Source organism: Paenibacillus sp. FSL R7-0189 (assembly GCF_037969925.1).
Classification (GTDB): domain Bacteria; phylum Bacillota; class Bacilli; order Paenibacillales; family Paenibacillaceae; genus Paenibacillus_AQ; species Paenibacillus_AQ odorifer.
Genome location: NZ_CP150223.1, coordinates 692,056 through 1,153,428, shown reverse-complemented (window position 1 = coordinate 1,153,428; position 461,373 = coordinate 692,056). Strand labels below are relative to the sequence as shown.

Here is a 461,373-nt window from a genome sequence, read left to right as displayed (position 1 = left end):
GACGCGCTGAAGGCTCTGGCGAATACATATAGCGCATTGAGGTATTGGGATAAGGTAATGCTCATAGCTATTGAAATTGAAAAAAAAGCATCCATTCAATATAAGTATAATAATGAGCGAGCCAGAAAAAACGGGTTACAGAAGGAACCTGCAATGCCCTTATTTTCATATATTCTATTTTCTTATGTGTTACGTTCAGTAGTTTACAGAGAGCTGGGAGATTATGATAGAGCATTGCAGTATGTTAACCTTTACATGGATATGAGCTGGATCCGTGAGGATACGGAGGAAGCTTTGCAACTTATGAATCGATGTATGGGTTGGGCACAGGGCAATATATATTTACTGAGAATTTTAAAAGGTGATGTGACAGCGCTTCCGGAATATGTGACCTATATTGAAAAAAGAGAGGAAGACATTCTTCCAGGTCTGTTCAAAATCCTTCAGGCAGCCAATCACTATGATTTTAATGTGGATGATATTCTTCAGCGGTTTGAGCAAGAAATATCAGATTATAGAGATCAGCAGAGAAATCTTAAATGTTATAATCGACAAATTATCGAAGACAGATACACTTTTTTTATGGCTGAAATAGCATTGTATTATATAAGAAGAGGAAAATATGAGCTTAGTATAAAGTATATAATGGATAGTTTGGAGACTTCTGTAAGGATTAATAACGAATCCTGTATAATAAAGTGTGTCAGAATGTTTGAGCAGCTTCGGCATACTGCATCTTTAGAAACGCAGAAGCAATACCAAAATCTGATTAGAATCAATGAAAAGAAAAATGGTTTTGTTATTGGAAGTGCCTAGTATTGATAGTTTTATAGAAGAAACAAAAAAGAGTTTTCAGATTAAATCTGAGATCGCTATCTATTGAATTGTAGTAATGCACTTTAATGTAAAATATAGAATTTGACATATACCTCTAATATATTAAATTAGGGAGGTAGTGTTAATGAATGATCAGGAAATTATCCAAAAGAGAATAGAGGGTGCTAGAAAAAAACTTTATTTAATGGAGAGGCAACACGGAGGGCTTTTGCATCCGAATGTGATCAGACAGTCCATGAGATTAGATGAATTAATTAATCAGTACAATAAAGCAGTACATAGCGATAATGAGGATTGAAGAGAATGGTTAAACACCCTACATAATGATATTGCAACTTCTGATGAAGTATAGAGCCAGCGCTGTGCGCGGGCTTTTTGGCTTGTTGGATCTCATAAAATAAATCAATGCTGCACGCTTGTCATGCCCGTCTGCATATTGCGGCCAAGTCCCTCATAGACATGTACTAATCAATGCATTCAAAACAGGTTAAGGGGATGATGTCATGCGCCGGATAACATGGGTACTCGCGATCATTATGAGCGTGGCCCTGGTGATGACGGGGTGCGGGAAGAAGGATGCCGCTTCCGTAGTCAAGGATTTGAACAATGTGGCTGACAAGTTGGAAAGTAAGCAGGGAACGTACCAAGGTTCTGGCACAATGACCCTGTATACCGGGGAACAGCCGCAGGAGTATAAGGTAGAAGTATGGTACAAGAATCCTTCCTACTACCGGATCAGCTTGGCAAATGTTCAGAAGGATATTACGCAGATCGTACTTCGTAATGATGAGGGAGTGTTCGTACTCACACCAAGTATGAATAAGAGCTTCCGTTTCCAAAGCGATTGGCCGGATGATCAAGGTCAGGTCTATCTGTATCAGACGTTGGTTCGTGGCATAGTTTCGGATAATAACCGCCAATTTGTGGAAGATGGAGATAACTATGTGTTCGAGGTAGCCGCGAATTATCAAAGCAATGCCCTTGTGCGGCAAAAGATTTGGCTTGATAAAAAGACTTATGAGCCTAAACAGGTTCAAGTCTCTGATTCTGAGGCGAAGGTAGTTGTAAACGTGAAGTTTGACACCTTCAAATTCGATACGGATTTCACCAAGGATTCCTTTGATATGGAAAAGAACATGGCCTCGGGTAAGTCCGCAGAGAGCACAGTAGCTGAGGTTGATGAGAATGGTAATCCGGTTACAGCTCCTGAGGGCCAAGAACAGGCTGAACAACCAGTGGCAGCAGAGCTTGGAGACTTTGGGATCATTGAACCTGATTATATTCCAGCTGGTGTAGAGTTCAAGGACTCGCATAAATTGGAGGGCAACAAAGACCATGCTGTTCTCATCCGATATGATGGGATTTATCAGTACACTATTATGGAATCCCGTCCACTGGACCGTGCGGTAGCACTGGCGCCTGGAACCCTGAAAGACCTTGGTTTTACGTGGGGAGTTCTGAGTGGGGATGAGCAGCAGACATTGACTTGGATGTCTGAGGGTGTAGAGTACCGAATTACAAGTGCCAATCTTCCTGCTAATGAAATGATGCAAATTGCCGCTTCTATGGAGGCACAATCGGGTAAATAATAAAAAGTAGGCGGATACTGCGTTTTGTGGGATTCTTTCCTCTACAACGTAGTATCCGCTTTTCTTTATTTGCCGGGGCTCCAGCACACATTGACAGCCACCTTCTGTAGCATTACCATTGGTACTAAGACAATGATTAATGCAATGCAGCAATGACGTTTTACTACAACGTAAGAAGGTGACTTGAAGTGCAAGCAAGCTATCGACCGACAGTAGCCGAAATTAATCTGGATGATTTGCGTGCCAATTACGAAGCCTTTCGCCGCTACTTGCCGGCAGAGACAAAGTTTATGGGATGCGTCAAAGGAAATGCGTACGGCCATGGAGCAGTGGAAGTGACACGGGAGCTGGAAAGACTCGGAGCAGATTATGTTAGTGTGGCTTTTTTGGATGAAGCATTGGAGCTGCGTCAGGCGGGAATACTGATTCCTATACTGGTGCTTGGCTACACTTCCCCAGAAGGAATAGCCGTTGCCTGGGAGAACCATGTAACTGTAACACTGTTCACACCGGAGGTACTGGAGGCTATAAGACAGCTTCCTATAGATCCGGAACATCGGCTGAAGGTGCATATCAAGATTGATAGCGGGATGGGACGACTGGGTCTTTTACCAGCTGACGCACCTGCATTTATCTCTGAAGTGCAGTCTGTTGCGCAGGCGGAGCTGGAGGGTATGTTTACCCATTTTGCCAAGGCAGACGAACAAGACAAAAGCTATACACTGGAACAGCATCGACGGTTCATGAGCGTGGCGGAAACGCTGCGGGAGCAGAACATTCAGATCCCGATCATACATACGGGCAATAGCGCTACGGCCATTGATTCACCTTATTTATCCAGCAACATGGTGCGTGTAGGCATCAGCTTGTACGGATTTTATCCCTCCACAGAGGTGAACCGTCAACTGGTAGAACTACGTCCGGTATTGACGCTGAAGACGCAGGTTGTATATGTCAAAAGCCTGCCTGCCGATTGGGGCGTCAGTTACGGCACTAGGTACATCACAGAGAGCGAGGAGATTATTGCAACGCTACCTGTGGGGTACGCAGATGGATATTCCCGCATGCTAACTGGCAAAGCGGAGGTGCTAATACGTGGACGCCGCGTTCCTGTCGTCGGAACAATCTGCATGGATCAGTGTATGGTATCACTCAAATCTTTCGCTGCAGAAGCGGAACAAATTAAAGCAGGCGAAGAAGTTGTTCTCATCGGCCGTCAAGCTGACGTGATGATCACGGCAGACGAGTTGGCTCTCCAGCTTGGAACAATTCACTACGAGGTTATCTGCATGTTGGCTCATCGGGTGCCACGCGTTTATATAAGTGAAGGCACACTTCCTAAATTAGTAAATGCTCTACTCACAAACTGAAAGTTCTTGACAGTGATGTTATACAAGGGAGAAAATAGAAGGAATTGTATCGTATTAGGAGATGTGACTAAAAGCCTATACGAACCACCATTTCTAGTTTATAATGGGATGCAGCATACTTGATATACTGGCGGCATATATTCCTTGTATAAAATTCCTTGTATATTGTAACACTGGAACACAAGGGCAGAAGGTTTGTGGGGGTGGAAGAGAAGGTGGCTAATTTGCAGAACACCAAAAGAATCATGATCAGCTTGCCCGATCATCTCTTGCAGGAAGTGGACGGAATTGTTCAATTGGAGAATTCCAACCGGAGTGAATTGATTAGGCAGGCCATGAAGCTGTACTTGAGCGAACGGAGGAAACGTTCCATCCGGGAGTCCATGCAGCGCGGCTACATGGAAATGGCTAAGATCAACTTGACCATGGCATGCGAGGCTTTCCTCGCGGAGGAAGATGCAGACAGCACTCTTGGCCGCTTAGTAAGCGGGGTGTAGACATTGATCGTTAAACGTGGCGATGTTTTTTTTGCTGATCTTTCGCCGGTTGTAGGTTCTGAACAAGGCGGAGTAAGGCCAGTTCTGGTCATCCAGAACGATATTGGCAATCGCTTTAGCCCGACGGTAATTGTGGCTGCAATCACAGCCCAAATCCAGAAGGCTAAGTTACCTACACATGTGGAAATTGACGCAGCTGCTCATGGCTTTGACAGAGATTCTGTTATTTTGCTGGAACAGGTTAGGACGATTGACAAACAACGCTTAACTGACAAGATCACCCACCTTGATGATGAAACGATGAAAAAGGTGGATGAATCGCTGCAAATCAGCCTTGGTCTGATTGATTTTTAATCACCCTAGGTTATAGATAACTCATGAGATTGGCGCTCGGGTACGAATCCGGGCGTCTTTTAATATGCGTTTTTGCGTATAGTAAATAAAGAATCGTTAGGTCTTCACTTTTTGAAAATGATCTGATATTATTAGACCGTACGGTCGGTTTAGGAGGTGCTTAGAATCAAAGGACGCTCAGACGGAGAAGAAACTAAAAAAAGAATTGTGCGTAAGGCCACGCAGCTGTTTGTACAGAAGGGTTATGCTGCCGTAACTATGAATGAAGTTTGTGTAGCCTCGAATGTCAGTAAGGGCAGTCTGTATCACCATTTTCCGAGCAAGGATGAGCTTTTTCTATTTGTAGTGGAAGTGGATACGTTAGAGTGGCTGCAAGCGTGGAATGATAAGAAACAGGAAATTGCAGGGATCGAAGAACGATTTTATGCGTTAGCCGAGCATTACGCAAATGATTTTCAAAATCCACTGATTCATGCGCTCGAGGAATTCTCCAGAAGCAGATGCCACCCGGAAGAGATTAGCAAGCGGCTTTCACTTCTTTATGAAGCAGCCTCACATGCTTGTCGTGATCTTTTGAAGGAAGGGATTGAAACAGGATATTTGGTAAAGGGCGACTTAGAGAACTATGTAATCATCGTGAGTGGCATGCTTGAAGGGATTGGAAGAGTTTCTGAATTCTCGATTCATGAGAAGACCCAGGAGGATATAAAAAAATATTACCGGGAAGCAGTAAATTTATTATTACAAGGGATCCGTACGGGGTAAGATAACGAGGGGCATGAAAAGAAGCTTTACATTCAGGAACATGAAGGCTGAAGCTTCTCAAAGGCACCGGAATAGGAAGGGGTATTTTTTTACTATTATTTAGACCGGATGGTCGGTCTTAACATGCATAATATTCGAAGTTTTGGCTTTAAACACACGGAGGGTTAATACAATGTCATTGTTACTTAGAAACAGAGGCGCTATGCTGCTTGTTATGCTTAATATTTTTCTGGCTTTTACTGGAATTGGGCTAGTAGTCCCAATAATGCCAACCTACATGAATGAGCTTGGGATCAGCGGAAGTACTGTCGGGCTCTTGGTCGCCTCCTTCTCGCTTGCCCAATTATTAATATCGCCATTTGCCGGCAGATTATCCGACAGAATCGGTAGAAAAAAGGTGATTGTAGCAGGTTTGATCGTGTTTGCGATATCGGAGCTGATTTTTGGTCTGGCCAATGTACCCTGGCTCTTGTTCGTTTCGAGATTGCTTGGTGGTGCAGGAGCTGCTTTAATTATGCCGGCAGTTATGGCTTATGTAGCAGACACGACTTCTTTTGAAGAGAGAGCTAAAGGAATGGGGCTAATTAATGCAGCCATTACCACCGGCTTTATTATTGGTCCTGGGATTGGCGGTTATCTTGCTGAGCTTGGAATGCGGGTACCCTTTTTCTGTGCGGCTGGGGCAGCTGGAGTTGCAGCTCTAATTACAGTTTTAATTTTGCCTGAGTCTCTATCTGAAGAGAAACGTAAGGAAGCGACGTTATCAAAAAATAATCAGGAAAGCTTCTTGACGCAGCTGATGCGTTCTTATCGCGAACCGTATTTTTTCGGCTTAATTATTGTATTTGTTATGGCTTTTGGGCTGGCTAATTATGAAACGGTGTTCGGATTGTTCGTGGACCATAAATTTGGCTTTACGCCTAAGGATATCGCTTTTGTAATTACCTTTGGTTCTATTGCAGGTGCGGTGGTGCAGGTGTCCGCGTTTGGCTGGATCTTGAATAAATTCGGGGAGAACAAGGTGATCTCCACTTGTCTTATAGTCTCATCATTGTTTATTCTGCTGACCTTGTTTGTAAGCGGCTTTTGGGCGATTATTACGGTTACCTTTATTGTGTTCTTTGCAATGGATATTCTGCGTCCAGCAGTAGGCACACAGCTTTCCAAGATGGCCGGAGAATCGCAGCAAGGTTTCGTAGCGGGAATGAACTCAGCTTATACAAGTCTCGGAAATATTGCTGGGCCTATCGTCGCAGGGTATTTGTTTGATCTTAGTATTAACTTCCCATATGGGGCAGCCGCGCTCGTTCTGGCTTTGTGTTTTGTATTGTCACTGAGTTCCGGAAAACGGGGAATGGGACAGCGGGCGTAATCGCCGAATCCGGGCTCTGACCACTCTACCATGCCTCGCTTTATCGCACAGCGGTTCAGTACAAAGCGCGCTATTCGGGCTGGTCTTTTGTGCAGAGCCGAATCTGTGATACTATTTTAATTATGAGATCAAGATATGTATAAGCAGATTGTGTACGGGAAGAGGGATACTAATGGCGGTAGATAACAGCAATACGGAAGTCATTACGGATGAGGCAAACGTACAGCGGGAGCAGGAATTGATAACCGTAGCGATTGCCAAGGAATTGAACATTAGTCTGAAACAGGTACGCACTACGGTAGGACTGCTGGATGAGGGAAATACCATTCCGTTCATCGCCAGATATCGGAAGGAAATGACGGGTGAGCTGGACGAAAATGCGCTTCGTGATATTGAAGAACGGCTGGGTTATCTTCGCAATCTAGGCGAACGTAAAAAAGACGTTATACGCAATATTGAAGAGCAGGGTAAGCTGACCAAAGAGCTTCATGAGCAAATTATCAATGCGGTCAAGCTTCAGGAAGTAGAGGACTTGTATCGTCCCTTCAAGCAAAAGCGTAAGACGCGGGCTAGTGTTGCGAAGGAAAAAGGACTTGAGCCGCTTGCTAACTGGATCTTGGAGCAGCAAAGACAAGGGGATCCACAGACTGAAGCATCGAAATATATTGATGTGGAAAAGGGAGTAGAGAGCGCAGAACAAGCGCTGCAAGGCGCACTGGACATCATTGCCGAGAACATAGCAGATGATCCTGCGATCCGCTCTTGGGTTCGCCAGTATACAGCAAGTCAAGGTATTCTTGTGTCTGAAGCAAAGGATGCAGAACAAGAATCTGTATACGAAAATTACTATAGTTACCGTGAACCTGTACACAAAATGCCACCTCACCGCATCTTAGCAATTAACCGTGGTGAGCGTGAAAATATATTGAAGGTAGGCATTGAGGTCGTGACTGATAAAATTCATGCCTATATTGCACGGAAAATTATTAAAGGGCCATCCCCGGTGAAGGAACTGCTGGAAGCAGTGACTGAGGATGCCTACAAACGTTTGATTGCTCCTTCTGTAGAACGTGAAGTTCGTGGAGAGATGACCGAACGTGGGGAGAACCAGGCGATTTCGATCTTCTCTGGCAATCTACGTAGCCTGCTGCTGCAACCGCCAGTAAAGGGACGTTGTGTGCTGGGTGTTGACCCTGCATACCGTACTGGCTGTAAGCTGGCTGTTGTAGACGATACAGGTAAGCTGCTAGAGGTAGCTGTGACCTATCCGACGCCGCCGAACAACAAGAAGCTCGAAGCTGCTGCTAAGTTCAAAGAGTTGATTGCTAAGTACGGCATTCAGCTCATCGTAATCGGCAATGGTACAGGCTCGCGTGAAACGGAGCAGTTTACAGCAGAAGTGATTGCCGAGATTGGCAATCCAGAGCTGGCGTACCTGATCGTTAATGAAGCGGGAGCGAGTGTCTATTCGGCTTCCAAGCTGGCGCAGGAGGAATTCCCGGATCTGGATGTAGCGGAGCGCAGCGCGGCTTCTATCGCCCGTCGTGTGCAAGACCCGCTGGCGGAGCTGGTGAAAATCGATCCGAAAGCTATTGGTGTGGGACAGTACCAGCATGACGTCTCCCAAAAGCATCTGGAGGAGAGTCTTAAAGCCGTCGTGGAATCAGCGGTAAACCATGTTGGCGTGGATGTGAACACGGCATCTCCTGCCTTGCTCTCTTATGTAGCAGGGGTTAATGGAACAATTGCTAAGAATATCGTTAAATTCCGGGAAGAGAACGGCAAGTTCACGACTCGGAAGCAGCTGCAAAAGGTACCTCGTCTAGGTGCCAAGTCCTATGAGCAATGTATCGGCTTTCTCCGGATTCCGGGTGGAGACAACACCTTGGACCGCACGCCTATTCACCCCGAGTCCTATCCGGTGGTGGATCGTTTGTTCCGTGAGCTAAGCCTCGATGTGAATAAGCTTGGCAGCAAAGAAGTGGCCTCACAGCTTGAGGTGCAAAATGCCGAGGAGCTGGCTGTGAAGCTGGATGTCGGCGTGCCTACGCTGCGCGACATCCTGGAGAGCTTGCAGCGTCCGGGCCGCGATCCGCGCGAGGAGCTGCCGTTGCCGATCTTCCGCACCGATGTGCTGAAGATCGAGGACCTGGTTCCTGGCATGGAAATGCAGGGAACCGTCCGCAACGTTATCGATTTCGGCGCATTTGTCGATATCGGCATCAAAAACGATGGGCTGGTGCATATTTCCCAGCTCAGCGGCAGCTTTGTGAAGCACCCGATGGACGTTGTCTCCGTAGGAGACAATGTCACCGTCTGGGTGATGGGGGTTGACCTGAAGAAGGGCCGGGTCAGCTTGACGATGCGTCCGCCGCGTGTTGAGGCGGGAAGCGTAAAGTAGACAGATCGAAGTGATCCTCAAAGAACGACAACAAGAAGCCAGTCTCCATTATTGGGGACTGGCTTCTTGTTGATTATTTTCAGCTGGAACCCTTTTTGTCATTATAGGAGTGAAGGACGTGCACTCTTTGGGTAAGTTTAGAGTAACAGTTGAACTAATGGCTTATTACTAGGAGGAGATAGATGTGGGAAATCCATTGAAAGAATTAAAAAATAGTGTGAATGGCCTGAAGCAATCCCTTGACGGAGTTAAGCAATCAGTAGAGGGGTTGAAAGAACCTATAGATGAGATGAAGGGAAACATTCAGATCACGTTGGAGCAGGCGAAGGACAGATCTGAGGGATTCAAATCGGAGATCAATCGTATGAAGGAATGTGTGGAGGAAACTAAGCTGGTTGTTAATGAGGCGAAGGAAACGGTAATGGAGGCGGGTGAGGTGCTTTACACTCAAAAACGCTATAAAAGATTGTTGAAGAAGCAAAACCGAAAAATGCAGCCTGCAAAGGCAGGCCGCCGTTTACTATAATCAGCCGGAAGTCCAAACATTCACCGCAGTTACAACCCGTACCTTTTAATTATAGGAATGAGAGGGAAGCGCATTTAAAAAAATCTGCAACAGCTCATTTACCGAAGTCTCCATATTGGAACGTTGCTCAGCTGCAAGCCAATCCTCTTGAATGATGATGTAGCTGCAGGAGCTGCTTTTTAAATAGCTGTATATTATTTGTGCTTCGTCAATTTCATGGCGGCCGATCGCTGCCGGGGTCTGATTGGGTTCACTGTGAAAAGTGGTCATAATCGCTGACTTTATTGCCGCTTGCAGGTGGGTGATATCCGGTTGATCATATTGTAGCTTGGTATGGGACAGGATACGGTTGCCCTTGAGCAGAATGAGTTTAAGCGTCTGTTCATTCATGGCCTCAAGAACTGCAATATTCTGATTCTCTTGAGCGAATTCGATGACCTTCTCTTTGTGAATCAGGAAGCTGACAGCTCCAATATAATCCCTGTATTTGGCGGCGGTTTCGAAGTCATAGTGCTCCGCGGCCACTGCCATCCGCTGCTCCATTTCCTCGAGGATGCTGGAATCTGAGCCGTTTAGTAAGCCAATGACCCGATCAATAATTTTATTATATTGAACAGCGGCATCTCCGCCTGCACACATCCCTATGCATAGGCCAAGCGAATGGTTTAGGCATAGGGAATTTTTAAAGCTAGGGTTGCTGCAAAGGATTTTTGAGCTTTCTTTAATGCCTTGCACTGCCCGTTCCACCGTGCTTCTGCTTGTATAGGGACCCAAAACCTGAGTGCCTTCTTTGACCGCAGGATCATAGGTGATCTCTAACGAACGTATTTTTTCATTCGCTCCTATTACGATATAGGTATAAGCCTGCGGATTTTTCATTTTTTTATTGTACATGGGTTTGATCTCTTTAATTAATTTGCATTCCAGCATAAAGGCTTCGAATTCTGTATCCGTAAGGATGATTTCCAGATCTTTAATATTTCTTACAAGTTGCTTAACCTTTGGGGAATGAGATTTTGAGTTTTGAAAATAGGATTGGACTCTCCGTTTTAACTGTTTTGCCTTGCCAACATATATAATATGACCGAGATTATCCTTCATGAGATAAACACCGGGAGTTAGGGGAAGGCTTTTAAGTTTTTCTGTTAAATGAATGATAACCCCGCCCTCTCATAAGAGTTGTATGATTGATAGTTTTAGTATAAGCTTGCAACCTTCATTTGTTCAAATCAGTCTAAAGAGTGAAGGATCGAAGCTAAGGAGGGATCTTATGTACTTCGCAAAAAAAATCGGTGGGCTGGCGCTGATAGCAGCAATGTTATGGCTTACAGCATGTAGCGGAACGCCAGAAGCAGGGACGGAGCCGAAGCAGACGCCAGAGCATTCACAAGAGCAGACGCCAGTGCAGACGCCAAAGCAGACACCAGAGCACACACAAACTGCACAGCCAGCGGCTACTACACAACCACCACAGGAGACGGAACTACCACAGGAGACGAAGACATCAAGTACGGGACAGCCGCAGGATCTAGAGGGATTGCCGCCATTAGTTGAGGAAGCGGCGTCTACGGTAATGAACTCCATTAAGAATAAGGATATGAAGCAATTAGCGGCGTGGGTACATCGGGATAAAGGGCTACGCTTCTCTCCATATGCATACGTGGATACAAAAAATGATCTTGTATTCACCCAGGAGGAAGTAGAAGGATTAATGAATGACTCTACCAAAAGAGTCTGGCGAACATTTGCTGGCTCCGGTGATTTAATCGAGCTTACATTCGCAGATTACTACAAGCGGTTTGTCTACGATGCGGACTTCATTCAGAAGGCCGAAATTGCTGTGAACAAGGGGCTTGGACAAGGGACGACAATCAACAACTTAAACGAAGTGTATCCAAAGGAGCAATATGATTTCGTTGAATATCATATTGCTGGTATCGATCCTTCTGTCGAGGGAATGGATTGGCGCAGCCTGCGTCTAGTTTTTGAGAAGATCGGAGAAGACCATGCATTAGTCGGCATTATTCATGATCAATGGACGCCTTAGCTTACGGACTCAGATGACGCTAATATGGACGCCTTAGCTTACGGACTCAGATGGCGCTATTATGGACGCTGTTTGCCTGCTTCAACTGATTATTCACATCCGTTGGCATACGCTGATCCTTACGGACCTAGATGACGCTATTCGCGTTTTTTTAGCGATTAGAGTACAGTTTCGGACTCCAGTGCAGCTATTCATCAGAAAAAGGCATATCTATGGTGCTTTTTGAGCCAATAGCGACGATGGAGTCCTTTAGTAGTCCAAATGTGCGATTATGCAACGAATAAGGTCAACTGGGTCCGATAGTAGCTGCATTCCTATCCGCTGTAGACCCATCTGTTGCACACCTAACTGCTGCATACCTAACTGGTGCACACCTAACTGGTGCACACCTAACTGCTGGACACCTAACTGCTGCATACCTAACTGGTGCACACCTAACTGGTGCACACCTAACTGCTGCATACCTAACTGCTGCATACCTAACTGGTGCACACCTAACTGCTGTGCACCTAACTGCTGTGCACCTAACTGCTGTGCACCTAACTGCTGTGCACCTAACTGCTGTGCACCTATCTACTACACACCTATCTGCTGCGTTCGCATAACGCAAACATTGGAGCATCGCTGATTTGTATATTGTTTTTGGCTACCTGCTTCAGCGGATTTTCATATCCGTTGATACACGCTGATCCTTACGGACCCAGATGACGCTATTCGCGTTTTTTTAGCGATTAGAGCACAGTTTCGGACTCCAGTGCAGCTATTCATCAGAAAAAGGCATATCTATGGTGCTTTTTGAGCCAATAGCGACGATGGAGTCCGATAGCATCGTAAAAGTGGCATATTTTTGCGTATAAGGTCATCTGAGTCCGATAGCTGCTGCGTCTGTGTAAATATGATCTAATCGCTCGAAGTTTGATGTTCATCACCATCAAATAGCCTCATGCACTCAAATATGATCTAATCGCTCGAAGTTTGATGTTCATTACCGTCAAATAGCTTCATGCACACAAATATGATCTAATCGCTCGTAGTTTGATAATCCTCACTGCCAAGTAATCAGCATTTCTGAGCCTGAGTTAGCTTGAGGACCCAGATGACGCTATTCATATGTTTTTAGCGATTGGAGCACAGTTCGGACCCCAGTGCAGCTATTCGTTAGAAATAGGTTCATATTGGGTGTTTTTTAAGACAATAGCGACGATGGAGTCCGATAGCTAACAACAAGTTGGATTATGAGACGATCTATGGGGAATTACCAAAGACGTCCCACCTCTGCTTAAATATGTGTCAGACCCTGGTGGGGCCTCCTCTGTAAAAGTGGGGGCAAAAATTATAATCAGTACAGCTTTTTTTCGGGAAATATGCTTTAAGCATGGAGTCTCAAGTGCGCTTCAGGAATTTCCCCCTGCACCGGAAGCCACACCAAAAAAACCGGCAGAGGATTCTGCCGGGTAATACAGGATAGATTAAGAATTTAAATATTAGCAGGTTTAAGCTTTCTCGCTTCTTGCAGATGAAAAGACAAGTATAATCCTAATCCGGCAAGAGCCGTCAACGTCCAGAATGCAATGTGGACCCCTTTGAGCATATCCAATGGAAAGGATAAGGAACTGGCACTCGCAGTAGAAGTCATTATCGTTACAAGCAAGGCGCCTCCTATTGAACCGCTGAGCGAGCGCAGCGTGATTGTCATTGGAGAAGCATGTGCAACCATGGTGTTGGGGATACTTGCCATGGCATAGGCCGTAATTGGAGCCATAACTGCCCCTACTCCAAACATAAGCAGGGCATACATTATAACCAGTAGATTAAAGGACGTCTCTGTTGATAACGTGAGGGCAAGAGCCACTGCCATGATCAGAATGAGCAGAAATCCTCCCTGGGTTACGCGGCTAACCCCAAACCGGTCATATAGTCTGCCTGAGATCAGACCGGAGACACCAATCAGCAGTGCACCTGGCAACAACATAAGCCCGGACTCCCTTGGTGTTAAGCCTCTTATCGTCTGTGCATACAGAGGAAGAAGGAGTTCAACTCCCACCATCACCGCAAATAAGATCACCCCCACAATAGAAGAACTGGTAAAGGAGCGGTGCCGAAACAGCTTGAAATCGAGCAAAGGTGCCGTGAGCTTGAGCTGTCTTTTAATAAACAGCGCCACGATCAGGAATCCGGCCAGAAGGATGATCCCTGCGACAACAGGATTTCCCTTTTCTTCCCCGACAATGCTAAAACCATATAATATACCAGCGAATCCGAGTGAAGAGTAGATAATGGACCTGGTGTCGAGCTTGGTCTGATGAGTCTCTCCCACGTTCCGCAGCGTGAAATGCGCTAAGAATAAATTGGCGGCTGCGAGCGGAGCCACAGCATAAAACAACAGTCTCCATGAATGATTCTGAACCACGAACCCAGACAGAGTAGGCCCAAGTGCAGGAGCCAACCCCAGAACCAAACCGACTACTCCCATCGCTGCACCGATTTTCTCCTTCGGGAAGACTCTGAGTATCGTCGTCTGAAACAGAGGGAACAGCAGACCCGCACCGATGCCTTGAACCAAACGCCCCGTCAGGACTAGGGGGAAACTCCAGGCGATCCCGGCAATCAGTGTTCCTGCTGTGAACGCTCCGACAGAGGCCATGAACAAGGCCCTCGTAGTAAACTTTCCGATCAAAAATCCAGCAACAGGAACAGTTATACCTATCATCAGGTAGTACACCGTAATCAGCCACTGCGCTTGATTCTCATGAATGGCAAGATCCTGCATGACACGCGGCAACGCCGTATTTAACATCGTTTGCATTAATTGGGCTAGAAAATTGGCAACCACCAGAGAGGCTACAATAATGCTGGGTTTATTAGTCAAGCTGTCTTCACCGCTTTCAGAGGTATTATTGGGATGCAACGAGCTGCTGCAAGGCATGTATGGATAACATCCCCACCTCTTGTTGCCGTAGTTGTCCATCCTTGAATATGAGTGTGGCCGGTATACTCATCACGTGGTATTTTCCAGTCGTCTCTGGGTTGTCATCCACATTGACCTTCACTACAGTTATTGTAGCATCCGACTCCCGCTCAAACTCTTCCAGCACAGGTGCAAACATCCGGCACGGTCCGCACCAGGGCGCCCAGAAGTTGACTACAGTTATTCCTTTCGATTGAATGAGTTGTGCAAAAGTAGCATCTTCCGCATGGAGAACTGCCATTATGAATCATCCTTTCAAGATTAATAAAATATATTATAGATCCATTATATCTATAATTAGGATAAATAATAGACTTAGTGTATCCACAATATATCTAAATCAGTATTTTGTCAAACCGATTTTCACTTACTCCTGTGCTTGTACATATAAAACAAAAAGATCCGTTAATTGCGCTTGAAGCAGTTGATAGATCTATGATTGTAAATGATGCGGTCGAGAGGACTCGAACCTCCACGATATTGCTGCCACACGAACCTGAATCGGGCATGTAATTCGGTCACTAGCGGGTTGTAAAATCCTTGTATAATCAAGGGTTTTTGCGGTTTTTCTGTTTTTCTCAAGCACAACAAGGGGATGCCGGGTTCACCCAAAACGCAGTCAATTTTGTAAGTTTGAAAGAACTCAGAGAGAACTCAGAGAGAACTAGACAAGAAACAGCTGTGTTAAGGTCATCTGAGTCCGATAGCGGCGTTACTTAATCAATCAGAGTTCGGAGTTGGGATAAAGGGGGAAGGAACAACAAACAACAAATAAGGGATGCTTCAGCAGCCATATGATGGCTTTTGAGGCATCCCTTCTCCGTATCTCAGCCGTCATAAACGGCAGCTGGAAGTCCAAATATACACCGCAGCTGCGTCGGACTCCTAACTCTAAAACCTTCAAGTTGAATTTATATTATTGTGCCGCGCTAGAAGACGAATAAGAAGCAGAGCCAGTTACAGGTTGAGCGACAGCTTTGTATCCATCTGGCAGATAAGTGGCAACAGATGCTTTTGTGATCACCTGCGCGTACATTTTCCCTGGTTCAGGAGCAGTCACGTTAAAGTAAATCACAGCCGTATTGTCTTTACCAAATTCGATTCGCTCAATCACCAGCCCATACCCGGGGTTAGGCAGATTATTAACGGTAAGTGTGGCTTTATTTACGCCTTCACCCGCTTTGGTCAACGTAACCTCTGTTTCGTAGGTGGGAGTAGTGGGACTGCCATTAGATACAATTACACGTTTAGCAAAAGCGGCTGCATCATAGATGAGAGCGGCAGCTTCAGAGCGGGTAATAGCATCATTTGGCCGGAAATTACCGTTCTTATCGAGTGTGGCAATATTTGTATTCAGCAGGATCTGGAGACTATTTATAACCTCCGTAGAGAGTTTATCGCCATCCTTAATGTCTACATACATCAGCGTAACAGGGAAGTTACCTTTACTTTGCAGCGCTTGCGTCAATAAGTGAGCGAACTGAGCACGGGTGATGGTTCCGTTAGGATCCACTGTCCGGTCGAGTGAAAGACCATTTTGCTTGGCAGTCAGGAAAGCCGAAGCATACCAGGCTTTGTCGTTCACTTTATCGAAATAATCACTGGCTTTGGAAGAATTACTACCTACCGCTGGTTGCGGAGTAAGATTCAGACCCCCAACGATGAATTGTATCCCTTGCGCAAAGCTTACCTTAGATTTAGGGGCAAACTTATCTTTGTCTACTCCGTTTATAATCCCCTCTTTATGCAAAGAGTTGATTTTTGCTTCCGCAGGATCACCTTTCAAATCTGAAAAAGCAAAAGCGGATGCCCCAAAAGACACACTCGCTGCCAAAATGCCGCAGGCTATAGTCATTTTTTTAGCATTATTTATGAATAATGGTTTTTTCATTTGCGTCACCTCCATACTCTTAGATGGTAGATTAGACCAAAATGTTGCATAGATTTTAAAATATTATAACGATTCGAGTAAAAACTTATCCGCGCAGGAGTGACTCGGCACCATCTACATAAATCTCAGTTCCCGTAACATGAAAAGATTCATCCGATGCGAGAAATAATACCAGATTGGCAACCTGCTCAGGCTTACCCGGTGCATTTTCCAGCGGATGATTACCTTCCGGAAATTTCACAGGAATCTTCACTTCTTGAAGATCATCGCTTTTATACGTATTATCTCCAATTTGTGTATCGATTGATCCAGGACAGATGGCATTTACTCGGATGCCGTATTGCGCCAGCTCTAGTGCAGCCATTTTCATAAAAGCAACTTGTCCTGCCTTGGAAGATGAGTAAGCGGAAGCGCCAATGTTCGAGAATACTCGGTTGCCGTTAATGGAGCTGGTGATAATGATGCTGCCGCCATTTTCTTTCATATGGGGGATGGCATATTTTACTGTGGCAAAGGTGCTGCGTAGGTTGGTATCCAGTGTCTGGTCCCAATCTTCGATTTCTAGTGTTTCGATTGGAGACCATGTACCATTAATGCCAGCATTGGCAAAAACAATATCAATCTTCTCGGCCACCTCCCCAACCTTACGAATACTTTCTTCGACCAGACCTGGATTGGAGACATCGCATTCAATTACTGTTGCTGTACCGCCAATAGATTCAATCTCACGTTTAGTTTCATAGGAATCCTCGGGAGTGCGGTCAAGCATATATACCTTAGCTCCGTGTTGGGCAAACCTTATGGCTGTAGCTTTTCCAATACCGGAACCAGCACCTGTAACCACTGCAACTTTATCCTGCAAACGTTTATCTGTCATGATGAATTTCCTCCTCGGCGTTAGATTTCTTATTAGTAATTACATACCCGGCATAGCTGAATCTAACCAATTGAACTGGAGGGTGGAACAACGTGGGTGGATATATTACTATGGAATATAAGGATGTAAATAATATAAATTCAGATAAATCTAGCTCATGATAGGGGAACTATAGATGATTCAGCAGCAGGGAGCAGAACGGATTAATGTGGGGATATTTGCCCATGTGGACGCCGGGAAGACGACAACAACGGAGCATATTTTGTATGAAAGCGGTCGCATTCGCGCGCTTGGTAGCGTAGACACTGGGACGGCATTGACGGATTCAATGGATGTGGAGCGGCAGCGGGGGATATCCGTACGGGCGGCATTGGCTTCTTTTGCTTGGAAAGGTGTGCATATTAATCTGGTCGATACCCCGGGGCACGTCGATTTTCTGTCCGAAGTTGAGCGGTCTTTGCGGGTGATGGATTGTGCGGTGCTTATTCTTTCAGCCGTGGAGGGTGTGCAGGCCCAAAGTGAGATGATCTGGAACGCGCTGCGGAAGCTGGGAATCCCCACGCTTATTTTTGTGAACAAAATGGATCGCGTAGGCGCTAACCCTGAAGCTGTGCTGGCAGAAGCGCGAAATTATTTGTCTAGTGATATCATTCCAGTTCAGCAACCCATCGGCAAAGAGAAGGGGTACATAGGAGCAAGAGATTTATGGGAGAACGAAGCTGATGCTAGCGCACGAACAGAATTATTAGAGGCGTTAGCGGAACGGGACGAAGAGCTGTTGGAGAAGTATATGTCAGGTAGCACTATTGATTTGGCTGAATGGAAAAAATATATGAAAAAAGCCGCCTCATCAGGCCGCTTTTTTCCGATGGTTTATGGCGTCGCCGCCAAGGGGCTTGGGGTTACTGCCTTACTGGATGCGATGGTTGAGTATTTTCCGCGCGCTGGTGGGAATGTGGAGGGGGCGGTGTCAGGCATCGTATACAATATTCAGCGTGATAAAAGTATGGGACGGATGGCGTTTGTCCGCCTTTATGAAGGGACGATCCGTAACCGCGATACGCTGATGAATTATACGCAGGATATTCAGGGGAAAGTGACCCAGATCCGCAAGGTCGAAGGTGGTCGGACCGAGGATGTCGGAGCGCTTGAAGCCGGAGATATTGCTGTTATCTATGGCCTTTCAGGGGTGCGCATCGGAGATGTGCTCGGCCATCCGGGGGCCATTCCGGAGGAGGCGAAGCTGGCTGTGCCGCTGCTAACGGTGCGTGTATTCTGGGAACCAGATGTGGATGACCATAAGGTTATCGGAGCGCTGCAGGAACTGGCGGATGAAGATCCGCTTTTGGATGCGCAGTGGCTGCAGGATGAGCGGGAGCTGCATATCAAAGTAATGGGACCGATTCAGCTGGAGATTCTGAACAGTGTTCTGGAGGAGCGATATGCGCTGAAGGTTACTTTCGGTCAGCCTTCTGTCATATATAAAGAAACGCCAGCCCGTGCCGGGGAGGGTTTTATCGCTTACACGATGCCGAAACCGTGCTGGGCGATTCTGCGCTTTCAGATTGAGCCGGGATCTCCGGGCAGTGGTTTAGTCTACGATTCGGTAGTGCGGAGTTCCGACCTGCTGCCGCAATATCAGAGCGAAACCGCACGCCGAGTACCAGAAGCCTTACAACAGGGTTTGTATGGCTGGGAGGTTACCGATCTTAAAGTGACCTTGATCGAGGGACAACATCATGTATGGCATACCCATCCGCTGGATTTTGCTGTGGCGACTCCGATGGGAATTATGGACGGACTCGCTCGGGTAGGCACTAAGCTTTTGGAGCCGATTCTGCAGGTTCGCATCGTGGTTCCTGAGGAGAATGGCGGACGGGTGATGAACGACCTTGTGCAGATGCGTGGCACGTTCGAGCCTCCCGTGCTGCAAGGCGAACGGATGATCATCGAAGGACGTCTGCCGTTGGCAACGTCGCTCGATTATCCCGTCAGCTTAAGCTCCTACACGAAGGGGCGCAGCACGTTTACTTCTTTTTTTGCCGGCTATGAAGAATGTCCACCAGACGTATCCGCTGAGCGTACCCGCCGGGGCGTGAATCCACTTGATCAGGCAAAATATATATTAAGCGTGCGAAAGGCACTGCAAGGTTAAATTGAGCTAGAGTACTAAATGGGCTGACGGGGAATAAAAAACTAGAGAGTGTGCGAGGATGTTGGTACTAAGATATACTCAGAAAACTATTAGAAGATATGAAAGTAGCTCCAGTAGAAGTAGAAGTAGAAGTAGAAGTAGAAGTAGAAGTAGAAGTAGAAGTAGAAGTAGAAGTAGAAGACATCTCCTCGTTTTTTAGTTGGCATGTGAATATTATACAGCTCAGAAAAACATATCAATTCGGTAGCCAAAAGTGATTTCAATAGTTTGTTTGAGAGGAATAAGTGGTTGAACACTAGTCAATGTTGGACTAGCTGAAGCTTTTATCGGAAATCTAAGGGGGAATTAAATTGATGATTAGAGAAGCAACAGCTAGTGATATAGACGGGATCGCTTTTGTCCACGCTACGAGTTGGAAAACCACATACAGAGGGCTAATATCAGATGAGTTTCTCGATAAAATTACAGTGGAAGCTAGAAGGAAGCTCTGGATTCGGAATTTTGAAACGCCCAATAAAGACGAGGTTATGTATGTGGCTGAAGATGAGGCTGGGACTGGGACGATTATTGGTTTTGCAAATGGAGGAGCGCGAAGAGGGCCAGATCTCTCAGATCTCTATGATGCGGAGCTATATGCACTCTATTTGCTTAAGGAACAGCAAGGAAAGGGTCTTGGAAGGCAACTCATAAGAAGCGTAGCACAGAATTTATTGGAGGAAAAATATAGCTCGTTCATGACTTGGGTGGTAACAGGAAATCCCGCGATTCATTTCTACCACAAAGTGGGTGGGCAATCTGTTGCGACAAAAGAAGTGAAGATTGGGAATGAGGTTGTCGAAGAGATCATGATCGGGTGGAGGGATATTGGTGTTGTTGGGGGTTAAGAGCCAAGGGGAGCGATGTACAGAAGCTTTTAACTGTATTTTGTACAACTATAATCCTGCGAATAACCCGTCAAAAAATATAACTGTATTTCGTACACCTATTTTCGTGATTTATTACTCTATGGGCACATTTTCTAGTTTTTAAGTGTACAGAATACAATTAAAGTCTTGATGATCCCATTTGGATGCGGAATAAGTGTATGAAATGCAGCTATTTCATGAGTTCATAAAGCTCCGTGCACAAAACTATCTAGAGAAGGCCAGGTTTTTTTCACTAAAAAATAGGATGAGTTAAAGGTTGTGAGAAAGTGAGTGATAAACAAGCACGGCTATTTCGTATGGAGCAACTGAAAAAAAGAGTGAAAATAGAGAACCCATCAGGTTCTCTGTACAGTGAGTGTATCGAAGCTTTAGGTCCCAACACAAGAATATATAGTTTAGAAAAGTCGTCCGAGATTGTAGCTATGATGGAGAGTATAGTTAATTTCACACAGTGGGCGCGGATTGACTGGGAATCTATTGATCAAAAGAAATCCTTTAAGACACCGGAAGAACTGAAAGACATAGAGTCTATTTTATTGCGTGATAACTATTTTATTGTGTGGAATGAGTTCAATCTTCCGGTAGTGGAGACTAATTTAAAAAATATTATAAACAATTTCAATGATGTTATTGCTGTTGGATTTGATACATGGATTGTAAATTTGGATAAAGGAATTATTATTGAAAGTCATCACGAGGGGGATTTAACAGTGGGTTGGATCTCGCCTCCTCCATTACCAGCTTAACCGTAGGCTCTAATGGATGCATAGAGAGTAAAAAATGTACGTAATTCACACTGCGCTAATAACCTCAAGTTTATCCTTCATACACATAACAAGCTTATATTAAGTATAAGAGTTTTAATATGATCTATTAGCCTATAGACTTTATTCCCCCTCAGACTCAGCCTTCTTCCGCGCCCGGAAACGCCGCACCTTCATAAGGTTGCCACAGGCTTTGTCATCGCAGTACCGCTTGGAGCGGTTGCGTGTATCATCGTAATAGACCCAGAGGCAATCGGGATTCTCGCAGATACGGAATCTTGTGGGTTCTTTTTCAAGTAATGCCTCGGCAAAAGACGCTGCAATCTCCGCCATTACCTGCTCCCAGCCACTATGGAGTGGCAATAGCTTTATTTCCGCTTGCTCGTCGCTTTTCCACACAATTCGCCGTATAACAGGACCCTTGTCCATATAGACATTGAGCTGTTCCAGTATTTCTCCATACACCGAGTTTCCTTGCACAATGGCCTGTACCCAGTTCCATAGTAGTGAGCGAAGCTTTTTAAGCTGCGCCATTTCTATCGTGTTCGGCATCTGTGTTTCTAATAGAGCATACTCCTTCAGCCATTTAAAAACCCACTCTTCTTCATCGAGTCTGTCCCGGTCTTTATTCTTATCTCCTGTTCGCCAATCCCGCCAGTAACTGTTAATGAAATCCTCCCACAACACGGTCTGTTCATCCTTTCCGATTCAACGCTCATTACAAATCATTGTAACAGTTAAAAATAAGTTTAGCTAGTTACTTGAATACAATCTGGAAATATGCTACATTTCTTTTGTAACCACTATATTATGGTTTAAGTCGTTACATATTAGTTCGCTTTGAAGTAGTTCTTTTTGAAGCTACACCATGAAGTTTATGTTTACACAAATTTTTAGGAGGTTGAACATGCAAAATAAAATCAGTGAGGTCTTGCTCCAAAATTGGGATTATTGCATGGATATCGAGGATTGGGCTCCGCCGCTTAGCGATGCGCTGGAAGGTGTGGATAGCAAACAGGCTCTCTGGAAGCCAGAGGGTGGGGCGGCCAATTCTATCTGGGAAACGGTTAACCATCTAACTTATTATAAGGTGCGTTTGCTGCGAAAGCTAAAAGGGTTGCCCAAACAACCCGATGCTGAAAGCAACGATGATACCTTTACTGTAACAGCTGAAGGAGAAGAAGCATGGGCGAAAGCCGTTGCAGACCTGAAAGACGTGCATGCTGCTCTTAGAGAAATCATTGAAGCGCTGGAAGAAGGCGCGTATGATTGGGGCGGTTCGGGTCATGCGCCAGGGGAAGAGGTAATGAGCCTTATCCTACACGATTCGTACCATACTGGACAAATTATTATGCTGCGTAAATTGCAGGGTTCGTGGGTGTCCAACCGTAGTTTTAATTAGAACCTCCATATTTAAAAATACAAGCCGTACACTGCTATTCCGGTATACCCGGGTCAGCGGAGGTACGGCTTTTTTTTGTGCAACTCTGGGAGGCACGAGTATATATTCTATATTGTTTTTTTGGTTGATTTGGATAAATTAAAACGCGATATGGATATGGGCTCAGAAACTAATCACTGATATCATATAATCCAAAGGCTGAATTAACAAATAACTAGAGCTGTAGATGATTCCTGAAGATTCAAGGGTCATCTTTTTTGATGAGGAATCAAGTCTATCAGGCGGAAGGGAGTGTAAAGATTGACGAGGTTTGGACAGTTAAACACATTGCGTAATCAAATTTTCCTGGGTTTCATGTTTGTCATGGTCATCGTACTCGCCACGGTTGGTTTTTTTATGTACGGGCAAGTTTCGGTTCTATTACGCAATAGTGCGGAGAAGCACATTGAACAGACTGCAGTTCAGGCAACGGGCAAATTGGATGTACTGATCCGGCAGATTAACACGTTGACGGCGCAAGTGGCAACCAACGCCTCCATTCAGCGATTGCTCGCTCAAGAGGCCGAAGGAAAGCCGATCAGCTTCGCCGAACGTCAAACCATCCAGCAGGAAGTACGTAAATATGAGGCGTATGCGACAGGGATTCGTTCCATTGAGCTGTATGCAGGTGATTATCAGAAATTACTTTCTGTTGATGACGCCAGCCTGAACAATCGAGTATCAGAAGAATGGATCAGCCGGGTAGACGAGGGCAAAGGACGTCTCGTATGGTTTGGACTTGACCCGCGGAATTCGGATATCGTCATCGCGATTCGTAATATTAGACTGATTGATCATTCATTCACGAAAGCTGGCTATATTATGGTTCAAATTGAGAAAAGTTACTTCCAGCTTACGGATGAGGTGGACAGCTCACAGGCGGAAACGCGTGAATTAATGAGATTATTTGATGAAGCGGGACGGCAAATTTCTTCCGATTTTTCCGTAAATGTCAATGCGAATAAGATACTGGATCATGGAGGAGAAAAGGTTGAGGTTGGCGGAGAAGACTACATTGTGATTCAGAAGCAGTCCAAGGCAACAGGTTGGAGGCTAGTAATCCTCACTCCAGTTGACTATACGACAGAGGGGATATCTGTCCTTCGTACAGCGATCATCGTATCCGGTGTTGTTGGCAGTTTATTGTTTCTCATTTTTACTTTTATTTTATCCACGATGATTACACGTCCTATACTGAATTTGATAAAAGTGATGCGCGGTTCGCGATTTGGAACCTTGAAACCGATTTCAGTCACTTCTACCACCATGGAGATCAATGAACTCAATAATACTTATAACCAGATGGTTCACTCTCTGAATGAACTAATTGAAGTCGTCTATCAGAAGGAGATCGTCCAGAGTCGCACAGAATTAAAGGCACTTCAGGCTCAAATCAATCCGCATTTCTTATTTAACACATTAGAAGCATTCTATTGGGCCCTCGATGAAAAGGGTGAGGAGGAATTAGCTCAAATTGTGGTTGATATGTCGGGGCTTTTTCGTTATGTCATTAATCGAACTGATGATGATGAATGGGTGACTATCGGCGATGAGCTCGACCATGCCGAAAGATATTTGAAGATTATGGAGATGCGTATGCTCGACAGGTTATCCTGGCGGATTGAGTCAGATGAAGCTTGCCGAAGTGTCCCGCTACCGAAGCTGTTAATCCAGCCTCTTGTCGAAAATGCGATTCTTCATGGTGTAGAGCAAAGGGTTGGACCGGGGACAGTCATGCTAATTGTCAGACCCTCAAGTCGTCCGGGATATACATTGGTTACGGTAACTGACGATGGTCCAGGGATGGATGCAGCAAAGATATCGTCTATCTATCACACCATGGAGAAGGGGAGCATGAGGTCTTCCAAAGGGACTGGGATTGGTATTGCTAATATAGAGCGGAGACTGAAACTCAGTTACGTAGACAATACGGACGGGCTTGAAATACGAAGTGAAGAAGGTTATGGAACTAGCATTTCTTTTGAAATACCGAATGAACCTGGAGAGGGGAAAAACACGTGAAAACTATACTCATCGTAGATGATGAACCTAGAACAAGAGAAGGGGTTCGTAAAACATTAGAAGCCTGGTCATCCGGTCAATATCGCATCGAAACCGCAGCAAGCGGTGTTGAAGCACTGGCATGGCTGCAAAATAACGAAGTTAATCTGCTTATTACCGATGTGCGCATGCCTGAGATTGGAGGGCTAGAATTAGTTGAAAAGCTGAACGAAATGCCTCATCCTCCAGTGGTTATTGTGATCTCCGGCCATCCTGAATTTGACTATGCACAGAAAGCCTTGCAGTTTGGTGTGGTTGAATATTTACTGAAGCCACTCGACAAAACGAAGCTGGTCCGAGCAGTGGAACTGGCATTGAAACGCAAGGAGGATATTTATCGAATCGAACGAATGGAGAAGCTGATCGATCCCAAGCTTATGGAAACGGTACAGCAGGAGAAAGTGTATAGCACTCAAGTGCGTGAGGCACTCCAATACTTAGACGAACATCTTCACGAATCGATATCCATGCGTGATATAGCGGATCAATTACACATGAATGCCAGCTATTTCAGCGTCCTTTTCAAAGAGCAGACGGGACTGACTTACAGTGAATATGTAACGAGAAGGAGAGTACAACGAGCCAAAGAACTACTGGTGAGCACACGGCTGTCCATTGCTGAAATCGCGGAACAAGTAGGCTATCAGACGGCCAAATATTTTGTGAAGGTATTTCGTGCACTCGAAAATGTTAGTCCAGGGCAATACCGGCAGAACGTCATGACCACGGAGGAAAGAATCCAATAATAGTGGTATTAGTCCCAATCCTTATGACCTTACGACATCATGGGATCCAAGCTACAATTTAGTTAAGCGGTTACAAGGCCGCTAGACAACAATAGAAAAGGGGTTGTAAGCGTGCGCAATAAAAAATGGACAATATTGTTCTTAACGATGTGCCTCGTTCTTGTCACAGCTGGTTGTGGTCAAAAAGATAACAATGCAGGTGAATCTAAAGGTAGTGCAAATGGGGGAAGCGACAAAGTCACCGTTAACTTCATGCATTTATGGCCAGAAGGTGTTTCTGCCGGACAAAATAAAATTGTTAATCAAATTATTAAAGAATATCAAACAGAGCATCCCAATGTTGTGATCAAGCAAGAGGTTCTGGACAACGAGCAATACAAAAATAAGCTGAAGGTATTGTCTGCTTCTAACGAATTGCCAGACGTTGGGGTAACTTGGGCCGCTGGCTTTTTGCAGCCTTACGTTGAAGGAAATCTCTTCGCTCCTGTAGATGACTTGTTGAATGGTGAATTAAAAGACAAGTTCGTCGCAGGAACTACAGAAGCTTATGCTATTAACGATAAAACGTATGCGCTTCCACTTGAGTTTAACATCGCACCTATCTACTACAATAAAGCTATTTTTGAAAAATATAATCTTGAGGTCCCACAAACCTACGATCAGTTTAAGCAAGTTGTAAAAACACTATCTGAAGGGGGCATTGCACCGATTGCTCTCGGCAATAAGGATCGCTGGACAGGATCGCTTTGGTATATGTATCTGGCTGATCGGATCGCAGGCCAACAGGCACTTGCAGGTGCGATCAGTGGATCAGGCTCATTTATGGATGAAGGATTAGTAAAGGCGGCTTCTGAGGTTCAATCACTTGTTGACAGCAATGCATTTGTTAAGGGTTTCAACGGTTTATCAAATGAAGAGGCAAAATCAGAGTTCGTAAATGGCAAGGCAGCAATGTACATGATGGGATCATGGGATCTGCCAAACTTCACAACGAATGAAGAAATTCCACTGGAATTCCGTAATAGCGTTGGTTTCTTCAAATTCCCGACAGTGGAAGGCGGGAAGGGAGACATTAACAGCTGGGTAGGTGGACCAGGTGTAGGATTATTTGTTGCTGAGAACTCTGAGGTAAAAGAAGAAGCAAAATTATTCGTCGAGTATTTCGTGTCCAAATGGGGAGAGCAATCCGTAACTGGAGCAGGCGTTATTCCAGCTACGAAGGTGGACACCGCCACACTGGACCTACCACAGCTATACATCGATTTGTTTAACGAAATGAACAAAGCTAGCAGCATCACTTTATTCGCAGATGTTCAAATGCGTGCCAATGCAGCAGAAACGCATCTGAATATGATCCAGGCTCTTTTTGGCAAAGCGGTAACGCCGGAGAAGTATTCCGAGGAGCATGACGCAGCCATCTCCAAAGGCAACTAAAGCTTCGACAACTAGGTGAAGGGGACAATTAGCTTATCCGGCAGCATGATGCCGGATAAGCCTTTCCTCAAACGGTTTATGAAGGAAAGGAGTCGGACACTTTGGATAAAGTGATGTCTAACAAAAAAATAATCGCGTTATACGTATTTCCCGCCTTGCTTCTCATTCTGGCTATTGTATATATTCCGATTGTTCTAACGGGTTATTACGGACTGAATAAATGGAATGGTATAGGCGCTCTGACTTTTATCGGATTTGATAACTATAAAGCTTTGCTAACAGACCAAACCTTCTGGAATAGTGCTTGGCATTCTCTGCAGTTAGCGTTGTTTTCTACCCTAAGTCTCATTATTTATTTGGCAATTGCTATGGTATTAGCCGCCCGGATCAAGGGAGCTAACTTGTTTCGCAAAATATATCTGATTCCGATGCTGTTATCGTCCGTTGCGATTGCGCAGCTTTGGCTAAGAATTTATCATCCGACGAACGGAATTGTGAACAGCTTATTAGTTTCCATTGGTTTTGCTAATCCTCCTGCATGGCTTGCAGAGCCTACATTAGTTTTGTTTGCTTTATTTATTCCCATTCTGTGGCAATATGCTGGTTTCTATATTCTGATCTATTACGCAGCACTCAAGAATATCCCGACCTCTCTGGAAGAGGCAGCAAAGATTGACGGAGCCTCTGCCTTACAAATCGCTTGGAAAATTAAGCTTCCACTCGCAATGGAAGTCATCAAAGTTACGATTGTTCTAGCCGTTGTAGGTTCTCTGAAGTATTTTGACTTAATCTTTGTTATGACGGATGGAGGTCCTAATGGCTCTAGTGAAGTGATGGCGTCTTATATGTATCATCAGGCTTTTCGGGCTTATGATTTTGGCTACGGGAGTGCAATTGGATTCTTCCTGCTCGTCATCTGTCTCGTCATTACTTGGGTCATTCGCAAATTAACTGCTACGAAAGATTCGATCCAATACTCATAAGGAGGGGCGCTTCATGATGTCTGGAACTGCAGGAAGGCTAGAAATCGGGCCAAAGACAGGCGGCGCAGGTGCGGAGATCACACGTAAATTCGGCTACTCATTGCTATATATCGTGTTGATTGCCGTTGCTGCTCTGCAATTGTTTCCGCTTGTATGGCTGCTGTTTTTCTCATTAAAAAATAATCAGGAAGTGTTCAACCTTCCTGCTCTATCGTTGCCGATGAATCCTCACTGGGAGAATTACGCGAAGGTCTGGAATGTAGGGAACATCAACGTGTATTTCTTCAACAGCGTATGGATTACCATCGTGGCTACGGTGTTAACGGTTATCTTCGGGAGCTTGGTTACGTATGCAGTTACCAGGATGAAATGGAAGGGAAGCTCTTTCGTACTGGGATTGTTTATGGTAGCGATGATGATTCCTGTTCACTCCACGCTTATTCCGTTATTTAGTATATTCAATAAGATTGGCTTAACGGATCACCCTTTGTCACTTATTTTGTCTTATGTCGCTTTTAACATGCCGATAACGATTATGATTTTGCTGGGTTTCTATTACGCACTGCCACGCGAAGTGGAAGAGGCTGCAGTAATTGATGGTTGTTCCGTGAACAGAATGTTTTTTAGAATTATACTTCCTATGACAAGCTCGGTGATCGCGACTACAGCCATTATTAATATGATCTATAACTGGAACGAATTTATTTTTGTAAACACATTTATTAGTTCTGATTCTTACAAGACGCTGACCGTGGGGGTGCAAAACTTCATTGGTCAATATACGACGGATTGGGGTGCGATCGGGGCAACGCTTATGATCAGTATTTTGCCTATCCTGATTACATTCCTGTTCCTCAGTAACCGTATCGTTGAGGGAATTGCGGCGGGTTCGGTTAAAGGGTAAGTAGAAAGAAGACCTGAATTTCTCAGCTCGAAAAGCTGAAGAGAATTCCGGTCTTTTTTTTTAATCCAATCTAGAATTTTGATTCAATCCTGAAAGCCCCGGGTTAATGGAGGCTATCAAAGATGAACATTCGAAAGGAGAGATTGCTGATGGAACCGGGCTATAAGGATAGAAGTGTTGAAGTGGAGCATAGGGAGGTACAACGGAAATCGGATTCCAGCGTTGTCGCATCTACCTTTATTAAATATGCTGCTTACATTATTATATTTTTTGGTTTTCTGTTCTTTTTGGTTAAATATGTATTTCCTAAGTTTTAATAAGAATTGATTCTTAAGGCGGAGTTTTATTGTTTCTCTACGATGATCTTTTTTATTACTGCTATAGTTTCTGGTGCAGCATTCTCCAGCATAAACTCAATTGCAGCGAACTGCCGCATAACGTACCTGTCCTCAAGCTTCTCTAAAGGGTTGAAAAAGCCTTTCGGATAATCGATAATCTTCAGATCCCGCTCCGTGACCTGTCCTATGTATTCAAAGGCGTATTCGAATGTACCTTCTGAAATATATAAATCGACGACTTCTTCAATTCGCTTGCGATCAATATGATCCACGACAGTTAGATAATTAGGTGCACTCCAGTAGGCCCCATTTAGACAAGCACCACTTTGGATGTAGTCTTGTCGGATCGCTTCGATGTTCTTGAAGGTGTAGAAATCCGATGCCCAGCGGGAGCGGTCAGGGAATGTGACTATGACATAGAGATTATAATTGTCCTCTTCCTCAGTCCCACTTTCCGGAGACAGCTGTATATGTCTTGTTCTACTGATCATGATTATAAGTCCCCTTTCTTAACAAAAACGGATACCGTCTTCTTAAAAGACGATATCCGCTGCTTTAAAGATGTCCTAGATCTTAATCATCCGAGGCTATAACTTCATCTCATTACTCGATTCCGCAGAATTACGATAAAAGAACCAGCACTCATTCAGCAGCTTGATCTGACGGCGGTCTTTTTTGTAATAAGCTTTCATTAGCTGATGGCAGAGCCACTGTGGCAAGCGAATCCCTCCTCTAACAACTTACGTAAGTTAGAATATGGAGAAATAAGCCTAAAGGTGCGGATTACAGTAGGCTTTCTGCTTCCTCTTCGTACCACTGCTCCAATTGAGCCTGTAGCGCTCGTATCTCAGTAAGCAGGGAGATCAGTGGGTAGTTCTTCTGCTCTTGAACAGAGGCGAAGGCCTGTTCCAATCTATTGATATAATCCAGACCGGAATCCAGGGAGTAGTCCTCGCGTAACAGATCCAGCGAATCACACTCGGCGATGGCTAAGGGCAGATCCGGAACATTATCGGCTGTCAGCTTGTCGATTTCTTTGTTCAGGCGTAAATTGAGCGCACTTAGTTGATACGCATATTCCTCAGGCATTTCCACGAATTGTAATTCTTGATTTTGCTGCAAAATTACATACCGCATTTTCGGCATTGTTCATTCTCCCTCCGTACTTGTCTTCCTTCTTGACAGTTTAGCCTATGCACAAGTTACAATTCAAGTAGAGATCTTATTTCCCGTGGAAAGGACTTGTGATAGAACGCTATGGAAACTATGAGCAACGAAGAGCTGCAGCTGTGGATTGAGCAGGTATCACGGGACAGCTTTGGCGTGCCGTTTAGACACAAGGCGAGCTTTAACAGCCGGTTGTCCTCAACGGGCGGCCGATATTTCACCAAAAGCCATAATATAGAGATTAATCCCCATCAGCTTGCCATGTTTGGCAGAGAAGAGACGGAGCGGATTATCAAGCATGAGCTCTGCCATTATCATTTGCATTTGGCTAAGCGAGGGTATATGCATCGTGACGCTGATTTCAAAAGCCTGCTGGCGCAAGTCGGCGGAAGCCGCTACTGTCAGACACTGCCGGGTGCAAAAGCTCGGAAGTCGCTGCCCTATCGATATAAGCTTGTATGCAGTGCCTGTGCCATGGAGTATCCGCGTAAGCGAAAAGTAGACCCTAAGCGTTATCGCTGCGGTAAATGTTCGGGCAAGTTGAAGTTATTTATTTTATAACCAAACCTAATAATCCGACAAAAGAAACAGCTTGCTGAGGCGAAATGATGCATCCTTCTAAATCTTTGATATCCACGATCAAGCCACTGAACTCGCAGTCACTAAGATCGATCCCATTAAGCTTTGATCCTGACAATGTGGCTTGATCAATATTACACTCGCTGAAGCTGATTTTTTGGAAACTTGACTGATAGTAGTCGGAACTCATTAATGAACTGCTCTCAAAAGCAACCTGCTTCAGATTAGCGAATCGAAACGTAGCAAAATCCCCGATACAATCTACTACACGAACATTTTGGAATCTGCCTCTTGTAAAGTCTGTGCCAATAAGCTTGCAGTTTCTAAATTCAGTTCGATGAATAATGCCATTCGTAAAATCCACATTAGATAGATCACAGCGATCAAAAATCACGTCCATAAGCTCGATCCCAGTTAGGGAGCACTCCGTAATCGTTACATTTTTAAAAATCACGCGATCAAAGCTGACCTTATTAGCCTCTTGATTATCAATAACCGTATCGCTGATGCTGCAACAGCTGAATTCGTCCTTGGTTTGCAGCGAATATATTTGCTCAGGAAGAAGAGAGTCTGGATCTGCTATTTTTGGCGAATCAATTTTGAAATTCATATGTACCTCCGTTTGTTTACTCTTTGCGGGTAGCTAAAACTAACTATCATCGCGTTAAACCGATTTGTCAATCTTCATGAAGGTTGTAGGGATTGGATATCCGTACAAATACACCTTTTTCTGGATAAAATCGCACATCGTTTTGTAAGCGTTCCCAAACTAATATGAAAAGGAAGTCCATATTAATTAGAGGGGGCACATGTATGAAACGAATCAGGTCCGCAATGGCGGGTCTGCTCGCGCTGCTGCTGATTTTTTCAAGCTTGCCTGTAATGGGAACCGGTAAAGGTTCCGTAGGAGCAGAAGGGGTTGGAGGAACAGGCGCTGAGCAAATTCCATCAGGTACGGTACTCATCAAGAATAAGTGGAAAAACAACTTTTTATATGAGACATCCGCAGGAATCGTGCGTTATGGCATGACCAATCCAGCCGATACTTCAGCGCATTGGACGGTTGAGACGGTGAATGGGCTGTCACGAATCAAGAATGTGAAGACAGGCCATTACATTACAATGGATGGTAACAACGGCAAAGAGGATTCACTTAAGGCGGCAGAACGCCAAGGTTCAGGAAGTGTTGCGGATCAGTGGCTGATCGATACTTCCAATCGCAATGGATACATGATCATCCGAAGTGCGACTGTGCCAGAGGGGAAGTTGGTTATCCACGAGGAGAATCAGCTTGGTTATGCGCAAGTAAGCTCGGATATCAATGTTACGTTTGAGAGTCCGCAGTGGGCTTTTATAGATCCAAATGCAGCACCTGTACGGCTAGAGAGCCGTCTCCGCCCCGGTCAGGTAATGTATGAAAGTGAAGGGAACGTTCTTTACGGTAAACAGCCTGTCAGCAATGAAGCAGCACAGTGGTATCTTGAATCAGGGACGGATGACGGAACAGTAATGATTCGCAACCGTGCGACAGGCCATTATATTAAGCAAAATGAAGTGACCTGGGCTGGGGTTTTTTCGCAGGAAGTCGATATGGATCACGTGAAGCTAAGTGAGTGGACCCAAGAGCATGCACCAGGCCCTGATGGAACGGGCTTCATTACCCTTCGTAACAGTGGTTTAACTGAAGAGGGTAGTCCATTATGGCTAAATCCGCAATTCAGCGATGACAATAATGTGCGATCTAACAGCTGGCCGGGTTCAGCCTCTAATCCAAGTGCACAGTGGAGAATCGTGCCAATTTCCGAATTACAGCCTGTACGACTGGCAACTTATACGGATGCACAAGTGGCTACAGATTTTTTATATGAATCCGTAAACGGCGAGCTTAAGCATGGAATTATTGCGCCAGATGCCGCCAACACCTCTGACTATCTATGGTATATAGAGGATTATGACGGCAATAAGCGTATCCGTAATGCGGCAACCGATCATTATGTTTCTTATAGTGAAGGTACTGCCAAGGCCTTGCAGATTAGCGGAAGTCAGCCGTCGGATCAATGGATTTTTAATGATTCCGATGATTATGATGATTACCAGACGCTTCAGAATCTCGAAAGCACAGGCATTTATTTGTCTACATTGGGTGGAGAACAGGCTGGTGCGATTGGGGATGCGACTTCTTTGAGCGCTCAGTGGCAGCTTTTAGATCCTAACACACCGACTGACGGCACAATGCCATATTACCGGATTCAGAATGGCTGGAAGTCATTTTATTGGTATGAGAGTGTTGATGGTCTTTTAAAATATGGAAATATGCAAAAGGACGGCTCCGATCAATGGCTCGTGGAGAAATATAACGGCCGCAAGCTGTTCAAAAACAAGAAAACGGGCCATTACATGAACACGATGAACATGCCAAATGGCCACCTTCAGGTCACAGAGCTTCCAGACAGAAATCATGTGGAACGAGAATACATCTGGACAGGCAAAAATGTTGGGAACAACACCTACGTAATCAGTAGCGTTCTAGACAAGGAACCTAATAAAATCCCAGAGAAGTATATTTCACTTCAGAACCTCACTAAATATGCTGAGTACGGAGTGATCAATCCAGGTTGGGGCAGTCCGCAGTGGAGATTTGTACCGGTTACCGAGAAAAAACAAGACTTGTTCCGTTTTCAGCTAGATGCTGTAAATGGAGAGGATCAATATCTTAAGGACGGTCCTTTGCTGACTTCTCCAGCTGCACTAGAGGAATTGCCAGAATCCAAGACGGTTACTGAAGCTGTCTATGCTGACCAGGACTCTGCTCACTCTAACCAAAATCTTGCACCTCTAGCAGCTGCCAACGAGGATGTAACAGTAGGCCAGGCTACTTATGGTCCACTTGATTTGAATGACGATTCCTTTGTCTGGCAGTTGCAAGAAATAGCCGGCAGCAATGGATCGGTGAAGATAAAAAATAAAGGCACTGGACGTTATCTCTCCCTTGAGCATATAGGTGGGGGTGTAGATGAGATTGATCCTAAAGTTAGCGTTCAAACTTTGCAAACAGTGTACGATGTATGGGCCAGCATTAAGTGGAAGGTTGATATGCAGGCGTCCGGTGTGACTACCATTATGAGCTCATGGGCTGGTCACTATATCTATGGTGCGTCGGATGATAACGGCAACCCAATTCTCCGAATCAGTAAAGCTGCAGATACAGCGGAAAAAAGCAGTGCGCATTTTACTGCTGAAGCGGTTGATGCGATTGCTCCGCCACTGCCTGATTACCCTGTAAGATTCAAGAATGCAAGCAGTGGGGAGTATTTATACGAAAATGAGCATGGGGTTGTTCTGTACGGACAGCCGTCAGCAGACAATGGATTTTCGCACTGGAATGTAACTGTGCAGGAGGGTAAACAGACGATCACCAACCGGGCAACAGGTCATTTTTTAACGCTGAATGGTGATTATTCATATTTGGAGAGCAGTAGTACAGAACCTGCTGTAGACGGAGCCTCTGCCTGGGAAGTAAGCTTGGCTTCCGATTATACACATTACACCATTCGTAGTCTCTTTGGAGAATACGACGATGAATTAATAAACATTGCCAATAAGACAGGATATGCTGAACGTGCGCTTTTGCTAGAGAGTGAGGGTACGGCACTATGGACACTTGAGGCGGCTACACAGGAATTTACTACTCCATCTGGAGAACTGCGCAATAACAATACAACAACTCCAGTTCAAAATGATACCAACATCATAACCATTGTACCGAAAGGCATGGCTGGTAAAGTATTGGCCGAAAAAGAGGGGGCTGTCCTATATGCAGATGCCTCCGATATGGCGGCTCAATCCCAGTGGCTGGTTCAGGAGATAAACGGACGCAAACGGATTATGAATGTTCAGACACAACATTATCTTTCGCTCAATGAATCGGGCCAAGTGGTCTTGTTAGCTGCTGGAGATACAGAAAGATCCCAATGGAAGCTGGAAGAAAAGTTAGGTTATACTCTTCTGCTAAATGCGAATGGAACAGGTCTTCTTACTCACAGCGCATCGGCTGTTCAGCTTGGTTCTGCTGCAAATGGAACTGATAGTGAGCTCTGGAGCTTCTTACCTATCCCTACTGATGCAATTTATGCAGGAGGAGAAGCATTCAAAGGGGATCGTGTTATACGGTTTGCAGTCAACGCCCAGCAGGCCGGGGAATATGACGCTGTTATTCGATACAAAAATACCGCTGCTGCTGCAACGGATCTGGCGCTAGAGGTGAATGGTTTAAACGAAGGGGGCAAGGTTAGTCTTGGTAAGTCTGCCTCTTGGAAGAATGCACAGGTAATACTGCAGCTTCGTGCAGGCATCAACACGGTTTCTCTAAGTAGTGACAACGTGGATTGGAGTAAAGTAACCCTTGATAGCCTGACCGTAAAAAACAGCGTTAACAAAACATACCGTGGAGCAACGGTTCCATATATCAGCTATGAAGCTGAGGATGCGGCAACAAACGGAACGCTGATTGGCTCGTCGCGGAAATATCTCAGCATGGCTTCCGAGGCTTCTGGACGACAAGCGGTGGCCTTGAAGAATACGGGAGATTATCTAGAGTTCAAGCTTGCGAAGTCGGCTAACTCCATTGTTCTTCGATATTCCATTCCTGATAGTCCAGATGGGGCTGGTGCGGAAGAAACCCTGACTCTATATGTGGATGGAGTTAAGAAGCAGCTTAAGCTGACATCCAAATATGCTTGGGAATATGGCAGCTACCCATGGTCAAATGATCCTCGCCAAGGCAGTGGACACCGCTTCTTTGACGAAATCCATGCTCTGATCGGCGATACTCCTGCCGGAGCAACTATTCGCTTAGAGAAGGGAACAGGAGATAAGGCAGCTTCTTACGTCATTGACCTGGTGGATATGGAGCAGGTTGCCCCTGAGTTGGCTCGCCCGGACGAATTTATTTCCGTAACGGATTTTGGAGCGGCAGCAAATGATGAGGGAGATGATACCGCAGCCTTCAAGGCAGCTCTTGCCGAAGCGAATGCGACAGGTAAAGGAGTGTGGTTCCCGGCGGGTACCTTTAATGTCGGTGAGGGTCTGCTGGATCTGGATACCGCTGAAATACGTGGTGCCGGCATGTGGTATACGGTTCTGAATGGAGCTAAGTTTTATGGTCACGGCGGTAAGGTTGGTGTTTACGATCTGATGATTGAAGGCGGCATTAACGAACGGGATGATGAAGCGATCACCAACGCTTTCCATGGTGCTTTTGGCCAAGGTTCGATTATACAGAACGTTTGGATAGAACATACCAAAGCAGGCTTGTGGTTAACTCAGCCGATGGGTGAAAAGGCGCGTACGAATGGTCTGTACATGGCAGGTCTGCGGATCCGCAATCTTATGGCAGACGGGATTAACTTTGCCGTAGGGACTGGCAACAGCATGATGGAACAAAGTGACATCCGCTATCCAGGGGATGATGGAATTGCAATGTGGTCGTTTACAGACGGCAAGTTGACGGATATGAATGGTACGGAACGTACACCGAGCTATAATAACACGGCACGTTTTAATACGGTATCCTTGCCTTGGTTAGCGGATAACATTGTAGTCTTTGGGGGGAAAGATAACAAAGTCCAGGACAACGTGGTAAAAGACACTGTGACTAATGGAGCCGGGATTGCAGTGTCCACCCGTTTCACCGCCGAGCCCTTCCAAGGAACAACGATTGTGGAGCGAAATACCTTGCTTAGAACTGGCAGTTATGATTCCGGTTACGGCGTGAATCTGGGTGCGTTATGGCTTTATGCTGGTGAGAGTGATCTGAAAGGAAGAGTACTCATTCGCAACAATACGGCACTGGACAGCACTTATTCGGGGTTGATTGCTCAAGGTGATCTAGAAGGAGATACTCTCACTTCCATTGATGGAGTAGTGCTGACGAATAATGTATTAGATGGCGCAGGTACAAGCGGTATAGAAGTTACGAAAAATCTGAAAGGGAGTCTGCTGGTCGACAACATGATTATTCGTGGCGAACGGATGAATCTTCTGACCAATGCCTCTCCTGACCTAAGCATTAAAGAACAAAATCAAGGAATAGCCACAGCCATTAAACCGTTCTCTATCAAACTAGCAGATGGACAGAGCGGTCCTGTGGTATTAGAGCAGGGTAAGTCAGCTACGCTTAAGGTGCTAGATAAAGAAGGCAGAGATATTACCGCACAAGCTACTCTAAATATTATGAGCAGTGAGATTGCTACATTTACCAACGACAGTCTTAATGGAATTAAAGCGGGAATCACAGATTTCACGGTAACTGTGGGCAACGATAAGAGGGTATATACAATTGAGGTGCTATCACCTGGTGGGACAGATCCTGTAGACCCGATCGATCCTGTGGATCCAACAAGTACTCCTAGTCCGACGAGTACTCCTAGTCCAACGAATACTCCAGAACCAACAAGTACTCCTGGTCCAACAGACCCTACAGGGTCAGTGAACCCTGTTCAAACCGGCACACCGACCGCTACACCAGCACCTACACCAGCAGCTAATCATGATGCGCAGCTAAAAGCTAAGGCGACTGCAGGGCAGGCTGTTATCGAGATTTCAGCTAATGGAGACGGCACAGCCCGGTTTAGTGCAGATGCTTTACGTAAGGCGGCGGCACTTAGCCCCAAAGCTGTGCTTGTTATTGAAAGTGGAGGTATGAGCTACCGCTTCCCGTTAGAGCTTGTGGAGAGTGTGCTCAAATCCGCACAAATGCCGGCAGGCACACTGGAGTTTAATTTAAATTCGCTAAGCGGAAAAGGATTAGAACAACTGCTTGCCAAGGCTAAGCAGCAAGGCTTTACTGTGCAAGGAACACCGGCTATTGTCACTCTAAAGGTAACGGATGGCAAAACCTCTGTAGCAGCAAGTGGGTTCGGCACCACTTATGTAGATCGTACATTTATGCTTAAGGAGGCGCTGGATGCGAAGACAGGTGTAGTCTTTATTTACGATGAACAGACGGGTTCCTTCCGTTATGTACCTGCATTGTTTGAGCTAGTTAATGGGATGACCAAGGTTACTGTTAAGAGCAGTATTGCGAGCGGTGTATTTTTCGCTGCGCTGCACCCTGTGACTTTTGGGGATATTGCTACACATTGGGCGAAAAATGAGATTGAGGGACTTGCTAGCCGACTGATCTTGACCGGACAATCCACAGATACCTTTGCACCTCAGAAATCTGTCAGTCGTGCCGAGTTCGCAGCTATGTTGATTCGATCGTTAGGTCTTGTAGCTGCGAACACGACGAAGACCTTCAATGATGTGTCCGATTTATCTTGGTATGCAGCGGATGCCAGAGCTGCTGCAGCCTTAGGACTGGTTCAAGGCTATGAGGATGGAACCTTCCGTCCGAACGCCCCTATTACACGGGAGCAAATGGCTGTTATGGCAGCCAGAGCAATGAAGCTGCTGAACCTAGAAGCTGAAGGATATGGAGCAAACGTTGCTGCAGATGTTTTCACAGACGCTTCAACTATTTCCTCATGGGCTAAAGAAGCAGTGTCTGACCTGGCTGCAAAAGGTATTATGAAAGGTCAATCATCAGGCAGCTTTGCACCTAGCAGTGATACTAGCCGTACAGAAGCCGCTGTAATTCTTGTCCGGCTGCTTAGAGCAGCTAAATTATTGAATTAGCTACCGTGGTAGAAGCTACAATATGGCATAAGTAAAAAGACAGCAGAGCAGCGATCTCCTCCGGTTATTGGAGAATCGCTGCTCTGCGTTTTTAACGTTGGCTGGCCTGCTATAAAAGCTTATGGGCAAGCAAAAGCTCATTGACTTTGAGTAACCCATTCACTTGCACCAACACCAACATCGCCGAGCTATCATTGGCTGAGGCTTACGGACCCCAATGACGCTATTGGCAAGTTTTTAGCCTTTTGGGCAGGGTTTCGGACTCAAGTGACGCTATTAGTTCGAAAGAGGCTCATATTTGGTGTTTTTCGTGCCAATAGAGGCAATGGGGTCCGATAGTATGCCAAATATGCGATTATGCTGAGTATAAGGTCAACTGGGTCCGATAGTAGCTTCATATCCGATTCCGATGCAGCCTTACTTCAGTTTTCCCATCGATAGATTGACTCTGTAATTTCCGAACTTCAGCAGTTCGTCGAGAAAGCTATTCAACTCCTCTTGGTTTCCGGTACGAACACGTATCCAGTAGCAGCCTTCTCCGCTGACCCTATGTATTTCTTTTACACTATCATGCTGCTTTGCGAATGTCTGAAAGGCTGGGTGAACCGTATTCGAACCCAAAAAAACAGTAATAAAGGCATGAATAGTCTCCCCAACCTTATCCGGATTCCAGCGGACCGTGTAGCCTTCAATCACTCCGGTGTCCTGCATTTTGCGAATACGTGCGCCCACAGCCTGACCGGTCATATGCACTTGCTGCCCAATATCTCTGTGACTGATCGTGGAATTTTCAATTAGAAGCTGCAGGATGCGAAAATCCACATCATCTATAAAATAGGAGCTCATTATTATCTAAAATCCTTTCTGCGTGAAAGTAGAAAGGACCAATCTCTTTCCAATCTCAATGTATTCTGTTTCAAGGTCCAACTATAATTAATTGTAGCAGAAGATATCTGAAAGAAAGAAGGGCTTCCGATGAAAATACAGCATATCCGCAACGCGACCCTATGGCTAGAGTATGGTGGCAGTACATTTTTAATTGATCCTATGTTGAGTGAACAGGGTGCTAATCCACCTATTTTTAATACTGAAAATGATCGCCGCAATCCGCTCGTTTCTTTGCCGGGAGCCGTAGAACAATGGCTGAGTCCTAATGCAATTCTTGTCACACATCTTCATCAGGATCATTGGGATGCTGCTGCCATTTCTTTGTTGCCGCATGATCTACCACTATTATGTCAGGAAGGAGATGGAGATAAATTAGCGAAGCAGGGGTTTGAGCATACCACGGAAATTAGCGATTCACTGACGTTTAATGGAATAACTATAACACGTACGGATGGACGGCATGGCACTGGAGTGACTGGTAAACTTATGGGTAAGGTATCCGGGTTTGTGTTTCAGGCGGAAGGCGAACCTGTTCTATATGTGGCTGGGGATACGATTTGGTGTGATAAGGTGAAAATGGCATTGGACGTTTTTAAACCTGAGGTGACAGTTGTGAATGCTGGTGGTGCGCAGTTTTTAAGCGGATGCCATATTACAATGAATGAGCACGATGTCGTAGACCTATGTGAATATGCTCCTTCTACTAAAGTGATTGCTGTGCACATGGACGCCATTAACCATTGTTTGGTTACCCGAGATAAGCTAAAAGCTCATTTAGAGAAGGAATCGTTGGGGGATCGGGTACAGCTTCCGCAGGATGGAGAATGGTGTAATCTATAGTCGGAGAGGGATGGAAATCTCTTTAAAAAATCTAGCAAGCGGCCGAATCATAGCATAAATTTGAAAACGATCACAAAAATTATTTTGCCCGCTTGACTAGACCTTGAAATCATGATAAATTAATTCATGTTCACTTGTAATGTTCCCTGATAGCTCAGTTGGTAGAGCACTCGACTGTTAATCGAGTTGTCACAGGTTCGAGTCCTGTTCGGGGAGCCATTTTCATGGAGAGATACCCAAGTGGCTATAAGGGGACCCTCTGCTAAGGGGTTAGACTGCGTAAGCGGTGCGTGGGTTCGAATCCCACTCTCTCCGTTCTGAATTACATAAGAAGAGCTTCCATTCTGGGAGCTCTTTTTTGTTGTGTGAATTTATTTTTCGGTTGCTATATGCGATTCTGAGAAACGGTGAATTCAATATTTTGGAAGGGGAATGGTGTGGAGGGATCGAATGTTTATTTGATAAGTGTGAAGAGTTTAAAGGAGGAGCATGAAAACTATAAATCAAATACAAACAAAACCGTCAAGCCGATATGATAGTTTTGATCCGGATCAAGAGGGAAATAAAAATACTATTTTTGCCGACGTAATAATTGATGGTAGATCTCTTTACCAAATGTTAAAAAAATATGATAGGGTTCCTTCCCTCGGGTGGGGTAGTGAAGAGCATCAAAGGAAAATGATTAACTATTTTTTGTTAAACGAAATGCATGAATATTTGTACTGCAGGTACCCAATATTAGTCTGTCCCTGGTGTGGCGATGAAGAATGTGGCTTTATATCAGTGTTTATTGAGAGAGAAGGGGATCTTATTATATGGAGAGATTTCAAATTAGAATCCGGTAATAAGGCTATTGATATAGGCCCTTTTTGCTTTAAATGGGATGAATACGAAAAAGTTATTAGAGAGACATTTGGAACTGCGGGGATTCAATAAGATGTGCTCAAATAATTTATATGGGAAAGATCTATGAGTAAATTCAATTACTACATGATCAAAGGAGTGGAACCAACATGGAACTGTTTAAGCAGATCCCCTTGTACAGATTTTTGGCATTATGCAATGAAAGTGGTATGGAAAAAAACATATTAGACTGCGGAGCGGGAGGGGATTCACCTCCACTAAGTTTGTTTGCGAACTATGGATACAGTACAAACGGAATTGAGATGAATGACGAACAAATTAAAAGAGCTAATCAGTTCGCAACTGAAAGGGGACAGATTCTAAATATACAACAAGGCGACATGAGACAGTTGGCGCTAAGTGATGAGTCAATGAGTTTTGTGTATTCGTATAACTCTATTTTTCATATGAGAAAACAAGATGTAAAAAAAGCGATAAATGAAATGAAACGAGTTCTAAAACCTAATGGATTATTATTTGTAAATTTTTTAACCCTAAAGGATTTTCGAGTCGGCGATGGAGTTGATTTGGGGGATAATCAGTTTGAACAGATGGAAGATGATGAATTCGTAATACACTCTTATTATGATTATCATGAGGCGGATTCTATGTTTGATGATTTGCAGTTAATATACAAAGAAGATCGAGTACTGGAAAGAAAGTTTGAAGGTGAATGGATACGACAAGGATTTATCGATTACATATATAAAAAATAGCTGGATGCTGAAGAACATATTAGTAGCTCCGAAAAAGCTAGATATCTGCGAACAATACGTTCACGCTGTGGACCACGAGGTGTTGGTTCGATAGAAGGTAAAGGTTTGAAGAAGAGTTAGCCAGGTGGACAACCCCACGAGTCTAATGCTAACGACTGTTTCCTAGGGTGATTTAAGCCGCTTGAATGTCAATCAGCACTTGATACTTGTTCGCAACCAATATACTTCGGGGGGGATTTCAGATGGATATAATTATAAATAACTCAATGATTCATAATAAGTCGGAAATAAATAAGATTGTTTTTATATGTTTCGATGAAGCGAACTATGAACTATATAGGAATGAATTAAAGAGATTTTGTTAGAATTTTGGTGTTTATCAAAAAAAGGAGATGTGCCAATGAATAACAGATCAGATTTGCTAAATCAGTTTAAGGAATGGAATGGATTTGTTCTAGAAATTATTGATTTAGATTGGAAAACACCCATCGCTGAAGGAAAATGGACCATTCATGATGTTGTTAGTCATATTTTGTTATGGGATAAATACTTCTATGAATCGACGATAGAACCGATAGCATGCGATAAAGCGATAACACTTCAACTTATTGATTTCGATCAATTCAATAATGATGCTGTTACATATGGTCAAACAAAAACCAAAGACGAATTAATAGAATTGACTGTGAAGTATCGTAACTTAATATTAGATTGTATAAGTAGTCTTGAAGAGGGGAAATACTCAGACAAATATGTGGACGGAAGGTTTTCCTTTGAGTCCTATTTAAAGGATTTTATATCGCATGACCTACATCATATGACGCAGATTAAAGAATTAAAAAAGATAATGATGAGTAATTGACTCGTGACGGAAGTGCAAAGAATGGAGCTGACCACCATAATTAGCTTTCTCTCACTCGATTATTGTGTGGGACTGAGCTTTTTTTTGCGCGAAAATAGAGAAACAACTTGACCGGTAACTCATAATAAACTCGAAAAACACATATCCAAAGAGACAAATGTTATATTATTTATCATTAAATGCAATCTGTAGATAAAATCAAAGACTCCCCCTCTGAAAATCAAACTTTAAAAATCTCCATAATTCTCCTGTTTTCTTCTCTTTACCCACTTTCTATCTTTATACATCTCAAAGGATTAACTCGAAATGTTATGTAATATAACATAAAATATTGAATATTATAGTAAAAACCACAAATTTTACTGACGCATGTATATTACTGTGTTAATATAAGTGACATAAAATGATGAAAATGAATGTAAGCTAAAGAAAGGTGTTTTTAAAAATAAATATGGGGATTGGGGGACGGCGATGGAGTATTTCATTCAACAGTTAATTAACGGGATTTCTGTAGGGAGTATCTATGCTCTGATCGCACTTGGGTACACCATGGTTTACGGGATTATTAAATTGATCAATTTCGCCCATGGGGATGTGTTTATGGTTGGGTCGTTTATTGGATTGTTCAGTGCCAGGTACTTGGCTTCAGCAGGGCTTCCTCCGATCCTGGTCTTACTTATCTCATTGGTGGTCTCTATGACAATCAGTGCGTTGCTGGGGATGTCAATCGAACGGCTAGCATACAAACCTCTACGAAAAGCTTCGCGAATCGCTGTGTTGATTACTGCAATTGGCGTTTCTTTTTTGCTGGAATACAGCGGTGTGTTTGTGCTTGGTCCTCAGGCTAAAGGATTTCCGGAGATTCTTAATAAGCAGCAATACAACTTGTTTGGTTCCTCGATTCAGGTGGACTCCAATCAAATCATGATCTTGGGGACGACGGTTATTTTGATGATCATCCTTCAGTATATTGTGCACCGAACAAAGATTGGTAAAGCGATGCGGGCCGTTTCTTTTGATATGGAAGCAGCACGGTTGATGGGGATTAATGTAGATCGGACCATTTCAGCCACCTTCGCGATAGGATCTGCACTTGCGGCAGCAGCAGGCGTTATTTTCGGAATGACTTACAATTCAGTGGATCCGATGATGGGGGTACTTCCGGGGCTTAAAGCTTTTGTGGCTGCGGTTTTAGGTGGCATTGGCAGTATTCCTGGTGCTCTGGTAGGGGGACTTCTGCTGGGCACAGTCGAGACAGAGGTTTCTTCTCTGGGATACTCTTCGTGGCGTGATGGTGTGGCATTTGCTGTACTCATCCTAATCCTTATCTTTAAACCATCCGGGCTATTTGGTAAAAATGTCCGCGAGAAAGTGTAGGGTGATGCCGTATGAAGAAGATAAACAAGTCATTTTGGATAGGCATTGTCTTTTCTATCATGCTATATATCGTCATTCAAGTTCTTCTAACAACGGGAATATTTGATGATGTCATGGAGTCTACGCTAATTCTAATTTGTATAAATGTCATGCTGGCGGTGTCTTTGAATCTGATTAATGGGATAACGGGGCAATTTTCAATCGGGCATGCTGGATTTATGTCCATTGGTGCTTATATTTCTTCCATTTTAACTTTGAACTTTGATATGCCATTCGTGCTGGCGCTAGTGATCTCTGGACTGGTTGCTGCATTTTTCGGTGTGCTTATCGGGATTCCGACCTTGCGGCTGAATGGAGACTATCTGGCGATTGCTACGCTGGGATTTGGTGAGATTATCCGGATTGTCCTGCTCAATACAGAATATGTGGGCGGAGCTTCAGGCCTAAGCGGCATCCCTAATCAAACGACTTGGACGATTATGTTTCTGTTCACATTGGTCACGATTGTTGTGATTAATAACTTTATACGTTCCACTCACGGCCGGGCTTGTATAGCGATTCGTGAGAATGAAATTGCTGCTGAAGCGATGGGGATTAATACAACTTTGTACAAAGTCATTGCTTTTTCACTTGGAGCATTATTTGCGGGGATAGCTGGTGGTCTCTCTGCTCATAAGTTCTACGTCATCAATCCTGGAAGCTTTAATTTTCTAAAATCATTCGAAATTCTAGTCATGGTTGTGTTAGGTGGACTAGGAAGTACAAGCGGGGCCATCGTGGGTGCGATTGTACTGACGGTGCTCTTCACGGTGCTTCAGGAATATCCGGAGCTGCGGATGATTATTTACTCGGCGATTCTAATTCTGATGATGATTTTTCGGCCTAAGGGGCTGCTTGGCAGCACGGGTTTTTCTTTCTTGAAATGGTCTAAAAAGGAGGTCAAACCAAGTGACAGCATCAACAGTGGAAGTGCTTCTTGATGTTCAACAAGCAAGTCGTGCATTTGGCGGACTTAAGGCGCTTAACGAGGTATCCCTCCATATTAATAAAGGCGAGTTGATTGGGCTCATCGGACCTAATGGCGCAGGAAAAACAACCCTTTTTAACTTGCTGACAGGTGTATACCCGCCTTCCAGTGGCGATATTATCCTCAGCAATCAGGCAGTAGGCGGGATGAAGCCTTATCGGATTAACCGAAAAGGGGCAGCACGGACATTTCAGAATATCCGTCTATTTACCTCTATGACGGTGCTGGATAACGTTAAGGTCGCATTTCACCAGCATGCCAGACATTCGATGTTCACTTCCATGCTCCGCCTGCCTAAGCATTTTGCAGAAGAAAACGAAATTACGCAAAAGGCTATGGATATTCTCAAAATATTTAATCTTGCCGATCAATGTGATGAATGTGCCGGGAATCTTAGCTACGGAAATCAAAGGCGTTTGGAAATTGCGCGCGCGCTTGCAGCAGGACCTAAGCTTTTGCTATTGGATGAACCAGCCGCAGGGATGAACCCGAATGAAACTCGGGATCTAATGAATCTTATTGCCTGGATCCGTGAAGAGTTTGAGCTGACGATCCTGCTTATCGAGCACGATATGTCCCTGGTTATGGGGGTGTGTGACCGGATTTATGTGCTGGATCGCGGAATGTTGATTGCTGAAGGTACGCCCGTTGAAATACGGAATCATCCCAAAGTCATAGAAGCCTATTTGGGACAGGAGGCGTAGTGGACCATGCTTAGCGTACAGGGGATCAATGTATATTATGGGGCTATTCATGCCTTGAAGGATTTAAGTATGGATGTAAAAGAAGGCGAGATTGTAACTCTAATCGGCGCAAATGGAGCAGGCAAGTCCACATTGCTTAAGACGCTTTCGGGACTGCTGAAACCCAAAACAGGCAGTATAGATTTCATGGATAAATCTATTACGAATCAGAGTGTTCAAGCCATCGTAAAACAGGGGCTTATTCATTGTCCGGAAGGCAGGCGTGTATTTGCTAATATGTCTGTGGAAGAAAATCTGGAGCTAGGAGCTTTTTTACAAGATTCGGGCAGCTTAGCTGCTGATTTTGCCAAGGTCTACTCCACCTTCCCGCGTCTTTTAGAAAGAAAAAAACAGCTTGCCGGCACATTATCCGGCGGGGAGCAGCAGATGCTTGCTATGGGGCGTGCGATGATGGGGCATCCCAAGCTTTTATTATTAGATGAACCCTCGATGGGGCTTGCTCCATTACTCGTTCAGGATATTTTTCGGATCATCCAGGAAGTAAATGCCTCTGGAACAACAGTGCTTCTTGTAGAACAAAATGCCCATCAGGCGCTTAAAATTGCTCATCGGGCTTACGTTCTTGAGACGGGCAGAATGGTGCTTGAGGGAGATGCCAAGGAATTTGCAGATTCGGAAGAGATCAGAATGGCTTATCTGGGACATTAATTCATCGGCTAGTTCATAACAGCATCACAGAAAGAACCTATAAATTATTTATTTTGGGAGGCTGGAAGAGGATGAAGAAAATCGGGGCCATATTGCTGACTGCGTTACTGGCTGGTGGATTGCTGGCAGGCTGTGGGAACAAGACAGACAACACTACTGCTGAAGGTGGGAATGCTGGCGGAGGGACCATCAAGATTGGAGCAGACCTTGAGCTTACAGGCGGCCAGGCTTCCTTCGGTGATTCTGCACTCAAAGGGGCAAAGCTGGCGGTAAAAGAAATTAATGACGCAGGTGGAATACTAGGCAAAAAACTTGAACTGATTGAAGCGGATAATGCCTCCAAGTCGGAAGAGGCGACACGCGCAGCGCAAAAGCTGATTACTACCCATAAAGTTGTAGCTATTATCGGTGCAACTACATCTACGAATACACTCGGGATTGTTCCCGTTGCTCAAGAAAAAGGCATCCCGCTGGTTAGCTCCTCAGCCACCAATCCCAAAGTGACAGTTGATGAACGTACTGGAGATTTGAACGAATGGGTATTCCGGGCCTCTTTTATTGATCCTTTCCAAGGTGAAGTAATGGCTAACTTTGCTAAGGATACACTTAAAGCGAAGACGGCTGTTATTTATACGGATGCTTCAAGCGATTATTCCAAAGGGCTGCAGACCTTCTTTAAAGCAACGTTTACTAAGAACGGTGGCTCTATCTTAAGTGAAGAATCCTATCAACAAAAAGATTCTGATTTTAAAGCTGTATTAACACGTATTAAAGAAGCTAATCCCGATGTTATTTATCTTCCAGGCTATTATGAGGAGGTCGGCAAAATCGTAAAGCAAGCTCGCGAAATGGGGATCACCGTTCCGTTTATGGGCGGGGATGGCTGGGATTCACCTCAACTGGCTGAGATTGCCGGAGCGGATGCCCTAAACAATACGTTTATGTCCAATCACTATTCACCTGAAGATAGCTCGCCAGAAGTAAAATCGTTCGTAGATGCCTTCAAGGCTGCTAACGGTGATCTTGTTCCAGATGGGATGGCTGCGCTTGGATATGATGCTGTGAAACTAGTGGCAGACGCGATTACACGTGCAGACTCCACAGAACCTGAGAAGCTGAAGGCTGCACTGGCGGGGACGAAGGATTTACTACTGGCCACGGGTAAAATCACAATGAATGAAACGCATGACCCGGTAAAAGCAGCTGTGGTGCTAAAATTTGTAGATGGAGTACAAACCTTTGAGGCAAAAGTAAATCCATAAGCGTTGTGATTAGAGGCGCGTACCTTTATTGGTGCGCGTTTCTTTTAGTTTAAACTTTTTTTTGAAAAAAGGCTTGTCAAAATTCTTATGGTTTGATATACTCATTTTTGTTGTGACAAGAAAATAACTTGTAAAGCATGGCCCGTTGGTCAAGGGGTTAAGACACCTCCCTTTCACGGAGGTAACATGGGTTCGAATCCCATACGGGTCATATTATGCGGTAGTGGTGGAATGGCAGACACGCTATCTTGAGGGGGTAGTGGGTGTATACCCGTGGAGGTTCGAGTCCTCTCTACCGCATACAAATAAAAAGTAAGAAACCCTTTGTTCGCAGAGGATTTCTTACTTTTTTTTATAAGATCAGAAGTGAAATTCAGTGGCCTCAGGTCATCTCTTAAAAGCCCCAGCATACTGGGGATAGAGCTGTCTTATGCAGTCTGGGCAGATATCATGGGTGAATTGCAAAGAAAGCTGATGCTTTAAGAAATGTTCAATGGTGATCCATTCATCCTTGGGATTACGAATACATTTACAGGAAGCACAGATTGGGATTAGCTCAAAAGATGATGGTAAGGTTGAACGGAGGTTTATGATCTCCGGATGAAGAGGTTCTTCTTTATAGGGGCCCACATCATATAGTGAAATTATAAAAGTGGCTTCTGGGTGCGGATCTGAGAGAAATGGATAGATCTCCAAACGGAAGATTCGTTTCCCTTTATTAGCGGTTTGTATGGAGAATTCGGAAGTATAAACCTGATGCTCTCTGCGGAGTATATATTTCACTGATTCATAAAGCTTGGCCCATTGATCGGGATCGATAATCACATCTTGCATGAGCTCTGAGTAATACGCACCAATCCATTTCTTATTAGTAGAAAGACCATATTCATGACTAAAGGCCTTCCACCTACTGTTGGTGAACTGGATAATCCCATGACTGTTGATCACCACCGCATTGTGCGGTAAAGCTTCAAGTGAATGGATAATGGAAGATGATAAGCATTTTGACAAAAGTCACCGCTCCCTCCTAGAGATCATTCAGGATGATAAGTTAACAAAGGGGGCCAGACGGTATTCTAACAGATACTTGTCACCTGAGTCGCCTCTTATCGTCACTCCAGCCATATGATATAATCGGATAATACATAACAATACTAATTATATACTTTTTTACGTTATTTTGCAATAGGAAATTACGTAAATAAGTAATTTATTTTTAGATGGAGGGCGATTCACCGATGCAGACCATATACGAACGTATAGAATACCTGATTAAGCAGAAAGGTTTGACCAAAAAATCATTCTGTGAGCAGTTAAATATCAGCACAGGTAATATGGGAGATTGGAAGCGGGGGAAGACTACTCCAGGAACACATAAGCTGATTGAGATCGGTGATTTTTTTCATGTTAGTCTGGACTGGCTTATTCTCGGCAAAGATACACCGGATACTGTACGAGAGAGCGGCGTAGACTATGATTTGAGTGATGTTCAGCTATCGGAAAGCCGAGTAGATGAATTACTTCCAGCAGAAAAGAATTTTATCAAGGAATATATAGCTTTTGCTGAATATCGTAAACAGAAAATGGTCGACGAAGAATCTTAAAATCTGCATCTTTACTTTTGAGAAAAGTACATTTATAATAATGAATGTTGACCTCAAACAAATTTATGTTCTATGTTTAACACACCGCGCGGTAGTGGTGGAATGGCAGACACGCTATCTTGAGGGGGTAGTGGGTGTATACCCGTGGAGGTTCGAGTCCTCTCTACCGCATACAGAATGAAGAAAGAGGCCTTGCGATGCAAGGCTTCTTTTTTTGTACATTCCTCAATCACATAACCTACTTCTTTACAAGCGGCACGCATAGATTGGCTTCGAATCCTTCATCATCCGGACCGGACTTTTCCGTGTATTGGATGTAAAAGACTCCATCTGGGTTGAACTTATAACCGGAATCCGGCAGCCATTCATTATGTATATAATTCCAGGTGTGTTGAAAAGCCAACTGAGGGAAACCGTTTGCAGTAAATATAGCATAGGTAGACGCAGAAATTTTCTTATGAACAAGGCCTTCAGGGATACAATCTAACTGCTCGACTTCAACACCAAGGAAAAAATCAGTATCCCATGCGGTATGCTCCCACAATTTAGGCACGGACGTACGATTCTGAAATAGACCGAGATAACAACCGCTGCTTTGAACTTTTGTGGGTATAGCATCAAATTTTGCATCAATATCCAGCTCGCCAAAAACATATTCCCAAAGATTCGCGTATGGCTCCCCGGATGAGTTTACATTTGCCCAGCCAATAACATTTAGTTCGGGTATATCAAGCAGTTGAACAGTCACCGATTATCCCTCCCAGAAAAAATATTCCAACAATATTATAAAATATTCCAAGAGATTAAAGGGTGCTGATATATAGCGATATTATGACGTTCTTTCAAGTTGAAAAGGATACTTTACCGCATAACAACAGGGGGGGGCTGTGTGATGTGGTGAGTATCCTTTTACTAAAGAATTATTTTAAAAGCTTGGAAATATCGGATTCGATCTGCTGTGGAGTGGTTTTAGGAGCAAACCGTTTTAGAACACGGCCATCTTGGTCAACTAGAAACTTCGTAAAGTTCCATTTCACGTTTTTTGAGCCTAAGACACCAGGGGCTTCCTTAGATAAGTATTTGAATAATGGATGTGCTTCATCACCTTTTACATCAATCTTCTCGAACATAGGAAAGGTTACCCCATAATTAATCTCGCAGTATTCCGCAATTTCATCACTTTCGCCAGGCTCTTGTCCAGCAAATTGATTGCTTGGAAATCCTAATACTTCGAACCCGCGGTCCTTAAACTTCTCGTACACTTCCTGAAGACCTTTATACTGGGGAGTAAATCCACATTTGCTGGCAGTATTCACAACCAGGAGTACTTTACCTTTGTACTTTGACAATGATTCCTCTTCACCCTTAAGAGTGTTGACCTCAAAATCATAAATACTCATGGATGACACCTCCATAGTTAATTTAAGTTTTTAACAATTTAATTGTACACTATTTATGGTCTGGAGCCAAATAAGAAAGTATTATGAATCATTCCTCATCTTCGTTTCAAATCATACCTGTTGTTTAAAGTATAAAGTATGAGCATGACCAATACAGCTTGATGAAGGAGAAGATGACTCATGAAAGCATTATACACAGCAACTACAACAGTCCATGGCGGTCGTGAAGGCTCCATTGAATCCTCGGATGGCGTGTTAAAGCATAATCTAAGCATGCCTAAAGAGCTTGGAGGACCGGGAGGTTCTGGTACCAATCCAGAGCAATTATTCTCGGCTGGTTATGGAGCGTGTTACGAGAGTGCACTAGCGAATATCGCTCGTAAAGAGGGCGTGAAACTCCATGACGTGGAGGTAACTTGTAATGTGTCCATTGGGAAGGATGACAGTGATGGAGGCTTTAGACTAGCTGTGAGAATGGATGTGAAGCTGCCAGGGATTGAGCATGACAAAGCAGAGGAACTGGCGAAGAAGGCTCACGAATTCTGTCCTTACTCCAAAGCAACCAGAGGTAATATCGAGGTTGAATTAAAGATTGTTGATTAAATGTATCTGTATATATTTTATGGAAATAATGGCTAAATAGAGACGTAAATCATAAAAGAGTAATAAATAGCTGCCGTGTTAGGCGTCTTTGGTTGACATCACCCTTAAAATTCTTTAATATGTCTAAGTATCTGAGAATGTGCCTGCGTGTGCAATTTACAACCAAAAATTTAAATAATGGGTGATGAAGATGTCTTACAGACCGAATATTACGAATGTGACCAAAGCCAGCAGCAACGATAAGGAAGGATTGTACGAGTTCATTATCAAGCTTGCTGATGGAACGGAGTGCCGCGCGTTTTATCATCGGTTTCCGGAATGGAAAATGACGAACATCAGCCGCCTGCTTAAAACTCCATGTCCAATTTGCCGCAAAGATTTCATCTGCAAATGCATGGAGGCATTCACTGCTGATTTCGAAGGGCAAATGATCGGGGATCAATGGATTGAGAAAGCAATCGCAGAATAATTAAAGAACGGCACTTGATGGCGCGGGAGGATATCCCGCGTTTTTGTTTACCCAAAAAAGCAGAAATTTACGCCTTTAAGACGGAGGGGGAGCCATGAACGAAGAACTGAACCTTATGAAAGATAAGTCCATTGTATTGATAGACGGAGTGTGTCATCTTTGCCAGGGGGTAGTTCGTTTCATTATCCCGCGTGACCCCGAGGCTAAATTTCTATTCGCACCTTTACAGAATGAGATTGCGGCAAATCTAATGAAAGAGTCCGGACTTCAGCCTGGACAATTAAACACGGTGATTTTACTGGAGAACGGAGTGTATTATACAGAGTCGGCCGCTGTGCTAAGAATTGCCCGTAAATTGAGATTTCCTTGGCCTGCCGCATACGTGTTCATCTTAGTACCACGCCCATTGCGCAATGCCCTTTATCGGTATGTAGCTAAGAACCGCTATCGTTGGTTCGGACGTGATGAGCAGTGTATGCTCCCTACCCCAGAGATCAAACGGAGATTTTTGTAAACCATAATCTGGGAGAATGTTATAATGAAACTATAAATTGGTATAGTTTTTTCATATTATGACTAGGGGTGAACGAATAGTGAAACGGAAAGGGCTTCTGCTTTTTATAGTCATGTTGTTATCTTTAAGTATGATCGGTACGGCCTCAGCTGCCCCCAAGCTTCGTATTATGGTGAACAATTCAAGTGTGGATGTTGGTGTGCAAATCGTGTCGGGGAAGACGCTGGTTCCGCTGAAAGCTTTTGAAAGATTCAAGAATACTTCTATTCAATGGGATGCCAATACCAAGCAAGCTACGATTGCTAGAGATTCTATGAAGATTAAGCTTACGGTTGGTTCACGGACGGCTTGGAAGAACTCGGAAGCTGTACAATTGGATGTATCGGCCAAAATAGTGGATGGAAGAGTAGCGGTACCCCTGCGATTTATTGCGGAGGCTCTTGGAGCGAGAGTAACAGTAGATGCTGCTACGAATACAGTCTGGGTTCAGGAACGGGCCAATGCTAAACTTGTGCAGAATTATAATAGTAATGACTTAGTTGTTTCCCGCATAGCTGCTTTGCAATTCCCGGTTGAAGAAAGAGAACCCTCCAAATTGACGGGTGATAATGAAGCATTGTCCATGACGTATTATTTTCCTGAAGGCAGATCTGATGGTTATTTTATAATGTATGGACATTTCGTAAAGTATTATGAGATCAAGGATAATATTGTAAAAGTAGTTTGGGAAGCTGATCTGGATATGTCCAAAGAGGCTACAAATAAAGATTTTACCGCGATATTCGGTTACCCAGTTGCGAAGGAATATGGTAAAGCACCTGTTCTAGCTCCATCTTATGCCTCTTTTTATACGAGTGTTTGGGGAAGTCAGATTATTTATGGAATGGTTCATGCGGATGGAACTACTAAAGTTTCAGGACAGTCTCTGACTTGGGACGATACTAGAAAACCATTTGTCGTGGCTATACCTGGAGAGACCAAGCTTCAGTAATATATAAGTCAAATAAATATGGAGATGAATTATGAATAAGGGGAAACCTAAAGGTTTTATGCGTTTTGATTGGCCTTATCATTTTGTAACTATGCCGCTTGCGCTGATTATATTTGTATGGTCGGGAATTTATGTCGTTCAGGTGTTACGTGATGATGGTGCTTTAACAGTGCCCTTGCTATTATTTGGTTTATCTCTATGCCTGTTATTTGCGATTACTCGAATTCGAATTTATGCGACAAAAAATCAGGATCGAGTAGTGAGGGTGGAGGAGCAGTTTCGGTATTTCCGATTGACAGGTGAAGCATTAAATCCAGAGCTTGAATTAGCTCAGATTATTGCGCTTCGGTATGCAGGAGATGAAGAGTTTCCGGCACTATGTCAGCGGGCGGTGAAGGAAAAGCTTAGTCCTGCCGATATCCGGTCTGCCATCAAGAATTGGCGCGAAGATACGATGAGAGTCTAAAAACCACTTGATGTGCGAAAAAACTTATTGCTGCCTTCTTATATATATGCTACTATAGCTGTAAATTAAAGGGATAGTAACGGAAGCACCGTTCAATGTACCGTATCCACGGTTATTGTCGGTGCTTTTTTGCTGTCTTTTTTTTGATAATATTTATAAATTTCTTACGAAAGGAGAGAGGTTTTATGGCGGCAAGGATTGTACTCGCAGTGCGTGAAAGCCAATATATCGAACCATTGCTACACTATCTTCATCATAGTGAGTATGGAGAAATGCTGCGAATTACGGCTTTTAGCCGGCTGGATGCTTTTATCGAATTTATGAGGGGAGAGGATATGCCGGATGCTGTTGTAGGTGACGTTACTTTTATCGAGGCTTGGCTTGTGGAGGGAAGAAATAAGGTGCCTTGGGCAGTTTTGAGTGAGGAGGGTGCTTATCTTAGCAGGAGTTCTAAGAGCTTGGCTGGAGGCATTATGATTGCGAAGTATCAGGCGCTGCCTTCTCTGCTGGGAGCATTTCTTCAGCTATGTGAAGTGAAACGAGCTAGAGGTTCCTCTGTATTAGATGAAACGCTGCTGCTCGGTATCGTCTCCTCAAGCGGGAACACGGGCAAAACCACAGTAGCTATGAATATGGCTAAGCAGCTAGGTGAAATGGGGCTTTCGGTATTTTATTTGAATCTTGAAAGTGTGGACAGCAGTGGATTATTTTTGCGCCCCCCTGCAGGGGATACGCCTGGACTAGAGCGGCTCCTTTATGAAATCAAAGCTAGTCGAGATAAGGGCGGAGCCGATACGATTGATTTGGGACAATACGTCATCAGGTATGATCACCTTCGAAGCGCTGCATTTAGGCCAATTATTAATGTAAAAGAAATGCTGCAGATGACTACGCAGGATACGCTAGATTTATTGGGGCTGTTGGTTGCCGAAAGGAATTTTGACGTAGTGATTGTAGATACCGGCAGTATTGAAGAAGAACGTGCCAAAGCTGTGTTACATAAATGCGGAATTCTATTGTGGGTAGTTAGAAATGATGAGGTAAGCATTCATAAGACCATGAGATGGCTATCCCATTGTAATGCTCCTAATTCTGGTATGCCCTCCCAAGTGATGGATAAAAGTAGATTTGCAGTGAATTTTGCTGCAGATGGTTTGGAGGTGTGGGCACCTCCCGAAGGGATAACCGTTGAAGGTGTACTTCCATATATCCCATCTTGGACACTGCAGCATCGTGAGGAGCTTTTTCTGAACTCACCACAATTCCAAAGGGAGATCTTACAGCTGTGCAAGCAGATTATAGAACCGTCGCTTCCGCAAGTATTCACTGGTAAGGGTTTACATGAATGAGGAAATGTTTAAGGCACTTCGTAGTGACATCCGGGCAGGATTAGATGTTACTTCTGCAGTTGGAAATCGTGAACTCACCCAATATATTGAAAGGACAATTTTGGACAGCGAAAATCTGCGTTATTTAACAGCACAGGAGAAACATGAGCTCGTGAAGAGATTGTTCGATTCTTTTCGAGGGTTGGATGTGCTTCAGCCCTTAGTGGATAATCCGTCGATCACTGAGATTATGATTAACAGCCATACTGAGATTTTTGTAGAAGAGGAGGGTCAGATTCGTCGCCTTCATTTGGAATTTGAGTCCAGCAGCAGGTTAGAGGATATTATCCAGACGGTTGTATCCGGTGTGAACAGGGTTGTAAATGACTCTTCTCCTATCGTTGACGCTCGGCTAAAAGACGGATCGCGTGTAAATATCGTGCTTCCGCCAGTAGCTCTGAAGGGCCCGGCGATGACCATTCGTAAATTCCCTGAAACACCGATGACGATGCAGGATTTAGTCCGTCGTGAAGCCTTAAGCTTGGAAGCCGCAGAGCTGCTGCAAATCTTAGTGGCTGCTAAATACAATATTTTTATTAGTGGCGGGACCGGCTCTGGGAAGACCACATTTCTTAATGCGTTATCTCAGTATATCCCCCCACAGGAGAGGGTCATTACGATAGAGGATTCCGCTGAACTCCAGATTGTTACGGTGCCGAACCTTGTTTCACTGGAGACCAGAAATGCCAACACGGAGGGTAGAGGGGAGATTTCCATCCGGGATTTGATTCGTACTTCCCTGCGAATGCGCCCAAACCGGATTGTTGTGGGGGAGGTACGGGGAGCGGAATGTCTCGATATGCTACAGGCGATGAACACCGGACACGATGGAAGCTTGTCTTCGGGCCATAGTAACAGCGCACACGATATGGTCAGTCGACTGGAGACGATGGTGCTGAGTGCTGCGGAGCTTCCGGTAGCTGTTGTTCGCCAGCAAATTTCATCGGCAATTGATATCTTTGTACACTTATCCCGTCTCCGTGATCGTTCCAGGCGGGTGATGGAGATCAGTGAGGTTGCGGGGTTGAAAGACGGGGAAGTGATCTTGAATCCCTTATATGAATTTCAAGAAGCTGGTGAACGAGAGGGAAGGGTGCAAGGGGGGCTGCTTCCCTGTGGTAACCCATTGTTGCATACAACGAAGCTTAGGATGGCTGGTGTAACCTCCTATCCATTGGCTCAATAGAGATTCAAAATTCCAGAAGGGGGGAGGTCATGCTTAAGTTTAAATTTGTTGCTGCAAAGCCTGTAGAAGCGGATCCTGACGGTCCTTCGTTATTACCAGATTATAAGGTATACGAATTGACCTTGCTGCAGAGGATTCTGACCCTTATTGCAGGTGGACTGCTGATGTATGGAATTGGATATCTTTTTTATCATCATTGGCTGTTGTCGTTGCTGCTTATGCCGGGCGGAGCTTATGCCCCGCATATACTGCGTAACTATCTACTGAAAAGACGTCGAAATGCACTGAATTTACAATTTAAGCAGACGTTATTTTCGCTGTCTTCCTCCCTTTCAGCTGGGCGTTCGGTGGAGAATGCATTCCGAGAGGCGGTTCAGGATTTACGTATGCTCGACCCGGAGGGAAGCAGTGATATGATCTCCGAGTTAAACATTATCTGTGCACGCATGGAATATGGACAGCCTGTGGAAGAAGCGCTGCGGAACTTTAGTGTAAGAGCGGGAATGGAGGACATCGAGCGATTCGCGGATGTGTTCTCGGTCTGTAAACGTACTGGCGGTGATCTTGTAGAAGTGGTGCGCCGTACATCAACGATTATCGGTGAGAAGCTGGATATTCAGCAGGATATTGCTGTAAGTATTGCTCAGAAGAAATTTGAGGCTAAGGCACTGCTGATATCTCCGCTGATCATGGTGATGTTTATGAGTTTGACGGCTGGAGATTATATGGAGCCAATGTATACAGGAGCGGGTATAGCCATATCGACATTAGCTCTTGTTGCTTTATTCCTATGTTATCTCTGGACTACTAAAATAATGGACATTCCACTGTGAAGGGGGTGAAAACATGCGCTGGCTATGTGCGGTGGTTACTGTTATTTTGCTGATAGTCTGGGTTTTACTGCGAATTCAATGCGGCAACAGATATGTCGCGTTACGCAGTCTTCCTATGGAAGGATTACGGCTTCGGAAGTTAGGCGAACCGTTATTACTGCTTATTGAGAAGAGTGGTATCGCCAGTCGGTTTCCCTCACTGCTGTTCAGAATTCAGCGTTCTCTACAGCGCAGTTATGGGATGCGTTATAGCGCAGAGCGGACCCTGCTGTTCATGGGTGAGATGATAAGTTACAGCTGGCTGTTGCTTGTAGGTGGAAGTTTGATTACAGCATTTAGTGGCGAACAGGCAGGTATGACATTGGGTGTATTTTTGGCAATTGCTCTACCAACCGCTATGGTCAGTGATCTGCACAAAAAGGTGAGAGTTAGGGAGCAGAATATTATGCTCGAATTGCCAGAGCTGCTGAACAGTATTGTGTTGTTGGTTGGCGCAGGAGAGACCGTGCAACGAGCTATTATTCGTTGTGTGGAAAGCCACCGGGGGGATACGAATCATCCTCTGTATAAGGAGCTAATGACTATGACTAGTGAATGGGAGGGCGGATATTCCTTCCAGCAGGCGTTTGAAAATTTCAGCAAGAGATGCGCTGTGCAGGAGGTATCGGTATTCACAACGACAGTTCTGCTGAATTATCGCAGAGGTGGAGCGGATTTTGTGCTATCGCTACGTGATCTGTCGCGGATGCTGTGGGATAAACGAAAGGCACTTAGCCGGACGCGCGGAGAGCAGGCATCCTCCAAATTAGTTTTTCCGATGGTAGTTATCTTTTTAATAGTAATTGTACTGGTGGGAACGCCAGCATTTTTGATGTTAAAAATGTAGGAGGCTGAAGCTGATGGTATCAACAATGTTGGACAGTATGAAGAACTTTTGGGAAGACGAGGAAGGGTTAGGAACTTTGGAGATGATTTTGATTATTGCTGTCTTGATTGCGGTTGTTCTTTTGTTTAAGGACAAAATTCAAGAGGTAGTAGAAGCCTTAATTAAAACGGCGGGTGAAAAGAGCCAGGAAGTATTCGATTGAACAAGCTTAAGGGTGATCAAGGCAGCTTTACCATTGAAGCTTCACTTCTGTTGCCGATCGTCATGTTTATTACGATGCTTCTTTTGTTTTTTTGCTTGTATAGCTATCAGAAGTCCATGCTGTTGCAAGTGGCCTCAGGAGCTACTGAGCGGGCGGCTTACAACTGGGACAACAGTCACAAGGAGGTCTCTGGTTCTTACATGGCTGGTGAGTATGACTCCCTTTATTGGAGAATTGGGGATGATGCCTTGCTAGCCTCATTATTCGGTGCAGAAGCTGGCAGTGCTGGCGTGACAATAGAGTTGCCCGGTGAAGTATCAGATAAGGGTGATTTGCCAGTGCTTAAACTGGGCCATTCGTCTACCATGATTCCGGACAATATGCCAGGAACTATGCGTTATACTCACAGCCTTACAGGACGGAGAGTAAGTGCTGAGTTAAACCGTCTGCTGAGCTTACCTGTGCTTGATAAGGTTCTATCGGATGAGGCTAAACCAACTGTTGAAGCCCAGTCTATCATTGTTGAGCCTGTTGAGTTTATTCGTACGGTCGACCTGATGCGTTATTTCGGAGCTAAATTTAAAGGGGGCCCTGAGGGCAGTGGATCAGCAGTTTACATGGATAAGAAGGATGCTTCTGCTATGCTGACCAAGCTTCAGGATAAGTAAAATCTCTGCTCAAGGGAGGGGGTTTTAATGAAAAGTAAATTTACCGGTTGTCCTGCTAAGGGCAAAACAGAAGGCTCAGTTACAATTTTTCTAATCATGGTGCTGGCTTTCGTCTTTCTTTTTACTGCTGTGCTGATTGATTATGCGCGAATTGCTGCGTTCAACGTTCAGGAGGAACGATTAGCGAGAGCCAGTGTCCGCTCTGTTATGTCTTCATATCATGTTGAATTACGAGAGAAGTACGGTTTGTTTGCATTTGGTGATAGCAATGGAGATATGCTGCTGTCCAAAGTGCTCAACGAAAATTTGCATAAAAGTGGGCGGGGGGATACGTTCAATCTCTTACCCTTTGCACTGGAATCCTCCTCCTTGGAATGGAGCCGGCCGCTGGGAAGTTATGATGTTTTTCGTCATCAAATACTGGAAGAGATGAAGTATAAGGCTCCGGTAGATTTCGCCTTGGAGCTGGCAGGTAAATTCAAACCGCTGTCAGGCGTAATGGCAGAGGCCTCAAGAGCTACCGAATTACTTAGTAAGCTGCAACCTTTATATGATGAACGTGAAGAGAATTTGGATCTAATGTTAGAGAGGAGAAGCCAAGCGGCGGAGAGTGGAAGAAGAATACTGCTATGGATTATGAATCCGCCCGGGGATTCTATCTCGGCCCATTCGCTCGGAAGCATGCAAGCAGCCGCGGATATACCAGCACAGTATAGTGACTATCTCGGGAAATATTACGACGATCTGTATCATGATAGTAAAAAGCCTGCAAAGTACACTTATCAGTTAGCACTTTATCAGAGCCGAACTTCAGAAATGTTATCGCGGCTCCCAGCCTTATTAACAACCTTTCGTGAAGAACATGGACAATCAATGGTGGAAGCGAAGGATGCGTTAAACAAGGCGCAGCAATTGAATGACGAGATGAGAGATGTTTTGGCAGCTTCCCGAATAAGTGGCGTAAATCTGGCGGACGATCCTGCTAAAGACTGGGATATTCCGGGAAGTTCAGGGGAAATAAGTGCTGAGCCACTTAAAAAGCTGCATGAACAGGAAGATGCCTTGATCCTCTCTTCGGCTGACATTAGTAGTATGGAGAATAGTTTATTTATGCAACAAAGTGTGTACGAATCCATTGAACCGACGGTAACAGGATTGTCAGCAGAGCTGCATGAAGCTTTGGGAGTCAACGGCGATTCCTACCAAATGATTTCCTCTGTTCTAGGGGCTTCGCATGTAGTGGACAACTATTATAAAAAATACGGTAAGAAGGGAAGTGTTATCGCTAGTGATTTGGCTTTTCTTGAACAGCATCGCAGCTCGGATAAAGCACGTAAGCAAGTAGAGTGGGAAGCCAAATCCAAGCTGGGCGAGATTAGAGCACTGCTGGACAAAATTAGAATGCTAGGTAGCGGAGCGGCAGCTTCGATGGAACGTTATCAAATCCTTCATCAATTTTATGAGGACAATGTTTCATTTAACAACGGATTGGAGTCTCAATCCTCTGATAAATCTGAAGTATCCTCAGATCCCTATGCTGCTGGAAGTTCGGCGATGAAGGATATTGACGGGATTTATGCAGCAATGAGTGGCATTATGGGGGGCGCTAGAGACAGGCTTTTTCAAACGGAGTATTCCGCGCTTTATTTTCAGCATTTTGATGTTTCAAAGTTAGCTAGTCTGGCACTGAATTCTCTGGAAGACACTAGTGAGCTCACAGATCAGCTTGATCCTCGCGCTCAGGAGCTGGAATACATTTTATACGGATTTCATAATCCCGCGGGGAATGTGGCCGCAGCCTATGCCGAAATATTCGCGATGAGGTTGTCCATTCGCACTATGGAAGGTTTTATAGAGAAGGCAACCTTGGGAAATCCACTGGCTGTTCTAGCGGCGGCACTGTTGTATGGAATCCAGCATGCCATTCAGGATATGTTGCAGCTTTGTGAGAAGGATGCGATTCCTTTATCTAAATATATGCCGGCGCAGCTGACTTACCGTGATCATCTGCGACTGTTCATGATAATGCATGGAGGCGGGGAATTGCAGCTATCGCGGATGCTGGCTCTGATTCAACTGAACACAGGAATAAATCCAGAGGAAAGAAACACCTATGTATCATCGGACATTAAGCTCCAAATGCAGTTATGGTTTCTGCCAGGTGTAGTTAAAATGTTGAATTATACTGCTGGTTTTCCGGGAGGGGTACAAGGGAATAAGTATCTGAGGGCAGTAAAAGCTGATTATTCTTATTAGCGGGAGGTTGGTAAGGAGATGGGGGATGGGTATGGAATCAGAGAGGAGGACAAGGAAGAAGGTAGCATGGTAGTAGAAGCGGCGATGATTCTTCCGTTCTTCCTGCTATTCGTCCTGTTCCTGATTTCTATCGTACAGATGACCTTGTATTCGACAGCTTTGCAAAGTACAGCATCAGACACTGTAAAGTCTATTTCAACTCATATGTATCCTGCGGCTTTGGCGGTGCAGAAATGGGGAACATCCAGCGAAGTAAGTGATGATTCAGGGTGGGATGACAGTGATCATTCTGCTGGCCTGAATTGGACTATTCCTCGCTTGTCACTTACTGATTGGGGCAATAGTTATGCTGAGTCTTTACCCAATCCGTTAAATGAGTGGGTTATGTCCGCTTTAGAAAGTGGTGAGGGACCGTTGCAGAAGCTTCAGGCAGAGACCAGTGAAAGTGTACTTGATCTTGCGATCAAACCTTTATTGAAACCATACCTGACATCAGATTTACTGGATTATGAGCGAATTCATGTATCCAATGTTATAGTGCCGGAGCTAAATGAGGGTACTTGTCCATACCTTGGGCTAGTGGTTAGTTATAAGCTGCCGATGAAAGTCCCTTTTCTAAACCAAATTATTGTATTAGAAGCAAGTGCTGTTGAACGTCTCTGGATCGGGGATACAGGAGAAGGCACAACCAAGGAGGGGAACGGTACTGGCCAACCAGAAGAATTCATTGAAATCTTAGAAAAGCCGAACCCGGCTGTAGCGAATAAGCAAGGCAAGGTTCGTGCCAGAATACCGCCGGATGCTTCTGCCAGCTTGTCAGTCTTTTATAAGAGCGGAGGCAGTACTGCCAAATATTTAGGCTGGAAACAAGCGGATGCAGATGGATATATCGAGTGGGAATGGAAAATTGGCGTAAATACCACACCGGGCTCGTGGCCGTTTGTTATACAACTGGATGACGGTAGATCTGTTGAGGTTATGTTCACAGTAGTGAAGTGAAAGGGTGGAAAAAGGAGTGTAATAAATGGCAGAGTGGGCATTTTGGGGATGTCTACCGTTTTTAGCAGCGGCACTAATTACAGATTTAAAGTCGATGAGAATACCAAACTGGATCACCTTGTCAGGCTTTTTCACTGGTCTGCTTGCACAAGGGGTGATAAATAGCTGGCATGGACTGCTGAGGGCTTTCGGGGGAGCTGCTGTAGGATTTACAGTCCTTCTGATCATGCATTTAATAGGGGCGGTTGGCGCGGGGGATGTTAAGCTTTTTGCTGGAATCGGCGCGTGGACAGGGATGTTTTTTACGCTGCAAGTCGTGATGTACTCCGTACTATTTGGAGCTTTAATAGGCTGGCTAATTGTTTTAAAGAGACGGGAGGCGATCAGTCGTTCGCGTAAGATCATCAGCAGAATTTCTGGATTCATTTTATGGAAGAGCCCGTTACTATTAAAAAATAACGATAGTGAACTGTTGAAATTCCCTTTCATGCTGGCTGTTATCCCTGGTTCCATATGCGCTTATCTATACTTTTAGTTCGGGAGCTGATGTTTGTTGTTCGGATTAACCCATGATTTTATACAACAGGATGGTATATATATGATCCTTGGTGAACCCGAAGGAATACCTGCGGAGAAGCTTAATTTGATTCAGGCACGCATGCTGATGAACACCGACATTCCTCATCATTTGAGGCTGTTACTTAGAGAAATAGATATGAAGGTTACTATGGAATACGCTGTTTTACGCAAAAAAATGCTTAGTCATCTACTCAAAGGAGAGAAGCTAAGTATGAACTCGTTTTACGGGTTATTGCTGCAAATTGCCCAAGGCATGGAAGATGGCAGGTTATATATGCTGCGGGCGGAACAGTATGCTTTGCATGCAGATTACATTTTTATTGAAGGGTCGTTACAGAGCGGTAAAGTATACCTAACCTACATACCCATTCAGGAGAGTAAGTCTGTTTCAAAGCTTGGAGAGTCACTCAAGACACTGATTATGGTGTTAATGGCATCTATCACAGAGCTTACTGGCAGTGGTGTGCAAAGACTATTGCAATATTGCAGTGAAGAGGGATTTACTCCAGCTGGCTTAAAGATTCTTTTATCAGAGTTGCTGACAGAAAGAGAGCCCGTTACACCTGAAAGACAGCTTCATGAAGGCGTAAAAGAATATCTAGTGAAAGAGGCAGCAGCTCCACCATTAAGAAAAATATATGAGCATCGCGAAGATAAGGAATTGGAGCTGCAGCCGACTGCTACTCCTTGGATCAGCAGCTATCCTAATCTTAAGATAAAAGAGGAGGAGAGCCTGTCTCTAAGCTTGGAGGATGAGCAGGTAACGAATCCACAAGCCTCAAGCTCAAGAACCTATATAGTGCTAGGGTTTCTATTAGGCGATGCACTACTGTGGAAGTTTCTATATTTGGATAGTCCCAAGCCGTTATGGCTTGCCGTCTGTGGAGTTGTGACGATTGTATTGGCTGTTTTAAGCTGGATGGTTTGGAGCGGAAGGCTAAAGGTTGGTAAAGAAGATGTTGATGGCCTGGGTGAGGATTCTGAAGATACTAACTGTAATCCGAGTCGAAAAGAATTGGAGTGGAATTTTGGCAGGAACCCTGTGACTTCTACGCGTTCTCCAGCAACAATTCCAAAGATAACTCCGCAATCCTCGGATTCAGCAGCTAGCGTTCCGGCAACCCGTTATGAATCACTAGCAGAGGAACAAAGTTCTGTTAAAGCACCAGAAGCAATAGCTCCAACAACCTTATTATCACAGGAGAAGCCGCCTGAGCAAGGACGACAAATCGAAAAGCTGGATCGGAGTATTCCTTATCTCCAAAGAAGCGGTGAGGAGGGCGAAGAGGCAGAGATGATCGAGTTAAATCGAACTAGCTTCATTATCGGCCGATCGGCAGAGGTGGCTCAATATGTGGAAAGATCAGAAGGCGCCTCTAGAGTACACGCTGAGATATCTAGAAGCACCAGCGGATATATTCTGAAGGATCTTGACTCCAGAAATGGAACGCTTTTTCAAGGTGAAGCCATGGTCCCATATAAAGAGTATCCACTAACAGAGGGGACCACATTTAAAATTGTAAAAGGAAGCTACACATTCCATACAGTATGAAGGTGAGTTCTCCGGATGAATGTGGCTCTATAATTTTTGTTTTTTCAAATCATCTAAAGCGACTTGAAGTGTAGGGAAGGTAAAGTCAAAGCCATGATTTAATGAAGCTGCGGGCAGGACGCGCTGACCTTTGAGTAAGATTTCGGATAATTCTCCGGCTGCTGTTTTTAACAGGAAGGCTGGCAAAGGGAACCAGTGCGGCCGTTTGTAGACTTTGCCAATCGTTCTGCCGAACTCTTCGTTCGTTACCGGATGTGGAGCAGTCGCATTAACAGGTCCGTTAATCGTTGGATTTTGCGTACAGAAATCAATTAGACGGACGATATCCGTCAGATGGATCCAAGAGAGCCACTGCTTTCCAGAGCCAATGTTTCCGCCAAAACCTAATAAATAAGGCAGCTTCATTTTGGGGAATGCTCCGCTCTCATTGCCGAGCACAACTCCGGTACGCAGCTTGACCACGCGGATATCATGGTAGGTTTCATCTGAAGCTTCTTCCCATGTCTTAACTACTTCTGAAGGGAAATCCATGACCTGGGCTGGTGAGGACTCATTAAAAGTATCCTCTAAAGAGGTACCGTAAATCGCCACGGCGGAAGCCTGAATGATTACGGAAGGCTTTTGCTTCATTTGATCTACTAACTTAGCTGCTGCGGAAACGGTTGCAAGTCGGGACTGCATAATCGCTTTTTTGCGACTTGGACTCCAGCGCTGGCTAAGGGAAGCTCCGGAGAGATTAATTAGGGCAGCTGCATTTTCCACTGGAGCGGGATTAGAACTTAGACTGTCCCAGGTGTGGTAACTCAGCTTAGGATGAATTGTTGTTGCGTCTTTTGGTAAATTCCGACCTACAATAGCAACTTCATTACCTGCTTGCAGCCAGTATTTTGCTAGTTCGCTACCTATAAAACCGGTGCCGCCACATATCACATATTTCAAAGGAGGGCCTCCGTTCTAAATCGTACAATTCATTAAAATTTTACTTAAACAAATGCTGGTAAGCAGAGTAGTCGATTTTATTCTTTTCGAGAAAATTGACAAGAAAACGGTTATCGCGCCGCGGTGTGGCAACTATGTAACCTTTAATGCAGTGATCGCGAGTAACTTCTTTTGCATTGCTCTCGACTGCGATTTTTCCGATCTCGGCAGCAATAGAATGCTTCGCAATATCACGAAATGGCCCAGGTACAGGTTGAACAAGCTGGTCCAAAAAGGCCTTTGTTTCGTCACTCCAGAGCGGGCGGCTACGTTCCACCCAGTAATTTTGCCAGTCTAGCTTTGACTTTCCATCAGCTTTGGGCAGGACCTTTAGGAATTTGCGGAACATAAAAAAACCGCCGATACACATGGAACCAAGCAGCATAAATGTCCAGAAAGCGATAGAGTTCATAAACCAATTGCTCGGTGTGGATAATAAACCAAGTCCTGATTGGATAAACATGCATACACCACCTTTTGGCAATGAGGATTCTCACACGAATTATTCTCATATTAAAGTATAGCTTATTTCCAAAGTTTTGCGAAGCAGAACCCGGCATATTGGCCTCGTCTAGATTTATTTTTCCGATCACGGTAGAATAGGGGTTAATTCGTGAAGGAAAGAGGGAAGAAGTATGCTGAAAATAGGTTCACACGTGTCTTGCTCGGACAAGGGTCTTTTGACCGCAGCAAATGAAGCAAATGAGTATGGTTCCAGCTCGTTTATGATATATACAGGAGCGCCGCAGAATACGCGCCGCAAGCCGATTGATGCCATGTATCCCAACGAAGGGAAGCAAGTTATGAAAGAAAATGGTGTAGAGGAGATTGTTGTCCATGCACCTTACATTATTAATCTCGCTTCCTATAAAGAGAATACGTATCAACTGGCTGTTGATTTCCTGCAAGAGGAAATTCGCCGTACCCATGCACTTGAGGTCAAGCATATTGTATTACATCCAGGTGCGTTCACTGATAAAGATGCTGAATATGGTATTCAGCGGATTGCAGATGGCTTGAATGAGGTGCTTGGAGGCACGAACGAAACGGAAGTGCATATCGCTCTAGAAACTATGGCTGGCAAAGGAACAGAGATCGGCCGCAGCTTCGAAGAGATAGCTTCTATTATTGCTAAGGTCGAACATAACGAACGTCTGTCGGTCTGTCTTGATACTTGCCACATTCATGATGCTGGCTATGATATCGTTAATGATTTGGACGGTGTTCTCAACAAATTTGATGAGACTATCGGATTGAACCGTCTTGGTGTAATCCACATTAATGACAGTAAAAATCCATGTGGCGCTCGCAAAGACCGTCACACTCCAATTGGCTCGGGTTGGATTGGCTTTGATACGATTAACAAAATCGTACACCATGAAAAGCTGGAAGGTCTGCCTTTCATTCTGGAGACCCCATGGATTGGTAAAGATGCTAAGACACAACGTCCGATGTATGAGGTGGAGATCGCTTTGCTGCGTGGTAATGTAGCTGAACGATTTGGAGCGGAATTCGTGCAGGATGTTGAAACATTACGTGAATTTTTTGCCAAGCAGGAGATCGATTCCCGTCAATATGTACTTAATGTCTGGGAGCTGCTGAAGAACGATGCCAAAGCTAAAAAAGCTGATCCACGTGAACCACTGGAGCGTCTATACGATGAAGTTGTCGCTGCCCAGCTGTTCCCGCAGCTAAGCGAGGAAGCTATTAATCATCGCTTAATTGCTTGGTTAGCAGGCAAATAAGTGCTCGTGAACGCTTAAGCTATACTTCAGATTGCGTATGTAGATGAGAGGATGGGAAGAGGGTCATGGAATTACACGTAAAAAGAAACAATTCGTCAGGTGTCGAGCATTATTCCAACCGGGCACGTATGCTCATTTCCTGTCCTGACGGACCGGGAATTGTGGCGGCTGTATCACACTTTCTGTATCAGCATGGCGCAAATATTGTGCAGTCGGATCAGTATACGATGGATCCAGATGGTGGAATGTTCTTTATGAGAGTCGAGTTTGACCTACCTGAATTAGGCGATCGTCTGGAAGAGATTCGCTCTCAATTTGGCGGAGTGGCGGAGCGTTTTAAGATGGACTGGAAGATCTTTAATGTTCGTCATAAGAAGAAACTTGCCATATTCGTCTCTAAAGAAGACCATTGTCTTGTTGAACTGCTCTGGCAGTGGCAAGCGGGCGATCTCGATGCCGATATTGCCCTCGTCGTTAGTAACCATTTGGATATGAAATCTTATGTCGAGTCGTTTGGCATTCCATTTCATCATATTCCAGTCACAGCGGATACTAAGGCTGAAGCAGAAAAACGCCAGTTAGAGGTCATCGGAGACGATATCGATGTTATTATATTGGCACGGTATATGCAGATTATTTCGCCGTCCTTTATTGAGCATTATCGCCATCAGATTATTAATATTCATCACTCTTTCCTGCCTGCCTTTATTGGCGGCAATCCATACGCCCAAGCGTATCAACGTGGGGTGAAAATTATCGGGGCAACTGCTCACTATGTTACTGAAGAACTAGACGGTGGACCGATTATTGAACAGGATGTACAGCGGGTAAGCCACAGTGATGATGTTATTGAGCTGAAACGGATTGGACGTACCATTGAACGTGTTGTTCTGGCTCGTGCGGTGAAATGGCATATCGAGGACCGAATTCTCGTCCATCAGAATAAAACTGTAGTATTTAAATAAAGGTATTCTCCGGTGAAAGCAACGATTATGCCCGAGGGCTTTCACCGGAACCCTTTAATTTAATAGTTCTCTAAATCTCTATGAGGTAAAAAAGCATTTTACCAGCAGCTTGGCATTTATGCCAAGGTGCTTTTTGTCGTTCTCAAAAATCATGTAGTTAAGGAGGTGGAAGGTTTGTCGTTACAGCGGGGACGTTTGTTAAAACGTAATTATTTCTTCGCAAGTCTCATTTTGATTACTGGATTCGGGGGATTGCTAGGTTATGATCTCTATTTCAAGCCCTACGTGCTTTCCCAAACCGTGGTCAAAGTTAAGGTGGGAGCTGGGGAATCTCTACCTAAAAATTATGAGCTGAAAGCAAGTGATTTGTATCTGGATTCTGTTCAGACCAAGGATATACCCTCTGGTGTAATTACGGAAATCGCACAAGTGGAGCACAAAATTACGAATGTGAATCTGACTAACGGTAGTATTTTGACAGCATCACTGGTGGATGTTAGTGATTTAGAGCCTTTGCGGGATGAAGGTATATTTCCTATTCCGAAGGAAGCCATCTATGCCATTAATGGTTCGTTGCGAAGCCGGGATAAGGTAGACATTTATCTTGTAGAAGGTGATCGAGAGAAGCAGCGAGAGGCGCTCGTTTCAAATACAGGGGAAAAAGAAAACGAGGAGCAGGTGAAAGAACAAAGCTGGCTTAGCGATCCTACTAAAGAGATCTTCTTATCTGGAGTTACCGTGAACTATGTGCGAACAGAAGACAATAATGATGTGCAGGATTCTGAGAAAGGTAACAACAATAACCGATTCACTTCTACTGGCAAGGTGGCGACACCAGAATTGAAGCTGAAGAAAAATGAGGGTCAAAGGCTAGGGCAATTTTTGGAGCAGGGCAAAAAGCTGTGGATCGTACGGGTAGAGTAGGGGGAGATTGCCTTGAAAATATTTAGTCTGGGCATAGATCAGTTAACGATTAATGATATCAAAAACGCGGGATTTAATGTAGTTACACAAAACGTGTATCCCGATCCGGCGCATACCGAAGGTCATATGTTAATGGTTACTAGTGACCAGGTACCTGTTCAAGCGCTTAGCGAGCTGCGATACAAATATCCAAGCTCTATGATCCTGTATTTATATCTGCAAAAGGGAATTCGGGGCTATCAAGCTGTGCATATGTTATGTGAAAGCTTAGGTCTATATTTTATTCCTCCTCGTTCTACCTCGTCAGCAGTGCTAGAGAAGATTCGTTTTATCCTGGAAGAGGATGGCGAGGAACGGAGCAATTTGGTTGGCTTTTTTGGCTCAGGTCCAGGCATTGGTTGCACAAGTGTGGCGAAGCTGTTCGCAAGACGAATTGCTGCGGCAGGTCTACGTGTTCTTGTACTTGGTTTGGATTTATATGACCCCGGGTATGACCGCAAAGCGACGATCAGTCTAGACAAACTGCGCCCCAAGCTTACAGGGAAGATGATTCATGATGAAGATTTCGAGCAATTGATTAGGCAGGATGGCTATTTGTATCTACCGGGGAATTACGACTACTTGAGTGTCCAGGATTATCTGGAGGAGGAGATCGAATATTTCTTGGCTAGAGCTGGAGCAAATGCGGATGTGGTTATTGCTGATTTCGGTTCAATTCCCGAGAGTGCTGCGTGGTATGTCGGTATGCAAAAGTCGTTGTTACGCATGATTGTCACTCATCCTAAACATGAATATAGACTTGAACCTCTACTCGAGCTTGCGGGGCATATAGATCTGCGTCCGCATGATTTCCAGCTGATCATTAACCGCAGTAATGTGGAGGAAATATCTTCGTCCAAAAATATGGCCCTTAGATTTGGCACTGAAATCTTGCTGGAGTTACCGTATTACCAGCCCTTGCAGGAAAGCTTGCCTCTAGGCAAAAAAGAGCTACAGCATGTGGATGATAAGGTACATTCTCTATTGGTGTCGATGGGATTAGCGCCAGAGGCCAAAAAGAAAGGGATATTTCTATGATTGAAACTCTCGCGAGTCGTCCACTCTTTTCTCTAAAACAAAGCGTGTTACGCACTAGCAAACCGGGCAAGGAAGAATTTTATGCTTTTTTACAAAAAATGAAGACCGAGATGAACGAAGGATTAGAACGTGAGGATGACGCTTACTTCGAGCTAAATGCAAAGGCTTTGATTGGCGATCCGCAGGCAGTTAGCTTTTTTATGAATGAGATTGAGAAGTACTTACGAAAAACACCTTTTACTGGAAAGGTTCCAGAAGCGTACCGAACGGCGGCAGAGGCGCTGTATCACGAGTGGAAGGGCTTTGGACCAGCGTATCGTTGGTTTACTGATCGTGCATACAGCGAGTCAACCGGATTACAAATGATTGGGAAGCAAATTTTTTATAACCATAAAGGTGAGTTTATAGCTTATCCGTATGAGATGCCTTCACTGGATCGGGTGGAGCAGCTGAAGCGTTCCTTACTAAAAAGTGATCCCAATAAAAAGCTGAACAAGGATAATCCTTCGGTGGAGTTCAAAATGGATGATCCGCTCTGGCCAGGTCGATTTATTCGGCTTGCGATTTGGGTATCACCTAGGGTCTGGGAGGGTTTTACTACGATATCACTGCGGCGACAAGTTGTAGAATTTCTGGATTTGGAGGATCAAGCGGGTACGGAATGTATTCCTGCGGAGGCGGTTGAGTTCATTCGGGCGTTATCGTCCACGTTTCGCAATACCATTATTGCAGGTGCTGTAGGGTCAGGAAAAACAACCTTTGCCAATACGATTGTTGGTGAGCAGCTGCTTGGCTCTTCATCCTGCATGGGAGTGGTGATGATAGAGAAACATCCGGAATCCATTTTACCGTATCAGATTAAAGGCCATCGGATTATCCCAATTCAAGCTGCGAATGAGGAACTGATGGAGGTGGGAGTAGAGTCGCTGCGGCATGACCCAAATATTTTGTATATGACAGAGATGCGTTATAACGAGTGGGAATTTTATTTGTGGAGTGGGGAAAAAGGATACGACGGGATTACCGGAACCTTCCACACCGTGGATTCGGAGGACATTCCTTATCAAGGTGCGTTTGCTGTGTCGACAAGAATTGGCGGGAGTCTTAAGGGGCATTTGATCTCTGCGCTGAAATCATGCGAGCTAGTGTTTATTTTGGAGAGTGTTCCGAACGGGAAGAAGCGGCTGGCGCGAATATCAGAAATCTTTTACGAAGAGGATAGAAATTCAGTGTTTGCTAATGATCTTATGCGCTGGGAGCCGCAGGAAATGTGTTGGTCTTACAATGACAAGCTGACGAAAAATCTGATGCTGAAAATGACTAAGAAAAATGCGCAGGCTACGCAGATTGTCCAAAAAGAGCTGGGACGACTTGCTTCAACAAAGCCGATGGATCAGCCGCTTAAAGAAAGCTTGAAATCTAAGATAGTACTTAATGAGTGAGGAGGTGCAGCTATGGATTTACTATTGTATATTTTTCGTTTTGTCCTTCATTTATGGATTGCGTGGGGACTGTGGTTACTCACCAAACTGCTCATCGAAAGGCATTTACGGCAGGTATTCCAGAAAGTCGATTTTCGAATTAAACATAAGATGAGTATTTTTGGCAAAAGAGTTAGTTCGGTTAAAAAAAGGCTGTGGCTCTACCGCCATCTGGACAAGCTTCTCTATTTCGTACACCGGAAGTATGAACCGGACATTAGCGTTATGCGTTTTGTTATGCGTACAGCCATTTTGTTTATTGCGGTTTTCTTATCAGGACTACTGACACTTAGTGAGCTCCCTGGAAGGTTGCGTTTTAACAATCCTTTTTTGGAGGGGATTACTTTTAATGAGGGACAGCCGATTCAGGGGGCGTGGAGATTTCCGCTTTTTATAGCTGTAATATCTGCGACGATTCCTTATTTTCGTATGAGATACATCTATGCACAGCGGAAGGTACATGGAAGCTACGATCTTCTCGATGTAGTCAAAATCTCCACCAAATTCACACATTTGTCGGTAGATTCGATCCTTGATCGGACAGCGGATTTTCTAACAGATAAAAATGTACTAAAGAGTCCTCTGAAGCTGCTTGGTGCCGCATTTTCTAATTATAGTAATGAGAAGGAGCTTGTTGAGGAGGCAGGGAGATTCTCCAGCGCGATTGGCACCACCTTTGCTTTAGAGTTTATATCAGATTTGCTCTATGCCGAGAAGGAGGGAACCCGTTATTTAAAAAGCTCGCTAATGCTGTTGAATCGTTCTATGGAGCAGCAGAGAGAGACGATTTTGACTGTAAAAGCAGGAAGTAGAGATGCGATCAGCCTTGGCTTATATGGGAATCTTCTGGTGCTGGTATCTACGGTTGGAACCTTTATGTATATGCTGAAGCCCGATGTCTATTTTCAACTGCAGTTCGAAACTACGGCAGGTCTTTCCTTTTTGATGGTGATCGTCTCCGGCCTTTTTATCTCTTTTGTGATCAGTACTATTCTTGCCAGACCCAAACTGGACTACCACTAAGGTGATGAACTATGGATAGATTATTACTACTAATTACAGTGATCGGGATCGTGTATATCGCATTACTTGTGTTTGTGAGCAGCAGCAGTAAGCAGGAACGATATCTTGTCCGACTGGGCATACGGTGGAATGCGCTGGGTGAACGCGTGCAGAGTGATAGATTTCAGCAATTATTGAATGAATGTGGTTTATCAATTTCAGCTCGAAAAGTTACGCTATTTCGTTATTCAGCGGCAATCATCTATTTATTTAGCCAAGTCGTCAGCAATTTCATCCGATCTGTTCCTTTTTCATTCTATGACCCTCTAATTGCTCTACTTATTCTCGTAATCAGCAGTCCGATGCGTTATCTTCCGCTTGGTTGGGTGTTGGCGTGGCTTCACCAAAAGACGAATATTCAAAAAGATGGCGAGTTGATCTCCTTCATTCGCCTCTATGAGAATAATCGCCTACGTAAGCGCGGATATGTGCAGTTTGGTGCTTTTTGTGGGAGTACAGCGGGACATTTTCAATATATACGTCAGGACTTGTATGAGCTGTCAGAACGGGCAGTAGATGAGGGTGTGGAGGGGGCGATTGAATGGTTTTGTGCCAAATTTCCGGATAACCATCACTTTATTAATGACATCCGGTCCATTTTACTGGCTACAGAAGGTATGGATGATGACACGGAAGCTGCAAACTATTTGCGTGAACAAGGCAAGATTATCTCCAAAATCTCCAGCGATCAGTATTTAAAAAAATGGTCATTCATCGGTGATATATCGACGATTATTAATGTTATTCCATCGATTGCTACTTTTTTGATGATCGTTGCGATGGCGATGCAGTACATTTTGCTAATCAAAGGAAATTTTAATGGAGTCGGCATGTTCCAGTGAAAAATTGTATATTCAACCTTATTTTTAAAACCTAAAATAAAAAGGGAGAAATTAACAATGAAAAAAGACGCTATTTCTACAGGTTTGTTTATCGCTATCGGTTTTTTGTGTGTGGCCATCGTAATTGCCATTTTGATTCCTCTGGTGCGTGACGTGATTAATGCTGCCGATGATAATAGACCGACGATCCCGGGGGTATCTCTAACTCAACCGCTGGTTCCTAGCCAAACTGCTGTAACTATGTCCATGACTCACGTTTCGGTATAAATCAGATGAAAAAAGACTCTATTTCCGTCGCTATGTTTTTGGCCATTGGATTTATAATTGCGGGGATGTTTGTCACGGTAGCTACGCATATGATCGGCAGCAGTCAGGACGACATCATCTCACATACTAAGCAAGTGGAACAGTATTAGAAGGAGGCGTATCTAATGAAGGAGACCGTCCTCCGGGCATTGTTCATGTGGCTAGTCCTGTTTATTATCCTGCAGCCTATCTTCTCCTACATAGATTATCTGCTAGATTTACAGGTCAAAGCTAATACGTCCTATATCACACAAAAAGCAGCAACAGAGGGGATGGTTACAGCTTCTATGCGGAATGAAGTAATTTCAAATCTGAAGGCGATTGGATTTGCTGAAGCTTCGATAGAAATTACTAGCAGTACAGACACCGTTCAAGAGCGAAAGCAACGAATTGATGTGTATGTAACCGCGCCGCGGATAAATCTGTTTCCTTATAATTTTTCTACGGTTTCGCAGCCGACTCGATATTATGGGCATGGATCAATTATGAGTGAGTATCTCGATTGACTAAGGGATGAGCGTAATTTATGGATTACATTATTAAGCTGGCATTTGTCCTACTGATCTTTATCTACTCCTGGTTCTTTCAGATCCAGAATCAGGAGTGGGACCAGCTGCGCAGCATGTTAAAAGACGCAAATAATATCGCTGTTCACGATGCCGCACAGGAATTAGATGAGACCGAATTGACTCGTGGTCATCTGATTATAGATCCTACAGAAGCGTACGATACTTTTCAGCAAACCCTGCAGAACAATCTAGGCCTTGATAGCGGTCTTTCCCCCCAAGGGGGCAGTCGTTTTAAGACACAAGTGAAAATTGTGAAATTCGATATTATTGACGATTCCGATGGAGTGACTTTTCCACTTTTATACGAGGATAGCGAATATGGCATAACCAAATACATCGCAGGTCCTTCGGTTATTGCCGTCATTGAGACGGAGCACCCGGTTCTGATCTCCAGATCCAAAACACAACAGCCCATCAGGGTACCAGCAGTTCAGGAGTATAAGTTCAATAAGTAATAAAAATCCAATTAAAGAAAAGGGAGAGATTCAGTGATGAAGAAGACCATTGTAAGGGCAGCTTTGACTACGACAATGTTATTTAGCATGGTATTGGGGCAGAACGTGATTACTAACGCAGCAGCGGTTACACCAATAGCCGCAGCTACACCAACAACTACAACTACAGTAAAATCTACTGCTACACCAGTACCTATTATGAGGGATAACTTAAGTAAATATGGTTTGAAAAAGGATTTGGAGTTACCGATTACGGTTACGGCGGGTGGGCTTAGTTATACGCTGGAGAAGTTTATGATTTATGATTTCAAGTCAAAAGATGCACAAAATCTAGTGAAGAAATATGATTATGATTCATTCAGTGCTATGGTTAGTAATCCTAAGTACCTCATTTGGACTAAGATCACAATTATAAATAACAGTAACAAAATAGTAAAAAGAACATTGGATGATCGTAAAGAAAAATGGACTTTAACTCTGCAGAGATTTGGGCAAATAGATGAAATTTGGCCAAAAGCAAACGTGAAAAAATTAAATAATAAAGAAGCTTATTATTATTATAACCTTAAGCCAGGAGAGCAATTATCTACTTACCAAGCTTATTTATATGATAAAGACATTAATTATTTTGTTATTCGGTTATACCATGACGGTGGATTTGATGAAAAATTTGTAGTCAAATCACCGGAGTAAGTAAAAATGAAAAAAATAATCATCTCATGTCTATGTTTTTTATTGCTCTTTCAGCTTATGACACTTACTTCAGTACAAGCAGCTGAGACGAAATTGACCTCGATTGCTGTTCCTATTACCACAGGTTTGCAAGGGTCAAACAATGCAGCTAAAGATTTTTATTTAGAATTTCCTAGTGGAGTGTCTAGTTCATCAGTCAAGACAGGTACTTTAAAATACAGTGGATCTAACGAAAAAACAAGCCTATCTTTGGAGAACGGGAAGATTAAAGTTACGTTAAAGGGAGTCTCTAATCAAAAATATATTAAAGGTGTGCAGGGGTATAGAGCTTCGTATGAAGCACTGTATAAGACTATAATCTACAATTCAATTTGGTTATACTCAGACGGTAGAAGATGGCAAATTAATGAGTACAGTGAAAAAAAAGATAGTATGTCGACATATGATAAGCATGCAGAGGATGGATATCCCTCCAAGAATCCACCTGTAACCTCAGTAACTGCAGGTCCCTATCAAGAAAAAGAATATCTAAAATGGTATAACGGATCTAAAACTGAGATTATTGAATCTCAAGACATTATTCAATCTACTATAGAACCTAAATACACGGGTAAACCCTCATATGCCCAAGATCCAAAATTTAAAAATGGAAGAGTAATTATAAACTATTCGATTCCTAAGGGCGTCCCATGGGATCCTGAAAATAATGATGGTTTAACTGGAAAGGCAGAAGGACGAAGATATCTAGCATTCGCAGAATATTATTACACCGCAGACGCCAAAGTAACCACCTACAGCTACGGGGGAACAGTCAGCTTTGAATACGGTCTCCCAGATGAAGCTACACTCACAGGTTCCGCAATTATAGAACAACCTAATCCAAACCCAATTAAGTTTGATAATAAGAACGTGCCAGTTAAAATCGCTTTGAAGGGCGAATTGCTATCCTATAAAGATACTTCGAACATTTCAGAATGGATTTTTTATGCCAAAGAAAAAGGGAATGACAGTTCACTCCAGACAAAAAAGGTGTATACCAAAACCCTAACGGCAAACGAAACTTTCAAATTTGAAATTCCAAAGGAGAAAGTGGCAGGTAAAAGTAACTACAGTCAAGAGTACGAACTAAGTATAGTAGTGAGATTTAAGAATGAAGTCGTGACCAAAAGAAGTAAGTTCGACTCGTTAAAAGAATCTTTTACAGTCAAAGCAGGAGTGTATACAACCTCAGATCCTCCGGGAGGAGGGTTTCCAGGTCCTACATCACCGCCAGAACTACCGAGAGAGTTAAAACCTCCAGTAGCTCTTATAAATGCACCGAAAACTGTAAAAGCAGGACAAGAGTTTGTAGCCAGTGCAGCAGGGTCGTATGACCCCGATGGTTATATTACGGATTACTTTTGGGATACCCCTAATGCTAAGGGAGAATTGAGCACTTTGCCAAGGGGAACGCTTTGGTATGATAAAGACCATTTGGGGGAACAAACACTTGCTTTGACTGTAATGGACGATGACAAAATGACTGGAAGTACTAGCACTGAGATTAATATCATCGAGCCAAAACCAGATGCATCTATCAGGGTAGATGGTACATTAAAGCAAAATCGAAAGGTTATCATACAAAGTTACGTTAGTAGCCCGACTCACTATCCATTAGTAGATGCTAAGACTAAAATCACCATCACAGCCGTATCAGGTGGAACGAATTCTGATATTAAATATAGCGGATCGCTGAACGGGGTATATAGCAAAGATGTGCTATTCAAGAAGCCAGGGAAATATGAAGCAACCATTTATGTGGAGAATACATTAGGGCTAACTGCGAGAAACGAAACAACTTTTGATATAGCACCAGACCAGAAACCTTTTGCGTACTTTACGATGGCTGGAACAGCGTATCGCAATCCTTCAGATGGTAATCAAGCGACCCTATCAATAGATGATATGTCTTACTCTCCAGATCAAGATATTGTGGCTCGTAGGCTTTGGGAATACCGTTACGATTCAGATAACAACGGTAGTTTTACAGGTGAGCCATGGGCTATTTTTAGCAATGAGAATTTAGATCGTTTGAATCTCAAGGTAAAGGAAGTCGGGAAATACGAAGTAAGACTAACTGTATTTGAAGAGTTTGGTCAGCCTACTATTGCTGAGTTTGTGACGCAGGCTGATCGGCAATCCATAGATTCGGAAGCTACACAAAATGTAATCGAACGAATCTTTACGGTTAAAAATCAAGCACCTGATGTCGATTGGTCATGGTAGAGAGGATTAGAGATGCGGAAATTTAAAAAAACAATTTCAACGTTTATGGCCCTTGTATTACTACTTCTTTCATTCCCTGAATTTTATTCGGGGAGTGTTAAGGTAGAGGCGGCAGGTGACCCAAATATCGTCAATTTTATGGATATTCGTCTTGAAGGATTTAATAAAACAACTCCTTGGGAGCCTGCTATGGGGAATATAGGATCTTTGAATTTGAATATGCCTGCTATGACCCTAACCAATATTACTTTTAATCTAACAACAAGAATACTGCGCTACGATTATGTACCTGATGCGCCTGTAGTTTTAACATCAGGGGATATTAATTGGTACTATGATACGCAGCGTACTAGATTTCTTAATATTTACAGTTATATGTACAGGACAGATGGAAGTGGTAATACTGATTATGCTACTGATGCCTCATGGAGAATTGAAGAAATGCCACCTGTGAAAAGTTCGGATAGTCTTCAGTTTAACCTTGACAGAAATACAACCGCTTTTTATGAAAGTTATGCTTATCCAGCGAAGTATGGCATTCCAAAAGCCCTTAGAGTCGCGCTAAGAGCAAGTGATGCGCAACACCAACCTAACGAATGGATGAATGGTTGGCATAACAACGTATATTATGATTGGGAGAACATACCTCTAGTAATAAATTCGGCACCTACTCTTACAGTGACTACACCAAGCGAGCAGCAGCTATTAAATGAGCCAGGATTCAGTGGAATGAACATCGAGGGATATGTTCGAGATGTGGACAATAATGATCTAGTCGTTAGTGCTGAAATCCCTAATGTGTTCTATAAACAAGTCAATGTCCAACAGGCACTAAATAATAAATGGTTTTCCATCCCAATAGATGTTTTGGCAGACGGAATTCCTCCCGGACGACACAATATCATTATCAAGGTTGTGGATCCCTATAATTATAAGGATGAGAAATCGTTGGTTGTTAATGTATCTTATAGGCTTAGGAATAAATCCTTTATATTGATTAACACTCCTATAGACGTATCAACCACATACAAGGACTATGAAGGAGATTCTAAATATCAAGAACGCTATAGATACGATCATAACCCGTATTTCTTCGATAATTCAATGGGTATCGTTTCGGATAGTGGGTTATGGCGTTCAGAAAGGTATACCTCCTTTCCATATAGCGGACTCTATAACGCAACCTTTCAAGCACGAGATAATCCTAAAAACGATGACAGATTCGATGTCTATCGTTTATGGAGCCGAGATAATTTATCTTCAATGACCTATCATGTTCATCGGAAGCCCATTGCATTGTTTGCTGCCAAACTGGCGTGGGGATCTCTTCTGCTAACAGATAGTTCCTACGATTTGGACCACATCACGGCTGTTAATAAGGGACTTATAGCTTGGCAATGGCAGTATAAAAAAACTGATTCTGAAATATGGACAGATGGTCAACCGCCAGCTCAATTACCGAGTTCTGGACAATATGACATACGTCTTAGAGTACGTGATGTCGATGGTGAAAATGGGTTAGGAGTCTGGAGCGACTGGTGTGTAAGGACGGTGGGGGCTGCAGGTAATCTACCTCCCGTAGCGTTATTTACTGTTGATCCTAATATTGTTTCCTATCGCAAAGCTACTACCATAACAGACAAATCGTTTGATCCGGATAATGATCCATTAGATATGTATTACTGGACGGTTATCAAAGATGGTTGGAACAAAGTTTGGGAGCATTGGGGTGGAGCTACAACGCCACCTAATATCGCAGCTTTTGGAATCGGTAATTATCAAATTAGTTTACAAGTGCATGACAACCGAGGTTTATGGTCAGATTGGTATCGCCAAAATGTCCAGGTGATTAATCACCCACCCGCAGCAGCATTTAACATGCCAGCTGAAGTATATCGAGATACTGTAATTACAATGGATAATCTAACACCAGATCCTGATGAAGATGGAGATTCGCTTGCTTATTTATGGTACGCCAAACTCAACAATAGTCCTTATTATTATGCTGGCAGCAACCGCAACCAATCTTTGACGATACGAGATCTTATTGCTGGAAACGGAATTTCACCGCAACAGGCTATATCAGAAGGATGGGAAATGCGCCTTAAAGCAACAGACGTACCTAATCCCTCAAGTATTGGAGCTTTAAGTTCCAATGCAACACGTGTATTTACTGTTAAAAATCATGTTCCAACAGCTGCTATTAATGGTCCATCGGCAGTATTCCAATATGATACCCGACAATATACATCTTTTGATGAGGATGGAGATCCCTCAGATCTCGCTAGTCTGCAATACTTCTGGAAAGTAACAGATAGTGATGGCATTACGCAATGGTTTCGAACTCCTAATATTGATGTTAATTTTCCTGAGTCCGGTATCTATACATTGGAACACTGGGTTATCGATCAGATCGGTGATAAGTCTAATATAGCTACGTTGAAGGTGAATGTTACTAAGAATCTAGCGCCCTCGATGACATTGATAACCCCGTCGGGAACCGTAACCAATCCATCCGTAATAGATGCCGAAATACAAGGAGATCCATTAATTAAATGGAATTATACAGACCCAGAGAGTGATCGGCAGGAGAAGTACCGTTTAGAATTTTTTTCAAAAGACGGACTCTTAGTTAAGACAGTTGAGAACCTTGACACCACAGGTCAGCTGCGGCAATATCAACTCCCTAACCATACATTCAATCGATTTGAATACTTCACTGTATATGGGCGGGCTTATTCCAAGTTATCCTGGTCAGAAATATCTAACGAAAAAACGTTTATCATCGACAATCCGCCGCAGCCTGGATTCACACTAATCACGGATACAGGTAGAGATGCTGCCAAAGAGCCGATTTATCGGACGGATCTTCTTAATATCAAGAGCAAAGCGACGGATCCAGACATTCCAAAAGGAGATACGATCAGCTATAAGTATGATTTGAAATCATCCAACGGGACGTACGGATTGGCTAGTACTCAAGCTGAATTTACGAAGAAATTCACCTCAAATGGCGTCTTTACCTTGAAACAAACCGTTACGGATTCTCTAGGACTGTATCGAGAGCTATCTCTGATTATCACCGTAGCCAACCGTAAACCGACCGTAACGATAACGTACCCAACAAGTACTGACTCAAGTAAGCCTATGATCGCAAGTACGCTTACACCAATCATCAAGTGGGATTATCAAGATGAGGATGGAGATGAACAACAGCGGTATAAGGTACAAATTATCAACATGGCGACAGGGATGGTTAAGGTTCAATCTGGCGAACAAAATTCAAGTGCCAAACAGTGGCAAGTGCCCGCGGGAATATTGGTTGAGAACGAAAAATATGCCGTGGAAGTGGAAGCTTTTGATGGTTATAACTGGAGTAATATCTCAGCGCGTAAATATTTCATGGTTAATCTGCTGAATATTAAAGGTAGGGTCCAGCACACAGAGGAATGGAATAACAACCGTAAAGGCTACAATTTGAACAAGAGCGGTAATGAGGAGAGTCCAAGAGGCTACAATGTGTTTTGGGCAGGTGAGCGATTTATATTGCAAGGGATAGCAACCGGTCTACCTGATACTGTTGAGGTAACGATGACGGGAGGTTATTTTACGCAACTAAATCCAACGAACAGTGACAAAACCTTGTGGACAGGCGAATTATATGATCCAGCATTTGTGAAACTTCCCGATGGTCCAGTGAAATTTACCTTCACAGCTAAGAATGAGTACAATACCAAAATAGATACAGTTACTGTTGTGATCGCTGGCGATTGGTCCGAATATTTTCGGAACCATCGTGTGAAGTAATGATACATCTACGACTTTATCCTTTTTCCATCTAAAAAGGGCTACGCGGAAATACGATCCGCATAGCCCTTTTTTACGAGCAACAACTTATATAACTCCTTCAGTCCGTTCTTCATTCATTCTCATCATTCTTGTCGCAACGGAAGGTGTATGTAAAGGTATATTCGTCGAACGCGCAGAGGCTCTTTGAGCTCTACGCACATAATAGGATAACTTGCCGCTGAATATTTTATGGGAACAGAGTGAAAGAGCGAAATCCTCCGGGGTAACAAAGCAGGAAGGCTTATTCACAGGCTGAACTGCGGTATTTTCAAATAAGGAAGCAACAAAATGAGAGCAGAAATAAGCGTTCTCTCGATCTATTTTAACATTTAGAAGTACGCCGATCAGGCCTAAAAGATGGTATTTATAACGTTCCTGATTTTTCATCATCCCTTGGACATGATTGTACATGGCATCGTATTCCGTGGCACTAACACGTAACTGATAAATAGAGCAATTTGCGCTGCTATAAAAAGGGTGAATGAAATTTTCTTGAATCAGACCCGCGACGAATGGATTGTGCATTTTTTTTCTTCCGAAGCTGTACACCTCACGTAGTTCACTATCAAAGGCGATCGAAGCATGGTTCAGATCAGCTTTTGTAAACCACTTAATGAAACCACTGAAGGCTGTACCTGTACCGGTAAGCACAATATAAACATCCTTTTTCGAAGTCATGTTCAGAATTCCTTTCCACTTGGAGATATTGGATAATGAATGAAAATTTTACTTGAGTAACTCCATCTTACTTTATATTCGAGCATTGTAAAACAAACTTTAGTCGCAATAGAAAACTAGACCATAGGCTAAGTAAAAACCCGTCTCATGACATAGTTACTTTTGCGTATATAAATGCGTAGATATTGCAAAACATAAGCTGTCAAACAAAGAGTTTTTAAAAACAATTGGAATTGCTTCCACACTAGTGATACAATAAGAGTCAAAATGACATTCTTGAGATTTCAGAGGAGGAACTATTAAATGAGTGAACAAGAACAAGCGATCCAGAAGGAAGAAAACTCAACAGTAGATAACCTGTCTATCACAACAATTCGTACGTTGGCTATTGATGCTATCGAAAAAGCGAATTCCGGCCATCCAGGTATGCCAATGGGTTCTGCACCAATGGGCTACCAACTGTTTGCAAAAACAATGAATCATAACCCTGATCATCCAACATGGGTAAACCGCGATCGTTTTGTATTGTCCGCTGGACATGGTTCCATGCTTCTGTACAGCTTGCTGCACCTTAGCGGCTATGATCTTCCTATGGAAGAATTGAAACAATTCCGTCAATGGGGTAGCTTGACTCCTGGTCACCCGGAAGTTGGTCACACAGCTGGTGTTGATGCAACTACAGGTCCGCTTGGACAAGGTATTGGTATGGCCGTTGGTATGGCTATGGCCGAAGCTCAATTGGGCGCAACCTACAACAAAGAAGGACATAATGTAGTTGACCACTATACTTATGCTATTTGTGGTGATGGTGACCTTATGGAAGGGATCTCTTCTGAGTCCGCTTCTCTTGCTGGTCATTTGAAACTCGGAAAATTGGTTGTATTGTATGATTCAAATGATATTTCCCTTGATGGTAAATTGAATCTTTCTTTCTCCGAAAATGTAGCTCAACGTTTTGATGCTTATGGTTGGCAAGTTCTGCGTGTAGAAGACGGAAATGACCTTCCGGCTATTGAAAAAGCTATTGCTGAGGCGCAAGCTGAGACTAGCAAACCGACTTTGATCGAAGTGAAAACAGTTATTGGTTATGGTAGCCCTAACAAACAAGGTAAAGGCGGCCATGGCGGTACTCACGGTTCTCCACTTGGAGCAGAAGAAGCTAAGCTGACCAAAGATTTCTACAAATGGGTATACGAAGAAGATTTCTATGTGCCTGACGAAGTTCGTGCACATTTTGCAGAAGTGAAGAAAAACGGAATCGCAGCTAACAAAGCTTGGGACGATAAATTTGCAGCTTACAAAAAAGCATATCCAGAGCTGGCTGCACAATTCGAAACAGTAATCAATGGCGATCTTCCAGAAGGCTGGGATGCTAACCTTCCAACTTACACTACTGAAGATAAAGCAGTATCGACTCGTGTCGCTTCCGGTAGTGCGCTTAACGGTCTGACTGCTGGCGTTCCTCAGCTAGTGGGTGGTTCCGCTGACTTGGAAAGCTCCACTATGACGCATTTGAATGGTTTGACATCCTTCACACCAGAATCTTATGATGGCCGCAACATTTATTTCGGCGTACGTGAGTTTGGTATGGCTGCTGCAATGAACGGTATTGCTCTGCACACTGGTCTTAAAGTATTCGGAGGAACATTCTTCGTATTCACAGACTACCTGCGTCCAGCAATTCGTTTGGCATCGATCATGAAATTGCCAGTAACCTATGTACTGACGCATGACAGTATTGCAGTTGGTGAAGATGGTCCTACGCATGAACCAATCGAACAATTGGCTTCCCTGCGTATCATCCCAGGTCTGACTGTTATTCGTCCGGCTGATGCTAACGAAACTTCTGCAGCATGGGCTTATGCTATGGAAAACAAAGAGAATCCGGTTGCTTTGGTTCTGACTCGTCAAAACTTGCCAATTCTTGCTGGAACCGTAGATGGCGTTCGTGAAAACATCAAACGTGGTGGTTATGTTGTCTCTGATTCCAAAAATGGCACTCCACAAGCACAACTTATCGCAACTGGTTCTGAAGTACAGTTGGCAGTTAAAGCGCAAGCTGCTTTGGCAGAAGAAGGCATCGATGTTCGTGTAATCAGCTTGCCAAGCTGGAATCTGTTCGAAAAACAAGACAAAGAATATCGTGATTCCGTAATTCTTCCAGGAGTCAAAGCCCGTCTTGCTATCGAAATGGCACAAACCTTCGGATGGGAACGTTACACTGGTGACCAAGGCGATATCCTAGGCATCACTACTTTCGGAGCTTCCGCACCTGGCGATAGAGTTATGAAAGAATACGGCTTTACTGTAGAGAACGTAGTTAGCCGTGTGAAAGCACTTCTGTAATTAACTGAATAATCATTAGGGGGAGAACAAGTAATGAGTCAGTTTAACAACGCAACGATCGAAAAAGCAGCCAATGTATATTATGGCGGACAAGTAACCAGCCGTACGGTAATTTTGCAAGATGGATCTAAAGTAACATTGGGCATCATGCTGCCGGGTGTGTATGAATTTGGTACAGATGGTCCTGAAATTATGGAGATTCTGTCCGGCGATCTTAAAGTGCTGCTTCCCGGCACTGAGGTATGGCAGGAGATTAAGGGAGCATCAACGTTCAATGTTCCTGGCAACTCTAAATTTGCGTTGGAAGTATTTGAAGTAACTGATTATTGCTGTTCTTACCCGGTTCTATAGAAAACAGACTTTTCTAAGGGCTGTCCTATAAGTAGCTTTTTTCTATGAGTGAGACGACCCGAATTCAATTTAAAAATCTTAAAAGTCAGCAAGGCAGCGGTTCTCCTGTTATTGGAGGATCGCTGCTTTTTGTGTTGTTGGTTGGTGATATTGCTTGATGTTCAATTATGTATTCATCATTCTATTTTGAGGCTTAAGGACTCAAATGACGTTAGGGCTGAATCGGATCATCACCAAATTAGCACTGAGTCATAACCATCCCCACCGCGTACGGTCCCAGATGACGTTAGCGCTGGAGCAACACCAACTTAGTACCGGGTCAACACCAATCCTACCGCTTAAGGACCCAGATGACGCTATTAGCAAATTTATAGCCTTTTGAGCAAGTTTTCGGACACCAGTGCAGCTATTCCATAGAAACAGGCTCATAATTGGCGCTTTTTATGCCAATAGCGACTATGGAGTCCGATAGCATACCAAATGTGAGATTATGCTGCAAATAAGGTCAGCTGAGTCCGATGGCGCTGTGTCATCACCAACTTGGGCACCTGGTTAGCGCCAACCCACTGCGTACGGACCCAGATGGCGTTAACACTAGATCAACACCAATGTAGTACCGGGTCACCACCAATCGTACCGCTTAAGGACCCAGATAACGCTATTAGCAAATTTATAGCCTTTTGAGCAAGTTTTCGGACTCCAGTGCAGCTATTTCATAGAAACAGGCTCATAATTGGCGCTTTTTATGCCAATAGCGACTTTGGAGTCCGATAGCATGCCAAATGTGGGATTATGCTGCAAATAAGGTCAGCTGAGTCCGATGGCGCTGTGTCATCACCAACTTAGCACCGGATCCGCACCACCCCACTGCGTACGGACCCAGATGACGTTAACACTAGATCAACACCAATGTAGTACCGGGTCAACACCAATCCTGCCGCTAAGGACACAGATGACGCTCTTAGCAAATTTATAGCCTTTTGAGCAAGTTTTCGGACACCAGTGCAACTATTCCATAGAAATAGGCTCATTATTGACGCTTTTTATGCCAATAGCGAATATAGAGTCCGATAGCATGCCAAATGTGGGATTATGCTGCAAATAAGGTCAGCTGTCCGATAGAGATAGCTGTGTACCGCAGAGGTTACTTAGTTAAAGGAGCTTGAGGTTGCTGCGAGGGAGAGGTTCCAGAAAATACGGGATATACCGTAGTCATCAAGCAATCATCTTGGTAACCAATTTGCAACAAACCAGCAGCTCACCCAGTGACTCCTCCAGTAACTAAACAGCAACTAACCAGCAGCTAATCCAGTGACTATCCAACAACTTCTCCAGTATCTATCCAACAATTCAGCGCTCCTTCAGTAACTCTTCTGAAATTATCTAACAACTCATCGAGTAACTTCTCCAGTATCTACCCAACATTTCGGCACTCCCTCAGTAACTTTTTTGTGACTATTTAGCAACTCATCAGTAACTCATCAGTAACTCATCAGTAACTCCACCAGCACCAATCCACCGTTTCATCACTAATACAGTAACTTTTGCGACAAACCAGTACTTCGCGACCTTCTTAGTAACTATCCCACCAACACCACCACAACGTTCTGAATAACTCCACAGCAACCAATATTTTCTTGCACTACAACTGTTAATTTGGTATTATAAATACACAAACAAACGTTCGTATAATTGGTTTGACAATGGGATTGTCCATAAAGAAAAGACCGCATCGCAATATCATGTGCGAGGCGGTCGTAAATGTTCTTATGAAGTAGGTTTTGAGCTCTTGGATTTATTTATTGGATACATTTGCACCCATCTTTTGGCCGATCCACTCTTCGTAACATTTTACTACGGCAGAGAGATCTTCTTCACCATAACCTTGGGTGAATCCAGCTTGGAACATGCTTTTAGCCAAGCCCAGCATAGGAGAAGGAACGCCTGTTGCATCGCTGTGGGCAGAGGCAAGCTTCAAATCCTTAAGCATTAGAGCGAGGGAGAATTGATTGCTGAAATCATCTTCTATGATTTTACGGCCTTTAAGCTCAGCTTGTTTGCTGCCCGCAGAACCAAGTTGTACCAGTTCCAGGAACTTGTCTGCTGGTACGCCTGATTTAACAGCAATGGCGAATCCTTCGGCTAGGGCAACATTATGAATACCAACCATAGCATTGTGAGCCAGCTTGGCCACAGCGCCGCTGCCGTTCTCACCCATATGTAGCAGCTTCTTACCCAAAGTATCAAAGATATCACGATGTTGTTCTATGACCTCAGCACTACCGCCGACCATGAACACTAAGGTTCCTTCAATCGCTGCTGGTTTGCTTCCAGTTACTGGCGCGTCTAGGAAATGTCCACCGCGTGCTTCTACAGCAGCGGCAATCTCACGAACTAGTCCGGGTGAAATTGTGCTGGAATCAATAATTAGTCCACCAGGCTTCACAGCATCAAGAATACCATCTTGACCATAAAACACTTCACGAACCGAATCATCATTGCTGATCATGGTAATAATAACATCCTTACCCTCAGCCGCTTCGCGGGGCGTGAGAGCAGTCTGGGCACCTTCTGCTTCAAGAGGTTTACACTTGGCTGCCGTTCGGTTGTATACCGTAACCTGAAAGCCGCCACGTAGCAAATTGGAGGCCATAGGCGCACCCATTGTTCCGAGTCCGATAAAACCGATTTGTTTCATTTATATAGCCACCTTCCGTTTTCTTTATTCTATCACGGCACTTTGTCCAGCACCACAGCACACCTATGTCTTTTGATACAGGAAACGCTTCCAAGGAACTTTGGAAAACTTGGTTCTAATGCCCTCTATGTGCCCTAAGACCTTGCCAGTCAAGGCAAATTAAAGTATCCTAATTATAAAGTTGTAACAAACGGTTTTAAATTTAAAGAGATAAAACAGGAGGTTACCATTACCGATGTCTAAGAAGATTAATTTTGACTACACAAAAGCTCTTTCGTTTTTTAACCAACAAGAAATCGACAACCTTGCCGCCCCAGTTAAGCTAGCACACGAACAGTTGCATAACAAAACTGGTGTAGGCTCTGACTACCTTGGATGGATCGATCTGCCGACAGCTTACGATAAGGAAGAATTCGCTCGCATTCAACAAGCTGCTAAGAAGATCCAAAGCGATTCCGAGGTACTGATTGTAATTGGTATCGGAGGTTCTTATCTGGGAGCACGCGCAGCTATTGAGGCGCTATCGCATTCTTTCTACAATAACCTTTCTAAAGATAAACGCAAAACTCCAGAAGTTTATTTCGCTGGTAATAACATTAGCTCTACATACATCACGCATCTGCTTGATCTAGTAGAAGGTAAAGACTTCTCCGTGAACGTAATCTCCAAATCTGGAACTACTACTGAGCCAGCGATTGCTTTCCGCATTTTCCGCGCTGCTCTGGAGAAGAAATACGGCAAGGAAGAAGCTCGTAAACGCATTTACGCTACTACAGACAAGGAAAAAGGTGCCCTTAAGAAATTGGCAACTGAAGAAGGTTATGAATCCTTCATCATTCCAGATGATGTAGGCGGACGTTACTCCGTATTGACACCTGTAGGCTTGCTGCCGATTGCTGTAGCTGGCATTAACATTGAAGAAATGATGCAAGGTGCTGCTGCCGCTGCGGATGAGTTCAACAATCCAGATGTAGCTACTAACCAAGCTTATCAATATGCTGCAGTTCGTAACGCTCTATACCGTAAAGGTAAAACAACTGAAATCCTCGTCAACTATGAACCTTCCTTACACTTTGTATCTGAGTGGTGGAAACAATTGTTTGGCGAAAGTGAAGGTAAGGACTTCAAAGGAATTTATCCTTCTTCCGTTGATTTCTCCACAGATCTACACTCCATGGGTCAATTTATCCAAGAAGGTAACCGCAACATTTTTGAAACGGTTATCCAAGTAGATCAAGTAGCTCATCATGTTACGATTGAGAATGATCCGGATGATCTGGACGGCTTGAACTTCTTAACAGGAAAGACTATGGATTTCGTGAATAAGAAAGCTTTCCAAGGTACAATGCTTGCACATACAGATGGTCAAGTACCTAACCTTATCGTTACTATTCCTGATCAAACACCATACACCTTTGGATATTTGGTGTACTTCTTTGAAAAAGCCTGCGGTATCAGCGGATACTTGCTCGGTGTTAACCCATTTGACCAACCAGGCGTAGAAGCATACAAGAAAAATATGTTCGCATTACTTGGCAAACCAGGTTACGAAAAAGAAAAAGCAGAGCTGGAAGCAAGACTTACTGAATAGTATTGCAGTAGGTTTTACAATAGCTATTAATCACAGAACATTCATACTAATGTAAGTCACCAGGAGCAGTCCATAGGTAATCCAATACCGGGACTGCTCCTGACATTATATGAAGACATCATATGTAAATAAGGACTGGAATAATTATGTTAGAACAATATCAAACGGTCCGCTCTTCCGGCTCAAAGGAAGTTGTGATCCGTAAATCTCGTTTCATTGGTCATGTTATGCCAGTGGAGAATGAAGAAGAAGCTTTGTTGTTTATCGAGGACATCAAGAAGAAACATTGGAACGCAACGCATAACTGTTCTGCTTATGTGATTGGGGAGAGAGACGAAATCCAGAGGCAATCGGACGACGGGGAGCCGAGTGGTACAGCCGGCAAACCGATTTTGGAAGTAATCCGCAATCAGGGAGTTAAAAATGTCGCAATCGTAGTGACCCGTTATTTCGGAGGCATTATGCTGGGTGCCGGTGGGCTGATTAGAGCTTATACGGATGGAGCAGTGCTTGCGCTTGAAGCAGGAGAAGTAATCACCCGTGTACTGAGACGAGAGGTATTCGTAGAGATCGAGTACACTTGGCTGGGCAAGGTTGAGAACGAACTTCGAGGAAGAGGGATTCAGACTGGCGAGACTTTGTTCACCGACAAAGTAACGTTGTTATGTTTGCCGCGAAATGATGAGGGTGAGACTTTTATGGCATGGATAACAGATCTAACCCAAGGGCAAGCCCTGATAACAGAAGGGCGGCGGATTTACTACAGCGAAGGGGATTAGTATATGGCAAGGAGAGCAGTGGAGCAGGAGTTGTCGAGGGAAAGGATTCTAGAGGCCGCTAGGCATCTGTTTATAACCAAAGGGTATCGGGCAATTTCAATGCGAAGTATTGGTCAGCATTTGGGATATAGCCACGGCTCTCTCTATTATCATTTCAAGGAAAAGGCGGAGTTGTTCTACGCTATTGTTGTAGAGGATTTTAATCATGTGGCTGCTTTACTCAGTCAAGTGATGAATAAACCGCCTGAAGAAGGAATGACAAGGGTAGAACAGCTGATTATGGAATTTATTAGATTTGGAATAGATCATCCCTATCAATATGAAATTATGTTCATGATTCGCGATGAGGAATTGCTAGCTTATTGTAGAGCAGAACAGGGACGATGTTTTGATTTATTCTCCAGTATTGTGCGCCGTCATATGAAGGAAGAGGGATATGTGTCTGAGGACTGGCAGAATGTGCCGTTAACAATGTTCTTGTCTGCACACGGATTTATTTCTTATTATATCCAGGACAAAGTATCGTTTGACGATGTGAAAGAGGCAGCGTTAGCTCATATAAAGGTTTTATGTCGCAGCCTTTAACATGCTGTTTTTTTTATAGATCTTCACTTTAAAGCTGTGCATTGGTATAACACTGCTTCTCTGCTTGATGAAAGTATTGCTAGACTCTAGTTATAGTCTAAATGGCCGCTCCGCAGCGATAACGGAAGCGGCCATTTGTATGTTTATTATCCCTCTACTATTTTTAAGAAACATTGCCGGCGTCTAGGTCCATCGAACTCACAGAAATAAATACCTTGCCAACGACCGAGAATTAATTCACCTTCGTGGATGATCAGGGTCTGGGAAGGCCCGGTAGTAATAGATTTAAGATGAGAGGCAGTATTGCCTTCCGCATGCCGATACTTCGGATGCTCCCAAGGGTAGACCTCATCCAAACGCATCAGAACATAATGCTTCACATCAGGATCCGCATTATCATTAATAGCAATACCAGCAGTGGTATGAGGACAATAAACTACAATCAATCCGTCTTGAACTCCACTTTTTTACATAAGAAATGACTTCCCGAGTAATATCACGTAATTCATCCCGCTTTGTAGTAGTGATCTCCAGAGTATGCAACATAATCAATCCCCTTCCTGTGAGGTGCCATTTTTTAGTGTACCTTTGATACATATATTTTAACCCAAATTCACTTGAAAGTAATTGACGGCGGTGAGAAGGATTTGGTAAAGTAGTAATAATATAAAACCAAGTATATAAATAGGAATAATTAATGAGGATTTTGGTTAGTATACCGACCGGTTATCCGGAGGTGGGAGGGCAAAAATCATTGAATTCGCTACTTAGACACAAAGGCTGGACTTGGGGTTTCCGAACTACAATTTTGCTCTATTTTGTAGTATTGATCGTGTTGCCCATACTCGGGGTCTATTACAACTCTTTTTCTCTTGGTTTTGGCAATTTTGTGGAAAGCGTCAGCGATCCAATTGCTTGGAAGTCGGTGCTGCTAACCTTAAAGCTGGCGATTTTCGCCACTTTAATTAATGTTTTGTTAGGAACTATGATTGCTTGGGTCCTTATTCGTTATCAATTTGCTGGTAAAGCGCTGCTAAACAGTCTGGTCGATTTACCTTTTGCACTGCCAACAGCTGTCGGAGGTTTGATGATTCTACTGCTGCTTGGACCAGGGAGCCTTATCGGCAAAGCAGCTGAGGCACTTGGATTTGAAATTGTTTTTCATCAACCGGCTATCGTAATTGCTATGGTGTTCGTGACGTTTCCATTCGTGATTCGAGCGGTTCAGCCCTTGCTGGAGGAGTTGGATCCATCCGAAGAGGAAGCAGCTTATACAATGGGTGCCAAGGGGGCAAGGGTATTCTGGCAAGTTATTCTTCCATCAATGGCGCCTGGGATGATCAGTGGTGGGATGCTCGCATTTTCAAGAGCACTTGCGGAATTTGGTGCAGTGGTACTCGTCGCAGGTAATATTCCGGGCCGTACGCTTGTATCTTCTGTTTTTATTTTTGGTGAAGTTGAAAGTGATAATCCGGTCTCCGCCGCTGCGGTTTCTGTTATTCTCTTGACCTTATCCTTTCTCATTCTTTGGCTGATTAATATGCTGCAGATGCGGGGGAGACGCTCATGAGGAAATTATGGATTGCTCTTACTTATTTAGTGTTTTTTCTGCTCATTGCTGCTCCATTAGGAAAAATGGCTATGGGTGCTTTTAGTGAAGGATTTGGTGGTTTCTGGAATGCTCTGACTAGGCCTGAAGCGCTGCATGCGCTTATGATGACTGGGCTTGTTGTGATAGTAGTTACGTTATTAAATACATTGTTCGGTATTATGATGGCTCTGTATCTTGTTCGGGCGAACTGGATCGGCAAGCGTCTAAAAGGATTATTGAACAGTATTGTAGATTTGCCTTACGCGGTATCCCCTGTAATCGGAGGATTGATGATTGTCCTGTTGCTGGGGCCCGATAGTACCTTGGGAGCGATTTTTGAGGGGATTGGACTAAAGATCGTTTATGCGATTCCCGGGATGATCATTGCCACTTTATTTGTTACCTTTCCTTTAATGGTGCGTGAGGTTATGCCGGTGCTTCAGGAGATTGGTTCACAGCAGGAGGAAGCGGCTTCGACATTGGGCGCTCGTAGCTGGACTATTTTTTGGAAGGTAACTTGGCCTTCGATTCGTTGGGCGGTTGTGTATGGTGTCATTCTTACGGTGGCACGTTCACTTGGAGAGTTCGGCGCGGTGCTCGTGGTTTCGGGGAATATTATGAACAAAACCCAGACAGCGACAACTTTAGTCTATCAGGATGTTGAGAATTTTAATGTGACGGCTGCTGGAGGAATAGCGCTAGTTCTGGCTGCATTTTCCGCAGGTCTGCTGCTGTTGATGGAATGGACCAAGAGAAGAAAGGAAGTGCAGTAATATGCATGTAGAAGTGCGGGGGTTAAACAAGCATTTTGGAGATTTTCATGCGGTCAAGGACGTCAATTTCACCATTACAAAAGGTCACCTGATTGGATTGCTCGGCCCAAGTGGAGGCGGGAAAACCTCAATTCTACGTATGCTGGCGGGACTGGAGTCACCGGATACCGGAGAGATTATCTTTCATGGTCAAACGGTGAACAATCTTCCTCCTCAAGAACGTGGGATTGGCTTCGTCTTCCAGAACTATGCACTCTTCAAACATATGACTGTATTTGATAATATCGCTTTTGGCCTAAAGGTTAAAAAGGCAAACAAAACAGCTATCCGCGATCGTGTTATGGAACTTGTGGAGCTTACAGGGTTAAAAGGGTTCGAGAAACGTTATCCGCATCAGCTATCAGGGGGACAACGTCAGCGTGTGGCTTTTGCACGTGCGCTTGCGCCTGAACCACAGCTGCTGCTTTTAGATGAACCTTTTGCCGCTATTGATGCGAAGATCCGCCAGGAGCTGCGCGCTTGGCTGCGTGAACTGATTGAGCGTGTAGGTATCACCTCTATTTTCGTAACCCATGACCAAGATGAAGCGATTGAAGTAGCGGATGAAATTATGATCATTAATCAAGGACGTTTGGAACAAAAGGGTACCCCGTGGGATATTTACAAGGAACCCAAAACACCGTTCGTGGCAACATTTATCGGCGAATCTACGCTGATTGAGAACGCTTCTGAGGTTAAAGGCTTTACAGGTGCGGGGGACGGAAAACCTACCAAAGCGCTGATTCGTCCTGAATATATTGAAGTGGGTAACCTGCATGAGTTCAAGATGGCTTCTGCCACGGAAAAAGGTGTTGTGAAACATCTGCATTTCCGCGGCAGCGAATGGCTCGTTGAGGTTGAAGTAAATGGCCACAAGCTGGTCACCTACCGTTCGTTGGAGAAAGAAACCTTGCAGCCGGGTCAGGAAATCTCAGTACTGGTACATCGGGCTTATCTGTTTAATGATGAGCGCAGCTGGATCCAGGAGAACAACCTGAAAGAAGATCCAATGCCGATTTTTATTTAAAAATAAATAAAATGATTTTCAATTTTTTTTGATAGTAGCGAAATGTGAGGAGCTAGGATTAGAGGAACTGATGTGAAGGTAAGAAGTAATGAAGTGGAAGTTTGGAACTGTAGGAGCGGAGCGACCGCCTTTGTTTCCGGATTTAATCCGCTGAGAATATAAAATCAATAAATCTGGGAACAACAGCGGCCGAAAGTCCAAACATTCCACGTAATTACGGCAAATAACGAACGTTGGTTACTTGAATTTTAAGTTTCAGCCATAGAGCTACTTTCAAGGAAATATTAAAAATCATTACCTCGAAGGATGTGGGCCGCAATGAATTTCAAAAGGAGCAGACAACTGCACGGATGTTTTGCTGCCCTAATGCTGGCCATACTCACGCTGACAGCAGTCGGTTGCGGGGATGAGAAGGCAGTTACGACGATGGCAGAGCCTTCGAAGCAAGGGGATGTTACGCTGGTAATTGGCGCATACAGTGTGGCTAAGGATGCAATGCAGGATATTTTGCCGTTATTTGCTGCGAAGTGGAAAGCGGATACGGGTCAGGATATTAGTTTTCAGGAGTCTTATGAGGCTTCAGGGACACAGGCACGAGCGATTGTAGGTGGATTTGAAGCGGATGTGACGCTGCTAGCCATGGAAGGTGATGTCGAGAAGCTAGTTAAGGCTGGACTCGTAGCGTCAACATGGAAAGAGCAGGGTGAACAAGGTATGGTGACACGTTCAGTAGTTGCTCTTGGTACCCGCGAGGGAAATCCCAAAGGCATTCGCGATTTTGCGGACTTAGCCAAGCCGGGGATTAAAGTGTTATATCCCAACCCTAAGACCTCTGGTGGTGCGCAATGGGATATCAACGCGATCTATGGGGCTGGTCTTAAGCTGTCAGAGGAGCAGGAGGGCGCAAAGGATCCAGCAGCAGCCAAAGCTTTTTTGGAAAGTATCCATGCCAATGTAGAGTCTTTGGATAAAAGTGGCCGCGCTTCTATGGCAGCCTTCGAGTATGGAGTGGGGGATGTAATTGTCACCTATGAAAACGAACTGCTGGCGCGGATTGCTCAGGGAGTCAAATACGAAGTTATTATTCCTAAAAATACAATTCTGATTGAGAATCCGGCGGCTGTTGTAGAGAAATATGCGGATGAGCATGGGACACGCATAGCATCAGAAGCACTGGTTGATTTTTTGATAACCCCACAGGCACAAGAGATCTTTGCAAAATATGGCTTTCGTCCCGTGGATAAAAAAGTCTATGCTGAGCACAAAAGCGATTACCCTGATCCGGCGGGCCTCTTTGATATTAACTATTTAGGAGGCTGGGATGAGGTGCGAAGCTCACTTTATTCCAAGCGTGGAATTTGGTATCAGGTACTTGCCGGAATATAAGGTAGAGGTATAACAAAAGAGTCATCCCAGCAGTTCTTCTGTGGTGGGGATGGCTTTTTTTGGTGGGTCTCTTTAAGATAGAGAAAGGGTAATTTAGATTTAAGACTTCGTTGAAGAGAACCTGAAGGAGAGATAACAGATGGATACGTTGGTGTTTTTGGGTACAGGGGATGCCATGGGGGTTCCTCGGGTATATTGCAGCTGTGAGACCTGTACAGAGGCAAGGGAACAGGGGGAAAATATTCGCCTGCGCTCTTCTGTACTTATAGATAATGGCAGTGACTTTTTAGTGATCGATTGTGGGCCTGACTGGCGGCGTCAGATGGAAGCGCAGGGAGTGCGAAATATGCGCAGACTGCTGGTGACGCACGCTCATTTTGACCATATTGGTGGGCTGCCGGAATGGGCGGATGCCTGCCGCTGGATGGGATATAAAGGCCAGCTCTATGCCCCAGCAGAAGTGATTCCGATTATTGAGCGGCAATATCCATGGCTGCGCAATCAGATCGAGATGATTCCTTGTGATGAAGGCATAGAGCTAGACGGCTGGACAATAGATACCTGGAAAGTTAACCATGGCAAAAATGGATACTCGTATGCTTTTCGTCTGGAGAAGGAGGGCTATGTATGGGTGTATTGTCCAGATTCCATTTCTCTAGGAGCTGAAGAGACACGCCTGATGCATGGAGCTGACTTGCTGGTCTTAGGTACAAGCTTTTATTACGAAGCAGCGGAGTTATCCACTCGTTCTGTATATGATATGACGGAAGCTGCGGAGCTGCTGCAAACTGTGAAGCCTCAAAAGGCAATCTATACCCATATGTCGCATGATGTGGATATGAGAAAATCATATATTTTACCGGAAAATGTTACGCTGGCCGAGACGGGGATGAGAATACCCTTAGGATCTTCGGAGATCAGCTGAAATTTAGATAAAAAGAAAACTCCCTTTTGCTGGAAGGAAGTTTTCATGATCCTATTTAAACCTGTTATATTCCGCCTTGTTGAATATGTTTAATGAACTCTTCAAGCCAATAAATGGAGTGGTCCGCTTTAGTTGAGATATTCACTAAATCAAAAAGGGACATCATTCGGGCAACTTCAGCCTGTTGATGTTCCTTTTGTGATTTCTATTGCATTCAGTATTCAGATCCCGATATATACTATATAATCAAAAAGCATATCGTATTATTTTTACATATTTAGAATAATTATCATCGCCAAAGGAGGAGTATGAAGTGGCTGACTCCAAGGATCCAATCCTGCTTGATTTTCCCGAGAGTTTTGAAACAGAGAGGCTGCTCATTCGTGCCCCTTTATGGGGAGATGGAGTTAGCATGAATGAGGCTATCCGTGAAAGTATAGATGAATTGAGACCTTGGATGGCTTTTGCTCAAGTAATACCCACATTAGAAGAATCAGAGAAAGTTACTAGAGAAGGCAGACTGGAGTTTCTAAAAAGGGATAAGCTACATATGCGTATTTTTAGAAGGGATACGGAGGGTTTTATCGGCTGCATTAGCCTGCATCATCTAAACTGGGAACTCCGCAATTTTGAGATTGGTTATTGGATCCGGAGTGCCTGTGCAGGCAAAGGATATATGACAGAAGCCGTAAATGGAATCACCAATTTTGCCATACAGGAACTAGGGGCGAATCGTCTCGAAATCTTTTGTAGTGCACGAAATACCAAAAGTGCCGCGGTAGCCGAACGTGCGGGTTTTATACTGGAAGGGATCCTGCGCAGTGCGAGTCTTGGGTATGACGGGGAACGGCATGATAATAAGGTGTTCGCTAAGGTTAGAGGTATAGAATTTTAAGTGAGAGGGCTGGTTCTTTGAAGCAGAAAGGCGTATTTTCAAGATTAAGTACATATATGTTAAGGCACAAGCTTTTGTATACGATTTTATTATTTACGACTTTATTTGGGATTGTTCTGGATTTAACGATTGCTTGGCTGCTCTCAGTAATTACGGATGCTGCGGTTAGACTCGATGTGAAAGCTTTTAAAGGGCTGGTTATTTTTGGATTAATCTACTTATTAGTGAGTGCAATTAACGGTTTCATCGATCGATATTTCAAAAATAAAATCTCTGTCAAGATCAGAAATGAGCTGCGGTTGGATATGATGCGGCATGCCTTAGCTCTTCCTCAGTCTTATTTTGACCGTAATCATTCCGGGGATTTATTGTCCCGCTTTACTAATGATAATCAATCTGTTGGTAATGCTGCAGGCGAGGTAATGATTGATCTAATCCGTAACCCTTTACTAGCCCTCGCGGCTTTTGGTTATTTGCTCTATATTAACTGGTTACTGGCATTGATCTGTTTTGCAATGGGGCCTTTGATGTTCCTTACGGGAAAAATCTTCGGTTCAGCGATGCGTGAGAACAGTGTGAAGATTCAGACTAATATGAGTAAGATTACTTCCTTTTTACATGACATTCTAGGCAGTAGTATGGTGTTTAAATCCTTTAGCATTGAACGCAGACTAATGAAGCAGTATCAGGAGCATAGTGAGAATATTACTTCTGAAGAATTAAAGCGGGGAAGAATTGAGGGAGCTACTGGCTCATTCTCTTCTTTTCTGGGAAACTTTACGTTTCTTCTGGCGCTGGTCGTGGCTGGTTATTTTGTGGCAAAAGGATCACTTGAGGTCGGTGCGATGATTGCTTTCATCCAGCTCATGAATTATTTAGTGATGCCGTTCTCGTCATTGCCGGGACTGATCAATTCGATGCAGCAATCACTTGGGGCGGCGGGACGGATCTTTGAGGTGTTGGATAGCCCGGTGGAGGTTGAGACCCTTCCAGAAGTGGAGACAAAGCAACCAGAATTTGAGAGTATGGTAATGTCGTCGATCTCTTTCTCGTATCCGGGAGCAGAGAGACAAAGTATAAACAAGATCAGCTTAGAGCTTCAAAAAGGAACACAGATGGCGGTTGTGGGACCGAGTGGTGGAGGTAAATCTACGCTTTTCAAACTATTGCTGGGATTGTATGAACCCGATGAAGGCGAAGTAATAATCAATGGGCATCGGATCAACGAGATGAGTCTGGCTAAGCTTAGAAGTTATTTTTCCTATGTGCCGCAAGAGGCAGGTCTTTATACGGGAAGCATTCGTGATAATATCCGGAATGGAAATCCAGAGGCGGATGAGCAAGAAATTCTGGAAGCTTTGCGAAAAGCGAATGCCTATGATTTTGTAATGGAATTGCCTGAGGGACTGGATACTGATATTGGTGAGGAAGGCTCACGACTGTCCGGGGGACAACGTCAGCGGCTTTCCATTGCAAGAGCAATTCTGAGAAACGCTCCTATTCTGCTGTTGGATGAAGCTACTGCTGCACTTGACAATGAATCAGAAAAACTGGTGCAGCAGGCCATTCGTAAACTAATGGGAGACAAAACTACACTCGTTATCGCGCACCGTTTATCTACGATTCAGAACGCTGATATCATTCTCGTGATGGAGAATGGTGAAATTGTGGAGAGTGGAACGCATGATGTACTGCTTGCTGCTGAAGGAAGATATAATGATCTGTACTATTCTCAGCTAGAGCAGGAAGAAGAGAGTGGAATGGGACCCGAGAAAGTGGAATTAGCTTCTACAGGTGTTTGAGTGTTGGAATAAAAAAGGGTGCAGCAACGTCATGAAATATGGCGTTGCTGCACCCTTTTGCTTAAGGAAGTTTAGTTCACTTTATTAAGAATGAATTTATCAATCGCATATTTCACGCCATCGTCATTGTTGCTTAAGGTCACAAAATCAGCAATTTCTTTCAGAGCAGGAATAGCATTCTCCATAGCGACGCCAAGTCCGGCAGCTTCCAGCATCTCATGGTCGTTCCAAGAATCACCTACAGCGATAGTCTCGGAAAGCTCACAGCCGTAATGTTTGGCTAGGAATTCAAGTGCAATGCCCTTGGTTCCTTCATGATGCATGATTTCCAGGAAGTGTGGTTTGGATTTGGTAATATGCACGGAATCACCAAGCAATTCATGCAGGATTGGAGCCAGTTCATCCAAGAAATCAGGATCATCGATAATTAGCATTTTTGGTGTTTTTTGCGGGACAAGCTTTTCCCAGTCAGGCTCAATAAAATATTGCGTTTTATTCAAGTCCGTATAGTCTTTGATCTTTTGGTTGTCTTCACGGGCATATAGCTTGTCGTCAATGTAAGTTTGCAGATGCAGATTATGCTCCACGCAGTAAGTGAACAGCTTGCGGACTGCATCTTGCGGGACGTAACGCTCATACAGTACTTTTTCATCGAGCAAGTTCTTAACGAGTGCACCCTGGTAAGTAATGATAGGTACGTTTAGTCCAGTTTGACGGGCAATGGCTTGAGCGGAAGCGTAAGCACGGCCTGTAGCAAGGGTTACAACAACACCTGCGGCAACAGCCTCTTCAAGCGCAGTTTGGGTAGCAGGTGTTACTTCCTTGTCATCATTAATCAGAGTGTCATCAATATCAATCGCGATCAATTTGTACATTTGTCTCTCTCCTTATCTCTTTCTAAATAGATGTAATTTGGAAAAATAACTCTTCTTATGTTGATTCTGACCCGGTTCCGGGCTCAGCTCTGCCATAAGCATAGCCCCCAGAATACAACCACAACCGAGCAGAGCGGACAACCCGAGTGTTTCCCCGCCAAAGGCTAAACCCGTCAGAACGGCAAATACCGGTTCTGTGGCATAAATAATGGCTACCCGTGATGGGGTAGTATATTTCTGACAGGCGGTTTGAATCCAGAAGGCAAAAGCGCTGGTTGGCCCGATGGAGATCAGCAGAGCCCAAAGCACATCTGGGTCCTTAATCAGCTCCCCGCTGTGGGCGAGCGGTGTTGCCCCTTCAAAAATAAGCGAGGCAGCAATACTGAACAGCCCAACAAAAGCAAGCTGCAGAGTAGCTAGCGGCAACGCCGGATAATGAGGTGCATAAACGCCAGTATAGGCTACCTGTAACGCAAAAGCTATGGCACACAGAAGAATCAAGGCATCGCCTTTATTCAAGGATAATGCAGAGCCCGTGAAGGTCAACAGATAAAGCCCGATTGCGGCGAGTGCCGCACTGAACCAAGTGTATCGTGAAATCGCATGCTTCAATAGGGCAAGAGACAGAAAGGGAACTAGGACAACCGATAGCCCGGTAATAAAGCCGGTATTAGAGGTTGTTGTATATAGAAGTCCCATCGTCTGAAAGCCATAGCCCATAAACAAAAAAAGGCCAAGCAGCAGAGAATCGCGTACCATGCGGAAACTTAGCTGTTTCCAATCCTTGCGGTAAAAAATAACTGTGATTAGAGCCAGCAACAGGGCAGCGCCCATAAAGCGGATACTATTAAACGCGAGCGGTGGCAATACCTTGACAGCATTTTGTACAATCAGAAAGGTACATCCCCACATCATCGCCACCAATAGCAGGCTGGAATCGGCTATACGGGAACGCTTCACTACTTAGGTCATCCTTTCTTCAGCAGCTGCCGTCTCTATGTAGACGACAAGGACAAGTTGTCCAAATTGTATCGTATATTCATGGGGAGGACAAGATAGAAATCGCGCAAAGGCTTATATACTAAGCGATTTCAGCGTTTTATGTAGACAAAAAAACCGGGTCTTGATATACTTCGATAACCGCACATTTGTTCTTGTTTTTGCATCTTAGAAAGGAGCGGTTTCACTATGATGGGCAGATCCCATTTAATTATCAGCACCGGGGTTACCCTATCTGTTATGAGTTTGATGGCCCATGAGATTACAATCCCGGTTATTGCCGTCGCCGCATTAAGCTCGCTCCTGCCAGACATTGATGAACCGAATTCGTTACTGGTACGCAAGGCGATTCCTGACTTTCTGCTCAGGGTACTACAGGTTGCTTTGATAGGAGCAGCGATTTATCTTTATTTTGCAGGAATCGTTGAAAGCCCTTGGAATATTGTACTGGCCCTACTTGTGGGGAGTGTGACTTTCCTGCCGGGAAGAAAGCTGCGGCATCTGGTGATGGTACTAATCGCTACTGCGGTATTTGCATACGGAGGGGCATATGATCCTTGGAACTACATAGTAGCTTGTATACTCGTAGTTACATCACTTGTCCCGCATCGTGGATTGACTCATACCTTATATGCTGTTGCAGGCTGGAGCACTTTATTGTATTTTGCTTCATCGGGTATACAGGATGGTGGCAGTCTATGGATAGCAGGCGGCATGTCTTATGCGCTTCATCTATTGGCCGACTCTCTCACCCAAAGGGGAATTACGCCCCTGCCGCCCATTCCATTTAAGCTGCGTCTAAAGCTAATGAGTACAGGCACGAAAAAAGGTGGAGCTGTAGAGAATGTTTTTATCCTGCTGACACTAGCCCTAGTTGTATATGTATTTATACTTTCTCCTTGAGATTTACGGATATGAAGCACATAATGAATTACCGCTAGAACACACAGGAGGCGGCTGTTATGCGGGGGGATTCCTTAGTGAAGTGGTTTGGAAGATTGCAGATTCGTAATAAAATTATCCTTATTTTTATACCGTTGATCATTTTTCCATTGCTTGCTTTAGGCTTGCTCTCAGGACAGATGTTCAGCCGTTCGATGATCGAAAAGGCTAAGTACAATTTTAAAGATGAATCCAAGCTCATCATGCAGCAAATAGATACGATTGTAAAAAATACGGAGAGTAGTGCTAACATTATAACTACCGACATCCATCGGATGTATGCTGAACGTCCGTTGTTATCCTCGACAGTGGAGCAGACGCGGTTTCGCAATTTAATGCAGAGCCAGCTTTCTATCGATCTGATTATTTTTCCGGATGTCGACTCTGCTGTATTTGTGGATACGGAAGGGCAGATATATTCCTCTTACGCCTACGGTAATCCTAACGAACAGAAGGTATTCACCAGCGATATGCTGGAGAAGGCTAAAGAAAAAGGCAGCTACGGGGTTAACCGTTGGCTTCCCATGGAACAGAGAGATTATCTGGTTAGTGATCCGGCAGTTCCGGTGCTCACACTAAGTAAAGTCGTGTACAATCTTAAAACGGGCAACCTAATAGGTACATTATTTGTGAACGTAAAAGAAGATGCTCTCTCTGCTTTTCTGGAAACCGCTAGAGAAACCTCTTCGGACAAGAAATATTTTGTAGTAGACGGAACGCAAAGGACCGTGTCTACACCTGATAAATCAAAGCTCTTACTGAAGCCTGAGGACAGACTGAACGATAGTCTTAGGAAGACGGGAAGCTCTGTCTCGGAAATTATCGGCAGGGGGAGCGGGCGAGAGCTGGTCACTGTGACGTATTATGATAAGCTGAATTGGAAGCTTGTGAATACCATTTCGCTGCAAAAGTTAACCGCTGATATTCACCGTAATATAACGTTAACTATATTCGTGGGAATTGGATGCCTGTTACTGTCTCTGCTGCTTGCAGGAAAGCTGTCACAGATTATCGTAAATCCGCTTCTTCAGGTGACGAAGGCGATGCGTAAAGTAAGGGAAGGCGATCTGAATGTCACCTCACCAGTGACTACAGAGGATGAGACGGGGTTGATCTCCACCGTATTCAATTCCATGGTTGGTCGTATCCAGGAGCTGATGCGGACGATTACGAACGAACAAGTCCGGAAACGTGAATATGAACTAGCTCTGATTCATGCCCAGATCAAACCACATTTTCTGTACAACACACTGGATACGATTTATGTACTCAACGATTTGGAGCTTAATGAAGCAGCTCGGGATACGACCAAGGCACTGGCAGACTTCTATCGGGTTGTTCTTAGCAAAGGAAACGAGGTTATTCCACTGTCCGAGGAAGTATCAAATGCAGCTGATTATTTGGCTATTATGCAGGTTCGCAACCCCGACGTATTACGTTACGAGATTAATATCCCGAAATCTCTCGAAGAAGTTAAGGTACCCAAATTGTCCCTACAGCCACTCATAGAGAATGCAATCTACCATGGATTAAAAACAAAGGGTAGTCAGGGGCTTATCTCAATAGAGGCTTATACACACGGAAGAGAAGTTATCATTACCGTGGAGGATAACGGTGTTGGCATGTCCGAGGAGCAGGTGTCCCGGATTGTAGAATACCGCTCACGAGAAGGAAAACCGGCATCCATTGGTATATACAGCGTTCATGAACGGATTAAGCTTTATTTTGGAGAACAATATGGCCTATCGGTGGAAAGTAAACTGGGAAAGGGTACTGTTATGAAAATGACGATTCCCGGAACGGAAGCGCAGGGGGGCAGCATAGATGTATAAAGTGATGGTTGTAGATGACGAGCCGCTGTTTCGTTATTATATGCGGACCAAGCTGGATTGGAGTAAATATGATTTCAGTGTCTGTGGTGAAGCGTCAAATGGCAGAGAAGCGCTGGAAGAAGCGGAACGGACGAAACCTGATTTGGCTTTAGTGGATATTAGCATGCCCTATATGGACGGTATGGAGCTGGTTACCCGGTTACAGGCCAATGCTCCTGATATGCTGATTGTTTTTGTAACAGGGCACAATGAATTTGATTATGCGCAAAAAGCGATTCGCTTAGGTGTACAAGATTATTTATTGAAACCGTTTAACCAGCAAGAGTTTAACGAGATGATGATCAAGGTGAAGCAACGCCTTCAGTCACATAAAATAGGTGCACGCAAAGCTGGGAAGCCGGAAATAATTGCAGAAGGAACGGCTTCCAATAAGCTCTTTCCACTCCAAATGGACGAGCAGAATTCCTCTGAAGGGATAGAGGAGTTCTCCTTTCCATCCAAAGAAATCACTCATCTTGGAATTCAGGATGCCATGCTGATGGCGTTAAAGATGGGGGATGGCGATGCAGCGGCGAAGGACATAAGCAAATTAATTGAGATTCTACGACGCCAGAGAGGGGGAGGCAGCTATTCCTTTACTCTATTAATGAGTATAGTATCCCTTTGCCTTGCCTATGCTGGAGAAAGAGGGATCAATCCGGAAAGTCTCTGGAAACCAGCAGGTTCATCAGAGCAGCGGCTACGGGAGATGGATAACTGGGATGAGACCGAAAGCTGGATAAAAGGCTTGTACAGTAAAGTCATTGATCAAGGTCGTGAGCACCGCCCCTCTAAGTCGTACAATTTATTCATTGCCGCCAAAGAGTACATCCGGGAGCATTATTCCGATTGTGAGCTGACAGTTGACCAGGTGGCGAATGGCGTGTATGTAGATACCAGCTATTTACGGAAGGTTTTTCGAAAAGAAGGTGGAATCTCTGTACTTGATTTCATTACCTATACTCGTATGAAGCAGGCCAAGGAACTGCTTGCTGGAGGAAATGTGAGACTGTCCGAAATCGCCGGTAAAGTTGGCTATAATGATCCGAATTATTTCAGTAAATGCTTTAAAAAACACTATGGCATGCCGCCGTCTGAATTTGAGCAGCTGGCTGCCCGTTCCCGCCATATTGGCGTTAATAATGAAATTTAATAAACAAATTTGGTGGCGGCTCTCTGGTGAGGCCGCTTTCATTTTGTCCTGTTTATTACCGATTGTGCCCGATATGGCTCTTTTTGGGTCTTCAAGGCTCAAATATAATAGAAACAGGACGATGAAAACGCTAACAAATAGCGGTTTCAACTAGCTCCACTAAATAGAGCATCAGAAAGGGGATTCATTATGAGCAACAAGTTATTCAGAACACTGGGGGTTGCAACCGTTTTATCCTTAGCTTTCTCACTTACAGCCTGTGGTGGTAACAATGCCGGAAACGGTGGTTCAACCTCTGAAGGTTCCAATACGACCGCTGGGAATACCGATAAGAAAATTCAAATAAAAATTTATGCACAGCATTTTGACGAAGATACTTCAAAGCCATTTGATTATGCCGTAGAGGAATTAAAAAAGGAAATGCCGGAGGTGGAGATTGTACTGGATGAGGCTGTTCAAGATGGCTACCAGAAGCTGAAAACATATGCCGCGACTGGGAACATGCCGGATATTTATGAAACAGACTGGCCTACGCTGCAAACCTTCGCCAAATCTAAAAATGTCGAGCTGCTTGATGAATACCAAGCCACCAAAGATTTCAAAGCGAATCTAAACACAGGGAATGAGTCCCGTCTGATTGCCCCAGACGGTCATGTATACGCATTCCCGTATACGGGAATTGAATTCCAAATGTTGTTTTACAACAAGGATATCTTTAAAGAGGTAGGCATCGAGATGCCGATCAAGACGATCGATCAGCTGGCTGAAGCGGCTAAGAAGCTTTCTACAGCAGGGTATACACCGCTCTCAATTTTCGCGAAGGAGAAATGGATCACTACTTCTTTTTATAGCGGACTTGTGACTCGTGAGGAGACGAAAGGGTTTGGCCCACTCGAAACGAAGGGAACGACAACATTGCCTTCGCCTTATGTAACAGCAGCAGAACAAATGAAGAAGCTGGAAGAAGCGGGCCTGTTCGACGTCAATGCTACGAATACCAATTATGATCAAGCTTCATCTTTGTTCTACCAAGGAAAAGCTGGCATGTTCGTCAACGGTCAGTGGGAAATCTACAGCAGTGCTGAGAAGCTTGGGGATAAAGTGGATTGGATGTACTGGCCAGCTAAGGACGAAGCGACTTATGAGAACAACAAAATGTACATTAACGGTGCAGGAGGTCCTGGTGGCTTTGCAGTTTCTCCAAGCAGCAAGAATGTAGAGACTGCAGTGAAAGTAGCTAGTTTTATCGCACAAAAATATAGCGAATACAAATATACACAGCTGGGTAGCCCGATCGTAGCGACTAAAGTGGATAAAGAAATGACCGGTGAAGTGCCTGCCATGATGAAAAGAATCGCTGAAGAAGTGCTGCCAAACGTGAAAGGTTACGCTAATGCGGTAAGCAGTGTTCAAATTAAAAATGCACTGGACGACAATACACAAAATATGTTGATCGAAGGATTCTCGGCTAAGCAGTTCACGGATAACATGAACCGTGTGCTGAACAAAGAAAATAAATAATTAGAGAAATAAAAATAAATAAAAATTGGTCCATGCCCTGCAGCTTACCCGGATCGAGCCCTTATATCGGGTGAGCAGCTTGGCAAGGAAGGAGTGGAATCTTACCGCATGCATAAATACTTAGGTAATAAGAAAGCCATAATGCTGTTTCTGCTTCCCGCTCTGTTGATTTATAGCGTAGTGATTATCTATCCAGTGCTTCAATCGTTTTATCGTAGCTTTTTCGAGTGGGACGGGCTCAGTACGGCTACTTTTAACGGTTTGTCCAATTATGTAGAGATGTTTGATGATCCATTGCTTTTGACATCACTTCGTAACGGCCTTATTTTTGCACTGGTACTCGCTGTATTTCAGATCGGATTGGGAACCATTCTTGCGCTTGCCTGTGCCGATCCGCGAATCAAAGGGCGTAAGTTGTTGAAAACAGCTTATTTTATCCCCGTAGTTCTGTCGGTTACGGTTGTTTGTCAGCTATGGATTGCCATCTATGATCCGAATAACGGATTGATCAATAGGCTTTTTGAAATTTTGCATATTCCTTATCAACAAAACTGGCTCACTTCTCCAACCACATCCATAATTGCGATTGCCTTTGTTAATGCCTGGCAGTTCATGGGTTACCAGTTCAGTCTTTTATATGCGGGGGTTAAATCTGTCCCTGAGCAGTACATGGAAGCTGCCACGATTGACGGTTGCTCCAAATGGATGGCGCATCGTAAGGTGACGATTCCAATGATGAAGGAGACGTTCAAATTCTGTCTGATCATTGCCATTACTTCAGGAATCGGTGCTTTTGTACAAATGTTGATTATGACTAACGGCGGACCGGGAACGAGTAACTATACGCTTACCTTTATGATTTATCGTTATGCATTCTTGGAAAGCAACTACGGCTATGCCTGTGCGGTATCGGTTGTGCTTGTCCTTCTGTCGCTTCTGGCCACCATTATTATCAACAAGACATTTGACCGAAATGAAGCATAAGGCAGTACGCCGGAAAGGAAAAGGAACGTTATGAAAAAAGTGAGAGCATTGCTCATACAGCTTCCCTTATGGATTTATTTTATCATTTCCATCTATCCGCTATTATGGATGATTTCTTATTCTCTGAAAAATAACGACGAGATTTTTGTCACCAACCCTTTCGGATTTCCGACTAATTTCCGGATTGAAAACTATGTGGCCGCTTGGTCACAGTTCAATATACCACGATATTTTACGAATAGCTTGGTAGTCTCTACGATTTCAACGCTACTTATTATCATATTATCGCTGATGTTCTCATTCGCAATTTCCCGGCTGCGGTGGAGATTCCGTGAAGGGATCAGATTGTATATGACGATCGGAATGTTCATGCCGCTGCAGGTAATTATGATTCCACTTGCCATACTCGTACGGGATTTACATCTGACTAATACCTACGGTGGGCTGATTGTTCCTTATGTCGCCATTGGATTGCCGTTCTCTTGTCTGGTATTCTACGGCTTTATGAAGGGTATCCCTGGGGAGCTGGAGGAATCCGCTTGTATGGACGGCGCGAATGTATACCGGATGTTTCTGCAGATTATTGTGCCGGTTGTAACGCCAGCTGTCGCAACAGTAGCCATTTTTCAATTTCTGAACAACTGGAATGAATTTTTGCTGGCTTATATTCTGATCTCTGATGAGGGGATGAAAACACTGCCGCTGGGTCTATTGTTCTTCCAAGGCCAATACAGCACAGACTGGGGTGGCATGGGGGCGGTTATGACGATGGCGAGTCTGCCAATGGTTATTGTCTATTTGTTCTTTAGTGAGCAGGTGGAACGGGCAATGACAGTTGGATCTGCTGTAAAAGGATAAAGCGAAGAGTATTAATTCATGCAAAAGAGGACTTCTGGCGAATGCGCAGGAGTCCTCTTTTTGATTCAAATCATGACCAGTGAATTCATCCTATTCCTCTAGGAAGACCAATCCGATAAAATCCTCCGGCTCAATACGACCGAAATAATGCTTCAAATCGAGATCAGCTAATGCTTCTCTAACCTCAGCCTCGTCATAACGTTTGCCACGAAGTGCATTTTCAACATCTACTACGTCACCGACTCCGAAGAAGTCACCATAGATTTTGATGTCTTTAATGAGGGAATCTTCAATATCCATCCGAATATCAATAATTCCGGCAGGGAATTTGCGCGTGTGCTTAACGTTGCTTTTTGGTGACAGACCGTAGTTCCAGTCCCAGTTCTGGTAGTGCTCCTTGGAGATCTCGCTAATTTTGTCCCAGTCGGCTTGTTGCAGCTTGTACTGAGGAACCTCAGAAGAATCCATGCCAAAGATCGAACGCAGCAGGCCGGCGCGGAACTCCTCGATCGTCATATCTGTACCCAGCAGCTCTTTGATATTCGCTACACGACTGCGTACGGATTTGGTGCTCTTTGATTTAAACTTCTCTGGATTCACTTTTAGAGAGGCTTGTACATCATCTAAATTAAGATTGAACATCAAGGTACCATGGCTGAACATACGTCCGCGTGTGGAGAACTGAGCGTTACCGGAAATCTTTTGCTCACCAACTTGCAGATCATTCCTTCCGCTTAGCTCGGCGTTAACGCCCATGCTTTGCAGGTAATCGATGACCGGTTGGGTGAATTTCAAAAAGTTATGAAAGGATTGGCCGTCATCCTTGGTAATAAAGCTGAAGTTCAAATTTCCAAGATCGTGATAAACAGCTCCACCGCCGGATAGACGACGTACGACCTGAATATTATTATCTTTTACATACTCTTGGTTAATTTCTTCGATAGTATTCTGATGTTTCCCGATGATGATGGATGGGCTGTTGATATAAAAAAGCAGGTAACTCTCGTCCATCGGCAAGTGCTTCAGCGCATATTCCTCAATCGCCAAATTGATGGATGCGTCAGTAATCCCTGTGTTATCAATAAAAAGCATAGTGAATTCCTCCGTCGCAGCAAAATTGATTACAACCTTCATTTTAAACCAAAAGCGGTTTTTTAACAAAAGAGATCACATCTTTGAGATTCATGTCGGTTTGGGGGAAGCAGGGGATTTAGCTGGTTCCTTCTGCGAAAGCATTGACGTTCTTCCGGCAAAGAGTCAATAATGGTGGCAATGACATACATATCGTGCTAGAGAAAGTAGATAGAGGGAGTGTAATTATGCTTGAAAAATATGGACATGGCGGTGATTTGCTGACGGCAGCGGAGCTCTATGGAGAAGCTGGGGGCACATTTCTCGACTATAGTGCCAACATCAATCCACTCGGTCCTCCACCGGAAGTTTTGGAGCTGCTCAGAACAGCACTGTCAACGGTGGTTACATATCCGGACCCTGGACACCGACGCTTTAAACAACTACTGGCGGAAAATCTTGGCGTAGATAGTGGCTGGTTAACCGTGGGTAACGGAGCAGCGGAATCTATGGCTTTGCTGCTGTTGGCGATAGCTCCGCAAAAGGTTGGCATCGTGGAACCTTGTTTCTCTGAGTATAGGCAGCTTTCCGGGCAATTTGGTGCTGAAGTATTGTCGGTCCAGGGGACTAGGGAACAGCATTTTCGCGCTGGAGTGGAGGAGATTGCCGGGTTGCTGGAACAGGTGGAGCTGTTATTTCTCGGACAGCCGAATAATCCCAATGGAGTTCAGTATGCTGTGGATGAACTGCGCTTGTTAGCACAGAAGGCTGAAAGCTGCGGGACTTATTTGGCTGTGGATGAAGCTTTTATTGACTTTATCCCGGAGTCAGAGCGAAATACACTCCTGCCGGAGCTGGAGCAGTTTCCGCATACGGTTCTGGTGCGGTCGATGACGAAGTTTTATGCGATTCCCGGACTGCGTCTCGGGTTTGCGATTTCGCATCCGAAGCTGGCGAAGGCGATGAGCGGAAAGCAGGTCACCTGGAGTGTGAACGGCTTGGCGCTGCTGGCAGGGGAAGCCTGCCTTACAAGCGGACGTGACTATGAACAGCGCACGCGTGAGCTTATTGCAGCAGAACGCGAAACGCTGCGGCAGGGTCTAGTGCAGTTGGGCTGCGATGTCCCACCGGGAGAAGCCAATTTTCTGCTCTGTGGCTTGCCGTCACCGTGGAGTGCGGCTGAGCTGCAGACTAGGCTTGGCCGCGTAGGTATACTTGTGCGCAGCTGCGCTATGTATGCAGGGTTAGCTTCAGGGCATATTCGAGTTGCTGTTAAGGGACATGAGGATAATGCCCGCCTTTTGCTGCAGATGGCGGAGATTCTAGTGACTAAGTGACAGGTGCACGTATTCCTTAATGATGTGCGGAGGGAGCTGACAGCGCTATTGGCGGGGCATCCTTTCGAGGATGGTTGTAAGTATTCAATGAAAGAAATGAGCGGTGAAAGGAGCGGGATCGGCTATGGTGGAAGTGGAGATTCCATTTAATCTTGCAGGGGGAATCAGGGAGTATCGTCCGGCCGTCTGGCCAGGGCTTGCTCTGCAGTGGAAGGATAAGCATCTGCTGCTGGAGCTGCCAGCAGCAGCGGATGGTTTATCGAGCGCGTTCTACGGCGGAGGAATGAACCGGCTGCAGCGGGCGGTTAATTTATATGTAGATCGCAATTACGAATGTAGTGATCCTGTCCAGGATATGGAGAATAAGCTGCGCGATTGGGGTTATCCTTTATCCGGCTGTGCCGGTCTGATGACGGCTGTACCGCTAGAGCATGCAGCGGTAGCTGAAGAGGACACGGGTTCAGCGGGGATTTTTGTTTGCGTTACAGCCGCCGCAGGAAATGCTGCGCGCTCAGGCGTGGAACGCAATGTATTGGCTGTGTATCGGCCGGGTACGATTAACATCATGCTCTGCATTGATGGCCGCCTGACACCGGCGGCCATGGTCAATGCTGTGCAGACAGCTGTCGAAGCCAAAGCTGCTGCGCTGGCAGATCTCGGGATTACCGATCCGGAGAATGGCCTAATCGCAACCGGCACAACTACGGATGCTATTGTACTCGCTGTGAGCCAAAGCGGGAGATACAGCGCCGAGCATGTCTACGCCGGAACAGCAACCGATCTCGGAGGCGCTATCGGCCGGCTTATATATAGCGCTGTGACGGGCAGCCTGCTGTCGGTGCAGGCAAGGAAGGACAGCTAATGACAATGGATAGCTGGAGAAGTAGAAGATTGTTCAGAGGTGATTGCCTGTGACAATCGCTTTGGTGTTGCTTGCGGCTTATGTGATTGACCGGATCGTAGGTGATCCGCGTAACCTGCCTCATCCCGTAATTGGTATGGGCAAAGCAATTACGGCTCTGGAGTGGGCGATCCGTCGTTTATGGTCCCGCCCGCAAAGCCTGCGCAGAGCTGGGGTGTTACTTCCGCTATGTGTGGCGGGCGGTGCTTGGGCACTGACAGCCATCCTGCTATGGCTGCTGTCATATATCTCACCTTGGCTCGTCTGGATAGCCGAGGTTTGGTTGATTTCAACCACGATTGCCTCCAAGGGACTAAAAGATGCAGGAATGGCGGTGTACGTGGAATTGCAGAAGGGCGATCTCCCTGCTGCCCGCAAGGCTTTGGGGATGATCGTGGGACGTGATACGACTTCGCTAGACGCCCCTGAAATTGTCCGTGGAACGGTGGAGACCGTAGCAGAGAATATTGTCGATGCGATTATTTCTCCACTTTTCTACGCGCTGATTGGCGGTGCGCCGCTTGCTATGGCTTATCGGGCGGTCAATACACTCGATTCAATGGTTGGTTATAAGAACGATAAATACCGTGATCTCGGCTGGGCATCTGCCCGGCTCGATGATGTTGCTAACTTCATCCCGGCACGGATTACGGCATTACTTTTGGCTCTATGTGCAGGGATGCTTCGTCTGGATTGGCGTAGTTGCCTGCAAATGGTGAAGCGGGATGCACATCTACATCCAAGCCCTAACAGCGGTTATCCAGAATCAGCTGTGGCTGGCGCACTTGGCATCCGACTCGGAGGCGAAAATGTGTATCATGGCGTCGCTTCTTTTCGGGCTTATATGGGTGATCCGGTACGTACGATGGAACCAAATGATATTATCCAGACCTCGCGGATGATGATGCTCTGCTCTTCAATATTTGTAGGTCTATGCGCGGTTGCGGCATGGATATGGATTGGAGGCTGAGCGTCGGTATGGCAATTCCCTCTATAGAGCTTGAGCTAGTGCTTATCCGACACGGGCAGACGAAATGGAATGTTGAGCATCGTTACCTGGGACATACGGATCTTCCATTGCTTCCTGACGCAAGTGAGCGGCTATCCCAACTTCAGCAGCAGATCTGCATGCAGGCTGAGTTATCAGGTGGTTTTTGGCGTGTGTTCTGTAGCGATTTGCTAAGATGTCAGGAGACCTTGGCTTTCGTAGCACCTTCACTAGAGCAGGACGCTATTTACGATCAGCGGCTTCGTGAAATGAACTTCGGAGCTTGGGAAGGCTGCACCTATGAGCAGTTGAAAGATAACTCTCTATATAGACATTGGATTGATGATCCTTCAAAGGTTACACCGCCAGAAGGAGAATCGTGGACAGAATTCGATGCACGGTTGCGTAGTTTCCTGTTAGATCTAGGTCAAGCTGCTATGGCTGCATTTGGATGCTGTGCTATCAAGGAGAAAAAAAGTGAGGTTACATCGAATAGAGTAATGGTAGTGACGCATGGGGGGGTAATCAGGAATTTACTTGCACAGTTAGTTCCTGACCTCACATTCTACAGTGCAGTGGCTCCTTCTCCAGGGAATGTAATGGTACTAAAAATACTCTGGCAGCATGGACAATGGTCAGCTGATAAAGCTGATATTGTGGAAAAAGGATGATTACATGAAAAAAGGGTTCCACATCATTAGGAAAACCTAATAGGTGGAACCCTTTATGTTTGAACTATCGTTTGCTGTCAGCAGAATAACGTGGTTAATTAGAGGTTAGGTAACCATTCCGTATAGGTATCTGCACGTGATTGTAATTCATTATACAGCATGCTGGCATGGTAACCGTCGCACACAGCATGGTGGAATTGCCCCGAGATGGGTAATAGTATTTTTTTGTCTTGCTGAAAATATTTCCCTATCGTAAAGATGGGAAGTAGGTAGGTTCCCTCGTTATACACGTTCAGGTTAAAGCTCGTGAAGCTGACCCACGGAATGCTGGAAATAGGGAAGGTGTTCGATGGTTCGTTTGCTTTAGCGATAAATTGTTTCACACTTCCGTACATTTTCATATCATCGAGATAACGGTTATAGAAATCATTAAACTGTTCACCGTACGAAGTCCAGATGCTTGAGAAAGTTTTATCATCATCATGGAAAATTGTAAAACTAGGTGACAAGCTATCCCAATAACCTAATCTACCTTCAGAATCAAAACATGTGCGGAATTCACTATGACGGTTCACCACCGTAGTTATCATGTGGATTAGTGCTGGGTACAGCTTAATTCCCTTATGCTTAAGCTCTGACAGTAGAAGGGTGATATCAATATTTACGGTCATGCTATAGGTGCATCTGACATTGTTTAAATAATGTTCAAAATAGGGTTTTCTACTCCAGTTATCAATGACAATCGGGTTAAAAATCATTTATTATGACCTCCTAAAATTATTTCGTTTTTCATTTTAGGAGGTCTGCTGGACTGATTTCACCATATCCTTATCACTATCCCTTGAGAAAGTATTTTGTAACGATGAGTATACCATCAATTGGAAGGGAGATGCATTTATAATGCTGAGCGAAAAGTTAGTTATTGAAAAATTGCTTCAGCAAAAGCGTACGAGTGTTGCTTCCATCGTAGTGATGATGTGCGGTGTAGCGGGGTCGGGTAAAACAACTTTTGCTAAAAAGCTGGAGAAAGAGGGATTCGCCAGACTTTCGATAGATGAAGATATTTGGGCCACGCACGGCCGTTTCGGGGTGGATTATCCAGAGCAGAATTATGAGTTCTATAAAGAAGAGTCGGAGATAAAACTGCGGGGGGAGCTGGTGAATCTGCTTCAGGCAAAACATCATGTTGTCATCGATTTCAGCTTCTGGCAACGTCAGAGACGGAACGATTACAAGCAACTTATTGAGGATTATGCTGGCGTGTGGGAACTGATTCACTTAAAGGTTCAGCCGGATGAATTACGTCAGAGACTGCTTATCCGGAGTGAACGTTTTGACGCCAATGCCGCATTTCCGATTACTGAGGACATATTAACCCGGTTTTTAAATGGTTTTGAGATCCCTGCTGGAGAAGGGGAGCTTGTGATCGAAGCATAGATCTGTAACTTGATTTTTGGGCATTTGTCCCCTCATAGAACCACAGCCGGATTAAAATCCCATGGCTGTGGTTCTTTTTTTAAGCGAGTGATTGTGCCATGATAGTCATGGGGGCGATTGAGAGATGTTTAAGGATTTTAAGCTCATAGCCGGACGGCCGGTGTATATACAAATTAAAGACTATATGAAGCACTTAATCATAAAAGGCGGTCTGCAAGGCAATCAAAAGCTGCCCTCCACACGAGAGCTCAGCACATTGCTTAAGGTTAGCCGCAACTCCGTAATCTCTGCTTATGCAGGGCTTGAGGATGATGGCTTTGCTTATGCCGTGCAAGGGCAAGGAAGTTATGTTGCAGCTACGCCGCCCGGCAGTGAAACGATCTCTTCCTGGACGATGGACTGGAAGTCACGTCTCAATGATCGCGCGGTGCTGGCGGAGGAACTGGATATCATGAAGCGCGGGATTCGAGCGGAGAAGGGGACGATCTCCTTCACCAGCATAGCGCCTGATGAGAGTCTTTTTGATCTGGATAATGTGAAGCGGTCCTTTATGGATCGGATGTCGGTAGAAGGCAACGTTCTGCTAAATTACGGCTATGCCAAAGGGTATAAGCCTTTAATAGACTATTTGAAGCAGTATATGGAGCACAAGGGCGTTGAAATGAGGGGCAAGGATATATTGATCACCAATGGTTTTACAGAGGGGTTCGATATTGTATTGTCTGCTCTGAGTAAAAAAAATGGTTCGGTCATTTGTGAGAATCCGACGCATCATACAGCGATCAAAAATTTGAAGCTGAACGGTTTTGAGATCACCGGGATTTCGATGGAGCGTGATGGGATTGATTTGGCGGAGCTGGAGAAAGCATTGCAACAGCAAGCTTTTGACTGTGCATACTTCGTCCCTTCTTACCATAATCCGACCGGAATTGTAATGTCTCCAGAGAAAAGACAGCGGCTAATGAAGCTGATGAATCGCTACCAAGTCCCGGTGATTGAGGATGGTTTTAACGAGGAATTACGATATTCGGGCTCACATGTGGCTCCACTTATCGCAGCAGCAGGCAGCGGCAACAGCGTGATTTATCTCGGCAGCTTCTCCAAGGTATTATTTCCGGGACTACGTGTAGGTTGGGTGCTGGCGGATCAGGAGTTGATTAATTCCCTCGAAAGCGTCAAGCGCGCCCGTACCATTCATACCTCGACGCTGGATCAATCCATTTTATATCAGTATTTATTGGGTGGCCATTTAGAGAAATATTTGAAAAAAGCCAGAGCGGAATACAAACGAAAGTATGAATTAACCCTGCAATGCTGCAAGGATTTTATTCCTTATACGGCGCTGTCAGGGGACGGTGGCCTGCATCTTTTTGTATCCTTCGCGGAGGGCTTTAATACAAGGACGCTGTTGGCGGCCTGTCATGAGCAAGGGGTTATTTTTACAGCAGGAGATATATTCTTCACGGACGGTAAGGGTCAAAATACGATACGGATCGGTTTCTCCAGAGTGACGGATGAGGATATCCGCAAGGGGATCGAGATTATTGGCAGAACAGCTCGACAACTAATGGGATAAAGAGGTGCTTGAGATGAAGGTAGGCGTAATTATGGGCGGGGTATCCTCAGAGTATGAGGTATCCATGAATAGCGGTAGAGAAATATTGAAGAATCTAGACCCCAATAAATATGAAATTATTCCAATTGTGATCACCAAGCGTGAGGAGCTTATTGAGCAGGCAAAAGGGATCGATATCGCACTGCTTGCACTTCATGGAGCTTACGGCGAGGATGGTACGGTTCAGGGGACGCTGGAGACGATGGGGATTCCGTATACGGGCAGCGGGGTTTTGTCTAGCAGCATTTGCATGGATAAAGATCTCTCCAAAAAGCTTATGCGCTGCGCAGGCGTCAATACAGCAGATTGGCTATGCTGGGACAGTATGAAGGATTATTCGGCTGAAGTGGTGGAACGGCTCGGATATCCGGTTATGGTGAAGCCATGTTCAGGCGGCTCGAGTATCGGAATGGAAAAAGTGAGCAGCAGCGAGGAGCTGTTGTGCGCAGTGCAGAAGGCTTTTGCCTGTGATCAGTCGATTTTGATTGAAAGCTACATTCAAGGCCAAGAAATTACCTGTTCTATTCTAAACGGAGAGCTGCTGCCTATTCTGGGAATTACCTCAGCAAATGCCGAGTGGTTCGATTACAGTGCTAAGTATGAAGAAGGCGGAGCAGATGAACGGGTCATTGAATTGCCTACTGAAGTGCATGAGCGGGTACGCGAGGCTGCCTTGAGCTGTTATAAAGCACTAAAATGTAGCGTGTATGCACGGGTTGATATGCTGCTTAAAGAGGGTATTCCTTATGTGCTGGAGGTGAATACGTTACCAGGCATGACGAAGGCCAGTCTTTTACCCAAAAGCGCGCAAGCGGCAGGCTACACCTTCAGCGGACTACTGGACGAAATCATCTCCCTTTCCCTAACGGAAAAGAGTGCAAAAGAAGAGGTGTACAGCCATGCATAATGAATGGATTGCTCCACGAGTGCGGGAGATTGCGCCATCGGGGATTCGGGCTTTTTTTGACCTAAGTACGGGGAATCAGGATATTATATCGCTGGGTGTAGGGGAACCAGATTTCGTTACACCGGAGCATGTAAGAGCTGCCTGTATTCGTGCCTTGAACAATGGGGAAACGATGTATACGCCAAATTCCGGTTTACTGGAGCTTAGAGATGAGATCGCTTCTTATCTGCACACAAGTTTCAAGCTTCGCTATGAGCCAAACGATGAGATTATGGTTACGGTGGGAAGCAGCGAGGCTGTGGACTTGGCATTACGAGCTTTCATTACACCTGGGGATGAGATTATCGTCCCTTCTCCGAGCTATATCGCATATTCGCCGATTACCCATTTGAACGGGGGGGTTACGGTGGAGGTAGAATCATCGGCCGAGCAGGGGTTTAAGCTTACTGCTGAAGCGTTACGGAAGGTGATTACCCCGCGTTCGAAGCTTCTTATGGTGAATTTTCCGACTAATCCTACAGGTGCAGTAATGACTTATGAGGATTGGCTGCCTATTGCACAGATTGTAAAAGAGAATAACCTACTGGTCATTTCAGATGAAATTTATGCCGAGCTTACGTATGACAGTCAGCATGTCAGCATCGCCTCTCTTCCCGGGATGCTGGAAAGGACGATTGTGATTAGCGGCTTCTCCAAAGCTTTTGCAATGACTGGCTGGAGAGTTGGTTATGCTTGTGGCGATCGAGAATTAATTGCTGCGATGCTAAAAATCCATCAATACACTGCGATGTGTGCCCCCGTGCTCGGTCAAATTGCTGCGATTGAATCATTGCGCAACGGAATGCAGCATAAGGAACACATGAAGCAATGCTTCGATGAGCGGAGAAAGCTGCTGGTTAGTGGATTTCGATCCATCGGACTACCTTGCCACGAACCGGCGGGCGCTTTTTATGCCTTTCCTTCCATCGCTCATACCGGAATGAAATCAGAAGACTTCGCTTTGCAGCTGCTCAGGGAGGTCGGTGTCGCTGCGGTTCCGGGTCATGTTTTTGGAGCAGGCGGAGAGGGTTATATTCGCTGCTCCTATGCCGCTTCCTTACAAAAATTGACAGAGGCGCTGGAGAGAATCGAAGATTTTATGAAAGTGAAGTTGTAATTCTAGAAGTCCCCCTCTATCATAGATGGGGGCTTTTCTGCGAATATGAGATAGAATAGGTTATACGGATACATTTAATAGGAGGTCGTAATTATATGCTTTCAGATATTCAAGACGTAATTAAACAAATCATTCCGGCTGATGATCAGTCCATCCTCAAGGCGGAGCATCGGCTGAACATTCTGACCAAACCTCCGGGCAGTTTGGGACAATTGGAACCTCTAGCTGTTAAGCTCGCTGGAATTTCGGGTACGGAGCAGCCTAGTTTCACCAAACGAACAGTTGTTGTGATGGCTGCTGACCACGGGGTATGCTGCGAAGGGGTTAGCGCATTTCCACAGGAAGTCACGCTGCAGATGGCCCATAACTTTCTCAGCGGTGGAGCGGCTGTAAATGTATTGGCACGTCAAGCTGGGGCAGAGGTACAGTTTGTTGATATCGGCATAAACGGCGATCTCGGTCATGTTGATCTGATTGATCGTAAAGTGCGCCGGGGAACGGATAACATGGCTGTGGGACCTGCGATGAGTCGTGAGGATGCCATGAATGCTCTTCTTGTTGGGATAAGAGTTGCGCAGGAAGCGATTAAAGACGGAACGGAGATTTTTATAACAGGCGAAATGGGCATTGGGAATACTACGGCTAGTGCTGCCATTCTATGTGCTCTCAAAGGAATAGCCCCTGAAGTAGCTGTGGGACGAGGAACGGGAATTGATGATGAACGTTTACTACATAAAATTGCAGTAGTGGAACGCGCCTTAAAGGTAAATCAGCCGAATTCAGCAGATCCGTTGGATGTATTATCTAAAGTTGGCGGACTGGAAATCGCTGGCTTGGCGGGACTGATTCTTGGTGCGGCTGCTAATCGGACACCTATCATTTTGGATGGTTTTATTTCGGGGGCGGCAGCGCTTGTGGCAAAAGCCCTTGCACCTGAATCCATCGCTTATATGATAGCCTCTCATGTATCAGGAGAACGGGGTCATAAGCTAATGCTAGAGCAGCTTGGACTTGAACCGCTGCTTAATCTCGGTCTGCGATTGGGTGAGGGAACAGGGGGAGTATTATGCCTTCATTTAATCGAGGCGATCTGCCGCATTTTGAGCGAAATGGCAACCTTTGAAAGTGCAGGCATCTCTGGAGCTGGTCAACGATGAGCATTCTTGTAACGGGAGGCGCACGTAGCGGTAAAAGTGGTTTTGCAGAAAAATTGATGCATTCACTGGCAGATCAGGCCTTCTATGTAGCAACCGGACAGGCTTTTGACGACGAAATGAAGGAACGGATTGCTCTGCATCAGCATCAACGAATGGAAAGTGGTTACGCTTGGGAGACGCTTGAGGAACCGTATGATTTACCAGATCTGCTAAAGCGATTATCGGGTGAAAAAGCGGTGCTCGTAGATTGTTTAACCTTATGGTTATCCAATGCATTATTGGCCGTGGAAGGTTTTGAAAATAGGCAAGAGCTTGTTGAGAGTGAGATAACAAGACTTGAAGACAGTGTGCGTTCTTTCCAAGGGACGCTTATTCTGGTCACTAATGAGGTTGGCGACGGGATTGTTCCAGAGTATGCGCTTGGCCGATTGTATCGTGATCTGGCGGGACGAATGAACGCGCTGATCGCTCGGCAATGCGAACAGGTCTTTCTAGTAACTGTTGGGATTCCGATTGAGCTGAAGAGCAGGGAGTATCGTTTATGAGGGAGCGTAGGGATGCGGCCGTAGCTGCCTTTCAGTTCTTATCCCGATTTCCTGTAAAAGGTGATCCGGGGTTCTCTCCTGAACTGCTGCGCCGCAGTGTGATCTTCTATCCCATTGTAGGCGCAGCAATTGGGCTGTGCGTAGCTGCTGGAGCAGCCCTGACGGGATTGCTTTTACCTGCTTGGCCAGCAGCAGTGATCACTCTGATTCTGTGGGTAAGCCTCACAGGCGGGTTGCATCTTGATGGCTGGATGGACAGCGCAGATGGTCTGCTCAGCTATCGGCCACGGGAGCGTGCCCTGGAGATTATGAAGGACAGCCGTGTGGGTGCGATGGGCGTACTCGCCTGCGTGCTGCTCCTGCTGTTTAAAGCTTCTTTGCTGGCAGCTCTAATCGAAGGCTACGCCTACTACGAGCTGCCGCTGCTCTTGGTACCAGCGGTCTGGAGCCGCTGGTATATGGTGCGGGCAATGGTGCGTTATCCCATTGCCCGTGGAGACGAGGGGCTGGCCGCGAACTTCGCCGGCCTAGCTTCCTCGCATGAGCGGCGCGCGCTGGCAGTCGCCGCGCTGCTCTCGCTGGCCGCCGCCGCTGCGCCTCTGGCGCTCGGCGCTGGCTTAGCCGCGTGGCCGCTGCATCTGGCGGCAGCTCTGCTGCTGCCGGTCGCGGCCTTGGCCTGCGGCACCGCAGCTGCGCGGCGGATCAGCAGCCGGCTCGGCGGGCTCACCGGTGACGTGTACGGCGCGCTGAACGAGCTGCTGGAGGTTGTGCTGCTGCTAGTGTTATTGCTGCTCCAGTACAATTTAATGTAAGCTCCACGGATGAACCTTGAGTAGTTTGCTGTAGGTAGCTCTACGGGTGAACCTTGAGTAATTTGCTGTAGGTAGCACCACGGATGAACCTTGAGTAGTTTGCTGTAGGTAGCTCTACGGGTGAACCTTGAGTAATTTGCTGTAGGTAGCACCACGGATGAACCTTGAGTACAATTTGTTATGAGTAACCTTTGCGTTTTTAGGAGATTGACAGGGAAGAGGGATGACATGTTATTTGCCATTCTGCTATTTATAATTGCTGGCCTTGCTGAGATCGGTGGCGGATATTTAGTGTGGTTATGGTTGAGAGAATCAAGGCCACTTTGGTACGGCTTAGTGGGGTCCTTGATTCTGATAGCGTATGGGATTATCCCTACGTTGCAGAAATTCCCTTCCTTCGGCAGAGTGTATGCGGCTTACGGCGGGGTGTTTATCGTGCTCGCGGTCTTATGGGGATGGCTTGTAGACAAGAAGACACCAGACGTATATGACTGGGTCGGAGCAGGTATTTGTGTGATCGGTGTATCGGTCATCCTCTGGGCACCGCGACACTAAGTTGAGTGATGTTTGCTTAGCCATAAAAGCTGAATGAAAGCTGAGTAACCTAGTTTTTACTGAGTGAGTAACTTGGCTTCGGACTCAGGGGACCTTATTTGCGAAAAAAGGGTTATTTTGGAGCGTTTTCGGACACCAGAGGCGCTATTTGAACAAAAAAGGCTGAGTCTGGGTTGATTATGAGGCCATAGCGTCTCTCGAGTCCGAAAAAGCCTCCAAATGGTAGTTTTTCGAGTAATAGCGGCATCTGAGTCCGCAAGCCAGCAGCAAATAGCGTGCTGAGGTCTAAGTGAGAGCTTCGCGCAAGCTAGTGCATGTAGCTGATTCTATTGCTGTAGGTAGCATCCACGGAGGAACTTTGAGTAATTTGCTGTAGGTAGCATCCACTGATGAACATTGAGTAATTTGCAGTAGGTAACATCCACGGATGAACTTTGAGCAATTTGCTGTAGGTACATCCACGGAGGAACTTTAAGTAATTTGCTGTAGGTAGCATCCACGGATGAACTTTGAGTAATTTGCTGTAGGTAGCGCCACGGATGAACTTTAAGTAATTCGCTGTGAGTAACTTGGCTCCGGACTCAGGAGACCTTATTTGCGATAAAAGGGTTACTTTGGGGCGTTTTCGGACACCAGAGACGCTATTTGAACAAAATAGGCTGAGTCTGGGTTGATTATGAGGCAATAGCGTCTTTCGAGTCCGAAAAAGTTTCCAAATGGCAGTTTTTCGAGTAATAGCGGCATCTGAGTCCGCAAGTCAGCAGCAAATGGCGTGCTGAGTCTAAACGAGAGTATCGCGCAAGCCAGCGGCAAATGGCGTGCTGAGTCTAAGCGAGAGCTTCGCGCAAGCCTAGCGCATGCAGCCGAGTCTAATCGAGGTTCCGCGCAAGCCTAGCGCATGCACCCGAGTCTAAACGAGAGCTCCGAGCAAGCCTAGCGTATGCCCCCAAGTCTAAGCGAGACCTCCGCAAGCGCTAGCGAGCCATCGCAAACTAAAAACCCCCGTTCAACACTTTCGTGTGAACGGGGGTTTTGGTTTACTAGCGTTAGATCTTAAATTGCTGCACAGCTTCTTGGAGTTTCTTGGCTTGCTCATACAGATGTTTAACGGTTTCTGCATGGCCTTCCAGTTCGACGCGCTGCCGCTCTGAGTTAGCAGCGAGTGTGTCCGCACTTTCTTGCGATCTTGATGTAATTTGTGCAGTTTCTTCGACGGAAGCGCTGACTTCTTCTGTACTTGCCGAGATTTGCTGTGTAGCCGCAGATACGGATTGGATGCTGTGATTGATGCTTTGGATAAGAATCAGGAGGTGATTAAAGGCATCACCTGCTTCTGCTACTTTGCCGACTCCAGAGGCAACCTCAGAATTCACGTGGTTCATCTCGGTAACGGAGCGGCTCATATCTTCCTGAAGCCCAAGTAGGAAGTCACGGATCTGTTCGTTTGCGTTACGGGATTGTTCAGACAGCTTGCGTACTTCTCCCGCAACAACAGCAAAGCCGCGTCCATGCTCTCCTGCGCGTGCAGCTTCGATTGAAGCATTCAGCGACAGCATTTGGATCTGTTTCGTAATTTCAGTAATGCTGTGAACGACTTCTCCGATCATTACTGAACGCTCATTCATGATTTGTAATTGATCCAGCGACTGTAGGGAAGCACGTTCAACCTGGCGCATTTGCAGCACAGCGCTTTGAGCAATTTCATTACCGCCACTTGCTTCAGCGGAAGCCTCACTGATTTGCTCCGTGACTTCATTCGCTGCTGAGGCAATACTTTGAATGCCTAAATTGATTTCTTCCATTGCTCTCGAGTTATCTGATGCACTGCTAGCGATAGTCGTACTACCTTTGCCGATTTCTATTACCGATGAGCTGGAGTGTTCCGCCATATCATTGAGAACCTCAACACGTTCTTTTAAAGAGTTGGAATCCGCAACGACAGTATTAGAGGTTACCAGTACATGTCCAATCATTTCTTTCAGGCGTTGGGTCATCGCTTGGAAGCTTACGGACAACTGTGCAACTTCGTCATTTCCTTTAACTGATAATTCTTCGGTGAAATCTCCCTCTGCGAGCCGGGCACTATAAGCTGCCAGTTTTGAGATTGGACGTGTTATACGCACACTCATGAACCATGCACCAGTTAGGCCGATGATCAACGTCAGAAGTGTGATTCCGGCACTTGTCCATAGAATACTGTCTGTTTTTTCTTGAATGAAGCTTACGTCACTGCTTACACCGATAACCATCGTACTTCCGGGAATACCGATATAAGCCGTTTTATGTATACCATGTGCGTCGCTATATGTATCGCTTAGTCCAGTTTTTCCTTTAGAGGCTTGTTGCATTGCAGAGGATACGGTGACACTTTCTGCCCGTTGCAATTTTGCATCGTGATCTGCGGATAGAATCTCAGCTTCTTTCCCTTTCAGATTGACCAGAAAAATGGTTTCCACTCCATGTTGTTTCCTCTTTTCCTGAAAATAGAACTCGAGATTGGTGGCAGACTGATCGTTCTTATTTAGGGTTTGCTGGGCGTGCATTACGTTGAGATTCTTATATACGTCCTGAGCAGCGGCAGTAAGGATTTTGTTAATCTGCGGCATAACATAGCTGTTGAAGATACTGATAGAGATAAAATAGAAGCTGGTGCTTAACAAAAGAGACGTGAGCAACAGAACAACAAATAATAAACGCGTAAATTTGCGACTGATCGAATGCTTGATACGAAACATATCGTTCTCTCCTTTTTTTATGGACGGTGAGGTCATTTCTTTTTTGGTCTTCACTAGATACTCCATGCCAACTGCTGGAAATTGGCGACCCGAGATATATTCCATAGTTATGTCATATTTCTACTAAATGGATCGGGAATAAGGTGTTTGATACTATTCTATAGAATTAACCTCTGGATGAATAGTGAAAGTTTTGTCCTATAGAGCATTTTTTTCTGAAAAAAATGAATTATTGCTGACTATTTTAGATAATTGTCGAAAAAAAAGAACTGGAACTACCAATTTCATATAAAAATATTATTTTTATGGATTGTTAAGCGCTATTGTGATAGAGTATTAATGTTTTGTTCCGAAAATTTAATATTGTAAGCCGCGGTTCGTAACCATCCCGCGTAAACAAAACTAGGAGGAATTTCAGTAATATGTTTAATTTGCTGTGGGGAGTTTTATTTGTTATTGTCAATTTTGCTTTTTTTCTACTCTGTTACCGCTTGTTCGGGAAAAGTGGAATGTACGCCTGGGTAGGTATTGCTACTGTAATTGCTAACATTCAGGTAGCTAAGACGATTGCTATGCCATTTGATATTGTGATGACACTCGGAAATACGATGTATGTCACTTTATATATGACCAGCGATTTACTTAATGAGAAGTACGGAAGAGCGGAAGCACGTAAAGCGGTCTGGTTTGGTTTCTTCACCTTGCTTATGACTACAGTCATTATGCAGATGGTACTAGTATTTAAGCCGCAGGAGACCGATATCGCTCAGTCTTCTTTGGAGACGATTTTTGGGCTGATGCCTCGACTAGCTTTGGGTAGTCTTACTGCTTACTTCATTAGTCAGTTCCTAGATGTTCGGTTGTACTCTTGGATTCGTAAATATTACAGCACCTCAAGTCAGCTGTGGATTCGTTCCAACGGTAGTACGATGATTAGCTCCTTTGTGGATACACTTATTTTCTGTACCATTGCGTTTGCGGGCTTGTATGACTGGAATGTATGGCTTGAAATTTTGCTTACGACTTATCTAGCGAAGTTCTTACTAACCGCAGTAAGCACACCTATCTTATATATCGCCCGAACCTTTACTTTTGCTGAAGAGGGTTCACCATCATCCGTTCAAAAGAAGGACTAAACAACAATACAGCCAGCGCGTACCGATCATAATCGATGCGTGCTGGCTGTTTTTTCGTTGTAAGATGGACTTAATAGTTACATGAAAGATGTGTACATAAAAATAATATAAAGCTAAAATAAGCTATCGTAGCAATTGTAGCGGGTTAGTTTAACAGGAGCGCCGGCGATGGCGCTTATCACATATCCTTTAGTTTGGGCTGGACTTGCGGGGCAGTCCGATTGAAGAGAATGTATATAATCGGTAGTCACAGAAAATACGAACAGGTGTGATCTAGGATGAATCTAGTAGTTCCTATACTGCGTCATGCAGCACAGCAGCCCGACAGCATTGCCTTAACCCATGACCAAGCAAGTCATACCTATGCCACATTAGTAAAAACGATGCGGAGAATCGCGAATGGCTTACAGCAAAAGGGTCTGAGGCATGACAAAATCGCGATTTTATCTACGAATCGTATTGAATTTGTTGAGGTTTTTTTGGGGGCGATTTATGCGGGCTGTGTTCCCATTCCCTTAGATCCCAAGTGGAGTGCTAATGAACTGCAGGTTATTATAGAGCAGTGCCAGCCGACAATGATTTTTGCCGAGCCGGAAGCCGCAAAGAATCTGGTTTTCAAGGATCAAGTAATCCAAACATTGACCTTCTCAAATGAACGAACAGGTTCCTATGATCAGTGGTTGGCTGCCCTGAAGCCGGAGGCTGAGTTGGATGAGACGAATGAATTATTATTTATTGGCTTTACGTCAGGCACAACCGGATTGCCCAAAGGTTATATGCGTACCCATTTATCATGGTTAAAAAGCTTTGAGGTCTCGAATATTGCTTTTGAATTGGACGCTATGAAGGATGTTTTGGCACCAGGTCCATTTGTGCATTCCCTATCCTTATTCGCCGTAATGCAGAGTCTATATAGTGGAGCAACCTTTCATATCACACAAAAATTTAGTGCCACGCAGGTGTTAGAGCTGTGCCGGCAAATTCCGGGCGTGGTGCTGTTCGTCGTACCAACAATGATCGAATCCATGATGCAGCAGGCTGTACCTGGGCAGATACAGATGGATGCGATTATTAGCTCAGGTGCAAAGTGGTCGGAGTTGTCCAAGAAAAGGGGCATGGAAGTGTTTGGTGGAGCGCGTCTTTATGAATCCTACGGTTCTTCAGAAGCGAGCTATATTAGTTATTTGAATGTTCTGACCGAGCATAATCCGACCTCTGTAGGCAAACCTTATCCCGGGGTGCAAATTTCCATTCGTGATGAACAGTTCCGGGAAGTCCCTACTGGGGAGATTGGGCAGCTATATGTGCGTAGTGATATGATATTTTTAGGCTACCATCAATTGCCGAATGAGACAGCAGCAGCTTTTAGAGAGGGATGGCTTGTTTTAGAAGACTATGTTTATCAGGATGAAGCTGGTTATTTATATATGGCGGGACGGTTGAAGAATAAAATCATATCCGGAGGGCTGAACGTTTATCCGGAAGAAATAGAGAGGGTGCTGGAGTTTCTTCCGGAAATAGATGAAGTGATGGTGCTTGGCGTGCCTGACGATTACTGGGGAGAACAGCTGATAGCCCTCGTGAAGTGGAGCGGAGAACAGCATTTATCTGTCGACGAAATTAAGAATTATTGCCGCCAGTATTTAGCGAGCTACAAAGCGCCGAAGCAGCTGCTAACCCTGGATGAATTTATCTATACAAGCAGTGGCAAAATTGCCCGGCAAGCGATGAAAGACTATGTGAAAAGAGCGATGGTATGATAGAAGCAGTAATTGTCATGGCAAAACGTACACCGATTGGCAGAATGGGTGGCTTATTAAGTACACTTGAGCCGGAGGCATTACTGGCGCCGCTTATTCAGCATATTGTAGCCGAAACCAACTTGCCTAAAGAACTGATCGATGATGTCATTATTGGGAATGTTGTGGGCCCAGGAGGTAATATTGCCCGCGTAGCTGCGCTTGAAGCGGGGCTGCCTGTTTCGGTTCCGGGCGTCACCGTGGATCGTCAGTGCGGATCTGGGCTAGAGGCAATTAATATAGCAGCAAGACTGATTCAAAGCGGCGCTGGTGAGATTTATTTAGCGGGTGGTGTCGAAAGTACGAGCCGTGCTCCATGGAAAATGGCTAAACCACAGACGTTAATGGGGGTTCCACAGCTGTATACCCGTGCACATTTTACGCCTAGCTCTTACGGTGATCCGGATATGGGAATTGCTGCAGAGAATGTAGCTAGGAAATACGGGATTTCTCGAGAAGAGCAGGATCAATATGCCTTAAAAAGCCATCAAAAGGCGGTTCATGCTCAGCAAAGTGACCGGTTTCAGCAGGAGATAGTACCTCTTCAGGTAGAGGGGCAGTGGGTGAACACCGACGAATGTCCTCGGGCAAATACGAGTCTGGACAAGCTGCAAAAGCTGCCGCCAATTTTTGAAGAAAAGGGTACCGTCACTGCTGGAAATGCCTGTCCTATTAATGATGGCGCAGCGCTTCTATTAATGATGTCTCGTGAGAAATGCCAGCAGCTTAAGCTTACCCCTATTTTGCGGGTCGTGGATGCGCAAGCTGCGGGTGTAGATCCGAACTATTTAGGTATGGGGCCTGTACCAGCTGTGCAAAAGGTGTTAAAACGCCAAAAGCTTACCGTTGCCGATTTAGATATCGTAGAGTTTAACGAAGCTTTTGCTTCACAAGTATTGGCATCACTGAACGAGCTTCAAATTCCACAGGAAAAGGTCAATCTTGGCGGGGGGGCATTAGCAATAGGCCATCCATACGGAGCTTCCGGGGCTATTTTAATGACTCGGTTATGTGCTGAAATGCAAAAAGCTCCTTACCAACGAGGGCTTGCTACTCTGGGAATCGGCGGCGGGATAGGTCTGGCAACACTCGTGGAGGTTATAGAATGAACAGTGTCCGACATCAGATCCATATGACGGCTGAATGGATTTCGGACTACGCACAGAGTATTGAAGCACCCTTGCAGACGATAAATGGAAAGCTGATCGCTCCTGCGACGATGCCTATTATTTTCTGGCAAGACTTCGATATTCCTTGGTTAATCATCGGTGAACCCTTGCTTCACGGCACTCAGAAATTTTCATATCAGGCTCCGATTACGGCGGGGATGATTTTGGATTGTGAATTAGCGTTTACGGGCGAGGTGCAAAAAGAAGGCAGACAGGGTAAACTGACTTTTTACACACATACGCTGGTTTGTAGGTGTGAGGGTGAGCTTATAGTCACCGCAGAAACGGTGTTAATTCGGGTAGGTGATGATCATGATAAAAAAGTGCATAACAGCTGAGGCTATCCGGCAATATGCAGCTGCTTCCCAAGATTTGGCGCCTATACATCTAGATGCAGATGCCGCAGCCAAGGCTGGTTTGGAGCGACCCATCGCACATGGGATGTATCTTATGGGATTAGCCCAATCTTTGTATATTGCTGAGCACCCTACACAGTGGATCACTCAATATGATATGAAATTTCATAAGCCAATAGAGGTCGATAGTGTCGTGATTTTTGATTTTGCAGAGGACGATTGCTTTGTGAAAGTGATCCTTACAACAGAAGCTGGCGATGTTATTGCTGCGGGAGCTTTTGCAGTGAAAGAGGTGTAGTGATGAATAAAGTGGCCTTAATTACTGGAGCAACAAGAGGGATCGGACGTAGTATCGCCATGCAGCTTGGCAAGTCAGGTTATATAGTGGTTGTAAATGGTACGAAACAAGTCTTAATTGATGAGGTTATGCGCGAGATCCGCCAGGCAGGCGGAGAGGCACTAGGGTACGCTGCTAATGTAGCCGATCCAGTCGCAGTCACTGCCATGGTAGGTGAGGTCATTGCCCGATACGGTCGTATCGAGGTATTGATAGCTAACGCGGGGATTGTGCAGGATCAGAAATGTCAACGTATGACGGATGAACAGTGGAAGACGGTTCTGGATGTGCATTTAAATGGCACTTATTACTGCATTCAACGAGTATTACCACATATGCGTGAAACAGGTGGGGATATCCTGTTGATGACCTCTGCTGCTGGACTAGCAGGTTCCGTGGGTCAGGTGAATTACAGTGCAGCCAAGGCTGGAATACTCGGCATGATGTGGACACTTGCAGCAGAGCTGAAACGTGACCAGATTAGGGTCAATGCGATTTCTCCAGCGGCATTAACGGATATGACCAGACCTATAATTGACCATTTGAAGGAAAAACATGCCAGTCGTAATGAACCTTTGCCTGACTTTTGGAGAATAGGTGACCCGGAGGCTATCGCTTCCTTCGTGACTGCATTATTGAATGAGTCCGACGCGGATTTAACCGGTGAAATCTTTGCTGTGAATGGATCAAAAGTGACAAAATGGGAGAAGCCTGCACCTGCATTTTCCGAGAATAGCATTGAGGCATTTTTTTCTGCTTGGCACCGTCAAAAGGGGACTGAATAAATGCTTACCTTCGATCAAGTTTGTTTTTATTATAAAAAAGGACAACCTCTTCTGGAGGATATTAGCTTTACGATAGAAGTAGGAGAGTTTGTGGCGATAGTCGGGGCAAATGGTTCTGGCAAATCCACTATTGCAAAGCTCATGGACGGACTGCTGCTGCCGCGAAAAGGGACTGTACAATTTAAGAGCTTGGACACAGCAAAACCAACGGATCTTGCGGAGATTCATCAGCAAATCGGTTTTGTTTTTCAGAATCCAGAGGATCAATTTATCACCACAACCGTTATGGATGAGGTGCTTTTTGGTTTGGAGAATATCCGTGTGCCTAGGGAGGAAATGCGCAGCCGATTGGATCATGCCTTACAGGCCGTTCATATGGAGGATTATCTGGAGGCTATGCCACATCAGCTATCTGGAGGTCAAAAGCAACGTGTCGCTATCGCAGCTATATTGGCGATGCGCCCGCAAGTCATTATTTTTGACGAGGCTACCTCAATGCTTGATCCTCAGGGAAGACAGCAGGTTCTTTCCATCATGCAAGAGCTGCATCGTCAAGGCCTGACGCTTATTCATATCACCCACCATATGGAGGAAGTGCTTGCAGCAGAACGCGTATTACTCCTGCACCAAGGGCGACTTGAGTTTGACGGCGATCCACTGACTTTTTTTGAAACCATGCCTGTTGCGGACTATCAATTACAACTGCCCTTCGCAGTGCGTGTACATACATTGCTCCATTCAGCAGCACCGCTAACAGCCGATTGGAAGGGGATAATTCGATCACAATGGTCTACCAATTAAAAAATCTAAGTGTGAACTATGCCGATCATGTGGCTTTGCGCAATATAAACTGCACTATTCCTGAAGGCAAATGGATTTCTATTATCGGTCCAACAGGCGCAGGAAAGTCTACCTTTGTCAAAGTGCTGAAGGGCCTGATTCCCACCGTAAAAGGAGACTATTGGATTAATCAGCAGCCTGCCAGCAGAGATGCTAAAGGGCGCTTAAAGGTTGTCCCCGAGTTGGGTTTCGTTTTTCAATATCCGGAGCATCAGCTATTCGAAACAACGGTGCATAAGGAGCTTGCTTTTGCTCTGAATCAGCAGGGTGCTTCACGTCAGCAAATTACAGAGGCGATTGAAATGATTTTGCCGCAAGTGGGTTTGCCAGAGGGGATTCTCCCCTTAAATCCATTCCAGCTAAGCGGTGGTGAAAAGCGCCGTGTAGCTATTGCCTCTGTACTGATGACAAATCCGAAGCTGCTGATATTGGATGAGCCGACAGCGGGTCTCGATCCAGCTAGCCAAGTGTCTTTGCTGAGGCTACTAAAGGAATGGCAGCAACAAGACAATCGCACCATCCTCTTCGTTTCGCATCAGATGGGTGATGTTGCCGAATTCTCAGATGAGGTCATGGTTTTTCATGAAGGTCAGTTAAAAGGGCATCATGATACCAGTACATTGTTTCTGGAAAAGGAAGAATTACTGCTGGAACTTGGACTATCCTTGCCTGAACCCGTACAACTCTTGAAGCTAGTGGAGGAATTATCTGATCAGAAGATTGAAGTTGCCAGCTGTAAAGAGCAGGATATCTTCGAAGCGATTTTGCCGATTTGGCATTCGAGGGGGCAAGGGCATGGCTGATTCCGTATTAGTCGGTCAATATGTGGAGACGCATTCGATTTTTCATCGTTTAGATCCTCGTACAAAGCTTGTAAGTATCGTGATGCTCATGCTTAGCTTTATGATGCTTGGAACGGGGATTAGTTATGTTGTTGCAACCTTTTTTGTACTGGGAATGTTGTTACTGTCGAAAGTTCCTGTGCATTTTTTTTGGCGAGGGCTGCGGCCGGTATTATTTATTTTATTGTTTACTTTTGTTTACAATGCCGTGTTCACCAAAGGGACGGTTCTCTGGTCATGGTTTTTTATCGGGGTGACTGAAGAGGGACTGCAAACAGGATTACGTTTTGTATGGCGTATTATATTGCTCATCTTGTTAGCCTCAGTTCTAACCTTAACTACTAAGCCGCTGGACTTAGCTTATGGTCTGGAAAAGCTGCTTGCCCCTCTATCCAAATTGGGGGTACCCGTAGAACAGTTCTCTTTAATGATAGTGATTGCGATCCGTTTTATCCCTACCATCAAGGAGGAGCTTGATCGTATCCTTCTCGCACAAAAGGCTAGAGGTTATGATCTTACAGTATTATCACTGCCTAAAAGGATATATGCGTACATTCCGATTGTTATCCCTTTGCTCTTCACAACGATTCAACGTGCCGAACAGCTGAGCTATGCAATTGATGCGCGTGCTTATGGGAATGGTAAAGGAAGGACTTCTTTTAAAAGACTGCAATTTCAGCAAATAGATTATCTGGCAGGGGGAGCTGCCCTTTTAATTGCCGTGATTCTGCTTTGCTTAAAGATAGGAAAGGTGTAGATGAAGATGAAATGGAACACCCGTATTACGGAGTTATTGCACATAGAATATCCTATTATTCAAGGAGGACTTGCTTATTTAGGTTATGCAGACCTCGCGGCTGCGGTTTCAAATATCGGTGGACTGGGTCAGGTTACAGCAATGAGTCTTCCGGATGCGGAGGCCTTACGTGCAGAAATACGTCGGGTACGAACACTAACGGACAAGCCATTTGGGGTTAATTTTGCTATCGGCATGCATGGGATTGGTTATGAAGACCGGGTGCAGGTCGCCATCGACGAGCAGGTTCCCGTGGTGAGCCTCACTGGAGGGAATCCAGCCCCTATACTGGAAATGTTACAGCCCACCGATATTATAACACTCGTGCTTGTCTCCTCACGCAGACAAGCCCAAAAGGCTGAACAATTAGGGGCTTCTGCGGTTATTGTTGTTGGGCATGAGGGAGGGGGCCACTTAGGGCGTGACGATGTTGGAACCATGGTGCTCGTTCCGCAAGTGGTTGATGCGGTTAATATTCCTGTGATTGCTTCCGGAGGGATCGGAGATGGCCGTGGATGGATGGCTGCTCATGCACTTGGGGCTGAAGGAATCGAAATGGGCACTCGTTTCGTTGCTACAGTGGAATGTGTGCATGCGGCCGCTTCTTATAAAAAAGCTTTAGTAGAAGGCGCAGAGTCGGATACGGTTGTAATCAAACGTTCTATTGGAGCACCCGCACGAGTGTTACGTAGTGACTACATTGATCAAATTCTTGAAATCGAACGCGTGACACCGACCTATGAAGCATTAAAAGAATATATCAGTGGTGCAGCCAACCAGCGCTGGATCTATGATGATATCAAAGAAGAGGGCATCGGCTGGGCAGGTCAAGTGACAGGAATGATCCAAGATATTCCTACAGTCGCGGAGCTGATCGGCAGGATGGTGAAAGAGGCTAAGTTGGTTCGCGGGATGTGGGGAACACAGGTTTGAATTTAAAAAAACACAGAGCGGTGATTCTCTCATTATTGGAGGGATCGCTGCTCTGTGTTTTTGGCTGTGGCTTGTAATTCTTTTCTACAAATGAAGAATAGTCAGTTCCTTAGGGAAGCTTGTTAAGGTCTCTGCACCTTCAGCTGTAATAATCAGATCATCTTCGATACGCACACCCGCTAGTCCAGGTACATAAATACCTGGCTCAACGGTGAACACATTGCCGATCTCGATAATGTCATCGTTCTGTCCGTGAAGTGATGGATATTCATGAACATCCATGCCCAGTCCGTGTCCGACACGGTGTAAGAAATATTCTCCGAATCCAGCTTCTTCAATCACATCACGTGCAGCTTTGTCGACTGAGCCGAAAGGTGCTCCAGGATTGGAGGCAGCGATCCCAGCTTCGTTGGCAGCCAGCACAGTGTTATAGATAGTGACTAGCTTGTCGTCCACGGATTCAATAGCAAAGGTACGTGTAATATCAGAAGCATAACCATCGGCATACACCCCGATATCAAACATCAGGAAGTCGCCGGGTTGAATGACCCGGTTGCCCGGAACACCGTGAGGCAAGGCAGTTTTCGGACCAGAAAGCACCATAGTGTCGAAGGAAGGGCCGGAAGCGCCAACCTTTTTCATTAGATATTCTAGCTCCGCCACTAGATCGTTTTCTGTAACGCCTGTTTTTACGTGGGTAAGAACGCGGCGCAAGGCTTCCTCAACTAGCTCAGCGGCATGTTTCATGCGCTTAACTTCATCCGGGGTCTTTTTGGAGCGCATGCTGCGCAGCAATGGACCGATATCACTAAACCGTTCAGCTGGAACAGCAGCGGTTAGGTGCTCAAAACGGGCTACTGAGAAATGTTCCTTTTCTATGCCAAGAGTACCTAGCTTACTGCTGCCGAAACAATCTTTTAGCAGGTTATAGGGATTATCCGTATCAGTATGAGTTAGGATTTTGGTGACCGAAGAAGCCGCTTGAGCTGCTTCAGCATCCAATGCAGGAAGAATGAGCATAGGCTCTTCTCCGCGTATCAGCAGCAGACCCAGAAAACGTTCATGCGGATCGCTGGCGAAGCCGGTTAAGTAGTAGACATGCTTGGGATCTGTTACGAGCAGGGCATCCAGACCTTCGCCCGCCATTTGCTGCTCCAGGCTTGTCAGAGCATTATTCATAGTTGGTGTTCCCCTTTCAACTTCACGATTAGAACTGCAATATTCCTATTATAGATCAAAAATAGACCAGACGCACCTGACGAACTATAACTATCGTTGGCTAATCATGACATGAAGCTTTTCTTAACCCTACTAGTTGGTGTAACATATCTTTAAATATACTTCTCCTAAGGTTAGGCTGAAGCTTATTCGGGTACGGTTGTTGAGAGAGGAGTGATTCTTGGAATGAGAGGAACAATCGCACTTGTTACCGGAGCGAATTCCGGTATGGGGCTGGCCACAACAGTTGAACTGGCTCGCAAGGGAGCTAAAGTTATTATGGTTTGCCGTAATCGCCAGCGGGGAGAAGAAGCACTTGCTGCCGCCAAACAAAAGAGCCACTCCGAGGATATCGAGCTCATGTTGTGTGATCTGGCTTCACTTGAGAGCATTCGCAGCTTTGCTGAGGAATTCACTATGAAATATCCGATGCTAGACATACTTATCAATAACGCCGGGGTAGTCACGATTAAGCGTCAGCTTACGAAGGACGGCTTTGAGATGGATCTTGGCGTAAATCATTTGGGGCATTTTCTACTTACCAATCTGTTACTTGGGTCGCTGCAGGCAGCAGAGCAAGGCCGTATCGTTGTGGTTGCCTCCGGTGCTTACAAGATAGGTGCGCTCCATTATGAAGATCCAACCCTCGCTCGCCGTTTTAATCCTGCAAAAGCCTATGCCCGATCCAAGCTAGCCAATATTCTGTTCACGCGGGAGCTGGCTTCGCGTCTTCACGGAACAAGGGTGACGGTGAATTGCCTGCATCCAGGAGCAGTGGGGACGAATATAGGTGTAAACCGGGAGACCGGTTTCGGCAAGTCGGTACTTAAGTTACTCTCATACTTTTTCTTAACACCTGAACAAGGTGCCGATACAGCGATTTATTTGGCTACAGATCCCGATCTTGGAGAGGTAACCGGTCAATATTATTATCGAAGAAAGATTAAACAACTGTCTCCCAGAGGGCAGAATACAATAGAGGCCGAACGGCTGTGGCAATGGAGCCAGGAGCAGGTCGGCCTGAGTTAATTAACATATTTGGAGGAATTAAGGGATGAATTGGGAGAACAGCAGAATTGAAGATGCAACATCTGCAGACTTAGCAGCTATTGTAGATATTTATAACTCTACGATTGCTGGGAGGATGGTAACTGCAGATCTGGAACCCATTACTGTTGCAGACCGGGAGAAATGGTTTCTTGAGCATAATAGCCATCACCGTCCCTTATGGGTACTGAAGCAAGGAGATGAAATTGCTGCATGGTTCAGTTTTCAATCCTTCTATGGCCGTCCAGCGTATAATGCAACAGCAGAAATCAGTGTATACGTGAATGAAAAGTTCCGTGGTGGTGGTGCTGGCAGAATTCTTCTGACAGAGGCCATTGAGAAAGCCCCTAGTCTCGGAATTAAGAATCTAGTCGGCTTTGTGTTTGGACATAATGATCCAAGCCTTGGTTTACTGAAAAAGTTTGGTTTTGAAGAGTGGGGAATGCTGCCTGGTGTGGCTGAACTTGACGGTATAGAGCGTGATTTAGTCATTGTAGGCCTTAAAATCTAATGTCTCAGATAAAACGCTTACATTTCGAGAGTTGAATTTAGGTTTTCGGTGTCGCAATCGACCCATTCTTTGGACCAACTCTGTAAGTCTCGGATGACTGATTCCAGGGCAAGACCTTTATTCGTCAAAGAATATTGGATCCGCACGGGGGTCTCTGGGAACACTTCTCGAAGAACGATCCCTTCCTGTTCCAGCTCTTTGAGCCGTTCGGAGAGCAGTCTTCCACTGATGGGCAATGCCGCTTCAATTACATTGAAACGTTGGGGTCCTTGAAGGAGCTGGTAGATAATTAAACCAGTCCAACGCCTGCCGATAATATCCATACTTTTTTGTAGCCGGGGACATAAATCATTGGACTTCATAGGGCTCACCTCTTAGTAAACATTATAAACGAAAAGACCAATAACTTAAACAAATTCCAATTTAATTCAGTACTAGAAAGGATGATGGACAGTGGCTAAAAAAAAGAAAATGCCTACCACACCAAGAGCCGCTACGAATGATGGCCCTACTACGTTAAAAGACCTGCTAAGCAGTGATGTTCTAGGAAAGCTGAAGGCGCAATCTGATGCGTTGAAAGCGGAGGAAAATGACCGTAAAGAAGCTGCCCGTAAGGCAGTGGAAGATCAGCGCAAGGCTGAGCAGAAGCGGTTGGATAATGATTTTGCACATCTGCTGGAGAACAGTAATCAGGATTGGAAGAAATATAAATAAATCCTATAGCTTAGCGCTAAAAATATGCAGAGATTAAAAAGACACCCTTTAGGGTGTCTTTTTTTATGTAACTTAAGCAGATAAGCCTAAGTCTTAATTATTTTAAATTTAAGTATATGAAAGGGTTGACCCTCAAAGTGGGCTTAGGTATAATTTAAAACATTGCGAATGAAAATCATTATCATAAAAGCGTATTTGTAAACTATTAAACAGATAAGGAACAACTCATGAAACTAAAATATTTGTCCCTACTTCTAATAGTATTTTCATTTATATCTTTGTTTATAGGCGTTAAAGATATATCCCCATTAGATCTCTTTCATCTTACGGAATCTCAAGCACAGACCTTGCTAGTAAGCCGGATTCCCCGGTTAGCCGCATTGATTATCGCTGGAGTCAGCATGAGTATTGCCGGATTAATTATGCAACAGCTGTCACGCAATAAATTCGTCTCACCGACTACGGCCGGGACGATGGATTCCGCAAAATTTGGTATTCTCGTATCCCTCATGTTATTCACAGGCGCAACGCCAATGCAGAAATTGCTTGTTGCTTTTGTTTTTGCACTATTGGGCACCTTTATTTTTATGAGAATCCTGGATCGGATCAAGTTCAAGGATAGTATTTTTATCCCGCTGGTCGGACTCATGTTCGGAAACATTGTAGGTTCGATTACAACATTTTTTGCGTATAAAAATGATTTGATTCAGAATATCTCGTCTTGGATGCTTGGAGATTTCTCAACGATTATCAAAGGCCAATACGAATTAATTTATATCAGCATTCCACTTGTCATTCTGGCGTATCTCTTCGCTAATAAATTTACGGTAGCTGGTATGGGCGAGGATTTCTCCGTCAATCTTGGCATGAATTACAAAGCGGTTGTCAACGTGGGATTGGTAATTGTAGCGTTAATCTCTTCTGTTGTCATTTTAACCGTAGGTACGATTCCATTTCTGGGTCTAGTAGTACCTAACATTGTAACGTTGTACATAGGAGATAACCTCAAAAAAAGTCTGGCGCATACAGCCATTCTCGGAGCGGTGTTCCTCCTGTTCTGCGATATTCTGGGCAGGCTCATTATCTATCCATATGAAATATCAATCAGTCTCACGGTAGGCGTCATCGGTAGTGGTCTGTTTATCTATTTGCTGATGAGAAGAAAGGCGAACTAGAGATGAAGACAAAACTAACTATATTATCTATAAGTGCTGTCGCCCTCATCGTCTTGTTTATGACGTATCATGCTTTGGGAAATTGGGACTACGTTCTGCCCAGCCGGGGAAGAAAGCTGGCGGCCATTCTGATTACCGGAGCTGTGATAGCTGTCTCTACCGTAGTTTTTCAGAGCATCACGAACAATCGTATTTTGACACCAAGTATTCTCGGGCTCGATTCCCTGTACATGTTAATCCAGACGTTCGGTGTTTATGCCTTAGGTTCATCGAATATGACCTTTATGAATAAAAACATCAACTTCTTGTTCTCTGCGTGCCTCATGGTCCTGTTTTCAGGCGTATTGTATAAGCTAATGTTCCGTAGGGAAGGACAAAATATTTATTTCCTGCTGCTGGTAGGGCTGATCATGGGGACGATGTTCCAGAGCGCGTCTTCTTTTATGGAAGTGCTTATTGATCCGAACGAATTCCTGATTCTACAGGGGAAAATGTTCGCCAGCTTCAACAATGTCAGCAGTGACCTATTGATTCTTTCCACCATTGTCCTGACGCTAACTACGTTGTACTTCCTGCGATTTGTTAAGTATTTGGATGTTATTTCGCTTGGAAAAGATGAAGCCATTAATCTGGGCATCAATTATGACTATGTGGTCAAAAGGCTGCTAGTTATTGTATCTATCTACGTTTCGATCTCGACGGCTTTAGTGGGGCCAATCACTTTCTTAGGTTTGTTGGTAGCTAATGTGGGACACCAGCTGTTCCGTACCTATAAGCATGCCTATCTGATTCCTGGAACGATTCTGCTGAGCATTGTTGCGCTTGTCGGCGGGCAGTTCCTGGTCGAACGTGTTTTTGGATTCAATACTACGGTTAGTGTGATTATCAATTTTGCAGGCGGCGTCTACTTCGTCTATCTGCTGTTAAAGGAGAATAAGTCGTGGTAGAAGTTAAAAATTTAACCAAACGTTATGGCGGAGTAACCGTCGTTGATGATGTGTCCTTGTCCATTAAAAAGAGCGCAATTACCTCGTTTATCGGACCAAATGGTGCGGGTAAAAGTACACTGCTCTCCATGATCAGCAGACTTATCTCTAAAGACGCGGGAGAGGTGCTGATCGAAGGTAAGGAAATCGGTACCTGCAAAAGTAATGAGCTTGCTCGTAAAATATCAGTGTTAAAGCAGTCCAATCATATTAGCGTACGCCTCACTGTGAAGGAGCTCGTTTCTTTTGGGAGATTCCCGTATTCACAGGGGAAGCTGAGTCCGGAGGATCGGGCGTTCGTTGACGAAGCGATTGCTTACATGGATCTCCAAGAGATGCAGGATAAATATATTGATCAGCTCAGTGGAGGGCAACGCCAGCGGGCATATATTGCCATGGTCATGGCTCAGGATACAGAGTACATTCTGCTCGACGAACCGCTGAACAACCTTGATATGAAGCATTCCGTCCAAATTATGAAGGTGCTTCGCCGCTTGGTAGACGAGAAGGGGAAGACGATTGTGCTCGTTATCCACGATATTAACTTTGCTTCTTGTTACTCTGACTACATTGTTGCGCTTAAAAATGGAAGAGTAGCTTCCTCGGGTACAGCGGATGAAATTATAGATTCTGCAGTTCTTAAAGAGGTATATGACATGGACATTCCTATTGAAACTATAGGAGGCCGAAAAATCGGTGTCTATTTCTAAAAAGGTAACTATTACAATGCGGATATTATTATGACGTAACGTAAGAAGTGAAAGGCGCCAGCTTCTTAACGCATACGCGAATAATTCAAATAGCTTCACTATAAAAATTAGGGGTGAATACGTTGAAGAAGAACTTATCTTTACTGATTATGACAGTATTTCTTGCGGTAATCTTGGCGGCTTGTGGCTCCAATAATGCAGCAACTTCAAATAACAACACAGCAGCGGCAGGCAATTCGGAAGCTACTACTGCACCAACAACGGAAGCTACTACAGCACCGACAGAGCTTACTTTCAAGCATGCGCTTGGCGAAACAACTATCAAAAGCAATCCGCAAAAAGTGGTTGTTTTTGACTTCGGTACACTGGATACGCTGGATAAACTGGGTGTAGAGGTGACTGGAGTGCCTCAAAGTAATGTACCGGCTTATCTCTCTAAATATAACGATGCTAAATATGAGAATGTTGGGGGTTTGAAAGAGCCTGACTTCGAAAAAATAAACAGTCTTTCTCCGGACCTGATCATCATTTCCGGCAGACAACAGGATTCTTACGAAGAATTCAGCAAAATTGCACCTACTCTGTATGTGGCTGTAGATAATGCAAACTACATGGAATCTTTTACGAATAACGTGAAAATGCTGGGTCAAATTTTTGGAAAAGAAGCAGAAGTAGAAACTGAGCTTGCGACTATCAATGATTCCATCAAAGCTTTGAATACGAAGGCAACAGCTGATGGCAAAAAAGCACTTGTTATTCTTGCGAATGAAGGAAAAATCAGTGCTTACGGTGCAGGTTCCCGTTTTGGGATTATCCATGATGTGTTCGGATTTGCACAGGCTGATGATAAAATTGAAGTATCCACTCACGGACAAAGCGTATCCTACGAATATGTAGCGGATAAGAATCCGGATTATCTGTTTGTAGTGGACAGAGATGCGGCTGTGAAGAGTGATGGCGGCGAAGCCGGCTCAGCTAAAAAAGCAGTTGAAAACGATCTAGTGAAGAACACAAATGCCTTTAAAAACGGTAAAATCATTTACTTGGATCCTAACTACTGGTATTTGTCCGGTGGCGGTTTAATATCCGTTAGCGAAATGCTCAAAGAAGTTGAAGTTGTTCTGTAAGCAGAGTAGCTTGGTGAATTAAAAAGCCTGTTGGCAGGAGTAATACTCCTTGCCAGCAGGCTTTTTTTCGCTTTTTTCCATGGAATTACTGGTATATTCATACTAGTTGCTAAATTTATCTGTAACTTTTCAGGCTGGGATACGTGGTTAGGTTAAGGGGGGAGTGCATGAAGCGAAAGTCATTGGATGAAATATATCAGATGTATGTGATGGATATTTACCGCTATTTGCGCTCCCTTTGTGGTGATCATTATGCGGCTGAAGATTTGATGCAAGAAACCTTTTATCGCGCTTATCTACATTTGGAGGATTGTAAAGAAGAGAAGATTAAGCCATGGTTGTTCCGTGTCGCTTATAACGCCTTCGTAGATTACAAGCGAAAGGAAGGCCGCAGTACAGTTCAGAGTGAGGATTATTTCAAAAAGCTTGCTCATCCAGATACCACAGAAAGCACACTGCTTCATCAGGAACGTTGGGAAGAGATGAGGATAGCAGTAGGTGAGCTACCGGACAATCAGAGAAATGCACTGCTGCTGCATGATTTTCATGGGCTGAGTTATCGGGAAGCATCGGACATTATGGATGTGGGCTTGTCCCAATATAAGATATTGATCTTTCGGGCCAGACAGAAGCTGCGTGAGGCAGAGCGGAGGAGAAATGAACATGAGTGAAGAGTTTAAGGAGAAGTTAAGAAGGTATGGTGAAGGCACTCTTGCTGATAAGGATAGGGATGAGGTTGAACGTGAGCTAGAGAAGATGGAAGCTTACCAGGCTTATCTGGATGAACTCATGAGTGAAGAAAAGCCGGCTTCAGATGAGGAGAAGAGCATAAAATTCGGAAAGGGTAAAAGAAACAGACCCGGCAAAGAAAAAAAGATCATCCGCCGTGGCAAGTGGAAAGCACGCATATCAAATACTTTGACGGTGATTTCTGCATTTTTGATTTTTTTGATTGTCAGCAGTATCATCACAGCGGTATTTTATGGCACTGGAGAAAGAGGAGAGACTTACCGTGATGTCGTTTCTTCCGCAATTGCTGTTTCACAGCCGAACACGATCGTCCATTTGAGTAGCGATTCCGGACCGTTTTTTAGTATGAATCTGCAGGGTGAAATAATAAAACAAATTGGTGATGCGCGGATTAATGTTGGAGATTATTCGATGAAGTTTCTATTAGGCTGGCCCAGAATTTATAGTTATTCATGGACATATGAACGCAGTGGGACAGGTAATTACTTTATCTATCCCACTGCGAACCAGTCTGCAGAAAATAGGATGGATGACAGCAGTGAGTGGGAAAAACTAGAAAAGCTCCCTGAAGGTACGGTAGGAGAAGCCTATTTGTCTTTTGAGCAATTTTTTACGACAGATGAGCTATTGAAGAAGTTTCAGCATAAAAATCTTGAGCTTTTATGGTTCGCAGCAGATACAGGTCCAAGGATACAAGAGCCAGTAATAAATGATCCCTTAGGATTTCCAAGTACGCCCATCTGGCATGCCGATGATATGAAGGTGACACAAGAGTCAAAGAAAAAGTGGGGTTGGTTTGGAGGGGGGACTAGCCGCACGAGTGTTTCTCCATCTGTAGACTCATATGGGGATGGTGAACTTCGTAATGCGAACTTCCTTAAGACACTGCACTTAATGCAGGAGCATAAATCGATCGCCAACAAGGTAATTCCGTTTATTGATCTGGATGACTCCATTAGTTATCTGGAGAAGAACGGAGTTAGGCTGTATGGAGCTGTCGTAACCGGTCCGGTTAAAGAGCTGCTCAAGTTAAAGGAAGAAAAATGGATCAGTAATATTCATGTTGAAGAAGTAAGATTATGGAATTGGCAGGATAGAGAGAACTGAGTTGGGATGCTAAATACTGTAGAAGGTAGTAAGCATAAATGATTTCTTTGGAATTACTTAATGGCAGCCGGATATGCCCTGTGTTAGTGGGGTGTACCCGGCTTTTCTGTGTGGGAGAAGTCACAGAACTTGCTTCTCGTTTAAGCAAATCGTACAATTATTTGAATATGAGATGAGTATGATAGATTAGGAGCTGAGTTATATGAAAGTAGGCGTGGTATCAGATACACATATGACAAGAATGGCTAAGTCTTTGCCCAAAGCACTTGTTGCTGAATTCCGGAATGTAGACTTGATTCTGCATCTTGGAGATTGGGTGAGTATGGGAATCTACGATTTGTTGGCTGAATTGGCTCCAGTGGAAGGGATTGCTGGGAATAACGATGGAATAGAGATCATCGAGCGTTTCGGGGAGCGTAAGCTGCTAACGCTTGAGGGAGTCCGGATCGGAATGGTCCATGGTCATACGCCACACTCCCGCAAAGGAACGGACGGGAATGCGCTGCTTGCTTTTGCGAACGATAAGGTGGATTGTATTCTTTTTGGTCATTCGCATCAGCCTTTATTGCGGGAAGAGAATGGGATTCTGCTCTTTAATCCAGGATCGCCAACGGATAAACGACGTGAGAAACAGTATTCCTTCGGAATTTTGGATATCGAAGAGGGTAAAGTCAGTGCCCGGCATGTGTTCTACGATTCCAAAGAATAAGAATAATTGTCCAAATGATCTGGCGTTCGCTCCATGGTGCACGGTACGGCTGAAATATACAATAACGTTAAAACGGCCCAAGCCGGAAAGTGAGCGTTGAGGATGAATAACTATCGTATTGAACGTGTGATCTATGATGATTTGGAACGGCTTATCCCATTGTTTGATGAGTATCGGGTATTTTATGGGGCAGTCTCTGATCTGGATGGTGCGCGCGCTTTTTTATCAGATCGATTGAAGCTGAACGATTCGGTAATCTTTATTGCGGTGGAGGGAGAAGGCGAGGAGAAACGAGCGTGGGGCTTCACCCAGCTCTATCCCTCTTTTTCATCGGTCTCTATGGAGCGTCTCTGGATATTGAATGATCTATATGTAACTACGGAACTGCGAGGTCATGGGCTCGGCTCCAAGCTGCTGGAAAGTGCCAGAGCTCATGCGCTCGCAACGAATACGAAGGGCTTGTCCCTGACAACAATGACGGCGAATGTGGGGGCACAGCGCTTATATGAAGCGCATGGCTACATTCGGGATGATGATTTTTATACCTATAACCTTTTTTTCTAAAGCTAGAGAGAAAGACGAGTAAGGGGCGTTAAAGTGGATACAAGTAATAAGTTGGCAATCTTTTTTGACCTTGATGATACCTTATATGATCATTTGGTTCCATTTAAAGAAGCGGTGCGTCAAGTACTTAAACCGGATGAGAGCAGTCTGGACTTTGCGGAATTATTTTATAAAGTAAGACATCATAGTGATGTATTATGGCCTATGTATTTACGTGGAGAAATTCCGCTGGAGGAGACAAGGGTACGCCGATTGGAGCTTGCTTTTGCAGAGTATGGTTTACAGCTTGATCGTGACCAAGCCACGGCGGTACAAGCGGCATACATTGGCCGTCAGTACACCATTCAAATGATAGATGGAGTTCGGGAGCAATTGGAAAGGTTCATTGCTGCTGGTCATAAAGTAGGCATCATTACGAATGGACCCAAAGATCATCAAATGAAAAAGATTCGCGGATTAGGTCTGGATCAGATGATCCCCGAGGAGATGATTTTTATTTCTGACGCTGTAGGTCTGGCCAAACCAGATCCGCAACTCTTTTTGCATGTAAATCAGAAGTCTGGCACTTCACCAGACCATTCGCTTTATATAGGTGATACTTGGGCTAATGATGTAGTAGGAGCGCTTGCGGCTGGCTGGAAGGTCTGCTGGTATAATCCGAGAGGCAGACAGCCGGCTACGGATCATAAGCCTAGTTATATTTTCACGAATTATAAGGAATTTAGCGAGTTGCCTTTGGTGCTGCAAAAATCTTGATCAGGAATTAATTAGGGAGGAATTCCCTAATTATCAGGCTGCTGGGCTATGAATGGGCGATGAATATCCCTCAGCCACGCCAAAGAACCTTTATCCACAACAAAAGAGCTTGCCTCCCAAAGCCAATAATGGCTTTATGGGGGCAAGCTCTATTTCATTTAATCAGCGAAGCTGTACGTAGGGTCAGTCAGATTCATTCTTTCTTTAATGCCTGGTGTGGCGTAGATTTTGTTGTCATCGGTAATAAAGAAAGCTTCTACATCTTCAGGTAACGACTCCAGATATTTCATGCCTTCTTCGATCCCCATCAAGAATACCCCAGTGGACAAAGCGTCCGCATCTGTTGCATTAGGGCTCATAATGGTCAAGCTTTTGAGACCGTTCTGAGAAGGGTAACCTGTGCGAGGATCAAGAATATGGTGGTAACGAACATTGTCTTGCATAAAATAACGTTCGTAAACACCAGAAGCATCGATGACCTCATCTGCGATTTTAATCGTTCCTAGCTGTGTGCCGCGGCTTTGGTCAGGGTCTTGCAGACCAATATTCCAATCCGTTCCGTTTGGTTTCGTACCTAACGCAATAATACTGCTGCCGCCGAGGTTGATCATTGCACTGTTAAGGCCTTGCTCTTTTAAATAATCAGCGATACGGTCAGCAGCATACCCTTTGCCGATACCTCCAAGATCCAGTACCATATTTTCCTTCAGTAGCTTCACGGTCTTAGCAGCTTCGTCAATTTCAACGTCCCTGTAATTGGTTAGGCTCTTGGCTGCATCGATAGCTGCTGGATCAGGGACTTTATCCCCGCCACTACCGATGTTCCAGAGGTCGATCAGCGGACCAATCGTGGGATCGAATAGCCCGTCCATTTCTTTTGCATATTGCACGGATTGTTTTACAACATCTAAGGTCTCGTCCGAAACGACAACCGCTTCTTTTCCTGCTGCTTGATTGACTGCGTAAACCTCGCCGCCTTCTTTTGTACGGCTAAGCTCCATATCCATTCGCTCCAGCATTTGCTGGATATCATCCATATTTTTTTGGGCTACATTTTCTCCGAACACTTTGATATTCACGACCGTGTCATAGATATAAAAGGTCTGTGAGAGTGACTTGGCTTCGCCTTTTCCTGAAGCTGTTGCGCCACCCGGTGTTTCCGTCGCTTTGTCATCCTTATTTTTAGTAATTAGCCAAGCGCCGACAGCTATGACGACGATGACGATAACAACGAGGATCAACGTCGTTTTTTTGTTCTTGAACATATTCCACCATCCATAAAGTTAGTTTCTAAAACACATTATTACTATCATACCCTAGATCAGAAGTTGATGGAAATTAATTTCATGGCGTATTTACGTACAACTCCGTCTGCACGAAAAAAAAGCCCCGCAATCTGATTCGGAGCAACGCTGTGGATATAGAGGTAGCTATTAAGCTAATCTAGCATGTATTCACGGTATTTGTTTTTACGAGGATTCATTACGAAAAGGATTCCTTTGGCATAACCGCTAACGGCTTTAAAATTTCGTTTGAGAGTTTCTTTACCTGTAAGACAGGTTAACGTCCAGATCAATGCGGCATAATTCATAGGGGGTGCTTTACGTAAGTTGAGCAGATAATAATGATTGATGGCAGTAGCTCTTGCAACAACGCCCGCCTTATCCCGAGAACCCGGCGACTCATGATGAATGATTTTCATAGCCGGGTTAATGACAAGCTTGCCATAACGGCTAGCCAAATGGGACAAGTAAATATCCTCGGCAATGGAGTAACTTGTCATCCAGGGATAGGGTTTCATATCTTGTAATGCTGAGCGCCGGAATGACATATTACAGCCGTGAAAAAAATCGGTCTCAAAAACCTGCTCCTTCTCTCCCCAGAGGAATAGGGAGCCTGCAAACATGCTTGGGGATAATCTGCCCGGGGATCCGGACATTTGTCCGGTCAGCATGCCAAACAGCCGGCCCGGTTTGCTGCTGCGCATGCCTTTTGCCACACCGCCTACACCGACAATTGAATCGTCCGCTGCATAAGTATCAAGTAATCGTCGAATATATAAGGAATCATCTAATTCTGCATCATCGTCTAAATGAAGCACAATTTCAGCATTTACTAGTCCAAGTGACTCATAACGGGAAAGCCAGAGTCCCGGATTAGTCTTACGATGATATCGAAACTCAGCCTGTGGCAATTTGTTCAGTATGTTACGATAATAGGTTAATCTCTCTACAGGAATCTCACCGTCATCTACAATCCAGAGCTCGATGGAGACATTCTCTAGCTCTGTCTGCTTGCTTATAGACTCTATGCACACTGTAAGGTCGTTTATACGGTTACGGGTAGGTATCACTATAGATACATCATGCATATGGGGATCTCCCTTCGGAATTCTGGTGTTAACTTTATTCTATCTGCCCAGAAGGGGAGCGTATATACCACTTTCGTTTACTTTTTGCTTTAACATTCACGTCTATAAATGTCATTTTATTAAAAGTTAAGTTTGTAATTTTGAGTTTTTAACTATATAATAGTAAGCGACGTATATTTAGTTATTACTCTTATATGACAGCTACAAATTATCAATAATATTAGGAGGTTTTTTCGTGAGAATAGATATCTGGTCCGATTATGCATGTCCTTTTTGTTATATTGGCAAAAGACGTTTGGAGAATGCGCTAAGCCAATTCCCGAACCGTGATCAAGTAGAGGTAGTATTCCGTAGCTTTCAACTGGATCCACATGCAGAGGTAAGTACAGACAAGAGTATTCATGAGCTGCTGGCTGCCAAATACGGGATGACCGTCGAAAAAGCAAAAGCAATGAACGCACAACTAGCGGAGCAAGCTAAAGATGTGGGTTTGGAATTTAATTTTGATACAGTAAAGCATACCAACACTTTCGACAGTCACAGACTGAGTCATTTTGCAAGCACAAAGGGAAAAGGTGCAGAAATGTCCGAACGTCTGCTGCGCGCCTACTTTACGGATTCATTAAATCTTGGAGATCGCAGTGTACTGGCTTCACTCGCTGCTGAAGTTGGTTTAGATCAAGTGGAAGCTGCGGCAATGCTGGAAACGGATGCTTTTGCGAATGAGGTTAATGGCGATATTGAAGAAGGAAGCCGTCTTAATATTACCGGTGTACCTTTCTTTGTATTCAACAATAAATATGCTTTATCTGGTGCACAACCAGGTCCTGTATTTACAGAGGTACTGGATACTGTGTGGGCGGAGGAACAAGCAGGACCAACATTACAAGTGGTTGGTAAGGGGAATTCTGAAGTATCTACCGATGATGGCTGCGCAGATGGATCTTGCAATATTTAAAGTTTGGATTCGAGTAAAACAAAAGAGCTGAGGGAGCCCTCAGCTCTTTTTTGTGTGCGCCCAGCATGGGCGCTATCTATAGGGTTGAAGTCCCGAATGGCGAAGGCAGTAGTAGCCATTAGCTTAAGGCAAGGGTGTCCACCGCGAGGTGGAATCTGAAGGAAGCCAGCGGCAAATCTCCGGTCTGAGGAATACGAACTTCATACAAGGCTAACGTAGGCTGGATGAGGTTGCACAACAAACCAAAGTCCATACTGCCAAAGGCGTACGAGAGTAAATGAAGCAGATAGATGGAGAGGAAGATAGCGTTCTTACCTGGGGAGATCTGTGTGATAGGCGAGTATACTTCGTAACCCTACTTGTGAGAGTAGGCTGAGTGCACAGAAGTCAGCAGACGCCATAGTACGCAAGCTGTTGCAACAGCTGCGGAAGGGCTGAACATGGAATAGGATTTATACATCCAGGCGTTCAAGATGAGCGATGAATGCAGAAAAAAAATCCGAAAGGACCTGACTGAAGAAGGAAACGGTGAATCCCGTGGGGGTCTTCAGCAGGGCGGAGTTCATCTTTGGCACAAATGGAAGGTATAAATCACGTAAAGAGAGGTTAAAAAAAAAATGTTGGAGCAACTGCTATCACGGGAAAATCTTCTGCAAGCCTTAAAGCGTGTTGAAGCGAATAAAGGAAGTCATGGCGTAGATGGGATGTCCGTAAAATCCTTACGAGAACACATCGTACAAAACTGGCAGACCTTGCGGCATGCCATAGAAGAAGGAACCTATGAACCGAGCCCCGTGCGCCGAGTCGAAATCCCGAAACCCGGTGGCGGAGGTGTTAGGTTACTAGGAATACCTACCGTGACAGATCGAATGATTCAACAAGCAATCGCGCAGGTGTTAACTCCATTGTTTGATCCAGAGTTTTCCGACCATAGCTATGGATTCCGTCCGAAAAGACGAGGGCATGATGCGGTGAGGAAAGCTCGAACCTTTATGAAAGAAGGCTATCGATTCGTAGTCGACCTAGACTTGGAGAAATTCTTTGATCGCGTCAACCATGACCGACTGATGATGAAGATTTCGGAGAAAGTGGAGGACAAGAAAGTTCTCCTGCTTATCCGCAAATATCTTCAGTCAGGTGTGATGGAGAACGGGTTAGTAACCCCGACAACGGAAGGTGCCCCGCAAGGCGGTCCACTGAGTCCGTTATTATCTAACATTGTCCTAGATGAGCTCGACAAAGAACTCGAGAAACGTGGGCACCGCTTCGTTCGTTATGCGGATGATTGCAATATTTACGTGAAAACGCTAAGAGCAGGAGAGAGAGTCAAGACAACGGTCACCCGATTCATCGAGACGAGGCTAAAGCTGAAGGTGAACCAAGTAAAGAGCGCGGTAGACCGTCCCTGGAAACGAAAGTTTCTAGGATTTAGTTTTAGTGTGGACAAAGAACCAAAGGTGAGAATTGCGAAGCAGTCCTTACAGAGAGTCAAGTTCGAATACAGGAGATATCCTCTCGAAAGAGATCGATGAAGATGGAAGAGCGAATCAAGGAACTAAACCACTACCTCATGGGATGGTGCGGTTATTTCTCGCTGGCGGATACCCCAAGTACCTTTCGAGATATGGATAAATGGATACGAAGAAGGCTACGAATGTGCCTCTGGAAGCAGTGGAAGACCCCTAGAACCAAAGTCAAAAGACTTATATCCTTAGGGGTACCTAAGGATAAAGCCTATGAGTGGGGAAATACCCGAAAAGGGTATTGGCGAATTGCAGGGAGTCCAATTCTACAACATGCATTGAATAACCAATATTGGGAAGCCAATGGATTAAAGAGTGTATTGGACAGATACAACTCCTTACGGAATATTTCATGAACCGCCGTATATCGAACGGTACGTACGGTGGTGTGAGAGGTCGGGGGCTAGCCGCCCCCTCCTACTCGATTTTGATAAACCTGTTCTTTTGTTGCTTCCCACACTCAAAAACAAGCGCTCCCGATATCCGGAAGCGCTCGCCGCTGATTGTGGTTTTATCTGAAAGATGTAACAAAGCTTGAGAATAGTGTGCGTACATCGTATTGATATTGGTTGATTGGCTCGATAGGCCGTTCGATACCAAGTAGAGTATATACCGCAATTCTCGCTGCTCTCACGGAGTATTCTTCAGTGAATACAACGTCATCTGGAATTTCACAGAATTGTCCAATAAAGGCCAGGTTCGTGGAACCCTCAGGGACAACTTTTGGTCGGTCACTATTGAGTCTAGGCATGAACTGAGAAGTGATATAAGGCATCATGCAAGGAATACAATTGGCGGTAGCCATGATCTCGTCCTTATGTTCTTCAAAGTGAAGATGACCGATCAATTCTTGCATAATTTCTTCGCCGGTACAATCACACATTCTCTTTTTCACGAAATCTCCAACTTTGTCTGGATACAGTCCGTAACCCCAGAACACTTTAACATGCTCAGGCTGATTGCGGAAATGCGGTTGGAAGGCCAGTACAACGGACATAAACCAGCTCGAATCCTTAAATGTGACCAAAGCGCCTGTGCCGGCACGGTTACGTGTGAATTTTTCCATCAGATCGAAGAATTTGGAGTCATGGAAAGTTACAGTAAAGGACTCCCATTTCGAACCGTCTACATGATCATCGAACGAAGAAGGATTGCCAAGACTTGGTTTCTTGGAAGCGATGTTTTCCCATAATTTCCACGAGCTTCCCTTGCCGTTAAGGCGTGGAGCAGAAGTCATAGAGCCAAGGCTGGAGCCTTCGGTCATAGAACCGTTTGTGATAATTACGAGATCATCTTCTTTTACATCAATCACATCTTTGACACCTTCGCGCACTACATTCATTTGGGTTACGGTAATTCCGTCACCTTTTTTGAACTGCAGATCAGTAACTGTACATTTCAGTGTGAAATCGACACCGAATGGTTCAAGATATTTGTGCAAAGGCAGAATGATGGAATCATATTGGTTATAAGGAGTGCGAGTTACACCTTCCAGTGTTTGAATTCTTGGGAATTCATGGAAGAAACGAAGCATATATCTTTTAAACTCTACAGCGCTGTGCCAAGGTTGGAATGCAAAAGTAGTAGCCCACATATACCAGAAGTTTGTTGTGAAAAAGTGAGGGGCGAACCAGTCGTTGATACGCGCTTTACCCATTTTATCTTCTTGTGTAATAATCAGCTTGCCCATAGCGAGACGATCAGCCATATCAAAACCCATGGACAATACATCTTCTACTTTGCCGTCTTTGTTTACAAGTCTGGCGTTTGAGTGTGTTGGGTTTGCGGTATCAAAAGCAATAATTTCATCCCGCACAGACAACCCCGGACGGTCGACAGAAGGAATCGTTGTTAATAGCTCCCAGAGATTCTCATAAGCTTCATCGTTGAGCATACGGCCGCCGCGGACAACGTAACCATGTTCAGCGTCACCTGCGCCGTCATTGCTACCACCAAGAATCTTCATCTCTTCAATAATGTGAATGTTTTGTCCCGGAAAATCACAGTCTCTGACCAGGTAAGCAGCGCCCGCTAAGGATGCAATTCCGCCACCGACAAAATAAACCTGTCTATTACCGTACTCTTTTTTCACAATGGTCGCCTCCAAGTAGTTGTTTAAATAATCACACTCTTAATGTAAACCAACTCCTATTTTGAAGGTATAATCAAACTCTTTAGAGTGTCTGGATTTTTGTCATTATGGGTGATCTGTCTAGTTTTTAGACAAAAAAAACCGCTGCAACCAAAGGTTACAACGGATGGTTCTCATATTTGTGTAAAGCTTTCAGAAAATTTCCTTCAATTAGATCACTTAGCTTCTCAATCATATGGTGCGGCTGTTCCTTCATGCCTTCTCTCATCCACTGAATGATTAGGCCTGTGAAGGCTAGCGTATAAAAATTGGCTATAAAGTGCTTGTCTTCTTCGCAAACCTCCATCCCGGAGGACAGCTCGTTTATAACCCCCATGATGAGATCGTTTGTCACCTCGTACAGATATGCATCCAGATGATTTCTGCCTAATGAATTTAGCGTGTTACAGCAAAAGGATTTATTCCGCTCAATGTAGCAGAAGATTCTATAAAACCCGTCTGTCCAAGTGCTGTAGCTGCGATACTGGGCGAGGCTTTCGACAGCCTCAGTCTTATAAATCCAACCTAGCAAATCAAATATATCCTGGAAATGATAATAAAACGTTTGTCTGTTTAGTCCGCAATGGTCCACTAGTTGTTTAACAGTAATTTTATTGAGCGGTGTATGCTCCATTAGCTCTTTTAAAGAATGCGACAATGCATTTTTGGTTAGAAAAGAATTGGACAACAGCGTTCACCTCTTCCATTCAAGACTTCGATGCTCGCTTATACAGCAGACGAATACCTTCGGCTAATAAACCCAGTGCAAATCCGGCGCATGAAAATAAGGAAAACGCGAGGAAGCCTGCGAGATCCTCCCAACCGGACATCTCTTGGTAGGTGTAGCCCAGCATAAATGCCGCACCTATGATTATTCCCGCCGTGCTAAATACCCAGAGCAGACGCGCTCCGAGCCAGCCTAATGTGTTGACGATCCCAGCCACTACAACGGAAAAAAGAGCAAAGCGCAGTAAGAGTGTGGCATCCATTTCCTGGGCCAGCATCACGAATCGGTGTAGAGGGAAGAGAAGCCATAGAAGAATGGCATAAACGGTCATCCAGAGAAACCAACTTTTACTTTTGGCAGCAGGCAGGAATTTCATTTCATGCACACCTCTTTTCCCATAGTACGAACGTTAAAAAGTAGGGATTATACCGTGAAGGATTCCAGTTCTTCCGCACTTTGCAGCAGGTGGCTTAGCAGGTTTGGAATGTCCTCCATTTGCTCTTCTGTGAGTTGTCTTTTGAATTGCAGCTCGATGCAGTTATTGTAAGTTTCACTTTCCTGGCCATATATGAAGCTTAAAGATTGCACAGGCTGGAAATCAGGTCCCCAGATCGCTTTTAGAATACTGTCTATCGCCTGACATTCGCTAGGAATATCTTCGACTTCCATATAAAAACGAAGTGAAAGATTACAGCCGGGATCCGTATTAGGAACCTCCAAGATTTCATCGCTGAGATCTTTCGTGGACGAAGTGAGCAGGATTTCGGCGGTTACTTTCCTGCCTGCAGTTAATTGGAAGGAGAGACTGAACTCTCTGGACATCAGCGCCATATTCAGAAGGTCGGAGCGATCCGTAACCACCAATATTCCGTCTAAATTATCGTAGTCATAAATCTGGTTCTCAAAGGCGATCTTAATATTATCGAAAACTGTAGGGTGGAACAATAAGAGCACCTTCTTTGTTTATTTATATTGTAACATGATGTGATAGGAAGTTAAAAAAAGACGCCCAGGACCAAATGGACCGGGCATCTTGTGTAGAAGTTACGGCTTCCCATAAGAGGGAATACTCCTCGGTTGTGGGTATACGTTCACTTCTTAGTTTGTAGGCGCAGGCGCAGTATATTTCAGGAACGTCTTCGGAATCGGGCTCTCAAAGGTCATCAGTTCTCCAGTGGTTGGATGAATAAAAGAGAGCACTCGAGCATGTAGGCCAAGTCTTCCTACCGTTTTGGTCTCTGCACCATATTTCTTGTCACCTGCGATAGGGTGGCCGATATCTGCCATGTGCACCCGAATCTGATTTTTTCGTCCGGTTTCGAGCTTAACCTCTAGCAAGGAAAAATGGCGGTTAGCCTGAATGAGTTTATAATGTGTAATTGCATGTAGTCCATCGCCTTCATGAGGACTGGAATACATTTTAAGGGTTGAGGTTTCTTTGAGCCACGAGCTTATCTTGCCTTCAGGTCTTTTAACCGCGCCTTCCACGAGCGCTACGTAAGAACGTTCCTTCACGGTATCTTTCCAAGTAGTTTGTAGTGCTTGCTGAATCCTTTCGCTTTTGGCAAACATCATTACGCCTGATGTATCTCTGTCCAAACGATGTACGACAAAAATCCGATTTTGTGGATTGCTAACACGGACATGCTCCATGAGCTGGCGGTAAGCCGTCAATTCATTTTCTTCCGCAGTGGCGATAGATAGCAGTCCAGCATCCTTTTGAACAATAATCAGGTCTTCATCCTCATGAACGATTTTAAGTCCGATCATCTCTGCTGTTTGTACAGGCTTCTCTTGATCAATAGTAACGTTTTGACCCGGATGCAGTTGGAAATTATGCTGTGTAACTACCTTATTATTCACCGACACTTGTCCACGCGATAGGATGGATTTAATCGCATTTCGTCCGCGACCCGTGACGTGGGTGAGTAAGAAGGGCAATAGTTCAGAAGGTTCGTTTACAGTAAATGTTTTGGGTGCTGCGGGTGCTTTAGTTTTATGATTAAGCTTGCCAGTAGGCTTGCTGTGAGAACGAGTACCTCTTTTGGCTGTTTCTTTAGGATTTCTTCTTGAGTTCATGGATGCATTCTCCGTCCTTTAATATTGTACTCCTCAATATACCATGGGCTGTTAAGAAATACTATGGAGAGGCAGGCGTACTGGTTTGCTGCTGCTCAAAGATAGAACAGCTGTGCTAATCCAAGAAGCAGGAATAAACCGAGATATACCCAGCCTAACCTGCGGGCATATTTCTTTTCCCGGGGCATGGCGCTTACAGCATAGATCTTGGTATCCACAGTAAGCAGGAATAGTCCGGAGAGCAGGAGCACGAGAGTTAAATAAGTTAGTTGATGATAGATCATTTGAACACATCCCCATATCTAGTCTTCTTTAAGACCGACTCTTTCAATATTCGTCTTCACATTAAGTTCTATAGAGAGATCAGAATACTGTTGCTCCCAGTCATGTTTGTCACGAACATTAGCTTTCCAGTAGGAAGGAGCATATGCACGAACATATTCACCCATGCCAAAGATATCCGAGTGAGCCTGTTGCGTCTGTTTAATCAGATGGTCGAAGATGGTGAGGACTCCTTTTTGAAAGTTGGCCTCAAGTTTTTTTAAATCCTGGCTGGAATCAATACGAATATTATTACCTAGGTGCTCATCTAGCGCTGCTTCTAAAAAAATATTTATAGTGATATGGGGTTTGCCGTCTTTGATTTTAACTTTAGACCTTGTAAATCGGTCGTTAACTTTAAGAGTCAGTGGGCCAAAGTCCTCTGAATTGAACATGACGGAATAGCCCCCAGGATCAAGACCTTTCATGGACATATATGCGCCAATCTCAATGGGAGTAGTCGAACCAACCATAACGCCTCCGCTAAAGTAAGCAAGACCTTTTATCAACATATTGTCTTTTTGATGTAAAGACACATAAGGCAGATAACCGCTCTCTCCCCATTTAGATTCAGCTGACCAGAATACGCCTATATAGTTAGCTGGGAACTTTCCGGATCTCACGGCTTTTTCCATGGTGGATAGGATATAGAGGGTTGGAACTCGCTGAAGTGGTGGATTAATATTCATAAATTTAGAAGCCTCGCCTTCGGACACTAATAACCAGGTACGGCGACGGACTTCAGGGTTGCGGCGTAAATAATCATTTAAATCCGACAGGTTTTTGCGTGCAAAATCCTCGCTGATGATAATCACCCGAAGATGGATGAGGTAACGTGGGTCAGAGATCTGTTGTTGCAAATTGTTTAAGGCATCATCTAGTGAGTAACCGTAAACTTGTACAACCCAAACCGGATTTTGATTCCCCCCGCTACCTTCTCCCCCGCTGCTAGGACCTAACGGAACTCTCCCTGGAACTGCAATTTGGGCGGTCACACGGATTTTGGGCAAATTAATATTTGCGCTTTTTAGATGTGTCGTTTGATCATCTTCGGTTTTACTATTTGCCGGCACTGAATCTATAGACAATCCCAGCACTAATGCACGATCTTCAATTTCGAGCTGGTCCCAGCAGCCCGTAAGGAATACAAATACCAGAGAGAGAAGGAGGAGAAGACTAATACGCTTGTTAATTACTTTATTCATTCGATAGCCCTCCTTTTTGCCGAATCAGAGCTATTAACCATAAAAGAAGAGGGTAGAGAGTCAAAAAAATCAACCCGATAATCGCTGTGACGGAAGAAAAGGTATAAACCTGGTAAATATTTCTTGGCAAAAGTGAAAAGACGAAGATAAGTGGAAGTGAGAAGCTTGATACAAGGCGGTGATCTTTGTACCGAAATACTTGCTGAAGTGAATATGCTGCTAAGTAGTAGTTCGTAAAAATGGTAGTAAATATAGATATTACCCAAACAGTAATAAACAGCGCATCGAATCGTTCTAGTAGTCCTGCACCAATAGAAATGGAGCGGGCGGTTTCTAAGGTTGGATAAGCGAGTAATTTGGTTTCTTGCGCTCCGAACATTCCTAAAGTGGCCGCAACAATCATTACATAGATGAAGCCAATAATAAAAAGGGCAGCAGCTCCTGCTTTAAGCACTTGCTGAGGTTTTTTCATTAAAGGAACCAGCAGTGTGATGACAAATGTGCCCTGATAAAGGGCAGCTGAAGTGACAGTCCCTTTGGAAAAGCTTGAAAAGGTGATGTAATTTCCAGTGAGTGGAAGTAAGTTTAAAGCATCTACATTTTTCATGGCTACTAATATAATGCTGAGAACGGTTAACAAGATGAAAGGCAAATAAAAAATATGTACATAGGTGAATTTCACAATGTTTCTGCGGATAGATAAAGCAGCCAAAATAAGCATTAATAGAATGACCGCTTCGATAGGTGTTTTTTTAAACACGACCGCAACACATACCTCTCCGAATTGACGCATGGTAATCCCGGCAGAGAAAGCAAAAAACAAAGAGATAAGTACATTGAAAATATCCGCGATGCTTCTCCCGACTAACCGGCGGCTGAATACAAACAGAGTTTCATTGGGGAATTTCCGACATACAGCGGCTGTAAACCAGCAGCCTAGAAATGCAACAGGGATGCCTGAAGCCGAAACCAGCGGCGCCCCACTGTCTCCGGCTTCAGCCATATAACGGGGAATACTCAAGATACCTATTCCAATAATCGTACTAACGACTACTGCGACGACTTGGATCGTTGTTATGGGGCGGTTGTTGTTCATCGAGTTCACCCTTCTCCTTAAAAATCTGATCTGAATACGTCGTTGGTAACTCATGAGCGAGACGAGTAGGGTCTTGAGTGTTCAAGAAGCTCGGACGTCTTCTCATCCACCATAAGGGGACACGAATCAGACTGTCCTTCAGATCTCTCCATTTCGTGGGCACATATGGTGTCATGTAAGGAACGCCAAAGGATTCCAAGAATAATAAGTGATTCACGATAACGATGGTACCTAACATGACTCCGTAAAGACCAAAACAACCGGCTAGAATAATCAGTGGAAATCTTAGCATTCTGGATGAGATAGCGGCATTATAGGCAGGGGTGGCAAAAGAACCGATAGTGGTTATAGCGACAATAACAACGGTTGTCGGACTTGCTAGACCTGCTGAAACAGCAGCCTGACCAATAACAAGAACACCTACAATAGAAAGGGCGCCCCCAATCATTTGTGGTAGACGAATAGTTGCTTCGCGGAGCACCTCCATGAAGACCTCCATAATCAGAACTTCCAAGACCGCTGGAAAAGGAACTCCTGCTCTACCCCCTGAAATCGCTACGGCAAATTCGGTAGGCATAAGCTCCGGGTTGAAGGAGATAACGGATACATATAGAGCAGGGAAAAAAAGAGAGAACAACAGGGCAATTAGTCGAATCCCCCGGATTAGGCTGCCTACAATAAAACGTTCCGAATAGTCGTCTATGGTCTGAAAAAATTGATTGAACAATGCAGGGACGATGAGCGAGAATGGGGAGCCATCTACCAGAATGATGACTCTTCCTTCCAATAAGGCTGCCGCTGATTTATCCGGACGTTCTGTTGGTTGAACCTGAGGAAAAGGAGATAATGGGTTATCCTCAATGAATTGCTCGATGTACCCTGCATCAAGGATGCTATCTGTGTTTATCATGGATAATCTCTTCATCACTTTTTCAACCAATTCAGGATCTACTATCCCTTCTATATAGCACACAGCAACCTGTGAGCGTGTCCGCACACCAAGCGGAGCAGTAATAACCCGGAAATCTGGCGTTTGCAGCCGATAACGGAGTAAGGAAAGGTTTGCCTCCAAGTTCTCTATAAAACCTTCGCGTGAGCCACGAATTACCTGCTCGGTCTGTGGCTGTTCAATGCTGCGATGTTCGATTTTACGCAAATTGAAGTGAAGTGCTTGATCCATACCATCTATAAGGAGTACAACGCTCCCTTCTAATAGAGCGAGTGGCAGAGAATTTAAGTCCTTCGTTCGGTTCCCAGCCGCTATTTGTATGGTCGTATTCCAGATGAAATCAGGCAGATCCTTGCGCTCTTCAGGAATTGTCGAGAGATCAGAGGGAGGGCTCATTAACGGTTTAAGCACATGCTCATGAATTTGATTTTGGTCCACCAAAGATGAAAAAAAGATAATTACCGCATCATATAAACCGTATACCCGAAAATTACGCACAACGAGATCTGCATCTTCTCCAAAAATTTGGCTAATGGCTTTAATATTATTTTTTAGGTCGGGATCTAGTGGCTTTTCCGAACGCTGATCAGGAATGGTGGGATCTTCGTGCGTTTTTTTTTGCTTAAAAGAACTATAGTTTTGCTTCCAGTTTTGCACGGCTATTCCCCTTTCCTAAAGAATGATGATTTTTAAAGCTTGGCTCAAAAGCGCTCCTTTTATGTAATTTTTCCAAAAGGAGAAACGAAAGAAGGACTTCTAGAGTGTTGCTCATTACACCATTGACCGCTAAACTAAAGATAGAAACGCCTAAGGAGTCATGATAGATATGAAGATGCAAGCACCTACTATTGAACAGGCGCAGGCTGAGCTGCAAAAATATTACGGTTATCCAGACTTTCGGGATGGCCAGAAAAAGATTGTTCAGAACTTGCTGGAAGGACGCGACACATTGGGAATCCTCCCTACGGGTGGCGGGAAATCAATCTGTTATCAGGTTCCTGCATTGCTCCTGCCAGGGCTGACACTGGTGATATCACCACTGATCTCGCTGATGAAAGACCAGGTGGATGCGTTAACTACCGCGGGTATTCCGGCAGCCTTTATTAATAGCACGTTAAGCGGAAAAGAAGTGAATGAGCGGATTCGGGCTGCCCGGCGGGGTGATTTGAAGCTGCTCTATGTTGCGCCCGAAAGGCTTGAGCTGGACTGGTTCCGTCTGGAAATGGCTGAGCTGTCAATTTCCTGCGTGGCTGTTGATGAAGCGCACTGTGTATCCCAGTGGGGGCATGATTTTCGGACAAGTTATCTGTCTGTGTCTCCATTTGTAGATGAGCTGCCTGACCGGCCGATCTTGGCTGCATTTACTGCCACGGCGACGCCGGAGGTTATGGAGGATATGGTCCGGCTGCTGCGTTTGCGCGAGCCGGGTATTTTCATGACGGGACTAGGAAGAGACAATCTGGCAATGTCCGTACTGCGGGGAGAGAACAAGCGGGAGTTCGTTATGGATTATGCGGCTACGCATTCCCACCAGCCGGGGATTGTATATGCGGCAACCCGCAAAGAAGTGGATGATCTGTATCAGAGGCTGCAGGCCTCTGGCATAGCAGCAGGTCGCTATCATGCGGGTATGAATGATCAGGAGCGGGCAGATAGCCAGGAAGGGTTCCTCTATGACGATATCCGGGTTATGGTGGCTACGAATGCCTTTGGGATGGGGATTGATAAATCCAATGTCCGATACGTAATTCACTACAATATGCCCAAAAATATGGAAGCTTATGTTCAGGAAGCGGGTCGTGCTGGACGTGACGGGGAGCCGAGTGAATGTATTTTGCTGTTTAGTGCGCAGGATATTATGACGCAAAAGTTCCTGATCGAGCAGAATCCACAGGATACTGACCGTAAAGCTAACGAATATCGCAAGCTTCAGCAAATGATTGATTATTGCTATACTACTCGCTGCTTGCGCAGTGCCCAGCTGGATTATTTCGGGGAAGAACATGGGGACAAGCCATGTGGTATCTGCAGCTCATGTACGGATGAACGAGAGCTAGTGGATATGACCGTCGATGCGCAAAAGATCTTCTCCTGCATTCACCGCATGCGGGAGCGTTATGGTGTAGCGTTGGTAGCATCTGTGCTGAAAGGCTCTCGCAATCAAAAGGTGATGCAGTACGGCTTCGATAAGCTGCCCACACATGGGGCGATGTCGAGCCGGACGGAGAAGGAAATCTCAGAGAGTATCAATGTGCTTATCTCAGAAGGGTATCTTGCCTTGTCGGAAGGCCAGTACCCTGTAGTACGGCTACAGCCTCTGGCTGCCGAGGTCCTGCGCGGACAGCGTGAGGTGATGCAGCGTGTGGCGCGGCCTTCGCGGGCAGGCACAACATCCGGTACGAGAGTTCGTAGTCGGGGACATGACCTGTCGCCATCAGCCGTCAATGAGACTGTCTTTGAGCAGCTGCGTCTTATCCGGCGTGAATTGGCAGGACGCGAGCATGTGCCATCGTACATTATTTTTAATGATGCCACGCTGCGTGAGATGAGTGTGGTTTGCCCGCAGACCGAAGCGGAAATGCTGAGGGTAAAGGGTGTTGGGGAAGTGAAATACCGGAAGTACGGTAAGGCATTCTTAGAGTTTTTTCAAAATGAAATGTAGAAAAGGTCGTGTAACATGAAAATCGTCCTGACCACGTTAAACGCCAAATATATTCATACCTCACTCGCAATCCGCTTGCTAAAAGCGTACAGTGAGCATGAATTTAAGGATATTCATTTGGCAGAGTACACCATCAAAGATCCCGTGATGAATATCGTGTCCGACTTGTTTCAGAAACGGCCAGATGTGATTGGCTTCTCCTGTTATATCTGGAACATCGAAGAGACGCTGAAGCTGATCGGTATTCTTAAGCAAGTGATGCCTGAAGTTACGATTGTTCTCGGGGGACCGGAAGTTTCGTATGAGCCGCTTCATTGGATGAAAAGAGAAGCTGGCATTGATTTTATAGTCAATGGAGATGGGGAAGAGACGTTCCACCATTTGCTGCAGGAGCTAAGGGATGATCGTAAGTTTCACTTTGTGTATGGAGCCGCTTATCGCAAGGGAGAAGAGATCATCGTCAATCCTCCACGTCCCAAAAGCGATCTGAATACGCTGCCTACGCCGCATCGTTTTCCTGAGGATATTCCAGATTTGAGTAAACGTATTGTTTATTTTGAGACGAGCCGCGGATGCCCATTTAACTGCCAGTTCTGTTTATCCAGTATTGAAGTAGGCGTACGTTATTATGATATTGAACGAGTGAAATCTGATCTGCTTTATTTAATACAGAATGGCGCCAAAATCATTAAATTTCTGGACCGTACCTTCAATATCAACCGCAACTATGCGATGGAAATGTTTCAATTCCTGATCGATAATCATCAAGGCTGCGTGTTTCAGTTCGAAATTACCGCAGATATCATGCGGCCGGAAGTTCTGGATTTCCTATCTAAGAATGCACCTCCGGGTATTTTTAGATTTGAAATTGGGGTGCAATCTACCAACGATGAGACAAATGAGCTTGTTAAACGCCGCCAGAATTTCAAAAAGCTGTCCCGTACCGTAATGAAGATTAAGGCAAGCGGCAATATCGATCAGCATCTGGATTTGATTGCCGGACTACCTATGGAGGATTACAGTACCTTCCGTAAAACGTTTAATGATGTATTCGTTATGGAGCCGGAAGAGCTACAGCTAGGATTCCTCAAAATGCTGCGGGGAACGGGGCTGCGGGCGCAGGCGGCTAAATATGATTACACGTATATGGAACACGCACCTTATGAAATCCTTAGCAGTCATATGATGCCTTTCTCAGACATTATCCGTTTGAAGCGGCTTGAGGATGTGCTGGAGAAATACTGGAACAGCCACCGGATGGACCATACGGCCAAGTACTTGATCCGTCATGTATTTGATTCGCCATTCGATTTCTTTCAGGAGTTCGGTGACTACTGGGAGGAGAGAGGCTGGCAAAAGATCGGCCATCAGCTGGAAGATCTCTTCACCCGCTTGCAGTCCTTCCTGATAGATCGCGGGACGCCATCTATGGATGTTATAACTGGCTTGATGAAGCTCGATTATTTCCTTGGACACAAGTACAAGCCGCGCAAAATCTGGTGGGATTTCGTGCTGGATAAATCGGATTGGTCGAGCTATTTGAAGGATATCGCGGCTAATCCGGGTCAAATTTCTGCCCAATTGGCTGAAGCAGGACTTAACGAAAGAGAACTGCAAAAGTATACTGTGCTGGAAGTGTTGCCATTCTCGCTGGAAGCGGTGTTGGATTCCATCAGCGGCATGCGTGCCGATGAGGGCCTTGAGGATGGTGAAGCTGATATGGCTAATCTGGAGGCGTTGCCTTCGGCAGACTCGCCATTACAGGAAGCAGCAGATAGTAGTTTAGAAGAGACTGCCCAACCATCAAGCTCGGCTGTAGCTGTAGCGGAGCCCGCTTCCATTAGGGAAGGGCGCACGCTACTAATCGTAATGTATCAGCAGAACGAGAGCCAACGCGCTCAGTACTACACACTGCCTTTGTGATAGGCGGGTGGAAGGATAGACCGTTCCTTAATGGGACGGTCTATTTCTTTTGCCTTGTGCGCTAGCGCATCTGAGTCCGGAAGCGGCGTGGGAAGTGATGATGTGTAGTTAGCGTCATCTGGGTCCGGAAGTAGCGGGGAGAGTAATGATGTGTAGTTAGTGTCAACTGAGTCCGGAAGTGGCGGTAGAAAGTGATGTGTAGTTAGCGTTAGCTGAGTCTGAAAGTAGCGGAGAATGTAATTAGTGTAATGACTCGGCGCAGGCGGACCCAGCGGACCTTATACGTGGAATTATCCTGTTTTTTGGATGCTAACGGACCGCATAGTCGCTATTGGCATGAAAAACACCCAATATGGACCTGTTTCGCATGAATAGCTGCACTGGAGTCCGAAACCTAGCTCGAAAGGCTATAAATTAGCAAATAGCGTCAACTGAGTCCGGAAGTAGCAGGGGAGAGTAATGATGTGTAGTTAGTGTCAACTGAGTCCGGAAGCGGTGAGTAACCCGTCGCAGGCGGACCCAGCGGACCTTATACGTGGAATTATCCTGTTTTTTGGATGCTAACGGACCGCATAGTCGCTATTGGCATGAAAAACACCCAATATGGACCTGTTTCGCATGAATAGCTGCACTGGAGTCCGAAACCTAGCTCAAATGTCTGGAAATTAGCAAATAGCGTCCACTGAGTCCGAAAGTAGCTGGGGAGAGTAAAGATGTGTGGTTAGTGTCAACTGAGTCTGGAAGTAGCGGGGAGAGTGATGATATGTAGTTAGTGTCAACTGAGTCCGAAAGTAGCGGAGAATGTAATTAGTGTAATGACTCGTCGCAGGCGGACCCAGCGGACCTTATACGTGGAATTATCCTGTTTTTTGGATGCTAACGGACCGCATAGTCGCTATTGGCATGAAAAACACCCAATATGGACCTGTTTCGCTTGAATAGCTGCACTGGAGTCCGAAACCCAACTCGAAAGGCTATAAATTAGCAAATAGCGTCATCTGGGTCCGGAAGTAGCGGGAGAAAGTGATGTGTAGTTAGCGTTAGCTGAGTCTGAAAGTAGCGGGGAGAGTAATGATGTGTGGTTAGTGTCAACTGAGTCCGGAAGTAGCGGGGAGAGTAATGATGTGTGGTTAGTGTCAACTGAGTCCGGAAGTAGCGGGGAGAGTAATGATATGTAGTTAGTGTCAACTGAGTCCGCAAGCGGCGTGGGAAAGTAATGATGTGTAGCTAGTGACAACCGAGTTTGTACGTGGTGTGGGAGAGCGATGAGCTGAAGACAGCGTCAACTGAGTCCATTAGCGGTGGCGGAAGTTTATTTACTAAAGTTCAGATGCGCGGAGGAACTGGAGATTGTTAGATTGAGAAGTCTGCTGAGATAAGCTACCCAAACCGCAAACCGCAAACCGCAAACCGCAAAGAAGCGACCCCCCAAATAACGGGGGCATCGCTTCTATATTGTCTCATAAATTCACTAACAACCGCGTTTTTTTCTTAACTTATCGTTGTAACCTCTGAAGGAAGGTGGCTCTCTAACCAGTTGAGTACATCGGCTGTGACTTGATCTCGATTTACTTCATTTAGCATTTCGTGTCTGCCTTCTGGATAGAGTCGGTACTCAACGTCTGATACTCCTCGTTTCTTATACAACTCCGCAAGACGGGGAATGCCTTGACCGTTCATCCCGACAGGGTCCTTATCCCCACCAAATATATAAATGGGCTTACCTGTACATAATGTGCTAAGTGATTCCTCAGTATGAATCTCTCTTAGGAGGTGGAAGAAACCACGGAAAAAGCGGGTTGTACAAATAGCTCCGCAGAATGGATCGGAAATGTACTTATCTACTTCCGCAGTATCGCTGCTCAGCCAGTCAAATGTTGTTCTGACCGGGGAAAAAGCACGGTTATAGCTGCCGAATACCAGACTGTTCAGCAGTACACTGCGATGATGCTCACCCTTTAGCTTAAGCTGCGCGCTAGCCAAAGATTCTCCAATACGCAGCATACTGCGTGGACCGTTTGTCCCGCTTAGGATAAACCCTGAATAGATTTCGTTGCCTTCTTCGCACATGAGTTTTTGACCCAGAAAGGAACCCATACTATGTGCGAATAAAATGATGGGCATTCCTTCATGCTTGGAGAGTGCTGCGGCACCTACCTGCAGAAGATTGCGCCGCATCCAATAAAATCCGTCCTCCCCAACATCACCAAGCAGATTGACTTGACCAGCGGTTCTACCATGTCCCCGGTGGTCATTGGCATATACTGCATAACCAACCCCGGTTAAAGCTTCCGCAAAACGAGCGTAGCGGGCAGCAGTTTCACACATCCCGTGTGAAATTTGCACGATTCCTCTAACTGGCACATCGGACTCAGGTAACCATTCATAGACATGGATGGTTACACCTATGGGATCCGTTAGAGTAAAGCTGTTTTCCTTCATGGTCCATTCCTCCTAAAGGTTCTCGACTTATGGTAAATAAGAGCGAAGCACAGTAGAATGACCCTCGATAGTATAACGGCCTAGGTTGGAAGGAATCAGATAACATTCCCCTGCGGCATAAGGCTGGGAGCCGCCTTCCCAAGTCAGATGTCCGCTGCCTTCGCAGATAACCAGAATAGTGAAGCTGTCTTCTGAAGTGGTGAGATCCCATGAACCATTTACGATCCCTTTTTCGACAATAAAATAAGGTGAAGCGGCAAGCTGCAGCCACTCTCCAGCCACTGCATGATCGGTCTTCATCGAAGTAGCGCCGGCGCCTTCATAAGCTGTAACATTCAGAGAATCCTCGATATGAAGCTCGCGTGGTTTTCCATCTAGACCTGGACGGTCGTAGTCGTAAATACGGTATGTAGTGTCGGAATTCTGTTGAATTTCCGCTACAACGACACCAGCGCATAAAGCATGTACCGTTCCGGCAGGGATGTAGAAGGAATCGCCAGCGGAGACAGATACCTCTTGAAGGCTATCCATAACCGTGCCGTTTTCCAGTGCTTCACGTAATGTTTCACGGTCTACGCCTTCTTTAAGGCCGTAGATGATTTTTGCATCTGGCTTAGCGTCTAATACGTACCACATCTCTGTTTTGCCCAGTTCACCTTTAGGCAATCCTACATAATCATCCGTAGGGTGGACTTGAACGGAAAGGTTGTCGTTGCAATCCAACAATTTGATCAAGAGTGGAAATCTTCCGCCAGCTTCTGATATTCCCTTGCTTCCGAACCACTCATGACCAAATTGCTCACGAATTTGATCCAGACCTTGTCCAGCTAATTCTCCATTAACCACCGAAGATGTTCCATTCGCATGATCGGCAATCATCCAGCCTTCACCAATATGACCTTCTGGTAGATTCAGGCCGAATTTCTCCAGCGCGCGGCCACCCCAGACACGTTCTTTAAACTCCGGTTGAAATTTTAAAGGATATGGTTGTGTCATTCGTAATCTTCCTTCCCAATTACAAGATTGTTTGATTGTTTACAAAGCTTAAGATGGGGAACCTTTTTTCTTCTCGAGGGCAATTACATAAGGTGCGTCCGTGCGCTGCAGCTGACGGTATACAATGCTCTGCGCTACCTTAGGGGAAACAGTCGTTGCCCAAGCTTCAACAGCGGCGGCTTCGAGATCTCCGCCTGCATGGCCAGGATACAGTACAGCCGTAATAATTCCCCCCGGACGCAGCAGCTGGAGTGAAGCTTCCAGGGCTGCAATAGAGCTATCCGGCTCAGTAATGATATTCTTGTCGGCATCGCCTGAAGGCAGATAGCCAAGATTGAACATTACAGCACCAACGGTGCCTGGCCAGTTAGCCGGGACGGCTTCTGCCATTTCGGCATGGCTGCGTTCCAGTAAGGTAACGCCAGAGAGTGAAGAAGTTTCCTCCCGCGCAAGCCGGAGACGTTCTTCTGCCAGCTTCAGCGCCGCAGCTTGAATGTCAAAGCCGTAGACTTCGCCACGAGCTCCGGTTGTTTTGGCTAGAAAAAGCGTGTCAGCACCAGTACCTACAGTTGCATCAATCGCACGGTCACCTAAAGTCAGCCGCTCAGAGATTAATTTATGAGCAAAGCTTAGAACGGACATAAAGCCCATTAGCCCTTCCTCCAATACTTACCCTGCCAAGTATCACGAGCAACAAGCTCATCGTCAATGGCATTTAGCACTTCCCATTTCTTGAGACTCCACATCGGTCCAACTAAGAGATCCCGTGGGGCATCTCCAGTCAAGCGATGAACAATCATCTCAGGGGGCAGAATTTCAAGTGAATCAGCAATCAGCTTCACATACTCTTCCTGTTCCATGAATCGGAGCAATCCTGCTTCATACTGCTTCACCATTGGTGTTTTGCGCATGAGATGCAGAAGGTGAATCTTAATTCCCTGCACATCCATGCGAGCTACAGCAGATACCGTTTCAAGCATCATTTCGTGCGTCTCCTGTGGGAGACCGTGAATGATATGGGTACAGATTCGAATATTGTGACGGCGCAGCTTCTCTACAGCCTCCACATAACACTGCGTATCATGCGCCCGATTAATAAGCTCAGAAGTGGAGTCATGTATAGTCTGAAGACCCATCTCTACCCAAAGATACGTACGCTTGTTGAGCTCTGCTAAATATTCGACTACATCATCGGGCAGACAGTCAGGGCGGGTAGCAATAGACAATCCAACGACACCAGGCTGCTGCAAAATAACTTCGAAATATTCTTTCAGTTCTTCGACCGGAGCGTACGTATTAGTATAGGCTTGGAAGTAACCGATATATTTAGCATTTGGCCATTTCAAATGCTGTCTGTCACGGACGTTATTGAATTGTGTGACTAGGTCATCTCGGCGGCTTCCGGCAAAATCACCAGAACCTCTGGCACTGCAAAATGTGCAGCCTCCCTTAGCGATGGAGCCGTCACGATTGGGACAGGTAAAGCCTGCATCAAGCATAACTTTGAATACCTTGGTGTTCATGTGTTCACGCATTTCGTAATTCCAAGTATGAAAACGTTTATCTCCCCAAAGTTGCGGAGGAGAAGTGTATTGAAGATTAGACACGAGAAGCCCCTTTCTGAAAATATAATTATGGATAAGTTCCCTTATCCTTATATTTTTCTGAGACAGATGGCGTCCTTATCCCAGAGAACGCACAGCCGTTTCTTATAATCCAATACATTGTATCAAAAAACCGAGCTCGGCGTAACATTGACTCCCCATAACGGCATGAAAAATAGGCAGGAAATAAGGCGCTTTCGGCTTGAAAATGCTTACATAGTATGTTATATTCAGAGTGTGAAAAGCTGCTGTGGCATAAAGAAATTCATCCAGGAGTTCATAATTTCGTGTCGTCCGATCCATAATAATAACCGTGAGGTGATAGCAATGAATTCTCAAACGGTATATGCTGAGGGTAAAGATTCGATTGAAGTCCATTTAACGCCAGATGAAGCCCTTGCACTAACGGGCGTGGAATTTAACGGCAACCCTAAGATCAAGACAGATGCGCAGCGTAAAATTCGTAGCGCATTCGAAAAAAAGACATTTGCCACAAACACAAAGTAAATCCTGATCTGCCAGACAAGAACGAAATTTATTTCCAATATACAACAACGAAGGAATTCCTCTGAACAGCTCATTTAAGAGCTGAACCAGAGAATTCCTTTTTCTTTTTTACACCAATCCCTTTACTTTTTGGGACAATTTCGGCACAATATTGCAAGTGACAGTTATCGTATAAGAGATAATCGGAGGAATACCTATGCGTTTACGCGGAAGAAAAGGAATACGTGAAAGATTGGAAGAACAGACGGATTTAGTCATTCTAGATCCTCGGAGTTATAAAGGTGAGTGGTCCAAGCTGTTCGGTAACGATCATCCGATCCATGTGGAGTTCGGAATGGGCAAAGGACAGTTTATCAGCCAAATGAGCTTTAAATATCCTGATATTAACTTTATCGGAGTGGATATGTATGATGAGCTGATCCGCCGTGCTGGAGATAAGGCTAGAGCAGTATGGGAGCCGGCAGGACATGAAACACCGCCTAACCTGAAATTGGCACTTGCAAATATCGATTATGCTGAGGAAGTATTTGCTCCGGGAGAGCTTGAACGGATTTATCTTAATTTCAGCGATCCATGGCCTAAAAGCAAGCATGCCCGGCGTCGTTTGACACATCCGCGTTTTCTTGACAAATATCGCGGTTTGCTTAGCGATCTAGGTGAAATTCATCTGAAAACAGATTCCCGCAGTCTTTTTGAGTTCTCATTAAATGCCTTTGCGGACTTTGGCTTGCAGATGAAAAATATTTCTTTGGACCTACATGCAGATGGCATCATCAACGAGGATCATATCATGACAGAATATGAGACGAAATTTGTCGGACGTGGCGTGAATATCCATCGTTGCGAGGCAATTGTAGGCGCAGAAGCACTCAAACAGTATCAGGCTACCCGATTGGATAAATATCGGTTGTAGTTACAAAGCACTGCTCCATAAGGCATGCTTCAATAAAAAAGCGGCAAGTCTCCATGTGGTTTGGAGGCTGCCGCTTTTTTTATTAACTATTCCAATAATTCGATGATACTCTGAGCACATTGTAACGGGTGATAGCGAGCGATTTCTTCAAGGTGGAGTTTGCGCTTGTTTTGCACATCCTCATAGTTGTTCAAGAGGCGCTCCATCCACATTTCGACAACCTCTAAAGATTCGATGGGTTCTCCGAAGCCGGCTGCAGTAAAGTAGCGGCAATTCTCCTCCTCCTGACCGGGAAGAGGGTGATGGAAGAGCATGGGAATACCCTTTGCCAGCCCTTCACTGCAAGTCATTCCACCCGGTTTTGTAACCAGCAGATCGGAGACCTCCATCAGCTTGTGGATTTCACGCGTAAAGCCGATTAAGGAAATATTAGGATGATTATAATGCGGGTCTTCTTTCATTTCCTTTAGCAGCTGCTCATTTTTGCCGAGACAGAAAACAATTTGAATCTTGTCACGCCATTCCGCCAGACAAGCATTTACCACTTGGTCGTTCATGATTCCCCAGCCGCCGCCCATGACTAGAACGGTTGGCATCTCCCGCAGATTGAATTGCTCTCGAATCTCCTGCTTTCCGGGATGCTTCCAAAAATTAGGGTGTATCGGTATGCCTGTTACCTGAATTTTCGTGGAAGGAATATTTCGGCTGCGCAATTTGGATTTAACCTCAGGTGTTGAAACCAGATAAAGGTCTACCTCTGGGCTAATCCAGGTAGCATGCGCATCATAATCTGTTATAACGGTGACGAGCGGCACTTTTAAGGTAGGATCTAGTCTCTTTAGGCGGGATACTACAGCACCTGGAATAAAATGAGTGCAGACAATTACGTCAGGTTTCAGTTGTCTCACAATATTTTTGGCATGCGTATAAAATATACGATGCAAGGCAAGCGTGGTAAGACGATTAAATGATTTCTGGTGACGGTAGACATAACCCATTAATTTTGGCTGTGTCGTTACCGTCTTTCGGTAAGCAGACAGAATAATAGGTGCCATCTTGGGGTTTAGAAAATTTCCAAGTTCTAGCACCTTCGTTTGTAAATTAGGCGATAATTGGCGCAGACTGCTCGACAACGCATAAGCTGCTTGTGTATGTCCGGCGCCAAAACCTTCCGAGAGTATTAAGATTCTTTTTTTACGCAATGTTGATTCACCTATTCTCAAGGGTTTTCCCGGTTATTAACAATAAATGCTTCACATCCATAAGGCTATAGTACCAGCTGCTACGCAGGAACCGATCACTGCGCCAGCTATAACATCTGATGGATAATGCAATCCAAGATAAATACGAGAAAATCCGACAATACAAGCTAGCGGCAGCAGAATAACGGTCATAGCAGGAAACGCCAGCATATAAGGGACCGTAGAAGCAAAGATAGCTGTAGTATGACCAGATGGAAAAGAATGATCCTTTAATGGATTACGAAAAGTATTGGTTTCCGGTAACGCCAGATATGGACGCATTCGCGGGTACAGCTTTTTGGCGATAGCTACGGGTATATGGCTGACAGCTAGTGCTGTCAAGGCTTGTAAACCTGTAGTTCTCCAAGGCTCAGGAGCTAATACCCATATCAGTATATTGATAACAATCGTGCTTGTAGCTCCACCCAAATGAGTAAGGTAAAAGAGCCAAAAGTTCAAAAAACGATTATGCATTCGTCCGTTGATCCACTTAAAAAGATGCCGCTCCCAGAGATGTAGTTTCATGAATAAATGTCTCATATCTAATTCCCTCCGCTAGTCCGGTTACCGTTAACAGATGTTAATGCAGTAATCCGTTCTATAGCTTAGATCTGTCTTAATCATACTTTTTAAAGGTAGTTCATTTCAAGGAAAAGCTCAGGTTTACTCGAAATTTGCCAGTTTTGACTTAGAGCACTATTACGCTTTACAATGATTCAAGCAGACTAAACCTGTTTAAAAGGGTAAGAGATAAATAAGGATTCAAAAAAAGGAATCCATAGAATTCTTTTAAACAGCATATATAAAAATTGTGAAGTCTGCCGAGAATAAGAATACTCTTGGTCTATTGTTAAGGGATGCAACAAAAGGGTCAGAAAGAACGTCAAGCAAGCTAGAGAGAAAAAAAAGAACACCAAGAGTGAAAAAAGGGGGCATCAAAAGGTCATGACAGACGCACTGTTTGTTACGCTCCAAGTGATCTTGGCAGCAATCGCAGTCTATCAGTTTACGTTTTCATTATTCGGGCTGCACAGGAAAAAGAAAAAGACGCAGTATAAGCCGGAAAAATCTTTTGCCGTACTTGTTGCCGCACATAACGAGGAAGAAGTTGTCGGCGCATTAATGGAGAATCTGAAGCAGCTTAATTATCCATCAGAACTGTACGATGTATTTGTAATTTGTGACAATTGTACAGATGGTACAGCTCGCATCGTTAGAGAACACGGCATGAACGCTTGTGTCCGCACCAATGCAAATCTGAGAGGTAAAGGCTACGCAATAGAATGGATGCTTAAAGAGCTGTGGGCTATGCCGCGGCAATATGATGCTGTTGTCATGTTCGATGCCGATAACTTGGCGCATACTGAGTTCCTGATGGAGATGAATAATGATCTTTGTTCAGGTGCACGGGTAATCCAAGGTTATATCGATACCAAGAATCCAGAGGATTCCTGGATTACAGCTGCTTATGGTATTTCGTACTGGTATATTAACCGTTTGTGGCAACTTTCACGCCATAATTTAAATATGGCTAACTTCCTTGGCGGAACCGGAATGTGTTTTGAGACCACACTTCTTAAAGAAATGGGCTGGGGAGCTACAAGTTTGGTCGAGGACTTGGAGTTTACGATGCGTAGTGCAGCACATGGTGTATATCCTAAGTTCAATTATGATGCAAAGGTATTTGATGAGAAGCCGTTAACCTTCAAGGCCTCCTCAAGACAGCGTCTGCGTTGGATGCAGGGGCACTTCACTGTTGCTCGCCGTTATTTTTTTCCATTGCTTTGGCAAAGTATTAAAGAACGCAGCTTAACGAAGTTTGACCTCGCGCTTTATGGAGCGAATGTATATATTGTATTGCTCACTTTTTTAATGACGGCGGTAATGTGGGTGGATATGGCGTTCTTTAACGGACCGAATATCGCTAACATTTACGGCAGCTTGCCGATCTGGCTCAGCTTCCTAGCTATTGGCGCCAATCTGGTGACTTTTGGTATTGCGATGGCATTAGAGAAGGTTACGTTTAAGAAAGTGTATGCTTATCTTGTATTCTTCCCGATCTACTTGATCTCGTGGTATCCGATTACGTTCTATGCGTTCTTCACGCAGAACAATAAGCAATGGAGCCATACCAAGCATACTCGCGTAGTACGACTTGAAGAGGTACAAAGTAAGCAGGTATAAAGTTCACGAAATTTCTGCATAAAAGGATTGACACCCCAAATAGTGTGGTGTATAGTATTCAAGTACGCAAATCATAGGGATTGCAAGAAGAAGCACCTGCTTCTCACCTGACTGGCATATTCGCCGGCTGGTTTTGATCTCAATGCTTTATGAATGTTAATGTTCATGAACGTTGATCAAACACGGGGTGTCGGGTGTTACCGGCACCCCTTTTTTATGGAGTTACGTGAGAATAGTTGTTAAAAAGATCCGGAGGTGGAGAGTTATCAGTAAGGAACATATGATCAATGATGAAATTCGGGCCAAAGAGGTACGGTTGGTTGGTGCGGAAGGTGAGCAAATCGGAATTAAACCGATCCGCGAAGCGCTGCAAATGGCGATCGATCTTAATCTGGATCTAGTCAATGTAGCACCACAGGCTAAGCCGCCGGTATGCCGCATCATGGATTACGGCAAGTTCCGTTATGAAACGCAGAAGAAAGAGAAGGAAGCGCGTAAAAACCAGAAGGTCGTTGATATCAAGGAAGTCTGGTTCCGTGCTAACATTGAGGAACATGATTATCAAACTAAGTTCCGCAATGTGATCAAGTTCTTGGGTGAGGGCGATAAAGTGAAGTGCTCCGTACGTTTCCGCGGACGTGAGATTACACACGCGAATATCGGCCAAAAAATCCTCGAACGAGTGAAGAACGAAGTGGCTGATATATCTGTTGTTGAGCGCCAGCCAAAGCTGGAAGGCCGCAGCATGATTATGATTTTGGCTCCTAAAGCTCAATAAATCTGGAGTCACTTGCTTATCTGCAATTTGGCGCCGCATAATATTCAAGGAGGAAACACCATGCCTAAGATGAAAACACACAGCAGCCTGAAAGGCCGCTTCAAAATTACCGGAACTGGTAAAGTAACACGTTACAAAGCTCACAAAAACCACTTGCTGTCCCACAAATCTAAACGCGCTAAGCGCGTTCTGAACGGAAATCCAGTAATGGCCCCTGGGGATGTAAGACGTTTGAAACAAGGATTGGCTAACTTGAAATAGTTTATTACACATTTTTGGGAGGTTTATTAATATGGCAAGAGTTAAGGGCGGATTTGTAGTTCGTCGTAAACATAAAAAAGTGTTGAAATTGGCAAAAGGTTATTTCGGTTCTAAACACCGTATTTTTAAAACAGCTAAAGAACAAGTAATGAAATCGATGGTTTACGCTTACCGCGACCGTCGTCAAACTAAACGTAACTTCCGCAGACTGTGGATCGTTCGTATTAATGCAGCAGCTCGTTTGAACGGTCTTTCTTACAGCAAGCTTGTATACGGCCTGAAATTGGCTGGTGTAGAAGTTAACCGTAAGATGCTGGCTGATCTGGCTGTGAATGATCTTAACGCATTCAACTCCTTGGCTGGTATTGCTAAAGAGAAAATCAACGCGTAAGTGTTGTAATATAACCGAAAAGCACCGCCTGCGGGTTGCCCATGCAGCGGTGCTTTTTTGTGCGGTAAGATAGGTAGGAAGCAGCATTGGGTTTCCCTACATAAAAGAAAAAGCTCTGCGGATGCAGAACTATTCCCAATACTTTATGGTATTTAATTGAGCAGCGAGCTTTTTGCTGATGTTGCGGCGTACTTTTCGCAGCTCGGAACGTTCATTAGCGGATTCATTGATCAGCTTCTCTTCGTCTGTCTCTGGGATAATAGCTGGAACCGGAGTAGGTGTGCCATCCTCTTCGACTGCGACAAAGGTTAGAAATGAAGTGGCAGCGACAGCGCGCTCTCCAGTATATAGATTTTCTGAAATGATCTTTACAAACACCTCTATGCTTGTCCGTCCAGTCCAGGAGACGAAGGATTCAAAACATACGGAGTCAGTAGGCCGAATGGGTCTCAAGAAGTCTACAGAGTCTGTAGAGGCTGTGACGACGTTAGTCCGACAATGGCGCATAGCTGAAATGGAGGCTACTTCATCGATGCCGCTCATAAGCTTGCCGCCGAATAATGTTTTGTGATTATTGACATCATTAGGGAAAACGCGTCCGGTTTTGAAGACACGGGATTCACGGCAATATTTGAAGGCCGGTGTTGTTTGTGGATTTATTTCTTCGGTCATGATCTGATAACTTCCTTTCAGTGCAATTACTAAGGAATCATAATAATAGAAAACACTTAAGTGTGCAATAATATTTGTAATGTGTTGGAATACTATACAGAGTAAAATCAGGGTTTCTGACATTAACCAGACATAACTATAACATGCTATGTCATGGAAAGCGGTTACTTGCTAAAAAGTGCAAATTATTATTGACCTGAGGTCATTTATGCACTGGATTTTAGATTTTATTGCAGTTATAATTTGAACTAATGGAATGTCCAAGCAGAACACAGAAGACATCCAATATTTTAAGGGGGATTACATTCAATGAAAAAAGGTTTAAAGCTATCTCTTGCAATGTTGCTGTCTCTTACAGTCGTTTTGACAGGCTGTGGAAACAACAATAACAACGCCGCTAAAGGTGAAACTAATGCAGGAACCAATGCAGGAACAAACGCACCTAAATCCGATTTCAAATTTGGTATGGTTACTGACATTGGTGGCGTAAACGATAAATCGTTTAACCAATCCGCATGGGAAGCATTGCAAGCTCTTGAAAAAGAAACAGGTAGTGGCGTTAAGTACTTGCAAAGTAAATCAAATGCTGACTATGAGCCAAACCTTAACTCCTTCGTTAAAGATGGATACAACTTGACTTGGGGTATTGGTTTTGATCTTGGCGACGCAATTAAAAAAGTAGCTACTGAGAACCCAAATGCTAACTTGGCTATCATTGATAGCGTAGTTGAAGCTCCTAACGTAGCTTCCGTTACTTTCTCCGAAAATGAAGGTTCTTTCTTGGTTGGGGTGGTTGCTGGTCTGACTACAAAAACTAACAAAGTTGCATTCATCGGTGGTCTGGAAAGCCCTGTAATCAAACGTTTTGAAGCTGGCTTTAAAGCTGGTGTAGCAGCAGTTAACCCTTCAGCTAAAGTAACACCTACTTATGCTGGTGGTTATGACAAACCAGACGTTGGTAAATCTCTTGCAGCTACATTGTATAACGACGGAAACGACATTATCTTCCCTGCTGCTGGACAAACAGGAAATGGCGTATTCAACGAAGCTAAAGCTCGTAACAAAGCAGGCGGTTCTAAAGTATGGGTTATTGGTGTAGATAAAGACCAATCCATCGAGTTTGGTACTGACGTTACTTTGACTTCCATGATCAAACGTGTAGACGAAGCTGTTCTTAAAGTTTCTAAAGAAGTAATTGACGGTACGTTCAAGGGTGGTACTACAACCGTTCTTGGTCTGAAAGATAATGGTGTAGGTATTTCTGATACTAAGGACAACGTTTCTGAAGAGATCCTGGCTAAAGTTGAAGAATACAAAAAACAAATCATTGATGGAACAATCACTGTTCCTTCCGAGTAATAGTTAGTCTCCATTTATTGCATTACAATAAGGATCAAAGAATAAGGCCGGTGTTGTGCTGGCCTTATTCCTTGTTAAAGCACTGGTTATGATATGAGGAACATAGATATACCGCCTTACAAAGGGCGGTACATCCGTGTCTATAAGGTAGTTATATATTCTGTGATGAGGGTGATTCCATGAGTGCTGCGGCTCCTGTCGTAGAGTTGAAGCAAATCACAAAACGCTTTCCCGGTATTGTTGCTAACGATTCCATTAGCTTGACGCTTAAAAAGGGTGAAATTCTTGCATTGCTTGGTGAGAATGGTGCAGGCAAGTCCACTTTAATGAATATTGTATTTGGATTGTATCAACCGGATGAAGGCAGTATTGAAATCGACGGGAAACCGGTTATTATTGATAACCCCAATAAAGCTATTGAGCTTGGTATTGGTATGGTTCATCAGCATTTCAAGCTTGTGGAGCCTTTTACGGTGACCGAGAATATTGTTCTTGGGATGGAGCCGAAAAAAGGTCTTAAAATTGACTATAAATCCGCTGCGGAACAGGTTCGGAAGCTATCGGAGCAATATGGCCTGCAAGTGAATCCAAATGCCGTTATTCATGACATTTCGGTAGGTATGCAGCAAAGGGTAGAGATTATGAAGACCCTGTACCGTGGAGCGGATATTCTCATATTTGATGAGCCGACCGCAGTACTTACGCCTCAAGAAATTACGGAACTCATGGCGATTATGAAGCGGCTTGTTGCAGAGGGAAAATCCATTATTTTGATCACGCATAAGCTTAAAGAAATCATGCAAATATCTGATCGGGTCACCATTATTAGACGTGGGAAAGTAATTGATACTGTGAATACCGCAGAGACTAATCCTAATGAGCTAGCTGAAAAAATGGTTGGGCGTGGCGTAACTTTCAAAGTGGACAAGAAAGCTCCTGAGGTTGGCCAATCTGTACTCAAACTGAAGGATGTCAGCAGTAAGAGTAAAGACGGGGTTTCCGTACTGGATGGTCTTAGCTTTGAAGTTAAAGCAGGGGAAATTCTCGGGATTGCTGGCGTAGATGGCAATGGACAAAGTGAGTTGATCCAGGCCATTACAGGTCTGCGCAAAATTGATTCGGGTTCGATTACCGTGTCTGGCAATGAAATTGCTAATTTATCACCGCGGAAGGTTTCAGAGATGAATGTCTCTCATATTCCTGAGGACCGCCACAAGCATGGGTTAGTGCTTGATTTCACCATGAGTGAGAATATGGTTTTGGAAACCTATTATAAGAGTCCTTACAACAAAAATGGCTTTTTGCAAAATGATGTCATTGATAAGTACGCAGCGAAGCTTATAGAGCAATTTGATGTACGTACACCTTCAATAGAGACCAAAGCCCGTTCTTTATCCGGCGGAAATCAACAGAAAGCGATTATTGCGCGGGAAATAGATAAAAATCCGACATTGTTAATTGCCGCACAACCTACACGCGGTCTAGATGTTGGGGCTATCGAATTTGTTCAGAAGCAACTCATAGCTCAGCGTGATCAAGGAAAGGCTGTTCTACTTATTTCCTTTGAATTGGACGAGATTATGAACGTCTCTGACAGAATCGCTGTTATCTATGAAGGGAAAATTGTCGGTGAAGTGTTCCCGCAAGATACGAATGATCAGGAACTGGGTCTTATGATGGCAGGCAGCTTGCAGCGGGGAGGTAAGGCAGTTGAATAAGTTCAAAAAAATCTTCACAACTGACAGCTACATCGTTCCTCTGGTTGCCATCGTGCTTGGTTTTCTTGTGGGAGCAATAGTTATGCTTCTGGGCGGTTATGATCCGATAACTGCTTACTCCGCACTGTTCAAACGGGTGTTTGGTAATTTGTATAACTTTGGTGAAGCTGTGCGCGAAATGACACCATTAATGCTTACAGGGCTAGCCGTAGCTTTCGCATTCCGTTCAGGGATGTTTAATATCGGGGCAGATGGCCAAGTAATGATTGGTATGACAGCGGCAACAGTGGTGGGTATTAAGATGGCAGGTCTGCCATCCTTCCTGCTTGTCCCGCTTGCTGTAATTATTGCGGGTGTCTGCGGTGGTTTATGGGCAGGGATTGCCGGTTATTTGAAAGCAAAACGCGGGATTAACGAAGTTATTACCACAATCATGTTAAACTGGATCGCTCTTTACCTGTCGAATTATATCGTTAGAAACTTTTTGTTGCTTCCAGGACAAAATCGTTCCGAGGATATTCCGGCCTCACTTTCCATGACCTTTTTGAATTCGATATTTGATAATGCACGTCTACACTGGGGTACAGCTATTGCTCTTGCTGCAGCGGTATTCTTCTATGTGTACTTATGGAAGACCAAGCAGGGCTACGAAATGCGTGCAGTTGGTTACAATCCACATGCTGCCGAATATGCAGGGATGAATGTTGGACGTAACGTTATGAAGGCAATGTTCATAAGTGGTGTATTCGCCGGTCTGGCCGGAGCAGGAGAGGTGCTTGGTGTATTCCATTATCAAGCTATTTTCGCGGCATCGCCAGGATATGGATTTGATGGTATCGCCGTTGCTCTTCTTGGTTTAACACATCCACTTGGTGTTATTCTGGCTGCGATTCTCTACGGTACGCTGACTTATGGTTCTGCGGGTATGAGTTTTGCTGCAGATGTTCCACCGGAGCTTATTCGTATCGTTATTGGTTCAATCATATTCTTTATTGCGGCACAAGGGATTGTGCGCTGGGTGCTTAAGCCCTTTTACTTCAAGCGCAAGAAAGAGAAGGTGTTATAGATGGATCTGCAGACGTTAGGTCAACTGCTTAATACAACGCTTGTTTTTTCCACAGCGCTCATTTTTGCCTCACTTGGCGGCATCTTCTCTGAACGTTCCGGTGTCGTAAACATTGGACTTGAAGGTTTGATGATGTTTGGTGCCTTTGCGGCAGCAGTAGGCGGTTATTATGCTCAGGACGCTGGAATGGGCGAATGGGCTCCTTGGGTTGGTGTACTCTGTGCTATAGCTGTTGGTGTGCTAGGCTCACTAATTCATGCGGTTGCATCTATAACCTTTAAATCTGATCAGACGATTAGTGGTACGGTTATTAACTTTTTAGCTGCAGGCAGCACGCTCTACATGGTAAAGCTCCTGTTTGATGGATCTGCTGAAACTCCGATCATTGACGGATTCAGCAAGGTTGCAATTCCTGGGCTCTCCAAAATCCCAGTGATTGGTGAAGGGATTTTTAATTCCTATCCTACAACTTATCTGGCCATAATACTGGTCATCGTTATTTATTTGGTTCTGTTTAAGACGCCATTTGGATTGCGTTTGCGTGCTGTAGGTGAGCATCCAAGTGCTGCAGATACACTAGGTGTAAAAGTTAATCGGATGAGATATATCGGTGTAATGTTGAGTGGATTGATGGCGGGTATTGGTGGGGCTACAATCACTTTAACAACGACCGGAACCTTTGGACATAATACAATCTCTGGTCAAGGTTTTATCGCCATTGCAGCGATGATCTTTGGGAAATGGAATCCACTTGGTGCCTTTGGTGCAGCGGTATTCTTCGGATTCTCCCAAGCGATTCGCAACTATGTTCAATTGTATGAGTGGTCACAAAATATTCCTCAAGAGTTTATCTTTATGATCCCTTATGTACTGACTATCATCGTACTGGTAGGGGCTGTAGGCCGTTCCTCTGCTCCTAAGGCATTAGGACAGCCATACGATCCTGGTAAGCGATAGAAATGTAACTTTTCAAAGCCGTATTTCCGGTCTTTTCCCGGAAATACGGCTTTTTTATTAGGATCAGCAAGGATAAACATTGAGGTAGGAGGGCAAGTGTACAGGCGAAGGTCCTTTCCAACGAATAGACTGTTTTGTAGATGATGCGAATGAGAGGCGTACAAAACATTTAGGAGGGGATCATATGACTAAGCCAGTTACGAAGAAGCAAGTTATGAGACTCGTAGGTAAGCAGATCATTGCAGTAAAAAAAGACGGTACTCAGGTGACAGGTAAACTGCTGCGTGTATCCGGAAATCGTCTGATATTACAACGCGTAAGTGGTAAAAAAGTACAAACCAAAGCAATCATTCCTTTAGTGTTGTTTGATTTGCTTGCCATTGGTACAGCACCTTATGCTTTTGGTGGTGGCTATGGCGGTGGAGTGCCTTATGGTGGAGGTCCTGGCTATGGCAATCCTTATGGAGGCTATGGGTACGGAGGCACACCCTATCCACCTTTCGGATTCTTTTAAGTTCAGTTGAGTTTGATTTAATTAGATGAACCTTTTTTCCAGTTCGTAACAGAAGCTTAGGGATTGATAACGGGCTACGCTGTAGCCCAATTTTTGATAAAAGGCAAGAGCTGCTGTATTTCCTAAATCGACGGATACCTTAGCCCGATGACATCCGCGTGATAGTGCAAATCGTTCTGCTCGATCCATGAGCATATTCCCCAAGTGTTTGCGCCGTGCTGCGGGTGCTATGGCTAACATATCGATATAAAGTAAATCACCATGCAGCAGGAAATGGACAAACCCCATTGGATCACTCTCATAGTCGGGACAGGCGACTAAGGTGATACCGTGTCCCAGACGACGGGGGATATCTTTTTTGATTTTGGCAATTTCAGTCTTTGGCAAATGAGATAATGGTACAAGCTGTCGCTCGATTAAATCAAGGATGATGACGTCATCCTGCTTGGGCCGACGATAACGGATCATAGAGCGCCCCCTTTCTACGCATTGTCGTACATCATATGTCGGGAGCGGGGTGGGGGTTCCCAGCACGTAGAAGTAGGAGTTGTGACAATATTAAAAATAAGGGTATTGACTTATCCATGTTAGGAATCATATAATGTGTCTAAACATTTTATCGAACATACATGTATCGGCAATGATGAGGACGAAGTTTTAAGGGCTCTTTTGCTCAGAGAGTGTGAGGATCTGCTGCAACCTCCACCGAAATCCCTTATATACGAGCTCACCTCGGAGCTGTTTTCCTGAAAGGTCCACTGGCTAGAGTTGTGGAATTATTAGGGGAAATCGTTTAGTCCGCGTTAGGGACTTCAGGTTACAGAGATTAGGGCCCTTGCCTACATCGATGGATTTTTGTATACCTGATAAGGCGTTGCATCGCGAGATGTAATGCAAACATGGGTGGTACCACGGAAGATCAACCTTTCGTCCCTCACGCGCTAATACTGTGCGTGGGAGGCGAAAGGTTTTTTTGTTTTATAAGGAACCATTTGCTGATGTATAAAGGACGGTCCGTCATTTGCATAATGAATGTTAAATATCGGAGGAGGAATACTGATGAGCGCGCAAATACCGGAATTACGGTCTACTGAGCAGTTAAAAGAAAAATGGATGGAGCCGGAGGTCATTTCCGGTTCCGAGATATTACTCCGCAGCCTTGTATTAGAAGGTGTAGACACTGTATTCGGATATCCGGGTGGAGCTGTATTGTACATCTATGATGCATTGTACGGTTTTACGGATTTCAATCACGTGTTAACACGTCATGAGCAAGGCGCTATTCATGCAGCTGACGGTTACGCTAGAGCAAGTGGCAAACCAGGGGTATGTATAGCTACCTCGGGTCCCGGAGCAACGAATCTTGTAACAGGTATTGCTACAGCATATATGGACTCCACTCCATTGGTTGTAATCACAGGTAACGTATTCTCCAGCCTGATCGGTACAGATGCTTTCCAGGAAGCAGACATTACCGGGATAACGATGCCAATCACTAAGCATAGCTACTTTGTAAGAGATGTTGAGGATCTCCCGCGTGTTATACATGAAGCTTTCCATGTGGCGAATACCGGTCGTAAAGGTCCAGTGTTGATCGATATTCCGAAAGACGTGTCAGCAGCGAAGACGTTGTTCACACCAGTGAAAACAGTGAATCTTCGAGGCTACAATCCTTGTACAGTTCCAAACAAACTGCAGCTTGATAAATTGGTTCGTGCGATTGCGGTTGCTGAACGTCCGATTATCATTGCAGGTGGTGGAGTTATTTACTCCGGAGCACATGAAGCTATGTTCGAATTCGTGAAACGGACAGAGATTCCAATTACTACAACCTTGCTGGGTCTCGGAGCTTTCCCTAGTGCAGAAGAACTTTGGATGGGAATGCCGGGTATGCATGGTACGTATACCGCGAATAATGCAATTCAACAGTGCGATTTGCTCATTAATATCGGTGCACGTTTTGATGATCGTGTTACTGGCAGACTGGACGGCTTCGCGCCAAAAGCCAAAATCGTGCATATCGATATAGACCCTGCAGAAATCGGGAAAAATGTATCGCCTGATATTCCGATTGTAGGCGATGTGAAAACTGTATTGGAAATGCTGAATCCTGAGGTTGGCCGCGCATCTAATGCTGATGCTTGGAGAACACAGATTGCTCAGTGGAAGCTAGATCAGCCGCTTCGGTATAAGGATTCAGAAACAGAGCTTAAACCACAATGGGTGATTGAAATGATCAATGACACCACTAAAGGTGAAGCGATTGTCACAACGGATGTTGGTCAGCATCAAATGTGGGCTGCACAATACTATAAGTTCAATCATCCGCGTTCATGGATTACTTCAGGCGGTCTTGGAACGATGGGCTTCGGATTCCCGTCAGCTATCGGTGCACAGATGGCACATCCTGAACGGTTGGTAGTATCGATTAATGGTGATGGCGGCATGCAAATGTGTTCCCAAGAGCTAGCAATATGTGCGATTAACAATATACCAGTCAAAATTGTAGTAATTAACAATCAGGTGCTTGGCATGGTTCGCCAATGGCAGAATCTTATCTATGATAAACGTTACAGCTTTACAGATCTCGCAGGCAGTCCTGACTTCGTTAAGCTGGCTGAGGCCTATGGCGTAAAAGGTCTACGGGCGACGAATAAGGAAGAAGCACGTGATGCATGGCAGAAGGCACTGGAAACACCGGGTCCAGTATTGGTAGAATTCGTTGTTCCAAAAGACGAGAATGTCTACCCGATGGTAACTCAAGGTTCAACCATCGATCATATGCTGATGGGGGATGAATAACAGTGACAAGACATACGATTTCTGTACTCGTAAATGACCAGCCGGGTGTGCTTCAACGGGTGTCGGGTTTGTTCGGTCGCCGCGGATTTAATATTGAGAGTATTACGGTTGGCCAGTCTGAAGAGGTTGGATTGTCCCGGATGGTTATCGTTACTCTTGGAGACCAGCATACGCTTGAACAAATCGAGAAGCAGCTCTACAAGTTAATTGATGTAATTAAAGTCGTTGATCTTGGATCTAAGCCAATGGTTGCTCGTGAGCTGGCTCTGATTAAAGTGAATGCTGATCCAAGTGAGCGTCCGGAAATTATGGGCGTTGTAGAAACCTTCCGGGCTTCAGTTGTTGATATTGGCAGCACTACATTGTTAGTACAGGTAGTTGGAGATACAGTGAAGATTGATGCGATGATCGAGCTTTTGAAACCTTATGGAATCAGAGAGCTGTCTCGCACAGGTATTACGGCTATGGTACGCGGTAACTCTTAAATATTTTATTTTGCGACTTTAACGGATTACTGCTTAATTGCATTAATCTGATATGATATGAATGAACTTCCCGCTAAAGGGCGGGAGCTTGAGGAGCAGCTAGATCTTCTATGAATCCAGTTCTCTTGAAGCACCCGCTCTTTATGATGGGTCTCAAATTAAAGGAGGATATTGACAATGGCAGTTACAACGTACTATGAACAGGATGCAGAACTTAGTGTATTAAAAGGAAAGACAATTGCGGTAATCGGGTACGGTAGCCAAGGACATGCCCAAGCACAAAACCTGCGTGACAGTGGTCTTCAAGTTGTCATCGGTCTTCGTGAAGGTAAATCTTTTGAAACTGCGAAAAATGACGGTTTTGAAGTATTGCCAGTTGCTGAAGCAGTATCCCGTGCAGATGTTGTGCAAATCCTAATGCCAGATGAAACACAGGCTTCGGTATATAAAAATGAAGTAGAACCAAACCTCAAAAAAGGCGCAGCTTTGATGTTCTCCCACGGATTTAACGTACACTTTGGACAAATCGTTGCTCCTAAAGATGCAGACGTGCTGCTTGTAGCACCAAAATCTCCAGGTCACATGGTTCGTCGTACTTATGTTGAGGGCTTTGGCGTTCCTGGCTTGATTGCTATCGAACAAGATGCAACTGGAAAAGCTAAAGAAATCGGTCTTGCTTATGCAAAAGGTATCGGCTGTACACGTGCAGGGGTTATCGAAACTTCTTTCCGTGAAGAAACCGAAACTGACTTGTTCGGTGAACAAGCTGTACTTTGCGGTGGTGTATCCGCACTGATCAAAGCTGGCTTCGAAACATTGACTGAAGCAGGATATGCTCCTGAAATGGCTTACTTCGAATGTCTGCACGAATTGAAGCTGATCGTTGACATGGTATACGAAGGCGGATTGTCCAGCATGCGCGATTCCATCAGTAACACTGCTGAGTACGGTGACTATGTAACTGGACCACGCATTGTAACTGAAGATACTAAAAAAGCTATGAAAGCTGTTCTGACAGATATTCAAGAAGGTAAATTCGCTCGTGACTTTATCCTTGAAAACCAATCCGGACGTGCTTTCCTTACCGCTACTCGTCGCAACGAAGCTGCTCACCCAGTAGAAGTTGTAGGTAGCCAATTGCGTGAAATGATGCACTGGATTAAGAAATAATCATAATCATAATCATACTTATGATTAAATAGTATTACCTTCAAATGCGGCCGTGACTTTGCGAGCCGCATTTGAGAGTTTCAGCACAATTTTTGGGAGGTGCTTAGCATGCGGAAAATTTATGTGTTCGATACGACACTGCGAGATGGAGAGCAGTCACCAGGTGTGAACCTCAACACGCGTGAGAAAATGGAGATCGCTTACCAGTTAGAGAAGCTGGGAATTGATCGCATGGAAGCGGGTTTTCCTGCAGCTTCTCCAGGTGATCTAGCTTCTGTTAATGCGGTGGCAAGAGCTGTGAAGAACGTCACGGTAATCGGCCTTTCTCGTTCTAGAGAGACAGATATTGATGCTGTAAAAGAAGCACTACAGGGAGCGCAGGACCCTTGTATTCATATTTTTCTAGCTACATCTCCTATTCACCGCCAGCATAAGCTACGGATGGATAAGGCTCAGGTGTTGGAAACTGCACAGTCTGCTATCCGATACGCTAAAAAATATTTCCCTAAGCTCGAGTTTTCATTAGAAGACGCGGGCCGTACGGAGTATGATTTCATGGCTGAAATGGTCGGCATGGCTATCCGGGAAGGCGCTAATGTTGTAAATATCCCGGATACTGTAGGTTATTTGAATCCTTCGGAGTACGGAGCTATCTTTAAATATCTAAAAGAGAATGTGCCTGATATCGAACGCGTACAGCTTAGTGCCCATTGTCATAACGATCTTGGTATGGCTACAGCAAATACGCTGGCTGCGATTCAGAATGGTGCAGATCAGATCGAAGGAACGATCAACGGTATCGGTGAACGTGCCGGGAACACAGCGATTGAAGAAGTTGCGCTAGCGCTTGAGACACGGGCTGAATTTTTTGGAGCAAAAACATCGCTTACGTTATCCGAGATCTCTCGCACAAGCCGTCTGGTCAGCAAGCTGACAGGTATGGTGGTTCCAGGGAATAAAGCGATTGTAGGAGCTAACGCATTTGCTCATGAATCGGGTATTCACCAGGACGGGATGCTGAAAGAGAAAACTACCTACGAGATCATGACACCGGAGACTATTGGACTTAAAGAGAGCAAGCTGGTACTCGGCAAACACTCTGGACGTCACGCTTTCCGCGATAAGTTGAGTGATCTAGGGTATGATGTGTCCGAAGAAGAGCTGAACACCGCTTTTTCTAGATTTAAGGATTTGGCAGATAAGAAAAAAGAAGTATCAGATGAAGACATTTTGGCTTTGATTGAAGAGAAATTAATTGATACGCCAGAAGTCTTTAAGCTGCAAACGATGTTCGTTACTTATGGTAATGAAGCTGTTCCAACCGCCAAGGTTATTATTGCGGGTCCGGAAGACCAGCCGATTGTAGCTGAGGCAGAAGGTAATGGTTCAGTAGATGCCATCTACAATGCTATTGATAAAGCCACGAATGAGGAAGTTACCCTTGGAGATTATTCGATTAAATCGGTCTCCCGTGGTAAAGATGCGCAAGGTGAGGTTCATGTAGTACTGTCGCAGGGAGAAGTAGCTGCACAAGGCCGTGGACTTAGCACCGATATTCTGGAAGCAAGTGCCCGCGCTTATATTGATGCGCTTAACAAGCTTCTGGAGAAACGCAAGACTTACACCAAACGTGATCACGCTAGTCTATAAGATGTACAATGTTGTTATTTTTATTTTCCACTAAGTAGTAAATACGACAGGGATATGCGAGTTATTGCGCATATCCCTGTTTTTTTTGCAATAAAAAGATCTCCAAGACTGTAATAGGATGCTGTTCAGATTATGTATAGATGGACTATTTACAATAGTTGTTAGGTTGCAAATTTATATCATGAAAAAGAGTCAAGGAGGTTAATGCGGGGGAGTAGAGTACGGGATTCAAAGGATAAAGCTTAGGAAAGCACGATAAACGGAGTGACAAAGGAGGCATTTTTAATAATGTTATCAAAAAAGAAAATTAGCGCATTGCTCGTAGTATTCTTGCTTGTGACGCAATGGGCTTACAGCTTTGGCTTTGGAGTCAATTCGCAGGCATATGCGAGTGGCAACGGTACTGTAATTGGAGATGACCTCATTACTAGTGTTACGCTTGCTGTATACACCGATGATAAATACACAAATACGGTTACAGAAAGCGTATATGAACTTGATTCCTATTCGGAATTGAACTATACATGGTCACTTCCAGATGGGCATGGATATAAGGATGGGTCCACCTATACCTTTGATCTTCCAACACAGTTTGAACTTTATAACGATCTGAATGGTGATCTTATTTTTGACGATGAACCTGTAGGGACTTATACCGTCGACAAAAATACTAACCGCGTTGTATTTACATTTAATGCTTATATCGAAACCCACGATAAGGTGGGAGGGACTTTCTCCGTAAGGTCACTTTTGAGCTCCAAGAAGATTACTGGCTCCACGAAGCAAACCCTGATTTTCCCGATACAAGGCGGTACTCAGACCATTGAGCTTAATTTTAAGCCGAAGGTTAGCTCTACTATAGAAAAAGACGGTTCGCCTAAGCCGCAGTATTATAACCCAACAAGCATCGCTTGGACGGTTGATGTGAATAAGGCACTGGAAAGCGTAAAAAATGCAGTTGTCACAGACACACTCCCTGCGGGATTATCACTGAATACGGTATCTATTGCTGTTTATGAGCTTGATGTGAAGGTCGATGGGACTGTGAGTCTTGGCAATATAGTGGACAGCAGCAAGTATGATGTGACAGGATCCACTTTGGGAGAGTTAAAGCTGAAATTTGCGGATAACCCGCTTACTAAGGCCTACCGGATTGGCTTTTCTACGGATATTACTGGTACTGGTGTAGATGCGAAAACCTTTTTGAATGAGGCAGTCTTAACAGGAGATAACGGATTTTCTAAAAAGGCTAGCACTACAGTTACAGTAGGACGTGGCAAACCACTATCGAAAGAGTCCACTAAATACGATGCAGCGAATCAGGTGATTTCCTGGGCTGTTAATTTCAATTACAATGAAAAAACAATTTTAGCGGCAAATGCTATTTTGAAGGATACATTCAATAACACCCAAGATCTGATTCTCAGCTCGGTTAAAGTTTATCCTGTAACGATCGACAGTAATGGCAACGGGGTTAAAAGCGCGGAAATCGCTTCAAGCGAATATACAATAACTCCAACAACTGCAACGGGATTAAATGGTTTTGATCTGAAATTTAACAATGATATTAATTCTGCCTACCGTATTGAATATCAGACAAAGGCAAATGGCAGAGTATTTGATGATGGCAAGATTACGAACAAGATTACTTATGATGGAAAAACAGAAACGGGTTACAGTGATATCAAGCAGCAAATTCTCCATAAAAATTATAGCAACGTTAATTATGCGACTAAGACCCTCGATTGGACTATCCAAATTAACGATGACAGCAAGACTATGGAAAATTTAGTGGTGACAGATACTTTTGGCAATGCCGGATTAAAGCTTGTCCCGGGTACATTAAAGGTTCAACCAACTAAAGGTGGAACTGCTACCGTCCATAGTGTTGTTTACAATGCGCATGATCCGGTTGCAGTAAACGATGGATTTGTGATTACTTTTAATGCGCCGATAAATGAGCCTTACACAATTACTTATACAACAAGCTTTAACTATGATTGGCTGGCTCCGGGCAAAACTCAATTCACTAATACAGGTGCACTCGATTGGAAAGAAACGGTTAATGGGGTGAAGGAGTCTAAGCATAAAGAAGCGACCGCAACCTTTAATCCAAGAGATGAGGTTAAAAACAATGGGAAGAAGAGTGGTTCCTACAATGCTGTAACTAAGGAGATCACTTGGAACATTGGGGCTAATTATAATCAGAAAACGTTAAGCCAAGCTCAACTGGTTGATACCATTTCAGCTGGCCAAGTTGTAAATATGGATTCTGTGAAAGTGAATAAATGGGAGTATGGAAAGGATGGAAATCCTTCTCCTCAAGCTAGTGTGAATTCCGCTGATTATAAAGTGGAGCTGGATGGCAGTGAGCTGAAGGTGACATTTAATAAAACGATTAATTATGCGTTCTACGTCACTTTCAAAACAACGTTCGCGGATCAAGCGATTGATTCAAATGAAATTAAAAATACAGCTACGTTATATGATGGTACGAAAGTAGAGTCCGCTAAACTGCAAGCTTCTGTTAATATCCCTCAGGGCGGGGAATATGTTAACAAAGAAGGTGCGCAGGATGGCAATAAAATACATTGGACGGTTTACATCAACCGTAACCAATCTTTTGTAAAAGAAGCGGTAATTACGGATATTCCAAGCGACAATCAAATCCTGCTGTCCAATACATTCCATGTCTACAAAACGAAAGTTGCAAGCAATGGGGATGTAACATCCACCAACCAAGAATTGGTGAGTGGTACAGATTATAAGCTGGAAATCACTACGGATAATGACGGAAAAGAAAGCTTTAAGCTTAGTTTCCTCAAGGATATTTCCGAAGCTTATATTTTAAAATATGATTCCCTGATCACAGCACAAAACAATGATAAAGTAACCAATCAGGTTAGTTTCGATGGTAAAAACATCAAGGTAGTTCCAGGTGTAAGTACCGAAGAAATTATCGTTAAGCTCTCTAGCGGCTCCGGTACAGGAAGCGGCGTAAGAGGACCGTTAACGATTACCAAAGTAGAAGACGGGAATACGAGTAAGGTGTTAAGTGGGGCCGTTTTTGATCTGTATCGCGTAGTTGATGCCGATAAGATCTGGATTAAGGAAGGCACTACGGATACCAACGGGATACTTGAATTTACTAAACTGACAGGTGGGAAATATGTATTAATTGAGAAAACAGCGCCTGCTGGTTATGTTCTTGATCAAACACCACATGAAGTGACTATTTCTTCGACGACAGGGATAAGCCTTCAGGTTAAAAACAAAGTTCCGGCACCAACAGCAACGCCTATACCGACCGTAACGCCAGCACCAACGGTAACACCAACGCCAGCGCCAACAGTAACACCAACGCCGACAGCAACACCAACGTCGACGCCGACAGCAACACCAACGTCGACACCAACAGCAACACCAACGTCGACGCCAGAGGAACCGACAGGTCCTATCTGGACACCATCACCGACTCCGGAAGTAGTCGTTACTTCTACGCCAACACCAACACCAGTTGTGGTGGCAACACCTTCACCAACACCGATGGTAACGCCAGTGTCGACAGCAACGCCAACAGCTACTCCAAGCCAGCCTGTGGCAACTAGTACGCCTGTTGTTCCGCAGGTAACTCCACCTGTGCAGAAAGAGATTACCAATGAAGATGTTCCTATTGAAGGTGAAATTCCACTTGGGGGAGTGCCAAGCCTGGGAGATGAGCCGGGACATGGTAAAGTAATTATTACTAAGGATGGCAAATGGGTCTACACACCTGATCCGGGCTATATTGGTAAAGATAAGTTCACCATTATTGTTACAGATGAGAATGGAAATGAAGAAGAAATCCTCATAGAAATTGATGTGGAGGAAGTACCAAAGGGTACAGTTACTAAGCCAGGAAATAACAGCAATAAACCGACTCAGCTTCCGAAAACGGGAGAAGACAGCGCATTTCCGATCTACTTGGTAGGTGGAAGTCTGGTACTACTAGGGTTTGTATTAACAAGACGATTCAAACGTAATAACTAGGAAGGTAATAATAAAGACACCCGGTTTTATCCGGGTGTCTTTATTATGTCTTGATAGGGTATTTAGCTCATCGCACTCTATGGTTAAACTGTTCCCATTGCTCGTACCAGTGCTCAACGCTGGCTGGAAGGCCAAGGTTAAGTTCCTTTTGGAACAAATCCTTGAGCAGCTTGTACTGCTCTTCCACAGCGGAACGTTCTCCAATACTGTCGTAGACCTTCATTAATCCTAAATGCCCTTGTTCAAAATAAGGCTGCAGCTGCACTACTCGTTGATAGACAGTAACGGCCTCGGCAATTCTGTTGCTTTCTATATAAAATTGGGCAATGCCCATTGCATGGTGCAGCCAAATGGTACGAAGGCGTTGCCGCTCACTTTCGGCCCATAAATAATCATAATCGTCAAAGTAATCTCCAGAATAAAGCTCGAATAAAACTTGATGCTCCGCACAATTAACTTCACTAATGGTTTCCAGAGCCAGAATCCCCTGTTCCCACTTATCTACATCGATCAACATTGATCCGGTTTCAAGGGTATAGCCTTCCCCCCCGCTAAGGTTGCTGATATGCAGGTCGACTTCATTCTGCTTTAAGCATTGCCGGACTTGATAAATTGTTGTATAGAGATGGGTAGAAGCCTTTTTCAGATTAAAGTCAGGCCACAGCAGTTCAATCAGCATGTCTTTACTTACAAAGCGGTTGCGATTATGGAGCAAAAAAGCAAATAACTCTTGGGCCTTAGAGGTTCTCCAACGCAGATTATTCAGAGATTGTCCACCTCGTTCAAAACGAAGCGATTGAAGACAACGAATGGTTACCTCTTCTGTTGCAATGATGAGTTTTGGGGCAAGTGACAATCTTTCTTCTAACCGTTGGACGGCCTTCAGTAGTCGGTCATTTCGCACAGGCTTCAAAATATAATCGAGCGCATTGATCTCAAAGGCTTCCACAGCATAATGGTTATACGCGGTAACAAAGATAATATTTGCGTTTGGACAGGTCTCTTGGAGCATCTCCGCAGCTTGAAGACCATTAATTTCAGGCATTTCAATATCAATAAAAATAACGTCAGGATGATAAGACGGAGCCTCTTGAATGGCCTGCGAGGGGTCCGTATAGGAAGCGGCTATATGTATGGATGGTATTTTTTTTAACATAAACTCTAATTTCACAAGGGCAAGCCGTTCATCGTCAACTAATATTGCCTGAATCATTATTAATCACCACTCAGATATAGTATTTTAGCCAAAAATACGTCGAATCCTTACTTGATATTTGGGTTCACAATAGTTTGTCTGTTAATCAGAAAGTTTTCGAATCGGATTTTTTTTGTCAGAAGGAATAATAAAACTCACAGAAGTTCCTTTCCCTTCGGAGCTTTTAATCTGCAGCCCTTTTCCGTAGACCCGCAACAGCCGTTTATGTGTATTTAAAAATCCGATTCCTCGTACATCATTAGACGGATTGCTGAGCAACTGCTGGAGTTGTTCGTTTTTCATGCCTTGGCCATTGTCTGATATCGTGATTTCAATATCGCCAGCTTGTTCCTTAATGGTTATGGACACCGTTCCTCCTTGGGAGCGACTCAAAATACCGTGCCGGACAGCATTTTCAACCAGTGGCTGTATAGTCAGAGGCGGCAGCTGAAAATGCAAGCTTTCCTCATAATCCCAATGAATGGTCATCCTATCTTCAAAGCGCTCCTTCTCTATGTAGAGGTAGGCATGAACAAGCTCAAGCTCTCGTTCAATCGGTATCATAGGCTCAGCATTCAGGAAATTGAAGCTTAAACGCAAATAAGAGCTGAAGGCATCCACAAGGTGACTCATTCTATTAATATCAAAAGAGGCCAGCGCGGATATTGAATTTAATGTGTTGAACAAGAAATGTGGTTGTATTTGCGCTTGAAGATAGGCAGCTTCCACACGAAGCCGTTCGTTTACGGACTGTTTTAGATCTGTTAAGGAGCGTACACGGGCCTTCAGCTCTATTGCATTCATAGGCTTCATTACATAGTCATTTGCACCTGAAATGAATCCGGTATAAATATCTTCTGGTTGGTTTCGTGCCGTCAGAAGCAAAATGGGAAGCTCAGCAATGGTGTAACGTTCACGAATTCTATGCGCCAGTTCATACCCGGACATTTGTGGCATCATTACATCTGTAATAATTAAATCCCACTGAGCGGTATCCAGCAATAGTAAAGCATCGTTTCCGCTGGTCACCGTAACGATTTCATAGTCCTTGATGGAAAGTACGTTGGTAAGTATTTTTAGATTAACCGGATCATCATCTACAGCCAGAAGCTTGGGTCTCCTTCCATGGGCTGATGAAACGATACCCGGCGCGGTTAATTTGGATAAAGTGATCATAGATGGCGTGTCCGAGAATTCAGTCATAGAGGGCAGTTCTGAATTCAATACCCGGCTGGTTGAATCGTATAACGGCATTGTGAATGTGAAGGTAGTACCTTCTCCAAGTGTAGAGACTACACTTATTTTCCCGCCGTGAAGTTCAACTAACTGCTTGCTGGTGCTTAATCCAAGCCCGATGCCACCGCTAACTTCGTTCATGCTGGAGTCGCCCTGTTCATAGGGCTGGAAAGCTCTGAGCAACGTCTCCTCGTTCATGCCAAGACCAGTATCCGTAATATGAATCTGCGCCGATTTTTTATGAATATCTGCATGGATTCTTATCGTGCCTACAGTCGTATATTTAACAGCATTTTGAAGCAGATTGAACAAGATCTGAATGAGTCTTTTTTCATCAGCCACAATAGAAGGGAATGAATCTGGTATTTCTGAGATTAAGGTTAAAGATTTCCCTTCAATTAAGAATTTGAACATATCAAGCACACCCACTGCGAAGGATTGAATCTTAAGTTCTCTGAGCTGCAATTGTATATTGCTTTCACGGAGCTGGGATTGATCCAGCAGATCGTCTACCAGAAGGGACATACGTCTTCCAACGGTAATGAGCAGTTTTAAATTCTCAGCATTTTGATGCGTTACAGTGTCACGCTCGCTGTCCAGAACAGTTTCGGCAATGTTAATGATACTGTACAGCGGATTTTTTAATTCATGTGAGGTGTTAGCCAAAAAAACATCCTTTTGCGTAACACTTCTCTGCAGGCTGTGCGCCAGTTTTTCTGTCTCCTTAGTATTCCAGTGATATCGCTTAAATCCAAAAGTCGCAAAGCACAAAAAGGCGATAATTAGATCAAAAGGATAATAGGTAACGTTGACCCAGTTATAATTCTTGAACATTCCCCAAAGTGTGCTGTTAACGATGGCAAGCATGGATAACAACAGGAAAATAGAGCCTTCGTAATTTTTAACAATAGATCTCAGAAAAAGAATTACGACACCTAATGCTAAAACTAATAAATTTATGCCGAAAATCAGTGTGTGAAATTCATAATAGTGAACAACGGGTCCAAATAATATGAACAGGATGTCTACTATGGACAGGATGGTTAGGATACGAATACTTTTTATTTTTAAATCCGCGAACAAAAGATGTTTGCTTGTCTGCAGGATAAAAATAAATACAGCAATATAAGAGATAAAAAATAGTTTGAAATTCCATTGATAGTTCAAGGGAAATACGTGCAATAAAAGCCTGTCATCATCTATGAGTACGGTAGTTATAGCGGATATTACCAGCAGAAAAAAATAGATCAACATCTTTTGCCGCAGCCCAATTATATATAAAATAACAGCATATACAGCGTGAAGCAGTAGAACAACACATAATAGCAACTGTAGGCTAATAGAGATCAGTCTTTCCTGTGTTAAAGCTTTTTCGCTGCCAAATACAATCGTTTTAGAAATTCCTCCCGTTTGGGAAAAGGAATAGTTGGCTACATGGATCACAATTTCAAGTTCACTTTTATCGGTTGTATATGATACTGAATAAGGCAGTATGTACGGCATATAGTGTTCTTTACTCTCAGCAGGAGTGCCAGAGCTGCCCAGCCGTTCACCATTGATATACACTTCTGAAGAAGAGCGAGCTCCGGAAATGAGAAGACTATAAGATTGCTTCTTATTATTATCTGTAAGCACACGTAGTCGATAGGAGCCGTAGCCAAAAGCAGATTTATCACTATCGCTATCGCTAAGTGCATCTTTCCAGTTCCCCGGGACTTGTATATATTTTGTAGGAGCAGAAGTTAGAGATTGTTCGTTGAATGAAGGAAGCAGCATACCCGGGTAGAACTCCCACTGCCCATTTAAAATAAGAAGTTTGTCCGGATTCAAATTTTGATCCCGTAAATCCAACACCCCATTGATCAATGGTGGTTGTGTGGTGTGTGGAGAAATCATTACCCATAGGATACGAAATCCAGTGAGTATAATAAGAAACAATGCGATAATTAAGAAGAGTTTTCTTTTAGTCATAGTAGTTAAACATTATTCGACAACAAACTATATATTCCTCTCTTCGGCCTATTTCAAAAAATTCAAAAAAATTTATGCATAGGTTGCAGGGGGGAAGGATTGTCTGGCGTCTAACGTTATGAAGGTGAAGGAGGGGAGAAAGCTGGAAGAGGCAGAATGGATTGCTGCTGTGCTGAACGGTCAACATCAAGCCTTTGGGCATTTGGTGACACGTTACCAAGGCATGGTATACAGAGTATGCGTCAAAATCACAGGGGAAGCCGAATCGGCCAAAGATATGGCCCAGGAGGTTTTTATAAAAGCATATAAAGCGCTCCCCTCTTTCAGAGGACAGTCCTCCTTCTCGACATGGCTGTATCGGATTGCCTACCGCACCTGTCTGGACTGGAAACGGGCCAACGATAGGGAGTGGAAGTACCGAAGTGCAGCTGATTACACAGAAAATGATTGGGTAACGTCTCAAACTCCGGAGCATGAGGTACTTGAGCAGGAAACATCAGCTGAATTAGGAGAGAATGTGAACAGTCTGGCGGAACCGTACCGGTCGGTCGTCCAGCTGTACTATTTTCAGCGGAATTCCTACCAAGAGATTGCAGAGCAAAAGGGAGTTTCCGTGAAAACAATCGAATCGCAGCTTTATCGAGCCAGACAGATGATGCGTAAACAAAGGGAGGAATGGCGATGAATTGTGCAATAGTGAAGGAATGGATGCCACATTATATAGACGGCCTACTGTCTCCAGAGATGGAGCTGAGTATCCGATTGCACATAGAGTCATGTCCTGATTGCGCAGAGTGGCTGGAGGAAGCCAAAGCAATGTCGGAGCTGTGGTCGGAAATGGATGCTGACAGAGAACAGCTGCAGGCGCAGATGGACTTCCCGGATCTCGCAGCAGATGTTATGACACATATTGAGCAGCTCGAAACAGGGCGCAGATCACGAGCGACTAAGGCGACAAATGTAAGACGTCGTTCTGCCCCAAAAACCTCATGGATTCATTATGGAGTGGCTGCTTGCCTCAGTTTGTTATTGTTGCAGTTTGGGGTATTTGAGAATTTGGCCTATGGCATTACCGAAATAAACGGCCATATGTCGAATTCAGTAACCCAGTGGTTTGGTGGCTTTGGGAGATAGAAATAAAATAATTGATCATTAATAGATGTTTAAATTGGCTAAAGTTTTGCTACCCAAATTTTAGGAGGATGTATTATGATTAAGAAGAGACGTTGGCTCACTTTTATGCTGGCTATGGTACCTGGAGTAGGTCATTTGTACTTAGGCTTTAAAAAGCAGGGTTTACAGTTTATGATCGGGGCGTCCTTATGTATAATGTTTATTCCGTCCGAGCCCTTGATCTTCCCGTTTGCCCTGGCGGCGCTGTGGTTTTATCAATTGTTTGATGCCCTGCAGAAGGCGGCTTGGATGAAAATAACTGCTGCTGAACACGAACGAATGATGTTTCATCCAGACAGCTTCGGAGCCCCTTGGACCATGGGGATGTCCTCTATGCCTGGATATCCGCATGAAGAGATCAATCCAGCTTGGGTGGGAATCGGCTGTGTTGTTGCTGGATTCCTCATGTTGGTAATCACAGCTTTCCCTACCCTTTGGGATATGCTGACTGAGATCAACATCGGCACGATCCTATTATCAGTGGGTCTGATTGCGTACGGACTGAAGATGTTAAGGAACAATACGAGAGCATAAGAAACGGGGATTTAACTATGGGGAGATGGAAAATAGGAAGTTTCACAGCAGCCTTGGGCTGCATTGCCCTTGGTGTCATTATCGTGATGGCTCAGTATGATATGATCAGCTATGAGGTGCTTGGTTTTTTATGGCCGGCGTTGTTGGTCTTATTCGGACTTGAGATGTTGATTAGACTTTTTATCAAATCCGATGTCAAAAGCCGTGTAAGCGGCTGGGCCATCCTGTTAATTATTGTGCTGATCGGAGCAAGTGGTGCTCAGACAGTAATGGCCGGAGGTTCACTCAGCAATCTGATCGGTAATACACATCTAACTCCGCTTAGTGGGAATGTGGAAGTGAAAGAGAATATTACGACGCTCAAAATTGTACTTCCAAGTGGAAAAGTAAAGGTTGAGGGTGTAGCTGGAAGCTCTTTGGATTATGAGGGAAGTTTACTGCTGCCTGGAAAATCGCAAAGTGATGCTGAAAGTGCACTGGAAAAGAAATGGAAGGTTAGTACTGAAGGAGATACACTGATTATGGAGCTTGATTCCGATCATAATTGGTTCTCTAACATTCAGTTTGGATTCAATACCAAAAGTCCTTATCTAAATGTAAGTGCACCCAATAACCTTGCTGTTGAGGTTGAGACAAGTGATGGCTCTATAGAAGCCTGGAATCTAAAGTCAGGTATAGAGGTTGAGACAAGTAATGGTGCATTAAATATTCATGATATAGTCGGCGAAGTGGATGCGCATACCAGCAATGGGTCACTATCCGTACAGAATATCCAAGGTGAAGTTGAACTCGTGAGCTCTAATGGAGCCATAGTATTGGATAACATTGATGGGGCGTTGTCAGCCAAGAGCAGCAACGGCAAAATTACTATAAACTCAGCAGTGACCGGAAACTGGAAATGTACATCCAGTAATGGAAAGATTATAGTGGGCTTGCCGGCCGTGTCGGATGCGAAGATTATTGCAGATACAAGCAATGGCTCGCTGAAGGGGAATGTACCCTGGGATCGGGACGGCGATAGCTATGGTACCGCTGTGCTTGGTAAAGCCACTTATACTGTGGACTTAAGCACGAGTAATGGAAGTGTGACCGTGGACACAGCTGAATAAGTATGAATAAAAGGGAGCTGGGGCTTCAGCGTATTGATTCTGCTGAGGCCTCAGCTCCTTTGTGATAGAACTTACCTACCAAGCATACGCTTTAGGGGCTTCACCGCCGGGTCCAGGGAATATTTCATCTAGTCGTTTAAGCACAGCTTCATCTAGCACAATCTCAAGACTGCGCAGCGCACTCTCAAATTGCTCCAGGGTGCGGGGGCCGATAATTGGAGCAGTTACAGCAGGATTAGCCAGTAGCCAAGCAAGAGCGACATTATCCTGTGGTTCTCCCAGCTCCATACATAAGCTGGCAAAAGCCTCAAGCTGGCTCTTGTGCTGCTCTACACGATCTGCATTTCCGCCACTTCGGCTGCCCTCTATTTTTTTGAGTGCATTTCTTCCGAGAAGACCTCCATCGAGTGGGCTCCAAGGAATAATACCTAGTCCCAGATGGCGAGCGGCTGGCAAAACTTCAAGTTCAGGAAGCCGACAGGTCAGACTGTATTTATGCTGCTCTGAGACTAGTCCAAGAAAACCACGAGCCTTAGCTTCTTGTTGAGCTACGGCGATATCCCAGCCTGCAAAGTTACTGGAACCGACATAACCAATCTTGCCTTGATTCACAGCCAGCTCGAAAGCCCCCCAGAGCTCTTCCCAGGACGTACTGCGGTCTATATGATGCATCTGGTACAATTCTATATGATCGGTCTGAAGACGCTGCAGGGACCCTTCAAGATGGCGGCGAATGATATATGAGGATAATCCTTCTTCATCATTAGGACCATCAAGCTTATCATTCATGGCTCCATAAACTTTGGTGGCTAGTACAACCTTTTCCCGCCGCCCGCCGCCTTGCTTAAACCAGCGTCCAATAATGGTTTCAGTCAGGCCAGAATTTTCACCCCAACCGTAAATGTTAGCGGTATCAAAAAAATTAACACCTGCATCCAGTGCAGCGTCCATGATGCGGAAGGCTTCTTTTTCATCCGTCTGCGGGCCAAAATTCATCGTTCCTAGACATAGGCGACTGACCTTCATGCCGGATTTGCCAAGCTTTGTATAATGCACTTCGCATTCACTCCTTTGATAGATGACTTCATATTAATTGTAAACATCTTCAGAACTAAGAGCAAATGTGCTCAGCATTGAGGGTGGTGGTCTGATCCTGATTGTTTATAGGCTATACCTATCAGCTCAATAGAATCTATATCTTTGTCCTTTACGACTGGGTATGATACAACAATATAAAGAAGAACTATGTCTGTTAGAGCAGAAAACTTGAGGAGTGACTGAGATGAGTGAAGTTAAAAAAATCGCCGTTATCGCAGGGGACGGTATTGGACCAGAAGTTGTAGCAGAAGCGGAAAAAGTATTAAAAGTAACAGAAGAAGTATTCGGTTATGCATTTGAAACAGAGCATGCATTATTTGGCGGTATCGCTATAGACGAGAAGGGCACTCCGCTGCCGGAAGATACACTTGAAATCTGTCGTAGCGCAGATGCTGTGTTATTGGGTGCTGTTGGTGGACCGAAATGGGATAATAATCCAAAGGAGCTTCGTCCCGAAACCGGACTGCTCGGAATTCGCAAAGCACTGGGGTTGTTCTCCAACCTGCGTCCAGCTGTCGTATTTGACTGTCTTAAGGATGCTTCGACTTTGAAGCCTGAAGTCCTGGAAGGCACAGATCTTATGGTAGTTCGCGAACTGACTGGCGGGATTTACTTCGGAGATAAATTGCGCCGTCAAGGAGAACATGGTGAAGAAGCTGTGGACACCTGTGTGTATAACGTAATGGAAGTAGAACGAATTGTCCGCCAAGCTTTTGAGATTGCCGGCAAGCGCCGTAATAAACTGGCGAGTGTTGATAAAGCGAATGTACTTGAAACTTCACGTTTGTGGCGTGAGGTTGTGAATAAGATCGCTCCAGAATATCCGGAGGTAGAGGTAGAGCATGTACTGGTTGATAACTGCGCAATGCAGCTGCTGCGCCGTCCATCTAGCTTTGACGTTATCGTTACTGAGAACATGTTTGGTGATATCTTGAGCGACGAGGCTGCTATGCTGACAGGTTCTATCGGTATGCTTGCTTCAGCTTCGATGGGTGACGGCAACTATGGTCTCTACGAGCCCGTTCACGGCTCTGCTCCTGATATTGCCGGACAAGGGCTTGCGAACCCGATCGCAACAATCTTGTCGCTGGCCCTGATGTTCCGCTTAACCTTTGGTTATGAGGATGCTGCTGCTGCAATCGAAGCGGCAGTTGCTGCAGTATTGGATGCAGGACACCGTACAAGTGATATCGCCGTGGATAAGAGCAAAGCGATCAGTACAACTGAAATGGGCGACCTGATTGTTGCAGCAATCCGCAAAGCCTAATCTTCTATTTATAATAATTATAAATAAATAATTGATCTAATCTTGACTTTGATTTTGTGCGATGATACCATTTGTTAAGTAGACAAGATATTATCTATTTCAGCATTTTTCAGTATATTGAGAGATACAAATGGTATTTTTTCTTACATAATCAGAGGGAGGATTCTAGCAATGGCGGAACGTTTAGTAGGTAGACCGGCTCCCGATTTTACTATGGAAACCGTATCAGGTGATGGTAAGGATTTTGGTAAAGTAAGCTTGTCTGATTATCGTGGCAAATGGCTTGTATTCTTCTTCTATCCGCTTGATTTCACATTTGTATGTCCAACTGAAATCACAGCTCTCAGTGACGCAGCAGCGCAGTTTGAAGCACTTGATACAGCGATTCTCGGCGCAAGCATCGATTCGATCCACAGCCACAAAGCTTGGATTAATACCCCTAAGGATTCCAACGGCCTGGGTCGTTTGAATTTCCCGCTTGCAGCTGATATTACGAAACAAGTCTCTAAAGACTATGGCATTCTGATTGAAGAAGAAGGTATCGCATTGCGTGGCTTGTTCATTATCGATCCTGAAGGCGAATTGAAATATCAAGTCGTTAACCACAATGATGTAGGCCGCAGTGTGGAAGAAACTCTTCGTGTTCTGCAAGCCTTGCAATCTGGTGGTTTATGCCCAATGAACTGGAAGCCGGGCGATAAGAATCTGTAAATTTTAGACCGTTATCATAGTGATCTTTGATATTCTGATTTCTACCTCCTTGCAGAAAATTTTCTGTAAGGGGGTTTTTTGCACCAAAAGATCTTGTATATCTAAATAGATTTGAAAATAGGCGCGAAAAGTTATATTATGTCCTCGAGTGGAGGAATCTCCATTGGGGTAATGTAATACAATAATAAACAATCAAAGGGTTATTTCTAAGGAGGGCGAACAAATATGAGCTTTTGCTGTGGAGCGAGTATGGTAGGAACAAAGGGGACCCTAAAACATTATCGCACGCAAGTCCATAATGTTCCCCTGCTTTTTTGTCCGGTATGTCATCGTGTGGAGGTTCACTACAAGGTCGAGAATGAATATGAGATCTTAGCGGAATATGCACATGGAGATGGTGTTACCGACGTGGACTTTCAGGACTATGTCATGGAAGACGAAACTGCAATTTTCGAGAACGTCATTAACGTCGAGAGTGAAGATCCTCTAGCCGTTGTACGCAATCAAATCGATATGGCGCTTGATCTGCTAGCTGTAGCCAAACAGATCGAGGATACCAAGTGGGAACGGGAATTGAAAAAAAGGTTAGCTGTGATGAGTCAGCGCCGTCTACGCCTGCAACAAAAGGCATAAGTTTATTACTAATTTTTTGGGCATGCCCCATTTTTCCATGTAAGCCTCCGCAATTGCGGGGGCTTTTTAGCTTTTTATAATCCTTTTTAGCTTTTCGTAATCCTTTTTAGATTGTTTTAAATCATTTAGGCGAATAAATAGCGATAAATATAATTTGATGTGATGTTTCATATGTCTTTGGAATCATTTTATGAATTTTTTTACCATTCGACAGTTTCTCCGATTGCGTTGTCTAGTTCTCTTGGATATGATTGGAATATAATTGAACCGGTTGGAAAAAGTGCAACGATTACCGAATGTTCTGGCGGCTTCGTCATACACTCAAATACATAGTAATTTGATGTCGCTTAAGCGTCTTCGTCAAATGCAGTAAAAGGGGGAACTTCGTATCGTGATTAGCCAATATCAAGAAAGTCTTCTATTACCGGGAAGAACCTATCAAACTGGACCTGTGGATACTACATACGAGGATGTTCTAGAGAATATTGACAGCGGAATCATGCTTTTTGATGAAGAGGGAGTTATAAGTTTTGTAAATAAGCAAATGTACGGGATGCTCGAGCTTACCCGTCACTCTCTTGTGGGCTGCACATTTTCCCATCTGCTGTCTAATGTTCGACTGAGCCGTTCCAAGAAAAAACAAGTACTGCAGAGCTACAGAGAGATGGTATACAAAGGAAAATCAAATTATGAGTTTCTAGACGAGTATGGCCGTTACTGGAAGGTTACTTTATGCTGCGGAGAGCAAATGAAAGGCTGTTATTTGTTCACTGTCAAGGAAATCTCGGATTATAAGTTAATCGAACAAACGGCTTACCAGAACGATAGCTTAGCTATGCTAGGCAAATTATCCGCATCTATTGCCCATGAAATCCGGAATCCGTTGACCGCGATCCGGGGATTTATTCAACTGCTTCATCCATACTTGCATCAGCTGGGGAAAGAGGAATATGCCAAAATTATATTGGCCGAGATCGATCGTGCGAACGATATTATCCATGAATTTCTGTCCTCCTCTAAGCCGTCAGTTCCGCAGGTGGGGATGATACCCGTGTCCGCATTGCTCAAGGAGGTTGTTCTCCTTACAGAGAGCGAAGCTTTAATGAAAGGCTGCCAGATCAATCTTCATCCTCTTCAAGAGGACATGGTGATTTCTGGCGATGTCAAACAGATGAAGCAAGTCGTGCTTAATATGATTAGAAATGCAATGGAGGCTGTAGCGGATCGAGAAGATGATTCCATGGGGAAAATCGAGGTTGGTGCCCGCAGAGAAGGCTCTGAGGTCCGTATGTTCATATCTGACAACGGTAAAGGAATGGATATTCGTACACTGGACAGGTTATTTAATCCTTTCTTTACTACCAAAGAGAATGGTACAGGATTGGGTCTTTCCGTAAGTGACCGCATCATCAAAAATCATGGCGGATGCATTTCTGTTAGCAGCAGAGTTAACGAGGGTACTCATTTTGTGATCTCTTTGCCATTAATCCATTAGAATAAGTAATAAGAGGCTGATCCCTGCGGATAATACAGATGCGGAGATCAGCCTTTGTTATGTTACAATGGGTGTTGGTTTTGGGAAACAAATGGAGGTAATCACAATGAATATAGAATACAACAGTGGTGTTGCCAACAATGTGCAGGGTGATGCCCTTATCCTTATTATTTCTGAGTCTGAGGTCGAGAATGGAGGCTTTTCCGAAGGATGGGATGACAGAATTCGCCTATTGGGAAAGACGGGTTTATTTAAAGGCAAGCTTAATCAGACTTATGTACTACCTGCTGAGAATTCATCTGGTTGTCCTGTTGTTATTTTGGTTGGCAGGGGGGACCAACTTCTCACGACTGAGGATCTAAGGCAAATGGGGGCTCAGACAGCTCGTGCAGCGCTTCGTTTGAAGGCGCTCAAGCTTGTATTTGAAGTACCGGACACCTTACAGGAGCTTACCGTAGAGAAGGATGTGACTTCTACTGCTTATGCGCTGACGGAAGGGTTATTGCTTGGTTCTTATCGTCGGACTACCTATAAGCAGGTGCAGTCTTTTTATACAGGCCCAACATCAGTTGTTTTCACTATAAAAGAGAAATTAGAGGGTGCTGCCGGACGGGATTGGACTCAAGGCATTCAGAAGGGGCTAGCTTTCGGTGAGGCCACGAATTTGGCGCGGAGCTTGACCAATATGCCTGGTAATCTATTTACCCCCTCAGACCTTGCTGTGGCCGCTATAGAGGTTGCAGAGCGATATGGCTTTCCTTCTGAGGTGCTGGATGAACGGGAAATTGAGCAAAAAGGAATGGGCGGATTGCTCGCAGTTGGAAAAGGAAGTGTAAACCCTCCACGAATGATCGTCATCCGTTATCAGGGGACAGGAAATTGGGATAACGTAGTGGGGCTTGTAGGGAAGGGAGTTACCTTTGACACCGGCGGGATCTCCTTAAAAAGGGCACCAGGTATGGAAGAGCTGATTAGTGATATGGGCGGGGCAGCGGCTGTACTCGGAGTAATGGAGGCGCTTGGCCGCTTACGTCCACGAATTAATGTCGTTATGGTTATTCCATCTGCGGAGAATATGCCATCGGCCAATGCTTTTAAGCCTGGAGATGTTATTACCTCCATGAGCGGACGAACGATAGAAGTGTTGAATACCGACGCTGAAGGCAGAATTGTACTGGGAGATGCGCTGACTTATGCTCGGGAATGGGGAGCGAAACGTATTATCGATGTAGCTACACTGACAGGCGCTGTGTTGTCCACTTTGGGAGATATAGCAACAGGTGCTGTAACTAATGATGAAGCGTTTCTGGAGCGATTTCTGGCCGCTTCAAGCTATTCAGGGGAAAAGGTCTGGCAGCTTCCGGCATACCCGGAATTTCGTGAGATGCTAAAGAGCGAGGTTGCCGATATCCGTAACACTGCTGGAAGATATGGTGGAGCCACTACAGGCGGATTATTTGTAGGTGAGTTTGCTGAGGGCTTGCCATGGATTCATCTAGATATTGCTGGCACTGCATATGTATCTAAAGAACGTGGAGTTAATCCTAAGGGAGCAACAGGTGTCATGGTTCGTTCTATCATTCAGTGGCTGCTGAGCGAAAGCGAGATCTAAACATCCGGGGAGCTGTCCGATCTAAACAACACGGGGTGTTCCCTAAACCAGAGTCTGGTTTAGGGAACACCCCTTTATTGAAATCCAAGAGCAGAAGCTTAAACAGTACGACTGGATTTTTTGGCCTTCGATTGGGAAGTGTAAGATTGAATGCCGTTCATAATTTTATCGCGAGTTCCCTTATTCTTCAGTAAATATGCTGCTCCCAATGCGACCGTTGTAAATAATGTCTTTTTGGTATTCATAGGAATTACCTCCTTGGTATTGTCTGTAGTTGCTTATAACAAACATACCCGTTAGTTAAGGAGGCTAAACGATAAATCACTATTTATTGCCCATTTTACAAGCCTACTTCTTGTTGTTAACCGGTGTTGAACAACAAGAAAGCGGGGAATCCATCGATGCTGCCGAGCAGCTTTTTCCTTTATCACAGCCTGCACAAGCGCCCTGCTTTCCCTTTTGCACATGTCGATAGATGGTCCAGCCAGAATAACCGAAAATTAAGGCGACAATCACAACATTTATCATAATGGTACCCCACTTTCATCATGAGAATCTTATAATTTACAAGTCTACGACCATCCTAATAACCGTCCGCCTTGAAAAATAATTAAAGATACGATATACGCCAGAACGAGAGAATACCCCATGGAGAAGAAGGTCCATTTCCAAGACGCTGTTTCTTTTTTGATAACCCCTACAGTAGCCAAACAAGGAATATAAAGCAGGATAAAGGCCATGAAGCTGATCGAACTTAGCGGTGTGAAGACTTGAGAGATTTGATTTTCTAAACCAGCAGCATCTGGTGCATGATAGATGATATTCATGGTAGAGACTACGACCTCTTTTGCCAAAAATCCCGGAACCAACGTAGAGCCAGCCTGCCATGTTCCGAAACCAAGCGGTGCCAGTAGCGGTGCGATCATACCCCCAAACTTAGCCAGGAAGCTGTGATCCATGTCCACATCAAACCCGCCAGGACCGGCATAAGACATAAACCAAATAATTGCTGAGCCTGCAAGAATAATAGTTCCAGCTTTTCGCAGGAAACCCTTGCCCTTTTCCCAAGTGCTGCGCGATAAGGTCTTGATCTGCGGCATACGATAAGGTGGAAGCTCGATCATGAAAACTGAGGATTCATTTTTGAATAAATATTTAGAGAATACCTTACAAAGAATCAGAGCAAACACAATACCCATCACATACATGGACAGAACTGCTACGGCCTCTTGCGCCGGAAAAAACACAGCTGCGAATAAAGCGTAAACAGGCAGTCTCGCAGAACAGGACATCAGCGGCATTAGCAAGGTGGTCAGCATGCGGTCTTTGGGCTGTTCGATGCTGCGCGCCGCCATTATGGCAGGTACATTGCAGCCGAAGCCAATGATGAATGGAATAAATGCTTTTCCGTTTAGTCCCATACGTTCCATGGTGCTGTCCATTAATAAGCAAACCCGAGCCATGTATCCTGAATCCTCCAAGAAGGAAATGATCAGGAAGAGAATGAAGATTTGCGGGACAAAGACGAGGACGCCCCCTACACCGCTAATTAATCCATCGACAATCAGGGCATGCGTGAAGCTGGATGCTCCAAGCGTCTGAAGCAGGGAATTGGCTCCATCACTAATCGGTCCGGAGATCAGGCCATCGAGGAGATCTGATAGAGGTCCGCCGACCCAGTCAAATGTGGTCTTAAAGAGAGCATACATAAAGAAGATAAATAAGGGCAGTCCTAGAAAACGATGCGTCAATATGGAATCTAATCTTTCTGTTAAGTTATGAGGTTTCTGCGTTGTTGTATCAAGTACAACCTCACAAATGGAGTGGATATAATCCATCCGCTGTGAGCGAATCCATTGGGGGAGCGTCAGGGCCAGCTTTTTGATCTGTAGCTCACTCTGACAGGATTCACAGATGTTTAGCAGGCGAGTGGTGTCCATACGTGTCTTCAGAAAATGAAGAATAACCGGATTCTGCTCCATAAGCTGTAGAGCAATCCAGCGGTGATTTGGTAAGTCCTTGATAGGAAGTAATTCCTTTTCTATAGAAGATATCGCATGCTCTACAATCTCACCGTAGTTCAACTTGAACTTTACAGCGGGAATCGCAGAGGATTTCTCTAAAATACTGAGGACTTGTGCGCAGCCTTTTCCCGTTCTTGCAACAAGCGGGAGGACAGTTATACCCAGTCGTGATTGTAAGACTTCATGATTGATGCGAATTCCACGTGCATTGGCGACGTCAATCATATTCAGTCCGAGTAAGGTAGGTTTGCCATACTCAAGTAATTGAAGCGTGAGCAGCAGATTTCGTTCCAGCTGTGAAGCATCCACGATATTAATTAAGGCTTCTGGAGATTCTTCTATTAGATACTGGGCAGCAACCCCCTCATCGCGTGAGAGTGGATGCAAGGAATAGATGCCCGGCAAATCAATGAGCTTGCCAGCGCCGTTCTTCAGGCTGCCGATCTTCTTTTCTACAGTTACCCCTGACCAGTTACCAACATATTCGTATGAGGAGGTTAACGTATTGAAAAGAGAGGTTTTACCTGTATTGGGGTTACCTACAAGAGCTATTGAACTCAAGACACGTTCACCTCAATCAATGAAGCTTCCTTCCGGCGGATGGCGAACAGTTGTCCATTGCACTCTAAGGTAATAGGTCCTAAAAAAGGTCCTTTTCCTTTCAGGCGAATGCTCACACCCTCGGACACTCCAAGATCAGCCAGACGACGGCGTAGGATAGGATTGATTCCTTCTATTTTATGAATATATCCGGTCGAACCCGGTTGTAGTCGCAGCAATGAGCAAGAGGTAGAAGCCATTTTTATCCCTCCAAAAGAGACTGATAATCAATCTCAATGATTTTCTTGTAATGTAGCATTTTTAGGGCTTATTTACTGTGATCATTGTCGCTGACACGATGTGGTAATAGCATTAAAGAGAAGAAGATGAAATTCCTTTACATTTTATTCTTCATTAAAGTATGATTATACGATATAAATTGCATAGTAAAGCTATATTCGCGGTTATAATGATTGCAATAGTTGAAGGGAGATAATTATGAAGACTAATCAATGTAAGATTGTTGACTGCACCATCCGAGATGGGGGCCTAGTGAACAACTGGGATTTTAGTGTGGAATTTGTACAAAACTTATATGCCGGCTTGAATGAAGCTGGTGTTGATTATATGGAAATCGGTTATAAAAATTCACCAAAATTGCTCAAAGGAGCAGAGGGTGCCGGACCATGGCGTTTTCTGGACGATGATTTCCTGCGTAAAGTGATTCCGCAAAAAGGTCACACCAAGCTATCTGCTTTGGTTGATATCGGCCGCGTGGATGAGAATGATATTTTGCCCCGCAGCGAAAGTATGCTGGATTTGATTCGTGTGGCATGCTACAGCAAAGATGTAGAGAAAGCCCTCCAATTGGTACAAACTTTCCATGATCTAGGCTATGAGACAACGATCAACATTATGGCTTTGTCTAATGTTATGGAGAATGAATTGTTGGAAGCTTTTGAAATGATCCGTGAGAGCGTTGTTGATGTGGTATATATTGTAGATTCATACGGCAGCTTGGATCACAATGACATGAATTATCTGGTTGAGAAGTTCAAGACACATCTGCCAAACAAACGTCTAGGCGTACATACTCACAATAATCTTCAGTTGGCGTTCTCCAACACGTTGATTGCTGCTGAGAATGGTGTAGAGTTACTGGATGCTTCTTGTTATGGGATGGGACGAGCTGCAGGAAATTGCCCTACAGAGCTGTTAGTAACTCATTTGAAGAATACACGTTACTCCTTGCGCCCTGTGCTTGATATTATTGAACGCCTGATGATTCCTTTGCGTGAGAAAGAGGAGTGGGGCTATATCATTCCTTATATGATCACAGGTACACTTGATGAGCATCCACGTTCAGCAATGGCACTTCGTGCATCTGCAGACAAGGATAAATCCGTTGATTTTTTTGATAAGCTTACAACACCAGAAGTAACCTTTGGTGACAAATAAACCTGAGTTTCTTAGAAGCACTGAACCCTTTCGTAGGGGGAAGTGCTTTTTTGGTTGCCTGCTAGCAGAAAATGGTTTATATTTATGCAAGATTTATGAATATATAACTTATAAACGCGCCTTCCATTTGAATGCCGATAAAAGAAATGTAACTTAAAAGTCCTATCCCGCCGATATTTATACGTAGGACATAACTATACTTGAATGTTAATTAATAGATATTATTTTCAGACGCGAGGGACTTATGAGACAAGAAGAGAAAAAGACAATTCAAGCAGCTGCTGTAGGCGCCTTGCTGTTCCTTTTAATTCAAATTTTCCATACATCGCTTAACCGATTGGACGATTGGGATATTATTTCTTCTCTCTATCTCATTGTCGGCTGCTGTAATGTTGCTTTTGGATTTGCAATATTTGCACAGGGCTGGTTATTCTTCTCTAGCAGATTATCTAAAGGAAGATTATATGCCGCTGCTCTTTTTGGTGGAATATGTATTATTGATTTTTTGCATACACTGGGTTTTGTGGGCATCCCGTTGATTTCATCATTCATAACTTTTGAAGAATCGTTGTGGCTGCGAACCCTCTCACGACTAATCAGCGGTTTAGGAATGTTGTTTATTTTTAGCAGGGAAGATAAGCCCGTGTCTGTCTCTGAAAAAAGAAAGTTGTTTAGAATAGCCTTCATGCTGATTGTGCTTTCCATTGTTTTGTTTATATTCAGCCACTCGGCGTTACCTCAGTTTTTAACTAAACCTTGGATGAATCCTTTGAAGCAGATTGCTGATTTGGCAGTTCTTTTTGTTTACTTGGCAGGTGTTGCAGTTATTGTATTTCCTGAAAAAAGTGAAAAGTCAGCCTCCCTGCTTATTATTATTCGAGCACTTATCTTTTTCTCTTTGGGCCAAGCCTTTTTTATGAGTCCATTCAGTAGTGGCAATATAGATGATCTTTTTGGAATGGTGTGTAGCGGTGTTGCATACTATTTGCTTCTTACTGGAGTATATCGTCTGACGATTGAAGAACCCTTTTACGAAAAGCAGTTGGCTGAGGAACGGATCAATTATTTAGCCTATCATGATGATTTAACGGGACTTCCCAATAGACGTCGTCTGACGCAGCGTGTAGAAGAGATGATTATTGCTGGAGAGAAGAAAACGAGCGATAAATTCTCAGCGTTAGCTATTATGAATATTAATCATTTCAAGAATATAAATGACTCCCTGGGCCATTTTGCCGGAGACCATTTATTGAAGCTGGTGTCTGAGCGGCTTGTGAATGAGGCCAAATCTACTGAAGAGCTTTATAGTATGGGGGCAGATGAGTTCGCTTTTCTTATGATGGAGAGAGCAAGTCTTGGAGAATGTTTGGTTCGAGCTACGGAGCTGCATCGATTGTTTGAGGTACCTATTGCCTTAGAGTCGGGGGAGTACCATATTTCGCTTAGTATGGGGTTAAGTATTTATCCCGGTGACGGTGAAACTGCGGAACATCTAATTCAGAATGCTGATACGGCTGTACATAATGCCAAGGAACAGGGAGTAGAGATTCGCAGGTATATCCCAGCCATGCAGATGAAAGCAAAGGAACGTCTAAAGCTGGAAAATGACCTCCGCAGAGCGCTTGAACGCAATGAATTCTTTCTGGTGTATCAGCCAAAGGTTTTGCTGGAGACGGAAGAGATCGTAGGAATGGAAGCTCTGCTCCGCTGGAATCATCCGAAGCGTGGTCTGGTCTCTCCTGCGGAATTTATCCCGTTAGCTGAAGAGAGTGGACTCATTGTTCCGATTGGGGAATGGGTACTCAAAACAGCTTGTCTGCAGAATAAAAAATGGCAGCTGGCCGGCTATGTGCCGATTTGCGTCTCCATCAACCTATCTATGCGGCAATTCCTTCAGCCCAATCTAGCGGGGAGGATTCATACCATCTTAACCGACATTGGATTAGATCCGTGTTATGTCGACCTTGAGATTACTGAGAGTATGACCTTGGATAAAGAAACAGCCTTTGATCAGCTGAAACGTCTGAAAGAGCTTGGTGTCTTCATCAGTATTGATGATTTTGGTACAGGCTACAGCTCCCTGCATTATCTAAAGAACATGCCGATCGACAGATTGAAAATCGACAGGTCGTTCGTATCAGAGGTTATGGAGGACAGCAACAATGCTGCTATAGTCTCTACAATCACTTCTATGGCGCATCATTTGAAGCTGAAGGTTACGGCTGAGGGTGTGGAGAACAAGGAGCAGCTGCAATTTCTGCGGGAGCAGCATTGTCATGAAGCTCAAGGATTTCTGTTCAGCAAACCTATTCAACCAGCAGAGTTTGAGGCGATATTTTTAAAAAAGGCACCCCTCGGCGCTTCCCTGTAAACTAAAAAAATGTTGATTTTTACTTGTAGAGATGATACAATAACTCTTGTATTCACTTTCTAGTGCGGGTGTAGTTCAATGGTAGAACTTCAGCCTTCCAAGCTGATAGCGTGGGTTCGATTCCCATCACCCGCTCCATAATTCAAACTTCCAAATCCTTGCGATGCAAGGGTTTTTTTATATCCCATCAGCCTATATTGGTTGGTGGGATTTTTTTTGTTTATACTATTTGCCTAATGGAAAAACTTTAATATAGCGTACTTTTAAGAAAAGGTTGTGAAAATTTTGAATGGTGCAAAGATTGCGTTCCTATCTGTACTTAGCAATACATTTATCGTTTCTTTAAAGCTTATAGTCGGAGTACTTACAGGTTCAGTAGCAATTATCTCGGAAGCGATCCACTCCTCCTTAGATTTAGTTGCTTCGTTGATTGCTTTTTTCTCGGTCCGATGGTCAAGTCGTTCTGCGGATAAAACTCATCCTTATGGTCATGGCAAAGTGGAGAATATCTCAGGGACGATTGAAACGTTGCTTATTTTTGTAGCTGGATTCTGGATTATAGATGAGTGTGTTCATAAAATAATGAATCCAACCGCGATCGAACTTCCCTTTTTGGGCATTATTGTGATGGTGGTCGGAGCGGGGATCAATTATATGGTTTCACGCAAGGTTAAAAAGAAGGCAGACGAACTTCACTCTGTGGCTATGAAATCGAATGCTCTGCATTTGCTTACGGATGTTTTCACCTCTTTGGGTGTTGCATTCAGTTTATTATTGGTTACCCTCACTGGATGGACGATACTCGACCCTGTCATTGGGATTGTGTTGGCTCTGTATATTATGGGTGAAGCCTATAAGCTTCTAAAGGAGTCATTTCCTCCGCTGTTGGATGCACGATTAACTGAGGCAGAAGAAAATGAAATATTACATGTCATAAAGTTATTTCAAGGGCGATATATTGAATTTCATGATTTTCGTACCCGCCGATCTGGTCCAGAAGAGTATGTCGACTTTCACCTTGTGATTCCTTCTAAAATGAGTGTTGCTACTGCGCATCAATTATGCGACGAAATTGAACTAGCCATTCAAGGCATATTTGAACGTGCCCAGGTGTTGATTCACATTGAACCCGAACATGAACAGTTGGCTAACAAACCGGTATTACATGAAGGGTAATAATGGTGATTACTCACAGAGTTTCTCTGCTATTTCAATATTTTGTATTAAGTGATATGGTGATTATATCTCTTTTATATTCATTCTATATGGGGGACGGATAATGATCGCTTATTTAAGACCTTTAATAATAAGTAGCTCAGTTAAAAGCCTGATTTTTCTTTTAATAATAATGGTGATAGCAATGGTATGGTGGTTTTATAAATGGACTAAGCAATGATGCTCTTTTGTTTGGCCGCATACTAAAAAGCCAGGCTCCCAACTTAGGGAACCTGGCTTTATTTGTTTGTAGCTTGTGTATCTTAAACAGTCTTTAGGAACTCAACAATGGTGAGTAATCCCTTGTCGAAGTTCTCCAGGTTGAAATGCTCATCCGGTGCATGCAGGTTCTCATCATCGAGACCAAAGCCCATCAGAACGACAGGTGCTTCCAGCACACGGGAGAAGCTCTCCATGATCGGAATGGAGCCGCCGTCTTTGGTGAAGAGGGCACGGGTTCCATATACTTTGCCATATGCGTCTGCTGCAGTTTGCAGAATAGGATTCGACGGATCGATGTTAAAGGCACGTGCCTTCTCCATTTGCTTAACATGCACTTTCGCTCCGGTCTGAATATTAGCCTTCAGATGTGCTTCAACGGCATCGAGGATATGCTGTGGATCCTGATCGCCAACTAAGCGGCAGGTAATCTTCGCATGTGCTTCTTTAGGGATAACCGTCTTACTGCCTTCCCCTTGGAAACCGCCGTATACGCCGTTAAGCTCAAGCGTAGGACGAGCGCCAATCCGTTCTACAAAGGAATAACCTTCTTCGCCGTATAACGATTCCAATCCAAGACCTTCACGGATTTTATCTTCATTCACACCTTGCTTCACGAATTCCTCCCGCAGCATTGGGGAAAGTTCAGGAACGCCATCATAGAATCCGTCTACAGATACGCGTCCTTTGTCGTCATGAAGCGAGCTTAGCAAAGATACTAGGGCATGCAATGCATTCGGAACGCCACCGCCGTAAGAACCAGAGTGCAGGTCTGTCAAAGCGGTAGTTACATCAACTTCAAGGGAAGCTAGACCACGTAGCCCAGTGCAGATGGCAGGACGACCGCGTTCCAATAGGGATGTATCGGAGACTAACACCGCATCCGCAGCGAGCTTTTCTTTATTGGCTTCAAGGAACGGAGGCAGATTCACACTGCCGATTTCTTCTTCACCTTCGATGCAAAGCTTGAGATTCACAGGAAGAGTACCTTCTTGTTTCAGGATCGCCTCAATGGCTTTGAGGTGAACGAATACTTGTCCTTTGTCATCTGTTGCTCCGCGTGCATAAAGCTTGCCATCACGAATCTCTGGTTCAAATGGAGGTGTGGTCCATAGGTTTAATGGATCTACTGGTTGTACATCGTAGTGACCATACACGAGAATAGTTGGTTTGCCTGGAGCATGAAGATAATCGGCATATATAACGGGATGTCCCGCTGTCGGATGCAACTCAATGTTCTCAAGTCCGGCTTTTTTCAGGGTGTCTGTCAGCCAATGGGCTGCCTTCAGTACATCGTCCTTATGTTCAGATAAGGCAGAAATACTTGGAATTCTGAGCCATTGTTTTAGTTCTTCGAGATGTTCATCCCGGTGGGTTGAAAAATACGTTTCGTATGACATAGTGAGTATGTACCTCCTTAAGTTTTGCTGCGCAAAACCGGCTTTGTAAACGCCTGGGCATAAGCTTATTGGCCATGCGTGACCGTCTTGTTTAGCATTCTATAGGAACCATTATACTGGAGAACTCACTATGGATCAAAAGCGATGGGGCAAACCTCTCACCAGATGATTGTAGCCGGTGTCACACCTTGGGGAAAAGTATCCTCAGCTTTGCTTTTGTTCATATACATCTCATACCAAACATTAGCGATGAGTTCTGGATCTGTAGCGGTGCCGGGTTTAATGAATACACCAAGTGCTAAATGACCTACATAGATTCCTTGTGGAGTCAAATCTGCATGCAGGTTAAGTGCGTAGTTTCTTAATCCGCTAAGCGCAATGCCTACATTACCCATCATCTGCATGGGATAGATGGAGGACAATCCGGTTGTGAACAGCAGTGCGCCGCTGCGTTTCTCCAGCATCTCAGGCAAGACCTGTGCTACGCTGCGGATAGCGGCTACAACCAGTGCCTGAAAGGCATCCTGTGCATTTTCTTCTGTTACTTGTGAAGCAGGAGTAGGAGGGTAATTTCCACTTGTCGGGCTGAATTCGAGCACATCGATAAAGCCGTATTTTTTCTTGATATTATCGAAGGCTGTGGCTACTTGTTCTTTATTGTATACGTCGGCAGGAAAAGCAGCAGCCTCGATATTCAGTGCTTGCAGTTCCTGAACAAGGGTGTTCAGCTTCTCTTCATTTCGAGAGATTAATGCCACTTGAAATCCGTTGGCTCCGAATTTTTTGGCGATTGAGAGTCCTAAGCCGGGTCCAGCACCTATGATGGCAATGGTCTTTTTCATGATTTATTAGTTCCTTTCCGGTTGTTGATTACTAACAGTAACCATGATAAGCTGAATAGGCTTGAGGGACAAGAAGGCACTATTACATGCTTAAGTTACATGGAGGTAACCACAGTTGGAACATTCAAAGGAAGAACCCACCCGGTTCATGCCGATGCTGGAGGATTGCTCCATTACCCGCCAGATTCTGGACAGGGTCGGAGATAAATGGAGTGTACTGATCATAGTCAATTTAGGTGCTGATGCTTTGCGGTTCAAAGAGTTGCAAAGGCGCTCTGGAGGGATATCACAACGGATGCTGACCCAGACCCTGCGCCATTTGGAACGGGATGGATTAGTTTGGCGTAAAGCGACGCCTACAGTCCCATTGACTGTGGAATACGGTCTGACGAGCATAGGAGAATCATTGTTGGGACCTTTAACCTCGCTTGTGGACTGGGTCAACAAAAACAATGGGAAGATCGCCAAAGCGCGTATAGATTATGACCACCAGCACGACACACAGGAGTAACAAGACAGCAGAACAATTCACTGGGATAGAGGATGGATTATATTGCATAAGGAAAGTGGAACAAACACATTTATTTATACTTACACCTGTTCAGAGGACGAGTTATCGCTGTGTCAGATGGAGCTGCGATGTCTTTTTGGTGAGCAGGTGCCGACTGTTCTTTTTAAGAGTGAGGTTGAGGTGGATGTCAGCCGCAGTCCCTTCATTAAAGAGCGGATAGATGTAATGTATGAAGGGGACAGTCTGCCTGAGATTTATGATCAAACGGAGCAGGTGGAGCTTGGCGGCAAGACGTTTAAGGTTATTTTTGTGAAGACCAACGATCTGGGCCCTGCAGACAAAATAGAGTATGATGAGCGCAGAGTGATCGAGCGGGAAATTGGGTTGCGGATTGAAGGAGAAGCGGATGTTAACCATCCGGAGCTGGTATACGGCATTGTTACGCTGGGTGGACGCTGGTACTTCGGATCTTATCATAAAAACAAGGCAACTTGGTTCCGCCAAATGAAGAAGCCACGCAGCTATTCTATCGCGCTTAGTACACGTGTTGCCCGTGCCGCGGTTAATATGGCTATTCCGAATCCTGAAGGTATACGTGCTATAGATCCTTGCTGCGGTATTGGAACTGTAATGGTAGAAGCCTTGTCAATGGGAATCGATATGGTTGGACGTGATATTAACCCTATGATTGCTATCGGTGCGAGAACAAATATTGCCCATTTTGGATTCACCAGTGAGGTTACGCTCGGGGATATTGCGGATATCACTGATCATTACGATGTAGCCATTGTAGATATGCCATATAATCTATATTCTAGTATTACACCTGAGGAGCAGTTCGCGATTCTAGTGAATGCGCGCCGGATTGCAGATCGGGTGGTTATCGTTGCGATTGAACCGATGGACGAGATGATCACTGAAGCTGGATTTACAATCATAGACCGTTGTGAAGCTAAAAAAGGAGCCTTCTCGCGTCATTTAATGCTTTGCCAGTAATCCTAATCAAGGTACCGAAAAAGGGGTGCAGCAATGGAGCAGAAATGGTTAACGTGGGCCAAAGAAATTCAGGCCATCGCACAGACTGGATTAACTTATGCTAAGGATGTTTATGATATAGAACGGTATCAAGCTTTGCGTGAGCTCAGTGTAGATATCCTCGCTAATTATACCTTCGAAAGCAAGGAGAGAATTAGACTCTCCTTTGCGGGTGAAGGGGGTTATGCTACCCCAAAAGTTGATGTCCGTGGTGTTGTATTCCGGGAGGATAAAATTCTACTTGTTCGCGAGAAGTTGGACGGGAATTGGGCGCTTCCTGGTGGCTGGGGGGACATTGGACTGTCGCCGAGCGAAGTTGTTGTGAAAGAAATCAAAGAGGAATCGGGTTTTGAGGCAGAAGCAGTTCGCTTACTGGCTGTACTGGATAAGAAATTTCATAGCCATCCGCCGGAGCCTTATCACGTGTACAAGTTCTTTATTTTATGCCGCATCGTGGGCGGAGAGGCAATGGAAGGGGTAGAGACAAGCGAAGTTTCGTTTTTTGCTGAAGATAAGCTGCCTGAGCTTTCAGCGGAGCGGAATACAGAGGCACAGATTCGGACGATGTTTGAATATTTACGAAATCCGGAAAAAGTAGTAATATTGGACTAAGAATCTGCATATACTGTATGACTTCCGCAAATTTAAGTTTTTAATTATTCAAAATTTGGTTAATAACTAATATGTAAGCACTTACAACGGTTTGGCCGCTGAGCCTTTATATCTACCAAAATTCAAAATTTTAATTTTTTGGGTCGAGCGGTCTACATTTTTTCCTCTACTGTGACGATAAGATATTTTAGGAGGGGATCGCATGGAACAAGAAGAATTGAGCATTCCATTGAAACAGGAAAATGTGGTGCGTCCTGCAGAAGGCAATATTGCCACTGGGCTGGTTTGGGGTATTTTAATCAGCATTCCGTTATGGATCTCTGTTATTGGCTGGATTTTGGGATTTTGGCACTAAACCATAAATTAATGAGGATCTAATTCTGTTGATTTTATAGTATACACAAAAGGCTGTCCCTTCCTTGTGGAAGAGACAGCCTTTTGCGTTTTCTGAAGATCTTAGTCTTTTGTATATACCACTCTAAAGTTCTCACAAACAACTTTCATCTTTGGATCAAAGGGTTTGTTTAAGAATTTTAAGGATTCTCTGGTGAAGAACTGCTCATGATCATGACGCCATGACTTAAGCGTCCGGTCACCTTCTCCTTCAGTATAGGCAAACTCAGCGCTAACCTCATCAAAAGGTATAATTTGTACATCTGTAGTAACAATTATTGCCCGCGGATCACCAGATCCATCCAGCACGATACTGTGACCGCCAACTTGCGGAAACGTCTCGTCACAAGTTTCAAATATATCATAATTCGAAGCAGTTCCTGTCTTGATCCCACGAATCACCAGATCGAGCAGTTCATCGGCCATCTGGGGACTGTCACCAAAGGCCCAGGCGTCATAGTTATCCGCTGTTTGTGGATGAAGCTGGGTGTATTCTTTCCACAATAACTTAATCTTCTCTTTGTTGCTCATATGCTCATCTCCTTATAGATCAATCTATTCTATAGACCAGTTGTCTCCATCCATCCTGTATAGAGCTCATCCAACTGCTCCTGTATCGCATCACGTTCTTGTTGCAGCTCAGCAAGTTCAGCTGCATCGCTGCTGATCAGGGGATCTAACATCTTAGCATCGATCACGCCAAGGCGTTCCTCTACCTCTGCAATGGCCGTTTCCCAGTCGAAGGTGGTGTTTTTCCTACGGGAACTGGTGGATTTAGCGTTGGTTTCTTTCCCTGAATCGTTAGATTGAGGCTTATCAGGGCGTGAACTTGTTCGTTCTGCAGAGACAGGTTTAGCTTGATCCGCAAAAGAGGGAGCTAGTAATGCCTTTTCAGCTTGTTTTTCCTTGTAATATTCATAGTTTCCGTTGAACACTCCAAACCGCCCGTCTTCAATGGACCATAGTTTGTGAAATAGGCGATTGATGAAATAACGGTCATGAGATACCGCCAGAACCGTGCCTGGAAATTCCTCTAATGCTTCTTCGAGTGCTTCACGAGAATCAATGTCCAGATGATTGGTCGGCTCATCCAGAATCAGCAGATTTGGCTTGCGATGCATTAGTACAGCGAAACGCAGGCGGGTCCATTCACCACCGGACAGATTCGTAATGTCTTTGAATACATCGGGACCATAAAATAGGAAACGTGCAAGCTGCCCGCGTGCTTCACCTTCTTCAAGTCCAGCTTCTTCGCGGAAGTAGCGGAGTACAGACTGTTTGTTATTTTCAGGAACAGCCTCTTGTGCGAGGTAGCCGACCACAGTTCTTGAGCCGAGTGTACAGCTTCCGCTGTCCGGGGTTTCCTGCCCTAAAATAATTCTTAAAAGTGTACTTTTACCTGCCCCGTTACCGCCGATGAGTGCCGTAGTCTCTCCGTAGCGAAGCACTTCGTTTGCCTCTGCGAAAAGGCTTCGCTGACCATATGCTTTTCCGATATCCTCCAAAATGACAACCTGATTACCGGAACGGTCATTTTGCTGTAGCTGCAAATCCATCGATTTTCGCTCCAGTATAGGACGTTTAACCTTCACCATACGATCCAGTGCTTTTTGCATGGATGCTGCTCTCCGGTAAAAGGAAGGGTTAGGAGGTGTCCCGCGATTGCCAAATTCAATGAGACGTTTGATGCTTTCCTGCATTTGTTTTATTTTTTTCTGCTGCTCTTGATAATCGGCAAATTGTTGAAGAAGTCGCGTTTCCTTCTCCACTTGGTAGCCGCTGTAGTTGGTATGGAAGGTAAAGGCCTCGCCATCCTCAATCTCGATCACTTTCTTGACTACAGCGTCCAGAAAGTAACGGTCATGGGAGATCGCAAGCACTGTTCCATCATAACTCTGTAAAAATTGCTCCAACCATTCAATGGCGTTCATATCGAGATGATTGGTTGGTTCATCCAATAGAAGGATGTCTGGACGGCGCAGCAGCAGCTCCGCTAGTCCGACTTTTGTTTTTTCTCCTCCTGAAAGAGAGGCGAACAATCGGCTGTATTGTCCGGTTCCAATCCCGAGACCCGAGGCTACGCGCTGAATAGAGGATTCGATCTCGTAACCTCCAGCATCCTCGAACTTATCCTGCAAGCTGCCATATTCTTTCAGCAGCCGATTCCAGAGGGTTTCATCCGTTCCGCTGTTAAAGCTGGACATTTCCAGCTCAAGCTCCCGCAGGCGGTGCTGCCATTGCAAAGGTTCGGCAAAGCTGCGCTGCAGAACATCATATACGGTTTCTTTTTCGTTAACTTCTTGAATTTGAGCTAACAGACCTACTACGCTGCCTTTGCGTATTGAGATTTGCCCTTCATCGGGGCGTTCCTCCCCGTTCAGCAGGTGGAATAGTGTCGTTTTGCCACAGCCGTTACGGCCGATCAGGCCAATTTTTTCCCCTTGGCGGATATCGAAGGTAATGCTATTCAGCACGAGTTGTGCCCCGTGGTATTTTTGAACATTTTGGCATTGGATGATCATATATATTCTCCTTTAAGAATGCCCTTCGCACCGCCAGTACCCTAAATGGCTCCGAAATCCTGTAAAAAACCATAAAAAAAGACCGTAGGGAAATTTCCCCACGGCCTTATCATTCTCCGGTTAACTGATCCGTCCGGGTGATGGCAGGAAAGGCATTTCACAATTGTGTAGTGTTATTAAATTCATACAAATGGACAGACTTCTCCCGTTATCGCCATTTACATGAGCAATGCCAGCTATCGCTTTAGGTAGCCGACTCATAACACTGTTGGTCCAATTGTGATCCATTCCTTCCACACCCCTCTCTTAGTAAATTTAATGACAGTGTAATCAAAAATCAGAAAATAAGCAAGTAAAAAGATGTCAGAGAGTATTTTTACACAGCATAGAATATGAAAAATAGAATAATATGGTTCTGTAGTGGGGGGCAAGTGGCTAAATTTAACGGATGAAAAGAGGAAGAGATATGGCACTTTTTGACGGATTAATGGGCAATGCATCACAAGTAAATCTTACGGAGGTCCAGCGGGAATACGCACAAATTCTTGCTCCTCAGGAGAAAATCGAACGCGCCTATAAGCTGATTAGAGATATGTTCATTTTTACGGACAAGCGGCTTATTCTGGTGGATAAACAAGGTCTGACGGGCAAGAAAACAGAATATCATTCGATCCCTTACAAAAGCATCTCGCATTATTCCGTGGAGACGGCAGGGCATTTTGACCTGGATGCGGAGCTATGTATCTACATTTCCAGCAGCACGCTTCCGGTGAAGAAGACCTTCAATAAATCCGTAAATATTTACGAGGTGCAGGCCGTGTTATCGCAATATATTTTAAAATAAATTGTTTATTCGGTGTTTCAAAGCACAAGCCCCCCTCTAAAAGTGGCTAAGATTACTAAGGTTAGATGCAGCTAGATATATTTGAGATAGGTAGCCACAAGACATAACCGAGATAGACAGCTATATGGCGGCAAAAGGTGACTAGACATATCCGAGATAGGTAGCCATTTGGTGGCAAAAGGTCACGGTAGTACGCCATGGCAGTATGCGGCTCCCTGTAATTAAAATGATTTTATAATATTCGTAGGTGTGAATCTACAAGATTAAACAAAGATGACCTCTTATTTGTGCATAGCTCACAAAAAGAAGAGGTTTATTTTGCGTTTCAGCGTAACCGATTGACAAAGGATTTTCGTGTAATGTTAAATGACACTAATTAAGTCAGAAGTTATAGGGAGCTCGCAGCTGAACCCGCCGCAGAATATAGGAGATTGAATATGTTGAAGAAACCCGCCGCAAAAAATAAGGAGTTGGGACATGGCGGAAAAACCCGTAAAACATAGGGGGATGGGCATGGTGGAGGGGAGAAACCCGTAAAACGTAGAGGAATGGCATGGGGAAGAAACCCGAAAAACATAGAGGGAAGGGCATGGCGGAGCGGAGAAACCCGTAAAAGATAGGGGGACGGAACATGGCGGAGAAACCCGTAATAGGCACAAAAACTATGGTAGTTAGCCCCCATTATTTAGCCTCGGCTGCTGGTGCACGTATGTTGGAAAAAGGGGGGAATGCCTTTGATGCAGCGGTGGCGATCAGTGCGACACTAGCTGTTGTATATCCGCATATGACGGGGCTAGGCGGAGATTCCTTTTGGTTGACCTATAACACGCAAGAGGCGCGTGTTCGGGCCTATAACGGAAGCGGGCGCTCCGGGTACGGAGTCCGCAGAAGCAGCTATGCCGGGGAAGCTTTCATCCCGCGGCGGGGGATTCGCAGCGCCATTACGGTGCCGGGGATGGCGGACAGTTGGGATGCCGTACTGAGTAAGTATGGCCGCTTTATGCTGGCGGAGGTACTGGAACCTGCCATTGGTTATGCTTTGGAGGGATTTCCGCTGTCGCCGGATCAGCGGAATAACACGGCTGTTGCGGGCTCTGCGCTGTCGCCGGAGGCGGCAGCGATTTACACGCCAGGCGGCGTGATTCCTTGTGCTGGATCGCGATTCCAGCAAAAACAGCTGGCGGCCACCCTGCGGACATTGGCGGCGGGTGGGCGGGATGCTTTTTATAAGGGGAAGATTGCGGAGGACATCTGTGACTATATGCTGGCAACTGGCGGGTATTTGACTCGGGATGACTTTGCGGATCATCAGGGGGATTGGGTCGAGCCGATTCATACGGATTATCACGGGCATACGGTATATCAAGTGCCGCCTAATTCTCAAGGTTTCACTGGACTAATGAGTCTTAATTTATTGGAACATTACAATTTTGAAGCAATCGGGCATGGTTCGTATGAATATTATCACCTGCTTGTTGAAGCGTTGAAGCTAAGCTTCCGCGATCGGGATAGGGTGCTTACAGATCCGGATTTTAGTGCTATTCCTTTGGAGCAGCTGCTGGATAAACGTTATGCAGGACAATTAGCGTCTACTATCTCGATGCAAAAAGCTGCGCAACTGACAAGTCAGCCTATCGGCAGTGATACAGCTTATGCTGCGGTTGTGGATGAGGACGGGAATGCGGTCTCTTTTATTCAGAGTCTGTATTTTGAATTTGGTTCGGGCGTGGCCGCTGGGGATACTGGGATTCTGCTGCAGAATCGAGGTTCGTTTTTTTCGCTGGACCCCGGGCACATCAATACGCTTGAGCCGCATAAGCGCAGCTTCCACACACTGATGCCAGCGATGGCCTGCCGCGAGGGCAAACCTGCGATTCTGTACGGGACGCAAGGTGGCGAAGGTCAACCACAGACTCAAACCCTGCTGCTCACACGGATGCTGCATTATGGCATGAATCCACAAATGGCTGTGAATGAGCCGCGTTTTGTGTGGGGGAGAACGTGGGGAGAGCCTACGCAAGAACTGAAGGTGGAGAGCAGGGTAGCTGATGAGGTGCTGGCAGATTTGGCCGCAGCCGGTCATATTGTCCGGAAAGTAGATGACTATGATGGGATTATGGGTCACGCTCACATGATTTCGATAGATGACAATGGATACCGCAGTGGGGGAACGGACCGACGCTGCGATGGTGCGGCGATTGGATGGTAGGTATAGTTGTGATGGAAGGATTGGAAGGACTCTGAAGGAATCATAGGTGGAATGATGGATGGAAAAGCTGCTGATGGGGTCGTAGGAGGAAAAATGGAGAATTGGAAGGACTGCTGGAGGAATCGAAGGCGGTATGGTGTGGGATCCGAAAGGCTGATGGAAGAATCGTAGGTGGAATGATGGATGGAAAAGCTGCTGATGGGTCGTAGGAGGAAAGATGAGGAATTGGAAGGAACGCTGGAGGAATCGTAGGAGAAGCGTGGGATCCGAAAGGCTGATGGAAGGGTAAAAGTAATGGTCTAGGGAGGAGGGGGAATTATGGTTTTGGATAATCGGTATGGTGCGTTTATAGATCCTGAGCTTACGGTTGAGAGTTTAGGAAGCGGGATATTGGATGGACTGACCTTTGCAGTAAAAGATGTATTTGCTGTAACTGGACACAGCTCTTCTGCAGGTAATCCTGATTGGCTGCGTAGCCACCATCCGTCCACGGAGCATGCGGTGGCTGTACATCGTTTACTGTTGTCGGGTGCTACACTTCGTGGTGCTGCCTATACGGATGAGCTGATGTATAGTCTGGGCGGCGAGAACCATCATTATGGAACGCCGATTAATCCGCGTGCTGTAGGTCGTATCCCAGGCGGATCTTCAAGTGGTTCGGCAGTAGCGGTAGCTTCTGGTAGTGTTGATTTTGCGCTCGGAACAGATACCGGTGGCTCAATTCGAGTACCTTCCTCTTATTGCGGAGTATATGGCTTCCGGCCAACGCATGGAGCTGTGGATTTTCAAGGTGTTATTCCATTATCTCCGGCTTTTGATACAGTTGGCTGGGTGTCGGATCGCTTGGATGTGCTCCAGAAGGTAGGGGAAGTGTTACTTGTGGATGGGAGTACATCTGTAAAGACGTCGAAGAAAATAGGAAGTAGTCTAGAAGAAACTGTAGGGAAGAGCATAGAGAAGAATGTATTGGAAAATTTGAAGAACAACTTAGAGGGAGACATGGTGAAGACTGATAAAAATAATTTAGAAAAGAGCCAGAAGGAAAGTTTAGAAACGATTTTGGAGAAACGTATTGAGAAGAGTGCTGAGAAGAGTACGGAGAAAATTTTAGAGATTGGCCCGGAAAACAAGGTAAAAAAGAATATGGAAGACAAAAATAAAATGGGTACTTTATTTGTTGCTACTGACTGCTGGGCTTTGGTTAATCTGGAGAATGCAGCTATTTTATCGGAGGGATTAAGTTGTTTGCGATCCGGGGCAGATCATCTCATGGAGATAGAAATTGCTTTGGAGGGGTTAAGGGTCTGGATGGATGTTTTTAGAGAATTGCAGGGGAATGAAATTTGGGAAACTCATGGCGTTTGGATTGAGAACGAGAAACCAGTCTTTGGGCCTGATATTGCAGCGCGATTCTCGTGGGCTGCCAGTTTGGCGGAAGAGGATCATAGCGTTGCACAATGTAAGCAAAAAGAGATTTCTAATCATTTGCGCTTGCTGCTAGGAGAGGACAATTGTCTTGTGATTCCGACAGTTCCGGGACCAGCGCCGCTGCGTGGAGGGGATTTGCGCCAATTGGAGGTGAATCGTAGTGGTGCGATGATGTTGAGTTGCATAGCTGGGTTGGCAGGTTTGCCTCAGGTAACATTACCTATGCTCTCCACAAGTGGATTGCCACTGGGATTATCCGTTATTGCCGGACATGGTCAGGATCTCCGGTTACTCTCTTGGGCGAATGAAGTGTGGCAGCAGTCTTGAGAGGCTGAGTGCAGTGGTCTTGAAAAAGCAGCGATACTAAACAGACCGTAGCTACTGAACAACATATCTTGATACTTTTCTAGTTACATTTCTAGTTAATTTTCTAGTTACTGTTAACCGATACTCCCCCATTACCCTCTTGGAATACACTCTAGGATTACACTCTAGAAATACATTCTAGGAAGACGCTTTAGGATTACACTCTAGAAATACACTCTGGGAATACACTATAGGAATACACTATAGGATTACACTCTAGGATTACATTCTAGCAATACACTCTAACGCCACACTCACTTATTCATTCACAAATTAACGAAATACACATGTCATTCCCTCCTACTCTTAGTTTTATTTACACCGGGGAGCCCAGTGGAGTTGATTTAAAAACTAAGGTAGCTTAAGTTGGCTCAATAGTGGAGTGGTAGAGTGAAAAAGATAAATTCAGCGCTCGATTATGTGGTATAAGACCAGTAGATTTAAGTGAATACGTCGCTGGAGAGAAAAGAACGGTATAAATCCCGCAGAATCTGGGGAAATGGCTCAAGTAACTAAAAAGTACAGTATAAATCCCGCAGAATCCGGGGAAATGGCTCAAGCAGCTAAAAAGTACAGTATAAATCCCGTAGAAATCTGGGAAAGTGGCCCAAGTAGCTAAAAAGAAGAACGTTATAACTCCCGCAGAATCCGGGGAAATGGCTCAAGTAACTAAAAAGTACAGTATAAATCCCGTAGAATCCAGGAAAGTGGCACAAGTAGCTAAAAAGGACGGTATAAATCCCGCAGAAATCGGGGGAAGTGCTTAAGTAGTTAAAAAGAACGGTATAAATCCCGCAGAATCTGGGAAAGTGGCATAAGTAACTAAAAAGAACGGTATAAATCCCGCAGAATCCGGGGAAATGGCTCAAGTAGCTGAAAAGAACGATATAAATCCCGCAGAATCTGGGAAAGTGGCCCAAGTAGCTAAAAAGAACAGTATAAATCCCGTAGAAATCTGGGAAAGTGGCCCAAGTAGCTAAAAAGAACGGTATAAATCCCGCAGAATCTGGGAAAGTGGCACAAGTAGCTAAAAAGAACGGTATAAATCCGCAGAATCTGGGAAAGTGGCCCAAGTAGCTAAAATGAAGCTAGAATAAAAAGTGGACAGTAGTTAACAGACTGGCGATAATGAGTCCACGGAGGTGTGTTCACATGGGAGAACATCGACAACGGTATAACGAAGAATTTAAAAAACAGACAGTGCAGTTCATCCAAGAGCAAACAAAGACAGTGGGCGACTTGGCGGAAGAGCTCAACATCCCAAAAAGTACCCTGCATCAATGGATGAGCCAGTATCGAGAACTAAAGAATGAACCGGCAGCTAGCGTGGATCGAGTACGGGAACTCGAGGCACTGTTGAAAGAAATGAGCCGTCAACTTCAAGAAAAAGATAACAAGATTGCTGATGTGGAAGAGGAATTAGCGATCGTAAAAAAAGCAGTGCACATCTTCAGCAAACCAAGGAACTGAGATTCCAGTTTATTGAAAAACATCGCTCCGAGTTTCTCTTGGAGAAGATGTGCATGACCCTACATGTGTCACGGAGCGGGTACTACAAGTGGCGGACAGAAAAAAACAGTACGCATATGCTTCGTAAGGCTGCGATAATGAAGCGAATTCAGTATCATTTTGCAGACCATCAAAAGCGGTATGGGAGTCCGAAGATCACCCGCCTGTTACATCAAGAAGGTTATACCGTTACCGAACGCACGGTGAGTGTGTACATGCGACATATGAAGCTTCGCTCCATTGTCTCCAAAACGTATCGCGTACAGACCACTGACTCCAATCATGACCATCCGATTGCCCCGAATACGCTGAACCAGCAATTTAAAATACTCAAACCCAATTCAGTATGGGTTACCGACATTACGTACATTCCTTGCCGGGGAGGGCGCTTGTACCTGGCTAGTGTAATGGACCTTTGCACGCGCGAAATCGTGGGGTGGCGCTTGGAGAACCATATGGAAACTAGCTTAATTTCGGGCGCCTTACAAGATGCTTACGAAGCTAAACAACCGGAAAAGGGTCTATTACATCACTCCGATAGAGGTTCTCAATATACTTCTCATGAATACAGGCAGCAGTTGAAAGCGTATGGCATGGAGTCCAGCATGAGCCGCAGAGGTAACTGTTATGATAACGCCTGTATCGAGTCGTGGCACAGCATTTTGAAAAAGGAGCTCATTTATTGTAATCCACGATTCAAAACTAAGGAGCAAGCCTACCAGACACTTTTTCAATATATTGAGTTTTACTATAACCGCAAGCGAATGCATGGCGCGCTGGGGTATCTTTCTCCAGTTCGTTTTGCTGAGCAATTGACTAGAATGTCTGTTGCGTGACTGTCCACTTTCTTGACAGAGGTCCAAAAAGAACGGTATAAATCCCGCAGAATCTGGGAAAGTGGCCCAAGTAGCTAAAAAGAACGGTATAAATCCCGCAGAATCTGGGAAAGTGGCCCAAGTCCAAAAAGAACGGTATAAATCCCGCAGAATCTGGGAAAGTGGCCCAAGTAGCTAAAAAGAACGGTATAAATCCCGCAGAATCTGGGAAAGTGGCCCAAGTAGCTAAAAAGAACGGTATAAATCCCGCAGAATGTGGCGAAGACGCCTATGTAGTCAAAAAGAAGGGCAAAAAGGCCCTTCATCCCGGCAATTCCGGCCGAATAGCCAAAAAGAAGTGCAAAAGTGCCCTCCACCTCTACCGGCAGCAGTGGATCTATAAGAGCTTGTACCTCCGCCACAGCTACAGTGGGGTGGTATTATCTCTACTTGTACGGATCTTCTACACTGCTCAATTCCCCGTCTTGCAGCGCTGGTGTGCCTGCGACTTCGATCTTGATGGCCAATTCGAATAGCCTGAGAATACCCTGCCACCTATTCCGACTCCCTATTCCGACTCCCGCGTGAACCCGTAAAAACTTGTTTTTACTCGAAAGCCCTCCCTCAACTCCACCTACTATTTTCCAATCCCCTTATACAGTTCACATGAACGATATGAGCTAAAGTTCAATAATTCATCATTCATCATTCATCATTCATCATTCATCATTAATAATTAATAATTAATAATTAATAATTAATGATCCATGTTCATTTTGTGTTAAGTTTATTAACATATAAATCATGAAAATTTAACTTCCCTCTATTCAACACGGTTCATTTTAATTATAATGTTACATAAAATAACATTATAAATCAGAAATGGTTCTATTGATCCTAATAAGGAGGGGTGGCATGCATCTTACGGTTGAAGAAGCGTTGTCCATTTATCCTTTGTCCGAGGCGAAGCTTATCGCTGGGTCTAAAGGGAAACATCGAATTGTGAAGTCAATTAATGTGATGGATGCTCCCGATATCTCGGATTGGATCAAAGAAGGCGAGATGCTGCTAACGACAGCCTATTTGATAAAGGACAATATGGAGGAAGCCTCTGCCTTGCTGCAGACTTTGAATCGCCGGGGATCTTCGGCCTTGGGCATTAAGCTGGGGCGATTTTGGGATGAAGTACCAGAGCAACTGGTTGCAGAAGCGGAGAGTCTTAACTTCCCGCTTATCCAGCTGCCTTTCGAGTTTACTTTTTCGGATCAGATGAATGGTCTGTTTCGCGCCGAGCTTAGCCGCAGCACTCACGTTCTGCAGAGCATTATGGAAAAGCAGAAAAAGCTGATGCAATTTGCCCTAAGATCTGTCCGCAGCCGTCCGTTGTTTGATTCGGTGTCTGAAGTGATTGGCCATTCACTTGTGGTGGTTAGCGCAAGGGGGGATGTGATCTACAACAACTCTGAATACCATCCTTCACAGCTGCTGGAGGGGTGGCCGTGGCAGAAACGGAATCAGCGCTTTCGTGTTGGAGATCATGTGGGCTACCGTACACCACTTTTGCAAGGAGAGAAGTGCTCCGGATATCTATTGTTTTGTGCCATCGACCCTTTATTGCTCCCAATGGAAGAAAGTTTGTTCGTTCAGGGAGCTGAACTTATTTCATATCATATTCATTCAGGATACGAAGATTATTTTGAACAGGCAGAACACAGGGAGTTTAGCGGATTGCTGAGACGTTGTTTGAGCGGTAATTTATCTTACACAGATTTGGCGAAGGCTGCTCTCGACTTGGAGATTGAGCTGCTTCAATCACCATTTTGTCTCCTATTGACCGATACAGCTGCGACTGGGGAAGAACGCCAAGGTGAGCTGCTCAGACTAAAAGAAGAATATCTTGAACATCCCGGGCTGCGGGAAGTAAAGGAAATTCATGTGATCATAGATCAAGGACTTTTGTCTATATATCCGGGAGATCGTCAGCGTCCTGAACAATTCCGGGATCTAATTCAGGCTTGTTTTAACAACATGAAGTTTGATAGGGGATATTATCCGCGAGCTGCGATAAGCAGTTGTAAAGCGAAGCCGGAGGGGCTGAAGGAGGCTTTTGCGGAGGTAAAGGATTGTATGGGAATGCTTCAGGGCGGGGGAGTAAAAGGGAATGTTGTGCATTACCGGCAGCTTGAGCTTAACCTGCTACTCGGGCAAATTCCGGCAGAGGTTATGGAGAAATATTGTAATGGAAGTCTTAGAGGGTTGCTTAACCGAGAACCGGAGTATGTCAGGGAAATGCTGCGGACGCTGGAAGTTTATCTAGAGAACGATGGTCATGTTAATGAGACGGCTAAGAAACTGTTTATTCATCGAAACACGGCTACCTACCGGATCGAGAAGCTTAGTGAGCTGCTGGACGTCGATTTTAAAAAAATAAATGATCTAATGAGGTTGAAGTTAGTATTCATGTTTCGGAGGATGCTCGGAAGGGACTAAGGTCTAAGGTCTAAGGTCTAAGGTCTAAGATCTAAGATCTTAGTTCTAAGATCTGGGTTGAAATGCAAACACGGAGGAGGGGAACCTCGTGAATACACATGAAATCGCAATGCATATTCAAACCCATCAGGCGCCTGCGGTGCTGGCAACGCTGATAGAGGTGGAGGGACACTCGTATCGTAAAGCCGGAGCGGTGATGTTGTTTTTTGAAGAAGGTACGATTGGGAGCCTGAGTCCAGGTTGTCTGGAAAACGATCTGCAGCTGCGAACTTCTGAGATCTGGGAACGAGGGCTGCCCGAAATTGTGGAATACAACATGCTGTCTCCGGATGATCTGTCCTGGGGTGAGGTTGTCGGCTGTGGAGGCAAAATCAAAGTAGTGCTAGAACCCGTGCGGGGTCAGCTCTACAAGCTTTTAGTGCAGGCGAGTGACAGATTGGCTAGGGGAGAGAAGCTAATTTTGTTCCGCGAAGCAGTGGAGAAAGGTTTTATCTATAAGCTGGAGCTGGATCCAGACATTGTACTGCCGCAGAGCAAGAAACATCCGAAATTATCCCACTCGGCAAAAGAAAGCCTGGCGGCAGGTCGCTTTATGGCCGCTCCAGCAGAATTGACAGCATTCCATACGTATTTCGTGCCCAAACCGCGGCTTGTGATTTTTGGCGGGGGACGTGATGTGGTTCCTATTGCGGAACTTGCTGACAGAGTTGGCTTTCGGGTAGCGGTTGCGGATTGGCGTGAAGGAAGCTTGCACAATAAGTTTCCTCGAGCTGAACAAGTAATTTGTTCCCCTATGGAGGTTGTTGAGCGATTGGGCGTAGCCCGGGAGGATTATGTATTGATTTGCAGTCATCAACTTGGGCGGGATAGACAGTTCCTGGAGAGTGTGATTCCGCTTGCTCCTCTATATATAGGGATTATCGGTTCGAAGGCGCGGATATCTCTTTTACTGGAAGGGCTTGAGGCTCCTGCATCTTTGCATGCACCTGTAGGGTTGCCGATTGGAGGAGAAGGTCCGGAGGAGATTGCGGTCAGTATTATAGCGGAAATTATTCAAATTAGAAGGGTGGGCTCACGAGAGCTGCCCAAAGGAGCGGATAGTATTGAAGGTAGCAGGAATATATTTGGCAGCGGGGCAGAGCAGGCGGATGGGCGTGTCCAAGGTTTCACTGAAATTGTCGCAGGAGGTCTCACTCGGGAGCGTCGCGCTTAGTGAATTGGATCGTTGCAATCTAGAACCGCTAATCGTGGTAGTGCGTGCGGATGACAACTTGGAATGGCTGCCACCCGCGATTGAACCGCAAGCATCCAGACGTACCGAAACTTGCTTAACCGCACATCTAGGATTGTCTTTTTCACTGCGCTGTGGCCTTAATGCGGTATTACCTTTACAGCCCGATGCAGTAGTTGTGGCGCTTGCGGATCAGCCATTTATTACTACAGCATTAGTGAACCGTCTAATACAAACGTTTGAACAATCTCCGGAGATGGATTATGTCGCTAGCGTCAGCAATGGGTCGGCTATGCCCCCGGCTTTGTTCTCGAAGACGTTGTTTCCAGCACTACAGGGATTAGATGGAGATCGAGGAGCGGCGGGGATATTGCGTTCACCTGATTATAAGGGGATTGTTCTGGAATCTGAGTCTGCCCATTATTTCATGGACGCAGATACAAAAGCGGATTTTGGTGAGATTCAGGAGCAATGGATTCTGAGAAATGGAAAGTGAAGTAAAGAATAGTCTGAAAAGTAATCTGAAACAGTGTTCCTTTCCCACCTTTGGTCATATAATATGACATGTAACTCACCTTCCAAAAACCAATTAGTGCATTACACACAAAAAAAGTTCTGATTCTTATATTCATATACAAACGTATGTTATATAAATTTACGCCAAGGCCACCTCTAAGTATAGTAGAAGTACATTAATGGTTGCAGCCATGATGAGAGATGATTTGGAGGAGGAGAATTATGAAAAAAAGGGGTCAGTTCATAACATCTTGTCTTGCATTAATGGTTCTAATGACGGTGGCTTTGGTGGGGTGTGGCAGTAATAATAATACTTCTACAAATGCAACTGAGGCACCAGCGACAACTACAGCGGCAACAGAGGCAACTGCAACAACAGAACCGGCTGCAAAGAAACCGACGGTTGCTTTTGTTTATATCGGACCTCCAGGGGATGGCGGCTACACATACCAACATGATCAAGGACGGCTGTATATGGAGAAGGAGCTTGGGATTAAAGCTGACTTTGTAGAAAATGTCCCTGAAAGTGCTGACGCCGAACGAATCATCACCGAGCTTGCACAATCACACGACATCGTGTTTACAACGAGCTTCGGATATATGGATTTCACATTAAATGTAGCGGGCAAATTCCCCAACGTGAAGTTCCTGCATGCTTCGGGTTACAAAACCGCAGAGAACATGGGGACCTACTTCGGGAAGAACTATCAAGCCAGCTATTTGAGCGGCATAGCGGCAGGGAAAATGACCAAAAATAATCAGTTGGGTTATGTAGGGGCTTTTCCGATCAGCGAAGTGATCTATAACTTGAATGCTTTTACCCTTGGAGCACAAAGTGTCAATCCTGATGTAAAGGTGAATGTGGTATGGACGAATACATGGTATGACCCGACGACTGAACGTCAAGCGGCAATCAGCTTGCTGGATAAGGGTGCGGATGTGCTTTTGGCCTATCAGGATTCACCTGCAACACTGCAGGCTGCTGCTGAACGAGGGGCTTTTGCCGGGGGGAATGACTCGGATATGAGCAAATACGCTCCGGACAATTATTTGACGAACCCGGTATGGAATTGGGGGCCGTATTACGTAAAAGCTGTGCAGGCAGTTATGGATGGAACCTGGAAGAGCGAGCAATATTCCGGTGATATGGCTGACGGTATGGTGGAGCTGGCTCCTTTCGGGAACAAGATCCCAGATGATGTGAAAAAGCTTGTCGAAGACGCCAAAGCCAAAATTATCAGTGGTGAGCTGGAGGTTTTCACAGGTCCGATCTCAGATAATCAAGGGAATGTGAAGGTTCAGGAGGGTCAGAAGCTGACCTTGGAGGAAGTGCTGGGCATGAACTGGCTCGTAAAGGGTGTGGAAGGAACTATCCCGCAATAATGTTTAAAAATAGGGAATAAGATGTGCACAATCTATGGGTGGGGCGGGTTCCGTTAAGCGGAAACTTCCCCACCCGTACTACAACTTGAAGGAAGGAGGGGTTCAGGCCATGCGGGGAACTTCAGTTGAAATGCGGGGGATTGTGAAAAAATTCGGCTCGGTAACCGCCAGTGATCAAGTCGACTTTTCGGCAAATGCGGGTGAGATTCATGCGTTGCTTGGGGAGAATGGGGCCGGGAAGAGCACGGTGATGAGCATGCTGTCAGGGGTGTATAGAGCAGATGAAGGAGAAATCTCCATTCATGGGAAAGGTGCTCTGATCCGTTCTCCTAAAGATGCTGCACAGCTGGGTGTAGGTATGGTGTTTCAGAACTTTAGGCTGGTGCAAAGCCTTACAGCAGCGGAAAATATCGTGCTTGGCGAAAAGTCGTCTTTCTGGCGCGGCCGTAAATGGATGAAGAACAAACGCAAGGAGATAAAGGCATTAGCAGAACGGTTTGGACTGAATTTCCCGGTGGATCGCCCGATCTGGCAGTTATCCGTGGGTGAACAGCAGCGTGTTGAAATTGTTAAGACGCTGTATCGCGGGGCTGACATTATTATTCTGGATGAACCAACCTCTGTACTGACCCCGGGAGAGGTGGAACAGCTATTTGAAACGCTGCGGGTCATGAAGCAGGCAGGAAAAACGGTCATTATAACTACTCATAAAATGAAAGAGGTTATGGCGTCCTCCGATCGGATTTCCGTCATGCGCAAAGGAAAAATGATCGCCACGCTGACCACAGCAGATACAGATGAACTGGAGCTGGCTCGTCTGATGGTGGGCAAGGAAGTAACCATCACCCGTCAAGAACGGGAAGCCACTGAAGGGGATTCTTTATTAGAAGTGAAAGATGTGGACGTATATGCCGATCACGGGCGAAAAGCACTGGATCACTTCTCTCTGAACGTATGTAAAGGAGAGATTGTAGGCGTAGCTGGGGTAGCTGGCAATGGGCAAAAGGAACTGGCTGAAGTGTTAACTGGTCTTAGAGGCTGGAAAAGTGGTGAAATCACGTTTGATGGAAAGACGGTGAAATCCGCTTCGGTTAGAGGGGCAATTGATTCAGGAATCTCCCACGTGCCGGAGAACCGGATGAAGAGCGGTTTAGCTGGACGCCTCGGATCGGTGGATAATCTTTTGTTTAAGTCTTACCGCTCAGAGGAGCACTCCAAATTTGGTTTCTTGAAGTCCGCGAAGAACCGTTTGTGGTCACAGGAGCTGGTCCAGCGCTTTAATGTCAAAACACCTGAGCTGGAGACGCCAATACAACAGTTGTCAGGTGGTAATCAGCAGAAGCTGCTCTTTGCACGTGAGATCAGTCATCGGCCGAAGCTGATGGTCGCCGTTCATCCGACACAAGGGCTGGATGTAGGTGCCACGGCTGGTGTTCACGACCTTCTTATGGAGCTGCGTGGTTCAGGTAGTGGCGTGTTGTTAATTTCGGAGGATTTAGATGAATTGCTTCAGTTGTCCGACCGGATTCTAGTGATCTATAACGGCTCAATTATTGGTGAGAGTACACATGAGGAAGCGAATCGAGAGAGCATCGGACTACTAATGGCTGGTATTGATAATAGAGAGGAGAGCGCCGTATGAGTCTGGAGAATGGAAGAAATACCGCAGCAGCTGTACTGGAACCCCTCCCCTCCCACTCCGGAAAACGATTCTCTCTACGTTTCGAATACGATGCCAGCCGCATCCGTTCTCCTTGGTGGACACCTATTGTATCTATAATTTTAGCGCTATTGTTGTGTGCCCTATTTATTGCGGCGAATGGCATGAATCCGGTGCTGGTCTATGAAAAAATGTTTCGTGGCGCATTTGGCACTGCGTATGGGCTCACGGAAACGATGGTTAAAGCGATCCCGCTTCTTCTATGTGGGCTTGGGATTGCTGTGGCTTACCGCATTTCGGTATGGAATATTGGAGCAGAAGGTCAGCTAACTGTTGGGGCTATGGCGGCCACAGCGGTCACGATTTATTTTCCTGACTTACCTTCATTCTGGTCCCTGAGCTTAATGCTGCTGTTCGGGATTGCCGCGGGTGCGCTTTGGGGATTGCTGACTGCTATTCCGCGGACACATTTTGGAGTGAATGAGCTAATCACTTCATTAATGCTGAATTATGTTGCCCTATTGGCGCTCGATTACGTGGTATTCGGACCTTGGAAAGATCCTAAAGGATTTAATTTCCCGGGATCACCTATGTTTACTGCGGCTCAATCGCTGCCTGTTCTCGGAAGTACAAGATTGCATATTGGATTGTTATTTGGACTTATCGCCGTTGTGATTTATTACTTAATGATTCGTTTTACCAAGTGGGGTTACGAGCTCCGGCTGATTGGGGCCAATCCTGTTGCAGCCAGATACGCGGGGGTTCCTATCAAGCGCCATATTATTATCGTCATGCTGATCAGTGGGGGGCTTGCCGGGATCGCTGGCATGGCGGAGGTCTCCGGTGTTACACACAAGCTGATGCAGGGCATTTCACCGGGGTATGGATACACCGCCATTATTGTGACTTGGCTGGCCAAATTGAATCCACTCGGTCTAATCGTTACTTCTATTTTATTCGGTGGCTTAATTGTTGGCGGATATAGTGTTCAAACCATCGGGCTGCCCTCATCGATATCAGAAATGCTGCAGGGCTCCATCCTGTTTTTCTTGATTGCTGGCGATATGATCTATCGTTTCCGCATTCGCCGTAGCCGGGTTCAGCTGAAAGGGGGGAGATAGGCAATGGATTTTACAACACAGCTACTTATTGCCGCTATTTCCGCAGGGACCCCGCTGCTGCTGGCTACGCTGGGAGGCATTCTAAATGAACGAGCCGGCATTATACAGCTTGGGGCTGAAGGTCTGATGCTGATGGGAGCGGTCATCACTTGTATCGTGTATATTCGCTCCGGAAACCTGCTGCTGGCTCTGTTGGCTACCGTAGCTATAACGGCTGTACTTGGTTTGCTGCATTCTTTTCTCTGTGTGACCTTGCGGGCGAATCAAACGATGTCCGGTCTTGCGATGACCCTGTTTGGCAGTGGGTTGAGCGCTTATCTTGGTAAACCGATCAGCGGCATTCCTTTGCCGGGAACCTCCCCTAAGCTGCATCTGGCTTGGCTGGAAAATGTACCGTTCATCGGAAAAATATTCGGCAACATGGACTACCTAACCTGGTTTAGCCTGCTGCTAGTGCTTGCTCTGCATCTGCTAATTCACCGCACTTCATGGGGCCTGCATTTGCGGGCAGTCGGAGACAGTCCGGCTACCGCAGATGTGATGGGGATCCGTGTACAGCTTATCCGCTACAGCTATGTGATCACCGGTGCTGCTCTCATCGGCCTGGCCGGAGCGGATATGGTATTGGCCTACGCGCCAACCTGGAATGAAGGGCTGACAGCCGGCCGGGGCTGGATTGCGGTAGGGCTGGTGATTTTCGCCAGATGGAATCCGCTGCGTGCCTTGTTCTGCGCCTACTTTTTTGGGGCATTGGATTCACTTGGCTTCCGTATTCAATTGCTGGGCAGTGCAGTTCCGCCCTATTTTCTCAAAATGATTCCGTACCTTGTGACCATTCTGGTCCTGATGTACCTGGGGTACCGCAATCGCAACAAACCATCCGGCACACCGGAGGCGCTTGGAGTTCCTTATATTCGGGAACAAAGGTTTTAAGGCAGGCTATACGAGAAGGGAAGTGGCAATCTGGTACTCAAAAAGGGAGGCGGAGTGTATGGGAGCTATACGGGAAGAGGAAGGAAGGCTACCTGAAGTAATTCAACCCCGCAGCCTGCACGAAGCTTGGGAGAGAAAAACGGCGTTTGGAGACAGTGCCCGATATGTTGCAGGGGGAACACTGCTGAGAACAGGGTGGGAAAATGGAACGACTCATATGCCCAAACAGCTGATTGATCTTCGGCAAATTACAAATCTCGGCGACATTACCTTAACGGAATTTCACTTATCTCTGGGCGCTCTTGTTCCACTCTCCCAGTGCCGCAGTAATGAGCATTTGCAGGCCGTAGCTCCTGCGCTGCAAGAGGCTGCACGTTGCATAGCGGCTCCGTCGGTGCGTAATCTTGCCACGCTCGGGGGCAATATCGCTTCTGGCTTCGGAGATATTCTACCTGCGTTACTGGTCTATGACGCGGAGTTAATCTCCTTTGACGGCAAATTTATGACGGCACTACCTTTGATAGAGTGGCTAAACAATCACTGGAGCGGGATAAAACCTGCGGCGGATCTTGTGGCTGAGATTCGCATCTCACCTACTCGCTTAGAGAGTCCGTTAACGGATAGGCTAGAAATTTTTCGTAAGGTTGGCCGCAGGGAAGCATTCACCCCTTCACTTGTAACGGTAGCAATCTCAGCATCAATCGATGAGGAACACCGTTTCCGTGAGGTGCGTATCGCCGCAGGTGGGGGCTCTGGGCGGCCACAGCGACTAAGTAGGGCTGAAGTTATGCTTGAAGGTGTGAGGTATACAGATGAGCTGTTGGCTTCTTTATATGAAGGGGTTGAGAACAGCTTTGAGACGTATAGTGATCCCTTTGCAACAGAACTTTACAAGAAAAAGACTGCTGGGAATTTGGTTGTATCTGAGCTGTGGAAGGCTATGAATATACGGAGTTTAGAGGTGAATAACCCGACGAAAGGAGAGAGGGAAAATGCTGCTGAATAAGGAATCCAGCGGTAGCCGCTGGCGTACACGACCTGATGGAGAGGGCAAGGTATCCGGTAAGCTGCAGTATTTGACCGACATGAGGGCAGAAGGAATGTTGATCGGCCGCGTGCTCCGCAGTGAGCAGGCACATGCTCGTATTTTGTCCATACGCATTGAGAAGGCCGTTGAAGTCCCTGGTATACACGCTGTAATCACTCATGAGGATGTGCCCGGACTTAACGGCTTTGGCATAGCTTTGCCGCATCAACCGGTATTTTGCAGTGATCGTGTGCGTTACACTGGCGATGCGATTGCGGCAGTCGCGGCTGAGACGGACGAAATTGCGGAATACGCCTTATCTCTTATCGAAGTGGATTATGAGCTTCTACCCTTGCTGGAGAATCCGGAAGAGGCGATGAAAAAGGACGCAATTTTGCTGCATGCCGAGGGAAACGTGCTTCATCATACGGAATATCGGAAAGGGGAGCCGGAAACGGTATTTACGGATTGCTGTCATGTGGTAGAGGAGACTTACTATACACCACGCCAAATGCACACCTATATGGAGACTGAAGGTGGACTGTTTATCCCAGAGGATAACGGACGGCTTATCGTATATTCAGCTACACAACATGGGTTGATGGATCGCCTGCAGCTATCCAGAATTCTGGCTATTCCTCAAGAAGATATTCGCGTCATCTCGAGTCCTATCGGCGGGTCCTTTGGAGGAAAAGACGAGCTGAATGTACAGCCGTATGGAGCGCTGCTTGCCTTGCGGACACTCCGTCCGGTAAGACTGCATAATTCGAGAGCTGAATCGGTACGTGCAGGACTAAAACGCCATCCCATGAAAATCACCATGAAGACTGGCTGCGACCCCGAAGGAATCATCAGGGCACACCAGGTCAGAATTATTTCGGATACGGGAGCTTACGCAACACTGGGGGCGGAGGTGCTCAACTTTGCGACAGAACATGTGATGGGCCCCTATATCATCGATCATGTGGATGTGAAGGGTTTTGCTGTATATACCAATAACGGTGTATCTGGTGAGTTTCGCGGTTTTGGCGGCAATCAGGCGATTTTCGCTTTGGAGGGACAAATCGATCGGTTGGCTGAGCGATTGCAGATCGATCCGTGGGAAATGCGCCGCCGCAATTTGCGTAAATATGGAGATCTGGGGCCACTGGGTCAGGAAATTGCTCAGACCGATGGTGCCTTTCAGGTGTGGGAAGCGCTGGCGGGTTCGCCTCTTATGACTGAGGCCGCATCTACAGACAGTGATTCAGGTGTTGTGGAACCTTGGATCGTAACTGGAACGGGTGCTGCTATAGCTATGCATGGTGCAGGACTTGGTTATGGTATTCCCGATCCGGCGGGTGGCAGGCTCTCTTTGACGCTAGAGGGCAAGATTGAGGCGGTGTTTGGTTACGAGGAGTTTGGTCAGGGGTTAATCGCAACAATGGAACAAATGCTGATTGAACAGTTTGGCTTGGCGGCAGAGGATCTAAGCATCGTCATTGGCGATACGGATGTTGTGCCTGATAGCGGATCTAGTACGGCTTCCCGATCAACCAGCATGATGTGGATGGCCTTGAAACGGCTCCGTCCAGACTTCACCACTCAAGTACTGCAGGCAGCTGCGATGTTAAAGCCGGAGCTGGATAACTATGAAATGAAGCTCGGCCCTGGCGGCATTTGGCTAAAAGACGGCGGTCTGCTTCTGACTTACAAGGACTTGGCACAGCGTATTTCAGAACCCATTGTCTGTAATACAAAGTTTACTTATCCAACCACACCCTTTAAAAGAGTGGGGGCACATTTCCTATACACCTATTCTGCAATCGCAGTCCGCGTGGAAGTTAATCTGCTTACTGGACGTGTCCGTGTACTGGACCAATATCATGCGGTAGCGGCGGGACCGGTGGCTAATCCGCAAGGTTATCTCGGGCAGATCGAAGGTGGCAGCAGTATGGCGGTAGGCTTCACTTTGTCAGAGGATGCTGTGATGTCAGGCGGCAGCTATGTCACCAAAAATTTAGACACCTATTTGGTGCCGACCATTGCCGACATGAATGGCAGCATTCAGGTGCAGCCGATAGAGGATTTGCCGGATCATGACACGTACGGTCCTCGCGGCATTGGAGAGGTGGGTTCCGTCAATTTAGCTCCGGCAGTCGTGTCCGCCATATTTCAGGCTGTAGGGAAGCGGGTAACCAAGCTGCCCATTGATCCCGAATGGCTGCAGTCTACACCGTTTATTCCACAAAAGGTGGTGAACATCCATGCCGAGTCATAATTCAGATCACAATCTAGATGAAGAGAACCCAATCCCAGCTTCGTCTGAGGAAGCCTTCACAGAAGAGAGGTTCACCTTTAATTGCAATCTTAATGGGAAAGCGATATCCATGGAGATTCCACCCTCCCGCCGGCTTTTAAATGTCATACGTGAAGATTTGGAGCTGACCGGCACAAAACGTTCTTGTGAGATTGGCCGCTGCGGGGCATGTATGGTGCTGGTGGATGGACGTCCAGTGAATTCATGTCTGGTTATGGCCTATCAATGCTCAGGTGCGGAAATTACAACGATTGAGGGTCTTAGTGAAGTAGGCCTGCATCCCGTTCAACGGGCTTTTTTAGAAGAGGGGGGGTTCCAATGCGGTTATTGTACACCAGGGATGGTTATCTCGGTGGTTGCTCTGCTGGAAGAGAACCCGCATCCTACTCAGGGTGAAGTGGAAGAAGCTTTATCGGGTAACATTTGTCGCTGTACAGGGTACGGAGGCATTTTACGAGCTGTTAACAAAGCTATTGGAGGTTGAGTGGATGGTCGTTTCTGAAGGCATGTTTACGTTGGAAGAGATAAATGCCATGAGTATAACGGATTTTGTGAAGCATCTAGGCGGCATTTTTGAACATTCATCGTGGGTAGCAGAGGAGGCATATAAGCAGATTCCGTTCCATTCTTTAGAGCATTTGCATAGCACAATGATGCAGACCGTACTGAGTGCTGACCGGAGCCGAATGGAGGGACTATTAAAAGCTCACCCAGATTTGGCGACTAGGCTTCAAGTTACGGCTTTGTCTGCCTCAGAGCAGCAGGGAGCTGGACTGGATCGGCTAACAACGGAAGAGTTCAATCTATTAAATGATCTGAATCGAAAGTATACGGACAAATTTCATTTCCCTTTTATTCTAGCTGTTCGTGGCAAAAACAAAGATGACATTATCAGCGCCATTGGAGTGCGAGTAGAGCGTTCCCCTCAGGAGGAATGGGTTCAAGCCTTTTCTGAAGTCGGTACAATTACGAGATTTCGCCTAAGTGATTTAATTATTTAATTATTCATTCATTCATCATAAACGGGGAGGGTGTCAGCCATGCTGGAACCAATTAACGGACGTACAATGTTTTATGGAAAAAGTGATGTGCTAACTTATCGTACCTACGCTAAACCGCTGGCCGTTACCCCCGTTCCCGAATCTTCCTTCACGGGCTGCGACAACATTATATTCGCACATAATATTACATTCGCAGTCACGGGCGAAGCGTTTCTTCCTTCTTTTTCAGAGGGGGATAATTCCATGGTCGTTGCTACCGATTCTATGAAAAATTTCATCCTGCGCAATACCGCGGACTACACTGGAAGCACAACGGAGGGGCTACTGCAGCTTCTAAGCAGCCGTTTTCTCGATAAATACGATCATGTCACCGCAGTTTCAGTTTCCGCAGACCGGTTACCTTTTGAACAGGTGATGGTGCCCGGGGTTGACGGGCTTAAACAGAGTCATTTAGTACTGCGTCACTCCAATAATGAATCTTATTCGGCTTCGTTAACTATAAAACGTGGAGAGAATGGGACTGAGGTTATCGCTCATGAATGCCGATTGAAGGATTTACAGCTGATAAAAGTAAGTGGAAGCTCGTTTTATGGATTCGTCCGTGATGAGTATACAACATTGCCGGAGAGCTTTGACCGTCCGCTTTATATTTTTCTGAATATTAACTGGACCTACAGTGATGTTGAACATGCTCTGGATGGAGATTTAGGCCAATATGTGGCTACGGAGCAGGTTCGCGATATCGCCCATAGTGCTTTTCATGAGCTGAACAGTCCTTCAATCCAATCGTTGATTTATCAAATTGGGCTGCGCGTATTGTCCCGTTTTCCACAGCTGGCTACCGTTTCATTTGAGTCCAATAACCGGACTTGGGAAACCATTGTTGAGCCTGAAGAAACTAAAGGTGGAGTCTTCACCGAACCTCGTCCACCCTATGGTTTTCAGGGCTTTTCTGTCAGCCGTGCAGATCTGGCCGGAGAGACAGCGTAATGAGCGGGCGTCTTACCACCCATGTGCTGGATCTGTCGCGGGGGATTCCTGCTACAGGTCTGACGCTTCAGCTCTGGAAGCTTACGGATGGGATGAGCAAGCTTCTGTGTGAAGAAGTCACGAACAGTGACGGGAGGCTGGATGCTCCGCTGCTGGAGGGAAACGAAATGGAGGCTGGATGTTACGAACTGCTGTTTATGGTTGGCGATTACTACCGTAGAGCTGATGCCAAAGCGTCAGCAGCTGGCATAGAAGTAACAGAAAGCTCAGTAGACACTCAACGTGAGATGTCTTTTTTTCTAGAACAGATACCTATTCGCTTTCATATAGAGAGCTCCATGCAACACTACCATGTACCTTTGCTAGTAGCTCCTGGTGGATATAGTACGTATCGGGGAAGTTAGGAGAAAGTTGACGACCGGAGGAGGTGGCAGCTCATGAAGGAATCCTATGAACTTGTGATTAAGAACGGGAATGTAGTGCTGCCCGATCAGGTACTCAAGCTGGATATTGCAGTATCAGAGGGTAAGATTGTCGCACTTGGAGAGGAACTTTCGCTTGCGCCGCTAACCAAAGTCATCGACGCAGATGGGTTCTATGTCCTCCCCGGTATGATTGATATGCATGTCCACTTTAATGAACCAACGTTTGGACATTGGGAAGGTTTTCGCAGCGGTTCTGCGGCGTTGGCAGCTGGCGGCTGCACAACCTATGCAGATATGCCGCTTAACGGCAATCCACCGACTGTGAACGAGGCTGCACTTCGTCAAAAGGTAGATGCTGCGGCTGGAAACTCTGCCGTTGATTATGTGCTGTGGGGTGGGCTCGTTCCCGGCAATCTGGATGATTTAGAAGTTTTGGCAGCCTCTGGTGTCACTGGGTTTAAAGCCTTTCTCTCCAATCCTGGAGGGGAGGGCGAAGGCAGATTCCGTGAAGTGGATGAGGATACACTCTATCAAGGGATGCAGCGAATCGCTTCTCTGGGCGGGATTTTGGCGCTTCATGCAGAAAGTGAGGATATCACGGCGGTGTTGACCGCAGATGCAGTGCGAAATGGCAGAACCAGCGCAAGTGATTTTGCGGCTTGCCGCCCAGCTGAAGCGGAGCTGGAGGCAGTGTCTAGGGCGCTGCTGTACAGTGAACGAACGGGCTGCCGGTTGCATTTTGTTCATATCAGCACGGCTGCTGCTATTGAGAAAATCTATGAAGCTAAGCTTCGAGGTCTGGACGTTTCGGCCGAAACCTGTCCACATTATCTGGTCCTCACTGAAAATGATATGGAGGCGTTAGGACCTGTGGCGAAGTGTGCGCCTCCGCTGCGAAGTGCGGTGGAGCAGGAGAAGTTATGGGAGATGCTAGCCCACGGCAAAATCGATCTGATCGCTTCGGATCATTCCCCCTGTCCAACGGAATTGAAGGTGAAGCCGGACTTGTCTTTTTTTGCAGCTTGGGGTGGGATCTCGGGTGCGCAGAGCAGTCTGGAGCTTATGTTCCATGAAGGCGTGAATGTGCGGGGATTGCCTGTGACGTTAATTTCTCGTCTGCTCGCAGGGCAACCCGCAAAACGGTTTGGAATAGAGCATCGCAAAGGCGCTATAGCTCTAGGTCTAGATGCCGATCTAGTTCTGCTGAATCCAAATACAACCTATACGCTGACTGCGGAGGATTTATTGTATCGCCACAAGCACAGCCCCTACATCGGAAGAACTTTGTCCTGCAAAGTAGTTGCTACGATCTGTCGCGGGAATGTGATCTATACCTCTGAAGAAGGAGTGATCAGTGAGGGGGGTGGACAGTGGCTGCGAATTAGGAAGGAGCAGTACAGCCTATGAATGATTCCAGAGTTCAAGCGTTGACTCAGAAACTGCTGGAGCTGCTGGAGGAGCTGGCGGCATTCAGCACACCTGGGCCAGGAGTTACTAGACTGCTATATACGGAGGAATGGAGCCGGGCGCAGATTTTTTTGCAGGAAAAAATGGCTGGGCTCGGCTTAGAAGTTTCCGTAGACAAGGTTGGCAATGTATATGGACGATTGAGTGGACGCGATCCGCAGCAAAAGGTTATTTTAACCGGATCGCATATCGATACTGTAGTCAATGGCGGAAAATATGATGGTGCCTATGGGATCGCTGCGGCTATGATTGCGTTTCAAGATTTGCAGAGGAACTTTGGCCAGCCGCAGCGGACGCTTGAGGTCGTATCTTTTTGTGAAGAAGAGGGGAGCCGATTTCCGCTTGCTTATTGGGGCTCGGGCCATGTCACGGAAAGGTATGACGGAAGCGAGGCCGAGACCTGTACGGATGCAGAGGGCGTGACGTTAAAAGCAGCAATGGCACAATCCAGCTTCTTACAGGACATAACGGAGGAGAAAGCTTCTAAGCGGACTGGAGTCAGAAATGATATTGGTGCTTTTGTAGAACTGCACATCGAGCAGGGGATTATTCTGGAGAAAACAGACACTCAGATAGGCGTAGTTCAGGGGATTGTTGGCCAGAGACGATATGTGGTCAAGGTCAGGGGTATTGCTAATCATGCGGGCACGACACCGATGTTTATGCGGCAGGATGCACTGGCTAGTGCGGTTGAAATGCTGTACGTGCTTGAAAGTTCTGCTAAAACGGCTGGTGAACCTCTTGTAGCAACCTCGGGTAAGCTTGAGGTGAATCCGAATACGCCAAATGTAATCCCGGGTGAGGTTCTTTTTACATTAGATATCCGCCATAGTGAAGAGGACGAATTGGAACGTTTCTGTGAGAAGCTTCTTGCGGAATGTAATGAAATTGCCGTTAAACGTGGGGTAACTCTGGAGGCTACATCCGTGCTCCACACAGTCCCTGCGCCTATGGATATGAAGCTATCTGCAATGCTGGAAAATATCTGCCGCCAACAGGGGAAAACGTACCGCACGATGGTAAGTGGAGCGGGACATGATGCCCAGCTATTGGCGCCGCGTTGCCCTACTGCGATGATATTTGTGCCAAGCCGAGCTGGCATCAGCCATTCTCCGGAAGAGTATACCTCCCCTGAGCAGCTCGCGGCTGGGCTTGAGGTTCTGACTGCGATGTTATATGAGTTAGCTTATTAAAAAGAGTTCGCCGAACTTTTAAGGGAGGATCATCATGAAGCGTTACGAAGATTTGTCGCCGTCCCAACGCTGTATTATGACTCCGGGTCCGGTCGAGGTAGATCCGCGTGTACTGCGGGCGATGTCTTTTCCGGTGCTGGGTCAGTTTGATCCAGAGTTCACCTCTATTATGAATGAAACGATGGAAATGCTGCGGGAGCTGTTCGCTACTCGTAATTCATGGGCTTACCCTATCGATGGTACTTCTCGTTCTGGAATTGAAGCCGTGATGGTTAGTTTGATCCTGCCGGGTGAGCGTGTGCTGATTCCGATCTTTGGCCGCTTCGGACATCTATTGCATGAGATTGCTGAAAGATGTGGCGCTGAGGTGTTCGTGCTGGAAAAGCCATGGGGGAGTGTGTTTGAGCCGGATGAAGTGATAGCAGCTATGGAGACTTTTAAGCCACATGTGGTGGCAATGGTTCATGGGGAGACCTCTACAGGACGTGTGCAGCCACTCGCGGAAATCGGTAGAGCTTGCCGCCGGATGGATGCTTTATTCATAGTTGATGCAGTTGCAACCATTGGGGGCCTTCCTGTCGAGACAGATGCTTGGATGTTGGATGCCGTCGTTGGCGGTACACAGAAATGTCTGTCCGTCCCTTCCGGAATGGCACCGATAACGTATAATGATCGTGCTGAAGCTAAGCTCATGACCCGAAAACGAGTAGAACGAGGGATTAGAACAAGTGATGTCCAGCCAGGTGACTTATCTTTTGTCCGCAGCAATTATTTCGATCTCGGCATGCTTCAGGATTACTGGAGTCCACAACGTCTCAATCATCATACAGAGATGACCTCAATGCTTTATGCACTGCGGGAGGGCTTGCGGCTTACCCTTGAAGAAGGGCTGGATGCCAGATTCGCCAGACATATCCTCCATGAAAAAGCACTTGTAGCTGGATTAAAAGCTATGGGTTTAGAACTATACGGGGATCCTTCCTGCAAGCTTACTGTTGTTACCTGTGTGCTGATCCCTGAGGGGATAGATGGGGAAGCTGTCCGTTCGCTGCTGCTGGGGCGGTTCGGAATTGAAATTGCCAGTTCTTTTGGACCGTTAAAGGGAAGGATCTGGCGCATCGGTACGATGGGTTTTAGCTGTCGTGAGAATAACGTGTTGCGGCTGCTTGGAGCGCTGGAAGCCGCATTACAGCGTCATGGATTTAAGGGGCCTTGCGGGTTTGGGGTTCAGGCAGCGCTTGACGTATATGAGGCAAAAGTAAGATAATCGTTGGAATAGAGCGGATGGCGGGAGAGTAAAAACAGGGGCATGTCCGGATGGTTTGGACAATCTTTGGGAATAAGTAAACGGCTATCACCTACAGGGATGATTGAGCCGTTTTTTCTTACAAATACAGACCTGCGCAACTATATTATCCTAGGCTTAATAGTTAGGCAATCCTCTATGATTACGGATCTATTCACTACATCAAGACAACACTTGGATACTAACGGGGGAGAGATGAAGATGACAACTTTTACAAGAAAGCCTATAGCAGATTGTGTACCTGAGCTTGTGGCTACGGCAAGAGGCGATAAACCGGCAACACTGGTAATTACAGGTGGAAAGCTGGTCAACGTATGCTCTGGTGAAATTCTAGAAGGAATGTCTGTTGGTGTTCAAGGTGGACGAATTGCTTATGTTGGTAAAGATGTGACACATATGATTGGCGAAGGAACGCAAGTTATTGATGCGAACGGCAAGTATATAGCTCCGGGATTGCTCGATGGCCACTGCCATATTGAGAGCACCCAACTAACCGTTACTGAATTTTCCCGCGCTGTTTTGCCGCTTGGCACAACAGGTGGTTTCTTTGATGCGCATGAGATTGCTAATGTATTCGGGCTGAAGGGTATTCAATTGATGCTGGATGAGATGCGGGGTACGCCGTTAGCTGCTTACATGCAGGTGGCTTCTTGTGTGCCTGCGGCAGGTGCGGAATTCGAGACAACGGGTGCCTCAATGGGTCCTGAAGAAGTTGCCGAAGCTTTTACTTGGGGCAAAGATGTGATTGCTCTGGGCGAAGTGATGAATTTCCCTGGCGTTGTTTACGGCGATGAGAAAATGCTTGGAGAGATTCAAGCTACGCTGCGGGCAGGCAGATTTGTTGACGGTCATTTCACATGGCCTTCCAGCGACTGGAGACTGCCAGTGTATGCTGCGGCAGGGGTAACTGGTGATCATGAGTGTGTTACAGCAGACGATGTGATTGAGCGCGTTCGACTGGGGATGTATGCCAAAATGCGCCGGGGCTCGGCTTGGCATGATGTTGCCAAGACCATCACCGCTCATACAGAGCGTGGACTTGATCCGCGTCGCATGATGCTGGTAACTGACGACCGCAGCTCGGAATCTTTACGCGATGAAGGTCATATGGATTTCGTTGTTCGCCATGCGATTGCTCAAGGCGTGAAACCAGTAACAGCCTTCCAAATGGCAACTATTAATACAGCAGAGCGTTTTGGGTTGTCTCAGGATATCGGATCTATTACTCCAGGTTCTTTTGCGGATATTATTCTGCTGGACGGGAATTTGGCCGATGTTCGTGTGGTACTTACGATTGCCGCGGGTGTGGTAGTTGCCGAAAATGGTGTGATGACGGCAGAGCTTGCTAAATTCACTTATCCAGAGGAAGTTTTGGCTTCGGTTCATTTGCCACAGCGTCCTACCGCCGAAGATTTCATAATCGCGGCTCCAATTGAAACAGGTGAACTTACTGCAAGAGTTATTAAAGTAAGAGAAAATCATGTAGAGACCATTGAACGTATAGTTTCGGTACCTGTAGTGGCAGGGCAGCTGGATGTAAATGCTGTGGAGGGTCTGTGTAAAATCGCTGTGCTAGAACGGCATAAAGAAACAGGAAATAAATCAGTGGCTGTTGTGGAAGGCATCGGTTTTAAAGAGCCGGCTGCTATCGCAATGACTGTTGCTCATGATAGTCATAATGTACTCGTCATCGGCAATGATAATGAGTTAATGGCCAAAGCTGCGAATGCGGTGGCGGACGCTCAAGGTGGGGTTGCCGTAATTACTTCTAGTGGAGAAACGTTATTCCCGTTGGCCATTGCAGGCCTAATGTCTACAGAGCCATTTGAAATTGCTGCTGAGAAATCAGCTGCGATCAGCAAAGCGTTGTATGATGCCGGCTGTACTTTGAATTACGCGTTTATGACTTTATCGCTGCTTGCTCTGGCGGTTATCCCAACGTTACGTATCACCGATAAAGGACTCGTGCGGATTTCACCTGAGGGAATACAGTTAGTGCCACTGTTTGTTTAAGTAAATTAACCGAAGTATAATCCTAATGCGAAAAACTGTTCTGAGGTCGTAATGACCATTCAGAACAGTTTTTTTTGTTTAAATATAAGAAAGCAAAAGCTTCACATGATGCGTAATCTTTATACATCTTATTGTAATGAACAATAATATTAAACGGATTTTTAGAGAATGAAACATTTTTCTGAGCGAAATCCTAAAAAAATATAAATAAAGCATAGTCAGGTGACGATAATAATGTTAAATTAGATAAAATTAAAGTGAATTAATGGAGTTAATTTTACAATAATGGCATATAAAGAATTATAGATAATGGCAGGTTTCGAATAACCCAACTAAGAGGGACGAGGTGCATGGAGAGATGATCAGACTAGAAACGCAAGATATTTTGAATATTAGCATGAAGCAAATTGCTACTATTTTTAAGATGAAGCCGCTTGAACTGAGATTTGTCACCGATTTTCAGGGTGAGAAATATCTCTTAACTAATGATAAGTTACACCTCAACAACCAGCAATATTGGGCAAAGGTTATGGAATGTGTCTTTGATGATCATGTTAGACCTGTGTTAATGTGTGAGGTATTATATTTCCTTCGTAATGAATTTCTGGAAAGTGACATTAAGTTATGTTTTTCTTATGATTACGCAGAGGATGGGAATGGCGCAGCTACAGCTATGGCTGAAGTATCCTTTAATGACTCAGCAGATTTACAGCCGAGTGAGATTGCCGAGCTGATTGATTTTGCGTTGACCTTACAGGACAAGCAGTGGTTCCATGAACTGACTACGAAATATAAGCAGCTTACAGCATAAGTATCTTTTCGATTCTTCATGCTTAACAATTGATATAGCTAACCGTCTTGTCTGCAACAGAGATGATCTGTGGACAAGACGGTTTTTTGTTTTACCACCCTTGGGCATTTTTTTCTACAAGTTCAGCCAAAAAATCAAGCCAATCCTCATGGTTATTCAAACAGGGAATTGCCATAAATTCCTCTGCTTGTCCTCCACCAGCCTCGAATTGTTCTCGTCCTTCTATGGCTAGCTCATGCAGCGTTTCCAGACAATCGGTCACAAGACCCGGTGAAAAAATCAGAGGTCTACGTATTCCTCGTCCGGCAAGCTCTCCCAGAACATCCGCTGTAGACGGTCCTACCCATTCTTCTCGCCCGAAACGTGATTGAAAACTAAGCTGCCAGCGTTCGGGCTCCCAATTCATAGCAGAAGCAAGAAGACGTGCGGTTTCCATACATTGCTGCGGATAAGGATCACCGGTATCCGCATACCGTTTGGGAATCCCATGGAAGGTCAGTACAAAATAATCAGGTTCTATGCTCAGATTCTCCATTTGACGCAGCAGGTGTGACTTCAAGGCTGAAATATAACCGGGCTCATTATAGTAGGCATCAATAAATCTTAGAGCCGGAATTAGACGTTTAGTTACAGGTCCAGTGGAGCTTTGGCGACCTAAGGCTGCAAAGCTGGCCTGATCGAATACGGATGCGGTAGTCGTGGACGAATATTGCGGAAACAGCGGCACAATGATAATTCGGGTAACTCCGGCCGTGTCGAATTTCGCCATCGCTTGCTCCATGCTGGGTTCGCTATAAGCCAATCCAAGCTCTACCTGATACCTTGGACCCAGCAGTTCTTGCAATCCAGATTGCTGAGCTGAAGAATGAAGGAGCAGTGGTGATCCTTCGGTTGTCCATATTTGACTGTACAGCTCAGCGGACCGGCGTGGACGTGAACGCAGAATCACGCCTCGCAGCAAAGGCTGCCACAGCAGAGGAGAATAATCTATGATTCGGCGATCTGATAAAAAACGTTTCAGATAAGGCCGTACAGCTTTTGCAGTTGGTGCAGTAGGGGTGCCGATTTGGGCGAGTATAACTCCAATAGGTGGCTGTTTGCTCAAAGCACAGAACTCCTTTCCCATATAAGAGATCGTTCTAAAATAGCATAGCTAACCTTGAATGCACAGTTATTGAGATCACTTTGCGTGTATAAATTAATTTTAATCGCAAATAGTGATGTTTCTTATAGGGTGTGTGATTTTCGATACAGAAGAACCGCAGAAAGGTCTGGTAGTATCAAACCAGAAATTGATGGAAAACGGGTGTAAGTGTTTTTATAATAACTTATGTGAATTATTTCACCTTTTATGCAGCTTTGTGTTAAAAGGAAGAAATGAAATAGATTCAAGATATTTTTTTTATTGAAAATCGAGCGTGCAAAAGCATGAGAGGGGGGATGAGTTCTTATGAAGAGAGAAGTTATGCTTCATAAGAAGAGAAGGGGCGCATCGTACGAAAAAGGTTTGGTTAACAAAAAGCTACATATCACTGGGGTTTGGTAAAGGAGAATTTTCATTGAAAAAACTAATTTCTTTAACGGTTAGCGCGGCTATATTGTTAGCGCCGTTTGCTTACACACTTAATGTGCCTGCTGTAAACTTGAAGGTGGATGCAGTATCGGCAGCCTCCGAAGAAGCGGATGCACCGGCAGCAAAACCAACAGCAAAACCAACGGCAAAACCAGCAGCAACACCAAAAGCAACGGCAAAACCAGTAGCAACACCAAAGCCAACAGCAAAACCAACAGCAACGCCAAAGCCAACGGCAAAACCAACAGCAACGCCAAAGGCAACAGCCAAACCAGCAGCAACCCCAAAAGCTACAGCAGCACCAGTAGCAACCCCAAAAGCAACCGCTGCACCGGCAGCGACAGTAGTACCAGCGGAAACTGTTAAGCCTGTGGCTACAGCAAAGCCTGTTACAGTTAATGAAAACGTATACCAAGATGGAGTTTACGTAGCTTATGGCGATGCATACTCCAAAGGCACGGAAGGTGCCAAGATCGAAATTAAAGATGGCAAAATTACTAGCATTGAGCTTTTGAGAACCAGTCCTAAGCTGATTGATAGAGATGCCCGTAACAATTATAGTGCTTTATGGCAAGCTTATGGATTGATGAAGGATAGATTGCTTGGCAAAACAAGAGATGGAGCAGCGGCAGTTGATGCTGTTTCGGGAGCTACCCGCTCCAGTAATGGCTGGAAATTGTCTGTAGATAGAGCGTTTGAAAGAGCTCTAACAGTGAAAGATACAAATGCCGTTTACTTTGATGGAGTTCATATGGGCGTAGATCCTACAGGTAAATATTCTGTATTTGCGACCTACGAATCCAACAAGCTCACAGATGTTAAAGTGTATCCTATGAACAGCGCTGGTGATTTCATTGAGGAGAAAGCTTACACAGCTGAGCAAGCGGCAGCGGTTGCAGCTATAGCTCCAGCCTTGCTGGCCAAAGGAACAGAGGCACAACCTGTTGCAGGTCTTGAAGCCGACTTTAAAGCAGCGATTAACGCTTTCTGGGATGCTGAGCAGAATGCAATAATCAACAATACATCTGCTTATGTAGACGGATTCTATTCCTCTTATGGTACGGCAAGAAGTGTTGGCGTTGAAAGAGCTGACATCGTGATTCGCAACGGTAAGTTGGTTGATGTGAAGCTGTTTAGACTTGGCAACAACCTGATTGACAGAGGGGCAACAGCTTATGCGGAAGTAGTAAAAGCAAATGCTCCTATGACAGCTAAGCTGCTAGCGAATGGTTCATATATCGCTAACTATGATGAAAAGGTTGACGGAATTTCCGGAGCTACGGAAAGTAGTCACAGCTGGAACCAAGCTGTAGAAAGAGCATTTGAGAAGGCGCTGAAGGTTCCTGCTGAAGGTCAATATTTTGACGGCAAATTTGCCGGAGTAGATAACCAATCTAAAGTGCTGCTGCTAGTTGATGTTGATGCAGATGCGGTAACAGGCATTAAAGTAAGTCTGTTTGGAGCTGACGGCAAGTTGATTGCTGACGATAAACTGAGTGCAGAACAAAAAGGATGGGTAGCTACACTCACATCCGGGCTGTTAGAAAAAGGTGTGCAAATGGCCGATATTACAGGCCAAGAAGCATTGTCGGCAGCAGCTAAAGCAGCACTGACAGATGCTTTGACCAATGCATCCAAAGTCCAAGGAACCTATAAAGACGGAACCTTTACTGCATTTGGTGATGCTTATGATAAAGGAACGAACAGAGCGGACGTTACCCTGCGTAACGACAAAATCGTAAATGTAGCATTGTATCGTGTAGGAATGATCCTTGTAGATAGAGGGAACGCTGCTTACCCTGAGGTGGTAAAAGCAATTCCTCAGTTGACGGCTAGCTTCCTCGCAGCAGGTACTAGAGAAGGCGTGCAGGAAGTAGATGCTGTGTCCGGTGCAACTAGCAGCAGCGTGGCTTTAAAGACTGCGGTGGATAGAGCATACGGAAAAGCTGAGGTTGTAGAAGCTAATAAAGCGGCTTATTTCGATGGAATCTTCATTGGTGTAAGTGCCGATAAGCTTGTAAATGTTATGGTGAATGTAGAGTACGGTGTTCCTGTCAAAATGCTTGTTTATTATTTGGATAAAAACGGAAGTGTAAGAACAATCAATCAGTTAACGGACGCGGAGCTGGCAGTGAAAGGTGAAATCGAGTCGACATCGACCGGATATAGCCTGCACAAATATGGTTACCGTCCAGCAGTCTTCGGAAAAAATGATGCAGAGAAAGAAATATCCGCTAAAGCGGTAGAAGCTATTAAATCAGCACTTGAATCGGCTGGTAAATAATTATCGTTTTATAATAAAAGGAGGATATTCCAGTGCCAGAATATGGCCGGGGAGTAGCCTCCTTTTTCAAATATTCTTGGCTTGTACATAAATATGAAAATAGATCGTATAGTGATTTAAAGGGATTTTGGAGGTGAGTGTCTAAAGTTTAATATAGAGAGCAGGCCGAAAGCCTGTTATTAATAGGAGGCTCCAAAATGACACAAATTAAACAGCTCGCTCCACAAGATGAATTTGTTGGCTTTTATCTTTTAAGAGAGCTGGCAATTAAACAAACGAACGGCACTCCTCCAAAAGATTATTTTGACATCGTCCTGGGGGATTCCACTGGACAATTATCCGCGAAATATTGGGATGCCAGCACAAATGATAAAGAAACTTTTTTTCCTATGGCGCTTGTGAAGGTACGCGGGATTGCTCATACTTATCGTGAGAAATTACAAATAAAAATTACTAAAATCAGGTTGGTTAACGATGAGGATGGCGTTGCACTTACGGATTTCATCCGTTCTGCCCCAATTCGTCCAGTAGACCTTATTCATACGATTAAAGGGGTTATGGCAAGTATTTCGGATCCGGAAATTGCTTCAATTGTCTCTTTTTGTGTGGGTAAAGTGGAAGAGAAATTGATGCATTATCCGGCAGCCAAAACACATCATCATGCTTATTTTGCCGGACTTGCTTATCATATGGTGCGTATGCTGGAAATCGGTGATTTTCTGTGCAAGCAGCGTCCGTTCTTGAATCCAGATCTAATGAAGGCCGGGATCATTCTGCATGATATCGCGAAGCCGGAGGAGATGGTCTCCCAGCTTGGGATTGTCTCGGAATATAGCGTTCAGGGCAAATTAATTGGCCATATCTCGATGGCGTCTAATTGGATCACGGAAGCGGCTATCCGCTTAGATATTGATTTGAATTCGGAAAAGGTTATGGCGTTACAGCATCTCGTATTGTCACATCATAATCTGGGCGAATGGGGGAGTCCTGTTCAGCCACAGACAGCTGAGGCAGTCGCTCTGCATCATATCGATGCGATGGATGCGAAGCTGCAAATGGTGGAGGATGCTTTGGATACCACACCGGAGACCGAGGAATGGACACCGTTCATCAGAGGTCTAGAGAATAAGGCTGTGTATCGTTTGAAGATTTAAGTGATGTTCTGTAAAACCAAACCCCCAATCAGCAGAAAAGAGCTGGTTGGGGGTTTTTAATGTTCTTGATTATTTCGACAAAGTGGCGCGGCTGCTATAAATGGAGGGTTTATGTTTAGTGCCTTGTTTCTTAGCAGGCTTTTTCGCGCGAGTCGAAAATGGGGTATACCCACCGGCAAACATCGTTCCGCTAGTATATCCTTGACTGGCAGAGAGCAATAGAGGATCATAGTGCTCCTCCTGCTCCATAAGTTTTACTAGAATTGCAGCGGCTGCGCGTGCGTCATCCAAGGCATCATGGTGCTTTAGCGTAATGCCGAAAAAATCGGAGACTACATTAAGTTTATGGGAGGGCAGGTCGGGCAGCATTTTTTTGCCTAATAAATAGGTACATAAGTATTGAAAGCTTGGGTAGCTCAGGGACATTCCATCGAGACAATAACGCAGGACGCTCATATCAAAAGCAGCATTATGCGCCACGACGATTTGTCCGTGTAGTAAAGGTTCAACGGTGGGCCATAGCTCTTGAAAAGTAGGTTGGCCGATTACCATTGATGGTGTGATGCCGTGTATCGAAATGTTCATGCCATCAAACCGCTGCTGCGGGTCAATTAGCCAAGAATGCTCTGCGGTTATATTTCCAGCTTTAACTTCCACAAGTCCCAAGGCACATGCGCTGGATCGACTGGAGTTCGCGGTCTCAAAGTCAATTGCTATAAAGTCCATTCGTAAAGCTCCTTATCTATCATATATACGTTTCATATTAAAGTAGTAAAATGATAAATACAATCTAGTGAATCACAATGAGCTGTTCAGTAAAAATAAGGAGATGATAGAGTGCGGCTTATAAAGGGGCAAAAGGTGGATATTACGAAAGGTAGAAACGTGAACAAGCTTTTGCTGAAATTTGGGTGGATGACTGCTGATATTAGAATTGGCATAGACTCTGCTGCTTTTTTACTGTCAGAACAGAACCGTTGCGAACGCGATGAGAACTTTATCTTTTATGGCAATCCGTTGTCTATAGACGAAGCTGTAACTCATTCTGTCTTACAACTAGGGGATAAAGAAGCTATCGCCATTACGCTTTCTCGACTTCCTAAGGATATTACTAGAATAGCTTTAACTTTAACGATCTATGAAGGAGAAAAATTAGGACACTCTATGAAGCAAGTAACCTCTCCTTATCTACGCTTAGTGGATGCTGCTAGCGGTGAGGAATTATTCGTTTTCGAGTATGGCTCTGACCTGTCGACGGAGACAGCTATTGTGGTTGGAGAGCTATATCGCTATGGTTCAGAGTGGAAATTCAGTGCAATTGGTAGTGGCTTTGAGGGAGGATTGGCTGCGTTATGTACAAACTATGGGCTCGTTATTGAAGAAGACGAAGGGAACCCTGAGGTAGCGGCCACAGCTGAGTTAACCCTGCCTTTAGAGACGATCCGCTATGAAGCGAAGAATGTACTGTCCTCTATTGATTTACGTAAAAAAATTGTTCAGATCACCTTAGAAAAAAAGAATCTGACAGGAGTCATTGCAAGGGTAGGCGTTGTCCTGGATATTACAGGATCTATGAGAAATCTCTATAATAATGGAACCGTTCAAGAAGTAGTTGAGCGTATATTAGCCGTTGCCTGTAAATTTGATGATAACCAATCGTTAGATGTGTGGGTGTACGATACGGAGTTTAGCCGGCTGCCACCTGTGACAGAGCAGGATTTAGGAAGATATGTGTTTACACATATTTTAAATAATCGTACCATTCATAAGTTTGGCCGCAATAATGAACCGCCAGTAATGGAGGATATCATTAAAAAATATACGGAGGAAGAACCCGATTCTACACCGGTATTTATCATATTTATTAACGATGGTGGTGTAGTGAAATCCACTAAAAATGTGATTATGGCTGCTTCGGTCCAACCAATTTTTTGGCAGTTTGTCGGAATCGGTAACTCGGATTTTGAAGTATTGAAGCAACTTGATACGATGAAGGGACGTTTGGTGGATAACGCCAATTTTATTCATCTGGACCAAATTGAAAAGGTGACTGATGAAGATCTGTATGATCAGCTACTGAATGAATTCCCCATGTGGCTAAGGGCAGCGAAAGAAAAAAGAATCCTGCGAGCATAAAAATACATTATTCAGAATGAATAAGCCTATGCGCTACAATAAGCCATAACCACCTATCTTAGGGATGTTATGGCTTTTTCCAGTTTCGCTATCTTGCTATTCTATTCAACAATCCGTACACTGCCAAATAGGTATTGTATATTAGGATTAGGGTTATCACTATCAGATACGGGAGGAAACACTTTGAGCAGCGTAATTACTAAGTTTTTTGATTATGGGCAAGAAGACATAGATTATCTCCGAAGTGTGGATCCAATACTTGGCGCAGCTATGGCACGGATGGGCAGAGTGGAACGTGTAATTATACCGGATCTTTTTACTGCGCTTATCTATGCTATAGTAGGACAGCTTATTTCAGTAAAAGCGGTTCGGACCATTTGGAACAGAATGTTGGCTCAGTTCGGAGACATCACTCCGCAGCAGTTAGCGTTACATACGGCGGATGAGATTCAAAGCTGTGGGATGACGATGAAAAAGGCACTATGTATCCATGAGATTTCCAATTTGGTCGCTCAGGGTGATTTTAAGCTGGAGGAATTGCCTGGGTTATCAGATCAAGAGGTTATACAAAAACTTATGACGTTAAAGGGCATTGGCAAATGGACGGCAGAAATGATGTTAATCCATTCTATGGAACGACGGGATGTGGTCAGTTGGGGAGATATTGCGATTCGTCGGGGGATGATGAAGCTGTATGGACTTGATAAGCTTACCAAAGATCAATTTGAACAATACCGGCTAAACTATTCTCCTTTGGGTTCTGTGGCTTCTATATATTTATGGGAAATTTCATTTGAATAATGGACGGGTAAGGAGTACTACTATGGAAAAAACAATAAGAGAACAGCTATTGAATTTGGCAGAGGTGGACTACCAGAAGTTTTCTGCGGCCTTAATTCCGACGATAGATAATGTTATAGGCGTCAGGCTACCGGAACTGCGCAAGCTTGCCAAAATCATTGCAAAGGGTGATTGGAGAGCCTATTTGGAGCATGCCGAGACAGATTATTTTGAAGAAGTGATGCTGCAAGGTATGGTGCTTGGCTACGTGAAGACAGATCTTGAAGAAATCCTACGTTATATCGCAGACTTTATTCCCAGAATTGATAACTGGTCCGTATGCGATAGCTTTTGCACAGGCCTGAAGTTTACCGTAAAGAATAAAGAACGGGTGTGGGAGTTTATAATGCCTTACCTATTGTCAGATCAAGAATATGAAATCCGTTTTGCTGTGGTAATGATGCTTAATTTCTTTATTGAAGAGGCGTATATCAGCCGGATTTTACAATTGCTCGATAAGGTCAGTCATGAAGGCTATTATGTAAAAATGGCGGTTTCTTGGGCGCTTTCGATTTGTTATGTGAAATTGCCAGAGCCTACGATGAGTTATTTGAGAAACAACAGCTTAGATGATTTCACTTACAACAAAGCTTTGCAGAAAATCACTGAGTCTTATCGTGTGGATCCAGAAACGAAAAAATGGATTCGCGGGATGAAAAGAAGTAAAAAACAAGCCCCTTATTCAGCACAATAGCTGAGTAGTAAGAGGCTTGTTGTCCTATTTATTTTTTCTCAGTGTTTACTTCAGTGTTGGTTTTACGGTTGCGGATTCGCTCGATTTCGATGTCAACGGCGCTACGCAGGTTAGGATCGATGGAAGGACTTATTCCTGTGCCTGTATTGAATTTATTTTTGGAGTTTTCCGCCAATGCTTCCCACTCGAAAATCTTTTCTTCCATTCGTTCGAAACCTTGTGAAGCTGATCCTACATTTAGACCTTTCGTAGAAGAACGTGGAGCAGAGTTGAGTGTTTCTGTCGCTTGTTGAGCGCGAGCGATAAGTTCAGTTCTTTTCGCTTTGAGATGTTCACGCTCTTCTTTTGCTCTAGCGATATTGATCTCAAGCTCTGCAAGGGATTGCTTAGTTTGTACTTGGCTATTTATGGACTCTTCCAACTGTTCTACGTACCGTAACTTGGCTATGAGTGCCAGACGAGCTCTTTCTTCATTTCCTTGTTCAACTGCTTGAACGGCTTCGGCTTCACTTTGCTCTACTAACTGAGTATATTCTTGCTTACGGCGTTCCAACACACTTGCTGTAACTTGCAGATCACGCTCATTGCGTTCCGCCTTAGCGATATCATTTTCAAGATCACGTAAATACTGACCTGTCAGCAACACCGGGTTTTCTAATTTGTTTAAACCTTCGTGTAGGGCTGCTTTAGTAATTGTGGAAATTCTTTTTAATAGACTCATGTTCTATCTCTCCTTTTTTATGGTTGGATTAGGGTTAGTTTGTATTAAACGACGATTTATTAATAGAAATCATGTCCATCTGAAAAGCTGTTAAAAGGTTCCTTAGGAACGATGATACTAGCGATGACGTAGAAGATAAGTACTGTTCCGAAGCTGAACAATGCTGCGGCAACAGCAACGAGACGGATTACTGTAGCATCAATACCAGACCAACGAGCAAGACCTCCGCACAAACCACTTATCTTCTGATCACTTTGGGAACGATATAATTTTTTCATTTATTGTTTTCTTCCTCTCGTATGGGTGTGATTGTTATTGAATCCTGCAACCCGTTTGCTTATGTACTCATTCTAATGTCTTTTTGCATGCGAAAAAACGGCCTGAAGGCGGTTTTGTATACCAGACCTGAGTCGAGGTTCGTTCCCGCAGGAAGGCGGGGAAAGGGGTGGTAAATCGGTTATAGGCTACAAACCATGGACGAAGTTAGGTACAATAAAGAAAGGAATACTTCTGGCGGTGTCGAAATATGCTTATATATGACTACTACGGAATTGGGGGCTGAATATGAGTTTTTTTAACAAAGTTAAAGCAGGGGTAAGCGAGGCTGGGAATAAAGCAAAAACAGTGGTGGAGATTAACCGGTTGAAGCTGCAAAATAACGGTAAGCAAAATGATATTGACCAGCAGTATCAGGTTATGGGCAAACTGTTATTTGAAGCCGTAACTCAAGGTGCAGGGCCACTGCCAAGTGAGCAAATCGAGACTAATATCAATCGTATTCTCGAATTGAAGGCTGAGATTGAGACGAACCTTCAGCAAATTGCTGAGTTGTCCGATGTAAAGCATTGCAAAGCATGCGGTGGGAATGTGGCGATCGAGGCACGCTTTTGTCCGGCCTGCGGATCCACTTTTGAAGTGGCAAAAGAACCTGTCAGTGATGTAACTCCGTCCTCGATTTCTTTGGATAAGAAGGAATAGATTTACTTCATACAAGAAACTTATGAATAAAGAGGCTGTCTCAAAAGTAGTGAATACTACTTATGAGGCAGCTTCTTTTTAGTAAAAAGGCTATAAGCGGATTCTTGCTGTAGCCAATAGACTATGGGCTACGCACACAAAGTATTCTATGCCATTAGGTTGGGCGGCGGAATATTCATTTTGTGTGATACCTGTTGGGGACGATATCTATTGGACGGTGCGATAAGCAGTATGCGGGGGCCGTTTGTGTTGTCTGCGTTTATGAGTGTGCGAAGCCGGCCTAAAACTAATTAGGGAAAAACTCCCTGAAAATAACCAATATTCGCTCTAAATGAACGAATTTAGGGAATTCCTCCCTAATAATAAGGGGAATTTCTTTAATTGCTAACGAATCAGCTGAAATTTAGGGAGGTTTTCCCTGATTATTAGTCTAATGAACGAAAATCCCAGAATTTCAGGGAGAAATTCCCCAATTATTTTAGCGGAGCTTAATTAGATCTTTAAGCGGGATTGTATCTACAATCTTAATTTCACTTGTCTATAATCTAGTGTCGTTTAAACCTTAGAAGCACGGCGTTTCTTAAATTGATACACAATTAGCAACATAAGCGGCAGAACAAATGCACAGGTGAAATCCCAATCTACCCAGTAGGCGGGGATCTCCTTTACATAGAAAATGATGTCTTTGGCAATCAGTTGTGACATACCGAATAACAAAAATCCAGTAGGTATGATCAGAGGACGGTGGCTTTTGAGTTTAAATAATTGGGCTGTACCTAAGGTTAAAGCATAGTAATAAACTGCTGTTTTGAAGTACGTGCTGATAATCCATGCTGTAGCCATAAGCGCTTCAATACGTTGCAGAGAATTAGCAATATTAATTTTTTGAGCAAGAATATAAGCGGCATAAAATTGATGTTCAGAAGCGTAAACACCTAGAACGGTAAGGGAAAACAATAAGATGAGGTTAAGGCCCAGAGCTCCGATGATCAAGGCTATGAAAATATCCCGGCTTGTTTTGCTATTTTTCTGAGCATAAGGATATATCATTAGAAACACGCACAATTCGCCAAAAGGATAAAAAACACCATACATCAAAGTATGAAGCATGTCCGGTACTGGTGTGTTTAAGATGGGGTATAAACGTTCCATTTTGACATCGGGGGTCAGCAGGAGCAGCAGACCGATCAAAAAAACTGCAAATAAAGGGAAAAAAAGCTGAGCTGCCCGGCCCAATGTTTCTAAGCCAAGTCGTACCCCATATACCAGCAGGAAAATGGCCATGAAACGAATAACCCCACCGGGTGTTTTCTCGTAAATCTGTGTACACATGAAATCTTCAATTTCTCTTATGTAGGTGGAGGCAGCAATCAGGAAGAACCCTAAATAGAATAAGGCCACAGCAGTTCCGACCCATTTTCCTAAAATTTGTAGGCTAAGCTCGATAATATTCTTGTTGGGTTCAAGGTCTGCTAAGCAGAGTAACAGTTTTATGGTCACTAGACCCAAGGGAATACTAATCAAAGCAGCAATCCATGCATCTTGTTTCGCTCCTGATATCATTAACGCCGGATACACAAGCGCCATATCCCCAATAAATGTGAATAGCCCGAGTATAATCATTTGATTGGTACTAATTCGATCTTTCTCCAAACTCATATACCCCCTCAAATTTATTGGACTAGTTTTAGTATGGTTGTAGTTACCAGAATTATGCCATCCCGATTTTTTAATCCGAAGGAATAATTATCATAATAAACATCAAACTATACTCATCTATCTATGGAGAAGTGGAGGCTGCATCATGAAAGATACGGAGATTGGTACATTATCAAGCCGGTTGGAAGTTAATATTGCTAATTTGTACCAATTGATGGGTGAAAGCTCTGATGTAGTGATAAAAGAGTTGCAGATAGAAGAGAACACTCATATTTCTTTGATTTACATAGATGGTCTTGTGGATACTCAGGTGCTGCATAATTCAATTTTGTATTCCTTGCAGGAACACATTCCTTACGAACAGCTGAGGGGGCTTTCTCCCGAGCAGAAGTTTGAGATCATTAAGAAACAGATATTAATAGCCGGCGATATAGCCGTCATTGACGATTACAGCCAATTTATTCATCATTTATTGTCCGGTAATATAATGCTGCTGCTTGACGGGTTATCCAGCGCTCTGCGGATCGGCTTACCAGGCTGGGAAGATCGTAATGTAGGGGAGCCTAGCTCACAGTCGGTTGTTCGGGGTCCAATGGAAGGATTCACTGAGAATTTACGGACGAATACGGCACTGGTTCGGCGAAAAATCAAAGATAGCCATTTATGGCTGGAAACCGTTCAGATCGGAAGGGTGACTCAAACCAGCGTATCCATTATGTATCTAAGTAACATCGCGAATAAGGAACTGGTGCAAGAGGTAAAGCGCCGTCTGAATAAAATAGATACGGACAGTATTCTCGAGAGTGGATATATTGAGGAGTTTATTCAAGAGACGGCAGTTACACCTTTTCCTACCGTATACAACAGTGATCGTCCGGATACGATTGCAGCGGGTATTTTGGAAGGAAAAGTGGCCATTCTTGTTGATGGAACTCCTTTTGTACTGCTGGTGCCCACATTTTTTGTGGCATTTTTCCAGTCAGCTGAGGATTATTACCAAAGGGCTGATATTGGAACATTGCTGAGATTAGTTCGTTTTATTTCATTTTTTATTACTTTGCTTGCCCCTTCATTGTATGTTGCGATTACTACCTATCACCAGGAGATGATACCGACCAATCTTGTAATCAGTTTAGCTGCCCAGCGGGAGAGTGTTCCTTTTCCTGCTTTTGTTGAGGCGCTGATCATGGAAATGACTTATGAGATTTTGCGGGAAGCCGGGGTGCGGATACCCAAAAATATTGGTCAGGCGATTTCCATTGTCGGAACGTTGGTGATTGGACAAGCCGCGGTAGCAGCGGGTTTTATTTCATCCGCAATGGTCATTATTGTATCGCTAACAGCCATTTCTAGTTTTGTTATTCCGGAGACAGGAATGTCTATAGCTGCGCGGATGATTCGTTTTGTGCTTATAGCTTTGGCCGGATTTATCGGATTATATGGAATTCTCTTCGGTATTTTCATCATCGTATTGCATTTGTCGAGTCTGCGTTCTTTCGGAATGCCTTATATGAGTCCGCTCGGACCGTATAATTCCAAAGATTTAAAAGACTCTATTTTTCGCTTTCCGTGGCCGTTTTTAAAGACAAGGCCTGCTGAGAATAAGACGCAGAACCTGTTTCGTCAAAGCACATCCAGTGATAAGGAACCAACCAAATGAATAAAAAATTAGTTAGAGGCGTTCTTCGATTAATGATAGCTCTCCAATTTACGTTAGTGCTAAGCGGCTGTTGGGAAAGAAATGAGCTGAATGAGATAGCTTTTGTCTTGGGGATAGGGATTGACAAGGCAGAAAAAGGTTACACCGTTTCGATGCAGGTCGTTATTCCATCTGCGATTTCCTCCCAAACGAATGGAGGAGGGGGAGGAAGTGGAGTCCCAGTGGTTGTATATAAATTTACTGTACCTACGTTTTATGATGCGCTGCGTAAGCTGAATCTGGATAGCTCTAGGTCAAGTTATCTCGGTCATATCCGGGTGTTGGTGATTGGGGAGGAGCTTGCCCGCACCGGAGTGGGTGAGATACTCGATGTATTTAAAAGAAGTCGGGAACCCCGGATGGATTTCTACGTTATGGTTGCCAGAGATACAACCGCCAGCAATGTCTTGAATGTCCTTACACCTATGGATAAATTACCAGCGAACAAATTATTTAGCTCTTTGGATAATTCTTATAAAGATTCAGCAAAAACAGTCGCTGTCACGCTGGATGATTTTATTGAGAATTTATTGTCTGAAGGTGAGAATCCTGTGCTAACCGGAGTGAAAATTATAGGAGATCCCAAAGATGGAGAAGACAAAAGCAATGTAGAGCGAACAATGCCTAAGGCAAGATTGGAATACCATACTGTAGCTGTGTTCAAAAAAGACAAGTTGATCGGTTGGCTAAACGAGGGAGAAACGATTGGTTACAATTATATCAACGATAAGGTAACCGCACATTCTGGCTCGATCGCAGGGGAAGACGGAAAGCCCATAGTAATCGAAGCGATCCAGGCTACAACTAAACGCAAAGTGAAAATAATTAATGGGGAGCCGCATATTTACCTTAGTGTTAAGACGCTTTGCAATATTGAAGAAGTGCAAAGTGTAGAAAATTTGGAATCGGAAAGCACTATAAAACGTTTGGAAAAGGAAACAGAGGAGCGGATTATAGAGCGGATGCAAAAAACTGTGGAGCATGTAAATGATCGTTTCAATGTTGATATTATGGGATTCGGACAATCGATCTACCATGCCAGCCCTAAAGCTTGGGCAAAGCTGCAGCAACAAAAGGGTGACGATTACCTTAAATCATTGCGCATCCATTACAAAGCCTCAGCAGTTATTAACCGCGTGGGTCTCACAGATAATTCTTTTCTTGAAAAAATCAAGGAGTGAAGTCAAATGCTAGTACTGTTATTCTTGGTGATTGCTGTAGGTTGTATGGCACTTGATTTGCCTAAATTAATGCGAAAGCGCCGAGTGCGTGATCTTAGCGTATATTTTATTTTTTGGATTTTGGGTCTTGGCGCGACCTTCTGCTCGTTGTTAAAATTGAACATCCCCAGTCCGCTGTTTCTTATTATCTTTATCTATAAGCCAATAAATAATTTATTTGGCTTATTGTTTCATTAACAATGAAGCTGCAATTATCGCGGCTTTTTTTGTTTTATCATGTAGAAGTTCTTGTCCTTAACTTAAGAATATTTCATAGAATGAAAATGAGAGGTTGACCATATTTGTCGGTGGGGCATATTATTTGGAATGAACAATTTTTAAGTAAGCTTACGGCTTTACTTGTATAGGAGCTTGCTCCTTGTTGGATGTATTGTATACTAACGAATAAAAAGAAAACGGTTACAAAGAGATTTTCAATTCAAGGAAAAAGGCATAATCATTCTCAGGGCTGCAAGGGGGAAGAAATGAAACCAATATTCAAAATTATGATTGTTGATGATGAGATGCTTGTAAGACAAGGAATCAAACATCTTTTGGATTGGGAAAATGAAGGGTATCGAATTGTTGGTGAGGCTGCTAACGGTCTTGAAGCACTAAATATGATGGATGAGGTTAATCCTCATGTGATCATTACAGATATTGTTATGCCAATAATGGGCGGGGAGAAACTGGTCAAGATCGTTAAGGAGAAATACCCTCATATTGAAGTAATCGTCTTAAGTAGTTTCAGTGAATATGATTATGTCCGATCCACATTTCAAAGTGGTGTAGCGGACTACATTCTGAAGCCAAAGTTGGAAGCTGATTATCTGTTAACCATCCTAAATAAAACCACTGCTAAATTGGTAGGGATGGAGATGACCGATCAAGGAAAGGATCCTGGGGAAAAGCAAGTTTTGCTAGTTATCGAGAAGCTTATGACCGGATATGAGTCTGGGCTTGAGTCTGCTTTGCTTCATGCAAAGTTTCCACACACACTATTCGCGTTTTTCGGAGCGGATATGAAACATATTAAAGATTCTGGGGATAGGTTAACTTTCACACAAAAAATAGAAAAAGGGCTTAGTAAGCTCCCTTTGGGCGATACAGTGTTTATTCGGCTGAAGTTTGTCAATGATTCGGTTATATATTTGCTTAATGCAAAGCCGGAACAGTGGGACGAGCTTGTTATAGAGCTCCGATATCTAGTCTCGGAGATGGACCATTGGGCGAGAGAAACACATTTCGTTATCAGTCAAAGCTTTACGGATTTTAATAAGCTGGGGGAGATTTATCGAGACAATTATTTAAAGCTTACACGATACAGTTTCTACTTGCCGGATCGAAGCTTAATTGAAAATGATCATTTGCCCAGCCTTCCGAGTGCATATCAGGAATATGATATGGGCGAATTAATGGAACAACTGAAACGTAAGCAATACCAGAAGGCATTCACTGGATTTCTGGAATATGTTCATCTCCGTTCGATGGATTATCGGACCGATATTTTCGAATTCAAATCGTTATTGGGGAATTTTATATTTAACGTAGCGACCACACTTGGAAAAATGAAGTATGAGACCGGAGGCTTGGAGGAATCCAAATACGACTTCTTTCGAAAAATAGATGAAGCGATGTATGCCGGAGATGCAATCGCTGTTGCTGAAGCTTTTATTCGCGAAGCTGAACGTGCGATTGGTGAGACGAACCTAACGATCAATCCAAATATGACCCGCTTGCTTGAATACATTCAGGATCATTACGCTGATCCCATCACGTTGACTGGGGTTGCGCGGCAGTTTCATTTCAACGCTTCTTATTTATCGAGCCATTTCACAGCCCAGAATGGTGAAGGATTTAATGAATATCTGAACAAAGTCCGTTTGGAGAAAGCCATGGAGTTACTCGTGACAACGGAAAAAACAATTTCTGATATTAGCGCTAGTGTGGGCTATTCGGATCAGAGTTATTTCACTAAAGTGTTTAAGAAGCAGGCGGGCATTTCTCCGAGCCAGTACCGAAGACGGGACGTAGAGCGACCATGATTGGAACAATCATCAACAAGATTAGGAAACAGGGCTTATTTCTCAAGCTTTTTCTTGTGACCCTCATAAGCATTGTTGCCGTATCCCTTCTGACTTTGTCTATTACCATCCGTATGTCAGAAAATTTATTCTTAAAGACCTTCAGCATAACGAATGGCAAACTACTGAATCAGATGAAGACAAACTTGGAGTCCTACAACAACGTTGTAGCTACGGGTGCTACAATGACAGCTCAGAATGGTGCCATCCGCAGCTATTTGTCCGGGGGAGAGACGGATTCATTGACGCTTGCTATCAAAACCTACCAGATGACAGAAAGCATGCGTGCAGTCCGCTCCAACCTGAGTGCCTTTGATGTGGGGATTATGATTGTAGGTGCGAATGGCAGAAGTTATTCAACCGATCCTTGGTATTGGTCTGCTACTGCTGATGAACTGAAGAACCACCCGATTACGAAAGCGACAGTGGCCCATCCACAGCAAATTCTGTACCAACTTTATCAAAAAGAGGATGGTCAAACCAAAAAGAAAGAGATCCTGTTAGTGGCTTCTAAAGCTCTATTTGATCATTCGACCGGCCGTATCTATGGCACTATGTACATTGCAATTCGTGATAGCGATTTTAAGGCCTTCTATGCCAATTTTACGAGTGAAGGTAATGATGTTGTTTTGCTGAATGCAAAAGGGCAAATTGTATCCAGCAACAGGACAGAGCTGATTGGGCTGACCGATCAACAGCTGCTTCAAGAAGTAGTTGATGAACAGAGCACAGGAGACAATGGAGAATCTGTCTATGTGATGGGGAATGAACGGGTAGTATTCTCGGAATACTTGCCTGAATTTGATGTTTATTTGGTGAATCTGATCGATAAGAAAGCTGTAACGGGTCAGATGGTAAATGCTAAAGCAGTGTCGTTGACGATCATGGCTATCGTAGCCATTTCGCTTATTATTGTATTTTTAATTACCAGGAAAATGACGAAGTCCCTGCGTGTACTCGTTGAACAGATGTCGAGTATTCCTAAGGGGGGATTTGATAATCATGTGGATGTCGCCACTAGTAGTTATGAAGTTAAGGAGCTAGGAAATGCCTTTAATTTTATGCTTGATTCCCTACATGATTATGTTGATCGGTTGATGGAGACCCAGAAGCAGCAGCGTAATGCGGAGCTGGCCGCCCTTCAAATGCAGATCAATCCCCATTTTTTATACAATACACTGGCTTCTATCAAATTTCTGGTGCAACAGGGCAACAAGGAAAAAGCAGCTGGCACGATAAATTCGCTAATCTCACTCCTGCAAAATACTGTCAGTGATATTCAATCCACTATACCTGTTAGTCAGGAATTAGAATCGCTGAAGCATTATGTGTATATCAATCATGTAAGGTACGGTGAAAAGATTCGCGTGAATTATTTTGTGGAGCCTGAAAGCTTGGATTATCATATGCCAAAGCTAATTCTGCAGCCTTTTATCGAAAACGCGTTCTTTCATGCATTCAATCTTAAAGATGAGGGAAGAATTCTGATCATGATCGCCGTTCAGGAAGATCAGCTTGTATGCGAAGTTGTAGATAATGGTGATGGGATGGACCTTGATCCGAATTTGATGAAAGAAGAACAGCTGCCAGCCTCGAAGCACAAACGACAATTATTCTCCGGGATCGGTATACGGAATGTTGATGACAGAATCAAATTGTTGTACGGAGAGCGCTATGGTATTAACATTACAAGCAAACGAAATGAAGGTACGAAGATCATAATTACGCTTCCATTGTTAAAAAGCTAAAATTTTTACAAGAACCTAAAAATAGTACCAGAGTCGATCTTAGAGTAAAAATAGAATCCAATAATAACACCAAAGCTAACAAAGATACTGCCAAAGAAAGCGAATACAAAATGATAAGATGGAAGCGTAGCAGAGAAAACGCTTCCATCTTTATTATTTTACAGATTATCAAGGGGGTTACGAAGTGAAAAAATTATTATCCGTAATGCTGGCTAGTGTGGTTCTACTTTCGGCATGTTCCTCAGGTGGAACGAAAAACGAAACGAGCAACTCCGGAAGCGAAGGTAGCAGCAAGCCACAAGAGATCACAGTTTGGGCTTGGGACCCAGCGTTTAACATTGCAGCCATGAATGTTGCTAAAGAAGCTTATGCGAAAGTCAATCCAGACGTAACGGTAAACGTCGTTGAGAACGCGCAGGCTGATATCGTGCAAAAGCTGAACACAGGACTGAACTCTGGATCTACGAAGGGTCTTCCTAACATTGTATTGATTGAGGATTACCGTGCGCAAAGCTTTTTGCAAGCGTATCCGGATTCCTTTTATGAATTGACGGATGTTGTAAAAGCTGCTGATTTTGCGGATTACAAAATTGGCCCGACCAGTGTTGACGGCAAGCAATATGGTGTTCCGTTTGATTCTGGTGTAACTGGAATGTATGTACGTACAGACTATCTTGAGCAAGCAGGCTATAGCCTGGATGCACTACAGGATATCGACTGGAAGCAATATATCGAGATCGGTAAAGCTGTAAAAGAAAAAACCGGCAAAAGCATGATCACACTGGATCCCAATGATCTTGGACTTATCCGGGTCATGATTCAATCGGCGGGTGCATGGTATACGGGTGAAGACGGTCAAACTCCGACCATTGCAGACAACGCTGCTTTGAAAGAGGCGCTTGTATTGTACAAAGAAATGATGGATTCCGGCATCGTGAAAGTTAACTCAGACTGGAGTCAATTTGTAGGCGCATTCAATAGTGGTGAAGTGGCTACTGTGCCAACGGGTAACTGGATTACACCTTCAATTAAAGCCGAAGCTTCCCAATCCGGTAAGTGGGCAGTAGCTCCACTTCCTAAGCTGGCAGCCACAGCAGGCTCCGTCCATGCATCCAACCTTGGGGGCAGCTCCTGGTATGTAATGAATGTAGATGGTAAAGAAGCTGCTGCGGAGTTCCTTGCAAAAACATTTGCTTCTGATGCGGAATTGTATCAGACGTTAAATACAAAAGTTGGTGTTATCGGCACTTTAAAAGCTGCGGCAAGCGGAGAAGCTTATTCAGCTGCGGATGAATTTTTCAAAGGTCAAAAGGTCGTATCCGATTTTGCGGCTTGGACCGAACAAATTCCTAACGTCAACTATGGCATGAACACTTACGCAATAGAGGACATTATGGTTGTAGCAGTGCAATCTTATCTTGGTGGAAAAGATGTAGATACTGTTCTGAAGGATGCCCAGAAGCAAGCAGATACCCAAGTTCGCTAATCACACTTAGGCTGTACAATCTAGGCCCTTGCTTCTTCTTCTCCTGTAAATTGGATTTCTACAGAAGGATGGGTAGCAGGGGCTTTCATCTCTAATTTATCAGACAGAAGGGTGTGGAGTGGAGTGGAAACTGTAAAGCCAGGGCTAAGCCCTCAAAGACATAAGAGCACTAAAGGTCAACGGCAAATCCATCTGACAGGCTGGTTATTCGTTCTTGTGCCGGTCATTATGATCAGTATTTTCTATTTTTATCCAATGATTCAAGCCTTAATTCTATCCTTCAAGACAGGCAGAGGCAACAATCTTCAGTTTACCGGCCTTGATAACTATATTCGTCTGTTTAGCGACACCACTTTCCTTACAGCCGTCAAAAACACTTTTATTTACTTGATTATTCAGGTCCCAGTTATGCTGGTGCTGGCGCTCTTTATCGCTGTGCTGCTAAATGACGAAAGACTGAAATTTAAAGGATTTTTCAGAACGGCGATATTTCTGCCAACGGTAACTTCACTTGTAGCGTACTCCGTTGTTTTCAAGTACATGTTTGGAGCCGAAGGTATCGTCAATAAATTTCTGGTGAATCTGCATCTAATCAGCGAACCGATTCAATGGATTACCGATCCCTTCTGGGCCAAAGTTACTATCATTATCGCTATCACTTGGCGCTTTACTGGCTATAATATGATTTTCTATTTGTCCTCACTGCAAAATGTCGACAAATCAATATATGAGGCTGCTCATATAGATGGAGCGAGTGCATTTACACAATTTTTCAAAATTACAATTCCCCTATTGAAGCCGATTATCTTGTTCACGACGATAACATCGACCATTGGAACACTTCAGTTGTTTGACGAGGTGGTTAACATCACGAAAGGTGGACCCGGCAATGCAACCATGTCGATTTCCCAATATATTTATAACCTTTCCTTTGAATACACACCTAACTTTGGATACGCTGCAACCGTCTCCTATTCGATTGTTGTAATGGTGCTCATTCTGACGCTTATTCAGAACAAACTAGGAGGGGATAAGAGATAATGAAAACCAAACGCATGTTTACTTACGTATTTCTAATCATCTCTGCGCTGATCTCTATCTTTCCATTTATCTGGATGGTTATAAGCGCCACGAACCAGTCGGTTGATGTAACCAAAGGGACATTGTTGCCAGGTGCACATTTAGTGGAAAATATAAACAATCTATTTAGTTCAGTGGATATGTGGCAGGCTCTCTGGAACTCTGCAAAAATCTCTGTGGTGACTACTGTGCTTTCACTGCTAGTGGCATCGGCGGCTGGATATGGTTTTGAAATGTACCGCAGCCGGAGTAAAGATATCGTATTCAATATTTTGCTGGCTTCAATGATGATTCCATTTGCGGCGATTATGGTACCTCTATTTCAAATGTTCGCCAAAGTATCTAGTGTAGTGCCGTTTCTCGGTATCGATACAGCATCGGCAGTCATTCTTCCGACATTTACAACAGCATTCCTAATTTTTTTCTTTCGTCAAAGTACAAAAATGTTTCCTAAGGATATGATGGAGGCTGGGCGCATCGATGGGCTTTCGGAATTTGGTCTGTTCTTCCGCATTTATATGCCAACGATGAAATCAACTTACGCCGCCGCTGCGATAATCACATTTTTAAACAGCTGGAACAATTATCTGTGGCCTTTGATCGTATTGCAATCACCAGAAAATATGACTGTGCCCCTTCTTATCTCGAATCTAGGCTCAGGTTATGCCCCTGACTATGGTCTGATCATGTCAGCGATTGTCATTACGACCTTGCCGACAGCATTAGTGTTTTTCATGATGCAAAAGCAATTTGTGGCTGGGATGACGGGTTCGGTTAAATAAGTTAGCGTTCATGTGAAGAATAGAGGAGGAAGTATAGATGAAGCAGCAGGTTGAACGAAACCTCACTCCAAGTCTGGAATGGTTATCAGACCCGTCCATTTATGCAATAGGCAGAGTGCACGCGCATTCTGACCATCGATATTACCAAACGAAAAATGAAGCCGAAGCGCTTGGAGAAATGCCCTGGCGCCATAGCCTGAACGGCAGCTGGAAATTTAGTTATGCCCAAAATGCCATGGAACGACAGGTTCATTTTTATAAGGAGGACGTGTCTTGCAGAGGCTGGAAGGATATTAAAGTTCCCGGTCATATCCAACTTCAGGGTTATGGGCAGCCTCAGTACGTGAATACGATGTATCCATGGGACGGTCATGAGCATCTTAGACCTCCGATGATCTCTGAGGACCACAATCCTGTAGGCAGCTATGTCAAATATTTTGAAGTTCCTGCGGGCTGGGAGCAACGTCCGGTGTATATATCTTTTCAAGGAGTTGAATCGGCTTTTTATATATGGCTAAACGGGGAGTTTGTTGGCTATAGCGAAGATAGCTTTACACCGAGTGAATTTGATTTAACATCGTACTTGACGGAAGGCGAAAATAAGCTGGCGGTTGAAGTCTATCAGCGCAGCACGGGGAGTTGGTTGGAGGATCAGGACTTCTGGCGTTTTTCGGGAATCTTTCGTGAGGTGTATCTATACACCGTGCCGGATGTTCATGTGCGGGATCTCCACGTTCAAACCGATTTGGATGAAAAGTTTGAGCAAGGAACGCTGACGGCTGAATTGCAGTTGCTGGGTAAACCTGCCTCAAAAGTGCTCCTTGAGCTTAAGGATAGAGCAGGAAATCTTGTGGCTAGTACTGAAAGTGAAGTTTCAGGAGATTCCCTTTCGCTTACGCTTGCGGCAACAAAGGTGCAGCTGTGGAGCGCAGAAGCTCCTAATCTGTATACCCTTTACGTATCAGTTTACAACGCATCCGGGGATCTTGTAGAAGTTGTGCCGCAAAAAATTGGTTTTCGGAAATTCGAAATGATAGATAAGATTATGCACTTGAACGGCAAGCGTATTGTATTTAAAGGCGTTAACCGGCATGAGTTTAATCCGCGCTTTGGACGCAGTATTACAAAAGAAGATATGCTGTGGGACATAAAAACCTTAAAGCAGGCGAACATCAACGCTGTGCGGACCTCGCACTATCCGAATATGACACTGTGGTATGAGTTGTGTGATGAATACGGAGTCTATGTCATTGACGAGATGAATTTAGAGTCGCATGGATCATGGCAGAAAATGGGGGCAGTTGAGCCGTCTTGGAACATCCCCGGCAATAAGCCTGAATGGCAGGATATCGTGATGGATCGTGCGATTTCCATGGTGGAGAGAGACAAAAATCATCCCTCCATTCTAATTTGGTCCTGTGGGAACGAATCTTTTGCAGGAGAAGTAATTCTGAACGTAGCCAATTATTTTCGAGAGAAGGATCCTACTCGGTTGGTTCATTATGAAGGGGTGTTCCATAACCGTGAATATGATGATTCGAGCGATATGGAGAGCCGGATGTATGCGAAAGCAGCAGATATCGAAAGGTATTTAACAGAAGATCCGTTAAAGCCATATATTAGTTGTGAATACATGCATGCGATGGGCAATTCCGTCGGGGGGTTGCATAAATACACAGAGCTAGAGCAGAAGTATCCAATGTATCAGGGTGGATTTATCTGGGATTATATGGATCAGGTGATTGTGAAAAATGATCGATACGGTAAGCCCTTCATGGCTTATGGAGGAGACTTCGATGACCGTTCAACCGATTACAACTTCTCTGGTAACGGAATTGTGTATGCGGATCGGAGATGGTCGCCAAAAATGCAGGAAGTGAAATTTCTGTATCAGAACTTCAAGCTGCTCCCGGACAGTCAGGGTTTTACAATCAGAAATGAAAACTTATTTGTGGGCTTGGATGCTTATGAATTACAATACGCTCTGAACTATGAGGGTAGGGTCATCCAGCGTGGAACTGTCTTCGCTCAGGTTAATCCGGGCGAGGAAAAATATGTAGAAGTTGATCTACCCGATATTAAGAATCAGCCTGGCGAGTATAGCTTGGATGTTTCACTTGTCCTGAAGGAAGATTCTTTATGGGCGAATAGCGGTTATGAAATCGCTTTTGGCCAGCATGTTTTTCAAGTGGCAAATACGTCCGAGGAGTCTTTAACAGATGCTAAGATAACATCTGTCGTGAATGATTTTCGCGTGGTTGAAGGAGATGTGAATATTGGCGTACATGGCCGTGACTTCTCCGTAATGTTCTCAAAGCAGGCGGGTACATTAATTTCTGTTAAATATTCAGGGCAGGAAATGATCTCTTCACCGCCGGCACCGCTCTTCTGGAGAGCAATGACAGACAATGACAAGGGGGCGGGAATGCATTTTGACTCTTCCCCTTGGTATGCAGCAAGCTTGACCCGTAGAACGTTAAGCTTCGAGCTCGTGGAGGAGAAGGACCGTGCGACGGTGACTTACGTGTATAAGCTTAGTGTATCAGAGGGAGTACGGGTAAGTGTAACTTACACAGTGTTCTCCGATGGAAGCATAAAGGTGAAATCAAGCTACCATGGAGCAGCGGGTTTACCAAAGCTTCCGCTCTTCGCTTTAAGCTTTAAGGTGCCAGCGGATTATCATCAGCTGAATTGGTATGCAAATGGGCCGGAAGAAAATTATATCGACCGTGCGTGTGGGGCGAGATTGTGTCGCTTCCAGAATCATGCGATGGATAATGTGTCGTCCTATTTGGTGCCGCAGGAATCGGGTAACCGCACAGGTGTGCGCGAAGTATCCATAATGAATGATTATGGCCAAGGCATTATAATATCTGCATCAGCTGCAGCCCCTGTTGAAGCCAATATCTCGCCTTACTCGGCAATGGAGCTGGAGAATGCGACACATCATTATGAGCTGCCGAACGTTCACTATACCGTTGTTACCATTGCTGGACGTCAAATGGGCGTAGGCGGGGATGACAGCTGGGGAGCTCCAGTTCTTGATGAATATCAAATCAATCCATCCTTAGATATGGATTTTGAATTTACAATTCGCAGAGCATGATTTTTTTGCAATATTTGAAGTTCATGTATTAGATGATAAATATTCCAGGCTCGGTTCAACGTTAAATTTGAACCGAGCTTTTTTATGCTCGTTATAATCCCGTATAATTTGAGCTCAGTAAAACCTTATAAAGTCCTTAGATTTGCTATATATGATCAACGTATAGCAAATGAGAGGATGATAAAGGATGGGAGAGTATATTTTACAAACTAATAATTTATGCAAGAATTTCAGGGGGCAGCATGCGGTTAACGATATCAGCATAACCGTAAAAACTAATTCGATTTATGGACTGTTAGGCCCAAACGGCGCAGGTAAATCGACGACTCTAAAAATGATAACAGGAATACTTCGAGCGACGTCAGGACAAATTTTATTTGACGGTCATCCATGGACACGTAAGGATTTACTACACATTGGAGCGCTGATTGAGTCCCCGCCACTTTATGGGAATCTGACTGCTGTCCAAAATTTGAGGGTACACACGACAATATTAAACTTACCGGATTCTCGGATTCGGGAAGTTCTTGAAATTGTTGATTTAACAACAACAGGCAAAAAAAGAGCGGGACAATTCTCTATGGGCATGAAGCAACGTCTCGGGATTGCGATCGCCTTGTTAAATCAACCTAGACTCTTGATTCTGGATGAACCGACAAATGGGCTTGACCCGATTGGAATTCAGGAATTACGTAAGCTTATACGCTCATTTCCTGCACAAGGGATTACAGTTATTTTATCGAGTCATATTCTTCATGAGGTGGAGCAAATTGCCGATCATATTGGAATCATTAGTAATGGTGTTCTAGGGTATCAGAATGCAATATTTCCTGGTGATGATTTGGAGAAATTGTTCATGGAAGTCGTGAGTCGGAACAGACAGGAGGTAACCAGATGATCCACTATCTTTTATCCGAAAATATTAAATTCAAACGAACATTTTCGCGAAAATTGATTGTCGTGGTGCCACTGTTTTTTCTTCTATTTTCATTTTTCACACAACAGAACCTGCAAACTGAAGACCACTATTTTATGGAAATGGTCTTTAATTGGTGGCCGCTGTTATTCATGACCATAGGATCTGCTTTGTTGTCTACACTATCGAATAACAAGGATCGTAAGGCTGGAGGATACCGCAGCTTAAGCAGTCACGGAATTAGCATCGCTAAACTTTGGCTCAGTAAAATTATTGTGGTGTCATATTATTTGCTGTTGTCTTCGCTGCTCCTTATTGCAGTAATGTACCTATCTGGTCTTTTGTTTCCTTTGGGTGCAGCACCCTTATCTGAAATTACAACAGCCGCTATGGTTGTTTGGTTGACCTCTTTGGGGATGATTCCAATCTATCTATTCTTAGCTGAACAATTTGGGTCTGTAGTATCTATTCTTGCAGGTCTGTTTGGGATGATTGTGAGTGTACTAGCAGCGGATCAACCTTCATGGATTTATGTTCCGTGGAGTTGGGCTTTAAGGTTAATGTGTCCCATTGTTGGTGTACGTCCAAATGGTGTGGCTCTTTCAGCACAGGATGCTCTAAGAGACTCTTCGGTTATTTTACCTGGAATTGTGGTGTCGCTTGTATTCTTTTTGGTAACCCTCACCTTAACTAGCTGCTGGTTTAGTAGAAGAGAGGTGCGATAGAGATGGTGATACTCCGGCTATTACAAGCTGAATGGTTGATGACTAAGCACACTGCAATTCGTTGGTTGATATTCCTTGTTCCTGTTCTATATCCGATGATGGTACTTTGGTATTTTTCACAGCGTGCGGATCAGTTTCACATCTATGATGGTTATTTTTCATTAATAGCCTTTGGGTTGCCTGTTGGGATAGGATTATTCTCTGCTTTAATGAGTGGTTTAGAGGAGGGGGCAGGGGGATTCTATAATCTATTAAGTGCTCTTTCACGTCCGAAGTGTTATATAAGAAAACTCGGGTTCATAATCTTGGCGATGATATGGATCGTATTCGGTTCAACATCAATTCTAATACTGGGCATGAAACAAATTTTGCATATAGAGCAGATACAATATCTAATATTCTGGCAAGGAGCTTGTTGGGTAGTAGGCACTGCTCTAATCTTAATGATCTTTCATCTCATCTTAAGTTATGCTGGAGGTTTGGGACTTTCTCTAACGGTGGGTAGTGCAGGTACGCTAATTGCAGCCATCGTAGGTGGAACCATTGTAGGAGATAAAGTGTGGTTATACATACCGTGGGCCTGGTCGATGCGGATGATTCAACTTCCCTTGTTTTATGCACAACCCAACGGGTTCATTGAAACGGAAGTATTGAAGCTGCAACTTCTTCATTCCGTACCTGCTATACTTATTAGTACAATGATAATGACAATGTTAGGCTTGACATGGTTTCATTACTTTCAGGGTAGGAAATCATATGAATAAATAGGAGTGAGGTCACTGGCTAGTATTTTAATAATAGATGATGAACCTGATATTTTGGCGCTAGTAAATAATATTCTTAGCAAAGATCACCATAGGGTTACGGTAAAAACAAGTGCACGACATATGCCTTTGAACGAGTACTCGACATTTGATTTAATCCTGTTGGACGTGATGATGCCAGATATCGATGGTTTTGAGCTCTGTACTCAAATCAGGGATATCGTAGACTGTCCGATTCTGTTTCTTACAGCTAAATCAATGGAGACAGATATTATGTTTGGACTTAGTGTAGGGGCAGATGACTATATCGTGAAGCCTTTTCGCGCAGGCGAGTTGAAGGCTCGGGTTAACGCTCATTTGCGGCGTGAGGATCGAGGGAAAAATCATATGTTAAGCGCATCTGGAGTGAAATTCAATCTCTCGGCAAAGGAGATTTATATTGATAAAGAGAAAATAAATCTCACTAAAAGTGAATATCAGATATGTGAATTTCTTGCTAGAAATAAAGGTCAGGTTTTTTCCAAAGAACAAATTTATGAATCGGTTTATGGCTATGACAGAGAAAGCGATAGCTCAACTATTACAGAACATGTAAAAAATATCCGCAGTAAGCTGAGTGCGAGGGAGGTTTCACCGATTGAAACCGTTTGGGGGATAGGTTACAAATGGGTGTGAAACGAATACGGCTCCGTACAGTCTTCATTCAATATTTATTATCATTAGGTGCGTGTACTCTATTATTGGCATTTCTGTGTTTAGGGGTATTTACTCTCTTAATGCAGTATGGAATGATTGTTCCAGCAAACCATACTGAGCAATCCATTGCAAAGTCTTGGGATGTTTTGCAGCGTGCGCCAGAAATTACGCAAGAAATGATCCCTTGGGGAGCGGAACATGCGGTATTGGATCAGCAAAAGAACTATATTTCAGGAAATATTCCTAAAGAACGCGCTCTAGATATATTGCAGAAGAATCAAAGCAGTTGTAATCTCATGGGTACAAACTGCACCGATGTGATTGAGCGGGAGCATGAGGTTATCGTACTGCAATATGCAATCGTACCGCAGTTCACCTCGAATTTTCTGCATAACACGCTGCCTAATCCGCAATTAACGTTATTGCTGTTTTTTGTAGTTCTGATGTTACTGGAAGTTATTCTGATTTCTGGATTTTTCGCTCGAAGACTGAGTCAAAAAATGGCTTCCTTGCAAGAAGCTGCACATCACATTGAAGCTAAGAATTTGGATTTTACTGTCGTGTATTCTGGGGTCAGTGAAATTGATGAGGTGCTATCATCCCTGGAACAGCTGAGAGAGGAATTGAAAAAGTCGCTAGAACAGCAATGGAATTTGGAACAAATGAAAAAAGAGCAGATTTCTGCGCTTGCCCACGACATTAAGACTCCTCTTACGATTATTCAAGGAAATGCAGATTTGCTGATAGACTCAGATTTAGCGGAGAATCAGCAAGAATATATAGGGTATATTTCCAAAAATGCGGATCAAATCGAACAATACATGGCAACACTTATTGAGATTTCTAATACGAGGAAACAAATTTCTCCCCGCTCTAAATGGGTTAGAACGGAAGCTTTTATCCAGCAAATTCGTACGCAGTTAGATGCGTTGGTTGTCCCTAAGCATCTTCGGATAGAATTCCACCAGGACAATAATCTGCCCCCTGAGGTGTTGATAGACAATGAACTACTTCATCGGGCTGTGATGAATGTACTCGCTAATGCGGTAGAGTATTCCCCGTATGAGAGTGTGATTTATTTGCAGGTTGAGGCAAAACAAGATTGGTGGAGTATAACGGTAGCAGACAGTGGATCAGGATTTACGAGTGAAGGACTCCAATCTGCAGTTAAGCAGTTTTATCGAGGGGACAGTAGCCGTACCTCCAAAAGTCACTATGGATTGGGACTTTATATTGCCGACACCATTGTCAGGCAGCATCAGGGCAGTCTGCATATTAGCAATTCTCCCCTGACGGGTGGAGGTCAAGTTCGAATCGACGTCCCAGTTCGTGGAGTTAGGTAGAGGTTTATTACACCTCTTAGATTAACATTGGATAAAACTTCTAGTTTATCTGATGAAATTCTAAGGGGTGTATTTTTTATGACGATCAAAACCAAATTCTCAATTGTTGGAAAAGTAGATTAAAATATTGATTGCTATATACAATTAAATACAATAAAGTTGTCATATAGAGGATAATTTTGTCGATTTTTCTGCAAAAATGTTCCAATCCACATTGTATCAGGTGACATTAGGGTCTATGAGGTTCAAATCCTCTTCCTGAAAAAGACATAAGAAAGTGGTGCGCATAATGAGTAGCAACAGATTTGAAAACAAAGTAGTTATTATTACGGGTGCTGGTACCGGAATCGGAAAAGCTACAGCATTGAGAGTAGCAAGAGAGGGTGGTACTGTAGTAGTTGCCAATCGATCAGATGCTGGCGCTAACACAGTCGAAGAAATCAAAGCTTTAGGTGGAGAAGCACTGTTTGTGCGGTCAGACGTTTCAGTTGAAGCAGACTGCAAAAATATCGTAGATCAAACCTTAGCAGCTTATGGAAAGATTGATTGCCTTTATAATAACTCAGCAATTACAGGAGATAATGCGGATGTTACAGAATATGATCCGATATTGTTTCAAAAGGTGATTCAGACAAATCTTAATGGCCAATTCTACATGTTGCATTATGCATTACCACATATGAAATCCGGTGCTTCCGTTCTAAACTGTTCCTCCTTGCATGGTATTTTTATTGGGATGGCAAATGATGCAGCTTATTCAGCAAGTAAACACGCCATTGTGGGCATGACTAAATCGGTTGCTAAAGAAGTGGGTCACCGTAATATCAGAGTAAATGCTATTTGCCCTGGTCCTATCCCTACACCAACCATGAACAGATACGAAAAGCTGTTGTCTGATGATGTAGAGATGCTTCAATCTCTTATCGCTTCTGGAACGGCTTTGGGCAGATATGGTACGCCTGAGGAAGTAGCTGCTTTTGCATGTTTCCTTCTAAGTGATGAGGCTTCATTTATTACAGGTACAGCACATGTGATTGACGGGGGTTACTCCGCAACTAAGTAATTAGACGGATTAATTTACTTATATAAGCATCTAGTATCGAAGGCTTTGCGGCGTATTCCTGTTCGGAAATCCTGTAGGATGAATGGACTGGAGTTGGAAGGCGCACGCAGAGCCTTTTTTAGTTGTTTCTAAATGATAACGGAATTACACAAGTGTGAATGAAATTAAGGCAAATATAACCATGGATATGTTGGAATTTGTAGAAATTTGTATTTTAATATAAATAAAAAAAGAAATTTGTCGATAATAATATAGGTAATAGGTATGAGTTAAAATATATTAGAAAGGATGTTGCAATAAAACGATACAGGAAATAGATGTCATTTACTATTGATTGTAACGATATGGCATCATTTAAACAAGGCAGTTTGTTCCAAACCCAGTTGCCAAAAGTAGAAGTTACTGAAAAGCCTGGGCAGAAATTTTTTTGTCTGTTGGAGTTACATACATTTCTTTCTATTATTAAAAAATAACTATTAAAACTTGGAGGAATACAATTATGTCATACACAATTAAATACAACAAAAGTGAAAACCACATCGATGTAGTATCTATCGATTTTTCTGCTGAGGATGTTCCAGGATACTTGAAAGATTTTGAGAATATCATGAAGCTTGTTAGTCCTAAATTTACGGGTACAACTGATGTAACTGAATCTGCAAGTGTACTTTCTCCTGAAGTTGCAGCAATGTTGGCTCCAACAGGTGAGATGGCGAAAGCAGCTGGTCAAGCAGGATGGGCTTATGTAACTAAAAACCCAATTTGGAAAATGCAATTGAAACGTATTTTTGGCAGAGATTTTGCTGATGCTTACGATACCTATGAAGAAGCTAGAACAGTACTGAAAAAATTGCAATAATCTAATAAATAGATAAAACAAAAAGTGCGGAGAGCTTTCTCCGCACTTTTTGTTTTATCTATATTTAAAATTGAAAATCTTCATCCTTCAGTGGCTCCACATTAAGCGCCCGGACATATCCGTTGCCTTTCTTCGAGAAGAAGTCATGCTGCTTGGTGTGGGTGCTGATCCCGTTCTGAACAATCGGGTTGATCTCTTCCTCGTCAAATAGCGGATCATGGCCCAGATTCATCATCGCTTTATTGGCATTGTATCTTAGGAAAGTCTTAACCTCGTCCACCAATCCGATAGGGGCATAGATCTGCTCGGTATAACGCTCTTCATTCTCATGCAGCAGTCGAAGCAATTCTACCAGCGTATGGTGAAGTTCGCGTTGCTCGTCTTCTGGGAGCCCGTCAAAGATCTCTTGTGCCAGCACGCCGACATATACCCCATGGATGCTCTCATCCCGTAGAATAAGGTCGATGATCTCACCGCTGCAAGTCATTTTGCCCTGCCCAGCCAGATATAGGGGATAGAAGAAACCACTGTAGAACAAGTAGCTCTCGAGCAGGACGGAGGCTGCCATGGCAAGGTACAGGTCTTTAGGTGAGTCTATGTTTTTGTAATATTGTGATATGGTCTCCGCTTTGAACTGGAGGAAGGGGTTCTCTTCTACCCAGCGGAATACACTGTCGATCTCCTCTGTAGAGGACAAAGTGGTGAAAATACTGCTGTACGATTTGGCGTGAATTTGTTCCATCATGCCCATGAAGCCCAGTACGGCTTTACGTTGAAGGCCTTCGACATGCTCCATAATCTGCGGCATTCCGACTCCGCCTTGAATCGTATCCAGCAGTGTCAGACCGCCCAGCACCTTCATATAGGAGTCCTTTTCTTGCTCACTGAGCGTGAGCCAGGACATTTTATCATCGGATAATGGAATTTCATCGTCCGTCCAGAATTGCATAATGTTCTGATTCCAGAACATCAATGAGAAATCGTCGTCGGGACGGTTCCAGTTAACGGCTTGGATAGCGGTCATAATATTGCAATCTCCTTTTCTGCGGCTATAGCCTTCCTTTTAGATCGAGCAGGTGAGGCATTCCTCGACAGACAGCTTTTTGGTCCGGGTGTAATACAGCGACTTCAAGCCTTTATGCGCCGCATACAGGTAGGAGCGGGCCAGTTCTCTGGTGGAAACATCACTGTTAACATGCAGAACGGTCGAGATACCTTGGTCGATATGGGGCTGAATTTCCGCGATCAGATCGATTACCTTGAACTGGTCCATCTGGTAAGCCGATTTATAGAAAAATACATTGTCCGGCCGCAGGTACGGCATCGGATAATAAGTAGTCGAATTAGCATAAGTCCGAGTCTCAATCTGCTCAACAATCGGCATAACGCTTGAAGTGGCGTTTTGGATATAGGAAATGCTGGCCGTTGGCGCAATCGCCAAACGGTAAGCATGGTATAGGCCATTTGCTTTTACCGCATCCCGCAATTGTTCCCAGTCAGCTGGGGATGGGATATAAATATCTCCGAATAACTCTTGTACCCTTGGGGTAACCGGACGGTAATCGGTAGTCAGGTAACGCTCAAAATAAGCTCCCGTAGCATAATCAGAAGCCTCAAATCCATGGAAAGATCGGCCCGTCGCGGCAGCGATTTCCATGCTTTTCTCCAGCGAGTGGAAATTCATGGTCATAAAGAAGGTCCGGGCAAAATCGCGGGCCTGCTCGCTTTCATAAGCAATGTTGTTCTTAGCCAGATAGCCGTGCAGATTCATGACGCCAAGACCGACAGAGTGCATTTCCTTGTTTGCTTTGGCTACGCCTGGGGCATTGGAAATACTGGTCATATCGCTAACAGCGGTCAGGGCGATCATGCCCTCATGTACGGATTCACGGATTTTGCCATGTTCCATCACGTTAACAATGTTCAAGGAAGCCAGATTGCAGCTTACATCGCGGCGGATTGTACTCTCCTGTCCGTAGTCGGCAATCTCTGAGGTCTCCTGCAGCTGGAAGATTTCAGTACAAAGGTTGGACATTTTGATCTGTCCGACGTTTTTCAGGGCATGGGCCGCATTGGCATTGCTCTTGTTCATGATATATGGATAGCCAGATTCCAGCTGGATCATGGCAATTTTGGTCAGCATATCCCGTGCGCTCATAGCTTTCTTCTTTTTGACACGTGGATCGGCCAGCAGCTTATCATACATGTCATCCAGATCCATATCGTCGAGATGCGTTCCGTAGGCTTTGTACACACTGTAAGGAGCAAATACATGCAGCGCTTCATTGTCCTTCGCCAGCTTATAAAAGCGGTTCGGAATAATCAGGCCGATGGACAGGGTTTTGAGTCTTGTTTTTTCGTCGGCGTTGATCTTCTTGCTGTCGAGGAATTCCAGAACGTCCCAGCCAAAAATGTTGTAATAGGCTGCTCCTGATCCTTTACGCTGACCCATCTGATCTGCATAGGAGAAGCCGTCTTCCATCAGCTTGAGTACAGGTATAATTCCCTTCGCAGCATCCTCAACACCCTTGATAGTTTCACCACGGGAGCGTAGCTTGGATAGGTTGACGGCCACACCGCCACCGATCTTCGACAACTGCATGCAGGTATTCAGCACATAGTTGATGGAATTGAGCGAGTCGTCCATTTCGATTAGGAAGCAGGAGACGAGCTCACCACGCCGGCTCTTACCGGCATTTAAGAAGGTTGGGGTCGCAGGTTGTAGGCGCTGTTCCATCATCGAACGGGCAAGTACCCCGGCAGTATCGGCGTTGCCGCGTCCCAGGTGAAGGGCGACTGCCGCCACACGGTCCGGGTAATGCTCCAGATATTGTTTGCGGTCATTGGTTTTTACAGCGTAATCCGTGTAGAACTTCGAAGCTGCCATATAAGATGGAAAACTGAAGTTGTAGGCGTGGGTAATCTGGTAGACTTCTTCAATCTCCGCCGTGCTGTACTGTTCGTAAAAATTCTCGTAGAAATCCTGTTCAATCATATAATCAACCTTGGCTTTTGTATTCGCAAAAGCCAGACTCCGGCGCTCTACATCCCGCATAAATTCGGCTACTGCCTCAAGATCTTTGTCTAACTGAAAGAAGCCACTTTCGTCTCTCTTCATCAACATGTTGTTTAATTCAATATGCCGCAACCCGGCTCACCTCCTGTTTAATCCGTTCTACATCGCCAAATGTACCCGATAACTCAAATTTACCGATAACGGGCACGTTATACCGATCTGCAATCAAGTCCGCGCTGTGCGCGAACAGCTCGCCCCAGTTCTTATTGCCGCTGGCGGCGATGCCTTTCAGATTGGCATTATTGTTCTTCAAGAAAGTAGACACCTTTTCTGGAATCTGTCCAAAGCCGGTGGTATATGTAATAAGCACATAGGGCTCGTCAATCGTCATATGCTCCTCAATCTGCACAGCCGGCAACTTAAGTTTGCTGATGAAGCGTCTGACATTTCCTGTTTTTGAATCATACGCGACTAGCATGGTGTCTGTCCCCCTGTAAATATTAAAAACTATTGAAAATAGTATGAAAACTGAATGGATAAGCTTTAAATACTGAAAAATCGTATCTATACTATATTTAGTGTGCGTTGTTTATTTTAATTACTATATGTTGAAAAGTCAATATGGGAACAGCCGTCTTAATAGCTGGGAAAGTGTCTCGTAAGCGGTTTTTTGGTAGACTTTTAGGGCAGAAAGACCGGAGTATTAGCATTTTGCTAGTTTAAAAATAAAAATAAAAAAATTGCAGGAGAAAGGGTGATACTTAGGGTTGCTGTCTGAGGGTGATGGCAAGCCAATAAATCTGCAAGGAACAGAGCCTGCTCCCTGCAGATTTATTGGCTTTATTTTTGCGAAGTGGGATTATTCTTAATAATCTCTTGATCTCAAGAACGGTTGTTTACTCCGAGGCTTCGGTCAGGCGGTGAATCTGCTTTAAGTTGCTGCATGTATTCTCTGGGGGAAATTCCGGTTACCTTTTTGAAGACCTTGCTGAAATAGAAGGCACTCTCATATCCCAGCTTCTGTGAGATTTCGTAGATGCGACCTTCCCCGCGTGCCATCATTTCTTTGGCTGTCGTGATTTTGATCTCCGTGATATATTCCACATAGTTGACCTTGGCAACCTTGGAGAAAAGGTGGCTCAGATAGTTGGGACTGAAATTGAAGACATCCGCCACTTGATTGAGCGAGAGCTTAGTTCCGAGATTTCGTTTAATATACTCTTGGACATTTTTGACGAGCTGCTCCTTGTAGCTTTGTCTGCGGGTAGAGAGGATGTCCGAGCAACCGTCCCTGAACTGGATCAGCCAGCCGGCGATCTCTTCAATCGTATGCATCTGGTAGATAGCCCGGTAGCCCTCCGGTTCATTTTCGAAAATTTGCTCCACAATATTCTCACCGTCTGCAAGTAGTGAAGTGGCCATATACAGAATGTTGCAGGCGGCATCAGTGGCGGGAACCAGCAGGTCGGCCCGGCCGTCGAAGATTTCGATCATTTTGGAGATAATGGCGTATAAAGCTTGGGTATCCATTTCTTCAAAAGCACGGCGGATCTCTGTACGCAATTCGGAGAAATCAAACAACAGATGATCCTGCTCCAGCGACTCTCCTTCGGCAAAAAACACAAACGACTGTGCTTTAACCGCAGCAGGAAGCGCTTTTCGCGCAGCGAGGTAGCTTTCCCGCAGCAAATAAGGATCCTCGACCGCAAAGCCGATCGCGCCGATGATCCTTACATTGAAGTAGTTATGGAGTATGGAGGCCATATGGGTCAATAGCATTTCAATCTCAGGCATCCATTGCCGTGAATCCGTCCCGTTGACGGGCAGGGTTACAGCAAAATTGCGCAAGTCCAGACTGGTCACATAACAAGGTCTTATGGAAGTAAGCGTATCTTTGGCCATTTGGACGGTACTTGAGCACAGAGCAACCATTTTATCGCCGCGGGGCGGGACACTGTCTGGTCCCAAAATACGGCAAGTGCAGACTAGATAAGCAGGTTCCTTGAGCTCAAGGTTTAAATCATCTCTCTGCAGAAGGTACTGGTTTTTATTTGCGAATAAGTTATTGAACAGGCGGATGAAAAATTTATCGCGTTGGGCTTGTAGATTGCCTCTATGAGCAAGCATGGGATAGCTGTCTAGGGTTTGAAAAGCCTCCAATTGGGAAATTGCTTTCCGAATGGAGGCATCAAGTGCCTCTGGTGTCAGTTCCAGCTTCACTAGATAATCTGTGGCTTGCACTTCAATCGCTCCACGTGCGTATTCGAATTCCTCGTAGCTTGTTAAGATGATAAACAGCGGAAGCCGGCCGTGTTTTTTGCGTACCGCATTGGCAACTTCTAAGCCGCTTTTAATTGGCATTTTTATATCGCTGATTACAATGTCAGGACGGAGGGTGTCAATCATTTCTTCCTCTTGAGCCCCGTTGTGTGCAATGCCGACAATTTCTATATTATATTGCTCCCACTTCAGCATGGACTGCAAGCCGATACAGACCAGCGCCTCGTCATCAGCGATTAACAACTTGATCAATTCCATCACATCCTTGCTTGGTATGCTACTCTATTCCTTTTGCAGGAACGGCAGAAGAATCTTCATCCGGGTATATTGGCCCGACTCACTCTCAATCGAAAGACCGTAATTATCCCCAAATGCCAGGCGCAAACGTTCATTTACGCTGCGGAGTCCAATATTCTCGGGCATTTCTTTGCTTCCGTCACCTGGATTCGACAGAATCGTGGAGATTTCTTCTTCCTTCATCCCTACACCGTTGTCTTCAATCGTAACTAGAATATCGGCGAATCCACTTTTGGCCACCTTAATGAGAATTTCTCCTCTGCCTTTGGGCTCAATGCCATGGAAGATGGCGTTCTCGACCAGGGGCTGGAGCGTGAATCGTGGAATTAGGCCGGTTAGCAGTTCCTCGTTGTCAATCTCCTTTACCATAGAGACCGTACTGCCATAGCGGTATTTCTGAATCAGAAAATAATCATCCAGCAGGCTCAGCTCATCCTTCAGCGGCATCAGTCTACGGTTGTCTTTGGCGATGCTGCGCAGCAGTCTAGATAGTGAAGTGGTCATTTCTGCGATGCCGGTAGCATTCTGAATTGTAGCCATCCATTTGATCGAATTCAGTGTGTTGTACAGGAAATGGGGATTGATCTGACTCTGCAGCATCCGGTATTCCAGCTCCTGTTTCTGTTTCTCGTCAGCGAGCCGGCTGTCCATAAGCGCTACGATATCTTGGGACAGGCGGTTAATACCCCGTCCGACATCGCCAAGCTCGCTGTTCCATTCGATATTGCGGTCCAGCAGGAAATTGCCCTGGGCGATCTTATCAATCCGCTTCTTCAGTTTTTCCACCGGAAGACTGATGGTACGGGTCAGATACAGCGTAATGATAGCGCTTAAGACAATAACCAGGAGACAGACGCCGAGCATAACCAGAATCCATATATTTGTCTTGGGAGCGAACAGGTCATTGGATAAAGTCTGTGACAGAATGACTCCGCTGCGTACGGGATAAGATACCACGATATGGCTCTCTTTCTCGTCCGCCAGCTTGACCATGGACAGCTCGGTTTGCGGACCGACAGGTTTATCATTGGTATAGGCCACCGGTTCATACGGCTCTGCAATGGCGATGACCTGATCGCCGATGAGCTGATAATGATGATTGCCGAGCGTCAGCAGCAGCCGGGAATTCTTCGGCAGGGAGTACCCTTTCAGCTTGTCGGTAATAACAGTTGTATTCGCTAACAGGTACACCGTTCCAACCCGGGAAGCTCCTTTGCCGTAAATAGGAAAAACAAAAGGAATTCCGTTCGTGTTGGAGAGCGGGTCCTTGATCACCCGGTCCCATTTCTCCTCGGCATCATTGCTAAGGCCGGTAATTTGACCGATATTGTGTATGGTAAGCGGAACAGAGGTGCCGGTTTTATCCACCTGCAGAAACTTGCCGTTGCTATCCGTAACAATCAGACGGCGGGCATAGCTGTTGGAGCGGTTGTTCAGGAAGTCCTGCTGCATCGAGTTGAATACATTAACTGCTTCCTTAGAGCTAGCCTTAGGTGAGCTGAAGTAGTCTGTGATCAGGGTATTAGTAGAAGAGTTAGTGCTGCAGGTCATCGCCAGGGATGACAGATCAATCAAATCCTGTTCAATAATATGAGATACCAGCTGCAGATTGAACTCGGTCGCCTGGATGGTTGTTTTACGCTGATAATAAGTAATTAATTCATAGCTGAAAAAAGAAAGCAGCGACGCTATCAGCAGTGCGAATACGGCCATGAGCAGAATAATGCGACTTTTAATGGTGGATTTTCTTACCGTATTTAACACTCCTCTACAAAATGTGAAAACATATAAAGCGTTTTCATATACCATAGCATATTCCTGCGTTCCGATACAGGGGGAGGTACATAAGCTGAATATTTTACATGTTTTAGATAGAAAATTACAGGTTTGAACCGGAGCAGGGAAGAAGAACACAGAAAAGTGAATGAACTTTGTTTGATAATGCATGCCATTCTTGCGGAAAAAGCTATAAACTTTGAACTAAGCTCAGAAGAGCCGATCGTAGTTACACAATCAGAAGAAAAGGGGATATTTAAATGAAACTGAAAAGATTCTATGGCATAACCCTCGCCACAGTATTCTCCATGAGTCTGCTGGCTGGATGTTCTGGTAATAACAACAAAGAAGGTGCTGCTGCAACGACAGCTCCAGCAACGGGGAATTCTGCAAACGCTTCCGCTGAACCGAGCCAGGAGCCTGTGACTTTGAAATGGGCCTTGTGGGATTGGGAAGCTACCGCTTACTACAAGCCGCTAATCGATGCCTATAAAGCTGAGCATCCGAATGTAACGATCGAATATGTCGATCTGGGGTCGACGGACTATATGACCATGTTAAGCACACAACTGTCCGGTGGCGCAGATCTGGACGTACTTACAATTAAAGATATTCCGGGCTACTCGAACCTTGTGAAACAGAATCACCTAGAGCCGCTTAAAAGCTTTATGAGTGGCAACGCTATTGATCCTTCGGTATATGGAGGTACTGTAGAACAAATCGAAGTGAACGATGAGGTGTATGCGCTTCCTTTCCGCAGCGATTTCTGGATTCTCTACTACAATAAAGATTTGTTCGACAAAGCAGGAGTGGAATATCCAAGCAATGATATGACATTCGAGCAATATGATGAGTTGGCCAGAAAAATGACTTCTGGCAGCGGTTCTGAAAAAGTGTACGGAGCTCACTACCATACTTGGCGTAGTGCGGTTCAACTGTTCGGTATTCTGGACGGCAAGAACACTGTTGTTGACGGAAACTACGATTTCTTGAAGCCAACCTATGAGCGGATCCTGAAAGAACAGGAAGACGGCATCGTAATGGATTACGCCACACTGAAGACTTCAAGCACGCACTATTCTGGCGTATTCTACAATAATTCCGTTGCTACTATGAACATGGGCAGCTGGTTTATTGCTACACAGATTGAGAAAGTGAAGAGCGGCGAGTCCCAATCGGCTAACTGGGGCATTGCGAAATACCCTCATCCGGATGGTGTGGAAGCCGGTACAACCCTAGGTACAATTACTTCTCTGGCTGTAAATCAGAAATCCAAACATAAAGAAGCAGCACTTGATTTCATGAAATTCGTGACTGGTGAAGAAGGCGCTAAAGTTATTGCTTCCACCGGAACCATTCCAGCGATTAAGAATGATGAAGTTATCAATTCCATTACTTCCATCGAGGGCTTCCCTACGGATGAGAACAGCAAAGCGGCACTGACTACTGTTAAGACTTATCTGGAAATGCCTATGCATGAAAAGAGCGCGGACATCGAAGTTATTTTGAATGAAGCGCATGACAATATTATGACTAAAAATGCTTCGATTGACGAAGGTTTGGATGATATGAATGCTCGCGTACAGCAGCTCTTGAATAATTAACCGTAAGAGAGCTGGTGAATTATAGGGCGGGTGAAAGCCCGCCTTTTATATTAAAGCGTATAGATTTGTGGGGAAGTTTTAGAAGGTTTGGAGGAGAAAGAATGCAGAACGAAACCATATTGGGTACAAAAAAGATCCCTAAACGTCATTTGTCAAAAGGTGTCCGGGAAAACCTGGTAGCTTACAGCTTCATTGCGCCGAACTTTATCGGATTTGCCCTGTTTACGCTGGTACCTATGTTTTTTGCCTTTATCCTTGCTTTTGTGAAATGGGACGGGGCCAATCCAATGAAGTTTATCGGGCTGGACAATTTCACCCGGCTGATCAGAGATACAACATTTCACAAAGCATTATGGAATACCATTGTTTACACTATTGGCGTAGTACCGTTCACCATGATTGTCGCGCTGGCGCTGGCGATTCTGCTTAATCAGAAGATAATGGCCCGCAATTTCATGAGAACCGTATTCTTTTTCCCTTATGTAGCATCCCTGGTAGCCGTTGCTGCCGTATGGAACTTTATCTTCAGTCCTACGATGGGTCCGATCAACAATATCCTGCATACCCTTACCGGTATCCCGCTGGAGGATCTTCCCCGCTGGGCGGCGGATAAACACTGGGCGATGTTCACAGTAATACTGTTCACAGTGTGGAAAAACATGGGTTATTACATGGTTATTTACTTGGCAGGTCTTCAGGGCATCAACCCTGAATTGTATGAGGCTGCTGAACTTGATGGTGCGGGCGCTTGGAGAAGATTCCGCAATGTGACGGTCCCTCAACTGGCGCCTACCTCTTTCTTTGTTCTGATGATTCTAGTCATCAATTCGTTCAAAGTCTACGATATCTTTATCAACCTATTTGCCGGCGCCGATAACCAGTTGAATGATTCTACAAGGGTTATGGTGTATCAAATCTACAATACGGCGTTCCGCTCGCTTGATTACGGATATGCCAGCGCCATGGCCATTGTATTGTTTCTGCTGGTACTTGGCATCACCATCGTCCAGTTCCGCGGCGAGAAGAAATACGGACAATAGGAGGATTCAAAAGATATGGTTGGTAAAAGTAAAGGACTTAGAATCAGCCTTATGGTTCTTGTGTATATTTTGTTGTTTGCGACAGTACTGGCGATGCTGGTTCCGTATATATGGATGTTGTCTTCTTCACTCAAGATGAACAAAGATGTGTTTTCCTTCCCAATGCAGTGGATTCCACAGAATCCGCGCTGGGAGAATTTCGCGGATATCTGGACACGCATTCCGCTGGGCCGTTTTATTTACAATACGGCGAAATTATCGATTATCGTAACGATTCTACAACTACTGACTTCCAGCTTTGCTGCGTATGCGTTTTCCAAACTGCATTTCCGGGGAAAAAACATTCTATTCCTTGGATATATTGCAACAATTGCGATCCCTTGGCAGGCTTACATGGTGCCGCAATTTATCCTGATGCGTTACATGGGGCTTAACAACACGCATTTGGCAATCATACTGCTGCAGGCATTCTCGGCATTTGGAGTATTTCTGATGCGCCAGTTCTATCAAGGTGTTCCGGATGAATTATGCGAGGCTGCCCGTATTGACGGCTTGAGCGAATATGGAATTTGGGCGCGAATCATGCTGCCGTTGTCCAAGCCAGCATTGTCTACATTGACGATCTTCACCTTTGTCGCCACCTGGAATGACTTCCTGGGGCCAATGATTTATCTGACGGATACGAAACTCAAGACCATCCAAATTGGACTAAGAATGTTCATCTCGCAATATTCCGCCGAATATGGCCTGATTATGGCCGCAAGTGTGGTTTCCATTATTCCGGTTGTAATTGTTTTTCTGGCTCTGCAAAAGTACTTTGTACAAGGTGTTGCAGCATCGGGCATTAAGGGCTAGAACCGTATTTCACCTGGCAGTTGCATTTTTTATAGGCTGCCAGGTTTTTTATAAGTCAAAGGGGTCTGTATAAATCTAGTGATTATTCGTTTAACAACGAAATGAATACGCTTTCTTTTATTGATTACAATCAAAGGAGGAGAAGAGAATGAACAGAAGGCACTTTCGTAAAAGGTTTTTCTCAATAACGATGACTACTGCGCTCGTAGTTGGGATGTTTCCGGCATTCACTCTGTCTGCAGCCTCTGCTGCTACCGTAAATTCTATCTACGCTGCCGCCCATATGGGGGCGACAACAATTGCAGATACTACTCTGCCATCCAGCATTGATATCGGAGGCCAGAGCACAGCAGTGAACTGGAATATTGGTGCAGATACCTTTGCCGTGCCATACGATGCCGTGACCGTCAGCGGTACAGCGAACGGGGGGCCGGTCGTTGCCAGTGTGGAAGTTATTCCGCCCGCAAGTAATCCGTTGGTTTACTTTGTGGATAGCGGCAGAGGGGGCGATTCCGTAGGCAACGGGCCTACTTCCTCGCCGCTGTACGAAGCGATTCGCACGCTGAGCGGCAGCGATTTGCTCAACCAGTCCCCCGACCAGAAGTATATCAGCGGTACGGCGGACTGGGGATTTGATGATTCCGTAAACAAGGTTAAGAATTCCAAAGACGGGGGACTTACCGATCCAGCTACTGATCCGTCCCTATGGACTGTCGGACTTCGTGCCGACCCTGCCAGCAATCATATCGTGTATAAATTAAAAGCGCTTGAAGCTGGAACCTATACGCTCAGCAGCGGTTTCCATGATTGGTATGGCAGCCGCTCCCGTGTAATACGTCCTCAGATCGAGTATAAGGATGCTAGCGGGGCAACCAAGACGATCTTGTTTGACCAGTTCAACACTAATGTGACTAAGCTAATTTCAGGCGAATTCACCATTCCTGGAGACATTGACGTTAGTAGTCCAATGACGTTGACTTACGCCTATGTTGCTGACGAAAAACCTATTTTGAGCTGGTTCGCCGTTGCCAAGGGCGGAATCAAGAAACAGATCGAAGAAGCTACACAGAGCGCAGCTTCTATGGTCAAGGTTCTGCTTGACGGCAACGATATCCAAGCTGACAATGTCAACGGCCTTACGTTCAAGGGATTTGGCGTACTAAGCGCTAACAGCACCAGTGCGCTTTTGCTGGATTATAAGTCAGAGCATCCAGAGGCTTATGCAGAAATGCTTCAGATCTTATTTGGTGGAGAACATCGGCTCATGACGCATGTGAAAATCGAGATGGGCAATGACCGCAATAACTCCACCGGACCTGACCCGGCGACTATGCGTACGGCCGATGAAGAGGCAAATGTTACCCGGCATCCCGGCTTCCAGCTTGCCGCAGATGCCAAGGCAGTGAACCCTGATCTTAAGGTGAGCATCCTGAGATGGAGTGCTCCGGCCTGGGCGAATAACAACGACAAAATCTATACCTGGTACAAAAAAACCATTCTGGCCGCTTATCGTGAATACGGTTATATGGCCGATTACGTTAATCCTTATATCAACGAGCACGCTCCAGATTTGGCGTGGACCAAACAGTACGCTGAGAGAGTCAAGACTGACAGCGAAGGCTTCAACAGCACCGAAGAGCGGGAACTGTACAACCGGATCAAGTCTGTGATTTCCGATGAAGTCGGGATTGGCAGCTTCGGTGCCAGTATGGTGAGTGATCCTTCTCTGCGGGAAGCTGTACCGATTGCTGGATACCACTACAACACGGACGACGACAGCGCAGGCAATTTCAAAAAACTCGCAGAACAATATGATATTGAGGTCTGGAACAGTGAGGCGCAGTCTACCTTCAGTAATTCCTCTTTCCGTCCTAACAACAATATGAAAGATCCTACAGTGGCAGGAACCGGCATTGGTGGTGTCGGCAGTCCGCTGGAGATGAGTAACACGATTATTAAAGGATTCGTTAACTCCCGCCGGACGCACTTTATTTACCAGCCAGCCATTGGCTCCTTCTATGAAGGCGGACAATATTCCTTCAAGGAATTGGTCAGCATGCGCGATCCGTGGTCAGGCTGGATTCATTATGATGCGGGTCTTGTTACTCTGCAGCATTACAGCTGGTTTGCGAATGTAGGCTGGGAGAACGAGGATAATACTGCTGGGATCTGGCGAGCGGTTCCTCAAGCCAGCTCCACAGGTGCGACAGGCACCAATCCGGTCAGCGGCCGCAACGGTTCCCCTAGCTATATAACCCTTGCAGCACCTGATAAAAAAGATTTCTCGACGGTTATCGTGAACGACAGCGAGTATTCCAAAATCTACAAGCTGCAGACAGTCAATATGGCTTATACGGGTAATCCATCCATGGAAGTATGGGAAACCCGTGCTGCTGATGCAGGAGAAGCGTTCAACAGCAATTATATGCAGTATCTCGGTGATATCACTGCTGATGGCAGCGGGGTGTATACCGTTAAGGTTAAACCGTATTCGACCGTGACCGTGTCTACTTTGAAGAACAAGGACAAAGAAGAATATAATACACCGCTGCCTGTAGAAGGCGAGCGTACCGTACTGGATACCGATACTACAGGAGCGGGACACAGTACTGGGGACAACATTCTGTATGCTGATGATTTTGACTATTCTAAGCAAACTGTCGTGAAGATTGGTGCAGGCGGCCAATATGAGGGTACCCAGAGCTATATTGAATCCCGCGGAGGTTCCCAAAGCGTTACCCCGCGTTATACCCATGACCGCAATGGGGCATTTGAGGCCTATCTTCCGGACGGGTCTGACAATTATGTCCTGCGGCAGCAGCTGGACACGGGAACCATGGGGCTTGGCGGCACATGGAACAGCGGAGATCCAGTAACGGCCATCGGCGACAACCGGTGGATGAACTACAAGGCCAGTGTTGATGTTTCGTTCGAAACAAACAATACTCAGGGCGGAGCCAATTATGCTGCGATAGGTGCCCGTTATCAGGGAGGTGGCAGTTCCCACTCCATAACCGGTACACCGTATGTGCTGAAATTCTGGTTCGACGGCGGCTGGCAGCTGCTGGTCAACAATAGCGCAGTTGCGAGCGGAAATGCCGCGAACGGTTCCGGCGGCGTGAAGATCGACGGATTCGATACCGCATATGACGCATGGCATAATATTGCCGTTCAGGTTGCGGGCGATAAAGTGACCGCCTATCTGGATGGGGTGAAGCTGGCTTCCTATACCGATCCTACTCCTGAATTGTCCGGCCGGGTAGATCTGGCCAGCGGCTACTATCACGTCCGCTTCGATAATTTGAAGGTGGAGAAGGTTGAGGGCTACACGCCGTATTATTCAGAGCTTCTAGACAATCTTGAAATGTATGACCTGGCTGCTGCTCCGAACCCTAAATTGATATATACCGGGTCGTGGAGCCATATAAACGGAGCGGGCATGTACATTTACCAGCGTTCTCTTTCTACCAGCCAGGCTGTAGACGCTGCAATGGAATACACGTTTGAAGGTACCGGACTGGATATTCTAGGAGCGAATAACGGATCGGCGAAGCTTGAGGTAACGGTGGACGGAAAAGTTATTACTCTATCGGCTGATACATTAGCTTCCAAGGAGCTGTACCAGACGTACACACTCCGCGGGCTTAAATATGGCCAGCACCATGTGCAAATAAAGGTGGTAAGCGGCACCTTGGTTGTCGATGCGGTGGCGGTTGTTTCCGGGGAAGTAACCGGCACTGTAGATACTGCTGCTCTTCAGGCGGCGGTAACAGCCGCGAAAGAAATGAACAAACAGGATGAATATTCGGACAGAGACTGGCAGCTCTTCGTAGATGCACAGAGCGCTGCACAGGAAGCGCTGGATAATCCTATTTTATACAAATTGGATCAGGAAGGAGTTACTCAGCTTGAAGCACGCCTGATCTCCGCCCAGAACCAGTTGACTACGGGAGATATACGGGAGCTTGTCGCTCCTCAGGATTTGGCTACTTATGCCGGAAAACTGCCGAATCTTCCAGACAAGGTGGAAGCCACTCGGGCAGACGGATCCAAATTGCTGGTATCAGTAAAGTGGAATGTAAATGCGGCCAGCTTCAATAATCCGTATGAACGGGTAGCTGTAACCGGCACTTATGGAAATCTGAAAACAACTTGTTATGTGGAAGTGGTGCCGGAGGGGCTCTTATACTTCCTCGATGCTGGTGTATCGGTGGACGGTATCACGCCGCCGTATACGTTAATCAAGGATTTTGTAGGTGACAGCTTGCTTAATAACAAGGCGGATCAGCCTTCGACAGGCAATAGCGTATGGGGGCATACCAGTACTAAGTACCTCCTCAAGGGGCTTGGTGGCGCTGTAGTTCCTTCTGATAAAAGTCAGACAGGTGTTTATGGTTCGGATACAAAAAATAATCCACTTGTATACCTGCTCCCTTTGAACGCAGGCAAATATACGATTACGTCATTCCATCGGGACTGGTGGAACAACACCAACCGCACGATGGATATTACGCTCAGCTATATTGACGCTGAAGGGAAAGAAGTGACCAAACCGGTCCGAACCGGCCTCGTCGCAGGTCCTAATGGCGCTATGATTAACTATGACTTCACGCTTCCGTTGAGCGGTACTGTGAAATACTCAATAAACAATACGTATTCAGGCAATCAGGCTGCATTGATCAGCTATGTGGCTGTAGCTAGAGATAAAGCCAGTGTTGCTAATGAGCAGGCTGTAAATGAGGCTAAGAGTATCATAGAAGGTGCGGTATACAGCGTGCAGAAGGAAGCGGCAAACAGCGAAGAAGCTGTCCAGACTTGGCTGCTGCAGACGATACGCGCTCTGCCCGGTCTCAATGATACTGGAGTTGCGATCGGTGAGATTACCTTGTCTTCCTTCCAAGAAGCAACCGATGAGACTAACGGCAGCTTCAGCTTTACGGTATCACTGAGTAAGGGAGAGGCTACAGCGGACAGTTCAGCGAGCGGAACAATCAAGCTGCCGGAGCCGGATACTGTTCAGCCTTTGATTACTCTGTTAGGTGATGCGACAGTGAATTTGCACATCGGTTCTGAATATACAGATGCAGGAGCGACTGCTTATGATGACAAGGATGGTGATATTACAGACCGTATAACTACAACAGTTAGCAGTGAAGTATACGGCTTGACTGCTCTCGATACGGCGAAAGCTGATATTTATACCTTCCATTATAATGTCAGCGATACTGCAGGCAATGCGGCTGCGGAAGTGACAAGAAAAGTAGTCGTTGCACTTGATCCGGATGTAATGAAGCCGGTGATTACACTGCTTGGTGAACCATCCATTCAACTGGAAAATGGCGCAAGCTATACGGATGCCGGAGCCACAGCGGTAGATGACCGTGACGGCGACATTACGGAGCACATTGTAGCAACGATTACGAAGAATGAGGAGAATGTGCTGGCACTGGACACTAAGGCGGCAGGCATCTACACCTATCATTATAATGTGAGTGATGCGGCGGGCAACGCGGCTATCGAAGTGACTAGAACCGTGACAGTGGGCGAAGCAGAGCAACCTCCGGTAGTGACACCAACACCAACACCAACACCAACACCAACGCCAACGCCGGAACCGGAGCCAACAACAGCACCAACATCTCCGCCGGCGCCAACGGAAGCACCAGTGTGGACGGCAGCACCAACGCCAGCAGTCACCCCGTCCCCGGCGCCAACACCGCTGCCGCAGGCCGAAAAGGTTCTTGATCGAAAGGATTTCACGGCACCGGTTGGAGGAGTAATAACGGTTCAGCTTACTGAAGCTACAGAATCCATACTGCTTCCAGCAGGACTATCAGGAATCATCGGAGAGAACACTCTACGTCTGGCTTGGAGTAAGGTTGCTATCGATCTGACCCCAGAAGTGCTGAAGAGCATTCAAGAAAAAGCTATTGGAGGTCAAACGGAGGGGGCGCGAATTAAGCTCTCAGCAGTGAAGGTATCCAGAGATGCTGTGGAACAGTTAATCAATAATCGGGCTGCTAATGGTTCCGTACATTTATCTGCGGCAAGTGATGTGATCAACTTCAGCTTGGAGGTTGTTGCTGCGAACGGCACTGCTGTAACGGTAACTGCTTTTGATAAACCGTTGACACTTACGTTCAACGTAGATCCGGATGCCAATATAAGCTTGCTAGGCAGCTACTATATTTCTGCAAATGGTGCGCTTGATTTCATGGGCGGAACGTTGACTAATGGTAAGTGGACTGCTGAAATACGGCATTTCAGCCAGTATGCGGTCCTGGAATACGATAAGCTGTTCACGGATGTCAGCAGTGACAGCTGGGCCACTAATGTGATTAAGACCATGGCCGCGAAGCATATTATCGAAGGCATTTCCAGTACGGAATTTAATCCGCAAGGGGATGTAACTAGGGCACAATTCGCTGCTATGATTGCACGCGCGCTTGGGCTTAAGGCAGGAAGCCATGCAACATTTGGTGATGTGGATTCCAAGGCCTGGTATGCCGAAGCCGTTGCAGCTGTTAGCGGAGCTGGCATCGTGCTCGGACGAAGTGCAGATTCGTTCGCACCGGATCAGAGCATTACCCGCGAGGAAATGGCTGTGATGATCGTTCGTGCTTATGAATATTTGCAGGGAAGCGGGACCAATGAACCTGCTGCAGGATCGTTCAGTGATTATTCCCGGATTCATGACTGGGCGAAGAGCGCAGCAAATATCGCCGAACAGGCGGGACTGATCAAGGGACGCGGCAATAAGCAATTCGCGCCACAAGAGACGATGACCCGTGCCGAAGGTGCGCAAGTTATCTCCAATCTGCTGGATATTTGTAAGTAGCATTTCAAAGAACCTGGCAGGCTGCATTAAGCGGGCTGCCAGGTTCTTTATAGATTTGGAGAGGCAGGGAGTGCTTAGGAAAACAGCGGCCGGAAGTCCAACTATTCACCGCAGTTGCGAGTGCATCTTTTTTTGAAAAATCCTTGAATTTGAGTTTTATAGCTCAGCTCTTTTACCATATTTCCCAGGTGGAATGCCCGTGATGTTCTTGAAGGTACGGATGAAATTGGCATAATCGTTAAAGCCGGACAGATAGCAGGTATCGGATACGGAGTTCCCGGCGGACAAGAGCTGCTTGGATAACGCTATTTTTTTGAGCAAGACGTAACGGTAGATGGTTCCGCCTGTCTGCTGTTTGAACAGATGGCTGAGATAATATTTATCGACGTTCAGTTCTCCAGCGATTTGCTCCAGTGACAGATTTAGATGCAAGTGGTTGTCGATATAGCTCATGGCTGATTGAATATGTGAGGAAATAATGCTGGGCACGGTGGATCGGGTACGGCTGTACAGCTCATTGATGAGGACGAGGATTTGAACCAGGTAGGTCAGAGCCAGAACTTCGCTCCCGTACTGCTGATTCTCTAATGTCTCAATCAGGCGGGAAGCAAGGGTTGTATACTCTGCAATCAGCGGTTCATCCATTTGCGCGAGATTATGTTCTCCGGGCTGGCGGTTCTGGAAACAAGCGAGCAGATTTGTAGATGCGGTACAGAAGGGATAGACAAGTGGAGCTTTGAAATGGATTGTCAACCGTTCATAAGGCTCTGGAGATAAATTGATGATTTTATGAATCTCGTGATTGTTGAACAACAGAACATTGCCCCGCTGCAGGGGATAGCTGAACTGATCTACAAAACCGTTCACCTTGCCGCCCAAGAACAGGAAAATCTCATAGTGATCATGGATGTGAAAATCCCTGGTAGGTGAGATGGGCGAGTTTCCGATACCTGCCAGAATATCTCCATCGAACGGCTCATAATACTGGGCATGCTTCATTGGAATTGCCCCTTTCAGATTGATCACAATATACGCAATAAAACATCATTATTCGCAAAGACATTGCAATAATACAACACTAAACTATAGTAGAAGATTACGCAATATAACAAGATTCAGGCGGTAGGCAAGAGAAATAGCTGTAGCTGATTAGACGCAATTGAAAGGGTGGAATTGTGCATGAATGGGAAGGAACAGCGTAAATACTGGCTGGATACAATGCTGCTGATCGGGGGGCCTGTGCTGAATGCTTTGGCTGAGCGGAAATTAAAGGAACAGCTGCCTACAGAGTTTCATAGGGATCGGAGCCAGTTTGCCCATTTGGAGGCTTTTGCGAGATTGGCTTGCGGAATGGCCCCTTGGCTTGAACTAGAGGGACTTGAGAGTGCGGAAGAACAGCTTAGAGCACGTTATGCAGGGCTAATGCTGGAAGCCATTGATGCCGCTGTTGATCCGAATTCACCTGATTATATGGAATTCAAGACCGAAGGCCAACCGCTGGTTGATGCGGCATTCCTGGCACACGCGCTGGTTCGTGCACCAAAGCAGCTTGCCGCCAAGCTGAGTGCGCGGGTCAAAGGGAACTTAATAACAGCGTTGAAGCAGACACGCCGGACAGCGCCAAGCGGAAGCAACTGGCTGCTGTTCAGTGCAATGGTGGAAGCCGCTTTGTATATACTCGGCGATCCTGAATATGACCGGATGCGCGTTGGTTATGCGGTCCATATGTTCATGGATTGGTATAAGGGCGACGGAGTTTACGGGGATGGCAAGGACTTTCACTGGGATTATTACAACAGCTTTGTTATTCAGCCGATGCTGGTGGATGTGGTAGCACTTTTTGAACAGGAGTCGGAGCAATATTCCGCATTGAAACCGCTGATTCTGGAACGGGCACAGCGATACGCTACTGTTCTCGAACGGATCATTGCACCGGATGGAACCTATCCCTTTATCGGGCGTTCGATCGTTTACCGTTTTGGGGCGTTTCAACTGCTGTCGCAGGCGGCGCTGCAGCATTTTTTGGAGGAAGCATTGCCCCCTGCACAGGTACGCTGCGCTTTGACAGCTGTGATTACGCGAATTATGGAATATCCGGATACGCTGGATGAGTCCGGATGGCTACGTCCGGGGGTATACGGTTATCAGCCGGAGCTTGCGGAGAGCTATATCAATACAGGCAGTCTTTATTTATGCGCCTCCGTATTCCTCCCGCTGGGGCTGCTCCCTTCTGATCCTTTCTGGTCAGGGGAAGAGATGAAATGGACTTCATTAAAAATTACAGCCGGTGAGGATGTTATGAGAGATCATGCCTTGGAATAAAAAGTATTCAGCCATATTAGTGAAGAATAAGATGCTTCGCGGATCTGACTGATCTATAAGGAGGAAAAAAGGCATGAATAAACAGATGCTTTTGGAAATAGTGCATAAAATGAAGCCAGTCGATCTGAGCTTGTATTATCCAAAGGGGGAGGCGGCTGCTTTTTGGAAACAGGCGTTATCATCGGGAGTACTACAGGCAGATAGCAGCGAGATCCGCGCGGAGGCGGTAAGACTGGACGGGCAGTCTATACCTGAACTGTCGTATACGTTATTTTCCACTTATTCGCGTACGGGTTCGAGGCTGGAATATGAACGGGTCTATTTTGAACGGAGAAGAAGGCTGAATACTTATGTATTTCTGGCTTTGCTGGAGCCGGATCATCCGGAAGTACTGGAGAAGCTGGAGGACATCCTCTGGGCTATATGCGATGAGTACACCTGGTGTCTTCCGGCCCACCTCCCAGCGGATCATAATGCAGCTGATATCAACCGGTATATTGATCTGTTTTCTTCCGAGACCGGATTTACTTTAAGTGAAGTTTTACTTTTGCTCGGGGAACGACTTTCGCAGCTTCTGAGATCCCGAATCCACCATGAAGTAGAGCGGAGACTGTTTCGTCCATTTCTTGAAAATGGCCCTTATGATTGGGAGACAGCGCGGCATAATTGGGCAGCGGTCTGTGCGGGATCAATCGGGGCTGCTGCCTTGCTGTCTGTGGAGGACCCGGCCATGCTTGCGGATATTCTGCTGAGGACAGAGCGCGCCATGTTGTATTACCTGGAAGGGTTCGGTGAGGATGGTGCCTGTCTGGAAGGCCTTGGGTACTGGAATTATGGGTTTGGTTATTTCACTTATTATAGCGATCTGCTCTGTTCCAGAAGCGCAGGCAGACTGGACTGGTTCAAGCAAGAGAAGGTAGCGCAAATCGCGCGCTTCCAACAAAAATGTTTCATTGACGGAAGTCATGTAGCCAATTTCTCTGATTCAGTGCCTCAGGTGCTAGTACATATGGGATTGTCCCATTATCTGGCGGAAGTCTGTACGGATGTCGAACGCCCCCCATCCGCTTTGCGTGCTCCTTACACTGAAGATCATTGCAGCCGCTTTGCACCGGCTTTCCGCAATCTGATCTGGACCAGGGCTGGCAAGGAGGACGAAGCTTGGCGAGCCGCCAGCTATTTTCTCCCTGATGCCGCTTGGCTTGTCTCGCGTCATGTGTCGGAGGCGGGTTCATTCGGATTCGCCACTAAGGGCGGGCACAATGCTGAACCGCATAACCATAATGATCTGGGACATTTCATTCTGAGCGGCCGGGGAGAAATCTATGCATCCGATCTTGGGAGCGGAGAGTATACTGCTGATTATTTTGGGGCTGGCCGTTACCAGTATGACTGCAATGGATCACAGGGTCATTCGCTGCCGATCATTGATGGCCAGTATCAGCTGGCCGGTCGGGAGTTCAGCTCCACAGTGCTGTATGCATCGGCGGAGGAGAATGATGAGCTGACACTGGATCTGACACAGGCGTATCAGGTAACAGGACTACAGTCCTTAATCCGTTCGTTCGTCTGGCATAAAGAGGAATGTCCACGGCTGGAGCTTACAGACACTTACCGGTATGCGGGAATTCCAGCGAGCTGGACGGAGCGGTTTGTCACCTGGCGTGAGCCTAAGCTTTTTCATCCGGGTACCTTGCTGCTGCCGGGGACTATGACTCGCGGCGTTGAAGTGACTTACGATTCACTGAAAGTTGAGCCGGAGATTACTGTGCATATGTACCGGGATCATTTTGGCATGGAGAAGCTCTGGTATAGTCTGGACTTCCATGTGCTTCAGCTTGGCGCGGTGGGCAAACTGGTATTCACTTTTCAATTTCTATAAAAGATGGGCCTGAGCTTATAAAAAGTCCTCTATCAGAGGGTAGAGGCTAATTCGAATAAAGGCGGGATTTAGATGAGTAGATTAGTAAAGCAAGCTTGGGTAGACGAGGCTTGGGGCAAAGCCTTGGAGAAGACTAGAACGAACAACCGGAGAATCGGTGCAGAATTCCCCCATGCGAGTCAAGGCGGCAAATACGTGCTTGAAGCACCAAACTGGTGGACAGCCGGCTTTTGGCCGGGAATGCTCTGGCAGCTCTATGCTGAGAGTGGTGATGAGGATTTGAAAGCGGTTGCTGAGCAGTGTGAGGAACGGCTTGACGAGGTGCTGGATGGTTATGTGAAGCTGGACCATGACCTAGGCTTTATGTGGCTGTTGACCAGTGTTGCGAACTACAAGCTCACGGGCAGAGAGGCATCACGAGTCCGGGCGTTGAAGGCAGCTAACTATCTGGCGGCCCGCTTCAATCTGAAAGGAAGCTACATCCGGGCCTGGAATCCATGGAGTGAAGGCGAGGATAACAGTGGGGTAGCCATTATCGATTGCTGCATGAATACCAGCCTGCTCTTCTGGGCTTCCGAAGTAACAGGGGATCCACGTTATCGACATATCGCTGAGGCGCATATGGATACGGTGCTGGAGCATTTCATCCGGCCGGATGGTTCGGTTTATCACATCGTCAACTTCAACCCGGAATCGGGCGAAGTGGTTGAGAAGCTTGGCGGGCAAGGTTATGCGCCTGAGTCGGCTTGGTCGCGCGGGGCGGCCTGGGCACTCTACGGACTGTCATTGGCCTATCATCATACGGGCAAGCAGAGTTATCTCAATACAGCCAAGCAGGTTGCGCATTTTTTCTTGACCCGTCTGCCCGAAGATCATGTTCCACATTGGGATTTTCGTGCTCCCGGTGAAGTTGGGGAGATTCGGGATAGCTCTGCTGGTGCCTGTGCAGCGAGTGGCTTGCTGTTGTTAGCTAGCCAAGTAGATGACTCGGAGGCGCATGTATATCAGAACGGGGCTATAAGAATTACAGAATCCCTTTATAGGAATTATGGAACTTGGGACAATGCAGAAGAAGAAGGATTGCTGCTTCATGGTACGAGTAACTATCCTGAGAATCGGAATATAGATGTTCCGCTTATCTACGGAGATTTCTTCTATGTCGAAGCACTAGCCCGGCTAAAAGAAGCCGGACCGTTCTACTGGGAATAGGGGGCATATAATGCAGACTGAGAAGACATTTACGACTATTGCTAAAAATCCGCTAAAGACCCGGGAGGATCTGATCTCTGCTCTTGAACAGCTTACAGATCCGCTTCGACCGCTCTACAGCAGAGGTAGTGCACGGCTGGCAATCGGTAGAACAGGAGCCAGCTATCCGGCTGCAACTGCAGAAATGGAAGGTTTCTCCCGGGTATTATGGGGCTTAGTGCCCCTGCTCATAGGAGGGGGAGAAAGCGGGCTTTGGGATACTGTGCTGGATGGCATACGCCACGGCACGGATCCTGCCCATGAAGAATACTGGGGTGAAGTTCAAGATTATGACCAGCGTCTGGTAGAGATGGCGGTCTTCGGTTTCGCCTTAGCCGCCATTCCTGAACAGATCTGGTCACCACTTACCCAGAAGGAACAGGAGCAATTGTACAGTTGGCTGAATCAGATTAATTCCCATCCTTGCTATGACTGCAACTGGCTGTTCTTCAACGTGCTGGTTAATGTCGGATTCCGCAGAGTCGGCTGTCCCTACGACGCGGAGCAGCTGGAGAACAATCTGAAGCGAATGGATGATTTTTATCTGGGTGATGGCTGGTACAGTGATGGAATTAACGGGCATAGCGATTATTATGTTCCTTTTGCCATCCATTACTATGCGCTACTGTACGCGAAGCTGATGGAACAGGAGGACCCGGAACGTTCACAGGTGTTCAAAGAACGGGCCCGGCTTTTTGCCACCGAATTCTTGGGCTGGTTCGCTCCGGACGGATCTGCCCTTCCTTATGGAAGGAGCTTAACCTACCGCTTTGCCCAGTCTGCTTTCTGGAGCGCACTCGTCTATGCAGGCGTTGAAGGATTCCCTGTAGGTGTGGTCAAAGGATTAGTACTGCGCAATTTGCGCTGGTGGTTCAGCCAGCCGATCTTTGATGCCGGAGGCGTTCTGACGATTGGTTATACCTACCCCAACTTGGTCATGGCGGAGAATTATAATGCTCCCGGTTCCCCCTATTGGGCGTTAAAGACATTCCTGCCATTGGCTCTCAGCGCGGAGCATCCATTCTGGAAGGAAGAAGAACTGCCGCTGCCGGATATTCCTGCAGTTATAGTCCAGAAGCCTGCGCATCTTGTCATTGTCCGCGAACCTGCTTCCGGCCATGTGGCTGCCTTCAACAGCGGTCATCTATATACGAATGAACATACCCACACGTCTGCCAAGTATGAGAAATTTGTATACTCAACAGGCTTCGGATTCAGTGTGTCCCGCTCCGAATGGGGATTGTCTCAAGGGGCATTTGATTCCATGCTCGCTCTGAGTGAGAGCGGGGACAACTTGTATCGGGTCAGACGGCGGAATATGGAGACAACAATTGTGGACAATGTGCTGCACTCCGTCTGGAAGCCATGGACTAATGTGGAGGTTCGGACCTGGATCGTTGCTGGGCTGCCCTGGCATATTCGGATACACCGGATCGAGACCGGACGACCGTTGGACGCCGCAGAGGGCGGCTTCGCGCTTGGTCAGGAAGCGGGGGTGGAACAGCAGATCGGCCTTACAACCGCCGCAGTATCTACAGCATGGGGAACAAGCGGAGTCAAGGGTTTGATCGGCTATGAAAAGGCGGAGCTAATTTGGCCTAATGCCAACACAAACCTGCTTCATCCCCGGACTGTTTTGCCTACACTGACGACTTTCCTTGAACCTGGAATCCACTGGCTGGCTTCGGCTGTGTACGGTGATCCGTCGGGAGATTCTTGCGGGGGTATTCTTGAACAATTACCAGAGTCTATTTTGAAGGTTACTTTTGATAAGGACATCATTAAGGTTCTTACGTCTAGAGAAGAGGAGTTTATTATCAGAAGAGAGTGAGAATTACCGCTAACAACATCGTGTTAAAAGACAAGTGAATGAGTAGAGTATGACTGATTTCTCGTATAAAAAATAAATTTCTGTGGTTGTACAATTTCCCCCGTACAGGCACTTCTAGGCGCACGCCCACATACAATAAGGATGACCATGAACCCGTAAGGCAAACAGATCGGTTTCATTGTACAAGTGCGGGAGGTGTCGCCAAGTTGCCTGGATTCTTAAGCACGATTGCGTTGCTGATCAAAGAACTGACGCTGCTGGTATCATACGTAAGGAATAATGCATTTCCACAACCGCTCTCGGAGCAGGAGGAAAGCCGATACTTAGGGATGATGGCTGAGGGAGATGCCAAGGCCCGCAATTTGTTGATTGAGCATAATTTGCGGCTCGTTGCCCATATAGTGAAAAAATTCGATAATACCGGAGAAGACATGGAGGATCTCATCTCCATCGGCACGATCGGCCTGATTAAAGCCATCGAGAGCTACCGTCCGAACAAAGGGACGAAACTGGCTACATTTGCGGCTCGTTGTATTGAAAATGAAATCCTAATGCACCTTAGATCATTGAAGAAGACTCGTAAAGATGTATCTCTGCACGATCCAATTGGGACAGACAAGGAAGGTAATGAAATTACTCTCATCGATATCCTTGGCTCCGAAGCTGATGATGTCATTAAAGAAGTAGATCTGAAGATCGAGAAGAGTAAGATATATCGCAACCTAGATATTCTGGATGACCGGGAGAAAGAAGTTGTGGTGGGTAGGTTTGGGCTGGATACAGGTGGAGAAGAGAGGACACAGCGGGAGATTGCTAAGGAACTTGGTATAAGTCGCAGCTATGTGTCACGGATTGAGAAGCGAGCGCTGATGAAGCTGTATCATGAGTTTTATAAGGCGAAGCGGTGAGACTGATGACAATTACACAGTAATAATCCATTAATAATAAAACTTGAAAGCGACTTGTCTACGGATGAGTCGTTTTTTGTGTGGATAGGGTTCGCCCTACTTATGATACGGTTCATCGCACTATCTGTAACGGCAAGTTATAAGGCCATCCCTTTCGGGATGGCCCTTCCTGTAAACGTGGTTACTCGAGTACTCTGTCATTTTTAATTGAATTTCTTTTAATTAGTAGTTTCTAGTAATCTGGAAACAATTGCTGCAAACTCTGCTCTAGTAATATCTTTTTCAGGCTTAAATGTACTGTCTGCGTATCCTGTAATAATATTATTGGATGCGAGTGCATCAATGGAATCATAATACCATGCATTTCTTGTAACATCTTTGAATGATGTGTTTCCAGTACCTGTTAGCTTAAAGGCTCGAGTGATTAGTGCCGCTAATTCACCACGACTAATCTTCTCATCTGGACGGAAGCTTCCGTCACTATATCCGTTCATCAAGCCTGATCCGGCAGCTGCACCGATAAACTTATTCGCCCAATGAGTTGGAGATACATCTATAAAGTTACTTTCTTGTCCTTCAAGTCCCATGTAAGTTGCAATTACTTTAATTGCTTCGGCACGAGTCAAACCTGAATTTGGGCGGAATGTTCCATCGGAATACCCCGTCAATAATCCCTTAGCAATTAGTGCGTCAATGCTTGTTTTTGCCCAATGATTCATTGTATCTACAAAACTAACAACTTTCGGCTTATCTGCTGGTGTTATTGTTTCTGCAGGTGCCGGTGTTTCTATAGGCGTTGTTATTGCTGGAGGTGTCACTGTACCTCCTCCAGTATTTGGATGGGTTGGTCCATTATCTGTGTTTGGATCAGGATTAGTAGAGTTTGAAACGTATTGAAGTGCTGGAGCAAATGTTGTAAGTAGTCTAGCTTGACTTTGTTGCTCAAGAGCGTAGCTCATGCCTAAAACTTTTGCATCGTCCCATGCTCTACCAACCAGTTGCATAGAGATAGAATATCCGCTGTCATTCGTTCCTACAGGAACAACTACCGTAGGTAGTCCCATAGTAGAGGTTAATACGCCTGTGTTACGGTCTGAACTTAATTGAGAAGCTGCTGCGTCATTGTTATATACGTCGCTAATAAAACCTGCATAAACAACAGCATCAACACCATTCGCGTCCATCCAGCCTTTGATAACTTCCTTATAGTCAGTTCTATACTTAATGTAATCTTGTACAGCCTGTTCAGTCATACGAGTTGGGGTACTATATCCTCTTTGGTTATAGATAAGCACTTTATCTGAAGCTAATACACTTGCTCCATCAATATAAGGGAAGTCCTTATGAAGCTCAATATAACGTGCCCAACCTTCAGTAGATCCATTAATACCTGAAGGACGACTAGGGCCTGATGGTACAGCTGACATTTCAACCATTGTCGCCCCCGCTGCTTGAAGCTCTGAGAACTTATCCATCACTGCCTGTCCAGTATCATCATCAGCATATGCAGATACAAAGGATGCAGGAATGTATCCAATTTTCTTTCCTTTCAATGCATTAGCATCCAGAGATTCCTTCCAATCCACTGGACGCTTATGATCTGCATCAGCAGTGACTGTGAAAATATCCTGTGGGTCCGTACCCGTTGTAGCATTCAATATAATGGCTAGGTCAGTTACTGTTTTGGCAATGGGACCTGCATAATCTTGTCCCCAAGTGAGTGGCAGTACACCTGTAGTACTTGCCATACCGTCTGTACCCCGGAAGCTTTTTAAGCTAGCGCCTGTAGTTGGTGCATATAGAGATACCCCTGTTTGCGATCCCATTGCTGCTGCTGCAAAATCAGCTGCAACAGATACTGCAGACCCGCCGCTTGAGCCAAAAGATGTTTTCGATGGATAGAGTGCATTCCATGTTTGCTGCCAGCCGCTTTCACTAAAGCTTCCGCTGTTAGCAAACTCAGAAGTGTTTACTTTACCAATAATTACAGCTCCAGCTTCCCGCAGTTTTTTCACTTGGAATGCATCAGAATCAGGCTGCCAGCCTTCAAGAGCTTTACTGCCACCGGTAGTAGGCATATCCTTTGTATCATAAATATCTTTTATCGCAATTGGAATACCCAATAAATCACCTTTTACACCTTGTGCACGGGCATCGTCAGCAGCTTTTGCTTGGTTAAGCGCAGTTTCAGATACATGCAGGAATGCATGGAATCCCAATTGTCCCTCATCGTATACCTTGATTCTATCTAAATAGGCTTGAGTAATTTGTACAGAAGTAGTTTTGCCATTAATCATATCCTGCTGCATTTCTGCAATGGATTTATTCTTAACATCATACGGCGATGAAGTTACTAATTCTTTAGGTGCAGGAGCAGTTGGAATAACCAGATGATCTCCAGTATCAAGTCCCTCTATAGCAGATATATCCCAGTTGCTAATTGAACGAATTTGTGCGTTTGTTAATCCGGTTACGTCTAGCAGACTATTAAGTCCATCTAGACTAGCAACCAGATTTTTTAATCCTTCTTCACCAGCTTCTCCAACTTGTACATAATTTACTAGGGACTTCGACTCACCCGGCCTAATATTTAATGTGTTAATGAACCCATAGAAATTCGCTTCATTTCCATGCTCAGCTAAGGGTATTGTGAATGGATCCTGTTGCTGATTACCTAGACCGGTTAATCCATTATCAAACGGCTTTGGAGATCCCACTGCAACGCCTAGCGGCTTATTGTTTTTGGCGCTACTATCTACAACAATCCATGAATCATCTGTAGTTACCTTTAGATCGCCTGAATAGGTTGCCTTAACTACTGAAGCATTTGTTGTTGTACCATATCCTAAAGAGCCACCGAATGATACATCAACTTTTATTGCCACATCATTTTTATTAGTGAAAGTATCAAAGAATCTCGTTCGATTATGAATAGTATCCACATACACCTCACGTGTTACAGTTACATTTCCTAGATTTACAGATTGAGCCGAAGTAAACTTATTAACGCCGTCATATTTCAAGTCAAACCCACGCATCATTTGACCATTCATCAGTGGAGCTGAAGGCGAGGACACTTTAACAAAGATATTGCCGAAACCTTGTACTTGTGTAGCACCAACTGTACGTAAACTTCCTGTGTCTAAGCTAGGAGCAAAGACATCGTGAATCTCCCATACTGTGCCACTTTCTGAAGTAACTCTAGTTAAAGCGTCAGCTGTTTGGAACGGAATTACACTCGTAGCAATAACAGATAACACAATTGAAGTAGCTATAAATTGCTTTTTACTCCAATTTTTTTTTGCTGGTGAATATTCAGATCGGGTGGAACCAGAATGCTCTCTTTTAGTTTCACGTAGACGTTTGAACTTATTCATGTGCGTAATCTCCTTTTCCTGTATGTATTTTATTATTTAATGTTAGGAAATATAACACTAGTATTTGTTTCAGTCAATGAATATTATGAATTTAATATATTTTAAGTTTGTAAAAAGAAAAAAATAGCTCTTTTAATTATATAATGTAATGTATATGTAAACTATTGCGCTAAATATATTACAATTTATGATAGTTTTTGGAGAATCCATAGGATATTGAGTATCATCATCCAGCTGCATCACCAAAAACCTTGAATTTTACTTAACTTTATGTGAATTTGACGAAATGAAAAAGAAAAGGAATAGCTAAAAATTAACGGAGAATATTATGTTTTTCATTTCATGAAAGTGGAAGATTGAAGATTCTATATCGGAGCATGGCATAAGGCAGAATCACTGATGATTCCAGATGCATAGCCGCAAGATCACTAATGGGCATCCTGAAAAGAGTAAAGTATCTGTTGGGAAAGAAGCCATAAGAATAGCCAGGTAGTGTATCTGGAATAAGTGAGATTTCATTGTGGAAACCCTTTAGCGGGTGGTAACGTTATAAGGCAGATGAGGATGCAAAGGAACAAGGCTTTGAAATTATTGTGTTTTATATGGGACTAGCAGATGTTCGGCTAAATATTGAATGTATTGCTCTACGTGTGAAAAACGGTGGCTATCATATTGAAACCGAGGATATTGTTAGATGCAATTTAACAAGTATGAATATTCTGATATCTCACTTAGAGTTGATTGATCAAGTAAAGCGTTATTTAAATGGATTACCAGGATGTACACAAGAAATCAATCGGAAACTACAAATTAAATATAATATGCAAAAGGAAACCAATTCGAATCAGAATCGATCGTAATTGGTTTATTTTTTTGACCTCACATCGTTGTCCATAACCTTAAGAAATCGATAATACTGTGGAAGACATGGAGGATTTGATCTCCATCGGCACTATCTGTCAAATTAAAGCTATTGAGAGCTATCGTCCAAACAAAGGAAGCAAACTAGCCACATTTGCAGCACGTTGTATTGAAAACGAAATTCTGATGCACCTGCGTTCGCTCAAGAAAACACGTAAAGACGTATCCCTGCATGATCCAATTGGGACGGACAAAGAAGGTAATGAAATTACACTTATCGATATCCTTGGCTCCGAAGCTGATGATGTCATTAAAGAAGTCGATCTGAAGATCGAAAAGAGTAAGATATATCGTAACCTTGATATTCTGGATGACCTGGAAAAAGAAGTTGTGGTTGGGCGGTTGGATTGGATACAGGTGGAGAAGAGCGGGCGCAGCGGGAGATTGCCAAAGAGCTGGGGATCTCGCGGAGTTATGTTTCGAGGATAGAGAAGAGGGCGCTCATGAAGCTTTATCATGAGTTTTATAGGCTAAGCGGTAAACTCATAATCACAAGGTAGTATCCGTTAACCGGCATACATAGAAAGCTTCAAGGACCATATTAGAATTTTTTAGAGAAGATATAGTTCAGCGAATTTTTGTATTAAACCAACTCATAAAAATACATGAGAAAGGGAGAGGGCAAATTGTTAAGTGGTGCTCTGAAGAGTACATATATCCAGTCATCTTTTGCGATTATCCTGGGTATTGGGCATATTGCATTTTGGCTGTGAAGATATTTAGCTGTTGTTGCAATTAAAAAGAAAGGTACGGAAATCTTTAGTTAAATACAACACAAAAGCTTATTAAATATAACTAAATTTGAGTATCAAGCGAAATGAAAAACCACTTATGCTCGGAAATCCCAAGCTTGCTTAAGTGGTTAATCGTGCTTTTGAATCTTATAACAACCTTAAGTTGTCGGGTTCAATGCCCCTTGATACTCATCCATTAAATTGTCGATAATCTGCTGTACGGACAAAATCTCTTTAATCTCATGAACTCTGGACCCAGCAAAAACCAATCCGTTCTTAACATCTCCTCTAAGGGAAGTGAGCAGGGATTCCATTGTACAGAAGCGATGTGAACAAACCTTTAGACAATTATAGCATTTGACTATCTTTAATTTGGCATCATCACTGATCCGGTCCGTAAATTCATTCCGGATCGCTCTACCTTCTAGACCCACAGTAGACTTGATTAGGACAGTATCTCCTTGCTGAGCATCTACATACTTTTGCTTGAAGGCTAAGGGAGCATCACACTCAAGGCTAGCCACAAAACGGGTACCCATTTGAACACCAGATGCGCCGATCCGAAGGGCTTTTGCGATATCATCCCCTGTTAGAATTCCACCCGCAGCAATAACAGGAATCGAAACGGCCTCTAAGACTTCAGGAAGGATATCAAACATGGATCTGTCTGTACCTAAATGCCCTCCAGCTTCGAACCCTTCCACAACGACTGCGGAGGCACCAAGTCTTTCGGAAATTCGGGCTAATTTGGCGGATGAAACAATAGTTACGACAGGAGTACCATATTCTTTACCCCAAGCATAAATATCTCTAGAAATTCCGGCTCCGGAAATAATAAAGTCAACCTTTTCCTCCAAAGCAATCTTCATTTTTTCGGCAAAGTCCTTCACTGCGAATAGTACATTCACACCGATGTAGCCATTCCCTTTAGAGAGTTCTCTTGTTTTGCGAATATGCATTCTCAGCTCATCAGGAGTGATCCCTGTACCAGAGATGGTGCCGATCCCGCCTGCATTGGCTACAGCAGCGGCTAGTCCACTTAAGGATATGCCTACACCCATTCCACCTTGAATAACAGGAACTCTCGATTTAATATGTCCGAATTGGATTGTTGGAAGTTTCAATTACACACCTCTTTTGCAAGTTGTTGACATTATTAATACTCCTCTAGAGTAATAAGATATATCGTAACACAGCTAATTCTTTCCCGGATGTGACTGTAAACATGCTCAAACTATGTTAAATATCATGTCTTTCAACTGTTTTCTTTAAGTTGTTGATATCAAGTGAAAATTTAAGAAAACGAAGTGACTATTAAAAAAAGGACAATGAATAACAAAAAAAAGAGCCATCCATCCGGTAAAACCTTCATACTTCTATCAACGCTTTTCTATCAAGAAAGTGGATTTTGACATCGTATCGTGACCACAACCTCAAAAATTCGATAATGCCGGAGAAGACATGGAGGACTTAATCTCCATCGGAACCATTGGCTTGATTAAAGCCATCGAGAGCTATCGTCCGAACAAAGGAACCAAACTGGCCACATTTGCAGCACGTTGTATTGAAAACGAAATCCTAATGCACCTTAGATCCTTAAAGAAAACGCGGAAAGACGTATCCCGCGGCTGTCCTCGCAGTGGGCGTCATCCAGTTTTCCGCTGGCGAGAGGCTTGGCGTATTTCAACTGTTCAGCGAATACGGGTCAGAACACTGGCTTGCAAGCAAGCTTGTTGCTGTTAGTCTGGCAATAGTGCTTTGTGTTATTACAAGTATTTTGCTGTGCCATCGGCATTATTACAAGCAATATGGATAGGAGGGAAGAGTGGTGCGAGGAGCTGAGCTAAAACTTACCGCGGTTGAACTTCTTGCAGATAATGGTCACCTGCTGCTAGGGAATGTGAATCTGGCTTTGCCGCCAGGCTGGTATGGTCTGGAGGGAGCCAATGGCAGCGGAAAAATAGCATTGCTCAAAGCGATAGCTGGCCTCGGCCTCTAACTGGCGGGCAATGGAGACTTTTCTACCCTTATTATTTGCAAAATAATGTATAGGGCGGTTTTTAAATGAGGATACGTATGAAGGGCAGATTGATAATCCGCTGACACTGAATTTGTATACGTATGTGGAGAAATCCGTTAACTCATGTCGATCTAACAGGACACTATACTGAGAACCAAGTGGATTTGATGCTTACAACAGCTTGAATTGCTGGGAGTAAATCACAACTCTATTGGGATATTTGTAGCGATCTTGGTTCATCAAAACCTATTCAATATTTAGATGAAAAGGGCAGAAAGCAATGGCTGAATCTCTTTAATATGGCTACATCAGCTGAAAGTAGCAAGGAACAGGTTACATCGGCAAAGAATCAATTAATGAGAGATTATGGAAGAGTCCAAGCTATGGACGATGCTATGCTTGGCGCTGCTTTAAGTCTATTTGCCGGTGGAAGTAAAGATAAAGTTCTAAAAACTCAAGTAAGCGGTAAAGCCTTAAGAGTAATAAATAAAGAAACAGATATGTTAGCGGAATATTTGGGTTTTACAAAGACGAAATTAAAAATTAAGGATAAACCAGTGTATAAAAATGGTAAACTCTATATTGTCCAAGATCTTGATTCGCATATCGAAGGTATATGGAAAATGGCTACAAAACCAGAATATTTAGCTAGTAAAGATACTCGTTTGGGTACTTATGATGCGTTATTAAATAGGATTGGAGATTGAAATGTACAAATTCTTTTGGAGGATTACTAAATTTGACCCAACTAATCGTATAAAAGGAGTGTATAAAAATGAAGAATGGACTTCAATAAGTGAAGTGGGAAGAGTATTTTCAGCTGAGAAATTCCTGTTAGAACATTATTTGGAAACTGAATCATTATATATAACGGCTATAAATTTAATAATGAATGAGAATAACTTAAACACAATTCAAGTAGTAGATCTAGAAAAATATTATTTTGACGTGGAGAAAGCTGAATTCCGTGACATCTACACTGACGAGATGAAAAGTGTTTATAACAGTGTGAAAAACGGCGACTATATCTCTATGTATGAATTGAAATTACTTTCTCAATTAATTTTAAGAGAAAAGATTTGGTGTAAATTTCAAAGTAGGGAGATGTTTGTTCACTTTGGTTTTGATTATTACATGTATATTGGGAGTGTGAAGGAATGTAAAGATTCTTTAATAAAGATCAGTAGTTCAGGTTTATTTGTTGAGAGTTTTGAATCACCTTATTTGGAAGAATAGTAGTGCTTTAGCCACATACGAGTGTAATAACTCTATGTGGCTTATTTTTTGTAATTTAGCATTTGACATTCTGAGTATGGCGGTGGTTGAGATCATAGTTATGATGCTCTAAATCGTCTAACCTCCGTCTACGATGCATTAAAGCACACACGCTTTACGTACGATGGGAATGGTCAACTTGCGAAAGTCACAGTGCAAGATAAAGGTGGAACGGAGTTTTGGAAATACAGTTAATAAAATTATTAGAGAGACAGCAAAAGCGCAGCGTGCAGCTGAAAGATCAAGGAATGTAGCAATTCGTGAGCAATAAAGGAATTTAAGGCTGCAACGTCAATATGAATGTGAGAATGAGAGCATGCCATTAAACAGTCGATACGTGAATAAAAGGCATATGAAAAAGAAGAAAAAGCGCTATACATAGAAGGACGTAAAGAAGAAACTAAAGATAATAATGAAGAAGTTCATTACCGATTAAATGAATTTAAATCCATTATTAGTGAAACGCTCAGCCTTGATGACAAAATTTCTTTCGAATCACTGTACAAGAAGGATGATTATCCCGAGTTTGTTGAACCTTACGTTAAGCCACTTCCGGCTAATCCCTTACCAGTGAGAGAAGGCTTCTTTGCAGGAGTTGCTATGGAAGCCTCTTATGTGGAAAAGGTACTTGGCCTCGGGAAAAGAAGCGCTTCTAAGATCTATTGAAACAGCGAAGAATGCATACCACTATGCCCTTAATAATCATGAGTCTATTCAAAATAAAATAAATGATTTAATTACGGGAAATACCTTATTTCCGCAAAATATCCATATAAAAACAAATGCTAATAAAGTCCATACTATTTAACAGAAATACTTATGAAAATATCAGTTCCAGTCCAAGTTCAAAAATAGTTTTAAATTTGATTGAAAAATGAATTTTTTACCAAAAAGGGAGGGAATCAATTATGGGGAATTTACCTCTAAGTAAAATGGATTATGAGAGTATTAAAAAATTAAAGCAATTAAATAAAAATGATCTTTTAGATCTGATTGAAGGGTTATCGATATATTTAAAGGATAGGAATTTTCCTATATTTGAAGATGTTGTGGATTTATTACTTAATTTTAATAAGGAACTTATTCCACTCATCAATAGAATATTCGAAGGGGAGGAAAGTGATTGGAAATTAAATGTTTTAGAATATTTATTGCCTCAGTTTCCTATTGGAGTTCTTATTGAACTAGAAGTCAGTTTAATCAAGCTTGTTGAAACCCCAACTACATTAGATAGGGAATTAGAAGTTGATATGGCTGCTAAGGAAGTGTTAAAAAAACTCAGGCTTAAGGATGGAGCCGACCCTATCAATATGATTTTAGGTAGGAGGATAAAGATGGAGATCAAAAGATTAATCCCGAAAGATAAAATGGATATCGAGTCAGTAAATAAATTAAAAGCATTGGATATAAATTTAATTAAACCGATTATTCCTGATTTATTAGAGTGGACCGCAGATGCAAATTGGCCTACTTCAAAAGAAATTGGGAAGTTGCTGCTTCCGTTAGGCAAGGAATTAATTCCTCATCTCAGGAAAATTCTCGCTTCTGATGACGACTGTTGGAAATATTCAATACTTGTAAAGTTGGTTATAAATCTACCGAAAACTGTATTATCGGAGATGGAAGCTGACCTTAAAAGATTAGCCTTTAACCCAACTGAACGTGAAAAACAAGAATTAGTCGACGAAGAAGCAGCCGATATTTTATCACTTCTATATCAAATATGAAGAGTACTGAGGAGTGTTTTCCTATATTTCAATATGCAAGGGCACGTTTATTGTTTTATCAATAAATGATACTCTTGTATTTTGAAAATATTCTAGATAATATTGTCTTTGGCCAATTTGGATTGGATACAGGTGGGGAAGAGCGGACGCAGCGGGAGATTGCTAAGGAGTTGGGGATCTCGCGGAGTTATGTTTCGAGGATAGAAAAAAGGGCGCTGATGAAGCTGTATCATGAGTTTTATAAGGCTAAGCGGTAGGGTCTTAGATAATAACTAAATAATCACTATTGAGTGTTTTAGAAGCGACTTGCCAATAAGGGAGTTGCTTTTTTGTTAAGAAAAGTAAAGAGCAGTGAAAGTGATGATATTTCAATGTAGAGACGGACTAATGGGTTTAATAATCAAAGTTTAACAGTCGAACCGAAGGAGATATTAAAGCTCAAAAAGAATGGGGATTAGGCAACTTGTTGATGAGATCTCTAAGAGGATTGTTTAACATAAAAATGGACAGCATGTACTTGCTTTATCAATAATGTGGAATTAACTAGATATATATGTAAAAATAATTAATTTCTTTTATAATGTTCATTTGAGGTAAGAGGTTCGCTTGAGAAGAAATTCAGAAGACCGGTAAGAACAAAGACCAAAAGTATTAATAAAGAATTTATTAGTATTGGAGTTCCCGGAAAAACAACACAAGTCCGGAGAATGAATCCGGATTGTGTCGATTATAAAGGGCTGGATGAATGGAAGCCGCTATAGCTGGTGGAAGACTCACGTATAATCAGCTGAGGCGGAATAATAATTCTGGTAGGTTCTGACTGATCGCCGTTGATTCGTTTGAGCAGCAGCTTGGCAGCCTCGCTTCCCCATTTATCCTGGAATACGGAAACGCTGCTTAGACCAGGCTTGGCAGTCTCCGTTTCCTGTACATTGTCAAAGCCAACGATGGCCATATGTTTCCCGGGCGTACGTCCTTGCAACTGCAGGCCGATCATGGCGCCCAGGGCAATGACATCATTGTTGCAAAAGCAGGCGGTTGGCGGATTGTTTAACTGCATCGCCTCTTGCACAGCGCGGGTGCCGCCGTCACGGTTGATCGGGCTTGTAATGATTAGAGCGGGATCGATCTCCAATCCAAATTGCTGCAGGGCTTGGCAGTAACCGGCAAAACGCTCCTTGTAGGATGTGTTTCCCTGAGGGCTGCCGCCCAGATAAGCGATGCGCCGGTGCCCTTGCTCGATGAGATGGCGCACGGCCATTTCGGCTCCCAGCCGATAATCCGTCCCGACATAGTCGGTATTCACGGTATCAACCTCACGTCCAATCAGCAGCGTGGGGATGTTTAGATTTTGCAATTTGGTGAACAGGGCGGGCGATGTAGAGGCGACAGGAGTCATAATAATGCCGCACACACGGTGCTCAAGCATTGTTTCCAGCACACGCTCCTGCTTTTCGGTTGATTCAAAGCTCATGCCCAGCAGCACATTGAACCGCTGTTCGTATAGAACATGCTCAATATGCGTCAATATATGTGGATAAAACGGATTTTCGATATCAGTGACAATAACGCCTATCGTTGAGGAACGCTGTAATCGAAAGCTGGCGGCTACGCGATCATATACATAGCCGAGCTTTTCCATGGAGTCCAGCACCTTTTTGTGTGTACTAGGTTTAATGGATTTGCTGCCGCGAACGACAAGAGAGGCGGTTGCTCTCGAAACGCCGGCATCATCGGCAACATCTTGTAGTGTAACTCTTTTTTCTCTAGAAACCACAAACTTATCCTCCTCTCAACTACCTTCCAGTATATCATAATTCATTTGACAGAAAGGTTTAAAAAATAGTGTTGACAGGCTACTGTAGAGCTGATAACATAAATCAAAGTAAACTGATAGGAATTGTTTTAGGTTGAAATTAGATCGATCTAATTTATTTAAAAAAAGCATTTTCTGGGTGCATGAAAGGAGTGGATAGGATGGTCGGACAACTGGAGGGCAAACCTACGGAGCTTGTCGGTTCAGGCATAGAAATTCGTGATTTATTTAAATCATTTGGAGGTAGGGAGGTTTTGTCTGGTATTAATGTCAACATTACGGACGGGGATATTTTCGGACTTGTTGGGGTGAGCGGCGCGGGCAAGTCAACGCTTTTGCGCTGTATCAACGGTCTGGAGACCTTTGACCGCGGCAGCTTGCATGTCAACGGAGTTGAAATCCGCAGCATGCGGGGAGCAACACTACGCAAGTTTCGCAGCAATATCGGCATGATCTTTCAGCATTTCTCTCTGCTGGAGCGAAAAAATGTGTATGACAACATTATGTTTCCAATGAAATGCTTTGGCTACAATAAAGCGGTGGCTGATGCGCGCGTGAAAGAGCTGCTGCAGCTCGTGGAATTGACAGACAAGGAAAAGGCACTGCCGCGCGAGCTTTCCGGCGGACAGAAGCAGCGGGTTGCCATCGCCCGGGCGCTTGCTATGAACCCACGCATTCTGCTTTGTGATGAAGCGACAAGCGCACTTGATCCCAACATCACCAAATCCATTCTGGGTCTGCTCAAAAAAATTAACAAAGAGCTTGGCATCACCATTGTCATTGTGACGCATCAAATGGAAGTGGTAAAAGAAACTTGCAACAACATCGCGGTGCTTAGCAAGGGTCAGTTGCAGGCTGCCGGAGCGGTGCAAGATATCTTCCTGGAAAACTCCGGTCATCTGAATGATTTCCTGGGCGCACATGAAGTGAAAACTGGCGAGGATAACATTCTGTTTGAGCTTATTCAGCGACCAGGTCAGGAAGACATGCTTTCCCGCTTCGCCTTGTCAACAGGGGTGCCGTTTGAAGTTGTATGGGGCGGACTGGACCGTTATGTGGACAGTATCGCGGGGTCGTTCACCTTATCGGTCAGCAGGCAAGATTTTGACAAGGTCAGGGCCTATCTGGAGCAGAGCGGCATGGAATGGAGGAATTTGTAATGTATCAGTACGATTACCAGACTCTGCTCGATAAAATCATTTTTCCGGGGCTGCGCGATACGCTGATTATGTTGGGCGGCACCGTTGTGACCTGTACCCTGTTCGGTTTCATCTTGGCACTCATTCTCATTACTACAGATGCCAAAGGACTCAGGCCCAACCGAGCAGTCTACGAGACCTTCAGCGCAATCATTAATGTGCTGCGTTCTGTACCCTTTATTATTCTCATTATTACAATAATTCCGTTAACTCGCTTTGTTGTGGGGACGACCATTGGTACAACAGCTGCCATTTTCTCCATTACCATTGTAGGCTCTCCGTTACTGGCGAGATTGCTGGAGGGCTGCTTTAAGGAGGTGAATCCGAGTCTGATCGAGGCTGCTAGGTCATTTGGCGCATCCGATTGGCAAATAACATTTAACGTTATTGTCAGTGAGGCGATTCCATCCATCATTTCAAACTTAACGATTGGTTTTATTTCGTTGCTGGGCTTTACAGCTATGGCAGGGACCGTTGGAGCCGGCGGGCTGGGGGCAGTTGCGCTTTCCTATGGCTACCAGAATTTCAATGACACGATTATGTACACAACCGTTGTTATTTTAATTGTTATTGTTCAATTTATACAACTGGGCGGGAATATGTTGTACCGCAAGTTGAAATAAAACATCAGAAATGAGGGGTTTTACATGAAAAAACAGGCAACTGCCAAGCTGATTCTGATCATGACCACTGTCATTGTGCTGCTGGTCGGATGCTCTCAGTCATCCAGCTCATCCTCCGACGCACAATCGGATGCAAAGTCCCAAAAAATTGTGATTGGCGTGATTGCCAGGGAGCAGCCGGATATTGATTATGTGGCCGAAAAGCTGAAGCCGGAAGGCTATCAAATTGAGACGCAAGTCTTCAATGACAATATTGCCTTGAACAATGCGACTGCAGACGGCAGTATCGATGCCAATTATTTTCAGAATGAAAAATATATGAACAGCTTCAATGAAAGCAACGGTACAGAGTTGGTCGCTTATGGCCCGAATATTTATACAACACCGGTGCTGTTCGTATCCAAGAAATACAAAACTGTGGATGAGCTGCCGCAAGGAGCGAAGATCGGCATTGCCAACGATTCCGCCAACAGGGCGCGAGAACTGCAACTATTGGCGGACAATGGGCTAATCCAATTGCGCGAGGGTATTGACCTGCCAACAGTACTCGATGTTGTCGAGAACAGCAAGAAGCTCGAATTCGTTGAAATTGATCCGCGCAGCCGCGTAGGGGCTTTTGCTGATCTGGACGCCATGACTGCGCCGGCTATTACGGTAGCTCAAATGAATGATCCCCAGGTGACGATTGATACGGCGCTGCTACAGGAAACACCTGAGGTGTACAAACAATATGGCGGTATTTTGCTGGCTATTAAGAAAGGAACTGAAGAGAAGAATAAGGAATGGCTGGATGCTATCGTATCGGTGATGACTTCGAAAGAATATTCGCAATGGCTGCTGGATACGTACAAGGGAGTCAAGAAACCGTATAACGAATAATGCATCCTGAGTAATGGGAATGCGGAAATAAGCAAAGCGTTTGTCTGAAAAAACTAACTATAATGATAAAGGAGTGCTGAACCATGGCAACTGTATTGGCATACGCAACGACATCTCTGAAGGAAGAACAAAAGACAAAATTGGTAAGTGAGTTGGGCACGGCAGTAACAACGGGTCTTCGCCTGCCTCCGGAGCTAAGAACTATCTCCTGGATCGAACTTCCACAGGCATCGACAACACCTAAGGACTTTTATGAAATTACATTTTTTGTATACACCGCACCAGGAAAACCAGTTGAGGCGAAGCGGGACTTGGTTCGTAATCTGCAGGAGACTACGGATCGGGTGCTTTCCGGCTTGCAGGTAAAAACGATTGTCATCATTAAAGAACACGCCGATGAAAATGTGGGTGTAGGTGGGCAGCTCCGGCTGGATATTGTTGCTGCACAGGCGAATCAATAAAGTGGGAGGATACAGTCACGATGAGATATAAGGAGATTGGACAGAGCGGCATACAAGCCTCTGTCGTTACTTTCGGCGCTTTCGGTATTGGTGGAGGATTCCAGTTCCCAGATACCAATGATACGCAATCGATTCGCGCCATTCATGCCGCGCTGGATCTGGGCATCAATATAATTGATACTGCCCCGGTTTACGGCTTTGGGCACAGTGAGGAAATCGTTGGGCAAGCGATCAAAGGCCGGCGGGATAAGGTCATTATTTCGACAAAATGCGGCTTGTGGTGGGGTGACGAGGAAGGCAGTTATCGTTTTACCTGGGACGGGCATCGCGTGAAGCGGAATTTGAGCCCGCGAACGATTCGCATGGAGGTGGAGCAAAGCCTGAAGCGGTTAGGGACGGATTATATCGATATTTACTATACACATAATCCGGCGATGGAGCCTTTTCTAACACCAATTGAAGAAACGATCGAGGTGCTGATGCAACTGAAGCAGGAAGGCAAGATTCGCGCCATAGGCGCGTCCAATTGCGAGCCGCATCACGTGCAGAGCTACATCGATTATGGTGAAATCTCAATCGTGCAAAAAAAATTCAATATGCTGTCCAGAGAACCCGAGCAGGCGATCCTGCCTCTGTGCAACGAGCACCAGATTAGCTTCCATGCGTATTCGCCGCTGGCGCAAGGGTTACTGACAGGACATATTCGGCCTGATCATGTGCTGGAGCCGAACGATCCCCGCCAGAACGATGCCTGGTGGCATGGACGCAACCTGAAGCTGGCCACTGAGTTTGCCGGCGGTCTGGTTGAGATCGGAAGTGAATATGGGGTTAGCGCCAGTTCTATTGCCGTAGCCTATTTGTTGAACAAGCATGCCAATGTCAATGTGATTTGCGGCATTCGCAAGGAAAAGCACCTTCATGAGAATATTGCCGGTGCCGAGGTAGTACTGCCGCCAAATGTCATAGCTGAGCTGGATTTCCGTCTACAAAAGCTGGAACTTGTAGCCGAGCTGTAAACCTGAAAGGGGTGAGCGATTATGACCAGTATGGAGCTGGACAAGCAGGTTGAACAGTTTCTAGCCGATCATCAAGCGGCGATTCTCGAAGATATCAAACGTCTGATTCGTGTGCCGAGCGTGGGCACCACCTTTCATCCGGATAGCCCGGAGCCTTTTGGTGCCGAATGCGCTGCTGTATTGCGTGAGGCGGAGCAGTTGGCCGCGCGGGAAGACTTGTCGGTAACGGCTTTTGCTGGCTATGGCATTAAGGTGCAGCTGGGAGACAGTGAGGAAGGCATCGGCTTGTTCGCCCATCTGGACGTGGTGCCCGCAGGGCGGGGCTGGAGCTTTCCGCCCTTCTCCCCGTTCGAGAAAGATGGGTTTCTATTTGGCCGAGGTGCGATGGATAATAAATCGGCTGCTGTGCTTGCGCTTTATGTACTGAAGTTTTTCAAAGAGACCAACGTGCGGCTGGATCATAATGCTTATGTATTTCTGGGCGTCAACGAAGAGAGCGGCATGCGGGATATCCGCTATTTCCTGTCCCAGCATCAGTCGCCGTCCTTCGGGATTGTTGCTGACGCTTATTATCCGGTATGCTATGCGGAAAAAGGGATTGTGCGAGCCGATGTGACTGGAAGCGCGTCCGACGACAGGTTGCTGTCCTTTCAAGCTGGCGAGGATTACAATATGGTGCCCGCCGTTGCGGAGGCCCGGTTGCGCGGATTAACCTCATACGAAGTGCAAAAGCTGCGGTCGGAGGGGTTTGAAGTCGCGGAGCTAGAGGGGATAGCGGTTGTTCGCGCGCAGGGTAAGGCCGGGCATGCGGCGTTTCCTGCTGGGACGCAAAACGCGGCAAGAAAGCTGGCCGGGGCGGTCCTTGCGCATGAGCTGGTTGAGGATGCTGCGGCGCGTGCTGTGCTCACTTTTTTGTCACAAGCGCTGGGTGACCCTTACGGGGAGGGGCTTGGTATCACCCACAGGGATGAAACGGGTCCTACCACCAGCAATGCCGGCATCGTAGCGTGGGATGAGGGAACCGTTCGGATCGGAATCGATGTCCGTTACGGTCTGTCGCAATCCGCGGATGCGCTGCGGGAGCAGTTGGCAGCCTACTCGCGGCAGCATGGACTGTCACTGACTGAGTGGACGGACAGTCCGCCACACTACATGGACAAGGATGACCTGATCATAGCGGCCTTATGCAGGCTTGCCAACAGTGAGCTGGGCTTGTCGCAAGCGCCCTATGCAATGGGTGGGGCAACGTATGCCAGATGGCTGCCGCGCACAGTAGCCTTCGGCCCGCTTCGCACCGATGTACAGACTCCTTTTCCCGAAGGAAAAGGGAGCAGCCATCAGCCGGACGAGGCCATGCGCATCAGCCAGATCTGGGACGCATTCAAGATTTATATTAAGGCAATTGTGGAAATTGACCAGCTGCTGAGTGACCAAGAAGAGACTGGGTGAGGTGAGCAGCGCGGCGGGTTTCAGATAAGAAAATAAATATACACTTTTTATGCCCACGCAACTTGGCTGCCAAGGTTTTTAGCAGACATTAGAAGCTGGGCCTATTTTCATTTTCTGTGATAATAAAAAGACTTGGCTTCGAACTGGACAACTCTTTCTGTTGGGGTGTGGATTTCCATTGGCACAATCGGCCTGATTAAATCTATTGAGTGCTATCGTCCAATCAAAGGAACAAGGTTAGCCACATTTGCTGCTCGTTGTATTGAAAACGAGATCCTAATGTCATTAGTGTTACAAAAATTATAATAAGGAAGTCACACGGTATATGCTGGCTTTTCATTTGGCTTATTTTAAAATCCATCATTTTGAGTAATTATATACTATTTAAACGTAAGAAGAGCAACCGGGTTTTAACCGATTGCTTTTTCGATGATTTTCATAAAAGAAGGTAAACCGCCCCATTGGGGGAGATTGAAGAAAGCATTTCTATTGGGTCCTAGGCCCCTACAAGAAACTGCTCCCTTGTAGATCATAAATAACAAAACGAAGACGTCCAAGAGAAGGTTTGCGGTTTGGTGAAGGATCTCTCGGTCCAATTCCCATTGTATCCGGGATAGTTACTGAGAAGGTTTGACGATTGAATACAATATAAGATTTGCCCGAACCAGTTATGAAGATTGGTTCTTTTTTTGCGAACAAACCAAACGAATGTTCCGTGACAGACCACAGACTTCTACCTGTGATAAAATAGGTTGGGTCTAAAGATTCATTAAAGAGTATAGGCTTATATTCTTGTATGTTATTATACTATATTGATGATGTTAATGATTTGAAATACTGGAGGACGAATGGTTTGAACGAATTGGAACTCGTAGATCAATTAATCCATTATTGTAGGCTGACTTCTGCAGCATCGAACTACTTCCAGTCCGATATTCGCTGGCTGGAGGAGAGGAAAGTTTTTTGGAGCAGGTCGCACATTCAACTAGGCTTGATCGGCGTAACCAGCAGCGGCAAATCTACCTTCATCAACGCCTTATTAGGCAAAGCGCTGCTGCCTGCCGCTGTGAGACCGAGCTCGGGCATTCTAATTACCTGTGTGCGTGGAGACCAAGAGAAAGCGATAGTCCACTTTGAGGGGAAGCCATCGCAGCGGCTGACAGGGAAACGGCTAACGATGGACTTGGAAGGGTACGCCGATGAGAAATTTAACCCCGAGAACCGAAAGCTGGTGTCCTCGATCGAGCTTCAATCGCCTCATTTTGCTATAGACAGCTCCATTAAGATTATCGACAGCCCGGGCCTCGAAGCCTACGGATTGGAGCGGCATGAGGCGCTGACCATGGAGACGCTGCTTCCTCATGTCGACGGCTGCTTGTACATGACAACCTTAAAGACCAACTCCGATGAATCCACCTATAAGATTGTCAAATCGATTCACGAGCATAGCAAGCCCCTCATCATTATTCAGAATATGCTGGACTCGGTCGTGTCCAAGAAGGGCGTTCGGGGGGAAACTCTGAAGCGAGCTGAAGATGTGGCGGATGATCTTCGACAGCGGGTTCAGCGAATCGTCAGCAAAGTCAGTCCGAGTCTGGCTAATCAAGTGCAGATCGTTCAGGTATCGGCGAGGCAAGCCTTGGACGGTAAGGTGCAGAAGAAGGAATCGCTGTATAAGCAATCCCGTTTTGATACACTGATCCGCTCCGTACAGGAGCAGGTTGATGTGTTAAAGCCCGTGTTCCGTGCGAACCGTCTTCGCCAGATCAAGCATCATTTCGATGAGCTATTCCAGATGGAAGGCATGAACTCCGGAGCCTCGAATGGAACAGGAACGAAAGCAGACAATCAATTCGATTCTATGTTCCAAGAAATTCAAGCGGATAAAGCTCAGGAAGCTGCTCTGAATGACAAGTACTATCAGACCATGAGCAAGATGCAGCAAATGATCAAAGAAATAGCAGCTATGTATAGCACCACCATCAATGAAATCGAGCAACTGGATAAGAAGAATGTGAGTCAAGCGCAGCGGGTTCTGGATCAGCTCAGGGGCCAGACCGAGGCTTGTGAGCGCAGCATCATTGAAGCCATGCGCCAGCTGGATCGATTGCTGATCGAACGCTGCCGTAAGCTGAACTTGAATCTTGACGATTACAAGTCGGAAATGTTGCCTGTTAAGAAGCGAGAGAATGCCTTCAAACTGAAGAAACGGTTCACGCAGGAGCGCAGGCGGGAGAAGTCGGATGAGTTTCTAGGCGGAGCGAAGCGGTGGTTCGGCAGTCTCTTTGATACGAACTGGGGGTATGTCTACCGTATCTATGACGTTGAAATTATTGACTTCGATGCCTTACGCGAGCACTTAATGAATCATCTTCGACTCGTGACCGAACCTCTGCAGCACTTCACGAAGACCAGTGAAACCCGGGTTCTGCAGTTTCTTACTTTGTTCGAAGAGGAGCTGCAGCGCCGAGAAGATGATCTGATCGCAAAGAAGAATGCGGTGACGGAAAGAAAAGATATCGATCAGATCTTGATGTTAATCTATCAAGCGTTGAAGCAGTCCGGGCTGTCGGAGACTCTTGAGAACGTTCGATCCGATTCTAATGCGACGAAGAGGGCTGCGCGCCGTCCGAAGAGTCCCTCGTCCGCATCGTTTAATAACCGCTCAGAAGCCGAAAGATCCTTTATCGAAGTGAAGCCGTCGGTGCTGTCTCTTTTCTATTTGAGCGAGTTTATTGTAAAGTCTTATTTCGCCACGATCTTCTCCTTCGTACAAGTTCAGAATGCGGAGCGTATGAAGTTCGACACGACAGTCATATGGGGTTGGGACAATCAAGCCGTTACGGACTTCTGTCATCGATTCCTGCATCCGCATGTATCGGATAAGGATTTGGAAGGGTTCTCCAAGTCGGGCTGGATCTTCAAGTCCATTGCCGGGCACAAATATGTGATGGTGAATGAAGTAGAATTAGACCCGACTCTACAGAAGCAGCTAGAGCAGACGATGAATCATAGTCCATATAACGTATACCTTCTCGTCAACTCGATGCAGCAAGGCGCCGCCATACGCCAAGTGAAAGAGAGCCTGCTCCTTAGCTACACAAGATCAGACCGAGCGATCGTGAACTGGGTCAGTCAATCGTTCAGAGAGTTCATCCATGCAAAGAACACGGAGGAAGGGATTCGCAGTCTGATGGACATATCCAATCATTTTGCCCAGCCACGGGGTACCTATCTCATTAACGAGTTCAATCCGATCTATTCCTTGTTCTTGACGGAGGTTGCGGGTTTATCCAAAGTCACGCTTCCGGATGTGATGAAGATCAGCCAGAAGCTGAAGAGCATTTGCCCTCAGCTGGCCGGTCATGAGGAATTGGAAGTATGCGCAAGTTTAGCTAGACCTTACATTCGATAGAGGAGTGGGACTATGAAAAAATCCAAATCCATCATGATTGAAGTGGATGAAGTTACTAAATCGATCATGCATTCCGTCCAACAGGAAATGTACGAAGGGACTCGCAGCGCATTAGTGGAGTTGAAAGATGACTTGCTCAGCGCGGTCGCTTCGGTGAACAAGCTGCAGAAGGTTACGGAAAGCACCGTACAACTGCAAGTTGCGGCTGTACAGGATCAAATGTCCGAGCTGAGAAGCGAGCTGAACGTCCTCCAGCGGAAAATGAGTTCCAGCGCCAGCGGGGCGGACGAGCAAATCAAGCAGCTTCATGAGGCTATGGAGCATACCAATAAGAGCATGCTCGACGGAATTCAGCGGCTGGGTCAGCAGATTGAGGGCTGCTTCGTGCAGCTGGACGAGCGAATGAACCAGCTGGAAGCGCGCCTGGAGCGGCTAGAACCGCCACAAACACTCCCTGCGAAGAGGGGAAACCGATAAGCAATGAGTCATCTCGAATTGGAACAAATCGTACAGAACCCTGATTTTATACGTATGGCGGATTCGTATATTCCTTACATTACCAAGGAAGGTCCGGTTTCCTATAAAACCGTCCTGGCCGACAAACTGCGGAATATTACGCAATCGGAATTTCTGGTTCCCGTCTTAGGAATTCAAGGGACGGGCAAGAGTAGCCTGCTGAATGCGCTCTTAATGGAAGACCTGGTGCTGCCGGTCGATGCGGATGAAACCACCTGTATTCCGGTTGAAATTCGGTATAGTACGGAGCTTGACGGACAGGTGCACGTGATTTTCGAAAACGGACGGAAGACCGAGGTTTTCACCGATAAGAGCCGGTTAGAGCAGTACGTCCATAACCAGCACAATCTGGGCAATGAGAAGCTGGTATCTCACATTGTCATTTATAAGAACGACGATTTGCTGAAAAATAATGTGGTGCTCGTAGACCTGCCTGGTGTCGGAAGTATGACGGCGCGGAACGTGGAAACGACGATGAAATATATCGATCGGCTGAACGCGGCGATGTTCCTTCTTCGCACGGTGCCTCCGATTACCAAGCCTGAGCGAATTTTCTTGACTCATGCTTGGCCGAAGCTAACGACGGCCTGGTTTATTCAGAACCAATGGAACGACGAGAGCAAGCAGGAAGTGCAAGAAGGCATGGAGCTTAATCTGAAAATACTTAGCGACATCGCGGCTCAATATCAAACCTCTGCCCCTAAGAACGTACACGTTATTAATGTCTATCAGGGCCTTAACGGACGGCTGCAGAAGGATTGGAACGCCTATGAGAAATCCGGCATGAAGCAGTTCCGGAGCCTGCTGGAGGAGATAGCCGGTTCCTGGCGAACGCTGCTGTCCAGTGGTCTAGTGATGCATCTGAAAGAGCTGTCAGCCGGAATCCGTCACCAGATCGACGCCCGGAAACGAGAGCTCTCCATGACCAGTGAGGAGCTGAAGAAGCTTTTCCAGGAACAGGAAGCACGGTTCGAGCAGATGTACCGCAGCAACAGTATGAAGATTTCACAAATTCAAGGCAAGCTGTCCGACTATAAGATTGGATTGATGGATTATGCGGCAGAAGCCAGCAAGGTACATAGCGAGAATTTGCGGAGCGAAATGCGCCGCATCATCGGCTCCGGCGTCGTAGACGGTGAGCTGCTGGATTCCGCATACCGGGATACACGGGATTCCATTATGATCGATGCGCTCGAGGAGCTGTCGCTCAAGCTGTTCGAGATGCAGAAGGAAATGACCATATGGATGGACAGCTTAGAGATAAGAGATTTGAACGGCGAGTACGACAAGTCCGGGAATTTCAATAAAGAGGAAGCGCTTAAATTTGAGAAGGCACTTCCGTATGGGTTCGGTATTGCCGGGGGGATTGGCGGCATCGCTGCCGGGGGTTGGGTTGGCACGAAGGTTGGAGCACTCGTAGGAACGAGCCTCGGTCCAGCCGGGACCATTATCGGTGGAGCGGCCGGTTTTGTCGTAGGCGCTGGCATCGCTTTCGTATCCTCTTGGCTCGGAGGCAAAGCAAAGGGGCTTATTAATGAGGAGCGGCAGAAGGCCACTATGCGCGACATCGAGGAGCCGATTCGCCAGTTCCGTCAAATGCTGAATGCCAAGATTGAAGATAGTGCAAATGGGAGTATACAATACCTGACTCAAGCGTTATCCGCCTTTAAGCAAACACAGTTCGAGCAATTGCAAAATGAGAAAGCCGAACACGAAGAGGTGATGCGGCTGCGAAGACAGGGCAGGGATGAAGCTGTGAATCTGCTTGCAAAGGATGAAGCCCTCATCAAATCCATCGAAGGGAGACTGGCATGATGACTAGTACAACGATGCAGAAGACGATGGATCAGCTCTACTCACTGACTGAGACTGTTGGAGATCCCACGATGATCGCGCTCGCACGTTTTTTGAACGAGAGAATTGCGAAGCCGGAGAGCTTCGTTGTTATGCTGGGGGAGACGAGCAGTGGGAAAACGACAATAATCAATGGACTGCTCGGCAGCGAATGGATTAAGACAGGTGCTGCTCCCACAACCGGAACGATCATCGAGGTAATGGATGATACACAGAGGGAGCAAGAGGTTGAATTCTACGCGGTGAATCGTGACGCCACGCTCGAAGAGCTCTCGTATCCGATGTTCCAGCAGCTCGCCGCCCGCCCGGATCCGGAGCTGCAGCGGCTTAGGTTAGTGACCCGTAAACTCCCAAGGCAATTAACCAACCTGCGTCTGTTCGATACGCCGGGATATGGCAGTATTGTCGAGCAGCACGAGGAGCTGCTGAAGGAATTCGTTCCGAACAGCGATATTCTTATCTATGTTGTCTCCTACCGCGTAGGCTTTAAGGAAAACGATCATCATTTTATGCAATATATTAGCGAGTTGATCAACAAGGATACGGAGGTTGTTCTTGTAATCAACCGTGCCCCACAGGGGGTTGCTTCCGCCGATAAGCGGGTAGAGGAAATTAAAGGCTACGCTGAGGATTGCCTTCATAGAAAGCTATCACCCTTCATTGTACATAGCTTAGTGACGGAAGATGGGCCGAGACTTCCAGAAGCCCCTGCGCTGTGGGATCATGTTCGTCGGCTGCTTGAAGCCGATCACCGTCAGGCGAACCTATTGAGAGCGTTCAAGGTTTATCAGAGAGGTCTGCTCCTGGACCTTAAGCAGCTGGCGGAGAAGGAGCTGATTCAAGCTCAAGTGACGGAAAGCGATATCACATCCCTCCAGGAAGCACTGGATGAGCTGTTCACCGTTGAACAGCAAATTAACGAGATGATGGAAACCGAGTTCAGCAAGCTCGATGGCACATTGGGTAAGTGGTTTGAGCATGCGAAGAAAGAAACGGCAAAGAGGTTAGAGACGGAAATTCGAGCCACGAACAAATGGGTCAGTAAGGACGAGTGTGTCGGCTTCGTTCAAGCCCATCTGTTGCCACTGCATATTAAGAATGAGACGAAAATGATTGCCGGCCATATTCAAGATACACTGGAACGGCTGGATCAACAGATCCAATCAATGCTTAATACAGCGGTGACACGCTTCGAAACGCAAGTGGAGATGAAAGCTTCGATCTATACGCCGCTGCTGATCAATCTGAGCAATCGGGTTGCACAGAAGGCGGCGGGGGCCGGCCTGCAGGCTTTTTTCAGACAGTTCGGCGGGGCAGGCGGCGCCGGAGCGGGTGTAGCCAACGCAGCGAAGGTAGGCTTGAAGAAGCTGGGCAATGTATTTGGCAAAACCTTTTCCAGGGAAACTCATAATGCCTTGGCTCAGCTATTGAAACGGATCGGAGCTACCTCCACAAGAGCAATTGCTTCGGCTGCTGCGGTTATTGTGGAAGGATTGTTTTATCTCTTCGACTCGTTAACCTGGCAGAATGATCTCTTGAAGATGACCCATAAGGCGCTAGAGCAATGGCAGCAGGATACGCTGAAGCTCGTCCGCCAAGATCTCTCCGAGCTGAAAGCACTGAATGATTCCAATCTTGAGCAGTATTTTACGGAGTATAAGGAAGCTTGCCGATTCGAAGAACCGACAGAGTCTCACCGCTCCTATGATCCGAAGGAAGTAATAGCCCAAATAGATGAGCTGCTCAGACAGCTTCAAATCGAGGAGGAATCCGCTCATGACTGATCAACGTCATTTATTGCCCAAATCCACTAGAAGAAGACGCGAGCCTGAGGTGGTGTACGAAGTGGTTCCTAATGGCGTGGTGCCCGAAGACACCTTCAAGCGAGATGTGACTATGAAAGCGATGGATTCGCTCCCGGAGCTGCTGAAGCTCGCGCAAACCTTCGTTGACATGAAGAGGGATCAAGCTAACGTCCAGGGCCAAATCGATCATCTGCGGGAGCAAGGGGATTACTTGCAGAAGCAGGCGGTTGCGTTCGTTAAGATGGAAATTGCGCGCAGAGACTCTCGGCGGACCGAATATGAGGGAGTGGAGCAGCTTCTGAAGGACTTGTACCAGCATCTCAGTCACGGCGGCGCCAGCAGCGAAGTTCAGAAGGAGATCATCCGGCTGGTAGACCACTCCATTCAAGAGCTGATCAAGCGAGATCAGTTGCAGCCGACTGAGCGTGAGAGCAATGAATGAGATGGCGCGCGGAGCCGTTCATGATCTCCTAGAGCTACTTAGGAATCTCAAGCTGCAGGAAGCCCGTGAAGTGTTGAAGCAGGAACGCGAAAAATTGAATCGCCGTGAAGTTACTTCGCTGCGCGAAACGGTCAATGAGATAGTTCGGAGTATCATCGTATTAGATGCACAGATCAACAAGATTACTATAAGTTATAATGATATCTCCCGCCACTGCCCTGAGGACTTGATCTCCGGTATCTCGGAGTATATTGAAGAGCTGAAGCGGGAGAAGGTCAGGCTGGAGATCGCGAAGCACTCTGCTGTCAGGCGTAGGTAATCGATGAGAGGGGCTGTTCCCAAAAGTCTTTTTAGCTATGACCAACTTATCGTCAACGTGAAAAAATGCTTTCATCCTGAGCTCAAACATCTTGTTTGCCGTTATTAAATTCAATTTTATGGTATAGACGGCAAGCCAAACTCCATACGGACTTGAATTGCTGGCTACAACCGATTGGATTATTAAGCATCATCCGGATGCTAGGATCGATATAAAACGTGCATTTGACCATTTTAGATCATGGAACGAACGCAAAAAGAAAGTGTTTAAAGTGTCTTATATTGAGATGGCGTGGCGACATATAACTGCAATAAATTGATTCTAATCAACGATACGAATGCCCTGTCCAATTAACTTGGAAGGGCATTTGTTTTTCAATCCTAGGGCAAAATCAAACATGCGTCATTGCGAATATGCCTTAGTAATCAAACCCTTCGCAAAATTGAGAAAGATAATGTAATGTAGTTTTGGGGTCACGATGTCTTAGTTGTTTTTGAATTATAGGAATATCAATACCTCTCTGCTGCATTAGATATGCCATTGTATACCTTAACCAATGGCAGGTAATTGGCCGAATTCCTGCTTCTTTGCTGATTTTTAATAAAATCTTGTTTAGTCCAATTTTAGTAAGTTTCTTATTTCTTGCGAAAAAAACATATTCATTCCCTGTCATCTGCCACTCTTCATGGAATGAACGAGTCACAAAGGATTTAAGCTCTTCACATAATTTTTGACTTACTGTGACTGTATTCGCCTTGGTTTTTGTACCGCGTTCAACATAAATAATTTGCCTTTCGAAATCGATCTGTGAAATGGTTAACTCCCTCAATTCGCTATTTCGCAGGCCTGTATTAAGAAGCAATAGCACTATTAGGTAATACTGCCTGTAAAAAGGATCCAACTTTAAAGCTGCCTCGAGAAGTAATGAACATTCCTCTTCAGATAGAGACTTATCCCGGTATTTAACTTTATGATAGGGATTCTTGTAATACACAACTGGATTGCGTGTAATCATTTTTAAGCTTTTAAGAATTTTAAAAAAGTTTTTTAGCGCTGAAACATTTGAGGAAAGGACACTATTCGTGTAACCTTTATTCTTCAAACAATCAAAATATGAATCAATAAATTTTTGGTTTATCGGTGAATATTGATCTGTATCCTTATAATGAAAAAATTTATCAAAATCGAGAACACCTGTAAATCCTTCATTTAATAAAAATGCTTCGAATTTTTGCAACTCATACATGTAGTTCTCTTTTGATTTAGCTCTAAGGTTGCAATGGTTTTCCCACAATTGATAATAATGAGAATCAAGCAAAACTCTCATTTGAATCCCCCTTATTCAATCCATTAGCGAAAGGATGTTTTTCAACGGCTTTTTTAAGCTGATCTTCAAAAAGTTTTAAATATATTGTCGTCGTCTCGATACTTTCGTGTCCAAGTAATTTAGATAAGGTATAAATGTCAATTCCAGATTCTAGACCATACACCGCATAGCAATGCCTAAAAGTATGTACCGAGTATTGGGACTTCATATTTTTAGGTATTGAGGTCGCCATTTTTATTAAATTTTTTACAATATATTGTATAGTTCTAGCACTCATCGCACTAATACCCCCGTCAGTAGAGAATACATGCAATCCATCCAACTGTTCTTCTGTAAAAGTTGCAATCTGAGCTTGGAACGTAAATCTAATGTAATTTCTTAGTATGCTCAAACCTAATAAATTTATTGTGCGTCGCGTTTTTGCCCCTTTTCTTCCTTTCCCGACTACATGAATAATTTGGCGCTCTGTATCAATATCACCAATTTTCAACTGCAGAAGTTCATTCAATCGAATACCGGAACTAAGGAAAGTCATAATTATTGTAAAGTTTCTGAACCCGTTTCCTTTAGCAGCTGCCAAGTGTACAACTTCACGAAGCTGGTCAACTTTTAATGCTTTTGGAATATCACTTTCATCAGTTTTTAATTCAAGTAATGGTTTTATATCTTCAATTTTTTCGTTGAAGAAATGCTTTAAGGTAGTACGAAAAAATGTTCGTAAGAATGACGCCTTTTTTGCTCTTGTATATGAGCGCGGCTCATATTTGTCAAGATATGCTAAGATATTCTTTGGTTCTGCTAATTGCCTCAATGTTGCGGTTGAGGTTGGGGTTGGCATTGAAAACTTAATAAACTGGGAAAGTTCAGATTTATAGGTAGTTCTAGTACTTGGGCTTAAACTATTAAAACGCGGACATTTTATAAAATATTCTTCTACTTCTTTTCCAGAAATATCTTCAATATTATTCTGCGTCTTAGTTGGGTCAACACTTAACCCAAGTTCTCCGAGAATTTCCTGTAATTCGTCAACTCCATATGTAGCTACAAGTTGTTGAATATTATTTCGAAGATTTTGCATCGGTGATGTGGGAAACTCGATAGGCATAATTAGAAAACTCCTTTTTGCTTTATTTTCGTCGCTTGTATTGAAACCCCGTGAAGCTCATTGTATAGTGATAGAGTACAATTAATTTTTTTGATCTCTTAACTCCTGCCACGCGGCTAAGGGAGTATTACAATGAATGAATAACCGACAACGGGATAAATCTATCTACATTCGCCTTCGGAAAGGTGCTTGAGCTTTAGTGTATCTACTAAAGTAATCATCACCTGTCACGAAGGCTTTTTTGCATGTCTAGAATAGGATGTTGATTTTATTTGCTGATTTGCGAAGTTCTTCCTGACTTCGGTGAACATACAGGGCAGAAGTTGCAGCATTTTTCTGCCTGCCTAATACTCTCAGAACTTGCGGCGGGCAGTCTGGCCTATACGAAAGCTTGGTAAGCATCGTATGCCTAAGTAAATGTAACCCAGTCTGAATATTCCAACCTGCTATCAAAGAAAACATCTTTACATATTGATAGAGACTCTGAGCAATTTTATCTGGCATAGGTGAAAAAATATAGCCTGAAGGTAAGGCCGATAGTTTGTTGAGACTTTGAAGTATCTTGGTTGGAATTGGAAGAGAATGCGTTCTGTCACCTTTTCCTGTTATCGTGATGATGTTAGTATGTAAATTTATATTTTCCCAACGGATTTGGGATACTTCAGTCTTCCTGAGTCCTAGATACAGCATCATTTCGAATGCTAAAGTGTACTTATCCGGATCGGGTGAGTAAATTTGGATTACTTTAAAGAGATGTTCGATTTGTTCGTCGGACGGAATTTCACGATAGTGATAACGCTCATACGAAATGCTAGGAATATCATCTGTAATATCAGTTAAGAGGCGTCCAAGCTGAAATAAACTTTGAAAGAGCGACTTAACGTAATTCAAAATAGAGCTTGTATAACTTGGCTCCATTTCCGCATCCTCAATTTTGCGTACAAGATGGAGTCGGAAATCAGTTAAATGGTCGTGAGTTACAAGCCAAAGAGGGACATCATTAAGATTAAATGAGTTGAATGCAGTATATGTATCACACAGCCATGTAAGGAACTGATAAAAAGCCCTTTTACGAAATTGTAAAGATGCTTTTTTTAATCCTTTGAAATTACCAAGATGTAGCTCAATCAATGGATGTTCTAGGTCCCAATTATGAGGTGTATTTCTTCTCTTCTTAAAGAAGACTATATCCAACCCTGGATGATAAAGATTAACGAGTTTTGAAAGATACTTAACATCGGGATCGCCTAATTTTTCAGATTGAATTACTTTAAGAAAGCGCTCCTGGTTCAATAGTTCCGTATCGTCTATTTTAGAAACAGGAATATTGAATGTTACAGAAAAGCATTCCAAAAAGTTATTGAAGCATTTATACGTTCTATAAAACTCAAAAGGCGTTTTTGATGATTGTAGTGAACCAAAATATTCGGTGATCTTTTCACTTTGAAAATTTGATTTTATTCGGTTTTCAAAAATCCAAAAGTTTATTTGATTCGGCCCTAGATAGGAGACTGAATTTATGAGGGGATTTCCGTTCGTGTATAGAGCATCAAGCATATTTATCACACCTGCCTTCGTTATTTTTTTCACATCGAACTGCATGGTAACAGTGTGAACTTGATTTCGTGGATTTAAACTTTCTTCGGAAAATATTTTCGTAGATGCGCTATTCCATGAAACTTCTTTCGCATATTCATTCCAGAAGAAGTTTGGAAAGTGTTGTGTTGCTGGGGCTATAGGGTACTTGTTTTGATTGTCATTTGAATGATCAAACATTTGCTCAGCTCCTTGATAATTTGATACAAACGGAAGCTTTTCTCTGACAACTAGACCAAAAACCATTGCGAAGGGGGTGGGGGTTATCGGCGTATATTTAAGTTTCTATATAACCATTATTTCTAGTAAATACCAACATTATATGCTGCTCCACAAATGGTGTAGTTATCGACCTGATATTAGTTGTAACAGAGGAAAAATCAAAAATAGCATACAAATCTGCACCATTTAGGGTTTTCAAATGATGCATCAGCACAGTCATAGTATCTTTGAGTCAGGTGATTGTTTTGGACATACTCAAAGACCTAACTGATTATGCTGAGAAATTTATTAAAGATCATGTAGATGTAACTGAAGAAAAATTTATAAATAAACATGATTCTGCCAAAGGCAAAGAAGACGCATATTATGAAATAAAACCGTTTTCTAAGAATAAAGGAAATTGGAGTAAGTTAGTTCAGAAAACCCATCATCCGGGAAATCGCAGGAAATTTTTGGCTGAGTCTGTTGGCTTAACATACAATGATTTGAGGAGAATTACGGGGTGGGGTAACTCAACTGTGGGTGATCTGCTTCGCACTTCAAATTTAAAACAAAATACAAGGCAAATCGGAACTGATATTTTAGCGGAATTTGGTATTATGGTACGGGGAACGTATCAATTAGTTAGAAATGAGGATGTGGATCTCGAGTATGATGATATGCTTTTCAAACTGATTAAGCACAATACCATAGACGAAGAAAAGTTCATACAAATCATATTGAGTTCATTAGGGGAAAAACGGCATATAAAAGGATATGTTGTGAATATTCCTAAAAAGCAGCTTCACATCCGTCTTGAGATTATAGATGGTGTCGTGATAATCGATCTTGCGAATGCAGATTTAGATTTGTTCAGGGTTCTTTCAGATCTCTTAACAGAAAATACTCCGTTTAACTGGAGTTATTTACATCTTCCCACTATTTATCATAATAAAGAGTCTTTTCTGATATTTGTTGGGAATGCTAACGATAATCAGATGAACAAACTCCTTAATGAAGATTTTAGCTGGGCTGATAAGTGGTATTCAATTAATCAAGCAATGAAGAAATCTGATTTATCAAAAAGTCTAAAGGACCTAAAATGAGTTATAAAAAACGAAAAAGGAAGCCTCCGTTTGAAAGTGAGGCTTCCTTTTTCGTTTTTTTGTTTTTTCTTATAAAACATCTATTAACAATAGTATTATTACTACCAGGAGGACGCCTCTATGCAAGTTAAATTAATTGTTAGTACAGATAGAAACACAAAGGCTGCCTGCTACAATTATCTTATAGAAAAGTATAAAAAAGAGAAGGACCGGCAAATAGAAAATCATGATAAACTGAAAAGTGTTGATAAGAAATAAACCCTATTTATATACTTGTAAAAAAGGAGAGATCTCTTGCGCAAGTTAACTAAAAATGCCATACCCATACGTTGCTTAACATGTGAAGGGGAAAGAAGCCATTCGTTTAGCTCGTGAGTGCATACACAATCACCGGTTTTTTTCAGTTGAAAGGACGTTGTACGGTGGATAGGTAATTCACCTCATGAAGGAAGCCAAACTTAAGCAATTTTAGATTACAATATTTTATGTTGGTCTTGGAGAACCGAAATTTGAATATTGAACGTATCGCCAGCCGGGTTCGTAATGGAGGACATTATATTACTAACAAGGACATATTGCATCGGCATCAATCCTCAATACAGAACTTGCTTACTCATTTAGATCTGCTCGATAACTTAATTGTTGTTGATAACAGTTCTTTAGATGGACAGATCGTTCTTGAATCCCATAATGGCAGATTGAAGTGGCAGCATTCCAACTTGCCGAATTGGGTCATCCCTATTCATAATCAGTTGAACCTTACATAACCTGATTCCATTCTGCGTTCATAGCGCTGAGGAATCAGGTTTTTTTATAGACAAAGGCACTTGCTATAGAATTATCGATAGATCATCCATGTAAATTCATAGATTAAAGTAATGAGCTTGAATCTTGGCACATAAAAAATTCCGGCTTAATCAAGTATTCCACTGGATAGATGTCTTCACGGGCAGACAGTAATCCTTTGAATAAGGCAATAGGCTGAATATCCTCCTCGTGAAAATAGCGAATTCCGAGATCCTCAGGCTTTTTTAGTTGAATGATCACAAAAGCATCTTCTTTGTCGATCAATTTATAAAGGATATTCTCAGGATGGAGAACATTCTCTAAATGATCAAAAGTAATCAAATGGAACTCCTGACCGCTCCAATCTGTTCGAATTACTTTGAAGGCCTGGTTGCTGACTAGATCAACAAAGTTATTTTTAGCCAAGGTTAATTCAATTCCTATAATATAGCCTAGTTTATCCATATCGTTACCATACTCTGTATCATAAGATTTACCATGATCCGCTTTGAAGGTATTCTCGCTAACAGGCATTTGAATGAGTGTTGGGGTTACATCTAAGTCGGTTACATAAGGAATAGATAGTTTTTCCTCACTGACATATTGGCTTATTTCGTTTCTGCTCCAATAGGCGGTTTTATCCTCATGTATCGGTGGAGTAAGATAAATATATCCCATATCAGAGTGGTCCCCGTAGAAGCAAGTAATTCTCATGATTTTCCGCTCCTTTTAGCTTGATGGTTATTAGACGCAATGATTGTAGGAAGGTTTCTATTTATTGGATGCGAATGAAGGAATATATTAACAAACGTACGTTCCCTGACAAGTAGTGGCGTTTGTGATTAGGTATAATGTGTAAAAAGAGCTTTACAATAGGCCGAAAATGAACGCTGTGGTAAGAAGTGGGTATCATTAGATCATTATTGTGAGGAGACTAACCATGGTCGAAAAGTTTATACGTCTATTCAATATCATTAATGCGATCCAGGCGAACCCTGGCATTTCTGCAACGGATTTAGCCTTTAAATGCGATGTAGATGTAAGGACAATATATCGGGATCTGCGCTTACTGGATGCCATAACTCCCATAACAAATACAAGCAAGGGTGCTGGCTACCGATTTATGGGCAACTTTTTTATGTACCCTCTTAATTTTTCAGAACAAGAAGCGTTAGTATTCTCTCTGTTACCTTCAATGGTAGACGAGGACAAGCTCCCTCCGGGATTCCATACAGCATACGATAAAGTCATGTCCACACATCATAAAGAAAAATCCAAGCAAAACAGTATCATTGAGGACATTACCAATATTATTCAGATGGGTACACCAGCCTACCGTAAAGAAAGCCCTAATTATCTGCAGCCGATTATTCAAGCGATTTTAGAGCAGAAGACGATTGAAACCACTTATCATACCCAGTATCGAAATGAGACAACGGAGCGAAAAATTGATCCATACTACCTTGTGCCTCGTGATCAGCGCTTCTATTTAATCGGTTTCTGCCATACTAAGCAGGACATTCGGACGTTTCGAATCAGTCGCTTCCTCAAAGTGGATTCTACGGCTGAAACGTTCGACAAGAGTGATTTTAATATCAAAAAGTATCTCAAGAACACGTGGTCAATTGAACAAGGTGAGAAAAATATAACCTTTAAAGTACGGTTTAATGCTGAGGTTGCCAGGTACATAAGGGAGGAAGAACTGTTCGTTCATCCTCGAATGACAGACAACAAAGATGGGAGTATGATTTTTGAGGTGACTGTAAATAACGAAAAAGAGTTTATCCGCTGGATCCTGCAGTATGGGCCAGCCGCTGAAATATTAGAGCCTCAATCTGTGCGTGAATCAATAAAGAGTCAATTGGCTGAGTGGACCGAGATGTATAAATAAGACAAGCAGGAACTGATCATAATTACTCGAAATATACAAGGTAGGAAGGATGTGGGTCTATTGAACCATAATTGGTTTGCGGATTTGTATGAGATATGCAATAACGATCCCTTTCGTAGAAAAGTCCTCCTTGTGGATCATTATGATCAAGGTGAGCAGTGGCTGAATCGGATAACCAAGGAACACGGCCCTCTTTTAGGTGTGGAAACAGAAACGTTAAGGTCACTCGTTGTGAAGCGGACAAAACCGGAACTGGTGAAACGTGGGCTTCATCTTTTAAATCAAAAACAGACGTTCTGGGTTGTCCAGAATCTTATGGTTGATATGGCAGCGCGTCATGAAAAATATATACCAGCCGAGATGATTACCCCAGGTATCGTTCAAAGCTTTCACCACGCGATTGTGGAACTCCGAGGGGCGGGTATTTGCTCTTCAGAGCTTTCTATTTCTGTTTTTGAATATGAGCAAAAAGGTCTCTATATTACTGAGCTACTCGCTTTATATGAACATTGGCTGGAGCACAATCACTTTACTGATTTTGCAGGACTGCTTGATTACATACCAGAAGTTGATAGATCAGCGGATAACCATCTCTTCATCCATAGAGATATGGAGCGGTTCTCCTCTGTGGAGAAAGAAATGCTGAAGCGTATTGCGGGGGATAGACTGCTCATTCTTCCGCAAACTGAAGCTTTCCCGTCATCCCTACAGAATTTCGAACATGTTGCTGTTCAGTTATACCATGCCACAGGAATCTTAGCTGAGGTTCGGGAAGCATTCCGACGTATCTGCAATACGGATTCTTCCTTCGATCACGCGGAGATCGTTGTTTCTAATTATGAGGTTTATAGTTCAACTATATATACGCTCAGCCAAGCTCTCGATATTCCTTGTACCTTTTCCCAAGGGCTACCCGTTACTTATACAAAGGTCGGAAAGGCTGCGCTGGTTTATCTCGAATGGATGGAATGCAACTACGATATAGAGTGCTTACTTAAGGCTCTTCGGCACGATTATATATCATTTCATCAACTTGGAGAACCCGTTGATCAGGCTGATCTCATCTTTGCTTTGGAGCAAAGCGGAATTGGTTGGGGAAGACAACGGTATTCCATGTTAGAGGCCGCAGATAATGCTGAGTTAAAGGGACGACACGCTGAAGCGATCAGGTTGTTAAACCGGGCGTTTAAAGGAATGTTTCAAAAAGTGCCTGATTCGCATCAAGTGACGTGGACTCCTATGGTGATTTTGCACGCATTGATAGATTTTCTTGAAAAGCACACCGTTCCGTCCAGTGAGGCTGACTTATTCGTTATCACTGAACTAATTGACCAAGTGAAGCTGCTGGAGGTTGTCTCTCCTCGTACGTTGTCCAGCGAGAGAGCGCTGCGCTATGTAAAAGACATGGTAAAGGGTATTCATATCTTTGGAAGTGGACCATGTTGCGGAAAGCTGCATATCTCTTCGCTTCAAGATGGCGGCATATCGGGAAGAACTCAGACGTACATCCTGGGCATGAGTAATGAGGCTTGGTCCTTACAGCTCCGGCAGGATCCTGTATTACTGGATATGGAACGCAGGAGTCTGGAGGGGTTACTCTTATCTACTGAGCGGACTGAGCATATTATTCGTGAACGTGAGACCCGATTAGGATTGTTGTCAGGACAAGTTACGCTGGGCTATTCCAGCTATGATCCAGCAGAGCAGAAGGAAATCATTCCGGCTTTTGCGTTATTACAGGCTGCTAGAATCGTAACGGGCGATTCTCAGATGGATCTGACTGGACTAGGACAGGTACTGGGTAGACCGTTTGGATATATGTCGATTGACCCGAATGGAGAGCATTTGTTGGATGGGACGGATCGCTGGCTTGGACGGTTCCACACTGAGGGGAAACTGAAAGATGGCTTTTCATCACTTCGTCAATCCTTTCCATTCGCCGCTAAGTTGGAACAAGCAGAGATGCGTATTAACGAAGGAACCCTGTCAGAATATGAGGGAGTGCTCTCTACGGATACCTTTACGGTTAGTTATCTAAACAATCCTGAGGCGTACCTGAGTGTGACGCAACTCGAAAGATATGCGGAATGCCCAAAGAGGTTTTTCTTTTCTCAGATTCTGAAGCTCAGGGCAAAGGAGACTGCTGAATTCGATCGTTCCAAATGGCTGGATGCAGCTAGCAGAGGCAGCTTGCTTCACAGTATCTTTTACCACTATCTGAAAGAAATGTCCGCAGGTTCTATAAATGAGAATAGGCCTAAACATGATGAACACAGGCTTCAGGAAATCACAGAGCAGGTCATCCGTGAGTATGAAGCGATGGTGCCGCCGCCAACTCCACATATCTTTCATAAAGAATGCGATTCGCTGCGACGTGATGTCGCCATTTTTTATCAGATGGAGCAGAAAGCTCAGGGACGGCCACGTTTTTTTGAGCTCGAATTGACATTAGGCGGACAACCCATGAGCGTCAGGCTGGATAATGGTATGGTGATCAGAATGAAGGGATTTGTGGACAGGGTTGATGAGATCGAGCCACACTTGTACAAAATTTATGATTACAAAACAGGCAGTCCGGCGAAGTATGACGAGAATGAGTATTTCTCACAGGGGACGCAACTGCAGCATGCGTTGTATGCTGTTGCGGTTGAACAGTGGCTTAAGCATACCGGTATGGATACGGAGGCGCGTGTTGTAGAGTCAGCCTATTACTTCCCAACGGAACGAGGCAAAGGCGATGAGGTATCCCGGGTTCAAACTAAGACGGCTGAGCTTTCGGAGTTAGTGGGACATTTATTAGCTTCGATGGAGTCAGGAACATTTACCGCAACTACAGAGTTGAAACGATGTTCCTATTGTGATTATGGAGTAGTGTGCAAGAATGAATCAGAACGTACGAAGGCAAAATGGAATTTAGAATCTAATATTCCATTGCTTCACCATATCAAGGAGGTCGAGCGTTTTGGTTGATGATCAGACGGCCAGAGAGCGAATTGCAGAGATACTAGACCGGACATTGATGGTGGAAGCAGGGGCAGGATCTGGAAAGACGACATCACTCGTTGGCCGAATGATTGCTCTGATTGAGTCAGGGAGCGCCGTGGCCGAGCAGATTGCAGCCATTACGTTCACGCGGAAAGCAGCAGATGAGCTGAAAAGCAGGTTCAGACTGGAGCTGGAGCGGCAGATCCGTAAGGCGAACGAGCCGCAGAAGGCTCTGCTGCAGCGGGCTTTACAGGAGATCGATCGGTGCTATATTGGCACGATTCATTCTTTTTGCGGCAGACTGCTTAGGGAGAGACCGATTGAGGCGAGACTGGATCCCATGTTCCGTGAGATTGAAGAAGATGAAGCTAGCTTATTGCAGGACCAATGCTGGGATGAGTATCTGGTGAGCTTGATCGAGAACGGTCAGGAAGGTGGGATGGTGGACCTTGCGTCCCTGCAAGTAAACGTGGAGGATCTGCGCCAGGTATATAAACGGGTATGCGGCTATACCGATGTACACATTGAGACGGTTGCCTCTCCTAGACCTGACTTTGACCTTATACGCTTATCTCTGCCACAGATGATAGAAGATGCAGGTCGATATATTCCTACACAGAAACCAGCACAAGGCTGGGATGCGCTACAGACAATGGTTCGAGATGGAAAGAGAATGCTTATACTACACGGACTTGATAATGATATTCGTATTTTGCAGCTTGCCCTAATGTTTGAGCGAAAAATCAATGTTACCTTAAATCGATGGACAGATAGTGCTATGGCCAAGGAATATAAAGTTATGTTCCTGGAATGGCAAAGCCGCGTCTTGTGTCCCTTCCTTGGTGCTTGGCGCGAGCATCTATATCCGCAGTTGATTGATTTTGTCAGTCCGGCTGTTGATTATGGAGCACGCAAGCGAAACGAACTAGGCGTTCTGGACTTTCAGGATCTGCTGATGCGGGCAACAGCGTTACTCCGTGAGTATGAGCATGTACGGCGTTTTTTTACTGCTCGTTATACACGTCTATTCGTAGATGAATTCCAGGACACCGACCCTATTCAGGCAGAACTTATGTTTCTGCTAACAGGGGATGACCCAACGGAATCAAATTGGAGACGGATTACACCTAAACCGGGCTCCTTATTTATTGTTGGAGATCCTAAACAGTCGATCTATCGGTTCCGGCGCGCGGATATTTCTACCTATAATTGGGTCAAGAACAAGATCAGTTCCTGTGGTGAGGTCCTGCAGCTAAGTGCGAACTTTCGCTCAATCCACCATCTTGGTCAATTCACAAATGATGAATTTAATGCCCGGTTTCCAGAGGCTGAATCTGAACATCAAGCGGCTTTTGTACATATGGATACACGAACGGCTAATCCGGAGAATGGTGTACAGCATGGGGTCTACACAATGACTCATGCGAAAATGGCTGGAGGCCAGGCGGCGATTGCCGAAGCAGATGCAGACCGGGCCGCTCGTTATATTGCCTGGGCTTGCAGCGGCAAATTGAAGATTCAGGAGAAGCAGCCGGGAAGTGACGGTAGTTTTCTTGTAAGGGATGCAACTCCGAGTGATTTCCTGATACTGCTGAAACGAAAAGATTTCCTGCATCTCTACGCCGCAAAGCTGGAGCAGTATGGAGTTCCCTCTGTTACGGCTGGAAGTTCGGCGATTTACGAAGAAATCGATGCTCTTGCTGTGCTGGCAATTTGTCTTAACGACCCTAGAGATCACGTTTCCCTGCTAGCTGTGCTGAAGGGAATGTTATTCAGTGTCAGCGATAATGCACTCTTCCATTATAAAATGGAGGGATTCCCGATCACTTATACTATTCTACCTAATCAGGCAGAAGTCGGGACAATAGCGCTGCCGATATATGAAGCGCTGGTACGACTTGCTGAATATGCGGATATGATTCGTAAGATGCCGGCATTATCTGCACTGTTATATATCATAGAGGATCTGGGGATGATTCCCCTCGCAGCCCTTCGTCAGACCGGCCGGGCGCGTGCCGGCACATTGATCAAGCTCCTGCATCTGCTGCACAAGGAAAGTTCGGTCGCAGCAAGCTGGCCGGAACTGAGTTCGTATCTAATGCGGGTCGTAAAAGAAGCGAAGCTGGAGTGCGGAGATCTGTTCGCAGGTGAGCAGGATGCTGTTCGCATCATGAACCTTCATAAGGCCAAAGGGCTTGAAGCACCTGTGGTTATCCTGGCTTGTCCATGCGGAGAGTCCGATCATGATGCCGCAGAGCACGTGGATCGGACGGGGGATTCCGCACGCGGATATTTCAGCATTACGCGGCGAAGAGGATATCAAGAGGATGTGATTGCTCATCCTCCAGGTTGGGAAGAACTCGCTGAGCGGGAACGATTGTACATGAATGCGGAGAAGGAAAGGCTGTTATATGTCGCCGCTACCCGCGCCAAGCAGCTTATGATCATTAGCCGATATCCTGACAAACCGGCGATTGATCCGTGGAGCAGCTTCGATAGCGGGATTCAGGAAGATAGAGAGCTGGAGGATCCTGAGGTTATGTCTGAAGTGCCTTCACGTTATGAAGTTCTGCACGACGAAGTGCAAGATGAAGTGACGGGCCGTGAGTGGCGAAGTCGGCTGACACAGCCGACGTATCAGACGACTTCGGTAACGAAACTGGCGAAGTCCGGAGCCGATCAGCCACCTCGTCCGCTTGCGGGCAGAGGCATGGCGTTCGGCAGCGTGGTTCATCGCTGCATTGAACTACTTGGGACTGGCACGAAATCCGAGCAGATGGAGCTGCACATCAGGATGATCGCTGAAGAAGAGGGTATGGATGAAGCGCTGATTCCAGATGTTCATAAGATGCTGGATGATGTTGTAAATCATCCGTTATGGATACGTGCGTTAGCGGCGAAGCGGCGGATTCATGAGTTGCCGCTGCGTACGGTTAGGACAGATATGGATCTGGAGAGTGAAGCTTCGACAGCAGGTTCCACAGCAACGACGCTGTATTTGAAAGGCGTTATTGACTTCCTCTTTGAAGAAGAGGACGGCTGGATAGTTGTCGATTTTAAAACGGATGTGTATGAAGAAGGGCAGCAGACGACGTTTCTGGAGTTCTATAAGCCGCAGATTATGGCTTATCGGAAAGAGTTGGAGAGGTTTGGGTTAAGGGTGAAAGAAATGGGGCTTTATTTCTTGCATGGGAATGAGTACGTCCTACTAGAGAAATAGTATAATAATAATGGTGTGGGAATTTTTTGTGAGTAACTTTAAGAGTTATCTCTCTATTGGAGGTTATAGAATATGTCATTCGAAAGTAAGGTTGCTAAGACTGCTGCTCGATGTTGGTTTGATTCTCAAAGTAAGGAAGTAGTATCTGAAGGATCGCGATATATTCTTGGTGAGGATTATGCTATCTTTGTCTCAGGGAGAGAACATAGTAGCTTGAAGAAACACGAGCCTAAAACATCTGCAAATTATAAACCGAGTGAGTTCATGAATTTCGAAGATAAAGTTTTAATGCCGAAAGGCATACATCAATATCATTTTATTATCGCCAGGACATACGGAACCCCAACACGGGATCCAGATTGGTGTTATCTTATTTCTGTTCCCTATTCTATAGTTACTAAACGGGCACAATTGGCAAGAGACGGCATTGAAAGACCTGAGGATAATTTGTACTTTTATTTTGATCAAGAGGGTGGAAGAGGAGGGAAATATGGAATTCGCTACTGGCAGAACCATTCTACCCCTGTTAAATATCAACGGTTCAATCCTAATAATGAAGAGAGTTGGAATCTAGGAGAAACTATTTAAATAGGAGAATGCTAGCTGAAAAAATCGATGTAAAGACTTAAGTATAAAATGATTTGGAGACGGATCTCAGGATGGTTATCGAAGTCGGATTTTTAAGATTTTCACTATTCAGTATTAAGGTTCAGTAAGAAAAAAAAGGAGAGTTTAGAATGGCTACAAATAAGCAAATAAAAGAAAATAGTATCGAAGAAACCCTATGGGATTCTGCTAATAAATTACGTGGCTCAGTTGAGTCATCTGAATACAAACACGTTGTATTAGGTCTTATATTTCTTAAATTCGCAAGTGATAAATTTGAAGAACGTAGAGAAGAATTGATATCGGAAGGAAAAGAAAAATACATAGATATGGTAGAGTTCTACACAATGAATAATGTATTTTACTTACCTGAAATATCTCGGTGGAGTTTTCTAGTAGAAAATGCGAAGCAAGAAGATATTGCTTTGAAAATTGACACTGCACTTTTCACTGTTGAAAAAAACAATCCCTCACTAAAAGGTGCTTTGCCTGATAACTACTATTCACGCTTGGCTCTTGAAGTAAGTAAACTTGCTTCCTTAATTGACACAATAAATAATATTGACACTCTTAAAGACAAGCAGCAAGATATTGTTGGGCGTGTTTATGAATATTTCCTTAGTAAGTTTGCATTGGCAGAAGGAAAAGGTAAGGGTGAATTCTACACTCCTAAAAGTATAGTCAATCTTATTGCTGAGCTACTTGAGCCATACAAGGGTAAAATCTATGATCCAGCTTGTGGATCGGGTGGTATGTTTGTTCAATCCGTGAAATTTATTGAAGCGCACCACGGAAATAAAAAAGACATTTCTATTTACGGACAAGAATACACTGCAACCACTTATAAACTGGCTAAAATGAACCTTGCTATAAGGGGGATATCTGCTAACCTGGGCGATATGGCTGAGAATACTTTTTTTAAAGACCAACATAAGGATCTGAAAGCTGATTTTATAATGGCAAATCCTCCGTTCAACCAAAAGCAATGGAGAGCAGATGATGAACTAACAGATGACCCACGTTGGGCTGGTTATGATTTGCCTCCCACAGGAAATGCAAACTATGCATGGATTTTAAATATGGCTTCTAAATTATCTGAGAATGGTGTAGCTGGTTTTTTGTTGGCGAATGGTGCGCTGAGTGGAGGCGGAGCTGAGTATAAAATACGTAGGAAGCTGATCGAAAATAATTTGGTGGAGGCCATCATGGTATTGCCACAAAATATGTTTTATACAACCAATATAAGCGTTACTCTTTGGATATTAAACAGAAACAAAAAAAATCGAACCATTGAACAAAACGGAATTCTTAAAAAATATCGCAATCGTATCGATGAAATTTTGTTTATGGATTTGAGAGAACTGGGTATTCCGTTTGAGAAAAAGTTCGTTCAATTTTCCGAAGATGATATTAATAAAATTAGTAATACTTATCATATATGGCAACAAGTTGATTATGAAAAAAAGTATCAAAATATCGCAGAGTTTTGTTATAGTGCGACGCTTGAAGAGGTTGCTAAAAAAGACTTTTCGTTAGTACCAAGTAAATATATTGAGTTTATAAATCGTGATGAGAATATTGAGTTTGATGAGAGAATGGCATCATTACAAATCGAATTCTTCGACTTGCTGAAAGCCGAGGAGAGTTCAAAAAAAGATTTACTAACTGTGTTTAAGGAGTTAGGCTATGAAATCAAATTATAAACGACTTGGGGATTACATTAAAGAAGTAAATGTCCGGAATACTGAACTTAATGTGAATAAATTGTTAGGTATAAACATTGATAAGTTTTTTATGCCATCAGTAGCCAATGTTGTAGGTACAGATATGACTGCATATAAGATAGTTAAGAACGGACAATTTGCTTGTAATAGAATGCACGTAGGCAGAGATAAACGATTGCCTGTCGCTCTTTCAGAACAGGCTGAGGATGTAATTGTTTCACCAGCATATAATGTATTTGGAATTATAGATAAAGAAGTCCTTGACCCAGAGTATTTAATGATGTGGTTTTTACGCAAAGAATTTGATAGAAATACTTGGTTTTATACAGATGCTGATGTTAGAGGAGGGTTGAATTGGAAAGATTTTTGCAACATGCAACTCCCCGTTCTCTCTATCACCAAGCAAAAAGAAATTGTAAAGGAATACAATGTTCTGGTGGAGAGAATAAACCTAAATAAAAAGCTTATTCAAAAATTAGAAGAAACCGCACAGGCTATTTACAAGCAATGGTTTGTTGATTTTGAATTTCCAGATGAAAATGGAAAGCCCTACAAATCTAACGGTGGGGAAATGGAGCATAATCTGGAATTGGATACGGATATTCCGAAAGGTTGGAGAGTAGGAATTCTGGAAGAAATAGTTGAATTAATTATTTCTCATCGGGGAAAAAGTAAATCCTTAATGGAGTTGAATTTAAAAGATGACTTATTTGTCCATCCTGTAATTTCGGCAATGAACGTTAATGGTGGGATGATTGTTAAACATGACACTATTAGATATGCGGATAAAACCACATTTAAAGAATGGATGAAAGATCCCCTTGAAATTGGTGATGTGATTATGACCTCAGAAGCGCCAATGGGGGAATTGTTATATATCGCCAAAAGAAGAGATTATATTATAAGTCAGCGTCTATTTGCGATTCGTGCTGATAAAACAAAATCAAGTGGTGTTTTTTTGTACTTTTGGCTACAAACTCCCACAGCTAAAAGAGAAATGGAAGGACGTTCAACAGGCACAACAGTATTAGGTATAAAACTATCTGAGTTAAAGAAATTATTAATTTTACAGCCTAAAGAAAACACTGTTACTTATTTTGAGTCTAAAGTTCAGTCAATTATGGATCTTCTGGAAGAGAAGAAAAAGGAAAACGAATTTTTAAATGAGTTAAGGAATTTACTTTTATCTAAACTTGCAACACTGGAGGATAGCCTATGAAATTCACAGAAGAATCTCTAGAACGTGCAGTAATAGAGCTATTCGAAACTGAAGACTACAATCACCAAAATGGTATGTACATTCATAAGGAAATAAGTGACGTGCTCCTTCGTGAAGATATAAGAACATTTTTACGTGATCGCTATTCTGATGATGAAATTACGATTAATGAAATCGAAAGTATCATCCGTGAAATGGAAGTATTACCTTCTTCAGCATTATATGATAGTAACAAAGCCATAATAAAAAAAATCTCCGATGGTTTTGTTTTCAAACGGGATAACCGTAGCAAAAAGGATTTGTTTATTCAATTGATTGATTTTGAAACTAAAGAAAATAATTTATTTAAAATAGTCAATCAATTAGAAATACAGGGTTATGAAAAGCGCATTCCTGATGCTATTGTCTACGTAAATGGCTTGCCTTTAGTAGTGTTAGAATTTAAGAGTGCTATTAAAGAAAACACTACTATTAAAAATGCCTATACCCAGCTTACAGTGAGATATCGAAGAGATATTCCAGAGCTATTCAAATATAACGTTCTTTGTGTTATTAGCGATGGCGTAAATAACAAAGCTGGATCATTATTTGCTCCATATGATTTCTTTTATGCTTGGCGTAAAACTGAAGGTAACGAATCCTTGGATAAGGATGGTATTGATTCACTTTTTACAATGGTAAAAGGTTTGTTTAACCAAAAACGTTTGCTCGATATAGTTCGTAATTTTATATATTTTCCTGATACGAGCACTAAAGACGAGAAAATTATTCCTCGCTATCCGCAATATTATGCTGCCAACAAATTGTTTGATAGTATTAAGCGAAATATGAAACCAGAAGGAACGGGGAAAGGCGGTACGTATTTTGGAGCGACAGGGTGCGGAAAGAGTTTCACTATGCTTTACCTCACAAGAATATTAATGCGAAGTGTACACTTTCATAGTCCCACAATTGTTCTTATAACGGACAGAACTGATTTGGATGACCAGCTTTCAGGGCAGTTCACTAACGCGAAGGGCTTTATTGGTGATGATCAAGTAATAAGTGTCGAGAGTCGTGCTGAATTAAAAACTTATTTACAAAGCAGAAAAAGTGGTGGGGTCTTCTTAACTACAATTCATAAGTTTAATGAAGACATCGACTTGCTTACCGATAGAACAAATGTGATTTGTATTTCAGACGAGGCACATCGTTCGCAGATTAATCTTGACCAAAAAATTAAAATTACTAAAAATGGCGTGGAAAAGAAATATGGATTTGCTAAGCATTTACATGATTCGTTACCCAATGCCACTTATGTAGGTTTCACAGGAACCCCAATAGATGCAACTATGGATGTTTTTGGAGATGTAGAAGATTCCTATACAATGAAGGAATCGGTTTATGACGAAATTACCGTAAGGATCGTGTATGAAGGAAGAGCTGCCAAGGTGAATTTGAACGAGGCTAAACTAAAAGAAATTGAAGAATATTATAAGAAATGTGAAGCGGATGGGGCAAACGAACTTCAAATAGAAGAAAGTAAAAAAGCGGTAACACAAATGGATGTTATTCTTGGAGATCCTAAACGCTTGGAATTAGTGGCAGAAGATTTTGTGGAGCATTATGAGAAGCGAATTGAAGAAGGTGCAACTGTAAAAGGTAAAGTAATGTTCGTGGCTTCTAGCAGGACGATTGCTTACGATTTATATAAACAGATAGTTGCCTTACGTCCACAATGGGCAGAGATTAGAGAAAGTGATGCGGGCGTAGTGCTTACTGAAAAAGAGAGACAGGAAATAAAACCCATTGAGAAGATTAAAATGGTAATGACACGGGATAAGGATGACGAAGAAAAGTTATATAAATTGTTGGGCACAAAAGATTACCGCAAAGAACTAGATAGACAGTATAAAGCCGAAAAATCAAACTTCAAAATAGCCATTGTTGTTGATATGTGGCTTACTGGTTTTGACGTACCATTTTTAGACACCATTTATATAGATAAACCTATTCAACAACATTCCTTAATTCAAACAATATCCCGAGTAAACCGTGTTTATGAAGGCAAGGAAATGGGATTGGTAGTTGATTACATTGGTATTAAAAGTAATATGAATATGGCTTTGAGAAAGTATGGTGTGGTAGATGGTGATAATTTTGATGGTACTGACAAAGCTGTAGTAATTGTAAAAGACCAGTTAGACTTGCTGTCTAGGCTTTTTCACAAATTTGATAGTACTACTTATTTTAAGGGAACACCATTACAACAACTTCAATGCTTAAACCTTGCAGCTGAATTTGCTCAACAAACCAATGAACTAGAAAAACGTTTCATAGCGATTGTAAAAAAACTTCGATCTGCGTACAATTTATGTTGTTCCAGCGAAGACATCACCCAAATCGAAAGAGATTACATACACTTTTATTTTGCTATCAAATCTATCATTCATAAACTAACTGTAGGAGGAGCACCTGACAGTTCGCAGATGAATGAGAAAGTAAGACAGATGATTCAGGAAGCATTGATAAGTGAAGGTATTGAAGAAATATTTACACTTGATAAAAATGACCCTAAGAATAATGTGGATTTATTCAGCGACGAGTATATGGCGAAGATTGATAAGATTAAGTTACCAAATACTAAAATTAAGCTGTTGCAAAAATTATTGGCGAAAGCAATCGAAGAGTTTAAGAAAACTAATAGAGTACAAGGTGTGGATTTTTCGAAGAGATTAAAGAAATTAATTGATCTATATAATGAAAGAAAAGACTTTCAAGCAATGCAAAGCGATGTATTGGACGATGTTGCAGACCAATTCGCAAATTTGTTTGCAGAACTTGTGAAGGAGCGGAATTCTTTTAAAGATCTAGGAATTGATTTCGAAGAAAAAGCGTTCTACGATATTCTGAAAGCAATTGCGGAGAAATATAAATTTGATTACGCACACGATAAACTTATAAAGCTCTCGCAGGAGATTAAGAAGATCATTGACGACAAAGCTAGATATACAGATTGGGCGCACCGTGATGACATCAAAGCAGAGTTGAAGGTTGACTTGATTTTAACACTTGCCGAAAATGGATACCCCCCTGTTCCAAAAGATGAGATATTCAAGGAGATTTTTGAGCAGGCGGAGAATTTTAAAAAGTATAGAGTTGATTAAATAGGAACAAAGGTTCGCTGACAACCTCCTGTCAGCGAACTTTTGTTTAATAAAGATACATAATAACAAGGCAATTTAGAAACAAGACAATCCGAAAGGACGAAAAACCATGAAAATATTCCACACAGCAGACTGGCATCTCGGCAAGTTGGTACAAGGCGTGTATATGACAGAGGATCAGCAATATATCCTTGAACAGTTTATCATGGATATTGAGGCAGAGCAGCCTGATGCTATCATTATCGCAGGCGATCTATACGATCGTGCGGTTCCACCGACGGAAGCAGTGCAGTTGCTTGATAAGGTGCTCGAGAAGATTATACTGCAGTTGAAAATTCCAGTTCTGGCGGTCGCGGGTAATCATGATAGCCCAAGCCGCCTTGATTTCGGCAGCAGCATTATGAGAGCCTCGGGGCTACATATCGCTGGAGAACTTACTACCTCCATGGAGTCCGTAGTATTGAATGATGAGTATGGTGAAATTCACTTCCATCTCATTCCTTATGCTGAGCCTGGGAAAGTACGTTATTTACTTGGTGATGAGAGTATTAGAACACATAATGATGCCATACAGAAGATTACGGAGAATATTAAAAGAACGATGGACCCAAACGCCCGCCATATTTTTGTGGGACATGCTTTTGTAACACCTGGTGGTGTAGCACAGGATAATACTAGCGACTCCGAGCGTCCGTTGTCTATCGGTGGAGCAGAGCATGTGAGCTCCGAATACTTTGATAGATTCCATTACACGGCATTAGGTCACTTGCACCAGGCACATCATGTTGGAAACGAAACAGTCCGGTATGCCGGCTCACCGCTTAAGTATTCGATTTCGGAAGAACATCATAACAAGGGATATTTAATTGTCCACCTAGATCAGCATGGAAACACAACGATTGAACGAAAATTGCTGACCCCACGACGTGATATGCGTACAGTCGAAGGTTTTATCGCAGATATTGAGCGTCATGTCATCAATGAGGATTATGTTTTCGTCCGTTTGCTGGATGAAGCGTTGGTGTCATCGCCAATGGAACGGGTACGCTCGGTCTATCCAAACGCTATGCATGTAGAACGAAAGATGACGATCCCAGGATTGATTGGGGAACCCCAAGTGGTTGAAGGACGAGCAAAGATGGATGGGCTGTCGCTGTTCAAAGCCTTTTATAAAGACGTAAGAGGAACAGAGCTATCGCCAGATACAGAGAAGTTGTTTATCGAAACGCTGCAGGAGATCCTGGAGAAAGAAGGTGAGCGTTATGAGACCGTTGAAGCTGACAATGACGGCGTTCGGGCCGTATAAGGATACAGAGGTTATTGATTTCTCCGAGCTTAAAGAGCACCGGTTATTTGTCGTATCAGGGAATACGGGGGCCGGAAAGACATCGATTTTTGACGCGATCTGTTTCGCTTTGTACGGAGATGCAAGTGGTGAAGACAGAAATGATAACAAGATGCTCCGGAGCCATTTCGCCGATGACCAGTTCCACACTTCTGTTGATTTGGAATTTGAGCTGAAAGGTCGGACGTATCGTGTATTTCGGCAGTTGGCCCATAAGAAGGCAAAGAACATTAGCGCCACAGGAGACAGCTATGAACTTTACGAAATCAGCAGCGGACAGGCTGTCCCCATTGTCGATCGTTTTATCGTGTCTCAGGTAGATGAGAAAATTCGCGGACTTATTGGACTCACTAAGGAGCAGTTTAGTCAGATCGTTATGCTGCCACAGGGTGAATTCCGCAAGCTGCTCACCTCAGAGACAGAGAACAAGGAAGAGATCTTGCGCCGGATTTTTAAGACTGGGTTATATAAACAGGTAACGGACCATTTGAATGAACAACGCAAGGACATGCAGCAAATTTGCTCGGAGCAAGCGAAGATGCTGGAATATCATATCGGTAATGTGAAAGGTGCTCTAGGCGGGCGTGAAGTCTCTGACTTATACAAGGTTTTTGAGCAGGAGAACTACAATACTTATCAAGTGCTTGAAGCATTGGATAAAGAGATTGAATATTATACTGTGCAACTAAAAGAAAAGAAGCTGCTGCTGCAAGCTGAAATGGCTAAATCCCAAGAACATACGGCTGTTTATCATCAAGCACTAGCGGTGAATGTACAATTTGATCTGTTAGATCAGAAATCTGAAGTAAAGCAACAGCTAGTAGCACAAGAGGATGTTATCAAACAGCAGATAGTGCAGCTGTCTCTGGCAGAGCAAGCGGTTCACCTTCAGGTCTATGAACAACATAATATTGAAATGACGGATGAACTAATTCGTAAAAGCGAGTTGCTCGAAGCTGCGCTTACAGAATGCCTGCAGGCTGAAACTGCCCTCAATACGGCTATTGCTCTCTATAAGCAGGAGGAAGGAAAGGAAGAATTACGGAATCAATCTTTACGTGAACTGGATCGGCTTCAAGGATATCTCCCGGCAGTAAAAGAGATTGACCAGAGACAGCAACGAGTCACGAAGCTTACGATAGAAGTGGATACCTTGTCTAAGCAGCTGAACGGCTCAATTGTTGAGCTGGAGAAGAAGCAGAGCGATCGACTCTCTAAAGCAGCGCAAGTTAAGGAACTGGAAGATAAGGTTCTTCATTTGCCGGCAAAGACTGAGAAGCTTAGCCAGTTAAGACAGCAGGCTGTAACTATGAAAGAATATCTCGGCCTTTTAGACAAACTTACAATAGAACAAGCAGAAGAAAGAGAGAATAAAGGGTCATTTGAACAAGCGAATCAGGCGTATTCTGCAATTGAGGAACGCTGGATTGAAGGACAAGCAGGATTGCTTGCAAGTCATCTTCATGATGGTGAGTTATGTCCGGTCTGCGGAAGTCTTGACCATCCCCAAAAAGCTGCTGCCACCGGTGACATTCCTACCAAAGAAGAGCTTGAACGGATGCGTAAGGAGAAATCTTTATTTGAAAAAAAACACCTAGAAGTAAAGGCGAAGCTCACAACTACTGAACAGCAGATTAAAGAGAAACAGCAACAGTTGCTTGAACTGGGATATCCGTTAGAACGGATTCAGAGTGTTTATGCTGATCTGCAAATAGAGGGAAAGGCACTGGTTGAAGAGGAGAAGCAACTGAAAGAAGATAATTCGATGTTGGCTCCACTCAAGCAATCACTAGATACACTGGACAGCAAATTGGAGGAGAAACGTAAACAAAAGGAACATACGCTGTATTTGTTCAATAGCAAAAATACAGAATATGTAACTGAGAAAGCATTATTTGATCAATCTTTATCCAGCTTGCCAGAAGAAGTACGTAGTCTCGGAAAATTAGAACAGCATATCAAGAGTGCAGAGGTTAACAATAGACAACTTGAGAGCGCGTGGAAGCAAGCACAGGGTCAATACCAGGAAGCGAACGAACGGAATATCAAGGCATCTGCAAGCCGAATCAATGCTGAGAATGGGAAAAGTGAAGCGACTACCAATAAAGGCAAGGCTCTTCAAAGCTACCTCGGAGCGTTAGAACAGGCTGGGTTCGCTTCAGAAGAAAGCTATAAAGCAGCGAAGATGAGCAATAGTGCTCAAGCTGAGCTGAAGAATCAGATTGAAATGCACAATGCCTCATTGGCATCGGTAACCAAGCAAATTGAGGAATTAAGTTTCACGCTGACAGGTAAAGAACGTCAAGATCTTGCCACCATGCAGAAGCTTCTAGATGATCTGGAACAATCTATTGATATCGTTCGCGCGGAGTCTATCCAAGCCGGGAATAACTTTGATAAAGGCTTGGAATTTAAGGCGAATATTCTTGAGGCTGAGCGTTGCTGCCAAGAGGCTGAACGTGAGTACCAAGTCGTGAAAGATTTGTATGATGTTGTGCGTGGAGAAAATAGTAGTAAGATCTCCTTCGAACGCTATCTGCAAATTGAGTTTTTAGATAAAATTATTCACAATGCAAACCATCGGCTACAAAAAATGTCCGGAGGACAATACTACCTTGTCCGCAGCGACCGTATGGAGAAACGCGGCAGGCAAAGTGGCCTTGGATTTGATGTGTATGACAATTATACCGGTCAACTGAGGGATGTGAAGACATTATCCGGTGGAGAAAAGTTTAATGCTTCGCTGTGTCTAGCGCTCGGAATGGCAGATGTTATTCAAGCCTATGATGGTGGGGTTTCACTAGAAACCATGTTCATCGACGAGGGTTTTGGTTCACTGGACGAAGAGTCTCTGAACAAGGCTATTGATACTCTGATTGACCTGCAACAGTCCGGTCGAATGATTGGTGTGATCTCACATGTCCAGGAGCTGAAGAGCGCAATACCGGCAATCCTGGAGGTGAAGAAAACGAGGGAAGGGTATAGTTATACTGAGTTTTTTGTGAGTTAATTGCGATATTACGAATGATAATATCTAGGGATAAATACACACCCGAAGGCTGAACATGAACACTCTGCTCAAAGTTTGTATGTACCCTTTAGCGAATATATTATAGAAGATATCAAGTTCTAAGATAAATTAACGGATCAATCCAACTGCCAATTCAGTAGTGAAAAAGAGCTTTTTCAAAATCATTTGAAACTCCCTAACCCGACTTCATCTGCGACTTCACGCGGTTGAATCGGGTTTTCTTGAATTATATGTAAGATTAAAACCGTAATGAGAAAATACTGGTATTTTAATACAGGCCGTTATATTATAATAGTTTCAAAAACAGGACTTTTGTCGCAAAAGGAAGAAGGAAGGACTTTTTATGGAAACCAGCGAGGATCAGCGCAGCACCGCTAAACAAAAGCTTATTCAAGTGTTTTCCTATCTGCAGGCTATGCATCAACTGAAACAGCCGGTAATCAAGCGAATTTCTGGTCATTTATGGTCGCAATCCTTTTCGGATGTACCAGCCCATTCCAATATAATCTGTGAATTTTTGGCCGGAATAAGCCCTTCTGAACGTATAGAGGATCTGATTCCTGATGTCCTGCTAACAGTTAAGAGACCAGATCCAACCCCTTGCCCGAAACCACCACTGCTGCTCAAGCGCTGGTTGAAGCCGGATTGGGAGAAAATTCAGACGCAGCCGGATAGAATTGAAAGTTTGGAAAGCTACCGTGAGCAAGAGGATTTAGAGGAGTATGGAGCGTATCAGGAACGTTTCGATCAGGATAAAGAAAGAGTGCAGATCTGGGAGGAATGGATTCAGGAACGTGAGGAGTGGAAAACAAACGAATGGCCTGTACGCAGAACTATTAAGCTGTTCGAGGATTTGTACATGCTCTCTTCATGGATTGATCGTGAAAGGGATTCTGTGGAACTAATGATTGGTGATGGGATATTACACTGGGAGTTGCAGCCGGAGATTATACACCATCCGGTGCTCTTACAGAAAGTACAGCTGGTTTTTAATCCGGATGTGCCGGAGTTTATGCTGATTGCTTCTGAAGATGAGCCCGAGTTCCATAGTACTTTATTCAGGGATACGCTTGAAGTTAGTGCACAATCTCTTAAGAAATGCGCTGATGATTTGTTGGAGGTTCCTTGTTCGCCCCTGGGATATGAGGGTACGGATAATTATCTGAAAAAAGTATCGAGCTACTTGTCTGCTAAAGCGCTGTTTATGCCTTATGGTAGCGAAACAGCAGCTTTAACTCAGGAGAATAAGGTAGTGTACATTCGGAGAGAGCCTGTTATTTTTTTACGCAAGCGTTCCGTTGGTTTCGATCATGCGATTGAAGAAATCATTAAGGATTTGAATGAAAGAGAAGATTTTCCACAGGCGATAGCCAGAATTACTGGAATTGACACAGGAACGGCACCTCAGGGTGAAAGTGCTTTTTCATATTCCAATTTGAATGTTAATGGAGAGAACGAAGAGATTCTTTTCACCAAAGAGGCAAATTCGGAGCAGTTGGATATTGCCCTGAAGCTGGGCCGGTTTGGCTCGGTTCTGGTACAGGGGCCACCGGGCACAGGGAAGACGCATACCATTGCCAATCTGCTCGGTCATTTTTTGGCGGAGGGAAAAAGTGTGCTGGTAACTAGCCATACCTCTAGAGCACTGGCCGTTCTACGTGATAAAGTGGCTGGACCACTTCAAAATCTTTGCGTCAGCATATTGGACGATGTCAGCGGACAGAAACAACTGGAGAACTCCATTGATACAATTACATCGACTTTGAGTTCGATATCATTGGAACAGACGGAGCAGGAAATAGCCGTTCTCTCAGCCAAACGCCAATCTATTCTAGAGCAGATCACAGAAATTAACAGCAATCTTCGAATCTCTAGAGAGAGTGACTATCGACCAATTGTACTCTGGGGTTCTGAATTTGACCCTTCCAGAGCGGCGAAGATGATCTCTGCCGGGCAGGAAACGATGGACTTAATCCCTGGGAAGATTGTCGCAGGACAGGCTTTTCCACTTACTCCTTCTGAACTGGATAGCCTATATTTAAGCTCTGTAGAGATTACACAGGAAGATGAGAATGAATTCAAATATCTATCCATTCGAGCAGAAATGTTCTTCACTCCTGATAAATTTAATGAACTTGTCCAAGAACATCAGGAGCTGCTAAGTGCGGATAAGAATAAGCATATACCTTATTGGGCAACTAACATGGAAGTACCATCGGATAAACTCTTCACTGCCTTAATTCAATTGCGTCAAACGATGGCTATAAGTAACCTAGAGGATTGGAAGCTTGATCTGATCTTTACCAAGGAGCATGAAAAGAATGACTGGCTTGAATTGCTGGAAGAAGTAGAGGAGTGGCTTAAGTTATACCGTACAGCGAGAACAGCCAGATACAAATATGGATTTGAACATTTAACTGAAAGCGATTTGCAGCCTTTGCCTGCTATCCTGAATGAAATAAAGAGGCATCTGGAAAATGGAGGGAAACTGACTTCGCTACAGTTGCTGCTTAAGCGGCAGTGGAAGAAGGTATGTGAACTTATTGTTCCGTCTGGCAAGGAGATCGATGAGCTGGATGTCTCCTATCTTGATGCCCTGCTGACGGTCATTGATTATCAAACTCAGCGTTCTAAGTCGATGACTCGTTGGAAACGGCAGGTAACCGACCGAGGAGGTTATGATCTTGCCGAATTTGGGTCGGAGCCCGAAGAGTATATGGAGAATATTCAGAAGGAAATCTGTGGCCTGTTGGACTGGAGACAATCAAGCTTCAATCCTTCGCTTGAGGTCCTGGAGAACGAAGGACTTCTGTGGAGTGAACTGGTTAACTCTAAGCCGCTCCCATTAGGCAAGCATGCAGATTGGTTTCATCTGCAGGAATTGGTAGAGCAAGAGCTTCCTGACATCATAAATTCATATGTTCATGCAGAGAGATGGAAGATAGTCAACCGCCGTATCCAGGAACTGGAGCAGACCGCTCAGTCTCTGGCAGATTCCCGCTCATGGATATCAAGTCGCCTGCAGGAAAGCATTGTGCAGCTGGATCAGCAGATGTATGGAGAATCTTATCGCGCGTTGCAGCAATTATGGGAGAAAAGCACACTGATCCGTCAAAGACAAGAATGGCTACAGCAGTTACAAGAAGGCGCTCCCGACTGGGCACAGGCGGTTAGGAACAGGAGTGGAGTTCACGGAGAACTTCATGCTCCAAGTGAAACTCAAGCGATCTGGCTGCTTAAACAATTGGATATGGAATTAGATCAAAGAGCGGCTATCTCTACCCAGCTGCTCCAGGAAGAACTGGTGGAAATTCGTAAACAATTTAAATCGGTCACTCTGCAGCTGGTCGAGAAAAAGGCTTGGCTCGCGCTCGCGGGGAAAACTACGCTTAAGCAGCAGAATGCTCTCCACGGCTGGAAGCTGTTAATGAAAAAAGCAGGCAAACGGACCGGGAAATCGGCACCGCATCTTCTTGCTGAGGCTCGAAAGCTTATGCCGATCTGTCAGACTGCTGTTCCCGTCTGGATTATGCCCACTTATAGAGTGGTTGACAGTTTCAACCCTTCAGAGAACCATTTTGATGTAGTTATAGTGGATGAAGCCAGTCAGGCAGATATTATGGCACTGACGGCGCTCTATTTGGGTACGCAAATTGTTGTTGTGGGTGATGATGAACAGGTGAGTCCAGAAGCAATCGGGCAGCGGTTAGAAGAGACGAGAAGGCTGATGGATGCCCACCTGGAAGGTATCCCTAACTCTGCTCTTTATGATGGGAGCACTTCGATTTATGATCTGGCCAAAACGTCCTTCGCGGGTATGACGCAACTCAGGGAACATTTCCGCTGTGTAGAACCGATTATTCAGTTCAGCAACAGCTTATCCTATAATGGTTCCATTCTTCCTCTTAGAGATGCAAGCGGGGTGTCGACCAAGCCTTACACTGTTGAGTACCGTGTAGAGAACGGAAGCAGAAATAATAAACGGAATGAGGTGGAAGCGCAGGCTGTTGCTTCGCTCATTCTTTCCGCCATTGAGCAGGAAGAGTATAAGGACGCCACCTTTGGGGTGATTACCCTGCTTGGGGAAGAGCAAGCTATTCTGATTGACCAGTATCTGCAAAAGCATATACCAGCCACGGAATATAAGCGGCGAAAGATACGCTGCGGCAATTCTGCTCAGTTTCAGGGCGATGAGCGCAATGTTATTTTCTTATCCATGGTCGACGCATCAGAAGAATTTGTACCCCTGCGTCTAATCTCAGATCCTGGAAATCGAACTAAAAAGCGCTATAACGTAGCAGTTAGCCGAGCCCGTGACCAATTATGGCTGATTCATTCGCTCGATACCTCAACTCAGCTTAAAGAAGGGGATCTGCGGAAACGATTAATTGAGTATGTCCGGAATCCGTATGCCGCGGATGAAGCCTTGAAGCAGCATGAGCCTGCATTGGAGTCCGAGTTCGAGCGGCAGGTTATGCGTCGTTTACTTCAGGAAGGATATAGAGTACTACCCCAATGGAAGGTGGGAGCCTACCGGATTGATATGGTTATTGAAGGGGGCGGCAAACGCCTGGCTGTGGAATGCGATGGGGACAAATGGCATCCGGTGGAGAAGCTTAGGGAGGATCTGGACAGGCAATCCATACTGGAGCGACTCGGTTGGACCTTCGTACGGATCAGAGGCGGGGAATTCTTCCGGCATCCCGAGAGAGCACTGCTGCCGTTGTTCCGAAAGTTGGAGGAACTGAACATTCCTCGTGAACTTCACAAGCAGGAGAAGGATATGAAGGCGGGAGAGTCCGAGCCGACTGTGCTTAAAGATGCAATAGTAAATAGGGCGGCGCGAATTAGACAGGAATGGCAGGAGTTCGATAAGGAGCCGGCTCCGGCTGCTTCAGTTTCAGCGGACTTCGCAGAAGAACTATCAAATGTCATTCAGTCCGAAGATGAGGATGCTGAAGAATTTTTCTTTAGAGAAATCAGTCAGCAGCCTAATTTGACCTACTATTGGACAGAAGAAATGCGGAATGCAGAAGAAGAAAGACAAGCGGCATTTGAGCAGGAGCTTCTGGTGCTGGAGACGGCAGCAGGGATGGAAGTGCATTACTGGAGCGATTCCCAGAGTGTTGTTGAAGGGCAGAAGACTCTGTCGAATTCCAGTTTCAGCTTCAGCTTGACGGAATATTTGAAATCTCAAGGCCTCAAATTTCTGGATTTAAGAGACCAAGGCGGTATGTTCTGGGTGATAGAAGACTTAAAGATGGTCAAGCATTTGTCATCGATGAGACAAAGAGGCATAAAGTTTACCTATTTGAAAGAGGGTACCTATGACACTCGCTGGAGGGCTGCTTGGTATAGCAGATATCGGGAGGGTAGTTCAGAAGAATGAGTTGCATGAGAGCTAGACGACTATTACGGTCGTCTTTTTTTTGATTTCACAAGGACTTCAGACCCAGGTTGTCGAATGGAGACGAATAAGGAAGAAATTACAAATGAACATACGTTCGCTGACATACTATTGCCTTAGTACTATGGTCTAATAAGAGAAGAAAGATTAATGGAAGCGGCATAGAAATCGTACCCGAGGGGTGGGTTACATGATAACAGAATACGTAAATATCAAACAGATCACAGCTTCTATTGGGGGATATTTTGGTTCGAGCTATATAGTTGAAGTCGAGTTTGTAAATGGCAAGATCACATATGAGGTAAGAGAAGACGGGGGCTTGGAACCAAGTTTGGCTGTACAAAGGGACAATGAAGGTATTGCTATTTTCAGAGAAGAGCTGACTAAATGCCGTATTCTGGGCTGGGAGCATGAGTATATCGATCCTAATGCGCTGGATGGAACACATTGGAGTCTAGACATCGTGTTTGAAGATAAAGTCCTACACATAAATGGTAGTAATGCTTATCCAAAAGAATGGAAGAGGTTCTGTAAATCTATTCGGAAATTGACGGGTAGGCCATTTGAGTAATATCAACAAAACTAAGGAAAAGAATTCGAAGAATCAAAGGAGCCCATTATGATCAACTTAACCCAATACCAGCAAATCTTCGATATTGATAACACTACGGAACGGTGCAAGAAAGTTAACGATACCATGGACCAGTTTTGGAAATCGGAACTAGATCAGTTAGCCACGGAGTTAGTTGGTCAGGATTATAGAATTGCTACCTATGGTCAGACATTAGTGACCACCTACCATGACTCATTAAATCCTAAATATGCGGAACAGAAGAAAGATACGAGTATAGGCAAAAAGTACTTTGCTCAAATCGTTCGTAAAATAGAGGACAAAGAGTTCAATCTGCTGACACTTGAGTTTAATGGTGTTGAGCAAAGAATGTATGTGTATATAGAACTTAGTTTCTATCTGGTCAATGAGTTGATAAAGAATGAGCGTCTGAATGCGATGCTGAGCGAACTGAATCCCGAGATCAGAACGTTCACCAGAACTGGATCCTTTACAAGAAACGAAATTGAGCGGACTGTTCTAGATCAAACAATCGTTGATATGATCAAGCCGAGAATTAGACCGTGGATTTACATGGGGCTGGAGCTTCCCTTGAAGGGGGAGTATGATCCAAAAGTAATTATTGATATATTAAGGCAAATTTGGGAGCAGACGTCTGCATTTCGAAAGTATTTGTTGGAGTACAGAGAGCAATGTGCAAGAGCTGCAAATATTATGAATCTGCTCGGTTCCGTTGAATCGACTTATCCAGCAACACTGTTCGGTAGACCCTATCAGATTCAATATGGCGTTATGGGGAATGAGAAGTCAGGTCAACGGGAACAAGAGTTTTCTCTAAAACGGGATGGACAAACCATTGTACAAGGCTGTTTGTATTATAGAGAGTATGAGACAAGAACTGGCTCATCTAGGCCGATGCTTGCTATTGATATAGAGAAACATAATCACATCTATACGAATGTTGAGATGTTACTTGGTAGTGGTCTAAATGAATGGTGGTTAGTGAAAGCGTTTCGTACAACTAACCAAAATAATGAAGATTTGAAGCAAGAAGCCATGAACTTGCTTGGTCAGCATGATATTGAAGTACGTCACAATGAGTATCGGATCGGAACGTATAACAATACTGAGCGGCAATTTGAAGAAGAAATAGGGGAAGTTAAAGGGAGATTGGTGTGTGCTGCATTGTTGTTTGCCCATGTAGCAGGTCGTGGTAAATTCAAATTGCTCGAAACGGATGCTCCAAGTGTTGAACCGATGGATGACACTTCCCCAGACGATGATCCTTCAACGGACGCCGTTGAATACAACAGCAATTTTAATTTCACAGTCATTTATGAGGCGATTCAGAACTGCTCCCTGACGTTTGATAAAGATTTAATCCGTGATCTGCATCTGAATTTAACAGCTTTGGACGATAAACATTTCGTTATACTAAGCGGTATCTCGGGAACGGGTAAAACACAGTTGGCCAAACTCTACGCAAATGCGGTATATGGTTTGTCCTATGAAGCTGACAATCCGTATTTGTCTATTATACCTGTCCGTCCTGATTGGACGGATGCGACTGCTCTGTTTGGGTATTACAGTTCCTTTGAGCAGCGTTACATCATGACAGAGTTTCTAAAGGTAATCTTGCACGCTCATGAGGAGCGAGAGAAACCGCATTTTATTGTGCTGGACGAAATGAACCTCGCTCGGGTCGAATATTATTTAAGCGATTACTTAAGCGGAGTGGAGTCGCACAAAGAAATTCCTTTGCATAACCGGGATGATTTGGATCTGATTCCTTCCAAGATCAGCATACCGCCTAACGTATACCTCTTGGGTACGATTAATGTAGATGAAACGACCCATAGCATTTCGGACAAGGTATTAGATCGTGCATTCGTTATGACGTTAAGTGAGGTGGATTTGGAAACATTTTGGAGTCGTGTAGACGATGGTGTAAGAGCGGGATTGCAGAACGAATTTAAAATTTTGATGCAGTTGCACAGTTTGCTGGCTCCATTTCACCTGCATTTTGGATATCGGACGATGAATGAGATGATTCAGAAGATGAACGGCCATCTATTGTTGGACATTGAGCATCAAGCATCAAGTAACGCCATGCTGGATCGTGTTATTGCGGAAAAGGTGCTACCTAAGCTTAGAGGCGACGATCGGATAGCAGAATTACTTGGAGATCTAAAAAGAGCTTTTTTTGAACATTTGAGTGAAGATTCTGTGAGCTACGGTCATATTATTCGTATGGAGAAGGAGCTTGTACGCTATGGAGCAACACAGTTCTGGCGATAATTTTCTGCTCCGCATAAACGGTGAAGCGTGGGTTACCTTGGATGAGGCCTACTTGACCGAGGCTACTACCTACGACTGGAAGTACGTAATGAATGATCTTGAGCAGCAGCCTTCGATTCAATTTTGCGGCCTGCAGCACTTTCCGCTGCGGATGAGTGAAGGTGAAGCTTATGGACAATTGTCGACACCATTTTATAGCGGACAGGTCACTTTTGAAATCAATGGGGTAAAGCTCGATTCTTATATTTATCCGGATACCCGGAAAATGACTCAGGACCAATATCACCTCATGTTAAGTGAGATTTTGCAGGAAGCATCCCTTTGTTTCGAACATTCGGATATCAAAACGGGAATTGAAGCGGATCAGCATTCACGGGAGCTTTCTTTAGCACAATGGAGCTACATAGAAGCGTCGTTCGCTTCACTTTCAACGATGATCCGTCACGTGATTGAGCAGCCGACGAGGGTGCTTCAAACCCGCGAACGGCATATGAGACGGGATCGTGTCAAGACGGTGGATGCCCAAACACTGGCCTGGCTGGAGCGAAATAGTGGGCGCAGCGCAGTTGGAATCATACCGGAAACAGTGAAATCTTCAGCCCGTGAGGATAGCTACAACAGCTATGAGAATAGATTGTTAAAGCAGCAACTGGTAGAGCTGAGACATCTGTTGAAACTATACGGTAAAGCAAGTCCGGTAGAATATGCAATAAGGGTAGAGGCCTATGCGGATAAAGTAGGGTATTGGCTAAGAGATCCTTTTTTCAAGCAAGTTACTCCCTACCAAGGGCTGAGAAGAATATCCCAAGTGTTTCGAAAACATCCCGTATACCGACAGTGCTATCAATGGTTTGATCGCTTATACAAGCATGGGAAAGAACGAATTGGCATGAGTTACAATTATCCTCTGAGAGAAACTTTTGCGCTATATGAGATATGGTGTTATATGCAGCTTGTAAAGCTTTTTCGGGAAAAGGGCCTATTAAAAGACAGCAGTGGGTTATTTCGAACCAGAAGGGAAGGGGTTTTTCTTCATTTTGCAGAGCACAACGAGAGTGTTGTCCAGTTAAAGAATGGTATGCGACTATCTTATCAACGGGTATTCCAAAATAATTCCCCGCACTTTTACACCGTTACACAGAGGATGGTTCCTGACATTGTTATTGATGCAGAAGATCGCTTATATATTCTCGATCCTAAATATAGAGTCGCAAATAATTTAGGAACAGCACTAGGCGAAATGCATAAGTACAAGGATGGTATCTTGTTACGCCGTAACGACGAACGTGCAGTTCAGAGCGTTTATATTTTGACTCCAGTTCAGAGCGATGAGCTTCGTTATTTCACGGCAGATTTTCACGACAAATATAATATGGGGGCTGTATCGCTTATGCCGGGAGGTGGCATGAGCTCTCTAAGAGATTTGATAGATAAGCTGTTGGTATAAGAAGATGATTACCTTGATTGTTTAAAAATTCATACACAAACTCTTTATATAAGAAAAGGAAATGGAGGACAGAATATGTCGATTCCATAAAAGGATCAAATAATTGAATTGCTGAGTAATAAATACCATTGTAAATTAACAACCATCGCAAGAAAACAAATCATGTTCGAAGGTAGGACCAATGGGAAGTGCTTTGTTGCATGTACTCCGGGCTCTAAATTACATAAAAAAGGCAGTGGTTGGTTTGATTTGAACATGGCCCAAGTTGGAATTTTAGATGATGCCGACATTTCAGTTTTAGCAGTAAGACTCGAAGGAAGTAAAGTATATTATATCGATTTCAAAGAATTCAGAAAAATGATAACTCCTGAATTCATTGTGTTTTCACCAGGTATAGGTGAACATTGGAAATTTTTTGTTTGGGAGTCTCATATCGAGATTCAAGGAAATCGAAATAAATATTTTACTGAGCCAGAATTGGTTTCTTGAAATAGTGACTTCACAAGAGTTCGAAAATTCCATTTAGGAACATACATTCGCTGACAACTCTTAGTCACAACCATAGTTTATCCTATATCTATCAATCTTCTAATAGGATGGTGCTCTATGGCTAAAACGCATGACACTCTTTTGTCCCTGATAACAGGGATTAACAAATGGCAAGGCAACTACGGCAAGATTCCGGACGAGCTTTATAAGGGAATGCTGTTATTCATAGAACAGACAGCTGCTTCTACAGATCAACCTCCGGTTGATCTGTATCATCTACTGAAAATTCTTCATCGCCCATCCAAAGAGTGGGGTATCCCTGACCTCCAAGACTATTACCCCGAAGATGCTCCTTTATTAGAAGAATTTATTGGCTTAACGCCGGATGCTGATGAGTTCCTGAACAGATATGTCTCCCCACAGGATGCGGAGCAACAGACTATGTATGAGATCCTGATGTACTGCCGAGAAGAAGGCCGGCAGCTTCAGCAGGAGTATGCTCTTATCCGCACGTTTCTATCTAATCCACAAAATGCCGTAGTTACTTCCTTTCAATTGTCTGAGTTTGCCGATACTTTCCTTGATATTCAACTAACGAATCTGATCAAACAATGTTATGAAGAAATAACACCTATAATGGCTAACTTTCGGAAATGCCCCCACTGTGGCTGGACCCTGGAATATAAGAATGACCGGTGGCGTTGTAATAAAGAAGATATCTGCCATTTGCTTGCTGATTTTGAGTTCATAAGTTCTTTTGATTTCGGGAAGGAAAGGGTATTGAGACTTGTGCCCGGAATTCAAAGGTTTGTATTGCTGCCTGGAATATCTGAACTTAGAATCGCAGAACGATTGATTCGTAAGGGATATCTGGTTGAGCTCTATCCCAATGTGGATGAATATGATCTCTTGGTATCAGAAGATGGCAAAACGATCTTTCTTGATGTTAAGGATTTCAGAGATCCACGGACGCTTGCTAATTTCTTCAATCATCAGAGTCCTGCCTACCTGGAAAAGTACAAGAATAAATGCCTTATTGTAGTTCCGAATTATCGCAGCCAGCTCTTCGCATCTTATCGTGAACGAAGTATGAATCTGCTAAACGAAACTGCTCGGGAGTATATCGAAATGATCATGGAGAACGAAATTGAATCCACGCTGAAGAAGGTGTTTCTGTGAGGCAGACTTATTGGGAGCTTTCAGAAGGTATCATCAAGGCGTTTGAATCACTTCAACTGCGTAAATCCGAAATTAACCTTCTGGTGAGCATGGAGTTATTTATTACAGGCTGCACTTTGATCGATCCTAAGCTATCCATCCATCAGGCGTGGTCAGTTCTGGTTGGTTACAATGAACCCATTCTGAAACATACAACTCGCCCCGATATCACCACCCGGCTGAGAATTCTATTTCCTGAACTGCGAACCAAGAAGAATCTCCTGAAACGAATCAATGCCTATGGGGAAATTGGGAGTGAGTATCGGTTATACGAAATCAAAGAAGATGAAGGAGCTATTCGTATTGCTCCGCGTTATTTAATTGACCGTTCTTCTATTTATAGCAGTATCCTTGAACACCCCATCCCACGCCAGTTGAATACTAAACCCTTTGCTAATGAAAAAGAGTTTACATACTCTCGAAGGATTCGAGGTGGGCAATGGATCACCTTCCACGGGAAAATCCCTGAATCTATGCTCTCCAATGAAATCAAACCTCTGCCAGCTTATCGGCCTAAAAGAATATTTAAGCTTTCGGTCCCATATAACGGAGCTAGATTAGCAACGGAGATGGATCAACTCCTGGGAGCATCGGCCATGTGGGTAAGTAGAGCCAAGTCTGTGCTTTTGGAATCGCTTGATGGTATGGATCTAGAATTTGTGTATCAAGGGAATCAGCACATTGGTGGGGGGCTTGGAGCAGGGAAGTCTACTTTTATGATGATGGAAGCCTACCGGCTGGTAAAACAAGAGGGTGCGAGGGTAGGCTTCATTGAAGGTAGCGTTATGCAAGCCCTTGAACGTGTCAGAGAACTACGTAAGCTTGGAATACTTGCTGTTCCTGTTATTGGGAGAACCTCCAGAGAAGATCATCTTAATAACTATTTGTTTGCGAATAGCAGTGGCATTCAAGAGGTTAGTGATTGGCAGAGCCAGCAGTATGAGTCACTTATTCATTTATCTGATGTCTGTATCATTAAAGCGTTGGCTGAAGATTATGATCGGAGCAGCAGATATCCTTGTATCCAGTTGCAGCAAGACGATACATCTGTGAAATGCCCGCTTGCACATGTCTGTGGTGTATATAAAGATCTATCTTCCTTGCAGAATGCTGAGGTATGGGTTGCAACTGCGCCAAGTGTGCTGAAGACACGTATATCAGCAGTGATTGATCCCTTGGAGAGAACGATTTACGAAGCCATGTATGACCTGCTTGATGTTGTTTTTGTAGATGAAGCGGATCAGGTGCAGAAGCAGTTCGATGAGACCTTTTTGACACAATACAATGTGTTCGGGGCAGCTGACGACATCTTTGAACAGTTGAGATATGAGTCTAATGAGCTTACCAGTGGCTATTATGGTCAGTATGCTGGTGATCCTGCCTTTATTGAATGGAACGATAGGCTTCGTATGCTGGATCAGATGATCTGGCGAATTTATAACAAACTGGAACTGTCTCAGACGCTTAGGAAGGATATTAGGAATAATCTCATTCGGGTGGCAGCACTGGCGGGCACACTAAGTGAAAAACTCTCTGGCAATCCTCAATTACAGTCAAGGTTATTCAAACGTTTCAGCGAATACGCCTCAGATCCATACAAGGATCCAATACTCTCAAGAATCGTTGATGAGATTGTAGAGGCAGAAAGCTCCGAACAGAAACAGAGACTCCTAGAGCAGATTGTATCCAAAGTGAGCGGTGTCCTTAAACCCAGGGTGAAAAAAGAACTGCTCTTTGCGCAGCTTGAATTCTTCCTGTACTTATGTAGGGCAGAGGAGAGTATCAAGTACATTTTAACTACGTTTCCTATGATTCAAGCTAAACTTGGCCTAACGATTAATTTCTCCCCGTTGTTTACTATGCAGAGGGATTATCAGGCATTTATGAAAGAAGCGATGACCGGGATTACCTTGGGATATAAATATGAATTGCCTGACAATGAAAAGACAGGAGAGTTCAAGCTGATTGAATACACTGCAGTGGGCCGTCTGCTGCTTCATGATTGGCATAATCTTTATCAAGAATGTGACGAGAAAGCAGGTCCTGCGGTTGTATTTCTCTCTGGAACCAGTCATGCTCCGAAGTCGGCTCATTACGACTTGAAGACACCTTCAGAATGGTTACTACGAGCAAACCGCCAAGGCTCAGTTATTCAGATGAATTATAAGCCCGTGCTTGATGAGGTTCGTGGAGAATTTTATTCGGTGTCAGGTATTCGTGATCCAGAACAAAGAAATCAATATTTAAGTGGGATAGTGCAGCATCTAAAGCCAGATATAGAATATGAACTGAAACACTGGAGAACAGAAGGTAACAACAGGAGAGTATTGCTGGTTGTGAACTCATATGATGATGTTGAAACAGTCTGCAGTGTTTTTCGGAATGATCGAACTTGGGCGGGCAGATATAAGGCGCTCTCCAGGGATGATCGCCACCAAGAAGATCAGTATTCCAGAGTATTGATCGAATCCTTTTATCGGGAAGGGGCTGAGGTATTGATTGTACCCCTATTGTCCGTTGGTCGGGGATATAACATATTAGATAGGCAGGGACAGGCCCTCTTCGGTTCAGTATTCTTTCTGGTTCGACCTTACCCCATACCCAATGATCTGAATTATCTTGTTCAGGTCCTGCATGCGTATTTGCCAGAATATTTGCGTCGGATAGAAGGAAAGAACTTTGTTTACGATAAGGCGGTTACCAAGCTACGGCAAATTAGCAGCGGTAAGTTGGGGCATATGTATATGAAACCGGATTTCTGGTCGATCTTAAGTCCCAATGAAAGAGAGATTATGGGGTGGTACACTTTTGTTCCGGTATGGCAGATGATCGGCCGTTTGCTGCGTGGAGGGTTAGAGGCACGTGTCTACTTCTGTGATGCTAAGTTCAACGCTAAACCAGCTGGTACCCCTGAAGGATATTCGATGCTTGAAGTATGGGCAGCAGTTATGCGCAAGAACAAGAAGGATACTATTTTCCAAAGTTTATATGGGCCCTTTAGCGAAGCGATTAATAATATGAATATGGGAGGCAGTATATGAACAGAATGGAGCTCTTTGCACTGGAAGTAAATGAAGCGGTATTTTATCATGAAACGATTCATGTCATGCATATGCCGGACAGTTGGCGCAATTTTTTCATTACACAAGCGACACCCCAAAACCACAAGCTTGCTTATAAGGTTGAACCTCTCTGCAAGAAGCTAAAGAGCATATTTCCGGAGATTGTTCATGTGGATTTAAATAATAAAGTATTGCAAAAAGACTTGCCATGGATTGTTTCTACTGTTGAAATTCCAGAGTCTCATATTAAAAAGCTCACTCTAGGCTGGTTTGCATATTTGAAAGGATATTCAGAAGCGAATCTCCCGGAAGAGATTAAAGAGGCTGGACTGGTATGGCAAACCTCTAATTTTGGCGAACTTCATGAATCTATTGATAAATACCAATGGCTTCCTGGCTTGGCAGCTCATAGGTTCTGTGAAGAACTTCGAACGGTAGAGTTAGGGCAAGGTATAGTGGAGGAGCTCCAGTTTCATCATACGATCTTTAATAATCAGCATGAATGTGTCTCCACTCCGATCAGGAAATCACCGAAACACGATCCTTTTTCATATGTACTGAAGGTTGAACTGAAGAATCGTGGCGGGGATGCTGAGAGATCACTTATTCTTGTAACTGTAGGTACAAGGCGGTATTTGAAGAACGCACAAATTAAGGAAGGTTCCTGTTATTTAAAAGCGGACCATGCCTGTTCTGTTCTTGTGTCAGTCCGTAATCCGTATACTTTGCAAGAGAAGCTTTCTTTCTCACAGCTTCAGTTTGAGCGTCGTGCTGGCAGTGGAGGGGGGACACCGCCTTTTGCAGTCTGGAGAACAGCCCTGGATGGCTTGTATTGGGATGTTTTGTACGGAGAATCCTTCGAACCGGATATGTTGCTCTCTAATCCTGCTGCATTCCTGGACGGAAATGGTGAAGTCACTGCCTATGTAGTCAATCATCATTCGTTCAATGGCAAAGGTAATTATGTGAAGTCAGGACTAGGGCTGTCGGAGAAAAGTGGTCTGTTTAATAAGTTTAAAGAAGTACTTGCTATGTATCATTTAACGCCGTTATTTCATATCCCAGAGATTCCTCGAAAGAGAATGAATGATATTCGGTTTCCTATTGTTGCACATCAAGCTGAAAAGCTAATTATTGAGGTATATGGCAGTGAAGCAATGTTTAACACAATGAAAGAAGTGTACACGACTGAACAAAAATCACTGGGAAATAAATCAATAATCTTTAATCGTCAAATTTCAGAGAATGTTTATGGGCTCAATTGCGATAAGGATGTAACCGTAGAATTCGTACACTGCAATCCTGTTGAAATTGTAAGTGAACTGGAAGCTGGAACATATAAAGCTGATGTTGCCTTTATCAAGCGAGTGAATCAAATTAACAAGCTGCTTAATGAAGAACGCTCTTCCGGGGATCAGCGGACATTGGCATTAATGGAGATTGCGCCTAAAGAAAACTGGAGCAAAGACGGTGATCCTAAGAGAGCTATAAGGGAAGGGATGAAAAAGGCAAGACGTCTTACTCAGTTCATACATCCTCTTACTGGAGATGAGAAGGGGGATACTGCTCGCATAATCAATGCATTATTTGATTTGCTTAATGATGCAGGCTTCCTAAGCAACAATGTGACCAAGCTAGATTCATGTGGTCCGGTCCTGTCCTTTAATATTTTAAAAGCAGACAAGAAACATTTACCTGTCATATCGAAAATGGACGGAACTGAGATGATGTTAAAGATATTCGGAATTGAGTCATGGTTACCTTTAGGAGAGGCACCTTTTTATCTGGAACAGGCCAAAACGTTGGAAAATCCGGGCAAATGGAATCAAAGCAAACAGCTTTTTCTGGATTTTATGGTCAGAGCTATTGAGAGTGAGCTTGGTCAAGATGTAAAGCAGCTAACAGTAATAATCAATGCGACACTGAGAAAGGACTGGCTTCCAGTCATTCGAAATACTGACCTTCAATACGATAAAGTTCCTTATCTGAGCGAACGACTAGTAAATGATGCCCGTCTTAAGTTTATACGTGTCAATATGACGGATGATGTGCCACAATATAGGATTATTGAAGATGATGCTGAAGAGAAATTCAACAAAGCTTCGGGGATTTTCAAAGATCCACTAGGGATTTATTATGGTGTTGGTGGAAGGCCAAGAGCATGGTCTGGTGTGAGAAACGAAGATATCAAGTTCCTGTCTCCTAGCAAACTATTGCTTCAGCAGAAAGCGGTTGAGTACATTCCTCTGGGAGAGCTGGATGAGATGGAACGTGATGATCTGGCTAATTTAGTTGATCAGCTACGAAGAGTAGGTCTGAATTACGATAAACACACAATATATCCGTATGGTATTCGGATCACAAAAATTCTGTCGAAATATTTAACTGGGGAAGAGAAAAATTATGATCCGGAGTTTGATGAGGGAGTGGAGTTTTGGGAGGAGGCTGAGGAGTTGGTGTAGTGTGTATTCTTATAGGAACAGGCAATATAAAGCTGAGATTAATCAAGACGACATACTTGTCGTCTTTTTTAGTTAGCAAGGACTTCCGACCTGTTTTGTCGAATTAATTCGAATAAGGGAATATTTTCAAATGAACATACGTTCGCTGACAGGTGGATGTCTAGGTAATATGGTCTAATGGAAACAGGCGGTAAGATGAATGGATGGAGGCGGAGTAGAAATGGCGTTTCTGAAATGTTCAGTATGTTCAAGTATGCTTAAGGCTGTTCAAATATCTCATAGAATTAGTCAGGTTGGAGAGCAGCGGAGATTAGAGTATACCCCCACTGGAATCCAATGTTCAGATTGGTCACCCATAATGGAAATCTATAAAAATCATCTGGAAGGAGTCTACTGCCCGGAATGTCAGGCCGTTGTCCATCTGGAAAAAGCTGAAATTCCGTTGTGTGAAGATTCTCGGATTCCGGGTGTGAGCAGTAGTGAGTTCTCCGCTCATGAAGTTCTGGAGAAGCTAAAAGCATTAGCCGATGTTGAGGATGCAGAGATCTACGTACATACGTTACCGGCAAAAGAAGCTATTTATGCAGAAATTCCAGATTTCACACCGCAGCCGATACGGGAAGCTTTGAGCCGAATGGGCATAAATCAACTTTATGATCATCAGAGGGAAGCAGCAGAAGCGGTCCATGCAAAATCTAATGTGGTGTTAGTTACTTCTACTTCTTCCGGAAAGACCTTGTCATACAACTTACCTATTCTTAGTTATCTTTATGAACACCCGGAAGATAAAGCTTTGTACCTGTTCCCAACCAAAGCCTTAGCTAATGATCAGTTGGATCAGCTCAAACGGTTTGGCGAAATAAACCCATCTGCTCAACCATCCTTGGATGATTGGTTTGAGACCCCATTGAAGTTGGGCGAACGTATCATTCATGTAGGTCGACTGGATGGGGATACCGAAAATGGGCCAAGGCAGCGGATCATGGAACAAGCACAGATATGGATGAGCAACCCGGATATGATTCATCATTCTATCCTTGGTCAGGTGCAAGTGTTGAAATATACTTCTGGTCAGCATATCCGAAATTATCTCAGAAATCTCAAATTCATAGTGTTGGACGAGATGCATTTGTATCGCGGTACGTTTGGGTCCCATGTTGCACTTGTACTACGCCGATTGCTTAAGGTTTGCCGTGAGCTAGGAAATACCCGAAACATTCAGATCATAACCAGTTCGGCTACTATAGATAATCCGGTGAAATTGGCTCAGGATCTAACAGGTCTTAAAGAGTTTGTACTCATTGATACGGATGGTTCAGCTCATCAGCGCAAAGAGATCGTTCTATGGAATCCAGGGATATCAGCTGGTGAGCAGGTTAGACGTGCACCCTCAACGGATGCAATTACGATTGCTAAGCAAGCTATGACAGTCAATCAGAAAGTAATTAAGAGTATTATCTTTCAGCCCTCCCGGAGTCAGACGATGGTGTTTACCAAATATATTAAAGACGTTTTAAGACAGCCTCTTCGCTTGCCAAAGGAACGTGTCGAAGGAGAAAAACTAGCTGCCTTTTACACGGGAATATTGCCTAATGAGACTCGGAAACGAATTATCGAACGTCTGAAATCCCACGACATCCACGTCGTTATTACTACGAATGCACTTGAAGTAGGGATTGATATTGGTGATTTGAGTCTGGCTGTCTTGGTTGGATATCCTGGTTCGAAGGCGGCATTCTCACAGCAGATCGGACGTGTAGGTCGGAAAGGTGAGGGTGTTGCCATACTCATCTGGCAGGATGATCCGCTTCAGCAATATTACATGCGTAATCCGCATGAATTTCTGCATAAAGCGCCTGAAGTTGTAAGAATTAATCCGACTAATTATAAGCTATTGGCGCTTCATTTACCTTTACTCCAAGAAGAACTTGGGCGGGATTTAACGGAAATAGATCTGAAAAGTATGTTTCCGAACCTACATGAGGAATTTATTCAATCCGTCTTGCAGACCGCAGTTGCAGCAGAAGGAACAGAAGAAGCGGTTGTAGATAAGAAGTTTAGTCTCCGTTCAATCTCAGGTCAGAGTTATAGTGTTTCTATTCGTGGGCAGAATTATGCAGTTGTGGATGGGTTGGATGAATGGAGCGCTATGCGAGATTTTCATGAAGGAGCCATCTACTGGACACCAGGGGATCGAGCATACCGAGTGGATTCTATTAATCGCCGGAAAGGTGAGATTATTCTTTTGCCTATCCAGGAGCTAACTTATCATACTCAATCTTCTTATAGAGATACTATCGATATTATACAGACGTACCAGAGACATGATTTTGAAGAGCTTCATATGGCTTATGGTGAGTTAGAGATTAAGAGAAGTGTATTTGGCTATAGAAAACTGTTCTTTGGGCAAAAGAGTGATTCAGAACAAGTGGCTCTAACTCATCCATCTGTAACGAAATTTGCTCCAGAAGGAACGTGGCTAACCATTACAGATTCAGATTGGCTGCTGCTAAAAGAGAATATCCAGGAATGGGCAAGTGAACATCGAACTACCGAGATGTTGAAAGAAGCTTCACTTCATGCCGCCCAGCATGCTATGACGTCGGTAATTCCGGATATGATCATTTGTGATGCTAATGATTTTACAGGTTTCTCTGCAAGCGGAATGTCTGCTTTTGCTAATCGACCGGTTATCGGGTTCTATGGAGAAAATGGATCTGGGCTTGGAACGATCGAGGCAATATATGAGAACACGCCTAAGGTAATGCGTAAGGCACTTGAGCTTATGGAGAGCTGCCCTTGTAGTGAAGGATGTCCAAGTTGTGTTCAGCTCCCCGGTAAGTACAATGTTGAACTATTTAAACCTGGAGCAAAGATACTCCTGAAATCTTTAATCGAGAGGAACGATTAAGAAATGCCTCTGATATGTTCATCTTGTGGAGCAGTTAAACCCTATGGCGATTTTGTACAGATCAGCTATAAAGCTGACCCTAGAGGCTATCGTCGGGGAATTCAGCAACGAGCGAATGGTGTCCACATCACCGATTGGCAATCCCTTGAAGCTGAATATGAGAGCGATAGCGAACAAGAAGAAGGCATTTTTTGCATTGAAGATGGAAGTCCCATAATGAGCAGTTTGCTTATGACGGAAGAAATGGATTTGCTTCTAGATAGAAGGCTACCACTTCAAGAGACATTTCATAGCAGTCTCCTTGCCGGACAATTAGTAGAACTGAGCAAACGCCTTCGAGCGGATGTATTTGTCCATGAAACTGATGAGATACAAGGCATGTACGATGAGCATATACCAATGGAGAGTTGGATGCGTAGTAAGCTTGAAACAATGGGAATTAATAAGCTCTATAAGCATCAGGGTGAAGCAGTCGAAGCGATAAGACAAGGACGGAATGTAGTTATTTGCACAAAGACGGCATCTGGTAAATCGTTGTCATATAACATTCCAATTATGGAAAAACTCGTAGCTGATCTAAATGCTTGCGCGCTCTATTTATCGCCATTTAAGGCCTTGGTCGAGGATCAATTTGCTCATTTACAACAGTGGGCAGATTTGGAAGAAGAAAATGTAAGCAACTTCAAAATGGCTGGTTTCTCTAAGCTTAAGGTCCATGGAACAGAAGTGCCTGCTGGCCTTCTTTTCGGTCAACGTAATATTCCTCAGCATATGAGGAAGGACCAGGCCTCCAATTTGGTATTTGAACAGGGACGCTATTGGCTAACCAATGTTCATTATTTGCATCCCATTCTTCAAAGCATAGGAGCACAGACAGGAAAGGCTTCGCAGTTAATTAGATTCTTAACGAATCTCCGTTATATCGTAATAGATGAGCTGCATCATTACTCCGGTATGATTGGTTCAAAAGTGGCTATGGTCATTCGCCGCTTAAGAATGTTATGTGAAAGATTAGGCAATCGGGAGATTCAATTCATTGCATGTTCTGCTACTATAGCCAATCCTAAATATTTGGTTGAGGAATTAACAGGTAAGAGGGGGATACAAGGGTTCCATGAAGTTATGGAAAGCAACGCACCGATTAATAAAAAGGATATTGTTCTATGGAACCCTGGTCTTATAGATATAGAGCATAAAAGAAGAGCAGTTGCATCCGATCTTTATGAGATCCTAAAAACGGTTTACAGAAATGGGCAATGGCCGAGAAGTATTATTTTCTCTAGTAATCGTCAAAAATCTCAGCTTTTAAGTAGAGAACTCAATATGATTCTAAGAACACACCTTAATGAGTCCGGATCAATAGAATTGAAAGAAGGTCAGGACTTATTTCTTCCGTATCATGCTAATTTACCTCAAGAAATCAAGGAACAAACTATAAAGAAGCTACAACAAGGTGAAATATTAGGCGTTGTCGCTACTAAGGCCTTGGAGGTAGGGATTGATGTGGATTGTCTGGATCTATGCATCATGCTTGGTTACCCTGGATCTCATGCCTCCTTCTGGCAACAAGCAGGTCGAGTAGGCAGAGGCGGAGATGGTTTAGTTGTGATGATGTTACAGGAGGAGCCATTACAACAATATTATGCCCGTAATCCGCTAGAATTCTTCCAGCAGATACCGGAATCTGCTGCTATTAACATTAACAATCCAAAAATATTAAGGGAACATCTTGTTTATGCAGCGCATGAGCAAGGAGGGACGATCTACAATGCAATTAATTACGTTCGTGCCAGCGTCCTTCGGAAGGTATTAGCTGAGGTTGACGAGCAATGGCAACAGGCTGAAGGAAAACTTATGTATATGGGTGAGTCTCCAAAGTATCTGCCATTGATTGCGATGGGTGAAACATACACCGTCGTGAGTAAGAGTGGATGGAACGAAACAATATTGTTTCAGAATGTAGATACTCGTTCCTTGATAAGGGATTATCATGTAGATGCGATCTTTTTGGGATCAGATAACCGAAGTTATTACAAGGTAAAGTGGATCGATAAGAGGCAGCGGAAGGTTCTAGTGGAACAGGTGAGATCGGACTATCTTACACGAGGTATTGTACGGGATAGTATCGAAGTGAGTGATATTACTAAGCTCATATTAGTTGGTAATGAGTTGAAAGCGAACATTGGGAATATAATTGTAAAACGAAACACATTCGGCTACAAGAAAATATACACACACAATGAAAAACCATCAGAAACGGTACAGCTAACCAATACCTACCCTGTTTCGTTTCAAACAGATGCACTGTGGTTGCTGTGGGATGAACAAGGTAAAAGTCAGCTTAGAAATCTTTTAGCGGGCATACAAACAGTATCAGATCTTACATTCGAGGAGCTTCTCGATGGAAGTATACATGCAGCTGAACATGCTCTAGCCGCAGCAATTCCAGCTATTGTGAAATGCAGCGCTGCTGACTTTCAACATGTCTCATTTCACTCGAGTTCAACTTTGTTCGGGATGCCAGGTTTATTTATATATGATAGCCAAGTCGGAGGGGGATCAGGGATCGTAGAGGTTGTTGCTGAAAAGTTTAATGTGCTGTTGAAAAAGGCTGAACTAATGATGACAAGCTGTAGATGTTCTAATGGCTGCCCGTCTTGTGTCCAGCTCTTCCAATGTGAGCGTCAGAATGAACCATTGCATAAGGCCGGTGGGGTGGTTGTTATTCAGTCACTTCAGAGACATTTTAAGGAAATTATATAAGAGTTATTTAGAGATCGAGAATTAAGGCATTTGTGTGATTGAAATGAATGGTTTGAATTAATGAAATTACAAAATTTGAGAGGATTAAAAATCATGGCAAGATTTAAAGAATGGGATACTTCAGATGTCTATCGCTACGCGAATGAATGGAAAGAAAAAAGTCTTATGGATGGGTCATCTTTGCTCTGGCCATCGGAAAAGATATGGACTACTGATAATTTGAACGCATTTAGAGCTTGTTTCATTGATAATACCGATGAATCAACAGAAGCATTCGAAACGAAATTGAAGGGACAACTTAGTGGCCAGAAATCAGAGGTTGTGCAGCTCGCTTGTGAACTGGTCTACCTGTATCTGCTTTTCCCATCCAGCATAAGCTATCGCAGGAAGAAAGAACTGCTTAAGACAATAGCCTCTTTTGCGAACCTATTACTTGATGATCAGAATAATGCTCTAACTGCTCTTGAACATGGTATCGGTGGACCGGGAATAGCCTACAATACAAGACGCTATAATGAGATACGATACATAGCAATATTTGCTGATACTATGCTGCAAATGTCAGAAGAAGAGAGGAAAGAGCTTGCAGCAGATCATCTAAAAGTTCGCGGTTTGTTAGATAAACTTAAGGAAGAAGGGAATCCACTCTCCCGCCATATTCTTTTGCATCTGTTTTATCCTGACCTGTATGAGCGAATGGCGAGTGCTAGTCATAAACAACAAATAGTCGAGGCTTTCTTGGATATGCTGGATGAGGATTCTATCCCTGTAGATGTAGATGAGCGTATCCTAGCAATTAGAAAACAATTAAGTGAAATTCTCTGTGAACCGGATCTTGATTTTTATCGAAGTCCTCTCATGGAGTGTTGGGATTATGGTGATCATGAAACAGATGTGCTTCCGATTCAAGGTTTAGAAATCAAAAAGCAAATTGTTATATATGGGCCTCCAGGAACCGGGAAAACCCATGAAGCGAAAGAATTAGCAGAGCGTTTTATTCGGCAGGAGACATTGCGTCAGTGGGGAGCGGGTAAGTTTTTTAAGAATCAGAATAACATAGATGAACTGTTGCAGCAGAGGGTTCGGCGTGTACAATTCCATCCCGGTTATGGTTATGAAGATTTCATTCGAGGAATGCAGCTTGAACAGAATCGGACCGTTTACAAAAATGGTGTATTCATGCAAGTCCTTGAAGATGTGAAGGCAGCGGAAAACGGAATAGGTAAAGGCCTGCCTTTTGTCTTCATTCTGGATGAGATGAACCGTGCGGATTTAAGTAGGGTGCTGGGGGAGTGTTTCTCCTTGCTGGAAGATCGGGAAAGTGAAGTGCTGCTAGCTGGACAGGATGGGAACTCATTTTCGCTTGCCGTACCTGACAATCTTTATATAATTGGGACCATGAATCTGATTGACCAATCGTTGGAACAAGTTGATTTTGCACTTCGCCGCAGATTTTTATGGTTTTTCCGGGGGTTTGAACGTGAAGACTTAATATCCTTGGTGAAAACTAAATGGGAACGATGGCCGCAAAAGTATGGTAAACCCCGACAATGGAGCCGAGTAGAGGAGGAGTTTGAAGAACTCGCAGATCGGTGTGTCCGGATAAATACATTAATAGCTAATCATGAACTCATGGGACCACTCTACGTCATTGGTCATACTTATTTCAGCGATGTTGTTTCTTTTGCACAGAAGTACATTTATTCTCAACCCGGAGTTCAGCAGGTTTTATGGAATCGAAAAGGGCAGGGTCGTGGACCAATTTCTGGGTTGTGGAATTATTCGCTAGCTCCATTATTGGAGCAATATCTGTCTGGAGCAGATGCATACGAAAGAAAGTTGTTAATGCAACAGGCGAAAGACATATTCTTAAAAGGGCAAGTATGAGAACTTCACAGGGAAATATAGAGATTATTGCGAAAGATTTATCTGAGATCAAGCTGAGACATAACGATGAGAAGCTATGGATACAGGATTTATGCTGTAATCTGGACAAAGAACGTTTCACCTTTCGTCTTACTGGGAAAATAGCAGATGAAGAGCCAATTATCGAATTCCGCAATGGACAATGGTATGCGGGACGTTATGTGGGGGAGATCAGCTACAAGGGGAGAACGCTGCGAATCATACCTCGTTATGAAAGCTCATTCCATCGCTGGATCAGTAAGATTTGGGGAGTGCGTATGATTCAGAGCAATGGATCTTATCGTGGATCTAACATGTGGTTGTGGGAGCTGATTGCTCGAATTTGGGGTGATCAGCTTATGCTTGGAAGCAAGCACGGTCTACCTTATACCCGCATAGAGGAAACTTTGAAACTGCCTTCACTGCGCGGTCGTATGAAAGTAATGGAAACCGCACTTGAGGTAGGGAAAGGGACAAATCGTCTCGTGAGTTTATCTAGAACCAAAGTCATTCATCCTACTATTTCCAATGTTCTCAGCAAAGCTTACCGCCAAATTAAGAAAGAGCTGGGTCATGGTGATGACCGCACTTGGCTTTCTGATAAAGGAAGGGAGATTATCGGGCTTCTACTTCAAACATCAGCAAGCAGCTTATCGAACTTCACTGCGGCAAATAAACTACCTCAGATAAAATATACTGCGATCCTGGAGTCATATCGTTCAGTCGTAGAATTATCGTTGAAGATATTACATCAGAAATCGATCGGTGCTACTTCGACAGGAACCCAAGAGATAACAGGAACCTTGCTAGATATGGCTGAGATTTGGGAATTATATGTGTACCATTTGTTAAAAACTACTGTAGCAGGAGTTGAAGTTGTCCATACAGGGCGGGAGAGAGAGGCATCTGGGCACCTGTTTCAAAACATGGATGGGCACAAATTAGCAGCCTTGAAGCCGGATATTTTATTGAGGAATCCCTTATCAAAACAAGTACTTGCCGTCGTGGACGCTAAATATAAGCATACGTTTGCAAGTCTATCCAAGCCAACCGGTTTGGAGCGAAATGACCTTTATCAAATTCATGCGTATATGGATGCCTTTTCTAGTCCGGGCAATACTGTTCCAGGAGTTCTAGTGTATCCTGATGAAAGTGAAGCTAAAATTCGTCAATATCAGATGGGGAATCCTTGGAGTTCTTTTCAACAGAAAAGCGATCTGTATTTTTATGGGGTGAACGGAGAACTAAGCGAGGGAGAGCCGACTAAAGGATTGACCCTGTCTGAAGAAAAATTTTGTGCGGGAATACGTGAATTAATTGGAGTGAAAATAACTAAGATACCAGAGTTTCAGTAAAAGTGGTGGAAGACCTTTTAAATGAGTGACTAAGCTTCCACCACGTAAATGAACTCGAAATTATCTGCGTAGGAGGAACTTATGCGAACTGGAAGTACACTTATGCCCTTATCAGAAATTGAATTAATGCCTCTGCAATATGCCGTAATAACAAGATTGGAGAGAAACGGCTTTGCATATATATTTGATGAGGTTGGTTCAGGGAAAACAATTCAAACTGGACTAGCTATTTGGAACATCATTAAAGATAACCCTAAAGCAAGAATATTGATAATTTGTCCTAAAAGCATTACATACAATTGGTACAGTGAACTTTTACAAAAATTTGGATTTGATTTTAAGATTGTTGAGGGAATCAAGGGTTCTCTTTTTAGCTGTGACCCTCGTATAGCTAATCTACTTATTACAGGTTCAGATGCAAGTACGAAAGCGTCTAGGCCGAATGAAGGGTTAAATAGATTAGCACAGGAAAATGAGGTGACTGAACAATCAAGTGATTCATGGTGGGATCTAATTGTTATTGATGAGGCTCACGAATTTAAAGGAACCTCATCTTCTCGTTTCCAGACTATCAGGAAAAACTATTCTGCAAAAAAGGTTCTTTTTTTAAGTGCGACACCTATAAAAAATGCAATAGATGAATTAGAAACTGAGTTAGAGCTTGTTGCCACTCTATTGAAAAAGGAAAAAGAGAAAGGAAGGGTTTTGCCAACGCTTGATAATTCCAAGGAATATCTTGGCTTAAAGTTATTATCTCTCGATCCCCAAAATCCGTTTTCTCGAAATTTCAAAGAAATAATTCGTCTATGTAAAGCAAATGTTGTAGGAGAACAAATTGACTCTGATGCCCGTTATTTTAAAAACAGGGTCATTCATAGACTGACATACAATATTAATCATGAAAATTGGAAAGCCATTACGGAACACTTAAAAGGATATTATGGGTTTGGTTATTACCAAGCTATCGGGAATATTCATCAATTGGTTTTCCGTAATAGTATAGATATTGACCCTAAGTTGAGTGAATGTCTTATATACCTAAAAGATAAAGTGAAAAGTAATGAGAAGGCAGTTATATTCTGTACCCGAAAGGCTACAGTGGAATATATTTGTGCTGCCCTTCGAAAGGAATTTGGTAAAGACGGAGTACTTGGCATGACAGGGGATACACATGAGATTGGAGAACGAAAGCAAGTTCTCGCCAGAATTGGCACGATGAAAACCAATCTTGGTGAATATGAATATGTCAGGTTTCTTGTAATCATAGATAAGTTAGCGACGGTGGGCCTAAACTTACCCACTTTTAATCACATTGTTAACTATGAATTACCGTTTACGCCCGCTGATATAGAACAACGATTTGGTAGAATTGATCGTATTACTGGTCAAGATCATTATGACTTGCATATGGTTTACTTTTGTGAAGAGCAGCCTAATAATGTGGAATATGCTGCGCTTGACAGTGCATTTATTAATCTTTGTGTGACAAAATTAGTTTGGAGTATTTTGGACACCATTCCATCCAAGAATACAATTATTGATATCATTAGCAATGACATTAATGTAGTCGCTTTGCGATTTGCTTTCGTTAAAACATTTCTTGATATTGAGAAGAAATGTAATGTGGATTGGGATATTTCACTAGAAGCGATGTACGCTTACATTGAAGAAGTTCTTGGAGTCAATGAAGATTATACTTTTCAATGCCAACTTTTTTATCAAGAAATTATTAAAACAAGGGATTCCGATTCACAAGTAACCTTTGTTGAAATAATGAGTCACATGCAAAATCAGTACTTAAAATCATTAGCTGTGGTGTTAGGTAACGATAACTTATGTCAAATGTTTTTAGATAATGAAATGACAATATCAGAGTTTGTTGAAGCCGTTGGGCTTCAAAGAAAAATTAAGACTGATAATGCGATTTTTTATAAAGACGAACTAGAAAACATAGTACCCATTACTCTTAAGGATCTGGCAAAAAAAATTGTTCCTAATCCAAATGAAGAAATGACCAAACTTTATTCAGAAGTGAAGCAAATTCAAGATGAACTTAAAAGCTTTCAACTGGAATGTGGAAAAATTTGCGAGAACAATAATGTGAATTTCAAAAAATTAGGTGAGCTTCTAGTTAACATAGAGGATAATAGCATATTTCTTTCAGCAACTCTGATTAATATCTATAAACATTTACTCAAAAATCGATATATTAGCATGAATCTTTCCGAGTTTATTACTGGTTGGAATGAAAGGCGGAATGAGTAATATGACATGGCAAGAAGAATTAAAAGGTTTGTATAAACAATATATAAGCCCTGATCCTGGAAGTCTAAGTTGGGTGCTTCTAATGGATTTATTTGAGATGAATACATTGGATTTAAACAAGAAAGAATCGCCGGAACTTGATGAAAAATTGAGTAGTTATACCCAAAGTCTCTTGCTAGATGGGGATACATTCAGTAAAGAGTTTTTGGATGTCTATTCCGTTATTGATTCGACGAAGCAAGCTGTACGCGGCGAATACAGTCAGCGTTCTATAATAAAAGAACTATTGCAAAATGCGTTTGACTGCAAGTATGGAAATGAAACAATAGAAATAGAAGTAGCGTTCTCCAAAGAAACCCAGTATAACATCATATCTTTATCCTATAACGAACTAGGTTTTGACAATTATAGTTTACTGAAATACTTGTATTTAGGTAAGAGTCAAAAAGAGAAGGGGCTACATGAAGGACGATTTGGCATCGGAGCTAAGTTTGGTGTATTTTATCATACCGATGAAATTGTATTACAAAGCACTAACGGAACCAATAAGTACGATATTTGCATTGAACGAAAAACCAATTCTCTAAAAGAAACATATCTCGCAATTAATCCCGAAAGATTTAAAGTGGAGTCTACAAATGAGAATAAAACTTCGACTACAATACAACTTAAATTACTAGAAGATACTTTATTTAATGCAATTCATACTGATTTCGAGATGTTATTAATCAAGAAAGGTGATTATGTAAATATAATCGAATTCTTCTTTGCTTTGAGAAAAGCTGCGAATCGAGGCATAAAGAAAATTTCTTTAACGGTACAATTGAATACAGGTATTAAACAAAATTATTTATTCTCGTATTCCAAAGATAGTTGTTCTCTCCAAGTAGATGGAAAAGAATACTTAGTGTTTACCTCATTTGATTCACTAGATAGTGGTATTTCATATCTTGTTCCACAAAGAATTAATAAAGACTCAAGTAAATACTTGGAAAGTGAAAAATTTCGTTACTTTTCTACATATGAATTAACAGAAGGTGAGTCGCACTCTGCATTTTTCATAAGCGTCCCTAACAAATACGTGGGTGTGGATAGAAAAGGTTTGCGTGATCCAAGTTTGATTGAGTCTTTTATTGTACGAGACTTATCAGAAATGATTCAGAATGAGTCTGTTTTTAATGAAAATACACTGTATCATATATTGGAAAATCCTTACTCATATTCATACCTGATTCAATTTATGTTTAATTTTATGTATAAATTTAACACTGATAAAAATGCTAAGTCAATTAATTACCTATTGAGTAAAAGTGAAATTAGAGTTGGTAACCAATCATTTCCTATCGTTAAGACTCAGACTAGAATGATAAGAACAATTAAGTCTTTCGACGAAAAAAGTATTTTTGATAGAAATTGGGAAATATTGAACTGGGAGTATGCATTTTTAGTTTATTGTCGGGCACCAGTAGATAACCCGTATGATGGGCAACGTTGTGTAACATATGAGTATACGATATATTTTTATGAGCGTGGAATTAAGGAACCTAAGGCTTTTAAATATAATTTTGAAATTAATTATAATTCTAAAAAAGCTAATAACCATGAAGATTATTACATTAGACAACAAACTTATAAGGAAAAAATAACTGCATTTTATTACTTGTTTGAACATTATGCCCAACCTGTTTCAGAGTTGTCAGAATATAAAAAATGGATTGCATTAGAGTCGCTTGGTGAGTTAAATAAGAAAGATACGATAAACACAACACAAGAACTCAGCACTTTACTGCAGATCATTGGTAACCTTAGAATGGGTCTCGAATTTAAGGAACCTAATAAATGTATAGTTGATAGTAAAGAGTATAGTCTGCATAATTTCAACTTTCAAAATGGGATTTCTGATTTAATTGAGGTCATGAAGTTAATCCCAAAGTGGAGCGAACCACATTACCTTATTTCGCAATTCTTTATTAAGCAATATTTCAACAGCATTGTACCATTTGATCGCAGACTAAATGAATTGATTCAACATGCAAATTCATTTGAAGTTGAAAAAGGATACTATCTTTCATTGAAAATCAAAGAGTTGAATTATAGTTATTATTCATCTTTAAGAAAGCATGAGTTATTCCAGGACTGGGATCATGTAGTTGATTTATCGTTACTATATGGTCAAGAAAATACTAAAGATGTACTGAGTTCTTTATCGAAATTACATCCGAAACTACTTGAAAAGCTGGATATTAATTCACTTTGTAGCGAACTCAACATGCGTCCAGATTCATTGGAAACTTTTGAATTATTTATGCCGGAAGATCTTGCTAAAATACTCCCAATTGAACCAGAAAATTTATACGCTAAAGTTAGCAATATATATTTTGTGGATGTTAAGAAAGAATCATCCTGTCTTATTGGACTTACAAAACATAACATTTCACAGTTAGTATCACTGAATAGTATCGAGAAATTGATGGGGAATGATATTACGGAACTCTATGTTCTTTGCTCAAAACGAGATAAAAAAAGCATATGTTCGATTCTCGAATACTGGGTTACTGGAAAAAATGCCGGAAAATTGACTTTATTATCGGAACAAAAAGCAAGGGTGTCGCTTCTAGATCAATATCCCTATCACTATAAGCCATTCCCTCGGATCAAACAAGATGAGTGGAGTTTCTTATGTGAGCAAGCGTCCAATCTTGCTTCTTTGAGTGAGGACGAATTAAACCACCAGATACTCCGATTTATTAAGGACTTTAATACCACATTGTTTGGTTATGGTTATAAATGCAGCTTTTCTGCAGAATGTGGATATGAGGGGCTTAATGCGTTACCATTTCGTATAAAATTAGTGGAATACAATGGGTTGAGATTACCTATATTTGTATGTTGCAATGATTACTATGATATAGATGGTTGGAATGCTAAGGAAATTGAATTTAATGGAATTGAGTTATTTGATGTGATGAAAAGAATTCATAAAACAGCTGTTATTGACCCGGATTGTTATGCGGTTCACATAAATTATAATTACAAGGTCAAATACGAATCGCTAGAGATTGATACAGAGGAAAAAGAAATTATCGAAGATAGCAGCAATCCCGATTGTTTCAGGCAAGAAGTTAGACATCTTCGGCTGACACCATTTATGTTAGCGGTTTGGTATAACATATATTTGGGTTTTCAATAACCTTAAGCTGGTTATCTGGAAATATTAAATGCGAAGTATACTTGAACGATGCATGCAGCAAATCTACATTCTTATATGGGAATATGTGATTAGGAGGGAGTGTAAAGGAACAAATCAAATACAGTATCGACAGATTTCTAAAAAAAGTAAAAGATGAATAGAAGCTTGGAAATGTCGAAAGATTCATATTATTTCTTTAAGTGAATGAGTTGAAGATCGGTTTAAAAGTAGTTGTGACCTTGAGCATCAAGCATATGTTCAAGGTCATTTTTATTTAACAAGTGTCCAAGCAGTACACGCATATCCTTCTACAAGGAGGGGATGCCGGGTGAATGTGAAACTTGTGGTAGGCGATTCCAATGACAGAGCACGTATTGCCTGTTATGATTACCTTCTAGAAAAGTTCAGGAGGGAGAAAAGTGATAGCTGTATATGCCAGAGTGAGTACGGAGGAGCAGGCGAAGCACGGGTTCAGCCTGAACGATCAAATTCGTCAATGCCGTCAGAAAGCGGGAACGAATAAGGTAAAGGAATATGTGGACGATGGGGTATCAGGTGAATTTTTGGATAGACCGGCATTAACCAAATTACGGGATGATATTCGAGAAGGAATTATTAATAAGATTATTTGTCTTGACCCGGATAGATTGTCTCGAAAGTTAATGAACCAACTGATCATAACTGATGAATTTGACCGGCGAGGTATAGAACTTGTTTTTGTTAATGGTGAATATGCTAAAACTCCTGAAGGAAATTTGTTTTATTCTATGCGTGGAGCTATAGCGGAGTTTGAGAAGTCAAAGATAACAGAACGTATGAGCCGAGGGAGAAAAGAAAAAGCAAGGCAAGGAAGAGTACTGCGTGATTTTCAAGTTTACGGTTACAGTTTTGATAAGGAATCAGAACAGTTTCTTGTTGATGAAGATGAGGCTGCTATAGTCAGACTAATATTTGATTTGTTTACACAACCCAATACAATTGTTCAAGGACTGAATGGTATAGCGTTATACTTAACCAGTAAAGGAGTACCCACAAAAAGAGGGGCTTCGATGTGGCATCGCCAAGTAGTAAGACAAATCATTATGAACCGAGCCTATATCGGTGAATTTTATCAAAATCGCTGGAATACAGAAGGTATGTTAGGGAATAAGCACAGGAACGATGAAGAAAAGATCCCTATGAAAGAGAGACCTAAAGACGAATGGATTCTTCTTCCTTGTCCTCCACTTATAGACGAGGCTCAATTCGAACATGCACAAATATTATTATCGGAGTCTAGAAGGAGATGGGCTCAAAAAAGCAAACACCCATATTTATTGAGCGGTTTGTTAAGATGTGGGGACTGCGGTAATACCATGACGGGACGATTATCAAACAATTGGGGAAAGAAAGTACCGGAATATACAGACATTAAGAACACTGCGGGAGCCAAATCAAAGGGATGTGGACGAAGAATTAAGGCTCACCTGATTGAAGAACAGGTTTGGAACCAAGTGACAACCTGGTTAAATAATCCCGATGAAATCGCTGCAGCTTTGCAGGAAGAGAAGACCAAGGAGCCTTTTGAAACTGCTGAGATTATAAGGATTGAAAAGGAAATTGAGAAAACCAAAAACGCACGAAAGAAGCTAATTAAACTTTTTGCTATTAGTGAAGATGGTATTGCCGAAGAAGATATTCGTCATGAATTGAAGGAGCTTACTCAGAAAGAAGAAGGTCTAAATGCCCAATTGATTGAATTGAGCCATATGTTGAATTCTGCTCAAAATACAGAGTACAACATTCATGTCTTGATGGAAGCTGTTCAACATTACTTATCTAAAGGTCAGGCAGAACTCACTTTTGAAGAGAAGCGTGATTTGATTCGTCAGGTCGTTAGAGAAATCAGGGTCTACGAAGATTCGGTTGAGATATTTACCTTTTAAAATATGCGCACTAATGACATTAAGATGGAAATCCTGATGCACCTGCGTTCGCTCAAGAAAACACGTAAAGACGTATCCCTACATGATCCAATTGGGACGGACAAAGAAGGTAATGAAATTACACTTATAGATATCCTTGGCTCCGAGGCTGATGATGTCATTAGAGAAGTAGATCTGAAGATCGAAAAAGCAGTGTTCCCTTCAAAATAATGCTCAGTGCTGACCGATCTGCTTATCCAAATCATTGAATACTATCAATAAAGATAACCGTCAAACAATAGAATATATGATATAATGACGTGGTTGTTGCAAGGTGCAATTTTAATATGAAAAATAGGATGGGCAATATGAAGGGTTATCTTTATAACGTTGATAAAAAACGATTGATTATTATGGTTATCGGCAATGTATTTCTGGGCATGGGAATCAGTATTTTTAAGCTGTCCGGCATGGGGAATGATCCCTTTAGCGGCATGGTAATGGCACTTGCAGAGTGCGTCGGTATAACATATGCAAATTTTCTGATCTTGCTGAACCTGGTATTGTTTGTAATCGAATTCATAACCGGACGAAGGTTTATTGGAGCCGGGACTTTTGTAAACGCAATCTTTTTGGGATATATCGCTACGTTCTTTCATAGTACTTGGCTATCTCTGTTGGGCGAACCTCAGCTGTTATGGCAGAGGGTGGTCGTCGTAGCGATTGGCGTGGTGGTATGCAGTTTTGGGGTATCCTTGTATCAGACATCGGCTGTGGGAGTAGCTCCTTACGACAGCCTGTCCCTGATTATGAGGGATAACTTCCCGAAAATATCTTATTTTTGGCACCGGATGTTTACGGATGCGCTTTGTGCTTTGATTTGCTTCCTGGCAGGAGGCGTTATAGGCTTAGGAACTCTAGTGTCCGCACTTGGTCTGGGACCCATTATTCATTTTTTTGATGTGAATTTTACGGAGAAGCTGCTGGCAAAAAAGCGTCCAAATTAAGAAAGGCGGGGCAGATCAATCTGCCCCGCCTTTACTGTAATTTGAAGGTTCATTTCTAATGAGTAAATGCACTCTTAATGTTATTTTTTTTATGAACATCTTCCGTGCCGCTATCCAAGGCGGTCTTGTAGTAGAAGCATTTATGTTCTATGACTTCCATCGTTTTTCTTAATTCTTCCATCTGTGCTTCTACGGAAGCTTTTCGCTCCAGGAACATGTCATATCTCTGCTGCAAGGTGGAGTCCCCCTCAGAGCACCACTCAATGAAATGTTTTATTTCCTTAATCGGCATCCCGGATGACTTCAGGCATTCAATTACTTTTAAAGCGTCCATATCCGTTTCTTTGAAAACGCGTTTCCCGCTGGGGGTTCTTTCTATAAAAGGCAAAAGCCCCTCCTTGTCATAGTAACGCAGGGTATGTGATGTCATATTAAAGTATTCTGCAACTTCACTTATGGAGTATGTCTTCATCATCTATCTCCAGTCTTAATTATATTTTGTGCTTGACTTAGAGTTAACTTTAAGTAATAACATAGGTTTTGTAAAGTCGGCATTACAGTTTTTTATATTAACTAGAAGAGAGGTTTCACTATGATAAAAGTTAATGCACGCGCTACATTCAGTCAGGAAGGCCCGTTCAAGCTAACTACAATCGAACGCCGGAATCTGCAGCCGCACGATGTTCTTATAGAGATTAAATACGCGGGCATTTGCCACTCGGATATTCATACAGCCCGCGGGGAGTGGGGACCGGTTAAGTATCCACTTGTTCCAGGGCATGAGATCGCCGGTATTGTCAGCCAGGTCGGTTCCGAAGTTACAAAGTACACAGTTGGCGATCGTGTAGGGGTAGGTTGTATGGTTGACTCCTGTGGAGAGTGCAGTAATTGCCAGAAAGGTGAGGAGCAGTATTGCCTGAGTGGAAATACGGGCACCTATGGAGCTATCGACCGGCACGGTCACTATACACAGGGCGGATATTCCACGCACATCGTTGTAACAGAAGACTTCGTGGTCCGGATTCCTGACGCTATTCCGCTTGACGCGGCTGCACCGCTTTTGTGTGCAGGAATCACCACCTATTCACCGCTGCGCCATGGGGAGCCGCTCCCGGCAAAAAAGTAGCTGTAGTGGGTCTTGGCGGGCTTGGACACATGGCTGTGAAGATTGCTCATGCTATGGGAGCTGAGGTTACTGTGTTATCACAGTCACTGAAGAAGAAGGAAGACGGATTGCAATTAGGAGCGGATCATTATTATGCCACAAGCGATCCGGAGACATTTAAGCAGCTTGCCGGTTCATTCGATCTTATTGTGAATACAGTAAGCGCACAGATTGATATCGATGCCTATCTTTCACTTCTGGCATTGGATGGTACATTAGTCAATGTCGGTGCGCCCGCTGATCCATTGGCAGTTAACGTATTTTCGCTGATCGGCCACCGCCGTTCGTTTGCCGGATCGATGATTGGCGGAATCCGTGAAACGCAGGAAATGCTTAATTTCTGCGCTGAACATAATATTGCATCTGAAATCGAGGTCATTTCTGCTGACCGGATTGATGAAGCCTGGGAGCGTGTGCTTGCTTCAGATGTCCGTTACCGGTTTGTCATCGACATCAGCACGATGGGGAATGAATAAGAGACGCCTTCTTTCTTGACGTCGGTTCGTGTCCACAACCTCAAGAAATTCGATAAAATAGCGGGAAATCGCTAAGGAGCTGGAGATCTCACGCAGTTGTGTTTCTAGAATAGAAAAACGGCGTTGCTTCATACAGCAGCGTAGTGTATAAATGCTAAATAGGCAGAGCAGTGCTTCTACCATTGGGGTAGGAGGGCGGCTCTGCTTATTGTCGTTACTGCAAGTGAATATTTTGGATCAGCTGATTCTGCTGTTTTATGAAAAAGATGATTCTTTAAAGGTTGGAATTTTTAAAAATCAGGTTGAAAAATGCTATTTTCCCTAATAGAAAATCATGACACAATAACAATAAAGCGCTTACTTCATTAAAACATCCCAAGTTCATGAAGACTCTATACCACTTTTTGAAAATATTTACGATATTAAAAGTCGTATCGGCTGGCCGAAATTTCGGATTCCAAGCAAAGGTTGGAATTATTAAAAAAAGTTGGTACTAAACGTTTAACTCAATAACTTAGGGGGTCAAACGGTTGGACATATCTATGTGATTATGAAGGGGGAGAGGGAAATGAAGGTAGGTAAAGCATTCGGGGTAGGTATTCTTTCAACTGCACTAGCATTAAGTGTCATTGGCTGCGCGAAAGATGAGACAAACACAGCAACCAAGGCAACTGATGGACCCAAAGCATCTGAGAACGCCACCTCCAAGCCTGAGGAGAAGGTCAAAATTATCTATTCGATGTGGGGAAGTGCGGAAGAGGGAAATGTAACCCAGGGAGTGGCGGATAAGTTTAATGCTTCTCAAGACAGAATTGAAGTAGAAGTACAAGCAATTCCTTGGGAAAACTACATGACCAAGCTGAATACAATGGCTACGGCAGAGCAATTGCCTGATACAGGGATGCTCAGAGAAGATGGTGTCGTTCAGTGGTCTACCCAAGGCATGCTGAATGATGTAAATACAATGTACGAAGGAAGCGACAGCAAACCACTGGATAGCCTAGCCTACAAATATCAAGGGAAAACCGTAGCCTACGCGGCTGCCAATGAAATCTTACTCCTCTATTACAACAAAGATATGTTCGACAAAGCCAATGTACCCTATCCCCCAGCCGCTCTGGATAAAGCGTGGACATGGGAGGAATTTGTAACAACAGCAAAGAAGCTGACCCTTGATAAAAATGGTAAACATCCTGATGAGAGTGGCTTTAATGAGCAGAGTATCGTTCAGTTTGGCGCATCCGTTGAAAACTTACCATGGCAGCTTGAGACCTGGGCGCTTGGTAATGGTGGGGGGTTCTATTCGGGTGATGGGACTGAGGTGAGAATTGGAGAAGACGCCAGTATAGAGGGAATTCAGAAGGTTGCAGATCTTTACTTGAAGGATCATGTTGCTCCGTTGTCTGTCGGACAGACTGATGATGGCATTCAACGAACCATTATCGCAGGGACTGTTGCCATGGCTACTAACGGTGCGTGGAACGTGGGAACTAGTCTCAATACGGCTAAGAATGAAGGCCTGAACTATGGCGTTGCAGTATTGCCTTACATGAAGGATAAGGTTACCCTCAACACGGGTGGCGCCAATGTCGTGTTCTCCCAGACTAAGCATCCAAAAGAAGCGATAGAATGGCTGAAATGGTACAACTCAGAAGAAAATAACTGGGGCCTCATTAGCTCGGGAATCTGGATGCCGACACTGGAGAAGTGGTACACGGATGAGACCCTTACCCGTAAATGGGTCGAAAATCCTAACTTCCCTGTTTATGACGAATATAAATCTGCAGTAGTCGATTATGCGCAATCACCTGCTGTGAAGCCCGCAGCGTGGTTCTATACGAATCATACGACGGAGTTTAACACCTTACTCGGGTCGGTTCTAGGGGATGTATGGACGGGAAAGACGACCGCTAAGGATGCTATTTCTAAGAATCTCGATGCGTTGAAAGCAGCTCATTCAGGCAATAAGTAAAGTCCGTAAAAGAATGGCCGCTGCCAAGCTCACACCCGCGGCGGCCATATTATGATCTTCAGGTGGGGATATAGAGATGGAAATAATTAATAGATCTCCGAAACGTCGTTCACGTATTCATGCAGGTGAGGCACGAGCCGCGTATATATTATTGATCCCTGCCTTCATTGGGCTGATCTTTCTAACGTATTTACCTCTTATTGGGGTGCTCGGGATCAGCTTAACGAATTGGACGGGACTTTCAGACCCCAAATTTATTGGCTTCGAGAATTATATTAATCTATTTACCACTGATCCTTATATTAAAGATTCTATTATAGCTACGGTCTACTTTGCCGTTTTATCGGTAGTTGGAGGCATGATTTATTCACTTTTTATCGCGATGCTACTGAATCGTAAAATTCCGGCAAGAGGGTTTTTCCGAGCTGTTTTCTATGTACCGTACGTTTTGCCGGCAGCCGCGATATATGTAGGATGGTCTTGGTTATACGAAGCTAATTTTGGATTTTTTAACTTTATTCTCTCTGAGATTGGTTTGAACAAAGTTTCTTTTATCGCGGATTCCAGCTATGTTGTTCCATCTCTATCCTTGATTTCAGTTTGGCTGTCAGGTAACTTAATTGTTATTTTCTTAGCGGGGCTGCAAAATGTTCCGGTCGTCTACCATGAAGCGGCTGAAATGGATGGTGCGAATGGATGGAAACGATTCTTGCATATCACTTTACCGTGCATGTCGCCCATTATCTTTTATAATTTGCTAATGAGCTTGATTGCCAATCTCCAAATTGTTACGCCGGCTCTTTCATTAACGAATGGCGGCCCGGGTAATTCTTCACGATTTTTAACTTATCTGATGTATGATCAAGCTTTTGTAAATTATAAATTAGGGTATGCTTGTGCAACAACGGCCGTTATTTTTGTTATTCTTGCAGGCTTTACTGGTGTATTATTCAAAACCTCCAATCTATGGATCTTTAATGAAGGAGGCGATGACAAATGAGTGTAGCCACATACGGAAGATTAAAGAGTAAAAAACGTAATAATCAATGGATGAACCTGATCTCGTTTGTCGTTGTCATTTTTTTTACTATACTCGTGCTCTTTCCAATCTGGTGGATATTTCGCACGTCGCTCATGTCGAATGCCGAGATATACAAATATCCGCCTTCACTGCTTCCAGGAAATTGGTTGTTTTCAAACTATGCAGAAACACTAGAGATATTTAAGTTTTGGAAATATTTATGGAACACCATGATTATTATTGTACCCGCTTGTTTGGCAGGAACCTTTACAGCGACCTTATGCGGTTATGCCTTTGCAAGACTGCGTTTTCGGGGCAAAAAATTGATTTGGGCGCTTTGTGTCGGTTCGATGCTTCTACCTGCCATGGTTACTCTTATTCCGCTATATATTGGGTGGACGAGAGGCTTAGGAATCCATGACAGCTATCTGCCGTTGATTTTGCCTTATTTCTGTGGTGGTGGCGCTTTTAATATCTTTTTGATTAGGCAGTTTATCATGTCTATTCCAAGAGAGCTTGATCAAGCAGCAACGATCGATGGTGCTGGATATTACCGCATTTTGTTCAGCATTATTATGCCGGCCATTAAATCTGCAATGATCGTTGTGGCATTATTTATCTTTATCGGTTTATGGAATGATCTACTTCAACAGATGATTTACATAAACTCAAGCGATAAGTATACGATAGCCTTGGGACTAACCGCTTTTAGAGGCCAACTAAAGCAGGACTGGTCGCTGACGATGGCGGCTACGTGTATGTCCTTTGCGCCGGGCGTCATTTTTTATCTGATTGGTCAAAAATATTTCGTAGAAGGAATCACGTTGACAGGACTGAAAAATTAGCTCCAATGGCTAAAGATAGCGCACTGTAATCTGCTCTGAAGTGTTAATGGGGGCACCTTTCTGCTAAGGCTTAAGTTCCGAGCCTGGCGGTATAAGGTGCCCTTTATTTGTGCTGTGAAAATATAAATTTAAAGATAAAATCCTTTATGAGATAGAAACAATCCCTTTTGCGGTAGTTGCTAGCCATCCTGTCTTATAGACTTGTTAATGTAAGGAGTCCCGTAAATCTTTGAACGAGGACTTCGCATATTCAGTCAAAAGAAGGAGAGAAAATCCACATTATGAACACTGTAACACAGATAAACAACAGCAAAGACAAGCAGACGCATTTTATTCTCAACGGTAATCTATGGAATATTATGGTCCAGTTATCATGGCCCGCTATCATCGCAATGGTTCTCTATGGCTTAAATGCGGTTATTGCCGCTGTATTTGTGGGAAGGTTTGTCGGAGAGGAAGCACTGGCTGGGGTTTCGGTAGCTTATCCTTTAACCCAGATCAGCTTGGGACTGGGCTCCTTGATCGGGGTGGGTGCCGGTTCTGCTTTAAGTTTAGCCCTCGGCAGGCAGGACAAAGAAATGCAGAAACGTTTGATGGGGAATGTTAATTATCTGTCCATCCTTGTAACGCTTGTCTATATGGTGTTAGGTTTACTTTTCTCCACACAGCTGGTGCGAATTATGGGAGGAGAAGGGGAAACTCTGGCTCTTGGAGACAGCTATTTTAGAATTACGGTGATCGGTTCATTTTTCTGGATTTATGGACTGGCTGCCAATATGATTGTGCGTGCCGAAGGGAAAATGAAATCGGCAGCCGTGGTAATGGGCATTGGACTGGCAGTTGATGTATTGTCCAATTATATTCTGGTAGCCTGGCTGGATTTTGGAGTAGAGGGTGCTGCCTGGGCTACAAATATCGGGATGCTGGTCTACACCTTGCTGGGATGGATTTATTTTGGCAAAGGATTTGCCTCATTCCGAACGAATGTCTTTGCAATCTATCGGGATGCTGCCACAATCAAATCCATAGTTGGACTGGGAATGTCCTCTTTCATTATGAACTTTATGAATCTGGTACAGGCTGTTGTAGTATTTAATGCACTGTCGAGATACGGGACTACAGCAGATATTGCATTTTATGGTGTGGTTTTCCGTGTATTCACCTTCCTGTTGACGCCGATATTCGGATTAATGCGCGCCTTGCAGCCAGTCATCGGCATTAATTTTGGAGCAGAACAGTATGAGCGCGCCATCAAAGCCTATAAAATATTCACACTCGTCTCCATGCTGCTGACTTTGCCTTTCTGGATAATTTCCATGATCTCGCCGGCTTCCATTCTGGGACTAATGCTGCCGGATCAAATCTTTAAAACCAGCGAAATGTTATATTTCCGGTTGAACATGGCGGTTCTGCCGTTATTGTCGCTCATTTTTATGGCCATGACCTTTTTCCCTGCGATTAATAAAGGGAAGCCGGCGGCCGTTATCGGCATCACCAGACAACTTGTTTTTTATGTGCCAGTGATGCTTGTTTTGCCAAGATGGTTAGGCGTCTCCGGAGTATATTGGGGTTCGCTTGTGATTGATACTGTGGTTGTAGTGTGGACGGTAATCCTGGTAACTAAGGAATTCACCCGGCTCAGAGCTAAGTCCAAGCTAGCCAGGACTTACAATATGTGAAGGTAAGATGCTGGAACTTCTGCTTTGCCTGGATGGACAATTTAATAGATATACCCCAAAAGAGCCTTGGAACTATAAGGCTCTTTTTTGTGCTACTGGTTGACATTATAAACAAAAAGAAAGTATGATATTTTAAATCGTAATAATTACGAATAAATATAATTTGGAAGTTGAATTGATTTGTGGATAATGAATGGTCAAAAGCGGACTCTATCGTTCCTCACGAGGACTTCGAGCGGCAATTAGCGCAGGTTGAACTGGATTCAGAAAGGATCTTTTGGATTTCTTGAAAATAACCATTTTAAAGGAGCTTTAATAAATAATGAACAAAAGCAGCAACAATCAACGTCTACCCAGAGCAAAAGGGATTGATATGGGTACCTATTATACACCCAAAGAATGTGCCAAAAAGGTTAGACATCTCGTCCTACCCGATATGAATCGAAAGATTGTCGAAGAATTCATTACGATCTTAGGTATGAGGGGAAGCTTTGAAGAACATCGAGTTCCCATTCCCAATAAAGTGGTTATGTATGGTCCACCGGGCACAGGGAAAACACTTACTGCATTTTATATGGCGCAAATGCTGGAGCTTCCACTTATCCTAGTTAGACTTGATGCAATTATTCACAGCCATTTGGGTGAGACAGGAAGTAATATCCGGAAAATATTTGAGTATGCCAAAGCATCTCCTTGTGTTCTTTTCCTGGATGAGTTTGATGCCATTGCAAGAACACGGGAGAGTAATGACGAGGTTAAAGAAATGGCCCGTGCGGTGAATACACTGCTGCAATGTCTCGATGATTTTGGTGACAATAGCATTTTTGTAGCAGCGACGAACCTAGAAAATGAACTGGATAGAGCTATTTGGCGAAGGTTTGATACAAAAATGATTTATTCCAACCCGGATGAATCAAGTAGGCGTCAATATGTTGAACTGTTAATTAATGACTTTGAAAGTGAAGCTGGGTTGATGGAGGAGGCATGCGAACGTCTTTCCGGTTGCAGTTTTGCTGATATTGAACAAATTGTCCTGAAAGCGAAACGTAAGGCGATCATAGAGCATTGTCTGCTAAAACGAGAGCATATTGTTCTATCCTATGAAGAATACAATCCTTCCATAAACTAATTGTGGGCGATTATATATACAGGATATTGTAATTGGAACAATTCAACGAAAAAAAAGAACCCCAGCGACGGAATTATTAATCGCTTGGGTTCTTTTTAAATTCATCAACTGATATTAGGTGTAGAGTCTCTTATGATGAGTTTGGTATAAATATGAGAAACCTGATAGGGTTGCTTCGGATCATGAATTCGGGAAAGTAGCATTTCGGCTGCTTTGACACCCATCTGATTACTATAAATATGAACAGTAGTGAGATGGGGTTCAACAATGTTTGATTCAGGACCATTATCAAAACCACAAATGACGATGTCATTAGGAATGGAAAGCATGTTTTTGAGTGACTTCATAAAGGTAACCGCAATATAATCGTTAGCACACACGAAAGCAGAAGGAAGCTCATTGATTTGACTCAGCCTAGTATCTGCCCACTCCGGATTCGAAAAAAATAGTCGATCGTCATCGAGAATACATTGTGAGAGATCAAGCTGGATGCCAGATTCTATCAATGCGCGATTAAAGCCCACCCATCTTTCATTAAAGCTCCTACAGTGATTATAGTCCCCGATGAACCCCAGTGATGTGTAACCGCCATCAATTAACTTTTTTGTAAGTTGATATGTGCTATGTTCGTTTTCCATGAGAAGTACATCCGCTTGGAATTCAGGGTAGCAGATATCTGCAGAACAGTCGATGAAAATAGTTGGAATGCCAAGACTTGTAATCAGCTTACTATATTCCGAATTGAACAACTCAATACAAATAATTCCGTCTACATTGGCGACATCAAAATTATTTGGAAGAGACAGGGACGCCTGATCAATGTCTCTTATAATGTGCATGGATAAATTATATCCTTCTGCACTGATTCGTTTCTCCATGCCACTGATCAGTTTCGATCCAAAGTGGGAAGTGTTAGGTAAGTTTTCTGTTAATAAAGCGATATTTCCAGAGTTTCTTGGTTGAACACTCTCGGTGTCCATAAAAGCAAATTGTTTATATTTTAACTCTATCGCTTTCTTTATAACCTTGTTTCTAGTTTCATCAGGTATACCATTCGTTCCATTTAAGGCTTTGGAAGCTGTATTTCTGGAGATTCCTAAAGCATCCGCGATGTCTTGTATGGTTACTTTTTCCCTGGCCATCTATGTAATTCACCTCTATATTCTTGTTCTTAACCTTCGCCACAAATAGTGTACTATTTGGCATGATTCCAACTCTCTTTAATGTATATTAGTTTACTCAAAATAGCAATATGATATTTACAAATGCACAATTTAGTTTACATTTTATCGGCGTATAAGTGTGCGAAAAAGGTATTATTCTTTTCATATTCATGAGAATATGTTGACTTTAAAGTATATAATCCTATTTAAATTGGCTGTATTTGTAATTATGTAAAATTATATGCATCATTTATGAACATAATGCTTTGTCATATGCACATAAATATTTTTACAAAATGTATTGACGAACGATTAAGTGTTTGGTAAATTGTAAAAGCAGCAGGACATAAGCCAATTGAAAGCCCTTACTGCATCAAGATATAAACATTGATAAGAACGGAGGTAAAGGCATTGCAAAACCTAATAGAAGCTGAACACAGAACAATGGTGACCAAACATAAGAGCTCCTTACTAGACTATCTAAAGAAGTACTACTTTCTTTATATTTTGCTCGCACCAGCTGTGATCCTGACCCTGATTTTTAAATACGGTCCTATGTATGGTGCGATTATCGCCTTTAAAGATTTCAGCCCAATCAAAGGGATTATGGGAAGTGAATGGGTAGGTTTGTACAACTTCGAGAAATTCCTGTCATCCCCCAACTTCGAAGTTATCTTTATGAATACGCTTAAATTAAGTTTCTTCGGATTAATTCTGAGTTTTCCAATTCCTATCCTGCTTGCGTTGATGTTAAATCAAATTCGCCGTGCAGGCGTCAAAAAGAACATTCAGTTGTTCTTGTATGCACCTAACTTTATTTCTGTTGTCGTTGTGGTCGGGATGTTGTTTATCTTCTTGTCCCCAACGGGACCGATTAACCAGTTTTTTACCTGGCTTACAGGTGAACCAATCATGTTCATGTCTCGTCCGGAGTACTTCCGTTCGATCTACATTCTGTCCGATATTTGGACCGGAGCCGGTTGGGCATCCATTATTTATGTAGCAGCGCTTGCTAATGTCGATCCTGAGTTACATAATGCAGCCAATCTTGACGGCGCTAATCTTCTACAAAGAATCCGCCATATCGATTTGCCAACCATTCGTCCAATTATGGCTATTGTATTTATCCTTGCAGCTGGTGGGATTATGTCCATTGGCTTCGAAAAAGCCTATCTCATGCAAACGGCGATGAACTTGCCAACCTCAGAAATCATTCCGACTTACGTTTATAAAATTGGTTTGCAGTCGGGCGATTATGCCTATTCAGCCGCAGTAGGATTGTTTAACTCTATCATCAACATCGTCCTGCTCATCACCGTTAACTTCACCGTGAAGAAACTGAATGAGGGCGAAGGTCTTTACTAAGAAAGGAGCAACAAGCTATGCCCATTAAACATTCCGGATTAGATCGCTTTATCGTCGTGCTTAACGCGATCTTCCTGACACTGGCCGTACTTATCATTGTACTTCCTTTGATTTATGTAGTGATTGCATCTTTTATGGATCCATCAGTTCTGCTCAGTAAAGGATTATCATTCAACCTTTCGGATTGGTCATTAGAAGGGTATATAAAAATTCTTTCTAATCCGGCCATGATCCGAGGTTTTGGAAACTCTGTTTTATACTCTGTTTCATTTGCTATGCTTACCGTTCTCGTCTCTATCTGTGCAGGGTACGCACTGTCTGATGACAGGCTCAAAGGAAAAGGATTCTTCATGACCTTGTTTATTATCACCATGTTCTTTGGGGGTGGGCTTATACCAACCTATCTGCTCGTTAAGAATCTTGGTCTGCTTGATACAGTCTGGGCGGTGATTATTCCAGGGGCAGTTAATGTATGGAACATCATTCTCTCTAGAACTTTCTTCAAAGGAGTACCGAATGAAATGAAGGAAGCCGCTAATGTAGACGGAGCTTCGGAGATGCGGATTTTCTTCAGTGTCGTATTACCGCTCTCCAAACCGATTGTTTTCGTGCTCGCTCTTTATGCCTTTGTGGGCCAATGGAATTCCTATTTTGACGCGATGATCTATTTAGATAATCCGAATCTTCATCCACTGCAGCTCGTGTTGCGTTCCATCTTGATCCAGAATCAGGTAGATCCGGGCATGATCAGCGATCAACTCGCCATGGCGGAAATGAAACGATTGTCTGAAATCATCAAGTACGCTGCCATCGTTGTTTCCAGTTTGCCACTTATTGTTATGTATCCGTTCTTCCAGAAGTACTTTGAAAAAGGTGTTATGGTCGGTTCCCTTAAGTAGGAAACAGGCTGCACATAGATAAAGATTAATTCATTCATATCTAATAATTTGGAGGTCATACCCTATGAAAAGAATTAAGAAATCAAGAGTATCAACGAAAGTAGCTTCTGCATCTGTACTTGCTTCGTTTATGTTCCTTACTGCATGCGGTGGCGGAGGAGGAGGGGGAAGTGCGGCTAGTAAAGAACAGGACGCCAGCGGTAAAGTAACTTTGAACTTTATTACGCAAAGCTCTCCACTTGCACCAGTTGATCCAAATGAAAAACTGATTAATAAGCGTCTTGAAGAAAAGACGAATGTTCATATTAATTGGAAGAATTTCACGAAAGACGTATTTGTTGAAAAAAGAAACTTGGCTGTGGCAAGCGGTGATCTTCCTGATGCGATTTTTAATGCGGACTATAGCGACTATGAGCTGCTCAAACTTGCTAAAGACGGTGCCATTATTCCGCTGAATGATCTCATCGAGAACAATATGCCCAACTTCAAAAAGGTGCTGGAAGAAGCCCCGGAATACAAGAGTATGATTACGGCACCAGACGGTAATATTTATGCCTTTCCGTGGATCGAAGAGCTGGGCAATGGCAAGGAAAGAATCCAGGCGGTAGACAGTATGCCTTGGATCAATGTGGAATGGCTTGAGAAGCTGGGCCTTGATATGCCTACAACAACAGAAGAATTAAAAGAAGTATTAATTGCATTCAAGACAAAAGATCCAAATGGCAACGGTAAGGCTGACGAAATTCCTCTGTCCTTTATTAACAAGCCTGGAGCAGAAGATCTGGTTTTCCTATTTGCTTCGTTCGGATTGGGTGAGAACCCTGACCATGCGGTTGTGAGCAATGATGGAAAGGTAATATTTACGGCGTCACAAGATGACTACAAAGAAGCCGTTTCTTTTATTAACGAGCTGTATAAAGAAGGACTCATTGATATTGAAGCCTATACACAGGACTGGAGTACTTACCTTGCAAAAGGGAAGGATCAGAGATACGGACTTTACTTCTCATGGGATAAAGCCAATATCACTGGAGCAAATGACACTTACGAGGTTATGCCTCCGCTTGCTGGACCAGATGGTGAAGTTAACGTAACAAGAACGAACGCGCTTGGTTTGGGCAGAGGCAAGATGGTTGTTACTAGCGCCAATAAGAACTTAGAAACGACAGCGAAATGGGTTGATCAACTCTACGATCCGATTCAATCTGTACAGAACAACTGGGGAACGTATGGAGACGATAAACAGCAAAATATCTTCGAATTTGATAAAGAAAAAGAAATGCTGAAGCATTTGCCGCTGGAGGGTGCAGCTCCTGTAGAACTACGTGAGAAAACAAGTGTCGGTGGACCATTAGCTATCCTTGATTCCTATTATGGCAAATTCACAACCATGCCGGATGATGCTAAAGGCAGAATGGATATTATCAAGAACATCATGGCGCCAAAAATGAAAGCAGAAAACGTAATGCCGAGTGTATTCCACTCCATTCAAGAGCTTGATCGCCTAACGACAATTGAGACGGATCTTTTTGCCTACGTGCTTAGAATGCGTACTGAATGGTACCAAAATGGTAAAGTTGAAGCGCAGTGGGATGAATACCTGAAAGAATTGGACCGTCTGGGCTTGCAAGAATGGCTTGAAATTAAACAAGGCGGCTATGACAGAGCAAGCAAATAATAAACTATAAATAATATACGGTAAAGACCGTGTTCGGGAGTAAAGGAGAAAACAATAATGTCTACGATTGCGAAACAAAATTACCGCGGAGTGTATCATTTTTCCCCTAAGGAAAAGTGGATGAATGATCCAAACGGAATGGTTTATTTTGAGGATGAATATCATTTGTTTTTTCAGCACCATCCAGGTGGAATGACTATGGGCGCTATGCACTGGGGCCATGCGGTCAGTAAGGATCTTGTTACATGGGAGGAGCTGCCTATCGCTCTTGCTCCAGATGAATTAGGTATGATTTTTTCCGGCAGTGCCGTAGTCGACTGGAACAATACGACTGGATTTTTTGAAGATAAACCAGGTCTAGTAGCAATTTTTACACACCATTTGGATATGCCGGAAGGCAAGCCAGCAATTCAGCGTCAAAGCTTGGCCTATAGTAAAGATAACGGAAGAACCTGGACGAAATATGATGGGAATCCGGTACTTGAACATGATACATTCATTGATTTCCGTGACCCGAAAGTATTTTGGAATAAAGATACTAATAAATGGGTGATGATTGTAGCTTGTGGTCAAACGGTGTGTCTATATCATTCTCCTGATCTGATGAACTGGACATTTGCCAGTGAATTCGGAGAAGGAATCGGTTCTCATGACGGGGTATGGGAATGCCCGGACTTGTTCCCGCTGGCCATTGATGGCGATCCTTCGAACACGAAATGGGTGATGCTAGTGAGCATCGGTGCGGATCCCGCTTTTGTGGAAGGATCAAGAACACAGTATTTTACAGGGGATTTTGATGGAGAAGTGTTCACGCCAGATGAAGATTCGATAAAAGTTCGCTGGCTTGATTATGGAAGAGATAACTATGCAGGTGTAAGCTGGTCCGATATACCGGCTGAGGATGGAAGAAGACTATTTATCGGCTGGATGAGCAACTGGATGTATGCTAACAAGACGCCAGCAGAAGAATTCCGTGGTGCGATGACAATTGCAAGAGAACTTCAGCTCGAATCAAGACAAGGGGGAACTTTTCTTGTGCAGAAGCCGGTACAAGAGTTGGAATCAGCTCGTGTACAAGTCCTTTCTATAAAAAATGCAACGGTGCAAGAAATCAATACTCTTCTTAAAGAGATTCGCTTGGAATCTTATGAGATTATAGCTGAGTTCACTCGGGGTAAATCTGTAGGTTTCAAAGTAAGAATTGGTGCGGATGAACAAACAGTGATCGGTATCAACGGTGACACAGAGGAACTTTATGTAGACCGGAAGGCTTCGGGCCAGCATGATTTCCATGAACATTTCGTAGGACATCATTCAGCCAAACTCGCAGCGCTTGATGAGTCAAATGATCTCCGTATTTATGTGGATCGCTCTTCCGTTGAGGTGTTTAGTAATGGAGGTCAGGCAGTGATTACGGATCTTATATTCCCTGGACTAGAATCTAAAGGTATTGCTGTGTTTGCAGAAAATGAGAATGACTTGCTGATTTCCCTGGATATCTATGAGCTTACTCTCTCTGCTGAGCAAGACAAGAATTAGTCACCGAGAGGAGTCTTGTATATGCGTATAGGAGCGATAGAAGCTGGCGGGACGAAGTTTATATGTGGCATCGGGAATGAAAATGGGATCATTGAAGATCAGATCAGTTTCCCGACAGAACATCCTGAGTTGACGTTGCCCAAAGTTATTCAATATTTTCAAGACAAACCAGTAGAAGCTATCGGAATTGGATCGTTTGGTCCAATCGATATACGCCCAGATAGCCCGACGTATGGTTACGTTACAACAACACCAAAACCAGGTTGGGGAAATTACGATATGCTGGGCACTTTGAAAAGATACTTTTCGGTTCCCTTTGGCTGGGACACGGACGTCAATGCAGCGGCATTTGGTGAAGCCAAATGGGGCGCTGCCCAAGGGTTATCCAGCTGTTTATACTATACAGTTGGCACGGGTGTTGGTGTGGGAGTGTATTCAGAGGGCAAACTTATTCATGGTCTTGTGCATCCTGAAGGGGGTCACGTTCTTACAAGACGCCATCCTGAAGATGAATTCCCAGGGGGATGTCCCTATCATGGGGACTGCCTAGAAGGGATGGCGGCAGGTCCTGCTATTGAAGCAAGGTGGGGGAAGAAGGGACATGAACTTCCTATAGATCACCTTGCATGGGAAATGGAAGCATTTTATATTGCGCAGTCGATTACGGGTGCTATATTGCTTAACTCTCCTCAGAAAATCATTCTGGGTGGTGGTGTTATGCAGCAATCACAATTGTTTCCACTTATTCGGCAGGCCGTGCTTCAGAACCTGAACGGTTATGTTAGCTCAAGTACTATTTTAGAACACATAGATGAGTATATCGTTCCACCAGGTCTAGGCCAACAGGCGGGATTATGTGGTGCTCTGGCTCTTGGACTCACAGCACTGGAAATTCAGATTTCTGCTCAATTGTAAAAGAATATAGAGAGGAGGTCAGTGCAGTAATGAATTGGCCTCCTTCTTGTTTTTCAATATTAATGATAGAAAAGAGGCTGAAGAAGATGAAAAATAAAGGAAAATTAGTTTTGCCCTTTCTCATGGCAACAGGATTTGTTATGACTTCAGCAGGCATTTATGTAGCAAATCCCGGTACTGGGTGGGCTGCGCCCGCTGATCAGGAGGTAAGTAAACAAGCTAAGGAGGGGCTTTCTATTTTTGAAAGCGTAACCAAAACAAACACAAACTTGACAGGTTGGCAAATAAAAGGAAAAGGTAAGTTGGCGGATACTGTTGAAGGGATTTTACTGACTTCTGATCCACAAGAAAATGTAATGGCAATCTCCGAAACGGTATCAGAGGATTTTATCTATGAAGCTGATGTCATGATCAAGGATATGCAAGTGGACGCGACCTTATTGTTCCGTTCTAATGAAGATGGCTGGGGTTCCTACATGCTACAAATTGTTCCGAATGCAGGTATGATCCGCTTACGAGACGCAAGTGATGGTGAAGGGAAATTAAAAGAGGAGCGGAAGGTTACTGTTAAGGCAGGAGAGATCTATCATCTCAAGGTAAAAGCAGAGGGTTCATCACTGAAAGTATATTGGGACAACGAATATAAATCTGTGATTGAGGTTCAGGATCATGCGTATCGTACTGGTAAGCTAGGGCTCAATGTATGGAATGGTTCTGTTTTGTTCCAAAATATTATCGTAAGCGACCTGAAAGGAAATCTGGGTGCTGTGGTTACAAATAAAGGACAATGGCAGCCTAATATCAACGGCAAAAAAGGAATGGCAGTAAACCAGATGAAGTCACAGCAAATTTATAATAAACAAGCTGCTGATTTTGTATATGAAGGAAATATATCTCTTCGTCCTGATTCTGTTGCAGCGCTCGCATTTCGTTCATCGGCTGATGGAACAAAGGGATATGAAGCATCCCTGACAAAGGAAGGAAATCAGGTTCGTGTAAGTTTGACGAAAGCTAACGGAGCAACAATTGCAAGTTCACAGCAAACCTATCCAAGTCAGACCGGAGCAAAACATCATGTAGAGATAAAGGCGAAGGGAAACAGAATTCAGGTCTTCCTAGACGGATACACCCCGGCTGCGATCGATCTAACAGATAAAACCTATACCGATGGATATGCAGGAATCGTCGTTAAACAGGGAACGGCTTACTTCCAGGATACCTATGTGACGGATGCCAGCAGTTATTATAATGAAAAATATCGTCCTCAATACCACTATACGCCAATTCGTGGTTCTGCCAGTGATCCTAACGGACTTGTCTACTTCGATGGAGAATATCATCTATTCCATCAGGACGGAGGCACATGGGCACATTCTGTCAGTAAAGATATGCTGAACTGGAAGCGCCTTCCGATTGCGCTGCCGTGGAATGATCATGGGCATGTCTGGTCTGGATCAGCTGTGGCAGATTTGACGAATGCATCAGGTTTGTTCGGGGATTCAGGAGGCAAGGGGCTGATTGCCTACTACACTTCCTATAATCCCGATGGCCCGAATGGGAATCAGCGTATCGGTCTTGCATACAGCAAGGACCAAGGTCGTACTTGGGAATATTCCAAGACGCGTCCTATGGTTATCGGAAATCCAGGCGATAATGGAGGGGAGCCCGGAGGTTGGAATTTCCGTGATCCGAAAGTGATTCGTGATAACGACAATAACAGATGGGTAATGGTTGTATCCGGTGGAGATCATATTCGTTTCTTTACTTCAACAAATCTACTTGATTGGACCCTAACAGATAGCTGGGGATACGGGGAATATGTTCGCGGCGGTGTATGGGAATGTCCGGATTTGCTTCAGCTTTCGGTAGACGGAACATCACAGAAAAAATGGGTTCTGATGATTAGTACAGGAGCGAATTCAAAAACAGGCGGATCAGATGCTGAATATTTTGTGGGTCATTTAACAGCGGAAGGTAAATTCGTTAATGATAATCCGGCAGGGAAAGTTTTGCGAACAGATTTTGGAAAAGAATTCTACGCTTCAATGTCTTTTTCGAACATGCCAGATCATCGCAGCGTAATGATGGCGTGGATGACAAACTGGGACTATCCGTTTGCTTTTCCAACAACCCATTGGAAAGGCGTACTGTCAATCCCAAGAGAAGTCTCATTAGTAACGACAAAAGATGGGATTCAGCTCGCTCAAAGTCCGATCAAGGAGTTGGAATCGCTGCGTAATCAGCTGTATTCTACTGCTAACAAAGAGGTGAGTCCTTCTTCTCAGAATCTATTGAAAGGGGTTACCTCTGGTGCATACGAAATTGAAGCTGAAGTAGAAATTCCAGCAGGTAGTCAGGTTAGTGAATTTGGCTTTAACGTTCGTGTAGGGGGAAGTCAGCAAACGGTTGTTGGATATAAACCTAGTGAGGGTCGGATTTTCGTGGATCGGTCTGCATCTGGTTTGACGGATTTTTCGAATCTATTTAGTACAAGACATGAAGCGGCAATGCAAACGGAGAACAAGCGAGTTAAGCTGCGTATCCTTGTAGATGAGTCTTCTGTTGAGGTTTTTGGCAACAACGGTAAAGTTGTTTTCTCTGACGTCATTTTTCCGGATCCAGCCAGCAGAGCTTTGAGTTTTTACACCAAAGGAGGCAACGTAAAAGTCGTATCTCTGAAGGTGAATCAGTTAGGCTCTGTATGGAATCAGGAGACGGGCTCAGCTACCAAGATAATGATGGATACAAGTGATCGCGAACTGAGCAAGGGGCAAAGCGACATACTTTTGGCGATGGTAGAGAATGGTACCGGTAATGGGGCACAGCCGCTTAAATGGAATTCCAGTAACAAGGATGTAGTTGAACTAAACGTGGTGGATAAATCCCAGGCAACCCTTGTAGCTAAAAAAGAAGGCGAGTCTATCATTACCGTCTCTACTCCAAATGGGAAGACATCAGCTAGCTTATTAGTTAAGGTATCTGGGGGTGAATTTCATACGAACTTAAGTGGGTGGACTAAAGATCTATCTGCAGCCTCCTGGGTCATTGGTGAAAATGGGATTCGTGGAAATTACTTGAGTGACGCGAATTATATCGCAGAGAAGCAGGCAGGAGATTTTACTTATGAAGCAGATATGATGTTAGGGAAATCCGGAGGAGCAGGCTCTATGTTGTTCCGTGCCAGCGAAGATGGACGCAGCGGATACTACTTAAATCTGGATCCGAATATGAAGTCCATCCGTCTGTTTTATAAAATCGACGGCCGTATTGAAGAGCGTCAGATTCTAGCAAAAGTTCCGACGTTCATTCAGCCGGGTCAAACCTACAAAGTGAAAATCGAAGCGAAGGGCCCGCATATCGTGGTTTATGTGGATGGGCAGAAAGTGATCGACCTCCAGGACGGCACATTTGCCGAAGGCCGCTTTGGACTACATGTATTTGGCGGAAATGCTTCATATCAAAACGTTAACGTGAGCGGAGCAACACCTGCCAATTTAACCACTTCCAGTCTAGTAAATGCAGAACTACAGAAATCCCTTTATACAGCAAATCTCGCAAATGGTGAAGCTGTTACACTGAAGGATGCGAATGATTCTACGGATCAGAAGTGGGTATTCGTGCCGACGGGGGACGATGCAGGTTCTTATTCTATTCGTACAACAGCCGGTCAGGCGCTTGATCTAGACACAGGGCAAAATAAAATCCAGTTATACCCTTATCTCGGATATAACAATCAGCGTTGGATTTTTCACAAAAATGATGATGGTACCGTAAGTATTATTTCTGCTCATCATAAGAAAGCGCTGGAAGTATCAGCGGATGGGTCGACACTGTCCCTAAGCGAGCTTGATCCTACTCTTGATCGACAAAAATGGGTAATTACCAATTAACCTGAGGATGATAGAAGCAATGGAAGAGGGGAATAGCGTGTCTAAAAAGCAACTTGTCTGCGGATGAGTTGCTTTTTGTTTTGGCTGCATTTTATGTATTGACGGATATTGGAAATGTAAGTAGAATGTAAATTAGTTAAAACCTTAAAACTTTTGTAAAGAATTTTGGTGTTCTTGATAGAGGCAAAGCTGACATTCAGTGTGCAATTTTCAATCAGAACATAGAAATATCACGAAAGGTAAGGTTTTTTTATTTACCTAAAAAGTTTAATCGTTTAAACTTTCGGGTGACGGAGGTATGGAAGCTAAGATGAATATACATGATGTAGCCAAAAAGTCGGGACTCTCTGTAGTGACCGTATCCAGGGTGCTTAACAATTTACCCTCTGTACGGGAAGCTAATAGACAGAAAGTGCTGAAAGCTATGGAGGAATTGAATTATCAGCCCAATTCAGCAGCGCGGAGTCTTGTGAGGGGCAAAACGGGAGTCATCGGGATGTCGATTACCAACTTTAACGACTCTTTCTATGACCGGGTTATTCGCGTGGTGAACCGGAAGCTGGCAGCGCAAGGGTATTTTTTAGCCCTATCGATCGCCGAGAATGAGGATGAGGGCGATAATTTCCTGTTTCAGAAGGATCGCGTTGACGGAATTATCCTGTTGTCCCCACTTGAAGAAAAGGCATATGTAGAGGAACTGAAAAGAAAAAACATTCCGTTTGTATTGCTGGATAACCAGTTTCAGCATGAGGATGTGCCTAGCGTCGTGGTCGATAACTATCAAGGCGGGTATGAGGCTACAAAGCACTTGATCGATCTTGGGCACACTCAAATTGCCTATATTGGCGGCCCTTCGGTATTTCTAAGTGTAGCGGAGCGAAAGCGAGGTTATGTCCAAGCGCTCGAGGATGCCGGGTTAACGCCATTCGGAACGGAATACTGCAGCTTTACAGTAAGCGGCGGCTATGAGGTGGCCAAGAGATGGATCCGCGAAGATAAGCTGCCGACAGCTTTTTTTTCGGGGGACGATTTTATTGCTCTTGGAATGGTTCAGGCTCTCCGGGAAGAGGGAATTCGAGTACCCCACGATATCTCAATTGTTGGATTTGATGATCAGCAGTTCGTAGGTGAATTTTACCCGCGGTTGACGACGGTCAGACAACCTGAGGCACAAATGGGCAATATAGGCGTTGATTTACTACTAAAAATGATCAATGGGGAGGTGATGCCGCCCGCTGTAACGAAGCTCGCTCCGCAGCTACTCATTCGTGAATCCACCGCATCTGTTAGATTACCTTGAATTTAGGAGTGAAATCATCCGTGAAGTATTTTTTGGGAGTTGATGCAGGAGGCAGTAAAACCCACGCAATGATTGCAGATGAACAAGGGAAGGTCATCGGAGTTGGCAAGGGTGGGATCGGAAATCATCAAATAAACCGTGAGCAGGCGGTGAACAGTTTGCAGCAGGCCCTATCGGAAGCAATTATGGCGTCAGGGCTGACCAAGGATCAGCTGGATTACTCCTGGTTCGGCTTAGCGGGAGCGGACAGAGAGGCTGATTTCCGGATTTTGCGACCGATCATCAGCAGCTTTGATCTTCCCCAAACTGAGATTTCCTGCGATACATGGATAGCCTTGCGGTCAGGTACAGAGAAGAACTACGGGATCGTGCTGATTTGCGGATCGGGCGTGAACTGTAGTGGTAAAAATCCGTTGGGTGCTACATACCAATGTGGTGGATTCGGCTACCGGTTCGGGGATTATGGCGGTGGCTATGATTTAAGTATTGAGGTATTCCGTAGCGTCCTTCGGGCGGATGAGGGAAGAGAGAAGGAGACGGTCCTAACCGAACGCTTAACGCAATTGTTGGGCTATTCCAATGTGTCGGAATTAAGAGAGGATTACCTGGATCATTTCAGAGACCTGCCTCCCCATATTGCTGAACTATTATTTCAAGCGGCAGAGGAAGGGGACCAGGTTGCCACCGAGCTGCTGGTCAAGCAAGGGGATGAGCTGGGTTTGGCCGCGGTATCGGCCATCCGTCGCTTGGGCATGGAGGAGGACTTCTTCGACATCGTACTTGCAGGCAGCCTGCTGACAAAGGGAGACCGCTCAGGCATCATCCGGCGGGCCATTGAGAGAAGAGTGAAGTTGTCGGCTCCGAATGGCACTTTAAGGATTTTGACCCGGGAGCCGGTTGTAGGATCGGTCGTTCTGGCTATGGAAAGCAGCGGTATGCGTGTAGATCAGAAGGTTCTAGATAATCTATCACAGGGGAAAGTACCGAACACAATAGGCTAGTTTTTATAAGACCAAAATGAAAAAGATGAAGGAAGGGTCTATCATGGAGGAAACATTGAAGCTGGTTGTCATCGGAGCGGGATCATCGTATACGCCTGAGCTTATTGAAGGCATCATCCTGCATCACCAAGAGCTTCCCATCCGCGAAGTATGGCTGGTGGATATTGAGGAGGGAAGGGAGAAGCTGCATACGATTGCAGAACTGAGCAAACGCATGATCGCTGAGTCCGGACTGCCGATTACCGTGGTCCAGACGTTTGAACGCAGGGAAGCCATTGCCGGAGCGGACTTTGTATGCACGCAAATCCGGGTAGGCATGCTGGAAGCGCGCAAATGGGACGAATTAATTCCGCTTCAATACAATGTCATCGGCCAGGAGACGACAGGTCCCGGAGGGATGATGAAAGGCCTACGGACCATCCCGGTCATTCTGGATATTTGCAAAGACATTGAGGAGCTGGCTCCGGATGCCTGGTTGCTGAATTTTACGAATCCGGCCGGTATGGTGACAGAAGCTGTTCACAAATACTCATCGGTAAAAAGCGTAGGATTGTGCAACTCACCGATCGGTTTTCAAAAGTGGCTCTCCGAGTTCTTCGGACTTCCTATGGAGAAGATCTACGCGGAGTTTGTCGGCATCAACCATCTGCACTGGGTATCCGATATCGTGATTGACGGTAAAAGCAAGCTGCAGGAGCTCATTGATTACCCGCAGAGTTACAAGGCGAGCAATGTGCCGTTTGATTCCTGGGACTACCGGTTTCTGAATGCTTTGAAAGCGATTCCCTCTTATTACCTGAGCTATTACTATATGACGGACGCGATGCTTGCGGAACAGAAGGAAGCAGCAGCAACGACTGGATCGCGCGCTGAGGTAGTGAAGAAGGTGGAGGAAGAGCTGTTTGAACTGTACCGGAACGTAGAGCTGAAGGAAAAGCCCAAGCAGTTGGAACAGCGCGGCGGAGCCTACTACTCGGAGGCGGCAGTGCTGCTGATGCGCTCCATTTATAATGATTCCCGCGATATCCAGACGTTGAATGTAAGGAATAACGGAATTATTGACTTCTTGCCGGACGATGCCTCCATTGAGGTGAATTGTATGGTCACCAAGCAAGGTCCGCTGCCGATTCCGCTGCGCATAATTCCTCAGCCCGTAAAAGGCTTGCTGGCTGCAGTCAAACAATACGAGAGCCTCACCATCGAAGCGGCTGTGCACGGAGACCGGGATATAGCCCTGCAGGCTATGGTTCATCATCCGCTCGTGCCTTCGGTCACCGTAGCTGAACAACTGCTGGATGAAATGCTGGAGAAGAACAAATCGTTGTTGCCGTTGTTTCACTAGAATCGTCCAGAGGAGGAAAAGCGGATGAACACGGCCGAGAAACCGCGTAGATGGAAGAAATTTATCAGTCAATTGGATTTGCAGTCCATGGTTTGGCCGGGAATTATCTTTGTATTCATTTTTAGCTACATTCCGATGTATGGCGTGGTTATGGCATTCCAGCAATACGATATTTTTGGCGGCATTATGAAGAGCCCATGGGTTGGATTTATGCATTTCAGAATGTTCTTCGAGGCGCCGGAGTTCTGGAATGTGATGCGAAATACCCTTGTGATCAGCTTGCTTAAATTGATTATCTCTTTTCCTGCCCCGATTCTTCTTGCGCTGATGCTGAATGAAATAGGGAATATGGGCTTTAAACGCATTATCCAGACCGTCAGTTATTTACCTTATTTCCTGTCCTGGGTTATAGTATCCGGTTTTGTATTTTCGCTGTTATCCGTTGACAACGGGACGGTGAACTATGTGCTGGAGCGATTCAATCTGGTTGGGGAACCAGTTAACTTCCTGGCGTTACCCAAATACTTCTGGTCGATTCTAGTAAGCGTAAATGTGTGGAAAGAGGTCGGATTCGGGAGCATTGTCTACCTGGCCGCGATTGCAGGCATTGATCCAACCCTATATGAGGCCGCTTCTATAGATGGAGCAAGCCGGTTTAAGCAAATTCACTTGATTACACTCCCCAGCATTACCCCCATTATCATCATCTTTATGATTCTTGCCATCGGCAGTCTGCTCAGTGCGGGCTTCGAGGACATTTTGCTGCTGGCAACCAATCCAATTCTGCGACCCTACTCCGATGTTATCGACACCTATGTGTACCGTGTTGGGATTTTAAATGCCAGATTCTCTTATGCGACAGCGGTAGGGCTATTCAAGGCGGTGATCAGTGTCATTCTGCTAGTGACGGCCAACAAAATCGCTCGCCGGGCAGATGTTAGTCTCTGGTAGTACTACTACTCATAGCGAATGCTTCCGATGCTCCATAAACCTTTTAGGAGGGGTGAACAATGAGACTAAGCCTAGGCGACAAAATCATGCAGCGGAGTATGTATATCCTTTTGACGCTGCTGGCGTTACTCATGCTATACCCGTTTTGGAATGCGCTGGTCATTTCCTTTAATCTAGGGAGCGATACGGCGCTCGGTGGTGTAACCTTGTTACCGAGAGCTTTTACTCTGGAAAATTATTATATTGTGTTTCAGGATCAACGCCTGCTGAATTCTTTTCTGATCACCATTCTTAGAACGTTATGCGGCACGGCATTGTCTGTCTTTTTCACGGCACTGTTAGCCTACGGAATGTCCAAGAAGACATTGCTATTTCGAAAACAATATATGGTGTTCTTCATGATTACGATGTTCTTCAGTGGAGGGCTCATCCCTAGTTATTTACTAGTTCGCTCTTTGGGTATGCTGGACACCTTTTGGGTGCTGATTATCCCCGGCATCATAAGTGTCTGGAACATGATTGTCATCCGCACCTTCTTCCACGCTCTGCCGGAGGGGTTGGAGGAATCGGCCAAAATCGACGGCAGCAGCAACTACGGCATTTTTTTCCGAATCGTCATTCCCGTCTCCGGCCCGGTGCTGGCCACGATTGCCTTATTCACCGCAGTAGGTTACTGGAATGACTGGTTTACGGGAGCGATCTATATTACAAAGGATCACTTGCTTCCTATACAGACCCTTCTGCGCCAGATTATGAACTCCAACATCATGACCCAAATAGGCTCATCGAATGCTATCGCGCTGGATCATATGAACCGAAATCGGACGATTACCACGAAGTCACTGACTATGGCTACGATGATGATCGCTACCATTCCAATTATCCTGACGTATCCTTTTCTCCAAAAGTACTTTGTTAAGGGCGTAATGATCGGTTCGATGAAAGAATAGCAGTCTCCATATTATGTAGAAAGAAGGGAAAAGATGCGCAATCGTATGAAATGGGTATCTCTTTTGCTGACTTCACTGGTGCTTCTTCTCGCTGCCTGTAGCGGAGGAGGAAATTCTAACACTTCACCAACCACAAGCGAGAAAAATCTGAATACTGAGGCCGCCACAGATGACGGCAGCGGGATCAAGCCCGTCACCTTCAGCTTCTATGGAAACTATGACTGGCTTACGACATCACCATGGGGGGATAATGAGGCGACAAAATGGATTCAGGAGAACCGTAAGGTTTCTGTTGAACCGATACAATCCGGAGGAGCGGCCGGAGAAAAGCTCAACACGATGATCGTCGGCGGTGATTTACCGGATGTTATTTTTACTGACCGGGGATCCTCAGTGGAACGGCTGGTGCAGGCAGGACAACTCGTTGCGCTGGATGATTACTATGAGAAGTATCCGAACTTCAAGAAATATGTGAAGGAATCCACCCTGAATTTGCTCCGTTCAGAAGACGGGAAAATCTATCAAATTCCGAACTGGTATACATCCGGGCAATTCGGCAACGGCGGATGGATGGTGAATAAAGATATTTATAACGAACTCGGCAGACCGTTGCTGGAGACCTTTGATGATTTGTATCAATATTTGCTTAAGGTGCAAGAAAAGTATCCGGATGTAGTACCTCTGGAGGTTGGGGAGAAGGGGGCAGGTCTGGAAATTATGTATGGTGGTTTTAAGGAGAACTCCACCAGTAAGTTCATTTCACTCATGGGATATCCGGATGGCGACAAGCTGTCATCTATCTTGGACGATCCCGCTTACGAGGAGATGGTGCTGTATATTAATAAGCTGTATCGTGAACGGCTGATTACGCAGGATGCTCTGCAGCAAACCCAGGATGCGGTCAAAGAAAAGGTCAATACCAACCGGGTAGCAGTCATGGTCGAATCCAATATCACTACGTATGGAGCCGAGGGACACCGGGCACTGACAGCGAATAATCCGGACAGCGGTTATGAGATTATATGGCCGATTCATAAAGCCGGTCTAGACAAAACACAAGTGTTTGTAAGCGGCTTTGAGACGCTGGGTTGGAACGTTAATGTCATTACGAAAAAGGCCAAGGATCCAGAGGCCATCTTCGCTTATTTTGACTGGATTACGGGTCCGGAGGGACAGAAGGTGCTTTTCTTCGGTCCTAAAGGCTTGTACTGGGATGAAGAGGATGCGGACGGAGCGCCAATCCCGAACGAGAAATACAAGACGACTCCTGCTAACGAGCGCACGGAAACGATGCGGAAATTCGAGGACTTTAACTGGGCGGGAAATACAACCTTTATTGATACGGCGAAAATGAGCCTCGAGGCGCTGCTTTCCGCGAACCAGAAATCCTGGGAGACCGTGGCGCAGTCCACGGTGACCTGGAAAACCGCGTTGGATATCACGGAGTTTGTAAATACCGATCCGATTCCGGATACGGAGATCGGCATCATCGCACAGAATATCGGGGATATTTATACCCTTGCTTACGCCCAGATAGTACAGGCGAAGTCGGATGAAGCGGTGCTGTCGGCGCTGGAGACAGCTAAAAAGAACACCGAAAAAGCGGGGCTGGCTAAGCTGCTTGAATTCAGAACCGAAAAATGGCAGGAAAATGTTAAGAAAATCAACGCGACGAAATAAGACTATTATAAAATTTTATACTTGTGGAGGCGAGATTATGGCATTTGCGTTGAGATCGAGGTTCATAGCACTGTTAAGCATCGTGTTGGTTTCTTCGATAGCCGGTGGTTCCGTTCCTGTTATGGCCGAGGAGGAGAGTAACCCCCCTTTCGAAACGGAAGTTATTGTACGGACCGTAAACCAGTTTAAGAACATGACGGATGTTCAGAATTTCATCGCGCTGTCTACAAGCTATGGCGTCGATGTTATTAGCATGAACGTGAAGCAGGATGAAGATGATGAGGTTCCGTCTGGAAGTGTATTTTATCAGAGTGATATCGCACCAATTGCCCAAGGCTACCAGAATTTCGACGCCCTGCAGGCTGTCATTACGGCAGCCCATGCTGCAGGAATCAAGGTTCATGCCTGGATTCCGCAGTTCCATGATCAGCAGGCTTTCCTGGAGCACGATGAATGGCAGATGCAGGCGCTGGTTGATGGGGTTCAGACTCCGTTTACAGGTTCTAACGGCAACGAATACTTCGTCAATCCGATTCACCATGAAGTGCAGCAGTATGAGCGTTCCATTATTCAGGAAGTGATCGAGAATTATGATGTGGATGGCGTTGTGCTGGATTGGATCCGCTTCGACAATTACAACATGGACGTCAGTGATTATACGGTTGCGAAGTATCAGGCGCAGTTCGGGTATTCACCGCTCAGCATTGACTTCGAGACAGATTCGCCTCAGCGTGAGCAGTGGAATGAATGGAGGACCGATCAAATCGGACAGTATGTGGGCGATATCCGTCAGGATATCACCCAGTCCTCGAAGCCGGATGTGCAGCTCGGTGTGTATATTTTGCCGCCAGAATTCATTGAAGTTGGGCAGAATGTAGCGAAATTCAAGGATGATATCGACTTTGTTGCACCAATGGCGTACTTTGATGACTGGGAGTTCAACAGTGATTGGGTATACAGCACTTCCTACGGCATCCTGAAGGATACGAGCGACCGGATTAACGGCAGTGACGTGGAAATTGTTGCGACGCTGGATAATGACTGGACAGATGATCAATATCAGGAGATTTACAAGGGAATCCGCGAGAATTATCCAGGTGTGAAGCGTCTGTCGTTCTTTGCTTACGGGGCCTGGCCAGAAGATGAGCTGGCCAATATCAAAGAACGTGAAACCTGGCCTACGCCAGGCTGGACGCCTCCGGTAGAACAAGACTATCCGGCTCAATTACCAGCAGGATGGAAGGCTCGGAATATTGGTTCCATGCCGGGGAACGTTACCTACAATTCTTCCAATAAGCAATTTACACTCAGCAGCAGCTCTACGGATATTTGGGGAAATGGAGATCAACTGAATTATATATACCAATCCGTGCGAGGCAATGCGGAGATTATTGTTAAAGTGCAGTCCACTAGCCGATTGGACGGCTGGGCCAAGGCCGGCATTATGATTCGGGAGTCGCTGGGTCATAATTCGAAGCATGCAGATATGATGCTTACCCCCGAGAATGGGGCAACCTTCCAGTATCGTGCAGAGACTGCGGGCAATATGGTTGATCAGACTGCGGCTGCCTCGGCTCCAAGATGGCTAAAGCTGACCCGAAGTGGAAATACCTTCAAAGGGGCTATTTCGACGAACGGGAATAACTGGCAAACGGTCGGAACTGTTCAGATTCCGATGAACCGCAAGGTGTATATTGGCATAGCACTTAGCAATCCCGGGGATGACTCGAGGAATAAGGCTGTGTTTGGAAATGTGAAGATTACGGATTAAGCTTAATACAAGGGCACCGGTTCTTATTTATCCGGGGGAGTTTTCGTTTATCAGGTTAACCAGAAATATCTGGTTAACCTTTTTTATTTCGGTATAAGGTGATGGTGGGGGATATATCCAATTGAAATCTGAAATGAATTTAAAGCTGCTAAATCCGGTGGTATATTTAATGCAGCTAATTCTATAATATAGCTAATTCTATAATGCAGTTTAGCTTATTAATAATAGTCTTTGAGAATAACTTATACAGAATAGGAGAGATACGATGAGCGAGCGTATACCCTGCCAAACCTCAGGCTGCAAGGGAAGCATACTTCCTGCAACTGCTTTAAAGACAGGTGGAATCTGCATGCCCTGTCATCAGAGGAAGCTTGCGCTGGAGCAAAAGGCTTATATTGAACAAAATCGAAAAGACATTGATTTGTACGCAGGTGTGAATGATCCGGTTGAAATTCTTAAAATCATGCACAAACCGCGGAGATTGAGCCCGCTTGAATACGAAATCCCCTATCACAAAACCGCGCAGGAGTTGTATCGTCAACTGACTGAAAGCGAAAGGGAGCGATTGGAATCCTACGCCATTGAATTGATGGAAGAAGATGATTTTGACCAGGCTGAGACTATTTTACTGTCGCTTATATGTTTTTCAAGTGCTTGCATTGAACGGGGGCTGGAGGTTTTTTTTCACAAAGGGAAGTATTATCCCGGTATTCTCTATAAAGAAGCGGGTCAGGAGATCCGTGATAAGATCATTCATCAGTTAGAGCATGACTCGGAAAACCGTAATCATTTGCTGCTTGCAATGGCCTGGATTGGTGATGAAGAGGTTGTTCGGCAGTTCGAGACATGGCGGCAGCATCCACCTCGATGGACATCGGAGTTAAATGTGTCTCCGGAAAGCTATGCTCACGAAGCAGGATGGGAATTAGATCCCGACGGTGGGAAAAGGCTGCTTTTTTACCCCGAGAGTTATCATTTTGAAGTAAACAGGGACGGAAAAAATGGGATGGATCGGGATCATACGGCGGTAGCGGCGCTACAGGCGGGTGAGCATTCCTGCCCTTGGTGTGGCGGTAAGTTGACAGTGCTGTTTGATTACGATTTGCAGAATCCACTGGTTCAATTTATGAAGCTTTCCGGCCAGCGGTTAAGGATTGCAGCTTGCATGCATTGTAATTGTTATGGCACCGTGTTTATGAAAGCGGAGCTGGACGGCCAATATTCGTGGAGTGAATATAATACCGTTCCTGATTTTTTGCCTGCAAATGAAGACAGGGAAGAAATATCATGGCATGCCATGCAGCTATCGGAACGACAGATGGGAACCTATGAAAATTCATATTGGATGCTTGAGGCGCCTGCGTCGCAGATTGGAGGACATCCGGCTTGGATTCAGGATGCGGAATATCCTGTGTGCCCTTGCTGTTCGAAGACGATGAAGTTTATTGCCCAAATGGACATGGAACAGGCCGAGGACAGCGAGGGGATTTATTATGCATTTTTGTGTGAGGGTTGCCTGCAGGTAGCTGTGAATTACCAGCAGACGTAAATCAACTTATTTCTGGTTAGCGTAGATTGGAACTTCAGACTTGCAAGAGAAAAATGCTGCCTTAGACAACTAAGGACGGCATTTTTTTATTTTGTATAAACATGATGATCAAAGTACCTTGACTGTCACAGTAGTATGATATACAATGCGATTATGAGGTGATGAAATGAGTGAGAACAAAATCACATCCGATCTGCTGCGAGGACATACCGATACGATGGTATTACGGCTCTTGTCCGAAGCCGATCGTTATGGATATGAAATCGTCAAATTGATTGCTGAGCGTTCCGGAGGCGAGTATGAATTAAAAGAAGCTACGATGTACTCCAGCGTCCGGCGGCTTGAGGCAGACGGTGATATTGAATGGTATTGGGGGGATGAGTCTCAGGGGGGACGACGGAAGTATTTTCGGATTACCGAGAAGGGGAAAGCTGTTTACGCCAATAACAAGACTAATTGGGAGTACGCAAAGCGTGTGCTTGAAAACTTATTATAAGGAGACTTGATAATATGAATGAGAAATTAAACATGTATTTAAATGGCGTATTCGCACCCTATGACGGGATAAAAAGCGTTGCTGAATTAAAGAGTGACCTCCTTTCCGATTTGCAGGAGCGGTTCAGTGAACTCAAGGCTGAAGGCAAGGATGATGAAACGGCGTTTAAGATGACGATAGACAGCATCGGCGACATTGAACAGACGGTGCAGGAGGTTGCCAATCTCTCCCGTTCACTTGAGCGTCAGGTGGTGACGAGCTTTAGGGCGAGCAACTTATCGAAGAGTGATTTTGCAGGCGTTACCGCCCATAAAGGGGATTTTAAAGTGAGCGCGTTGCGGGGTTCGGATTTTACAGGCGCTGACTTGACTGGCAGTTCTTTCGCGGGCAGTGACGTAGGCGAGGCCAAGTTCGACAGCGCTAATCTCACCGACTGCAATCTGTCCGGCATTGAACTGGCAAATGCGAGCTTTCACAAATCTATTCTTGTTCGTACCAACTTTAGCTCATCAGGACTTACAGGGGCGAAATTTATCAATACAAGACTGACTGACGTCAAGCTGTGTACGACTGATCTTACGAAAACAATCTTTGAGAGCTGTATCTTTGACGGTGTGGAATTTAAAACCTCAGATCTGCGGGGATTATGTTTTGACGGCCAGACCTTTATCGGGGTCAAGTTTGAAAAGTCGGCGCTGAACGATATTTCGTTTAGAGGTGCGACGTTAAAAAATGTGTCATTCCTCTCCGGGTTTTCGTTATCCAAGAAGTTTTATCGTGCAATTAAAACGACCAACTTTGACGGTGCAATGATGGATAAGTTGACCTTCGCTGCGCTCAAAGGCATGGAAGCTGATTTGACAAAGGTTACAGTCCTATAAGCCTGAGCTTCCGAAGTGAGTTTTGCGGGGAAAATTCCATGAAGATATGCTAACAAAACCTTAGGGAGGGAATGCAATGAACAAGTCCATTAAAGTGGTTGGGTTGGAAAAGTCCTACAGACAGCTTCAAGTTTTAAAGGGGGTGGATTTTGAAGTGGAGCAGGGCAGCGTTTTTGCCCTGCTTGGCTCCAATGGCGCAGGCAAGACCACCATTGTCAAAATCCTCACCACTTTGCTAAATCAAGATGGTGGGACTGCTGCAGTGAACGGATTCGATGTCGCCACAAAGCCTGATTATGTACGCCAGTCCATCAGCCTGACGGGTCAATTTGCCGCCGTGGATGAGATTCTGACCGGCCGGGAAAATCTGATCATGATTGCGAGGCTCCGCCATGAGAAGCATCCGCGTCAAGTTGCGGACGATCTGCTGGAACGCTTCACTTTGACCGATGCCGCGGATCGCAAGGTATCCACTTATTCAGGCGGGATGCGCCGGAGATTAGATCTCGCGATGAGCCTTGTTGGAAAACCGCAGATTATTTTCCTCGACGAACCAACCACTGGACTTGATCCTGAGGCAAGGATTGATGTATGGAAGATGGTTAAGGAGCTTGCCGACGGCGGTACGACTGTCTTTTTGACGACGCAGTATTTGGAAGAAGCAGAGCAGCTTGCTGATCAAATCGCCATTCTACATGAAGGTAAAATTATTGCGAGCGGTACACTCGAAGAACTAAAAAAGCGTTTCCCGCCCGCAAAAGTTGAGTACATTGAAAAGCAGCCGACGCTGGAGGAAATATTCCTCGCAATCATCGGCAAAAAGGAGGGGAAGTAAATGGAAATGATTAAGAAGCACTTTTTCAGTGACATGAGTGTAATGCTTGGACGCTCTATGCGCCATATTCTCCGCAGTATGGATACCATCATCACGGTAACTATCATGCCAATTGCATTTATGCTGTTGTTTGTTTACGTGTTCGGTGGGGCCATCCAGGCGGGTACGGATAACTATGTGAATTATTTGTTGCCCGGGATCATACTGATCGCTATTGCAAGTGGTGTAACTTATACGGCTTACCGCCTGTTTAACGATGTGCAAAAAGGGATTTTTCAGAGATTCCATTCTATGCCGATTGCACGTTCTACCATGCTGTGGGGACATGTGCTGACCTCCCTGATATCCAATGCGATTTCAGTTAGCGTCATCATTCTTGTTGCATTGATTATGGGGTTTCGTTCATCGGCAGGAGTGCTCTCATGGCTGGCGGTTGCTGGCATCCTCATATTGTTTACGCTGGCTCTAACTTGGGTCGCGGCAATTGCTGGACTATCCGCAAAATCGGTGGACGGCGCGACTGCTTTTTCCTATCCGATTATTTTCCTTCCTTTCATCAGCTCGGCCTTTGTGCCTACCGAATCGATGCCGCCAGTCGTTCGCGCCTTTGCTGAAAACCAGCCCGTTACATCTATAGTAGAGGCGGTTCGCTCCCTCCTGATGGGGCAGCCTGTCGGCAATGATATTTGGGGAGCCATCATATGGTGCATAGCCATTCTAGTAGTTGCTTATTTAATAGCAATGCGGGTATACAAACACAAAGTAGTTTAATTTCCAGATAACATTACAGGGTTTAGAAGCGACTTGTCTGCGGATGGGTTGCTTTTTTTCATCTCTCTACGTATCACTAAGCTGAATCCCATTTTCTTTCACAAACTTCTCCAGAACCTTGAAATCCTCAGTAACCTTTTTAAAAGGTAAAGCTTCCAGTACCTGATCCCGGTAATCCTTTTTGGCGGCAATGGACAGGCGGGAATCAAGTATGCTGAGCACACCAAGGTCAGTTTCACTGCGGATCAGGCGCCCGGTTCCTTGTCTTAACCGAAGCAGCATGTCCGGTACAAAAACCTCCTTCAAGGGATTCTTTGCCATCGAAGTCTTATATTCATAGACAGGATCGGCAGGAACAGGGAAAGGCAGACGGAAAATGATTAACTGCGACAAATCGGAACCCTCGATATTCACACCTTCCCAGAATACACCGGTACTAAGTAGAACGCCTTTACTGCCCCGAAAGTCAGCGATCACCCCGTCCTGGGACGAACCTTCCCTTTGAACATGTAATGCCCATGCAAGCTTCTCAGAGTTTAATTTCTTATGAATATACTTCATATCCTCTTTAGCTGAAAAAAGAACCAATGTCCGCCCGTCTGTTAAATTACAGAGCCTCATCATTTCCTTGTATGCCGCTTCAAGATAATCTTCCCGCCGCTGATGGTTATAGTAGGGGATGTCCTTGGCAATATACAGCATGGTGTGGTTGTCATAATCAAACGGTGAAGCTTGGCGCTCCATATAATCTCCCCTGTAACCGAGGGACTCAGTGAGATAAGCGTATTGTTCCTCCAGCGTTTCTCCGCTTTGACACATGGTTGCTGACGTTAAAATAACTGAGGTTTTCCCGTTAAATAAGGTATATTTCAGAAACTGGCTTATCCCTTTAGGGCAGATACTAAGGGTACTCTCCCGCTGGGTATTACTTGCCCAGATCAGATAGTTATCCTCTACTCCGGCGAGTACATCAAAGAGGTCGATAAGTCCGTTCATGGCTTCAAAAATATTGTCAATCTCCCGTTCATGCCGTGAAGTTAAGACGGAAAGGCTGAGATTAAAATCTTTTAAAACCTGTGCCGCTCGTCTTAAGGGGATTCCTGTGATCTGCGATATTTTTATACGGTCATTGTCCTGCTTGGCTGTTTGCAGTAAGTCTGCCTCTACTTGTTTAAAAATATGGCCAACGCATCTTTTTATAAATTTAAATTGCGGCATAAGCTCCGTATCGGCAGATTGCTTGAAGAGAATCTGTAAGGCGTCATCCAGAATACGGCAGGTTCCCCGGTAAGTAAATTCGAGCGTTCTTGCATCTCTAACCTTTGCTTCCAGATTATGCGCTTCATCAATTACGATCAGAGCCGGCCGTTCGGTGATTAACCCCTTCGTTCCTTCCTTTTTCTTGATTAAATCACGGATGAGCAGATCCTGGTTTACGATAATAAAATCCATGTCGCTCGCGTTGGCATTAATTTTAGCTCTCATCTCATAAAACGTACATGTACTTTTATAATGGCAACGTTCAAATTTGCAATCATTCACACAAACGTTAGACCATACAGCATCACTAACCCCGCCCTTAATATCTGCCCGCTCATCAATTTCATAATTCACAATCTGTTGAGAAAGCGCAGACAGAGGAGTGTTTGAATCATCCGCTTGGAACAGATCTGCTGCCCTATACCGGCAAGCATACTGCCCCATGCCTTTTCCAACTACCGAACGTACCCTTGTAAATCCGAGACGACTTCCGATGAATCTCAGATCTTTATGTATTTGTTCTGAAAGTTGTATGGAGGATGTCGCAATAATAACCGGTTGCCTTGAGATTTGGTTAATAAGCAGGCTGGGAATGAGGTAGGCAAAGGACTTGCCGATACCGACTCCAGCTTCAATCATCGCGTTACGACCATTTATATAGGCATCAGCGATATCTAGAGACATATCCTGCTGGCCGATCCGCTCTTTAAGTCCAATCCTGGGGAATTTATCATACATTCGAAAGATAGCATTGACTAAAGAGGGCTCGATGTCCTTCTTTAGCTCCTGCTTCTGTAATTTATAGAGATCACTTAACCAGCTAATGACGACCGCCCCTTTTCAAAATCAATGATCTTCCTAATTATAGTTTTTTTGGTGAGGTTGTAATTATCTTCGATGCTACTCTAACAGTCAAGTGTCAGAATATAATATAGTGATTAAAACAAAGTGAATTACTGTGTTTTTGAAGCAGGAAAATATACACATATCTTGAATACAAACTACAAAGAAGGAGGATGAAAATGTCATACAAAGAAAATGAATTGCGTTCGTCATTAACCTTAGCAGTTCCAATCATTTTAAACAGGCATTATCATTCTATGACTATGAAAAACATCGAATTCTCCTGGTTTGTAGAGGCGCATAAGGAATTGTTAGATTCATCATTCAGTACGATATTAATGAGTATGGTAGAAGCCTTGTTTTTTGATTCTTTTGGTTACGATCAATACTTAAACCTGCTAGAAAAAGAGGGGGCTGAGCAAGGGGTTTATACTGCAGAAATATTCGGTGATCATTTTGATATCTTACTTGATATGAGCAAGGATTTAAATTTAACCGCTCAGAATATTATGTTTAAGATCATTGAAGAGTTTGTAGATGATTCCGCGATCCGATTGTTTTTTTATAATCGTTTAATGGAATGCAACTGGACCCGTTTTACTGGCTTTGCACAAGGTTATTTGTCTAATAAAAATCAACAGATTGACAATTTACATGAACAAAAAATTGCTGTTATGGGACAAATGGCAGCAGGAATGGCGCATGAAATAAGAAATCCGCTAGCTTCGATTAAAGGTTTTGCTCAGCTTGTAAATATCAGGCTAAATGAGCCGGAGATCAAAGCGGATGAATTGCGTGCATATCTGGATATCACCATCAAAGAGATTGATGCTCTGAATGGATTAGTAACGGACTTTCTAATACTGGCTCGAAAAGGTGACAGTACAAAAAATAACGGCGTAGTATTTAACGTTATGGAGGTTATACATAGAGTTAATAACATTGTGAATCAACTCATACTTAGTGATGATATTATACTTTCAGTAGAGTGCTCTTTAGAAAAAGTACTAACGTTTGGAAGCGCCTCTCAGCTAGAGCAGGTAATTCTTAATATTTTGAAAAATAGTATCGATTCCTTCACAGCTTTTAGAGGCAGAATAGATATTTCTGTTACCACAGCTGCTGAGACAAACGAAATTATTCTACTCTTTAAAGACAATGGAGAAGGAATTCCACAGGATAAATTAAAACGGATATTTGACCCTTTCTTTACTACCAAGCAAAAAGGGACAGGGATTGGATTATCGATTTGTAAACAACTAATCGAAATGTATGGGGGGCATATTAAGGTAGATTCAGAGGTTCAGGTTGGAACTAGCGTGAGGGTTATTTTGCCTTGGGTTTATGATTATCATATTTGAGATGCTGCTGCATCTAATGAATGAAGGAGCGACTTGCCAATAGGGAAGTTGCTTTTTTTGTTATAGTTCTACAAAAAATCAGGATGTGCGTAAGATCACAAAGCAATTATTGGATATGTTTATACTCAATATATCAATTAAATTTGAAATATAAATTACATAAGCAATTGGAGGCTACTGGCATGGATCAATTTACTTTTACAGATATGAAAAAAATAAAGAGAAAAAATTTAGGTAATGTCGTACCTTTAGAGCTTTTCAGAACGATTAGACTTATTGGTTTATATCAAGCGTTACCCATGAATGGTAAGGGTACAACGTTGACTATAGGAAGAAAAATTGGGGAAGAATTTGGTGTTACCTCGGTTAATGAACTATTCGAGTTATTCGAAGAATTGAAGATAGGGATTCCTATAATAACCCATGAAGATGACAAGGGGATGACGATTGCAGTACACGATTGTTTCTGCGAAGGGTTACCTATTATGGAAGGGAAAATGGTTTGTGACCTGGAGGGGGCCATTATCGAAGGAGCACTTACTAAAATTCGTGGGAAACGAGTTTCCGTCCGGGAAATAAAATGTAATGTTAATGGGGATGAATATTGCGAATATATCGTCAAATATTAAATCATATATAAAAGCGAGTAAGCGACCTTTCAATTTTAAAAGGTCGTTTTTTTATGAAGAAGTTGTGATGGAATTAACATTCATTTAACATGGCTCTTATGCTGAAATGATATAACAGTTACAAATAGGTGAAAAGGTGGCTGTTAGATGAAACTTAGCAAAGAGGAAAAATCATGGATTTTATATGACTGTGGGAATTCAGCCTATTCGATGGCGGTTACAACTGCATTATTGCCTATTGTATTTGGCATGTTTTCAAATGTTAACAGCAGCATGGATTTAGGGTACTTTAACTCCATTGCTAGTATTCTTGTGGCTATCCTTAGTCCGATTTTGGGCACGATCGCAGATTACAAGGATAAGAAAAAGCGCTTTTTCTTATTTTTCTCTTTGATAGGTGTGATGGCTACGGCTTCGTTGGCATTCGTTGCACCTGCGAGCGGGCAGTGGCAGTTATTGATTGTGTTTTATATCCTGTCTGTTATAGGTTTTGCCGGAGCCAATATTTTTTATGACTCTTTTCTTGTGGATATAACCACTGATGAAAGGATGGATAAGGTATCCACAAAAGGTTTTGCTTATGGATATATCGCCAGCGTCATTCCATTTGGCATCAGCCTGCTATTGATTCTGTTTATGGGGATGGATAAGTCGATCGGTTATCAGATTGGGTTTATCATTACTGCCCTTTGGTGGGGGCTGTTGACCATACCCATGATCAGAGATGTGAAGCAGAGATATTATATTGAGCCTGAACCAAGACCTGTAATCAACAGTTTTAAAAGACTGGGAGACACCTTTAGGAATGTTAGACAGCATAAAGTTGTATTTGTTTTCTTAATTGCGTACTTTCTTTATATTGATGGGGTAGATACGATTATTAAAATGGTGGTGCCCTATGCCACATCGGTTCTGGGTGCGGATGCTTTTGACACCTTTACCTTACTGGGGATATTATTAGTTATCCAGATCATCGCTTTTCCTTGTGCAATCCTGTATGGTAATCTCGCCAAAAAATACTCCGCCAGGACTTTGATAATCGTGGGGATTGTTACATATATCATTTCCTGCATCGCGGCTTTTTTTATCACTTCAGTGTGGCATATATTTATTTTAGGTGCGCTAATTGGTTCCGCTCAGGGAGGCATTCAGGCGCTCAGCAGGTCTTATTATGCGAAGATCATTCCAAAGGAGAATTCCAATGAATTCTTTGGTTTTTACAATATTTTTGGCAAGTTCGCGGCCATTGTTGGTCCTGCTGTAATGTCTTTAACAACAACCTTAACAGGTAATGCTAAATTTAGTATTTTAGCGATTATCCCACTTTTTATTATTGGATTATTCGTATTTATAACTTTACCTAAAGAGCAGCCTGAACATGACGAACCTAAGGGGCTTATTCTATGAAGTCAATTAAAGCACAAACGGCTATGGCCAAGCATTTGATCGTCATCTCTTACGATGCCTTTTCAGAAGACCACTGGGCATTGGCCAGCCGGCTTCCAAACTTAAGTAAGTTAATTAAAAACGGAGCTCATAGCCATAAATTGAAAAGTGTGTATCCGACACTCACATATGTAGTGCACACGACCATAGCAACCGGTGTATATCCGGATAAGCATGGCATCCACCACAACAATCCGTTTCAGCCCTTTATTAAGGAAGAGGAGCAAAATTGGTTCTGGTTTAGAAATGCGATCAAGGTGCCAACGATTTACGATGTTGTGCGCGAGCATAAGATGAGCACAGCCGGAATCCTATGGCCAGTATCGGGTAAATCCTCCATCCAATACAATATACCTGAAATCAGAGCCATCAAAAACGAAAATCAGGCACTGAAGATATTAAAAAGCGGAAGCCCCTTATACTGTGTGGATATGGAGCTGAAATATGGCCGGATCCGCAAGGGGATTGAGCAGCCTTATCTGGATGACTTCACGACCAAATGTGCTATAGACACGATTAAGCGCAAAAAACCTAATCTTCTAATGATGCATCTGATCGATCTGGATGATGCCAAACATGCTTATGGAACTGACAGTGACGAAGTGATGCAGGTAATCACACGTATGGATAATAGGTTAGGCGATATTATGCAGGCAGTGGATGAAGCGGGGATAAAGGATGATACGATTTTTTTAATTTTGGGGGACCATGGCCAGTTTAATGTTAGGTACAAAGTGCATTTGAACAACCTTTTGCAGGAAAAGGGCCTGATCTATGAAGAGAACGGCGAAATGAAGTGGAGAGCTTACTTTCAGTGTGGGGGTGGAGCGGCCTACTTGCATATCCGGCAGGGCGATGAAGAAGCTGAGCAAATAGCATTAGCTGTTATTGGAGATAATATGAGAGATGAATCTTCAGGTATAGAGAAATTGTATGCTAGAGATGAACTGGATTATTTTCATGTGGGCCAAACCACAAAGTATATGCTTGAGGCTAAGAGAGGTTATTGTTTCGACGAAAGTATGGATGAACCAACGATTGTTGATTTGGACAAACAAGGCGTTAAATTTGCCACGCATGGCTATTCTCCTGATAAAGACGGCTATAGATGCAACTTGGTTGTCTCCGGGGAAAAGATTAGAAATGGGCATCCTATAGGGGACATCGAAATGGTAGATATAGCCCCCACGATGGCAAAGATTTTAGGGATTGATTTTAATCCAGGTGACGGAAGACCTTTAGAGGAAATTTTTATGGACTAAATTAAGCAATGTGAAACGGAGAAATTCAATGATTGAAACGCGAAAACAGAAATCAAATAAACTCAAGATATTCTCAAAAGTATTCATGATTATTATTGGGGCGCTAATAGCTGCCTATGGTCTAGAATCTGTATTGATACCCAACAATGTCTCAGATGGAGGTGTCACAGGTCTAAGCATCGTTGGCTCTGAACTGTTTGGCTTACCGCTAGGGCTGCTAATTGGCATAATTAATATCCCTTTTGTGTGGCTAGGATATAAGCAAATTGGTAAAAGCTTTGCTCTTTATTCCGTTATCGGTATTGCTTCACTGGCTATTGGCACTAGTCTTATGCATCATGTACCGACGATTATAGAAGGTGATACCTTATTAATTACCGTTGTTGGCGGGATTATTATCGGTTTTGGTATGGGGTTAGCCTTACGTAATGGTGGAGCATTAGATGGGATAGATATGTTAGCTGTCTTACTTTCACGAAAATTACCTTTTGGGACCAGTGATTTAATCTTATTTCTAAACATGTTTGTCTTTATTGTTGTTTCAACAGTATTTGGCCTACAAGGGGCTATTCTATCAGCACTTGCTTATTTTATTGCTTCTAAGGTCATTCATATTATTGAAGAAGGTTTGAGTGGCTCTAAAACGTTTAAAATCATCACTATTCAACCGGAAATCATGGTCGAGACTATTCGTGACCGATTGGGTCGTGGAGCAACTTATACAGATGCTTATGGCGGCTACTCAAATGAACAATTCAAAGAAATCACTTGTGTCATTAACCGTCTGGAAGAAAGTAAAATAAAAGATATTATTCGTGAAATTGACCCGAATGCTTTTGTAGTAGTCTACGATGTTGCAGAAGTTAAGGGCGGCAGTTTTAAAAAGAAAAATATTCACTAATGACTATAAATCGCGTTGGAGAGAAGCTAATTATGCTCTTGCCAGCGCGTTTTTTTGTTTTCTTTGAAGGAGAGGAAAGGCTTGGTATAGATTTAATATAATTAAAGTTGGAATACCTACTCTAACAATATGCTTATACAATAGAATTAATAAGGTTGGAGAGGGGACATGGATATGGATGCTGTTCATAAAGAAAAGATCTTAATCAAAAATGAAAAGCTTATTAGCATGGTCATTGAACGGGCTAAGAGAGATTTTTCTGATGATATTGCAATTATAGGGCTTACAGGTTCTTTTAGTACTGGGGATTTTCATGAAAAAAGCGATCTTGATCTAATCATAATTAATAACACAGAGCAAGGCTGGGGAATATCTTCGTGTTTTATCTTGGATGATATTGGATACGATCTATATTGTACGCCATGGGAAACAAGGATAGAAGATCAAGCCAATCTCGAGAGTCCAATGATTTCATGTCTGGTGGATTTACAGGTGTTATACTGTGCAAAACCCGAATATTTGGAAAAGCTAAATTTATATAAACAGAGAGCACTCGATGCTCTGGCAATGCCTATAGGGAGAGAATGTATCAGTAGAGCGAAAAAGTGTATAGACATAGCAAAACAGGAATATGCGAATACGTTACTTTCTGAACATATAGGAGCAGTAAGGTATGCTTCAAGCGAAGTTTTATACAATTTGTTAAATGCGCTAACTCATTTGAACAATACTTATTTCAAACGGGGAATTAAGAGATATTTAGAGGAAATAGCTACGTACCGTTATGTTCCTGATGATTTTGAAAAGACATATATGGCTGTGATAGAGGCGAAGACTATCGATGAAATCAGAAGTGCAGCATATAAGGCCCTTAAAAACATCAATGATTTATATAATAAAATGTATAAGGATTTTGTAGTGCAGCCTGTCCCAAGTTATGATAATCTTGGCGGAACTTATGAGGAATTATGGTGCAACTACCGCAATAAGATTATAGCAAGTGTAGAATCGGGTGATAGATCGTATGCGTATCTTGCAGCAATGGGCATACAAGGTTTTCTTGATGAAATGACAGAATGGAAGGGAACTAAAAAGTTTGATCTCATGCAGTATTTTGATTCTGACCATCTTCAAGTCTTTAAAAATGAGTTTCTGAAGGTCATGGATGAATATCTGGAGGAATACAACAAGGTAGGCAGGAAAGTCGAACGATACAATACTTTCGAGCAATTATATAACCAATATATGAAGGTATAGAAAATAGCCCACTACCAATCTTTGGATTGGAGTGAGCTATTTTTTATTTGACAAGAAAACTTGGCGTATTATAATAATGATGACAAGAAAACTTGTCATCATCTTTTCAATTTGAAAGGAGAAATTTTTATGAAAAAGGAAGAAATATTAGAAAAAAGCAGAAATGAAAAAGGAGACGAAGGAAAAGAATTTGTATTTGCTAAAGGCAGAAAAAGCGGATTCATTGGAATGTTGATTGTATTTTGCATTCTGAGTGTCTTCAGTTTATATAATCATAGTCAGGAAACAAATCTTGCATTAAAAGCCTTGATAGCCATGTTTTTTGGATATTTGAGCTGTGAAGGTCTTGGGATGTATTCTGTAACTAAGAAAAAGATGCATTTACTCAATTTCATTTTAGGATTAATTATAAGTGTTTCGTTTTTGTTTATTTACTTTTATGGGATGAGTGATTAGTATGAGTGAACCTTTGGTTTTAAAAAATAAACTGCGCGAAGCAAGAACGGAACAAAAATTATCGCAAGCACAATTGGCAGAAATGGTGGGTGTCTCAAGAAATACTATAAGCTCGATTGAAACCGGACAGTTTAACCCTACTGCAAAATTAGCTTTGATTTTATGTATTGCGTTGGATAAAAAATTCGAAGAATTATTTTATTTTGATTAAAATCAACAGAAGCTTTTCTGGGTTTAACTCTAGATGTCAGAAAAACAGCGATACTCCATCATTGGAGATCGCTGTTTTTTTTTTAGTCAATTATAGCTTACTCAGGAATTTACAGGGTTCTGTTCAACAGATTTGGGTGTAAAAGCTCTTCGAACAACCTTCGTTAATTCCATTAGGATGAGGGAGCCGAGGGCTAAGCCTGCTGCAATCAGCCACTCTGACATTCCAAATGAAGCCGGAATCGAGAAGATTTCTCTAACTCCTGGCAGAACCGCAATGCCGTAAAAGGCAAAGCAGACCAGAACGGCTCCGATGACGTATTTGTTGCTGAAAAGGCCAGCTTCAATAGCAGTTTGACTGTTCGAACGGGCGGCAAAGGTCTGCAATGTACGAGACAAGATCAGGGTTGTGAATGCCATAGCTACGCCCATATCAGGTGAATCCTGAAGTCCGATATACAGGGATATGATAACAGCTATACCTATGAGTAGACCACGAGTGACAATGGCCTGCATCATTCCTCCTGCGAATATTCCTTCCTTGAGCTCTCTTGGTTTTCTATTCATCACATTAGGTTCAGGTTTTTCCATCCCGAGAGCAATGGCGGGCAGAGAATCATTCGCCAGATTGATGAATAGAAGCTGAATCGCTGTGAAAGGATTAATCCAGTTGAAAATAAGGGCAAATAGGATGGCGATAATTGCACCCAGGTTACCTGAGAACAAATAGGCGATCGCTTTTTTAATATTGTCAAATACCGTTCTGCCCACAGATACAGCATTGACAATGGATACAAAATTATCATCGGTCAAAATCATGGCAGCCGCATCTTTGGCAACATCGGTTCCACTGCCCATGGCAACTCCGATATCTGCTTGTTTCAAAGCAGGCGCGTCATTTACACCATCACCGGTCATGGCTGTTATTTTGCCTTTCCGCTGCCACGCGCGGACAATTCTGATCTTGTTCTCCGGAGAGACACGGGCGTAGACACCGATCTGTTCAAGTTTTTGATCAAGTTCCTCGTCAGACATGGCATCGAGTTCTTGGCCGGTTACGGCAATTTCATTCTCAGTCATCAGACCGATATCGCGGCCGATCGCTTGTGCGGTTGTCTTATGATCACCGGTAATCATGATGGTTCGGATTCCAGCCTTCTGAGACTCTGCGATCGCGCCGTAGACAGCTTCCCGAGGTGGATCAATCATAGCTGTCAAACCTACGAGCACTAGATTTTGTTCATCCTCCAATCCGACTTCAGTAACTGTATTTGGTACGGTTTTGTAGGCATAGGCAAGTACACGGAGTGCTCTGCTGGAGAACTCCTCATTGGCTTCGAAGAAGCGTTCAAGAACTTCTGGTGTCATCGGCACTTCTTTTCCACTTAACAGTACATGCGAGCATAGACCAAAGAGCACATCGGGTCCACCTTTAGTAATCATTGCTTTTTGTCCGTTAAAAGTATGCAAGGTCGTCATCAGCTTGCGATCCGAGTCAAAAGGTAGTTCGGCTTCGCGAGGGAAATTATCGCGTATTTCCTTATAATCTTTATTCTTGCTGTTGCTGAAGGCAATAAGTGCTACCTCTGTAGGATCACCCAGCTCTTTACCATCCTCATTAATGTTAGAGTCGTTGCAGAGCACGGCAATATGCAGGAGCCGCCGGGCTTCTTCAGACCATTCTTCAGGCGCTTGATTGAATTGATCACGGTCACCTTCTGGTAGAAAGTAATCTACAACAGTCATTTTATTCTGGGTGAGGGTACCGGTTTTATCTGTACAGATGACACTGGTTGACCCAAGGGCTTCGACAGCGGGTAGCTTACGAATAATCGCATGTTGCTTAGCCATCTTATTAGTACCTACGGATAGGACAATAGTTACTATTGAGGAAAGAGCTTCGGGAATCGCAGCAACCGCCACAGCGACTGCAAACATTAACGCATTCAGGATAGCTTCTGTTGTATCCACAGTCTCATTCGATAACCAAACACGTCCGGCCTGGATGGCAAAGATTACAATGGACAGGAGTATAATTGCTACCCCCAGCTGCTTGCTGAATGTTTCGAGCTTGCGCTGCAGCGGCGTTTGCTTGGCTTCGGCGCTTTCAATGAGTTCAGCAATTTTTCCGATTTCGGTAGTGAGTGCAGTTCCCGTTACTACTAGCGTTCCGCGGCCATATACAACTAGTGAACCGCTGAACGCCATATTACGCCGGTCTCCAAGCGGAGATTCTTTCGCGATGATATTTGTATGCTTTTCCACAGCTTCGGATTCTCCGGTTAGCATACCCTCATTTATTTTTAAGCTTTCCGATTCTATAATCCGGCCATCGGCGGGTACAAAATCGCCGGCTTCCAGCCAGACGATATCACCGCGTACAAGTTCCCTTGCCGGGACGGTTTTTAATTCTCCATCACGCAGCACTTTGGCCTCGGGGGCTGACATCTGCTGCAAGGCATCCAGTGAACTCTCCGCTTTACGGGTCTGGATGACACTTATAACTGCATTGAGAATCAACACGAGGAAAATAATAAGCGACTCCATAACTTGTCCCATAACAATCTGGACAATGGCGGCTATAAGCAGTACGACTACCATAGGGTCTTTGAAGTTTTCAAGAAAAAGCTTCCAAACAGGATCTTTTTTCTTTCCTTTTAATTCGTTAAAACCATAATCTTTTAGACGATTGTCGACTTCTGCCGAAGTAAGCCCGTTAGCTGAACTCTGAACATCCTGTAAACTGTCGGCTACATTGTTGCGGTAATATTCCACTAATGATAGCTCCTCTCTGCTGTGCTGTGTCTTTGTTCTTAAAAATTACGGTTCAAGCCGGGACAAGTTTCAAAATATCGAGCTGCATAAACTGTTTTTACATTATAAATGTGTCTTTTGAGCTTGAAATTGGACTGAGCATTGAGCTTGACGTATAGTATTAATACTGTTGAACCTTGTAATAAATTGAGTTCTGAACTAGATAGAAATTTGGAGGAACCTCGTGAAGTTTACATTCAAGGAAGAAAAAATATATGTAAATCTGGTTCGTTTCGTTGGGTCATTGCTCTTAGCAATTTCCTATTACAAAGATTATAGCGGTCAAGGATTCATTAACCTTCTAGGTGGTCTGATCGTGTTGTTGCTATATATGGTGTTGATTTGGGCAAAAAACGCTTGGTGGACTGAAGTGAAATATTATGCTGTTACTTTTATAATGATTTTGATTATATTAGTGCTTCATTATGTTTTTGGCTCACCGAATACAAGTTTACTATGGCCGCTTTATTTTATTATCCTATTTATGAATCGAGTTTATCCCCGTGTTTCTTTTATTGTTGGAATCACTACACTTACTGCTGTTTTTCTGATTTATTCATTGTCCTTAAGCAGTTTTTTAGGGCTGCTTTGTGTAATCCTCGTAGCGCGAAGTATAAAAATCAGAAGAGATGCTCACTACTTAACAACGCTCCACCTTGAAGAGTTAAATAAAACTCATAAAGAGCTGGAGGCTACGCATAACGAACTTCAAGAAGCTATGGTTCATTCGGTACGTTATGCAGCTTTAGAAGAAAGAACCCGGCTTGCCAGCGAAATTCATGATGGACTGGGTCATCAATTGACTTCACTGATAGTACAATTGCAAGCCCTTCAGATTATGCAAGTAAATGATCCTAAAAGAGCAGCTGAGTCCACCAGCCAGTTAATTACTATTGCTCGTCAAGCTATGGCGGAAGTTCGAGTTGCGGTAAAGGAATGGTCAAATGACGAAATGGGTTTAGGGCTAGTTGCTTTAAAAGGCCTCGTAGCCCAAACTCAAAGCAGATCTTCTATACAGTTCAAACTTAATCAAAAATCGGAAGTCACAGAGTGGCCTATTGAAACAAGTATCGTGTTATATCGAGTTCTGCAGGAGTCATTAACCAATGTGCTTCGTCATTCAAATGCGACTATTGCCAGCATTGATATTGAAGAAGTAAACGATACGATTTACCTTACGGTCACAGACAATGGAGTAACTGCTAAAGAAGAACCTTTAAATTTAGGGTATGGTCTAAATGGCGTAACAAAGCGGTGTAAAGCATCGGGGGGCTACTGTTTTTTTTCGTCTATAGAACCTCATGGCTTTCGCCTGCAGGCAGTCGTTCCCGTTGCATGTAGACCTATTGTGGAAGAGAAGGAGTAGTTCACTTGGAAAAAATAATTAGGATTGTACTTGCTGACGATCAGCCTTTCGTCCGGCAAGGATTAAGGTACATTATAGATTCACAACCTGATATGGAATGCGTAGGAGAAGCCTGTGATGGGGAGGAAGCTTACCTTGTTTCACTTGAAACTAAACCCGATATTGTGTTAATGGATATTCAAATGCCTAATTCCTCGGGGCTTGAAGCAACTCGCAAAGTTCTCCGTGTAAGTCCAGAAATTAAGATTGTACTTCTAACCACTTTTGATGTTCAAGCCTATGTTATTGAAGGGATACGTGCAGGCGCAGTAGGGTACTTGTTGAAGGATACGGATATGCAAGAAGTTCTTGCGGGAATACGCTGGGCGAATCAAGGTAATGCAATTTACAGGACACCTACTGCAAGTAAGGCGCTTATAGCAGCCATTTCGAGTGATGCTAAACTAAACAAAACAGAGCAAGCATCAGATGATTTTTCTGAATCTCTGACCGAACGTGAACTTGATGTACTCCAACAAATGGCATACGGGCGCAGGAACTCTGAAATTGCGGAAATTCTGAATATTTCACAGGGCACGGTTAAGACTCATATTCATCGTATTCTCCAAAAGCTTGAGGTCGAAGATCGTACACAAGCTGTTGTATTGGCTATACGGACAGGGATGGTAGAGTAACAGAGGGAGAAGTTGTTCTATAAAAAAAATAGCCATGTAGTTAGAAAGACCGGCCACAACCGGTCTTTTTTTGTTTTGTTTGTGGGGTCTGCTCAAACATTGTATATCTCTAGATAGAGGTATCGTTGCTTATAAATCAATCGCTGTGTAGATGTGTTAGTCCCTATGATTTTTTATTATTAGTAAGGCAACACAGTGGAACTGCAACGCTCTATACAAGGAGGAAATATAATGCACATTACAGTCACACAAGTAATTTCAAGCACACCATCATGGGTGTGGATATTATTCATTCTTTTGTTCATAATGGGGATTAAAAATTCTCAGGAACGGCCTGTTATTTTTTCACGGATGTTTATTGCCCCGCTTATTTTTATGGCATGGGGATTACGGACAATAACAACTACTTTTCCTCAATTAGGTCTAACGTTGACGAGTTATATGATCTTTATCATTCCAGGTTTCCTGATTGGCTATCTTTTAAATAAGAGGTACCAATCCTTTGTTAGAAAAGAATCAGTAGTGTTCAAAAAGAAAAGTTATCTTCCATTATTTATTGTCCTACTGAATTTTATTGTTAAATATATTCTGAATGTGATGTTGATTTTTTACCATAGCAGCGTATTTCATATCATTTATTCTTCAGCAAATGGGCTAACTGTTGGATTGTTTTTTGGAAGTATCGTATATACCTTTTATATGCAATGTAAGCTTAAAAACTCTATAAGTGGCAGAAGGGGGATCAATTGATCTCGTTAAAAGAACAAAACAAGACCTGTCTGATGACAGGTCTTGTTTGTCTGCCCTTTCCTATTTGCTAGCGCCCGAATTAGCCGACTCCTGCAATTGCCCTGATTCACGGTGCTTCCGACTCATGAATACCAAAGACAATGCAATTATCGTGAGGATAACCCCAAGGACTTGAAATCCCGCGAAGCTAAACTTACCTCCCATTATGATACCTATTAACAATGAAGAGAGAATGGTTCCCAGGTATCTCGATGTATTAAATAATCCGGAGGCTACACCGATGATTTCTTTTGGAGAACTTTGGAACAAGGCTGCTTGCAGGCCGACATTGTTCAATCCGTTGCTGATACCAAATGCAGCTAAAGCCACACATACACTGATCACCGGTGAAGTCTGATTTAAGGTCACAAGCCACACTGATCCCAATGTCATCAGGACCCCGGACACCAGCAATGCTGGCCGGGGTCCTGATCTATCGATCCAGCGTCCTGCTATTGGAGCAGTAACCAGCGAGCATAATCCCAGCGTTAGCATGAGAATCCCAGTTTGGAATTCACTGACATGACGTACCATTTGCAAGTAGGATGGAATCCCGAAAAAGAGTGAGTAAAAAAGTACATTAACGAGCATGAATTCAACATTAACCCAAGTCATTGCCGGATATTTGGCAAATGTACGTAAAGGAATAAAGGGTGACGCCGCTTTTAGCTCATGCCGGACGAATGCCCCCAGCAGAATGAGTCCTGTTAGCAAGGTAATGACATGTATTAATGAGATATGTCCGGATGATTTTGCTGAAAGCAATCCAAGGAGCACGCCAACCAGCCCCACAGTGAAGAGCAGGATTCCTGACGCATCAATCAAATCAAACCATTTGCGCAGGGACATTCCCCGGGTAATGGTTGTTGACGGTTCGTCCTTGGGGATATGCCTCCAAGATAATAGAAAGCTCGCCACCACGAATGGAATATTGACGAAAAAGATAGCTGGCCAGTCCCACCAGTGAATAATAACCCCGCCAATAAAGGGTCCAATTGCTGCCGCGCCGGATAGGAAGATGGATAAAACAGACAGTGCGGTCGCTTGTTTCTCCGTAATATGAATCCGCACAATGGCCATTCCAACGGCAACCATCATGCTAGTTCCAATGGCTTGCACAATACGGAACACGATGAGACAGCCAAAGTTTGGGGAGAGAGGAGCTAATAAACCTGCAATGAAGGATACGACAAGCCCGGTAAGAAATATTTTCCTCCGGCCGAATAAATCGCTGGCCTTTCCCATGACAGGTTGAGCGATGCTGCTTGCAATGTAAAAAGAAAAAATAATCCAGGAAACACCTGTATAGTCAAGCTGGAATACATTTTGCAGCCTTGGAATAGCCACAGACACCATCGAAGAATTTAAAGGGTTCAATAAAATCCCCAGACCTACTGAAATCATTAACCACCTGTTGCGAACACTCATTTTAAATCCCCCTAAAGCTTATTAATGTCATCGTACTTGAAATCGATTATTCATTCCAACGCATTTTATGTTATGATCTCATTGACTTGAGGGAATGAATGGAGGTGCGAAATGGAACTTCTGCAACTGCAATATTTTCTCGCGGTAGCTCGGTTGGAACATATGACTGAAGCTGCACGAAATCTACACGTTACTCAATCTTCACTAAGCAAAACGATTCAGCGTTTGGAGGAGGATCTGGGGGTACCTTTATTCGATCGGGTAGGAAGAAAGCTGCGACTGAATGAGTCCGGAAGCCGGTTCCTTCGCCGAGCTGAAAGGGCATTATTTGAATTGGAGCAGGGAAAACAGGAGCTTAGCGATTTATCCAGTCCTGAACATGGCACACTCGAATTAGCGGTGACGACCGCAAGCACATTACCCAATATCCTGCGAGAGTTTCGGAAAAAGCGGCCTGATATTCAATACCATGTGCAAATGTTGACCATGCAGGAAATGGTTACACTTCTTAATAGAGGAGAGGTTGATTATTGCTTATCCTCACCTCCAATAAAAGGGGATGACATCGAATGTCAAATCGTCTTTATCGATCCGATTCTTGTGGCTGTTCCAAAGGGGCATCGGCTGGCTAATCGAAGCAGCGTATCTTTGACAGAGCTAAGGGATGAATGGTTTGTTGGTGTAAAGAGTGGCTATGGTACTCGCGATTTAATAGACTCTGTATGCAAATCGGTAGGATTTGTGCCTAAATATGTGTATGAGGGGGATGAACCTGCAAGGCTTAGCACTCTTGTGGAAGCTGAAATTGGCTTAGCTTTCATACCAAGCACGGCACGGAATTCACGGGAAGATATCCAATACCTCCAAGTAGAGAATCACGAATTGGAAAGGGAGATAGCTCTATTGTGGCACAGGAGCCGGTACATTTCTCAGGCTGCTTTGGAATTTCGGGAGGTAGTTGTAGAATATTTTGGAGCGTTATCCAAACAGACAATTTAATTACGCCGCAGAACAAATAACAAACCAAGTCCCCGTTACCTTCCGTTACGTTCAACGGTCCGCAAGTGGGGTTTTCTTTTGGGTTAAATACGTAGAATCTTTAATCATACATACGTTTTCCTATAATTATGGGGGGTAACACCTTTAATATTAGCGTAGTAGTGCGTAGCAGCGAGGCTGTAAAATAGTGTGAGTACACATGAAAGCGTTTACATAAAAGGAGGGGGTCTGTAAGTAAAAAGATTCATTTGTGATGATGTTCTACTGCTCTTCGGAATGATTGTGCCACTGTTGAAATTGAGGATTTAGCAGGTAAAGAAATTAGCGTGGGAATATAGGGCTGGTGCTAATAAGGTAGGTCATTAACTGATTTGTATGAAAATCACTAGAGGAGGAATGCATTAAATGAGTAGAATGCTTAAACAAGTAATCTCGATTTTACTCGCAGCTGCCTTGCTTATTCCGACAAGCTGGATCGCTCCGGTTACTGAAGCTGCGGCGCAGGATACGACAGTATCATCAGATACGGTAACGGTATATCACGAAACTTTTGCGAGTGGCAAGGGTATTGCAGCTCAAGCAGGCAGTGCTAGCCTTACACCTGTGACCGATAAAGTTTTTGCGGGCAATGCTGACGGGGCAGCTTTATATGTAAGCAACCGAGCGAATAACTGGGACGCGGCTGATTTTAAATTCAGCGATATGGGCCTAGAAAACGGCAAAACCTACACGGTAACTGCATCCGTGTATGTAGACGCTGATGTGATTGTACCTAGCGGTGCCCAAGCTTATCTTCAAGCGATAGGCAGCTACGCTCTTTTGGCAAATGTGAATTATGAAGCAGGCCAAGCGGTCACCTTGACGAAAGAATTTACCGTGGATACGGACAAAGATACAACGCTGCGTGTTCAATCCAACGATGACGGGAAAACGGTTCCGTTCTACATTGGGGAGCTCCTCATTACAGCAAAAAAAGCAGTGACGGAAACGGATAAAGAAATCTATCACGAAACTTTTGCGAGTGGCAAAGGTTTAGCCTCACAATCAGGTAGCGCTAACCTAACCCCTGTCACCGGAAAAGTTTTTGCGGGCAATGCTGACGGGGCAGCTTTATATGTAAGCAACCGAGCGAATAACTGGGACGCGGTTGATTTTAAATTCAGGGATATGGGCCTAGAAAACGGCAAAACCTACACGGTAACTGCATCCGTGTATGTAGACGCTGATGTGACTGTACCTAGTGGTGCCCAAGCTTATCTTCAAGCGATAGGCAGCTACGCTCTTTTGGCAAATGTGAGTTATGAAGCAGGCCAAGCGGTCACCTTGACGAAAGAATTTACCGTGGATACGGACAAAGATACAACACTGCGTGTTCAATCCAACGATGAAGGGAAAACGGTTCCGTTCTACATTGGGGATGTATTGGTCACAGAAAAGGTGGCTACAGTAGAGCCAACTCCAACACCAGAAACACCTAGAGACCCAGCTTTACCTTTTACCACTGTTACTTTTGAGGATCAAACGGCAGGTGGTTTTGAAGGCAGAGCAGGTACTGAAACGCTTACGGTTACTAATGAAGCGAATCATACAGATGGTGGCTCATACGCTTTGAAGGTTGAGGGCAGAACCAGTACATGGCATGGGCCGACATTACGTGTGGAGAAGTTTGTGGACAAAGGCTACGAATATAAAATTTCGTTATGGGTCAAGCTGATCCAGCCAGCAAGCTCGCAGCTTCAGCTGTCCACGCAGGTTGGCGATGGAAGCAGCGCCAATTATGTGCAGCTCGCACCTAAAACCATCAGCGCAAGCGATGGCTGGATTCAGTTCGAGGGAACTTACCGTTATAACAATGTAAGCAGTGAGTATTTGACCATTTATGTGGAAAGCTCCAGTAATAGCGCGGCCTCATTTTATATCGATGATATTAATTTTGAAAAGGTAGGCTCTGGCCCGGTTGATATCGAAAAAGATCTTGTGCCGATTAAGGATGCTTACCAGAGTGATTTTCTGATCGGAAATGCGATAACCGCTGAGGATCTGGAAGGTGTCAGACTTGAGCTTCTGAAAATGCATCACAATGTTGCTACGGCAGGTAATGCCATGAAGCCGGACGCGTTGCAGCCTACGAAGGGCAACTTCACGTTTACCGCGGCAGATACAATTGTAGATAAAGTACTGGCTGAGGGCATGCAGATGCATGGACATGTGTTGGTATGGCATCAACAATCGCCTGCATGGCTGAATACAACAACAGACGCAGCTAACAACACGATCCCCTTGGGACGGGATGAAGCTCTTATGAATTTGCAGACCCATATCCAAACCGTTATGGAGCATTTTGGTGACAAGGTGATCTCCTGGGATGTTGTAAATGAGGCGATGAGCGATAACCCATCCAACCCAACAGATTGGAAAACTGCGCTGCGTTCCGCCCCATGGAAAAGTGCTATTGGAGCAGATTACGTAGAGCAAGCCTTCCTGGCGGCAAGAGAAGTGCTGGACACGCATCCAGATTGGGATATTAAGCTCTATTACAACGATTATAACGAAGACAATCAGAATAAAGCGCAGGCCATCTACAGTATGGTCAAAGAAATCAATGATAGGTACGCGCTGACTCACCCTGGCAAATTGCTTATCGACGGGGTTGGCATGCAGGGGCACTACAGCATCAATACGAACCCAGAGAATGTGAAGCTATCCTTGGAAAAGTTCATTTCCTTGGGTGTCGAAGTAAGCATAACTGAGCTGGACATTCAGGCCGGAAGCAACTATCAGCTTTCTGAAAAGCTTGCTAATGCGCAGGGTTATCTGTATGCACAGTTGTTAAATATCTTCAGGGATCACGCTGATTCTATCAAACGTGTTACCTTCTGGGGAATGGATGATAATACAAGCTGGAGAGCTTCATCCAATCCGTTGTTATTCGATAAAAATCTGCAAGCTAAGCCGGCTTACTATGGCGTTATCGATCCTGATACCTTCATTGAAGAGCATGAGCCTGAATCAGTAGAAGCCAATCAATCTACTGCCAAATTCGCTGCACCTGTTATAGACGGAACAGTTGACGAGATCTGGAGCCAGACCGCTGAGATTCCGGTCAATCGGTATCAAACCGCTTGGCAAGGAGCGAGCGGAGTAGCAAAAGCACTCTGGGATGATCAATATTTATATGTCCTAGTCCAGGTGAGTGATACGCAGCTTGATAAGAGCAGCGTGAATGCACATGAACAGGATTCGGTCGAAATCTTCGTAGACCAAAATAATGGGAAAACGACGTTTTATCAAGATGATGATGGCCAGTACAGAGTCAATTTTGACAACGAGACTTCATTTAATCCTTCAAGTATCGCAGCCGGCTTCGAATCGGCAACCCAGATTTCCGGAACAAACTATACGGTTGAAGTGAAGATTCCACTTCAAGGGATCACTCCGGACAACGATAAAAAGCTTGGTTTCGATGTACAGATCAACGATGCTAAAGAGGGCTCACGTCAAAGTGTCGCGGCTTGGAACGATACGAGTGGAACTGGGTATATGGACACATCCGTTTATGGTGTGCTTACTTTAAAGGGGAAATCTGCCGGTCCGGAACCAACCCCAACGCCGACAACAGCACCGACACCGACACCAACGAGCCCAACCGATCCAACAGACCCAACTGACCCAACAGATCCAACAAACCCAACGGAACCATCGGCAACCCCGACACCTGTTCAAACAGCGACGCCAGCGCCAACAAATGCACCAACGGGTAGCAGCACCGGTAATGTTGTATCAACTCCACAACCTGGAGCCATTACAAACAAAGATGGTATTGTTACGATTAAACTGGAGGTAAAGTCCGATAATGGGTATGTCATAGGTACGATCTCCAGCGACAACATGAAAAAAGCGCTTGAACTGGCTAGTGTAGCGGCAAACGGCAAGAAACAAATTATCATTGAAGTGCCAAAGCAAACGGACACGAAAGGGTATGATATACAATTACCGACCCAAAGTCTAATGGGGAAAGAAAACTATGAACTATTGCTTAAGACGGAAAAAACCACAATTCAAATTCCAAGCAATATGTTGTCCAATGTAACAGACAGTGCTGAACAAGTATCCATACGAATAAATAAAGTCACCACGGACAGCTTGGAAGCAGCTACCCGCAATATGATTGGCAACCATCCAATTATCGGTCTAAGCTTAGTAGCAGGTGACAAAGTTATTCCTTGGAATAACCCTAACGCACCTGTAACGATAGCCATTCCTTACGTGCCGACAGCGGAGGAGCTTAACCATCCAGAGCTTATCGTCGTTTGGTACATCGATGGCAAAGGCAACGTAATGCCGGTTCCGAACGGTCGATATGATGCTGCAACCCAAACGGTTGTCTTTCAAACAACCCACTTCAGCACTTATGCAGTAACCTTCGTAAAGAAAGACTTCGGAGATCTGCAGAATCTGTCATGGGCTAAACAAGCTATAGGCGTTATGGCGGCTCGCGATATCATCAAAGGAACGTCGGTGAACAGCTTTTCACCTGCAGATTCAATCAAACGAGCGGATTTCATTGCTCTCCTCGTAAGAGCGCTTGAACTGAAGGGAACGGGCAAAAGTGCAATAATGTTCAACGATGTCCAAAAGACGGACTATTATTATGATGAACTGGTCATCGCGAAGGAACTGGGAATTGCTACAGGTTTTAAAGATGATACGTTCAGACCCAATAGCAATATCTCCAGACAAGATATGATGGTGCTGACAGCACGCGCGCTGGCGGCAGCCGGCAAGCAAGTTAAGGCGAGCGGTACTGTAGCTGCTTATCTAGATGAAGCAAGTATATCCAGCTACGCAAAAGACAGCGCATCATTGTTGATCAAATCCGGAGTCGTAAACGGAAAGAATAATAGAATTGCGCCGAACGATACGCTTACCCGTGCTGAAGCGGCAGTCATCCTGTACCGTATCTGGAAGCTGTAGTCCCGGCAGCAGAGAAAAAAACTCTGAATTAGCTCATGTTCATTTTTAATCTGAAGAGCGGAAATACGTGTATAACCATCCCTTGCGTTCTTCTGTTTTAAGCATCGCTGCTCACCTCCCTGCGGAGAGGAGCAGCGATTTTTTTGTGTATGTTCCGTTAAATCGGAGCTAAAACGGAAAAAAATGTCACGAAACAGACCGCTCAAGTGTTATAACTGTACTGATAGTAGAAAGGAGACAGTCGTGGACTCTATTGAAGAAAAGATAAAGCGGGTACAAGCGGGGGAAGTCTACCTTTTTTCAGATATTATCAGACTCTACCAACAACGGATCTACCTCTACTGCTTTCGCTTGTTGAACAATAAGGAAGAAGCCGAGGATGCGGTTCAGGACATATTTATTAAGGCTTATCAGAACATCGGCCATTTTGAGTCTCAGGTGAGTTTTAACTCATGGCTCTACAGGGTTTCCTATAATCATTGCCTGAATCAACTGCGCCGGAAGAAATTTCAAAATCAGCTGCGAAAGTTACTCAGACAGGATGTAACCACTAAAAGTGCTGAACAAATGGTAGAAAATCAGTTGTTCAGTGAATCCGTGGCCTCTGCCCTGGAAAAGCTTAGCGTGGAGGAACGCAATCTGTTGATTTTGCGCATTTTTGAAGATAAATCATTTGAAGAAATTAGTGAAATTCTGGGTAAAAGTACGGTCACAGTTAGGAAACGGTACGAGCGGACAAGGTGCAAGCTCAGAGAAGTCATTGAAAGAAAGGAGAAACAACTATGCGCAAGGACGAATTGACTTCCGAAGAGTTGTTTCTGAAGGAGGGGGATAATTCTGCCAAACTTCCGCTGGTTGATGTTCATGATTCTGTAATGCAAGCCATCGGGCTAGGTAATGGTCACCTTGCTGTTAAGCCTGTACCTCACCAGCAGGAGGGGGACATCCCAGATATTATGCATAGAGTGGAGCCAGAAACCTATGCCAAACGATACCGTAAGCGCATGTGGAGCAGGCCTGTAAGGAGATGGGCAGCGGTGCTGATCCTGGTTGTCTTGGTAGGAGGCAGCTATTCCTTGTTTAAGGAGAGTCCCTGGCAAGCTGCCAAATTTCAATATGAGGTGCTGCCATACGAGCCGCTTCTTGCAACGAAGGAAGGGGGGACGATTGAAGTATCTAAGAATCCGTTAGTTCCTTCAAAGGTAAAAATTCCTCAGAGAGTGGCGACCAAAGAAGAAGAGCTGCTGAGTGAAAAAAATTTAGAGGCATATAGAGTTGTAGAGAAATTATTACTACCGGGAGAGGGCGCTTCTTACGTGTTAAAAAAGGAAGGTGCTGGAGATGAACGTCCTCAGCTTGGCAGAGTTATTCCTGCGATGCTATTTAATGATTATTCCAGTTATTTAGCCAAAGCAGAAGAGTATAAGGTGCCATATTTGCCACGTCCGGAGTATCTGCCAGAAGGGTATGTTTTTGATCAAGCATGGATACAACCTGATTTTGAGGTCAACGAGAATGAACTGCTTGCCCTGACTGATGGTATAAAGCTGGAAGGCGGTTACCGGGTTATGTGGAAAAAAGAAGCTACGGCCAGTATTAATTATGACTATTCGTCGATGAGATACAAAAAAGGGGAGAGTATGGTAAGAATTAATGCCAAACACATCAAGGCAAAGTCCGGAACGGTGGAAAGCTTACTAAGGACGAACACCACAATCGTACAGAATATTCTTGTTAACGGAACCCAACTGATCTATACGGAAACTACAAACAATGAAATAAAGTTGGGGTATAGATACAGACTTGTCTGGACGGATCCAGAACAAAATGTAGTATACGATATGACTGCTGCACCGGAGTCTTCTTCTTTAACCAAAGAGGAGGTTATCCGAATTGCTGCCGACATGATGAAATAAGTATAGAAATTTGATGTCACAAATCCGGTAACGTAAGTGTTATGTAAGAGTACTACATATACAGGAAGGTGAGGTATTTTAATGAATAATAGAAAAACACTCATTGCCATGACCAGTATGACCCTAATGTTCGGTTTAGGTTATGGCTTCAAAGGAGAAGCTTACGCCGAGAAGTCTGTTGCTCAGTCTGTGGAAGAAACCGCCATTAAGGCGGAAGTCAAATATATAGCTCAGGGCATCGATGAAGCTGCCAAAGCGAAAACAGATCAGGAACAAAAAAAATTCAAAAATCTCAAAGATCTGCAGCAGAAAGCATTAAGTGAAGAGCTTAAACCTGGAGAAATCAGATATGTGTATATTAATGACAAGGAATATCAAGCCTATGCTAAGGGATCACCCACTGCGGGTGCATATTATTCCCTTTCGTTTAATACGTATAATGAATATGTGGAAAAGTATGCTGCCGGCAATACCTCCATGCCACTGCAATTGCAAGAGCCTCCGGAAGGCTACAATTTTTTCAGGGCAATTGTTTCTCCATATATGACGAAAAAAGAACAGGATAAGATATACTATCAAGTGATCGCCGAGGGTAAGGCGTCCGATAAGAAAATATATGTAAAGAAATTGCAGGAGAAGCGTACAGCTATCAACATCATCTATAATATGACCACAGAGAAAAATGGTAAAAGAGGAGTTCTTGCCATCGCTGCCGAACCTGCAGGACCTAAGGATACGACTGTTGAATCCGAACCAGCAAATGCACAGTCGCAGAAGCTAAAAGTGAGTGGCCAAGAGGTGGTATACACACCTATTGATAAGATGGAGTACAAGTCAGTTGCATGGATGAATCCAAAGACCCGTGTCAATTATATTATTCGGGAAACCGGTGGACACCTGACCAAGGAGGATTTGATTGCTTTGGCAGGACAGATCATTGAAGCTTCGGCGTAGAATGATTCTAAGACACTTACTAATTAATTTGATTAAGGCAGCCCCCAGGGCTGCTTTTTGGTTTGAGTATAAAGATCTATAGTATTCACGCTATTTAGGAGATTAAAAGCGAAATGTGGCGTTGGCAATGGAAATGTGTCTTTTTTAAGTATTCACAAATAAAGAACGAATATCCTATCATTCCAATATTTACAATATTCGATATAAAGTGATATAATTTTCGAGATTCATATACATAAACATGAAAGAAGAGTGTAAGATGCTAAAGGTAACAAGTAAAAAAGTCATGTCAATTATTACAGTTAGCTCAATGCTGTTGGCTGTGGGTGCAGTCGCTTACGCAGACACGACATTGAAGAAGATTTCTGCATATCAGAATGCGGCCATCAGCATTGAAGTGGATAATCAGAAAGTGAACCTGTCAAGTAGTGAAGGAACAATGTACCCAATTATCTATGAGGGACATAGCTATGTATCCGCCAAGGCTGTATCTGAAGCACTGGGGGCAACCGTGAAATGGGATAACAGTCGTCAAGCTGTTGTGATCACATCGGCGAACGGCGGAACATCTACATCCGTTGTCCCGGATAAGGACAATACCGTTGCACAAGCTACTGCGAAGCCAGCAACCGTATCTACTCCGCCTGCAACCGAGTCCACACCGCAGGCAACACCAAAGCCTGCTGCCTCATCTTCCGCTACGACTTCCAGTAACAGCGGCGCTTCGTTTGCAGATGCAGTGAAGTTAGGTACTTCTTTTACTTATACGGACCTTGATAACAATTATAGCCCTAAAGGTGATTCAACATCTGTTCAATATACTTTCACTATCAATAAGGTTACGTCGACTACTCTCGGACAATTACATGCTCTTGGGTTTGAGGAACATGTCACTGATCCCGATGTAGCTGTAGATTATGTCCTGCTTGATGTAACGCTTAAGGTGAAGAACGCCACTCTTGTAAAAGGTAGTCAGGACCAAGGGCGGAAGTTCCTTTCAAGTTTTACACCTACCATTTGGGGGGTAGAAACATCCAGTGGACAGTACTATATTGGTGGCTCTAGTGATTATTTTGAGGGATCTCTCGGAGAAAATATCGAAAAGTTGTTAGCTGATTTTCCTGAAGTCACCCCAAGTAAACCGGGTTCTTTTGAAGCTTCGGGTAAAGTTATTCTGCCAATAATCAAAGGCAAGGAGAACAACCTTGTTCTTTATAGAAACGATAGCAAGCTTGAGTCCGACAAAAGGTCCATCTATTTTAAACTGAAATAGTTATGCAAGTTAGCAGATGGTTTGGTCGCTAATTGTTGTAATAAAGATCAAACTAAAAAGAGATCAACGATGTCATTCATCGTTGATCTCTTTTTTATGATTCTTAAACAGTGCTGATAACTTCTATATATCAAGCTTCTTTGGCAATGACTTTTTTTAGCTTCACTTTGGGTTCTTGCTCAGGATCAGGCGCTTGCCCAACACGTTTAATAAAGAAAGATAGCAGCAGACCGAGGATGCCAATTCCCACAATCACTAGATAGGAATCATTGATCCCTTGAATGGATGCTTCCATAATCATATGTTCCTGTGTTCCGTTCTGTGTGCTGCCAGAGGCCAGCATATCCTTCATATGCGTTGTAGTACGGCTCGTCATTACGGTGACGAGCAGGGAAGTCCCGACGGCGCCAGCTACTTGTCGAATGGTATTTGAAATCGCTGTACCATGCGCACTAAGCTTGGCGGGTAGTTGATTTAGACCCAAGGTTTGTATAGGCATGAGAAGGAGAGCCATCCCGATCCGGCGGCCTGTTGACATGTATACCAGATACATGTAGCTGGTTGAGTCGGTTAAGTTCACAAAGCTTAGAGTCGTTGCAATTGTAATTAATAATCCGATGATGGCGAGCCATTTCGCTCCGAACCGGTCGAACAGCTTTCCGGTTACCGGCATCAACAATCCCATTACGAGTGCACCGGGAAGCAGCAGCAAACCGGACTCCATCGCTGTAAAACCGCGGGCATTCTGCAGGTACAGAGGCAGCAGCATCATATCCGCATACATCACGATTGTAACTGCGATACTGATGACAGTCGTTAAGGAGAACATATTGTATTTAAAGGCCCGGAGATCAAGCAGTGGATTTTGGGAAGCCAGCTGTCTCCAAGTAAATAAGCCAAGGGAAAGCACACCTGCTGCTAAAGACAATAACACTTCTGCGCTCGACCAGCCTGCACTGGCAGCGCGGCTGAAGCCATACAGCAAGGTTCCAAAACCAATGGTAGAAAGAGTTACGCTAACAATGTCCAACTTGGGAAAGATGCGTTCTGATACATTTTTTAAATAAATAAATCCGCATATGATTACAATGACGGTCAAAGGAATCATGCCATAAAACATAGTCTCCCAAGAATAATGTTCCAAAATATATCCAGCCAGAGTAGGTCCAATCGCAGGTGCGAAAATAATGGCTAGCCCTACCATCCCCATGGCAGCCCCTCTCTTTTCAGGAGGGAACAGGGTCAAGATGACATTCGTGAGCAGTGGCATGATAATCCCGGCACCAGCTGCCTGAATCATACGCCCGGTCAACAGAACAGGGAAGTTTGTCGCGAGGGCCGATACGATCGTTCCAGCCAAAAATATAAACATAGAAGCTTGAAAAAGCTCTCGCGTCGTAAATCGTTGCATTAGATAAGCTGTAATTGGAATTAGAACACCATTAACCAGCATATACCCCGTTGTCAGCCACTGAGCTGTAGCCGCCGAGATATTAAAATCATGCATTAACTCCGGAACGGCAACGCTCATTACCGTTTGATTCAGTGTCGCAAGAAAGGCGCCCAAAATCATAATGAATAAGATGGGGCCCTTTTTCACGGAACTGCTTGTTACTTCTGTCTTTGTACTCACTCCACTCCATCCTTTCAACTCGTCGATCATGGACTAAATTTACAGTGTGTTGTATAGTTTACAATGCATGAATTAGATTATAAATGAAATTTTCATGTAATCAAGCAACAATTTGCGAAAAAATGTAAAGTAGTTTACATTCGTTCTAAAAATGTAGTTTTTTCTTTTTAAAAAACAACAATTATCTAAAATATGTAGCTTACAATATGAAAGTAAAAGATTGGAGAGTACAAGATGAATAACACAACGCAACGTACAGATCCCCGGGTACTTCGAACACGTCAATTGCTTAGAGATGCTGTGATTGAATTGCTTGAGGAAATGGATATTGAGAAAATATCAGTAAATCGTATTGCAGAGCGGGCTAAAATCAATCGGGTTACTTTTTATCTGCACTATCGGGATCTCCCGGATATGCTGGAAAAGATGGCGGATGAGATGGTGGAGGACATTCTACAAGTGGTGAACAACGATGACAACCATCACCAGTCGGTTGATGAAGAGAATTTGAGGATATTAGAAAGTCTGCTTAAGCATATTGCGGAAAATGCAAAATTCTACAAGGTCATACTCACATCCAAACGAAGCCCGATTTTTACAGATCGCCTGTTTAATTTGATGGCGGAAATCATTTCTGCGCACCAGGAGAAAAAGGAGGGGACTGCTGATCATTCAAAGACGCCGATACAGAAGGACATTGCCGTTTGGTACGGTTCAGCAGCTCTAATCGGCACGGTTATTTCTTGGCTCCGAGATGACATGCCCTATACGCCTGTGTATCTTGCCAGACAAATTAGTATGCTGCGTGCGAACTAGCAACGGGTTCCGACTAATGAACGGAGAGGAATTAAATGAACACGAACAAACAGCCATGCATCGTTGCGCGGCTGTTTGTCGTATTTAGAGCAGGTAAATCACTGCACACTGAGATTATCCCAGTTGACTTGGAATTCCTTCAACATCCCTTCTTTGGTCAGCTTGCCGCCGAGATACCCTTGTATGCTGCTGGATAATTCCTGTGGCATCCCGTTCGGCAGACGGGTCCAGTTCCAGGTCAGCGCTTGATCTTTATCGGTATAGGCCAGCACCTCAGCACCTAGTGCTCCAAGATCTTCTTCGGTTCCCTTAATGTTGTCGAGCGCAGGGATGAATTGGAATTCCTTGGTGATATATTTTTTTCCGGTCTCGGAGGTGACGAGCCAATTCAGGAAGACCTTGGCCTCCTCCTTAACGGGAGAGTTTTTATTGATAACCCAATTGCTGGGTACGCCTACATAAAGCTTGTCGTTGTCTTCGGGAGTGTCGTCAATGGGCATGGGCAGGAGGCCCAGATTAAGATTGGGATCGATGCCGTCGATCTGTCCTTGTGTCCAGTTACCCTGCTGCATCATCGCAGCTTCGCCGCTCGCTAGCATAGTGACTTGAGTATTATAGTCGGTCGAGAGCGGGTTCTTATTGCCGTACTCTACAGTAAGGTCAAGTAGATCGATCCACTTGGAGAAAATAGGGTCTCCGGCGAAGGTTTTGGAACCGTCTGTAAGTCCGGCGATGAATGCCTCCGGATCAGGCTGCTGGGCGAAAGGTACGTTTACATTATGATTGCCAAGCACGAACCATTCTTGGTAACCATTCGCAAAAGGTGTGATGCCTGCCGCTTTTAACTTCTCGGAGGCTTCGCGCAGAGCGGTTAGCGTTAATGGCTTCTCGGTGATTCCGGCTTTCTTAAATAGATCCTTATTATAGATGAAGCCGTATCCTTCCAGATTCATCGGCATCCCATAGAGTTTGCCATCGATGGTCATTTGTTCTGCTGCGAGTGGCTTTACATCCTTGGCCCAAGCTTCGCCGCTCAGGTCCTCCAGATATTCCAGCCACATATCACGTTCATTGTTGCCGCCGATGGTGAAGATATCCGGCTCATCTCCGGAAGAGAATTTGGCACGCAGCGAGGCGCCATAATCGGTCCCGCCACCCACGCTTTGTACCTCAAGCTTAATCTCGGGATGTTCTTTCTCAAATTCAGTCTTGAGCGAAGCCAGCGCTTCAGATATTTCAACCTTGAACTGGTAGATGTGTACGGTTTTGACTCCATCTGCATTGTCGCTGCTGCGTCCGCAACCGGCTGTCAGGGCAGCCAGCAGCAGGGAGCATGCGAGGAGAATTCCACGTTTTGTTCTCATATTCATTCATCCTCTCTGGCTGAAAGCAACATGTATCGTTAGCCCTTCACGGAGCCTTGGGCAATGCCTTCAATAATATATTTTTGCATCACTAGGAAAAAGATGACCACCGGCGTAATCCCTAGTACAAGTCCTGGAAGCGCCAAATCCCACTGCTTCGTATATTGTCCGAAAAAGCTATAAGTGGCGATAGGAATGGTGCGAAGCACCGGATCCTGCAAAATTAGCGATGGCATCAAGTAATCATTCCAGATCCACAGGGTATTCAGTATGATGACAGTGACGATAATCGGCTGCATAAGCGGAAGTACAATCCGGAAAAAGGTACCATAAGGACTGCTGCCATCTACTCTTGAGGCCTCCTCGATATCGAGAGGTACCGATTTGACGAAGCCGTGGAATAGAAAAACAGTCATTGGGGCGCCAAACCCAAGATAGGCTAAAATCAAACCGGCGGTTGAATCCATGACGCCCAAACCGCTGACGACCTGCACCAGCGGGATCATAATAGATTGAAATGGGATAACCATGGCGGCTACTAGTGCAATATAAAGCACACGGTTATACAAGCTGTTGTTGCGGACCATTTTGTAAGCGCACATGGAGCAAAGGAATGCTAGCAGAATATTACTAATCACCGTGATGATAAAAGAGTTCAGGAAAGCGCGAGGGAAATTGGTAGCTTTCCAAGCTTCCGCGTAGTTGCTCCACTGGAGTGCTGAAGGCAGCGCAGCAGAGTCTGATAGTATTTCACTATAGCTTTTCACTGAGTTAGCCAGCAAAAAGTAAAATGGCACTAAAAATAGAAGTCCCAGCAGGATTACAATCACTTCGATGAGAAGCAGGGGAACATTAAATTTCTTGGCGGTAGTCTCCATTACAGCTCCACCTCTCTTTTCTTGGTTGCTCTAACCTGTAATAGGGAAATCAAAGCCACGATGACGAAGAAAACCATCGCTTTGGCCGAGCCCATTCCGAACCGACTGATGGTATAGGCTTCATTGTAAATATTCAAGGCTACAGATTCGGTAGCTTTAAAGGGTCCACCCTTGGTCAGCGACAGGTTGAGGTCAAACAGCTTAAAGGACCAAGAGATAGATAGAAATAGACAAACAGTTACAGCGGGCATGACCAGTGGAAGAGTGACATGGCGCAAGGCCTGAAAACGTCCGGCTCCATCCACTTTGGACGCTTCAATTAGGCTTTGGGGAACATTGTTGATAGCAGAGATGTAGATCACCATCAGATATCCCGCATTTTGCCAGACAAATACGATAACAATCGCCCAGAATGCTGTCCCTCCGGTGCCTAACCATGGAAGATTAAAGAAGGACCAGCCGGTGGCCTGCCCAATAGAGGAGAATCCTCTGACAAAAATAAACTGCCAAATAAACCCGAGCAAAAGTCCGCCAATGACATGCGGTACAAAAAATACCGTTCTCAGGACATTACGTGTGAACAGTTTACGCGTCAGCACATAAGCGAGTGCGAAGCCAAGCAGATTGGTCAGCACTAGACCGAAGAAAGTGAACTTCGCCGTGAACCAGAATGAATTAAGAAAGGAAGGATCCTTGGTGAAAATATGTAGATAGTTCCGCAGTCCGGTCCACTCGACATGCCGCGAGATTCCGTTCCAGCTGGTAAATGAATAATAGAGTCCCAAAAAGAAAGGAATCAGCACAATAATAAAGAAAAACAAGGAAGTTGGCCCGACAAAAATAAACTGCTGCATCAGGCGTGATCTTTTTCTATGGTCCATCGTTCCTCACCCCTTTTGTTAATTTAAACTTTTCATTCTATAACCGAATTGGTCATTAACCGAAACAAAAAGTAACATCACGCACCAAATATTCTTAACCAGTTGCGGCATCTGGAGAGGTATAAATGCCTATGATAGCGCCGAAGTCGGCTGGACTTTCTCTGGATAATTTTCACTGGCCCGGAGCGATTTATTTTCAGGCTTGACAGCCTTTTCAAAGAATCGGTATGGTGGACTTGTCAGACAAATGGGAGGTAGAGTACATGTCAGGATGGCTTGGGAATCATTTTGTTACGCAGATTGGAATTTTGGTGAATGATGTTGAAAAGGTAAGCACGGCTTATGCGGAGTTTTTTGGACTGGAGAAGCCGGAAATTATCGTTACAGATACAGAAGATAAGGCGCAGACTCGGTATAATGGCGAGGCGACGGTGGCGCGGGCTAAGCTGGCTTTTTTTGATATGGGCTCCCTGCAGCTTGAGCTGATTGAGCCAGATCAGCAGCCCAGTACGTGGCGTGATTATTTGAATGAGCATGGTGAGGGACCTCATCATATTGCTTTTGTGGTTGAAGGAATGAAGGAGAAGATTACGCTGCTCGAAGGCAAAGGGTTCCCACTCCAGCAAAAGGGTGAGTATACCGGGGGGCGTTATGCTTATCTGGACACGTTCAAGGAGTTAAAGATGATTGTGGAACTGCTGGAGAACGATAAGGATAAAGGAGAGGATTTATAGTGAATATACTAATTACTGGTGCCGGACGTGGATTGGGTTATGAGCTGGCGGCTGAGGCATTGAAGCGGGGGCATGGAGTCATTGCCGGGGTTCGCCGTCCTGATCAGGAACAAACAGCACTATCCCAGCTTGCTGCGACCTATGGCGAGAAGCTGACTGTGGCCGCGCTGGACGTGACGGATGAAGAAGGAATCGCGGCGCTTGCTGCGAATCTGCAAGGACAAGGCCGGACACTTGGTGCCATTATTAATAATGCGGCGGTGTTGACCGCCAGGGACACACAGATTGAAGAGCTGGATTTCCAAGATATGCTTACCACGATGGATATTAATCTTTACGGACCGATGCGGGTGGTTAAGCATTTCTTGCCGCTGCTCACTGAACCCAAACTTTCGATTATCAATATATCGTCGGAAGCAGGCAGCATTACTAATGCTTATTCGGGAGACTATCCATATTCCATCTCCAAAACGGCACTTAATATGTTCTCACAGCAGCTGCATGTGTATTTAAAAGAACGCGGGGTACAAGTACTCGGCGTACATCCTGGCTGGATGCATACGGAGATGGGCGGGGCAGAGGCGCCAACGAATCCGACCCAAAGTGCTGAGGGCATCATGGACTTGATCGAGAAGCGGACAACACCGGAAGGTCATTTCATGTTTGTAGATTATACTGGTAAGGATATGAAGATTTAAGTAGAGTGTTCTAACTAAAAGAGGTAACTCAATAGCCATTCGTGGCTTCTGAGTTACCTCTTTTTGATTTTTCTATATGCTTATTTATTTCTTAATCAATAAATAAGTCTATGAATGGTATTATATTATTCATTTCTATGGGACTAATTATAACATCTCCCGTTTGGGACAAGCCGCATAAATGACCACAAAGTATAAGAGAAACTAATCTCCTAGATGAATCCATTGGTCCAAGAGTCCCTAAGGTAAAGCGAATATAAATACTACTATGATCCTTCATCCATTTTAAAAGAGGTGAATCTAAGATGAAAAGACAGGTGAAACCTAGTAGGAGAAGAAGACCTGCCTCCAGACTGCAGCCTAAACGTAGTTTAATTCTTAAGGCAAAAGCACAAATCATTAACTTTGCGGTTATTGGTGATAGTCATGTGGGGTATGGAAACAGCGCAAGCATTTTTAGGAATCTTTTGCCTAAAGCTGTGAATAGCGGGAATAAGAGATTTGTTATTTTTGGAGGAGATAATACGCAAGCGGGAGCTAATCATGGAAATAATGCGAATGCTTACTACAAGGACTTCAAGGATACGGTAACAAGCACGCTCGGGAGTATTCCTTATAAAGCATCTATAGGAAATTGGGAGGCAAGTACACAGTCCTTATTCAGACAATATTTAGGTGCTGTTGAAGGGCAAATGAATTTCCCGGGTACTCAGGGGAAGGTCAAGTATGTATGGCTTAATTGTGCGCTTGGACGGTTCACTCCGGGTAGTATAAATTTGTTGAAAAATTTAGATGATAGTTTTTATTATATTATAGATTTTCATTGGCCCCTCAAAGTGAGCGGGATTACGGTGGACCCAACCCATGTATTAAGCGCATCGGAGACGAATAAGTTTTTTTCATCCATTCCTACAAAAGTGAGAGATAAGGTGCTAGCTATTTTTACGCATCATGGACATCTGTTTTACCAAAAACTTAGTAATATATATCCCGGTTACAACAAAACTAAATTTTTTGTATGCGGATGTTCCGGGGAATATAAATGCAAAACAAATGGCGATCGGGGTTATTACAATGCCACATTATCCATCAACGGGACAACATTTAATGTGGATGCTTTTAAGGTAGCGGTCAATTAGTAAAACAAAGCTAAGCTGATTTTCGGGAGAAGCCGGGGTCAGCTTTAGCAACAATTCAGGCACAGGATAATAGTAAGCTAGCAGGATTATTTAATATATTTGTATAATAGTTTATATATATATTAAATGAATCATATTGGAGGGCTACCGATGAGAGGGTTAGTATTTAATTCTTTAGAACAGGCGGGTGTCTCGGCCTTTGGTGTGGAGCGCATTCGTACAGCCGCCGCGCAAATGGTTGAAGACAATATCACACCTGCGCAAGTTATTGTTGCTGCGAGAAAGGGGACGCTGCTGGTCCATCAAGCGAATGGAAAAACAGGCCCTGAAGCAGACGCAGCGGAATTAACCGCGGATGCTATATTTCCACTCTGTTCCATAACAAAACTATTTACTGCAACCGCTATTATGATGTTAGTGGAACAAGGGAAAGTGGGTCTAAATAGGCCGGTTTCTGATTACATCCCCGAATTTACAGGGGAAAACAAAACAAAGGTATGCGTACATCATTTGTTGACACATACCTCTGGAATTGAGGTTGATGTGATTCGTTCTAATGGAATTGCCAAACAGGCGCAAGAGGAATATCCTCCACACGAACCTAATCAAGATCCAGAACTGCATAGTTACTTATATGGCGGTTATGATGCACCACTTAGCCATGAGCCAGGTACTGTGATGTCTTACTGTGGATATGGTTATGAGCTGTTGGGTGAAATCATACGGCGTGTTAGTGGACAAGCTTATGATGTATTCGTAAAGGAAACCATTTTTAAACCGCTGGGAATGGAAAATACATATTATCATGTGCCAATGGAAGTGCGGAACAGAGTAGTTAGACGTGCTCCTGAGGCAGCATGCGCGGAATGGGTAGACAGCGAATACAATTTGAATTCTGTATCTGCGGGGGGCGGCGCTTACTCAACGGCTATGGATTTGGCTGTTTTTGGCCAGATGTTCCTTAACGGTGGAATTTATAACGGAGTACGATTCCTTAGTCCGGTAACAGTAAAAGAAATGACCCGCAATCAAATTCCGGGCGTATCCTCACAATATAGAGATGAAGTTTTTCCTGAAGCGTACTGGGGATACGGATGGGCGATTAATGGCACGAAGCGTGACGGCGGAGATCTGCTCTCTCCTGATGCCTATTCACACTGGGGGGCGGCAGGTCCATTCCTCTGTGTGGATCCGATTTATCAGACGGTGACGGTTCATTTATCCGTAGAGCTGGATCACCAGAAGCCATTTAAAAATATGTATGTTGATTATTTCAATAATACCGTTCTGGCAGCGATCACAGATCTGTAATTCGGCCAAGGATCTGCAAGAATTTATCAAGGGTTGAATTTATAAAATCTAATATAAGAAAGCCAGTGGCATATATTAGTCCTATCTAATATGCACCACTGGCTTATTTTTTAAAAAATCTCTTGTTCAGCTACTGTTATCTGTAAACTCGATGATTGTGGCAGGATTTCTTATGTGTGTGCTTAACGCTTCCTTGAAGGAAATCCGTAATCTTTAGCATGCCACGCTACTAGCAGCGCAAGAATCAATAGTATAAACATTACCCACGGGAAGGAGCGGACACCAAGTGTTTCAATAAGAATCCCGCCCATCACGCCGCCACCGCCAATAGCTAGGTTCCATGCCGTCACCAACATCGATTGGG

376 protein-coding genes, 6 tRNA genes, 9 pseudogenes, 1 riboswitch and 1 other annotated feature (2 of these 393 cut by a window edge) are annotated in these 461,373 nt (G+C 44.2%); of the genes and pseudogenes, 306 read left to right on the top strand and 85 right to left on the bottom strand.

Annotated features, from left to right (window positions below; all coding sequences use genetic code 11):
* From MKY63_RS04965 to MKY63_RS04920, 10 genes are all read left to right on the top strand, one after another.
* Positions 1-816: the 3' portion of a helix-turn-helix transcriptional regulator gene (locus tag MKY63_RS04965; RefSeq protein WP_038569043.1), read on the top strand. 570 nt of this gene lie to the left of the window's left edge; 816 of the gene's 1,386 nt are visible here — the last part of the coding sequence; its start codon lies beyond the left edge, outside the window; it ends in the stop codon at positions 814-816.
* A 145-nt stretch (positions 817-961) separates the two neighbouring features.
* Positions 962-1,135 (top strand): aspartyl-phosphate phosphatase Spo0E family protein, encoded by a 174-nt coding sequence (locus MKY63_RS04960; protein WP_094903681.1) that lies wholly within the window; start codon positions 962-964, stop codon positions 1,133-1,135.
* 205 nt (positions 1,136-1,340) lie between these two features.
* Entirely contained in the window at positions 1,341-2,426 is a 1,086-nt protein-coding gene (locus MKY63_RS04955; protein WP_036686774.1) for an outer membrane lipoprotein carrier protein LolA, read from the top strand.
* Positions 2,427-2,614: 188 nt separating this feature from the next.
* Entirely contained in the window at positions 2,615-3,796 is a 1,182-nt protein-coding gene (gene alr / locus MKY63_RS04950) for an alanine racemase (protein WP_036686775.1), read from the top strand.
* A 215-nt stretch (positions 3,797-4,011) separates the two neighbouring features.
* Complete coding sequence (locus MKY63_RS04945) at positions 4,012-4,293, top strand: CopG family ribbon-helix-helix protein (protein WP_025698676.1); 282 nt, start codon at positions 4,012-4,014, stop codon at positions 4,291-4,293.
* A 3-nt stretch (positions 4,294-4,296) separates the two neighbouring features.
* Positions 4,297-4,647 (top strand): type II toxin-antitoxin system PemK/MazF family toxin, encoded by a 351-nt coding sequence (locus MKY63_RS04940; RefSeq protein WP_036686777.1) that lies wholly within the window; start codon positions 4,297-4,299, stop codon positions 4,645-4,647.
* A gap of 156 nt (positions 4,648-4,803) precedes the next feature.
* The gene (locus tag MKY63_RS04935; RefSeq protein WP_339811793.1) at positions 4,804-5,412 is read left to right on the top strand and encodes a TetR/AcrR family transcriptional regulator; all 609 of its coding nucleotides are present in this window, start codon (positions 4,804-4,806) and stop codon (positions 5,410-5,412) included.
* A 172-nt stretch (positions 5,413-5,584) separates the two neighbouring features.
* Positions 5,585-6,784, top strand: coding sequence for an MFS transporter (locus MKY63_RS04930; protein WP_076100052.1), 1,200 nt, complete (start codon positions 5,585-5,587; stop codon positions 6,782-6,784).
* A 172-nt stretch (positions 6,785-6,956) separates the two neighbouring features.
* Positions 6,957-9,185: a Tex family protein gene (locus MKY63_RS04925; protein ID WP_339171856.1), complete on the top strand. Its 2,229-nt coding sequence runs from the start codon at positions 6,957-6,959 to the stop codon at positions 9,183-9,185.
* A gap of 184 nt (positions 9,186-9,369) precedes the next feature.
* On the top strand, positions 9,370-9,711 hold the full coding sequence (locus MKY63_RS04920) for a hypothetical protein (protein WP_076186722.1): 342 nt from the start codon (positions 9,370-9,372) through the stop codon (positions 9,709-9,711).
* Between the two features lie 45 nt (positions 9,712-9,756).
* Here MKY63_RS04920 and MKY63_RS04915 read toward each other — a convergent pair whose 3' ends face one another.
* Positions 9,757-10,812, bottom strand: coding sequence for a GIY-YIG nuclease family protein (locus MKY63_RS04915; protein WP_339811790.1), 1,056 nt, complete (start codon positions 10,810-10,812; stop codon positions 9,757-9,759).
* Between the two features lie 169 nt (positions 10,813-10,981).
* Between MKY63_RS04915 and MKY63_RS04910 the strand changes: the two genes are divergently transcribed.
* Positions 10,982-11,758 (top strand): hypothetical protein, encoded by a 777-nt coding sequence (locus tag MKY63_RS04910; protein WP_339811787.1) that lies wholly within the window; start codon positions 10,982-10,984, stop codon positions 11,756-11,758.
* Positions 11,759-12,007: 249 nt separating this feature from the next.
* Here the strand turns inward: MKY63_RS04910 and MKY63_RS04905 are convergent, their stop codons facing one another.
* The 5 genes from MKY63_RS04905 to MKY63_RS04885 form a co-directional block, all read right to left on the bottom strand.
* Complete coding sequence (locus MKY63_RS04905) at positions 12,008-12,235, bottom strand: hypothetical protein (protein WP_339811785.1); 228 nt, start codon at positions 12,233-12,235, stop codon at positions 12,008-12,010.
* A gap of 1,000 nt (positions 12,236-13,235) precedes the next feature.
* On the bottom strand, positions 13,236-14,684 hold the full coding sequence (locus MKY63_RS04900) for a DHA2 family efflux MFS transporter permease subunit (RefSeq protein WP_339811783.1): 1,449 nt from the start codon (positions 14,682-14,684) through the stop codon (positions 13,236-13,238).
* The gene (gene trxA, locus MKY63_RS04895) at positions 14,653-14,967 is read right to left on the bottom strand and encodes a thioredoxin (RefSeq protein WP_076142441.1); all 315 of its coding nucleotides are present in this window, start codon (positions 14,965-14,967) and stop codon (positions 14,653-14,655) included. The genes MKY63_RS04900 and trxA overlap by 32 nt, the downstream gene beginning before the upstream one ends.
* 675 nt (positions 14,968-15,642) lie before the next feature.
* Complete coding sequence (locus tag MKY63_RS04890) at positions 15,643-16,617, bottom strand: S-layer homology domain-containing protein (protein ID WP_339811781.1); 975 nt, start codon at positions 16,615-16,617, stop codon at positions 15,643-15,645.
* Between the two features lie 85 nt (positions 16,618-16,702).
* A complete protein-coding gene (locus tag MKY63_RS04885) occupies positions 16,703-17,494 on the bottom strand; it encodes an SDR family NAD(P)-dependent oxidoreductase (protein ID WP_339811778.1) in 792 nt (263 codons plus the stop codon).
* Between the two features lie 175 nt (positions 17,495-17,669).
* On the opposite strand from MKY63_RS04885, the gene MKY63_RS04880 reads away from it, so the two are divergent.
* The 3 genes from MKY63_RS04880 to MKY63_RS04870 all read left to right on the top strand — a co-directional run bounded on the left by MKY63_RS04880 (position 17,670) and on the right by MKY63_RS04870 (position 21,321).
* A complete protein-coding gene (locus MKY63_RS04880) occupies positions 17,670-19,649 on the top strand; it encodes a translation factor GTPase family protein (RefSeq protein ID WP_339811775.1) in 1,980 nt (659 codons plus the stop codon).
* 353 nt (positions 19,650-20,002) lie between these two features.
* Positions 20,003-20,533: a GNAT family N-acetyltransferase gene (locus MKY63_RS04875; protein ID WP_339811772.1), complete on the top strand. Its 531-nt coding sequence runs from the start codon at positions 20,003-20,005 to the stop codon at positions 20,531-20,533.
* A gap of 308 nt (positions 20,534-20,841) precedes the next feature.
* The gene (locus tag MKY63_RS04870; protein ID WP_076145467.1) at positions 20,842-21,321 is read left to right on the top strand and encodes a hypothetical protein; all 480 of its coding nucleotides are present in this window, start codon (positions 20,842-20,844) and stop codon (positions 21,319-21,321) included.
* 141 nt (positions 21,322-21,462) lie between these two features.
* Here the strand turns inward: MKY63_RS04870 and MKY63_RS04865 are convergent, their stop codons facing one another.
* Positions 21,463-22,026, bottom strand: coding sequence for a CGNR zinc finger domain-containing protein (locus tag MKY63_RS04865; RefSeq protein WP_038569066.1), 564 nt, complete (start codon positions 22,024-22,026; stop codon positions 21,463-21,465).
* A gap of 220 nt (positions 22,027-22,246) precedes the next feature.
* Here MKY63_RS04865 and MKY63_RS04860 point away from each other — a divergent pair, with 220 nt between their 5' ends.
* The 7 genes from MKY63_RS04860 (at position 22,247) to MKY63_RS04830 (ending at position 29,225) form a co-directional block, all read left to right on the top strand.
* On the top strand, positions 22,247-22,741 hold the full coding sequence (locus MKY63_RS04860) for a DinB family protein (protein ID WP_036686798.1): 495 nt from the start codon (positions 22,247-22,249) through the stop codon (positions 22,739-22,741).
* Positions 22,742-23,041: 300 nt separating this feature from the next.
* A complete protein-coding gene (locus tag MKY63_RS04855) occupies positions 23,042-24,802 on the top strand; it encodes a sensor histidine kinase (protein ID WP_038569068.1) in 1,761 nt (586 codons plus the stop codon).
* A complete protein-coding gene (locus MKY63_RS04850; RefSeq protein WP_339811766.1) occupies positions 24,799-25,587 on the top strand; it encodes a response regulator in 789 nt (262 codons plus the stop codon). Before MKY63_RS04855 ends, MKY63_RS04850 begins: the two co-directional genes overlap by 4 nt.
* 111 nt (positions 25,588-25,698) lie before the next feature.
* Complete coding sequence (locus tag MKY63_RS04845; RefSeq protein WP_076100035.1) at positions 25,699-27,021, top strand: extracellular solute-binding protein; 1,323 nt, start codon at positions 25,699-25,701, stop codon at positions 27,019-27,021.
* A 101-nt stretch (positions 27,022-27,122) separates the two neighbouring features.
* Entirely contained in the window at positions 27,123-28,004 is an 882-nt protein-coding gene (locus MKY63_RS04840) for a sugar ABC transporter permease (RefSeq protein ID WP_036686803.1), read from the top strand.
* 13 nt (positions 28,005-28,017) lie between these two features.
* Positions 28,018-28,908 (top strand): carbohydrate ABC transporter permease, encoded by an 891-nt coding sequence (locus MKY63_RS04835; RefSeq protein WP_036686804.1) that lies wholly within the window; start codon positions 28,018-28,020, stop codon positions 28,906-28,908.
* A gap of 122 nt (positions 28,909-29,030) precedes the next feature.
* Positions 29,031-29,225 (top strand): hypothetical protein, encoded by a 195-nt coding sequence (locus tag MKY63_RS04830; RefSeq protein WP_036686806.1) that lies wholly within the window; start codon positions 29,031-29,033, stop codon positions 29,223-29,225.
* Positions 29,226-29,251: 26 nt separating this feature from the next.
* On the opposite strand, the gene MKY63_RS04825 is transcribed toward MKY63_RS04830, so the two are convergent.
* From MKY63_RS04825 to MKY63_RS04815, 3 genes are all read right to left on the bottom strand, one after another.
* Positions 29,252-29,737 (bottom strand): hypothetical protein, encoded by a 486-nt coding sequence (locus MKY63_RS04825; RefSeq protein ID WP_339811762.1) that lies wholly within the window; start codon positions 29,735-29,737, stop codon positions 29,252-29,254.
* Between the two features lie 96 nt (positions 29,738-29,833).
* Positions 29,834-29,965 (bottom strand): cortex morphogenetic protein CmpA, encoded by a 132-nt coding sequence (gene cmpA / locus MKY63_RS04820; protein ID WP_094903512.1) that lies wholly within the window; start codon positions 29,963-29,965, stop codon positions 29,834-29,836.
* A 64-nt stretch (positions 29,966-30,029) separates the two neighbouring features.
* Positions 30,030-30,392, bottom strand: a complete 363-nt coding sequence (locus MKY63_RS04815; protein ID WP_339811759.1) for a hydrolase/acyltransferase — start codon at positions 30,390-30,392, stop codon at positions 30,030-30,032.
* Positions 30,393-30,512: 120 nt separating this feature from the next.
* On the opposite strand from MKY63_RS04815, the gene MKY63_RS04810 reads away from it, so the two are divergent.
* Positions 30,513-30,974, top strand: a complete 462-nt coding sequence (locus MKY63_RS04810; RefSeq protein WP_080742673.1) for a SprT family protein — start codon at positions 30,513-30,515, stop codon at positions 30,972-30,974.
* Here MKY63_RS04810 and MKY63_RS04805 read toward each other — a convergent pair.
* A complete protein-coding gene (locus MKY63_RS04805) occupies positions 30,964-31,602 on the bottom strand; it encodes a pentapeptide repeat-containing protein (RefSeq protein ID WP_339811757.1) in 639 nt (212 codons plus the stop codon). The two genes, MKY63_RS04810 and MKY63_RS04805, sit on opposite strands and share 11 nt — an antisense overlap.
* 203 nt (positions 31,603-31,805) lie before the next feature.
* Here MKY63_RS04805 and MKY63_RS04800 point away from each other — a divergent pair, with 203 nt between their 5' ends.
* Positions 31,806-38,669, top strand: a complete 6,864-nt coding sequence (locus MKY63_RS04800) for an S-layer homology domain-containing protein (RefSeq protein ID WP_339811755.1) — start codon at positions 31,806-31,808, stop codon at positions 38,667-38,669.
* 417 nt (positions 38,670-39,086) lie between these two features.
* On the opposite strand, the gene MKY63_RS04795 is transcribed toward MKY63_RS04800, so the two are convergent.
* Positions 39,087-39,515: an Lrp/AsnC family transcriptional regulator gene (locus MKY63_RS04795; protein ID WP_339811753.1), complete on the bottom strand. Its 429-nt coding sequence runs from the start codon at positions 39,513-39,515 to the stop codon at positions 39,087-39,089.
* A gap of 129 nt (positions 39,516-39,644) precedes the next feature.
* Between MKY63_RS04795 and MKY63_RS04790 the strand changes: the two genes are divergently transcribed.
* The 13 genes from MKY63_RS04790 (at position 39,645) to MKY63_RS04730 (ending at position 48,256) form a co-directional block, all read left to right on the top strand.
* Positions 39,645-40,397 (top strand): MBL fold metallo-hydrolase, encoded by a 753-nt coding sequence (locus tag MKY63_RS04790; protein WP_339811752.1) that lies wholly within the window; start codon positions 39,645-39,647, stop codon positions 40,395-40,397.
* Positions 40,398-40,540: 143 nt separating this feature from the next.
* Positions 40,541-40,616 (top strand) — tRNA-Asn (locus MKY63_RS04785).
* A gap of 7 nt (positions 40,617-40,623) precedes the next feature.
* Positions 40,624-40,712, top strand: a tRNA-Ser gene (locus MKY63_RS04780).
* Positions 40,713-40,886: 174 nt separating this feature from the next.
* Positions 40,887-41,333: an oxidoreductase gene (locus MKY63_RS04775; protein ID WP_076106957.1), complete on the top strand. Its 447-nt coding sequence runs from the start codon at positions 40,887-40,889 to the stop codon at positions 41,331-41,333.
* Between the two features lie 77 nt (positions 41,334-41,410).
* Positions 41,411-42,016 carry a class I SAM-dependent methyltransferase gene (locus MKY63_RS04770; protein WP_036681653.1) on the top strand — a complete coding sequence of 202 codons (606 nt, stop codon included), beginning with the start codon at positions 41,411-41,413 and terminating at the stop codon, positions 42,014-42,016.
* 400 nt (positions 42,017-42,416) lie between these two features.
* Positions 42,417-42,878, top strand: a complete 462-nt coding sequence (locus MKY63_RS04765) for a DinB family protein (protein WP_339811750.1) — start codon at positions 42,417-42,419, stop codon at positions 42,876-42,878.
* A 471-nt stretch (positions 42,879-43,349) separates the two neighbouring features.
* On the top strand, positions 43,350-44,255 hold the full coding sequence (locus MKY63_RS04760; protein ID WP_076106953.1) for a branched-chain amino acid ABC transporter permease: 906 nt from the start codon (positions 43,350-43,352) through the stop codon (positions 44,253-44,255).
* An 11-nt stretch (positions 44,256-44,266) separates the two neighbouring features.
* Entirely contained in the window at positions 44,267-45,235 is a 969-nt protein-coding gene (locus tag MKY63_RS04755; RefSeq protein WP_339811745.1) for a branched-chain amino acid ABC transporter permease, read from the top strand.
* Positions 45,204-45,986 carry an ABC transporter ATP-binding protein gene (locus tag MKY63_RS04750; RefSeq protein WP_339811743.1) on the top strand — a complete coding sequence of 261 codons (783 nt, stop codon included), beginning with the start codon at positions 45,204-45,206 and terminating at the stop codon, positions 45,984-45,986. The genes MKY63_RS04755 and MKY63_RS04750 overlap by 32 nt, the downstream gene beginning before the upstream one ends.
* Before the next feature lie 6 nt (positions 45,987-45,992).
* A complete protein-coding gene (locus tag MKY63_RS04745; RefSeq protein WP_339811741.1) occupies positions 45,993-46,694 on the top strand; it encodes an ABC transporter ATP-binding protein in 702 nt (233 codons plus the stop codon).
* A gap of 71 nt (positions 46,695-46,765) precedes the next feature.
* A complete protein-coding gene (locus MKY63_RS04740) occupies positions 46,766-47,956 on the top strand; it encodes an ABC transporter substrate-binding protein (protein WP_339811738.1) in 1,191 nt (396 codons plus the stop codon).
* Between the two features lie 139 nt (positions 47,957-48,095).
* Positions 48,096-48,167: transfer RNA gene (locus MKY63_RS04735), tRNA-Glu, on the top strand.
* Positions 48,168-48,173: 6 nt separating this feature from the next.
* Positions 48,174-48,256: transfer RNA gene (locus MKY63_RS04730), tRNA-Leu, on the top strand.
* A gap of 87 nt (positions 48,257-48,343) precedes the next feature.
* On the opposite strand, the gene MKY63_RS04725 is transcribed toward MKY63_RS04730, so the two are convergent.
* Positions 48,344-48,967, bottom strand: a complete 624-nt coding sequence (locus MKY63_RS04725) for a hypothetical protein (protein ID WP_051491199.1) — start codon at positions 48,965-48,967, stop codon at positions 48,344-48,346.
* 227 nt (positions 48,968-49,194) lie between these two features.
* On the opposite strand from MKY63_RS04725, the gene MKY63_RS04720 reads away from it, so the two are divergent.
* Together MKY63_RS04720 and MKY63_RS04715 are read left to right on the top strand one after the other, a co-directional pair.
* Positions 49,195-49,560: a helix-turn-helix domain-containing protein gene (locus MKY63_RS04720; protein ID WP_036681672.1), complete on the top strand. Its 366-nt coding sequence runs from the start codon at positions 49,195-49,197 to the stop codon at positions 49,558-49,560.
* An 88-nt stretch (positions 49,561-49,648) separates the two neighbouring features.
* A tRNA-Leu gene (locus tag MKY63_RS04715) sits at positions 49,649-49,731 on the top strand.
* 67 nt (positions 49,732-49,798) lie between these two features.
* Here the strand turns inward: MKY63_RS04715 and MKY63_RS04710 are convergent.
* Both MKY63_RS04710 and MKY63_RS04705 read right to left on the bottom strand, forming a co-directional pair.
* Entirely contained in the window at positions 49,799-50,308 is a 510-nt protein-coding gene (locus MKY63_RS04710; protein WP_076224655.1) for a GyrI-like domain-containing protein, read from the bottom strand.
* A gap of 172 nt (positions 50,309-50,480) precedes the next feature.
* Positions 50,481-50,960 carry a glutathione peroxidase gene (locus tag MKY63_RS04705; protein WP_036681674.1) on the bottom strand — a complete coding sequence of 160 codons (480 nt, stop codon included), beginning with the start codon at positions 50,958-50,960 and terminating at the stop codon, positions 50,481-50,483.
* A 180-nt stretch (positions 50,961-51,140) separates the two neighbouring features.
* On the opposite strand from MKY63_RS04705, the gene MKY63_RS04700 reads away from it, so the two are divergent.
* The 15 genes from MKY63_RS04700 (at position 51,141) to MKY63_RS04630 (ending at position 64,552) form a co-directional block, all read left to right on the top strand.
* Positions 51,141-51,563: an organic hydroperoxide resistance protein gene (locus tag MKY63_RS04700; protein ID WP_036681676.1), complete on the top strand. Its 423-nt coding sequence runs from the start codon at positions 51,141-51,143 to the stop codon at positions 51,561-51,563.
* 190 nt (positions 51,564-51,753) lie between these two features.
* Positions 51,754-52,032 (top strand): hypothetical protein, encoded by a 279-nt coding sequence (locus tag MKY63_RS04695; protein ID WP_036681678.1) that lies wholly within the window; start codon positions 51,754-51,756, stop codon positions 52,030-52,032.
* 94 nt (positions 52,033-52,126) lie between these two features.
* Positions 52,127-52,546: a thiol-disulfide oxidoreductase DCC family protein gene (locus MKY63_RS04690; protein WP_038569098.1), complete on the top strand. Its 420-nt coding sequence runs from the start codon at positions 52,127-52,129 to the stop codon at positions 52,544-52,546.
* A 79-nt stretch (positions 52,547-52,625) separates the two neighbouring features.
* Positions 52,626-53,537 (top strand): copper amine oxidase N-terminal domain-containing protein, encoded by a 912-nt coding sequence (locus MKY63_RS04685; protein ID WP_076224657.1) that lies wholly within the window; start codon positions 52,626-52,628, stop codon positions 53,535-53,537.
* Between the two features lie 31 nt (positions 53,538-53,568).
* Entirely contained in the window at positions 53,569-54,003 is a 435-nt protein-coding gene (locus tag MKY63_RS04680) for a DUF6526 family protein (protein ID WP_036681683.1), read from the top strand.
* 185 nt (positions 54,004-54,188) lie between these two features.
* Positions 54,189-55,352 carry a hypothetical protein gene (locus tag MKY63_RS04675; protein WP_051491201.1) on the top strand — a complete coding sequence of 388 codons (1,164 nt, stop codon included), beginning with the start codon at positions 54,189-54,191 and terminating at the stop codon, positions 55,350-55,352.
* Positions 55,345-56,577, top strand: coding sequence for a CpaF family protein (locus MKY63_RS04670; protein ID WP_076224663.1), 1,233 nt, complete (start codon positions 55,345-55,347; stop codon positions 56,575-56,577). The genes MKY63_RS04675 and MKY63_RS04670 overlap by 8 nt, the downstream gene beginning before the upstream one ends.
* A gap of 29 nt (positions 56,578-56,606) precedes the next feature.
* Positions 56,607-57,410, top strand: a complete 804-nt coding sequence (locus tag MKY63_RS04665) for a type II secretion system F family protein (RefSeq protein WP_076296847.1) — start codon at positions 56,607-56,609, stop codon at positions 57,408-57,410.
* A 13-nt stretch (positions 57,411-57,423) separates the two neighbouring features.
* Positions 57,424-58,296 carry a type II secretion system F family protein gene (locus tag MKY63_RS04660; RefSeq protein ID WP_038569107.1) on the top strand — a complete coding sequence of 291 codons (873 nt, stop codon included), beginning with the start codon at positions 57,424-57,426 and terminating at the stop codon, positions 58,294-58,296.
* A gap of 13 nt (positions 58,297-58,309) precedes the next feature.
* Positions 58,310-58,498, top strand: a complete 189-nt coding sequence (locus tag MKY63_RS04655) for a Flp1 family type IVb pilin (protein WP_036681690.1) — start codon at positions 58,310-58,312, stop codon at positions 58,496-58,498.
* Positions 58,495-59,166, top strand: coding sequence for a TadE family protein (locus tag MKY63_RS04650; RefSeq protein ID WP_339811729.1), 672 nt, complete (start codon positions 58,495-58,497; stop codon positions 59,164-59,166). Before MKY63_RS04655 ends, MKY63_RS04650 begins: the two co-directional genes overlap by 4 nt.
* 27 nt (positions 59,167-59,193) lie before the next feature.
* The gene (locus MKY63_RS04645; RefSeq protein ID WP_339811727.1) at positions 59,194-61,422 is read left to right on the top strand and encodes a hypothetical protein; all 2,229 of its coding nucleotides are present in this window, start codon (positions 59,194-59,196) and stop codon (positions 61,420-61,422) included.
* 18 nt (positions 61,423-61,440) lie between these two features.
* Positions 61,441-62,421 (top strand): TadE/TadG family type IV pilus assembly protein, encoded by a 981-nt coding sequence (locus MKY63_RS04640; RefSeq protein WP_339811724.1) that lies wholly within the window; start codon positions 61,441-61,443, stop codon positions 62,419-62,421.
* Between the two features lie 25 nt (positions 62,422-62,446).
* Positions 62,447-62,956 (top strand): A24 family peptidase, encoded by a 510-nt coding sequence (locus MKY63_RS04635; RefSeq protein ID WP_076099045.1) that lies wholly within the window; start codon positions 62,447-62,449, stop codon positions 62,954-62,956.
* A gap of 18 nt (positions 62,957-62,974) precedes the next feature.
* Complete coding sequence (locus tag MKY63_RS04630) at positions 62,975-64,552, top strand: DUF6382 domain-containing protein (protein WP_339811721.1); 1,578 nt, start codon at positions 62,975-62,977, stop codon at positions 64,550-64,552.
* 27 nt (positions 64,553-64,579) lie between these two features.
* On the opposite strand, the gene MKY63_RS04625 is transcribed toward MKY63_RS04630, so the two are convergent.
* Together MKY63_RS04625 and MKY63_RS04620 are read right to left on the bottom strand one after the other, a co-directional pair.
* Positions 64,580-65,482: a TIGR01777 family oxidoreductase gene (locus MKY63_RS04625; protein ID WP_339813436.1), complete on the bottom strand. Its 903-nt coding sequence runs from the start codon at positions 65,480-65,482 to the stop codon at positions 64,580-64,582.
* Between the two features lie 49 nt (positions 65,483-65,531).
* Positions 65,532-65,993: a DUF2621 domain-containing protein gene (locus MKY63_RS04620; protein WP_036681700.1), complete on the bottom strand. Its 462-nt coding sequence runs from the start codon at positions 65,991-65,993 to the stop codon at positions 65,532-65,534.
* A 172-nt stretch (positions 65,994-66,165) separates the two neighbouring features.
* Between MKY63_RS04620 and MKY63_RS04615 the strand changes: the two genes are divergently transcribed.
* From MKY63_RS04615 to MKY63_RS04550, 14 genes are all read left to right on the top strand, one after another.
* Positions 66,166-67,275 carry a deoxyribonuclease IV gene (locus MKY63_RS04615; protein ID WP_038569120.1) on the top strand — a complete coding sequence of 370 codons (1,110 nt, stop codon included), beginning with the start codon at positions 66,166-66,168 and terminating at the stop codon, positions 67,273-67,275.
* Positions 67,276-67,340: 65 nt separating this feature from the next.
* Positions 67,341-68,240: a formyltetrahydrofolate deformylase gene (gene purU / locus MKY63_RS04610; protein ID WP_036681703.1), complete on the top strand. Its 900-nt coding sequence runs from the start codon at positions 67,341-67,343 to the stop codon at positions 68,238-68,240.
* A 174-nt stretch (positions 68,241-68,414) separates the two neighbouring features.
* Positions 68,415-69,164 carry an SAF domain-containing protein gene (locus tag MKY63_RS04605; RefSeq protein ID WP_339811718.1) on the top strand — a complete coding sequence of 250 codons (750 nt, stop codon included), beginning with the start codon at positions 68,415-68,417 and terminating at the stop codon, positions 69,162-69,164.
* A gap of 12 nt (positions 69,165-69,176) precedes the next feature.
* Positions 69,177-70,241 (top strand): hypothetical protein, encoded by a 1,065-nt coding sequence (locus tag MKY63_RS04600; RefSeq protein ID WP_339811715.1) that lies wholly within the window; start codon positions 69,177-69,179, stop codon positions 70,239-70,241.
* Positions 70,238-71,683 carry an ATPase, T2SS/T4P/T4SS family gene (locus MKY63_RS04595; RefSeq protein WP_339811713.1) on the top strand — a complete coding sequence of 482 codons (1,446 nt, stop codon included), beginning with the start codon at positions 70,238-70,240 and terminating at the stop codon, positions 71,681-71,683. The genes MKY63_RS04600 and MKY63_RS04595 overlap by 4 nt, the downstream gene beginning before the upstream one ends.
* Positions 71,684-71,695: 12 nt before the next feature.
* Entirely contained in the window at positions 71,696-72,745 is a 1,050-nt protein-coding gene (locus MKY63_RS04590; RefSeq protein ID WP_339811710.1) for a hypothetical protein, read from the top strand.
* Between the two features lie 11 nt (positions 72,746-72,756).
* The gene (locus MKY63_RS04585; protein WP_339811707.1) at positions 72,757-73,626 is read left to right on the top strand and encodes a hypothetical protein; all 870 of its coding nucleotides are present in this window, start codon (positions 72,757-72,759) and stop codon (positions 73,624-73,626) included.
* Between the two features lie 57 nt (positions 73,627-73,683).
* Positions 73,684-73,893: a hypothetical protein gene (locus MKY63_RS04580; protein WP_036681712.1), complete on the top strand. Its 210-nt coding sequence runs from the start codon at positions 73,684-73,686 to the stop codon at positions 73,891-73,893.
* 5 nt (positions 73,894-73,898) lie between these two features.
* Positions 73,899-74,042 carry a hypothetical protein gene (locus MKY63_RS04575; protein WP_155288092.1) on the top strand — a complete coding sequence of 48 codons (144 nt, stop codon included), beginning with the start codon at positions 73,899-73,901 and terminating at the stop codon, positions 74,040-74,042.
* Positions 74,043-74,057: 15 nt separating this feature from the next.
* On the top strand, positions 74,058-74,438 hold the full coding sequence (locus MKY63_RS04570) for a hypothetical protein (protein ID WP_076224684.1): 381 nt from the start codon (positions 74,058-74,060) through the stop codon (positions 74,436-74,438).
* 20 nt (positions 74,439-74,458) lie between these two features.
* Entirely contained in the window at positions 74,459-74,956 is a 498-nt protein-coding gene (locus MKY63_RS04565; protein WP_339811704.1) for a hypothetical protein, read from the top strand.
* Between the two features lie 36 nt (positions 74,957-74,992).
* Entirely contained in the window at positions 74,993-75,649 is a 657-nt protein-coding gene (locus MKY63_RS04560; RefSeq protein ID WP_339811702.1) for a hypothetical protein, read from the top strand.
* Positions 75,650-75,655: 6 nt separating this feature from the next.
* Positions 75,656-77,914 carry a PKD domain-containing protein gene (locus MKY63_RS04555; protein WP_076099039.1) on the top strand — a complete coding sequence of 753 codons (2,259 nt, stop codon included), beginning with the start codon at positions 75,656-75,658 and terminating at the stop codon, positions 77,912-77,914.
* Positions 77,915-77,926: 12 nt separating this feature from the next.
* Positions 77,927-81,721, top strand: a complete 3,795-nt coding sequence (locus tag MKY63_RS04550) for a hypothetical protein (protein WP_339811698.1) — start codon at positions 77,927-77,929, stop codon at positions 81,719-81,721.
* Between the two features lie 87 nt (positions 81,722-81,808).
* Here MKY63_RS04550 and MKY63_RS04545 read toward each other — a convergent pair whose 3' ends face one another.
* Positions 81,809-82,441 (bottom strand): hypothetical protein, encoded by a 633-nt coding sequence (locus tag MKY63_RS04545; RefSeq protein WP_036681725.1) that lies wholly within the window; start codon positions 82,439-82,441, stop codon positions 81,809-81,811.
* Positions 82,442-82,744: 303 nt separating this feature from the next.
* Between MKY63_RS04545 and tkt the strand changes: the two genes are divergently transcribed.
* The gene (gene tkt / locus MKY63_RS04540; RefSeq protein ID WP_339811694.1) at positions 82,745-84,787 is read left to right on the top strand and encodes a transketolase; all 2,043 of its coding nucleotides are present in this window, start codon (positions 82,745-82,747) and stop codon (positions 84,785-84,787) included.
* Positions 84,788-84,820: 33 nt separating this feature from the next.
* Positions 84,821-85,138: a pyrimidine/purine nucleoside phosphorylase gene (locus tag MKY63_RS04535; protein WP_036681729.1), complete on the top strand. Its 318-nt coding sequence runs from the start codon at positions 84,821-84,823 to the stop codon at positions 85,136-85,138.
* Between the two features lie 1,795 nt (positions 85,139-86,933).
* On the opposite strand, the gene MKY63_RS04530 is transcribed toward MKY63_RS04535, so the two are convergent.
* Positions 86,934-87,836, bottom strand: a complete 903-nt coding sequence (locus MKY63_RS04530) for an NAD(P)-dependent oxidoreductase (RefSeq protein WP_076218826.1) — start codon at positions 87,834-87,836, stop codon at positions 86,934-86,936.
* A 235-nt stretch (positions 87,837-88,071) separates the two neighbouring features.
* Between MKY63_RS04530 and MKY63_RS04525 the strand changes: the two genes are divergently transcribed.
* The 3 genes from MKY63_RS04525 to MKY63_RS04515 all read left to right on the top strand — a co-directional run bounded on the left by MKY63_RS04525 (position 88,072) and on the right by MKY63_RS04515 (position 90,791).
* Positions 88,072-89,427: a glucose-6-phosphate isomerase gene (locus MKY63_RS04525; RefSeq protein WP_036681734.1), complete on the top strand. Its 1,356-nt coding sequence runs from the start codon at positions 88,072-88,074 to the stop codon at positions 89,425-89,427.
* Between the two features lie 146 nt (positions 89,428-89,573).
* Complete coding sequence (locus MKY63_RS04520) at positions 89,574-90,206, top strand: YigZ family protein (protein ID WP_076128170.1); 633 nt, start codon at positions 89,574-89,576, stop codon at positions 90,204-90,206.
* A gap of 3 nt (positions 90,207-90,209) precedes the next feature.
* Positions 90,210-90,791, top strand: coding sequence for a TetR/AcrR family transcriptional regulator (locus tag MKY63_RS04515; RefSeq protein ID WP_036681739.1), 582 nt, complete (start codon positions 90,210-90,212; stop codon positions 90,789-90,791).
* A 146-nt stretch (positions 90,792-90,937) separates the two neighbouring features.
* Here MKY63_RS04515 and MKY63_RS04510 read toward each other — a convergent pair.
* Positions 90,938-91,337, bottom strand: a pseudogene (locus MKY63_RS04510) (secondary thiamine-phosphate synthase enzyme YjbQ).
* A gap of 208 nt (positions 91,338-91,545) precedes the next feature.
* On the opposite strand from MKY63_RS04510, the gene cysT reads away from it, so the two are divergent.
* From cysT to MKY63_RS04475, 7 genes are all read left to right on the top strand, one after another.
* A complete protein-coding gene (cysT, locus tag MKY63_RS04505; RefSeq protein WP_076128166.1) occupies positions 91,546-92,361 on the top strand; it encodes a sulfate ABC transporter permease subunit CysT in 816 nt (271 codons plus the stop codon).
* Positions 92,358-93,155, top strand: coding sequence for a sulfate ABC transporter permease subunit (locus tag MKY63_RS04500; RefSeq protein ID WP_036681745.1), 798 nt, complete (start codon positions 92,358-92,360; stop codon positions 93,153-93,155). The genes cysT and MKY63_RS04500 overlap by 4 nt, the downstream gene beginning before the upstream one ends.
* Before the next feature lies 1 nt (position 93,156).
* Entirely contained in the window at positions 93,157-94,221 is a 1,065-nt protein-coding gene (cysA, locus tag MKY63_RS04495) for a sulfate ABC transporter ATP-binding protein (RefSeq protein ID WP_076104838.1), read from the top strand.
* A 318-nt stretch (positions 94,222-94,539) separates the two neighbouring features.
* Entirely contained in the window at positions 94,540-95,607 is a 1,068-nt protein-coding gene (locus MKY63_RS04490) for a sulfate ABC transporter substrate-binding protein (protein ID WP_051491203.1), read from the top strand.
* Positions 95,608-95,746: 139 nt separating this feature from the next.
* Positions 95,747-96,532, top strand: coding sequence for an MBL fold metallo-hydrolase (locus tag MKY63_RS04485; protein WP_076215749.1), 786 nt, complete (start codon positions 95,747-95,749; stop codon positions 96,530-96,532).
* 313 nt (positions 96,533-96,845) lie between these two features.
* Positions 96,846-97,427 (top strand): GNAT family N-acetyltransferase, encoded by a 582-nt coding sequence (locus MKY63_RS04480; protein ID WP_339247007.1) that lies wholly within the window; start codon positions 96,846-96,848, stop codon positions 97,425-97,427.
* 17 nt (positions 97,428-97,444) lie between these two features.
* Positions 97,445-99,229, top strand: a complete 1,785-nt coding sequence (locus tag MKY63_RS04475; protein ID WP_339811689.1) for an ABC transporter ATP-binding protein — start codon at positions 97,445-97,447, stop codon at positions 99,227-99,229.
* Positions 99,230-99,300: 71 nt separating this feature from the next.
* Here MKY63_RS04475 and MKY63_RS04470 read toward each other — a convergent pair whose 3' ends face one another.
* Positions 99,301-100,104: a Cof-type HAD-IIB family hydrolase gene (locus MKY63_RS04470; RefSeq protein WP_038569149.1), complete on the bottom strand. Its 804-nt coding sequence runs from the start codon at positions 100,102-100,104 to the stop codon at positions 99,301-99,303.
* Between the two features lie 12 nt (positions 100,105-100,116).
* Positions 100,117-101,064: a DMT family transporter gene (locus MKY63_RS04465; protein WP_248547848.1), complete on the bottom strand. Its 948-nt coding sequence runs from the start codon at positions 101,062-101,064 to the stop codon at positions 100,117-100,119.
* A 228-nt stretch (positions 101,065-101,292) separates the two neighbouring features.
* Between MKY63_RS04465 and MKY63_RS04460 the strand changes: the two genes are divergently transcribed.
* The 6 genes from MKY63_RS04460 to MKY63_RS04435 all read left to right on the top strand — a co-directional run bounded on the left by MKY63_RS04460 (position 101,293) and on the right by MKY63_RS04435 (position 108,432).
* Positions 101,293-102,006: a metal-dependent hydrolase gene (locus MKY63_RS04460; protein WP_076128159.1), complete on the top strand. Its 714-nt coding sequence runs from the start codon at positions 101,293-101,295 to the stop codon at positions 102,004-102,006.
* Positions 102,007-102,065: 59 nt separating this feature from the next.
* The gene (locus MKY63_RS04455) at positions 102,066-103,877 is read left to right on the top strand and encodes a sensor histidine kinase (RefSeq protein ID WP_339811684.1); all 1,812 of its coding nucleotides are present in this window, start codon (positions 102,066-102,068) and stop codon (positions 103,875-103,877) included.
* Positions 103,870-105,069 (top strand): response regulator, encoded by a 1,200-nt coding sequence (locus MKY63_RS04450; RefSeq protein ID WP_280752590.1) that lies wholly within the window; start codon positions 103,870-103,872, stop codon positions 105,067-105,069. Before MKY63_RS04455 ends, MKY63_RS04450 begins: the two co-directional genes overlap by 8 nt.
* A 189-nt stretch (positions 105,070-105,258) precedes the next feature.
* Positions 105,259-106,590, top strand: a complete 1,332-nt coding sequence (locus MKY63_RS04445) for an extracellular solute-binding protein (RefSeq protein ID WP_052096834.1) — start codon at positions 105,259-105,261, stop codon at positions 106,588-106,590.
* Between the two features lie 108 nt (positions 106,591-106,698).
* On the top strand, positions 106,699-107,574 hold the full coding sequence (locus MKY63_RS04440; protein ID WP_038569153.1) for a sugar ABC transporter permease: 876 nt from the start codon (positions 106,699-106,701) through the stop codon (positions 107,572-107,574).
* 30 nt (positions 107,575-107,604) lie between these two features.
* Positions 107,605-108,432 carry a carbohydrate ABC transporter permease gene (locus MKY63_RS04435; protein ID WP_339811679.1) on the top strand — a complete coding sequence of 276 codons (828 nt, stop codon included), beginning with the start codon at positions 107,605-107,607 and terminating at the stop codon, positions 108,430-108,432.
* A gap of 90 nt (positions 108,433-108,522) precedes the next feature.
* Here the strand turns inward: MKY63_RS04435 and MKY63_RS04430 are convergent, their stop codons facing one another.
* Positions 108,523-109,524, bottom strand: a complete 1,002-nt coding sequence (locus MKY63_RS04430; protein ID WP_076104829.1) for a lipoate--protein ligase — start codon at positions 109,522-109,524, stop codon at positions 108,523-108,525.
* A gap of 227 nt (positions 109,525-109,751) precedes the next feature.
* Here MKY63_RS04430 and MKY63_RS04425 point away from each other — a divergent pair, with 227 nt between their 5' ends.
* From MKY63_RS04425 to MKY63_RS04410, 4 genes are all read left to right on the top strand, one after another.
* Positions 109,752-110,840, top strand: a complete 1,089-nt coding sequence (locus MKY63_RS04425; RefSeq protein WP_339811676.1) for a threonine-phosphate decarboxylase — start codon at positions 109,752-109,754, stop codon at positions 110,838-110,840.
* 124 nt (positions 110,841-110,964) lie between these two features.
* Positions 110,965-111,702 (top strand): adenosylcobinamide amidohydrolase, encoded by a 738-nt coding sequence (locus MKY63_RS04420; protein ID WP_339811674.1) that lies wholly within the window; start codon positions 110,965-110,967, stop codon positions 111,700-111,702.
* A 49-nt stretch (positions 111,703-111,751) separates the two neighbouring features.
* Positions 111,752-112,711: an adenosylcobinamide-phosphate synthase CbiB gene (gene cbiB / locus MKY63_RS04415; RefSeq protein WP_038569160.1), complete on the top strand. Its 960-nt coding sequence runs from the start codon at positions 111,752-111,754 to the stop codon at positions 112,709-112,711.
* Positions 112,712-112,719: 8 nt separating this feature from the next.
* Complete coding sequence (locus MKY63_RS04410) at positions 112,720-113,400, top strand: histidine phosphatase family protein (protein WP_052096836.1); 681 nt, start codon at positions 112,720-112,722, stop codon at positions 113,398-113,400.
* A 98-nt stretch (positions 113,401-113,498) separates the two neighbouring features.
* On the opposite strand, the gene catA is transcribed toward MKY63_RS04410, so the two are convergent.
* On the bottom strand, positions 113,499-114,158 hold the full coding sequence (gene catA / locus MKY63_RS04405) for a type A chloramphenicol O-acetyltransferase (RefSeq protein ID WP_038569162.1): 660 nt from the start codon (positions 114,156-114,158) through the stop codon (positions 113,499-113,501).
* 142 nt (positions 114,159-114,300) lie between these two features.
* On the opposite strand from catA, the gene MKY63_RS04400 reads away from it, so the two are divergent.
* From MKY63_RS04400 to MKY63_RS04365, 8 genes are all read left to right on the top strand, one after another.
* Positions 114,301-114,837, top strand: a complete 537-nt coding sequence (locus MKY63_RS04400) for an ATP-binding protein (protein ID WP_036681786.1) — start codon at positions 114,301-114,303, stop codon at positions 114,835-114,837.
* A gap of 124 nt (positions 114,838-114,961) precedes the next feature.
* The gene (locus tag MKY63_RS04395) at positions 114,962-116,413 is read left to right on the top strand and encodes a PLP-dependent aminotransferase family protein (RefSeq protein WP_038569164.1); all 1,452 of its coding nucleotides are present in this window, start codon (positions 114,962-114,964) and stop codon (positions 116,411-116,413) included.
* A gap of 13 nt (positions 116,414-116,426) precedes the next feature.
* Positions 116,427-117,359, top strand: a complete 933-nt coding sequence (locus tag MKY63_RS04390; RefSeq protein ID WP_036681791.1) for a D-alanine--D-alanine ligase — start codon at positions 116,427-116,429, stop codon at positions 117,357-117,359.
* Positions 117,352-118,515, top strand: coding sequence for an aminotransferase class I/II-fold pyridoxal phosphate-dependent enzyme (locus MKY63_RS04385; RefSeq protein WP_038569166.1), 1,164 nt, complete (start codon positions 117,352-117,354; stop codon positions 118,513-118,515). The genes MKY63_RS04390 and MKY63_RS04385 overlap by 8 nt, the downstream gene beginning before the upstream one ends.
* 95 nt (positions 118,516-118,610) lie before the next feature.
* Positions 118,611-119,672, top strand: a complete 1,062-nt coding sequence (cobT, locus tag MKY63_RS04380) for a nicotinate-nucleotide--dimethylbenzimidazole phosphoribosyltransferase (RefSeq protein WP_036681796.1) — start codon at positions 118,611-118,613, stop codon at positions 119,670-119,672.
* The gene (cobU, locus tag MKY63_RS04375; RefSeq protein WP_036681798.1) at positions 119,669-120,217 is read left to right on the top strand and encodes a bifunctional adenosylcobinamide kinase/adenosylcobinamide-phosphate guanylyltransferase; all 549 of its coding nucleotides are present in this window, start codon (positions 119,669-119,671) and stop codon (positions 120,215-120,217) included. Before cobT ends, cobU begins: the two co-directional genes overlap by 4 nt.
* Positions 120,214-121,029 (top strand): adenosylcobinamide-GDP ribazoletransferase, encoded by an 816-nt coding sequence (gene cobS, locus MKY63_RS04370; RefSeq protein WP_076147462.1) that lies wholly within the window; start codon positions 120,214-120,216, stop codon positions 121,027-121,029. The genes cobU and cobS overlap by 4 nt, the downstream gene beginning before the upstream one ends.
* A 228-nt stretch (positions 121,030-121,257) precedes the next feature.
* On the top strand, positions 121,258-121,584 hold the full coding sequence (locus tag MKY63_RS04365) for a YnfA family protein (RefSeq protein WP_036681801.1): 327 nt from the start codon (positions 121,258-121,260) through the stop codon (positions 121,582-121,584).
* Positions 121,585-122,630: 1,046 nt separating this feature from the next.
* On the opposite strand, the gene MKY63_RS04360 is transcribed toward MKY63_RS04365, so the two are convergent.
* Positions 122,631-124,319, bottom strand: a complete 1,689-nt coding sequence (locus MKY63_RS04360; RefSeq protein WP_076185737.1) for a methyl-accepting chemotaxis protein — start codon at positions 124,317-124,319, stop codon at positions 122,631-122,633.
* Positions 124,320-124,685: 366 nt separating this feature from the next.
* Positions 124,686-124,731, top strand: a riboswitch (PreQ1 riboswitch).
* Positions 124,732-124,741: 10 nt separating this feature from the next.
* Here MKY63_RS04360 and MKY63_RS04355 point away from each other — a divergent pair.
* The 10 genes from MKY63_RS04355 (at position 124,742) to MKY63_RS04310 (ending at position 133,312) form a co-directional block, all read left to right on the top strand.
* A complete protein-coding gene (locus tag MKY63_RS04355) occupies positions 124,742-125,455 on the top strand; it encodes a queuosine precursor transporter (protein ID WP_076128125.1) in 714 nt (237 codons plus the stop codon).
* Positions 125,456-125,733: 278 nt separating this feature from the next.
* Complete coding sequence (locus MKY63_RS04350; protein WP_339811667.1) at positions 125,734-127,215, top strand: AMP-binding protein; 1,482 nt, start codon at positions 125,734-125,736, stop codon at positions 127,213-127,215.
* Positions 127,212-128,363 (top strand): thiolase family protein, encoded by a 1,152-nt coding sequence (locus tag MKY63_RS04345; RefSeq protein ID WP_339811664.1) that lies wholly within the window; start codon positions 127,212-127,214, stop codon positions 128,361-128,363. Before MKY63_RS04350 ends, MKY63_RS04345 begins: the two co-directional genes overlap by 4 nt.
* Positions 128,360-128,761: a MaoC family dehydratase N-terminal domain-containing protein gene (locus MKY63_RS04340; RefSeq protein ID WP_339811662.1), complete on the top strand. Its 402-nt coding sequence runs from the start codon at positions 128,360-128,362 to the stop codon at positions 128,759-128,761. Before MKY63_RS04345 ends, MKY63_RS04340 begins: the two co-directional genes overlap by 4 nt.
* Entirely contained in the window at positions 128,736-129,077 is a 342-nt protein-coding gene (locus MKY63_RS04335; RefSeq protein ID WP_339811660.1) for a MaoC family dehydratase, read from the top strand. The genes MKY63_RS04340 and MKY63_RS04335 overlap by 26 nt, the downstream gene beginning before the upstream one ends.
* Before the next feature lie 2 nt (positions 129,078-129,079).
* Positions 129,080-129,901: an SDR family NAD(P)-dependent oxidoreductase gene (locus MKY63_RS04330; RefSeq protein ID WP_339811658.1), complete on the top strand. Its 822-nt coding sequence runs from the start codon at positions 129,080-129,082 to the stop codon at positions 129,899-129,901.
* Positions 129,902-130,702 carry an energy-coupling factor transporter ATPase gene (locus MKY63_RS04325; protein WP_339811656.1) on the top strand — a complete coding sequence of 267 codons (801 nt, stop codon included), beginning with the start codon at positions 129,902-129,904 and terminating at the stop codon, positions 130,700-130,702.
* A complete protein-coding gene (locus tag MKY63_RS04320; RefSeq protein ID WP_339811654.1) occupies positions 130,687-131,544 on the top strand; it encodes an ATP-binding cassette domain-containing protein in 858 nt (285 codons plus the stop codon). Before MKY63_RS04325 ends, MKY63_RS04320 begins: the two co-directional genes overlap by 16 nt.
* Complete coding sequence (locus tag MKY63_RS04315; RefSeq protein ID WP_339811652.1) at positions 131,537-132,340, top strand: energy-coupling factor transporter transmembrane component T; 804 nt, start codon at positions 131,537-131,539, stop codon at positions 132,338-132,340. Before MKY63_RS04320 ends, MKY63_RS04315 begins: the two co-directional genes overlap by 8 nt.
* 6 nt (positions 132,341-132,346) lie before the next feature.
* On the top strand, positions 132,347-133,312 hold the full coding sequence (locus tag MKY63_RS04310) for a nitronate monooxygenase family protein (RefSeq protein WP_339811651.1): 966 nt from the start codon (positions 132,347-132,349) through the stop codon (positions 133,310-133,312).
* Positions 133,313-133,396: 84 nt separating this feature from the next.
* On the opposite strand, the gene MKY63_RS04305 is transcribed toward MKY63_RS04310, so the two are convergent.
* Entirely contained in the window at positions 133,397-134,491 is a 1,095-nt protein-coding gene (locus tag MKY63_RS04305; RefSeq protein ID WP_076128106.1) for a Xaa-Pro peptidase family protein, read from the bottom strand.
* 225 nt (positions 134,492-134,716) lie between these two features.
* On the opposite strand from MKY63_RS04305, the gene MKY63_RS04300 reads away from it, so the two are divergent.
* Together MKY63_RS04300 and MKY63_RS04295 are read left to right on the top strand one after the other, a co-directional pair.
* Positions 134,717-135,559, top strand: a complete 843-nt coding sequence (locus MKY63_RS04300) for an SDR family oxidoreductase (RefSeq protein ID WP_339811649.1) — start codon at positions 134,717-134,719, stop codon at positions 135,557-135,559.
* 25 nt (positions 135,560-135,584) lie between these two features.
* Entirely contained in the window at positions 135,585-136,088 is a 504-nt protein-coding gene (locus MKY63_RS04295) for a GNAT family N-acetyltransferase (RefSeq protein WP_076185721.1), read from the top strand.
* A 17-nt stretch (positions 136,089-136,105) separates the two neighbouring features.
* Here MKY63_RS04295 and MKY63_RS04290 read toward each other — a convergent pair whose 3' ends face one another.
* Complete coding sequence (locus MKY63_RS04290) at positions 136,106-136,450, bottom strand: helix-turn-helix domain-containing protein (protein WP_339811647.1); 345 nt, start codon at positions 136,448-136,450, stop codon at positions 136,106-136,108.
* Between the two features lie 91 nt (positions 136,451-136,541).
* On the opposite strand from MKY63_RS04290, the gene MKY63_RS04285 reads away from it, so the two are divergent.
* The 10 genes from MKY63_RS04285 (at position 136,542) to MKY63_RS04240 (ending at position 144,686) form a co-directional block, all read left to right on the top strand.
* Positions 136,542-136,802 carry a YqkE family protein gene (locus MKY63_RS04285; RefSeq protein WP_339811644.1) on the top strand — a complete coding sequence of 87 codons (261 nt, stop codon included), beginning with the start codon at positions 136,542-136,544 and terminating at the stop codon, positions 136,800-136,802.
* Between the two features lie 227 nt (positions 136,803-137,029).
* Entirely contained in the window at positions 137,030-137,977 is a 948-nt protein-coding gene (locus MKY63_RS04280) for an ABC transporter permease (RefSeq protein ID WP_036681839.1), read from the top strand.
* 2 nt (positions 137,978-137,979) lie between these two features.
* Entirely contained in the window at positions 137,980-138,924 is a 945-nt protein-coding gene (locus tag MKY63_RS04275; protein WP_036681842.1) for an iron chelate uptake ABC transporter family permease subunit, read from the top strand.
* A complete protein-coding gene (locus MKY63_RS04270; protein WP_339811639.1) occupies positions 138,918-139,673 on the top strand; it encodes an ABC transporter ATP-binding protein in 756 nt (251 codons plus the stop codon). Before MKY63_RS04275 ends, MKY63_RS04270 begins: the two co-directional genes overlap by 7 nt.
* A gap of 122 nt (positions 139,674-139,795) precedes the next feature.
* Positions 139,796-140,800, top strand: coding sequence for a siderophore ABC transporter substrate-binding protein (locus MKY63_RS04265; RefSeq protein WP_282579687.1), 1,005 nt, complete (start codon positions 139,796-139,798; stop codon positions 140,798-140,800).
* Positions 140,801-140,967: 167 nt separating this feature from the next.
* Complete coding sequence (locus MKY63_RS04260; protein ID WP_036681849.1) at positions 140,968-141,471, top strand: sigma-70 family RNA polymerase sigma factor; 504 nt, start codon at positions 140,968-140,970, stop codon at positions 141,469-141,471.
* Positions 141,464-142,657, top strand: a complete 1,194-nt coding sequence (locus MKY63_RS04255) for an anti-sigma factor (RefSeq protein WP_339811636.1) — start codon at positions 141,464-141,466, stop codon at positions 142,655-142,657. The genes MKY63_RS04260 and MKY63_RS04255 overlap by 8 nt, the downstream gene beginning before the upstream one ends.
* A 202-nt stretch (positions 142,658-142,859) precedes the next feature.
* The gene (locus tag MKY63_RS04250) at positions 142,860-143,366 is read left to right on the top strand and encodes a metallophosphoesterase (RefSeq protein ID WP_339811634.1); all 507 of its coding nucleotides are present in this window, start codon (positions 142,860-142,862) and stop codon (positions 143,364-143,366) included.
* 102 nt (positions 143,367-143,468) lie between these two features.
* Positions 143,469-143,930, top strand: coding sequence for a GNAT family N-acetyltransferase (locus MKY63_RS04245; protein WP_076185717.1), 462 nt, complete (start codon positions 143,469-143,471; stop codon positions 143,928-143,930).
* A 33-nt stretch (positions 143,931-143,963) separates the two neighbouring features.
* Entirely contained in the window at positions 143,964-144,686 is a 723-nt protein-coding gene (locus tag MKY63_RS04240) for an HAD family hydrolase (protein ID WP_076147446.1), read from the top strand.
* 158 nt (positions 144,687-144,844) lie between these two features.
* Here the strand turns inward: MKY63_RS04240 and MKY63_RS04235 are convergent, their stop codons facing one another.
* On the bottom strand, positions 144,845-145,951 hold the full coding sequence (locus MKY63_RS04235; protein ID WP_036681858.1) for an FAD:protein FMN transferase: 1,107 nt from the start codon (positions 145,949-145,951) through the stop codon (positions 144,845-144,847).
* A 173-nt stretch (positions 145,952-146,124) separates the two neighbouring features.
* The gene (locus MKY63_RS04230) at positions 146,125-147,057 is read right to left on the bottom strand and encodes a glycosyltransferase family 2 protein (protein ID WP_076099014.1); all 933 of its coding nucleotides are present in this window, start codon (positions 147,055-147,057) and stop codon (positions 146,125-146,127) included.
* A gap of 235 nt (positions 147,058-147,292) precedes the next feature.
* On the opposite strand from MKY63_RS04230, the gene MKY63_RS04225 reads away from it, so the two are divergent.
* Positions 147,293-148,015, top strand: a complete 723-nt coding sequence (locus MKY63_RS04225; protein ID WP_076099013.1) for a DsbA family oxidoreductase — start codon at positions 147,293-147,295, stop codon at positions 148,013-148,015.
* A gap of 617 nt (positions 148,016-148,632) precedes the next feature.
* A pseudogene (gene ltrA / locus MKY63_RS04220) lies at positions 148,633-149,894 on the top strand (group II intron reverse transcriptase/maturase).
* Positions 149,895-150,049: 155 nt separating this feature from the next.
* Here ltrA and MKY63_RS04215 read toward each other — a convergent pair.
* The 9 genes from MKY63_RS04215 to MKY63_RS04175 form a co-directional block, all read right to left on the bottom strand.
* Positions 150,050-151,630 (bottom strand): oleate hydratase, encoded by a 1,581-nt coding sequence (locus tag MKY63_RS04215; protein ID WP_339211553.1) that lies wholly within the window; start codon positions 151,628-151,630, stop codon positions 150,050-150,052.
* 157 nt (positions 151,631-151,787) lie between these two features.
* Positions 151,788-152,357 (bottom strand): TetR/AcrR family transcriptional regulator, encoded by a 570-nt coding sequence (locus MKY63_RS04210; protein ID WP_036681438.1) that lies wholly within the window; start codon positions 152,355-152,357, stop codon positions 151,788-151,790.
* 19 nt (positions 152,358-152,376) lie between these two features.
* Entirely contained in the window at positions 152,377-152,772 is a 396-nt protein-coding gene (locus MKY63_RS04205) for a hypothetical protein (RefSeq protein WP_076099011.1), read from the bottom strand.
* Positions 152,773-152,819: 47 nt separating this feature from the next.
* Positions 152,820-153,341: a hypothetical protein gene (locus MKY63_RS04200; protein WP_036681441.1), complete on the bottom strand. Its 522-nt coding sequence runs from the start codon at positions 153,339-153,341 to the stop codon at positions 152,820-152,822.
* Positions 153,342-153,494: 153 nt separating this feature from the next.
* On the bottom strand, positions 153,495-154,475 hold the full coding sequence (locus MKY63_RS04195) for an RluA family pseudouridine synthase (RefSeq protein WP_076099010.1): 981 nt from the start codon (positions 154,473-154,475) through the stop codon (positions 153,495-153,497).
* Between the two features lie 95 nt (positions 154,476-154,570).
* On the bottom strand, positions 154,571-154,759 hold the full coding sequence (locus MKY63_RS04190) for a CLC_0170 family protein (protein ID WP_038569199.1): 189 nt from the start codon (positions 154,757-154,759) through the stop codon (positions 154,571-154,573).
* Between the two features lie 18 nt (positions 154,760-154,777).
* Positions 154,778-156,001, bottom strand: coding sequence for a Ger(x)C family spore germination protein (locus MKY63_RS04185; protein ID WP_036681449.1), 1,224 nt, complete (start codon positions 155,999-156,001; stop codon positions 154,778-154,780).
* The gene (locus MKY63_RS04180; protein WP_036681452.1) at positions 155,994-157,097 is read right to left on the bottom strand and encodes an endospore germination permease; all 1,104 of its coding nucleotides are present in this window, start codon (positions 157,095-157,097) and stop codon (positions 155,994-155,996) included. The genes MKY63_RS04185 and MKY63_RS04180 overlap by 8 nt, the downstream gene beginning before the upstream one ends.
* On the bottom strand, positions 157,045-158,703 hold the full coding sequence (locus tag MKY63_RS04175; protein WP_339811630.1) for a spore germination protein: 1,659 nt from the start codon (positions 158,701-158,703) through the stop codon (positions 157,045-157,047). The genes MKY63_RS04180 and MKY63_RS04175 overlap by 53 nt, the downstream gene beginning before the upstream one ends.
* 169 nt (positions 158,704-158,872) lie before the next feature.
* Between MKY63_RS04175 and recQ the strand changes: the two genes are divergently transcribed.
* Positions 158,873-160,708, top strand: a complete 1,836-nt coding sequence (recQ, locus tag MKY63_RS04170) for a DNA helicase RecQ (RefSeq protein WP_038569203.1) — start codon at positions 158,873-158,875, stop codon at positions 160,706-160,708.
* Between the two features lie 15 nt (positions 160,709-160,723).
* Positions 160,724-162,631: a B12-binding domain-containing radical SAM protein gene (locus MKY63_RS04165; protein ID WP_339811626.1), complete on the top strand. Its 1,908-nt coding sequence runs from the start codon at positions 160,724-160,726 to the stop codon at positions 162,629-162,631.
* Between the two features lie 1,491 nt (positions 162,632-164,122).
* Here the strand turns inward: MKY63_RS04165 and MKY63_RS04160 are convergent.
* From MKY63_RS04160 to MKY63_RS04145, 4 genes are read right to left on the bottom strand one after another with little or no spacing between them, the layout of a single operon-like run.
* A complete protein-coding gene (locus MKY63_RS04160) occupies positions 164,123-165,073 on the bottom strand; it encodes an alpha/beta hydrolase (protein WP_339811625.1) in 951 nt (316 codons plus the stop codon).
* A gap of 27 nt (positions 165,074-165,100) precedes the next feature.
* Positions 165,101-166,069 carry a type I phosphomannose isomerase catalytic subunit gene (locus MKY63_RS04155; protein WP_076273455.1) on the bottom strand — a complete coding sequence of 323 codons (969 nt, stop codon included), beginning with the start codon at positions 166,067-166,069 and terminating at the stop codon, positions 165,101-165,103.
* Between the two features lie 48 nt (positions 166,070-166,117).
* Positions 166,118-166,720 carry a class I SAM-dependent methyltransferase gene (locus MKY63_RS04150; protein ID WP_036679532.1) on the bottom strand — a complete coding sequence of 201 codons (603 nt, stop codon included), beginning with the start codon at positions 166,718-166,720 and terminating at the stop codon, positions 166,118-166,120.
* Positions 166,720-167,676 carry a TIGR01212 family radical SAM protein gene (locus MKY63_RS04145; RefSeq protein WP_339811621.1) on the bottom strand — a complete coding sequence of 319 codons (957 nt, stop codon included), beginning with the start codon at positions 167,674-167,676 and terminating at the stop codon, positions 166,720-166,722. The genes MKY63_RS04150 and MKY63_RS04145 overlap by 1 nt, the downstream gene beginning before the upstream one ends.
* A gap of 324 nt (positions 167,677-168,000) precedes the next feature.
* Between MKY63_RS04145 and MKY63_RS04140 the strand changes: the two genes are divergently transcribed.
* Both MKY63_RS04140 and trmB read left to right on the top strand, forming a co-directional pair.
* Positions 168,001-168,180: a hypothetical protein gene (locus MKY63_RS04140; RefSeq protein ID WP_036679526.1), complete on the top strand. Its 180-nt coding sequence runs from the start codon at positions 168,001-168,003 to the stop codon at positions 168,178-168,180.
* Positions 168,181-168,376: 196 nt separating this feature from the next.
* Positions 168,377-169,093, top strand: a complete 717-nt coding sequence (gene trmB / locus MKY63_RS04135; RefSeq protein WP_339811618.1) for a tRNA (guanosine(46)-N7)-methyltransferase TrmB — start codon at positions 168,377-168,379, stop codon at positions 169,091-169,093.
* Between the two features lie 86 nt (positions 169,094-169,179).
* On the opposite strand, the gene MKY63_RS04130 is transcribed toward trmB, so the two are convergent.
* A complete protein-coding gene (locus MKY63_RS04130) occupies positions 169,180-170,295 on the bottom strand; it encodes a glycosyltransferase (RefSeq protein ID WP_339811616.1) in 1,116 nt (371 codons plus the stop codon).
* 51 nt (positions 170,296-170,346) lie between these two features.
* Positions 170,347-170,874 carry a phosphatase PAP2 family protein gene (locus MKY63_RS04125; RefSeq protein WP_036679516.1) on the bottom strand — a complete coding sequence of 176 codons (528 nt, stop codon included), beginning with the start codon at positions 170,872-170,874 and terminating at the stop codon, positions 170,347-170,349.
* Positions 170,875-171,279: 405 nt separating this feature from the next.
* On the opposite strand from MKY63_RS04125, the gene MKY63_RS04120 reads away from it, so the two are divergent.
* From MKY63_RS04120 to rplT, 4 genes are all read left to right on the top strand, one after another.
* The gene (locus MKY63_RS04120) at positions 171,280-172,518 is read left to right on the top strand and encodes a glycosyltransferase family 2 protein (RefSeq protein ID WP_036679513.1); all 1,239 of its coding nucleotides are present in this window, start codon (positions 171,280-171,282) and stop codon (positions 172,516-172,518) included.
* A 78-nt stretch (positions 172,519-172,596) separates the two neighbouring features.
* Positions 172,597-172,741, top strand: a sequence feature (ribosomal protein L20 leader region).
* A gap of 57 nt (positions 172,742-172,798) precedes the next feature.
* Entirely contained in the window at positions 172,799-173,296 is a 498-nt protein-coding gene (gene infC, locus MKY63_RS04115) for a translation initiation factor IF-3 (protein WP_036679510.1), read from the top strand.
* 60 nt (positions 173,297-173,356) lie between these two features.
* A complete protein-coding gene (gene rpmI, locus MKY63_RS04110) occupies positions 173,357-173,557 on the top strand; it encodes a 50S ribosomal protein L35 (protein ID WP_036679507.1) in 201 nt (66 codons plus the stop codon).
* Between the two features lie 31 nt (positions 173,558-173,588).
* A complete protein-coding gene (gene rplT, locus MKY63_RS04105; protein WP_036679505.1) occupies positions 173,589-173,948 on the top strand; it encodes a 50S ribosomal protein L20 in 360 nt (119 codons plus the stop codon).
* Between the two features lie 129 nt (positions 173,949-174,077).
* On the opposite strand, the gene MKY63_RS04100 is transcribed toward rplT, so the two are convergent.
* The gene (locus MKY63_RS04100; protein ID WP_051491073.1) at positions 174,078-174,620 is read right to left on the bottom strand and encodes an acyl-CoA thioesterase; all 543 of its coding nucleotides are present in this window, start codon (positions 174,618-174,620) and stop codon (positions 174,078-174,080) included.
* Between the two features lie 309 nt (positions 174,621-174,929).
* Here MKY63_RS04100 and MKY63_RS04095 point away from each other — a divergent pair, with 309 nt between their 5' ends.
* The 5 genes from MKY63_RS04095 (at position 174,930) to MKY63_RS04075 (ending at position 180,234) form a co-directional block, all read left to right on the top strand.
* A complete protein-coding gene (locus MKY63_RS04095; RefSeq protein ID WP_036679503.1) occupies positions 174,930-175,979 on the top strand; it encodes a BMP family ABC transporter substrate-binding protein in 1,050 nt (349 codons plus the stop codon).
* 179 nt (positions 175,980-176,158) lie between these two features.
* Positions 176,159-177,697 (top strand): ABC transporter ATP-binding protein, encoded by a 1,539-nt coding sequence (locus MKY63_RS04090; protein WP_036679500.1) that lies wholly within the window; start codon positions 176,159-176,161, stop codon positions 177,695-177,697.
* Positions 177,690-178,763, top strand: coding sequence for an ABC transporter permease (locus MKY63_RS04085; RefSeq protein ID WP_076107269.1), 1,074 nt, complete (start codon positions 177,690-177,692; stop codon positions 178,761-178,763). The genes MKY63_RS04090 and MKY63_RS04085 overlap by 8 nt, the downstream gene beginning before the upstream one ends.
* Positions 178,764-179,720: an ABC transporter permease gene (locus MKY63_RS04080; protein WP_036679496.1), complete on the top strand. Its 957-nt coding sequence runs from the start codon at positions 178,764-178,766 to the stop codon at positions 179,718-179,720. It abuts the gene before it with no gap.
* A gap of 184 nt (positions 179,721-179,904) precedes the next feature.
* Positions 179,905-180,234 carry a hypothetical protein gene (locus MKY63_RS04075; RefSeq protein WP_036679494.1) on the top strand — a complete coding sequence of 110 codons (330 nt, stop codon included), beginning with the start codon at positions 179,905-179,907 and terminating at the stop codon, positions 180,232-180,234.
* A 21-nt stretch (positions 180,235-180,255) separates the two neighbouring features.
* On the opposite strand, the gene MKY63_RS04070 is transcribed toward MKY63_RS04075, so the two are convergent.
* Complete coding sequence (locus MKY63_RS04070; protein WP_036679492.1) at positions 180,256-180,702, bottom strand: GNAT family N-acetyltransferase; 447 nt, start codon at positions 180,700-180,702, stop codon at positions 180,256-180,258.
* A 591-nt stretch (positions 180,703-181,293) separates the two neighbouring features.
* Here MKY63_RS04070 and ilvB point away from each other — a divergent pair.
* From ilvB to MKY63_RS04045, 5 genes are all read left to right on the top strand, one after another.
* The gene (gene ilvB / locus MKY63_RS04065; RefSeq protein WP_036679490.1) at positions 181,294-183,036 is read left to right on the top strand and encodes a biosynthetic-type acetolactate synthase large subunit; all 1,743 of its coding nucleotides are present in this window, start codon (positions 181,294-181,296) and stop codon (positions 183,034-183,036) included.
* The gene (gene ilvN, locus MKY63_RS04060; RefSeq protein WP_170914191.1) at positions 183,033-183,521 is read left to right on the top strand and encodes an acetolactate synthase small subunit; all 489 of its coding nucleotides are present in this window, start codon (positions 183,033-183,035) and stop codon (positions 183,519-183,521) included. The genes ilvB and ilvN overlap by 4 nt, the downstream gene beginning before the upstream one ends.
* A 177-nt stretch (positions 183,522-183,698) precedes the next feature.
* Positions 183,699-184,691, top strand: a complete 993-nt coding sequence (ilvC, locus tag MKY63_RS04055) for a ketol-acid reductoisomerase (protein WP_036679485.1) — start codon at positions 183,699-183,701, stop codon at positions 184,689-184,691.
* Between the two features lie 108 nt (positions 184,692-184,799).
* A complete protein-coding gene (locus tag MKY63_RS04050; protein ID WP_339811611.1) occupies positions 184,800-186,341 on the top strand; it encodes a 2-isopropylmalate synthase in 1,542 nt (513 codons plus the stop codon).
* A 288-nt stretch (positions 186,342-186,629) separates the two neighbouring features.
* Positions 186,630-190,370 carry a collagen binding domain-containing protein gene (locus tag MKY63_RS04045; protein ID WP_339811609.1) on the top strand — a complete coding sequence of 1,247 codons (3,741 nt, stop codon included), beginning with the start codon at positions 186,630-186,632 and terminating at the stop codon, positions 190,368-190,370.
* Between the two features lie 67 nt (positions 190,371-190,437).
* Here MKY63_RS04045 and MKY63_RS04040 read toward each other — a convergent pair whose 3' ends face one another.
* Together MKY63_RS04040 and MKY63_RS04035 are read right to left on the bottom strand one after the other, a co-directional pair.
* Entirely contained in the window at positions 190,438-191,583 is a 1,146-nt protein-coding gene (locus MKY63_RS04040) for a response regulator (RefSeq protein ID WP_051491105.1), read from the bottom strand.
* Between the two features lie 84 nt (positions 191,584-191,667).
* Positions 191,668-194,631 carry an ATP-binding protein gene (locus MKY63_RS04035; protein WP_339811606.1) on the bottom strand — a complete coding sequence of 988 codons (2,964 nt, stop codon included), beginning with the start codon at positions 194,629-194,631 and terminating at the stop codon, positions 191,668-191,670.
* 259 nt (positions 194,632-194,890) lie between these two features.
* Between MKY63_RS04035 and MKY63_RS04030 the strand changes: the two genes are divergently transcribed.
* The 4 genes from MKY63_RS04030 (at position 194,891) to MKY63_RS04015 (ending at position 197,588) form a co-directional block, all read left to right on the top strand.
* Entirely contained in the window at positions 194,891-195,457 is a 567-nt protein-coding gene (locus MKY63_RS04030; protein ID WP_051491104.1) for an RNA polymerase sigma factor, read from the top strand.
* Positions 195,454-195,906 carry a zf-HC2 domain-containing protein gene (locus tag MKY63_RS04025; protein ID WP_038569222.1) on the top strand — a complete coding sequence of 151 codons (453 nt, stop codon included), beginning with the start codon at positions 195,454-195,456 and terminating at the stop codon, positions 195,904-195,906. The genes MKY63_RS04030 and MKY63_RS04025 overlap by 4 nt, the downstream gene beginning before the upstream one ends.
* Positions 195,907-195,981: 75 nt before the next feature.
* Entirely contained in the window at positions 195,982-196,479 is a 498-nt protein-coding gene (locus MKY63_RS04020; protein WP_036680114.1) for a hypothetical protein, read from the top strand.
* A gap of 17 nt (positions 196,480-196,496) precedes the next feature.
* Positions 196,497-197,588 (top strand): DUF5668 domain-containing protein, encoded by a 1,092-nt coding sequence (locus MKY63_RS04015; RefSeq protein WP_038569223.1) that lies wholly within the window; start codon positions 196,497-196,499, stop codon positions 197,586-197,588.
* A gap of 75 nt (positions 197,589-197,663) precedes the next feature.
* Here MKY63_RS04015 and MKY63_RS04010 read toward each other — a convergent pair whose 3' ends face one another.
* Complete coding sequence (locus MKY63_RS04010; RefSeq protein WP_076273450.1) at positions 197,664-198,644, bottom strand: aldo/keto reductase; 981 nt, start codon at positions 198,642-198,644, stop codon at positions 197,664-197,666.
* Between the two features lie 226 nt (positions 198,645-198,870).
* Between MKY63_RS04010 and leuB the strand changes: the two genes are divergently transcribed.
* The 5 genes from leuB to MKY63_RS03985 all read left to right on the top strand — a co-directional run bounded on the left by leuB (position 198,871) and on the right by MKY63_RS03985 (position 204,404).
* Complete coding sequence (gene leuB, locus MKY63_RS04005) at positions 198,871-199,953, top strand: 3-isopropylmalate dehydrogenase (protein ID WP_036680106.1); 1,083 nt, start codon at positions 198,871-198,873, stop codon at positions 199,951-199,953.
* Positions 199,954-200,124: 171 nt separating this feature from the next.
* On the top strand, positions 200,125-200,664 hold the full coding sequence (locus MKY63_RS04000; protein WP_036680102.1) for a peroxiredoxin: 540 nt from the start codon (positions 200,125-200,127) through the stop codon (positions 200,662-200,664).
* Positions 200,665-200,889: 225 nt separating this feature from the next.
* Positions 200,890-201,297 (top strand): hypothetical protein, encoded by a 408-nt coding sequence (locus MKY63_RS03995; protein WP_036680100.1) that lies wholly within the window; start codon positions 200,890-200,892, stop codon positions 201,295-201,297.
* A 391-nt stretch (positions 201,298-201,688) separates the two neighbouring features.
* Complete coding sequence (locus tag MKY63_RS03990; protein ID WP_036680098.1) at positions 201,689-202,792, top strand: ATP-binding protein; 1,104 nt, start codon at positions 201,689-201,691, stop codon at positions 202,790-202,792.
* Between the two features lie 106 nt (positions 202,793-202,898).
* Entirely contained in the window at positions 202,899-204,404 is a 1,506-nt protein-coding gene (locus MKY63_RS03985) for a leucyl aminopeptidase (RefSeq protein ID WP_143761325.1), read from the top strand.
* Between the two features lie 98 nt (positions 204,405-204,502).
* On the opposite strand, the gene MKY63_RS03980 is transcribed toward MKY63_RS03985, so the two are convergent.
* The 4 genes from MKY63_RS03980 to MKY63_RS03965 form a co-directional block, all read right to left on the bottom strand.
* Positions 204,503-204,649, bottom strand: coding sequence for a hypothetical protein (locus tag MKY63_RS03980; RefSeq protein WP_169744741.1), 147 nt, complete (start codon positions 204,647-204,649; stop codon positions 204,503-204,505).
* A gap of 103 nt (positions 204,650-204,752) precedes the next feature.
* Positions 204,753-204,932, bottom strand: coding sequence for a FeoB-associated Cys-rich membrane protein (locus MKY63_RS03975; protein WP_038569228.1), 180 nt, complete (start codon positions 204,930-204,932; stop codon positions 204,753-204,755).
* A gap of 44 nt (positions 204,933-204,976) precedes the next feature.
* Positions 204,977-206,989 carry a ferrous iron transport protein B gene (gene feoB / locus MKY63_RS03970; protein ID WP_036680095.1) on the bottom strand — a complete coding sequence of 671 codons (2,013 nt, stop codon included), beginning with the start codon at positions 206,987-206,989 and terminating at the stop codon, positions 204,977-204,979.
* Entirely contained in the window at positions 206,986-207,228 is a 243-nt protein-coding gene (locus MKY63_RS03965) for a FeoA family protein (protein ID WP_036680093.1), read from the bottom strand. Before MKY63_RS03965 ends, feoB begins: the two co-directional genes overlap by 4 nt.
* 238 nt (positions 207,229-207,466) lie before the next feature.
* Between MKY63_RS03965 and MKY63_RS03960 the strand changes: the two genes are divergently transcribed.
* The 4 genes from MKY63_RS03960 (at position 207,467) to MKY63_RS03945 (ending at position 211,973) form a co-directional block, all read left to right on the top strand.
* Entirely contained in the window at positions 207,467-208,426 is a 960-nt protein-coding gene (locus MKY63_RS03960) for an aldolase catalytic domain-containing protein (protein ID WP_170914180.1), read from the top strand.
* 244 nt (positions 208,427-208,670) lie between these two features.
* The gene (locus tag MKY63_RS03955) at positions 208,671-210,797 is read left to right on the top strand and encodes an EAL domain-containing protein (RefSeq protein ID WP_036680073.1); all 2,127 of its coding nucleotides are present in this window, start codon (positions 208,671-208,673) and stop codon (positions 210,795-210,797) included.
* Positions 210,798-210,861: 64 nt separating this feature from the next.
* A tRNA-Gly gene (locus MKY63_RS03950) sits at positions 210,862-210,935 on the top strand.
* Positions 210,936-211,082: 147 nt separating this feature from the next.
* Positions 211,083-211,973 (top strand): cation diffusion facilitator family transporter, encoded by an 891-nt coding sequence (locus tag MKY63_RS03945; protein WP_036680071.1) that lies wholly within the window; start codon positions 211,083-211,085, stop codon positions 211,971-211,973.
* Positions 211,974-212,275: 302 nt separating this feature from the next.
* Here the strand turns inward: MKY63_RS03945 and MKY63_RS03940 are convergent, their stop codons facing one another.
* Together MKY63_RS03940 and MKY63_RS03935 are read right to left on the bottom strand one after the other, a co-directional pair.
* Entirely contained in the window at positions 212,276-213,631 is a 1,356-nt protein-coding gene (locus MKY63_RS03940; protein WP_036680069.1) for a dipeptidase, read from the bottom strand.
* A gap of 158 nt (positions 213,632-213,789) precedes the next feature.
* Positions 213,790-214,473: an SDR family NAD(P)-dependent oxidoreductase gene (locus tag MKY63_RS03935; protein ID WP_036680066.1), complete on the bottom strand. Its 684-nt coding sequence runs from the start codon at positions 214,471-214,473 to the stop codon at positions 213,790-213,792.
* Positions 214,474-214,588: 115 nt separating this feature from the next.
* Between MKY63_RS03935 and MKY63_RS03930 the strand changes: the two genes are divergently transcribed.
* The 4 genes from MKY63_RS03930 to MKY63_RS03915 all read left to right on the top strand — a co-directional run bounded on the left by MKY63_RS03930 (position 214,589) and on the right by MKY63_RS03915 (position 216,986).
* Positions 214,589-214,984 carry a helix-turn-helix domain-containing protein gene (locus MKY63_RS03930; RefSeq protein ID WP_235219437.1) on the top strand — a complete coding sequence of 132 codons (396 nt, stop codon included), beginning with the start codon at positions 214,589-214,591 and terminating at the stop codon, positions 214,982-214,984.
* A gap of 42 nt (positions 214,985-215,026) precedes the next feature.
* Positions 215,027-215,980, top strand: a complete 954-nt coding sequence (locus MKY63_RS03925) for an RNA methyltransferase (RefSeq protein ID WP_036680063.1) — start codon at positions 215,027-215,029, stop codon at positions 215,978-215,980.
* 33 nt (positions 215,981-216,013) lie between these two features.
* Complete coding sequence (locus MKY63_RS03920) at positions 216,014-216,631, top strand: NUDIX hydrolase (protein WP_036680055.1); 618 nt, start codon at positions 216,014-216,016, stop codon at positions 216,629-216,631.
* Positions 216,632-216,833: 202 nt separating this feature from the next.
* Complete coding sequence (locus MKY63_RS03915; protein ID WP_155288093.1) at positions 216,834-216,986, top strand: hypothetical protein; 153 nt, start codon at positions 216,834-216,836, stop codon at positions 216,984-216,986.
* Positions 216,987-217,087: 101 nt separating this feature from the next.
* On the opposite strand, the gene MKY63_RS03910 is transcribed toward MKY63_RS03915, so the two are convergent.
* Positions 217,088-217,555 (bottom strand): ASCH domain-containing protein, encoded by a 468-nt coding sequence (locus MKY63_RS03910; protein WP_036680053.1) that lies wholly within the window; start codon positions 217,553-217,555, stop codon positions 217,088-217,090.
* A gap of 29 nt (positions 217,556-217,584) precedes the next feature.
* Positions 217,585-219,546 carry an ABC-F family ATP-binding cassette domain-containing protein gene (locus tag MKY63_RS03905; RefSeq protein ID WP_036680051.1) on the bottom strand — a complete coding sequence of 654 codons (1,962 nt, stop codon included), beginning with the start codon at positions 219,544-219,546 and terminating at the stop codon, positions 217,585-217,587.
* 466 nt (positions 219,547-220,012) lie between these two features.
* Between MKY63_RS03905 and MKY63_RS03900 the strand changes: the two genes are divergently transcribed.
* From MKY63_RS03900 to MKY63_RS03790, 23 genes are all read left to right on the top strand, one after another.
* A complete protein-coding gene (locus MKY63_RS03900) occupies positions 220,013-220,390 on the top strand; it encodes a PH domain-containing protein (protein WP_036680049.1) in 378 nt (125 codons plus the stop codon).
* Between the two features lie 631 nt (positions 220,391-221,021).
* The gene (ggt, locus tag MKY63_RS03895; protein ID WP_036680047.1) at positions 221,022-222,599 is read left to right on the top strand and encodes a gamma-glutamyltransferase; all 1,578 of its coding nucleotides are present in this window, start codon (positions 221,022-221,024) and stop codon (positions 222,597-222,599) included.
* 318 nt (positions 222,600-222,917) lie between these two features.
* Positions 222,918-224,354, top strand: coding sequence for an amidase family protein (locus MKY63_RS03890; protein ID WP_235219436.1), 1,437 nt, complete (start codon positions 222,918-222,920; stop codon positions 224,352-224,354).
* A gap of 1,191 nt (positions 224,355-225,545) precedes the next feature.
* Complete coding sequence (locus tag MKY63_RS03885) at positions 225,546-225,863, top strand: transposase (RefSeq protein ID WP_339811590.1); 318 nt, start codon at positions 225,546-225,548, stop codon at positions 225,861-225,863.
* A complete protein-coding gene (locus tag MKY63_RS03880) occupies positions 225,812-226,738 on the top strand; it encodes an IS3 family transposase (RefSeq protein ID WP_143766314.1) in 927 nt (308 codons plus the stop codon). Before MKY63_RS03885 ends, MKY63_RS03880 begins: the two co-directional genes overlap by 52 nt.
* An 894-nt stretch (positions 226,739-227,632) precedes the next feature.
* Positions 227,633-229,207 carry a PucR family transcriptional regulator gene (locus tag MKY63_RS03875; protein ID WP_076275381.1) on the top strand — a complete coding sequence of 525 codons (1,575 nt, stop codon included), beginning with the start codon at positions 227,633-227,635 and terminating at the stop codon, positions 229,205-229,207.
* A gap of 88 nt (positions 229,208-229,295) precedes the next feature.
* On the top strand, positions 229,296-230,420 hold the full coding sequence (locus MKY63_RS03870; protein WP_076141111.1) for an XdhC family protein: 1,125 nt from the start codon (positions 229,296-229,298) through the stop codon (positions 230,418-230,420).
* A complete protein-coding gene (locus MKY63_RS03865) occupies positions 230,362-230,934 on the top strand; it encodes an NTP transferase domain-containing protein (RefSeq protein WP_170914181.1) in 573 nt (190 codons plus the stop codon). Before MKY63_RS03870 ends, MKY63_RS03865 begins: the two co-directional genes overlap by 59 nt.
* A gap of 242 nt (positions 230,935-231,176) precedes the next feature.
* Positions 231,177-232,337, top strand: coding sequence for a BMP family ABC transporter substrate-binding protein (locus tag MKY63_RS03860; protein ID WP_036680038.1), 1,161 nt, complete (start codon positions 231,177-231,179; stop codon positions 232,335-232,337).
* Between the two features lie 109 nt (positions 232,338-232,446).
* Complete coding sequence (locus MKY63_RS03855) at positions 232,447-233,979, top strand: ABC transporter ATP-binding protein (protein WP_036680036.1); 1,533 nt, start codon at positions 232,447-232,449, stop codon at positions 233,977-233,979.
* Positions 233,976-235,118, top strand: a complete 1,143-nt coding sequence (locus tag MKY63_RS03850) for an ABC transporter permease (RefSeq protein WP_036680034.1) — start codon at positions 233,976-233,978, stop codon at positions 235,116-235,118. The genes MKY63_RS03855 and MKY63_RS03850 overlap by 4 nt, the downstream gene beginning before the upstream one ends.
* 3 nt (positions 235,119-235,121) lie before the next feature.
* Complete coding sequence (locus MKY63_RS03845; protein ID WP_036680033.1) at positions 235,122-236,051, top strand: ABC transporter permease; 930 nt, start codon at positions 235,122-235,124, stop codon at positions 236,049-236,051.
* 58 nt (positions 236,052-236,109) lie between these two features.
* Positions 236,110-237,057 carry an FAD binding domain-containing protein gene (locus MKY63_RS03840; RefSeq protein WP_076107240.1) on the top strand — a complete coding sequence of 316 codons (948 nt, stop codon included), beginning with the start codon at positions 236,110-236,112 and terminating at the stop codon, positions 237,055-237,057.
* Complete coding sequence (pucD, locus tag MKY63_RS03835) at positions 237,044-239,338, top strand: xanthine dehydrogenase subunit D (RefSeq protein WP_076099505.1); 2,295 nt, start codon at positions 237,044-237,046, stop codon at positions 239,336-239,338. Before MKY63_RS03840 ends, pucD begins: the two co-directional genes overlap by 14 nt.
* Positions 239,339-239,447: 109 nt before the next feature.
* Positions 239,448-239,861: a (2Fe-2S)-binding protein gene (locus MKY63_RS03830; RefSeq protein ID WP_052097432.1), complete on the top strand. Its 414-nt coding sequence runs from the start codon at positions 239,448-239,450 to the stop codon at positions 239,859-239,861.
* Positions 239,862-239,865: 4 nt separating this feature from the next.
* The gene (gene uraD / locus MKY63_RS03825) at positions 239,866-240,378 is read left to right on the top strand and encodes a 2-oxo-4-hydroxy-4-carboxy-5-ureidoimidazoline decarboxylase (protein ID WP_339811587.1); all 513 of its coding nucleotides are present in this window, start codon (positions 239,866-239,868) and stop codon (positions 240,376-240,378) included.
* A 39-nt stretch (positions 240,379-240,417) separates the two neighbouring features.
* A complete protein-coding gene (gene pucL, locus MKY63_RS03820; protein ID WP_339811586.1) occupies positions 240,418-241,368 on the top strand; it encodes a factor-independent urate hydroxylase in 951 nt (316 codons plus the stop codon).
* Positions 241,368-241,772 carry a hydroxyisourate hydrolase gene (gene uraH, locus MKY63_RS03815; RefSeq protein ID WP_038569253.1) on the top strand — a complete coding sequence of 135 codons (405 nt, stop codon included), beginning with the start codon at positions 241,368-241,370 and terminating at the stop codon, positions 241,770-241,772. The genes pucL and uraH overlap by 1 nt, the downstream gene beginning before the upstream one ends.
* Before the next feature lie 33 nt (positions 241,773-241,805).
* On the top strand, positions 241,806-243,200 hold the full coding sequence (locus MKY63_RS03810; protein ID WP_339811585.1) for an allantoinase: 1,395 nt from the start codon (positions 241,806-241,808) through the stop codon (positions 243,198-243,200).
* Positions 243,197-244,453 carry a Zn-dependent hydrolase gene (locus tag MKY63_RS03805; protein ID WP_339811583.1) on the top strand — a complete coding sequence of 419 codons (1,257 nt, stop codon included), beginning with the start codon at positions 243,197-243,199 and terminating at the stop codon, positions 244,451-244,453. The genes MKY63_RS03810 and MKY63_RS03805 overlap by 4 nt, the downstream gene beginning before the upstream one ends.
* 34 nt (positions 244,454-244,487) lie before the next feature.
* Entirely contained in the window at positions 244,488-245,720 is a 1,233-nt protein-coding gene (locus MKY63_RS03800) for an alanine--glyoxylate aminotransferase family protein (protein WP_339811580.1), read from the top strand.
* Between the two features lie 234 nt (positions 245,721-245,954).
* Entirely contained in the window at positions 245,955-247,772 is a 1,818-nt protein-coding gene (locus MKY63_RS03795) for an adenine deaminase C-terminal domain-containing protein (protein WP_339813432.1), read from the top strand.
* A gap of 358 nt (positions 247,773-248,130) precedes the next feature.
* Positions 248,131-248,583, top strand: coding sequence for an IDEAL domain-containing protein (locus tag MKY63_RS03790; RefSeq protein ID WP_036680123.1), 453 nt, complete (start codon positions 248,131-248,133; stop codon positions 248,581-248,583).
* Between the two features lie 91 nt (positions 248,584-248,674).
* Here MKY63_RS03790 and hemH read toward each other — a convergent pair whose 3' ends face one another.
* Positions 248,675-249,688 (bottom strand): ferrochelatase, encoded by a 1,014-nt coding sequence (gene hemH / locus MKY63_RS03785; RefSeq protein WP_036680010.1) that lies wholly within the window; start codon positions 249,686-249,688, stop codon positions 248,675-248,677.
* 454 nt (positions 249,689-250,142) lie between these two features.
* Here hemH and MKY63_RS03780 point away from each other — a divergent pair, with 454 nt between their 5' ends.
* Together MKY63_RS03780 and MKY63_RS03775 are read left to right on the top strand one after the other, a co-directional pair.
* Positions 250,143-252,440, top strand: a complete 2,298-nt coding sequence (locus tag MKY63_RS03780; RefSeq protein WP_339811577.1) for an FMN-binding protein — start codon at positions 250,143-250,145, stop codon at positions 252,438-252,440.
* A gap of 197 nt (positions 252,441-252,637) precedes the next feature.
* The gene (locus MKY63_RS03775) at positions 252,638-253,594 is read left to right on the top strand and encodes an HD domain-containing protein (RefSeq protein WP_076099512.1); all 957 of its coding nucleotides are present in this window, start codon (positions 252,638-252,640) and stop codon (positions 253,592-253,594) included.
* 69 nt (positions 253,595-253,663) lie between these two features.
* On the opposite strand, the gene MKY63_RS03770 is transcribed toward MKY63_RS03775, so the two are convergent.
* Positions 253,664-254,320: a 3'-5' exonuclease gene (locus MKY63_RS03770; RefSeq protein ID WP_036680002.1), complete on the bottom strand. Its 657-nt coding sequence runs from the start codon at positions 254,318-254,320 to the stop codon at positions 253,664-253,666.
* 111 nt (positions 254,321-254,431) lie between these two features.
* Here MKY63_RS03770 and MKY63_RS03765 point away from each other — a divergent pair.
* The 4 genes and pseudogenes from MKY63_RS03765 to MKY63_RS03750 all read left to right on the top strand — a co-directional run.
* Positions 254,432-254,899: pseudogene (locus MKY63_RS03765) on the top strand (TerD family protein); the annotation flags it as partial.
* Positions 254,900-255,058: 159 nt separating this feature from the next.
* Complete coding sequence (locus tag MKY63_RS03760) at positions 255,059-255,730, top strand: VWA domain-containing protein (RefSeq protein WP_036680121.1); 672 nt, start codon at positions 255,059-255,061, stop codon at positions 255,728-255,730.
* A gap of 183 nt (positions 255,731-255,913) precedes the next feature.
* Positions 255,914-256,531 carry a DNA-3-methyladenine glycosylase 2 family protein gene (locus MKY63_RS03755; RefSeq protein ID WP_339811573.1) on the top strand — a complete coding sequence of 206 codons (618 nt, stop codon included), beginning with the start codon at positions 255,914-255,916 and terminating at the stop codon, positions 256,529-256,531.
* Between the two features lie 22 nt (positions 256,532-256,553).
* The gene (locus MKY63_RS03750) at positions 256,554-257,264 is read left to right on the top strand and encodes a DNA alkylation repair protein (RefSeq protein WP_036679998.1); all 711 of its coding nucleotides are present in this window, start codon (positions 256,554-256,556) and stop codon (positions 257,262-257,264) included.
* A gap of 28 nt (positions 257,265-257,292) precedes the next feature.
* Here the strand turns inward: MKY63_RS03750 and MKY63_RS03745 are convergent, their stop codons facing one another.
* Together MKY63_RS03745 and MKY63_RS03740 are read right to left on the bottom strand one after the other, a co-directional pair.
* Complete coding sequence (locus MKY63_RS03745; RefSeq protein WP_076099515.1) at positions 257,293-257,985, bottom strand: PspA/IM30 family protein; 693 nt, start codon at positions 257,983-257,985, stop codon at positions 257,293-257,295.
* Positions 257,986-258,044: 59 nt separating this feature from the next.
* On the bottom strand, positions 258,045-258,263 hold the full coding sequence (locus tag MKY63_RS03740; protein WP_038569266.1) for a PspC domain-containing protein: 219 nt from the start codon (positions 258,261-258,263) through the stop codon (positions 258,045-258,047).
* A 286-nt stretch (positions 258,264-258,549) separates the two neighbouring features.
* On the opposite strand from MKY63_RS03740, the gene MKY63_RS03735 reads away from it, so the two are divergent.
* On the top strand, positions 258,550-258,963 hold the full coding sequence (locus MKY63_RS03735) for a zinc ribbon domain-containing protein (protein WP_036679993.1): 414 nt from the start codon (positions 258,550-258,552) through the stop codon (positions 258,961-258,963).
* Positions 258,964-259,518: 555 nt separating this feature from the next.
* Here MKY63_RS03735 and MKY63_RS03730 read toward each other — a convergent pair.
* Positions 259,519-260,622 (bottom strand): endospore germination permease, encoded by a 1,104-nt coding sequence (locus tag MKY63_RS03730; RefSeq protein ID WP_038569268.1) that lies wholly within the window; start codon positions 260,620-260,622, stop codon positions 259,519-259,521.
* A gap of 145 nt (positions 260,623-260,767) precedes the next feature.
* Here MKY63_RS03730 and MKY63_RS03725 point away from each other — a divergent pair, with 145 nt between their 5' ends.
* From MKY63_RS03725 to MKY63_RS03650, 16 genes are all read left to right on the top strand, one after another.
* The gene (locus MKY63_RS03725; RefSeq protein WP_038569269.1) at positions 260,768-262,282 is read left to right on the top strand and encodes a spore germination protein; all 1,515 of its coding nucleotides are present in this window, start codon (positions 260,768-260,770) and stop codon (positions 262,280-262,282) included.
* Positions 262,279-263,502, top strand: a complete 1,224-nt coding sequence (locus MKY63_RS03720; RefSeq protein WP_038569271.1) for a Ger(x)C family spore germination protein — start codon at positions 262,279-262,281, stop codon at positions 263,500-263,502. The genes MKY63_RS03725 and MKY63_RS03720 overlap by 4 nt, the downstream gene beginning before the upstream one ends.
* A 6-nt stretch (positions 263,503-263,508) precedes the next feature.
* Positions 263,509-263,739 (top strand): hypothetical protein, encoded by a 231-nt coding sequence (locus tag MKY63_RS03715; protein ID WP_036675888.1) that lies wholly within the window; start codon positions 263,509-263,511, stop codon positions 263,737-263,739.
* Positions 263,740-264,026: 287 nt separating this feature from the next.
* Positions 264,027-265,586: a response regulator gene (locus tag MKY63_RS03710; protein ID WP_036675962.1), complete on the top strand. Its 1,560-nt coding sequence runs from the start codon at positions 264,027-264,029 to the stop codon at positions 265,584-265,586.
* Positions 265,583-267,373 carry a sensor histidine kinase gene (locus tag MKY63_RS03705; protein WP_076273977.1) on the top strand — a complete coding sequence of 597 codons (1,791 nt, stop codon included), beginning with the start codon at positions 265,583-265,585 and terminating at the stop codon, positions 267,371-267,373. The genes MKY63_RS03710 and MKY63_RS03705 overlap by 4 nt, the downstream gene beginning before the upstream one ends.
* Positions 267,374-267,557: 184 nt before the next feature.
* Entirely contained in the window at positions 267,558-268,859 is a 1,302-nt protein-coding gene (locus MKY63_RS03700; protein ID WP_036675885.1) for an extracellular solute-binding protein, read from the top strand.
* Between the two features lie 228 nt (positions 268,860-269,087).
* Positions 269,088-269,900 (top strand): sugar ABC transporter permease, encoded by an 813-nt coding sequence (locus tag MKY63_RS03695; protein WP_235219373.1) that lies wholly within the window; start codon positions 269,088-269,090, stop codon positions 269,898-269,900.
* Positions 269,900-270,721, top strand: a complete 822-nt coding sequence (locus MKY63_RS03690) for a carbohydrate ABC transporter permease (RefSeq protein ID WP_339811566.1) — start codon at positions 269,900-269,902, stop codon at positions 270,719-270,721. The genes MKY63_RS03695 and MKY63_RS03690 overlap by 1 nt, the downstream gene beginning before the upstream one ends.
* A gap of 37 nt (positions 270,722-270,758) precedes the next feature.
* The gene (locus tag MKY63_RS03685; protein ID WP_339811563.1) at positions 270,759-273,827 is read left to right on the top strand and encodes a glycoside hydrolase family 2 TIM barrel-domain containing protein; all 3,069 of its coding nucleotides are present in this window, start codon (positions 270,759-270,761) and stop codon (positions 273,825-273,827) included.
* 187 nt (positions 273,828-274,014) lie between these two features.
* Positions 274,015-274,725, top strand: a complete 711-nt coding sequence (locus tag MKY63_RS03680) for a lantibiotic protection ABC transporter ATP-binding protein (protein ID WP_326047419.1) — start codon at positions 274,015-274,017, stop codon at positions 274,723-274,725.
* Positions 274,722-275,468: a lantibiotic immunity ABC transporter MutE/EpiE family permease subunit gene (locus MKY63_RS03675; RefSeq protein WP_038569275.1), complete on the top strand. Its 747-nt coding sequence runs from the start codon at positions 274,722-274,724 to the stop codon at positions 275,466-275,468. Before MKY63_RS03680 ends, MKY63_RS03675 begins: the two co-directional genes overlap by 4 nt.
* A 2-nt stretch (positions 275,469-275,470) precedes the next feature.
* A complete protein-coding gene (locus tag MKY63_RS03670; protein ID WP_076273974.1) occupies positions 275,471-276,232 on the top strand; it encodes a lantibiotic immunity ABC transporter MutG family permease subunit in 762 nt (253 codons plus the stop codon).
* A gap of 15 nt (positions 276,233-276,247) precedes the next feature.
* Entirely contained in the window at positions 276,248-276,907 is a 660-nt protein-coding gene (locus MKY63_RS03665; protein ID WP_339813430.1) for a response regulator transcription factor, read from the top strand.
* 101 nt (positions 276,908-277,008) lie between these two features.
* The gene (locus tag MKY63_RS03660; RefSeq protein ID WP_051490884.1) at positions 277,009-278,271 is read left to right on the top strand and encodes a HAMP domain-containing sensor histidine kinase; all 1,263 of its coding nucleotides are present in this window, start codon (positions 277,009-277,011) and stop codon (positions 278,269-278,271) included.
* 289 nt (positions 278,272-278,560) lie between these two features.
* Positions 278,561-279,334, top strand: a complete 774-nt coding sequence (locus tag MKY63_RS03655) for an SDR family NAD(P)-dependent oxidoreductase (RefSeq protein ID WP_036675873.1) — start codon at positions 278,561-278,563, stop codon at positions 279,332-279,334.
* A 499-nt stretch (positions 279,335-279,833) separates the two neighbouring features.
* A complete protein-coding gene (locus MKY63_RS03650) occupies positions 279,834-280,193 on the top strand; it encodes a hypothetical protein (protein WP_036675871.1) in 360 nt (119 codons plus the stop codon).
* A 64-nt stretch (positions 280,194-280,257) separates the two neighbouring features.
* Here MKY63_RS03650 and nrdF read toward each other — a convergent pair whose 3' ends face one another.
* The 5 genes from nrdF to MKY63_RS03625 form a co-directional block, all read right to left on the bottom strand.
* Positions 280,258-281,217 carry a class 1b ribonucleoside-diphosphate reductase subunit beta gene (nrdF, locus tag MKY63_RS03645; RefSeq protein ID WP_076099522.1) on the bottom strand — a complete coding sequence of 320 codons (960 nt, stop codon included), beginning with the start codon at positions 281,215-281,217 and terminating at the stop codon, positions 280,258-280,260.
* Between the two features lie 39 nt (positions 281,218-281,256).
* On the bottom strand, positions 281,257-283,341 hold the full coding sequence (gene nrdE / locus MKY63_RS03640; RefSeq protein ID WP_076099523.1) for a class 1b ribonucleoside-diphosphate reductase subunit alpha: 2,085 nt from the start codon (positions 283,339-283,341) through the stop codon (positions 281,257-281,259).
* A complete protein-coding gene (gene nrdI / locus MKY63_RS03635) occupies positions 283,328-283,687 on the bottom strand; it encodes a class Ib ribonucleoside-diphosphate reductase assembly flavoprotein NrdI (RefSeq protein WP_036675861.1) in 360 nt (119 codons plus the stop codon). The genes nrdE and nrdI overlap by 14 nt, the downstream gene beginning before the upstream one ends.
* A 404-nt stretch (positions 283,688-284,091) precedes the next feature.
* Entirely contained in the window at positions 284,092-285,741 is a 1,650-nt protein-coding gene (locus tag MKY63_RS03630; RefSeq protein ID WP_052096847.1) for a helix-turn-helix domain-containing protein, read from the bottom strand.
* A gap of 30 nt (positions 285,742-285,771) precedes the next feature.
* The gene (locus tag MKY63_RS03625; protein ID WP_081382494.1) at positions 285,772-287,595 is read right to left on the bottom strand and encodes a sensor histidine kinase; all 1,824 of its coding nucleotides are present in this window, start codon (positions 287,593-287,595) and stop codon (positions 285,772-285,774) included.
* Positions 287,596-287,822: 227 nt separating this feature from the next.
* Here MKY63_RS03625 and MKY63_RS03620 point away from each other — a divergent pair, with 227 nt between their 5' ends.
* The 4 genes from MKY63_RS03620 to MKY63_RS03605 all read left to right on the top strand — a co-directional run bounded on the left by MKY63_RS03620 (position 287,823) and on the right by MKY63_RS03605 (position 297,899).
* Positions 287,823-289,166 carry a sugar ABC transporter substrate-binding protein gene (locus MKY63_RS03620; RefSeq protein WP_339811558.1) on the top strand — a complete coding sequence of 448 codons (1,344 nt, stop codon included), beginning with the start codon at positions 287,823-287,825 and terminating at the stop codon, positions 289,164-289,166.
* Between the two features lie 101 nt (positions 289,167-289,267).
* A complete protein-coding gene (locus tag MKY63_RS03615) occupies positions 289,268-290,206 on the top strand; it encodes a sugar ABC transporter permease (RefSeq protein WP_036675858.1) in 939 nt (312 codons plus the stop codon).
* 15 nt (positions 290,207-290,221) lie between these two features.
* On the top strand, positions 290,222-291,061 hold the full coding sequence (locus MKY63_RS03610; RefSeq protein ID WP_080742424.1) for a carbohydrate ABC transporter permease: 840 nt from the start codon (positions 290,222-290,224) through the stop codon (positions 291,059-291,061).
* A 148-nt stretch (positions 291,062-291,209) separates the two neighbouring features.
* On the top strand, positions 291,210-297,899 hold the full coding sequence (locus tag MKY63_RS03605; protein ID WP_339811554.1) for an S-layer homology domain-containing protein: 6,690 nt from the start codon (positions 291,210-291,212) through the stop codon (positions 297,897-297,899).
* A 156-nt stretch (positions 297,900-298,055) separates the two neighbouring features.
* Here the strand turns inward: MKY63_RS03605 and MKY63_RS03600 are convergent, their stop codons facing one another.
* Positions 298,056-298,898 (bottom strand): AraC family transcriptional regulator, encoded by an 843-nt coding sequence (locus MKY63_RS03600; RefSeq protein WP_038569280.1) that lies wholly within the window; start codon positions 298,896-298,898, stop codon positions 298,056-298,058.
* 180 nt (positions 298,899-299,078) lie between these two features.
* Between MKY63_RS03600 and MKY63_RS03595 the strand changes: the two genes are divergently transcribed.
* The 5 genes from MKY63_RS03595 (at position 299,079) to sigK (MKY63_RS03575) (ending at position 306,090) form a co-directional block, all read left to right on the top strand.
* A complete protein-coding gene (locus MKY63_RS03595; protein ID WP_339811551.1) occupies positions 299,079-300,221 on the top strand; it encodes a DUF2264 domain-containing protein in 1,143 nt (380 codons plus the stop codon).
* Positions 300,222-300,294: 73 nt separating this feature from the next.
* Positions 300,295-302,103: a hypothetical protein gene (locus MKY63_RS03590; protein ID WP_339811549.1), complete on the top strand. Its 1,809-nt coding sequence runs from the start codon at positions 300,295-300,297 to the stop codon at positions 302,101-302,103.
* A gap of 72 nt (positions 302,104-302,175) precedes the next feature.
* Positions 302,176-303,312, top strand: coding sequence for a glycoside hydrolase family 88 protein (locus MKY63_RS03585; protein WP_339811546.1), 1,137 nt, complete (start codon positions 302,176-302,178; stop codon positions 303,310-303,312).
* 10 nt (positions 303,313-303,322) lie between these two features.
* On the top strand, positions 303,323-305,182 hold the full coding sequence (locus tag MKY63_RS03580; RefSeq protein ID WP_339811543.1) for a DUF2264 domain-containing protein: 1,860 nt from the start codon (positions 303,323-303,325) through the stop codon (positions 305,180-305,182).
* A gap of 206 nt (positions 305,183-305,388) precedes the next feature.
* A complete protein-coding gene (sigK, locus tag MKY63_RS03575) occupies positions 305,389-306,090 on the top strand; it encodes an RNA polymerase sporulation sigma factor SigK (protein WP_036675850.1) in 702 nt (233 codons plus the stop codon).
* Between the two features lie 218 nt (positions 306,091-306,308).
* Here the strand turns inward: sigK (MKY63_RS03575) and MKY63_RS03570 are convergent, their stop codons facing one another.
* Positions 306,309-309,467: an amidase family protein gene (locus MKY63_RS03570; protein ID WP_339811541.1), complete on the bottom strand. Its 3,159-nt coding sequence runs from the start codon at positions 309,465-309,467 to the stop codon at positions 306,309-306,311.
* 909 nt (positions 309,468-310,376) lie between these two features.
* Here MKY63_RS03570 and sigK (MKY63_RS03565) point away from each other — a divergent pair.
* A pseudogene (gene sigK / locus MKY63_RS03565) lies at positions 310,377-310,888 on the top strand (RNA polymerase sporulation sigma factor SigK); the annotation flags it as partial.
* A gap of 392 nt (positions 310,889-311,280) precedes the next feature.
* Here sigK (MKY63_RS03565) and MKY63_RS03560 read toward each other — a convergent pair.
* A complete protein-coding gene (locus MKY63_RS03560; RefSeq protein WP_036675848.1) occupies positions 311,281-312,246 on the bottom strand; it encodes a nitronate monooxygenase in 966 nt (321 codons plus the stop codon).
* A gap of 310 nt (positions 312,247-312,556) precedes the next feature.
* Between MKY63_RS03560 and MKY63_RS03555 the strand changes: the two are divergent.
* From MKY63_RS03555 to MKY63_RS03530, 6 genes and pseudogenes are all read left to right on the top strand, one after another.
* A pseudogene (locus MKY63_RS03555) lies at positions 312,557-312,745 on the top strand (sigma factor); the annotation flags it as partial.
* A 205-nt stretch (positions 312,746-312,950) separates the two neighbouring features.
* Positions 312,951-313,121, top strand: a complete 171-nt coding sequence (locus MKY63_RS03550) for a hypothetical protein (RefSeq protein ID WP_155986522.1) — start codon at positions 312,951-312,953, stop codon at positions 313,119-313,121.
* A 320-nt stretch (positions 313,122-313,441) separates the two neighbouring features.
* A complete protein-coding gene (locus MKY63_RS03545) occupies positions 313,442-313,849 on the top strand; it encodes a toxin C-terminal domain-containing protein (RefSeq protein WP_076287132.1) in 408 nt (135 codons plus the stop codon).
* 1 nt (position 313,850) lies between these two features.
* Entirely contained in the window at positions 313,851-314,378 is a 528-nt protein-coding gene (locus MKY63_RS03540; RefSeq protein WP_036675845.1) for a hypothetical protein, read from the top strand.
* 947 nt (positions 314,379-315,325) lie between these two features.
* Positions 315,326-316,144 (top strand): DUF5071 domain-containing protein, encoded by an 819-nt coding sequence (locus MKY63_RS03535; protein ID WP_051490879.1) that lies wholly within the window; start codon positions 315,326-315,328, stop codon positions 316,142-316,144.
* Between the two features lie 101 nt (positions 316,145-316,245).
* Positions 316,246-316,401: pseudogene (locus MKY63_RS03530) on the top strand (sigma factor-like helix-turn-helix DNA-binding protein); the annotation flags it as partial.
* Between the two features lie 470 nt (positions 316,402-316,871).
* On the opposite strand, the gene MKY63_RS03525 reads toward MKY63_RS03530, so the two are convergent.
* Positions 316,872-317,921, bottom strand: coding sequence for a LacI family DNA-binding transcriptional regulator (locus MKY63_RS03525; protein ID WP_036675840.1), 1,050 nt, complete (start codon positions 317,919-317,921; stop codon positions 316,872-316,874).
* Positions 317,922-318,121: 200 nt separating this feature from the next.
* On the opposite strand from MKY63_RS03525, the gene MKY63_RS03520 reads away from it, so the two are divergent.
* The 13 genes and pseudogenes from MKY63_RS03520 (at position 318,122) to MKY63_RS03460 (ending at position 331,938) form a co-directional block, all read left to right on the top strand.
* Complete coding sequence (locus MKY63_RS03520) at positions 318,122-319,120, top strand: ATP-binding cassette domain-containing protein (RefSeq protein ID WP_051490878.1); 999 nt, start codon at positions 318,122-318,124, stop codon at positions 319,118-319,120.
* Entirely contained in the window at positions 319,120-319,782 is a 663-nt protein-coding gene (locus MKY63_RS03515) for a methionine ABC transporter permease (RefSeq protein ID WP_036675839.1), read from the top strand. Before MKY63_RS03520 ends, MKY63_RS03515 begins: the two co-directional genes overlap by 1 nt.
* Before the next feature lie 24 nt (positions 319,783-319,806).
* The gene (locus tag MKY63_RS03510) at positions 319,807-320,661 is read left to right on the top strand and encodes a MetQ/NlpA family ABC transporter substrate-binding protein (RefSeq protein ID WP_036675837.1); all 855 of its coding nucleotides are present in this window, start codon (positions 319,807-319,809) and stop codon (positions 320,659-320,661) included.
* An 83-nt stretch (positions 320,662-320,744) separates the two neighbouring features.
* Positions 320,745-321,122: a tautomerase family protein gene (locus MKY63_RS03505; RefSeq protein ID WP_036675836.1), complete on the top strand. Its 378-nt coding sequence runs from the start codon at positions 320,745-320,747 to the stop codon at positions 321,120-321,122.
* 20 nt (positions 321,123-321,142) lie between these two features.
* On the top strand, positions 321,143-322,138 hold the full coding sequence (locus MKY63_RS03500) for an aldo/keto reductase (protein WP_051490877.1): 996 nt from the start codon (positions 321,143-321,145) through the stop codon (positions 322,136-322,138).
* Between the two features lie 21 nt (positions 322,139-322,159).
* On the top strand, positions 322,160-323,587 hold the full coding sequence (locus tag MKY63_RS03495; protein WP_036675834.1) for a Sapep family Mn(2+)-dependent dipeptidase: 1,428 nt from the start codon (positions 322,160-322,162) through the stop codon (positions 323,585-323,587).
* A 171-nt stretch (positions 323,588-323,758) separates the two neighbouring features.
* Positions 323,759-323,869 (top strand): annotated as a pseudogene (locus MKY63_RS03490) (sigma factor); the annotation flags it as partial.
* 571 nt (positions 323,870-324,440) lie between these two features.
* Positions 324,441-327,002 carry a dynamin family protein gene (locus tag MKY63_RS03485; RefSeq protein WP_076141129.1) on the top strand — a complete coding sequence of 854 codons (2,562 nt, stop codon included), beginning with the start codon at positions 324,441-324,443 and terminating at the stop codon, positions 327,000-327,002.
* A 12-nt stretch (positions 327,003-327,014) separates the two neighbouring features.
* Complete coding sequence (locus MKY63_RS03480) at positions 327,015-327,479, top strand: hypothetical protein (RefSeq protein ID WP_076141130.1); 465 nt, start codon at positions 327,015-327,017, stop codon at positions 327,477-327,479.
* Positions 327,480-327,482: 3 nt separating this feature from the next.
* Positions 327,483-329,333, top strand: coding sequence for a dynamin family protein (locus MKY63_RS03475; protein WP_076141131.1), 1,851 nt, complete (start codon positions 327,483-327,485; stop codon positions 329,331-329,333).
* A complete protein-coding gene (locus MKY63_RS03470; protein ID WP_081388053.1) occupies positions 329,330-331,156 on the top strand; it encodes a dynamin family protein in 1,827 nt (608 codons plus the stop codon). Before MKY63_RS03475 ends, MKY63_RS03470 begins: the two co-directional genes overlap by 4 nt.
* On the top strand, positions 331,149-331,619 hold the full coding sequence (locus MKY63_RS03465; RefSeq protein ID WP_076141133.1) for a hypothetical protein: 471 nt from the start codon (positions 331,149-331,151) through the stop codon (positions 331,617-331,619). Before MKY63_RS03470 ends, MKY63_RS03465 begins: the two co-directional genes overlap by 8 nt.
* Positions 331,612-331,938 carry a hypothetical protein gene (locus MKY63_RS03460; RefSeq protein WP_143763130.1) on the top strand — a complete coding sequence of 109 codons (327 nt, stop codon included), beginning with the start codon at positions 331,612-331,614 and terminating at the stop codon, positions 331,936-331,938. Before MKY63_RS03465 ends, MKY63_RS03460 begins: the two co-directional genes overlap by 8 nt.
* Positions 331,939-332,356: 418 nt before the next feature.
* On the opposite strand, the gene MKY63_RS03455 is transcribed toward MKY63_RS03460, so the two are convergent.
* The 3 genes from MKY63_RS03455 to MKY63_RS03445 form a co-directional block, all read right to left on the bottom strand.
* Entirely contained in the window at positions 332,357-333,265 is a 909-nt protein-coding gene (locus MKY63_RS03455; protein ID WP_076141135.1) for a site-specific integrase, read from the bottom strand.
* Positions 333,249-334,370 carry a tyrosine-type recombinase/integrase gene (locus MKY63_RS03450; protein ID WP_076141136.1) on the bottom strand — a complete coding sequence of 374 codons (1,122 nt, stop codon included), beginning with the start codon at positions 334,368-334,370 and terminating at the stop codon, positions 333,249-333,251. Before MKY63_RS03450 ends, MKY63_RS03455 begins: the two co-directional genes overlap by 17 nt.
* A 249-nt stretch (positions 334,371-334,619) precedes the next feature.
* A complete protein-coding gene (locus MKY63_RS03445; protein WP_339811538.1) occupies positions 334,620-336,146 on the bottom strand; it encodes a site-specific integrase in 1,527 nt (508 codons plus the stop codon).
* Positions 336,147-336,433: 287 nt separating this feature from the next.
* Here MKY63_RS03445 and MKY63_RS03440 point away from each other — a divergent pair, with 287 nt between their 5' ends.
* The 3 genes from MKY63_RS03440 (at position 336,434) to MKY63_RS03430 (ending at position 338,040) form a co-directional block, all read left to right on the top strand.
* Positions 336,434-337,273 carry a hypothetical protein gene (locus MKY63_RS03440; protein ID WP_339811536.1) on the top strand — a complete coding sequence of 280 codons (840 nt, stop codon included), beginning with the start codon at positions 336,434-336,436 and terminating at the stop codon, positions 337,271-337,273.
* 120 nt (positions 337,274-337,393) lie between these two features.
* Positions 337,394-337,531 (top strand): hypothetical protein, encoded by a 138-nt coding sequence (locus MKY63_RS03435; protein WP_170914186.1) that lies wholly within the window; start codon positions 337,394-337,396, stop codon positions 337,529-337,531.
* Positions 337,532-337,782: 251 nt separating this feature from the next.
* Positions 337,783-338,040, top strand: a complete 258-nt coding sequence (locus tag MKY63_RS03430) for a hypothetical protein (protein ID WP_076141139.1) — start codon at positions 337,783-337,785, stop codon at positions 338,038-338,040.
* Between the two features lie 103 nt (positions 338,041-338,143).
* Here MKY63_RS03430 and MKY63_RS03425 read toward each other — a convergent pair whose 3' ends face one another.
* Complete coding sequence (locus MKY63_RS03425) at positions 338,144-338,773, bottom strand: hypothetical protein (protein ID WP_076141140.1); 630 nt, start codon at positions 338,771-338,773, stop codon at positions 338,144-338,146.
* A gap of 226 nt (positions 338,774-338,999) precedes the next feature.
* On the opposite strand from MKY63_RS03425, the gene MKY63_RS03420 reads away from it, so the two are divergent.
* The 26 genes and pseudogenes from MKY63_RS03420 (at position 339,000) to MKY63_RS03295 (ending at position 391,480) form a co-directional block, all read left to right on the top strand.
* On the top strand, positions 339,000-339,950 hold the full coding sequence (locus MKY63_RS03420; RefSeq protein WP_076141141.1) for a WYL domain-containing transcriptional regulator: 951 nt from the start codon (positions 339,000-339,002) through the stop codon (positions 339,948-339,950).
* A 60-nt stretch (positions 339,951-340,010) separates the two neighbouring features.
* The gene (locus MKY63_RS03415; protein ID WP_076141142.1) at positions 340,011-342,920 is read left to right on the top strand and encodes a PD-(D/E)XK nuclease family protein; all 2,910 of its coding nucleotides are present in this window, start codon (positions 340,011-340,013) and stop codon (positions 342,918-342,920) included.
* Positions 342,913-346,155: a UvrD-helicase domain-containing protein gene (locus MKY63_RS03410; RefSeq protein WP_076141143.1), complete on the top strand. Its 3,243-nt coding sequence runs from the start codon at positions 342,913-342,915 to the stop codon at positions 346,153-346,155. Before MKY63_RS03415 ends, MKY63_RS03410 begins: the two co-directional genes overlap by 8 nt.
* A 72-nt stretch (positions 346,156-346,227) precedes the next feature.
* Positions 346,228-346,743 carry a hypothetical protein gene (locus tag MKY63_RS03405; protein ID WP_076141144.1) on the top strand — a complete coding sequence of 172 codons (516 nt, stop codon included), beginning with the start codon at positions 346,228-346,230 and terminating at the stop codon, positions 346,741-346,743.
* A gap of 149 nt (positions 346,744-346,892) precedes the next feature.
* Complete coding sequence (locus tag MKY63_RS03400) at positions 346,893-348,464, top strand: class I SAM-dependent DNA methyltransferase (RefSeq protein WP_076141145.1); 1,572 nt, start codon at positions 346,893-346,895, stop codon at positions 348,462-348,464.
* Positions 348,448-349,704 (top strand): restriction endonuclease subunit S, encoded by a 1,257-nt coding sequence (locus tag MKY63_RS03395; RefSeq protein ID WP_076141146.1) that lies wholly within the window; start codon positions 348,448-348,450, stop codon positions 349,702-349,704. Before MKY63_RS03400 ends, MKY63_RS03395 begins: the two co-directional genes overlap by 17 nt.
* Positions 349,701-352,850: a type I restriction endonuclease subunit R gene (locus tag MKY63_RS03390; RefSeq protein WP_339811532.1), complete on the top strand. Its 3,150-nt coding sequence runs from the start codon at positions 349,701-349,703 to the stop codon at positions 352,848-352,850. The genes MKY63_RS03395 and MKY63_RS03390 overlap by 4 nt, the downstream gene beginning before the upstream one ends.
* Before the next feature lie 109 nt (positions 352,851-352,959).
* Positions 352,960-354,156 carry an exonuclease SbcCD subunit D gene (locus MKY63_RS03385; RefSeq protein ID WP_076141148.1) on the top strand — a complete coding sequence of 399 codons (1,197 nt, stop codon included), beginning with the start codon at positions 352,960-352,962 and terminating at the stop codon, positions 354,154-354,156.
* Positions 354,113-357,205, top strand: coding sequence for an SMC family ATPase (locus tag MKY63_RS03380; RefSeq protein WP_339811529.1), 3,093 nt, complete (start codon positions 354,113-354,115; stop codon positions 357,203-357,205). Before MKY63_RS03385 ends, MKY63_RS03380 begins: the two co-directional genes overlap by 44 nt.
* A 364-nt stretch (positions 357,206-357,569) precedes the next feature.
* A complete protein-coding gene (locus MKY63_RS03375) occupies positions 357,570-362,615 on the top strand; it encodes an AAA domain-containing protein (protein WP_076141150.1) in 5,046 nt (1,681 codons plus the stop codon).
* Between the two features lie 208 nt (positions 362,616-362,823).
* Positions 362,824-363,204 carry a hypothetical protein gene (locus MKY63_RS03370; RefSeq protein ID WP_076141151.1) on the top strand — a complete coding sequence of 127 codons (381 nt, stop codon included), beginning with the start codon at positions 362,824-362,826 and terminating at the stop codon, positions 363,202-363,204.
* A 48-nt stretch (positions 363,205-363,252) separates the two neighbouring features.
* Positions 363,253-365,502, top strand: a complete 2,250-nt coding sequence (locus MKY63_RS03365; protein WP_076141152.1) for a hypothetical protein — start codon at positions 363,253-363,255, stop codon at positions 365,500-365,502.
* Positions 365,477-366,949, top strand: a complete 1,473-nt coding sequence (locus tag MKY63_RS03360) for a DUF2357 domain-containing protein (protein ID WP_076141153.1) — start codon at positions 365,477-365,479, stop codon at positions 366,947-366,949. Before MKY63_RS03365 ends, MKY63_RS03360 begins: the two co-directional genes overlap by 26 nt.
* 108 nt (positions 366,950-367,057) lie before the next feature.
* Positions 367,058-367,438, top strand: coding sequence for a hypothetical protein (locus tag MKY63_RS03355; RefSeq protein ID WP_141118467.1), 381 nt, complete (start codon positions 367,058-367,060; stop codon positions 367,436-367,438).
* Positions 367,439-367,555: 117 nt separating this feature from the next.
* A complete protein-coding gene (locus MKY63_RS03350) occupies positions 367,556-368,617 on the top strand; it encodes a hypothetical protein (protein ID WP_339811523.1) in 1,062 nt (353 codons plus the stop codon).
* Entirely contained in the window at positions 368,614-371,697 is a 3,084-nt protein-coding gene (locus tag MKY63_RS03345) for a hypothetical protein (protein ID WP_339811521.1), read from the top strand. The genes MKY63_RS03350 and MKY63_RS03345 overlap by 4 nt, the downstream gene beginning before the upstream one ends.
* Positions 371,694-374,180, top strand: coding sequence for a DUF3962 domain-containing protein (locus MKY63_RS03340; RefSeq protein ID WP_339811519.1), 2,487 nt, complete (start codon positions 371,694-371,696; stop codon positions 374,178-374,180). Before MKY63_RS03345 ends, MKY63_RS03340 begins: the two co-directional genes overlap by 4 nt.
* Before the next feature lie 220 nt (positions 374,181-374,400).
* Positions 374,401-377,091, top strand: a complete 2,691-nt coding sequence (locus MKY63_RS03335; protein WP_170914187.1) for a DEAD/DEAH box helicase — start codon at positions 374,401-374,403, stop codon at positions 377,089-377,091.
* 3 nt (positions 377,092-377,094) lie between these two features.
* Positions 377,095-379,854 carry a DEAD/DEAH box helicase gene (locus MKY63_RS03330; protein WP_076141159.1) on the top strand — a complete coding sequence of 920 codons (2,760 nt, stop codon included), beginning with the start codon at positions 377,095-377,097 and terminating at the stop codon, positions 379,852-379,854.
* A gap of 93 nt (positions 379,855-379,947) precedes the next feature.
* Positions 379,948-381,741 carry an AAA family ATPase gene (locus tag MKY63_RS03325; RefSeq protein WP_076141160.1) on the top strand — a complete coding sequence of 598 codons (1,794 nt, stop codon included), beginning with the start codon at positions 379,948-379,950 and terminating at the stop codon, positions 381,739-381,741.
* Complete coding sequence (locus tag MKY63_RS03320) at positions 381,738-383,114, top strand: hypothetical protein (protein ID WP_339811517.1); 1,377 nt, start codon at positions 381,738-381,740, stop codon at positions 383,112-383,114. Before MKY63_RS03325 ends, MKY63_RS03320 begins: the two co-directional genes overlap by 4 nt.
* Positions 383,115-383,195: 81 nt before the next feature.
* Positions 383,196-385,379 carry a DEAD/DEAH box helicase gene (locus MKY63_RS03315; protein WP_339811514.1) on the top strand — a complete coding sequence of 728 codons (2,184 nt, stop codon included), beginning with the start codon at positions 383,196-383,198 and terminating at the stop codon, positions 385,377-385,379.
* Position 385,380: 1 nt separating this feature from the next.
* Positions 385,381-388,569, top strand: coding sequence for an ATP-binding protein (locus tag MKY63_RS03310; RefSeq protein WP_339811511.1), 3,189 nt, complete (start codon positions 385,381-385,383; stop codon positions 388,567-388,569).
* Positions 388,570-388,988: 419 nt separating this feature from the next.
* Positions 388,989-390,494, top strand: coding sequence for a recombinase family protein (locus MKY63_RS03305; protein WP_339811509.1), 1,506 nt, complete (start codon positions 388,989-388,991; stop codon positions 390,492-390,494).
* Between the two features lie 18 nt (positions 390,495-390,512).
* Positions 390,513-390,686 (top strand): annotated as a pseudogene (locus MKY63_RS03300) (RNA polymerase subunit sigma-70); the annotation flags it as partial.
* 134 nt (positions 390,687-390,820) lie between these two features.
* Positions 390,821-391,480, top strand: coding sequence for a hypothetical protein (locus MKY63_RS03295; protein ID WP_235219370.1), 660 nt, complete (start codon positions 390,821-390,823; stop codon positions 391,478-391,480).
* Between the two features lie 55 nt (positions 391,481-391,535).
* On the opposite strand, the gene MKY63_RS03290 is transcribed toward MKY63_RS03295, so the two are convergent.
* Positions 391,536-391,952 carry a MerR family transcriptional regulator gene (locus MKY63_RS03290; RefSeq protein WP_036675831.1) on the bottom strand — a complete coding sequence of 139 codons (417 nt, stop codon included), beginning with the start codon at positions 391,950-391,952 and terminating at the stop codon, positions 391,536-391,538.
* Between the two features lie 120 nt (positions 391,953-392,072).
* Here MKY63_RS03290 and MKY63_RS03285 point away from each other — a divergent pair.
* From MKY63_RS03285 to MKY63_RS03260, 6 genes and pseudogenes are all read left to right on the top strand, one after another.
* Positions 392,073-393,121, top strand: a pseudogene (locus tag MKY63_RS03285) (NAD(P)-dependent alcohol dehydrogenase).
* Positions 393,122-393,689: 568 nt separating this feature from the next.
* Positions 393,690-395,093 carry a sugar ABC transporter substrate-binding protein gene (locus MKY63_RS03280; RefSeq protein WP_036675827.1) on the top strand — a complete coding sequence of 468 codons (1,404 nt, stop codon included), beginning with the start codon at positions 393,690-393,692 and terminating at the stop codon, positions 395,091-395,093.
* Positions 395,094-395,169: 76 nt separating this feature from the next.
* The gene (locus MKY63_RS03275) at positions 395,170-396,093 is read left to right on the top strand and encodes a sugar ABC transporter permease (RefSeq protein WP_036675826.1); all 924 of its coding nucleotides are present in this window, start codon (positions 395,170-395,172) and stop codon (positions 396,091-396,093) included.
* Positions 396,090-396,959, top strand: coding sequence for a carbohydrate ABC transporter permease (locus MKY63_RS03270; protein ID WP_036675824.1), 870 nt, complete (start codon positions 396,090-396,092; stop codon positions 396,957-396,959). The genes MKY63_RS03275 and MKY63_RS03270 overlap by 4 nt, the downstream gene beginning before the upstream one ends.
* Positions 396,960-397,240: 281 nt before the next feature.
* The gene (locus MKY63_RS03265) at positions 397,241-398,638 is read left to right on the top strand and encodes an MATE family efflux transporter (protein WP_036675823.1); all 1,398 of its coding nucleotides are present in this window, start codon (positions 397,241-397,243) and stop codon (positions 398,636-398,638) included.
* Between the two features lie 322 nt (positions 398,639-398,960).
* Positions 398,961-399,767, top strand: coding sequence for an ATP-binding protein (locus tag MKY63_RS03260; protein WP_176462605.1), 807 nt, complete (start codon positions 398,961-398,963; stop codon positions 399,765-399,767).
* A 104-nt stretch (positions 399,768-399,871) separates the two neighbouring features.
* On the opposite strand, the gene MKY63_RS03255 is transcribed toward MKY63_RS03260, so the two are convergent.
* Positions 399,872-400,909 (bottom strand): LacI family DNA-binding transcriptional regulator, encoded by a 1,038-nt coding sequence (locus MKY63_RS03255; protein WP_036675820.1) that lies wholly within the window; start codon positions 400,907-400,909, stop codon positions 399,872-399,874.
* A 465-nt stretch (positions 400,910-401,374) separates the two neighbouring features.
* Here MKY63_RS03255 and MKY63_RS03250 point away from each other — a divergent pair, with 465 nt between their 5' ends.
* From MKY63_RS03250 to MKY63_RS03165, 18 genes are all read left to right on the top strand, one after another.
* Entirely contained in the window at positions 401,375-402,295 is a 921-nt protein-coding gene (locus MKY63_RS03250; protein ID WP_051490892.1) for an ABC transporter permease subunit, read from the top strand.
* Positions 402,296-402,312: 17 nt separating this feature from the next.
* Entirely contained in the window at positions 402,313-403,194 is an 882-nt protein-coding gene (locus MKY63_RS03245) for a carbohydrate ABC transporter permease (protein ID WP_036675818.1), read from the top strand.
* 64 nt (positions 403,195-403,258) lie between these two features.
* Positions 403,259-404,872, top strand: a complete 1,614-nt coding sequence (locus MKY63_RS03240; protein WP_051490876.1) for an ABC transporter substrate-binding protein — start codon at positions 403,259-403,261, stop codon at positions 404,870-404,872.
* Between the two features lie 57 nt (positions 404,873-404,929).
* Positions 404,930-406,411: a glycoside hydrolase family 32 protein gene (locus MKY63_RS03235; RefSeq protein ID WP_036675815.1), complete on the top strand. Its 1,482-nt coding sequence runs from the start codon at positions 404,930-404,932 to the stop codon at positions 406,409-406,411.
* Between the two features lie 21 nt (positions 406,412-406,432).
* On the top strand, positions 406,433-407,326 hold the full coding sequence (locus MKY63_RS03230) for an ROK family protein (RefSeq protein ID WP_036675814.1): 894 nt from the start codon (positions 406,433-406,435) through the stop codon (positions 407,324-407,326).
* 86 nt (positions 407,327-407,412) lie between these two features.
* The gene (locus MKY63_RS03225) at positions 407,413-411,216 is read left to right on the top strand and encodes a GH32 C-terminal domain-containing protein (RefSeq protein WP_051490875.1); all 3,804 of its coding nucleotides are present in this window, start codon (positions 407,413-407,415) and stop codon (positions 411,214-411,216) included.
* A 298-nt stretch (positions 411,217-411,514) separates the two neighbouring features.
* A complete protein-coding gene (locus MKY63_RS03220) occupies positions 411,515-412,516 on the top strand; it encodes a LacI family DNA-binding transcriptional regulator (protein WP_036675812.1) in 1,002 nt (333 codons plus the stop codon).
* 20 nt (positions 412,517-412,536) lie between these two features.
* Positions 412,537-413,517 (top strand): BadF/BadG/BcrA/BcrD ATPase family protein, encoded by a 981-nt coding sequence (locus MKY63_RS03215; protein WP_036675810.1) that lies wholly within the window; start codon positions 412,537-412,539, stop codon positions 413,515-413,517.
* A gap of 43 nt (positions 413,518-413,560) precedes the next feature.
* Positions 413,561-414,859: a 6-phospho-beta-glucosidase gene (locus MKY63_RS03210; RefSeq protein WP_036675809.1), complete on the top strand. Its 1,299-nt coding sequence runs from the start codon at positions 413,561-413,563 to the stop codon at positions 414,857-414,859.
* A 24-nt stretch (positions 414,860-414,883) separates the two neighbouring features.
* On the top strand, positions 414,884-415,810 hold the full coding sequence (locus tag MKY63_RS03205; RefSeq protein ID WP_036675807.1) for an ABC transporter permease subunit: 927 nt from the start codon (positions 414,884-414,886) through the stop codon (positions 415,808-415,810).
* A 59-nt stretch (positions 415,811-415,869) separates the two neighbouring features.
* Positions 415,870-416,760 (top strand): carbohydrate ABC transporter permease, encoded by an 891-nt coding sequence (locus MKY63_RS03200; RefSeq protein WP_036675805.1) that lies wholly within the window; start codon positions 415,870-415,872, stop codon positions 416,758-416,760.
* Positions 416,761-416,793: 33 nt separating this feature from the next.
* Positions 416,794-418,440, top strand: a complete 1,647-nt coding sequence (locus MKY63_RS03195; protein WP_036675803.1) for an extracellular solute-binding protein — start codon at positions 416,794-416,796, stop codon at positions 418,438-418,440.
* A 37-nt stretch (positions 418,441-418,477) separates the two neighbouring features.
* Entirely contained in the window at positions 418,478-420,211 is a 1,734-nt protein-coding gene (locus tag MKY63_RS03190) for a family 10 glycosylhydrolase (protein WP_036675802.1), read from the top strand.
* Between the two features lie 265 nt (positions 420,212-420,476).
* Positions 420,477-421,760: a hypothetical protein gene (locus MKY63_RS03185; protein WP_036675800.1), complete on the top strand. Its 1,284-nt coding sequence runs from the start codon at positions 420,477-420,479 to the stop codon at positions 421,758-421,760.
* A 166-nt stretch (positions 421,761-421,926) separates the two neighbouring features.
* Positions 421,927-422,256: a PadR family transcriptional regulator gene (locus MKY63_RS03180; protein ID WP_036675798.1), complete on the top strand. Its 330-nt coding sequence runs from the start codon at positions 421,927-421,929 to the stop codon at positions 422,254-422,256.
* Positions 422,257-422,270: 14 nt separating this feature from the next.
* On the top strand, positions 422,271-423,137 hold the full coding sequence (locus MKY63_RS03175) for a pentapeptide repeat-containing protein (RefSeq protein WP_339811495.1): 867 nt from the start codon (positions 422,271-422,273) through the stop codon (positions 423,135-423,137).
* 76 nt (positions 423,138-423,213) lie between these two features.
* Positions 423,214-423,972 (top strand): ATP-binding cassette domain-containing protein, encoded by a 759-nt coding sequence (locus MKY63_RS03170; RefSeq protein ID WP_036675796.1) that lies wholly within the window; start codon positions 423,214-423,216, stop codon positions 423,970-423,972.
* Complete coding sequence (locus tag MKY63_RS03165) at positions 423,973-424,743, top strand: ABC transporter permease (RefSeq protein WP_036675795.1); 771 nt, start codon at positions 423,973-423,975, stop codon at positions 424,741-424,743. It abuts the gene before it with no gap.
* A gap of 66 nt (positions 424,744-424,809) precedes the next feature.
* On the opposite strand, the gene MKY63_RS03160 is transcribed toward MKY63_RS03165, so the two are convergent.
* On the bottom strand, positions 424,810-426,741 hold the full coding sequence (locus MKY63_RS03160) for an ATP-dependent DNA helicase (protein WP_339811492.1): 1,932 nt from the start codon (positions 426,739-426,741) through the stop codon (positions 424,810-424,812).
* Between the two features lie 284 nt (positions 426,742-427,025).
* Between MKY63_RS03160 and MKY63_RS03155 the strand changes: the two genes are divergently transcribed.
* The 8 genes from MKY63_RS03155 (at position 427,026) to MKY63_RS03120 (ending at position 434,369) form a co-directional block, all read left to right on the top strand.
* Complete coding sequence (locus tag MKY63_RS03155) at positions 427,026-428,207, top strand: ATP-binding protein (RefSeq protein WP_076098893.1); 1,182 nt, start codon at positions 427,026-427,028, stop codon at positions 428,205-428,207.
* A gap of 182 nt (positions 428,208-428,389) precedes the next feature.
* Positions 428,390-428,836: a V4R domain-containing protein gene (locus MKY63_RS03150; protein ID WP_076104743.1), complete on the top strand. Its 447-nt coding sequence runs from the start codon at positions 428,390-428,392 to the stop codon at positions 428,834-428,836.
* 147 nt (positions 428,837-428,983) lie between these two features.
* Positions 428,984-430,243, top strand: coding sequence for an MFS transporter (locus MKY63_RS03145; RefSeq protein WP_076141180.1), 1,260 nt, complete (start codon positions 428,984-428,986; stop codon positions 430,241-430,243).
* Positions 430,240-431,544, top strand: coding sequence for an ectonucleotide pyrophosphatase/phosphodiesterase (locus MKY63_RS03140; RefSeq protein ID WP_076224189.1), 1,305 nt, complete (start codon positions 430,240-430,242; stop codon positions 431,542-431,544). The genes MKY63_RS03145 and MKY63_RS03140 overlap by 4 nt, the downstream gene beginning before the upstream one ends.
* A 28-nt stretch (positions 431,545-431,572) precedes the next feature.
* Entirely contained in the window at positions 431,573-432,445 is an 873-nt protein-coding gene (locus MKY63_RS03135; RefSeq protein ID WP_036675789.1) for a YitT family protein, read from the top strand.
* Positions 432,446-432,613: 168 nt separating this feature from the next.
* Positions 432,614-433,702: a nucleotidyltransferase domain-containing protein gene (locus MKY63_RS03130; protein WP_256717360.1), complete on the top strand. Its 1,089-nt coding sequence runs from the start codon at positions 432,614-432,616 to the stop codon at positions 433,700-433,702.
* A 129-nt stretch (positions 433,703-433,831) separates the two neighbouring features.
* On the top strand, positions 433,832-434,158 hold the full coding sequence (locus MKY63_RS03125; protein ID WP_036675787.1) for a DUF6442 family protein: 327 nt from the start codon (positions 433,832-433,834) through the stop codon (positions 434,156-434,158).
* A gap of 1 nt (position 434,159) precedes the next feature.
* A complete protein-coding gene (locus tag MKY63_RS03120; protein WP_036675786.1) occupies positions 434,160-434,369 on the top strand; it encodes a helix-turn-helix transcriptional regulator in 210 nt (69 codons plus the stop codon).
* Between the two features lie 101 nt (positions 434,370-434,470).
* Here the strand turns inward: MKY63_RS03120 and MKY63_RS03115 are convergent, their stop codons facing one another.
* Positions 434,471-437,143, bottom strand: coding sequence for a cation-translocating P-type ATPase (locus MKY63_RS03115; RefSeq protein ID WP_038569401.1), 2,673 nt, complete (start codon positions 437,141-437,143; stop codon positions 434,471-434,473).
* Positions 437,144-437,366: 223 nt separating this feature from the next.
* Here MKY63_RS03115 and MKY63_RS03110 point away from each other — a divergent pair, with 223 nt between their 5' ends.
* The 3 genes from MKY63_RS03110 (at position 437,367) to MKY63_RS03100 (ending at position 439,972) form a co-directional block, all read left to right on the top strand.
* Positions 437,367-438,548, top strand: coding sequence for a sensor histidine kinase (locus MKY63_RS03110; RefSeq protein ID WP_036675782.1), 1,182 nt, complete (start codon positions 437,367-437,369; stop codon positions 438,546-438,548).
* Between the two features lie 5 nt (positions 438,549-438,553).
* Entirely contained in the window at positions 438,554-439,222 is a 669-nt protein-coding gene (locus tag MKY63_RS03105) for a response regulator transcription factor (protein ID WP_036675780.1), read from the top strand.
* 231 nt (positions 439,223-439,453) lie between these two features.
* The gene (locus MKY63_RS03100; RefSeq protein WP_036675779.1) at positions 439,454-439,972 is read left to right on the top strand and encodes a DUF6622 family protein; all 519 of its coding nucleotides are present in this window, start codon (positions 439,454-439,456) and stop codon (positions 439,970-439,972) included.
* 60 nt (positions 439,973-440,032) lie between these two features.
* On the opposite strand, the gene MKY63_RS03095 is transcribed toward MKY63_RS03100, so the two are convergent.
* Positions 440,033-441,439, bottom strand: coding sequence for an MFS transporter (locus MKY63_RS03095; RefSeq protein WP_339811487.1), 1,407 nt, complete (start codon positions 441,437-441,439; stop codon positions 440,033-440,035).
* A 111-nt stretch (positions 441,440-441,550) separates the two neighbouring features.
* Here MKY63_RS03095 and MKY63_RS03090 point away from each other — a divergent pair, with 111 nt between their 5' ends.
* From MKY63_RS03090 to MKY63_RS03065, 6 genes are all read left to right on the top strand, one after another.
* Positions 441,551-442,438, top strand: a complete 888-nt coding sequence (locus MKY63_RS03090) for a LysR family transcriptional regulator (protein ID WP_036675776.1) — start codon at positions 441,551-441,553, stop codon at positions 442,436-442,438.
* Between the two features lie 405 nt (positions 442,439-442,843).
* Positions 442,844-447,412: an endo-1,4-beta-xylanase gene (locus MKY63_RS03085; RefSeq protein ID WP_339811484.1), complete on the top strand. Its 4,569-nt coding sequence runs from the start codon at positions 442,844-442,846 to the stop codon at positions 447,410-447,412.
* A 243-nt stretch (positions 447,413-447,655) separates the two neighbouring features.
* Entirely contained in the window at positions 447,656-448,213 is a 558-nt protein-coding gene (locus tag MKY63_RS03080; protein ID WP_339811482.1) for an RNA polymerase sigma factor, read from the top strand.
* On the top strand, positions 448,195-449,328 hold the full coding sequence (locus MKY63_RS03075; RefSeq protein ID WP_036675771.1) for a hypothetical protein: 1,134 nt from the start codon (positions 448,195-448,197) through the stop codon (positions 449,326-449,328). The genes MKY63_RS03080 and MKY63_RS03075 overlap by 19 nt, the downstream gene beginning before the upstream one ends.
* An 81-nt stretch (positions 449,329-449,409) precedes the next feature.
* Entirely contained in the window at positions 449,410-450,282 is an 873-nt protein-coding gene (locus tag MKY63_RS03070; protein ID WP_038569409.1) for a hypothetical protein, read from the top strand.
* 259 nt (positions 450,283-450,541) lie between these two features.
* On the top strand, positions 450,542-451,555 hold the full coding sequence (locus MKY63_RS03065) for a stalk domain-containing protein (protein WP_051490872.1): 1,014 nt from the start codon (positions 450,542-450,544) through the stop codon (positions 451,553-451,555).
* A gap of 130 nt (positions 451,556-451,685) precedes the next feature.
* Here MKY63_RS03065 and MKY63_RS03060 read toward each other — a convergent pair whose 3' ends face one another.
* Positions 451,686-453,128, bottom strand: a complete 1,443-nt coding sequence (locus tag MKY63_RS03060; protein WP_235219372.1) for a DHA2 family efflux MFS transporter permease subunit — start codon at positions 453,126-453,128, stop codon at positions 451,686-451,688.
* Positions 453,129-453,422: 294 nt separating this feature from the next.
* Here MKY63_RS03060 and MKY63_RS03055 point away from each other — a divergent pair, with 294 nt between their 5' ends.
* Positions 453,423-454,004, top strand: coding sequence for a TetR/AcrR family transcriptional regulator (locus MKY63_RS03055; RefSeq protein WP_036675766.1), 582 nt, complete (start codon positions 453,423-453,425; stop codon positions 454,002-454,004).
* 98 nt (positions 454,005-454,102) lie between these two features.
* Here MKY63_RS03055 and MKY63_RS03050 read toward each other — a convergent pair whose 3' ends face one another.
* Genes MKY63_RS03050 through MKY63_RS03040 form a run of 3 tightly spaced genes read right to left on the bottom strand, consistent with a single transcriptional unit; the run spans position 454,103 to position 457,127 of the window.
* Positions 454,103-455,368, bottom strand: coding sequence for an ABC transporter substrate-binding protein (locus tag MKY63_RS03050; RefSeq protein WP_036675764.1), 1,266 nt, complete (start codon positions 455,366-455,368; stop codon positions 454,103-454,105).
* 38 nt (positions 455,369-455,406) lie between these two features.
* Positions 455,407-456,246 (bottom strand): carbohydrate ABC transporter permease, encoded by an 840-nt coding sequence (locus MKY63_RS03045; RefSeq protein WP_036675762.1) that lies wholly within the window; start codon positions 456,244-456,246, stop codon positions 455,407-455,409.
* Positions 456,246-457,127, bottom strand: coding sequence for a sugar ABC transporter permease (locus tag MKY63_RS03040; protein WP_036675760.1), 882 nt, complete (start codon positions 457,125-457,127; stop codon positions 456,246-456,248). The genes MKY63_RS03045 and MKY63_RS03040 overlap by 1 nt, the downstream gene beginning before the upstream one ends.
* A 263-nt stretch (positions 457,128-457,390) precedes the next feature.
* On the opposite strand from MKY63_RS03040, the gene MKY63_RS03035 reads away from it, so the two are divergent.
* The 4 genes from MKY63_RS03035 (at position 457,391) to MKY63_RS03020 (ending at position 461,009) form a co-directional block, all read left to right on the top strand.
* The gene (locus MKY63_RS03035) at positions 457,391-457,861 is read left to right on the top strand and encodes a VOC family protein (protein ID WP_036675758.1); all 471 of its coding nucleotides are present in this window, start codon (positions 457,391-457,393) and stop codon (positions 457,859-457,861) included.
* Complete coding sequence (locus tag MKY63_RS03030) at positions 457,861-458,559, top strand: SDR family oxidoreductase (protein ID WP_036675756.1); 699 nt, start codon at positions 457,861-457,863, stop codon at positions 458,557-458,559. Before MKY63_RS03035 ends, MKY63_RS03030 begins: the two co-directional genes overlap by 1 nt.
* Positions 458,560-458,864: 305 nt before the next feature.
* Positions 458,865-459,698 carry a metallophosphoesterase gene (locus MKY63_RS03025; RefSeq protein WP_036675754.1) on the top strand — a complete coding sequence of 278 codons (834 nt, stop codon included), beginning with the start codon at positions 458,865-458,867 and terminating at the stop codon, positions 459,696-459,698.
* A gap of 150 nt (positions 459,699-459,848) precedes the next feature.
* Positions 459,849-461,009 (top strand): serine hydrolase domain-containing protein, encoded by a 1,161-nt coding sequence (locus MKY63_RS03020; protein WP_076098874.1) that lies wholly within the window; start codon positions 459,849-459,851, stop codon positions 461,007-461,009.
* 182 nt (positions 461,010-461,191) lie between these two features.
* On the opposite strand, the gene MKY63_RS03015 is transcribed toward MKY63_RS03020, so the two are convergent.
* Positions 461,192-461,373 carry the 3' end of an MFS transporter gene (locus MKY63_RS03015; RefSeq protein WP_076144493.1) on the bottom strand. The gene runs 1,027 nt beyond the window's last position, so the window shows 182 of its 1,209 coding nt (coding positions 1,028-1,209); its start codon lies off the right edge, out of view; the stop codon is at positions 461,192-461,194.

What these genes read in the sequence shown, in the direction of transcription:
- MKY63_RS04960 (WP_094903681.1), top strand. Translation starts at nt 962, where the DNA reads ATGAATGATCAGGAAATTATCCAAAAGAGAATAGAGGGTGCTAGAAAA.
- MKY63_RS04955 (WP_036686774.1), top strand. Translation starts at nt 1,341, where the DNA reads ATGCGCCGGATAACATGGGTACTCGCGATCATTATGAGCGTGGCCCTG.
- MKY63_RS04930 (WP_076100052.1), top strand. Translation starts at nt 5,585, where the DNA reads ATGTCATTGTTACTTAGAAACAGAGGCGCTATGCTGCTTGTTATGCTT.
- MKY63_RS04925 (WP_339171856.1), top strand. Translation starts at nt 6,957, where the DNA reads ATGGCGGTAGATAACAGCAATACGGAAGTCATTACGGATGAGGCAAAC.
- MKY63_RS04915 (WP_339811790.1), bottom strand. Translation starts at nt 10,812, where the DNA reads ATGAAGGATAATCTCGGTCATATTATATATGTTGGCAAGGCAAAACAG.
- MKY63_RS04910 (WP_339811787.1), top strand. Translation starts at nt 10,982, where the DNA reads ATGTACTTCGCAAAAAAAATCGGTGGGCTGGCGCTGATAGCAGCAATG.
- MKY63_RS04905 (WP_339811785.1), bottom strand. Translation starts at nt 12,235, where the DNA reads ATGCAGCAGTTAGGTATGCAGCAGTTAGGTGTGCACCAGTTAGGTGTG.
- MKY63_RS04900 (WP_339811783.1), bottom strand. Translation starts at nt 14,684, where the DNA reads ATGCCTTGCAGCAGCTCGTTGCATCCCAATAATACCTCTGAAAGCGGT.
- trxA (WP_076142441.1), bottom strand. Translation starts at nt 14,967, where the DNA reads ATGGCAGTTCTCCATGCGGAAGATGCTACTTTTGCACAACTCATTCAA.
- MKY63_RS04890 (WP_339811781.1), bottom strand. Translation starts at nt 16,617, where the DNA reads ATGAAAAAACCATTATTCATAAATAATGCTAAAAAAATGACTATAGCC.
- MKY63_RS04885 (WP_339811778.1), bottom strand. Translation starts at nt 17,494, where the DNA reads ATGACAGATAAACGTTTGCAGGATAAAGTTGCAGTGGTTACAGGTGCT.
- MKY63_RS04880 (WP_339811775.1), top strand. Translation starts at nt 17,670, where the DNA reads ATGATTCAGCAGCAGGGAGCAGAACGGATTAATGTGGGGATATTTGCC.
- MKY63_RS04875 (WP_339811772.1), top strand. Translation starts at nt 20,003, where the DNA reads ATGATTAGAGAAGCAACAGCTAGTGATATAGACGGGATCGCTTTTGTC.
- MKY63_RS04860 (WP_036686798.1), top strand. Translation starts at nt 22,247, where the DNA reads ATGCAAAATAAAATCAGTGAGGTCTTGCTCCAAAATTGGGATTATTGC.
- MKY63_RS04835 (WP_036686804.1), top strand. Translation starts at nt 28,018, where the DNA reads ATGATGTCTGGAACTGCAGGAAGGCTAGAAATCGGGCCAAAGACAGGC.
- MKY63_RS04830 (WP_036686806.1), top strand. Translation starts at nt 29,031, where the DNA reads ATGAACATTCGAAAGGAGAGATTGCTGATGGAACCGGGCTATAAGGAT.
- MKY63_RS04825 (WP_339811762.1), bottom strand. Translation starts at nt 29,737, where the DNA reads ATGATCAGTAGAACAAGACATATACAGCTGTCTCCGGAAAGTGGGACT.
- MKY63_RS04815 (WP_339811759.1), bottom strand. Translation starts at nt 30,392, where the DNA reads ATGCCGAAAATGCGGTATGTAATTTTGCAGCAAAATCAAGAATTACAA.
- MKY63_RS04810 (WP_080742673.1), top strand. Translation starts at nt 30,513, where the DNA reads ATGAGCAACGAAGAGCTGCAGCTGTGGATTGAGCAGGTATCACGGGAC.
- MKY63_RS04805 (WP_339811757.1), bottom strand. Translation starts at nt 31,602, where the DNA reads ATGAATTTCAAAATTGATTCGCCAAAAATAGCAGATCCAGACTCTCTT.
- MKY63_RS04800 (WP_339811755.1), top strand. Translation starts at nt 31,806, where the DNA reads ATGAAACGAATCAGGTCCGCAATGGCGGGTCTGCTCGCGCTGCTGCTG.
- MKY63_RS04795 (WP_339811753.1), bottom strand. Translation starts at nt 39,515, where the DNA reads ATGAGCTCCTATTTTATAGATGATGTGGATTTTCGCATCCTGCAGCTT.
- MKY63_RS04790 (WP_339811752.1), top strand. Translation starts at nt 39,645, where the DNA reads ATGAAAATACAGCATATCCGCAACGCGACCCTATGGCTAGAGTATGGT.
- MKY63_RS04775 (WP_076106957.1), top strand. Translation starts at nt 40,887, where the DNA reads ATGAAAACTATAAATCAAATACAAACAAAACCGTCAAGCCGATATGAT.
- MKY63_RS04770 (WP_036681653.1), top strand. Translation starts at nt 41,411, where the DNA reads ATGGAACTGTTTAAGCAGATCCCCTTGTACAGATTTTTGGCATTATGC.
- MKY63_RS04765 (WP_339811750.1), top strand. Translation starts at nt 42,417, where the DNA reads ATGAATAACAGATCAGATTTGCTAAATCAGTTTAAGGAATGGAATGGA.
- MKY63_RS04760 (WP_076106953.1), top strand. Translation starts at nt 43,350, where the DNA reads ATGGAGTATTTCATTCAACAGTTAATTAACGGGATTTCTGTAGGGAGT.
- MKY63_RS04755 (WP_339811745.1), top strand. Translation starts at nt 44,267, where the DNA reads ATGAAGAAGATAAACAAGTCATTTTGGATAGGCATTGTCTTTTCTATC.
- MKY63_RS04745 (WP_339811741.1), top strand. Translation starts at nt 45,993, where the DNA reads ATGCTTAGCGTACAGGGGATCAATGTATATTATGGGGCTATTCATGCC.
- MKY63_RS04740 (WP_339811738.1), top strand. Translation starts at nt 46,766, where the DNA reads ATGAAGAAAATCGGGGCCATATTGCTGACTGCGTTACTGGCTGGTGGA.
- MKY63_RS04720 (WP_036681672.1), top strand. Translation starts at nt 49,195, where the DNA reads ATGCAGACCATATACGAACGTATAGAATACCTGATTAAGCAGAAAGGT.
- MKY63_RS04705 (WP_036681674.1), bottom strand. Translation starts at nt 50,960, where the DNA reads ATGAGTATTTATGATTTTGAGGTCAACACTCTTAAGGGTGAAGAGGAA.
- MKY63_RS04700 (WP_036681676.1), top strand. Translation starts at nt 51,141, where the DNA reads ATGAAAGCATTATACACAGCAACTACAACAGTCCATGGCGGTCGTGAA.
- MKY63_RS04695 (WP_036681678.1), top strand. Translation starts at nt 51,754, where the DNA reads ATGTCTTACAGACCGAATATTACGAATGTGACCAAAGCCAGCAGCAAC.
- MKY63_RS04690 (WP_038569098.1), top strand. Translation starts at nt 52,127, where the DNA reads ATGAACGAAGAACTGAACCTTATGAAAGATAAGTCCATTGTATTGATA.
- MKY63_RS04680 (WP_036681683.1), top strand. Translation starts at nt 53,569, where the DNA reads ATGAATAAGGGGAAACCTAAAGGTTTTATGCGTTTTGATTGGCCTTAT.
- MKY63_RS04675 (WP_051491201.1), top strand. Translation starts at nt 54,189, where the DNA reads ATGGCGGCAAGGATTGTACTCGCAGTGCGTGAAAGCCAATATATCGAA.
- MKY63_RS04670 (WP_076224663.1), top strand. Translation starts at nt 55,345, where the DNA reads ATGAATGAGGAAATGTTTAAGGCACTTCGTAGTGACATCCGGGCAGGA.
- MKY63_RS04665 (WP_076296847.1), top strand. Translation starts at nt 56,607, where the DNA reads ATGCTTAAGTTTAAATTTGTTGCTGCAAAGCCTGTAGAAGCGGATCCT.
- MKY63_RS04660 (WP_038569107.1), top strand. Translation starts at nt 57,424, where the DNA reads ATGCGCTGGCTATGTGCGGTGGTTACTGTTATTTTGCTGATAGTCTGG.
- MKY63_RS04655 (WP_036681690.1), top strand. Translation starts at nt 58,310, where the DNA reads ATGGTATCAACAATGTTGGACAGTATGAAGAACTTTTGGGAAGACGAG.
- MKY63_RS04645 (WP_339811727.1), top strand. Translation starts at nt 59,194, where the DNA reads ATGAAAAGTAAATTTACCGGTTGTCCTGCTAAGGGCAAAACAGAAGGC.
- MKY63_RS04640 (WP_339811724.1), top strand. Translation starts at nt 61,441, where the DNA reads ATGGGGGATGGGTATGGAATCAGAGAGGAGGACAAGGAAGAAGGTAGC.
- MKY63_RS04635 (WP_076099045.1), top strand. Translation starts at nt 62,447, where the DNA reads ATGGCAGAGTGGGCATTTTGGGGATGTCTACCGTTTTTAGCAGCGGCA.
- MKY63_RS04620 (WP_036681700.1), bottom strand. Translation starts at nt 65,993, where the DNA reads ATGTTTATCCAATCAGGACTTGGTTTATTATCCACACCGAGCAATTGG.
- MKY63_RS04615 (WP_038569120.1), top strand. Translation starts at nt 66,166, where the DNA reads ATGCTGAAAATAGGTTCACACGTGTCTTGCTCGGACAAGGGTCTTTTG.
- purU (WP_036681703.1), top strand. Translation starts at nt 67,341, where the DNA reads ATGGAATTACACGTAAAAAGAAACAATTCGTCAGGTGTCGAGCATTAT.
- MKY63_RS04595 (WP_339811713.1), top strand. Translation starts at nt 70,238, where the DNA reads ATGATTGAAACTCTCGCGAGTCGTCCACTCTTTTCTCTAAAACAAAGC.
- MKY63_RS04590 (WP_339811710.1), top strand. Translation starts at nt 71,696, where the DNA reads ATGGATTTACTATTGTATATTTTTCGTTTTGTCCTTCATTTATGGATT.
- MKY63_RS04585 (WP_339811707.1), top strand. Translation starts at nt 72,757, where the DNA reads ATGGATAGATTATTACTACTAATTACAGTGATCGGGATCGTGTATATC.
- MKY63_RS04580 (WP_036681712.1), top strand. Translation starts at nt 73,684, where the DNA reads ATGAAAAAAGACGCTATTTCTACAGGTTTGTTTATCGCTATCGGTTTT.
- MKY63_RS04575 (WP_155288092.1), top strand. Translation starts at nt 73,899, where the DNA reads ATGAAAAAAGACTCTATTTCCGTCGCTATGTTTTTGGCCATTGGATTT.
- MKY63_RS04570 (WP_076224684.1), top strand. Translation starts at nt 74,058, where the DNA reads ATGAAGGAGACCGTCCTCCGGGCATTGTTCATGTGGCTAGTCCTGTTT.
- MKY63_RS04565 (WP_339811704.1), top strand. Translation starts at nt 74,459, where the DNA reads ATGGATTACATTATTAAGCTGGCATTTGTCCTACTGATCTTTATCTAC.
- MKY63_RS04560 (WP_339811702.1), top strand. Translation starts at nt 74,993, where the DNA reads ATGAAGAAGACCATTGTAAGGGCAGCTTTGACTACGACAATGTTATTT.
- MKY63_RS04555 (WP_076099039.1), top strand. Translation starts at nt 75,656, where the DNA reads ATGAAAAAAATAATCATCTCATGTCTATGTTTTTTATTGCTCTTTCAG.
- MKY63_RS04550 (WP_339811698.1), top strand. Translation starts at nt 77,927, where the DNA reads ATGCGGAAATTTAAAAAAACAATTTCAACGTTTATGGCCCTTGTATTA.
- MKY63_RS04545 (WP_036681725.1), bottom strand. Translation starts at nt 82,441, where the DNA reads ATGACTTCGAAAAAGGATGTTTATATTGTGCTTACCGGTACAGGTACA.
- tkt (WP_339811694.1), top strand. Translation starts at nt 82,745, where the DNA reads ATGAGTGAACAAGAACAAGCGATCCAGAAGGAAGAAAACTCAACAGTA.
- MKY63_RS04535 (WP_036681729.1), top strand. Translation starts at nt 84,821, where the DNA reads ATGAGTCAGTTTAACAACGCAACGATCGAAAAAGCAGCCAATGTATAT.
- MKY63_RS04530 (WP_076218826.1), bottom strand. Translation starts at nt 87,836, where the DNA reads ATGAAACAAATCGGTTTTATCGGACTCGGAACAATGGGTGCGCCTATG.
- MKY63_RS04525 (WP_036681734.1), top strand. Translation starts at nt 88,072, where the DNA reads ATGTCTAAGAAGATTAATTTTGACTACACAAAAGCTCTTTCGTTTTTT.
- MKY63_RS04520 (WP_076128170.1), top strand. Translation starts at nt 89,574, where the DNA reads ATGTTAGAACAATATCAAACGGTCCGCTCTTCCGGCTCAAAGGAAGTT.
- MKY63_RS04515 (WP_036681739.1), top strand. Translation starts at nt 90,210, where the DNA reads ATGGCAAGGAGAGCAGTGGAGCAGGAGTTGTCGAGGGAAAGGATTCTA.
- MKY63_RS04500 (WP_036681745.1), top strand. Translation starts at nt 92,358, where the DNA reads ATGAGGAAATTATGGATTGCTCTTACTTATTTAGTGTTTTTTCTGCTC.
- cysA (WP_076104838.1), top strand. Translation starts at nt 93,157, where the DNA reads ATGCATGTAGAAGTGCGGGGGTTAAACAAGCATTTTGGAGATTTTCAT.
- MKY63_RS04490 (WP_051491203.1), top strand. Translation starts at nt 94,540, where the DNA reads ATGAATTTCAAAAGGAGCAGACAACTGCACGGATGTTTTGCTGCCCTA.
- MKY63_RS04485 (WP_076215749.1), top strand. Translation starts at nt 95,747, where the DNA reads ATGGATACGTTGGTGTTTTTGGGTACAGGGGATGCCATGGGGGTTCCT.
- MKY63_RS04470 (WP_038569149.1), bottom strand. Translation starts at nt 100,104, where the DNA reads ATGTACAAATTGATCGCGATTGATATTGATGACACTCTGATTAATGAT.
- MKY63_RS04460 (WP_076128159.1), top strand. Translation starts at nt 101,293, where the DNA reads ATGATGGGCAGATCCCATTTAATTATCAGCACCGGGGTTACCCTATCT.
- MKY63_RS04455 (WP_339811684.1), top strand. Translation starts at nt 102,066, where the DNA reads ATGCGGGGGGATTCCTTAGTGAAGTGGTTTGGAAGATTGCAGATTCGT.
- MKY63_RS04450 (WP_280752590.1), top strand. Translation starts at nt 103,870, where the DNA reads ATGTATAAAGTGATGGTTGTAGATGACGAGCCGCTGTTTCGTTATTAT.
- MKY63_RS04445 (WP_052096834.1), top strand. Translation starts at nt 105,259, where the DNA reads ATGAGCAACAAGTTATTCAGAACACTGGGGGTTGCAACCGTTTTATCC.
- MKY63_RS04440 (WP_038569153.1), top strand. Translation starts at nt 106,699, where the DNA reads ATGCATAAATACTTAGGTAATAAGAAAGCCATAATGCTGTTTCTGCTT.
- MKY63_RS04435 (WP_339811679.1), top strand. Translation starts at nt 107,605, where the DNA reads ATGAAAAAAGTGAGAGCATTGCTCATACAGCTTCCCTTATGGATTTAT.
- MKY63_RS04430 (WP_076104829.1), bottom strand. Translation starts at nt 109,524, where the DNA reads ATGCTTTTTATTGATAACACAGGGATTACTGACGCATCCATCAATTTG.
- MKY63_RS04425 (WP_339811676.1), top strand. Translation starts at nt 109,752, where the DNA reads ATGCTTGAAAAATATGGACATGGCGGTGATTTGCTGACGGCAGCGGAG.
- MKY63_RS04420 (WP_339811674.1), top strand. Translation starts at nt 110,965, where the DNA reads ATGGTGGAAGTGGAGATTCCATTTAATCTTGCAGGGGGAATCAGGGAG.
- MKY63_RS04410 (WP_052096836.1), top strand. Translation starts at nt 112,720, where the DNA reads ATGGCAATTCCCTCTATAGAGCTTGAGCTAGTGCTTATCCGACACGGG.
- catA (WP_038569162.1), bottom strand. Translation starts at nt 114,158, where the DNA reads ATGATTTTTAACCCGATTGTCATTGATAACTGGAGTAGAAAACCCTAT.
- MKY63_RS04400 (WP_036681786.1), top strand. Translation starts at nt 114,301, where the DNA reads ATGCTGAGCGAAAAGTTAGTTATTGAAAAATTGCTTCAGCAAAAGCGT.
- MKY63_RS04395 (WP_038569164.1), top strand. Translation starts at nt 114,962, where the DNA reads ATGTTTAAGGATTTTAAGCTCATAGCCGGACGGCCGGTGTATATACAA.
- MKY63_RS04390 (WP_036681791.1), top strand. Translation starts at nt 116,427, where the DNA reads ATGAAGGTAGGCGTAATTATGGGCGGGGTATCCTCAGAGTATGAGGTA.
- MKY63_RS04385 (WP_038569166.1), top strand. Translation starts at nt 117,352, where the DNA reads ATGCATAATGAATGGATTGCTCCACGAGTGCGGGAGATTGCGCCATCG.
- cobT (WP_036681796.1), top strand. Translation starts at nt 118,611, where the DNA reads ATGCTTTCAGATATTCAAGACGTAATTAAACAAATCATTCCGGCTGAT.
- cobU (WP_036681798.1), top strand. Translation starts at nt 119,669, where the DNA reads ATGAGCATTCTTGTAACGGGAGGCGCACGTAGCGGTAAAAGTGGTTTT.
- cobS (WP_076147462.1), top strand. Translation starts at nt 120,214, where the DNA reads ATGAGGGAGCGTAGGGATGCGGCCGTAGCTGCCTTTCAGTTCTTATCC.
- MKY63_RS04365 (WP_036681801.1), top strand. Translation starts at nt 121,258, where the DNA reads ATGTTATTTGCCATTCTGCTATTTATAATTGCTGGCCTTGCTGAGATC.
- MKY63_RS04360 (WP_076185737.1), bottom strand. Translation starts at nt 124,319, where the DNA reads ATGTTTCGTATCAAGCATTCGATCAGTCGCAAATTTACGCGTTTATTA.
- MKY63_RS04355 (WP_076128125.1), top strand. Translation starts at nt 124,742, where the DNA reads ATGTTTAATTTGCTGTGGGGAGTTTTATTTGTTATTGTCAATTTTGCT.
- MKY63_RS04350 (WP_339811667.1), top strand. Translation starts at nt 125,734, where the DNA reads ATGAATCTAGTAGTTCCTATACTGCGTCATGCAGCACAGCAGCCCGAC.
- MKY63_RS04345 (WP_339811664.1), top strand. Translation starts at nt 127,212, where the DNA reads ATGATAGAAGCAGTAATTGTCATGGCAAAACGTACACCGATTGGCAGA.
- MKY63_RS04340 (WP_339811662.1), top strand. Translation starts at nt 128,360, where the DNA reads ATGAACAGTGTCCGACATCAGATCCATATGACGGCTGAATGGATTTCG.
- MKY63_RS04335 (WP_339811660.1), top strand. Translation starts at nt 128,736, where the DNA reads ATGATAAAAAAGTGCATAACAGCTGAGGCTATCCGGCAATATGCAGCT.
- MKY63_RS04330 (WP_339811658.1), top strand. Translation starts at nt 129,080, where the DNA reads ATGAATAAAGTGGCCTTAATTACTGGAGCAACAAGAGGGATCGGACGT.
- MKY63_RS04325 (WP_339811656.1), top strand. Translation starts at nt 129,902, where the DNA reads ATGCTTACCTTCGATCAAGTTTGTTTTTATTATAAAAAAGGACAACCT.
- MKY63_RS04320 (WP_339811654.1), top strand. Translation starts at nt 130,687, where the DNA reads ATGGTCTACCAATTAAAAAATCTAAGTGTGAACTATGCCGATCATGTG.
- MKY63_RS04315 (WP_339811652.1), top strand. Translation starts at nt 131,537, where the DNA reads ATGGCTGATTCCGTATTAGTCGGTCAATATGTGGAGACGCATTCGATT.
- MKY63_RS04310 (WP_339811651.1), top strand. Translation starts at nt 132,347, where the DNA reads ATGAAATGGAACACCCGTATTACGGAGTTATTGCACATAGAATATCCT.
- MKY63_RS04305 (WP_076128106.1), bottom strand. Translation starts at nt 134,491, where the DNA reads ATGAATAATGCTCTGACAAGCCTGGAGCAGCAAATGGCGGGCGAAGGT.
- MKY63_RS04300 (WP_339811649.1), top strand. Translation starts at nt 134,717, where the DNA reads ATGAGAGGAACAATCGCACTTGTTACCGGAGCGAATTCCGGTATGGGG.
- MKY63_RS04295 (WP_076185721.1), top strand. Translation starts at nt 135,585, where the DNA reads ATGAATTGGGAGAACAGCAGAATTGAAGATGCAACATCTGCAGACTTA.
- MKY63_RS04290 (WP_339811647.1), bottom strand. Translation starts at nt 136,450, where the DNA reads ATGAAGTCCAATGATTTATGTCCCCGGCTACAAAAAAGTATGGATATT.
- MKY63_RS04280 (WP_036681839.1), top strand. Translation starts at nt 137,030, where the DNA reads ATGAAACTAAAATATTTGTCCCTACTTCTAATAGTATTTTCATTTATA.
- MKY63_RS04275 (WP_036681842.1), top strand. Translation starts at nt 137,980, where the DNA reads ATGAAGACAAAACTAACTATATTATCTATAAGTGCTGTCGCCCTCATC.
- MKY63_RS04260 (WP_036681849.1), top strand. Translation starts at nt 140,968, where the DNA reads ATGAAGCGAAAGTCATTGGATGAAATATATCAGATGTATGTGATGGAT.
- MKY63_RS04255 (WP_339811636.1), top strand. Translation starts at nt 141,464, where the DNA reads ATGAGTGAAGAGTTTAAGGAGAAGTTAAGAAGGTATGGTGAAGGCACT.
- MKY63_RS04250 (WP_339811634.1), top strand. Translation starts at nt 142,860, where the DNA reads ATGAAAGTAGGCGTGGTATCAGATACACATATGACAAGAATGGCTAAG.
- MKY63_RS04245 (WP_076185717.1), top strand. Translation starts at nt 143,469, where the DNA reads ATGAATAACTATCGTATTGAACGTGTGATCTATGATGATTTGGAACGG.
- MKY63_RS04235 (WP_036681858.1), bottom strand. Translation starts at nt 145,951, where the DNA reads ATGTTCAAGAACAAAAAAACGACGTTGATCCTCGTTGTTATCGTCATC.
- MKY63_RS04230 (WP_076099014.1), bottom strand. Translation starts at nt 147,057, where the DNA reads ATGCATGATGTATCTATAGTGATACCTACCCGTAACCGTATAAACGAC.
- MKY63_RS04205 (WP_076099011.1), bottom strand. Translation starts at nt 152,772, where the DNA reads ATGAAATTCCTGCCTGCTGCCAAAAGTAAAAGTTGGTTTCTCTGGATG.
- MKY63_RS04195 (WP_076099010.1), bottom strand. Translation starts at nt 154,475, where the DNA reads ATGAACTCAAGAAGAAATCCTAAAGAAACAGCCAAAAGAGGTACTCGT.
- MKY63_RS04190 (WP_038569199.1), bottom strand. Translation starts at nt 154,759, where the DNA reads ATGATCTATCATCAACTAACTTATTTAACTCTCGTGCTCCTGCTCTCC.
- MKY63_RS04185 (WP_036681449.1), bottom strand. Translation starts at nt 156,001, where the DNA reads ATGAATAAAGTAATTAACAAGCGTATTAGTCTTCTCCTCCTTCTCTCT.
- MKY63_RS04180 (WP_036681452.1), bottom strand. Translation starts at nt 157,097, where the DNA reads ATGAACAACAACCGCCCCATAACAACGATCCAAGTCGTCGCAGTAGTC.
- recQ (WP_038569203.1), top strand. Translation starts at nt 158,873, where the DNA reads ATGAAGATGCAAGCACCTACTATTGAACAGGCGCAGGCTGAGCTGCAA.
- MKY63_RS04165 (WP_339811626.1), top strand. Translation starts at nt 160,724, where the DNA reads ATGAAAATCGTCCTGACCACGTTAAACGCCAAATATATTCATACCTCA.
- MKY63_RS04160 (WP_339811625.1), bottom strand. Translation starts at nt 165,073, where the DNA reads ATGAAGGAAAACAGCTTTACTCTAACGGATCCCATAGGTGTAACCATC.
- MKY63_RS04155 (WP_076273455.1), bottom strand. Translation starts at nt 166,069, where the DNA reads ATGACACAACCATATCCTTTAAAATTTCAACCGGAGTTTAAAGAACGT.
- MKY63_RS04150 (WP_036679532.1), bottom strand. Translation starts at nt 166,720, where the DNA reads ATGGGCTTTATGTCCGTTCTAAGCTTTGCTCATAAATTAATCTCTGAG.
- MKY63_RS04140 (WP_036679526.1), top strand. Translation starts at nt 168,001, where the DNA reads ATGAATTCTCAAACGGTATATGCTGAGGGTAAAGATTCGATTGAAGTC.
- trmB (WP_339811618.1), top strand. Translation starts at nt 168,377, where the DNA reads ATGCGTTTACGCGGAAGAAAAGGAATACGTGAAAGATTGGAAGAACAG.
- MKY63_RS04125 (WP_036679516.1), bottom strand. Translation starts at nt 170,874, where the DNA reads ATGAGACATTTATTCATGAAACTACATCTCTGGGAGCGGCATCTTTTT.
- MKY63_RS04120 (WP_036679513.1), top strand. Translation starts at nt 171,280, where the DNA reads ATGACAGACGCACTGTTTGTTACGCTCCAAGTGATCTTGGCAGCAATC.
- infC (WP_036679510.1), top strand. Translation starts at nt 172,799, where the DNA reads ATGATCAATGATGAAATTCGGGCCAAAGAGGTACGGTTGGTTGGTGCG.
- rpmI (WP_036679507.1), top strand. Translation starts at nt 173,357, where the DNA reads ATGCCTAAGATGAAAACACACAGCAGCCTGAAAGGCCGCTTCAAAATT.
- rplT (WP_036679505.1), top strand. Translation starts at nt 173,589, where the DNA reads ATGGCAAGAGTTAAGGGCGGATTTGTAGTTCGTCGTAAACATAAAAAA.
- MKY63_RS04100 (WP_051491073.1), bottom strand. Translation starts at nt 174,620, where the DNA reads ATGACCGAAGAAATAAATCCACAAACAACACCGGCCTTCAAATATTGC.
- MKY63_RS04095 (WP_036679503.1), top strand. Translation starts at nt 174,930, where the DNA reads ATGAAAAAAGGTTTAAAGCTATCTCTTGCAATGTTGCTGTCTCTTACA.
- MKY63_RS04090 (WP_036679500.1), top strand. Translation starts at nt 176,159, where the DNA reads ATGAGTGCTGCGGCTCCTGTCGTAGAGTTGAAGCAAATCACAAAACGC.
- MKY63_RS04080 (WP_036679496.1), top strand. Translation starts at nt 178,764, where the DNA reads ATGGATCTGCAGACGTTAGGTCAACTGCTTAATACAACGCTTGTTTTT.
- MKY63_RS04075 (WP_036679494.1), top strand. Translation starts at nt 179,905, where the DNA reads ATGACTAAGCCAGTTACGAAGAAGCAAGTTATGAGACTCGTAGGTAAG.
- MKY63_RS04070 (WP_036679492.1), bottom strand. Translation starts at nt 180,702, where the DNA reads ATGATCCGTTATCGTCGGCCCAAGCAGGATGACGTCATCATCCTTGAT.
- ilvB (WP_036679490.1), top strand. Translation starts at nt 181,294, where the DNA reads ATGAGCGCGCAAATACCGGAATTACGGTCTACTGAGCAGTTAAAAGAA.
- ilvC (WP_036679485.1), top strand. Translation starts at nt 183,699, where the DNA reads ATGGCAGTTACAACGTACTATGAACAGGATGCAGAACTTAGTGTATTA.
- MKY63_RS04050 (WP_339811611.1), top strand. Translation starts at nt 184,800, where the DNA reads ATGCGGAAAATTTATGTGTTCGATACGACACTGCGAGATGGAGAGCAG.
- MKY63_RS04045 (WP_339811609.1), top strand. Translation starts at nt 186,630, where the DNA reads ATGTTATCAAAAAAGAAAATTAGCGCATTGCTCGTAGTATTCTTGCTT.
- MKY63_RS04040 (WP_051491105.1), bottom strand. Translation starts at nt 191,583, where the DNA reads ATGATTCAGGCAATATTAGTTGACGATGAACGGCTTGCCCTTGTGAAA.
- MKY63_RS04030 (WP_051491104.1), top strand. Translation starts at nt 194,891, where the DNA reads ATGAAGGTGAAGGAGGGGAGAAAGCTGGAAGAGGCAGAATGGATTGCT.
- MKY63_RS04025 (WP_038569222.1), top strand. Translation starts at nt 195,454, where the DNA reads ATGAATTGTGCAATAGTGAAGGAATGGATGCCACATTATATAGACGGC.
- MKY63_RS04020 (WP_036680114.1), top strand. Translation starts at nt 195,982, where the DNA reads ATGATTAAGAAGAGACGTTGGCTCACTTTTATGCTGGCTATGGTACCT.
- MKY63_RS04015 (WP_038569223.1), top strand. Translation starts at nt 196,497, where the DNA reads ATGGGGAGATGGAAAATAGGAAGTTTCACAGCAGCCTTGGGCTGCATT.
- leuB (WP_036680106.1), top strand. Translation starts at nt 198,871, where the DNA reads ATGAGTGAAGTTAAAAAAATCGCCGTTATCGCAGGGGACGGTATTGGA.
- MKY63_RS04000 (WP_036680102.1), top strand. Translation starts at nt 200,125, where the DNA reads ATGGCGGAACGTTTAGTAGGTAGACCGGCTCCCGATTTTACTATGGAA.
- MKY63_RS03995 (WP_036680100.1), top strand. Translation starts at nt 200,890, where the DNA reads ATGAGCTTTTGCTGTGGAGCGAGTATGGTAGGAACAAAGGGGACCCTA.
- MKY63_RS03985 (WP_143761325.1), top strand. Translation starts at nt 202,899, where the DNA reads ATGAATATAGAATACAACAGTGGTGTTGCCAACAATGTGCAGGGTGAT.
- MKY63_RS03980 (WP_169744741.1), bottom strand. Translation starts at nt 204,649, where the DNA reads ATGAATACCAAAAAGACATTATTTACAACGGTCGCATTGGGAGCAGCA.
- MKY63_RS03975 (WP_038569228.1), bottom strand. Translation starts at nt 204,932, where the DNA reads ATGATAAATGTTGTGATTGTCGCCTTAATTTTCGGTTATTCTGGCTGG.
- MKY63_RS03965 (WP_036680093.1), bottom strand. Translation starts at nt 207,228, where the DNA reads ATGGCTTCTACCTCTTGCTCATTGCTGCGACTACAACCGGGTTCGACC.
- MKY63_RS03960 (WP_170914180.1), top strand. Translation starts at nt 207,467, where the DNA reads ATGAAGACTAATCAATGTAAGATTGTTGACTGCACCATCCGAGATGGG.
- MKY63_RS03955 (WP_036680073.1), top strand. Translation starts at nt 208,671, where the DNA reads ATGAGACAAGAAGAGAAAAAGACAATTCAAGCAGCTGCTGTAGGCGCC.
- MKY63_RS03940 (WP_036680069.1), bottom strand. Translation starts at nt 213,631, where the DNA reads ATGTCATACGAAACGTATTTTTCAACCCACCGGGATGAACATCTCGAA.
- MKY63_RS03935 (WP_036680066.1), bottom strand. Translation starts at nt 214,473, where the DNA reads ATGAAAAAGACCATTGCCATCATAGGTGCTGGACCCGGCTTAGGACTC.
- MKY63_RS03920 (WP_036680055.1), top strand. Translation starts at nt 216,014, where the DNA reads ATGGAGCAGAAATGGTTAACGTGGGCCAAAGAAATTCAGGCCATCGCA.
- MKY63_RS03915 (WP_155288093.1), top strand. Translation starts at nt 216,834, where the DNA reads ATGGAACAAGAAGAATTGAGCATTCCATTGAAACAGGAAAATGTGGTG.
- MKY63_RS03910 (WP_036680053.1), bottom strand. Translation starts at nt 217,555, where the DNA reads ATGAGCAACAAAGAGAAGATTAAGTTATTGTGGAAAGAATACACCCAG.
- MKY63_RS03905 (WP_036680051.1), bottom strand. Translation starts at nt 219,546, where the DNA reads ATGATCATCCAATGCCAAAATGTTCAAAAATACCACGGGGCACAACTC.
- MKY63_RS03900 (WP_036680049.1), top strand. Translation starts at nt 220,013, where the DNA reads ATGGCACTTTTTGACGGATTAATGGGCAATGCATCACAAGTAAATCTT.
- ggt (WP_036680047.1), top strand. Translation starts at nt 221,022, where the DNA reads ATGGCGGAGAAACCCGTAATAGGCACAAAAACTATGGTAGTTAGCCCC.
- MKY63_RS03890 (WP_235219436.1), top strand. Translation starts at nt 222,918, where the DNA reads ATGGTTTTGGATAATCGGTATGGTGCGTTTATAGATCCTGAGCTTACG.
- MKY63_RS03885 (WP_339811590.1), top strand. Translation starts at nt 225,546, where the DNA reads ATGGGAGAACATCGACAACGGTATAACGAAGAATTTAAAAAACAGACA.
- MKY63_RS03875 (WP_076275381.1), top strand. Translation starts at nt 227,633, where the DNA reads ATGCATCTTACGGTTGAAGAAGCGTTGTCCATTTATCCTTTGTCCGAG.
- MKY63_RS03860 (WP_036680038.1), top strand. Translation starts at nt 231,177, where the DNA reads ATGAAAAAAAGGGGTCAGTTCATAACATCTTGTCTTGCATTAATGGTT.
- MKY63_RS03855 (WP_036680036.1), top strand. Translation starts at nt 232,447, where the DNA reads ATGCGGGGAACTTCAGTTGAAATGCGGGGGATTGTGAAAAAATTCGGC.
- MKY63_RS03850 (WP_036680034.1), top strand. Translation starts at nt 233,976, where the DNA reads ATGAGTCTGGAGAATGGAAGAAATACCGCAGCAGCTGTACTGGAACCC.
- MKY63_RS03845 (WP_036680033.1), top strand. Translation starts at nt 235,122, where the DNA reads ATGGATTTTACAACACAGCTACTTATTGCCGCTATTTCCGCAGGGACC.
- MKY63_RS03840 (WP_076107240.1), top strand. Translation starts at nt 236,110, where the DNA reads ATGGGAGCTATACGGGAAGAGGAAGGAAGGCTACCTGAAGTAATTCAA.
- pucD (WP_076099505.1), top strand. Translation starts at nt 237,044, where the DNA reads ATGCTGCTGAATAAGGAATCCAGCGGTAGCCGCTGGCGTACACGACCT.
- MKY63_RS03830 (WP_052097432.1), top strand. Translation starts at nt 239,448, where the DNA reads ATGGAGATTCCACCCTCCCGCCGGCTTTTAAATGTCATACGTGAAGAT.
- uraD (WP_339811587.1), top strand. Translation starts at nt 239,866, where the DNA reads ATGGTCGTTTCTGAAGGCATGTTTACGTTGGAAGAGATAAATGCCATG.
- pucL (WP_339811586.1), top strand. Translation starts at nt 240,418, where the DNA reads ATGCTGGAACCAATTAACGGACGTACAATGTTTTATGGAAAAAGTGAT.
- uraH (WP_038569253.1), top strand. Translation starts at nt 241,368, where the DNA reads ATGAGCGGGCGTCTTACCACCCATGTGCTGGATCTGTCGCGGGGGATT.
- MKY63_RS03810 (WP_339811585.1), top strand. Translation starts at nt 241,806, where the DNA reads ATGAAGGAATCCTATGAACTTGTGATTAAGAACGGGAATGTAGTGCTG.
- MKY63_RS03805 (WP_339811583.1), top strand. Translation starts at nt 243,197, where the DNA reads ATGAATGATTCCAGAGTTCAAGCGTTGACTCAGAAACTGCTGGAGCTG.
- MKY63_RS03800 (WP_339811580.1), top strand. Translation starts at nt 244,488, where the DNA reads ATGAAGCGTTACGAAGATTTGTCGCCGTCCCAACGCTGTATTATGACT.
- MKY63_RS03795 (WP_339813432.1), top strand. Translation starts at nt 245,955, where the DNA reads ATGAAGATGACAACTTTTACAAGAAAGCCTATAGCAGATTGTGTACCT.
- MKY63_RS03790 (WP_036680123.1), top strand. Translation starts at nt 248,131, where the DNA reads ATGATCAGACTAGAAACGCAAGATATTTTGAATATTAGCATGAAGCAA.
- MKY63_RS03775 (WP_076099512.1), top strand. Translation starts at nt 252,638, where the DNA reads ATGACACAAATTAAACAGCTCGCTCCACAAGATGAATTTGTTGGCTTT.
- MKY63_RS03770 (WP_036680002.1), bottom strand. Translation starts at nt 254,320, where the DNA reads ATGGACTTTATAGCAATTGACTTTGAGACCGCGAACTCCAGTCGATCC.
- MKY63_RS03750 (WP_036679998.1), top strand. Translation starts at nt 256,554, where the DNA reads ATGGAAAAAACAATAAGAGAACAGCTATTGAATTTGGCAGAGGTGGAC.
- MKY63_RS03745 (WP_076099515.1), bottom strand. Translation starts at nt 257,985, where the DNA reads ATGAGTCTATTAAAAAGAATTTCCACAATTACTAAAGCAGCCCTACAC.
- MKY63_RS03740 (WP_038569266.1), bottom strand. Translation starts at nt 258,263, where the DNA reads ATGAAAAAATTATATCGTTCCCAAAGTGATCAGAAGATAAGTGGTTTG.
- MKY63_RS03735 (WP_036679993.1), top strand. Translation starts at nt 258,550, where the DNA reads ATGAGTTTTTTTAACAAAGTTAAAGCAGGGGTAAGCGAGGCTGGGAAT.
- MKY63_RS03730 (WP_038569268.1), bottom strand. Translation starts at nt 260,622, where the DNA reads ATGAGTTTGGAGAAAGATCGAATTAGTACCAATCAAATGATTATACTC.
- MKY63_RS03725 (WP_038569269.1), top strand. Translation starts at nt 260,768, where the DNA reads ATGAAAGATACGGAGATTGGTACATTATCAAGCCGGTTGGAAGTTAAT.
- MKY63_RS03720 (WP_038569271.1), top strand. Translation starts at nt 262,279, where the DNA reads ATGAATAAAAAATTAGTTAGAGGCGTTCTTCGATTAATGATAGCTCTC.
- MKY63_RS03715 (WP_036675888.1), top strand. Translation starts at nt 263,509, where the DNA reads ATGCTAGTACTGTTATTCTTGGTGATTGCTGTAGGTTGTATGGCACTT.
- MKY63_RS03710 (WP_036675962.1), top strand. Translation starts at nt 264,027, where the DNA reads ATGAAACCAATATTCAAAATTATGATTGTTGATGATGAGATGCTTGTA.
- MKY63_RS03705 (WP_076273977.1), top strand. Translation starts at nt 265,583, where the DNA reads ATGATTGGAACAATCATCAACAAGATTAGGAAACAGGGCTTATTTCTC.
- MKY63_RS03695 (WP_235219373.1), top strand. Translation starts at nt 269,088, where the DNA reads ATGATCAGTATTTTCTATTTTTATCCAATGATTCAAGCCTTAATTCTA.
- MKY63_RS03690 (WP_339811566.1), top strand. Translation starts at nt 269,900, where the DNA reads ATGAAAACCAAACGCATGTTTACTTACGTATTTCTAATCATCTCTGCG.
- MKY63_RS03685 (WP_339811563.1), top strand. Translation starts at nt 270,759, where the DNA reads ATGAAGCAGCAGGTTGAACGAAACCTCACTCCAAGTCTGGAATGGTTA.
- MKY63_RS03680 (WP_326047419.1), top strand. Translation starts at nt 274,015, where the DNA reads ATGGGAGAGTATATTTTACAAACTAATAATTTATGCAAGAATTTCAGG.
- MKY63_RS03675 (WP_038569275.1), top strand. Translation starts at nt 274,722, where the DNA reads ATGATCCACTATCTTTTATCCGAAAATATTAAATTCAAACGAACATTT.
- MKY63_RS03670 (WP_076273974.1), top strand. Translation starts at nt 275,471, where the DNA reads ATGGTGATACTCCGGCTATTACAAGCTGAATGGTTGATGACTAAGCAC.
- MKY63_RS03660 (WP_051490884.1), top strand. Translation starts at nt 277,009, where the DNA reads ATGCAGTATGGAATGATTGTTCCAGCAAACCATACTGAGCAATCCATT.
- MKY63_RS03655 (WP_036675873.1), top strand. Translation starts at nt 278,561, where the DNA reads ATGAGTAGCAACAGATTTGAAAACAAAGTAGTTATTATTACGGGTGCT.
- MKY63_RS03650 (WP_036675871.1), top strand. Translation starts at nt 279,834, where the DNA reads ATGTCATACACAATTAAATACAACAAAAGTGAAAACCACATCGATGTA.
- nrdF (WP_076099522.1), bottom strand. Translation starts at nt 281,217, where the DNA reads ATGACCGCTATCCAAGCCGTTAACTGGAACCGTCCCGACGACGATTTC.
- nrdI (WP_036675861.1), bottom strand. Translation starts at nt 283,687, where the DNA reads ATGCTAGTCGCGTATGATTCAAAAACAGGAAATGTCAGACGCTTCATC.
- MKY63_RS03625 (WP_081382494.1), bottom strand. Translation starts at nt 287,595, where the DNA reads ATGGTATATGAAAACGCTTTATATGTTTTCACATTTTGTAGAGGAGTG.
- MKY63_RS03620 (WP_339811558.1), top strand. Translation starts at nt 287,823, where the DNA reads ATGAAACTGAAAAGATTCTATGGCATAACCCTCGCCACAGTATTCTCC.
- MKY63_RS03615 (WP_036675858.1), top strand. Translation starts at nt 289,268, where the DNA reads ATGCAGAACGAAACCATATTGGGTACAAAAAAGATCCCTAAACGTCAT.
- MKY63_RS03610 (WP_080742424.1), top strand. Translation starts at nt 290,222, where the DNA reads ATGGTTGGTAAAAGTAAAGGACTTAGAATCAGCCTTATGGTTCTTGTG.
- MKY63_RS03605 (WP_339811554.1), top strand. Translation starts at nt 291,210, where the DNA reads ATGAACAGAAGGCACTTTCGTAAAAGGTTTTTCTCAATAACGATGACT.
- MKY63_RS03600 (WP_038569280.1), bottom strand. Translation starts at nt 298,898, where the DNA reads ATGAAGCATGCCCAGTATTATGAGCCGTTCGATGGAGATATTCTGGCA.
- MKY63_RS03595 (WP_339811551.1), top strand. Translation starts at nt 299,079, where the DNA reads ATGAATGGGAAGGAACAGCGTAAATACTGGCTGGATACAATGCTGCTG.
- MKY63_RS03590 (WP_339811549.1), top strand. Translation starts at nt 300,295, where the DNA reads ATGAATAAACAGATGCTTTTGGAAATAGTGCATAAAATGAAGCCAGTC.
- MKY63_RS03585 (WP_339811546.1), top strand. Translation starts at nt 302,176, where the DNA reads ATGAGTAGATTAGTAAAGCAAGCTTGGGTAGACGAGGCTTGGGGCAAA.
- MKY63_RS03580 (WP_339811543.1), top strand. Translation starts at nt 303,323, where the DNA reads ATGCAGACTGAGAAGACATTTACGACTATTGCTAAAAATCCGCTAAAG.
- MKY63_RS03570 (WP_339811541.1), bottom strand. Translation starts at nt 309,467, where the DNA reads ATGAATAAGTTCAAACGTCTACGTGAAACTAAAAGAGAGCATTCTGGT.
- MKY63_RS03545 (WP_076287132.1), top strand. Translation starts at nt 313,442, where the DNA reads ATGGCTACATCAGCTGAAAGTAGCAAGGAACAGGTTACATCGGCAAAG.
- MKY63_RS03540 (WP_036675845.1), top strand. Translation starts at nt 313,851, where the DNA reads ATGTACAAATTCTTTTGGAGGATTACTAAATTTGACCCAACTAATCGT.
- MKY63_RS03535 (WP_051490879.1), top strand. Translation starts at nt 315,326, where the DNA reads ATGGGGAATTTACCTCTAAGTAAAATGGATTATGAGAGTATTAAAAAA.
- MKY63_RS03520 (WP_051490878.1), top strand. Translation starts at nt 318,122, where the DNA reads ATGGTCGGACAACTGGAGGGCAAACCTACGGAGCTTGTCGGTTCAGGC.
- MKY63_RS03515 (WP_036675839.1), top strand. Translation starts at nt 319,120, where the DNA reads ATGTATCAGTACGATTACCAGACTCTGCTCGATAAAATCATTTTTCCG.
- MKY63_RS03510 (WP_036675837.1), top strand. Translation starts at nt 319,807, where the DNA reads ATGAAAAAACAGGCAACTGCCAAGCTGATTCTGATCATGACCACTGTC.
- MKY63_RS03505 (WP_036675836.1), top strand. Translation starts at nt 320,745, where the DNA reads ATGGCAACTGTATTGGCATACGCAACGACATCTCTGAAGGAAGAACAA.
- MKY63_RS03500 (WP_051490877.1), top strand. Translation starts at nt 321,143, where the DNA reads ATGAGATATAAGGAGATTGGACAGAGCGGCATACAAGCCTCTGTCGTT.
- MKY63_RS03495 (WP_036675834.1), top strand. Translation starts at nt 322,160, where the DNA reads ATGACCAGTATGGAGCTGGACAAGCAGGTTGAACAGTTTCTAGCCGAT.
- MKY63_RS03480 (WP_076141130.1), top strand. Translation starts at nt 327,015, where the DNA reads ATGAAAAAATCCAAATCCATCATGATTGAAGTGGATGAAGTTACTAAA.
- MKY63_RS03475 (WP_076141131.1), top strand. Translation starts at nt 327,483, where the DNA reads ATGAGTCATCTCGAATTGGAACAAATCGTACAGAACCCTGATTTTATA.
- MKY63_RS03470 (WP_081388053.1), top strand. Translation starts at nt 329,330, where the DNA reads ATGATGACTAGTACAACGATGCAGAAGACGATGGATCAGCTCTACTCA.
- MKY63_RS03465 (WP_076141133.1), top strand. Translation starts at nt 331,149, where the DNA reads ATGACTGATCAACGTCATTTATTGCCCAAATCCACTAGAAGAAGACGC.
- MKY63_RS03460 (WP_143763130.1), top strand. Translation starts at nt 331,612, where the DNA reads ATGAATGAGATGGCGCGCGGAGCCGTTCATGATCTCCTAGAGCTACTT.
- MKY63_RS03455 (WP_076141135.1), bottom strand. Translation starts at nt 333,265, where the DNA reads ATGAGAGTTTTGCTTGATTCTCATTATTATCAATTGTGGGAAAACCAT.
- MKY63_RS03450 (WP_076141136.1), bottom strand. Translation starts at nt 334,370, where the DNA reads ATGCCTATCGAGTTTCCCACATCACCGATGCAAAATCTTCGAAATAAT.
- MKY63_RS03445 (WP_339811538.1), bottom strand. Translation starts at nt 336,146, where the DNA reads ATGTTTGATCATTCAAATGACAATCAAAACAAGTACCCTATAGCCCCA.
- MKY63_RS03435 (WP_170914186.1), top strand. Translation starts at nt 337,394, where the DNA reads ATGCAAGTTAAATTAATTGTTAGTACAGATAGAAACACAAAGGCTGCC.
- MKY63_RS03425 (WP_076141140.1), bottom strand. Translation starts at nt 338,773, where the DNA reads ATGAGAATTACTTGCTTCTACGGGGACCACTCTGATATGGGATATATT.
- MKY63_RS03420 (WP_076141141.1), top strand. Translation starts at nt 339,000, where the DNA reads ATGGTCGAAAAGTTTATACGTCTATTCAATATCATTAATGCGATCCAG.
- MKY63_RS03405 (WP_076141144.1), top strand. Translation starts at nt 346,228, where the DNA reads ATGTCATTCGAAAGTAAGGTTGCTAAGACTGCTGCTCGATGTTGGTTT.
- MKY63_RS03400 (WP_076141145.1), top strand. Translation starts at nt 346,893, where the DNA reads ATGGCTACAAATAAGCAAATAAAAGAAAATAGTATCGAAGAAACCCTA.
- MKY63_RS03395 (WP_076141146.1), top strand. Translation starts at nt 348,448, where the DNA reads ATGAAATCAAATTATAAACGACTTGGGGATTACATTAAAGAAGTAAAT.
- MKY63_RS03390 (WP_339811532.1), top strand. Translation starts at nt 349,701, where the DNA reads ATGAAATTCACAGAAGAATCTCTAGAACGTGCAGTAATAGAGCTATTC.
- MKY63_RS03385 (WP_076141148.1), top strand. Translation starts at nt 352,960, where the DNA reads ATGAAAATATTCCACACAGCAGACTGGCATCTCGGCAAGTTGGTACAA.
- MKY63_RS03380 (WP_339811529.1), top strand. Translation starts at nt 354,113, where the DNA reads ATGAGACCGTTGAAGCTGACAATGACGGCGTTCGGGCCGTATAAGGAT.
- MKY63_RS03375 (WP_076141150.1), top strand. Translation starts at nt 357,570, where the DNA reads ATGGAAACCAGCGAGGATCAGCGCAGCACCGCTAAACAAAAGCTTATT.
- MKY63_RS03370 (WP_076141151.1), top strand. Translation starts at nt 362,824, where the DNA reads ATGATAACAGAATACGTAAATATCAAACAGATCACAGCTTCTATTGGG.
- MKY63_RS03365 (WP_076141152.1), top strand. Translation starts at nt 363,253, where the DNA reads ATGATCAACTTAACCCAATACCAGCAAATCTTCGATATTGATAACACT.
- MKY63_RS03360 (WP_076141153.1), top strand. Translation starts at nt 365,477, where the DNA reads ATGGAGCAACACAGTTCTGGCGATAATTTTCTGCTCCGCATAAACGGT.
- MKY63_RS03350 (WP_339811523.1), top strand. Translation starts at nt 367,556, where the DNA reads ATGGCTAAAACGCATGACACTCTTTTGTCCCTGATAACAGGGATTAAC.
- MKY63_RS03340 (WP_339811519.1), top strand. Translation starts at nt 371,694, where the DNA reads ATGAACAGAATGGAGCTCTTTGCACTGGAAGTAAATGAAGCGGTATTT.
- MKY63_RS03335 (WP_170914187.1), top strand. Translation starts at nt 374,401, where the DNA reads ATGGCGTTTCTGAAATGTTCAGTATGTTCAAGTATGCTTAAGGCTGTT.
- MKY63_RS03330 (WP_076141159.1), top strand. Translation starts at nt 377,095, where the DNA reads ATGCCTCTGATATGTTCATCTTGTGGAGCAGTTAAACCCTATGGCGAT.
- MKY63_RS03325 (WP_076141160.1), top strand. Translation starts at nt 379,948, where the DNA reads ATGGCAAGATTTAAAGAATGGGATACTTCAGATGTCTATCGCTACGCG.
- MKY63_RS03320 (WP_339811517.1), top strand. Translation starts at nt 381,738, where the DNA reads ATGAGAACTTCACAGGGAAATATAGAGATTATTGCGAAAGATTTATCT.
- MKY63_RS03315 (WP_339811514.1), top strand. Translation starts at nt 383,196, where the DNA reads ATGCGAACTGGAAGTACACTTATGCCCTTATCAGAAATTGAATTAATG.
- MKY63_RS03310 (WP_339811511.1), top strand. Translation starts at nt 385,381, where the DNA reads ATGACATGGCAAGAAGAATTAAAAGGTTTGTATAAACAATATATAAGC.
- MKY63_RS03295 (WP_235219370.1), top strand. Translation starts at nt 390,821, where the DNA reads ATGAAAAATAGGATGGGCAATATGAAGGGTTATCTTTATAACGTTGAT.
- MKY63_RS03290 (WP_036675831.1), bottom strand. Translation starts at nt 391,952, where the DNA reads ATGAAGACATACTCCATAAGTGAAGTTGCAGAATACTTTAATATGACA.
- MKY63_RS03280 (WP_036675827.1), top strand. Translation starts at nt 393,690, where the DNA reads ATGAAGGTAGGTAAAGCATTCGGGGTAGGTATTCTTTCAACTGCACTA.
- MKY63_RS03275 (WP_036675826.1), top strand. Translation starts at nt 395,170, where the DNA reads ATGGAAATAATTAATAGATCTCCGAAACGTCGTTCACGTATTCATGCA.
- MKY63_RS03270 (WP_036675824.1), top strand. Translation starts at nt 396,090, where the DNA reads ATGAGTGTAGCCACATACGGAAGATTAAAGAGTAAAAAACGTAATAAT.
- MKY63_RS03265 (WP_036675823.1), top strand. Translation starts at nt 397,241, where the DNA reads ATGAACACTGTAACACAGATAAACAACAGCAAAGACAAGCAGACGCAT.
- MKY63_RS03260 (WP_176462605.1), top strand. Translation starts at nt 398,961, where the DNA reads ATGAACAAAAGCAGCAACAATCAACGTCTACCCAGAGCAAAAGGGATT.
- MKY63_RS03255 (WP_036675820.1), bottom strand. Translation starts at nt 400,909, where the DNA reads ATGGCCAGGGAAAAAGTAACCATACAAGACATCGCGGATGCTTTAGGA.
- MKY63_RS03250 (WP_051490892.1), top strand. Translation starts at nt 401,375, where the DNA reads ATGGTGACCAAACATAAGAGCTCCTTACTAGACTATCTAAAGAAGTAC.
- MKY63_RS03245 (WP_036675818.1), top strand. Translation starts at nt 402,313, where the DNA reads ATGCCCATTAAACATTCCGGATTAGATCGCTTTATCGTCGTGCTTAAC.
- MKY63_RS03240 (WP_051490876.1), top strand. Translation starts at nt 403,259, where the DNA reads ATGAAAAGAATTAAGAAATCAAGAGTATCAACGAAAGTAGCTTCTGCA.
- MKY63_RS03235 (WP_036675815.1), top strand. Translation starts at nt 404,930, where the DNA reads ATGTCTACGATTGCGAAACAAAATTACCGCGGAGTGTATCATTTTTCC.
- MKY63_RS03230 (WP_036675814.1), top strand. Translation starts at nt 406,433, where the DNA reads ATGCGTATAGGAGCGATAGAAGCTGGCGGGACGAAGTTTATATGTGGC.
- MKY63_RS03225 (WP_051490875.1), top strand. Translation starts at nt 407,413, where the DNA reads ATGAAAAATAAAGGAAAATTAGTTTTGCCCTTTCTCATGGCAACAGGA.
- MKY63_RS03220 (WP_036675812.1), top strand. Translation starts at nt 411,515, where the DNA reads ATGGAAGCTAAGATGAATATACATGATGTAGCCAAAAAGTCGGGACTC.
- MKY63_RS03210 (WP_036675809.1), top strand. Translation starts at nt 413,561, where the DNA reads ATGGAGGAAACATTGAAGCTGGTTGTCATCGGAGCGGGATCATCGTAT.
- MKY63_RS03205 (WP_036675807.1), top strand. Translation starts at nt 414,884, where the DNA reads ATGAACACGGCCGAGAAACCGCGTAGATGGAAGAAATTTATCAGTCAA.
- MKY63_RS03200 (WP_036675805.1), top strand. Translation starts at nt 415,870, where the DNA reads ATGAGACTAAGCCTAGGCGACAAAATCATGCAGCGGAGTATGTATATC.
- MKY63_RS03195 (WP_036675803.1), top strand. Translation starts at nt 416,794, where the DNA reads ATGCGCAATCGTATGAAATGGGTATCTCTTTTGCTGACTTCACTGGTG.
- MKY63_RS03190 (WP_036675802.1), top strand. Translation starts at nt 418,478, where the DNA reads ATGGCATTTGCGTTGAGATCGAGGTTCATAGCACTGTTAAGCATCGTG.
- MKY63_RS03185 (WP_036675800.1), top strand. Translation starts at nt 420,477, where the DNA reads ATGAGCGAGCGTATACCCTGCCAAACCTCAGGCTGCAAGGGAAGCATA.
- MKY63_RS03180 (WP_036675798.1), top strand. Translation starts at nt 421,927, where the DNA reads ATGAGTGAGAACAAAATCACATCCGATCTGCTGCGAGGACATACCGAT.
- MKY63_RS03175 (WP_339811495.1), top strand. Translation starts at nt 422,271, where the DNA reads ATGAATGAGAAATTAAACATGTATTTAAATGGCGTATTCGCACCCTAT.
- MKY63_RS03170 (WP_036675796.1), top strand. Translation starts at nt 423,214, where the DNA reads ATGAACAAGTCCATTAAAGTGGTTGGGTTGGAAAAGTCCTACAGACAG.
- MKY63_RS03165 (WP_036675795.1), top strand. Translation starts at nt 423,973, where the DNA reads ATGGAAATGATTAAGAAGCACTTTTTCAGTGACATGAGTGTAATGCTT.
- MKY63_RS03160 (WP_339811492.1), bottom strand. Translation starts at nt 426,741, where the DNA reads ATGTATGATAAATTCCCCAGGATTGGACTTAAAGAGCGGATCGGCCAG.
- MKY63_RS03155 (WP_076098893.1), top strand. Translation starts at nt 427,026, where the DNA reads ATGTCATACAAAGAAAATGAATTGCGTTCGTCATTAACCTTAGCAGTT.
- MKY63_RS03150 (WP_076104743.1), top strand. Translation starts at nt 428,390, where the DNA reads ATGGATCAATTTACTTTTACAGATATGAAAAAAATAAAGAGAAAAAAT.
- MKY63_RS03145 (WP_076141180.1), top strand. Translation starts at nt 428,984, where the DNA reads ATGAAACTTAGCAAAGAGGAAAAATCATGGATTTTATATGACTGTGGG.
- MKY63_RS03140 (WP_076224189.1), top strand. Translation starts at nt 430,240, where the DNA reads ATGAAGTCAATTAAAGCACAAACGGCTATGGCCAAGCATTTGATCGTC.
- MKY63_RS03135 (WP_036675789.1), top strand. Translation starts at nt 431,573, where the DNA reads ATGATTGAAACGCGAAAACAGAAATCAAATAAACTCAAGATATTCTCA.
- MKY63_RS03130 (WP_256717360.1), top strand. Translation starts at nt 432,614, where the DNA reads ATGGATATGGATGCTGTTCATAAAGAAAAGATCTTAATCAAAAATGAA.
- MKY63_RS03125 (WP_036675787.1), top strand. Translation starts at nt 433,832, where the DNA reads ATGAAAAAGGAAGAAATATTAGAAAAAAGCAGAAATGAAAAAGGAGAC.
- MKY63_RS03120 (WP_036675786.1), top strand. Translation starts at nt 434,160, where the DNA reads ATGAGTGAACCTTTGGTTTTAAAAAATAAACTGCGCGAAGCAAGAACG.
- MKY63_RS03100 (WP_036675779.1), top strand. Translation starts at nt 439,454, where the DNA reads ATGCACATTACAGTCACACAAGTAATTTCAAGCACACCATCATGGGTG.
- MKY63_RS03095 (WP_339811487.1), bottom strand. Translation starts at nt 441,439, where the DNA reads ATGAGTGTTCGCAACAGGTGGTTAATGATTTCAGTAGGTCTGGGGATT.
- MKY63_RS03090 (WP_036675776.1), top strand. Translation starts at nt 441,551, where the DNA reads ATGGAACTTCTGCAACTGCAATATTTTCTCGCGGTAGCTCGGTTGGAA.
- MKY63_RS03085 (WP_339811484.1), top strand. Translation starts at nt 442,844, where the DNA reads ATGAGTAGAATGCTTAAACAAGTAATCTCGATTTTACTCGCAGCTGCC.
- MKY63_RS03075 (WP_036675771.1), top strand. Translation starts at nt 448,195, where the DNA reads ATGCGCAAGGACGAATTGACTTCCGAAGAGTTGTTTCTGAAGGAGGGG.
- MKY63_RS03070 (WP_038569409.1), top strand. Translation starts at nt 449,410, where the DNA reads ATGAATAATAGAAAAACACTCATTGCCATGACCAGTATGACCCTAATG.
- MKY63_RS03065 (WP_051490872.1), top strand. Translation starts at nt 450,542, where the DNA reads ATGCTAAAGGTAACAAGTAAAAAAGTCATGTCAATTATTACAGTTAGC.
- MKY63_RS03060 (WP_235219372.1), bottom strand. Translation starts at nt 453,128, where the DNA reads ATGATTTTGGGCGCCTTTCTTGCGACACTGAATCAAACGGTAATGAGC.
- MKY63_RS03055 (WP_036675766.1), top strand. Translation starts at nt 453,423, where the DNA reads ATGAATAACACAACGCAACGTACAGATCCCCGGGTACTTCGAACACGT.
- MKY63_RS03050 (WP_036675764.1), bottom strand. Translation starts at nt 455,368, where the DNA reads ATGAGAACAAAACGTGGAATTCTCCTCGCATGCTCCCTGCTGCTGGCT.
- MKY63_RS03045 (WP_036675762.1), bottom strand. Translation starts at nt 456,246, where the DNA reads ATGGAGACTACCGCCAAGAAATTTAATGTTCCCCTGCTTCTCATCGAA.
- MKY63_RS03040 (WP_036675760.1), bottom strand. Translation starts at nt 457,127, where the DNA reads ATGGACCATAGAAAAAGATCACGCCTGATGCAGCAGTTTATTTTTGTC.
- MKY63_RS03035 (WP_036675758.1), top strand. Translation starts at nt 457,391, where the DNA reads ATGTCAGGATGGCTTGGGAATCATTTTGTTACGCAGATTGGAATTTTG.
- MKY63_RS03025 (WP_036675754.1), top strand. Translation starts at nt 458,865, where the DNA reads ATGAAAAGACAGGTGAAACCTAGTAGGAGAAGAAGACCTGCCTCCAGA.
- MKY63_RS03020 (WP_076098874.1), top strand. Translation starts at nt 459,849, where the DNA reads ATGAGAGGGTTAGTATTTAATTCTTTAGAACAGGCGGGTGTCTCGGCC.